The sequence below is a fragment of the Nocardia sp. NPDC052316 genome (assembly GCF_044547795.1).
Lineage (GTDB): Bacteria > Actinomycetota > Actinomycetes > Mycobacteriales > Mycobacteriaceae > Nocardia.
Genome location: NZ_JBIUBB010000006.1, coordinates 166288 through 627660 on the forward strand (window position 1 = coordinate 166288; position 461373 = coordinate 627660).

At 67.9% G+C, this 461373-nt stretch carries 366 protein-coding genes, 5 tRNA genes and 2 pseudogenes (2 of these 373 cut by a window edge); 231 read left to right on the top strand and 142 right to left on the bottom strand.

The genetic code is table 11. The features are described 5' to 3' along the window. Positions 1–97: the final stretch of an alpha/beta hydrolase gene (locus ACIHA7_RS28590; protein WP_397294027.1), read on the top strand. The gene continues 1604 nt to the left of window position 1, outside the view; only the last 97 of its 1701 coding nucleotides appear in the window; its start codon lies beyond the left edge, outside the window; its stop codon occupies positions 95–97. Between the two features lie 57 nt (positions 98–154). Here the strand turns inward: ACIHA7_RS28590 and ACIHA7_RS28595 are convergent, their stop codons facing one another. Then, complete coding sequence (locus ACIHA7_RS28595) at positions 155–445, bottom strand: YiaA/YiaB family inner membrane protein (protein ID WP_107653970.1); 291 nt, start codon at positions 443–445, stop codon at positions 155–157. A gap of 293 nt (positions 446–738) precedes the next feature. Here ACIHA7_RS28595 and ACIHA7_RS28600 point away from each other — a divergent pair, with 293 nt between their 5' ends. The 3 genes from ACIHA7_RS28600 (at position 739) to ACIHA7_RS28610 (ending at position 4767) form a co-directional block, all read left to right on the top strand. After that, a complete protein-coding gene (locus ACIHA7_RS28600) occupies positions 739–2454 on the top strand; it encodes an alpha/beta hydrolase (RefSeq protein WP_397294028.1) in 1716 nt (571 codons plus the stop codon). 26 nt (positions 2455–2480) lie between these two features. After that, on the top strand, positions 2481–3086 hold the full coding sequence (locus ACIHA7_RS28605) for a CPBP family intramembrane glutamic endopeptidase (protein WP_397294029.1): 606 nt from the start codon (positions 2481–2483) through the stop codon (positions 3084–3086). A gap of 217 nt (positions 3087–3303) precedes the next feature. Next, positions 3304–4767: a serine hydrolase domain-containing protein gene (locus tag ACIHA7_RS28610; RefSeq protein ID WP_397294031.1), complete on the top strand. Its 1464-nt coding sequence runs from the start codon at positions 3304–3306 to the stop codon at positions 4765–4767. 57 nt (positions 4768–4824) lie between these two features. Here ACIHA7_RS28610 and ACIHA7_RS28615 read toward each other — a convergent pair whose 3' ends face one another. Together ACIHA7_RS28615 and ACIHA7_RS28620 are read right to left on the bottom strand one after the other, a co-directional pair. Continuing rightward, positions 4825–5985, bottom strand: a complete 1161-nt coding sequence (locus ACIHA7_RS28615; RefSeq protein WP_397294032.1) for an FAD-dependent oxidoreductase — start codon at positions 5983–5985, stop codon at positions 4825–4827. Further along, on the bottom strand, positions 5982–6632 hold the full coding sequence (locus ACIHA7_RS28620; protein WP_397294033.1) for a TetR/AcrR family transcriptional regulator: 651 nt from the start codon (positions 6630–6632) through the stop codon (positions 5982–5984). Before ACIHA7_RS28620 ends, ACIHA7_RS28615 begins: the two co-directional genes overlap by 4 nt. A gap of 184 nt (positions 6633–6816) precedes the next feature. Here ACIHA7_RS28620 and ACIHA7_RS28625 point away from each other — a divergent pair, with 184 nt between their 5' ends. Both ACIHA7_RS28625 and ACIHA7_RS28630 read left to right on the top strand, forming a co-directional pair. After that, a complete protein-coding gene (locus ACIHA7_RS28625) occupies positions 6817–7587 on the top strand; it encodes a phytanoyl-CoA dioxygenase family protein (RefSeq protein ID WP_397294034.1) in 771 nt (256 codons plus the stop codon). Positions 7588–7597: 10 nt separating this feature from the next. Next, positions 7598–7990, top strand: coding sequence for a sterol carrier family protein (locus ACIHA7_RS28630; protein WP_397294035.1), 393 nt, complete (start codon positions 7598–7600; stop codon positions 7988–7990). A gap of 86 nt (positions 7991–8076) precedes the next feature. Here ACIHA7_RS28630 and ACIHA7_RS28635 read toward each other — a convergent pair whose 3' ends face one another. After that, complete coding sequence (locus ACIHA7_RS28635; RefSeq protein ID WP_397294544.1) at positions 8077–9345, bottom strand: YhgE/Pip domain-containing protein; 1269 nt, start codon at positions 9343–9345, stop codon at positions 8077–8079. 235 nt (positions 9346–9580) lie between these two features. Between ACIHA7_RS28635 and purF the strand changes: the two genes are divergently transcribed. The 6 genes from purF (at position 9581) to purM (ending at position 18636) form a co-directional block, all read left to right on the top strand. Beyond that, the gene (gene purF, locus ACIHA7_RS28640) at positions 9581–11161 is read left to right on the top strand and encodes an amidophosphoribosyltransferase (protein ID WP_397294036.1); all 1581 of its coding nucleotides are present in this window, start codon (positions 9581–9583) and stop codon (positions 11159–11161) included. Between the two features lie 645 nt (positions 11162–11806). Beyond that, the gene (locus tag ACIHA7_RS28645; RefSeq protein ID WP_397294037.1) at positions 11807–13423 is read left to right on the top strand and encodes an ABC transporter substrate-binding protein; all 1617 of its coding nucleotides are present in this window, start codon (positions 11807–11809) and stop codon (positions 13421–13423) included. Between the two features lie 122 nt (positions 13424–13545). After that, positions 13546–14556 carry an ABC transporter permease gene (locus ACIHA7_RS28650; protein WP_397294545.1) on the top strand — a complete coding sequence of 337 codons (1011 nt, stop codon included), beginning with the start codon at positions 13546–13548 and terminating at the stop codon, positions 14554–14556. Positions 14557–14648: 92 nt separating this feature from the next. Continuing rightward, on the top strand, positions 14649–15659 hold the full coding sequence (locus ACIHA7_RS28655) for an ABC transporter permease (protein WP_397294546.1): 1011 nt from the start codon (positions 14649–14651) through the stop codon (positions 15657–15659). An 11-nt stretch (positions 15660–15670) separates the two neighbouring features. Then, positions 15671–17347, top strand: coding sequence for an ABC transporter ATP-binding protein (locus tag ACIHA7_RS28660; protein ID WP_397294547.1), 1677 nt, complete (start codon positions 15671–15673; stop codon positions 17345–17347). Between the two features lie 212 nt (positions 17348–17559). Continuing rightward, positions 17560–18636: a phosphoribosylformylglycinamidine cyclo-ligase gene (gene purM, locus ACIHA7_RS28665; protein ID WP_040730775.1), complete on the top strand. Its 1077-nt coding sequence runs from the start codon at positions 17560–17562 to the stop codon at positions 18634–18636. 147 nt (positions 18637–18783) lie between these two features. On the opposite strand, the gene ACIHA7_RS28670 is transcribed toward purM, so the two are convergent. From ACIHA7_RS28670 to ACIHA7_RS28685, 4 genes are all read right to left on the bottom strand, one after another. After that, the gene (locus tag ACIHA7_RS28670; protein WP_107653982.1) at positions 18784–18990 is read right to left on the bottom strand and encodes a DUF3073 domain-containing protein; all 207 of its coding nucleotides are present in this window, start codon (positions 18988–18990) and stop codon (positions 18784–18786) included. A 176-nt stretch (positions 18991–19166) separates the two neighbouring features. Then, positions 19167–20120, bottom strand: coding sequence for an asparaginase (locus ACIHA7_RS28675; protein WP_397294038.1), 954 nt, complete (start codon positions 20118–20120; stop codon positions 19167–19169). Continuing rightward, positions 20117–20857: an MOSC domain-containing protein gene (locus tag ACIHA7_RS28680; RefSeq protein WP_397294039.1), complete on the bottom strand. Its 741-nt coding sequence runs from the start codon at positions 20855–20857 to the stop codon at positions 20117–20119. Before ACIHA7_RS28680 ends, ACIHA7_RS28675 begins: the two co-directional genes overlap by 4 nt. A 120-nt stretch (positions 20858–20977) precedes the next feature. Beyond that, positions 20978–22090 carry a YgfZ/GcvT domain-containing protein gene (locus tag ACIHA7_RS28685; RefSeq protein ID WP_397294040.1) on the bottom strand — a complete coding sequence of 371 codons (1113 nt, stop codon included), beginning with the start codon at positions 22088–22090 and terminating at the stop codon, positions 20978–20980. 193 nt (positions 22091–22283) lie between these two features. Here ACIHA7_RS28685 and ACIHA7_RS28690 point away from each other — a divergent pair, with 193 nt between their 5' ends. The 5 genes from ACIHA7_RS28690 to ACIHA7_RS28710 all read left to right on the top strand — a co-directional run bounded on the left by ACIHA7_RS28690 (position 22284) and on the right by ACIHA7_RS28710 (position 29582). Further along, positions 22284–23204: an aminodeoxychorismate lyase gene (locus ACIHA7_RS28690; protein WP_397294041.1), complete on the top strand. Its 921-nt coding sequence runs from the start codon at positions 22284–22286 to the stop codon at positions 23202–23204. A gap of 292 nt (positions 23205–23496) precedes the next feature. Next, entirely contained in the window at positions 23497–24993 is a 1497-nt protein-coding gene (locus ACIHA7_RS28695; RefSeq protein WP_397294042.1) for a cytochrome ubiquinol oxidase subunit I, read from the top strand. Positions 24994–25002: 9 nt separating this feature from the next. Further along, positions 25003–26025 carry a cytochrome d ubiquinol oxidase subunit II gene (gene cydB / locus ACIHA7_RS28700; RefSeq protein ID WP_397294043.1) on the top strand — a complete coding sequence of 341 codons (1023 nt, stop codon included), beginning with the start codon at positions 25003–25005 and terminating at the stop codon, positions 26023–26025. Between the two features lie 3 nt (positions 26026–26028). Further along, the gene (locus ACIHA7_RS28705; RefSeq protein WP_397294044.1) at positions 26029–27834 is read left to right on the top strand and encodes an ABC transporter ATP-binding protein/permease; all 1806 of its coding nucleotides are present in this window, start codon (positions 26029–26031) and stop codon (positions 27832–27834) included. 95 nt (positions 27835–27929) lie between these two features. After that, positions 27930–29582 carry an ATP-binding cassette domain-containing protein gene (locus ACIHA7_RS28710; protein ID WP_397294548.1) on the top strand — a complete coding sequence of 551 codons (1653 nt, stop codon included), beginning with the start codon at positions 27930–27932 and terminating at the stop codon, positions 29580–29582. Positions 29583–29835: 253 nt separating this feature from the next. Here the strand turns inward: ACIHA7_RS28710 and ACIHA7_RS28715 are convergent, their stop codons facing one another. The 6 genes from ACIHA7_RS28715 to ACIHA7_RS28740 all read right to left on the bottom strand — a co-directional run bounded on the left by ACIHA7_RS28715 (position 29836) and on the right by ACIHA7_RS28740 (position 33950). Then, entirely contained in the window at positions 29836–30543 is a 708-nt protein-coding gene (locus tag ACIHA7_RS28715) for an FABP family protein (protein ID WP_397294045.1), read from the bottom strand. Between the two features lie 191 nt (positions 30544–30734). Further along, positions 30735–31040: a DUF1416 domain-containing protein gene (locus ACIHA7_RS28720; RefSeq protein ID WP_040730884.1), complete on the bottom strand. Its 306-nt coding sequence runs from the start codon at positions 31038–31040 to the stop codon at positions 30735–30737. A gap of 5 nt (positions 31041–31045) precedes the next feature. Further along, positions 31046–31879: a sulfurtransferase gene (locus ACIHA7_RS28725; protein WP_397294046.1), complete on the bottom strand. Its 834-nt coding sequence runs from the start codon at positions 31877–31879 to the stop codon at positions 31046–31048. Between the two features lie 29 nt (positions 31880–31908). Next, positions 31909–32406 carry a DUF4395 domain-containing protein gene (locus ACIHA7_RS28730; protein WP_397294047.1) on the bottom strand — a complete coding sequence of 166 codons (498 nt, stop codon included), beginning with the start codon at positions 32404–32406 and terminating at the stop codon, positions 31909–31911. A 288-nt stretch (positions 32407–32694) separates the two neighbouring features. Next, positions 32695–33156: a thioredoxin family protein gene (locus ACIHA7_RS28735; RefSeq protein WP_397294048.1), complete on the bottom strand. Its 462-nt coding sequence runs from the start codon at positions 33154–33156 to the stop codon at positions 32695–32697. Further along, the gene (locus tag ACIHA7_RS28740; protein ID WP_397294049.1) at positions 33153–33950 is read right to left on the bottom strand and encodes a DUF2993 domain-containing protein; all 798 of its coding nucleotides are present in this window, start codon (positions 33948–33950) and stop codon (positions 33153–33155) included. Before ACIHA7_RS28740 ends, ACIHA7_RS28735 begins: the two co-directional genes overlap by 4 nt. 195 nt (positions 33951–34145) lie before the next feature. On the opposite strand from ACIHA7_RS28740, the gene ACIHA7_RS28745 reads away from it, so the two are divergent. The 6 genes from ACIHA7_RS28745 to pstB all read left to right on the top strand — a co-directional run bounded on the left by ACIHA7_RS28745 (position 34146) and on the right by pstB (position 40143). Next, positions 34146–34901, top strand: a complete 756-nt coding sequence (locus tag ACIHA7_RS28745; protein WP_397294050.1) for a winged-helix domain-containing protein — start codon at positions 34146–34148, stop codon at positions 34899–34901. Positions 34902–35122: 221 nt separating this feature from the next. Then, positions 35123–36040 (top strand): mycothiol synthase, encoded by a 918-nt coding sequence (gene mshD, locus ACIHA7_RS28750; protein WP_397294051.1) that lies wholly within the window; start codon positions 35123–35125, stop codon positions 36038–36040. 242 nt (positions 36041–36282) lie between these two features. Next, entirely contained in the window at positions 36283–37395 is a 1113-nt protein-coding gene (gene pstS, locus ACIHA7_RS28755; protein WP_397294052.1) for a phosphate ABC transporter substrate-binding protein PstS, read from the top strand. 88 nt (positions 37396–37483) lie between these two features. Further along, positions 37484–38455, top strand: coding sequence for a phosphate ABC transporter permease subunit PstC (gene pstC, locus ACIHA7_RS28760; protein ID WP_397294549.1), 972 nt, complete (start codon positions 37484–37486; stop codon positions 38453–38455). Further along, positions 38455–39357 (top strand): phosphate ABC transporter permease PstA, encoded by a 903-nt coding sequence (gene pstA, locus ACIHA7_RS28765; protein ID WP_397294053.1) that lies wholly within the window; start codon positions 38455–38457, stop codon positions 39355–39357. The genes pstC and pstA overlap by 1 nt, the downstream gene beginning before the upstream one ends. Before the next feature lie 9 nt (positions 39358–39366). Further along, the gene (pstB, locus tag ACIHA7_RS28770) at positions 39367–40143 is read left to right on the top strand and encodes a phosphate ABC transporter ATP-binding protein PstB (protein WP_218473461.1); all 777 of its coding nucleotides are present in this window, start codon (positions 39367–39369) and stop codon (positions 40141–40143) included. Between the two features lie 82 nt (positions 40144–40225). On the opposite strand, the gene ACIHA7_RS28775 is transcribed toward pstB, so the two are convergent. From ACIHA7_RS28775 to ACIHA7_RS28815, 9 genes are all read right to left on the bottom strand, one after another. Continuing rightward, positions 40226–41707 carry a hypothetical protein gene (locus ACIHA7_RS28775; protein ID WP_397294054.1) on the bottom strand — a complete coding sequence of 494 codons (1482 nt, stop codon included), beginning with the start codon at positions 41705–41707 and terminating at the stop codon, positions 40226–40228. Continuing rightward, positions 41704–41997, bottom strand: a complete 294-nt coding sequence (locus ACIHA7_RS28780) for a hypothetical protein (RefSeq protein ID WP_397294055.1) — start codon at positions 41995–41997, stop codon at positions 41704–41706. Before ACIHA7_RS28780 ends, ACIHA7_RS28775 begins: the two co-directional genes overlap by 4 nt. Before the next feature lie 160 nt (positions 41998–42157). Continuing rightward, a complete protein-coding gene (gene phoU / locus ACIHA7_RS28785) occupies positions 42158–42820 on the bottom strand; it encodes a phosphate signaling complex protein PhoU (RefSeq protein WP_107654002.1) in 663 nt (220 codons plus the stop codon). 101 nt (positions 42821–42921) lie between these two features. After that, complete coding sequence (locus ACIHA7_RS28790) at positions 42922–45252, bottom strand: LCP family protein (RefSeq protein ID WP_397294056.1); 2331 nt, start codon at positions 45250–45252, stop codon at positions 42922–42924. Positions 45253–45443: 191 nt separating this feature from the next. After that, positions 45444–46586 carry a tRNA dihydrouridine synthase DusB gene (gene dusB, locus ACIHA7_RS28795; protein ID WP_397294550.1) on the bottom strand — a complete coding sequence of 381 codons (1143 nt, stop codon included), beginning with the start codon at positions 46584–46586 and terminating at the stop codon, positions 45444–45446. Positions 46587–46686: 100 nt separating this feature from the next. Further along, on the bottom strand, positions 46687–47565 hold the full coding sequence (locus ACIHA7_RS28800; protein WP_397294057.1) for an SDR family oxidoreductase: 879 nt from the start codon (positions 47563–47565) through the stop codon (positions 46687–46689). A 28-nt stretch (positions 47566–47593) separates the two neighbouring features. Beyond that, positions 47594–48028, bottom strand: a complete 435-nt coding sequence (locus ACIHA7_RS28805; protein ID WP_397294058.1) for an SRPBCC family protein — start codon at positions 48026–48028, stop codon at positions 47594–47596. Positions 48029–48174: 146 nt separating this feature from the next. Beyond that, the gene (locus ACIHA7_RS28810; RefSeq protein WP_397294059.1) at positions 48175–49392 is read right to left on the bottom strand and encodes a lipid-transfer protein; all 1218 of its coding nucleotides are present in this window, start codon (positions 49390–49392) and stop codon (positions 48175–48177) included. Beyond that, positions 49389–50375 (bottom strand): MaoC/PaaZ C-terminal domain-containing protein, encoded by a 987-nt coding sequence (locus ACIHA7_RS28815; protein ID WP_397294060.1) that lies wholly within the window; start codon positions 50373–50375, stop codon positions 49389–49391. The genes ACIHA7_RS28810 and ACIHA7_RS28815 overlap by 4 nt, the downstream gene beginning before the upstream one ends. Before the next feature lie 122 nt (positions 50376–50497). On the opposite strand from ACIHA7_RS28815, the gene ACIHA7_RS28820 reads away from it, so the two are divergent. After that, positions 50498–51541, top strand: coding sequence for an AraC family transcriptional regulator (locus ACIHA7_RS28820; RefSeq protein ID WP_397294061.1), 1044 nt, complete (start codon positions 50498–50500; stop codon positions 51539–51541). Between the two features lie 127 nt (positions 51542–51668). On the opposite strand, the gene ACIHA7_RS28825 is transcribed toward ACIHA7_RS28820, so the two are convergent. The 5 genes from ACIHA7_RS28825 to ACIHA7_RS28845 form a co-directional block, all read right to left on the bottom strand. Beyond that, positions 51669–52535 (bottom strand): SDR family oxidoreductase, encoded by an 867-nt coding sequence (locus ACIHA7_RS28825; RefSeq protein WP_397294062.1) that lies wholly within the window; start codon positions 52533–52535, stop codon positions 51669–51671. 150 nt (positions 52536–52685) lie between these two features. Next, positions 52686–53831, bottom strand: a complete 1146-nt coding sequence (locus tag ACIHA7_RS28830) for an acyl-CoA dehydrogenase family protein (RefSeq protein ID WP_397294063.1) — start codon at positions 53829–53831, stop codon at positions 52686–52688. A 455-nt stretch (positions 53832–54286) separates the two neighbouring features. Next, positions 54287–55258 carry an acyl-ACP desaturase gene (locus ACIHA7_RS28835; RefSeq protein ID WP_397294064.1) on the bottom strand — a complete coding sequence of 324 codons (972 nt, stop codon included), beginning with the start codon at positions 55256–55258 and terminating at the stop codon, positions 54287–54289. A gap of 284 nt (positions 55259–55542) precedes the next feature. Continuing rightward, positions 55543–56136, bottom strand: a complete 594-nt coding sequence (locus tag ACIHA7_RS28840; RefSeq protein WP_397294065.1) for a DUF937 domain-containing protein — start codon at positions 56134–56136, stop codon at positions 55543–55545. Between the two features lie 161 nt (positions 56137–56297). Next, a tRNA-Lys gene (locus ACIHA7_RS28845) sits at positions 56298–56370 on the bottom strand. Positions 56371–57232: 862 nt separating this feature from the next. On the opposite strand from ACIHA7_RS28845, the gene ACIHA7_RS28850 reads away from it, so the two are divergent. The 4 genes from ACIHA7_RS28850 (at position 57233) to ACIHA7_RS28865 (ending at position 58304) form a co-directional block, all read left to right on the top strand. Continuing rightward, positions 57233–57898: a TetR family transcriptional regulator gene (locus ACIHA7_RS28850; RefSeq protein WP_397294066.1), complete on the top strand. Its 666-nt coding sequence runs from the start codon at positions 57233–57235 to the stop codon at positions 57896–57898. 95 nt (positions 57899–57993) lie between these two features. Then, positions 57994–58066, top strand: a tRNA-Glu gene (locus ACIHA7_RS28855). Between the two features lie 28 nt (positions 58067–58094). Continuing rightward, a tRNA-Asp gene (locus tag ACIHA7_RS28860) sits at positions 58095–58168 on the top strand. Between the two features lie 59 nt (positions 58169–58227). Beyond that, a tRNA-Phe gene (locus tag ACIHA7_RS28865) sits at positions 58228–58304 on the top strand. Positions 58305–59306: 1002 nt separating this feature from the next. Here ACIHA7_RS28865 and ACIHA7_RS28870 read toward each other — a convergent pair. The 3 genes from ACIHA7_RS28870 to ACIHA7_RS28880 all read right to left on the bottom strand — a co-directional run bounded on the left by ACIHA7_RS28870 (position 59307) and on the right by ACIHA7_RS28880 (position 61428). After that, positions 59307–59666, bottom strand: a complete 360-nt coding sequence (locus ACIHA7_RS28870) for a hypothetical protein (protein ID WP_397294067.1) — start codon at positions 59664–59666, stop codon at positions 59307–59309. 359 nt (positions 59667–60025) lie between these two features. Continuing rightward, positions 60026–60559, bottom strand: a complete 534-nt coding sequence (locus ACIHA7_RS28875) for a kinase (protein WP_397294068.1) — start codon at positions 60557–60559, stop codon at positions 60026–60028. Further along, positions 60556–61428, bottom strand: coding sequence for a GntR family transcriptional regulator (locus ACIHA7_RS28880; RefSeq protein WP_397294069.1), 873 nt, complete (start codon positions 61426–61428; stop codon positions 60556–60558). Before ACIHA7_RS28880 ends, ACIHA7_RS28875 begins: the two co-directional genes overlap by 4 nt. Positions 61429–61617: 189 nt before the next feature. Here ACIHA7_RS28880 and ACIHA7_RS28885 point away from each other — a divergent pair, with 189 nt between their 5' ends. The 17 genes from ACIHA7_RS28885 to ACIHA7_RS28965 all read left to right on the top strand — a co-directional run bounded on the left by ACIHA7_RS28885 (position 61618) and on the right by ACIHA7_RS28965 (position 72014). After that, positions 61618–62109, top strand: coding sequence for a hypothetical protein (locus ACIHA7_RS28885; protein ID WP_397294070.1), 492 nt, complete (start codon positions 61618–61620; stop codon positions 62107–62109). Positions 62110–62159: 50 nt separating this feature from the next. Next, positions 62160–62726, top strand: a complete 567-nt coding sequence (locus ACIHA7_RS28890; protein ID WP_397294071.1) for a DUF2637 domain-containing protein — start codon at positions 62160–62162, stop codon at positions 62724–62726. 13 nt (positions 62727–62739) lie between these two features. Continuing rightward, a complete protein-coding gene (locus ACIHA7_RS28895; RefSeq protein ID WP_397294072.1) occupies positions 62740–63000 on the top strand; it encodes a hypothetical protein in 261 nt (86 codons plus the stop codon). Next, positions 63000–63359, top strand: a complete 360-nt coding sequence (locus tag ACIHA7_RS28900; RefSeq protein ID WP_397294073.1) for a hypothetical protein — start codon at positions 63000–63002, stop codon at positions 63357–63359. The genes ACIHA7_RS28895 and ACIHA7_RS28900 overlap by 1 nt, the downstream gene beginning before the upstream one ends. Next, positions 63359–63577, top strand: a complete 219-nt coding sequence (locus ACIHA7_RS28905; protein ID WP_397294074.1) for a hypothetical protein — start codon at positions 63359–63361, stop codon at positions 63575–63577. The genes ACIHA7_RS28900 and ACIHA7_RS28905 overlap by 1 nt, the downstream gene beginning before the upstream one ends. Beyond that, positions 63577–64221, top strand: coding sequence for a hypothetical protein (locus tag ACIHA7_RS28910; protein WP_397294075.1), 645 nt, complete (start codon positions 63577–63579; stop codon positions 64219–64221). Before ACIHA7_RS28905 ends, ACIHA7_RS28910 begins: the two co-directional genes overlap by 1 nt. Next, positions 64154–64888: a hypothetical protein gene (locus tag ACIHA7_RS28915; RefSeq protein WP_397294076.1), complete on the top strand. Its 735-nt coding sequence runs from the start codon at positions 64154–64156 to the stop codon at positions 64886–64888. Before ACIHA7_RS28910 ends, ACIHA7_RS28915 begins: the two co-directional genes overlap by 68 nt. Before the next feature lie 11 nt (positions 64889–64899). Next, positions 64900–65211, top strand: coding sequence for a hypothetical protein (locus ACIHA7_RS28920; protein ID WP_397294077.1), 312 nt, complete (start codon positions 64900–64902; stop codon positions 65209–65211). Further along, positions 65208–65423: a hypothetical protein gene (locus ACIHA7_RS28925; protein ID WP_397294078.1), complete on the top strand. Its 216-nt coding sequence runs from the start codon at positions 65208–65210 to the stop codon at positions 65421–65423. The genes ACIHA7_RS28920 and ACIHA7_RS28925 overlap by 4 nt, the downstream gene beginning before the upstream one ends. Before the next feature lie 201 nt (positions 65424–65624). Next, positions 65625–65873, top strand: a complete 249-nt coding sequence (locus ACIHA7_RS28930; RefSeq protein ID WP_397294079.1) for a hypothetical protein — start codon at positions 65625–65627, stop codon at positions 65871–65873. Beyond that, a complete protein-coding gene (locus ACIHA7_RS28935) occupies positions 65873–66499 on the top strand; it encodes a hypothetical protein (protein ID WP_397294080.1) in 627 nt (208 codons plus the stop codon). The genes ACIHA7_RS28930 and ACIHA7_RS28935 overlap by 1 nt, the downstream gene beginning before the upstream one ends. Then, a complete protein-coding gene (locus ACIHA7_RS28940) occupies positions 66499–68193 on the top strand; it encodes a replication initiator (protein ID WP_397294081.1) in 1695 nt (564 codons plus the stop codon). The genes ACIHA7_RS28935 and ACIHA7_RS28940 overlap by 1 nt, the downstream gene beginning before the upstream one ends. 14 nt (positions 68194–68207) lie before the next feature. Beyond that, the gene (locus tag ACIHA7_RS28945) at positions 68208–68426 is read left to right on the top strand and encodes an excisionase family DNA-binding protein (protein ID WP_397294082.1); all 219 of its coding nucleotides are present in this window, start codon (positions 68208–68210) and stop codon (positions 68424–68426) included. 131 nt (positions 68427–68557) lie between these two features. Next, positions 68558–69547, top strand: coding sequence for a tyrosine recombinase XerC (xerC, locus tag ACIHA7_RS28950; protein WP_397294083.1), 990 nt, complete (start codon positions 68558–68560; stop codon positions 69545–69547). Between the two features lie 539 nt (positions 69548–70086). Continuing rightward, on the top strand, positions 70087–70767 hold the full coding sequence (locus ACIHA7_RS28955) for a GAP family protein (RefSeq protein WP_397294084.1): 681 nt from the start codon (positions 70087–70089) through the stop codon (positions 70765–70767). Positions 70768–70869: 102 nt separating this feature from the next. After that, on the top strand, positions 70870–71037 hold the full coding sequence (locus tag ACIHA7_RS28960; protein WP_194833929.1) for a hypothetical protein: 168 nt from the start codon (positions 70870–70872) through the stop codon (positions 71035–71037). A 275-nt stretch (positions 71038–71312) separates the two neighbouring features. Next, a complete protein-coding gene (locus tag ACIHA7_RS28965) occupies positions 71313–72014 on the top strand; it encodes a polyprenol monophosphomannose synthase (protein WP_107654018.1) in 702 nt (233 codons plus the stop codon). Positions 72015–72086: 72 nt separating this feature from the next. On the opposite strand, the gene ACIHA7_RS28970 is transcribed toward ACIHA7_RS28965, so the two are convergent. The 3 genes from ACIHA7_RS28970 to ACIHA7_RS28980 form a co-directional block, all read right to left on the bottom strand. After that, positions 72087–72521, bottom strand: a complete 435-nt coding sequence (locus ACIHA7_RS28970; RefSeq protein ID WP_397294085.1) for a DUF6069 family protein — start codon at positions 72519–72521, stop codon at positions 72087–72089. Between the two features lie 160 nt (positions 72522–72681). After that, on the bottom strand, positions 72682–74097 hold the full coding sequence (locus ACIHA7_RS28975; RefSeq protein ID WP_397294086.1) for an HAD-IB family hydrolase: 1416 nt from the start codon (positions 74095–74097) through the stop codon (positions 72682–72684). Continuing rightward, entirely contained in the window at positions 74094–76556 is a 2463-nt protein-coding gene (locus ACIHA7_RS28980; RefSeq protein ID WP_397294087.1) for a glycerol-3-phosphate 1-O-acyltransferase, read from the bottom strand. The genes ACIHA7_RS28975 and ACIHA7_RS28980 overlap by 4 nt, the downstream gene beginning before the upstream one ends. Positions 76557–76687: 131 nt before the next feature. Between ACIHA7_RS28980 and ACIHA7_RS28985 the strand changes: the two genes are divergently transcribed. Next, positions 76688–77455 (top strand): DUF2127 domain-containing protein, encoded by a 768-nt coding sequence (locus tag ACIHA7_RS28985; protein WP_397294551.1) that lies wholly within the window; start codon positions 76688–76690, stop codon positions 77453–77455. Positions 77456–77559: 104 nt separating this feature from the next. Next, positions 77560–78876, top strand: coding sequence for a salicylate synthase (locus ACIHA7_RS28990; RefSeq protein WP_397294088.1), 1317 nt, complete (start codon positions 77560–77562; stop codon positions 78874–78876). Positions 78877–78978: 102 nt separating this feature from the next. Here the strand turns inward: ACIHA7_RS28990 and ACIHA7_RS28995 are convergent, their stop codons facing one another. Beyond that, a complete protein-coding gene (locus ACIHA7_RS28995) occupies positions 78979–80592 on the bottom strand; it encodes a (2,3-dihydroxybenzoyl)adenylate synthase (RefSeq protein WP_397294089.1) in 1614 nt (537 codons plus the stop codon). Positions 80593–80723: 131 nt separating this feature from the next. Here ACIHA7_RS28995 and ACIHA7_RS29000 point away from each other — a divergent pair, with 131 nt between their 5' ends. Beyond that, positions 80724–84236, top strand: a complete 3513-nt coding sequence (locus ACIHA7_RS29000) for an amino acid adenylation domain-containing protein (protein ID WP_397294090.1) — start codon at positions 80724–80726, stop codon at positions 84234–84236. A 27-nt stretch (positions 84237–84263) separates the two neighbouring features. Next, positions 84264–85142 carry an oxidoreductase gene (locus tag ACIHA7_RS29005; RefSeq protein WP_397294091.1) on the top strand — a complete coding sequence of 293 codons (879 nt, stop codon included), beginning with the start codon at positions 84264–84266 and terminating at the stop codon, positions 85140–85142. A 12-nt stretch (positions 85143–85154) separates the two neighbouring features. On the opposite strand, the gene ACIHA7_RS29010 is transcribed toward ACIHA7_RS29005, so the two are convergent. Together ACIHA7_RS29010 and ACIHA7_RS29015 are read right to left on the bottom strand one after the other, a co-directional pair. Continuing rightward, on the bottom strand, positions 85155–85742 hold the full coding sequence (locus ACIHA7_RS29010) for a disulfide bond formation protein B (RefSeq protein WP_397294092.1): 588 nt from the start codon (positions 85740–85742) through the stop codon (positions 85155–85157). A 41-nt stretch (positions 85743–85783) separates the two neighbouring features. Next, positions 85784–85948 carry a DUF5993 family protein gene (locus ACIHA7_RS29015; protein WP_397294093.1) on the bottom strand — a complete coding sequence of 55 codons (165 nt, stop codon included), beginning with the start codon at positions 85946–85948 and terminating at the stop codon, positions 85784–85786. A gap of 176 nt (positions 85949–86124) precedes the next feature. Between ACIHA7_RS29015 and ACIHA7_RS29020 the strand changes: the two genes are divergently transcribed. The 4 genes from ACIHA7_RS29020 to ACIHA7_RS29035 all read left to right on the top strand — a co-directional run bounded on the left by ACIHA7_RS29020 (position 86125) and on the right by ACIHA7_RS29035 (position 89542). Then, positions 86125–86595, top strand: a complete 471-nt coding sequence (locus tag ACIHA7_RS29020; RefSeq protein WP_397294094.1) for a carboxymuconolactone decarboxylase family protein — start codon at positions 86125–86127, stop codon at positions 86593–86595. A gap of 300 nt (positions 86596–86895) precedes the next feature. After that, on the top strand, positions 86896–87987 hold the full coding sequence (locus tag ACIHA7_RS29025; RefSeq protein WP_397294095.1) for a 3-deoxy-7-phosphoheptulonate synthase: 1092 nt from the start codon (positions 86896–86898) through the stop codon (positions 87985–87987). A gap of 133 nt (positions 87988–88120) precedes the next feature. Next, positions 88121–88765 (top strand): LysE family translocator, encoded by a 645-nt coding sequence (locus tag ACIHA7_RS29030; RefSeq protein ID WP_397294096.1) that lies wholly within the window; start codon positions 88121–88123, stop codon positions 88763–88765. A gap of 69 nt (positions 88766–88834) precedes the next feature. Continuing rightward, positions 88835–89542, top strand: coding sequence for a trimeric intracellular cation channel family protein (locus ACIHA7_RS29035; RefSeq protein ID WP_397294097.1), 708 nt, complete (start codon positions 88835–88837; stop codon positions 89540–89542). A 30-nt stretch (positions 89543–89572) separates the two neighbouring features. Here ACIHA7_RS29035 and ACIHA7_RS29040 read toward each other — a convergent pair whose 3' ends face one another. The 3 genes from ACIHA7_RS29040 to ACIHA7_RS29050 all read right to left on the bottom strand — a co-directional run bounded on the left by ACIHA7_RS29040 (position 89573) and on the right by ACIHA7_RS29050 (position 92415). Next, entirely contained in the window at positions 89573–90121 is a 549-nt protein-coding gene (locus tag ACIHA7_RS29040; RefSeq protein ID WP_397294098.1) for a dihydrofolate reductase family protein, read from the bottom strand. A gap of 67 nt (positions 90122–90188) precedes the next feature. Continuing rightward, the gene (locus ACIHA7_RS29045) at positions 90189–91358 is read right to left on the bottom strand and encodes a pyridoxal phosphate-dependent aminotransferase (protein WP_397294099.1); all 1170 of its coding nucleotides are present in this window, start codon (positions 91356–91358) and stop codon (positions 90189–90191) included. A gap of 151 nt (positions 91359–91509) precedes the next feature. Continuing rightward, positions 91510–92415 carry a sigma-70 family RNA polymerase sigma factor gene (locus ACIHA7_RS29050; protein WP_397294100.1) on the bottom strand — a complete coding sequence of 302 codons (906 nt, stop codon included), beginning with the start codon at positions 92413–92415 and terminating at the stop codon, positions 91510–91512. A 107-nt stretch (positions 92416–92522) separates the two neighbouring features. Between ACIHA7_RS29050 and ACIHA7_RS29055 the strand changes: the two genes are divergently transcribed. From ACIHA7_RS29055 to ACIHA7_RS29075, 5 genes are all read left to right on the top strand, one after another. Continuing rightward, entirely contained in the window at positions 92523–93125 is a 603-nt protein-coding gene (locus ACIHA7_RS29055) for a GNAT family N-acetyltransferase (protein ID WP_397294101.1), read from the top strand. A 104-nt stretch (positions 93126–93229) separates the two neighbouring features. Next, a complete protein-coding gene (locus ACIHA7_RS29060) occupies positions 93230–94888 on the top strand; it encodes a DNA repair helicase XPB (protein ID WP_397294102.1) in 1659 nt (552 codons plus the stop codon). A gap of 41 nt (positions 94889–94929) precedes the next feature. After that, on the top strand, positions 94930–95598 hold the full coding sequence (locus ACIHA7_RS29065; protein ID WP_397294103.1) for a DUF3239 domain-containing protein: 669 nt from the start codon (positions 94930–94932) through the stop codon (positions 95596–95598). A gap of 53 nt (positions 95599–95651) precedes the next feature. After that, on the top strand, positions 95652–96290 hold the full coding sequence (locus tag ACIHA7_RS29070; RefSeq protein WP_397294104.1) for a LysE family translocator: 639 nt from the start codon (positions 95652–95654) through the stop codon (positions 96288–96290). Positions 96291–96360: 70 nt separating this feature from the next. Beyond that, a complete protein-coding gene (locus ACIHA7_RS29075; RefSeq protein WP_397294105.1) occupies positions 96361–97764 on the top strand; it encodes a M1 family metallopeptidase in 1404 nt (467 codons plus the stop codon). Positions 97765–97812: 48 nt separating this feature from the next. Here the strand turns inward: ACIHA7_RS29075 and ACIHA7_RS29080 are convergent, their stop codons facing one another. Next, on the bottom strand, positions 97813–98634 hold the full coding sequence (locus tag ACIHA7_RS29080) for a hypothetical protein (protein WP_397294106.1): 822 nt from the start codon (positions 98632–98634) through the stop codon (positions 97813–97815). Between the two features lie 301 nt (positions 98635–98935). On the opposite strand from ACIHA7_RS29080, the gene ACIHA7_RS29085 reads away from it, so the two are divergent. Next, positions 98936–99466 (top strand): hypothetical protein, encoded by a 531-nt coding sequence (locus ACIHA7_RS29085; RefSeq protein WP_167768924.1) that lies wholly within the window; start codon positions 98936–98938, stop codon positions 99464–99466. A gap of 501 nt (positions 99467–99967) precedes the next feature. Here the strand turns inward: ACIHA7_RS29085 and ACIHA7_RS29090 are convergent. Next, positions 99968–101761, bottom strand: a pseudogene (locus ACIHA7_RS29090) (helicase-associated domain-containing protein); the annotation flags it as partial. A gap of 138 nt (positions 101762–101899) precedes the next feature. Between ACIHA7_RS29090 and ACIHA7_RS29095 the strand changes: the two are divergent. Next, entirely contained in the window at positions 101900–102088 is a 189-nt protein-coding gene (locus ACIHA7_RS29095) for a hypothetical protein (RefSeq protein WP_397294107.1), read from the top strand. 72 nt (positions 102089–102160) lie between these two features. Here the strand turns inward: ACIHA7_RS29095 and ACIHA7_RS29100 are convergent, their stop codons facing one another. Continuing rightward, positions 102161–102799, bottom strand: a complete 639-nt coding sequence (locus ACIHA7_RS29100) for a resuscitation-promoting factor Rpf1 domain-containing protein (protein WP_397294108.1) — start codon at positions 102797–102799, stop codon at positions 102161–102163. A gap of 459 nt (positions 102800–103258) precedes the next feature. Then, positions 103259–103525, bottom strand: coding sequence for a hypothetical protein (locus ACIHA7_RS29105; protein WP_397294109.1), 267 nt, complete (start codon positions 103523–103525; stop codon positions 103259–103261). Between the two features lie 201 nt (positions 103526–103726). Between ACIHA7_RS29105 and ACIHA7_RS29110 the strand changes: the two genes are divergently transcribed. Then, on the top strand, positions 103727–104158 hold the full coding sequence (locus ACIHA7_RS29110; RefSeq protein WP_186818879.1) for a cold-shock protein: 432 nt from the start codon (positions 103727–103729) through the stop codon (positions 104156–104158). 93 nt (positions 104159–104251) lie between these two features. On the opposite strand, the gene ACIHA7_RS29115 is transcribed toward ACIHA7_RS29110, so the two are convergent. The 3 genes from ACIHA7_RS29115 to ACIHA7_RS29125 form a co-directional block, all read right to left on the bottom strand. Next, positions 104252–104758, bottom strand: coding sequence for a DUF2771 domain-containing protein (locus ACIHA7_RS29115; RefSeq protein ID WP_397294110.1), 507 nt, complete (start codon positions 104756–104758; stop codon positions 104252–104254). 64 nt (positions 104759–104822) lie between these two features. After that, on the bottom strand, positions 104823–106712 hold the full coding sequence (locus tag ACIHA7_RS29120; RefSeq protein ID WP_397294111.1) for an MFS transporter: 1890 nt from the start codon (positions 106710–106712) through the stop codon (positions 104823–104825). 149 nt (positions 106713–106861) lie between these two features. Further along, positions 106862–107635 carry a glutaminyl-peptide cyclotransferase gene (locus tag ACIHA7_RS29125; RefSeq protein WP_397294112.1) on the bottom strand — a complete coding sequence of 258 codons (774 nt, stop codon included), beginning with the start codon at positions 107633–107635 and terminating at the stop codon, positions 106862–106864. Between the two features lie 17 nt (positions 107636–107652). On the opposite strand from ACIHA7_RS29125, the gene ACIHA7_RS29130 reads away from it, so the two are divergent. Beyond that, the gene (locus ACIHA7_RS29130; RefSeq protein WP_397294113.1) at positions 107653–109293 is read left to right on the top strand and encodes a DUF3027 domain-containing protein; all 1641 of its coding nucleotides are present in this window, start codon (positions 107653–107655) and stop codon (positions 109291–109293) included. 44 nt (positions 109294–109337) lie between these two features. Next, complete coding sequence (locus tag ACIHA7_RS29135; RefSeq protein ID WP_397294114.1) at positions 109338–112325, top strand: sacsin N-terminal ATP-binding-like domain-containing protein; 2988 nt, start codon at positions 109338–109340, stop codon at positions 112323–112325. Between the two features lie 30 nt (positions 112326–112355). Here the strand turns inward: ACIHA7_RS29135 and ACIHA7_RS29140 are convergent, their stop codons facing one another. Then, positions 112356–112970, bottom strand: a complete 615-nt coding sequence (locus ACIHA7_RS29140) for a TetR/AcrR family transcriptional regulator (protein ID WP_228540917.1) — start codon at positions 112968–112970, stop codon at positions 112356–112358. A 124-nt stretch (positions 112971–113094) separates the two neighbouring features. On the opposite strand from ACIHA7_RS29140, the gene ACIHA7_RS29145 reads away from it, so the two are divergent. Further along, positions 113095–115152, top strand: a complete 2058-nt coding sequence (locus ACIHA7_RS29145; protein ID WP_397294115.1) for a neutral/alkaline ceramidase — start codon at positions 113095–113097, stop codon at positions 115150–115152. Positions 115153–115157: 5 nt separating this feature from the next. Here the strand turns inward: ACIHA7_RS29145 and ACIHA7_RS29150 are convergent, their stop codons facing one another. Continuing rightward, positions 115158–115403 carry a DUF2530 domain-containing protein gene (locus ACIHA7_RS29150; protein WP_397294116.1) on the bottom strand — a complete coding sequence of 82 codons (246 nt, stop codon included), beginning with the start codon at positions 115401–115403 and terminating at the stop codon, positions 115158–115160. Positions 115404–115459: 56 nt separating this feature from the next. Here ACIHA7_RS29150 and ACIHA7_RS29155 point away from each other — a divergent pair, with 56 nt between their 5' ends. Beyond that, positions 115460–115897: a MarR family winged helix-turn-helix transcriptional regulator gene (locus tag ACIHA7_RS29155; RefSeq protein WP_397294117.1), complete on the top strand. Its 438-nt coding sequence runs from the start codon at positions 115460–115462 to the stop codon at positions 115895–115897. 28 nt (positions 115898–115925) lie between these two features. On the opposite strand, the gene ACIHA7_RS29160 is transcribed toward ACIHA7_RS29155, so the two are convergent. Together ACIHA7_RS29160 and ACIHA7_RS29165 are read right to left on the bottom strand one after the other, a co-directional pair. Next, on the bottom strand, positions 115926–116327 hold the full coding sequence (locus ACIHA7_RS29160; protein ID WP_397294118.1) for a YccF domain-containing protein: 402 nt from the start codon (positions 116325–116327) through the stop codon (positions 115926–115928). Positions 116328–116374: 47 nt separating this feature from the next. Then, positions 116375–117580, bottom strand: a complete 1206-nt coding sequence (locus ACIHA7_RS29165) for a GNAT family N-acetyltransferase (RefSeq protein ID WP_397294119.1) — start codon at positions 117578–117580, stop codon at positions 116375–116377. Positions 117581–117730: 150 nt separating this feature from the next. Between ACIHA7_RS29165 and ACIHA7_RS29170 the strand changes: the two genes are divergently transcribed. Both ACIHA7_RS29170 and ACIHA7_RS29175 read left to right on the top strand, forming a co-directional pair. Next, positions 117731–118531: a TrmH family RNA methyltransferase gene (locus ACIHA7_RS29170; protein WP_397294120.1), complete on the top strand. Its 801-nt coding sequence runs from the start codon at positions 117731–117733 to the stop codon at positions 118529–118531. A 64-nt stretch (positions 118532–118595) separates the two neighbouring features. Continuing rightward, positions 118596–118880, top strand: coding sequence for a DUF2537 domain-containing protein (locus ACIHA7_RS29175; protein WP_397294121.1), 285 nt, complete (start codon positions 118596–118598; stop codon positions 118878–118880). A 12-nt stretch (positions 118881–118892) separates the two neighbouring features. Here ACIHA7_RS29175 and ACIHA7_RS29180 read toward each other — a convergent pair whose 3' ends face one another. The 3 genes from ACIHA7_RS29180 to serC all read right to left on the bottom strand — a co-directional run bounded on the left by ACIHA7_RS29180 (position 118893) and on the right by serC (position 122312). Continuing rightward, entirely contained in the window at positions 118893–119636 is a 744-nt protein-coding gene (locus ACIHA7_RS29180) for a DUF6928 family protein (RefSeq protein WP_397294122.1), read from the bottom strand. 279 nt (positions 119637–119915) lie between these two features. After that, positions 119916–120986 (bottom strand): septation protein SepH, encoded by a 1071-nt coding sequence (sepH, locus tag ACIHA7_RS29185; protein ID WP_397294123.1) that lies wholly within the window; start codon positions 120984–120986, stop codon positions 119916–119918. 201 nt (positions 120987–121187) lie between these two features. After that, entirely contained in the window at positions 121188–122312 is a 1125-nt protein-coding gene (gene serC / locus ACIHA7_RS29190) for a phosphoserine transaminase (RefSeq protein ID WP_397294124.1), read from the bottom strand. A 168-nt stretch (positions 122313–122480) separates the two neighbouring features. On the opposite strand from serC, the gene ACIHA7_RS29195 reads away from it, so the two are divergent. Beyond that, positions 122481–123158, top strand: coding sequence for a hypothetical protein (locus ACIHA7_RS29195; protein WP_397294125.1), 678 nt, complete (start codon positions 122481–122483; stop codon positions 123156–123158). Positions 123159–123238: 80 nt separating this feature from the next. Here the strand turns inward: ACIHA7_RS29195 and ACIHA7_RS29200 are convergent, their stop codons facing one another. Both ACIHA7_RS29200 and ACIHA7_RS29205 read right to left on the bottom strand, forming a co-directional pair. Beyond that, positions 123239–124114, bottom strand: coding sequence for a polysaccharide deacetylase family protein (locus ACIHA7_RS29200; RefSeq protein ID WP_397294126.1), 876 nt, complete (start codon positions 124112–124114; stop codon positions 123239–123241). Positions 124115–124213: 99 nt separating this feature from the next. Then, a complete protein-coding gene (locus tag ACIHA7_RS29205; RefSeq protein ID WP_397294127.1) occupies positions 124214–125362 on the bottom strand; it encodes a citrate synthase 2 in 1149 nt (382 codons plus the stop codon). A gap of 163 nt (positions 125363–125525) precedes the next feature. Here ACIHA7_RS29205 and pdxH point away from each other — a divergent pair, with 163 nt between their 5' ends. The 4 genes from pdxH (at position 125526) to ACIHA7_RS29225 (ending at position 129509) form a co-directional block, all read left to right on the top strand. Next, complete coding sequence (gene pdxH, locus ACIHA7_RS29210) at positions 125526–126254, top strand: pyridoxamine 5'-phosphate oxidase (RefSeq protein WP_397294128.1); 729 nt, start codon at positions 125526–125528, stop codon at positions 126252–126254. A 70-nt stretch (positions 126255–126324) separates the two neighbouring features. Continuing rightward, on the top strand, positions 126325–127608 hold the full coding sequence (locus tag ACIHA7_RS29215) for an MFS transporter (protein ID WP_397294129.1): 1284 nt from the start codon (positions 126325–126327) through the stop codon (positions 127606–127608). A gap of 188 nt (positions 127609–127796) precedes the next feature. Continuing rightward, positions 127797–129107: a citrate synthase gene (locus ACIHA7_RS29220; RefSeq protein ID WP_397294130.1), complete on the top strand. Its 1311-nt coding sequence runs from the start codon at positions 127797–127799 to the stop codon at positions 129105–129107. Positions 129108–129149: 42 nt separating this feature from the next. Next, entirely contained in the window at positions 129150–129509 is a 360-nt protein-coding gene (locus ACIHA7_RS29225; RefSeq protein WP_397294131.1) for an FKBP-type peptidyl-prolyl cis-trans isomerase, read from the top strand. Between the two features lie 197 nt (positions 129510–129706). On the opposite strand, the gene ACIHA7_RS29230 is transcribed toward ACIHA7_RS29225, so the two are convergent. The 5 genes from ACIHA7_RS29230 to ACIHA7_RS29250 all read right to left on the bottom strand — a co-directional run bounded on the left by ACIHA7_RS29230 (position 129707) and on the right by ACIHA7_RS29250 (position 135707). Beyond that, positions 129707–130876 carry a hypothetical protein gene (locus ACIHA7_RS29230; protein WP_397294132.1) on the bottom strand — a complete coding sequence of 390 codons (1170 nt, stop codon included), beginning with the start codon at positions 130874–130876 and terminating at the stop codon, positions 129707–129709. 73 nt (positions 130877–130949) lie between these two features. Further along, on the bottom strand, positions 130950–132320 hold the full coding sequence (locus tag ACIHA7_RS29235) for a sensor histidine kinase (protein ID WP_397294133.1): 1371 nt from the start codon (positions 132318–132320) through the stop codon (positions 130950–130952). Then, the gene (locus tag ACIHA7_RS29240) at positions 132317–133027 is read right to left on the bottom strand and encodes a response regulator transcription factor (RefSeq protein ID WP_397294134.1); all 711 of its coding nucleotides are present in this window, start codon (positions 133025–133027) and stop codon (positions 132317–132319) included. The genes ACIHA7_RS29235 and ACIHA7_RS29240 overlap by 4 nt, the downstream gene beginning before the upstream one ends. Before the next feature lie 49 nt (positions 133028–133076). After that, entirely contained in the window at positions 133077–133463 is a 387-nt protein-coding gene (locus tag ACIHA7_RS29245; protein ID WP_397294135.1) for a hemophore-related protein, read from the bottom strand. A gap of 192 nt (positions 133464–133655) precedes the next feature. Next, complete coding sequence (locus ACIHA7_RS29250; RefSeq protein WP_397294136.1) at positions 133656–135707, bottom strand: AMP-binding protein; 2052 nt, start codon at positions 135705–135707, stop codon at positions 133656–133658. 316 nt (positions 135708–136023) lie between these two features. Between ACIHA7_RS29250 and ACIHA7_RS29255 the strand changes: the two genes are divergently transcribed. The 6 genes from ACIHA7_RS29255 (at position 136024) to ACIHA7_RS29280 (ending at position 143728) form a co-directional block, all read left to right on the top strand. Beyond that, positions 136024–139740, top strand: coding sequence for an ATP-binding protein (locus ACIHA7_RS29255; RefSeq protein ID WP_397294137.1), 3717 nt, complete (start codon positions 136024–136026; stop codon positions 139738–139740). Next, positions 139737–140150 carry a roadblock/LC7 domain-containing protein gene (locus ACIHA7_RS29260; RefSeq protein ID WP_011207200.1) on the top strand — a complete coding sequence of 138 codons (414 nt, stop codon included), beginning with the start codon at positions 139737–139739 and terminating at the stop codon, positions 140148–140150. Before ACIHA7_RS29255 ends, ACIHA7_RS29260 begins: the two co-directional genes overlap by 4 nt. Before the next feature lie 7 nt (positions 140151–140157). Next, complete coding sequence (locus ACIHA7_RS29265) at positions 140158–140532, top strand: DUF742 domain-containing protein (protein WP_040731099.1); 375 nt, start codon at positions 140158–140160, stop codon at positions 140530–140532. After that, positions 140513–141115: an ATP/GTP-binding protein gene (locus ACIHA7_RS29270; RefSeq protein WP_014981574.1), complete on the top strand. Its 603-nt coding sequence runs from the start codon at positions 140513–140515 to the stop codon at positions 141113–141115. Before ACIHA7_RS29265 ends, ACIHA7_RS29270 begins: the two co-directional genes overlap by 20 nt. Positions 141116–141168: 53 nt before the next feature. Then, positions 141169–142695 (top strand): carboxyl transferase domain-containing protein, encoded by a 1527-nt coding sequence (locus tag ACIHA7_RS29275; protein ID WP_397294138.1) that lies wholly within the window; start codon positions 141169–141171, stop codon positions 142693–142695. A 175-nt stretch (positions 142696–142870) separates the two neighbouring features. Next, positions 142871–143728, top strand: a complete 858-nt coding sequence (locus tag ACIHA7_RS29280; RefSeq protein ID WP_397294139.1) for an aldo/keto reductase — start codon at positions 142871–142873, stop codon at positions 143726–143728. 3 nt (positions 143729–143731) lie between these two features. Here the strand turns inward: ACIHA7_RS29280 and ACIHA7_RS29285 are convergent, their stop codons facing one another. After that, positions 143732–144835, bottom strand: a complete 1104-nt coding sequence (locus ACIHA7_RS29285; RefSeq protein WP_397294140.1) for an NAD(P)-binding domain-containing protein — start codon at positions 144833–144835, stop codon at positions 143732–143734. A 90-nt stretch (positions 144836–144925) separates the two neighbouring features. On the opposite strand from ACIHA7_RS29285, the gene ACIHA7_RS29290 reads away from it, so the two are divergent. From ACIHA7_RS29290 to ACIHA7_RS29315, 6 genes are all read left to right on the top strand, one after another. Then, positions 144926–145654, top strand: coding sequence for an enoyl-CoA hydratase (locus ACIHA7_RS29290; protein WP_397294141.1), 729 nt, complete (start codon positions 144926–144928; stop codon positions 145652–145654). Next, positions 145654–146796, top strand: coding sequence for an MBL fold metallo-hydrolase (locus tag ACIHA7_RS29295; protein ID WP_397294142.1), 1143 nt, complete (start codon positions 145654–145656; stop codon positions 146794–146796). The genes ACIHA7_RS29290 and ACIHA7_RS29295 overlap by 1 nt, the downstream gene beginning before the upstream one ends. Before the next feature lie 37 nt (positions 146797–146833). Beyond that, positions 146834–147118: an antitoxin gene (locus ACIHA7_RS29300; protein WP_397294143.1), complete on the top strand. Its 285-nt coding sequence runs from the start codon at positions 146834–146836 to the stop codon at positions 147116–147118. Positions 147119–147168: 50 nt separating this feature from the next. Next, on the top strand, positions 147169–149502 hold the full coding sequence (locus tag ACIHA7_RS29305) for an ATP-dependent DNA ligase (RefSeq protein WP_397294144.1): 2334 nt from the start codon (positions 147169–147171) through the stop codon (positions 149500–149502). A gap of 84 nt (positions 149503–149586) precedes the next feature. Next, positions 149587–149766: an antitoxin gene (locus ACIHA7_RS29310; protein ID WP_397294145.1), complete on the top strand. Its 180-nt coding sequence runs from the start codon at positions 149587–149589 to the stop codon at positions 149764–149766. A gap of 357 nt (positions 149767–150123) precedes the next feature. Further along, positions 150124–151395, top strand: a complete 1272-nt coding sequence (locus tag ACIHA7_RS29315) for a lipase family protein (RefSeq protein ID WP_397294146.1) — start codon at positions 150124–150126, stop codon at positions 151393–151395. A 90-nt stretch (positions 151396–151485) separates the two neighbouring features. Here the strand turns inward: ACIHA7_RS29315 and ACIHA7_RS29320 are convergent, their stop codons facing one another. The 5 genes from ACIHA7_RS29320 to ACIHA7_RS29340 all read right to left on the bottom strand — a co-directional run bounded on the left by ACIHA7_RS29320 (position 151486) and on the right by ACIHA7_RS29340 (position 157060). Next, entirely contained in the window at positions 151486–152139 is a 654-nt protein-coding gene (locus ACIHA7_RS29320; RefSeq protein ID WP_397294147.1) for an ammonium transporter, read from the bottom strand. Positions 152140–152311: 172 nt separating this feature from the next. Then, the gene (locus ACIHA7_RS29325; RefSeq protein WP_397294148.1) at positions 152312–152530 is read right to left on the bottom strand and encodes a hypothetical protein; all 219 of its coding nucleotides are present in this window, start codon (positions 152528–152530) and stop codon (positions 152312–152314) included. 47 nt (positions 152531–152577) lie between these two features. After that, entirely contained in the window at positions 152578–153315 is a 738-nt protein-coding gene (locus ACIHA7_RS29330; RefSeq protein ID WP_397294149.1) for a CbiQ family ECF transporter T component, read from the bottom strand. A gap of 73 nt (positions 153316–153388) precedes the next feature. Beyond that, the gene (locus ACIHA7_RS29335) at positions 153389–155521 is read right to left on the bottom strand and encodes an ABC transporter ATP-binding protein (protein ID WP_397294150.1); all 2133 of its coding nucleotides are present in this window, start codon (positions 155519–155521) and stop codon (positions 153389–153391) included. Positions 155522–155593: 72 nt separating this feature from the next. Next, positions 155594–157060: a flavin-containing monooxygenase gene (locus tag ACIHA7_RS29340; RefSeq protein ID WP_397294151.1), complete on the bottom strand. Its 1467-nt coding sequence runs from the start codon at positions 157058–157060 to the stop codon at positions 155594–155596. Between the two features lie 118 nt (positions 157061–157178). On the opposite strand from ACIHA7_RS29340, the gene ACIHA7_RS29345 reads away from it, so the two are divergent. Next, positions 157179–158237: an AraC family transcriptional regulator gene (locus tag ACIHA7_RS29345; protein WP_397294152.1), complete on the top strand. Its 1059-nt coding sequence runs from the start codon at positions 157179–157181 to the stop codon at positions 158235–158237. 6 nt (positions 158238–158243) lie between these two features. On the opposite strand, the gene ACIHA7_RS29350 is transcribed toward ACIHA7_RS29345, so the two are convergent. The 3 genes from ACIHA7_RS29350 to ACIHA7_RS29360 form a co-directional block, all read right to left on the bottom strand. Beyond that, a complete protein-coding gene (locus tag ACIHA7_RS29350) occupies positions 158244–158921 on the bottom strand; it encodes a phosphodiesterase (RefSeq protein WP_397294153.1) in 678 nt (225 codons plus the stop codon). A gap of 77 nt (positions 158922–158998) precedes the next feature. Further along, on the bottom strand, positions 158999–159778 hold the full coding sequence (locus ACIHA7_RS29355; protein ID WP_397294154.1) for a metallophosphoesterase: 780 nt from the start codon (positions 159776–159778) through the stop codon (positions 158999–159001). Between the two features lie 152 nt (positions 159779–159930). Then, positions 159931–160368 (bottom strand): MarR family winged helix-turn-helix transcriptional regulator, encoded by a 438-nt coding sequence (locus ACIHA7_RS29360; RefSeq protein ID WP_397294155.1) that lies wholly within the window; start codon positions 160366–160368, stop codon positions 159931–159933. A gap of 88 nt (positions 160369–160456) precedes the next feature. On the opposite strand from ACIHA7_RS29360, the gene ACIHA7_RS29365 reads away from it, so the two are divergent. After that, the gene (locus ACIHA7_RS29365; RefSeq protein ID WP_397294156.1) at positions 160457–161101 is read left to right on the top strand and encodes a TIGR03086 family metal-binding protein; all 645 of its coding nucleotides are present in this window, start codon (positions 160457–160459) and stop codon (positions 161099–161101) included. A gap of 1 nt (position 161102) precedes the next feature. Here ACIHA7_RS29365 and ACIHA7_RS29370 read toward each other — a convergent pair whose 3' ends face one another. From ACIHA7_RS29370 to ACIHA7_RS29380, 3 genes are all read right to left on the bottom strand, one after another. Then, complete coding sequence (locus tag ACIHA7_RS29370) at positions 161103–161867, bottom strand: RluA family pseudouridine synthase (RefSeq protein WP_397294552.1); 765 nt, start codon at positions 161865–161867, stop codon at positions 161103–161105. A 51-nt stretch (positions 161868–161918) separates the two neighbouring features. Then, entirely contained in the window at positions 161919–162926 is a 1008-nt protein-coding gene (locus ACIHA7_RS29375; protein WP_397294157.1) for an adenylate/guanylate cyclase domain-containing protein, read from the bottom strand. A gap of 99 nt (positions 162927–163025) precedes the next feature. After that, positions 163026–165359 carry a galactose oxidase-like domain-containing protein gene (locus ACIHA7_RS29380; RefSeq protein WP_397294158.1) on the bottom strand — a complete coding sequence of 778 codons (2334 nt, stop codon included), beginning with the start codon at positions 165357–165359 and terminating at the stop codon, positions 163026–163028. Positions 165360–165472: 113 nt separating this feature from the next. Here ACIHA7_RS29380 and ACIHA7_RS29385 point away from each other — a divergent pair, with 113 nt between their 5' ends. Next, positions 165473–166933, top strand: a complete 1461-nt coding sequence (locus tag ACIHA7_RS29385) for an aminotransferase class I/II-fold pyridoxal phosphate-dependent enzyme (protein ID WP_397294159.1) — start codon at positions 165473–165475, stop codon at positions 166931–166933. A 93-nt stretch (positions 166934–167026) separates the two neighbouring features. On the opposite strand, the gene ACIHA7_RS29390 is transcribed toward ACIHA7_RS29385, so the two are convergent. The 3 genes from ACIHA7_RS29390 to ACIHA7_RS29400 all read right to left on the bottom strand — a co-directional run bounded on the left by ACIHA7_RS29390 (position 167027) and on the right by ACIHA7_RS29400 (position 172407). Then, positions 167027–167686: a DJ-1/PfpI family protein gene (locus tag ACIHA7_RS29390; RefSeq protein ID WP_397294160.1), complete on the bottom strand. Its 660-nt coding sequence runs from the start codon at positions 167684–167686 to the stop codon at positions 167027–167029. A 104-nt stretch (positions 167687–167790) separates the two neighbouring features. Then, positions 167791–168939 (bottom strand): alpha/beta fold hydrolase, encoded by a 1149-nt coding sequence (locus ACIHA7_RS29395; RefSeq protein ID WP_397294161.1) that lies wholly within the window; start codon positions 168937–168939, stop codon positions 167791–167793. A 165-nt stretch (positions 168940–169104) separates the two neighbouring features. Further along, complete coding sequence (locus tag ACIHA7_RS29400) at positions 169105–172407, bottom strand: BTAD domain-containing putative transcriptional regulator (protein ID WP_397294162.1); 3303 nt, start codon at positions 172405–172407, stop codon at positions 169105–169107. A gap of 97 nt (positions 172408–172504) precedes the next feature. Between ACIHA7_RS29400 and ACIHA7_RS29405 the strand changes: the two genes are divergently transcribed. Continuing rightward, complete coding sequence (locus tag ACIHA7_RS29405; protein ID WP_397294163.1) at positions 172505–173383, top strand: alpha/beta fold hydrolase; 879 nt, start codon at positions 172505–172507, stop codon at positions 173381–173383. 1214 nt (positions 173384–174597) lie between these two features. Here ACIHA7_RS29405 and ACIHA7_RS29410 read toward each other — a convergent pair. The 6 genes from ACIHA7_RS29410 to ACIHA7_RS29435 all read right to left on the bottom strand — a co-directional run bounded on the left by ACIHA7_RS29410 (position 174598) and on the right by ACIHA7_RS29435 (position 181237). After that, positions 174598–175407 carry a hypothetical protein gene (locus ACIHA7_RS29410; protein WP_397294164.1) on the bottom strand — a complete coding sequence of 270 codons (810 nt, stop codon included), beginning with the start codon at positions 175405–175407 and terminating at the stop codon, positions 174598–174600. Between the two features lie 349 nt (positions 175408–175756). After that, positions 175757–175829: transfer RNA gene (locus tag ACIHA7_RS29415), tRNA-Arg, on the bottom strand. Between the two features lie 199 nt (positions 175830–176028). Beyond that, positions 176029–177408, bottom strand: a complete 1380-nt coding sequence (locus ACIHA7_RS29420) for a S41 family peptidase (protein ID WP_397294165.1) — start codon at positions 177406–177408, stop codon at positions 176029–176031. Positions 177409–177537: 129 nt separating this feature from the next. Beyond that, a complete protein-coding gene (locus tag ACIHA7_RS29425; protein ID WP_397294553.1) occupies positions 177538–178371 on the bottom strand; it encodes a DUF1542 domain-containing protein in 834 nt (277 codons plus the stop codon). Between the two features lie 99 nt (positions 178372–178470). Further along, positions 178471–179937 (bottom strand): flavin-containing monooxygenase, encoded by a 1467-nt coding sequence (locus ACIHA7_RS29430; protein ID WP_397294166.1) that lies wholly within the window; start codon positions 179935–179937, stop codon positions 178471–178473. A gap of 157 nt (positions 179938–180094) precedes the next feature. Further along, positions 180095–181237, bottom strand: coding sequence for an acyl-CoA dehydrogenase family protein (locus ACIHA7_RS29435; protein ID WP_397294167.1), 1143 nt, complete (start codon positions 181235–181237; stop codon positions 180095–180097). 185 nt (positions 181238–181422) lie between these two features. On the opposite strand from ACIHA7_RS29435, the gene ACIHA7_RS29440 reads away from it, so the two are divergent. The 5 genes from ACIHA7_RS29440 (at position 181423) to ACIHA7_RS29460 (ending at position 187325) form a co-directional block, all read left to right on the top strand. Then, positions 181423–182382 carry an alpha/beta hydrolase family esterase gene (locus tag ACIHA7_RS29440; protein WP_397294168.1) on the top strand — a complete coding sequence of 320 codons (960 nt, stop codon included), beginning with the start codon at positions 181423–181425 and terminating at the stop codon, positions 182380–182382. Between the two features lie 355 nt (positions 182383–182737). Continuing rightward, positions 182738–183124: an ArsR/SmtB family transcription factor gene (locus tag ACIHA7_RS29445; RefSeq protein ID WP_397294169.1), complete on the top strand. Its 387-nt coding sequence runs from the start codon at positions 182738–182740 to the stop codon at positions 183122–183124. Further along, entirely contained in the window at positions 183121–184164 is a 1044-nt protein-coding gene (locus ACIHA7_RS29450; protein ID WP_397294170.1) for a cation diffusion facilitator family transporter, read from the top strand. Before ACIHA7_RS29445 ends, ACIHA7_RS29450 begins: the two co-directional genes overlap by 4 nt. A 197-nt stretch (positions 184165–184361) precedes the next feature. After that, complete coding sequence (locus ACIHA7_RS29455) at positions 184362–185657, top strand: serine hydrolase domain-containing protein (RefSeq protein WP_397294171.1); 1296 nt, start codon at positions 184362–184364, stop codon at positions 185655–185657. 30 nt (positions 185658–185687) lie between these two features. Beyond that, positions 185688–187325: a long-chain fatty acid--CoA ligase gene (locus ACIHA7_RS29460; RefSeq protein ID WP_397294172.1), complete on the top strand. Its 1638-nt coding sequence runs from the start codon at positions 185688–185690 to the stop codon at positions 187323–187325. A gap of 70 nt (positions 187326–187395) precedes the next feature. Here ACIHA7_RS29460 and ACIHA7_RS29465 read toward each other — a convergent pair whose 3' ends face one another. Both ACIHA7_RS29465 and ACIHA7_RS29470 read right to left on the bottom strand, forming a co-directional pair. Then, positions 187396–187788, bottom strand: coding sequence for an SCO5389 family protein (locus tag ACIHA7_RS29465; protein ID WP_397294173.1), 393 nt, complete (start codon positions 187786–187788; stop codon positions 187396–187398). Between the two features lie 58 nt (positions 187789–187846). Continuing rightward, the gene (locus ACIHA7_RS29470; protein ID WP_397294174.1) at positions 187847–188893 is read right to left on the bottom strand and encodes a nitronate monooxygenase; all 1047 of its coding nucleotides are present in this window, start codon (positions 188891–188893) and stop codon (positions 187847–187849) included. Positions 188894–189140: 247 nt separating this feature from the next. On the opposite strand from ACIHA7_RS29470, the gene ACIHA7_RS29475 reads away from it, so the two are divergent. The 7 genes and pseudogenes from ACIHA7_RS29475 to ACIHA7_RS29505 all read left to right on the top strand — a co-directional run bounded on the left by ACIHA7_RS29475 (position 189141) and on the right by ACIHA7_RS29505 (position 230868). Continuing rightward, on the top strand, positions 189141–189962 hold the full coding sequence (locus ACIHA7_RS29475) for a M23 family metallopeptidase (protein ID WP_135234747.1): 822 nt from the start codon (positions 189141–189143) through the stop codon (positions 189960–189962). Positions 189963–190053: 91 nt separating this feature from the next. Further along, positions 190054–191040: a DNA-binding response regulator gene (locus ACIHA7_RS29480; protein ID WP_397294175.1), complete on the top strand. Its 987-nt coding sequence runs from the start codon at positions 190054–190056 to the stop codon at positions 191038–191040. A 295-nt stretch (positions 191041–191335) separates the two neighbouring features. After that, positions 191336–198682: an amino acid adenylation domain-containing protein gene (locus ACIHA7_RS29485; protein WP_397294177.1), complete on the top strand. Its 7347-nt coding sequence runs from the start codon at positions 191336–191338 to the stop codon at positions 198680–198682. Between the two features lie 200 nt (positions 198683–198882). Continuing rightward, positions 198883–211092 (top strand): annotated as a pseudogene (locus tag ACIHA7_RS29490) (amino acid adenylation domain-containing protein); the annotation flags it as partial. Positions 211093–211373: 281 nt separating this feature from the next. Next, positions 211374–228233, top strand: a complete 16860-nt coding sequence (locus ACIHA7_RS29495; protein ID WP_397294179.1) for an amino acid adenylation domain-containing protein — start codon at positions 211374–211376, stop codon at positions 228231–228233. Positions 228234–228503: 270 nt separating this feature from the next. Further along, positions 228504–229496: an alpha/beta hydrolase family protein gene (locus ACIHA7_RS29500; RefSeq protein WP_107654101.1), complete on the top strand. Its 993-nt coding sequence runs from the start codon at positions 228504–228506 to the stop codon at positions 229494–229496. A 136-nt stretch (positions 229497–229632) separates the two neighbouring features. Then, the gene (locus ACIHA7_RS29505) at positions 229633–230868 is read left to right on the top strand and encodes an Nramp family divalent metal transporter (protein ID WP_397294555.1); all 1236 of its coding nucleotides are present in this window, start codon (positions 229633–229635) and stop codon (positions 230866–230868) included. Between the two features lie 35 nt (positions 230869–230903). On the opposite strand, the gene ACIHA7_RS29510 is transcribed toward ACIHA7_RS29505, so the two are convergent. Together ACIHA7_RS29510 and ACIHA7_RS29515 are read right to left on the bottom strand one after the other, a co-directional pair. Next, positions 230904–231929, bottom strand: coding sequence for an SDR family oxidoreductase (locus tag ACIHA7_RS29510; protein WP_397294180.1), 1026 nt, complete (start codon positions 231927–231929; stop codon positions 230904–230906). A gap of 175 nt (positions 231930–232104) precedes the next feature. Beyond that, positions 232105–232926, bottom strand: a complete 822-nt coding sequence (locus tag ACIHA7_RS29515) for an enoyl-CoA hydratase-related protein (protein ID WP_397294182.1) — start codon at positions 232924–232926, stop codon at positions 232105–232107. Between the two features lie 130 nt (positions 232927–233056). Here ACIHA7_RS29515 and ACIHA7_RS29520 point away from each other — a divergent pair, with 130 nt between their 5' ends. After that, on the top strand, positions 233057–234310 hold the full coding sequence (locus tag ACIHA7_RS29520) for a TetR/AcrR family transcriptional regulator (protein ID WP_397294183.1): 1254 nt from the start codon (positions 233057–233059) through the stop codon (positions 234308–234310). Between the two features lie 64 nt (positions 234311–234374). On the opposite strand, the gene ACIHA7_RS29525 is transcribed toward ACIHA7_RS29520, so the two are convergent. Then, positions 234375–235901: an aldehyde dehydrogenase family protein gene (locus tag ACIHA7_RS29525; protein WP_397294184.1), complete on the bottom strand. Its 1527-nt coding sequence runs from the start codon at positions 235899–235901 to the stop codon at positions 234375–234377. 365 nt (positions 235902–236266) lie between these two features. Here ACIHA7_RS29525 and ACIHA7_RS29530 point away from each other — a divergent pair, with 365 nt between their 5' ends. From ACIHA7_RS29530 to ACIHA7_RS29540, 3 genes are read left to right on the top strand one after another with little or no spacing between them, the layout of a single operon-like run. Then, positions 236267–237250 carry an ATP-binding cassette domain-containing protein gene (locus tag ACIHA7_RS29530; RefSeq protein WP_397294185.1) on the top strand — a complete coding sequence of 328 codons (984 nt, stop codon included), beginning with the start codon at positions 236267–236269 and terminating at the stop codon, positions 237248–237250. Next, complete coding sequence (locus ACIHA7_RS29535; protein ID WP_397294186.1) at positions 237247–238071, top strand: ABC transporter permease; 825 nt, start codon at positions 237247–237249, stop codon at positions 238069–238071. Before ACIHA7_RS29530 ends, ACIHA7_RS29535 begins: the two co-directional genes overlap by 4 nt. Next, positions 238068–238937, top strand: a complete 870-nt coding sequence (locus tag ACIHA7_RS29540) for an ABC transporter permease (RefSeq protein WP_397294187.1) — start codon at positions 238068–238070, stop codon at positions 238935–238937. The genes ACIHA7_RS29535 and ACIHA7_RS29540 overlap by 4 nt, the downstream gene beginning before the upstream one ends. Here the strand turns inward: ACIHA7_RS29540 and ACIHA7_RS29545 are convergent. Next, entirely contained in the window at positions 238907–240097 is a 1191-nt protein-coding gene (locus ACIHA7_RS29545) for a lycopene cyclase family protein (RefSeq protein ID WP_397294188.1), read from the bottom strand. The genes ACIHA7_RS29540 and ACIHA7_RS29545 overlap by 31 nt on opposite strands. Before the next feature lie 302 nt (positions 240098–240399). On the opposite strand from ACIHA7_RS29545, the gene ACIHA7_RS29550 reads away from it, so the two are divergent. Together ACIHA7_RS29550 and ACIHA7_RS29555 are read left to right on the top strand one after the other, a co-directional pair. Further along, a complete protein-coding gene (locus ACIHA7_RS29550) occupies positions 240400–241335 on the top strand; it encodes an alpha/beta hydrolase (RefSeq protein WP_397294189.1) in 936 nt (311 codons plus the stop codon). Position 241336: 1 nt separating this feature from the next. Next, positions 241337–242272, top strand: a complete 936-nt coding sequence (locus ACIHA7_RS29555) for an esterase/lipase family protein (RefSeq protein ID WP_397294191.1) — start codon at positions 241337–241339, stop codon at positions 242270–242272. Between the two features lie 12 nt (positions 242273–242284). Here ACIHA7_RS29555 and ACIHA7_RS29560 read toward each other — a convergent pair whose 3' ends face one another. Next, positions 242285–242761 carry a hotdog fold domain-containing protein gene (locus ACIHA7_RS29560; RefSeq protein WP_397294192.1) on the bottom strand — a complete coding sequence of 159 codons (477 nt, stop codon included), beginning with the start codon at positions 242759–242761 and terminating at the stop codon, positions 242285–242287. A gap of 120 nt (positions 242762–242881) precedes the next feature. Here ACIHA7_RS29560 and ACIHA7_RS29565 point away from each other — a divergent pair, with 120 nt between their 5' ends. From ACIHA7_RS29565 to ACIHA7_RS29650, 18 genes are all read left to right on the top strand, one after another. Then, positions 242882–243355: a hypothetical protein gene (locus tag ACIHA7_RS29565; RefSeq protein WP_397294193.1), complete on the top strand. Its 474-nt coding sequence runs from the start codon at positions 242882–242884 to the stop codon at positions 243353–243355. A 525-nt stretch (positions 243356–243880) separates the two neighbouring features. Then, positions 243881–244186 carry a 30S ribosomal protein S10 gene (gene rpsJ, locus ACIHA7_RS29570; RefSeq protein WP_003938093.1) on the top strand — a complete coding sequence of 102 codons (306 nt, stop codon included), beginning with the start codon at positions 243881–243883 and terminating at the stop codon, positions 244184–244186. A 14-nt stretch (positions 244187–244200) separates the two neighbouring features. Then, positions 244201–244866 (top strand): 50S ribosomal protein L3, encoded by a 666-nt coding sequence (gene rplC, locus ACIHA7_RS29575; RefSeq protein ID WP_040731331.1) that lies wholly within the window; start codon positions 244201–244203, stop codon positions 244864–244866. Continuing rightward, positions 244863–245537, top strand: a complete 675-nt coding sequence (rplD, locus tag ACIHA7_RS29580) for a 50S ribosomal protein L4 (RefSeq protein WP_397294195.1) — start codon at positions 244863–244865, stop codon at positions 245535–245537. The genes rplC and rplD overlap by 4 nt, the downstream gene beginning before the upstream one ends. Then, positions 245534–245839, top strand: a complete 306-nt coding sequence (rplW, locus tag ACIHA7_RS29585; protein WP_040731336.1) for a 50S ribosomal protein L23 — start codon at positions 245534–245536, stop codon at positions 245837–245839. The genes rplD and rplW overlap by 4 nt, the downstream gene beginning before the upstream one ends. 33 nt (positions 245840–245872) lie before the next feature. Next, positions 245873–246712 (top strand): 50S ribosomal protein L2, encoded by an 840-nt coding sequence (rplB, locus tag ACIHA7_RS29590; protein WP_107654113.1) that lies wholly within the window; start codon positions 245873–245875, stop codon positions 246710–246712. Positions 246713–246727: 15 nt separating this feature from the next. Next, positions 246728–247009 carry a 30S ribosomal protein S19 gene (gene rpsS / locus ACIHA7_RS29595; protein ID WP_019045020.1) on the top strand — a complete coding sequence of 94 codons (282 nt, stop codon included), beginning with the start codon at positions 246728–246730 and terminating at the stop codon, positions 247007–247009. Continuing rightward, complete coding sequence (gene rplV, locus ACIHA7_RS29600; protein ID WP_107654115.1) at positions 247006–247407, top strand: 50S ribosomal protein L22; 402 nt, start codon at positions 247006–247008, stop codon at positions 247405–247407. Before rpsS ends, rplV begins: the two co-directional genes overlap by 4 nt. Next, the gene (rpsC, locus tag ACIHA7_RS29605; RefSeq protein WP_107654116.1) at positions 247408–248211 is read left to right on the top strand and encodes a 30S ribosomal protein S3; all 804 of its coding nucleotides are present in this window, start codon (positions 247408–247410) and stop codon (positions 248209–248211) included. 4 nt (positions 248212–248215) lie between these two features. Then, positions 248216–248632, top strand: a complete 417-nt coding sequence (rplP, locus tag ACIHA7_RS29610) for a 50S ribosomal protein L16 (RefSeq protein ID WP_025347180.1) — start codon at positions 248216–248218, stop codon at positions 248630–248632. After that, complete coding sequence (rpmC, locus tag ACIHA7_RS29615; RefSeq protein WP_039822417.1) at positions 248632–248871, top strand: 50S ribosomal protein L29; 240 nt, start codon at positions 248632–248634, stop codon at positions 248869–248871. Before rplP ends, rpmC begins: the two co-directional genes overlap by 1 nt. After that, positions 248868–249140: a 30S ribosomal protein S17 gene (gene rpsQ / locus ACIHA7_RS29620; protein WP_357386124.1), complete on the top strand. Its 273-nt coding sequence runs from the start codon at positions 248868–248870 to the stop codon at positions 249138–249140. The genes rpmC and rpsQ overlap by 4 nt, the downstream gene beginning before the upstream one ends. 118 nt (positions 249141–249258) lie before the next feature. After that, positions 249259–249513, top strand: a complete 255-nt coding sequence (locus ACIHA7_RS29625; protein WP_397294196.1) for a DUF6364 family protein — start codon at positions 249259–249261, stop codon at positions 249511–249513. Beyond that, positions 249510–249947 carry a PIN domain-containing protein gene (locus ACIHA7_RS29630; protein WP_397294197.1) on the top strand — a complete coding sequence of 146 codons (438 nt, stop codon included), beginning with the start codon at positions 249510–249512 and terminating at the stop codon, positions 249945–249947. The genes ACIHA7_RS29625 and ACIHA7_RS29630 overlap by 4 nt, the downstream gene beginning before the upstream one ends. Before the next feature lie 168 nt (positions 249948–250115). Then, complete coding sequence (locus ACIHA7_RS29635) at positions 250116–250919, top strand: phosphatase (RefSeq protein WP_397294557.1); 804 nt, start codon at positions 250116–250118, stop codon at positions 250917–250919. A 125-nt stretch (positions 250920–251044) separates the two neighbouring features. After that, the gene (locus ACIHA7_RS29640) at positions 251045–252247 is read left to right on the top strand and encodes an MFS transporter (RefSeq protein ID WP_397294198.1); all 1203 of its coding nucleotides are present in this window, start codon (positions 251045–251047) and stop codon (positions 252245–252247) included. Positions 252248–252663: 416 nt separating this feature from the next. Then, positions 252664–253122: an EXLDI protein gene (locus ACIHA7_RS29645; protein ID WP_397294199.1), complete on the top strand. Its 459-nt coding sequence runs from the start codon at positions 252664–252666 to the stop codon at positions 253120–253122. 33 nt (positions 253123–253155) lie between these two features. Further along, positions 253156–255312, top strand: coding sequence for an MMPL family transporter (locus tag ACIHA7_RS29650; RefSeq protein ID WP_397294200.1), 2157 nt, complete (start codon positions 253156–253158; stop codon positions 255310–255312). A gap of 117 nt (positions 255313–255429) precedes the next feature. Here ACIHA7_RS29650 and ACIHA7_RS29655 read toward each other — a convergent pair whose 3' ends face one another. From ACIHA7_RS29655 to ACIHA7_RS29675, 5 genes are all read right to left on the bottom strand, one after another. Further along, the gene (locus ACIHA7_RS29655) at positions 255430–257676 is read right to left on the bottom strand and encodes a hypothetical protein (RefSeq protein WP_397294201.1); all 2247 of its coding nucleotides are present in this window, start codon (positions 257674–257676) and stop codon (positions 255430–255432) included. Positions 257677–257953: 277 nt separating this feature from the next. Further along, positions 257954–258697: a lysostaphin resistance A-like protein gene (locus tag ACIHA7_RS29660; protein WP_397294202.1), complete on the bottom strand. Its 744-nt coding sequence runs from the start codon at positions 258695–258697 to the stop codon at positions 257954–257956. A gap of 28 nt (positions 258698–258725) precedes the next feature. Continuing rightward, positions 258726–259655 (bottom strand): RluA family pseudouridine synthase, encoded by a 930-nt coding sequence (locus tag ACIHA7_RS29665; protein WP_397294204.1) that lies wholly within the window; start codon positions 259653–259655, stop codon positions 258726–258728. 45 nt (positions 259656–259700) lie between these two features. Next, positions 259701–260279, bottom strand: coding sequence for a putative glycolipid-binding domain-containing protein (locus ACIHA7_RS29670; protein ID WP_397294205.1), 579 nt, complete (start codon positions 260277–260279; stop codon positions 259701–259703). 10 nt (positions 260280–260289) lie between these two features. Beyond that, positions 260290–260745, bottom strand: a complete 456-nt coding sequence (locus tag ACIHA7_RS29675) for a TIGR03667 family PPOX class F420-dependent oxidoreductase (protein ID WP_397294206.1) — start codon at positions 260743–260745, stop codon at positions 260290–260292. Between the two features lie 501 nt (positions 260746–261246). Here ACIHA7_RS29675 and ACIHA7_RS29680 point away from each other — a divergent pair. The 3 genes from ACIHA7_RS29680 to ACIHA7_RS29690 all read left to right on the top strand — a co-directional run bounded on the left by ACIHA7_RS29680 (position 261247) and on the right by ACIHA7_RS29690 (position 265549). Continuing rightward, on the top strand, positions 261247–261858 hold the full coding sequence (locus tag ACIHA7_RS29680; RefSeq protein ID WP_397294207.1) for a maleylpyruvate isomerase N-terminal domain-containing protein: 612 nt from the start codon (positions 261247–261249) through the stop codon (positions 261856–261858). 116 nt (positions 261859–261974) lie between these two features. Beyond that, a complete protein-coding gene (locus ACIHA7_RS29685) occupies positions 261975–263822 on the top strand; it encodes an ABC transporter ATP-binding protein (RefSeq protein ID WP_397294208.1) in 1848 nt (615 codons plus the stop codon). Then, positions 263819–265549, top strand: a complete 1731-nt coding sequence (locus ACIHA7_RS29690) for an ABC transporter ATP-binding protein (protein ID WP_397294209.1) — start codon at positions 263819–263821, stop codon at positions 265547–265549. The genes ACIHA7_RS29685 and ACIHA7_RS29690 overlap by 4 nt, the downstream gene beginning before the upstream one ends. A 16-nt stretch (positions 265550–265565) precedes the next feature. Here ACIHA7_RS29690 and ACIHA7_RS29695 read toward each other — a convergent pair whose 3' ends face one another. The 3 genes from ACIHA7_RS29695 to ACIHA7_RS29705 form a co-directional block, all read right to left on the bottom strand. Next, on the bottom strand, positions 265566–266906 hold the full coding sequence (locus tag ACIHA7_RS29695) for an alpha/beta hydrolase family protein (RefSeq protein ID WP_397294210.1): 1341 nt from the start codon (positions 266904–266906) through the stop codon (positions 265566–265568). A gap of 188 nt (positions 266907–267094) precedes the next feature. Then, complete coding sequence (locus ACIHA7_RS29700) at positions 267095–267802, bottom strand: siderophore-interacting protein (RefSeq protein ID WP_397294211.1); 708 nt, start codon at positions 267800–267802, stop codon at positions 267095–267097. 108 nt (positions 267803–267910) lie between these two features. Beyond that, on the bottom strand, positions 267911–268393 hold the full coding sequence (locus tag ACIHA7_RS29705) for a hypothetical protein (RefSeq protein ID WP_397294212.1): 483 nt from the start codon (positions 268391–268393) through the stop codon (positions 267911–267913). Between the two features lie 178 nt (positions 268394–268571). Here ACIHA7_RS29705 and ACIHA7_RS29710 point away from each other — a divergent pair, with 178 nt between their 5' ends. Further along, on the top strand, positions 268572–269852 hold the full coding sequence (locus ACIHA7_RS29710) for a SidA/IucD/PvdA family monooxygenase (RefSeq protein WP_397294213.1): 1281 nt from the start codon (positions 268572–268574) through the stop codon (positions 269850–269852). Positions 269853–269878: 26 nt separating this feature from the next. On the opposite strand, the gene ACIHA7_RS29715 is transcribed toward ACIHA7_RS29710, so the two are convergent. Further along, complete coding sequence (locus ACIHA7_RS29715; RefSeq protein ID WP_397294214.1) at positions 269879–270547, bottom strand: GNAT family N-acetyltransferase; 669 nt, start codon at positions 270545–270547, stop codon at positions 269879–269881. A 131-nt stretch (positions 270548–270678) separates the two neighbouring features. Between ACIHA7_RS29715 and ACIHA7_RS29720 the strand changes: the two genes are divergently transcribed. From ACIHA7_RS29720 to ACIHA7_RS29745, 6 genes are all read left to right on the top strand, one after another. Then, positions 270679–271434, top strand: coding sequence for a thioesterase II family protein (locus ACIHA7_RS29720; protein WP_397294215.1), 756 nt, complete (start codon positions 270679–270681; stop codon positions 271432–271434). 26 nt (positions 271435–271460) lie between these two features. Beyond that, the gene (locus ACIHA7_RS29725; protein ID WP_397294216.1) at positions 271461–272786 is read left to right on the top strand and encodes a polyketide synthase; all 1326 of its coding nucleotides are present in this window, start codon (positions 271461–271463) and stop codon (positions 272784–272786) included. Next, positions 272779–275862 (top strand): nocobactin polyketide synthase NbtC, encoded by a 3084-nt coding sequence (gene nbtC / locus ACIHA7_RS29730; RefSeq protein WP_397294217.1) that lies wholly within the window; start codon positions 272779–272781, stop codon positions 275860–275862. The genes ACIHA7_RS29725 and nbtC overlap by 8 nt, the downstream gene beginning before the upstream one ends. Then, the gene (locus ACIHA7_RS29735) at positions 275859–280385 is read left to right on the top strand and encodes an amino acid adenylation domain-containing protein (protein ID WP_397294218.1); all 4527 of its coding nucleotides are present in this window, start codon (positions 275859–275861) and stop codon (positions 280383–280385) included. Before nbtC ends, ACIHA7_RS29735 begins: the two co-directional genes overlap by 4 nt. A gap of 53 nt (positions 280386–280438) precedes the next feature. Next, a complete protein-coding gene (locus ACIHA7_RS29740) occupies positions 280439–285460 on the top strand; it encodes an amino acid adenylation domain-containing protein (protein ID WP_397294219.1) in 5022 nt (1673 codons plus the stop codon). Between the two features lie 149 nt (positions 285461–285609). Next, entirely contained in the window at positions 285610–286704 is a 1095-nt protein-coding gene (locus ACIHA7_RS29745; protein ID WP_397294220.1) for an MAB_1171c family putative transporter, read from the top strand. On the opposite strand, the gene ACIHA7_RS29750 is transcribed toward ACIHA7_RS29745, so the two are convergent. Both ACIHA7_RS29750 and ACIHA7_RS29755 read right to left on the bottom strand, forming a co-directional pair. Next, a complete protein-coding gene (locus ACIHA7_RS29750) occupies positions 286673–288031 on the bottom strand; it encodes a SagB family peptide dehydrogenase (protein WP_397294221.1) in 1359 nt (452 codons plus the stop codon). The genes ACIHA7_RS29745 and ACIHA7_RS29750 overlap by 32 nt on opposite strands. A gap of 44 nt (positions 288032–288075) precedes the next feature. Beyond that, positions 288076–289056, bottom strand: coding sequence for an ABC transporter substrate-binding protein (locus tag ACIHA7_RS29755; protein WP_397294222.1), 981 nt, complete (start codon positions 289054–289056; stop codon positions 288076–288078). 166 nt (positions 289057–289222) lie between these two features. On the opposite strand from ACIHA7_RS29755, the gene ACIHA7_RS29760 reads away from it, so the two are divergent. Together ACIHA7_RS29760 and ACIHA7_RS29765 are read left to right on the top strand one after the other, a co-directional pair. Beyond that, complete coding sequence (locus ACIHA7_RS29760; protein ID WP_397294223.1) at positions 289223–291007, top strand: MFS transporter; 1785 nt, start codon at positions 289223–289225, stop codon at positions 291005–291007. 44 nt (positions 291008–291051) lie between these two features. After that, complete coding sequence (locus tag ACIHA7_RS29765) at positions 291052–292140, top strand: MAB_1171c family putative transporter (RefSeq protein ID WP_397294224.1); 1089 nt, start codon at positions 291052–291054, stop codon at positions 292138–292140. Positions 292141–292160: 20 nt separating this feature from the next. Here the strand turns inward: ACIHA7_RS29765 and ACIHA7_RS29770 are convergent, their stop codons facing one another. The 3 genes from ACIHA7_RS29770 to ACIHA7_RS29780 all read right to left on the bottom strand — a co-directional run bounded on the left by ACIHA7_RS29770 (position 292161) and on the right by ACIHA7_RS29780 (position 295159). Continuing rightward, positions 292161–292631 (bottom strand): nuclear transport factor 2 family protein, encoded by a 471-nt coding sequence (locus tag ACIHA7_RS29770; RefSeq protein WP_397294225.1) that lies wholly within the window; start codon positions 292629–292631, stop codon positions 292161–292163. A gap of 113 nt (positions 292632–292744) precedes the next feature. Further along, positions 292745–294811: a M13 family metallopeptidase gene (locus ACIHA7_RS29775; RefSeq protein ID WP_397294226.1), complete on the bottom strand. Its 2067-nt coding sequence runs from the start codon at positions 294809–294811 to the stop codon at positions 292745–292747. Between the two features lie 42 nt (positions 294812–294853). Continuing rightward, positions 294854–295159, bottom strand: coding sequence for a hypothetical protein (locus ACIHA7_RS29780; protein WP_397294227.1), 306 nt, complete (start codon positions 295157–295159; stop codon positions 294854–294856). A gap of 803 nt (positions 295160–295962) precedes the next feature. Here ACIHA7_RS29780 and ACIHA7_RS29785 point away from each other — a divergent pair. The 3 genes from ACIHA7_RS29785 to ACIHA7_RS29795 all read left to right on the top strand — a co-directional run bounded on the left by ACIHA7_RS29785 (position 295963) and on the right by ACIHA7_RS29795 (position 299227). Continuing rightward, on the top strand, positions 295963–296319 hold the full coding sequence (locus ACIHA7_RS29785; RefSeq protein WP_397294228.1) for a DUF6968 family protein: 357 nt from the start codon (positions 295963–295965) through the stop codon (positions 296317–296319). Between the two features lie 99 nt (positions 296320–296418). Next, a complete protein-coding gene (lanKC, locus tag ACIHA7_RS29790) occupies positions 296419–298968 on the top strand; it encodes a class III lanthionine synthetase LanKC (RefSeq protein ID WP_397294229.1) in 2550 nt (849 codons plus the stop codon). Positions 298969–299086: 118 nt separating this feature from the next. Next, positions 299087–299227: a hypothetical protein gene (locus ACIHA7_RS29795; RefSeq protein WP_397294230.1), complete on the top strand. Its 141-nt coding sequence runs from the start codon at positions 299087–299089 to the stop codon at positions 299225–299227. 81 nt (positions 299228–299308) lie between these two features. On the opposite strand, the gene ACIHA7_RS29800 is transcribed toward ACIHA7_RS29795, so the two are convergent. Beyond that, on the bottom strand, positions 299309–301348 hold the full coding sequence (locus tag ACIHA7_RS29800; RefSeq protein WP_397294231.1) for a M13 family metallopeptidase: 2040 nt from the start codon (positions 301346–301348) through the stop codon (positions 299309–299311). A 95-nt stretch (positions 301349–301443) separates the two neighbouring features. Further along, on the bottom strand, positions 301444–303486 hold the full coding sequence (locus ACIHA7_RS29805; RefSeq protein WP_397294232.1) for a M13 family metallopeptidase: 2043 nt from the start codon (positions 303484–303486) through the stop codon (positions 301444–301446). Positions 303487–303827: 341 nt separating this feature from the next. Here ACIHA7_RS29805 and rplN point away from each other — a divergent pair, with 341 nt between their 5' ends. From rplN to ACIHA7_RS29855, 10 genes are all read left to right on the top strand, one after another. After that, positions 303828–304196, top strand: coding sequence for a 50S ribosomal protein L14 (rplN, locus tag ACIHA7_RS29810; RefSeq protein ID WP_107654146.1), 369 nt, complete (start codon positions 303828–303830; stop codon positions 304194–304196). Position 304197: 1 nt separating this feature from the next. Further along, positions 304198–304515, top strand: a complete 318-nt coding sequence (gene rplX, locus ACIHA7_RS29815; RefSeq protein WP_397294233.1) for a 50S ribosomal protein L24 — start codon at positions 304198–304200, stop codon at positions 304513–304515. Position 304516: 1 nt separating this feature from the next. Further along, positions 304517–305080 carry a 50S ribosomal protein L5 gene (gene rplE, locus ACIHA7_RS29820; RefSeq protein ID WP_107654148.1) on the top strand — a complete coding sequence of 188 codons (564 nt, stop codon included), beginning with the start codon at positions 304517–304519 and terminating at the stop codon, positions 305078–305080. A 2-nt stretch (positions 305081–305082) separates the two neighbouring features. Beyond that, positions 305083–305268 (top strand): type Z 30S ribosomal protein S14, encoded by a 186-nt coding sequence (locus tag ACIHA7_RS29825; protein WP_040731429.1) that lies wholly within the window; start codon positions 305083–305085, stop codon positions 305266–305268. 189 nt (positions 305269–305457) lie between these two features. Next, positions 305458–305769, top strand: coding sequence for a WXG100 family type VII secretion target (locus tag ACIHA7_RS29830; RefSeq protein WP_397294234.1), 312 nt, complete (start codon positions 305458–305460; stop codon positions 305767–305769). 13 nt (positions 305770–305782) lie between these two features. Further along, complete coding sequence (locus ACIHA7_RS29835) at positions 305783–306085, top strand: WXG100 family type VII secretion target (RefSeq protein ID WP_397294235.1); 303 nt, start codon at positions 305783–305785, stop codon at positions 306083–306085. Continuing rightward, positions 306082–307449 (top strand): hypothetical protein, encoded by a 1368-nt coding sequence (locus tag ACIHA7_RS29840; RefSeq protein WP_397294236.1) that lies wholly within the window; start codon positions 306082–306084, stop codon positions 307447–307449. Before ACIHA7_RS29835 ends, ACIHA7_RS29840 begins: the two co-directional genes overlap by 4 nt. Before the next feature lie 12 nt (positions 307450–307461). Beyond that, positions 307462–307818: a hypothetical protein gene (locus tag ACIHA7_RS29845; protein ID WP_397294237.1), complete on the top strand. Its 357-nt coding sequence runs from the start codon at positions 307462–307464 to the stop codon at positions 307816–307818. A gap of 39 nt (positions 307819–307857) precedes the next feature. Beyond that, complete coding sequence (locus ACIHA7_RS29850) at positions 307858–308202, top strand: Imm8 family immunity protein (RefSeq protein ID WP_397294238.1); 345 nt, start codon at positions 307858–307860, stop codon at positions 308200–308202. Between the two features lie 279 nt (positions 308203–308481). Further along, on the top strand, positions 308482–308868 hold the full coding sequence (locus ACIHA7_RS29855) for a DUF6086 family protein (RefSeq protein WP_397294239.1): 387 nt from the start codon (positions 308482–308484) through the stop codon (positions 308866–308868). Between the two features lie 108 nt (positions 308869–308976). On the opposite strand, the gene ACIHA7_RS29860 is transcribed toward ACIHA7_RS29855, so the two are convergent. Next, positions 308977–309378 carry a nitroreductase family deazaflavin-dependent oxidoreductase gene (locus ACIHA7_RS29860; RefSeq protein WP_397294240.1) on the bottom strand — a complete coding sequence of 134 codons (402 nt, stop codon included), beginning with the start codon at positions 309376–309378 and terminating at the stop codon, positions 308977–308979. Positions 309379–309465: 87 nt separating this feature from the next. Here ACIHA7_RS29860 and ACIHA7_RS29865 point away from each other — a divergent pair, with 87 nt between their 5' ends. After that, positions 309466–310044 (top strand): TetR family transcriptional regulator, encoded by a 579-nt coding sequence (locus ACIHA7_RS29865; RefSeq protein ID WP_397294241.1) that lies wholly within the window; start codon positions 309466–309468, stop codon positions 310042–310044. A gap of 39 nt (positions 310045–310083) precedes the next feature. Here the strand turns inward: ACIHA7_RS29865 and ACIHA7_RS29870 are convergent, their stop codons facing one another. Further along, positions 310084–310272, bottom strand: a complete 189-nt coding sequence (locus ACIHA7_RS29870) for a hypothetical protein (RefSeq protein ID WP_397294242.1) — start codon at positions 310270–310272, stop codon at positions 310084–310086. 552 nt (positions 310273–310824) lie between these two features. Here ACIHA7_RS29870 and ACIHA7_RS29875 point away from each other — a divergent pair. The 11 genes from ACIHA7_RS29875 (at position 310825) to map (ending at position 317203) form a co-directional block, all read left to right on the top strand. Further along, positions 310825–311028 carry a CopG family transcriptional regulator gene (locus ACIHA7_RS29875; RefSeq protein ID WP_397294243.1) on the top strand — a complete coding sequence of 68 codons (204 nt, stop codon included), beginning with the start codon at positions 310825–310827 and terminating at the stop codon, positions 311026–311028. Continuing rightward, positions 311025–311396, top strand: a complete 372-nt coding sequence (locus tag ACIHA7_RS29880) for a type II toxin-antitoxin system death-on-curing family toxin (RefSeq protein ID WP_397294244.1) — start codon at positions 311025–311027, stop codon at positions 311394–311396. The genes ACIHA7_RS29875 and ACIHA7_RS29880 overlap by 4 nt, the downstream gene beginning before the upstream one ends. A 281-nt stretch (positions 311397–311677) precedes the next feature. Beyond that, the gene (gene rpsH / locus ACIHA7_RS29885; RefSeq protein WP_069161946.1) at positions 311678–312076 is read left to right on the top strand and encodes a 30S ribosomal protein S8; all 399 of its coding nucleotides are present in this window, start codon (positions 311678–311680) and stop codon (positions 312074–312076) included. A gap of 15 nt (positions 312077–312091) precedes the next feature. Continuing rightward, positions 312092–312631, top strand: a complete 540-nt coding sequence (rplF, locus tag ACIHA7_RS29890; protein WP_397294245.1) for a 50S ribosomal protein L6 — start codon at positions 312092–312094, stop codon at positions 312629–312631. 2 nt (positions 312632–312633) lie between these two features. Continuing rightward, on the top strand, positions 312634–313041 hold the full coding sequence (gene rplR / locus ACIHA7_RS29895) for a 50S ribosomal protein L18 (protein ID WP_135234809.1): 408 nt from the start codon (positions 312634–312636) through the stop codon (positions 313039–313041). 28 nt (positions 313042–313069) lie between these two features. Next, positions 313070–313729, top strand: coding sequence for a 30S ribosomal protein S5 (rpsE, locus tag ACIHA7_RS29900; RefSeq protein ID WP_107654159.1), 660 nt, complete (start codon positions 313070–313072; stop codon positions 313727–313729). Then, a complete protein-coding gene (rpmD, locus tag ACIHA7_RS29905; RefSeq protein WP_135234810.1) occupies positions 313729–313908 on the top strand; it encodes a 50S ribosomal protein L30 in 180 nt (59 codons plus the stop codon). The genes rpsE and rpmD overlap by 1 nt, the downstream gene beginning before the upstream one ends. Before the next feature lies 1 nt (position 313909). Then, positions 313910–314353, top strand: a complete 444-nt coding sequence (gene rplO / locus ACIHA7_RS29910) for a 50S ribosomal protein L15 (RefSeq protein WP_107654161.1) — start codon at positions 313910–313912, stop codon at positions 314351–314353. A 181-nt stretch (positions 314354–314534) separates the two neighbouring features. Continuing rightward, positions 314535–315857 carry a preprotein translocase subunit SecY gene (secY, locus tag ACIHA7_RS29915; RefSeq protein WP_107654162.1) on the top strand — a complete coding sequence of 441 codons (1323 nt, stop codon included), beginning with the start codon at positions 314535–314537 and terminating at the stop codon, positions 315855–315857. Continuing rightward, the gene (locus ACIHA7_RS29920; protein ID WP_397294246.1) at positions 315854–316399 is read left to right on the top strand and encodes an adenylate kinase; all 546 of its coding nucleotides are present in this window, start codon (positions 315854–315856) and stop codon (positions 316397–316399) included. Before secY ends, ACIHA7_RS29920 begins: the two co-directional genes overlap by 4 nt. 6 nt (positions 316400–316405) lie before the next feature. Next, entirely contained in the window at positions 316406–317203 is a 798-nt protein-coding gene (gene map, locus ACIHA7_RS29925) for a type I methionyl aminopeptidase (protein ID WP_397294247.1), read from the top strand. 583 nt (positions 317204–317786) lie between these two features. Here map and ACIHA7_RS29930 read toward each other — a convergent pair. Genes ACIHA7_RS29930 through ACIHA7_RS29940 form a run of 3 tightly spaced genes read right to left on the bottom strand, consistent with a single transcriptional unit; the run spans position 317787 to position 319503 of the window. Then, complete coding sequence (locus ACIHA7_RS29930) at positions 317787–318578, bottom strand: class I SAM-dependent methyltransferase (RefSeq protein WP_397294248.1); 792 nt, start codon at positions 318576–318578, stop codon at positions 317787–317789. A 41-nt stretch (positions 318579–318619) separates the two neighbouring features. Then, positions 318620–319048, bottom strand: a complete 429-nt coding sequence (locus ACIHA7_RS29935) for a DUF4254 domain-containing protein (protein ID WP_107654166.1) — start codon at positions 319046–319048, stop codon at positions 318620–318622. Continuing rightward, the gene (locus tag ACIHA7_RS29940; protein WP_397294249.1) at positions 319045–319503 is read right to left on the bottom strand and encodes a DNA-directed RNA polymerase subunit beta; all 459 of its coding nucleotides are present in this window, start codon (positions 319501–319503) and stop codon (positions 319045–319047) included. The genes ACIHA7_RS29935 and ACIHA7_RS29940 overlap by 4 nt, the downstream gene beginning before the upstream one ends. A 437-nt stretch (positions 319504–319940) precedes the next feature. On the opposite strand from ACIHA7_RS29940, the gene ACIHA7_RS29945 reads away from it, so the two are divergent. Further along, positions 319941–320222, top strand: coding sequence for a PLD nuclease N-terminal domain-containing protein (locus ACIHA7_RS29945; protein WP_107654168.1), 282 nt, complete (start codon positions 319941–319943; stop codon positions 320220–320222). Between the two features lie 4 nt (positions 320223–320226). Here ACIHA7_RS29945 and ACIHA7_RS29950 read toward each other — a convergent pair whose 3' ends face one another. From ACIHA7_RS29950 to ACIHA7_RS29965, 4 genes are all read right to left on the bottom strand, one after another. Beyond that, positions 320227–321750: a hypothetical protein gene (locus ACIHA7_RS29950; protein WP_397294250.1), complete on the bottom strand. Its 1524-nt coding sequence runs from the start codon at positions 321748–321750 to the stop codon at positions 320227–320229. A 132-nt stretch (positions 321751–321882) separates the two neighbouring features. Beyond that, positions 321883–322326 (bottom strand): D-aminoacyl-tRNA deacylase, encoded by a 444-nt coding sequence (gene dtd / locus ACIHA7_RS29955; RefSeq protein ID WP_397294559.1) that lies wholly within the window; start codon positions 322324–322326, stop codon positions 321883–321885. A gap of 60 nt (positions 322327–322386) precedes the next feature. Continuing rightward, positions 322387–324621: a tetratricopeptide repeat protein gene (locus tag ACIHA7_RS29960; protein WP_397294251.1), complete on the bottom strand. Its 2235-nt coding sequence runs from the start codon at positions 324619–324621 to the stop codon at positions 322387–322389. Positions 324622–324801: 180 nt separating this feature from the next. Continuing rightward, positions 324802–326367, bottom strand: coding sequence for an amino acid permease (locus ACIHA7_RS29965; RefSeq protein ID WP_397294252.1), 1566 nt, complete (start codon positions 326365–326367; stop codon positions 324802–324804). A gap of 285 nt (positions 326368–326652) precedes the next feature. On the opposite strand from ACIHA7_RS29965, the gene ACIHA7_RS29970 reads away from it, so the two are divergent. From ACIHA7_RS29970 to ACIHA7_RS30080, 23 genes are all read left to right on the top strand, one after another. Further along, positions 326653–327435 carry a MerR family transcriptional regulator gene (locus ACIHA7_RS29970; RefSeq protein ID WP_397294254.1) on the top strand — a complete coding sequence of 261 codons (783 nt, stop codon included), beginning with the start codon at positions 326653–326655 and terminating at the stop codon, positions 327433–327435. A gap of 670 nt (positions 327436–328105) precedes the next feature. Beyond that, on the top strand, positions 328106–328429 hold the full coding sequence (locus ACIHA7_RS29975; RefSeq protein WP_397294255.1) for a hypothetical protein: 324 nt from the start codon (positions 328106–328108) through the stop codon (positions 328427–328429). A 116-nt stretch (positions 328430–328545) separates the two neighbouring features. Further along, complete coding sequence (locus ACIHA7_RS29980; RefSeq protein ID WP_397294256.1) at positions 328546–338604, top strand: hypothetical protein; 10059 nt, start codon at positions 328546–328548, stop codon at positions 338602–338604. Between the two features lie 146 nt (positions 338605–338750). Continuing rightward, the gene (locus ACIHA7_RS29985; RefSeq protein WP_397294257.1) at positions 338751–339716 is read left to right on the top strand and encodes an alpha/beta hydrolase; all 966 of its coding nucleotides are present in this window, start codon (positions 338751–338753) and stop codon (positions 339714–339716) included. A 103-nt stretch (positions 339717–339819) separates the two neighbouring features. Beyond that, positions 339820–340311 carry a DUF6301 family protein gene (locus ACIHA7_RS29990; protein ID WP_397294258.1) on the top strand — a complete coding sequence of 164 codons (492 nt, stop codon included), beginning with the start codon at positions 339820–339822 and terminating at the stop codon, positions 340309–340311. Beyond that, complete coding sequence (locus ACIHA7_RS29995) at positions 340308–340757, top strand: TY-Chap domain-containing protein (protein ID WP_397294259.1); 450 nt, start codon at positions 340308–340310, stop codon at positions 340755–340757. The genes ACIHA7_RS29990 and ACIHA7_RS29995 overlap by 4 nt, the downstream gene beginning before the upstream one ends. 155 nt (positions 340758–340912) lie before the next feature. Then, positions 340913–342562: a hypothetical protein gene (locus tag ACIHA7_RS30000; RefSeq protein ID WP_397294260.1), complete on the top strand. Its 1650-nt coding sequence runs from the start codon at positions 340913–340915 to the stop codon at positions 342560–342562. Beyond that, positions 342559–342969: a toxin-antitoxin system YwqK family antitoxin gene (locus ACIHA7_RS30005; RefSeq protein WP_397294261.1), complete on the top strand. Its 411-nt coding sequence runs from the start codon at positions 342559–342561 to the stop codon at positions 342967–342969. Before ACIHA7_RS30000 ends, ACIHA7_RS30005 begins: the two co-directional genes overlap by 4 nt. Positions 342970–343150: 181 nt before the next feature. Then, the gene (locus ACIHA7_RS30010) at positions 343151–343501 is read left to right on the top strand and encodes a hypothetical protein (RefSeq protein WP_397294262.1); all 351 of its coding nucleotides are present in this window, start codon (positions 343151–343153) and stop codon (positions 343499–343501) included. Positions 343502–343517: 16 nt separating this feature from the next. Beyond that, on the top strand, positions 343518–344027 hold the full coding sequence (locus tag ACIHA7_RS30015) for a YbaB/EbfC family nucleoid-associated protein (protein WP_397294263.1): 510 nt from the start codon (positions 343518–343520) through the stop codon (positions 344025–344027). Between the two features lie 17 nt (positions 344028–344044). Then, entirely contained in the window at positions 344045–363067 is a 19023-nt protein-coding gene (locus ACIHA7_RS30020; protein WP_397294264.1) for a hypothetical protein, read from the top strand. Between the two features lie 15 nt (positions 363068–363082). After that, on the top strand, positions 363083–363349 hold the full coding sequence (locus ACIHA7_RS30025) for a hypothetical protein (protein ID WP_397294265.1): 267 nt from the start codon (positions 363083–363085) through the stop codon (positions 363347–363349). 386 nt (positions 363350–363735) lie between these two features. Further along, positions 363736–365421: a hypothetical protein gene (locus ACIHA7_RS30030; RefSeq protein ID WP_397294266.1), complete on the top strand. Its 1686-nt coding sequence runs from the start codon at positions 363736–363738 to the stop codon at positions 365419–365421. Then, positions 365418–366200 carry an ESX secretion-associated protein EspG gene (locus ACIHA7_RS30035; RefSeq protein ID WP_397294267.1) on the top strand — a complete coding sequence of 261 codons (783 nt, stop codon included), beginning with the start codon at positions 365418–365420 and terminating at the stop codon, positions 366198–366200. The genes ACIHA7_RS30030 and ACIHA7_RS30035 overlap by 4 nt, the downstream gene beginning before the upstream one ends. 56 nt (positions 366201–366256) lie before the next feature. Continuing rightward, positions 366257–366613 (top strand): hypothetical protein, encoded by a 357-nt coding sequence (locus ACIHA7_RS30040; RefSeq protein ID WP_397294268.1) that lies wholly within the window; start codon positions 366257–366259, stop codon positions 366611–366613. A gap of 26 nt (positions 366614–366639) precedes the next feature. Beyond that, positions 366640–366942, top strand: a complete 303-nt coding sequence (locus ACIHA7_RS30045) for a YbaB/EbfC family nucleoid-associated protein (RefSeq protein ID WP_397294269.1) — start codon at positions 366640–366642, stop codon at positions 366940–366942. Positions 366943–367035: 93 nt separating this feature from the next. Next, on the top strand, positions 367036–367353 hold the full coding sequence (locus ACIHA7_RS30050) for a type VII secretion target (protein WP_107654187.1): 318 nt from the start codon (positions 367036–367038) through the stop codon (positions 367351–367353). Further along, positions 367350–368750 carry a hypothetical protein gene (locus tag ACIHA7_RS30055; RefSeq protein ID WP_397294270.1) on the top strand — a complete coding sequence of 467 codons (1401 nt, stop codon included), beginning with the start codon at positions 367350–367352 and terminating at the stop codon, positions 368748–368750. Before ACIHA7_RS30050 ends, ACIHA7_RS30055 begins: the two co-directional genes overlap by 4 nt. Positions 368751–368768: 18 nt before the next feature. Continuing rightward, entirely contained in the window at positions 368769–369113 is a 345-nt protein-coding gene (locus ACIHA7_RS30060; protein WP_397294271.1) for a PE domain-containing protein, read from the top strand. Between the two features lie 47 nt (positions 369114–369160). Next, on the top strand, positions 369161–370147 hold the full coding sequence (locus ACIHA7_RS30065) for a PPE domain-containing protein (RefSeq protein WP_397294273.1): 987 nt from the start codon (positions 369161–369163) through the stop codon (positions 370145–370147). After that, complete coding sequence (locus tag ACIHA7_RS30070) at positions 370144–370935, top strand: ESX secretion-associated protein EspG (RefSeq protein WP_397294275.1); 792 nt, start codon at positions 370144–370146, stop codon at positions 370933–370935. The genes ACIHA7_RS30065 and ACIHA7_RS30070 overlap by 4 nt, the downstream gene beginning before the upstream one ends. A gap of 87 nt (positions 370936–371022) precedes the next feature. After that, entirely contained in the window at positions 371023–371319 is a 297-nt protein-coding gene (locus ACIHA7_RS30075) for a WXG100 family type VII secretion target (protein ID WP_397294276.1), read from the top strand. Positions 371320–371369: 50 nt separating this feature from the next. Then, entirely contained in the window at positions 371370–371663 is a 294-nt protein-coding gene (locus ACIHA7_RS30080) for a type VII secretion protein EsxR (RefSeq protein ID WP_397294278.1), read from the top strand. A 119-nt stretch (positions 371664–371782) separates the two neighbouring features. Here the strand turns inward: ACIHA7_RS30080 and eccE (ACIHA7_RS30085) are convergent, their stop codons facing one another. Continuing rightward, positions 371783–373582, bottom strand: coding sequence for a type VII secretion protein EccE (eccE, locus tag ACIHA7_RS30085; RefSeq protein WP_397294279.1), 1800 nt, complete (start codon positions 373580–373582; stop codon positions 371783–371785). Positions 373583–373710: 128 nt separating this feature from the next. Here eccE (ACIHA7_RS30085) and eccB (ACIHA7_RS30090) point away from each other — a divergent pair, with 128 nt between their 5' ends. Further along, entirely contained in the window at positions 373711–375225 is a 1515-nt protein-coding gene (gene eccB / locus ACIHA7_RS30090) for a type VII secretion protein EccB (protein WP_397294280.1), read from the top strand. A 115-nt stretch (positions 375226–375340) separates the two neighbouring features. Here eccB (ACIHA7_RS30090) and eccA read toward each other — a convergent pair whose 3' ends face one another. Then, on the bottom strand, positions 375341–377173 hold the full coding sequence (gene eccA, locus ACIHA7_RS30095) for a type VII secretion AAA-ATPase EccA (protein ID WP_397294281.1): 1833 nt from the start codon (positions 377171–377173) through the stop codon (positions 375341–375343). Positions 377174–377413: 240 nt separating this feature from the next. On the opposite strand from eccA, the gene eccD (ACIHA7_RS30100) reads away from it, so the two are divergent. Genes eccD (ACIHA7_RS30100) through eccCa (ACIHA7_RS30110) form a run of 3 tightly spaced genes read left to right on the top strand, consistent with a single transcriptional unit; the run spans position 377414 to position 384460 of the window. Then, complete coding sequence (gene eccD / locus ACIHA7_RS30100) at positions 377414–378889, top strand: type VII secretion integral membrane protein EccD (protein ID WP_397294282.1); 1476 nt, start codon at positions 377414–377416, stop codon at positions 378887–378889. A gap of 37 nt (positions 378890–378926) precedes the next feature. Continuing rightward, on the top strand, positions 378927–380336 hold the full coding sequence (gene mycP / locus ACIHA7_RS30105; protein WP_397294283.1) for a type VII secretion-associated serine protease mycosin: 1410 nt from the start codon (positions 378927–378929) through the stop codon (positions 380334–380336). A gap of 47 nt (positions 380337–380383) precedes the next feature. Further along, entirely contained in the window at positions 380384–384460 is a 4077-nt protein-coding gene (eccCa, locus tag ACIHA7_RS30110) for a type VII secretion protein EccCa (protein WP_397294284.1), read from the top strand. 61 nt (positions 384461–384521) lie between these two features. Here the strand turns inward: eccCa (ACIHA7_RS30110) and ACIHA7_RS30115 are convergent, their stop codons facing one another. Then, on the bottom strand, positions 384522–385148 hold the full coding sequence (locus ACIHA7_RS30115; protein ID WP_397294285.1) for a GNAT family N-acetyltransferase: 627 nt from the start codon (positions 385146–385148) through the stop codon (positions 384522–384524). After that, complete coding sequence (locus ACIHA7_RS30120; protein WP_107654201.1) at positions 385145–385954, bottom strand: GntR family transcriptional regulator; 810 nt, start codon at positions 385952–385954, stop codon at positions 385145–385147. The genes ACIHA7_RS30115 and ACIHA7_RS30120 overlap by 4 nt, the downstream gene beginning before the upstream one ends. A gap of 293 nt (positions 385955–386247) precedes the next feature. On the opposite strand from ACIHA7_RS30120, the gene ACIHA7_RS30125 reads away from it, so the two are divergent. After that, positions 386248–386625: a DUF4254 domain-containing protein gene (locus tag ACIHA7_RS30125; RefSeq protein WP_397294286.1), complete on the top strand. Its 378-nt coding sequence runs from the start codon at positions 386248–386250 to the stop codon at positions 386623–386625. 169 nt (positions 386626–386794) lie between these two features. Here ACIHA7_RS30125 and ACIHA7_RS30130 read toward each other — a convergent pair whose 3' ends face one another. Next, positions 386795–390001, bottom strand: coding sequence for an AAA family ATPase (locus tag ACIHA7_RS30130; RefSeq protein WP_397294287.1), 3207 nt, complete (start codon positions 389999–390001; stop codon positions 386795–386797). 393 nt (positions 390002–390394) lie between these two features. Between ACIHA7_RS30130 and infA the strand changes: the two genes are divergently transcribed. The 8 genes from infA (at position 390395) to truA (ending at position 395418) form a co-directional block, all read left to right on the top strand. Next, positions 390395–390616 (top strand): translation initiation factor IF-1, encoded by a 222-nt coding sequence (gene infA, locus ACIHA7_RS30135; RefSeq protein WP_003418601.1) that lies wholly within the window; start codon positions 390395–390397, stop codon positions 390614–390616. Positions 390617–390974: 358 nt separating this feature from the next. Next, positions 390975–391088 (top strand): 50S ribosomal protein L36, encoded by a 114-nt coding sequence (rpmJ, locus tag ACIHA7_RS30140; RefSeq protein ID WP_011207363.1) that lies wholly within the window; start codon positions 390975–390977, stop codon positions 391086–391088. 190 nt (positions 391089–391278) lie between these two features. Further along, a complete protein-coding gene (gene rpsM, locus ACIHA7_RS30145) occupies positions 391279–391653 on the top strand; it encodes a 30S ribosomal protein S13 (protein WP_014981767.1) in 375 nt (124 codons plus the stop codon). Between the two features lie 10 nt (positions 391654–391663). Further along, positions 391664–392077 carry a 30S ribosomal protein S11 gene (gene rpsK / locus ACIHA7_RS30150; RefSeq protein WP_040731638.1) on the top strand — a complete coding sequence of 138 codons (414 nt, stop codon included), beginning with the start codon at positions 391664–391666 and terminating at the stop codon, positions 392075–392077. Positions 392078–392099: 22 nt separating this feature from the next. Then, a complete protein-coding gene (gene rpsD, locus ACIHA7_RS30155) occupies positions 392100–392705 on the top strand; it encodes a 30S ribosomal protein S4 (protein ID WP_397294288.1) in 606 nt (201 codons plus the stop codon). 101 nt (positions 392706–392806) lie between these two features. Continuing rightward, on the top strand, positions 392807–393865 hold the full coding sequence (locus tag ACIHA7_RS30160) for a DNA-directed RNA polymerase subunit alpha (RefSeq protein ID WP_014981770.1): 1059 nt from the start codon (positions 392807–392809) through the stop codon (positions 393863–393865). Positions 393866–393917: 52 nt separating this feature from the next. Next, a complete protein-coding gene (gene rplQ, locus ACIHA7_RS30165; protein WP_107654204.1) occupies positions 393918–394442 on the top strand; it encodes a 50S ribosomal protein L17 in 525 nt (174 codons plus the stop codon). Between the two features lie 109 nt (positions 394443–394551). Beyond that, positions 394552–395418, top strand: a complete 867-nt coding sequence (truA, locus tag ACIHA7_RS30170; RefSeq protein WP_397294561.1) for a tRNA pseudouridine(38-40) synthase TruA — start codon at positions 394552–394554, stop codon at positions 395416–395418. Between the two features lie 67 nt (positions 395419–395485). On the opposite strand, the gene ACIHA7_RS30175 is transcribed toward truA, so the two are convergent. Next, positions 395486–395932, bottom strand: coding sequence for an Hsp20/alpha crystallin family protein (locus ACIHA7_RS30175; RefSeq protein WP_397294289.1), 447 nt, complete (start codon positions 395930–395932; stop codon positions 395486–395488). A 170-nt stretch (positions 395933–396102) separates the two neighbouring features. On the opposite strand from ACIHA7_RS30175, the gene ACIHA7_RS30180 reads away from it, so the two are divergent. The 5 genes from ACIHA7_RS30180 to ACIHA7_RS30200 all read left to right on the top strand — a co-directional run bounded on the left by ACIHA7_RS30180 (position 396103) and on the right by ACIHA7_RS30200 (position 401870). Beyond that, entirely contained in the window at positions 396103–396933 is an 831-nt protein-coding gene (locus ACIHA7_RS30180; protein ID WP_397294290.1) for an LLM class F420-dependent oxidoreductase, read from the top strand. Positions 396934–397138: 205 nt separating this feature from the next. Then, positions 397139–398536: an MFS transporter gene (locus tag ACIHA7_RS30185; protein WP_397294291.1), complete on the top strand. Its 1398-nt coding sequence runs from the start codon at positions 397139–397141 to the stop codon at positions 398534–398536. Between the two features lie 50 nt (positions 398537–398586). Beyond that, complete coding sequence (locus tag ACIHA7_RS30190; RefSeq protein ID WP_397294292.1) at positions 398587–399246, top strand: response regulator transcription factor; 660 nt, start codon at positions 398587–398589, stop codon at positions 399244–399246. A 13-nt stretch (positions 399247–399259) separates the two neighbouring features. Then, positions 399260–400690: a sensor histidine kinase gene (locus tag ACIHA7_RS30195; protein WP_397294293.1), complete on the top strand. Its 1431-nt coding sequence runs from the start codon at positions 399260–399262 to the stop codon at positions 400688–400690. A gap of 271 nt (positions 400691–400961) precedes the next feature. Next, positions 400962–401870 (top strand): TAXI family TRAP transporter solute-binding subunit, encoded by a 909-nt coding sequence (locus ACIHA7_RS30200; RefSeq protein WP_397294563.1) that lies wholly within the window; start codon positions 400962–400964, stop codon positions 401868–401870. Between the two features lie 164 nt (positions 401871–402034). Here ACIHA7_RS30200 and ACIHA7_RS30205 read toward each other — a convergent pair whose 3' ends face one another. Continuing rightward, positions 402035–402358: a metal-sensitive transcriptional regulator gene (locus ACIHA7_RS30205; RefSeq protein WP_397294294.1), complete on the bottom strand. Its 324-nt coding sequence runs from the start codon at positions 402356–402358 to the stop codon at positions 402035–402037. 271 nt (positions 402359–402629) lie between these two features. Here ACIHA7_RS30205 and ACIHA7_RS30210 point away from each other — a divergent pair, with 271 nt between their 5' ends. After that, entirely contained in the window at positions 402630–403439 is an 810-nt protein-coding gene (locus ACIHA7_RS30210; RefSeq protein ID WP_397294295.1) for an S-methyl-5'-thioadenosine phosphorylase, read from the top strand. Positions 403440–403472: 33 nt separating this feature from the next. Further along, a complete protein-coding gene (locus ACIHA7_RS30215; RefSeq protein ID WP_397294296.1) occupies positions 403473–404486 on the top strand; it encodes an NAD-dependent epimerase/dehydratase family protein in 1014 nt (337 codons plus the stop codon). A 26-nt stretch (positions 404487–404512) separates the two neighbouring features. Here ACIHA7_RS30215 and ACIHA7_RS30220 read toward each other — a convergent pair whose 3' ends face one another. Together ACIHA7_RS30220 and ACIHA7_RS30225 are read right to left on the bottom strand one after the other, a co-directional pair. Next, entirely contained in the window at positions 404513–405502 is a 990-nt protein-coding gene (locus tag ACIHA7_RS30220; protein WP_397294297.1) for a GAF domain-containing protein, read from the bottom strand. A gap of 125 nt (positions 405503–405627) precedes the next feature. Further along, on the bottom strand, positions 405628–406461 hold the full coding sequence (locus tag ACIHA7_RS30225; protein ID WP_397294298.1) for an NAD(P)H-binding protein: 834 nt from the start codon (positions 406459–406461) through the stop codon (positions 405628–405630). Positions 406462–406506: 45 nt separating this feature from the next. Between ACIHA7_RS30225 and ACIHA7_RS30230 the strand changes: the two genes are divergently transcribed. Beyond that, positions 406507–407067 (top strand): NADPH-dependent FMN reductase, encoded by a 561-nt coding sequence (locus ACIHA7_RS30230; RefSeq protein ID WP_397294299.1) that lies wholly within the window; start codon positions 406507–406509, stop codon positions 407065–407067. A gap of 13 nt (positions 407068–407080) precedes the next feature. Here ACIHA7_RS30230 and eccE (ACIHA7_RS30235) read toward each other — a convergent pair whose 3' ends face one another. Continuing rightward, entirely contained in the window at positions 407081–408733 is a 1653-nt protein-coding gene (gene eccE, locus ACIHA7_RS30235) for a type VII secretion protein EccE (protein WP_397294300.1), read from the bottom strand. Between the two features lie 111 nt (positions 408734–408844). On the opposite strand from eccE (ACIHA7_RS30235), the gene eccB (ACIHA7_RS30240) reads away from it, so the two are divergent. After that, the gene (gene eccB, locus ACIHA7_RS30240; protein WP_397294301.1) at positions 408845–410332 is read left to right on the top strand and encodes a type VII secretion protein EccB; all 1488 of its coding nucleotides are present in this window, start codon (positions 408845–408847) and stop codon (positions 410330–410332) included. A 4-nt stretch (positions 410333–410336) separates the two neighbouring features. Here the strand turns inward: eccB (ACIHA7_RS30240) and ACIHA7_RS30245 are convergent, their stop codons facing one another. The 3 genes from ACIHA7_RS30245 to eccD (ACIHA7_RS30255) all read right to left on the bottom strand — a co-directional run bounded on the left by ACIHA7_RS30245 (position 410337) and on the right by eccD (ACIHA7_RS30255) (position 414205). Next, positions 410337–411137, bottom strand: a complete 801-nt coding sequence (locus ACIHA7_RS30245) for a potassium channel family protein (protein WP_397294302.1) — start codon at positions 411135–411137, stop codon at positions 410337–410339. 189 nt (positions 411138–411326) lie between these two features. After that, positions 411327–412742 carry a type VII secretion-associated serine protease mycosin gene (mycP, locus tag ACIHA7_RS30250; protein WP_397294303.1) on the bottom strand — a complete coding sequence of 472 codons (1416 nt, stop codon included), beginning with the start codon at positions 412740–412742 and terminating at the stop codon, positions 411327–411329. Further along, positions 412739–414205, bottom strand: a complete 1467-nt coding sequence (eccD, locus tag ACIHA7_RS30255; RefSeq protein ID WP_397294304.1) for a type VII secretion integral membrane protein EccD — start codon at positions 414203–414205, stop codon at positions 412739–412741. Before eccD (ACIHA7_RS30255) ends, mycP (ACIHA7_RS30250) begins: the two co-directional genes overlap by 4 nt. Before the next feature lie 248 nt (positions 414206–414453). On the opposite strand from eccD (ACIHA7_RS30255), the gene eccCa (ACIHA7_RS30260) reads away from it, so the two are divergent. Both eccCa (ACIHA7_RS30260) and ACIHA7_RS30265 read left to right on the top strand, forming a co-directional pair. Beyond that, positions 414454–418488 (top strand): type VII secretion protein EccCa, encoded by a 4035-nt coding sequence (eccCa, locus tag ACIHA7_RS30260; RefSeq protein WP_397294305.1) that lies wholly within the window; start codon positions 414454–414456, stop codon positions 418486–418488. Between the two features lie 17 nt (positions 418489–418505). Continuing rightward, positions 418506–419945 (top strand): type VII secretion-associated protein, encoded by a 1440-nt coding sequence (locus ACIHA7_RS30265; RefSeq protein WP_397294306.1) that lies wholly within the window; start codon positions 418506–418508, stop codon positions 419943–419945. A 206-nt stretch (positions 419946–420151) separates the two neighbouring features. Here ACIHA7_RS30265 and ACIHA7_RS30270 read toward each other — a convergent pair whose 3' ends face one another. From ACIHA7_RS30270 to ACIHA7_RS30305, 8 genes are all read right to left on the bottom strand, one after another. Further along, the gene (locus tag ACIHA7_RS30270) at positions 420152–420454 is read right to left on the bottom strand and encodes a WXG100 family type VII secretion target (RefSeq protein WP_397294307.1); all 303 of its coding nucleotides are present in this window, start codon (positions 420452–420454) and stop codon (positions 420152–420154) included. Between the two features lie 40 nt (positions 420455–420494). Then, a complete protein-coding gene (locus ACIHA7_RS30275) occupies positions 420495–420812 on the bottom strand; it encodes a WXG100 family type VII secretion target (protein ID WP_397294308.1) in 318 nt (105 codons plus the stop codon). Positions 420813–421202: 390 nt separating this feature from the next. After that, a complete protein-coding gene (locus ACIHA7_RS30280; RefSeq protein WP_397294309.1) occupies positions 421203–422468 on the bottom strand; it encodes a hypothetical protein in 1266 nt (421 codons plus the stop codon). After that, the gene (locus ACIHA7_RS30285) at positions 422465–423652 is read right to left on the bottom strand and encodes a hypothetical protein (RefSeq protein WP_397294310.1); all 1188 of its coding nucleotides are present in this window, start codon (positions 423650–423652) and stop codon (positions 422465–422467) included. The genes ACIHA7_RS30280 and ACIHA7_RS30285 overlap by 4 nt, the downstream gene beginning before the upstream one ends. A gap of 150 nt (positions 423653–423802) precedes the next feature. After that, the gene (locus ACIHA7_RS30290) at positions 423803–425356 is read right to left on the bottom strand and encodes a serine/threonine-protein kinase (RefSeq protein ID WP_397294311.1); all 1554 of its coding nucleotides are present in this window, start codon (positions 425354–425356) and stop codon (positions 423803–423805) included. Positions 425357–425432: 76 nt separating this feature from the next. Beyond that, on the bottom strand, positions 425433–426584 hold the full coding sequence (locus ACIHA7_RS30295) for a hypothetical protein (protein ID WP_397294312.1): 1152 nt from the start codon (positions 426582–426584) through the stop codon (positions 425433–425435). A 65-nt stretch (positions 426585–426649) separates the two neighbouring features. Further along, complete coding sequence (locus ACIHA7_RS30300; protein WP_397294313.1) at positions 426650–427678, bottom strand: hypothetical protein; 1029 nt, start codon at positions 427676–427678, stop codon at positions 426650–426652. Positions 427679–427951: 273 nt separating this feature from the next. Next, positions 427952–429112, bottom strand: coding sequence for a hypothetical protein (locus ACIHA7_RS30305; RefSeq protein ID WP_397294314.1), 1161 nt, complete (start codon positions 429110–429112; stop codon positions 427952–427954). A 191-nt stretch (positions 429113–429303) separates the two neighbouring features. Here ACIHA7_RS30305 and ACIHA7_RS30310 point away from each other — a divergent pair, with 191 nt between their 5' ends. Next, entirely contained in the window at positions 429304–430593 is a 1290-nt protein-coding gene (locus ACIHA7_RS30310; protein ID WP_397294315.1) for an FHA domain-containing protein, read from the top strand. A 12-nt stretch (positions 430594–430605) separates the two neighbouring features. Here ACIHA7_RS30310 and ACIHA7_RS30315 read toward each other — a convergent pair whose 3' ends face one another. Next, positions 430606–432054, bottom strand: a complete 1449-nt coding sequence (locus tag ACIHA7_RS30315; RefSeq protein WP_397294316.1) for a metallopeptidase — start codon at positions 432052–432054, stop codon at positions 430606–430608. A 107-nt stretch (positions 432055–432161) separates the two neighbouring features. Between ACIHA7_RS30315 and ACIHA7_RS30320 the strand changes: the two genes are divergently transcribed. The 5 genes from ACIHA7_RS30320 (at position 432162) to glmM (ending at position 439286) form a co-directional block, all read left to right on the top strand. Further along, the gene (locus ACIHA7_RS30320; RefSeq protein ID WP_397294317.1) at positions 432162–434663 is read left to right on the top strand and encodes an FHA domain-containing protein; all 2502 of its coding nucleotides are present in this window, start codon (positions 432162–432164) and stop codon (positions 434661–434663) included. Between the two features lie 76 nt (positions 434664–434739). Beyond that, positions 434740–436521 carry a hypothetical protein gene (locus ACIHA7_RS30325; RefSeq protein ID WP_397294318.1) on the top strand — a complete coding sequence of 594 codons (1782 nt, stop codon included), beginning with the start codon at positions 434740–434742 and terminating at the stop codon, positions 436519–436521. A 158-nt stretch (positions 436522–436679) separates the two neighbouring features. After that, positions 436680–437123 (top strand): 50S ribosomal protein L13, encoded by a 444-nt coding sequence (gene rplM, locus ACIHA7_RS30330; protein ID WP_107654232.1) that lies wholly within the window; start codon positions 436680–436682, stop codon positions 437121–437123. Then, positions 437120–437632: a 30S ribosomal protein S9 gene (rpsI, locus tag ACIHA7_RS30335; RefSeq protein WP_397294319.1), complete on the top strand. Its 513-nt coding sequence runs from the start codon at positions 437120–437122 to the stop codon at positions 437630–437632. Before rplM ends, rpsI begins: the two co-directional genes overlap by 4 nt. A 277-nt stretch (positions 437633–437909) precedes the next feature. Beyond that, a complete protein-coding gene (glmM, locus tag ACIHA7_RS30340) occupies positions 437910–439286 on the top strand; it encodes a phosphoglucosamine mutase (protein WP_397294320.1) in 1377 nt (458 codons plus the stop codon). Positions 439287–439322: 36 nt separating this feature from the next. On the opposite strand, the gene ACIHA7_RS30345 is transcribed toward glmM, so the two are convergent. Further along, positions 439323–440978 (bottom strand): ABC-F family ATP-binding cassette domain-containing protein, encoded by a 1656-nt coding sequence (locus tag ACIHA7_RS30345; RefSeq protein WP_397294321.1) that lies wholly within the window; start codon positions 440976–440978, stop codon positions 439323–439325. A 179-nt stretch (positions 440979–441157) separates the two neighbouring features. On the opposite strand from ACIHA7_RS30345, the gene ACIHA7_RS30350 reads away from it, so the two are divergent. The 5 genes from ACIHA7_RS30350 to ACIHA7_RS30370 all read left to right on the top strand — a co-directional run bounded on the left by ACIHA7_RS30350 (position 441158) and on the right by ACIHA7_RS30370 (position 444638). Continuing rightward, positions 441158–441349, top strand: a complete 192-nt coding sequence (locus ACIHA7_RS30350; protein ID WP_107654236.1) for a PspC domain-containing protein — start codon at positions 441158–441160, stop codon at positions 441347–441349. 105 nt (positions 441350–441454) lie between these two features. Then, positions 441455–441763, top strand: a complete 309-nt coding sequence (locus tag ACIHA7_RS30355) for a DUF6802 family protein (RefSeq protein ID WP_135234874.1) — start codon at positions 441455–441457, stop codon at positions 441761–441763. A gap of 106 nt (positions 441764–441869) precedes the next feature. Beyond that, complete coding sequence (locus ACIHA7_RS30360) at positions 441870–442202, top strand: hypothetical protein (RefSeq protein WP_397294322.1); 333 nt, start codon at positions 441870–441872, stop codon at positions 442200–442202. Positions 442203–442241: 39 nt separating this feature from the next. After that, the gene (locus tag ACIHA7_RS30365; protein WP_397294323.1) at positions 442242–444149 is read left to right on the top strand and encodes a hypothetical protein; all 1908 of its coding nucleotides are present in this window, start codon (positions 442242–442244) and stop codon (positions 444147–444149) included. Between the two features lie 141 nt (positions 444150–444290). Beyond that, entirely contained in the window at positions 444291–444638 is a 348-nt protein-coding gene (locus ACIHA7_RS30370; RefSeq protein ID WP_397294324.1) for a hypothetical protein, read from the top strand. A 14-nt stretch (positions 444639–444652) separates the two neighbouring features. Here ACIHA7_RS30370 and ACIHA7_RS30375 read toward each other — a convergent pair whose 3' ends face one another. Beyond that, positions 444653–445510 (bottom strand): dienelactone hydrolase family protein, encoded by an 858-nt coding sequence (locus tag ACIHA7_RS30375; RefSeq protein ID WP_397294325.1) that lies wholly within the window; start codon positions 445508–445510, stop codon positions 444653–444655. Between the two features lie 36 nt (positions 445511–445546). On the opposite strand from ACIHA7_RS30375, the gene glmS reads away from it, so the two are divergent. Next, entirely contained in the window at positions 445547–447430 is a 1884-nt protein-coding gene (gene glmS / locus ACIHA7_RS30380) for a glutamine--fructose-6-phosphate transaminase (isomerizing) (RefSeq protein WP_397294326.1), read from the top strand. Between the two features lie 124 nt (positions 447431–447554). On the opposite strand, the gene ACIHA7_RS30385 is transcribed toward glmS, so the two are convergent. Further along, positions 447555–448751: an MFS transporter gene (locus ACIHA7_RS30385; RefSeq protein WP_397294327.1), complete on the bottom strand. Its 1197-nt coding sequence runs from the start codon at positions 448749–448751 to the stop codon at positions 447555–447557. A gap of 138 nt (positions 448752–448889) precedes the next feature. Here ACIHA7_RS30385 and ACIHA7_RS30390 point away from each other — a divergent pair, with 138 nt between their 5' ends. Next, positions 448890–449381 (top strand): MarR family winged helix-turn-helix transcriptional regulator, encoded by a 492-nt coding sequence (locus ACIHA7_RS30390; protein ID WP_397294329.1) that lies wholly within the window; start codon positions 448890–448892, stop codon positions 449379–449381. Here ACIHA7_RS30390 and ACIHA7_RS30395 read toward each other — a convergent pair whose 3' ends face one another. Beyond that, entirely contained in the window at positions 449382–449813 is a 432-nt protein-coding gene (locus tag ACIHA7_RS30395) for a cupredoxin family copper-binding protein (RefSeq protein ID WP_397294330.1), read from the bottom strand. A 113-nt stretch (positions 449814–449926) separates the two neighbouring features. On the opposite strand from ACIHA7_RS30395, the gene ACIHA7_RS30400 reads away from it, so the two are divergent. The 7 genes from ACIHA7_RS30400 (at position 449927) to tsaD (ending at position 456722) form a co-directional block, all read left to right on the top strand. Beyond that, positions 449927–451375: an NAD(P)H-hydrate dehydratase gene (locus ACIHA7_RS30400; RefSeq protein ID WP_397294331.1), complete on the top strand. Its 1449-nt coding sequence runs from the start codon at positions 449927–449929 to the stop codon at positions 451373–451375. 402 nt (positions 451376–451777) lie between these two features. Then, a complete protein-coding gene (gene alr / locus ACIHA7_RS30405; RefSeq protein WP_397294332.1) occupies positions 451778–452905 on the top strand; it encodes an alanine racemase in 1128 nt (375 codons plus the stop codon). After that, complete coding sequence (locus ACIHA7_RS30410) at positions 452902–453993, top strand: alpha/beta fold hydrolase (protein WP_397294333.1); 1092 nt, start codon at positions 452902–452904, stop codon at positions 453991–453993. The genes alr and ACIHA7_RS30410 overlap by 4 nt, the downstream gene beginning before the upstream one ends. Further along, positions 453986–454432, top strand: a complete 447-nt coding sequence (gene tsaE, locus ACIHA7_RS30415) for a tRNA (adenosine(37)-N6)-threonylcarbamoyltransferase complex ATPase subunit type 1 TsaE (RefSeq protein WP_397294334.1) — start codon at positions 453986–453988, stop codon at positions 454430–454432. Before ACIHA7_RS30410 ends, tsaE begins: the two co-directional genes overlap by 8 nt. 55 nt (positions 454433–454487) lie before the next feature. Beyond that, positions 454488–455183: a tRNA (adenosine(37)-N6)-threonylcarbamoyltransferase complex dimerization subunit type 1 TsaB gene (tsaB, locus tag ACIHA7_RS30420; RefSeq protein WP_397294335.1), complete on the top strand. Its 696-nt coding sequence runs from the start codon at positions 454488–454490 to the stop codon at positions 455181–455183. 4 nt (positions 455184–455187) lie between these two features. Next, the gene (gene rimI / locus ACIHA7_RS30425) at positions 455188–455682 is read left to right on the top strand and encodes a ribosomal protein S18-alanine N-acetyltransferase (protein ID WP_107654252.1); all 495 of its coding nucleotides are present in this window, start codon (positions 455188–455190) and stop codon (positions 455680–455682) included. After that, positions 455679–456722 (top strand): tRNA (adenosine(37)-N6)-threonylcarbamoyltransferase complex transferase subunit TsaD, encoded by a 1044-nt coding sequence (gene tsaD, locus ACIHA7_RS30430; protein WP_397294336.1) that lies wholly within the window; start codon positions 455679–455681, stop codon positions 456720–456722. Before rimI ends, tsaD begins: the two co-directional genes overlap by 4 nt. 33 nt (positions 456723–456755) lie before the next feature. Here the strand turns inward: tsaD and ACIHA7_RS30435 are convergent, their stop codons facing one another. Next, positions 456756–458306 (bottom strand): Hsp70 family protein, encoded by a 1551-nt coding sequence (locus ACIHA7_RS30435; protein WP_397294337.1) that lies wholly within the window; start codon positions 458304–458306, stop codon positions 456756–456758. A 789-nt stretch (positions 458307–459095) separates the two neighbouring features. On the opposite strand from ACIHA7_RS30435, the gene groES reads away from it, so the two are divergent. Together groES and groL are read left to right on the top strand one after the other, a co-directional pair. Continuing rightward, entirely contained in the window at positions 459096–459395 is a 300-nt protein-coding gene (gene groES / locus ACIHA7_RS30440) for a co-chaperone GroES (protein WP_014981824.1), read from the top strand. Positions 459396–459556: 161 nt separating this feature from the next. Continuing rightward, a complete protein-coding gene (gene groL, locus ACIHA7_RS30445; protein WP_397294338.1) occupies positions 459557–461167 on the top strand; it encodes a chaperonin GroEL in 1611 nt (536 codons plus the stop codon). 156 nt (positions 461168–461323) lie between these two features. Here groL and ACIHA7_RS30450 read toward each other — a convergent pair whose 3' ends face one another. Beyond that, positions 461324–461373 carry the final stretch of a hypothetical protein gene (locus ACIHA7_RS30450; protein ID WP_397294339.1) on the bottom strand. 226 nt of this gene lie beyond the right edge of the window, so 50 of the gene's 276 nt are visible here — the last part of the coding sequence; its start codon lies off the right edge, out of view; its stop codon occupies positions 461324–461326.

A 461373-nucleotide genomic window follows, 5' to 3' on the forward strand; every position in this document is an offset into this window, starting at 1 on the left:
CGCGCTCGCCGAGCCGCCGGACTGGTCGGCGGAGCTCTCGGATCGGATCCGAAACTACTTGGAAGCGTCGGCGGTTCGCGAACGCTCGCTGAAGTAAAACGCGGACCTGGGCGGGCCGGGACCCCTCGTGCACAAGGCCCGCCCAGGCGCGTCGTCAGGTCACGGTGTTGAACGGATCGTGCTCTGCGAGCAGCTTTTCCAACCGTGCCTGATCGATGCGACCGTGTACGGTCGCGGCCTCGTGCTGGTCACGCACCACCTTCGCCAAGGTGAAGGTGCTGGTCACCAGGAACAGCAGCGACATCGCGAGGAAGCCGCGCTGCCACATGTCCAGTGGGAGATAACAGATTCCGATGCCCGCCCCGAGAAAGCTGACACCGAACGCGATCGCGGCCTGCGCGATGAAGGCCGAGGTGGTCTTCGACTGTGCGTTGGGAGTGCTCATAGCCGAGAAGTCTGCCGACACGCGCACGCGCGCAACCGTGTACAACTACTCGAGCGGTCTGGGTAGTTGCCGATCGTCGGCGTGACACTCGAACCCGGCGCACGGCGTCGCGTCGCGCACCCCACCTTCGTAGCCGGGGTGGGCCAGGCCGCCGGGCTGCAACACCGCGTCGGCCTACCGTGTCAGAAATATTTGTGCGTCGCCCGCCATACTGTTGCGGTGATGATCGCAACGGACCCGCCCGCGGCCGAACTCCGCGCGCGCTGAGTCCCGTGCTCGTGCCCGCCTCCACCATGACGAAGCTGCGTGCGCGCAGCGTCGTCATCGTGCGGCGTGCGGAAGACATCATCGATCTGAACTATGCCGGGCTCGTCGTTGCCACGGTGTTCTTCGCCCTGTCGGTGACGCCGTCGCTGCTACCGCGCGACTGGCTGTTCCAGGGTCTGATCAGCGGAATCAACGCCGCGCTCGGGTACGGCGTCGGCTGTGTGCTGGAGTGGCTGTTCCGGCTGTGGGTGCGGCCGCGGCTGACCAGGATCCCGCCACCACCGACGTGGGTGCGCTACGCGGTGAAGTCCGCGATCTTGTTCACCGCCGCGCTGAGCGCGGCACTCATGCTGGTCCAATCGGCGCGCTGGCAGCGCGAGATCACCGCGTTGATGGGCATGGAAGGCACCACGACGCCCGCTTATCTGCGCACCGGTCTGCTGAGTCTGGCGGTCGGCGTCGCGGTGGTCTCGGTGTATCGGACGGTGCGCGAGATCATCCGATTCTTCGCCCGCCTGCTCAACCAGTGGGTGCGGGTGCCGCGCGAGCTCGCGCCCGCCGCCGGGTTCCTCGTGCTCGTCCTGCTGGCCGTCACCATCTTCAACGGTGTGGCCTCGCGCGCGTTCTTCGCCGTGGCGAACTCCGCGTTCAGCGTGCGCAACGATCACACCTCCGCGAACGCGATCCAGCCGGTGCAGCCCGAGCGCTCGGGCAGCCCGGCCTCGCTGGCGAAATGGGAGACCCTCGGATACGAGGGGCGATGGTTCGTATCGCACGGGCCGACCGCGAGCAAGATCGGCGAGGTGACCGGCAAGCCGGCCCGCGAGCCGATCCGGGCCTACGTGGGGCTGGAATCGGCCAAGGCGAACGAGGATCCGGCGGAGCTGGCCGCCGCGGAGCTCGAGCGCACCGGCGCGTTCGATCGGAAGGTGCTCGTGGTGATGACGACCACCGGCACCGGCTGGGTGAACGCCATGGCGGCGGGCGCGATCGAGTACATGTACGGCGGGGACAGCGCCATCGTCGCCTCGCAGTATTCGTATCTGCCCAGCGTGCTGTCGTTCCTCGCGGACCGGGGCAAGGCGATGACCGCGGGCCGGGCCATGTTCGACGCGATCTACCGGCACTGGAGTGCGCGGCCGCGGGAGCAGCGCCCCAAGCTGCTGGTGTACGGGGAGAGCCTGGGCTCGCAGGGCTCCGAAGCGGCCTTCGACGGGCTGGCCGATCTGCGGACGAAGGTGGACGGCGCGCTGTGGGTGGGCCCGCCGAACTCGAATCGGCTATGGCGGCAGTTCGTTTCGCGGCGCGATCCCGGCTCGCGGGAGGTCCAGCCGGTGTACGCCGACGGGCTGGTGGTGCGATTCGCCTCCGACAGCGCCGATCTCGCCCGACCGTCCACCGAGTGGCGGCCACCCCGGATCGCCTACCTACAGCACGCTTCGGACCCGATCGTCTGGTGGTCCACGGATCTGATCTTCTCCCAACCGGATTGGCTGTCCGAGCCGCGCGGCGCGGACGTCTCCTCGCAGATGCGCTGGTGGCCGTTCGTCACCTTCTGGCAGGTCGCCGCCGACCTCACCAATGCGCAGGCCGTCACCGACGGTCACGGGCATCGCTACGGCAGCCTGGTGCTCGACGGGTGGGCGGCCGTCGCCGCACCGCCGGACTGGAACGCGGGCATGTCCGACCGGATCAGGGCCGAGATCGAGGCCACCGAGGACTTCGAGCGGAAGATCAAGTGAGTAGAGTTACGGAAACTATTGTCGCTATGGGCATTCCGCTGGCGTGGAGCAACTGGGTGCTGCCCGGACTCGAGCTCGGCGTGCGCGGCCGGACCGTGGCCAATGCCGGATTCGCCACCGCCTACGCCGTCGCGTTCCGTGGCGAGCCGAAGTGGTGCTCGGCGAGAGGCTTTCGATACGGAGCCGTGTCCGCCGCGCTGGTCGCCGCCGGTTACGGGGTAGCCCTGGCGATTCCATCGGTGCGGAAAGGGCTGCGCGAGTTCATTGATCGCGGGCCGGAGGTAGGCACCGCCGAATGGATCATGGTGCATATCCCGATCGGCACCGTCTACGGCGAAGAGATGATCTTCAGGGCCACCCTGGAACCGTTGCTGGACAACGTCTTCGGTGTCCGCGCCGGATCGGTGCTCGGTGCGTCGACCTTCGGACTCTGGCACGTGCACCCGGCCCGTGCCGCAGGCGACAGTGTCCCGGTTGCCGTGGCCGCCACGGCTGCGGGTGGTTTCGCGCTCGGCTGGCTGCGCCGCCGCACCGGAAGCGTCACGGCTCCGGCCATGCTGCACCTGGCCACCAATGCGGGTGGCGCTGTCGCGCCGCGCCTGGCACGGCTGCTCGGCACAGCCGAAAAGTAAACCGGCTCAACATGTCCTGGGGGCAGTGGCAAGCCGCTCTTCGGGCCGCTGCCGACGTTCGTTAGCTCGTTTCGCACCGCCACCCGACATCGCTGCGTCTGGTTGCGTACAAGGTAGGAACGTCATGCGCACTTGCGAACAATGTTCCGCTATGCGTACAGTGTTCGCAACAGGAGAGCGGCGTACATGCCGACTGGATGCAGAGCAGGAGAACACAATGTCGAACACCGTGAGCTGGGGCGCCGAGGGTGACTGGAAGACGCAGGGGGACTGGGGCAGCACCGACTCGACCGGGCGGGACTTCTCCGTTGCGCGCTGGCAGCGGCGGCTCGACGAACTCCGGGCCACCCACCACGTGCCGGGTGCCGCGCTGGCGATCCTGGTCGACGGCGAAATCTACGAACTCGCCAGTGGCGTCCTGCATCGCGGTACGGGTGTGCAGGTCACGCCCGACTCGGTGTTCCTGTGCGGCTCGATCGCCAAGGTCTACACCGCCACGATGATCATGCGCCTGGTCGACCAGGGCAGGCTCGACCTCGACGCGCCCGTCGTCGACGTGCTGCCGGAGTTCGCCACTCCCGACGCGGAAGCCACCGAGGTCATCACGGTGCGGCAGTTGCTCAGCCACACCGGCGGCGTGACCAACGACTTCAACTACGACGGCGGCCGCGGCGACAACTGCCTGGCCGAATATGTCAGGGCCGCAAGGGAAGTGGCACTCGACTGCAAGCCGGGGGCGGGGACGTCCTACGGTGGACTCGGTTTCGTGGTGCTCGGCCGGGTGATCGAGGTGCTGACCGGCAAGACCTTCGACGAGGCCGTGCAGGAGCTGCTCGCCGCCCCGCTCGGCCTGGACCAGCTGATGACCTTGCCGGAGCAGGCGCTGCGGTTCCGCGTCGCGATGAGCCACCTCGGCGAGCCGGGGCGGTACCCGGATCCGGCGCCGCAGTGGGACATCATGCCGCGCTCGGTCGCGCCAGCGGCACGGGTCATCAGCTCCGCGGGTGACATGGTGCGGTTCGCCAGGATGCACCTAGAGGGTGGGCGCGCCGCCGACGGCACCGTGGTGCTGTCGCCGGAGATCGTTGCGGCGATGCGGCAGCGGGAGGTCGACGTGCCGGACAAGTGGACCGTCAGCGCGGACGGCTGGGGCCTGGGCTGGACCCTGTACGACTGGGACGGCATCAAGGGCTTCGGTCACGACGGCGCCGCGATCGGCCAGTACGCGTACCTGCGAGCCATCCCCGCGGCGGGTGTCGCCGTGGCCCTGCTCACCAATGGTGGTGGCGCACGCCAGCTTTACGCCGCGCTGTTCCGGGAACTGCTCGCCGAGCTGGCCGGCGTGCGGATGCCGGAGCCCTTCGCACCCGCGGACCCGCCGGTGCAGGTGGACATCGCACCGTTCGTCGGCACCTACCGCCGCGCAGGCGTTGTCGTCACCGTCAGCAAGCGCGACGACGGCTCCGCACACATGCGCTACGAATTCGTGGACGAGATGAAGGACATGTCCCCGCCGCTGAGCATGGAGCTCACCCCGGTCGCCGACGCGGTGTTCGCCGCCTCCGGTGCGGGCCCGTCGTTCAGCGAGGACTACATGCCCGTCGTCTTCGCCACCCTCGCCGACGGCACCGAGGTCTGCTATGTCGGTATGCGCGCCACCCCGAAGCAGTCCGTCGGCTGATCGATCCGAAACCGAAGGGCCGGGCCATAACCCGGCCCTTTCGTCATGAACCGGGGGTCAAGCTCCGGTCTTCGTGACCGATATCGCTGCTCGGCGGGCCGCTTGCAGCGCGCTGTTGATCGCGATCTCGCCACGCATCCCAGGGGCGGCGACTTGGTCACCGATCAGGTAGACGTCGTTGCCTCGGTCGATGGCGGGCCGGTCGCGCCAGGTCTGACCGGGCAGGTCGAGTGCGCCGGTGCGGCCCTTCGCGGCGCCGGTGCGGTGGAATGTGCTGCGGTCACGCCAACCGGGCAGCACGGTGTCGGCGAACCGGCCGAGCCGAAGTTGCGTGTCGCCGGGGGATTCGCCGGTGCGGGTGGGCATTTGGAGTTGGAACAGCGATTCACCCGGCGGCGCGATGGTGTCGTCCTGCATGGTGTAGCTCTCGTGGAACCCGCCCTCGTCCAGATCGAACACCAGGGTCCGGTCGCCGCGCGACGCGGTGACGGCGATGTCGAGCAGGGCGCACTGGCCGCTGGTCCACTGGAGGCTGTCGTCGCCGAGCAGCATTCTGGCGGAGCTCAACTCGGTGGCCACCAGCACCGGCCCGTCGGTCGGCAGCTGGTCGACCCGCGTGTCGGTCTCGATGACGACACCGAGTTCGGTTGCGCGCTCGGCCATTCGGCCGATGACGCGTTGCCAGCCGCCGCGTACCCAGCGCACCGCGGGAATGTTCGGCCCGAAGACGCGCTGGAACAGCTCCCACACGAAGGCCGCGGACAGTCGGCCGGTGTCGGCGTCGTAGGTCACCACGCTGATCGCGTTGGCCAGTTGCTCGGCGGTGACCTCGCCCCAGCGGGCCGCGGCCCAGGACCGGAAGTCCTGATCGACCGGCGCCCGCAGCCTGCCGCGGGCCTGGGCGCGCAGCATCCCGATCGGCGGCACCGCGCGCACCCGGCCGTCGACCCGGAAACCCGCCCGCGCCAGGTCACCGGGGCCGGGCCACCCGAGATCGCTGACGAAGCCGTGTTCCTTCAGCCAGGTGTAGTGCGGGCCGTCGGCGTAGAAGACATGCGCGCCGTCGTGGGCGACATACGGCGGCGCGGTGGCCCGGCCGCGGCCGCCGAGGGTGTGGTGTGCCTCGTACAGGCGCACGGCCGCGCCTGCCTCGGCCAGTGTGATGGCCGCGGTCAGGCCGGCCAGGCCGCCGCCGATCACCGTGACGGGTGTTTTCATGCTGTTCCCTCTCCCTGTGTGCCGGTCCACCCCAGTCGGGCGACGACCATCTCGGCGATGGAGCGTAGATAGCGGTCCGGGTCGACCGCGGTGGGGTGGTCGCCGCCGAAGGTGTCACTGATCAGCCAGTAGTGCGCGACCGCGCCGACGAGTACCGCGGCGGCGGCCTCCCAATCCTGGTTCTGCCGTTGCGGATCGGTGAGCTCGCGCAGTCCGCGCAGCACCGCCGAGACGAAGACCAGGTACTCCTCGCGGCGGAATACCTCGAGTACGTCGGTCCCGATCGAGTTGTCGCGCATCAGGATTCGGTTCACATCGCGGTCGTGTTCGAGCCTGGCCAGGCCGATCCGGAACAGCAGGGTCAGCTTGTCGACCGTCGAGCCCTGCGGCTCCAGCGAATCGAGCCAGGCCAGCACGGAGAAATCCGGGTCCAGGAAGGACGCCCATTCGCCCCGCTCGGTCAGCCGCGACCGCACCGCTTCGACCAGCAACTCGTCCTTGGACCGGAAATGCCGGTACATCGCCCCGGACCCACCCGAGAGTCCCGCCGCCCGCTCGATCTGCGTCACGGTGGTCCGGGCGAAACCCTGCTCCCCGAACAGCCGCAGCGCCGCCGCCATGACCCGTTCCCGCGTCGAGTCAGCCATTCGCACTCCTGTAAGTAACTACTTACTTACTGTAGAAGCGAGTGGCTCAGCCGCGCAAGCGTTTCCACGTTTTGCCTGGTCTGCGCGGTCGACGGTGACCGGGTCCGATGCTGCGGCACCAGGACAAAATTCGGTGGCGATACCGGCCCGCTCTCGGTCATCGTTGGGGCGACGAAAGGACCTCATGCTCGACGACACGCAGATCGAATCCTTTATCGCCGATGGCTTCGTCAAACTGGAGCAGGCGTTTCCGAGCGAGGTCGCGGCGGCGGGCCGGGCGATTCTGTGGCGCGCGACCGGCTGCGACCCCGAGGACCGCTCGACCTGGACGCAGCCGGTGATTCGACTCGGCGACTTCGCCGACGAACCTTTCGCGCGCGCCGCCACGGCACCCGCCTTGACCGAAGCGTTCGATCAGCTCGTCGGCCAAGGCCGCTGGTTGCCGCGAAACAGCCTCGGCACCTTCCCGGTTCGCTTTCCGGTCGGCGGGCCGCCCGGTGACGACGGCTGGCATATCGACGTCAGCTTCCCCGGTGACGATCCGGCCGACTACTTCACCTGGCGGGTGAATCTGTGGTCGCAAGGCCGCGCCCTGCTGATGCTGTTCCTGTTCTCCGACATCGGCGTCGCCGACGCGCCGACCCGCATCCGGGTCGGGTCGCATCTGCGGGTGCCCGCGCTGCTGGCACCGTTTGGGGAGGTGGGTGCGGACCTGGCTCAGTTCCCGTATGCGCAGGCGACCGCCGACCTACCCGAGGCGGTGGCCACCGGCCGGGCCGGCGACGTCTACCTCTGCCACCCGTTCCTGGTGCATGCCGCGCAACGACATCGGGGTACGTCGGCGCGTTTCCTGGCCCAGCCGCCGTTGCTGTCGCGCGGCCCCTGCGTACTCGAGCGGCCGGACGGCGCGTACTCGCCGGTGGAGCGCGCCATCCGCCGCGGACTCGACCGGTAATCTCGGGTACGTGGCTCGACAATCGGTGAGTCCGGCCGAGCTGCGGTCGGCGGTGGATGCGGTGCGTGCGTGGCTGCGGGACGACTCGCTGGACGCGCCCGCGCGCACCGAACTCGCGGCGGCGGTCCGCACGACCGCGCGCACCCTGGCGGCCGCGGCCCCCGGGCACTCGGTGGAGGTGCGGGTCCCGCCGTTCGTCGCGGTGCAGTGCATCGAGGGCCCGCGGCACACCAGAGGCACCCCGCCGAACGTGGTCGAAACCGACCCGCGCACCTGGCTCCTGCTGGCCACCGGCCTGCTGGACTTCGCAACCGCCCTCGACTCCGGCGCCCTCACCGCCTCGGGCAGTCGCGCGACCGAAGTCGCCCGCTGGCTTCCGATCGCCCGCCTGGCCGACGACTGATCGCCGCACTTTTTCGGCGGGATCGCACCCGCTCCAGGGGTCCGCAGCGAGTGCGGATCCCGCGAGCGAGTGCGGATCCGACCTGATCAGGCGGCGACGCGGTTGCTGCGGTGCAGGCCTTTGCGGTCGTAGAAGCGGGTGATGACGGCGCCGAAGGCCAAGCCGATCGCGAGGCCGGCCACGGCCATCCAGACGCCGCGGGCCAGGCCCGACTCGAAGTTGGCGTCGAAGTAGAGGATGGCGCGGATGCCGAGGAACACCTGGTGCATCGGTTCGAAGGAGGCCAGCCAGCCGAAGTACTGCGGCGTCGCCTCGATCGGGACGGTGCCGCCGGAGGAGGGCAGGCCGAGGATGATGAACAGGATCAGGTTCACCAGCAGGCCCGCCGAGCCGATCGCGGCCAGCGTGGACAGGCCGGTGACGCCGACGGCGATCATGGCGAGCGCGCTGTAGAGGAACAGCGCGAGCGGATGATCGATCGGCATGTCCAGGATCTTGCCGACGATCAGGAAGACCGCCGAGACGATGTTCGCGGTCACCACCATCACGCCCCACTTGATCAGCAGGGTGCGGAAGCGGGAGATGGGCGTCGGCGGATAGTGCACGTACCACGGCCCGTACTCGGTGGGGATGAAGCCGAGCTGGGCGTCGATCATGGTGTGGATGACCATCGCGCCGACCACCCCGGCGAGCAGCAACAGCAGTGCGTAGAAGAACGCGCTCAACCCTTGGCCGGTGCCGTCGGGCAGCGGATGGTACTGCTGGACAACCACTTTCACCGGATCGGCGAGCGCGACCCTGGCCGCGCCGGACAGCTCGGGCGCGGGCGGCGCGCCGGCCTGCGGCTTCAGCTGCTCGGTCACCTGATCGGTGAGCTGCTTGCCGACCTGCTTGTTCACCTCGGTCAGCGCTTGATTGCCCACCCGCAGCACGATCTGGGTGCCGAACGCACCCGTGCGCGGGTTGGTCTGCAGGGTGATGATCGGGCGTTCCATGTCACCGGGGATCACGCTGCCGACACCGAGGATGCCGAGGCGCTTGCTGAAATCGCTCGGGATGACCAGCGCGCCGTAGACCTCGCCGGACTGCATCTGCCGCTCGGCCTCGCTGATGCTGATCACCCGCAGGTCGACCTTGTCGGCGGGCACGCCTTTCTCCAGCGCCTCGGTGATCTGGTTGCCGAAATTCACCTGCTGCTGACTGTCGGCTTTTTTGATGACATCGCCCACATCCTGGTTCACCAGGGCGATGGGGAAATCGTGCAGATTCTTCTCCGGATCGACGACGTAATCCAGATACATGATGCCGAGCAACGCCGTCAGCAGCGTCAGCACGCCGATGGGGAACAGCACCAGCCGCGCCCATGGCCTGCGCTGCGGCGTGGTGCCCCCGGTGTTCGATCCCGCCCCGCTGCCTGAATCCGCGCTGTCGGTAGTCGTCACGGATCGCACCGTAACAGCTACCGTCGCCGGATTCCCCGGCCGCAGCGCCACGCCGGATTGCTACTGGTATGCGGTGGCGGTGATCGCGATCGGAGTTTCACCCGTAGAATGAAACGTGCCCCCAGCCCGCCCGAACAGGGAGCAAACGGTGACCAACGCCGAACTGCCGGTTGACGCTACTTCCGCCACCCCCGATCAGGACGAGAACGAGCCACGCGAAGAGTGTGGTGTGTTCGGAGTCTGGGCGCCGAGCGAGGACGTGGCGAAGCTCACGTACTACGGCTTGTACGCGCTGCAACACCGCGGGCAGGAGGCGGCGGGCATCGCGGTATCCGACGGTTCGCAGATCTTGGTCTTCAAGGATCTCGGCTTGGTCAGCCAGGTGTTCGACGAGCAGACGCTGGCCGCCATGCCTGGCCACATCGCCGTCGGGCACTGCCGCTACTCCACCACCGGCGGCGTGACCTGGGAAAATGCCCAGCCGATCTTCCGGACCACCTCGGTGGGTTCCGGACTTGCCTTGGGCCACAACGGCAATCTCGTCAACACCGCCGAATTGGCAGGCCGGGCAAGGGAACTCGGGCTCATCGGTGCGACGGTGGCCAACGGCCGCCCGCAGCCGATCGCCGCGACGTCGGACTCCGATGTGATCACCGCGCTGCTGGCGCACGCCTCCGCCGACTCCAGCATCGAGCAGGCGGCGATGGAGCTGCTTCCGACACTGAAGGGCGCGTTCTGCCTGACCTTCATGGACGAGCACACCCTCTACGCCGCGCGTGACCCGCACGGCGTCCGGCCGCTGTGCCTCGGCAGGCTGGACCGTGGCTGGGTCGTTGCCAGCGAAACCGCAGCACTCGACATCGTCGGCGCGGCGTTCGTCCGGGAGATCGAGCCCGGCGAACTGCTGGCGATCGACGCCGACGGCGTGCGCTCGATGCGCTTCGCCAATCCCGAACCCAAGGGCTGCGTCTTCGAGTTCGTCTACCTGGCCAGGCCGGACAGCACCATCTCGGGCCGCTCGGTGCACGCCACCCGCGTCGAGATCGGGCGCCTGCTCGCCAAGGAGCATCCGGTCGAGGCGGATCTGGTGATCCCCGTGCCCGAATCCGGCACCCCGGCCGCGGTCGGTTACGCCCAGGGTTCGGGCGTGCCCTACGGCCAAGGCCTGATGAAGAACGCCTACGTCGGGCGCACCTTCATCCAGCCGAGCCAGACCATCCGTCAGCTCGGCATCCGGCTCAAGCTCAACCCGCTGCGCGAGGTCATCCGCGGCAAGCGACTAATCGTGGTGGACGACTCGATCGTCCGCGGCAACACCCAGCGCGCACTCATCCGCATGCTGCGCGAAGCGGGCGCACTGGAGATCCACGTCCGGATCGCCTCGCCGCCGGTCAAGTGGCCGTGCTTCTACGGCATCGACTTCGCCTCGCCCGCCGAACTGATCGCCAACGGGTCCGGCGCCGAAGGCAGCTTCGACGAGATGGTGGAGGGCGTGCGCCGCTCCATCGGCGCGGACACCCTCGGCTACATCTCCACCGAGGGCATGATCGCCGCCACCGAGCAGCCCCGCTCGCGACTGTGCTGTGCCTGCTTCGACGGCAACTACCCGATCGCACTGCCCACCGAGGCGGCCATCGGCAAGAACGTGCTCGAAGGCATGCTCACCGGGCAGCCGGAGGCGCTGCTGCTCGGCGAGAACGCGAATGCGAGCGCGCTGAGTCGTCCGTAGCGCTCGGGCGACCCGGTTTTCGGGCTGTGCCATCGTGGTCCCTGTCTGTCCTCGGCGCCCTTAGCCGTGTCCATCGCTCGGCGGGGACGGCCGTCATCCCTTCTCGAGCCGCCATTGCCGGCGGACACCGAAGCGTGAGCGCCCCGGGTACCCGTGCGTCCATCCGTCATCAATCAGTCCGTCCGTTGCCGGTCTGTCCGCGCCGGATGACTCCTTCCTGCACCCCTCGCGCTGCCGCGTTGTCGGTATCTGCGACACCCGGCCGCCTATCTCGGGCAGGTCTCTTCCGCCTTGGTACGAGCCGCCATCCGCTGCGCCGAAACGCGCCCATTTCGTAGCGCGCACACGGCGCGTCGATTTCGCGCGTCGCGGTAAACGGCCTGTTTTGTCCGACTGCGTGCCATGGCGTCTTCGAGACGCCCACACCGGCGATCCAGTGCGTTCCTGGACATTCGTCCGGTGATCTGGCCCCCTCGGTGCACTATTTGCAACGCCTGCTATCGACCCGGTGATTTTTTCTGTGAAAACGCAACGTGCCGGAAATGGTTCGTGGGTACGGTGCCCGTCAGATCGGAAGTTCATTGCGTCCGCACCTGTCCTGCGATCCAGGACAGCGCGGTGCGGCGCTCGAGAAGTGGGGCCCTGATGTTGGTTTCTAGAACACCTGGGGGCCGGACCCGGACGCGAACTATCGCGGCCGTCGGCCTGGCGACGCTGGTTGCGTCGTCATTGGCAGGCTGCGGTTCCGGCCGGACCGGTGATGGTGGTGACGGTGGCGGCCTGCTGGCCGGCACCACGGACAAAATCTTCTCGCTCGACCCGGTAGCCGCCTACGACAACGGCTCGCTGGTCGCGGAGACGCAGTTCTACCAGTACGTACTGAACTTCGCCCCCGGCGACGCGACGCCGAAGCCGGACGCCGCGGAGAAGTGCGAGTTCACCACCCCGACGGTGTACAGCTGCACCATGAAGCCGGGCCTGAAGTTCGCCAACGGAAACCCGTTGACCGCCAAGAGCGTCAAGTTCTCCTTCGACCGCATGGTCAAGATCAATGACCCGAACGGGCCCGCCTCGCTGCTCGGCAACCTCGAGAAGACCGAGGCCCCCGACGACCGCACCGTGAACTTCACGCTGAAGGTCGCCAACGACCAGACCTTCCCGGCGATCCTGCCGACCCAGGCCGGGCCGATCGTCGACGAGAAGGTGTACTCGCCGGACAAGGTGATGGCCGACGAGGACGTGGTGAAGAACAAGGGCTACTCCGGCCCGTACACCATCACGAGCTACGACAAGAACAAGCTGGTCGAGTACACGGCGAACCCGGATTACAACGGGATCCTCGGCACCCCGAAGACCAAGACCGTCTCGACGAAGTACTACGCGACCACCGACAACATGAAGCTCGACCTGCAGAACGGGTCGCTCGACGTTGCCTACCGGTCGCTCACGCCGACCGACATCGAGTCGCTGCGCGGCGACAGCAAGGTCACCGTGCACGAGGGCCCCGGTGGCGAGCTGCGCTACATCGTGTTCAACATGAACACCATGCCCGGAGGCACCCCGGAGCAGAAGCTGGCGGTGCGCAAGGCGCTCGCCTCGACGGTCGACCGGGCCGCGCTGGCCAAGAACATCTACAAGAACACCTACACGCCGGCGTATTCGTCGGTGCCGCAGGGCGTTCCCGGCGCGACAGAGCCGTTCAAGGAGATCTACGGCGCCGATCCGAGCAAGGAGAAGGCCGCCAAGTTCCTCGCCGACGCGGGCGTCGCGACGCCGGTCGAACTGAACCTGCAGTACAACCCGGATCACTATGGTTCGAGCAGCTCCGAGGAGTACGCCTCGATCAAGTCGCAGCTGGAAGCCAGCGGGCTGTTCCGGGTGAACCTGCAGTCCACCGAATGGGTGAGCTACCAGCGGGAACGGGCGCGCGATTCCTACCCGCTCTACCACTTCGGCTGGTTCCCGGACTTTCCGGACCCGGACAACTACCTGACCCCGTTCTTCGGTCCGAACAACTTCCTGCAGTCGCACTTCGAGGATCCCGCCATCACCGCGCAGCTGATCGCCCAGATCACCGAGCGCGACAAGACCAAGCGGATGGAGATCCTCAAGAACGTGCAGTTCGATCTGGCGCAGAAGCACCTGCCGATCGTTCCGCTGTTGTCCGGCAAGCAGATCGCCGTCTCGGGTAAGAACGTGCAGGGAGTGGAGCAGACTCTCGACGCGTCGTTCAAGTTCCGTTACACGGTGCTGAGCAAGTGACATCCGGCGAAGCCGGGCCCGGGACGATAGCTGCTCCAGAAACGAAGCCAGCGCCGGCCCGGGCCCGGCGCTTCGGCGTGCCACGAGTACGGAAGGGCGGCGGCGATTCTCGCCAGCTCGCCCTGCTGCGCTACCTCGGCGTGCGACTGATGCTGATCCCGGTGACCGCGTGGATCCTGGTCACCGTCGTGTTCTTCCTGATGCGCGTGGCCGGTGATCCGATCAGTGCGGCCATGGGTGGGCGGATGACCCAGGAGCAGATCGAGGTCCGCAAGGAGGCGGCCGGGTTGAACCGGCCCATTCTGTCGCAGTACTGGGAGTACATCACCGGTCTGCTGAGCGGGGATTTCGGTAAGTCGCAGGACAATCGGCAGATCAGCGAAGTGGTGATGACCTATGGCGCCGCGTCGCTCGAGCTGATGTTCTGGGCGCTGATCGTGGCCTTCGCGGTCGGCATTCCGCTCGGTAGATACGCGGCGACCCGGCGTGATTCGCCGACCGACACCGGCCTGCGACTGTTCGCAATCCTGGCCTATGCGGCGCCGGTGTTCTTCGTCGGCTTGCTGCTCAAGCTGATCTTCGCGGTGAATCTGGGCTGGCTGCCGGTGGCAGGGCGGGCCAGCACCAACGTCGAGTTGCAGCTGCAGCACGTCTCGCCGAAGACCAACATCATGCTGATCGACGGAATCCTCTACGGCGACATGGGTTACCTGCTCGATGTGCTGAAACACGCTGTGCTGCCTGCGATCGCACTGGGGCTGCTCACCGCGGGCATCTTCCTGCGGCTGGTGCGGATCAACCTGATCCAGACCCTGCGGGCCGACTACGTGGACGCCGCGCGGGCGCGTGGTCTGTCGCAGCGGGTGGTCACCGGCCGACATGCCTTCCGCAACGCGATGATTCCGATCGTCACGGTGATGGGCATGCAGATCGCCATGATGCTCGGCGGTGCCGTGCTGACCGAGACCACCTTCGAGTGGAAGGGCCTCGGCTATCAGCTCGCGACGTATCTATCGGCGCGTGACTTCATCGCCGTGCAGGGCATCGTCGCGTTCATCGCGCTGGTCGTCGCGGTGATGAGCTTCCTGGTGGATGCCCTTGTGGCACTGATTGATCCGAGGGTGAGGTTCTGATGACCGCACCGGAACTGCTGAACGAACCGGTGATCGCGCCGCCGGTACCCGTCAAGGCGCGCCGGGGCATCCCCGGTCTGCGCTTGTTCTCGATGACCGCGGGCCTGCAGCGGGTGACGCTGATCTTCGGGCTATGTCTGGTCGGGTTCTTCGTGCTCGCGGCCGTCTTCGCACCGCTCATCGCGCCCTACGACTTCGCCCAGAGCGCCGCCGACGGTGTCGATTTCGCGCGTCAGCAAGCACCGTCGGCCGAGCACTGGTTCGGTACCTCGGTCCGCGGCGAGGACGTGTTCTCCCGGGTGATCTTCGGGGCAAGGACCGCGCTGTTCGTCATCGCGATCTCGCTGGTGCTCTCGCTGTTCGTCGGAGTGCCGCTCGGCTTGCTCTCCGGCTATGTCGGGCGCTGGCTGGACCGCGTGCTCGTGCTGTTCATGGACGCGATGTACGCGTTCCCGACGCTGCTGCTGGCGATCGTGGTGTCCATCGTGGTCTCGGGCGGCCGGTCCACCAGTTTCGGTGGCGTGCTGTCGGCCGCGGTGGCCATCACGGCCGTCTTTGTGCCGCAATACTTTCGGGTGGTGCGCAACGCGACCATCGCGGTGAAGAACGAACCGTACGTGGATGCCGCCCGGGTGACCGGCGCGTCCACCACGCGAATCCTGTTCCGGCACATCTTCGCCAACGTCACGCAGTCGCTGCCGGTGATCGTCACCCTCAACGGGTCCGAGGCCATCCTCACGCTGGCCGGGCTCGGCTTCCTCGGGTTCGGCATCGAGCCGACCCAGGCCGCCGAGTGGGGCTACGACCTGAACAAGGCGCTGTCCGACGTGTCGAACGGCATCTGGTGGACCGGTATCTTCCCCGGTTTCGCCATCGTGCTCGTGGTACTCGGAATGACCCTGGTCGGCGAGAGCCTCAACGAGGTGCTCAACCCGATCCTGCGTACCCGGCGCTCGGTCGCCTCGGCGCCGGGCGACGCCATCACGGTCGCGGGCATCGAAGTCGCCGACCCGGCCGAACTCGACCGTGCCGCCGACACCGAAACCGACGGCGAGAACGTCGATTTGGTCAAGGACGGCACTGCCGGGAAGGAGACACCATGACCACCCCAGCGGTGACGGCCGATCGCGGGCAGCCCGCGCTGTCCATCGAGTCGCTCTCGGTCACCTTCGCCACCGACGCCGGACCCGTCTACGCGGTCTCCGACGTCTCCTACGAGGTGTTCCCCGGCGAGGTGCTCGCCATCGTCGGGGAGTCCGGTTCGGGTAAGTCGGTCAGTTCGCGCACCGCGATGGGTCTGCTACCGCAGACCGCGCGGGTGCGCGGCCTGGTCACCCTCGGCACCGAGACCATCACCTCGATGAACGAGCGCCAGCTCACCGCGCTGCGCGGCGGCGCCATCTCGATGGTGTTCCAGGAGCCGGGCCTCGCGCTCGACCCGCTGTTCACCGTCGGCTTCCAGATCGGCGAGGCGCTGCGCGCGCACTCGCAGATGAGCAAGAAGGACGCGAAAGCCCGCGCCGTCGAGCTGCTCCGGATGGTCGGGCTACCCGACCCGGAGCATCGGGTGAACTTCTACCCGCACCAGCTCTCCGGCGGACAGAAACAGCGCGTGGTGATCGCCATCGCCATCGCCTGCGAGCCGAAGGTGATCATCGCCGACGAGCCGACCACGGCCCTCGACGTGACGGTGCAGGCGGAGATCCTCGAGCTGCTGCGCGACCTGCGCGACCGGATCGGCAGCGCCATCGTGCTGATCACCCACAACATGGGCGTGGTGGCCGACCTGGCCGACCGCGTCGTGGTGATGCGCAACGGCAGGGTGGTCGAGCAGGCTCCGGTGGACGAGCTGTTCGCGAGCCCGAAAAAGGACTACACCAGGGCGCTGCTCGCGGCCGTCCCGCACCTGGGCACCGAGCAGCTGGCGCACGGTCCGGCCGAAGAGGTGGCCGCGACCGCCGAGCCGGTGCTCGAGGTGTGCGATCTGGTGGTCGAGTTCCCCGGTTCGTTCGGGCGGCCGCCGTTCCGCGCGGTCGACGAGGTGAACCTGTGCATCGGGCCCGGCGAAACCCTCGGCCTGGTCGGCGAATCCGGCTCGGGCAAGTCGACCATCGGCCGCTGTGTCGCCGCGTTGCAGCGGCCGACCTCGGGCGTGGTGAAGGTGCGCGGGCAGGACATCGCGGGCCTGTCCGGGCGGAAGCTGCGGCCGATCCGACGGCGCTTCGGCTTCGTGTTCCAGGACCCGGCCAGCTCGCTGAATCCGCGGCTCACCGTCGGCGAGTGCGTCGCCGAGCCACTGCTCGTGCACAAGATGGGCAGCGCCGCGGAGATCAAGGCCCGGGTGCGCAAACTGCTCGACGACGTGCAACTGCCCGCGGGCACCGAGCGCCGGTACCCGCACGAGCTGTCCGGCGGTCAGCGCCAGCGCGCCAGCCTGGCCAGGGCACTGGTCCTGGATCCGGATCTGCTGGTCGCCGACGAGCCGACCAGCGCGCTCGACGTCTCCGTGCAGGCCGCGGTGCTGGAGCTGTTCGGCCAGCTGCAGCGCGAATGCGGGTGGGCCTGCCTGTTCATCAGCCACGATCTCGCGGTGGTCGATCAGCTGGCCGACCGGATCGTGGTGCTGCGCAACGGCGCGGTGGTGGAGCAGGGCGATCGCGATCGCATCCTGCGCGCTCCGACCGAGGAGTACACCCAGCGGCTGGTCGCCGCCGTGCCGGTGCCGGACCCGGTGGAGCAGCGCAGACGCCGAGCGGAGAGCGCGGCCTTGTTCGCGACAGAGATCGAATGATGCGACAAGTGATCTCGTAGGCGCAGGGGGAGCTCGTCGGGTACGCCCGGGACCCGACGAGCAACTCCCGCTGTCAAGTCCCGCGACGCTTTCCACCGGCAAAATACGCGTCAGAGGCGGATCAGCGGCGGGACAGCTGCGAGGTCGTTATCCGGTTCCGGTAGCGTGAGCAGGCATCTATCCGCCGATTCGGTTTGGAGCTTTCCCCGAAAATGACTGAACAGACCCCCAGTGGTGGTGCCTCTTACGCCGCGGCAGGCGTGGATATCGAGGCAGGTGACCGCGCAGTCGAGTTGTTCGGGCCATTGGCGAAGAAGGCGAGCCGACCCGAGGTGCAGGGTGGTCTAGGCGGGTTCGCCGGGCTGTTCGCACTCAAGGGCGGCTACCGTGAACCGCTGCTCGCCGCGTCCACCGACGGGGTCGGCACCAAGATCGCGGTAGCGCAGGCGATGGACAAGCACGACACCGTCGGCCTCGACCTGGTCGCGATGGTCGTCGACGATCTCGTCGTGTGCGGTGCCGAGCCGCTGTTCCTGCAGGACTACATCGCCATCGGCAAGGTCGTGCCGGAGAAGGTCGCCGAACTGGTCTCCGGCATCGCCGAGGGCTGTGTACGGGCCGGCTGCGCGCTGCTCGGCGGCGAGACCGCCGAGCATCCCGGCCTGATGGACCCGGACGACTACGACCTGTCCGCGACCGGCGTCGGCGTGGTCGAGGCCGATGCGGTGCTCGGCCCGGACCGGGTGCGCCCCGGTGACGTGGTGATCGCGATGGGCTCCTCCGGTCTGCACTCCAACGGCTACAGCCTGGCCCGCAAGGTACTGCTCGACATCGACCGGATGTCGCTCACCGGGCACGTCGAGGAGTTCGGCCGCACGCTCGGCGAGGAACTGCTCGAGCCGACCCGGATCTACGCCAAGGACTGCCTCGCGCTGATCGCCGAGACCGACGTGCGCACCTTCGCCCACGTGACCGGCGGTGGCCTGGCCGCCAACCTGGGCCGGGTGCTGCCCGCGGGCATGGTCGCCGAGCTGGACCGCGGCACCTGGAACCCCGCACCCGTGTTCAAGATGATCGCCCAGCGCGGACGAGTCGAGCGGGTCGAGATGGAGAAGACCTTCAACATGGGTGTCGGCATGGTCGCCGTCGTCGCCCCGGAGGACGTCGACCGCGCCCTGGCCGTGCTCACCGCCCGGCACATCGAGTGCTGGACCCTGGGTACCGTCAAGAAGGCCAAGGATTCCGACGCCCTGCGCGCCGTCCTGGTCGGCGAACACCCGCGCTTCTGAACCCTCACGCAAACACAAACCAGCGTCCCGCATCGCTCAGATGCGGGACGCTGGTGTGTTGTAAGCCTTTTCGGCGGTATCCGTCAACGCGCGGCAACGCCTGAAGGGGGAGGAACGCTGTCCTCCCCCTTCAGACGTTGCTCCGAGTCAGCGGCGCCAGTCGTCGTAGTCGTCCTCTTCCCACTTGGATGAGGACTTGTCCGCGTCGTGCTCATCGGACAGCACACCACTCCGTTGGGAGTTGGGGCTTCCCGAAAGCTCGCGCTGAAGGCTCGCGAAGTCGCTCGGCGGGCTGCTGTACTTCAGCTCGCGTGCGACCTTGGTCTGCTTTGCCTTAGCCCGGCCACGGCCCATGGCTGACCCCCTCGCGTCACTGCGGGGCGGCCTGGGGTTTGGTTGGCGGCCCCGTTCGAATTAATACTCTTCCTGACAGACACTTTAGCGTGTGTCCGGCCGTCCCGCTTCCAGGAGTGGGTGAAGAACCTCCGAAGTGGTTCCGTTTGCCCGGTTGTCGCCCTCGGTCCGCCCGGCTAGAGCACCCCGGGGATCGCCCGGATCACGCCGACCCTGGCCCCGCCGCCGAGCACCGGAGGCGCCGCGAGCTCGGCGTGCGCGTCGGTCCAGTCGATCCCGATCCGGTGCAAAATGGCCAGCGTCAGGGGCATTCGAGCCCGGTCGCTACCGTCGTCGATCTTGTATGCGAACGCGGTGCCGTCGGGGAGCGCGCCCGCGTGCACACCGTCCGCGCCGATCTTGCAGACCAGTCCAGGGGTGGCCTGCATGGTCAATAAATCGGGGGCGTTGGTGCCGGAAATCACTCGCGGATGGGCGCGGATGGCGTCGGCGACGCGCCGCTCCGGCGCGTCGGGCGCGGCGGTCGCCATGGTCGCGAACACCCGGGCGAGGTTCACCAGCGACACCGGAATGATCGGCAGGCCACAGCCATCGATGCCGAGATCGGTCTCGGGTTCGCCGGTGAGATCGGCGACGGTGGCGAGCACCGCCTGCTGCAGCGGATGACCCTCGTCGAGGTAGCCCTCGGTCGGCCAGCCGTTGATCGCACAGGTCGCCAGCATCGCGGCGTGCTTGCCCGAACAGTTCATGTAGATGCGCCGAGATCCCTGCGAACCCGAAAGCACGGCCGCGCGCGCCTTGTCGTCGACCGGCAGATCCGGCGGGCACTCCAGCGACTTCTCGTCGAAGCCGAAGCGGTCGAGCAGCCTGCGCACCAGCGCGACATGATCGGGTTCGCCGTAGTGCGACGCGGTCGCGATGGCGAGCTCGGCGTCGTCGACCGGCTCGAACCCGTGGCGCAGCAGGGTGATCGCCTGCATGGGCTTGTTGGTGGAGCGCGGGAAGATCGGCAGGTGTACCTCGCCGAGGGTGAGCGTCGGCTCGCCGTCGGGATCGAGGATGACCGCCGAGCCGCGGTGTACGCACTCGCGGAATCCGGAGCGGACTACTTCGACCAGTTCCACACTCACAGTTGTGCTCCCGTGTCGAGTTCGGCGCCACGTCGGGTGGCCGGATCAGCTGGTTCGCCCGCACGCTGCCGGGCCGCGCGGTCGGCGTTGGCCTGCCTGCGGGCGTGGCGCTCGATCTGCATGCGGATGTCGTCCGACAGGGTGGGCTCCGCGGCCGCCAGGAACGCGAGCCGGTCCGGGTCGGCGCCGGTGAAGACGTCGCGGACGGTGATGCCGTGGTCGGGTACGTGCACCACCGCCACCTGGTCGCCCGCGCCGATCGTGCCCTCGGTCAGCACCCGCAGGTACGCGCCGGTGTCGCTTTGCAGCGCGAATCGCTTGACCCACTTGGCTTCACCGGCCCAGTGCTGGAAGGTGGCGCACGGCACCCGCGGCGCGCTCACCTCGAGCAGCGTGTCGCCGATGGTCCACCGGGCGCCGACCACCGCGTCGCTGACCGGGAGTCCCTCGATGCGCAGGTTCTCGCCGAACCACCCTGCGGGCAAGTCCCGGTCCAGCTCCCCGGCCCAGCGCCGGGCGTCTTCGTCGGCGTAGGCGTAGACGGCCTGGTGCACACCGCCGTGATGCTCGACGTCGCAGACGTGATCGCCGTCGAGCCCGAGCGTGTGCACCGGCACCCGGCCCGGCCTCGGTCGTTTGTCGATGGCGGACTTGCCGACGCGGCCTGGCACGTCGAGGTCGGCGTGTACCACGCAGACGGCCAGCACCTGGCCGGTATCACCTGGTCGCACAGTCACTTCCTCTCGGCACCTGATCGGGGGTCGGCGATGCGCCGCAATGGCGGGATGTGGTCGCTGCGCTTGTGCTCAGCGGGCGACGGGGGCTTGTGCCCCTGCGGTATTCGATGGCCATGGCGCTCAGCGGCCGCGGAGCCGATCGACGGCGAGCCTGCCCGCCTGTGGTTCGTCGTCCCTCGGGACGGAGTCGGGATCGATGGCCGCGGCGGTCGTTCCGGTCGTCAGCGCGGTGTCCGCCGGGACGGTGCGTTTGATCAAGGCGAGCGCGATGGGGCCGAGCTCGTAGTGGTCGATGACGGTGCCGAGGCGACCGACGGTGCGGCCGCCCGCGGTGATGTCGTCGCCGATCGCGGGGCGCTCGTCGGCCGACCCGTCCAGGTGCAGCAGCACCAGGTGCCGGGGCGGCTTGCCGAGGTTGTGCACCCGCGCCACCGTCTCCTGGCCGCGGTAGCAGCCCTTGTCCAGGTGCACGGCGCCGTATTCGGCGACCCCACCGATCCAGCGGGCCTCGTGCGGGATGGTGCGCTCGTCGGTGTCCAGGCCGATTCGCGGTCGCACGGCGGCGACCCGGAGCGCCTCGAACGCCCACATGCCCGCCGGTTCGGCGCCGGCCTCGGTCAGCCGGGTCCACCACTCGGCGAGCCGGTCGCGGGGGATCAGCAGATCGTAGGAGTCGGCGGTCGGCCACGGCATGCGCCGCAGGAAACCGCCGCCGGGCAGCGGCACGGCCCCGTAGGCGCCGGGCAGGGTCGCGACGCCGACGGCCGCGATCACCTCGGCGGTCTTCGGCCCGAGCAGGCTCAGCACGGTGTACTCGGACTCCGCGGGCTTGGCGTCGGCCCAGAAGACCATCTTCCGCAGGAACTCCAGCAGTGCGGGGCCGCGGTCGCCCTCGGTGTCGATCCAGACCGTGTCGGCCAGCTCGGTGAGCACGAAATGGTTCAGCACCCGGCCGTTGAGATCGAGGTCGAGGTTCTCCGCCGACTGTCCGTCGCTCATCGCGGCGATGTGCTGGCTGCTGATGGTGTGCAGCCAGGTCAGCCGCTCGGCGCCGGTGATGGTCAGGACGAAACGGTGCGAGCGATCGACGATCGCCGCGCGCTGGACGGCGGCGCGTTGTTCACCGAGCGGATCACCGTAGTGCCACGCGACGGCGGCATCCGGCGAACCCGGCGCTCCCGCGACGGCTCCCGAAACAGCGAGGATGGGGCTGGGCGCAACGACCACGGACACGTTTCCACTGTAGGCGGGGCCGGAGTCGGGTGCCGGAACCGGGGCTGCGGGGAGGGCGTGCGAGGCCGCGCGGAGACGCTCGTGACGGCGAGCGCGCGGCGTCCGGGTGAACCTCGGGCGGCAGCTTGTAAAAGATGTCGCGAAGTCTGCCGTGACATAGGCGAGACATAGCAACACCGCCTACTCTCGACGCATGGTAGATCGGGTTCTTGTCTCACTCGACGGCGCTGTCCGGGATCCGGACGCGCCGTTGTTGTATGCGGACGATATCGGCGTATTGCGGGGCGACGGTATTTTCGAAACAGTTCTGGTGCGCGCGGGCAACGCGTGTGCGATCGAGTTTCATCTAGGCAGGCTGCGCCGGTCGGCGCAGGCGCTGGATCTACCCGAGCCCGAACTGGGTCGGTGGCGGGAGGCGGTCGAGCGGGCCGCGAAGGAGTGGGGTGCGGACCGCGAAGGGGTGATGCGGCTGGTCCTCACGCGCGGGCGCGACTCCGAGCTATCGGGCGTGACCGAGAAGGTGACGACCGGCGATCTAGCGGCCGCCGTTCCGGTGCCCACCGCCTACGTGCTCGTGCTACCCGTGCCGGATCGCGTGCAGAAGGCGCGGACCGACGGTGTCGCGGTGGTGACGCTGTCCCGCGGCATCTCGATCGACCTGGCGCAGGCCGCGCCGTGGCAGCTGCTCGGCGCCAAGACGCTGTCCTACGCGTCCAATATGGCGGCGCTGCGGTTCGCGGCCAGGATGGGTGCCGACGACGTGATCTTCACCAGTACCGAGAACCGGGTGCTGGAGGGGCCACGCTCGTCCGTCGTGATCGCGCGGGACAAGCAGCTGATCACCCCGCCCGCGAAGAACGGTGTGCTGCCGGGCGTCACCCAGCGCGCGCTGTTCGCCGAGGCGGAGAAGGCGGGGTGGGAATGTATCTACAAGTCGCTGTTCACCGCCGATCTGCTCACCTGCGACAGCGTGTGGATGCTGTCGAGCATCTCGCTGGCCGCGCGGGTGAACTCGCTGGACGGCTTGCGGATGTCGGCGCCGGACAACGCGCAGGAGATCATCGACCTGGTCGACCGTGGCATCGAACGGGCCGGGGCCATCGGCGACTGGTGAAGCGGCGCGGCGACCGGTGACTGCCCGCACCGGCCGCCGACGGGCGACAGTCGACGTGATGTGCGTCCTACTCGCACGGCCGCAGGGCGGTACGAGCCTGTAGAAGCGCTGTTGAAGGCCGAAAGTCCCCGTGTGTCGTGTCCTACGACTCACTTCTTCCGACCCTCCTCCGACGTAGTATTACTACGTCATGTCGTAGACGACGAGGAGGTCGTGGCACCGTGAGCGAGCGAACCGATGACGGAGCCGCCCCGGCGGTCATGACGCAGCCGAGCGCAGGCGAGGCGCGGTGATGAACGCGCTGGACATCTCGCGGTGGCAGTTCGGGATCACCACGGTCTACCACTTTCTGTTGGTGCCGCTGACCATTGGACTCGCACCCCTGGTCGCCGCCATGCAGACCGCCTGGGTGATCACCGGTAAGGAGCACTGGCTTCGGCTGACCAAGTTCTTCGGCAAACTGTTCCTGATCAACTTCGCCCTCGGTGTCGCCACCGGCATCGTGCAGGAGTTCCAGTTCGGGATGAACTGGAGCGAGTACTCCCGCTTCGTCGGTGACGTGTTCGGCGCGCCGCTCGCGCTGGAGGGCCTGGTCGCCTTCTTCATGGAGTCGACCTTCCTCGGGCTGTGGATCTTCGGCTGGTCCCGATTGCCGAAACTCGCACACCTGGCGGCGATTTGGATGGTCGCCATCGGGGTGAACGCGTCGGCGTACTTCATCGTCGCCGCGAACTCGTTCATGCAGCATCCGGTCGGCGCGCGGTTCAATCCGGAGACGGGCCGGGCCGAGCTGGAGAGCATCGTCGCGGTGCTCACGAACAACACACTGCTGGCCGCCTTTCCGCACGTCGTCGCCGGATCTTTCGTCACGGCAGGCACTTTCGTGGCGGGCATCGCGGGCTGGTGGATGGTGCGCAAGGCGCGCAGCGGGGACGCCGCCCAGTTGGCGGAGGCGCGCACCATGTGGCGGCCCGCAGCGCTGGTGGGCACCTGGGTGATGCTGGTGTCGCTGGTGGCGTTGTTCTTCACCGGGGACACCCAGGGCAAGCTGATGTTCGAGCAGCAGCCGATGAAGATGGCCTCGGCGGAGTCGTTGTGCCACACCGAGACCGATCCCGACTTCTCCATCCTCACCGTCGGCACGCACAACAACTGCGACAGCGTCATCCACGTGCTCGAGGTGCCGGTCGTGCTGCCGTTCCTGGCCAAGGGCGAGTTCAGCGGCGTCACGCTGCCCGGCGTGGTCGACCTGCAGAAGGAATACAACGAGAAGTACGGCGTCGGCGACTACCGGCCGAACCTGTTCGTCACCTACTGGTCGTTCCGCGCGATGATCGGCCTGGCGGCGGGCTCGGCGTTGCTGGCACTGGCCGGGCTGTGGCTCACCCGCCGCGGCCGGGTGCCGAACCAGCGCTGGTTCTCCTGGCTCAGCCTGCTGATGATTCCGACACCGTTCCTCGCCAACAGTGCGGGCTGGGTGTTCACCGAAATGGGCCGCCAGCCTTGGGTTGTCGTGCCGAATCCGACGGGCGACCCGAACCTGCGGCTGATGGTGCAGCAGGGCGTGTCGAACCACTCGGCCGGGGTGGTGCTGTTCTCGCTGATCGTCTTCACGCTGCTGTACGGCGCGCTGGCGGCGGTCTGGTTCTACCTGATGCGGCGCTACGTGGTGCACGGGCCCGATCCGGCCCCGGTGGTCACCGGCGACGACAAGCCCGACGATACCGGCGGACCGGGTAGGCCCGGGACCGAAGAGCCTGCCGTCGAACAACTTTCGTTCGCCTACTAGGAGCCGACGATGAGTCTGCAAGAGTTCTGGTTCGTGCTGATCGGAGTGCTGTTCACCGGGTACTTCGTGCTGGAGGGCTTCGACTTCGGGGTCGGCATGCTGATGCCGATCCTCGGCCGCGGCTCCGACACGCGAAGGCGGGTGGTGCTCAACACGATCGGGCCGGTGTGGGACGGCAACGAGGTCTGGGTGATCACCGCGGGCGGCGCCATGTTCGCGGCCTTCCCGGAGTGGTACGCCAGCATGTTCTCCGGCTTCTACCTGGCGCTGTTGTTGCTGCTGGTCGCGCTGATCCTGCGCATCTGCGCCATCGAATACCGCGGCAAGATCAACGATCCGCGCTGGCGGGCGCGCTGCGATCTCGGGATCGGCATCGGTTCCTGGATTCCGGCGCTCGCGTGGGGCTGGGTGTTCGCCAATATCGTGCGCGGGGTACCGCTGAACGAGAAGAAGCAGTTCGCCGGCTCGGTGTGGGATCTGCTCGGCCCCTACGCTTTACTGGGCGGGCTGACCACCGGACTGCTGTTCGCACTGCACGGCGCGGTGTTCCTCGGGCTGAAGACCGGCGGCGAGGTGCGCGACGACGCGCAGCGCACCACGCGGCTGCTGCTGGCGCCGACCGCCGTGATCGTCGGCGCGTTCGGGCTCTGGACTCAGCTGGCCTACGGCACCGGATGGACCTGGATCCCATTGGGGCTCGCGGTACTCGGGCTGGTCGCCGCCTGCGCCGCGGTGCTCGCCGATCGCGACGGGTGGGCCTTCACCGGCACCACCGTCACGGTGGCGGCGGCGACCACGCTGCTGTTCGGGTCGTTGTTCCCGAATGTGTTGCCCTCCACCATCGATGCGGCGTTCGACCTGACCATCCACAACGCGTCGTCCACCCCGTACACGCTGAAGGTGATGAGCTGGGCTGCGGTGATCGTCACTCCGGTCGTGCTGCTCTACCAAGGCTGGACCTACTGGGTGTTCCGTAAGCGGATCACGGTCGACCAGATCCCGGCCCCGGTCGGGCTCCCGCTGAAGGACTGAGCCATGGCGCGCCCGCCCGTCGACCCGCGCCTGTGGCGGTATGCCCGCTCGGCTCGCCGCTACCTGGTGCTGAGTGTCGCACTGTCCGTGGTGATCACCGGATCGATCGTGGTCGCGGCGGTCATGCTGGGCCGGGTGCTGTCCGGGGTCGTCACCGATCCCCGGCAGCGCACACTCGGCGCGTGGACGACCGAGCTGCTGGTACTCACCCTCGCCATCGCCTGCCGGGTGCTGGCCACCTGGCTGCAATCGCGGCTGGCGCACCGGGCGGGCGCGGGCGTGGTGGCCGAGCTGGAAGCCGCGGTGCTCACCGCCGGAGCCCGGTTGCCACCGCGGGAACTGGAGACCCGCAGAACCGAACTCGCGGTGGTGGTGGGCACCGGACTGTCCGGGTTGCGCGGCTATCTCATCGGTTACGTTCCCGCCCTGCTGCTCGCGGTGCTGGTGCCGCCGATCGTGTTGGCCGTCATCGCGATCCACGATCCGCTCTCCGGCCTCATCGTGGTGATCACGCTGCCACTGATTCCGGTCTTCATGATCCTGATCGGGCTGCTGACACAGGGGCGCGCGGAGGCGACCCTCGCCGCGACCACCCGGCTGTCGGATCAACTGCTCGACCTGTTCGCGGGGATGCCGACGCTGCGGGCGCTCGGTCGGGAGCGGGGCACAATGGTTGCCGCGGAACGGGACCCGGAGCACGCCGCGGTCGATGCGCCGGCGGTCCGCGCGGGCACGATGGCCGATCGGGTGCGCGCGCTCGGCGACGCCTTGCGGCAGCGGACGATGCGCGCGCTGCGGATCGCGTTCCTGTCCTCGATGGTGCTCGAGCTGCTCGCGACGTTGAGCGTCGCGCTGATCGCGGTGTCCATCGGACTGCGGCTGGTGTTCGGTGAGATGAGCCTGTACGCGGGCCTGGTAGCCCTGGTGCTGGCCCCGGAGGTGTATCTGCCACTCCGGATGGTCGGCGAGCGGTTTCATGCCGCACAAGACGGAATGGCGGCCGCGGACAAGGCCTTCGCGGTGCTCGAGTCGGTGCCTGGGGCAGCGGAATCCGGTGGACCGGACAGTGGCAGCGTGGCGGGCGGCGTAGCGCCGTCGCGGGTTGCCGGAGTTGTCGAACTGCGCGAGCTGTCCGTCCGGGCGCGCGGCGGTTTCGCACCCGACGGGCTGTCCGCGCTGGCGCGGCCCGGTGCTGTCACGGTCCTGGCTGGGCCCAACGGCAGCGGGAAATCGACAGCGGTGCAGGCGATCCTGGGCTTGATCGAGCCGGACCATGGCGCGGTGACCGTCGACGGCATCGATGTGCGTGAGCTGGATCAGGACGCATGGTGGGCCCGCGTCGCGTGGCTGCCGCAGCGCCCCGTCCTGGTGCCGGGCACGCTGCGCGAAAATCTCGAACTGTTCGGCGCGCGGGCCGAGCCGTCGAGCGCGCACGGACCGGCCCGCGTCGTCGACGACCTCGAAGCCGCTTGTGTGGCTACCGGATTCGACACGGTGCTGAATGAACTGCCCGCTCGGTGGGGCACCGTGGTCGGTCCGGGCGGCGTCGGGCTGTCCCTCGGCCAGCGCCAGCGACTGGCGTTGACCAGGGTGCTCGCCGCGGACCGGCCGATCCTGTTGCTGGACGAGCCGACGGCCCACCTCGACGCCGACAGCGAGACCGCCGTCCTCGCGGCGTTGAAGCAGCGCGCTCGCGACGGCGCGACGGTCATCGTGATCGGCCATCGCCCAACGGTTCTCGCAGCGGCCGACCAGGTGATTCGAGTACGCGCATCGATCGATGAGCGGGCAGAGGTGGGGGTCCGATGACTGCGGTAACCGACGGCGCCGCCGTGAAAGCGCCAACCGAGCCGCCGGTGGGCGCGGCGACGGGAAGCGTGACGCTGCTCGGCGATCTGCGCCGCATGTGGGCACTGCTCGAACTGTCCCGCTGGCGGGTCGTGGTGGCCGTCGCCTGGGGCGTGCTCGCGCTCGGCAGCGGGCTCGGACTGGCGGCACTGGCCGCGTGGCTGATCGCCCGCGCGTGGCAGATGCCGCCGGTGCTGGATCTGAGCATCGCCGTGGTGACCGTGCGGGCGCTCGGCATCTCGCGCGGACTGTGCCGGTACCTGGAAAGGCTCGCCACCCACGACGTGGCGCTGCGCGCGATGGCGACGGCACGGACCTCGGTCTATCGAACGCTGGCCGGATCGGATTTCTGGCTGCGCAGGCCGTCGAGCGGTCGACGATCCGCTGTCGCGGGCGCGGACAGGTCGGGTGGGCAGCTGCGCCGGGGCGACCTGCTTGTCCGAATCGGTAGCGACATAGACGATCTCGGCGCTGTCGTGGTGCGGGTATTCGTCCCCGTCGCGGTCGCGATCGTGCTTTCGGCGGTCGCGATCGGCCTGCTCGCCACGATTTCGGTGGCCGCGGCGGCGATTCTGGCTGGGGCACTGGCCCTTTCGGGGGTCCTCGCCCCGTGGCTGTCGGCAAAGGCCGCGCGGGACGCCGAACGGGCTGTGCGCGCGGACCGTGCCGAGTTCACCGCGCAGGCACTGACGGTGCTGGACCACGCGGCCGAACTGCGCGTCGCGGGTCGGCTGGACGCGGCACTCGGTGCCGCCACCAAGGCCTCGCGCCGGGCGGTGGCGGCGGAGGACGCGGCGGCCGCACGCAGCGCGTGGTCGGCGGCGGCCACCCCGCTCTCGATCGGCGTGAGCGTGCTCGGGGCCTTGCTGATCGGCATCGCCCTGTACGGTCCGTCGGGCGGCGCACCGGGTGCGATGACACCGATGGCGCTCACCGTGCTCGTCCTGCTCCCGCTGTCGGCCTTCGAGGCGGTCGGCCCGCTGCCCGCCGCCGCGCAGGCGTTGACGACCGCCCGCGCGGCGCTGCGCCGGCTGACCGAGCTCGATGGCGACGACCCCGGGCCTGCCGACCGCGCACTGGAAGGCATTTTGTCGCAGCAACTTTCGGAGCTGCCCGAGGGCCGCCGCATCGCGGTGGTCGGGCCGAGTGGTGCCGGAAAGACCACGCTGTTGATGGCCTGGGCCGGACTCTTCGACACGCCACGGCCCGGCGTGACCTTCTTCGCCGAAGACGCGCATCTGTTCGGCACGTCGGTCCTGGAGAACCTGCGCGTCGCTCGCGGCGACCTCACCGCGCGCGAAGCCGAGAAAGCCTTGGCCAGAGTGGGGCTCGGCGATTGGCTCGACTCGCTGCCCAAGGGTGTGCACACCGATCTGATCGGTGGCGCGGCCGCGGTCTCGGGCGGCCAGCGCCGCCGCATCCTGCTCGCCCGCGCACTCGTCTCGCCTGCCCGGGTCTTGCTGCTCGACGAACCGACCGAACACCTCGAGGCCGAGGCGGGTGCCGAGTTGCTGCGCGAATTGTTGGATGCCGACAGCGGTTTGGTGGAACCCCACCGAATTGTGGTGGTCGTCACACACCAGCTGCCGCCGCGGCACCGCGCCGACGTTGTTGTCCGAGTAGCGGCATCAGCGCAGGTGACGGCCGATTTCGTGGACCGTGTGCTGCCCACTTCCGCCCTCGGAGAAATTCCGTTGCCGACCCGCTGATCCGTGGCTAAATTCGTCAGTACACAGGAAGGAGGTGGTTCGAAGAATGGTTATTCAAAGGACGCGTGAGGTGGCTGCGCGCTAGCGCCACCGCTGCAGTGTTTTCGCCGCGCGAGCGCTAGCGAATTCCACGCAGTCACCCGGCCCCCGAGCCCCTGGTTGAGTCCGACCAGGACCCGAGCGACTAACCCCGCTCAGGTATGGCTCGGGGGTCGTTCCTTTTACCCGCGAAAATCAGCAGCCGCGTTCCGATTCAGCCGATGTAGCGCTGGAGGCGGGCCGAGAGGCGAGGCTCGAGCGGGCCGTCGGCTACCACGCGTTCCTCGACGTAGGCGAGATCGCCGCCTTCGACGATGCCGTAGAGCCGCTTCGCGCCGCCGACCACGATGCCGGACTGGCTGCGGATGACCACGTCGGTGGCGAGCTCCCAGGAGGACTGGGTGAGCGCCTGACCGTAGAAAAGCTCGACGATGCCGGTGCTGTGCGTGAGCAGCAGCTCGATGACCTCGTCGTTGCCGTCGATGCCGACCCGCCAGAAACCGCTCTCGCGCAGATCGGGCCCCGCGTAGTTACCGTCGGCGTCCAGTGCCCAGGACCGCGATTCCCAGGACAGGTAGTCGCCGCCGTCGTGCGCGACAACGATCTGCTGACCGAAGCGGTAATCACCACGCTCCGGGTTGTTGCCCTCACCCTCGCCACGCCACACGCCGACCATCGGCAGCAGCGCCAGCATGGAGGAGCTCAGATCGGGCCCGAGCCGCAGGTTCGCGGTGTCCTCGGGCAGCGGCAGATCCGGCAGCACCGGAATGTTGCGGGCGCCGGTCGTCTTGGCCCGCTCGACGGCCTCGGACACGGCTTGATCGCCGCTGCGGCGACCAGCCGATTCGGGGGAGCCGTTGCCGTTCAGTTGTTCACTCGCTTGCTCGGCCGGATTGGAACCTTCGCTCGCGAGATCACTCATGACTCGGTGAACAGCCGGTAGAAGACGTACAGGCCGAACCAGCCGATGAGGATGGCGACGGCCACCAGCAGAATCTCGAAGAAGAGGACCACGTCTGGAGTCTATCGACAACCACCGCCGCATATGCAGACGACCCCGGTGCTTCCCGTCACGGTGCGGGAAGTCCGGGGTCGTTAGCTGCGTACGGTCTCTTACTTGGCGACCGCGACGTCCACGGGGTGGATTCCCGCGCCTTCCGGACGAACCTCGGCCGAACCGTTACCGGCCGAGGAGAGCGCGCGCAAGGTCCATGCGCCCGGCGCCGCGAAGAAGCGGAAGTCGCCGGTGCCGGAGGCGACGACCTCGGCCGTGAAATCACCGTTGCCGTCGAGCAGGCGCACGAACGCGCCGCCGACCGGCTGGCCGTCGGTGCTCAGGACGCGGCCGGTGATGACCGTTTCCTTCTCCACGTCGACGCCTGCCGGGATGGCCTGACCCTGGGTAGGTGCTGCACACATGTTGATTACGCTCCCAACTCGATCGGTGCACCGACGAGGGAGCCGTACTCGGTCCAGCTCCCGTCGTAGTTCTTGACATTGCTGTGGCCGAGCAGTTCCTGCAGCACGAACCAGGTGTGCGAGGAACGCTCGCCGATCCGGCAGTAGGCGATGGTCTCCTTCTCGCCGTCCAGGCCCGCTTCCTTGTAGATCTCGGCGAGCTCGGCGTCGGACTTGAAGGTGCCGTCCTCGTTCGCGGCCTTGCTCCACGGCACGTTGATGGCGCCGGGGATGTGGCCGGGACGCTGGCTCTGTTCCTGCGGCAGGTGCGCCGGGGCCAGGATCTTGCCGGAGAACTCGTCGGGCGAGCGGACATCGACCAGGTTCTTGGTGCCGATGGCGGCGATGACCTCGTCGCGGAACGCGCGGATGGTCACGTCGGGGGCGGCGGCCTTGTACTGGGTGGCCGGGCGGTTGACGCCGTCGGTGGACAGCGGGCGGCCGTCGAGCTCCCACTTCTTACGGCCACCGTCGAGCAGCTTGACGTTGGTGTGGCCGTACAGCTTGAAGTACCAGTACGCGTACGCCGCGAACCAGTTGTTGTTGCCGCCGTACAGGATTACCTCGTCGTCGTTGGCGATGCCGCGCGCCGAGAGCAGGTCGGAGAACTGCTCCTGGTTCACGAAGTCACGACGAACCTGATCCTGCAGGTCCTTCTTCCAGTCGAGCCGGACGGCGCCCTCGATGTGGCCGTTGTCGTAGGCGGAGGTGTCCTCGTCGACCTCGACGAAGACCACGCCGGGGGCGTTGAGGTTCTCTTCGGCCCAGTCCACGGAGACCAGGACATCGGAGCGAGCCATGTTGTTCCTTTCAGAGATGAAACAGCGGATCAGTTCGGTGCCGGGGACGGGGTAATCCGGCGGAAGCGGGCGACCAGGGGATAGATCTGGCAACCCAGGCAGATCCCGAACGCCGCGTTCAGGAACGCGGCGAACAGGGCAAGGCCGGCGAAGACCGCGCCGACAACTGTGGAGCCGAGCGCGAAGCCCAGCAGGCTGACCACCGCGAAGACGAAGCCGAGCAGCTGCGCGAACTTCAGCGGCGGCACGGGTTCGGTCTCGGTGGTCGGGGCCACCCGCGGCGCGACGAACTTCGCGTAGAGGCGGCCGTACGGATGCTTGCGCGGACCGTAGGCGGCGCCGATCGCGAAGACGACGGCTTGCGCGGCGATGAGCACCGCGGCGGCGACGGGGGAGAAGATGGCGGCGATCAGCACCAGGACCAGGACGGCGGTGGTGACCCACGCGGCGAACCGAGGTCCGCGAACGTCTACCTGTCCCTGGGGAATTGGCTGATTCTGCGAAGTGTTACCGATTTCGGTGGACATTGTGCGTACTCCTGCGCTGGATGCGACTGATGGCTGGAAAATTGCCAGTTCGCCGGGGGATCAACGAGATCACTCGCACGGCGGACAAAGGTCGGCGTCAGGAAATCTGAGGAGAGCCGACCGCTCAGCGGCACAGGCAGCAACAACCACCGAGGCGGCACAGGTCAACTGTGCGGCGTCGGGTGAGCATCAGCTCGTGGTCGTAAAGCACGAATGCAGTTTACCCAATCAGGCGGGGGAATTGGACCCCGGGTTGATCACAGCCGTCCGGGGACCTTGTCAAGGCCGCTAGGCGGCTATGGTCAGCGGCTCGAGCGCGGAGCGCAGATCGGTCACCTTCGGCACGCCGGAGATCCGAAAGCGTTCGCGGCCTTCACTATCGAAGACGAACGTGGTCGGCAACGAGAGCACGTTCAGTTCCTTGGCGAGCACGGGGTCGGCGTCGATATCGATCTCGATGTCCAGCGGCGGCTGCGCCGACTCGGCGAGCTGGCCGGTGACATCGGCGACGACCCGGCGCACCGCCACACAGGGCCCGCACCAGTCGGCGGAGAAGTGCAGTACGGCGGGGCCGGTACCGGTCACTCCGACGGCGGCGAGCAGATCGGCACGTACGGACCGGTTTTCGGCATCGCGCCGGCTGGTCGCGAACGCATCGGCGGCGCGGACCTTGCCGTCGCGGCGCCGCAGGAAAATGCCCACCGCCAACGCGGCGAGCAACACCACTGCCAGAATTGTGATTTCAATCATGATTGCTGCAATCGGTCGAGGTCGATCGTCACATTCACACCCTTGCCCTCCGCCACGATCCACCCACCGTCTGCACGCACCTTGGCGGGTTGGACACCGAACGGCAATTCTTTGATGTCGATAGTACGGGTGAATCGCGCGAGCACCGCGGGCTGATCGGGCTGCGGAAGCAGCGCAAGCGGGATGGTGTCGGTCTCGGCCGGGCAGGAGCCGGTCGCGGTGATCTTCACCTCGCCGCCGTCGACCACGAGCTCGGCCCGCACGGCGACCTTCTTGCCTGCGAACTGCTTGTCCGTCCCGTCCGGCAAACTGCCGGTGAGGCACAGCACGCCATCGGTCGCGGTCATCCCGGATCCGCCCGACCCGCCGGTGCCGTCGGATTTATCCGCGGGCGGGCCCTTCACCTGCAGGTCAGGGATGTTGAACAGCCTGCCGAGCTCGGTCGGCCCGATGCGCAGCGAACTCTCCACCCGCTCCACCGGCACGTTGCGCAGGCTGCCGTCGACCAGCTCGCCCAGCGGCAGCCGCACGCCGGTCAGCGTCGCTTCGAACTCGTACTCGCCCGGTGTGTGCGGCTGGTTTCCACCGGCCCTGATCCAGACATTGTCGTAGCGGCCGTCGAGCGCCTGCGCGAGGAAGGAGACGCCGCGGATGGCCACCGCCGGATCGGCGGGCAGATCGGCGCCCTTGCGGAGCGCGCGCGAGACGCGGTATTCCGAATAGGCCGCGACGCTGAAATCAGTGACTACTGCGAGTCCCGCGAGAATCAGCAGCCCGATGATGAGCTTGCGCATTGGTGCACCTTAGCCATCCCCGGCACGACGGTGCATTTCTGGTATCAGACATATCACTCGCGATGACTCGGCTACCCGGATGACGAGGTCATCGGGGTCGACACGCTAATCTTGCATCGAATTACCTGTGATCAGCGACGTGGCCCCCGGCAGTGCGGCTGTTGTCCTCGGAGCTACGAGATGGGAGGAGAGCTTGTGGAGCTACTCCTGCTGACCTCCGACCCCAACCCCGAAGCGGTGCTGCCTTCACTGGCGTTGCTGGCGCATCACGTGCGCCCGGCACCCACCGAGGTCTCGTCGCTGCTGGAGGCGGGTAGTGCGGATGTCGCGCTGGTCGACGCACGGACCGACCTGGCCGCCGCGCGCGGTCTGTGCCGCCTGCTCGGCAGCACCGGGTCGTCGGTGCCGGTGGTCGCCGTGCTCACCGAGGGTGGCCTGGTCGCGGTCAACGCCGACTGGGGCCTCGACGACATCCTGCTGCCCGGCACCGGCCCGGCCGAGCTGGATGCCAGGCTGCGGCTGCTGGTCGGCCGCAACGGCGGCGTGGCGAGCCCGGAGAACTCCGGCAAGATCACCCTCGGCGAGCTGGTGATCGATGAGGGCACCTATACGGCCCGCCTGCGCGGGCGCCCGCTCGATCTCACCTACAAGGAATTCGAGCTGCTCAAGTACCTCGCGCAGCACGCCGGCCGGGTGTTCACCAGGGCCCAGCTGCTGCAAGAGGTGTGGGGTTACGACTTCTTCGGCGGTACCCGCACGGTCGACGTGCACGTCCGGCGGCTGCGCGCGAAGCTCGGCAGCGAGTACGAATCGCTCATCGGCACCGTGCGCAATGTCGGCTACAAGGCGGTGCGGCCGTCCAGGACGGCGAGCAAGGGTGAGCAGGCCCCCGTTGCGGAGGACGAGACGGACGACGCGCCGCTCGCTCCGGTCAACGGCTCTGTGCAGTGAAGTCGATGGGCGCGGCGCAGTGAAGTCGACGGGCGCGGCCGCCCAATCCGAAACACCGTTGCGTCATTATGTGTTCGCGCTGCGTTCAGCCCGGTATTCGAGGCGGCGCGCGCAGGCCGTGCACCGGCCTACACCGGACGCGAAATGCCGAGCCGCGCAATGACGTTGTCCGAGTGGGCAGCCCGGTCGGGATGCCGCGGCAGGCGAGGAATGGGAGTCCGATGAACGGCGTGGCACAGTGGACCGAGCGGCTGGATTCGGCCGAAGCAGCCGCCGTCCGGCAACTACTCGAACGCGCGACCGCCACCGACGGTGTTGCCCCCGTTTCCGAGCAGGCGGTGCTGTCGCTGAGCGCGGGCGATGATCCTTCGGTGCGGCACCTGCTCGCGGTGCGCGACGACGTCGTGGTCGGCTACGCGAATCTGGTACCGGCACATGGCGAACATCCGGCGATGGCCGAGGTCGCGGTCGATCCGCCGGCGCGTAACCACCGCGTCGGCACCGAACTGGTGGCGGCCGCGCTGACCGAGGGCGGTCCGGGCACCCGGGTCTGGGCGCACGGAAACCTGCCCGCCGCGAAGGCTGTTTCGGCCCGGCTCGGCCTGGCCACCGCACGCGAGCTCTGGCAGATGCGCCGACCGCTGGCAACTCCAGAGCTACCGCAGGTTGCCGCGCGCGGGGGAGTGACGATCCGGACCTATGCGGGCGCCGACGACGATGCCGAATTGTTGCGGGTGAACAACGCCGCCTTCGCCTGGCATCCGGAGCAGGGTGGCTGGACCGAACGCGACATCGCGGCACGCCGGGCCGAGCCGTGGTTCGACCCGAAGGGCCTGTTCCTCGCGACCGACGCCGCCCACCCCGACCGGGTCCTCGGATTCCATTGGACCAAGGTGCATTACGACGAGTCGCCTGCGGTCGGTGAGGTCTACGTCGTAGGCATCGATCCGGCCGCGCAGGGGCGCGGACTCGGCCGACTGCTCACGGTGGTCGGCCTGCACTATCTGCGTGATCGCGGCCTCGCCGAGGTGTTGCTTTACACCGAGGCCGACAACACTTCAGCGGTGCATACCTACACCCGGCTCGGGTTCACTCCGGCACACATCGATGTCGCCTATGCGGCGGGCTCGACTGAATAGCAGGGGCCACGCCGGGGGCCGCCGAGTAAAACTGCGGCTAATGTCACACATAACGCCCTAATCGCGCTTGCCTGTTCACTCGCCGTTCACTCAGTTCGGTCCAACTGTAAACCACGTGACTTTACGTTGAGTGGTGGGCAGCCCACGGCTGCCTGGTGCGCAAGTTCCCCGCGAACAGCACCACATCACCCGTCCGGGCCGGTGAGGGACCGGACGAGTAGGACGCCTTTCCGGAGGAATCAGTGAATTTCAAGCGCAGCAGCGCCCTCGTTGGTGTGCTGGCCGTTGGTGCCATGACCCTCGTCGGGTGTGGCAGTGACGACAACACGGCCGGCACCGAAGGCAACAACGTTAATTCGGAGATTGCCTGTGGTGGCAAGAAGGCGCTGAAGTCGAGCGGTTCGTCGGCGCAGAAGAACGCGATGGACCGTTTCGTCGCCGCCTACGAGACCAACTGCGACGGCAGCACGCTGAACTACACCTCCAGCGGCTCCGGTGCGGGCGTGAACGAGTTCCTCGGCGGCCAGACCGATTTCGCCGGTTCCGACTCGCCGCTCAGCGCCAAGAAGGACGAGCCCGCCAAGGCGCAAGAGCGTTGTGGTTCCCCCGCCTGGAACCTGCCGACCGTGTTCGGCCCGATCGCCATCACCTACAACATCGACGGCGTCACCGACCTGGTGCTCGACGGCCCGACCGCCGCCAAGGTGTTCAACGGCACCGTCACCACCTGGGATGCCCCGGAGATCAAGGCGCTCAACCCGAACGCCAAGCTCCCCTCCGACAAGATCGCGGTGATCTTCCGCAGCGACGAGTCGGGCACCACCGACAACTTCCAGCTCTACCTCGACGCCGCCTCCGAGGGCGCCTGGGGCAAGGGCGCGGGTAAGGCGTTCACCGGCGGTGTCGGTGAGGGCGCGAAGGGCAACGAGGGCTCCTCGGCCGCGGTCAAGAGCACCAAGAACGCGATCACCTACAACGAGTGGTCCTTCGCCAAGGCGCAGAACCTGTCCATCGCGCAGATCATCACCTCGGCCTCCAAGACCCCGGTGAAGCTGGACACCGCGTCCGCGGGCAAGGCCATCGACAGCGCGAAGATCAAGGGCGAGGGCAACGACCTGGTGCTCGACACCAGCTCTTTCTACAAGCCGACCGAAGCGGGTGCCTACCCGATCATCCTGCCCACCTACGAGATCGTCTGCTCGAAGTACAAGGACGCCGACACGGCCAAGGCGGTCAAGGCGTTCCTGACCACGGCGATCAGCAACGGCCAGAAGGGTCTCGACGAGGCCGGGTACGTCCCGATCCCGGAGAAGTTCAAGACCCGCCTGACCACCGCGATCAACGCCATCTCCTGATCGCACAGCCATGACCGTGCACCCTGAGGTGACCGCCGCCGGCTCGTCGGATTCGACGGGCCGGCGGGCGGCCGGAGACATCGACCCCATGTCCAGTGAACCGAGCACCGAGCCGGCCAAAAAGGCTCGCCCCGCCCACAACCACCGGGCCGAGATCATTTTCCGGTCTCTGGCCACGGCATCGGGCGCGATCATCGTCGCCGTTATCGCGCTGATCGCGCTGTTCTTGCTGATCCGCGCGGTGCCCTCGGTCATGGCGAACGACGCGAACTTCTTCACAAGCAGCGAGTTCAACACCTCGAACGCGGACAATCTCCGGTTCGGTATCCGTGATCTGTTCATGGTGACGGTGCTGAGCTCGATCTTCGCGCTGGTGATCGCGGTGCCGATCGGGGTTGGCATTGCCCTGTTCTTGACGCACTACTCGCCGAAGCCATTGGCGCGGCCCTTCGCGATGCTCGTCGATCTGCTCGCCGCGGTGCCGTCGATCGTGTTCGGCCTGTGGGGCTTTCTGGTCCTCGCGCCGCACCTGAAGCCGGTGCAGGAGTTCCTGAACGACAATCTCGGCTGGTTCTTCCTCTTCTCCGACGGCAATGTGACGATCTCCGGTGGTGGCACGATCTTCACCGCGGGTGTGGTGCTCGCGGTCATGATTCTGCCGATCATCACCTCGGTGTCGCGTGAGGTCTTCGCGCTGACGCCGCCCGCGCACGTCGAGGCGGCACACGCCCTCGGCGCGACGAAGTGGGAGATGGTGCGGATGACCGTGCTGCCCTACGGCCGCAGCGGTGTGATCGCGGGCTCCATGCTCGGGCTCGGGCGCGCGCTCGGGGAAACCATCGCGGTACTGGTCGTGTTGAAGACCTCCGCGCAGGTCGGCGGCTGGTCGCTGTTCGACGGTGGATACACCTTCGCTTCCAGGATCGCGGCCTCGGCCTCGGAATTCAGTTCGCCGCTGCCGACCGGCGCCTACATCGCGGCCGGCTTCGTGTTGTTCGCGCTGACCTTCGTCGTCAACGCGCTGGCCCGGCTCGCCGCGGGCGGAAGGGTGAACGGGTAATGACCACGACAACGCTCGACAAGCCGATCAAGGCGCCGACCTTCCGTGACGTCAGCACGAGTCGCCGGCTCCGCAATCACCTTGCGACCGGCCTGGTCTGGCTGTGCTTCGCCATCGCGCTGATCCCGCTGGCCTGGGTGCTCATCATGGTGGTGAGCAAGGGCTTCGAATCGGTCATCTCCATCGACTGGTGGCAGAAATCGCAGAAGGGCATCCTGCCCGACCAGTCCGGTGGCGGTGTGTACCACGCCATCTACGGCACCATCGTGCAGTCCGCGATCGCCGCGGTGATCGCGGTGCCGATCGGCATCATGGCCGCCGTCTACCTGGTCGAATACGGTCGCGGCTGGCTGGCCAAGACCACCACGTTCATGGTGGACATCCTCGCGGGCGTGCCGTCCATCGTCGCGGCGCTGTTCATCTTCGCGCTGTGGATCGCCACCCTCGGCGCACCGCAGAGCGCGTTCGCGGTCGCGCTGGCCATGGTGCTGCTGATGCTGCCGGTGGTGGTGCGCAGCACCGAGGAGATGCTGAAGCTGGTCCCGGACGAACTGCGCGAGGCCGCGTACGCGCTCGGCGTGCCGAAATGGAAGACCATCGCGCGGATCGTGATCCCGACCGCGCTGCCCGGCATGATCAGCGGCATCCTGCTCGCGCTCGCCCGCGTCATGGGCGAGACCGCGCCGGTGCTGGTGCTCGTCGGCTACAGCAAGTCGATCAACAGCAATGTCTTCGACGGCAACATGGCCTCGCTGCCGCTGATGATCTACCAGGAGCTGGCGAACCCGGAGCCCGAGGGGCGGGCCAGGGTGTGGGGCGCGGCGCTGACGCTGATCCTGCTCATCGCGCTGCTGTACGCGGCGGCCGCGGTCGTCAACAAGCTGCTCACGCGGAATCGATAGGAAACTCAGATGGCCAAGCGGATCGACGTCAAAGACCTGAACATCTTCTACGGGAAGTTCCACGCGGTCGCCGACGTGGACCTGACCGTGCTGCCCCGCAGTGTCACCGCCTTCATCGGCCCGTCCGGTTGCGGCAAGTCCACCGTGCTTCGCTCGCTCAACCGCATGCACGAGGTGACGCCGAACGCCCGCGTCGAGGGCGCGGTGCTGCTGGACGGCGAGGACATCTACGGCTCGCAGATCGACCCGGTGGGCGTGCGCCGCACCATCGGCATGGTGTTCCAGCGCCCGAACCCGTTCCCCACCATGTCGATTCGCGACAACGTGGTGGCCGGGCTGAAGCTGCAGGGCGTGCGGAACAAGAAGGAGCTCGACGAGGTCGCCGAGCGCTCGCTGCGCGGTGCCAACCTCTGGAACGAGGTCAAGGACCGCCTCGACAAGCCCGGCGGCGGCCTGTCCGGCGGTCAGCAGCAGCGCCTGTGCATCGCCCGTGCGATCGCGGTCTCCCCGGACGTGCTGCTGATGGACGAACCCTGTTCGGCGCTCGACCCGATCTCCACGCTCGCGATCGAGGACCTGATCACCGAGCTGAAGAAGGAATTCACCATCGTCATCGTCACCCACAACATGCAGCAGGCCGCCCGCGTGAGTGACCAGACCGGCTTCTTCAACCTGGAAGCCCAGGGCAAACCGGGTCGGCTGGTCGAGATCGACGACACCGAGAAGATCTTCTCCAACCCGGGCAAGAAGGCGACGGAAGACTACATCTCCGGTCGGTTCGGATAGTCCCGAATCGGTTGGTACGAACCACGAATGGCCCGCGCGGTGCGCGGGCCATTGTCGTGTGTGCGCGCTGTTCCGCGGTTGCTCAGCCTTCCTGCTCTGCGGGTTCAGGTGGTTGGATCACGTAATTGTTCGGGCGGTGCTCACCGTTGGATTCGGCGCCGCGGGTCGGGGAAGGCAGGCCGAAAAGGCTGCTACTTGCGGGGGAGGCAGCGGGACTCGCGGTGGACGCGGGAACGCTGGTGGCGGCAGGGGTCTGCTCTGCGACTGAGCTCTGCGGTTGGGTATAGGTTGCCGCGGGGGGTGTTGCCGGTGTGCCGGATTGCGGTGTTGCGGGTGTGCCGGATTGCGGTGTAGCCGGTGTACCGGGCTGTGGTGTTGCGGGAGTGCCGGATTGCGGTGTAGCCGGTGTGCCGGATTGCGGTGTTGCCGGTGTGCCTGACTCTGGTGTTGCGGGTGTTCCTGACTGCGGTGTCGCGGGTGTGCCGGACTGCGGTGCGGCAGCCGGCTCGTCCTTCTTCGGTGCCTCGGCAGGCGCGTTGTCAACCGCCTTGTCGACGCTGTTGATCACCTTCTCGGCCGCTGTGCCTGCGGAGTCGAGCAGCCCCTTGCCTGCCTCGCCGCCCGCCTTGATGATGTCGTCCCAATCGTCGTCGAATTTGGCGACCGACTCGATCAAAGTGGGCACGTTGCCGGTGATGGTGCCGATCGTGCTGATCAGGTTGATGACGTTCTCCGGCTTCCAGGAGTCCGGATTACTGGCAGGGCCGGACGTCGCAGGGGCTGCGGTGGCCGGTTCGCTGACGGGCTTGGCCGCCGGGTTGTTGTCTTTGGATTTCTCGGTGACCGCGGGCTGTTCCGTGTTGGGCTTGGCCTGTTCCGCAATGTTTTTCGGAGTCCCCGCCGCTGGCGTCTGCGAGTTCTCTTTCGACTTCTCCTCGGTCGAGGCGGGAACCGTGGCCGGCTGTTCGGCGCTGATCTGCTGTGCGGTGAGCGTCGATTTCGGCTGTCCGGTCAGAGTAGTGAGCGGATCGCCGGTCCCCAGCGCCGCGCTCTGCGTCTGCACCGCGGTGTTCGCCTGCTCGATGGCGGTGGTGATGCCGGATTGCGTGCCGACCATCTCGTTGAGCGCGGTGGTGATCGCCGTCTGATAGGTGTGCAGATCGTCGCCGGAGCTCTCGCCCGACGCGGTGACCTGCCAATCCTCGGAGACCTGGTATCCGGCGGTGGTGGCTTCGGTGACCTTGTCCAGCAACGCTTGTCGGTAACCGGTGAGCGTGTTGCCGCCGTTGATCAGCGCGTTGGCGAGTTCGGTCGTCTCCTGTGCCATCTTGTTCGCGGTGTCCCGGTCGCCGGCGATGCGGTCGTAGGCGGCGTAGTAGGCGTCGCCGCTCCAGTGCGAGCCGGCCTCCCGGATCTGGGTGACGGTCTTGTCGATCATCGTGACGAAGTCGGTGTTGCGTGCCTTGATTTCCTCGCCGGCCTCGTTGAGTTTCCAGGGCTGCCACTGTGTTTGCACCTGGCTGAGCGTCGGAATCGCGGCGGCGGTCTGGTCGCCGCTCCTCATTGTCCGCCGCCGAGCGCTTTGATGCTGTCGCGGAAATCCTGATCCGTCACTTCATAATTGGCGGCACCACCTTTGGCGATATTGGCTATCGCCTTGCAGCGCTCCGCCATTCGCAGCCAGCCTGCTTCGATCTGGTCACCGGCGGTTGTGCACGCCGCGGTGATCGTGGAACCGGGCAGCGCCGCACTCAGCGCATCGGTCTTGGTACGCGCTTTCAGCGCGGCGATCTCGCCACTGATGGTGTCCATCGATGTGGCCAGCGCGCGCAGCTCTGTTGGATCGACCTTCATTTCCGCCCCTTCGTGCCGTAACTCCCATAACGGCATCCGCGCAGCGAGTCCTGCATCGCTCTACTGCGCGGTCAATCTTTCATCTCTCGACTGTGCGACGTCAAGCCTCACAGCGGAAGACTGCCTGCCATCCTGCGACAGGTCGGCAGGCAGTCGCGGCTCACGACTCGACGTCGGAGTCCGGCGGCAACACACCGGTGACGAGGAAGATGACGCGGCGGCCGATCTCGACCGCGTGGTCGGCGAAGCGCTCGTAGTAGCGACCGAGCAGGGTGACGTCGACGGCGGCGGCGACGCCGTACTTCCAGTCGCGATCCATCAGCAGCGTGAAGAGGTGACGATGCAGGTCGTCCATCGCCTCGTCGTCCTCGTTGAGCTGCGCGGCGCGCTCCGGGTCGCGGGTCTCCAGCACCTCTTTGGCGCCCGCGCCCATGTTGACCGCGATGCGGCCCATCTCGGCGAAGTAGCCGTTGACCGCCTCGGGCAGCGCGTGGTTGGGGTGGCGACGCCGGGCCACCTTGGCCACGTGCAGCGCGAGCGCGCCCATCCGGTTCACGTCGGCGACGATCTGGATCGCGCTCACCACCTGCCGCAGATCGCCCGCGACCGGTGCCTGCAGCGCGAGCAACGCGAACGCACGCTCCTCGGCGTCCTGGATCAGCTCGGCGATCCGGTCCGACTCGGTGATCACCTGCTCTGCCAGAGCGAGGTCGGCCTGGAGCAAGGACTGGGTCGCCCGGTCCATGGCCGATCCGGCCAGCCCGGCCATCTCACCCAGCAGGTGGGCGAGATCGGCCATTTGCTCGTTGTAGATGACACGCATGAAACCAGACATTAGTTGGCGGCGCTGACCAAGTCACGAACGGAGGGTGAATGGCCGGTGCCGAACGTTAGCGCTGGAGTTGCCGCAGGTCGCGGCTCCGCTCACTTACAGGTCTCGTCCGCGGCGTTGACGTGCTCCAGATCCGACGGCAAGGTGACCGGCGTCGCAGGCGCGGTCATCGCGGGCACGTTCGAGATGACATCGCCGACCGGGGTGGGCGCGCGCACCGTGCCGGTGAAATCGCCACCGATGACGACCTCGACGATGCCGCCGAGATCACTCGCCGACTCCATCAGCGCACCGGGTATCGAGCTGGCCACCGTCGCCGCGGCGGCCTCCTGCCCAGGGCCGTAGCGCACCTTGGAGGTGACCTCGCTACCGCCCGAATAGTTGCCGATGTTGAAGATCTGGAAACCCTGGTTGCCGAGCTTGGTCGCCGCCCGCTGCGCCAGACCCGAGGTGCCCGAGGCGTTGGAAACCAGCAGCGACACCGTGCTCGGATCGACCGCATTCAACTTGGGCGGGGCAGGCGGTGCCGACGGGATGGAGCCGGGGGCGGGGGTCACCTTCTTCTCACCGGGCAGCGGCTGATCGTCGCGGATCGCCTTGAAGATCGCCTTGATGTCCTGCTCGCGCGGGATCTCGTTGCCGTAGGAGGTGGTGCCCGCGGTCGGGATGGTCAGGAAGGTGACGGTGCCCGCGTCCAGCTTCTGCAGCGAGCGCCCGAGTGTCAGCAGGTCCGACGGCTGCACCTTGTCGACCCAGGTGTGCTTGGTGAACTCGCCGATGAAGCCGTTCAGCTTGCCGGGATCGAAGAGCACCTTGCTGGACAGCGCGCCGCGCAGCAGCGAGGCCATGAAGCGTTGCTGCCGGTTGATCCGGTCGTAGTCGCTGCGCTCCTCGCCGTAGACATGCCGGGCCCGCACGTAGTTCAGCGCGGTCGAGCCGTCCACCTTCTGCTTGCCGGGGTGCTCGAGCACGGTGCCGAGCACCTCGTCGGTGATCGGCTTCGGCGCGCACACCTCGACGCCGCCGATCTGATCGACCATGGCCTCGAAACCGGCGAAGTCGACCGCGATGAAGTGGTTGATCGCGCTACCGGTCATGCGCTGGATGGTGGTGAACAGGCACTTGGGCCCGCCGAGCGCGTAGACGGCGTTGAGCTTGTCGCCGATGGCCGAGGGGAAGGTCTCGTTGGTGTACTGGACCTTCTCGTTGTCCCAGCCGTTGCACTGCGGCCTGGTGACGTCGAGGTCGCGGGGGAACGAGACGACCACCACCCGCGAACGGTTCTTCGGGATGTTCACCAGCATCACGGTGTCCGCGCGGGAACCCTCGGCATCGTCGAGCGTGCCCGCGCCGACCTGGCTGTTCACCCCGGCGCGGGTGTCGGTGCCGACGAGTAGATAGTTCTCGTCGCCGAGCTGGGCATTGGAGTCGACGACGTCGTCGGTGTTGTTGTCGATCGCCGAGATCTGGGTGAAGTTGTTGCCGGTGGACCGTAGATAGCTCCAGCCGCCACCGGTGGTGAGCAGGCACAGCACCGCGAACATGGCGAGGGCGCTGCGGCCGGCGAGGCGTAGCCGCTTGTTGCGGCGCTGCTTGCTGGCGGCCAGGCGCGACAGTGGCGCCGCGCCGACGGACTTGGGTTGTGCGGCACCGGCGTCGTCGTCGGTCTTCTTGCGCTTGGCACGGGTGGTCTCGGCCAGCGGCGGCAGGATGTCGGTGACCTCTTCGGCCGTCTCCGCTTTCCCCCGGGTCGGTGCGGAGGCGTTCCTGCCGTCATCGGAACTCGGGCCGCGACGATTCGGGGTGCGTGCAGCGGGGGTGCCGGTGATGTCCTGCACGACCGGTGAACCGGCGGTGCGTGGTGGTGGGCCCTCGGCGGAGCGACGCGGGGCCTGCTCGGCCGGGCGTCCCGGTGCTGCTGGGCGTCGAGTGGTCGGCTCACCTTGGCGGCGGGCCGCCTGGTCCGGCTGCCGGGGCGGCTCGCCCTGGCGGCGCGTCGGATCCGCAGGGCGGCGCTGGGTGGGTTCGGCGGGTCGTTGATAAGCCGGGTCGGATCCGGCTGGCGGTTCACCGCGTCGGCCGCTTCGGCTCGGTGCGGGGGGCTCCGGCTCGCCGCGGCGGGCACCTCGGTTCGGTGCGACCTCGGGTTCACCGCGTCGCGGACCGCGGTTAGGCGCGGGTGCGGCGGCCTCGGGTGTGGCCGCGGCGCGCCGGCCACGGCGGCCGGACCGCTCGTTGTCCACCTTTTGCACCAGGTCCTGCACGGTCAGCGGGGCGGCGCCCTGGTCTGCCGTGGCATCGGTATGACGGGATCGCCGAGACGACCGACCACCGTCTCGCTCGGTGTTGTCCTCCGTGGGATAGCGCTCCCACGGGGCGCGATCTCCGGGCCGTGGCGAACGCCCGTGCCGATCGTCACCCACCAACGAACCTCGCTTTTCGTCTACGTCGCCGCCTCGGGCCGTACTCGACCGGCATGACCGATTCCGCAATGATAACGATTCCGCCACGGCGGGCCACCTGAGTACGAAATCGAATTGGCCACAGTGTCGTTTGGATACCCGATTCGCCGTCGCCTCGACCGGGTATCAGCCCGGTCGATGTCGCTCGGTTCTCAGCCGCCGCTGTGCATTACGTCGGCGCCGTGCGGGACCGCCGGGTCCTGCGGGTCGTCGAGCCAACCGTGCGGCAGCGCGACTTTGCCTGGGGAGCCTTGTCTTCCGCGCGGACCCTCTGCGTCCCTGGGGAACGGGGCCGTCGGATCGAGCTGTCCGACAAGGTCTTCCAGCTCGACGAGGCTGGACACCGTCGCGAAGGCGCGGCGCAGCTCGGCCCCGACCGGGAAGCCCATCAGATACCAGGCCATGTGCTTGCGCAGGTCGCGCATGGCCTTGTCCTCGCCGACATGCTCGGACAGCAGGGCGCCGTGCCGGTACAGCACCTCGCCGACCCGGCCGAGGTTCGGCGGTTCGGGCAGCTCCTCCCCGCGCAACGCCGCCTGGAGCTCGGCGAACAGCCATGGGCGGCCGAGGCAGCCACGACCGACCACGACGCCATCGCAGCCGGTTTCATCCATCATCCGGACCGCGTCGGCGGCCGAGAAGATGTCGCCGTTGCCGAGCACCGGAATGGTGCTGACGGCCTCCTTCAGCCGGGCGATGGCGGTCCAGTCGGCCTGCCCGGAGTAACGCTGGGCGGCGGTCCTGGCGTGCAGCGCAACCGCTTGCGCGCCTTCGGCTTCCGCGATGCGGCCTGCGTCGAGGTAGGTCAGGTGCTCGTCGTCGATGCCGATCCGGAACTTCACCGTCACCGGGACGCCCGCCGGTTCGGCGGCCTCCACCATGGCGCGCACGATCCGGCTGAACAGTGCCCGCTTGTACGGCAGCGCGGCGCCGCCGCCGAGCCGGGTGACCTTGGGCACCGGGCAGCCGAAGTTCATATCGATGTGATCGGCCCAACCCTCACCGACGATGATCCGCACCGCCTCGGCGAGCGTGGCCGGGTCGACGCCGTAGAGCTGCATCGACCGCGGCGACTCGTCGGCGTCGAACGACATCATCTCCAGCGTCTTCTCATTGCGCTCGACCACCGCCCGCGCCGTGATCATCTCGCAGACATAGATCGAGGTCGGGCTGCCGAATTCGCGGCACAGCTTGCGAAACGCCAGATTCGTGATGCCCGCCATCGGCGCGAGCACCACCGCCGGATCGACCGGATACGGCCCGATCCGCAGCCCACTCGCCACCCCGGTAGTCATCGTCACGCCGTCCAGTCTCTCATTTCCGCACGTAAGGAGGCTGTGGGGGTGTCGGGCCTGAGTGGCGTACTTCACGACGGAGCGACCGCGCTGAACCGGATCAGACGATGGTGGGGAGTCGGGCGGCCAGGTCGGTGAGTTGCCAAGGGCCGTCGGTTTCGATGGTTCCGGTGGGGGTCCAGCCGGTGAGGGTGGAGATTGCGCCGCCCTGGACGGCGAAGACCTGGCCGGTGATGGGGCATTTCTCTTGGGCGAGGTAGGCGACGATGGGGGCGATGTTCTCCGGGGCGAAGGCATCGAATTCGCCGGCGGGGACCTCGGCGGCGAACATGGCGCCCATGCCGGGGGTGGCGAGGGTCAGGCGGGTGCGGGCGACGGGGGCGATGGCGTTGGCGCGGACGCCGTAGCGCTCCAGTTCCAGCGCGGCGACCTCAGTGAGTGCGGCGATGCCCGCTTTGGCGGCGCCGTAGTTGGCTTGACCGGGGTTGGGTAGGAAGGTGCCTGATGCGGAGGCGGTGTTGATCACCGATGCGGCGACCGGCTGCCCGGCCTTCGACTGCGCTTTCCAGTACGCGGCGGCGTGGTGCAGTACCGCGAAGTGGCCCTTGAGGTGCACCGCGATCACCGCGTCCCACTGTGCCTCGTCCATCGCGGCAATGAACGCGTCGCGCAGGATGCCCGCATTGTTCACCAGGATGTCGAGTCCGCCGAAGGCGGTGATCGCCTGCTCGACAAGGGCTTTCGCGCCCGCCCAGTCGGCGATGTTCGCGGTGTCGGCGATCGCGCGCCCGCCCGCCGCGGTGATCTCGTCGACCACCTGCTGCGCCGGTCCGGCGTCGGCGCCGACGCCTTCGTTGTTCCCGCCGAGGTCGTTGACCACGACGGCGGCTCCTTCGGCGGCGAGCAGCAGCGCGTGTGCACGGCCGATGCCGCGTCCCGCGCCGGTGACGATGGCGACACGTCCGTCCAGCGAACCCATGTCGTTCCTTTCGAGTAGGTGCGTACGGTCAGGCCAGCAGGCCGGCGAGGTTGGTGAGGGAGGCGTCGAGTTCTTTGGTGCTGGCGCGTTCGATCGCGCCGCCGATGGCGCCGACCATCATCTGGCTGACGAACTCCGCGTCGATACTGACCTCGGAAACGTTGTCGCCCTTGGCCGCAACGGTGAGGGTGAAGGTGATCCGCGCGCCCGCCAGGCCCGTGCCGGAGAATTTCGTCGAGTTCGGCGCGTCGTACTCGTCCACCGTGAAGGTGATGGTGTTGGCCATCCCCATGATGGTGAGCACCTCGGTCATGGTGGCCCCGGTGGACAGCTGAGCGGGCGGCGGCTCCTTCCACTTGGTGTGCACCGTCAGCCATTCCGCGAAGCGGTTCGGGTCGGACAGCACCGCCCACACCTTCTCCTGCGCGGCCGGAAACTCTCTGGAACCGTTGGCTTGTGCCATGGAATTGATCCTTACTCGGGTGGATGGACGCTGACCGGTGTTGCCCAGCGCGGGCGGTGATTTCGTGGGTACATGGGTAACTCGCCGGGTACGGGCTGGCTCGGGTACGACGCCGCCGCCTGTCGCCGACGCGGCTGCCGCGGCACTCAGGTCTGGCTTGAATCCGCGGGGCGGGCGAGCCGGTACGCGGTGACGATCGCCGCGCCGCCCAGCCCGATGTTGTGCGCGAGCGCAACTTTCGCGCCGTGGACCTGGCGCGCATCGGCCTCGCCACGTAACTGCCAGGTCAGTTCGGCGCACTGCGCCAGGCCGGTGGCACCGAGCGGATGTCCCTTGGAGATCAGGCCGCCGGACGGGTTGACCACCCACCGCCCGCCGTAGGTGGTGTCCCCGGCGTCGATCAGCTCGTGTCCCTCGCCGGTACCGCAGAGGCCGAGCGCCTCGTAGGTGAGCAGTTCGTTGGGGGAGAAGCAGTCGTGTAGCTCGATCACATCGAGGTCGTCGGGGCCGATGTCAGCCTGCTCGTACACCTTTCGCGCGGCCGCGGCGCTCATGTCGACACCGACCAGCGAGCGCGCCGTGTTGGTAGCGAAGGTGGATTCGAGGTCGGTCACCATGGCTTGGCCGACGATCTCCACGGCTCGGTCACCGAGGTCGTGCTCGTCCACGAAGCGTTCGCCGGCGAGCACCGCCGCGCCGGAACCGTCGGAGGTGGGCGAGCACTGCAATCGGGTCAGGCCGAGCGGCTCGTAAACCATTTTCGCGCTGGCGATCTCGTCGAACGAGTACACGTCCTGGAACTGCGCGTACGGGTTGTCGGCCGAATGTCGGTGGTTCTTCTCCGCGATCTTGGCGAAATGTGCTGGGGTGGAGCCGTATTGCTCCATGTGCTCGACGCCCGCGGCCCCGAACATCCAGGGCGCCACCGGCATCGCGAAGTCCCGCAGTCGGGCCAGCGCCTCGATGTGGCGCAGCAAGGGCTGCTCGCGATCGGTGTATCCGGCCTCCAGCGAACCCGACTGCATCTTCTCGAAGCCGAGCGCAAGGGTGCAGTCGGCGAGCCCGCCGCGAATCGCCCTGGCGGCCAGGTACAGCGCCGACGATCCGGTGGAGCAGTTGTTGTTCACGTTGACCACCGGCAGTCCGGTCAAGCCGAGCTCGTAGACGGCGCGCTGGCCGCTGGTCGAATCGCCGTAGACGTAGCCGACGTACGCCTCCCGCACCTGGTCGTAGCGGATGCCCGCGTCCGCGAGTGCCTTGCCGCCGGCTTCCTTCGCCATGGCCGGGTAGTCCCAGCCTGCGCGGCGGCCCGGCTTCTCGAATTTCGTCATGCCGACACCGATCACAAAAACTCTGTTGGTCATGGTGCTTCCTTCTCGATTGCGGGCTCGAACTCCGCGAGCCCGTCCTGGATGACGAATCGGTCGCTGTCCGAGCAGGTTTCGAAGGCGTAGCGGTCACGCCCGCCGTGCCTGCCGGTGGCCCACGCCGCGGTGGTGATGGTCTGACCGGGGAACGCTGGCGAACTCAGCCGCACGGCCAGCCTTTTCAGCCGGGTCGGGTCGTCCGGGCTGATCCGGGTGATCAGCGCGTGTGAGATGAACGCGATCGTGCACAGGCCGTGCACGATGATCCCGGGCAGCCCCATCGCCTTGGCGAACTCGTCGACGAGGTGGATCGGCATCGGATCGCCTGCGGCGCGGGCATAGCGGAAGGTCTGGTCGGCGTCGAAGGTCTGGGCCGTGGTGAAGTCCGGCTCACGGGCCCGCAGGTTCTCATCGAAGGAGTGCGCCGGGCTCGGCTCGCCGCAAGCGCCGTCGAATCGGCCACCGCGGAAGAAGCCGACGAAGTACTGCTCGTTGACGAGGTCGCCGCGGCTCACGCTGTAGGTCTCGATGTGCGAGGTGACCACCACGCCCGAGGATTTGCCCTCGATCCCGACCGGCCGCGCGCGCACCTCGAGCAGCTCACCGGGCTCGATCGGCCGGTGGAACCGGAAGTCGTGCTCGCCGTGCAGGATCCGCAGCATCAGATCGTCGGGCACCACCGACATCGCGGCGTCGGCCATCATCACCGTGACCGGCACCACGGCGAAAACCGGTGGCGCGTATACCCCGTCGCGATGGTGCCGGATCGGATCGTTGGTCGCCGCGGCGTAGGCGATCGTGCGCGCCCGATCCACCTCGAACCGGTCCCATGCACCCCAGCCGCCCAGCCGGTCCAGGTTGAAGGTCGTCCCGTCCGGCACCGCCGCCGGTGTGCCGCGGGAGTTCCCGCGCTCCGGCTTGCAGACGAGCGCGGCGCCCTGTGTCTCGTCCGGCCGCTCGGCCGTCGCGTCGTTGCCCATAACCCAACGCTAGGAATCGGCACCCCCGCTCGGGATGACCGCGCGGCGCACGTTCGGTGACCGCCGCGCTCACCGCATCCGGCCTGGTAGGTTCGCCTCGACCAGGGACGCAGGAGGTATTGGTGACGGCGAGGACGGTGCCGATCGACTTCGTGCGCTCCGCCGTCGCCACCGCGGAGCGACAAGGCGTCGACATCGGCCAGCTGCTCAGCAGCGTGGGGGTGGCACCGGAGTTGCTCGCCCAGGATCGTGCGCGCGTGACGGTCGAGCAGATGGCCGCGACGATGCGGCAGCTGTGGCGGATCACCGACGACGAACTGTTCGGCCTCGGCCCGGCGCCGGTGCCACGCGGGTCGACCAGGCTGGTCGGCTTCGGCTTGGTCGGCTGCCCCGATCTCGGTTCGGCGATCGCACGGTTCGGCGAATACCAGCGACTGCTGCCCGGATTGCCGCCGATGGCGGTGGTCACGACCGGCGGGCGCACTCGGTGCACGCTCGATACCAGCGTGCTCGCCGCGGCCGAAGAGCTGCTCACCGTGTTCCTGCTCGCGGCGATCCACCGAATGATCTCCTGGGGCATCGGCCGCCGAGTTCCCTTGCGCCAGGTCGAGTTTCCGTATCCGCGTCCGCGCAATGTCGCCGACTACGACCTCGTCTTCGGTGCTCCGCTCGTCTTCGAGGCCACCACCGCGGCGATCACCTTCGACAGCGAACTACTCGCCGCCCCGCTCACCAAGACCGAGGAAGACCTCATCGACTGGGCGCGCAACGCCCCGATAGATGTGCTGTCCCGGCGCGACTACGGGACCTCGCTCGCCGAGCAGGTCCGCAAGATCCTCGCGCGCGGACTGCACGGTGGGCGCGAGCGGTCGGCCGGCCGGGCGGGTGAGCACTGGCCGACCGCGGACGAGGTGGCCAAGCGGCTGGCCATGAGCCCGCAGACGGTGCGGCGCAAGCTCGGCGAGGAGAGCACCTCGATCACCCAGATCCGCGAGGACATCCTGCGCGACGCCGCGGTGGCCAGCCTGGTGCGCGGCGACGAGACGGTGGAGGCGCTATCGGCTCGGCTCGGCTTCTCCGAACCAAGCGCGTTCCGGCGTGCGTTCCGCCGCTGGACCGGCAGTCCGCCCGGCTCCTACCGAAATGCGCCGCCGGCGGAAAGCTGAATCCAGCCGCGGGTGGCAGTGCCGTGGGATCGATCGGGATGCCGCGTGAGCGAAGTGGAGATAGGCGGGTCGCGGTGAGCGAACTCCGGCTGCCCGGACGCCGAAGTCGGCTCGGGGGCGGCGCTGCTCACTCTCCGCGCAAACGACGGTGGTACCTCTCCCGAATCTCCGGATCGGGCTGGGCGTAAGCCGTTGTCGCCCCGGTGATTCGCGCGACCACGAGCTGCGCCCGGTACGGCAGCAACTGCGCGGACTTGATGATCGCGGCCAGCCTGCGCGGCACGGTGACCAACGGCTTGCCCTTGACCACCGTGCGCACGATCGCCTGCGCGACATCCTCGGGGTCTACCGTCGTCATCGGCTCGATCCACCCCGGCATGTTGGCACCGGCCGACAGCTCGGTGCGCACGATGCCGGGCAGCACCGCCGAGACCTGCACGCCGTGCTCTTTCAGTTCCAGATGCAGCGCGGAGGTGAAGCCGACCACCGCGTGCTTGGTCGCACAGTAGGTGGCCAGCCCCGGAAAGCCTTGCGTCCCAGCCAGGGACGCGATGTTGATGAGGTGCCCGCTGCCGCGCGCCAGGAAGCGCTGGGTGGCCAGCCGCGACCCGTGGATCACCGCGCGCAGGTTGATGTCGACGATCCGGTCGGTCATCGCCTCGTCCTCGTCCGCGAACAACCCGGTCGGCATGATGCCCGCGTTGTTGACCAGCACGTCCAGCGGCCCGAGCTCCTTTTCGAGGGTGTCGAGGAACGCGGCGAACGATGCGCGGTCGGTCACGTTCAGCGGCAGGCCGATGATCCTGGCCGCCGGGTCGGCGCCGAGTTCCACCGCGGTTTTGTCGACCAGCTCCACATCGATGTCGCCGATCGCCACCGCCGCGCCCGCCCCGAGGAACGCCTCGGCGGTGGCTCGGCCGATCCCGCGCGCTCCGCCGGTGATCGCGACGACCTTGCCGCTGAGCGACGCTTCGCCATTCGGTGCACTGGTCATTTTCTCGGCCTCCCTGTGGCCCGCGGGGTTCGGCAGGGGTGGCCCGGCCCGTCGGTCACAGCCACCTCGGCGCTGTATCCAGTGTCGACGCTCGGCGAAGGATTGATTGCGGATTCGGCAATCACGGTGCGGCGGAGCAGAATCGGGCGCTCAGAGGCCGCGCGCGATGATCTCCTTCATGATCTCGTTGGTGCCGCCGTAGATCTTCTGGATCCGCGAATCGGTGAAGATCCGCGCGATCGGATACTCGGCCATGTAGCCGTAGCCGCCGAACAGCTGCAGACAGCGGTCGGCCAGAATGTTCTGCTGCTCGGACAGCCACAGCTTGGCCTTGGCCGCAGTCGGAATGTCCAACTCGCCTGCGATGTGCTTCTCGATGCACTCGTCCAGGAAGCTCCAGCCGACCGTGACGGCCGTATCGCACTCGGCCAGCGTGAATTTGGTGTTCTGGAACGCGAAGATCGGCTTGCCGAAGGCGCTGCGTTCCTTGGTGTACTCCAGGGTCAGCTCGACCGTCTTCTCCATCGTCGCCATCGCGGTGACGGCGATGATCAGCCGCTCCTGCGCCAGCTGCTGCATCAGCTGGATGAAGCCCATGTTCTCGGCCGCGCCGATGAGGTTCGCGCGCGGCACCCGCACGTCGTCGAAGAACAGTTCGCAGGTGTCCTGCCCGTGCTGGCCGATCTTGTGCAGATTGCGCCCTCGCCGGAAACCCGCCCGGCTCGTCTCGACCGCGATCAGCGACAGCCCGCCCGCGCCGCCCTGCTCGTTGGTCTTGGCGACCACCAGCACCAGGTCGGCCAGGAAACCGTTGGAGATGAACGTCTTCGCGCCGTTGACGACGTACTCCTCGCCCTGCACGGTCGCGGTGGTGCGGATCGCCTGCAAATCCGATCCGGTGCCGGGTTCGGTCATCGCGATCGCCGCGACCATCTCGCCGGAGGCCAGCTTCGGCAGCCAGGTCTTCTTCTGCTCGTCGGTGCCGTAGCCGGCGAGGTAGTGCGCGATGATCGTGCTGTGCACCGGCCCGCCGAAGCTGGGTGCCAGCGCGCGCACCTGCTCGATGGCGATCACCGCGTCATGCCGGAAGTCGCCGCCCCCGCCGCCGTACTCTTCCGGGATGCTCGGGCACAGCAGGCCGAGCTCGCCCGCGCGCAGCCAGACCTCGCGGTCGATGTGCTGCTGCTGGGCCCAACGCTCCTCGTGCGGTGCGCACTCCTTGCCGAAGAAGTCACGCGACAGTTCGGCCAGCGCGTCCATCTCCGCATCCATCCACCGTGAGCGGTGCCTTGCCATGTTCGCCCGTCCCTTCGCGCATCCGACGCCGTCGTCGTGACCTCACGGTAGAAACCGCCGGAGCGGACGGGGAGGACCGAGCCGCCCGAATCCGATGACCGCAGCGCTCTCGTACCGGCGCAGGGATAATCACTGATTCGGCACTCCGACAAGCGGCACATCAATGGTGTGACGAATGGGTTCGAGCCGAATACAACGTGCGGTCGGCGAACGATGCGAACGAGCTCGAATTTCCTGGTTCCAACTGGAAGATCGCCGAGACGGGCGGAATCGACGTCGCGCCATGATGTCGGTGAAAGGCGACCGTCACGATGTTTGAAGGTTTATTGCGTCGAAGCGATCTTCGACGCAATAAACCTCAAAACTCGGTAATTGCTGAGGCAGCGTTAGCCGAACATACGCGAGCCGCCGCCCGGAAAGTCCGGGCGACGGCTCGAGGTCTATCGGAAGCGAGCTCAGCTCGCGGTGCTGCTCGCCATCTGGCGTTCGGCCTTGGCGGCCTCGCGGGCGAGCATGCGGTCGCGCTGCTCCTCGAACTTCACCACGTCCTTGCCGAGCTTGTCGAGGTACGCGGCGAGCCGCTCGCGGCAGGCCTCGCCGCGACCGGTGAAGTCGGTGCGGTCGAAGATGTTCCACTTCTTGAGCACCGGCTGCACCACCTCTTCCATGTGCTGGCGCAGGTCGTAGATGCCGTGCTTGGCCATCAGCACGCCGTTGCGGCGGAAGTTGGGCATACCCGCGCCGGGCATCTGGAAGTTCTCCAGGATCAGCGTGATGGCCTCGATCGTCTGGTCCGGGGCCAGGTCGAGCGCGGCGCCGCACATGTTGCGGTAGAAGATCATGTGCAGGTTCTCGTCCGCGGCGACGCGCTGGAGCATGCGGTCGGCGATCGGGTCGTCGCAGACCTTGCCGGTGTTGCGGTGGCTCACCCGGGTGGCCAGCTCCTGGAACGTCACGTACGCGACGGAGTGCAGGAAGCCCGCGTCGGCCTCGGTCGGCGACGCGAAACCGTTGGTCATGTGGATCATTCGCGCCTCTTCGAGGGCGACCGGATCGACGCCGCGGGTGACTACCAGGTAGTCGCGCATCACGATGCCGTGCCGGTTTTCCTCGGCGGTCCAGCGGCCGACCCAGGTGCCCCACGCGCCGTCCTGGGAGAAGTTCTCGGCGATCTCGCGGTGGTAGGAGGGGAGGTTGTCCTCGGTGAGCAGGTTGGTGATCATGGCGGCTTTCGCGACCTCGTTCAGCCGGGACTGCTCAGGATCCCAGTCGATGCCCCCGAGTGCGGCGAAATTGCGGCCTTCATCCCACGGGACGTAGTCGTGCGGATGCCATTCCTTTGCCAAGGAGAAGTGCCGGTTGACGTTTTCTGCGGCAACCGGCTCCAACTCCGTAAGAAGCTCGAGTTGAGTCAGATCCCTTGCCATGTATGAACCCTTCAGTCTGTGCGTCCGGTCGTGCAGGTCATCCCCCCAAGGTAGACCGATGCCGTGCGGCCATACCTTACGGCACCGTAGGTGTGATGCGAAACGCATCCGAATGCCTGTTGATGCCCCGTGATACACGTCATACGCCCTCGTTGGCGCTCGGCGACCACTGTCGAGTGTATGGCTTCGGCCCGCAGCGAGGGGATTATCGCTACGGGCCGAGCAGTGTTAGCGCGGCGTGCCGCACTGCACACGCGAGGGTCGGATCGTATAGTCCGCCCCGGTCAGCGTTTCCCGCCGAACAGACCGCCGAGTACGTTTCCCAGCGCGCCGCCGGCGTTCTTGGCCAGTGCCTCGCCGATCGCGCCGCCGATGCCGCCGCTCTTGCTGCTGCCGCCGAGCAGCCCGCCGAGCAGGTCGCCGATCCCGCCGTTACCGGCTTGCGACTGGGTCTGCGGCGCGGCGTCCGCGCCGCCGCCGGTGAGCTGCTTGGCCAGGTAGGCGAGCACGATCGGGGCGAGGATGGGCATCAGCTTGGCGATCAGGTCGTTGCCGCCGGTGCCCTCCGTCGAGCCGAGCGCGCTGATCACCGTGTTCTTCTCGTCGCCGAAAACGTTCTCGACGATCTTCGAGCCGTCGGCGACGTCGACCTGGTCGATGTCCACCTGACCCGCGCCCTCGACCAGGCCACCGTGGTTGTCCAGTGCGCCGACCAACGAGGCCGCGCCCTCGGGTCGGGTCGCGTTCGCCTGCAGACCGCCGAGCAGGGTCGGCAGCGCCGCTTGGACCGCGGTGGTCGCGGTGTTCTCGTCTACGCCGAGCTTCGCGGCGATCTGGGCGATGGGTACCTGAGCGAGCAAATCATCGAAGGAAGTCATCAGCTCCGCCTTGTCGAGGGAAGACCAGGATTGCCCCTGTCGCGCTCACAGTAGGGGAATGCTCGGAGGGAGCGCGGTCTTTCGAGCCCGCGCGCCGGGGGTGCGATGACGGCCGCTGCGAAACGAGATCGGGCGCCCGGTAGAACCGGGCGCCCGACAAGTGCCCCCAGTAGGGCTCGAACCTACGACCTGCGGATTAAAAGTCCGTAGCTCTACCAACTGAGCTATAGGGGCGCGGTGGGCCAGTGTAGTAGGCGCTGCCGCGATGGCCCAAATGGGGGAGCGGGCGCGTCGCGCGTCCGCCGCTGCCGCTGTGCGCGGTTGTCGGGGTGGGCCGGCAATCCGGCGCCGAGACTTGTTGTGGCGCCTGGTAACGCGGGGCGTGTGGCGCGCGATCCTGTCGGTAAACATTTGGTACCCAACTTTGTTCATCGCGCCGATAATTGGCTACCATCCAATCATGTTGGCTAGCAATGTCTTTGGATTTGCGGGGGGTGAGGGGTCTGAGCTCGGGTGCGTGCGCCGGTGGGGTGAGCGGGCAGGCTCGCGGCCGAGGGCCGGTGCGCCGGTCGGCCGGTCTCCTCGGGTGAACGTTGCTGCGACGCTGACGAATTGGGGGACCGGGTATGCGCGAAAGTTTGGTTGCGAGATGTTTGCTGTAACAGTAAACCGACCCGATCAGTTACCTGACTCGTCGGTTTGCCGCGTGTCGGATGTGGTTTCCGGGTACGGTGACGACTTGATGAATTCCGGAAGAATCGCCGACTGGTCCGGTGATTCGGAATTCGGCTTATCGTTGATGTGCCCGAACTCGTCGCGACCGGTCCGGCCGATCGCGGCTTCCCTGAAGACAACGCCGCGGGAGGCAGATCCGAGACAAAGGAATACCCGGGTGCGCACCCCCTGCGGTGCACCCGGGCAGGAAAACTATACCAGCTGGTGTGTTTCAGGTTTTTCGCAAGTTTTCGTACCGAAAGTTTGAAACTGGGCGAAAACCCGGTTTGAAGTATTGATAAAACTCATAACTTCGCGCCAAGGGCCCGTTCCTTTGGGGGTGGCTGTTTGGCGGCGAGTAGGCTTCGGAGGCGTTTCGAGCATGGCACGGCAGCAAGAGCGGGCCCGCCGGACACGTGCGGCGATTATCAGGTCCGCCGCCGTTGAGTTCGGGAAGAGCGGCTACGCCGCTGCATCGCTCAACCGCATATTGGAAGGGTCGCGCGCCACCAAGGGCGCCATGTACTTCCATTTCGATTCCAAGGAAGATCTCGCGCGCGCCGTACTGGAGACGGCGGTCGAACGCTATCGCGCCTCGGCCGAGCGTTGGCTCGGCCGAACGGATCTCGGACCACTGGACGTCATGCACGGCATGATCGACGAGATGGCACTACGGCTCGAACACGACATCATCGTGCAAGCCGAATACCGGCTGATCATCGAACCGGACTTCTACCGAGACGTGCAAAGCGGTGGCGGACGGATCCTCGGGCGCGCCACCCGCGCGCTCACCGTCCGCGCCATCGATCAGGGACAGCTGCGCGCCGACGCGGACGCGGACCGGTTCACCCGCACCCTCACCGCCGCACTGGCCGGCCAGCGCTACCTGGTCGACGCCCACGGCACCGGCATCGATCTGCGCGCCCGCTTCGAGGAAGCACTCGAAGTCGTCGTCGAGTCCATGGCCACCCCGGAATGGACCGAGAAGTTCCGCAACGACGGCTGGCGCACGCGCGCCCGGCTCGAAGAGCTCAGTTTGGGCCTTTGACCAGCCGGTTTGGGAAACGAGTCCGGTCTGTCATAAGCTAACCGGGCTCCCAACGGATAGCCGTTGAAGCCGGTTCCGGAGAAATCCGGAGGCGAGCCCCCTTCGTCTAGCGGCCTAGGACGCCGCCCTTTCAAGGCGGTAGCGCGGGTTCGAATCCCGTAGGGGGTACGGTCTTCGGACCGTTGGTAGTACGCAAGGCCCTGTGGCGCAGTTGGTTAGCGCGCCGCCCTGTCACGGCGGAGGTCGCGGGTTCGAGTCCCGTCAGGGTCGCAGAAGAGGCGCCGGAGCAATCCGGCGTTTCGCGTATGGCATTCAACTCGGGTGCCTGCGGCCAGGTAGCTCAGTTGGTACGAGCGTCCGCCTGAAAAGCGGAAGGTCGCCGGTTCGATCCCGGCCCTGGCCACCAAATCCCCTCGACATATCACCAGGTCGGGGGGATTTTCGCGTTCGTACCCCCTGGGGGCACCTGGTGATTGTTGACCTTGGTTGACCGGCGAATACCGGGGCTTGAGGCACGCGGGGTGCACGAGCGCTCCGGCGACTTCACTCCCCCCACCTTCCTCATACTGGCCATCCCTGAGCCGAGGGAGGGCGTGTCAAGGGCGTCCTTTCCCTTGACTCGTCCGAGTGAGGTCAGACAATTGGGCCATGAGGAGGCGGGGAGCCACGTGACCCATAGCCCCATCCCTCACCGCGGCTTCCGTTCCCTACTCGGCTCCACCGACCGGGACCACAGCCAGTCACCCCGTCCGGCGCCGGCCGATTCGTGCTCGGGCTGCGGAAGAGCAAGCCGGGTACGGCTCACGTCGTGCCCACACCTATTCGGATATGCCAAAAGCGACCCTGAGTGTCCTGGAGTGACATTGGAGGCGCATGCCGTGCCGCCGACGCGCTCGACGCGCCGGGGCGACGTTCCATCAGACCCGCTGCGCGTCGTAGCGCGGCGGCGGCGCGGTAGCGCCGCCGCAGGCGCTCTTGATCCTCAATGGCGGAATTCGGCAACAACCGTCGTTGGTGAGGCGCGTACGGGAACCCCGGGACTGTGAAGCTCGCGCAGCCTGATCAGACATCGACACGGGCTCCTGGTCGTGGAATGGGCTGCGTTCCAACGGTTCCGGTCGGAGGGCTGGCGTAGGGTGGTGCCACCTCTTTCCGAGGGGCGGTGGACATGGTCCAGACATCGCGCCCAGGAAGGAGGTGGTGGGTTTGGCGAAACATCGCCGGAAAAAGCAAGAGGCTCCGGTCGACTACGGCATCATCTTGGTAGTTGCCGCCGTGGTCGCCGGAGCGCTCGTGCTGGTCCGCTGGAAGCGGGCTAAGTAACCCATCGGATGGGGCGTCGTAGAGGCGGCGTCCCATCCTCCAGCATCACTTGCGTGACATGTACAACTGTACACACTGTACGCACCTACGCAGCGCTGATCGCGGCGTGCATCAAGGCGTCGGTTCGCTCGGCTCTCGTAGCTAAAGCGTCAAGAGCACGCTGGACCGGGTCGACTGCGAGTTGGATCGCCGAGATGGTCTTGATGGGGAAGTTGTCGACAAATGGACTGAGGGGCGTAGCAACGATGCCCGCTGCACCTGCGCTGAGTGAAGCGGTGATTCGGCGAGATGATCCGTCCCACAGTCGGAAGGCGTCCCCCGCGGCTTCGTGGATGGCATTCACTTCGTCCACGCTGACCTTGGCGATCTTTCCCCCTACCGGCAAGACACCCGCATGGCGAGCCGCTCGCGCGAACGTGGTGTCGAACACAGTGCCTCCGAACATCGGATGACTGTAAATGGTGGCGGGACTGGGCAGTTGACGAAGAAGGTCTAGCGCTTCAAGCCGGGTGAAGTCTCGTAGAACTGCCATTGGAGTTACCCCCCGGCTTGCTGCGTGGCGAAAGTCGGCGGGCTGCCAGCAACACGGAAGGAGCCTGGATGGCTCGGCGACCTCAAGCCACAGGTCGAGGATTGCGGCGCGCTGGTTGGCGTCGAGAAGGTCACCTCGTGTAGTCGATCCGGACAAGATGAAGTAGTCCACCCATGTTCGTGCAGCTCGTTGTGCATAGCGTCGGGTGGCCGAAACGTCGACAGTGCCTTGGTCTGTCCGAATGGTGAGTGCGGGAACGACTACGTCGAACGTCATGACGGTCGCACGACGCGATGGATTGCGTCCGCTGACGCAATGGGATCGAGGAGGGACGTGTCGACGCTAATATCGGCGTCGGTAAGCTGCGGTGTCGCATCCCACGCCCTAAGTCGAGCCTCAACATCGCCGGTGCTCCGGCCGATGATTCGTGACTCTGCTACATCTCGCGGGCACCACAGTTGCCCGATGGTCCACGTTGCCGTTGGGGTGGCGCGGCGTACGGCGGTGATGACTTCGGGTTGCCCGGCATGGACGACGGGAATCAGGTCGCCGTCGAGCATTTCGACCAACCTCGGACGATCGATGACGTAGCGCGCGTCGTAACGCGTGTTCTCCCATACGATCTCGCCGGATCGCTCGAGTTCGGCAAGCACATTAGCTGTAACCATCCGGTAGCCGATCGTCCGGCCCGGACCGAGCTTCATTCGGTGGAACAAGCGGTACCGCGGATCGAACGCTGTCAGAGCGAAGGTGACTGTGTCCTTCCCCGATGCAGGAGGGCCATAAAGCACCAATCCCTGACTCACGCGGTGGTCTCGTTCTCTGCTGATCGCCGGATATCGTCGAGAAGGCGTCGAGCTTGGGCCTGAAGCGGCTCGCTGTCAGGATCGTTGTCGACTACGACGTGCGGCGCCTCGGGGCGAAACGACAGATCGACACGGCTGACGTAGTCGTCCCAGTTGGCAAGCTTCCAACTGTCACGGGCAGCCCCTCGGCGGCGAAGGTAGAGGTGCATGGTTTCGATGGTGCATCGGACCCATACGAACGTGACCTCCGCGTTGTCGGCACCCATCCGAGCAACGACGTTCTCGACCCAGGATCGGTCATTGAATTCGCGCAGGTAAGGCGCGGTGCCGATGCAAGAGTTGCCACATTCGATGTTGTCGTGGATGACCGCTTCCAGAGCTTCGTACTCGCGTGGGCGAATCCGCGTCAGATAGATGTCGGATTCCCGGTCATCGAAGGTCGAGCCAAGGTCTTCGAGAGCTGGCTCAATGATTGGTCGGGCGATCGTGTCCTTGTCCAGCAGCGCCCAGCCGGTGCAGCGCGCCAGTACACGAGCGAACTCCGACTTCCCGCTGCCGGGCCAGCCGCCGACGAGTATCACCTGGGGCCGGACGGGGCGGAGCGGCTCAGGTATCGCCAGCCGAATGCTGAGATCCGCAGGGATCGTCACGACCCGCCCGGATCTTGCCTTACTGGTGACGAATCCGTCCTTGGTCAGTAGATCCATGGCTTCGCTGATGGTGAAGACGCTGACGTCCCACTTGGCGGCCAGCTCGCGAGTGGATGGCAACCGCTCGCCGTCGCGGAGGCGTCCGGCCTCGATGTCGTTCCGTATGGCCTGAGCGACTCGCCGATGCATGGGCATCCGCGATTGCTGTGACTCGGGCATGGGTTCCTCCAATACCAGTTGACGCGCAGAGCCTAACAGTTGACCTTGGAAAGTTCCGTGTCAGTACAACTGGGGCGCACTTAGCTGCACTTTTGCTGGAAATAACAGTTGATATGCTTCATAACAACTGATAGGTTCGTGATATTCCGCACACAGGGTGCGGGGTTTACGAACCGCAGGGAGTACGCAATGGCGATCCAGAGGGGTCACAAGTTCCGTATCGAGTCCGACGAGGCGTTCCCGCAGAAGCTGATCTTGCTGGGGACCATCACGCAGAAGATGAAGTACAACCCGGACCCTCGGGCGTTGCCGGAGCCGGTGTTCGACATCGACCGGGAAGGGCAGGGGACTGGCCTTCCGGTGTGGGTGGCTTCGGTGACCGATCCGCATGAGGGTGCTGAGGGCAGGGCGGCGCGGGCGTCGTTCCAGATCGAGTTCGTTGCGTCGCATCAGCCGGTTCCGGTGACCGATGAGATCGTGCCGGGCACGGGGATGCGCATGATCGAGCTGGAGGGATTGACCGCTGAGCCGACGGTGGTGCGGCAGGGGTCGGGGGATAAGAACTTCTCCTACGTCGCTTACCGGTTCCGCGCGACCGGGATCAAGGGCGATACCTCCGGTGCCAAGCAGGCCCCGAACGATCCGGGTGCGTCCCGGCCCGCGGCTTCTAAGGCGGCGTGATGATGGCGGCGGGCCAGGTAGCGGGGAAGCGTTGGGCGCGCTGGTCCGCCGTGGTCATCACCGTGGTGATCGGGGTAGCCGCGTTCGTCGTGAGCTTCGCTGCGTTGCGTGATCTGGCGATTCTTGCCAACACTCCGAAGCGGTGGGCGTGGCTGTTCCCGGTGATCATCGACGGCACCATCATTCAGGCCACGATTTCGGCCCTGGTGCTGCCCGAACGTCGCTGGTTTTCCTGGGTACTGGGCATCGGTGCGCTGGTCTCGATCGCAGGCAACTCTCTGCACGCGGTCGCGGCCGGACAGGTGTTGCCCTGGTGGGCTTCGGCGCTCGTCGCTGCGATCGCCCCGATTTCACTGCTGGTGGATACCCATGGTCTGGCGTTGCTGTTCCGTGCGGCCCAACCCGGTTCGGCGGTCGAGGTCGATCCGGTAGGTATGCCGGCCGATCTGGTCGCGGAGGTATCCGCAGATCCGGTGCCCGAACCGGTCCAGCCTTCCCCTGTTGAACCCCTGCCTGCGCCTGCGCCGGTTGCTCGGGTTCGTCCCGCACCGACACCGGTGCGTTCTATTCGTCCCGTGCGGCCGGTGCAAGAAGCCCTGCCGATCACGGTTTCCTGATCAGGAGTTCCTGATGGCTGAAAAGTACTACCCACGACACACCACCGGTGCTGATGACGACGTGCTGGTGACGATGGCCGTGCAGCACGTGTCCTTCGATGTCCACTATTTCGACGGCAAGATCCTGGTGTACTTCGGGTCCGCCTGCGGGATGCACCTGAGCGCCGAACAGGCCCAGTCGCTGAGAGACCTGCTTGATGCGGGCATCGCTGATGCCCTGGACGCCCGCGAATCAGCTTCTGCGCGTGTCGATCTGGTGAAGGCGGCGGCGTGATGTCCACCTTCAATTCCGTTCCGAATCCGCCGTTCCTGGCCGTGGTGCTTGGGGTGCCTGCGGTCACGATCATGGCGACAGCGGTGCTGCTGACCGCCGACCGCACCCCGGCTCCGGTGTCGTATCAGAGCAGTACCCGTGCTGATGGATGCGCGATGTATTGCGACGACGCAGCGCCCACGGCGTTGTTCGTCAGTGCCGGTCCCAACGCTGGCGGCGATGGGTGCGTGATGTTCTGCGAGGACGTGCCCAAGGCGTCGTTGCGGGACGCCAACTGTGCTGATGCGCCGCCGTTGATCAATTTCCGGCCGTGGAAATGCGATCCCATCGATGCGCCTGAGCCGAAGGGTGGCCGGTGATGAGTACTCCTATCGCGGGTGAGTTGCGGAACGTGAAATACGTTGCGGCGTCACCGTTCGAGCCGGTCGAGTCGGCGGCTCGAATGTCGTTCCTCGTCGGCGGCACTGAGGTGGTGCTGAGCATCGATGATGCCCGGCTGCTGAGTCAAGTGGTGCCGAACGTGCTCGCTGAGCATTCGGTGTCGCTGTCGTTCGAGCCGCTGCGGGGGTGGGTGTGATGGCGCTGACTGATCTCGCTCTGGCCGGTGGTGCGGTCCTGGGCGCTGCTGGGCTGATGTGGATGCGTTCACTCGGTGCCGGTGTCCGCCCGGTGACGGTGGCCGATATCGCCGCGGTCGCGCCGGTCGAATTGCGTACGGCTGTGTCGATTCTGGCTGATCCGCCGCAGACGAACATGATGCTGGCCGCGCTGGATCTGGGTTCGCCCGAGTCCGGGTTCCCGTACGTCGAGTGCTGGGACTACGACGCGCACGGCCTTTACGCCGATGTGCTGATGCTGGGCGGTCAGAAGCTCAAGGACTGGAACAACGAGGACGTGTGCGCCCAGTTCGCGACCTACCTCGGGGTGGCTGAGGTGACGGTGTCGTCACCCGCGCCGAGCTGGGTTCGTCTTCAGGTGAGGGTGTACGACACTCTCGCCGCTCCGACACCGGCGTCGGTAGCGGTCCCCAACGTTGTGGACCTGGAGGCGATCCCGGTGGGGATGCTGGAATCCGGGGACGTGTGGAAGCTGGCGGTGCTGTACCGGCATCTGCTCATTGCTGGGGGCACCAACGCCGGTAAGGGGGGGGCTGGTGTGGGCGATCATCGCCGGACTGGCTCCCGCGATCAAGGCCGGACTGGTGGAGTTGTGGGTCGCTGATCCCAAGGGCGGCATGGAGTTCTGGCGGGGCCGCAAGCTGATGGTCCGCTGCGAATTCACCGACGAGGGCATCGTCACCATGATGGGCGAGGCCGAGCAGCTGATGCTCGAACGGGCGAACCGCTGCCGGGAAGCCGGTATCGAAAAGCACGTCCCGACTGTCGATGAACCGTTGATCGTGATCATTGTCGATGAGGCCGCGTCTATGACGTCCTACGCGGACAAGGCCACGATCGAGAAGTTCGAACGTCACTACGGCAAGCTGCTCACCCAGGGCCGCGCTCCGGGGTTCTGCGTGATCACCTGCGTGCAGGACCCCTCCAAGGAGACCCTGCCCATGCGTCAGCTGATCCCGGTGCGGATCGCGTTGCGCCTGGACGAGAAAACCCAGATCGGCATGGTGCACGGCGACTCCGCCCGTGACCGGGGTGCCCGCTGCGACCAAATCCCTTACAACACACCAGGTGTCGCCTACGTCCGCGACGACGGCACACCCAACATCGTGCGGGCACGCTCCTACTTCGTCTCCCGCGAGGACATCGGCTACCTGGTCGAGCACTACACCCCCGACTACAACCGCGAGCCCGAACGGCCCGCGATCGCTGAGTACGCCGATTTCGACCCTGATGACCTCGGTGACGAGAACGAAGACGGGGTGGCGGCATGAAACGAGGATTCGTGACCGAAACTCACGTCGTCATCTACTGCGACATGTGTGGCGACATCTACACCGAGAACACCGGTGAGTCGATCTGTTTCGACTCCACCCAACAGGCCGTGGACTACATCCAACTCCGCTCGGCCGGTGTCGGCTGGGTCTACGACGGTGACCGGATCTGGTGTGACGGCTGCATGGCCGCCGATCACTGCGACCGCAACGGCCACCAATTCCCCAACACGTGGCAGGCCACCCGACGCCTGCTCGGCATCTCCACCCGTTCCCGCACCTGCATCGTATGCGGCATCCCTGAAATCGAGGCCCTGCCATGACCATTCGCCACCTGAACCCCGCTGACGGGTGCGACCGTGACGACATCGACGCCGCGATCCACCTGCGTTCGGCCCGCCGCTGCCACCTGGAGCGCCGCGGCTTGGACTCGATCGCCATCGCGGTCCGCCTGCTCGCCGAGACCGGCGAAGCGCCTGGCTGGGATGACGGGCTGGACGATGTCGACGGTTCTGATTGGGACTGGGCAGCATGAGCACCGTTCGGGGGCCGATCTGCTGCGGGACATCGATGTCCATTGAGCGGGTCAGCGTGTGGCCCGACGGAGATGTCATGCACTGCTACGAGTGCGGGCACTGGGAACCCTACGAGACCAGCGACAGCGGCCATTACTGCGGCGATCCCGAATGCGAACGCTGCGGCAGCTGGCCGCGCAACGACGGCCGGGCACGTTCCGATGACCGCTGATTCCAGCCGCAGAACCGTGCAGTGGGGCGTACTGATCGGACTGGCGGTGCGCCCCCTGCCCAAAGCCCGCAACGTCACTGACGCGGTGCTCTACGCCTGCCATCTCCAGACCAGCAAACGACTGAAAGCCAGTGTGGTGTACCGGGATTCGGACACTGAGAACTGGCGCAGATGGATCGATGAAACCCCGGTGCCGACACAGCTGGCGCTGGATTTGTACGACAAGGAGGCCCAGTGATGGCCGCGAAAAGCAGTGAGACACATAAGGAACCGGCCGAGGTGGTCCTGGAGGCCCTCGCGATGCTGGTGTGGCTGATCCTCCAGGCGGCCGTGGTGACGTTGTGGTGGGCGGTGTTGTTCCCGGTGGTGTCGATTCCGGTCGCGGGAGTGGTCGCCGCCGGCCTTTTGCTCGGGTGGCCGTGGGCGGTCGTGGTGGTCGGGGTGTCCATCGCGGGGATGGTGCTCTGGCGTGCGAAGCATCCGGAGACCTTCGAGCGGTGGCTGTCCGGCCGTGCACGTGCCCGGTTCCTGCGCTGGTGGCGCTACCGGCTGCGCTGGGACAAGCGACTGCAAGCCTGCAAACTCACCGTGGACACCAGCACGGCAACCTTCGTTCCCCGGCTCCAGAACGCCCAGATCGGGAAGGTCACTGACCGGGTGCGGGTGAAGATGCTCCCCGGCCAATGCCCCGACGACTACGAAAACCGCGTCGAGCGCCTGGCCCACACCTTCGAAGCCCTCGAATGCCGCGCAACCATCGTCGGCCCCGGCGTCATGGAGCTGGTCTTCCGCTACGCCGATGCCCTCGCCGAACCCGTCGACCTGCCCCGCATCGTCCCCCGTTTCCGGAAGGGCGCCGCCTGATGAACACCACACCCGAACCAGCCCAGGCGGGAGGGACAGCGGCTCAGCGCCGCGCCCTACCCAACCTCTTCGGGATCGCCCAGGCCGCCGCCGAGCAGTACCAGGTGTGCAAACGCCCGATCGCCATGCGGATCGAGGACCCCAAGACCGGCACCATCACCTACGAGGGCTCGCCGTGTAAGTCCACGATCGAATCGGTGTGCCCGGCCTGCGCCAAAGCCAACCGGCTGCTACGGATCGCCCAATGCCGCGAAGGCTGGCACGCTGAGTCCGAACCCATCGCCCCGGCCACGGACCCGACCGACGAGCAAATCGGATTGCTCACTCAGCGTGCTGATTTCGTGGCCCAGTACCGCAAGGCTGTGCAAGACGACGACGCTGAGCTTGCCGACGAAACCCGTGCGCTCATCATCGAACTCGATCAGCAACTCCGGGACTCCGGGCTGCGTGGTCGTCTACCGGCCCTGGAGGCCACCGCCAAGGATCGGCGTCGACGCTCCACACGTCGCCGTCAGGACGTGCCGAACCTGCCCCGCCGCAAGGTCACCAAACGCACTGTCGGAGCACCGATCGGGGGACACCTGTCTTCCATGTTCGTCACCTTGACCATGGACAGCTACGGCAAGATCCACCAGGACGGCGCGGTTAACGGCAAAGGCCAACCCTGCTCGGACGGTTCACCGGTCGACCCCGATCACTACGACTACCCTCGCGCCGCACGCGACATCGTGTTCTTCTCCCGGCTGGTCGACCGGTGGATTCAGAACCTGCGTCGTGCGGTCGGTTACGACGTGCAGTACTTCGCTACGGTCGAACCACAGAAGCGCGGTGCCCCGCACCTGCACATCCTGATCCGGGGCGCGATCTCGCGCGAGATCCTCAAGCAGGTCACCGCAGCTACCTACCACCAGGTGTGGTGGCCGCGCTTCGACGCCGAGAACCAGGTCTACGGCGGCACGCACCTGCCGGTGTGGGACCACAAGAAGGCGACGTTCGTAGATCCGGATACCGGGCGGGCGCTGACCTACTGGGATGACGCGCTCGACATCCTCGACGCCGTGGATGACCTCGAGCCTGCGCATACGGTGCGGTTCGGGGCGCAGATGGACCGCAAGCAGATCACCGGCGTCGCTGCCGGGACGGAAAAGGCCGGCCGGACCATCGGCTACGTCACCAAGTACCTGGTCAAGTCCATCGCCGAAATCGTTGAGCCGCAATCCGATCGCGCCGCCGAGCATTACGACCGATTGCACGCTCAGCTGCAGCACACCCCGTGCTCGCCGCGCTGCGCGGTCTGGCTGACATACGGCATCGTGCCCCAGGGCGCCAGCGATAAGACCGTGCCCGGTCGCTGCCGAGGCAAAGCACACCGCCGAGACACCCTCGGCTTGCCTGGCCGCCGAGTCCTGGTCTCGCGCAGGTGGTCCGGCAAGACCCTGCCTGACCACAAGCAAGACCGTGTCGAGTTTGTTCGGCAATTGCTCGCCGACGCCGGAATCATCAAACCCGACACCAGTCACTTCAAAGTGACGCCGGTCGAACCTGGCGACAAGTCCCGGCCCCTGCGCGAGCACCTGATCATGGGCGCGATCGCCAAACGCACCACCTGGCGCGCCGAACTCGTCAGAGCCCAACTGGCGGCCGACCTACCAGAGCCACCAGAAACTTCGGCAATTCAGCAAGCAGCGGCATAGGGGAGGGCAGAGCAATGGATATCGCACCGAGATATGTGGACGTAGCAGGCGCAGCGGTGTATCTGGGGACGGGAGAACGCTTCATTCGTCGGCTGATCGCCGAACGGCGAGTCGCGTTCCACAAAGTCGGCACCCATGTGCGATTCAAGGTCAGTGACCTGGAGGCGTTCGCACAAGCTGGCCGGGTAGAACCGATTTCGGTTCGCTGGAGCGGCGGCAAGGCGGTGGCGTAATGGGGCGCAGGCGTTTCGGCTCCGTGCGCAAGTTGCCATCAGGACGGCACCAAGCATCATTCATCGGCCCGAATGGTCAGCGGCAGACGGCTCCCCACACGTTCCGGACCAAGACTGACGCGGACAAGTGGTTGGTCAAGGTCGAAGCGGATATCAGTCGAGGTACCTGGCTGGACGAGCAATTGGGTCTCACGCTGTTTCGTGACTACGCCAGCGACTATCTCCGGGATAACCCGGATGTCGGTGCGCGATGGGAGGAAACCTGTCGGCGGAACATGCGGTTGCACATGGCCGAGCTTCTCGACAAACCACTCATCGCGATTACCGGGCCGGTCGTGCGTAGCTGGCACGCAAAGGCATTGGCGGGAACGGGCGGTAAGACCTCGATCGCGCAGTCCTACCGGTTCTTGCGCGCGGTCCTCAATCAGGCCAAGCGCGACAATGCGATCTCGGTGAACCCGTGCACGATCAAAGGCGCGGGCTCGGACGGCTCGAAAGAACGCAATGTCGCGACCGTGACGCAGGTGGCCGAACTAGTCGAGAAGATCACCCCTCGGTACAGAGCGGCTGTACTCCTGGCGGCATGGTGTGGGCTCCGGCGCGGCGAGATCATCGGCCTGGCCGTCGCCGATCTGGACCTAGAGACCAACGAGGTTCACGTGCGCCGAAATCGGGTCGAGCTGCTGGAGTCTGACGACGCGTTCGACAAGGACCCCAAGACCGACGCAGGTAAGCGACCCGTATCGATACCACCGCACCTTCGGCCGTACCTGGTCGAGCATAAGGAGAAGTGGGCGGGCAAGACCTGGCTGTTCGTCGGCCGTGACGGTGAGCGGATGCGCGGAAACGCTGTCTATCAGGCATTCGTGCGGGCACGGGAGCGTGTCGGCGTCGAGGTGACCTTTCACGACCTGCGGCACACGGGCCAGACCCTGGCCGCAAGCACCGGCGCAACTCTCGCCGACCTGAAGAAGAGGCTGGGGCACTCTTCCAGCGCAGCCGCGATGCGATACATGCATGCCGTCGACGGGCGAGACAAAGAGGTAGCAGCCGAGCTGAGCAAGCTGGCGGCCGGGGGTGATGCGGCCGGACTGCCCCGAACAATCGTCGTGCAGCACTGACAGGAGATATCGCACATGGAACGCACAACAACGAAAAAACACCCACTGATCAGCACTTTTGTGCCTGACTGAAAAGCGGAAGGTCGCCGGTTCGATCCCGGCCCTGGCCACTCGGAAGCGAGGGAACTCTGCGCGCAAAGAACGCGCGCTGGAGCTCCCTCGTCTTTTTTGTTTTGTGGGGTGCAACCCCACACCCGCTCGGCGGGGCTTCGCCCCCCGAACCCCCCGGCCGTGGTTGCGTTGGTGTGGAAGCTGCGGATCTGACTAGAACGAGCTTGTTGGTGCTTCGTCCCGAATGCCCGCCTTGGTTGCACGGAGTGGTGGCTGCGGACTCCGGTCTGCACCCCGTCGTGGGCAGGTTTCGCCTCCCAGGCCGTGGTTGTGCGGGTGGGACGTCTATGCCGTTGTCCGCCAATCGCTTCGCTCCTCGGCATCTGGCGCCACCGGTGACCGGCTCGCGGGTCGGACATGGGCGGCGAAGTGTGAGTGGTGCCTGCGTGGTGTTTCGTTAGCGAGCTCGTCCGTAGGCTGGCCGGGTCATGGTGACTCTTTTGTTGGCGCTTGCGGGGTTCGCGGTTCTGGATTCCTTGGATGTGCTGTTGGTGGGGGTTACTACGGCGGTGGTGGCGGACAGTCGGCTCGGGCGGCGGTCGCCGGTGCCGGGTGGGGTGAGTTTTATCGCGGGGGTTTTCGCGGTTACCACGGGGTTCGGGCTCTGTACGGTGCTGGGGTTGAATTTTTTGACCGAGCTGGTGGCGTTCGAATTGACGCCTGCGATGCGGTATTGGGGGGAGGTGGTGTTGGGGGTGGTGTTGGTTGTGGTCGGTGCGGTGCCGGTGGTTCGGCAGCGGGGGGCGCCGGCTTGGGCGGGGGTGTTGCGGCGGCGGCCGTGGTTGTTCGGGTTCGTCGGGGTGGCCATCGGTCTCGTGCAGGCGCCTACGGCGGTGCCGTATCTGGCGGGGCTGGCGATGATCTCGGCGCAGGATCCGTTGCCTGCGTTCTGGCCGTTGATTGTGGTGGCCTACTGTGCGTTGGCTTTGTTGCCGCCGTTGCTGGTGTTGTTGCTTTCGCTGCGGCGGACGCGTCGAGCCAGGCGGGTCTATCGCACGATCGTGCGTGTGCTCACTCGGTACGCGCCGCCGGCATTGCGGGTCCTTTTCGTGACGTTCGGCGCAATTCTGCTCGTCGACGCGCTCGTCAACGTCCGCCACCTCGCGTGAGTGGGGCACGTCGCGGGTAGTTCACGCCGTGGTGTGCCACACACGACAATCATGATCTTGGAAAAGCCGTGTGGGGGCCGCCGACGGTGGAATGCTGGAGGCATGGCTGAGCGCTGGTATTACTGCTTGAAGCACAAGCGGGCCGAGAAAGGTCGGCAGTGCTGGTTCCAGGATCGGATGGGACCGTATCCGGACCAGGCGACCGCGGAGCGGGCACTGGAGATCGTCAAGGCGCGCAATGCGCAGGCCGATGCCGCGGACGCCGATTGACGCGACGGTGACCGGCGCTTCTCGCATGTGCTGAGTGGCAACCGATTTCGTCCGAGCAGGGGTAGCTTGGCGGGCACGGGCTGACTATCGCGGGTCGCCGATGCCGCTCCATCGCATGCTGAGCGGGGCCTGAGGCCTGGAGAGGCGAGGGAGGCCTGTTCAGGTCTATCAAGTACGGTTTCTCAGAACTCAGACGAATGCTCGGTGGTCCTGACGTGGGCTGCGGGCTGGACCAGGATCAGCAGGGAGGGCGACCCTTGAGGGTTACCGTTGTTGTGCCGACCTACAACGAGCGGGAAAATCTGCCGGTTGCGGTGGCGCGGCTCACCGCGCTGCCGGTGCCCGACCTGCACGTGCTCGTGGTCGACGACAGTTCACCGGACGGCACCGGTGAGGTCGCCGACAAGCTGGCCGCGGAGCTGCCGAACGTGGTCGGCGTGCTGCACCGCACCGAGAAGGACGGCCTGGGGCGGGCCTACATCGCCGGGATCACGCGGGCGCTGGACGAGGGCGCCGACGTGGTGATCCAGATGGACGCCGACCTGTCGCACCCGGCCGAGGTGATTCCGGCCATGCTGGAGCGGCTGACGACCACCGACGCGGGCGTGGTGCTCGGCTCGCGCTACGTGCCGGGCGGCTCCACCGCCGAAGAGTGGAAGTGGCACCGCAAGGCGCTGTCGGCGTGGGCCAACTTCTACGTGAACCTGATCCTGCGGCTGCATGTGAAGGACGCCACCGCCGGGTTCAAGGCGTGGAAGGCGGACACGTTGCGCGCCATCGACGTGGCGTCGATCCGCAGCAACGGGTATTCGTTCCAGGTCGAGATGAACTACCGGACGGTCAAGCGGGGCATCGAGATCGCCGAGGTGCCGATCCGCTTCGAGGAGCGCACCCTCGGCGCGTCCAAGATGAGCCTGAAGGTGCAGTTGGAGTCGGCGCTGATGCCGTGGAAGCTGCTTTTCGGCAAGTCGGTCTGAGCGCACCACCGAAACAACCAGCAGGGCCCCGTCTCCGCAATGGAGAGGGGGCCCTGCGTGGTTCGTGGCGGATCAAGCGGTCAGTCCGCGACGCAGCGCCTCCAGTCCGACAATGATGGCCGGGACCAGCACCAGGTGCATGACCGACAGCGCGATGGTGCTGACGGTGTCGAAGGTGGCGGCGACGGTCAGGCCGATGGTCGCCACGGCGAGCACGCTGCCGACGACCTGAGCCACCCGCAGCACGCCGACCCAGCGGTAGGAGAGCAGCGCGGCGACGGTCATGCCGATGAGCAGCGGCACCGCGGACGAAATGACAACGCCCGCGCCGCCGACGTAGGTGGTGACGCCCTTGTCGACCACCTCGAACGAGCCGCCCGCCGCCTCGCCGATCAGCCAGACGACAAGGTTGACGGCGACCGCGGCGATGACGCTGCCGAGGACGGCGACCGGACGGTTGACCGCCGGGATACGCAGGGCGGGGGCGATGGTTTGCGTGGTGGTCATGATGTTCTCCTCATCCGAAGCTGTGTGCTTGGTACTGAGAACAATGGTGAAACCTGAACAATTCTTTAGGTCAAGCCGAGCGCGAAGTGACCTGAATCACAGCAAAAACTCCGCTGCAGCGGAATGCGGGGCGGCGCAACGGGGTTCGCGCGAGCGCCGGTCAGTCTGCGTCGGGCTCCGGCCAGTTCAGCAACGTATCCAGGTACAGCTGCCGGACCCCCGCGACCTTGTCGTCCATCTCGTTCGGATCCCAGCCGCTGACGTCGATGGGGTCGAGGATCGCGACGTCCACGGTGCCGGGCCGCGCGACCATCGAGTTGCGCCAGCAGATTTCGCCCGCGTTGCGGATGACGATCGGAATGATCGGCACCCCGGCCTGGATGGCGATGTGGAACGCGCCCTTCTTGAACGGCCCGACATCCGGTGTGTAGGAACGGGTTCCCTCGGGGGCGACGGCGATCGACAGTCCACTGCGCAAGGTGTCGACGACCGGTGCGAGCGCGGCCTTGGCCTTGTCGGTGCTGGACCGATCGATGAAGGTGACGCCGACGAAACGCATCAGCGGGCCGAAGACGGGGTTACGGGTCAACTCCTTCTTGCCGATTCCGGTGACGCCGCCACCGAGCACCTCGGGGACGATGATGATGTCGAACTGGCTCTGGTGGTTGAACAGGAACACTGCGGGCCGGGGCGCGCGGGCGTTGGCGGCGCCGGTCACCCGCAGGTGCACGCCTGCGATGCTCAGCGTGTTGCCTGCCGCGTGCTCGAGTAGGGCGTCGGCCATCTGCCGACGGTCCCTGGTGGGTGACTTGGCCGCGACACCGTAGAACGCGCCGCCGAGCAGTCCGGCGAAGCCCGCCGTGGTGCGGACGTAGTCGGCCGGGCGGGGCTCTTGTCGGGGGCGGAAGTGCAGTGCCGGCCAATCATGCTCCGCGGCGATGGCGGTCAGCTGCTCGTCGGGGTTCACCGCGACCGGGCGGCCGACCAGCGACAGCAGTGGCAGATCGGCGGCGTTGTCGGTGTAGGCGTAGCTGCGCGCGAGATCGACGTTGTCGGCGGCGAATTCGCGGACGGCTTCAGCCTTGCCGTTGCGCCACAACGTCTTACCGTCGACGTAACCGGTGAGTATGCCGTCCTGGGTCGCCATCGGGGTGTACAGCACATGCTCGATGCCGAGCGCGGCCGCCACGGGGGCGACCTGGAAGCGGGTCAGCGAGCTGGCCAGCACCACGGTGTGCCCGGCCGCCTGATGCGTCCGGATCAGTTGCCATGCTTCGTGATACAGGTGGCCGTAGACGGTGCGCCGGAACAGCCGCTCGCCGAGCGCAGCCAGTTCGTCCTCCGGTTTGCCCGCAAGCACCTCGGTGAGCTGCCGCAGGTATCGCGCGTACTCACCGTCGGAGAAGCCGGGACGGATTCCACCGAGCAGGACGGCATCGGCGCCGCGCCGGCGAAACAGGCTGGGGCGGGTGAACCCGCTGACGACGGTGCCGCTGAAGTCGAAGATCGCGGCTACCTCGCGACCTTGCGGACCGGACCGAATCGCGTCGAGCGCGGCGGGCAGATCGGTACTCACCGGGTCTCCCGGTTGGACGGATCGAGCGCGGCCGCCTGCGAGATACGCGCGCCGATGGTGCGCAGTCGATCCGCGAACTCCACCCGGCGTTCGGTCAATTCCGCTCTGCGCTTGGCCGAGTCGTTCGACACCGATTCGAGCAGACCGTAGTTGTCGGCGAGTTTCAGTGCGCTGGCGAACAATTCGGTGGAGACCGACTCCGGGCTGTGCAGCCGCTGTTGCAGCATCATCTGCTTGCCGACCGCGACGCACTCGGCAATGAACTGCTTGCGATCGAACTCGATCTCCGGGTCGCGGTCGGCCAGTCGTTCGGCCACCACCAGCTGCGCGTCGAAGAACGAGCGGAGCACGCGGTGCGCCATCATGAAGCCGGAGTCGGTGAGCTTGGCCATCACCTCGGTGCCGAGGATGTTGTCGCGGGTGTGGCTGCGCCACTGCGGGTCCAGCAGCAGCATCTCCGCCGTGATCTGCTCGGCGAACTCGGCCCGCTCGGGGAAGAAGAACTCGAACTTCAACAGGTCGCGCAGCCGGAACGCCTCGTCCCAGCCGGTGCTCAGCTGGTCGGCACCGTCGCTGTCGAGCGCGGCCAGGATGGACAGTTCGAGAATGGCGCGGTGCACGAACCAGTGCACCGCGCTGTTGCGATAGAACGCGGCCTCGAGGTGGGCGCCCGCCTCGATCGAGTACACCGGTTCCAGTCCGCCGCGGTAAACCGTCACCACCTTGGCCAGCGAAAGCTGTTCCAGCACAACGGCAAGGCCCTGATCGTCCTGCAAGGTGTCCAGCTCACCTTGCGGCAGCCCGCGCTCGCGGATGTAGCCGAGCACCGGAGCCAGCACCGTGCGCACCTCACCGAGGGTGAGCGCGCGCTCGTGCACACCGAGCAGCGCCAGAGTGACCAGTGCGTTCACCGTTACCGGCGTGACCGCGTTGATCCCGACGGCGATCTCGAACGCCAGCCGCTGCACGGCCTTGCGCTCCAGCTCGGCGACCTCGGGCGCGTCCGGCTCGCCCTGGCCGGTCTCGGTGAGGCCGGCCGGTGCGGGCTCGGTGCGGTGCAGCGGGATGGTCAACGGTGGTGTGACCAGCGGATCGCCGTGTGCCGCGAGGCGGTCGCGCGCCGAGAGCGGTTCGCCGAACCGCACGTACACGTGCCCGGCCGAATGCTGTTGGCTCCGTATATAACGCGCGAGCCAGGCGAGACCCTCGGGTTTCTTCCGGCCGCCGACCTGTTCGTTGGCGATCGCCCCGAGTTCGTTCAGGCGCTCGTAGGTGATCGACACCGGGACCAGCATCACGTCCTCGACCCGGTCCGCACGCACCGCCGCCGCAAGGTAATTCAGCAGCCCGTAGCGCGGCGGGCGCAGCTTGCCGGTGCGGGTACGGCCGCCCTCGAAGTACCACTCCAGGTTGAATCGCTTGGCCAGCAGGAAGGCGAAGTACTCCTCGACGACCGCCTTGTACACCTCGTCGTCGCCGAAACTGCGCCGGATGAACACGGTTCCGGTGCGCCGGGCGATCGGCCCCATCGGCCAGAAGCTGAGGTTGGCCCCGCCGATCACATGATTGGGCGGGAAGTCGTTGCGGGCCAGCACATCACCGAGCACGAACGCGTCGACATAGGAGCGATGCGAGGGCAGGAACACCAGCGGGTAGCGGCGGTTGAGGTCGCGCAGCGCGACCAGCCCCGAATCGTCGGAGTCCACCTTCCAGGTCGAGGCGTGGATCGGCCGCATCGCCTGGGTGAACAGGTCGGAGACCAATCTGCTTTGCGCGGCGACGAGTTCGTTCAGCGCCTTCTCCGCACGGCGATAGACCTCGTGCGGTGCCGCGCCGATCTGGTCGGCGATGAGCTCGAGCCTGCGCAGGAAATCGGGGGAGTCCATGATTTCCTCGGCCACCAGCCGGGGCACCTTGTACCGGTCGCCGATGATGGTGCGTTCGGCGCGCTCGAGCGCCACCACCGCGGCGCGCACGATGGCGCGGGCGAACGGCTCGGTCGTGCCCTTGGTGACCAGCGCGGCGGCTTCCGGGTTGTTCGTGCGCAGTTCGCTGAGTAGCGCGGGCTGCCCGGTCAGCACCACATGCCGGTTCGCTTGGCCGACCAGCTTGCGCTGCGCCAACCGGTTCGGCTTGCGCGGGTTGGTCAGCAGCGCCATGTCCGCGAAGGTGATCCGGCGCACGCCGTCGCGCTCCGGCGGCAGCCAGAGCACGCGCACCGGCACCACCAGCGGATCATCGTGCCTGCCGACCAGCCGGGTCGCGATGGCGCCCGCGTCCAGATCCAACTGGGTGATCGGGGCATCGGTGCCGAATTCCTTGGCGATACCGCCCTCGGCCAACCAGTTTCCGATGAGCTCGCGCTCCACCGCGGAGGCCGCGTCCACCAGCGCCACCACCGAACCCGGTGCCGTCGTTCGCCCGATGTCCGCGGGCGCTGCGCCACGGTGCTCGATCATGCTCTGGTTCCCTCCGACTGAAGATCTCCCTATTGAATCCCCCCGGGTCTGTTTCGCGCAGGCACTCGGGCGTGCAAGTTGAACGCGCGGCCAGGATCCCGCGTTCCTTCGGCGCGGCGAACTACGCTGCGCTGATGGATTGGGCCTTACGCGCGTGCGGTTGGCACGGTCACTACACCTATGCGCCGGTGGAGGCGGAGCTGGCCGAACGGCTGCGGGTCGACACCGTGGCCGGAGTGGCGTGGCGCTGTCTGCGCTGCGGGACCTTCGTGCCGGGTGCGCCGGTGGGGTCGGGGCCCGCCGATCATGCGCCCGAGGTGCCGCGTGGGCGGCTGCTGCGAGATCGCTGGCTGATGCGGGCTTTGGCGATCGAGCGGTTGCTGCGCGGTCTGCTGCTCGTGGTCGCCGCGCTGGGGGTGTTGAAGTTCCGCTCATCGCGGGAGACCATGCGGGCCGCGTTCGACCAGGATCTGCCGCTGCTGCGGCCGTTCGCCGACCAGATCGGCTGGGATATCGACCGGTCCAAGATCGTGCATGTGATCGATGAGGCGTTCTCCCTGTCGAACACGACCTTGCTGTGGGTAGCCGTCGGCATCTTCGTCTATGCGACGTTGCAGGGCATCGAGGCTCTGGGACTGTGGCTGGTGAAACGCTGGGGCGAGTACTTCGCCGTCGTCGCGACGAGCCTGTTCCTGCCGCTGGAGATCTATGAATTGACCGAGAAGGTGACCGCCCTGCGGATCGGCGCGCTCGTGGTCAATATCGCCGCGGTGGTGTGGCTGCTGTACTCCAAGCGGCTGTTCGGGCTGCGCGGTGGCGCGGCCGCGTACCACGCGGAACACAGTGCGGAGAGTTTGCTGAGCGTCGAGCGTTCGGCGCTGGCTGTCCCGGCGAAGTGACCGCGCGGGGGCTCGGTCGCTGTGTCCGCGAGCACACTACCGGCATAGTCAGGTAATGCTAACCTTACCTCCAAAGATGGGCCAGCTAGAGCTTTGGAGGATCGTTGTCGACCACGGACGAACGCTTGCGGGTTGAGTATGTGACCGATCCGGCGGCAGCGATGTCCCGGCTGGCGGGGGCCGATCGGTTCGGTGAGTACGTGATGTACGAGCGACCGGGCGAGTGGGTGTTCGCGGCCGATCCGATCGGCGGAGTCGAACTGGATGTCGAAGAACTGCGGGTCACCTGGGAGGGGCAGACCACCGCGACGCCGTGGGAAGGCCGACCGGCCGGCGTCGTCGATCGGGCACTCGGCTCGCTACCGCTCGACGGGCGCAATGCCTACGGCTGGATCGGATTCGAGTTCTGCGCCTGGGCATTCGACGCGACCCAGCACCTCGACCCGCGGACCACGCTGGTGCAGTTGATGATTCCGCGCATCGAGGTGCGGATCGGGGAGTTCGGCGTCCGGGTGTCCGGCGCCACCCCCGCCGAGACCGGCGACATCCATGACCTGATCGCCGAATCGCAGGAATCCGAACTGCCGCAGCCGCATCCGACCGATATCCGGCTGGACCCGACTGCTTATGCCGATCGCGTTGCCAAGGCGGTCGGCGAGATCGAGGCGAACCGCTATCAGAAGGTCATCCTGTCGCGGAAGGTCGACCTGCCGTTCGTGGTGGACGTGCCCGCGACCTATCGACTCGGGCGCGCGCACAACACTCCCGCGCGTTCGTTCCTGCTGCGACTCGGTGGGCTCGAGGCGGCAGGCTTCAGCCCGGAGCTCGTCGCCTCGGTCGACGAGAACCGCCTGGTGACCACCGAACCGGTCGCGGGTACCCGAGCCTTCGGGCGTGGCACGGACATCGATATGGCGGCGCGGGCCGACCTGCTCACCGACCCCAAAGAGATCGTGGAGCACGCGATCTCGGTGCAGACCTCCTTCGCGGAGATGGCCTCGGTGTCCGATCCGGGTACCACCAACGTCTCCGACTTCATGGCGGTGCGCGAGCGCGGCAGCGTGCAGCACCTGTCCTCCACGGTGTGCGGCACGCTGGCCGCCGACCGGTCCAGTTGGGACGCGCTCGAGGTGTTGTTCCCCTCGGTGACCGCCTCCGGGATCCCCAAGCGCGCCGGTATCGATTCGGTGTTCCGGCTCGATCACGACCCGCGCGGGCTGTATTCCGGTGCGGTGGTGACGGTTTCGCCGACCGGAGCGCTGGAGGCGACCTTGGTGCTGCGCGCGATCTATCAGACCACCGAAGGCGCCTGGTTGCGTGCGGGGGCGGGCATCGTCGCCCAATCCAAGCCGGAGCGGGAATTCGAGGAGACCTGCGAGAAGCTCGGCAGCATCGCGCCATACGTGGTGCGGGCGAAGTAGCGAACGTTACCCGGCGTCCGCCGGGCAGCACGGCCGTCGGGCAGCGCATCGAAAGGTGCGCTGCCCGGCGCATTTACGGCGAGGCGCTGGTCCGACGACCCCTCAGCTCTCGGCGGCGCGCAGTGCCTTCTTGTCGATCTTGCCGACGGCCGTGATCGGCAGCTGTGCCGAGCGTCGCAACACATCGGGCAGCTTGTACGTCGCCAAGCCACGCGCTGCGAGGAAGGCCTTGATCTCGGCCAGGGCGGGCATCTCGCCGTCGACCACCAATACGGCGCAGACCTTTTCGCCGAGCGCCGGATCGGGCAGCCCGACGGCCGCGGCGTGCCGGACGGACGGGTGGGTGAGCAGATGTTCCTCGAGCTCGTCGCACGAGATGTTCTCACCGCCGCGGTTGATGACATCCTTGATTCGGCCTGCGACCACCAGGTGCCCGCTGGGCAACCGGCGCACCAGGTCGCCGCTGCGGTAATAACCGTCGGGGGTGAAAGCTCGGGCGTTGTGTTCGGGCGCGCGGTAGTAGCCGCGAATGGTGTACGGGCCCTTGGTGAGCAGCTCCCCCTCCTCGCCAGGTGCGACATCATTGCCTGCCGCGTCGACGATCCGGATCTCGTCGGCGGGCGAGAGCGGCCGCCCCTGCGTGGTGTGCGACAGCTCGTCGTCGTCGTCGAGCCTGGTGAAGTTGAGCAGTCCCTCGGCCATGCCGAACACCTGCTGCAGGGTGGCGCCGAGCGCGGGGCCGACCTCGCGGGCGTTGACCTCGGCGAGCCTGGCGCCCCCGACCTGGAGCAGGCGCAGCGAGCTCAGGTCGGCCGCCTCCCATTCGGTTGCCGCACACCACAGCTGTGCCAGCGGCGGCACCACGGCGGTCACCGTGACCCCGTGCCGTTCGATGGTGGCGAACGCGCTCTCCGGACTGGGGTCGGTGACGAAAGCGACCGCGCCGCCGACGCTCACCGTGCCGAGGATGCCAGGGCAGGCCAGCGGGAAGTTGTGCGCCGCTGGCAAAGTCGCGAGGTAGATGTCGTCCTCGGTGAGCGCACATACCTCGGCACTTGCGGTGGCGTTGTAGGCGTAGTCGTCGTGGGTGCGGGCGATCAGCTTCGGCAGACCCGTGGTGCCCCCGGAGACCAGCATCAACGCGATATCGCTCGGATCGACACAAGGCAGCGAACCGCCCTCGCGCGGTACCGAATTCAGGTCGATGCCGAACCCCGGCTCACCGAGCACCAGCACGTGCCGCAGCGAGGGCACCGACGCGCGCACGGTGGCGGCCAGTTCCCGATAGTCGAAATCGCCGAGCTGGTCGATGACGACGTAGGCGACGGCCTCGGAAAGCGCCGCCAGATGCTCGATTTCGGCCCGCCGGTGGGCAGGCAGGGTCAGTACCGGAATGATCCCGGCGCGCAGGAGGCCGAACAGCACAGTCAGGAACTCCGGCACGTTCGGCAGCTGCACCACCACCCGGTCACCGGGCGCGATGCCCAGCGCCAGCAGCCCGTGCGCCATCCGGTCGGCCTCGGTGTCCAGCCAGGCATAGCTGCGCGCGCCATCGGCATCGAGCAGCGCGGGCCGGTGCGGATGCCGCCGTGCGGTCTCGCGCAACAGCTCACCCAGCGCGCACCCGCGCCAGTACCCGGCCGCCCGATACGCCGCGCCCGCCGCGGTGGGGAAGGGCACATAGCCGTCGCGATGCGGGGTGGATGTCGAAGTCACGGTCTGCCTCACAGGTAGCTCACGCCGATCCCGGCGAAGATAGGTAAGGCAACCCTATCTCAATGCGATACGCTCGATCGAGCAGTCTCGATCCGCCGGACACGGCGGCGACCAAGGAGTGACAGCGCCAGATGGAGCCAGCACAGCGACCGGGGGACGGGGCGGAACGTAAGGAAAGCGGAGTCAGGGGACCGGTGATCGGGCGCGCCGACATCCGCGCCACGCTCGCCGAGCAGCTCGGCGTGCCCGCCGACGCGATCGACGACGACGCCGACCTCATCCAGCTCGGGCTCGACTCCATCCGCACCATGAAACTGGCCGGTGGGTGGCGCAAGCGCGGCGCCGAGATCAACTTCGCCCAGCTCGCCGCCGCGCCCACGGTCGCGCAATGGGCGCAGCTGCTCGGGGCCGACGAGGAGAGTGCCGCGCCCCCCGAGACGCCGGATCTCGTCGCGGCACCCGAGGACGAGTCCGCCCCCTTCCCCCTGGCGACGATGCAGCATGCCTACTGGATCGGCCGCTCGGACGAGCAGGATCTTGGGGGTGTCGCCGCCCACCTCTACGTCGAGTTCGACGGCACCGCAGTCGATCCCGGGCGACTCGAGCGCGCGGTCGGCGACCTGGTCGCCGCACATCCGATGCTGCGCACCAGATTTCTGCCGGACGGCACGCAACAGACCATGGCGGCGCCGGGTCGCCCGGTCTTCTCGGTGGTCGATCTGCGCGGGCTCTCCGGCGATGCGGCCGAGGCGGAACTGACTCGCCTGCGCGACACCAAAACACACCAGCGGCTGGCGATCGAGGACGGTCAGGTGCTGGATGTGACGCTGAGTCTGCTCGCCGATGACCGGACCAGGCTGCACCTCGACGTCGACATGCTGGCCGGTGACGCGATGAGCTATCGGGTGCTGATCGCCGACCTCGCCGAGCTGTACCACGGCGCGACGTTGCCGCCGCAGGGCTACAGCTATCGGCGCTACCGCACCGAGCGCACCGCCGACACTGCCGCGCGGGAGCGGGACCGGCAGTGGTGGCAGCGGCGGTTGCCCGAACTACCGGGCGCACCCGAACTGCCGACGATTCCGATCAGTGAACGCACCGACCCGCACCGCACCGTCCGCTACGACCATTGGCTCGCGCCGGCGGCGAAGCAGCGACTGCTCGCCGCCGCGCACGCCCGCGGCATCACCCCGGCGATGGCGTTGGCCGCGGTGTTCGCCGAGACCATCGGCGGCTGGTCGGCGCAGAGCCGGTTCCTGCTGAATGTGCCGCTGTTCCATCGGGAACCGGTGCATCCGGAGGTGGAGCGCGTCATCGGCGATTTCACCTCGTCGATCATGCTCGAGGTGGACGTCAGCGCGGATGTGACGGTCACCGAGCGGGCCAAGGCCTTACAGCGCGCCATGCACGAAAGTGGCGCGCACACCGCGTATTCGGGGCTCGAGGTGCTGCGGGACCTGGGGCGGCAGCGCGGCGAGCCGGTGCTCGCGCCCATCGTCTACACCAGCGCGCTCAACCTGGGCGAACTGTTCGCCGAGTCGGTGACCGACACCTTCGGCGTGCCCGTCTGGATCATCTCGCAGGGCCCACAGGTGTTGCTGGACGCGCAGGTGACCGAGGTCCGCGGCGGACTCCTGCTCAACTGGGATGTGCGGGAATCGGCCTTCCCGGCGGGGATGATCGACGCCATGTTCGCCAGCTACACCGATGCCATCGGCAGGCTCGCGAGCCCGGCCGGTTGGGACGCCGAAGCCGCTGTGCGCCTGCCGGTCTCGCAGGCCTCGGTGCGGGCCGCGGTGAACGCGACGGACGGACCGGTGAGCGGGCGCGCACTGCACGAGGGCTTCTTCCAGCACGCCACCGCCACCCCCGATTCGCCCGCGGTGCTGTGGGGCGTCGACGACGGCTGGACTTATCGCGAGCTCGCCGCCCGCGCGCTCGCCGTGGCGGGAGCGTTGCGCGACAACGGAGTTCGGCAGGGGCAGACGGTGGCGGTACAGCTCCCCAAGGGGCCCGACCAGATTCTGGCCGTGCTCGGTGTGCTGGCCGCGGGCGCCTGCTACCTCCCGATCGGATTCGACCAGCCGGTCGGGCGTCGCGCGGAGATTCTGCGCACCGGCGACGTGGTCGCGGCACTCACCGTCGACGGTGCGGATTTCGGCCGCGCCGAGATCACCTGCCTGCCGCTGCCTGCGGCGCGCGACCATCCGAACCCGCTGTCCGAACCGGTGATTCCCGAGACGGACGCGATCGCCTACGTGCTGTTCACCTCCGGCTCCACCGGCGTGCCGAAGGGCGTCGACGTGCCGCACAGCGCCGCGATGAACACCATCGACGCGGTGAACGATTGGTTCGAGGTCGGCGCGCACGACCGGGTACTCGGGCTCTCCGCATTGGAATTCGATGCCTCGGTCTACGACATGTTCGGCATGTTCTCGGTGGGCGGCGCCGTGGTCGCGCTGGACGCCGAGCAGCGCGCGGAGGCCACCACCTGGGTGGAACAGCTGCGGCGCCACCGGGTCTCGATCCTCAACTGCGTGCCGAGCATGCTGGACATGATCCTGGACATAGGCGGCGACCAGCTCGGCGATTCGCTGCGCGCGGTAACACTGGGCGGTGACTGGGTAGGCGCCGACTTGGCGCGCAGGCTCGCCCGCCAGGTCCCCGGCTGCCGCTTCGCCGGCCTCGGCGGCGCGACCGAAACCGCCATCCACAACACCATCTGCGAGGTGACCGACCCGCCCGAGCACTGGACAACGGTGCCCTTCGGGGTGCCGCTGCGCAACGTGCGCTGCCGGGTCGTCAACGCGGCGGGTCGTGACTGCCCCGACTGGGTGCCCGGCGAATTCTGGGTCGGCGGCGCGAATGTCGCGGCGGGCTACCGCAACGATCCGGAGCGGACGGCCGAACGTTTCGTCGTGCACAACGACGTCCGCTGGTACCGAACCGGCGACCTGGCGCGGTACTGGCCGGACGGCACCATCGAATTCCTCGGCCGCGCCGACCATCAGGTGCAGATCCGCGGCTACCGCGTGGAACTCGGCGAGGTGGAGAGCGGACTGCGCAGCGCACCCGGAGTGCGGCACGCGGTGGCCGCGGTGGTGGGCGGCGCGGCACCGAAACTCGTCGCCGCCGTCTCCGGCGCGACCGGCACCGTCGCGGAGATCGTCGCGGCGGTCTCGGATCTGCTGCCCGGCTACATGATTCCGTCGAGGATCGAACTCCTCGACCGAATGCCGCTGACCGACAACGGGAAACTGGACCGCCGCGCTGTGCTCGCGCTGCTCGAACCGGCAGGCGCCGAAGTGCGGGACGCGGCGCCGAGCGGTCCGCTGGAAGCGGCGCTGGCCGCGATCGTCGCGGAAGTGCTCGGCCTGGACCGGATCGGCGTGCACGACGACTTCTTCGCGGCGGGTGGCGATTCGGTGCTGGCGACCACGGCCGTCGCCCGCGTGCGCGAATGGCTCGATGTGGACCACGCATTGGTCGCCGACCTCCTCATCGGCCGCACCGTCGCCGACCTCGCCCAGCGGCTCACGGCCAGGGAGACCGGCCTCGGCACCCCCGACCGATTACACGGCGTCGCCGAGCTGTACCTGGAGGTCGCCGCGATGAGCGACGACGAGGTGCTTGCTCGGGCATGAACCGGTAGCCGGTTTAAACTCGCCGGTATGAGCAGGTGGGATACCTCGGCTATGCCCGATCAGACCGGTCGCACGTTCATCGTGACCGGCGCGAACAGCGGGCTGGGGGCGGCCACGGTGCGCGCGCTGGCCGGGGCGGGCGCGCGGGTGGTGCTCGCCTGCCGGAACGTGGCCAAGGGGGAGCGGGTGGCGGCGCCGTTCGGTGACCGCGCGGTGGTGCGCAAGCTGGATCTCGCGGATCTGGCGTCGGTGCGGGAGTTCGCCGCGGCGGCGGAGCCGGCGGATGTGCTGATCAACAACGCGGGCGTGATGGCGCTGCCGGAGCTGCGGACCGCCGACGGCTTCGAAATGCAGATCGGCACAAACCATCTCGGGCACTTCGCGTTGACCGGGTTGCTGCTGGACAAGATCTCGGAGCGGATCGTCACCGTCGCCAGCGGCGCGCACAACATCGGCAAGATCGATCTGGACGACCTCAACTGGGAGCGGCGCAAATATCAGCGCTGGGCCGCGTACGGGCAGGCGAAGCTGGCCAACCTGATGTTCGCCTATGAACTGCAGCGCAAGCTGACCGCGGCGGGTTCGTCGAAGATCTCGGTCGCCGCCCATCCCGGGTACGCCTCGACCGAGTTGCAGTCGCACACCGAGTCGATTTTGGACGCGGTGATGTGGCTCGGCAACCTGGTGCTCGCGCAGAGTGCCGAAATGGGCGCGCTGCCAACGCTGTACGCCGCCACGACGGAGGTCGAGCCGGGCGGCTACTACGGTCCGACCGGCCTGCGCGGTCTGCGTGGCTATCCGGGTGTCTCCGGCTCGTCGAAGGCCTCGCGAGACACCGACGTCGCCCGCGGACTGTGGGAATTGTCGGAGCAGCTGACCGGCGTCACCTACGAGTTCGCGAAGTGAACGCCTGCCACGTCAGCTGAGGATGTGCAGGTCGTAGAACAACTGGTAGCGGCTCGGATCGTCGGGCAGGAACCAATGGAAGCCCTCCAACGCGAAGACGGCAACCAGGTTGATCGCCAGCACGATGCCGAGGAACCACAGCGCGATCAACCCGACGAGTCGATGCGGTGTCGGCGGGATCGTCAGCGCCGCAGTGCCGTGGGAAAACGACAGCAGCGCACCGACAGTCGCGATCGCGGCGACGAAAAGAATCAGGGCCCAGACATAGAGGTGCAGACCGAGCACCGGCGCACCGTAGCCGGGGTCGCCGGGCAAGATGTGCAGCATGGTCTGCCGCCAGGACGTGAATCCGCCTGCGACACAGCCGACTATGGCCAGACCCCAGCCCATCGCATAGTCACGGGCAGCGATCGCGCCGGTCATGCCCTTGCGGACGATGACCGCGGCGCCCAGCGCGGCGAGCGCCATGAACATGCGCTGCACCATGCACAGCGGGCACGGATAGTCCCAGCTGCCGAACTGCACGCCGAGCCCGCCGCAGATCACGCCGGTCCAGCCAACCACGAAGAGCACGGCCAGCCAGTACTGGAGCTGTCCCACAACGGACTCCGTCGTCCGGACGGGCACGGTCTCGGTGGCCATCAGTAGTTCAACCCGAGGCCGAGTCCGCTGGTGATGTGATGCGCCATCAGCAGCAGCGTGGCGATCAGCAGCACCCACCAGGCGCCGAGCACCATCCGCCGGGAGCGCTGCCCGCACAGGATTGCCAGGACCGCGAGCAGGCCGCCGAAGATGAGCGTATCCATAGCTGGAGCACATTACTCCGGTCTGGGGACGTCGATCGTGGACACGCCGCGCTCTGAGCTGCGACGATCGATCGAAATCAGGAAGTGGTCCACGTCACCCGATTTGTCGAGTCACACTCTGCCGACCCGTGTCGTCCTCCCTGTGTAGACGCAGAACAACAAAGGAAGGCACTCCCATGGAACCCCGCTTCAACCTTCACGCCAACCCCATCGCCGCCAGCTTCGCCAAGCGGCTCAACATGGCGTCCAAGGTCATCAACGACGCAGGACTGCCCGCCGCCACCTACGAACTGGTGAAGATCCGCGCCAGCCAGATCAACGGCTGCGGCTACTGCACCGACATGCACACCAAGGACGCCGCGCACGCCGGGGAAACCTCCGTGCGGCTCAACCTGATCGCCGCCTGGCACGAGTCGACCGTGTTCACCGAGGCCGAGCGGGCCGCACTCGCGCTCACCGAGGAGGCGACTCGGATCGGCGACGGCCGCGACGTCGGCGACGCGGTGTGGCAGGAGGTGCGCAAGCACTACGACGACGACCAGATCGCCGCGCTGATCGCCGCCATCGCGATGATCAACGCCTGGAACCGGATGAACGTCATCGCCCGCACCCCGGCCGGCGACTATGTGCCCGGTCAGTGGGGCTGAGCTTGTCCCACGATCCGCTGCCGCCGCGCACCGGACGTCGAGCAGGCGTTCGGTGCGCGCCGCGATATGCGCGACCGGGCCGCACTGTGCGATACGGCACGGTCTCCGCTCCCCTCGATACCCGCCTGGTACAGTCCGTGACGTGCAGCGCGCGTATTTCTGGTTTAGCAAGCCGGCCCTGGGTGGGCAGGTCTGCGGCTACCAGCTGCGCTGACGACATTCCACCCCGAGCCGGATTATGGACCGGCTCGACGGGGTTTCACGTCCGTGGGGTCGGCCGAAGAAAAGGAACCCACGACCATGACTACCGCAGCCGACATCGATGCGCGGCACTCTGATCTGGACGATCAACGCACCCTCAGTGTGAGCCCACTGCGCTCGCCCGCCGAGGTACGCAGCGTGCACCCGATCACCGACGGACTCGCCAATACAGTCCGCCGCGGCCGCGCGGCCACCGTGGACGTGCTCAACGGTGTGGACGACCGCCTGATGGTGATCGTCGGACCGTGTTCGGTGCACGACCCGGCCGCCGCCCTCGACTACGCGCGCCACCTGGCCGCCAAGGCCGCCCAGCTGGACGACCGGCTGCACGTGGTGATGCGGGTGTACTTCGAGAAGCCGCGCACCACCCTCGGCTGGAAGGGGCTGATCAACGATCCGCACCTGGACGGCTCCTTCGACGTCAACACCGGCCTGGGCTTCGGCCGCAAACTGCTCGCCGACATCAGCGCGCTCGGCCTGCCGGTGGCCTGCGAGTTCCTCGACCCGATCACCCCGCAGTACATCGCGGACCTGGTCTCCTACGGCGCGATCGGCGCACGCACGGCGGCCAGTCAGGTGCACCGCCAGCTGAGCAGCGCGCTGTCCATGCCGGTCGGCATCAAGAACGGCACCGACGGCGACGTGCAGGTGGCGGTGGACGGTGTCCGTGCCGCCGCGGCCAGCCACGTGTTCCCCGGCACCGACCTGGACGGGCGCGCCTCGCTCATCCGCACCACCGGCAACCCCGACTGCCACGTCATCCTGCGCGGCGGCACCTCCGGCACGAACTACGACGCGGCGTCGGTCGCCGAGGCGTGCATGCTGCTGGAGAAGGCAGGCCTGCCGCAGCGACTGGTGGTCGACGCCAGCCACGGCAACAGCAACAAGGACCACAACAAGCAGGTCGACGTGGTCACCGATATCGCGGCCCGGCTGGCCGTCGGCGAACCCGGCGTGGTCGGCGTGATGCTGGAGAGCTTCCTCGTCGCCGGTCGGCAGGACCTGACCCTCGGCCACGCCGCCGAGCTCACCTACGGTCAGTCGATCACCGACGCCTGCCTCGACTGGGACACCACGGCCCGCCAACTCGACCGCCTCGCGGACGCGATCGAGCAGCGCCGTAACCTCTGACCGCCACGGGTGTTTCAGCTTCCCGCCCGGGTTCCAGGCGGGAAGCTGACAGTCCGACCGCACCGTCGATCACCGGGCCAGCAACCTCGAAGTGGACCGAGACGGGTCGGCGTGGGTGGGTGACGATCGACGTGTGATCGAAATGGCGGCGGTGTTCGGGGTAGCGGTTGTGGCGTTGGGGTTGGTGCTGACGCCGGGGCCGAACATGATGTATCTGGTTTCCCGGACTGTGTCGCAGGGCCGGCGCGCCGGGTTGGTGTCGCTGGGCGGTGTCGCGGCGGGCTTCGGGGTGTATTTGATAGCGGCGGCGGTGGGGATCACCGCGGTGTTCGCGGTGGTGCCCGGGTTGTATCTCGCGGTGAAGCTGGCCGGTGCGGTTTATCTGCTGTGGTTGGCCTGGCAGGCGTTGCGGCCGGGCGGGACTTCGGTTTTCGCGCCCTCGGCGTTGGCTCCGGATCCGGCGCGGCGGTTGTTCACGATGGGGTTCGTCACGAACCTGCTGAATCCGAAGATAGCGATCATGTACATGGCGCTGATCCCGCAGTTCGTGGCGCCCGACCAGGGGCAGGTCTGGTTGCAGAGCCTGTGCCTCGGGCTGGTGCAGATCGTGGTGGCGTTGACGGTGAACGGGCTGATCGTGCTCGGCGCGGGCAGTATCTCGACCTTCCTCGCAGGCCGCCCGCTCTGGCTCCGCACCCAGCGGTACCTGATGGGCACCATGCTCGGCACGATCGCGGTCCTGGTCGCCACCGATCGCGCCCGCCCCACCCCGGCCTGACGCCGCGGCGCGTCCGCATCCGCGCCTGTCGGTGTGGAGTGCGTGGCGGGGTATGACACGGTGAGCGGCATGATGGATTTGGGTGCGGACGTGTCGCTCGCGTACTTCGGGTCGGCGGCCGGCGCGGTGCAGCATGTCGGCGAGTTGTTCGGGGTGTTCGCATTCGCGAGTTCGGGTGCGCTCCTGGCCGTGCGGCGCGATTTCGACATCTTCGGCATCCTGGTGCTCGCCTGCGCCACCGCGCTCGGCGGCGGCATCATCCGGGATGTGCTGATCGGCCGCACCCCGCCCGCCGCGTTCGTCGACCTCAGCTACCTGTACACGGCGATGCTGGCCGCGGCGGTCATCTTCTTCTGGCATCCGTCGCGGCGGCTGACCCGCGGTCCGCTCGAGGTCGCCGACGCCTTCGGGCTCGGCTTGTTCTGCGTGACCGGGACGGTCATCGCCTACTCACGCGGACTCGGTGCGCCGTCGGCGGCGGCGCTCGGCCTGGTCACCGCGATCGGCGGCGGCGTGATCCGTGACCTGCTCGGCGGCCAGACGCCGAATGTGCTTCGGCCGGACCAGATCTACGCGGTGCCCGCCTTCATCGGTGCGGCCATCACCGCAACCCTGCTGCACTTCGGCGTCTATCAGGCGTGGACCGGAGCGCTGGCCGCGCTCGGCGCCATCGCCTTTCGCCTGCTCGCGCTGCGTTTCGGATGGCATGCGCCACAGGCTCGTCGGTATCCGCGCGCCCGGCCACCGGCCGATCCGACGCTGCCGCACCCGTCCTGAGCGAAATGCCGGACGGGTGCCGCACGACGGCTAGCGCGACAACCGGTAGCGCAGCTCCGCCCACTGCCCGATGTGCGTAACCTCGACGAGTTTCATTCGCGCGGAGAGGATTCGGCGCGGCAGCAATGGCGCGCCCGCGCCCAAGGTCACCGGCGCGATGCCGGCGATGATCTCGTCGAGCAGCCCGGCGTCGGCGAACTGGCCGACCAGGTCGCCGCCGCCGAGGACCCAGATGTTTCGCTCGCCTGCGGCTTCCGCCATCTCCTTGTGCACCGACTCGACCGAGCCGGACACGAAACGCAGGTTGGCGCCCGAAATGGTAGGCAGCGTGCGATGAGTGAAGACCCAACATGGGATGTCGCCGTAGGTCTTCGCCCAGTTCTCCGGCGGGTCGTTGGCCATGATCCACTCGTAGGTGGTCGCGCCCATGCACATCGCACCGACCCGCCCGAAGAATTCGGTGATGTTGTGCTCTGCGGAGCCGTCGGTGTCGTCGATCTCGAACAGCCAGTCGAGCGAGTTGTGCTCGTCGGCGATGTAGCCGTCGAGACTGGTCGCGGTGAAGTATTGGGTTGCCATGCGCCATACCCTGTCAGCGAACCTTGACAGGGTATGGCAGGTTTTCTGGGGGATCTGCGCGCGCGATTCAGCGGGCCGCGCGGAGGCGGCGCACTCCTTCGTCGAGCGTCTCGTCGCGTTTGCAGAAGGTGAAGCGCACCAGATGGCTCCAGGACGCGGCATCATCGGCGAAGACACTGACCGGGACGGCGGCCACGCCGAGCCGCTTGGGCAGCTCGCGGCAGAAGGCGAGACCGTCGGACGCGCCGAGGGCCGTGATGTCGCCGCACACGAAGTAGCCGCCCGCACTGGACTTCACCCCGAGCCCGGTGTCGGCGAGCGCCGCGGAAAGGCGAAGACGCCGGTCGGACAACGTGTCGCGCAGTCCGGCGACCCACTCGAGCTCGTTATTCAGCGCGTGCGCCACCGCGGGCTGGAACGGCCCACCCGCGACGAAGGTCATGAACTGCTTGGCGGCGAGCACGCCGTCGATCAGTCCCGCCGGGCCGCACGCCCAGCCGGTCTTCCAACCCGTGACGTTGAAAGTCTTTGCCGCACTGGACACCACGAGGGTGCGCTCGGCCATGCCTGGCAGGGTGGCCAAACTGATGTGCTCGGCGTCGTCGTACACGAGATGCTCGTATACCTCGTCGGTGAGCACCAGAATGTCGTGCTCGCAGGCGATTTCGGCGATCGCCAGCAGATCGGCGCGGCCGAGCACGGTGCCGGTCGGGTTGTGCGGGGAGTTGACGATCAGCATCCTGGTCGCCGGGGTGATCGCGGCGCGCAGGCTGTCCAGGTCGAGCACGAACCGATCGCCGTCGGCGACCAGCCGCGCGGTGCGTCGCCGGGCACCCGCCAAAGCGACTGCGGCGGCGTAGGAGTCGTAGTAGGGCTCGATCAACACGACCTCCGACCCCGGCTCGACCAGGCCGAGTACGGCGGCGCTGATCGCCTCGGTCGCGCCGACGGTCACCAGCACCTGAGTGTCGGGGTCGTAGTGGGTGCCGTAGCGGCGGGCCCGGTCGTCGGCGATCGCCCGCCGCAGCACCGGCATCCCGCGCCCCGGCGGGTACTGGTTGAGGCCGTCGGCGATGGCCTGCCTGGCGACCTCGAGCATGCCGGCGGGTCCGTCGGTGTCGGGAAAACCCTGGCCCAGATTGACCGCGTCGTACCGGACGGCGAGCTCTGTCATCTCGGCGAAGATGGTGGCGGCGAACGGGCGCAGTCGAGCAACGGTGGCGGGTTGCGGAGGCATGTTCGGAGACTAGCCCAGCATTCGTGGTGTGAATCCGGCCACATCGGGGGTCGACGGATCCGCATCCGGTCTGCTACGGCGGGGCGGGGCCGAGCTGGTCGCGAAGCCTATCCCGGCCATGGATCGAGGCCGGTTCGGTTCTGGTGCCGCGTCAACCCAATCGAATGCCGGTGAGCTTGGCCGGATTCGCGAGATCGTAAGTGCCCCAGACCAGTCCGTCGCGCACCGTGAAGCCCATGACGCGAGCGGGATGCCCGTTGCCCGCAGCGACCACCAACCCCAATTGTCCATTGACCGAGGCGAATTCGTAGTCGTAGGTCGGCTCCACGTCGGTGCCGTCCAGTCCGTATTTGCGCACCAGCCCCAGGTAGAACCGTGCGATTCGGTCCGCGCCGCGCAGGATGTTCACCGCGGTCGAGGTGGTCCCGTCGGCGTCGCCGATCACCACCGAATCCGGGTGCAGCGCAGCGGTTACCGCGCCGACATCCCCGGACCGCAGCGCCGTCAGGAAACGCTGCACCGCGACCTCGTGCTCGGCATCGGGCACCGGCGGCGGGGTCTGGGCCACGGCCTTGCGCGCCCGGACCGCGAGCTGCCTGGCCGCGTCGGGGGACACCTCCAGGATCTCGGCGATCTCGTCGAACGGCACCGAAAGCCCGTCGTGCAGCACGAAAGCCACCCGCTGCGGCGGGGTCAGACTGTCCAGCACCACCATGGCGGCGAGGCGGTACTCCTGCTTGCGCACCACCGTCTCCAACGGATCCGGCGTGCTCGACGGCGTGCGCCCGGTCACCACCGGCTCCGGCAGCCATTGCCCCACATAGCTTTCCCGGCGCACCGCGGCGCTGCGTAGCCGATCCAGGCAGATGCGGCTCACCACCGTCGTGAGCCAGGCCCGCGGGTCGTCGATCTCGGATTGCCTGGCGCCCGCCAGGCGCAGCCAGCTTTCCTGCACCGCGTCCTCGGCGTCGCCGACGCTGCCCGTCAGCCGATACGCGACCGAGAGCAGATGCGCTCGATGTGATTCGAACAATCCGGCAAGCAGAGCGGCAACCATCACCGAGATTCTACGAGCTCCCCGCTGGTCGATTCACCGCGGTGCCGCCGACCGAACACGCGGTAAACCCGATGAACTCGCCGGGCGATTCGTGACAACATGACTCGATGGACGCACAAGCGCTGTCGAACGGAACCCTCTGGCTCTCCATCCCCACCGAGGCGGACGTCGACGTCATCACCGAGTGCTGTCAGGACCCGTCCATCGGCGAGTGGGTGACCATCCCGGTGCCCTACACCCGCGACAACGCCCAGACCTTCATCGACGACATCGTCCGCCCGGGCTGGGCGGGCCACAGCCCCACCTGGGCGCTGCGCCTGCGGGAGGGCGGCCCCGTCGTCGGCATGATCGGCTTGGGCGAACGCGACGAGTCGTCCGCCGAGATCGGCTACTGGCTGGCCCCGGATGCACGGTCCCGCGGCCTGATGACTCAGGCCGTGAACCTGGTCTGCGACTACGGCTTCCGCCCCGCGGGCATGGCCTTACAACGCATCAGTTGGCGCGCCTTCGTCGGCAACTACGCCTCCGCCGCGGTCGCCAGGCGGGCCGGTTTCCACTACGAGGGCCTCGCCCGCCAGGGCAGTCTGCAACGCGGCCGCCGCCGCGATCACTGGCTGGCCGCTCGCCTGCCCGCCGACCCGCCTGGCCCCGCCCTCGACTGGCCCGCCGAGTTCCACCGCACCCTCGAACAGACCCCTCGACCGCACTGAGCCGCCCGCGCCGAGACCGCGATTGTCGTGGTCAGGGGACCGGCCGTGCCGGGCTGTCGGAGGCCTCAGGGAGAATGGTCGGCGAATCGATGCGAGGAGGGGCTGTGACGGACGGTCCGCTGATTGTGCAGAGCGACAAGACGCTGCTGTTGGAGGTCGACCACGAGTTGGCCGACGCCGCGCGGCAGGCCATCGCGCCGTTCGCCGAGTTGGAGCGGGCGCCCGAGCACGTGCACACCTACCGGGTGACCCCGCTGGCGCTGTGGAACGCGCGGGCGGCCGGGCACGACGCCGAGCAGGTGGTGGACGCGCTGGTCAGCTTCTCCCGGTACGCGGTGCCCCAGCCGTTGCTGGTGGACATCGTGGACACGATGGCGCGCTACGGGCGGTTGCAGCTGGTCAAGCACCCGGCGCACGGGCTGGTGCTGGTCAGCCTGGACCGGGCGGTGCTGGAGGAAGTGCTGCGGCACAAGAAGCTGGCGCCGATGTTCGGGGCCCGCCTCGACGACGACACGGTGATCGTGCACGGTTCCGAGCGCGGCCGGATCAAGCAGATGCTGCTGAAGATCGGCTGGCCCGCCGAGGACCTGGCCGGGTACGTCGACGGCGAGGCCCACCCGATCGAGCTGGACTACTCCGACGACAAGTGGCACCTGCGCGACTACCAGGAGATGGCCGCCGACTCGTTCTGGGCGGGCGGGTCCGGTGTGGTGGTGCTGCCGTGTGGCGCGGGCAAGACGATGGTCGGCGCGGCGGCGATGGCCAAGGCCAAGGCGACCACACTCATCCTGGTCACCAACACCGTCGCGGGCAGGCAGTGGCGCCGCGAGCTGCTCGCGCGCACCTCGCTAACCGAGGAGGAGATCGGCGAATACTCCGGCGAGCGCAAGGAGATCCGCCCGGTCACCATCGCGACCTACCAGGTGATCACCCGCCGCACCAAGGGTGAGTACAAGCACCTCGAGCTGTTCGACAGCCGCGACTGGGGCCTGGTCATCTACGACGAGGTGCATCTGCTGCCCGCGCCGGTCTTCCGGATGACCGCCGATCTGCAGTCGCGCCGCAGGCTCGGCCTCACCGCGACGCTGGTCCGTGAGGACGGCCGCGAGGGCGATGTGTTCTCGTTGATCGGCCCGAAGCGCTACGACGCGCCGTGGAAGGACATCGAGGCGCAGGGCTGGATCGCGCCGGCCGAGTGCATCGAGGTGCGGGTGACGCTCACCGACGCCGAGCGGATGGCCTACGCGACCGCCGAGCCGGAGGAGCGCTACAAGCTGTGCTCGACCGCGCGCACGAAAATCCCCGTGGTGCAGTCCATCCTGGCCAAGCACACCGACGCGCCGACCCTGGTGATCGGCGCCTACCTCGACCAGCTCGACGAGCTCGGCGCCGCGCTCAACGCGCCGGTGATCCAGGGTTCGACGAAAACCAAAGAGCGCGAAGAGCTCTTCGAGGCGTTCCGGCAGGGCGAGATTCCGGTGCTGGTGGTGAGCAAGGTGGCGAATTTCTCCATCGATCTGCCGGAAGCGTCGGTCGCGGTGCAGGTTTCGGGCACCTTCGGCTCCCGGCAGGAGGAGGCCCAACGCCTCGGCAGGCTGCTGCGGCCGAAACACGATGGCGGCCAAGCCCATTTCTACTCGGTGGTGGCCCGCGACACCCTCGATGCCGAATACGCCGCGCACCGGCAGCGTTTTCTCGCCGAACAGGGGTATGCCTACCGCATCATGGACGCCGACGACCTGCTCGGTCCGGCCATCGGATAAGCGGAGGCTTTTCCTCCGCAAACTGTGCTAGGAATAGGGACGTGCGACGCTTCGAATTTCCGGTGGACCGCAAGCATGCCCACGCGGTCAACGAAGTCTTCGCCGACCAGCGGCGACTACGCATCATGGCGCTGGCCGCGGCGGTCATCGCCGCGGCGGGCGCCGGGTATCTGATCTGGCTCGACCACCCGTGGGCCTACCTGCTGGCCGTCGTCTTCGTGCTCGGTGCGGTGGTGGCCCTGTGGGTGGCCTTCTGGACCGCGCGGCACGCCAGCATCGACAAGCTGTACACCGACGGTGAGCTCGTGCCCGCGGTGGTCTCGGAGACCTACCCGTCGAGCGTGGTGCTGCTCGCCCTGGTCGATGTGGCCAAGCCGGGCGCCGCCGCTGCCCGTTACGCGCTGGTGATCCGCCGGGTCCGCGCGCTGCCCGGCCATGCGGCGCGGGCGGGGGAGCGGGTGCCCGCGGTCGCGGTGCGCACCGATCGGGCGCCGCGGCAGGTGGGCGAGCGCTGGCAATCGGTCAGCGCCATGCCGATCGCCTGGGGCACGACCGACGAGGCGGTCATCGAACGCGCCCGCGCCGCGATCAGCGACGTCGAATGGCGTCTGCTCGCCGACAATCTCGCGCTCACCGACAAGGTGCGGCGCGCGCCCGCCAAGCGGCTGCTGCTGGATCCGCATCAGCTGCCCGACGATTTCGGCTCCTGAGTCCGCAGGCGATCTGCCCTTTTTCGGGTTGCGCGCCCGCTTAGACTCCGTAAATGGTTCCAATGTCCAACCTGCTGGCGTTCCTCGCGGCGGCGACCATCCTCATCATCGTCCCAGGACCCGGTGTGCTGTTCACCATCGGGCGAGCGCTCACGCTGGGCAGGCGCGCCGCGCTGCTCTCGGTGGCCGGGCACTGCATCGGTGTCTTCGTCGTGCTGGTGCTCGTCGCGGTGGGGCTGGGCACCTTGCTCATGGCATCGGCGCTGGCACTCACCGTGATCAAGTTCGCAGGCGCGCTGTATCTGATGTACCTGGGGGTCCAGGCGTTCCGTGAGCGTAAGTCGCTGCGCGCCGCGCTCGGCACCACGATCGAAGCCGTGCCGGACGCGAAGGTGCTGCGGCAGAGCATCATCGTCGGGCTGACCAACCCCAAGGCGATCGTCTTCTTCGCGGCGATCCTGCCGCACTTCGCCGAGCCATCCGCCGGCTCGCTGCCGCTGCAATTCCTGATCCTCGGCTCCGTGTTCCTGGCGGTGGCCGTGGTCTCCGACAGTGCGTGGGCACTGCTCGCCGCCTCGGCCAGGACCTGGTTCGCCCGCTCGCCGCGCAGGCTGGAAGCGGTCGGTGGGGCAGGCGGGATGATGATCGTCGGCCTCGGCGCGTCGGTGGCGCTCAGCGGCGGCACGGACTGAACCGGCTACCATCCATCGGGGTCGGTACGAGCGTACCGAAAGGTGGGGGGCGAAAAGGGGTGGTTGGCGAATGAGGTTGTCCGGCTGGATAAGCGCCGCGGTCGTCGGCGCACTGGTCACCGCCGCGGTCCCCGCTGCCGCCGAACCGCCGCCCGACCCGATCACCGGGTCGTCCGGGCTCGGCGACCCGTACTACCCCGAGGACGGAAACGGCGGCTACGACGTCCGGCACTACGACGTCACCATCGACTACGACCCACCGAGCCATCAGCTCACCGGGTCGACCCGCATCGACGCCGTGTCCACCCAGCCGCTGCGCGCGTTCAACCTCGACTTCGCCGGGCCGGACGTGCGGGTGGTGTCCGTGAACAACCTGCCCGCCGCGTTCCACCGCAACGGCGCACACGAACTCACCGTCACGCCCCTGCTGCCGCTGCTGCCCGGCCTGCCCTTCACGGTGACCGTGGACTACGCGGGCCCCGCCGTGGACACCGAGGGCGAGGGCTGGACGTTCGCGCCGAGCGGCGGTGCCTTCGCCGCGGGCGAGCCGCACTCGGCGACCACCTGGTACCCGCTCAACGACACCCCGCTGGACAAGGCCACTTTCGCGCTGCACGCGACCGTTCCCGCGGAGTGGGAGGTCGTCTCCAATGGCCTGCGCACCCAGGACGTGGTGCAGGGGGAGCGACGGACCGTCAGCTGGGAGGCCCGTCAGCCGGTGCTCGGCTACCTGACCACCGTGGCGATCGACAAGTTCAGCTTCCTTGACCAGCAGCGCGCCGACGGCACCCCGCTGATCAGTGCCTTCGCCCCCGGCGCGGAACGCAACCGGGAGACCGAGCAGCGCCTGCCGGAGATCCTCGACTTCATCGAAAGCCTCTACGGCCCATACCCGTTCGACTCCTCGGGCGGCATCTACGTGGACGCCGACATCATGTTCTCGCTGGAGACCCAGACCCGCCCGATCTACGCGCCGTGGACCGACCTGCCGACGGTGGTGCACGAGCTCGCCCATCAGTGGTGGGGCGACTCGGTGTCGGTGCGCCAGTGGTCCGACATCTGCTTGAACGAATGCTTCGCCAGTTATACCGCCGACTACCTGTGGCCGGAGCACAAGGAAGGTAAGGACGTCGACCAGCAGTACCGCGAGACCGTCCAGCAGTACCTGGGCAACAACGAGTTCTGGCAGATACCGCTGGGAAACCCCGGCGCCGGAACGGAATTCACCTCGGTCTACTACCGCGGTCCGCTGTTTCTGCACGCGCTGCGCAAGCAGCTCGGTGACGACGTGTTCTTCGCGGCGGTGCGGGAGTTCAACGCGCGCCACGTGTATGGGAACGCGTCCATGCCGGAGTTCCGCACGTTCGTGCAGTCGAAGTCGCCTACGGATCTGACCGGGTTCTTCGACGCCTGGCTCGACCAGACGGCGCCGCCGCCGCCGGAGTATCTCTTCCCCGGCGGCCTGCGCGGCTGAGCCGGTCGCTGCGGACTACCGAATCCTCAGTCGGCGAGGGTGTTTCGGCTACTCGCCGTCGACGCGCTCGCGCGCTCGCTCGACCCAGCGCTCCACCCGATCGAGCTGTCGTTGCGCCGAACGTAACTGGTCCTGGGCGGTGCGTTCGGTCGTGCGGCAGAACTGCCGCTCCTGCTCGGCGCGCGCGAGCTCTTCCTTCAACTCGGTGATCCGAGTGTCGATGTCACCCAGCCGGTCGGCGGCCTGCTCGACCTCCTCGTGCGCTGAATCTCTTGCCGCACGGGCGGATTCGAGTGCCTCCAGCGCTTCGTCCAATTCCTGGCGCGGATTGTCCTCGGCCTGCGCCGCGGCGGCGGGCTCGGGGGCCTCGTCGTCGACCGCGACCAGGCCGGGGCCGGCGGGGCCGAACCCCTCGTAGGTCGCCGCGGTGGCCAACGTGCCCGCGTGCACCCGCTCGGCGACGTCCGGGTCGGCCAGCGCCGCGGTCAAGGTCTGTCCGATCTCGCGCAGCACGCCCTCGTTCACCGGGTGCCCGTGTTGCTCGGCCAGCGCGCCCGCCTTCTTCGCCAGCGCGTTGACCGCCTGCTGTCGCTGCGCGGTGAGGCTGCGCAGCTCGTCGCCGGAGAGCTTCCGCTGCGCCGAACGCAGGGCAGCGCCCAGCTGCAGCAGCGCCTCGACCTCCGCGGGCGCCTCGCGGGCCAGCAGGTTCACCGTCCACGCGGTGATGGTGGGTTTACGCAGTTTGCCGACGGCGGTCGCGAGCTCCTTGTCGCCCGCCGCCTTGGCCTGTTCGACCTGGGCAGTGCGGGCAGCGACGAACTCACTCGGCGCGAGTCCGTACAAGTCGCGGGCAACGTCGTCCAGCGTCATACTGGCCAAGCGTAACGACTCGGTCTGTCGAAGCGAAAGAACCCACGTATTGGACGAACGTCCACGTTATGGGTGATACGCGAAAGGCGTTGCTAGTGAACTTCTTTGGATTGCAAGTGCTCGGCAGTCTGCTACCGAGGATCCTCGGGTACGCGTTGCTCGGCATGTCCTACATGTTTTAGGCCCGCCGCATCCCGTCCGCCGATATCACCCCAGGAGCTGATGCGGCCCTACTCGGCGTCCGGGTATCCTCACCGCGTTCGCGAGCGGCGTGAATGTGTTCGGTGAGAGAGGTTTTCAGGTGAAGTTTCCAGGAGCGAGGCTGCTGGCACGCGTGGTGCTTGCCCTCGTAGCGGTGGCGGCGGTGGTCGTCACGGTGGTCGGTTGTTCGGCGGCCAAGGACGCGAGCAAGTCCGACACGGCCAAGGCCAACGTCGGTGACTGCATCAATGTCACCAAGAGTTCGTCGACCGACGCCAAGACCGAGCCGGTCGACTGCTCGTCGGAGAAGGCGGTCTACAAAATCGCGCAGACCTTCGACAAGAAGACCGAGTGCCCGACGGACTACACCTCGTATGAGGAGACCCTCGCGGGCGGCACCACCGCGTTCCTGTGCCTGGCGCCCAACTTCAAGCAGGGCAGCTGCTACAACGAGAGCCCGGCCACCGGCTACAAGCACGTGGACTGCACCACCCCGGAGGCGAGCTTCAAGGTGGTGAAGCGGATCGACGGCGAAGCCGACGAGCTGCTGTGCGGGGCCGACGCGGACAGCTTCCGCCTGATCTCGGAGACCCCGAAGATCACCTTCTGCCTGGCCAAGCCCAAGGCTTGATCACTCGAGCAGGGCGACCGACGCGATCCGGTGCAAGGTGAAGTGCCGGACCGCGCCGGTCACCGGGTCGAGCGCGTCCAGCTGGCCGTTGCCGACCTTGAGCGGTTCCACCACGCGCTGCGTCGCCACCCCTGAGGCGTCGACGTAGCCGATGTTCACCGACCGCCGCACCCTGGCCGCCAACTGCAGCAGCGCCAGGGTCGCCGCGGTATTGGTGCGGGTGCCGTCCATCCGCACCGACTGCCCGGACCGGGCGCTGGTGGCGCGGTCGGCGGCCCGCAGCTCGGTGACGAGCAGTTCCAGCTGTTCGGTGCTCGGCGGCGTCGGCCGCCACGGCGGTCTGGCATTGGGCCGCGCCGAGATTCGGGCGCCGCGCTGACGCAGATCCACGATGATGCCCGAGGAATCCTCACCCGCGGGCGCGAAACCGGCCGCGCGCAGCTGCTCGAGCACCTCACCGAGCGGAGCCTGGGCGATCGCCACCGTCGGCGCGATGGCCCGCAGCGCCAGCCCCGCGGCCACCGGCGCGGCCAGCACCTGGGCCAGCAGCGTCGGGTCGTCGCTGCGCAGGAACGACTGGGCCATGCCCGCGCGCAACTGCCCGTGCCGCCGGGCGACATCGTCGATCAGATAGGTCAGCGCCTGCGGAATCGGCGTCCGCGAATGCTTCGTGAACAGCGCGTGCAGTTCGGCCGCGGTGAGTCCGGCGTCGAGCGCGCGCCGGACCGACGTTTCGCTGATGCGGTAAACCGTTGCCGCACCTGCGGATTCGACGTCGGCGACCAGCTCGACCCGGTGCTGTAGTTCGGCGGTGAGCGGGCCGGGCGCGATCACCGTCAGGTCCGCCTGCACCAGCACATGATCGACCGGCGCGGGCAGCGCCGCTTCCATCGCCGCCTCGGCATCGGCGGCACTGGTCGGCGCGCCGTGCAGCAGCGCGCGGGCGGGGGAGCCGAGCGCGCCGCGGCCGACGAAGCCGAGCGCGGCGGCCTCGGCCAGCGTCTGTTGCACCGCGTCCAGCCGGAAGTGCCTGCGCCAGCGTGGTTGCCGCCAGGCGAGCACGCGGCCGATATCGGCGGGGGTGAGGGCGCTGCCGGACGGATACTCGGCGAGCAGGCCGAGCATGGCGTGCCGGTCGCGCGGCGCGTGCGGGTTGCGCAGCTCCAGCGCGAGGGCCGCGAGGGGTTTGTCGTTGGCGTCGCGCATGCCGATCATCCATGGCATCCGGTCCAATTCGAGCCAGGCCATGGCCAGCGCGACCCAGCGGCGGGCAGGCGGCGCCTCCAGCCAGGCGTCGACCGCGGGGGTCGGCGCCCAGAAATCGTCGGCCGAATCGACCTCCGGCGGCGGGTCCGGCAAACCCTTCTCGATCAGTCGCGCGGCGGCCAGCAGTTCGACCAGCAAACCCGCTCGTGGCTCGTCGATGCCTGCTTGCTTGGCGATACGGCGTAGCTCCCGCACGCCGAGCCCGCCCGCGCGTAAGGCGGGTGCGGGTGCCTGGCCGAGGTTGTCCAGGACGGCGGTGCAGTGCCGCAGCAGCTCGCCGACCTCGCCCGCCGCGACCGCGTTCACGTCGGCGGCGGCCTGCTTCTTCGGTTTCGGCGCGGGCGGCGTCAACGCGTGCGGGTGCGTGACCGGCTCGTCGCGCAGCACCTGCCCGACCGTGACGGGCAACTCCACCGTCTCGTCGTCGATCCGGTTCAACAGCCTGCGGGCCAGTAGCTGCTGGACCGGGCGGTCGGCCGGGGTGCCAGGCGCGGCGTCCCTGGTACGTCCGCGCGGGCCCGTGGCGGCCAGCTTGTCCAGCAATGCCCGCGCCGCCGAAGTGAGCTCCGGCAACGCGTCGCGCACTTCGGGCTCGGTCAGCGAATCGGGAATCTCGGTGGTGCTGCCGATCGGCCATGGCAGCGCCTCGACGGCCGCGGTGATCAGATGCAGCTCGTCCGCGCTGGTCCAGACCAGCGCGCGGGCGGTCAATCGCTCGACGGCGGCGTCGATCGCGGCGGCGGACACGCGATCGCTCAGCTGCACGTGCAACTCGGCACGGGTCAGCGGGGCGCCATTGCTCTCGGTTCGCGTCACCCCGTGCACCGCAAGGGTTTCCAGGATCGCGAAATCGAGAGTGTCCAGGTCATCGGTGGCGCGCAGCACCGAGGCGCGCTGCTCGGCCCGCGCGGCCAGCACGGCCATCGACGAGGGCAGCGGCACAGCCAGATCGGGCCGGAGCTCGAGCAGCGTTACCAATTGGGCATCAGTACGCGCACCCAACCACCCGGCCAAGGAGGTCGCAATCATCCGATCCAGCCTACGGTCTCGGTGGAACGCACGCTGGTGCGGAGCCGCGAGCCCACCGAAGAGGCCATGCCGACTGACTTCGGCCGCTGACGGCGGCTGCAAAGTTGCTCTGCTCGGCTCGCATGCCAGAATGGGCTTGTGGTGAACAAATCGAAGAAACCGTATGTCGACAACGGCTGGCCTAAGGTCGCCGAAGGTGACCACGCGGTCACCGAACTCTCGTCGACCCGTTCCGGTGGGCTCTCGCCGTACGGTGAGGACACCGAGTTTCCGATTCCGGCGGATCAGCTGCCTTACATGCACCCGAACACGGTGATCAACCGCTGATTTCCGGACGGAGAGTCCGTAGATACGAATAAGGCCCCGCATCCGAGGATGCGGGGCCTTATTCGTGGTTGATCAGGAGGGCAGGAGTCCCTTGTTCGCCTCGTAGAAGTTCACGATGGCGGGATCGAGCTTGGTGTTGCTCGCCTTGGCGGCGTTGAAGAAGTCGAAGGCTTCCTTGGGCACCTGAACGCCCTGGCTCTGCACGACCTCGAGTGCGCGGTCGACGGCCGAGAAGACCTGCTGGGTGCTGTCCGGCGCGGCCTGCGGGGCTTGGGCCTGCGGCGCGGGCGCCGGGTTCCAGCGGGGGGTTTCGTTGGTGGCGGGAGCCGAACGCGGGGTGGGCGCGCTGCTCAGACCGAGGTTGGCGGAGCAGCTCGGCCAGGCGCCCCAACCCTGAGAGGCGAGCACCTTCTCGGCGACTGCGATCTGCTGTTCGCGGGTGGCCTGGTTGGCGCTGGCGGCATACTCGCCGCCGCCGTGGGCCTTCCAGGTGCTCGGCGAGAACTGCAGCCCGCCCTGGTAGCCGTTGCCGGTGTTGATGCCCCAGTTACCGCCGGCCTCACACTGTGCGAGGCGATCCCAGTCGGAGTCGGGTGCCGCGCTGGCGTTGCCTGCCAGGGCCACACCTGCGGTGCCCATGATCGCGCCGGTCACGGCAACCTTGGCAACCGTGCGCCCGGTGGAGCTTGGCTTGCGATGGCGTCCACTCATATCGGGTTCGTCTTCCTCTCGACGCACCTGCGAGGTCATCGGTCGGGCTGGACTGAGAGGTCGTCATGCCCGCCCTCGCCCCTACGTTTCCGTCGGGTTTCCGGGTCCCGCGGGGCGAGGTTCGGTGCGGCGGGCCGGTGGTTGCCGGTTGTCCCGGCTCGGTAAGAACGGTACGACGATCGCCGGGAAAAATCACCATTTGATAACCGGCGTGTACGAGCGGGTCTCGGTGCGGTCTCGGCCCCCAGGTCGACCCTTCTTTGCAGCTAGAAGCGGTGCGCTCGGACCAGTGCCGGGCCGTCACCGGTCCGTGACCTCCCCGTTATGTGACTAGGATCACAGTCGGGATTTGGTAACGACAGACTCGGGTAACCCGTCCGCAGCCCGCTGGTGGCCGTTCCGTCAGATCGGCACGACGCCCAGGTGGGAGTTGCCGCGATCAACCGACAGCCGCGCCGATCAGCGCGAGCGCCGACCCGAACGCAGGGTGAAGACGATCGCGACGAGAAACCCGAGTGGCGCGAGCATCGCAGCGAAATAGAGCCACAGTCCCGGCGTGCCATCCGACAGCACCGGGATCAAGAAGATGGCGATGATCGCCAGCAACCCCAGCGCGAACAGCCCCAGCGCGACTTGCAGCAACCAATCACCCGGCCTGCGCCCACCGCCCCCGCTCGCTGCGGGATCGGCGTCGCTGGACGGTGGCGGAGCGGGAGGGTTCGTCACCGCATGACCGTAAAACTGATGTGCTTGCGTTATGGGCACCGGGGTAGACTCTTAGACACGCGCGTCCCGCATCACTGCTGGGCGCGTTCTTTTCGCAAACAGAAAAGGACCTGCTCGTGGCGTTGTGCCACAGCGGGTTCCGTGGACAGATGTGCTCGGGCCGGTGGGGTCCGAGTTTTCGATGATGAACGGGTGAGCGCAGTGCCGACCGGCAGGGTGAAGTGGTACGACGTCGAAAAGGGCTTCGGCTTCCTTTCCCAAGACGAGGGTGAGGACGTCTACGTCCGCTCCTCCGCGCTGCCCGACGGAGTCGAAGGACTCAAGCCGGGCCAGCGCGTCGAATTCGGGATGGCCGCAGGCCGCCGCGGACCGCAGGCGCTGAGCCTCAAACTCCTCGAAGCGCCGCCATCGGTCCGCCAAGGCCAAGAACGCCAGGAACGCGAGCGCGCCCGCAAGGAGCCCGTCGCCCGCAGGCACACACCGGACGAACTGCACGGGATGGTCGAAGACATGATCACCCTGCTCGAAGCGACGGTGCAGCCCGACCTGCGCAAAGGCCGCTACCCGGATCGCAAGACCGCGCAGCGCATCTCCGAGGTCGTCCGCGCGGTAGCGCGCGAACTCGACCACTGAATTTTTGGCCGCGTGGCCACGAACGGCGCTCGTAAGACTCGCGCTGTGCGTGGCCGGGTTGCCGATGGGAAGGTGCGCGTTGGTTGTGCGCGGTTACGTTGCGGTGCTGATCGACCAGGCTGCGTGGGGCAGGTAGAACTCTTTGCCGGTGTCCTTGTCTTTGGCGAGGATCGGGAGTTGGAGTTCCAGGCCGACGAGGCGCAGGTCGGGTTCGGGGCGCGAGTCGATGGTGACGGCCATGGCGCCCTCGGGGAAGTTGGTGTGGTTGATCACCCGGTCGATGCGGTCGCCGTTGGGAAGGGCGTAGACGAGCTGCGCCAGCCAGGGTGCGTCGGCGATCTTCTTCGGGAGCGACAGCTGCAAGGGGTAGTCCGGCGGGACGTCGAGCTGGACGGTCCGGCCGTAGCGGCAGTCCTCCATCTTGACCGAGCAGTAGACGTACGGTTCGACCTGGACGGTCTTGCCGTGGGCGTAGGCGGTGATCACCGGGTCGTGCTCGTCGGCGTTGCGCACGAGGACGACCAGGATGCCGACGAAGGCGACGGTGCACACGAGTAGGGCGGCGACGACCAGCGCGAGGATGGTGCGGGGGTTCTTCACGCCGCCACCTCGGTGACCCACGGCCGCGCCGTGAGCACAGCTGCTGTGTCGAAGGTTCGCTCGCTCACTGGCTGGGGTCTCCTATTCCTGGTTGGATACGGGTCGTCTCGCCGCCGCCGGACGCCGGCTTACGGTATGCGTTCGCAGTGTGTGGCATCGGCCGGGTCGGGGGCACTTCCTGCTCCGCGTGTTGCGGACGATTTCCGCCGAGGCCGGGCAGCAGCGAGTGGCCGCGGTAGCTGACGAAGGTCTGCACCAGGCCGATCACCAGGACGGCGGTGATGACCGCGAAACCCTTCCAGTAGTCGGTCGGCAGCAGCACGCCTGCCGAGCCGCCGACCACCCAGCTCAGTTGCAGCACCGTCTCCGAACGGCCGAAACCGGAGGCGATCGACTCGGGTGGCAGATCGTCCTGGATCGCGGCGTCCAGCGACACCTTCGCCAGCGCGCTGGTGCCCGAGGCGACCACGGTGGCGATCGCCGCGCCGAGCAGATTGTTGGTGAACGTCGCGAAGAGCGCCACCAGCGCACAGGCGGCGGTGCAGGCGAGCACGATCAGCGTCGGTTTGCCGAGCTTGAGCCTGGCGCCGGTGGCATTGCCGGTGAAGTTGCCGAGCGCCGCCGCCGCGCCGACCACGCCGAGCATGGCGGCCTGCTGGGCCGGGCGATGTTCGGTGGCCTTGGCGACGAACGCGACGTAGAAGGTCAGGAATCCGGTCAGCACCCGGATGGCGCTGTTGCCCCATAGGGCGGTCACCACCGAACGACCGAGCGGCTGCCTGCGTTTGCGCGGCGGGGTGGTGGATTCCTGCTCCGGCGTGAGCACCTCGGTGGGCGCGTGATAGCTCAGCGTCGCGGGCACCTCGCCCTCGGTGACCTCGACCCAGGACGGGATCCGCAGGCTGAGATAGGTTCCGGCGCAGGCGATCAGGATGGCGAAGATGAGCGCGCCCTTGGAGTCGGCGATCGCCGCGGCGAGTGCGGCGATCGCGCCCGCGCCGATGGTGCCGCCGACCAAGCCGAACACGGTGAGCCGAGAGTTGGTGCGCACCAGGTCGATATCCGGTGGCAGCACGCGCGGCGTCACCGCGCTCTTGAGCACCGAGAACGATTTACTGCCGATCAGCATGCACAGCGCGAGCGGATACAGTGCCCAGCTGTCGAATTCGAGGATCAGCACCACCGCGACCACCGCGCGCAACGCGAACGAGGTCGCCAGCGCCACCCGGCGCCCGTGCTGCAGCCGGTCGAGCATGGGGCCGATCAGCGGGGCGATCACGGCGAAGGGGGCGATCGTGATCAGCAGGTACAGCGCGACTTTCGTCTTGCTCTCCGCGGTGGCGCTGGCGAAGAACAGCGTGTTGGCCAGCGAGACGGCGACCGCGGCGTCGAGGGCGAAGTTCGCCATCGTCGCGTAGGTGAGCGCGGTGAGGCCGGACTTGTCCGCGCCGTCGGCCTTGGCCGCGCGCTGGAAAGTGGCGATGCCCTTCTCGGTCAACTGGCGGCCGCGCATGGCGGCGACGCGGGTAACTGTGAGCTTGCGCGGCACTCGCGCGGTGCCGGGCGGTACGGGTGCTTCGGTGGCCGCGGCGGCGTCCGGTTGCTCGGGCAGCGGTGCGGTGGGTGGCGGCGCAGAGTGCTCCGGGTCCGGGCCGCGTGGGGGATCCGGCCGATGCGGGAAAACGCGCCGGGGAGTTCTGGCCGCCGACGGATCGGCGCGAGGTGATGGGTGTCTACGGGTCTCGGCATCCGGGGAGACGGGTACCTCGTTGCGCCGGGTCGGTGGCTCCGGTCGATACCCGCGGTCCGGGTCGAGCGGCGGCAGTGGCCTGCGGCCTGCGGGCGCGTTCGGCGGGGGATACCGGTCGAAACCGGGATGCCGTTCGACCGGCGGGTACTCCTCGCCGCCCCACCGATCACGGTCGGGACCGGAAGGTTCGCGGGGAGTAGTCACGTCGTCAATTCTGTCGTACTTCGGTACTGGGCGTTCACTCGCTGTCGAAGGTGTCGGCGGAAGGTGACGTTCGTCGCGTCGCGGACGGCGGGGCATGTCACTAGGACTTCCCCGCGGCCGCGACGCGCAAGCGAATCGTGGTGTGGAGCTCAGGCAGGCACGAACCGGACCTCGAAGGTGGTAGGCCAGTTCTTCCCGGCGAGGAGGAACCTGTCGGTGCCGGGGATCTGCGCGATGCCGTTGAGCGCGTCCTCGCTCGTGCGCGTCCGGTGTGGCAGCAGCGCGCCCGCGTCGATCACCGCGAGCACCTGGCCGGAGTCGGGATCGATGCGCAGGATGCGATCGCTGGGCCAGTCGTTGGCGTACACCGAACCGTCCTCCGCGCAATCGAGTTCGTTGAGGCGTGCGTTGTGGTTGCTGGTAAGACGGATCGAGCCGGTCGGCGCGAAGGTGACCGGATCGCGGAAGGTGAGCGTGTCGGTGCCGTTGCTCATCACCAGCCGCCCGGCCCTGGCGCACAGGCCCCAGCCCTCACCCTCGTAGGACGCGCGGCCGACCTCGGCCAGCGTGCGCGGGTCTCTGGCGAAGGCGATGTGGTTTTGCCAGGTCAGTTGCCACAGTGTGTCCCCGGCAACGGTGATCCCCTCACCGAAGTAGGGCACGGGCAGCTCGGCCCTGGCCAGCTCGGCACCGGTGCTGAGGTTCGTCGCCCGCACGCTCGACGCGCCCAACAGTCCGGTGCCTTCGTAGAGCACGTCGCCGTGGATCTCCAGGCCCTGAGTGAATGCCCGCGGATCGTGTGACCTGGTGGCCACGACCTCGATATTCATCGTGGGCGACGGTTCTTCGGCCGCGCCACACCCGCTCCAGATGACCAGACCGACCAGCACACCTATGGCCAACGAACGCCGATTGCGTTTCATACGGCAAAATGTAGGCCGTGAGCGCAGTTTCTGTTTCTGAGTCCGGTGTCAGGCCGATTTTGGCCGACGCCGTCGATCTGGCCCGCCGTGCGCTCCTGGAGTTGGAACCAGCCGGTGTCGGGGCGCATCTCGGCGTGGCTGCCGAGGACGACAGCGCGGCGACCCACCACTTCGAGGCCACGCTGCCCGGCTATCGCGGCTGGCAGTGGGCGGTCGTGGTGGCGGCCCCGCCGGAGGCCGACTACGCGACGGTGAGCGAATCGGCGCTGCTGCCCGGCCCGGATGCCCTGGTCGCGCCCGACTTCGTGCCGTGGGACCAGCGGATCAGGCCCGGCGATCTCGCGCCCGGCGACCTGCTCGCCCCGCCGCCGAACGACCCGCGCCTGGTGCCGGGCTACGTCGCCAACGGCGACCCGGCCGTCGACGAGGTCGCCACCGAGATCGGCCTCGGCCGCACCCAGGTGATGAGCCTCGAAGGCCGCGAAATGGCCGCCGAGCGCTGGTACGCCGAGTTCGGCCCGGACACCGAGATGGCCAAGGCGGCACCGTCCACCTGCGGCCTGTGCGGCTTCTACCTCCCGCTCGCCGGTTCCCTGCGCGCCGCCTTCGGTGTCTGCGGCAACGCCATGGGCGCCGACGGCCACGTCGTGCACGCCGCCTACGGCTGCGGCGCCCACTCCGACACCGTCGCCCCCACCGGCGGCGGTTCACCGCTCTACGAGGCATTCGACGACGCGGCCGTGGAACTGATCCCCGCCGAGGAACTTGCGCCGGTCAAGGAACCCCCTGCGGCCGAAGCCACGGCGACAGAGGCGGCCGACCCAGTCGGGGAACCCGCCGCGGGCGAAGCCACCGCGACGAAGGCGGGCGGCCCTGCGGTGGAAACCGTTGCGGGCGAGGCTGTGGCGACGGAAACGGCCGACCCCGTGGTGGAAACCGTTGCGGCCGAGGCTGTGGCGACGGAGGCGACCGGTCCCGCGATGGAAGCCGCTGCGGGCGAGGCTGTGGCGACTGAGGCGGCCGACCCAGTCGAAGAACCCGCTGCGGGCGAAGCCACCGCGGCGGAGGCGTCCGGCTCTGCGGTGGAAGCCGCTGCGGCCGAGGCTGATGCGGCAGCGACGCATGTCACCGACCCTGTAGCAACTTCTGCGGTCGACGCGGATGCCGCTGCGGCGGCGCAGGTGAACGACCCGGCGGCAACGCCTGCGGTCGACGCGGGTGCGGCTGCTGTGGCGCAGGTCGGCGACGGTGCTGCGGAAACCTCTGCGACCGAGGGCGAAGCGGCGGCTGCCCCGGATGCGGTCGCACCGGTAGTGGAAACGCCCGACGTGTCCGTTGCGTCGGCGGCGGACACCGCGTCGGAGGACGGCGCTGCTGTCGCCGAGTCGACACCGACTGGGGAAGCGCCCAGTGCCGGGGTCGAATCGGCCAGTGCCGAGATCGGATCGGCCGAGGCGCCGGTGGTCGAGTCCGCGCCGGACGCCGAGACCAGCGTCGCCACCGCGGATGCCGAGGCCGCTGTGGACAACTCTGGCGAGGCGGCCGCTCAGGCTGACGAGGCCGAAGTCGCGCAGGCGTCCTTGGGTGACGAGCAGGTCGCCGACGGTGCGGCCGAGGCGGCTGAGGGCGGGGCGGTCGAGTCATCGCCGCAGAACTGACCGAGACGGCCGATCCGTTCGGCACGTCGGCGTTGCGGGCGGGTGTGCTTGCCGCATGGCGTGATTCGCCGACCCGGTTGCGCGAGGACGCGGCGACCGAGGCGGATCTGGTGCGGGCCGGCTACCGTGACCGGCTGCTGACCGAGCTGGCGCAGAATGCCGCGGACGCGGCCGCGAAGGCGGGTGTCGCCGGGCGGCTGCTGGTTCGGCTGGCCGACGGTGCGCTGCATGTCGCCAATGCCGGTGCGCCGCTGGATGTCTCCGGTGTGCACGCGCTCACCGCGCTGCGGGCGTCCGGGAAGTCTGACGTCACCGCTGTCGGGCGGTTCGGTGTGGGTTTCACCGCGGTGCTGTCGGTCAGCGATGAGATCGAAGTGCGTTCCAGCACCGGGGCGCTGCGCTTCTCGCGCGAGCTGACCTGGGATGCCCTGCGACAGCACGGCATTGCGCTCCCGGGCGGCTCAGCGGCGGACAGCGACGCTTTCACGCCACCGGTGCTGCGGATGACCTGGCCGATCGAGGCCGCGCCGATGGCCGGTTTCGATACCGAGGTCGTACTGCGGCTGCGCCCTGATGTGGATGCCGCAGCGCTGCTCGCGGCCATGCACGCGGAAGCCATCGACCTATTGCTGGAACTGCCTGCGCTGCAGCGCATCACGATCGATACGGCGGAGTTCACCAGCACCACCATCGAGCTCGGGAACGGCGTGCAGGAGGTGCGGGTCGCCGGCCCTGCCGACGCACAGCGAGTCTGGTGGCAGTACTGCGCACCACACGCCCGCTGGCTGCTCCCGATCCGCAACGGCAGGCCGATCCCGGCCGCCCCGGATGTGCTGCGTGCCCCGACGCGCTCCGACGAGGAGCTGTCCCTCCCGGCCCTGCTGATCGCCGACATCGCCATGCAGCCGGACCGCCGCCGCCTGCTCCCCGGTGCCCGCCTCACCGAATTGGCCGCAGGCTACGCCGATTTCGCCCGCGCCCTGCCGCCCAGCGACCGCCTGGTCCTGGTCCCCACCCCAGCCTTCGCCCGTAGTGAAGCCGACGGCCTGCTCCGCGAAGCCCTCGTTCGCGAACTCCAGACTCAACCCTGGCTGCCGGTCGTCGCCACCCAGCACGCCGCTGACGCCGCAGCCACAGGCCGGTACGACCCCGTGCCGCACCACGGTTCGCCCGCCACGCCCTATTCGGCTGGCACGTCGGCATCGGGTTCGCCCGCAGGCGGGACTTCCGAGGCCGACAGTTTCGCCTTGTTCGACACACGAAGCGCCGAATCCGTCGAAGCACCGGCCGCCGACTCGCTCGACGCATCGCCTTCTGATTCGCTCGGCGGGCCGCTCGCCGACCCGCTCGGCAGACCGCGCGCCGATTCGCCCGGCGGGCTGGTCGACGTCGCCGTCCCGACCCGGGCGAGCGCGCTCACCGGCCTGACCGAGGAATTGGCGCGACTGCTCGATGACGTCGTCGGCCCCTTGGTGATCCCGGAGTTGTCCGGCCGCGGGCAAGCCGAGGCGCTCGGCGTGCTGGACGTGCACCGCCTCGGCCTGGCGCGCGTTGCGGAACTGTCGAGCGGCCTGGAGCGCCCGCCGCACTGGTGGTACGCGCTGTATGCGGCGCTGGAACCGTTCGTGGTCGATCCGCTGGCCGCCGAAGAGCTTGGCGCGCTTGCTGTTCCGCTGGCCGACGGGCGCCTGGTGACCGGTCCGCGTACGGCGGTGCTCGACGATCAGCTCGAGGTCGCGATCCCGGTGCATTGGGCCAGGCTCGTGCATCCGGAGGCGGCGCACCCGCTGCTGGCGAGGCTGGGGGCGCGTTCGGCGACCGCCGAAGATCTGCTGAGTGAGCCCGATCTCCGCGCTGAGCTGGCAGACCACCCGGACGACCCGGACATCACCGATGCCGTGCTCCGCCTAGCCGCGCACGCCGATCCGGCCGCGCTCCCGTCCTGGCTCGGGCTGCTCGAATTGCCCGATGCCGACGGCGAATCCCGGCCCGCCGACGAGCTGCTGCTGCCCGACGCACCGCTGCGTGAGCTGCTGGTCGAGGATTCACCGTTCAGCTCGATCGACCCCGCCATGGTGGAACGCTATGGCGCACAAGCGCTGCGGGCCATCGGGGTCGGCTGGGACTTCAGCGTGGTGGTCGAGGCCGATCCGACCGGCCCGGACCACGACCTGGACGACGAGGACACCTGGTGGTCGACGCTGCCGGAGGACCCGCCGGAGCTCGCGGCCGTCCGCGATCTGGACCTGGTGGACGAGGCCGCGTGGCCGGAGGCGTTGTGGCAGTTGGCTTCCGCGCCGCGCACCCGTCGTCTGCTCACCGATCGCGACGGCTACACGGCGTGGTGGTTGCGCGCCAACGCGCGCATCGACGGCACGCCACTGGGTTTGTTCCGTCACCCCACCGACACCGAGTTCGCGGGCCTGCTCCCGACATTCGCCGTGCCCGGCCTGACCGACGACGCTGCCGCGGTCCGCGCGGTACTCGCCGATCCGTCGGTGATCACTCCGGAGTTGGCCGCAGCCTTGCTCGAGGCTCTCGCGGATCCCGCGAAAACGCCTTCCCCTGAGGTCATTTCGCGAACACACGCGCGATTGGCCGCCGCTGTCGCCGCGGCACACCTCGATCTCGACGACCTCGAGCTGCCCGATCGGGTCCGGGCACTGTCCGGTGCTGTCGTCGATCCCGCGCAGGCCGTCGTTCTCGACCAGCCCTGGTTCGGTTTCGCGCTGCCCTCGAATCGCCTGGTAGTCGGCGACATCGACACCGCGCCCGCCCTGGCGACGCTGCTCGACCTGCCGCTGGTCTCGGAGTCCGTCACCGCCGAGGTGCTGAGCGCGGGCCGCCGCACCAGCTGGTCCGCCGAGCCGCTGGGTGTCGTACTGCGCCAACTCTTCTCATTGCCGCCGCAGGAAGGCGACCTGGTGCTGCACGACGACCTGACGGTCCGGCTGCACGGCGCGGTCGAGGTCACCGCCTCGGTGCCATGGTGGCGCGCGGGCGACACCGTGCACTTCCGGGTGCCGCGGTAGCGAATCCGGCTGTGCCGCAGCGGTAGCGGGCTAAGCCGCGTACTCGGAGATCATGTGGCTGAGCAGATCGAGCTGCGCGCGCACGCTCTCGCTGTCGTTGTCCACCAGCCAGCGCAGCACCACTCCGTCGATCACATTGAGGGTGAATCGGCTGAGCGAGGTGAGCGGGACCGACCACTGATTCCCGGTCGCGTCGCGCGCGTGCTCCAGGATGTCGGCGACGGTGGAGTCGTTGAAGTTGTACTGCTCCCTGGCAATCGCGAGTTTCGCCGGAGTTTGCTCACCCTCGCGCAGTGCGTAAGTAGTCGTTTCATAAGTGAGCAGTTGACGTTCCGGAGTGGCTTCTATGTTGAGCCACATGAGTTCCAGTCCCGCGCGGATCAATTTTTGAAGTGCTTCTTTTCCACTTCCGACGTCTTGCCATACCGTTTCATTGGCGTCGACAGAATCGCGTAATTCCATCGACAGCGCCTTGACCAGCTCGGTCATCAGCGCGTCCTTGTTTTCGAAACAGTAATGGACCACACCAAGCGAGACGCCCGCCGCTTGGGCGACATCGCGCGTGGTCACGCCCGCAACGCCCTTTTTTTCGGCAAGACCGATCGCGGCCTCGATAAGGTGGGCCCGTCTTTCTTCGACGCTCAATCGGGAGGACACCCAAGGGAGTTAAGCGCTCACGAAGCGTGCAGTCAATTCGTCGGTGGAAAAATCTCGACTGGACGAGTGACCAGTTGTGTGGTTCAGTGCCATCAGATCGAAGGAGGCGCGTATGTCGCTGTCGCGCAGAGCCGTTCTTGCCCGAAGCGTTGTCGGTTCGGCGACGCTGGCCGCCGCGGCGGCGGTGCCCGCCATGTCCGGCCCGCTCGGTGCCGCGGCGGCGGCCGATCCCGGTGCCGGCGGGTACGAGATCGGTGTCGGGCTTTCCGACATCACCGGCCCGGCCGCCGAATGCGGAATGATGGGCTATTCCCAGCTCGAACAGCAGACGGCGGGTATCCACCTGCGCCCGCGGGCCAGGGCGTTCATCATCGGCCACGGCGGGCAGCGCGTCGTGTTCGTCGTCGCGGACAACGGCATGATCTTCCAGTCCGTGCACCACGGCGTGCTCGCCGAGCTGGCCCGCCGCTTCGGCGATCGGTACACCGAGCAGAACGTGCTGCTCACCTCGACGCACTCGCACGCGACCTGCGGCGGCTCCAGTAACGATTACGCATACAACCTGTCCATCTTGGGCTTTCAGCAGCAGGTGTACGACGCGGAGGTCGACGGCATCGTGGCGGCCATCGTCGCCGCGGACGCCGATCTCGGCCCCGGCTCGCTGGCCCTCGGCCGCGGCGAACTGCACAACGCGAGCGTCAACCGGTCGCGGGTGGCCTGGGAGCTCAATCCGGTTGCCGACAAACAACACTTCCCGGCCGCCATCGATCCGGCGGTGACCGCCCTCTCCCTCGTCAAGGGTGGTCGGCAGGTCGGCGCCATCACCTGGTTCGCCACCCACAACACCTCGATGACCAACGAGAATCGCCTGATCAGCTCGGACAACAAGGGTTACGCGTCCTTCGCCTACGAGCACATCGAGCACGGCGTGCGCTACCTCGACGGCGCACCGGATTTCGTCGCCGCGTTCGCGCAGACCAACCCGGGCGACATGTCGCCGAATCTGAATCTGCGCCCCGGCTCCGGCCCCACCGAGGACGAGTTCGAGAACACCCGCATCATCGGCGAGCGCCAGTACGCGGCGTCGAAAGCCGCACTGGCCCAGGCGCGGTCGATGAGCGGCCCGGTCGACTCCATGCTCTGCTACATCGACCTGGCCGATATCGCCGTCGACGGCCGGTTCACCCCGGACGGGCAGCCCAAGCGCACCGCGCCCGCGGCGGCGGGCGTCTCGCTGGTCGCGGGCAGCGTAGAGGACGGCCCCGGGCTGCCCGGCGCGCCCATTCCGGAGGGGGTGCGCAATCCGTTCCTCCAGGCGCTGGGTGGCCACGATGCCCCCGTGCCCGCCTGGCTCGCGGATGCCCAAGCGCCCAAGGCCATTGCCGCGCCGCTCGGGCTGCTGCCGCCGGTGCCGTGGGTGCCGAATGTGCTGCCGATCCAGCTCGTTCGACTCGGCGAGCTCTACCTGGCCGCCGCGGGCGGCGAGTTCACCATCACCTCGGGCCTGCGCGTGCGCCGTGCCGTCGCGGCCGCGCTCGGCGTGCCGCTGCAGCAGGTGCTCCTGCAGGGCTACGCCAACGCCTACCACGAATACGTCACTACCCCTGAGGAATACGACGCACAGCAGTACGAGGGCGCCTCGACGCTGTTCGGCCGCTACACCCTCTGCGCCTATCAGCAGGAATTCGCCCGGCTCGCAACGGCATTCGCCGCCCGCCAAGCGGTGCCGCGCGGTCCGGCCCCGCGTGACGTGTCCAACCTGCAGCCGAATTTCCAGCCCGGCGCCGGGCCGGACACCCTCCCGCCCGGTCGTAGCTTCGGCGACGTGCTGACCCAGCCCGCCCCGGCGTACGCCCCGGGCGCGCAGGTCGCCGCCGAATTCGTCTCCGCCCACCCGAAACACAACATCCGCCGCAACGGCACCTTCCTGGAAGTGCAGCGCAGGCAGGCGTCGGGGGAGTGGGTGCGGGTGGCCAACGAGGGCGAATGGGCGGTGAAGTTCTTCTGGAGCAAGCGCGGCACGGCCGAGTCCGTTGCGCGGTTCACCTGGGACATTCCCGCCGACGCCACGCCGGGCCGGTATCGGTTCCAGCACTACGCCGACAGCCTGAGCCCCGACGGCGCACTGCACCCGTTCACCGGAACTACCAACGACTTCCAGGTCGGCTGAGCCGCTTACAGCCCCGTCTGCGCACCCTTGTCGCCGCGGCGCGCCCCGCGTCGCTGGATCAGGAAGATACCCAGCGCGAGCACGCCGACCACCATGCCCATCAGGCAGACCGGCAACACCGAGGCCCACCGGTCGCCGGTGGCCGACACCACCACGGTGGCGAGCAACCACAGCGCGCTGCCGACCGCGAGCACCGGCCGCGGGTCGGTGAGCCGCGCCGGGATCTGGGGCACTTTCTGCGTCACAGTCATAGCCTAGCGGCGAGAACACGCATCGGACGCGCACCCGTCCCGTATCGTTCACCTCTGTGACAACGCCATCCGATGTTCGAGCCCTCGCTGGTGAGCTCTCACTGGCGGTGGTTCGTCTGACGCGTCATCTGCGTGGCCGCCGTGCCGACTCGCAGATCTCGCTGACGCAGCTCTCCGCCCTCGCGACCCTGTCTCGCGACGGCGCGATGACCCCCGGGGCGCTTGCCGCCAAAGAGCGCGTCCAGCCGCCGTCGATGACGCGCGTCATCGCCTCGCTCACCGATCTCGGCTTGGTCGAACGCAAACCGCATCCGACCGACGGCAGGCAGATCATCGTCTCGCTGTCCGACGCGGGGTGCGCCCTCATCGCCGATGAGACCCATGCCCGCGAGGCCTGGATGACCGAGCAGCTGTCCAACCTCACCGAGGATCAGGTCGTGGTGCTCACCAAGGCGGTCGGCATCATGAAGCAGATCGTCGCCGAATCCGAGTGAGGTTGTCCGGCCGGTGCTTTCGCCGGTGCTAGCGGGCGCCGAACGGCTGGTCGCTGTCGACGATGTCGCGCCCGAGCGGGAACAGCGACAGCGGGATCAGCTTCAGATTGGCCCAGCCGAACGGGATTCCGATGATCGAGATGAACAGCGGAATGCTGGTGAGCAGGTGGCCGAGCGCGAGCCACCAGCCCGCGACGACGACCCAGATGATGTTGCCGATCAGCGACCCCGTGCCCGCTCCCGGCTTCTCCACCGTGGTCCGGCCGAACGGCCACAGCGCGTAGGCCGCGATCCGGAACGAGGCGATGCCCCACGGAATCGTGATGATCAGGATGCAGCAGATGACCCCGGCCAGGATGTAGCCGAGTGCCATCCACAACCCGACGAACACCAGCCAGAGGACGTTGAGGACGAGCTGAATCGGCTTCATGCCCACCAGCATGCCAGCAGAGCGCCGATCCGGACATTTCTCCTGGATCAGAAGAACCAGCCCAGAACGGCGTCCCGGTCGGTGCCGAAGGCTTCTTCGAACGCGCGCAGGTGGTTGGTGTCCTTGGCCTGCAGGCGGTTCGCGGCGGCGAACACCCGGGCGGGATAGGCGCCGAGGTACATGCTGCCGAGGACGTCGATGCCGAGCTCGATATCGGCGGCCGCAGTGGTCGGCGCGCACTCGGCGATGCCGTCGCGGACGGTGAGCGCGAACGCGCCACCCGCCTCGCGGAACGGGTCGGTCACCGCGAGTACCAGATCCAGATCCCGTCGATAGGTGCGCGCCGTGAGTGCCGCGGGAATGTCCATGAGCCGCAACCACAGTCCGTCGTAGCGGCCGGCGGTCCGCACCAGGCGGGTGTCGGTCAGCAGGTAGGGCAGTGGATCGTTGTCGCTGAGCACGGCCGACACCTGCTTGACCAGATCGAGCCCGAGCAGCGCCCGCCACAGCGCCGCGTGCGCCTCGGCGGTCACCGCGCGCAGCTCGACCACGTCGACGTCCATGCCGGTTTCGCGGTAGTGGTACCGGTACAGCGCATAACCATCCGGGTGGGTGAACACGAAAAGGCTGGTGCCGCCGCGCCGGGAGCGTTCCGCGTCGGCGAACAGCCCGGCCCAGGAGGCGTCCGGGCGCACCTGCGCGCCGGGCACGAGCCTGCGCCACCGGTCGTAGACGGCCGTGATGTGCTCGGCGACCTCGTCCGGCGCCGCCAGCTCGACACCGCCCGGATCCGGGGCGGACGGCCGGAATTCGGCGAAGCGGCGGTCGATGGTGACCGCGTTCTCGCGCACCGTCGGGCCGTAACCGAAGCGACCGTAGATGGTGGCTTCGCTCGCGGTGAAGATGGTCAGCGGCAGCCCGGCCGCCTCGGTGCGCCGATGCTGCTCGGTGTACATCGCGCGCAGAATCCCGCGCCGCCGATGCGTCGGCGCCACGCCGACCGCCGCGATCCCGCAGGCGTCGACCGCTCGTTCGCCCGGCACGGTCACCGTCATCGTCCTTGACTGCACGTGCCCGACGATCCGCGCGCCGTCGGCCGCCACGATCGCGTCCGCCGGTGGGAACAACTGCCGGTAGCGGTCGAGCTCCGCGTCGTCGGGTCGACCGCCGAAGGAGGTGGCCACCAGCGTCCGGATCGCGGGCGCGTCATCGGGGGTGGCCGATCGGATGGTGATGCCGTTCGTCAGCGTCATCGTTGCACCCTCCCACGCCGCGACACCGCCCCGCACTCGAATTTCGGCGGGCGCGCGGCCTACCGTCGCCCGTTGCCGCCACGCGCCTCCCCACCGGCGGAAATCGCACCTGCTCCGGTGTTTGTCCGAATTACCCGGCAGGATGTAGCCGTGGCCGAAGTGATCGATATCGACGACCCCGCCGACCCGCGGGTCGATGACTTCCGCGACCTCAAGTCCGCCGACCGCCGACCCGATCTGCCCGGCCGCAAGGGCTTGGTGATCGCGGAGGGTGTGGTGGTCGTGCAGCGGATGCTGGACTCCCGGTTCGCGCCGACCGCGTTGCTCGGGGTGGAGAAGCGCCGCGCGGAACTCGCGGACGATCTCGTCACCGTCGACGTGCCGTACTACCGCGCCTCGGCCGAGGTGATGGCCGAGGTGGTCGGGTTCCACCTGAACCGGGGCGTGCTCGCCGTCGCGCGCAGGCCCGCGGCACTGGAGTTGGACGAGGTGCTCGACAAGGCGAGCACGGTGGCCGTGCTGGAGGGCGTCAACGACCACGAGAACATCGGCTCGATGTTCCGCAACGCGGCCGGACTCGGCGCGGCGGCCATCCTGTTCGGCGACCGGTGCGCCGACCCGCTGTACCGGCGGGCGGTGCGGGTGTCCATGGGCCATGTGCTGCGCGTTCCGTTCGCTTCCGTCCCCGACTGGCCGGACGGCCTGGATATACTGCGGCGCAAGGGTTTCCAGATCATCGCGCTCACGCCGAACCCGGCGGCGGTGAACCTGGCCACGGCGATGACGGGAGAGCGGGTGGCACTGCTGCTCGGTGCCGAAGGACCGGGTTTGAGCGAGGACGCGATGCGAGCCACCGACGTACGGGCGCGCATCCCGATGTCACCCGGCACCGACTCGCTCAATGTGGCCACCGCCGCCGCAATGGCGTTCTACGAGCGGGTACGGACGTGAGGCAATGGCAGCGAGCGAACCGAGGACACGGCGTGCCGGAGCCGAGCACCGGCGGGGCGCAGTCGTGAGTTACCCGCCGTATCAAGGTCCGACCCCGTGGGGCGCAGGCGTCGGCGTCGCGATCATGGTCGCCCTGCTGGCCGCGGTCGCGGTGTTCTCCTTCGGCCGCGCGCTCGCCGAGGTGCACCCGCTGCTCGCGGTGGCGGTGAACCTGATCGCGGCGGGCGGTGCCGCGCCGACCGCCTGGCGGATGCGGTGGGAGCCGGTGACCAGGTGGGTAATCGGCGGTGGTGCGGCGGGTGTGCTGCTGGGGTGGGTGGCGTTGCTGATCAACGGACTGGCGGCCTGAGCAGGACCGCAGTCAGGACACGCGGTCGTGCCCGCGTAGCCAGCTGAACAGACCGCGCTTGGGTCGCACGTCGGCCGGCTCGTGCTGCGGCGGGGCGAGGGTGGCCGGGTCGGGCGCTTGGCCTTTCGGGTACAGCGTGAACCCGCACACCGCGACGTCGCCGGGCACCAGCGCGCCCTCGGCGGCCGGGGCGCGGTAGTGGAAGCCGAGCCACTCGTTGTTGGCGGCGTCGGCGAAGTCGGGTGGGTCGAACGGCAGCGTCTGCGGGTCGGGCAGCTCGCCCGCGTGCCAGCGCACCGGGTGTTCGCCCGCCCAGTACGGGCGCTCCCAGACCAGCGGCAGGCCCTCGTCCTCCAGGATGTTCACCCGGCTGGAGCTGAACGCCCTGCGGAATTCGCCACGCTCCCAATGCGCGAACGCACCCCAGCCATGCGCGGTGTCGAAGGACACCAGATAGGTGTGCTCGGAGGCCAGCGGGCGAACCAGCAACTCCGGAAGTTCGGTCGGGTGGATGCGGGCCGCCTGCGCCGAACACACCACCGTCACGCCCGGATAGCAACCGATGTACACCTCGTCGAGGTCCGGGCCCGCGCAGCCCGCGAGCGTGCCGACCATGATCGGCAGCACGTCCCGGTCGCTGTGCAGCTGTTTCGCAAGCGCCAGTGCGGCATCGGGATCCGGATCATGGTTGGCGCGCAGTACCGTCAACGGATCGGGTGCGTCGACGTACCAGAGGGACGAAGCTTTCGATAGCATTTCCGGCACCTCCCGATGGTTGCACGAATCAGCTCCGCGAACTTCGAGCAACGCACGGGGTTTCGAACAATTCACCGCTGCGGTGAATCACCCGACGCCGTCGCACGCCGTCGACAACACACCAAAAAATCTACTCGCCTCCAGCCCGTCCGGACGGACCTTCCGCTGCGGAACACGCTGGGAAAACCGGCTATCCGGTTGCGCGCAATGCTGCGGGGTAGCTGACGAAGGCACGCCACCGTGGTGGCGTGCCTTCTTGTCGTTCAGCTTGGGAGGCGCTCAGTGACCCGAGCTGCGGACTCCGAGCAGGACGTCCTCCCAGGAGGGCATGGGTGCCTTGCCGCGCTTGGTGCGTGCGGGCTTGGCCGTCGTCTTGCCGTTGGCCGCGGGCTTGGCCGGTTCCTCGGCGGCGGGCTTCGTCGACGCGGCGGGCGCGGGCGGGGCGGTCTCCGCAGGGGGTTCGGCCGGCGGTGTCGGCGTCGGCGTGGTGGGCGCGGGTGCCGGGTTTGCCGCGGCGGGCGTGGCCGTGGTTGCGGCGGTGGGGGTTGCGGTCGCGCCCGCGGTGATCGCGGGGGTGCTGCTGCCACCGGCCGCGACGGCACGCTGCTCGTAGTACTCGTCCAGGGTGGGCTGGCTCTGCCGGGCGGCGGGGCGCGCGGGCGGCGCCGTCGGGGTGGGGCGTGGCTCGACCACCGGCTCGGGCTGCGGCGCGGGCGCGGCCACCTCGGGCTCGGCGGGCAGGATCGTCGCGAGACCGCGTAGCGCTCGGCCGAAGTCGGGATCGATCAGGTCGGAGGCGGGGTCGTCGAGCGGGGAGACCGAGCCGCCGTGCGCGTCGGGCTGGTAGCGCCAGTGCGCGGCGATCTCGGAACGCCCGTTCTGCCACTGCAACTGCGCGACCCAGAAGCCTTTTTCGTCTTTCCAGGCGTCCCATTCGGCGCCTTCGATGTTGTGTCCGCGCTCGGTGAAGGCGGCGGTGACGACATCGATGAGGGTCTCCACGGCGGGGCCGTCGGGGCGGACGGGATGCGCCTTCTGCGCGAGTTCGGCAGCGCGGGCACGCTCCAGCAGCACCGGGTAGGCGAACCGCTCGACGCGGCTGGCCGGCATGCCGGATTCTTCGGTGACCTGGTCGACGGAGGCGCCGGCCCGGATTCGAGCCTGGATATCGCGAGGACGCATAGTTGCTTCCATTTCGATCTCTATCTGGCCGAATCGGGCAAGGTCTCCGCGTGCTGCGGCTCGTAGCTTGTCGTCGGCGGGAAGCCGGTACTTCGCTCCGGACTCGGTGTCGATACACACGATGTGCGTGGAGTCGGGCGTCACCCCGATCACTCGAAGTTCACGCACCGTTACCTCCTTACCGCGTCGACTCGCGACACCGCCCACTTTCCGAAACAGTAGTGCACTTCTGGGATCCATGGGGCGAGACACGCGGGGCGGAAATCTCTGTGCAGACTCCCGCACCCCGCTAATCTGCTCTGTTCGACTTAGCGCACCACCTGAAGCGGCGTGTCGATTGTGGCGTGTCGCGCTCGGATTCGGCTGTCGTCAGCCCAGATTCTGCACGACCCAGTCGATGCTACGGGTCAACTGGCTGATGTCTTCCGGGTCGATGGCCGGGAACATGCCGACGCGCAGCTGGTTACGGCCCAGCTTGCGGTACGGCTCGGTGTCCACGATTCCATTGGCACGCAGTACCTTCGCCACCGCGGCCGCGTCGACCGAGTCGGCGAAGTCGATGGTGCCGACCACCTGCGAGCGGTGCGCCGGATCGGTGACGTACGGCGTGGCGTACTCGCTGGACTCGGCCCAGTTGTACAGGCGCGACGACGAATCCAGCGTCCGCTTGACCGCCCAGTCCAGGCCGCCGTTGCCGTTGAGCCACTCGATCTGGTCGGCGAACAGCAGCAGGGTGGCCAGCGCCGGGGTGTTGTAGGTCTGGTCCTTGGTGCTGTTGTCGATCGCGATCGGCAGCGAGAGGAACTCCGGGGTCCACCGGCCGGTCGCCTTGATCTCCTCGACCCTGGCCAGCGCGGCCGGGCTCATCAGCGCGACCCACAGACCACCGTCGGCGGCGAAGCACTTCTGCGGCGCGAAGTAGTAGACGTCGGCGTCGGTGATGTTCACCGGCAGGCCGCCCGCGCCCGAGGTGGCGTCGATGGCGATCAGCGCGTGCTCCGAGCCCGCCGGGCGCTGCACCGGAATGGCGACACCGGTGGAGGTTTCGTTGTGTGCCCAGCCGATCAGGTCGGCCGAGGGATCCGACACCGGCTCCGGCGCGCTGCCCGGCTCGGCCGAGATGACGATCGGGTCGCCGATGAACGGGTTGCCCTTGGCTACGGTGGCGAACTTCGAGCTGAACTCACCGTTGGTCAGGTGCAGCGAACGCTCGCGGATCAGGCCGAAGGCCGCGGCATCCCAGAACGCCGTCGTGCCACCGTTACCGAGCACCACCTCGTAACCGTCAGGCAGCCCGAACAGTTCGCGTAGGCCCGAGCGCACCCGCGCGACCACATCTTTCACCGGCTTCTGCCGGTGACTTGTTCCGAACACCGAGGCGCCGACCGTCACCAGGGACTGCAACTGCTCCGGTCGCACCTTGGAGGGGCCACAGCCGAACCGTCCGTCGGCGGGCTTGAGGTCGTCGGGAATCGTCGGGAACGCAGTGGTCATGCCGAACAGGGTAAAGCGTGTCGGACCAGCTCGGTTCGTGCGGGTCGGCAGCTGTGCCCTCCGCCACCGGCGCCCGCGCGGGCGGCCGACGCCGGAATTGTCACGGTCCACTCCGGTTGCGGTGGTATTGCTGTGTCGCGCACCACACTCCAGCTAACCTTTGCGCCCATGAACATGGCGCCGGCTAACTCGGGGTGGCGATTGCTCGGTCGACGACCACTGACCTTCGGTATGCGCATCGGCGAACTGTCCGACGGGGCGCGCCGCGAGTTGCTGCTACACGGCACCCTCGGTTCGGCAACAATTCTCGGCGTGCGGCCGAGCAACAAAGCGGTCGCGGGCGCGCACGACGCGAGCGAGGCGTCGCTGTGTCAGGAGTTCTGGGTACGGGTCGAGGTCGACGGCGTGGCGCCATACGAGGCCAGGGTGCGGCAGCGGGTGTCGGCGGCGAACCTGGAGTGGATGCAGTCGGGCGATGTCGTGTGCTGCCGGGTCGACCCGGGCGACCGGGACCGGTTGGTGCTGTACGTGTCCGATTGCGCGGAGACCGGCCGGGTCAGCGTGTCGAAGATTCTCGCCGACGGCCGCCGCGCCGACGCGACGGTGCTCGCCGCGGCCCCGGTCGCGGCGGACTACGTCGGTCGCGAAGACCCGGTGCTGCGCCTCGACCTGGAGCTGCGTGCGTGGGACGAGCCGACGCCGTGGCTGGTCCGCCTCGTCCAGCCGGTTCCCTTGGCCGCGATCGGCCTGGTGGATCTCGGCCAGCACCTGGAGGTCGCCTTCTTCACCGTCGACCACGGCGAGTCCGTCGCCGTGGATTGGCCCGCCTCCCTCGGCGAGGACTGACCCGATCGCCCATAACGCGCGCCTCGACGGTTAGGTGCGCTGCGGCGAAAAGCTTGCGGCTCACAGGTGGACCTTGCGGCTCACAGGTGGACGAAGGTGAACCCCATGTCGCGCAGTGTGGGCAGGACGGCGATCATGCCCGCGCCGGTGCCGGACTGCGGGCGGTGCATGTGGGCGAGCGAGATCGCCCCCGGCGCAGCGGCGTTCATCGCGGCGCGGACCTTGGCGGCGCTCGCGGTGGCACCGTAGTCGGCGTTGATGCTGAAACCGACCGGGGTTTCGCCCAATTCGTGCACGATGGCGACCGCGACGTCGTCGTAGTGCGCGGTGCCCGCGCGAAAGAAGCGGGGCGGCTTGCCGACCAATCCGGTCAGCCGCTCGTGGTTGGCCCAGACCTCGTCGGCCGCCTCCTGCGCCGAGCCGGTGCCCGCGATGCCGTAGGCGGCGCGGCCGTTCACCGAAAGCGGCTTGTGCGCGACGCCGTGATTGGCCAGCTCGAACAGCGGGTTCACGGCCAGTTGGCCTGCCCGCACCGGGTTGGCGTCGATCCAGCGCTTGTTCAGGAACAGCGTGGCCGGAATCTGCTGGGTGACCAGGAAGTTGATGAGCGAGTCGTCGATGTCGTTGTTGCCCGGCCCGCCGCACGCGTCGAAGGTCAGGGCCAGCTGCTTGCGGGTGGCCGCGAAAGTGCTCGTGATGCCCGGCATTTGCACGCCCCACCGCTGCGGCTGGTCGGTGGCGTGCCTGGCGGCCACCGCCGCGGGCGAGTTGTCCGGCGGCGGTGCGGTCTCGGACGCCACGGCGGCGTCGCCGATCGAGGTCCGGGCGCGGGTCGAACTCGGTGCCGCGGCCGCGGTATCGCTGTGCGCGGTAGCGCATCCGGTGGCGGCGAAGCCGGCGGCCAGCGCGGCGCCGACGCCGAACATCCGCCGCCGCGACAGTCCTCGTTCCTGCACCACTGCCCTCCTCCGTCCGTCCGGACCCGGATGCTACGCGAGCCGAATGTCCTGATGGTGCAGGACATTCGGCTCGCGAATGATGCTGTTCAGCTATTGCTAGGCGTGCTGGATGCTCGCCCAGCCCGCGACGTCGGCAGGCTGCCGCGGAGCCGGTCCGGTGTAGATGGCCGCCGGGCGCACCAGCTTGCCGAGCTGCTTCTGCTCGAGGATGTGCGCGCACCAGCCCGCGGTCCGGCCACAGGTGAACATGGCGGGCATCATGTGCGCGGGCACCTCGGCGAAGTCGAGGATCACCGCGGCCCAGAACTCCACGTTGGTCTCGATCGCCCGGTCCGGCCGGCGCTCACGCAGCTCGGCCAGCGCGGCCTGCTCCAGCGCGGCGGCCACCTCGTAGCGCGGCGCGGCGAGCCGCTTCGCGGTGGCGCGCAGCACGCGGGCGCGCGGGTCTTCGGCCCGGTACACCCGGTGTCCGAAGCCCATCAGCTTCTCCTTGCGGTCCAGGATGCCCTTGACCAGCGCCCGTGCGTCACCGGTCTTCTCAACCTCTTCGATCATCGGCAGCACGCGGGCGGGCGCGCCGCCGTGCAGCGGGCCCGACATCGCACCGATCGCGCCGGACAGCGAGGCCGCGACATCGGCGCCGGTGGAGGCGATCACGCGCGCGGTGAAGGTGGAGGCGTTCATGCCGTGCTCGGCGGCCGACACCCAGTAGGCGTCGATCGCCTCGGTGTGCTTGGGGTCCGGGTCGCCCTTCCAGCGGGTCATGAACCGCTCGGTGACCGTGTTGCACTCGTCGATCTTCTTCTGCGGGACCGCGGGCTGGTAGATGCCGCGTGCGGACTGCGCGACGTAGGACAGCGCCATCACCGAGGCGCGCGCCAGGTTGTCGCGCGCGGTCTCGTCGTCGATGTCCAGCAGCGGCTGGTAGCCCCAGATCGGGGCGAGCATGGCCAGGCCGGCCTGCACGTCGACGCGCACGTCGCCGGTGTGCACCGGCAGCGGGAAGGGTTCGGCGGGCGGCAGTCCGCGACCGAACTCGCCGTCCACCAGCAAGGCCCACACGTCACCGAAGGTCACCTGGCCCTCGACCAGGTGCTCGATGTCGACGCCGCGGTAGCGCAGCGCGCCGCCGTCCTTGTCGGGCTCGGCGATGTCGGTGGTGAACGCCACCACACCCTCGAGGCCGCTGACGAAATCGCTGGGTACGGCGGTCTGCCCGGTAGGCACCGCGGGGCTGGTAGTCATGTCGGGACTTCTCCTTGCACTTCGGGACGCGCTCCGTAGCGACTGCTCGCAGCTCGCTAGAACAGGCCTGATCCTCGGCGATGAGGGATATAACGCGGCTCGCCGAGCACATGCCGATCAACAACACCTTAGATCCTTGCTACCCCGGAGTAACGTCTGGCCCATGCGTGACCTGGACAATTCACTTGGCGGCGAGGAGACGGCCGATCACCTGGCGAGCACCGATCTGGCCGGCATGCGCGCCGAGTACGGCGGCGCCCCGTTCGGCAGCGGCGAAGACGTCGATCTGGACGAAACATGGCTGGCCGGCGGCTGGGAGCCGTTGCTGCGCCACTGGATCGAGCAGGCGACCGCGGTCGGCGTCGCGGAGCCGAACGCCATGGTGCTGGCCACCGTGTCGCTGGCCGACGGCTCGCCGCGACCGGTCGCCAGAACCGTCCTGTGTAAAGGCCTCTCTCCCGAGGGTGTGACTTTTTACACGAACTACGACTCGGCCAAGGGCAGCCAGCTCGCGGCCGTCCCGTTCGCCGCCGCCACCTTCGTCTGGCCCGCGCTCGGCAGGCAGGTGCATGTGCGCGGCGCGATCGAGCGGGTGCCCGCCGAGACGACCGAGGTCTACTGGCGCTCCCGGCCGCGCGACTCGCAGCTCGGCGCGTGGGCCTCGCGGCAGTCGAAGCCGATCGGGTCGCGGGCCGAGTTGGACCGCACCATGGCCGAGACGATCGCGCGCTTCGAGAACGTCGACGAGATTCCGGTGCCGCCGCACTGGGGTGGCTTCCTGCTGCGCCCGGACGAGGTGGAGTTCTGGCAGGGTCGGCGGGGCAGGCTGCACAACCGGATTCGGGTACTCATCGATAACGGCATCATGACGGTCGAGCGACTACAACCCTGAACTATTCCCGACCGGTCGGTGAGAAATCTCGTATCGAGCCGGTCGGGTTCCAGTCGCTACGCTGCCGCCGGTGAGATTGCTGGCCGATACCGCTCCGCTGCGAAACCCCGACTTCCGCCGTCTGTGGACCTCGGGCATTGTCACCATGATCGGTGCGCAGCTGTCCATCGTCGCGGTACCGCAGCAGATCTTCCAGATCACCGGCAGCTCAGGGTATGTCGGCCTGGCCGGGCTGTTCGGCCTGGTGCCGCTGATCGTGTTCGGGCTGTGGGGCGGCGCGCTCGCGGATGTGATGGACCGGCGCAAGCTGATGCTGATCACCAACGCGGGCACCGGGCTCACCGCGGTCGCGTTCTGGGCGCAGGCCGCCTCCGGCATCGACAACGTCTGGGTCGTGCTCGGCCTGTTCGCGGTGCAGCAGGCGTTCTACGCGGTGAACCAGCCGACGCGCAGTGCGGCCATCCCGCGGCTGCTGCCCGAAGACCAACTGGCCGCGGCGAATTCGCTCAGCATGACGGTGATGCAGTTCGGCGCCATCGCCGGGCCGGTGCTGGCGGGCGCGCTGATCCCGGTGATCGGACTGTCCACCCTCTACCTGATCGACTCCGTCGCCCTGCTCGCCACACTCTGGGCGGTGTGGAAGCTGCCCGCGTTGCCGCCGACCGGCACCGCGCGCAAGGCCGGATTCCGCACGGTGCTGGACGGTTTCGGGTATCTGGCCACGCAGCGGATCCTGCTCGCCTCGTTCGCGGTGGACGTGATCGCCATGGTGTTCGGCATGCCGCGCGCGCTGTTCCCGCAGATCGCGCACGAGACCTTCGGCGATCCGACCACCGGCGGGGTCGCGCTCGGGCTGCTGTTCGCGTCCATGTCGGCGGGCGCGGTGCTCGGCGGGGTGTTCTCCGGCTGGATACCGCGCATCCAGCGCCAAGGCCTGGCCGTCCTCGTCTGCATCGTGCTGTGGGGCCTGGCCATGGTCGGCTTCGGCGCTGCCGTCGGATTCACCGGGCACGGCCTCGGCCTCGGCCTCGGGCTGACGCTCGCGCTGGTCTGCTCGGCCTTCGGCGGCGCGGTGGACATGGTCTCGGCCGCACTGCGGGTCACCATGCTGCAGCAGGTCGCGACCGACGAGATGCGCGGACGGCTGCAGGGCGTGTTCATCGTGGTTGTCGCAGGTGGGCCTCGAATCGGTGATGTTGCCCACGGTTTTGCGGCGGCGAGTCTGGGTACCGCTGTCGCGGCGGCCGGTGGTGGTGTTCTCGTGGTGATCGGCGTGGTGATCGCCGCGATCGCGTTCCCGGCATTCGTGCGATACCGGGTAGGCCGCGCACATGCGGAAACGGTGGCACCATGAGCCGTGCGAATATCTGGCAATCGCTGTTCGGCGCGTACTCCGGACCTCACACCGCCATGAGATGTTTGTGAGGTCGCACAGGACTACCCTCCTGGTTGTCCGCGTCGGTGAACGTCTAGCGTTGAGACAAGTGCATCGTGCGCCGACCGCGACGATGCCTATGGTTCTAGCCTGAGAGGGATCCTTCCGTGCCCGCTGAGAACATCATCAACGTCGACGAGGACGCCAAGCCGGTGCTTACCTACCCCGGCGGGGAGTTCCCGATGACGGTCGCCAAGGCCGCCGAAGGCAACGACGGAATCGAGCTGGGAAAGCTGCTGGCCAGCACGGGTTACGTCACCTACGACCCGGGCTTCATGAACACCGCCCCGACCAAGTCGGCGATCACCTACATCGACGGTGAGGCGGGCATCCTGCGCTACCGCGGTTACCCGATCGACCAGCTCGCGGCGTCTTCCACCTTCATCGAGGTCAGCTACCTGCTGATCTACGGCGAGCTGCCCTCGCAGACGCAGCTGGAGGACTTCACCGACCGGATCCGCAGGCACACGCTGCTGCACGAGGACCTGAAGCGCTTCTTCGACGGCTTCCCGCGCAACGCGCACCCGATGCCGGTGCTCTCCTCCGCGGTGAACGCGCTGTCGGCCTACTACCAGGACTCGCTCGACCCGCGCGACCCCGAACAGGTCGAGCTGTCCACCATCCGGTTGCTGGCCAAGCTGCCCACCATCGCGGCCTACTCGTACAAGAAGTCGGTCGGCCAGCCGTTCCTCTACCCGGACAACTCGCTGAGCCTGGTGGAGAACTTCCTGCGGATGACCTTCGGCTTCCCGGCCGAGCCGTACGAGGTCGACCCCGAGGTCGCCGCGGCGCTGGACATGCTGCTCATCCTGCACGCCGACCACGAGCAGAACTGCTCCACCTCGACGGTCCGGCTCGTCGGCTCCTCCGACGCCAACCTGTTCACCTCGGTGTCCGGCGGCATCAACGCGCTGTGGGGCCCGCTGCACGGCGGCGCCAACCAGGCGGTGCTGGAGATGCTCGACGGCATCAAGTCCGACGGCGGCGACGTCAAGGAGTTCATCCGCAAGGTCAAGAACAAGGAAGACGGCGTGAAGCTCATGGGCTTCGGGCACCGCGTCTACCGCAACTACGACCCACGCGCCGCCATCGCCAAGAAGCACGCCGACGCGATCCTCAACAAGCTCGGCAACGACGAGCTGTTCGAGATCGCCCAGGCGCTGGAAGAAGCCGCCCTCACCGACGACTACTTCGTCGAGCGTCGCCTGTACCCGAACGTCGACTTCTACACCGGCGTCATCTACAAGGCCATGGGCTTCCCCACCCGCATGTTCACCGTGCTGTTCGCGATGGGCCGACTGCCGGGCTGGATCGCGCACTGGCGCGAAATGCACAGCGAGCCACTGAAGATCGGCCGCCCGCGGCAGATCTACACCGGCTACGGCGCCCGCGACTACCGCGAGATCACCAACCGTTAGTTCCACCATCACCACCATCACCCACCGAAGGGGATATGCCGAATGACCAAGCCGGAGATCGAGTTCCAGGGTGGGCCCGCGCCCGCCGAGCTGGTGATCAAGGACATCATCGAGGGCGAAGGCAAAGAAGCCGTGCCCGGCGGCAACGTCGAGGTGCACTACGTCGGCGTTGAGTTCGACACCGGCGAAGAATTCGACTCCTCCTGGAACCGCGGCGAATCCATCAACTTCCCGCTGCGCGGCCTGATCCAGGGCTGGCAGGACGGCATCCCCGGCATGAAGGTCGGCGGCCGCCGCCAGCTCACCATCCCGCCGGAGCTGGCCTACGGCCCGACCGGCGCGGGGCACCCGCTCGCGGGCAAGACGCTGGTCTTCGTCATCGATTTGCTGGACGCTAGTTAATCTGCCGCGTGGCCGCGGCGTGTTCGCGGCCCCCGGTTGTCTCGCGTCCGAGCGGACGAGACTCGCGCCTTCGGCGCATGCGCTTCGTCCACTCGGACGCGAGACGGGCCGCGAACGGGTCGCTCGTAAGACTCGCTCCGTTGTGGCTGGGTTGGTGGTCCGTGTTCCAGGTCTCTGGGACGCGGGCCATTGCCGTTTCAGTTGCGGACGATCTCGACCGGGTCGGTGAGGGCCAGGGCGAGCGCGGATTGCTGGGCCGAGCTGCGTTGGGGGAGGGCCTCGACGGCTTTGTCGGTCTGGGTGCTCAGGTTGTTGACGATGGTCTGCAGCTGGGTGACGCCGCCGGTGAGTTGGCTGATGGCGCTGACCAATTGGGCGCCGCCCTCGTCGGCCAGCTTGGGCAGGCCCTCGGCCAACTTCGCGCCCTCGGTCAATTGCGCACTGGCACTGGTCAATCGGTCGACCACGGTGCGAAGCAGCGTGCCGAGGTCGGTGTTCGGGTCGACCGCGCCGCCGACCAGCGAGCCGAGGCCGGTGAGCTGGGCGCCTGCTTGACCCGAAATGCCTTGTAATGCCTCGAGTTTCTCGATGATGTCGGCCAGCGCCGGATCGTTGGCGAAGGGCAGGGCGCGCAGCAGCGGGAGGATCTGGTCCAGGCCGGAGTTCACCGTGTTCGCCGTCTGCTCCACCTGGGCGATCGTGAGGCCGGTCGAATCCAGCGCGGTGGCAAGCTCGTTCGCCTGCTCGGCGGCGCCGTCGACGGTCGAGTTCAGCAGTGCGATGGCCGAAGTCAGCTGCGCGGAGCCCTCTTTGGCGAAACTCAGGAAGCCGAGCAGCTGGTCGGCGCCCGCGCTGAACTGCTCGGTGCCGGAAGCGGCCGTGTTCACTCCGGCTTTGAGCAACTGTGCGGTGAACTGCACCTGCGACATCTGGCTGCGGGCCTGCCCGACCGCCGCGAGCGCGGCGTCGACGCCTGCCGCGCCGACCCGGTGCGTCACCTCCGACACCGCGCCGTTCACCAGGTCGGTGTCGGCACCCTTATGGGTGGCGACGGTGACCTTGGCCCGGCGCGGCTGGGGGCCGGCCAGGGTGCCCATGGATTCGGTGAGGTCGGCGGGCAGGGTGATCACCGCGGCGTAGTCGTCGGTGCTCGCCGCACCCGGCGGCGCGGCGGTCCATTCGTACCCACCCGCCTCCGTCAGCGCCTTGACGACCCGCGCACCCGTCGGCCCGGTATCGGCGTTCACCAGGGCGATGCCGGTGGGCCCGTCGTCGGATCGGCCGCACGCGGTGAGGCAGGCACCGAGCGCGCCGGAACTGACGAGAGCAACGGCGAGAAGAGCCCAGCGGGCGCGTTTTCCGATCACAGCCAGACGATAGAGCCGCCCTTTGACCCCACCGCTGGCGTTTCTCTGAGAGTTCGTTAAGGACCCGCGGCGCTCAGGTACTTGTCCGATCGGGCAGGTCGAGGACGAGGCGAATACCGCCAAGCGTCCCATCATCGAAATAGGCGCGTCCGCCGTGTAATTGGGCTTGCTGGGCGACCAGTGCCAGGCCGAGCCCGGAGCCGCCCTTGCTCGCCTGACTGCCGCGGAAGAACCGATCGAACACGGCCTGCCGCTCGTGCACCGGGATGCCGCGACCGTTGTCGTCGATGCTGATCACGATGTGCCCGTTCGGCGCACGGTGCGCGGACACCAGCGCCTCGGTGGCCCGCCCGTGCTTGACCGAGTTGGTCAGCGCGTTGTCCACCGCGAGCCGCAGGCCCGCGGGCAGCCCGCGGGTGACCAGCTCGGTGTCGCTGTCGATCCGGACCTTCAAGCCGGGGAAGTGCCGCATGGCGTCGTGCGCGGCCTGGTCACACAGGTCGCCGACGTCGGTGGCGACGTGGTCGCGTTCGTTGGTGAGATCGCCGGTGGCGAGGCGCTCCAGCGCGGCCAGCGTGGTCTCCACCCTGCCCTGACTGCGTTGCAGGTCGGCGAGGATCTCGGTGCGCTGCGCCTCGTCCAGATCCAGGGTGCGCAGAACCTCGAGGTCGGTGCGCATGGCGGTGAGCGGCGTGCGCAGTTCGTGCGCGGAGACGGCGGCGAAATCGCGCGCGGTCTCCAAGGCGGCCGCGGTCGCGGACTGCGCTTGGTCCACCCGTTGCAGCATCGTATTCACCGCGTCCGCCAGCTTCTCCGCCTCCCGCACGCCGGACCCGTCCACCGGGGTCGGCGGATTATGCGGATCGGGCAGTCCGCTGCGCGCGCCGACCTGGCGGGTGAGCCGCACGATCGGGCGCACCGCGCGCCCGGCCAGCAGCCAGCCGAGCGCCGCCGCGGCGGCGATGGCGAACAACGCCCCGCCGAGCACCCAGCGCTGCTGGTCGGCGGTGGCCGCGGCCGCGGAGGCCGCGGGGATGCCGATCGAAACCACCCGCCCCGCAGGCTGATTCTCGGTCGTCGACAGGATCCGATAGGGCGTGCCACCGACCGGGACGGTGCGTGAACCCGGTGCCAGATCTGGCAATTGGGTCGGCGTGCTCGCGGTGACGCTGCCGTGGTCGCGGACCGTGACGGCCATGTCGTTGTTCAGACCCGTCAGGCTGACGAACCGGACCGCGATGACCGGTTCGATCAGCACGATGCGCGCGGCGATCGCGAGCTGCTGATCGGATTGCTGCACATTGTTGCGTTCGATCGCGTGAATACTGATCACGCTGATCACCGAGACGATCACGACCGCGCCTGCCGCCGCCGCGCCCGCGACCCTGGTGCGTAGCGAAAAGGCCCGGCGCCGACGGGCTTTCGGCGCGACGACCTGCGTCATTTGGGCGCCCGCAGCACGAACCCGACCCCGCGGATCGTGTGCAGCAGCCGGGGCGCGCCGTCCACCTCCAGCTTGCGCCGCAGGTAGCCGACGAAAACGTCCACCACGTTGGTGTCGGCCGCGAAGTCGTAGCCCCACACCAGTTCCAGCAGCCGCTCGCGGCTCAGCACCACGCCCACATTGCGCGCCAGCGTGGACAGCAGCTCGAATTCCCGCTTGGTGAGCTCGATTTCATCGCCGTTCAGCAGCGCGCGATACCCGGCGACATCGACCTCGAGCGGGCCGACGGTGATCGCGCCCGGCGTCGCGGGTGCCTGGGTGTCGGTCCGCCTGCGCAGCAGTGCCCGGATCCGCGCGACCAGCTCGGCCAGCACGAACGGCTTGACCAGGTAGTCGTCGGCCCCGGACTCCAGCCCGGAGATGCGATCGTCCACCGAGGCGCGCGCACTGAGCACGCAGATCGGCACCTCGTTGCCCATCGCGCGCAACGCGGTGACCACCCCCGCGCCGTCGAGCACCGGCATGTTCATATCGAGCACGATCGCGTCCGGCGCGTGCTCGTTCACGCTGCGCAGCGCCTGCGCCCCGTCCCTGGCGACCAGCACATGGAAGCCGGACAGCCGCAGCCCCCGCTCGACCGAGGCGAGCACGTCCTCGTCGTCATCGACGACGAGGACGGTCGGAGTAGAGGGCGTCACATCAGTCATTGTGCCGTCACCGATCGGTCCAGCCGGTCAGGTGGGCGATGCGCGCCTGTCAGTAGTTGTGGCAAGAATCGGCGACCGTGCGGATGGTGTCGCGCAGCTGGGCGTACCGCGGGTCGTTCTGGGCCTCCTGGACCGCGCCCGGGTTCTCGTCGATGGCCCGCTGGAGTTCGGCGCGGCGCTGCTCGACCGGCTGATCGAACTTGCGCTGCAGCTCGGCCTTCTGCTTCGGGTTCGCGTCGAGCATGGCGGCGAGCTGCGGGGCCTTGTCGTGCAGCGCGGCGTCGACCTGGGCAAACGAACAGTCCGAGGTGAGCAGCGGGCCGGCGAGCTCCATCGGGTCGGCGGAGGCGATGGCCGGGCTGAGGAACATGGCGACAGTGGCCAGCCCGCCTGCGGCGAATGCGGCGACAGCGGGGCGGCCAACGGAACGCTTCATGTGTGACTCCAAATATCGAGGGGTATTAGCGCCCTCGACGCTATGCCGCCGCACTGGCACGCGTGTGAACGCTTCCTAAGGAATCTCTGAGCAGTCGAGACCGGCGAGCTGCGGTACCGAACGGAAAATTCAGCAGGACAACTGATCTCGTGAGCAGCTGGATAACGCGTCCAGCGCGGAACCGTCCGTCTGTCACTCGCCGCCGGGCGCCGACCTCGCAGGCGCGGCACTCGCGTCCGGCCCGAATCCGGGCAGCGGCGACAGCGGCCGAGCCGCGAGAATCTGGTCCTCCAAAGCCTGCAGCACCGCGGGGTCCTCGATGGTGGACGGCACCTCGTACGGATCACCGGAGGTGATCTGCCGGATCGTCTTGCGCAGGATCTTGCCGGACCTGGTCTTCGGCAGCGCGGTGACGATGACGGCGTCGTGCAGCGTGGCGATCGCGCCGATCTGGTTGCGCACCCGCTCGATCAGCTCGTCCCGCAACTGCGCGGGGTCCACCTCGACTCCCGACTTGAGCACCACGTACGCCAGCGGCCGGTGCCCCTTGAGCTCGTCGGGCAGCCCGATCACCGCGCACTCGGCGACCGCCTCGTGGCCGGCGATGGCCGCCTCGATGCTGCCCGCCGACAACCGGTGCCCTGCCATATTGATCACATCGTCGCTGCGGCCGAGCACGTAGAGGTAGCCGTCCTCGTCGAAGTAACCGGAGTCACCGGTGAGGTAGTGGCCGGGGTAGGCGGACAGGTACGAACGCTTGTAGCGCTCGTCGTCGTGCCACAGCCCGGTCAGGGTGCCGGGCGGCAGCGGCAGCCCGATCACGATGTTGCCCTCCGTATTCGGCGGCACCGGGTTGCCCTCGGAGTCGAGCACCCGCAGGCGATACCCGGGCACCGGCACCGACGCCGAACCCGCCTTGATCGGAAGTTGTTGCAGCCCGAGCGGGTTCGCGCAGATCGGCCAGCCGGTCTCGGTCTGCCACCAGTGGTCGACGACGGGGCAGTCCGTGCGGTCGGCGAGCAGTATCTCGTCGGCCCAGGCGTAGGTGGCCGGATCTAGTCGCTCGCCCGCGCAGAACAGCGCGCGCAGCGAGGAGAGGTCGTGGTTGTGCGCGAGCGCGGCGTCCGGGTCGGCCTTGCGGATGGCGCGCAGCGCGGTCGGCGCCGTGAACAGCACGCGAACATTGTGTTCGGCGATCACCCGCCAGTACGCGCCCGCGTCCGGGGTGCCGATCGGCTTGCCTTCGTAGAGCAGCGTGGTCGCGCCGACCAGTAGTGGCGCGTAGACGATGTAGGAGTGCCCGACGACCCAGCCGACGTCGGAGGCCGTCCACATCACCTGGCCGGGGCCTACGTCGTAGATATTGCGCATGGACCAGGCGAGGGCGACCGCGTGACCGCCGTTGTCGCGCACCACGCCTTTGGGTTTCCCGGTGGTACCCGAGGTGTAGAGGATGTAGAGCGGGTCGGTCGCGGCGACCGGAACCGGCTCGGCCAGTGGCGCACCTCGGACAGCGTCGTCCCAATCGAGCCACTGCGCCGCGATGGTCTGCGACGAGCTCGGCAGTGATTCGGTCGCGGCCTGCGGCGCGGAGAAGTGAATGGTCGGGAACTGCGGGCGCTGCTTCACAATCACGGTGCGCGGCGCGGTGGTCTCGGCTAGATCCAACGCCTGCAACACAATCGGGGGGTATTCGAGCTGTTTGCCCGGTTCCAGGCCGCCGGATGCTGTGATGATCAACACGGGCTTCGCGTCATCGATGCGCGCGGCGAGCTCCGGTGCGGCGAAGCCGCCGAACACCACCGAGTGCACCGCGCCGATCCGCGCGCAGGCCAGCATGGCGATGACGGCCTCGGGGATCATCGGCAGGTAGATGACGACGCGATCGCCCGCGACGACGCCGAGCCTGCTCATTGCGCCTGCGAATCTGGCTACCTCTTCCAGCAGCTCCGCGTAGGTGAAAACGCCTCTGGCGCCGGTCATAGCGGAGTCGTATATTAAGGCGGGCTGATCCGCTAGGCCCCCCTCCGCCGCGACGCCACCGTGCACATGCCGGTCGAGGGCGTTGAAGGAGGTGTTGAGGCGAGCGTCGGTGAACCACCTGGCCACTGGACGAGTGGCGGTGTCCACAATGTGGGTCGGCGGAACCTCCCAATCGATCGCGTCAGCCGCCCCGGCCCAGAACTCGGCGGGGTCGACCAAGCTGGTCTGATAGACCGGTCGGTACTCGTGCCGCACGTTCAAACCCGTGACTCCCTAGCCTCGCCTCGATGCCCGCCTCGATAGATCTGGTTGATTGTGGCAGACTTCACGCGACGCCCGGGTGGGTGTTGTGACCATTGGTTTTGCCTGGAACGGGCAGGTCAAGGATCGCATGCTTACTCGGAGTCACCCAAGAAGTTATTGATCCGTTAGAATCTGATGTCACTTATTTGGGCCGTCGTAGACGCAATTTCTCGGCCAGCCGCAGTTCTCGGCCAGCTCCGCCTGTCGAGCCAGTATGCGTGTGGAGGTTCGCTGATGGCGCGTGGTTGGGGCCAGTTTGGAAAGTGAGTGGGAGATGCGTGAGGCCGCTAGGTCCGGCAGAAGGCGCTGGGCGCTCGGCAACTGGGACCTGCGCTGGAAGGTGACGGCGGTGCTGGCCGTCCCGCTGGCGGTCGCGGTAGGCCTTGGCGTGTCCAGGATTTCATCGGAGTTCACCAACTCGGGTCGGCTCGCCGATGTCGCCGAGAACGTGGGGGCAATCCCCGCGGTCACGGCGCTGAGCGCGCAGACGGCAACGACCGTCGGTTCGCAGATGATCGCCGTCGCGCCGAACGTGTCCGTGGTGACGGATCAGAACCTCGCCGATCTCGACAAGGCGATCGCCAACGCGGAGAAGGCAGCCGACAGGCTCAGCGGTGTCGCCGGCGCCCGCGCGGCGCTGGACAGCATGCTCAACCAGGCAAAAGCCGTTCGCCAGCAAGGCAAAGCGGTGAACACCGGGTCGAGCGAGGACGCCATCGCGCTGATCGACCGGGTGCGCAACGACAGCGTGCGGATCGTCGAGACGACGGTCGGCCAGGTCAGCGACACCGCGGTGGATACGGCCAAGCTCCGTCTGGTCGATTCGCTCAACACCCGAGCCACGCTGGTCGGTGAGGTCGCGGCGTTCCCAGCAGTATTGAAGGACCCGAAGGCGGGCACACCTGGCTTCCTCACCGCGGCCAACACCGAGCGCTCGCTGCTCGGCGTGCTGTCGCACCGGTTCTCCGACGGTGACACCTCGATCGCCGATCTCCGCGCGGGCATCGACACTCGCGTCACGCTGCTGAACAGCCCGGAGGCCCAGGCCGGCCGGATTCCGGTCGGCGAACTGAAGAAGTCGCTGACCGACAGTCTCGCGGTCTACGAACTCGTGGTGACCAGGGCGACCAAGGACATCGACAGCGCGATGAACGCGCTGGTGTCCACCGCCCAGCGGGACGCGTGGACCTACACCGGCGTCGTCGTCGCGACCATCCTCGCCGCGCTGTTGCTCGCCGTGTTCGTCGCGCGCTCGATGATCGTTCCGCTGCACCGACTTCGCCTCGCGGCGCTGCGCGTCGCCGAGAGCGACCTGCCGCACGAGGTGGCCCAGCTCCGTAACGGCGCGTCGCCGGAGGAGGTGCCGCTGGAACCGATGCCGGTGCGCAGCACCGAGGAGATCGGCCAGCTGGCCCGTGCCGTCGACGACATCCACGGGCAGGCTCTGCGTCTCGCGAGCGACCAGGCGCAGATGCGTTCTCAGGTCAACGACATGTTCGAGACGCTGGCCCGGCGGTCCAAGTCGCTGGTCGACCATCAGCTCAGCCTGATCGAGGCGATGGAGTACGACGAGAAGGACCCGCGCCTGCTGGAAAACCTGTTCCGGCTGGACCATCTCGCCGCTCGCATGCGCCGTAACGGCGACAACCTGCTCATCCTCGCCGGCACCAGGCAGCGCCGCGCCAAGTCCGCCCCGGTCGAGATCGCCGACGTGCTGCGCGCCGCGATCTCCGAGGTCGAGGACTACGAGCGGGTGAAACTGGGTGCCACACCGCGTGGTTCGCTGGTCGAGCCCGCCGCCTCCGACATGGCGCACCTGTTCGCCGAGCTGCTCGACAACGCGCTGCGCGCCTCCCCGCCGGAGACCGACGTGAAGTTCACCTTCGCGCAGGCGCACGATCAGGGCATGCTCATCGAGGTGGCCGACCGAGGCATCGGTATGCCGCCCAGTGAGATGGCCGACATCAACCGGCGACTGGAGCAGACCGCGGAGCCCGGCCCCGACACCGCGCGGCACATGGGTCTGTTCGTGGTCGGCAGGCTGGCCGAGCGGCACGGTCTCACCGTGCGACTGCGCCCGACCTTCGACACCGCGCGCGATCCCGGCGTCACGGTGACCGTGCACGTGCCGGGCAATCTGATCGTGGCGGGCAAGCCGATCACGGCCCAGCCGGTCACCCCGTCCCCGCAGGCCCCCGAGCGGCCGCGGCCGTCCGCCCCGTCCTCGATGCAGATGCGGGCGATCACCCGGACCCCAGGCGGCAACGTCATGGTCACCGTCGATCCGGGTGTGAGCGGGCCGATTCCGATCAGCAAGCCGAATGCGAATCCGAGCGGGCCGGTTCCGGCAGGCGGCGGATTGCCACAGCGGCAGCCGGGCAACACCATGGCGTCCGGGCTGCAATCGAACGCGCAGCAGGCCAGCCCGACGCTGCGACCCGCACCGGGCCAGCAGTCGAGCGGACCGCAGCGCGGCAAGCTCGCCGCCGCGAACCTACCCAAGCGCAGCCTCGCGCCCGGCGGTCCGCCGCCACGGCAGCCGGGCGCGCCCGCCGAGCCGACCGTGACGGGTCTGCCGCCGCGGGACGCGAACTCCGGTGACCTGCCGCAGCGGCAGCCGGGCACCAACGGCGTGCCGCAGCCGAGCATCAGCGGCCTCGCCCAGCCACCCAGTGGCCTGCCGCAGCGGCAGCGTGGCGAGAACGGGATGCCACCGCGGGATCCCAATGCGGGTGGTCTGCCGCAGCGTGATCCGAGTGCCGGTGGTTTGCCGCAGCGGGACACCGCCTCCGGTGGTCTGCCGCAGCGTGAACCGGGCGCCGGTGGTCTGCCGCAGCGGCAGCGCGGCGAGAACGGTCTGCCGCAGCGGGAGCCGAACGCGAGCGGTCTGCCACAGCGTGATCCGAGTGCGGGCGGCTTGCCGCAGCGGGACCCCAATGCGGGTGGTCTGCCGCAGCGGGAGCCGAACGCGAGCGGTCTGCCGCAGCGCGACCCGAGTGCCGGTGGTCTGCCGCAGCGTGAACCGGGCGCCGGTGGTCTGCCCCAGCGCCAGCGCGGCGAGAACGGTCTACCGCAGCGGGAGTCCGCGTCCGGCGGTTTGCCGCAGCGCGACCCGACCGCTGGTGGTCTGCCGCAGCGCGACCCGAGTGCCGGTGGCTTGCCGCAGCGAGATTCGATTCTGCCGCAACGCGATCCGAACGCCGGTGGGCTCCCGCTGCGGGACACCGCCTCCGGCGGTCTGCCGCAGCGTGATCCGGGTGCCAGTGGTTTGCCACAGCGGGATTCGAGTCTGCCCCAGCGGGATCCCGGCGCCGGTGGTCTGCCCCAGCGCCACGCGGCGGCGTCGGGTCTGCCGCAGCGCGACGCGACGCCGACCGGGCTGCCGCAGCGGCAGCCGGGCAGCCAGGTGCCGCCGAATCTGCCGCAGCGGGAACCGGGCGACGGTCTGCCCCAGCGGGATTCCACGCCGGGACTTGGTCTTTCGCAGCGGGGACGCGGTACGCTGCCCGGCAGCGACGAGCAGCCGAAGGACACCGAAGCCGCCGGCGCCGACCCGGGTAGGCACAGCTACCGGGCCAACCCGTCCAGGACGGCGTCGTTCTTCCAGACCAGGCTCCAGCCCGCGGTCGAAAGCGGCGACTCCGTCATGGGCGGAACACCGATTTTCGCGGAAATGATGTCGGCGTGGCTCTCAGACCCGAATATGGACAGGTCCCAAGTGGCCGCGTCCTTCGAGTCACCGGGTGACGAAGGTTGGCAGGCGGCTCGCCGGGCCAGCGAGGCACAATCCGAGACGAGGACGGCGGCTGGGTTGCCGCAACGCAATCCGGGCGGAAGGCTGGTCCCGGGCGCCGTCAACGGTGCGGTGGAACGGGCACCGAGCCGTGATCCAGAAACGATCAGGTCCAGCTTGAGTCGTCATCAGCAGGGCGTCCGGGATGGCCGCGCAATGAGAGCAATGAACTTAACCGGAGATAAAGGAGACCGATGAACCCCGATCTAGGTGGTACGAATCGTCAGCTGGATTGGCTGGTTTCGAACTTCGCCAACGAGGTTCCTGGCGTAGCCCATGCCGTCCTGGTCTCGGCTGACGGCCTACTCATGGCCGCGAGCGCGCAGCTGCCCGTCGACCGTGCCGAGCAGCTCTCGGCCGTCACCGCCGGACTGGCCAGCCTCTCGGTCGGTGTCTCGAACCTGTTCGAGGGCGGCACCGTGCTGCAGTCCGTCGTCGAGATGGAGCACGGCTACCTGCTACTCATGGCGGTCGGCGACGGCTCGTACCTTGCCGTGCTGACCAACACGTCGTGCGACATCGGTCAGGTCGGTTACGAGATGGCGTTGTTGGTCGAGCGGGTTGGCCAGACAGTTCAGGCCACGCCACGCGTCACGATGGGTTCCTGATGGTGGGATGGACATAGAAGATCACCGCTTGGGGAGCGCCGAGCCCAGTCTCGTCCGCCCATACTCGTTGACCGCAGGCCGAACGAGGCCCGCGGTCGAGTTGGCGTTGGAGGCTCTCGTCGCATCGCATCCGGTCGCCCTGGAGCGGCAGTTCGAACTGACCAACATCGAGACGTCAATCGTGGAGTTGTGCAGAGAATCGCCGTCCGTTGCCGAGGTAGCAGCCCGACTTGGTATCCCCATCGGGGTGGCACGCGTGCTGGTCGCCGACCTGATCGAGGCCGGGCATGTACGCGTTTCGGCGACTTTGAAAGACGATTCCAGCGACGATGAACGTCGCGAGCTGATCGAAAGGGTTCTCAGTGGACTCCGGCGTATTTGATTCGACGGCGCAGGTCGACACCCGCACCAGCAAGCCGACGTCGGCGAAGATCGTCGTCGCGGGTGGCTTCGGTGTCGGAAAGACCACGATGGTCGGTGCTGTCTCGGAGATCGTTCCGCTGCGCACCGAGGCATTGGTGACCAATGCCAGTACCGGAATCGACAATTTGACCGGCATTCCGATGAAGTCGACCACCACGGTGGCGATGGACTTCGGCCGGATCAGCCTCGCCGACGATCTGGTGCTGTACCTCTTCGGTACGCCGGGCCAGTACCGATTCTGGTTCATGTGGGACGACCTCATCCGCGGCGCCATCGGCGCCGTGGTGCTCGTCGACACCCGCAGACTGGAGGACAGCTTCGCGGCTGTCGACTACTTCGAAGCGCGCGGCCTACCGTTCCTGGTGGCGCTCAACGAATTCGACGACGCGCCGCGATACCCGATCGAGGACATCCGGCAGGCGCTCGCGGTGCCTGCGGACGTGCCGATCCTGTCCATCGACGCTCGGCGTCGCGAGCCGGCCAAGCAGGCGTTGGTCGCGCTCACCGAGTACGCCCTGCGCAAGGTGATGCAGGGCTACTGACCGTTCGCGGTCAGCGTCCCGCCCGCCGGTTACCGAGTGGATAAGCTCCCTCGGTGAAGATTTCGGCGCGCGAGCTGCTCGGGCAACTGCTCGACACCGACTCGTATGTCAGCTGGGACCGGTCACCGATCACGGTGGCCGCGACCCCGCGGTACCGCGAGGCGTTACGCACGGCGGCGGTCGCGGCGGGCACCGATGAATCGGTGCTCACCGGCGAGGGGCTGTTGCGCGGCCGCAGAGTGGCCGTAATCGCCTGCGAGTTCGGCTTTTTGGCGGGCTCGATCGGCGTCGCCGCGGCGGAACGGATCGTCTCGGCGGTCGAGCGCGCCACCGATCTCGGGCTGCCCCTGGTCGCTTCGCCGACCTCCGGCGGCACCCGGATGCAGGAGGGCACCGTCGCCTTCGTGCAGATGGTGAAGATCGCCGGTGCCGTCGCCGCGCACAAGAGCGCGGGCCATCCCTACCTGGTCTATCTGCGCAACCCCACCATGGGCGGTGTGTTCGCGTCGTGGGGTTCGTTGGGGCACATGACTTTTGCCGAACCCGGAGCCTTGATCGGCTTCCTCGGCCCGCGCGTGTACCAGGCCCTGTACGGCGAGCCCTTTCCCGAGGGCGTGCAGACCGCCGAGAACCTCTACCGTCGCGGTGTCATCGACGGCGCCGTCACGGTCCGCGTTTTCCGGCGCATCGCGCATCGCGCACTCAGCGTATTCAGCGGCGTCCCGGTGCCGGATTCGACTGTGGGTGAACAAGATCCGGCCCTGGACCGAAGCGTGGCAGCCGACCCGGTTTCGGCGTGGGAATCCGTGGAGATTTCCCGACGCCCGGATCGGCCCGGCATTCGCGACTTGCTACGTCATGTGACGCAACGGGTTCCGCTCAGTGGAACCGGGCAGGGTGAGTCCGATCGAACCGTGGTGCACGCGCTGGCGCGCCTGCGCGGCCAGCCGTGTGTGGTGTTCGGCCACGACCGTTCCGGGCAGCAGGACGGGTACCCGATGGGGCCCGCCGCGCTGCGCGAGGCGCGCCGCAGCATGGCGCTTGCTGAGGAGTTGCGCCTGCCTCTGGTTCTGGTCATCGACACGGTGGGGGCCGCCTTGTCCAAGGAGGCGGAGGAGCGCGGATTGGCCCCCGAAATCGCCCGCTGCATCGCGGATTTGGTGACATTGGACACCCCGACCATCTCGGTGCTGCTCGGTCAGGGCACCGGTGGCGGCGCGCTGGCCCTGCTGCCCGCCGACCGCGTCCTGGCCGCCACCCACGCCTGGCTGGCCCCGCTGCCACCGGAGGGCGCGAGCGCCATCGTCTACCGCGACACCGAGCACGCCGCTGAACTGGCGCAGTCCCAGCGCATCCGCGCCACCGACCTGAGGGCGGATGGTGTCGTCGACCGCATCGTCCCCGAATTCCCCGACGCCGCCGACGAACCGGTCGACTTCGCCCGCCGCATGGTCGCCGCCATCGCCGACGAGCTCGCCCTGCTGCGCGACCGACCCGCCGCCGAACTCCGCGCGCTCCGCAAGCAGCGTTACCGCAGGCTCGGTCTGCCTGGCACCGTCGACCATCCGGCGGACGGCTAGATCCGCGCTGTCCGCACCCGCCGGCGCGACCGCTGCCAAAAGCTCGGCGGACCGCCGATCGAGTCATCACCATCACTGTCGGGCGGTGCGAAAGTGCAGGTCGAACGGTAAACCGGGGGCCAACACGCCACGGGGCAGCGTTGACGGCTCGCCGCCACACTTCTACCGTCGCAGGGTGACCTTCAGAAGCGAGACCTCCGCCGTCCCCTCGATCGTCCTCAACGACGGGAACGTGATCCCGCAACTCGGCTTCGGTGTGTTCCAGGTGCCCGAGGACGAGGTGACCTCGGTGGTCACCACCGCGCTGGAGGTCGGCTACCGCAGTATCGACACCGCGGCGGTCTACGGCAATGAGGAGGGGACCGGTCGCGCGATCCGCGATTTCGGGCTGCCGCGCGACGAGATCTATGTCACCACCAAGGTTTGGAACTCCGAGCAGGGCTTCGACTCCACGCTGCGCGCGTTCGACGCCAGCATGCAGCGGCTCGGCCTCGACTATCTCGACCTCTACCTGATCCACTGGCCGGTGCCCAAGGCCGACCGCTACGTGGACACCTTCCGCGCGCTGCAGGCGCTCAAGACCCAGGGCCGGGTCAAGTCGATCGGCGTCTCCAACTTCAACCCCGCGCACCTGGAACGGGTCATCGGCGAGACCGGTGAGATCCCCGCGGTGAACCAGATCGAGCTACATCCGCGGCTCGCGCAGCGCGAGCTACGCGAGTTCCACGCCGGTCACGCCATCGCCACCGAGGCGTGGAGCCCGCTCGGCCAGGGCACGCTGCTCGACGACCAGACCATCACCTCGGTCGCCGCCGCGGTCGGCCGCACGCCCGCCCAGGTGATCATCCGCTGGCACCTGCAACTCGGCAATATCGTCATCCCGAAGTCGGTCACCCCGTCGCGGATCGCGGAGAACTTCGACGTGTTCAGCTTCGAACTGTCCCGCGATCAGATGGACGCGATCAACGCGCTGGACACCGGCTCCCGCATCGGCGGCGACCCGGAGACGCTCACCATGGGCCTGGACGACTGAGGGTCACTGCGCGTTCAGATATCGGGTGAGCTCCGTGGCCGCCGCGCGCCCGGCGCGGTTCGCGCCGATCGTGCTCGCGGACGGTCCGTAACCGATCAGATGGATGCGCGGATCCGCCGCCACCTGGGTGGCGAGTCGCCCGGTCATGGTGATGCCGCCGCCGGGCCCGCGTAGTCGCAGCGGCGCCAAATGGTCCAGTGCGCTGCGGAATCCGGTGGCCCACAGGATCACCTGCGCGTGCTGGAACGAACCGTCGGCCCAGCGCACGCCGTCCGGTTCGATGTGGTCGAACATCGGCAGCCGGTGCAGCGCGCCGCGTGCCTTGGCGGCCCGCAGACGATCGTCGAGCCGCAGCCCGGTCACCGAGACCACCGACCCGGGAGGCAGGCCCCGGCGCACCCGGTCTTCCACCTTCGCCACCGCCGCGCGTCCGTCCTCGGGTCCGAAGGAGTCGTCGCGGAAGATCGGTTCGGTCCTCGTCACCCAGGTGGTCGAGGTGACCTGGGAGATCTCGTCCAGCAACTGCACCGCCGAGACGCCGCCGCCGACCACCACCACATGCTTGCCCGCGAACTCCGCCGCGGCGCGGTAGTCGTGGGTGTGCAGCTGTCGTCCGGCGAAGGTCTCCGCGCCGCGATAGCGGGGGATGAAGGGGTGTTCCCAGGTGCCGGTCCCATTGATCAGGCCGCGCACCCGGATCGTGCCCGCCGCGTCGGTCTCGGCATTGAGGATCGGCCCGTGCTCGGCCGGGCTACCGTCCTCGGTCCGGTCGCAGACCACGGTGACCGAGACCTGCCTGCGCACCCGCAGGTCGAAGCGCTTCTCGTAGAGCTCGTAGTAGTGCGGCACCGCGGTCGCGGCGGGTGCCGACTCCGAGCCCGGCGGCAATGTTTCCGCGAACGACATGCCCGGGAGGTCGTGCACCCGATTGACCGTGGTCAGGGTGAGCGAAGGCCAGCGGAACTGCCAGGCGCCGCCGGGGCCGGGTGCATGGTCCACGATGAGAAAGTCCTGTTCGGGGCGTAGCCCGAGGCGCTGGAGGTGATACCCAGCCGACAGTCCGGCCTGACCAGCGCCGATCACCAGGATTTCGAAGTCTGTCGGCACAGCCGAAGATCGTATCCGGTTGAGCGGTCTGGGCCGTCGGCTGTGGCAAAGTGAATGTAACCAGACGGATCGCTCAGTTGGGGAGGTCGCATGCTCGGAGTTAGCCGAGACGGTGACGTAGTGACCATCGAACTTCAGCGGGAGGAGCGGCGCAACGCGCTCAACCTCGAGCTCATCACGCTGCTGCGCGAAGCCGTTCTCGCCGCCGTCGCGGACGGCGCTCGGGTGATCGTGGTGACCGGCCGCGGCCCCATCTTCTGTGCGGGCGCGGATCTGTCCGGGGTCTACTCCGAGGAGTTCCTGGCCGGCCTGATGGAGATGCTGCACACCGTCGAGTCCGTGCCGGTGCCGGTGATCTCGGCGATCAACGGCGGTGCGCTCGGCGCGGGCGTGCAGCTGGCCATCGCCTCGGATCTGCGGGTGATCTCGCCGGACGCCTACATCGCGATTCCCGCGGCCAAGCTCGGCATCTCCGTCGACCGGTGGACGATGCGCAGGCTGGTCTCGCTGATCGGCGGCGGCCCGGCCAGGACCATCCTGATCGGCGCGGAGCCGGTGACGGCGGCCGACGCCTACACCTTCGGCTTCGCCAACCGGCTCGGCTCGCTGGCCGACGCGCAGGCCTGGGCCAAGCAGATCGCCGAGCTGGCCCCGCTGTCGCTGCGGCACATGAAGCTGGTGCTCAACGACGACGGCACCCGCGAGCCGGAGACCGCGCAGCAGCGCGACGCGCTCGCGGCGGCGTGGTCCAGCGCCGACGCGCAAGAGGGCAGGCTGGCCAGACAAGAGAAGCGCGCCGCGAAATTCGTGGGGCGATGATGAACATCCGAAGCATTGCCGGTGCCGCGGCGGGCGCGCTCGGCCTCACCTGGGTGGTCCGGGCGGCGTGGGGCATCCCCTCCGCGATGGGTGCCTCCATCTCCGCCATCCAGCCGTACGCGGCGGGCGCGACCACCTACCGCGACCGCCAGTTCCACAACACCGAGCCGAGCAGTCAGCTGGCCGCGGGATCAGCGCCGTCGCTGCTGGTTTCGGCGTTCACCAAGCGCAATGTGGGCCGCCCGACCGGGGTGATCCCGCTCCAGACGCCGCAGCTGCCGGAGTCGGCCGCCGACCTGGCCGTCACCTGGTACGGCCACGCCACCGCGCTCATCGAGATCGACGGCTACCGAGTGCTCACCGATCCGGTGTGGAGCGAACGGGTTTCGCCGTCCGCGCTGGTCGGGCCGACCCGGATGCATCCGGTGCCGACGCCGCTGGCCGAGCTGCCCGCGGTCGACGCGGTGCTCATCTCGCACGACCACTACGACCATCTGGACAAGGACACCGTCCGCGAGCTCGTGCTGCGCCAGACCGCGCCGTTCCTGGTGCCGATCGGCATCGGCGCCCACCTGCGGCACTGGGGGGTGCCGGAGCATCGCATCATCGAATTGGATTGGGGCGGTTCGGTTTCGCTGTCCGCGCTGGGCCGAGCCCACGAGGGCTCCGATCTGGTGCTCACCTGTACCGAGGCGCGGCACTTCTCCGGGCGCGGGCTGATCCGCAACACCACCCTGTGGGCGTCCTGGTCGATCGTCGGGCCGACCAAGCGGGCGTACTTCGGCGGCGATACCGGCTACACCAAGGCGTTCGCGGAAGCCGGTGCGGCCCTTGGCCCGTTCGATCTGACGCTGCTGCCGATCGGCGCCTACGACGAGCGGTGGCGCGACGTGCACATGAACCCGGAGGAGGCGGTGCGCGCGCACGCCGACCTGTGCGCGGGCGAGGCGGGCCACGGTCTGCTGGTGCCGATCCACTGGGCCACCTTCAATCTGGCGTTCCACGGGTGGTCCGAGCCGGTCCGGCGGATGGTGACGGCGGCCGAGGCGGCGGGCACCGCGATCGCGATTCCGATGCCGGGCCAGCGGGTCGACCCCGGTGGTGTACCACCGCGGGATTCCTGGTGGGAAGATGTGGGTTGACATCCTGCTAGTGGGCTAGAGGAAGGATCGGAAAGCTATGAGCTTCGCAGATACTTTGAAGGGCCTCGTCGGCAAGGGCAAGGACGCGGCGGCCAAGAACGCGGACAAGATCAACGACGCCATCGACAAGGGCGGCGACTTCATCGACCAGAAGACCCAGGGCAAGTACTCGGACAAGATCGCGAAGGGCAAGGAGGCCGCCAAGAAGGTGGTCCCGCCGGAGGATCAGCCGGGTGCGCCGGGTCAGCCGGGCGGTGCGGGCGCGCCGGGCACCACGCCGGATCAGCCCGGCACCACGGATCAGCCGGGCACCCAGGCCTGACGAGCGGCGGGGGCCCACTTTTGTCGGTCCCCGCCTCTAAAATCGTTGTCATGGCGTCCCGCCGGCGGTTCGGGGGTATCGAGGTTGAACTCAGCAACCTCGACAAAGTGCTGTATCCGGCCACCGGCACCACCAAAGGCGAAGTCATCGCCTACTATTCGGCGATCGCGCCGGCGATGCTTCCGCATATCGCCGGTCGCCCGGTCACCAGGAAGCGCTGGCCCAACGGGGTCGACGAGCCTTCCTTCTTCGAGAAGAATCTCCCCGCGCACGCGCCGTCGTGGATCGAGCGGCACACCATCCAGCACTCCGACCGCAAGGTCACCTATCCGGTGATCGACTCCGAGGCCGGGCTGGCCTGGCTCGGGCAGCAGGCGGCGCTGGAAGCACATGTGCAGCAATGGCGTTTCGACGGCGACTCGGTGGGGCCGGCCACCCGCATCGTCTTCGATCTCGATCCTGGTCCCGATATGAAGCTCGCCGATTGCGCGCGGGTGGCGCTCGCGGTACGCGACATGATCGAGGACATCGGGCTGCGCGCGTTCCCGGTCACCAGTGGTAGCAAGGGAATTCATATCTATGTCCCGTTGGACCGCGAGGTGAGTTCGAGCGGCGCGTCCACCGTCGCCAAACAGGTGGCCACGAATCTCGAACGGCTGCACCCGGATCTGGTCACCGCGACGATGGCGAAGGCAGCCCGCGGCGGCAAGATCTTCCTCGACTGGAGCCAGAACAACGCCGCCAAGACCACCATCGCGCCGTACTCCATGCGCGGTCGCGCGGAGCCCACCGCGGCGGCCCCGCGCACCTGGAAGGAGATCGAGAACCGGAAGAAGCTGCGGCACTTGCGGTTCGACGAGGTCCTCGCCCGCTGGCGGGCCGACGGCGATCTGCTCGCCGAGCTCGATCCGCCACTGCCGCAGGGCAATACCGGTTCGCCGGAGTCCGGTGCCGACGCGCTGGCCAAGTATCGGTCGATGCGCGACCCGGCGCGAACGCCGGAGCCGGTGCCCGCCGAGCGGCCGGAGCCGGGGGAGGGCAACCGCTACGTGGTGCAGGAACATCATGCGCGGCGGCTGCATTGGGACGTGCGGCTCGAACGCGGCGGCGTGCTGGTGTCCTGGGCGGTGCCGAAGGGCCCGCCGACCACCTCGGACCAGAACCGGCTCGCCGTGCACACCGAGGACCACCCGCTGGAGTACCTGACTTTCCACGGCGCCATCCCGAAGGGGGAGTACGGCGCCGGTGAGATGACGATCTGGGATCACGGCACCTACGACACCGAGAAGTGGCGCGACGACGAGGTGATCGTCCGATTCCACGGTGAGCGGCTCAACGGGCGCTACGCGCTGATCCAGACCAACGGCAACCAGTGGCTGATGCATCTGATGCGCGAGCAGCATCCCGACGGCGCCGACCCGAGCGACAAGGCCGCGAGCAGTCTGGGCGAAGAGCCCGCCAGGCCGACCGGCCGCATCATCCGGGTGTCGAGCGGACCGTCGCCCTTCCCGAGGGGGTTGGCGCCGATGCTCGCGACCCCAGGCGATGTCGCCGATCTCACCGCCGACGAGTGGTGCTTCGAGACGAAGTGGGACGGCTTCCGGCTGATCGCGGAAATCGAGTCCGGCACAGTCACTTTGCGCAGCCGTCACGGCATCGTGGTGAACAATCGCTACCCGGGGATGGCGGTGCTCGGCGACGAACTGGCCGGGCACAACGTGGTCCTGGACGGCGAGGCGGTGGTCTTCGACGACCACGGGGTGGCCAATCTCGGCCTGCTCCAAGCGGATGCGGCGCGGGCCGTGTTCGTCGGCTTCGACGTGCTGTATTTGGACGGTACTTCGCTTGTCCGCAAACGGTATTCGGATCGGCGCCGGGTGCTGGAGGCGCTCGCCGGTACCGCGCCCTCGCTGCTCGTGCCGCCGCGACTGGACGGCTCCGGGGCCGAGGCGGTGCGCTACAGCCAGGAGCAGGGCATGGAGGGCGTGGTCGCCAAGCGCAAGGACTCGGTGTACCTGCCAGGCAAGCGCGGCCACTCGTGGGTGAAGCAGCGCAACTGGCGCACCCAGGAGGTGGTCATCGGCGGCTGGCGGCGCAGCGACGCGCGGGAGTTCAAGTCGCTGCTGGTCGGCATCCCGTACGAGGGCAGGCTGATTTATGTCGGCCGGGTCGGCACCGGATTCAACGACACCGACATGCGGGAACTGGCCGGCCGGCTGAATCCGACCGAGCGCAAGACCAGCCCGTTCGACAACGACCTGACCGCCGAGGAGCGCAAGGGAGCGGTCTGGGTGACCCCGAAAATCCATGGCACGGTGCGCTTCATGAATTGGACCGAGACCGGCCGCCTGTGGCATCCGGCGTGGTTGGGCGCCACGGACTGAGCGCGGATCGGCGCGCATACTTCCCGTTACCCGCGCCCATTACAGTGATCCGCTGGTAGACCCATCTCGAACGAGGAGTGCGTAGTGGACTTCAAGAACCTGGCGAACAAGGCTGTCGACCTGGCCCAGCAGCACGCGGACAAGGTGGAGACCGTCATCGACAAGGCGGGCGACCTGGTCGATAAGCAGACCGGCGGCAAGTACGCAGGCCAGGTCGATTCCGCCCAGGAAGCCGCCAAGAAGGCCCTGCGCGAGCAGAAGTGACCCGGCTCGCCTGCGCCTGAGGCACTTTCGACACGCTGGCCCCGGCCGCGCCGGACATTCGCGGCGGTGGATGTGACCACGGGTTGACCGTTGCTGAGGGTCCGGAACTGTCCGTACCGTGAATGGCCTCGAGGCCCGAGTGCGTCGGCGCGGACCCGTATCCGGCGCACGGCGTCGTGGCCGCACCGGACAGGGGAGGTCCCCATGCGCAGCAGCCACGAACCGGCCGGAGCCGGTGTGCCCGCGCTATCGATACTGGTCGGCCGGGTATGTCGTTCCGGCAACAAATCCGGAGTGTCGGGGAAACGTCGCGCGAGTGCCGTCCGGTTCGGCCACGCGCAAGGTAGGTTGCCTGCCATGGCGACTCCGTACGGAATCGGTAGGGGGACTTCACTCCTCGGCAGCAGATTGGCTCGGATCGGCTCGTCGGCGGTGATCATGTCGGTGCTGGCGCTGGCCTCGACCTTGATCGTGGCGCCGGGTAGCGCGCGGGCTCAGGTGCCGCCGCCCGACGCGGACCCGTTCTACGCGGCGCCCGCCGACCTCGCCGCCTACCCCGAGGGTGCGATCGTGGCGTCGCGCCCGAGTGCGCTGTTCGGCCTGCCGTTACCGATCTCGACGTGGCAGGTGAAGTACCGGAGCTCCGACGCGGGCGGTAACCCGGTGGCCGACGTGGCCACCGTCCTGGTGCCGATGGTGCCCTGGCTCGGCCCCGGCCCCCGCCCGCTGCTGTCCTATCAGATCGCCGAGGACAGCCTCGGCACCCGATGTGCGCCGTCGTACGCGTTGCGCGGCGGTGGTGATCCCGGCGGTGCGCAGGCGTTGATCGACACCCCGTTCATGGCCGACGCGCTTCGCCGCGGCTGGGCCGTGGTGACCAGCGACTACGAGGGTCCGCAGTCCCGGTTCCTCGACGGCGTCAACTCCGGGCGCGGCGTGCTCGACGGTATCCGGGCCGCCCGCGCCCTGCCCGCCGCGGGCCTCGGACCGTCGACTCCCGTTACCGCATGGGGCTATTCGGGCGGCGCCTTCGCCACCCTGTGGGCCGCTCAGATGCAGCCGCACTACGCGCCGGACGTTCGATTCGCCGGCATCGCCGCGGGTGGCGTCCCGTCGAATTGGCCCGCCATCGCCCAGCACGTGGACGGCACCATGCAGGCGGGGCTGGCCATGCTCATCGTGATCGCGGCGGTCCGGGACAATCCGAACGCAGGCCTGATGGACCTGCTCAACGACCGTGGCCGCGCGATGATCGCCGCCGACGGTGCCGCCTGCGGCCCCGACCTGGTGGCGAAATACATGAACGCTCGCGTCGACGATTACGCCGCGGTGCCGAACCTGCTGGCGCACCCCGCCTTCCGCGCGGCGACCGACCCGCACGAACTCGGCAACCCGGCGCCCACCGTCCCGATGTACCTGTACCACAGCACCACCGACGACGTGGTGCCCGTGGCGGGCTTCACCGACATCCTCGGCCGCTACTGTGCCCAGGGCGCGACAATCACCTCCGTGCACTCCGCGTTGCCCGGCCACAACCCGGCCGCGGTCGGCGAGGCGCTCGGCGCGATGTCCTATCTCGCGGACCGGGTGGCGGGTGCGCCGGTCGCGCCCGGCTGCCACGCGAGGTAGCGCAAAGCCGGTCCCTCGCTACGCAGACAAGGCTGCGGCCCGCACCGAACCGTCGAGGATTCGGTGCGGGCCGCGTTCGGCCGATCCCGGTCAGTTCTTGCCGCGACCGGTGTCGTCCATCCACTTCGTGGTCCCCGGCGGCGCGGCGAGCGTGTTGATCAGGTCGATGCCCGCGACGATCAGCGTGGGACCGCCCGCCACGATGGTGCCGATCACCCCGCCGATGGCCGCGCCCGCCAGCACGCTGGCGATCACCGTCGGCCCGCCGAGGATGCCGGTCAGCCCGACCACGGCGCCGATCACGGTGCCGATGAAACCGCCGACCGCGGTGGCGATGCCGAACTGGGTGAGGAAGGCGTCCTGGGCGCGCTGGTTCTCGAATGGCGAGGCGATCGGGGTCGCCGCCGGGCGGGCCTGCGTGAAGTCCTTGACCACGGTCAGTTCCAGCACGCGGCCCCCGTCACGCACCGCGTGCGGGAGCGGAAATTCCAGACCGTCCTGCCGGAACGCCAGCGGCATGGTGACCACCGTGCTCCCGGCCTGGTCCTTGATGTCGACGACATTGCCCGCTAGTTCGAACGATCCGCCGGTGAGCGTGGTGATGATCTTGTCGCCCACCAGCTGTGCCGCGTAACCGATCTCGGGAGTCGGCGCGGTGGCGGGCTGCGCATGGGCGGTGCCCGCGCCGACCGCGACCGCGGCGACGAGCGGCACTGCGGCCGCAGTGATCTTGCGGAAAATCATTCGGGTGTTCCATTCTTCATCAGGTTTTTCGAGCAGCGGAGAACGGCGCGCACGTCCTATTTCCTTTCCCCCACTGCGGTGCGCGGCCACGTGATCAACGGACAGCTACTCTGCAGATAACTCTACTGCCTCGACGGTGCTCGAGCCCATGAATTAGGGGGCATCGGTCCTTTTAAATACCGCGAAACAGGTTATAGCCGTTGGCTATTCGGTACTTCGGTGCAGGACCATGATCGAAGCGCACGATGACCACTGCGCGTGACGATGGCTCGCCCCGCTCGACCCGCACCGGTTCGAGGATCGACACCGCCACCGAAAGCAGCGCCGCTGACCCGAGCAGCAACCATTCAGATTCGAGTAAGAATCCCTCCGGCAACCCGATCATCGCCACGGCGGCACCGTGACTCGCCCCGGCCCGCCGAATCGTCGGTCATGCGACTACAGGAGCGCGAAGCCGAGCGTGAAAGCACCCGCACAGACCGCGACGACGACGATCAATGCGACGGCGTCGCGCCGACCGGGCGAGCTGGGGTAGGCCGCCAGCTCGCCGGTGCCACCGCGCGCGGTGATCGCCTCACCGAGTTCGCCTGCGCGCCGGGTGGATACGGCCATGGCGGCGGTGAGGATATCGATCAGCGGGTTCTCCGTGGCGAGAGCGACCAGCGTGTTCTTGGGGCGGAGTTTGCGGGCCGCGCGCAGCACCCGGATCTCCTCCATCAGCAACGGCAGGCCCCGCAGGGTGAGGGCGACCACGACGGCCCATTCATCCACCGGCAGCCGGAGTTTGCGCAGTGGCGCACCGAGTTTGGCCAGCGCGGGGGCGATATCGCTCATCGGCGTCGTCCAGGCGACCAGGAACGACGTGGCGACCAGCAGCAGGCCGAGCACCACCGTCTGCGCGTAGCGCAGCACCGCCTGACCGTCTACCGCGGCGTTGACCAGCCCACCGATCCCGAGCAACCCCCAGAACCACCACGGCAGGCGCGGCAGGGTGCCGAGCGGGATGCGCGCCAGCACGCCGATGAACACCAGAAACACGACCATCACGCCGAGCACCGGCCAGGTCGGCAGAAACATGAGCAGACTGATCAGGAACGCGCCGATCATCTTGGTACCGGCCCACAGGTTGTGTACGGGGCTCTGCACCGGAACCCGGCGAAACAACACAACGCTCATGCCTGCACCTCGCTGGCGCTCGGTTCCGGCATGTGCGTAGCACGCTGTGACATGATTCGCTCGCTTCGCTCACTCATGATCGACCTCCGTGCTCGATCCGCCATGCGGGTTCGCCCGGCCGGGGTGGGGGTGCCGCAGGACGGGAATCACGCTCGGGCGCAGGGTGATCGGCCGCGGGCGCGGCGTCGGGCACCGCATCGTCGGCGAGTATCCGCCCGGACCGCAGGTGCACCGTCCGGTCGCACACCGTGGACATGTCCTCCACATCGTGCGAGATGACGATCAACGTCAGACCGGAATCTCGCAGCCGGGCAAGCAGTTCCACGATGTCGGCCCGGCCTTCGGGGTCGAGCCCGGCCAGCGGCTCGTCCAGCACGACCACCTGCGGGTGGCTGGCCACGATGGCGGCGAGCACCACCCGTTTCGCCTGTCCGCCACTGAGTTCCTCGATCGACCGCGCGGCCAGCGATCGATCCAGGCCCACCGCGTCCAGCGCCCGGCCGACGGCGCCGGATCCGGTGGCCCGCCCGCCCCAGTCCGCGATCTCCGTGCCGACCGTCTGCTTCTGTAGCTGCAACCGGGAATGCTGGAACGCCAGCCCGACCCGGCCGAGCTGCTGGGTGACCGCCTTGCCGTCGAGTTGGCAACGGCCGGAGGTCGGTTCGACCAATCCGGCGATGATCCAGGCCAGCGTCGACTTGCCCGAGCCGTTGCCGCCGACGATGAGCAGCGCCTCGCCGCGGCGCACCGACAGGTCGACCGAGTGCAGGGCCGCCGCTTCCCAGGGTGTGCCGCGGTTGTAGGTGTATCGGACGTCGCGCAGTTCGAGCAGCGGCTCACCCATCGGCCTGCGCCGCACGTCCCGGACCGGGCGCGGCCAGGCGGCCAACCGGTCGACCGCGCGGCCCTGCGCCAGGTGCACCACCCGGCTCGCCGCGGCCGCGTCGGCCTCGTGGTGGGTGACCAGAACCACCGCCATCCCGTGGCGTTTCGGCAGTGCCGCAAGCAGTTCGACGAGTTCGCGGCGGCCCTGCGGGTCGATCATCGAGGTGGCCTCGTCGGCGATGAGCAGCGCGGGTTTCCTGGCGAGGGCCGCGGCGACCGCGAGCCGCTGCTGCTGCCCGCCGGACAGGGTGGCGGTCTCCTTGTCGCCCATGCCGTCCAGCCCGACCTCGCGCAGCAGGCCGGCGACATCGACCGCCGCGGCGAGTTCCGCGGGCAATCCCCACACCACGTCGTCGGCGACGAGCACGCCGAGGGTCTGGCTCTCCGGCCGTTGCAACACCAGCGCGGTGCCGCCGAGGTGCCCGAGCCCCGCGGAGCCGGGTCGCTGCACCGTTCCGGTGGTGGGCGGCAGCCCGGCGAGCAGCCGGGTGAGCGTCGACTTGCCGGAGCCGTTGTGTCCGACGACCGCGACGAACTCGCCGACGTCCACGGTGAGGTCGATGTCGCGCAGCGCGTCGCGCACCGCGCCCGGGTAGCGGAACCCCGCCCCGCGCAGCGTGACCGGCAGCGGTGCGATCGCGCGATCGTCCGGCGGCGCGTCGAGCCGGTCGTGACCGGGCAGCCAGGCCAGCCGATCCAGCACCGAGCCGAGCACGAACCAGGAGAACAGCGCGGTCGTCACCATGCCCGTCACGACACCGCCGCCGACCCAGACCCACCACCAGCGCAGCACGGAGTCGGTGACGTCGACGGCCACCCGCCCGAGTGGCGCCAGCTGTTCCTGGCGGTCGGCGAGTTCCTGGATGCCGCGCGAGGTGTTGCGGACGGTGTCGAACAGCAGGTTCCGGGTGGCGGAGAGCAGTTGCAGCATGCCGACCGCGAAGCCTGCCCAGAGCAGGCCGGCCAGGGCGGAGAGCCCGAGTACCGCGCCGATGCCACCGCCACGCCGTTTCGTCGTGCCGATGATGCCCGCGATGGTGGCCGTCGCCATCAGTCCGGTGGTGGCCAGCAGGCCGGTCGCGACGAAGGCGACCACGGTCGCCGCGACGGCCGCGGTGACCAGCGCGCGCAGCCGGTAGCGCTGCGCGAGCAGCCCCATCGGCACGGCGGCGACCAGGTTCAGCGCGGCCGCCAACGGGATCACCGAGCCGACGGTGACCAATCCGACGGTGGCACCGCCCAGCACGGCGCCGAACGCCAGCTCGATCGGTCGCAGCGGCCCGTGTTCGGCCGTGCCGTCAGCTATCGGGCGTCCAGTCACGGCACAAGTCTGCCAGTGCGCGCGGGCGGTCAGTGTGTGGGCGCGTTCCGGCGGCGCCCCGCTCGGTAGCGGTCATGCGGCCGGAGTGAGGGTGTAGTCGGCGGGGTCGAGCTTGCGCAGCCTGCGGCGATAACTGGTCTGCGAGCCGGGCCAGTTGTTGGTGATGCGGCCCGCGGCGTTGCGGTACCAACTGGCGCAGAAATTCCACGGGGTGCGGGCGAGGCGTTGTTGCAGGGCCTCGTTGAACCGCGCCTCCTGATCGGCGCGCACCTCCAGCGTGTGCCCTGGATTGCGGCCGAGCAGCTCGACCGCCTGGCGAATGTAGCGGGCCTGCGATTCGATCATGTAGATGATCGAGCCGACACCGAGATTGGTGTTCGGCCCGTAGACGAGGAACAGATTCGGAAACTCCGGCACCGTGACGCCGTAGTATGCGTGCGCCCCGTCGGCCCAGACGTCGGACAGTTTGCGCCCCGCGCGGCCGTAGATGTGCATCGGCCAGAGGAACTCGGTGCCCTTGAACCCGGTGCCGTAGATGATCACGTCGACCTCGTGCACGGTGCCGTCCGCGGTGCGCACGCCCTGCGGCACCACCTCGGTGATCGCCGCGGTCTCCACTCGCACATTCGGCTGGGTCAACGCGGGGTAGTAGTCGTTGGAGAACAGGCCGCGTTTGCAGCCGATCGGATAGTCGGGGGTGAGCTTGGCCCGCAGCTCGGGGTCGGCCACCTGCTTGCGCAGATGGCGCTCGGCGAGCGTCGCCACCAGCCTGGCGATGGCCGGGAACTCGACCAGGCCGAGCGAGACGAACTCGGCGATCGACCACCAGCCGAAGCGTTCGACCAGCAGCGCGCCGGGCAGCCGGGCGAACAGCCGGTGCTGAATGGGCGAGTAGTCGGTATCGAATTTTGGGATGACCCAGGCCGGCGTGCGCTGGAAAAGCGTCAGCCGAGCCACCTTCGGCTGGATCTCCGGGATGTACTGGATGGCGCTGGCACCGGTGCCGATGCAGGCCACGCGCTTGTCGCGCAGCTCGACGCCGTGGTCCCACTCGGCGGAGTGGAACGCCGCGCCCGCGAAGGTGTCGAGCCCCGCGATATTCGGCAGCGCGGGCCGCGACAGCTGACCGACCGCCGAGATCAAGACTCCGGCCGTCCTGGCGGTGCCGTCGGCGGTGCGGACGGTCCACCGGCCGGTGGCGTCGTCGAACTCGGCGTCGGTCACCTCGGCGCCGAACCGGATCGTGTCGAACACGCCGTTGCGCTCCGCGACGCCACGTAGATAGGCGTGGATGGACTCGCGCCCGGAGTAGCGCTGCGGCCAGTCCGGTTTCGGCTCGAACGAGAAGGAGTACAGCGGGGACGGCACGTCGCAGGCGGCGCCGGGATAGGTGTTCTCCCGCCATACGCCGCCGAGGTCGGCGGCCCGCTCCAGGATGGTGATGTCGTCGAAACCGTTGCGGCGCAGTTCGATCGCCATCCCGATGCCGCCGAAGCCCGCGCCGATGATGAGGACCGATGGCCGGTTGTCCGCTGTCATGTGACACTCCTCACAACACCCGAGATGATTCCACTGTAGGGGGCGTCCGGATAACCGATCGAGAAATTCGGCCAAGCACCTGCGAGTCGCGGATACGCGAGGCCGCATACTGTCCGCTGTGGAGCGGGTGCAGGATCCGGGGATCCGTGACTGGAACTTTCCGCGCGGGGTAGCCAGCGTGGCGCTGATGGTCGGCTATGCCGCCGAGCACGGCGTGTCCGCGGAGCGCATGCTCGCCGGAACGGGGTTGTCCGAGTCATTGCTGCGTGATCCGGACGGGCAGATCGACGCGCACATCGAACTGGCGGTGGTCCGTAACCTGGTGCGCGAACTCGCCGAACGGCCCGCGCTCGGGGTGGAGGTCGGCCGCCGCTACCGGATCACCACCTTCGGCATCTTCGGCTTCGCCTGTGTCAGCAGCCCGACCCTCGGCGAGGCGATCTCGTTCGCGCTGCGCTATCTGGAGCTGAGTTTCACCTTCTGCCTACCCGTCGCGGAGTGGCGGGCAGGGGAGTTCGTGGCCTGGGTGCACGACGAGCTGATTCCGGCCGATGTGCGGCAGTTCCTGGTCGAACGCGACGTCACCGCCATGCAGCAGGTGATGAGCGACCTGCTGGGCAGGCAGCTGCCGCTCGCCAGGGCCGAGTTCCGTTTCGCGGAACCGGCGTACGCCGATCGGATCCAAGAGATCACGGGCGTGCGCCCGCGCTTCGGGCAGCCGCGCAATCTCTTCGCGATCGAGCCCGCCGTGCTGGAACAGCCGCTGCCGCAGGCGAACGAGCAGACCTGGGCCATGTGCCTGACCCAGTGCCGGGAGCTGGTGGATCGCCGCCGGGCCCGCACCGGCATCGCCGCCGAGGTGCGCGAACGCCTGGTCCCCGGCGGCGCCGACGGCTTCACCGCGCCGCCCGGGATCGACTCCGTCGCACGCGATCTCAATATGAGCACGCGCACGCTGCGCCGCCACCTCGACGCCGCGGGCACCAGCTACCGCGCGCTGCTCGACGAGGTGCGCCGCGCGCTGGCCGAGGAGATGCTCACCGCGACACCGCTTTCGGTGAGCGATGTCGCGATCAGGCTCGGCTACGCGGAATCCTCGACGTTCATCTACGCGTTCAAGCGCTGGACCGGCGCGACGCCCGCCGCCTATCGCCGCGAACGGGCGTTGCGGCGCTGACTACCCTCACGCGCCCTCGCCGCGACCGGTTCGGCTGCCCGAGTACGCGAATTCCCGCACCTTGCCGACGATCCTGGGCAGCAGTTCCACGCCGTCCGGGTGGTTGAGCATCGGGTCGAAGTAGTCCGTCCGATGGTCGGCGGACTCCGATGGGCGCAGCGTCAACTCGGCCAGGCGCATGGTCGCCCCGGTCACCCCGCTCGCCAGCAGGGTGAACGAGATCGGCTGCTCGCGCAGGTGCTCGGTCAGCTCCGCCAGCGACGCGGCGGTCGGCTGGCCGGTGTCCGGTTCGGCGAAAAACCACAGCGGCGCGGTTTTTCCGACCCGATAGGGCATCAGGCTGCCGTATCGGGCGCTGGCCCAGCCGCGAGCGGGTGTGATCAGGAATTTGCTCAGCGGTCCGCCGCCGGTGGTGGCCAGCGCGAAATCCCACGGCTCGTCCTGGCGATCCAGCACCCGGAACGCCAAGCCGAGCACGTCCGGCAGGCTGCCCGGCGTGCCCGCCCCCTTCGACAGGCGCGCGATCACGGCACGCTCACCCGTGCCGAACAGATGCTCGTACTCGCTTTCCGCGTGCAGCCGCCCGGATAGGTGCAGGCCGTCGGGGTGGAAGACCCTGGCATGGCGCAGCTTGGCCCCCACGGCGAAGGTGCTGCGCACTACAGAAGCGGCGAGATCGGTCATCGGAGTTCCTTCGAATCGAGGGGAACTGTCATCCCTCGACTGCCCGGACCCAAGGCGGCTAAACGGCCCTGCACACCTCAGTTCGGCGCGACGCCGAGCCAGCCACCCATCGGGATGGAGCGGAAATGCGTTGTCAGGCTGTGCTTTTCATCGATCATGTGCAGTGCGACGGCGGGGTCGGGTGCGTAGTCCATCACATGGTCGGGCAGGTCCAGCTCCCAGACGCCGCCGAGCACCGACGCGGTACTCGGCGCGACCAGCAGCGGACGCCCCGCGAATGTCGTTGTCGCCGCGGAGTGCGCGTGCCCGGTGAGCACCGCGACGATGCGCTTGTCACCGGCGACCAGTTCGGCGAACTTCTCCGGCTCCTGCAGCGAGATCTCGTCGACGATCGGGCTGAACAGATACGCGGGCGGGTGATGCAGGGCGAGCAACACCGGTTTGTCGGCCGGGGCTGTGGCGAGCACGTCGTGTAGCCAGGTGTAGGTCTCGTCGGCGAGCCGGCCGCTCGGTTCGCCGGGAATGCTCGAATCCAGCAGTGCGACGGTCAGATCCCCGATCCGGTGGGCGTGGTTGATCGGCGCGGTCGAGGCCGGCTCGCCGAGCAGCGTGCCGCGAAAGGCGGAGCGGTCATCGTGGTTGCCGGGGATGGCGTACACCGGAATGTCGATGTCGAACGCGAGCCTGGCCTGGGCGTACTGATCGGGCTTGCCCCCGTCGGTGACGTCGCCGGTCACCAGAATCGCGTCCGGCCTGCGGCGCAGGCCGCTCAGGAAGGTCATGACCTGCTCGACCCGCTCGGCGTTGCGGGCGCCGAGATCGAAATGTGTGTCGCTGACCTGGGCCACCAGGATCATCGGCGTTCGCTTTCTCTGGGGGATCGCTCCGTTGCGTCAGAGTGTGCCCGCCTCCCGTGCGCGGCACGTAATAAGGCTAGTTGACCTGCGTGTTACGCGTCGCCATGAGGCTCACCACCGGCGGAAACCTGCGCGGCGGTCTGTGTGCGTGCTCACGGCGACTGTTCTTCGACGTGCGCCGCCAGGGCTTGCAGCGAGCGCAGGAAGACGCGCCGATCCGCCGCGGGCAACTGCGAAAGCAGGCGATTTTCCACGTCTTGGATATCGGCCTGCACCCGGTCGCGCAGACCACGGCCGGTCGCGGTGATCGACACGAGATTGACGCGCCGATCCGCCGGATCGGGTTCGCGCCGGATCAACCCGCCCTGTTGCAGCTCGTCGAGCACCGCGATGATGCGGGTCTTGTCGGCATTGATCGACTTGGCCAGCGCGGCCTGGGTGTACACGGGCTCCTTACCGAGCCCGAGCAGCACCGCGTAGCCCCACATGGACAGTCCATGTCGTTCGAGCACAGGCAGTTCCGCCGCCATGAGCGCCCGCATGAGTGGGGCCATCATCGCGGCGAGATCGGGACGATGAGCTTGCGGCATGGGTAGAAAATACTGCTTGGCAGATGATAAGCAGACGCATACGATAGGTGCGTACTTATTATTTGGCCCTAGTAGAGAGCAGCCACAGATGGCGACCGATTCGGATACCAGCGCGGAACTGCGCACCCTCGACGCGCTGATGAGCACCGTCGACCTCATCGCGTTGCACGAGCGGGCGGTGCGGACGAGCATCGGCCTGGTCGAGCAACTGACCGGCGCGGACCTGAACAAGCCGACGCCGTGTGCCGATTGGACGCTGCACGGCCTGTTGACGCACATGATCGCCCAGCACTACGGATTCGCCGCCGCATCCCGCGGCGACGCCGACCCGGTCCAGTGGAAGGTGCGTCCGCTCGGCGCGGATCCGGTGGCGAGCTATCGAACCGCCGCTGAGCACGTGATCGCGGCGTTCGCCGAACCAGGCGTGCTCGACCGGAAGGTTCCGCTGGTGGAGTTCAGTACCGACTTCGAGTTCTCCGGCACCCAGGCCGTGAGCTTCCACTTCATCGACTACGTCGTGCATTCCTGGGATGTGGCAAAGACTTTGGGGTTGCCGGTGCGGTTCGAGGACGAACTGCTCGATGCCGCGTTCCCGGTCGCCGAGGCCGTCCCCGGCGGCGAGCTACGGTTGGCTCCCGGCGCCGCGTTCGGGCCGCAGGTGCCGTCATCGAGCGCGGATCGGCTGGACCGGATCGTCGCGATGCTCGGCCGGTCGCCGGAGTGGCCGCACTGACCTAATCGCCGCGCAGCAACTCGCTCGCGCGGCGCAGTAGGTCGGCGGGTTCGTTCGGCTCGGCGTGGATCGGACGCCAGAAGTCCGCGTCGGGTGTCGCCGCCAGCGCGAGTTCCGGCGGGGTCCGCCAGTCCGCCGTCAGGCCGAGCCGCCACGAATGCAGATAGGCGCGTTCGTGCGCGCCTGTCTTGTCGAACAGCGGGTCGCCGACGATGGGGTGGCCGATCCAGGCCAGCTGCACCCGAATCTGGTGGCGGCGCCCGGTGATCGGGCGCAGCGCGAGCACCGCGTAGTCGTCGCGGCGCAGCACCGTGGCGAACTCGGTGCGGGATGGATAGTTCTTGGTATCGAGCAGATCGGCGTCGGCGACGAACCAGCGATTCGCGTCGCGCCGAATGCTCTCGCGCGGCGCCGCGATGCGGACCCGGTTCTTGCGCCCGACGCTCAGCGGCAGGTCGATCGTCCCGGTGTCGGGCAGCTGACCCGCCGCCACGATGGCGAGGTAGGCCTTTTCGGCGGTCTGCTTGTTGAACTGCCTGGTCAACTGGCCGTGCGCGCCGAGTTCCTTGGCCAGCAACACCAGTCCGGAGGTCACCTTGTCGATGCGGTGCACCGGATAGAGCTTCTCGCCCGCCGCGGCGGCCAGCTCGACGAGGTCGGTGTCGTGCCGCTCGCCGGTGACCGAGATTCCCGCGGGCTTGTGCAAGGCCAGGATCGCCTCGTCTTCCTCGACAAGGAATCGCGCGCGCAGCTCGGACCAGTCCATTTCCACTGGGACGAGCTTAGGTCGCGGCCTGCGCCGCGCGAGCAGCGGTGCTCAGTGGTTCTTCTCGTTGCGCCGCAGTACGTGCGGGCGCAGCCGGTTGAAGCCGCGGACGCGGACACTGCGCAGGTTCTTGATCGCGAACTCCGGCTCGCCGTCGAGCGCCGCCGCGGCCTCGTCGTCGATGAGTACCGTGCCGGGCCTGGCGACGCCGGTGAGCCGGGACGCGATGTTCACGACCGAGCCGTACAGGTCGCCGAACCGTTGCAGCACCGCGCCATAGGCCACGGCGACGCGCAGTTCCGGGGTGCCGCCGACCATCATGGTGGACTCCTGGATGGCCAGCGCGATGCGGGCCGCGTTGGCGGCGCTGTTCGCGGCGAACATCACCTCGTCACCGACGTTCTTGACCACCCAGCCGCCGTTCTCGGTGATCGCGGCGGTCGTGGTGGATTCGAACGACTCCAGCAGCAGCGAGAGCTCGTCGGGGTGCAGGTGCCTGGTCAATCGCGTGTAGCCGACCATGTCCGCGAAGCCGACCGCCAGCTCGCGCACGGTCTCCCCGGCGGAGGTGCCCGGATCGAGCGACCGCGAGAGTGCGGCGGCGAGGTGGCGGCGCCAGGCGTAGGTGTTGAGCTGTTCGAGGGTCGCGATGGCGCCCTCGGTGGCGGTGCGCACGGTGTCCTCGGGGTCGGCGCCGGGGTCGGCCGCGGCGATGCGCTCGCCGATCTCGGCGAGCACCAGGTCGACCTGCCACTCCGCGAGCCGTGCCATGCCCTGGCCGAGGGTGCGCGCGGTCGCCGCCTGCTGCCGTGAGTCGGCGGAGGCCAGCACGTTCAGGTTGCGGAAGTTGCGCAGCGCGGCGATGTCGGCGTCGGTGTAGTCGACGGCGTCGTCGTCCAGCCCGGCCGGGAAGCCGAGGGCGGTCCACAGGCGCTTGGTCAGTGCCGTGGTGGTTCCCGCCTGCTCGGCGACGTCGGTGCGGCTGTACTGCCTGGTCCCGTCCAGTAGATACGGCTCGACGATCGACTGCACCAACTCGGACTTCTCGGTGGGCACCATGCCGGTACCTTACGACGACCATGGCGCTACTTGCCGCAAACACCGCCACCATTGGGCCACCTCACAGCGGGCGGCCCGGTCGGCGTGTCCCGGGAACGGTCAGCCGAGGCGCAGCCAGCGGCCGAGCGAGGGCACGCCACGGGGGTCGACGGCGAAGATCAGGTACCAGCCCGGCGGCGCGAGCGCGGGGTTGTCCGGCATCGTGATGGTCAGCGAATCCGGTGCGGCGCTGGTGAATTCGAGGTCGACCAGGCGTTGTTCGTTGTCGCAGGAGTGGGTGCACGCGCAGGGGCGGACGAGGTTGATCTCCCGCAGCGCCGCGGCGCTGGTCGCGGTGATCGTCGCACCGTAGGCCGCCGCCTCCGCGCCGAGCTGCAGACCGGGCCGATCGCCCTGGAAAAGGTAGGGCGGCCAATATATTTCGATCCGCAGCTCTTCGGTCTTACGGGCCGGATTGGAGCCCGCGGTGATCACCTTGCCGTCCGGGGTGAGCAGGGCGACGGAGTGGTAGAGCCGGGGAACGCGGCACTTCGCGGTGTGCATCCAGCGACCCGCCGCCGGGTCGAAGATCTCGGCGTGCGGCGGCGCGGCGTGCGCCATCTCCTCCATGCCCGAGCCGCCCGTGGCCAGCACGGTCCGGTCCGGCAGGATGACCGCGCTCAGATGCATGCGGGCGTGGTCCATCGGCGGGCCCGGCTGGTAGGCGGGGGTCGGCCCGGAGCAGTCGACGATCCGCGTGTCGGCCAAAGCCGGTGCGGGACTGTGCATATCGAATCCGCCGCCGCCGAGGATCATCACCCGCTGCTCTTGCGCGGGTGGCAGCAGCACGCTGGCGGATTGGTTGCGCGAGCCCGGATCGGCGAGGCCGGGCACCTCGGTGGTCGCGCCGGTCGCCGGATCCCAGATCGACGGCCGCATACCGTTGTTGCCGCCGTACTGGCCGCCGGTGTAGAACAGGCGACCGTCGGCCAGCAGGATCAGGTGGCCGTACATCGGGATGGGTCCGGGGACCGGCAGCTGCGACCAGGTCTCGGTCACGGTGTCGAAGAGTTCGGGCACCACCGAGAGGAAATTGTCGGCGCCGAGGCCGGACACCGAGACCACGTTGCCGTCCGGCAACGTGACGAGCGAGGGGTACCAGCGGCCGAAAGCCATGTCCGGCATGCGGTTCCAGGACAGCGCGGCGGGGTCGAAGATCAGCGCGTCGGGCAGGCCGTAGAACGGGTCGTAGCGTTCGGTGCCGCCCGCGGCGAGCAGCCTGCCGTCCGGCAGCATGGCCTGGCCGACGCAGAACAGGTCGATCGGGGTATCCACCGAGTCCAGTCCCGGGTTCGGGTAATGCCATACGCGCGTGCGGAAGTCGTGTGCGTGGTGCCGATCGGGGTCGTTGCCCGAGCCCGCGAAGAACAACACGTCGCCGGTGTGCAGCAGCGCTGCGTGCACCGGATTGATCTCGGTACCGAAATCCAGGATCCGCCACACGCCCATGTGCGCGGCGTGCGTCAGGTCGGTCTCCAGCTCGACCACCCGCAGGTAGCCCGCGTTCTGGCCGGGCAGCGCGTCGATCGTGCAGACGACCAGCTCCGGCGGCGCATCCGGCCGGGTGAGCAAAGTCGTTGCCGCACCTTGGTTTTCGGTGAAACCCCAGGCGGGCACCGTGGACCAGCCGCTCCACCCGTCGACCGCGTGACCGGAGCCGTCCAGCCCCCAGCCGATGGTGTACACCCCGACATTGCCCTCAACCGGATTGTCCACCGTGAACACGATCAGCTCGGGCCGACCGTCACCGTCCAGATCCGCGACCGCGAGCCCCGCGCCCTGGTTTTCCCAGCCGTACCAGTCGGGCACCGCCAGCCACGGTGTCCACTCGGCCACCGACCCGTCCGCCGCCAGGCCCTTCGCCAGCCGGAACTGACCGCTGTTCTGGCCGGGCGGGTTGTCCACGGTGAGCAGGATCAGCACCGGTTGTCCGTCGAGCACGGTGAGACAGATATCGGCGCCCTGGTTTTCCCAGCCGAACCAGTCCGGCACCGGCAACCACGGCGTCCAGCCGCCGGTCACCGTGCCGTCGGCGGCCAGGTCGCGACCGATCCGGTAGTAGCCCTGATTCTGGCCCGGCGGGTTGTCGACCAGGAAGATGACCAGGTCGAGTCTGCCGTTGCCGGAGAGATCGGCTAGGGCGATGCCCGCGCCCTGGTTCTCCCAGCCGAACCACTCCGGCACCTCCAGCCACGGCCCCCACGCGGCCACCGTGCCGTCGGCCGTGAACCGCGAGCCGACCCGGTAGAAACCCGCGTTCTGCCCCTCCGGGTTGTCCACCATGAACACCACGACATCGGTGTCTCCGTCGCCGTCGATATCCGCGACCGCGACGCCGCAATCCTGGTTTTCCCAGGCGAACCACCCCGGGACGGGAACAAAGTGTCCTGCCACACCTCCATCGTCGTCCGTCGTGGCCGATCCGGCGAGACCATCCTTTCGTGGTTACCGAAAAACGGGGACGTAGCCCGGAGTGTGCTGTCCCGGGCCGTGGGTACTCGATCAGCGTGGATCACTCGAAGGCACCGCTTGTAGACGCTCTGGCCGAGTACCACCGACTCGGCCGTTACGGCTTCACCCCGCCGGGCCACCGCCAGGGGCGAGGCACTGACCAGCGCGTTCTCGACGCGCTCGGCGCGGACGCGTTCCGCTCCGACGTGCTGGCCGGCCCCGGACTCGACGATCGGCTCTCCCGCGGTGGCTATCTGCAGGATGCTGAGGAATTGATGGCCGACGCGGTAGGCGCCGAGACGGCGTTCTTCTCCACCTGTGGCAGCTCGCTGTCGGTGAAGGCCGCGATGATGTCGGTCGCCGGTGGCAGCAAAGACGGCCTGCTCGTGGCGCGGGACAGTCACAAATCCATCATCGCGGGCCTGATCTTCTCCGGCGTCCAACCCCATTGGATAACGCCGCGATGGGACGCCGAGCGGCACTTCTCGCATCCGCCGTCGCCGGAGCAGGTGCGCAAGGCGTGGGAGGAGCATCCGGACGCGGCGGGAGCGCTGATCGTGAGCCCCAGTCCGTACGGCACCTGTGCGGATCTCGCGGGAATCGTCGAGGTGTGCCACGAGCGTGGCAAACCGCTGATCGTCGACGAGGCCTGGGGCGCGCATCTGCCGTTCCATGCCGATCTGCCGACCTGGGCGATGGATGTCGGTGCGGACGTCTGCGTGGTCAGCGTGCACAAGATGGGGGCGGGCTTCGAACAGGGCTCGGTTTTCCACCACCAGGGTGATCTGATCGACGCGAAACACCTCAGCTCGTGTGCGGATCTGCTGATGACGACCAGCCCGAATGTCCTGCTGTACTCGGCCATCGACGGATGGCGCAGGCAGATGGTCGAGCAAGGACACGAATTGCTCGGCAACGCACTGAAACTCGCCGATCGAGCCAGGGCCGAACTCGCCGCGATACCGGACATCGAGGTGATGGAGGACGCGCTGCTCGGTGTCGAGGCCTCGCACGACCTGGACCGCATGCAGGTACTGATGGACGTATCCGCCACCGGCGCAAGCGGTTACCAGGTCGCCGATTGGCTGCGGGAGAACCGGCGCATCGATATGGGGCTGTGCGACCACCGCCGCATCCAGGCGACATTGTCGTTCGCCGACGACGAGGCGACGATCGACGGCTTGGTCGACGCGCTCAGCGCATGGCGAGACCAGCACGACGGGCACACCGCCCCGGAAATCCGGCTGCCCGCACCGGACGAACTGCAGCTGGAGACCGTGATGCTGCCCAGGGACGCCTTTTTCAGCCCCGTCGACACCGTTCCGTTCGCCGAGTCGGCGGGCCGGATCGCGGCCGAGCAGGTCACCCCGTACCCGCCGGGAATACCGGTGATCCTGCCCGGTGAACAGATCGATGACGCCGTCATCGAGTACCTGCGCTCCGGCATCGATGCGGGCATGAATGTGCCCGATCCCGCGGATTCGGAGTTGAAGACCATCCGGGTTGTCGCCCGCTGAGCAACTCGCCGCGGGGCTTACGACCCGGGCTGGCTCGCCGGGCTCCGGGTGTCGGCAAAGAACAAGCAGCGGCCGGTGTCGCCTACCGGCGGATCAGGCGGCGACCGGTACGGAACCCGTTTTGCGCCAGACGGTTCCGCGACGTTCGTAGGCGATCAGCTGCTCCACGGCGTGTGCGACCTGGGGGCCGAGTTCGCGTTCCAGTAGGTACAGGCCCACGTCCAGACCCGAGGTGGCGCCGGCACCACAGATCAGGTCACCATCATCGATGACGCGGGCGTTCACCACCTGAGCGCCGGTGCGCGCGAGAGCCGCCATGCCTAAAGCGTGTGTGGTTGCCGGGCGGCCGGTCAGCAGACCGGCGAACCCGAGCAACAGTGAGCCACCACAGACGGTCGCGACGGTGAGCTCGGGCCGGGCCACTGCCGCTTTGAGCAGGTCGGACAGCTCGGTGTCGAGGGCTTGGACGAGGACGGTGAGCACGCTGTCGTCCCGATAGTCCTCCGCGTCCGTGGGCATACGACCCATCCCGCCTGGCACGATCACCAGGTCCGCGCGGTCCGGTGTGAGCGGGCCGGTGGCTCGCAGCGACACCGGGTGTACCCCGCTGGGTACCTCCCGCGCACCCTCCGCGGAGACCAGCTCGACCTGGAGTGACCCGCCGGTGATCATGCCGCCTGCACCGAGCAACTCGTAGGGCGCGAGCACGTCCAGCGGGTCGAATCCGTCGAACAGTACGAACTGTGCGAGCATCGAAAGTCTCCTTCTCGTCGGTGATTACGACGCTAAGCGCCGCTCCGGTCCGCGAGAAGTAGCTCGATCGTCAGGTTCCAACGGATTCTCGCCAGGCGGGTCTGCTACCTGACACGAGTCAGGAAAGCGTCGATGGCGGACCACATTTGGGGGTTGAGCTGCGTGTGCGTCCCGGTGCCCGTGACCGTCTGGAAGTCGACGCCGTTGGCGGCGAACTGAGCGGCAAGTGCCGCGTGCAGCGGGGACGGGACCGTCGTATCGGTGACGTTGAGCAGCAACAGGATCGGGTCGTCGTAGCCGCTGGTCGGCACCGTCAGGTAGGACTCGTAGGCGGCCCGGACACGACTGTCGGACAACGGCTTCGACAGCAGCTCACCGATGCCGACACCATCTACCCGCGCCTCGATCTCCGGCTTGCACATGGTGCCGATCTCATCGAGCAGCGTCCGCCCCGCCTGGCTCAGATACTGGTCGAAGTCGATGTCGGGGCGCGCGGCTCGGAAGCCGGCGAAAATGCTGGTCACGAAGCCGAGCGTCTCCGCAGTGCCCGGCACCGTCGGAATGGTGGGACCCGCGATGGGCAGCACCTTCTCGACATCGGACTCCGGGTCGATCGCGATGGTGCCGCGGTAGTCGAGGTCCGGGGCGTAACTCGCCTGGAGGTGTCCGGCGCCCAGCGCGGCCTGACCACCCTGCGAGAGCCCCAGCGCGGCCCAGGTGCGCGAGAGCTCGGGGTGCGCGGAGCGGGCGGCGCGCAGCAGATCGATGGTGGCGGTCGCCTCGGTCTTCAGCTCCAGATACGGGTGCGGTCCGGTGTCGAACAGGCCGAGTCCGAGATAGTCGGGCGCCACCACCGCGAACCCCTGATCGACCAGGCGCAGCATGATGTCGTCTTCCTCGGTATGCCAGTGCGAGTTCGGCGCCGTGCGCGGATCGGACTCGCCACCGCACCCGCGGCCGAGACCGGTGGTCCCGTGATCGAACGCGATCACCGGCCACCCGTCCGGCGGCGGCGTGCCCTCCGGCACGAACAACGCCCCGCTGGCCCGCTGCGGCGTGCCGTCCGACCCGGCCATCCAATAGGTGATGACCGACCCGTTCGGCATCGGCCGCCAGCCGTCGGCCTGCGGAGTCGACGAGATCAGCAGCCCCGCAGTTTCCGCGGCGGCCGGAGCGGCCTGTAGCCCGAGCAGGACGCTTGCCGAGACCAAGGCCAGGGTCACCGAACTCTTCCAACCACGATTGATGCGCATCGAAGACTTCTCCTTGGTGCTATATCGGCGACCAGTTGAGGAGCGGCTCATGACAGCTGTGTAGGTAACACATTCGAGGTATGGCGAACTATAAGCAAACTCACCGTACTCTGCGCGGGTGCCCGGTCGCTGTCGCGCATCGCGGGGCTCGGCCGTCGCAAGGGTCTACTCGGCTGAGCTCACCGCTGTGCTGGTCAGTGGTGCGGTGACGGCCGCGCTGAGATGGGGCGAGCGGACTCGATGGGTGAGGTCGAGAGCTTGCTGCCGGTGCGCGGCGGCGGCTGCTGGATCGCCCAGGGCGGCGGCCAGTTCGGCGAGGTAGTAGGCGACCGGTTCCAGGGTGATCAGGCCGCTGCCCGCGCCGGCGAGTTCGGTTGCGGCGGGCAGGAGTTGGTCGTAGCAACGCCGCATGGTCGATGTGTCGCCGAGCGGGTGGGCGGCGCGGGCGACGAGGCAGATGCGTAGTTCGAGCAGCAGGTCGCGTGGGGAGTCGGGGACTTCTCGCAGGGCGACGGCGGCTTCGTCGCGAAGGCCGTTGTCCAACAAGGCGATCGGGCGGACCCATGGTTCGTATGGGCCCAAGGTTGCCGTGTCGTCGCCGGGCGGCAGTCGGTGTTGGAGTCGCAAGCACAGCAGTGCGAGGGGGAGCAGGCCCTGTTCCACGCCGGGCATGCCGCTGCCGGTGAGCATTCTGGCTGCGGTGCGATAGGCGGTCTCGGCGGCGTGGTGGGTGCCGGTGAGTGCGGTGCGCAGTGCGGTGTACCAGTGGGTGAAGACGCCGACCACCGGTAGCTCGTATTCGGTGGCCAGCTGGTCGGCGGCCGCCGCGTGTGCGTCGGCGGAAGTGAGATCTGCTGCAGCACAGTCTGATTGGATGCCGATCAAGTTACCCAGGACTTCGAAGGTGACCAGCCGATGGCGTCGTGCGACCGCGATGAGTTCGTCGGCGATGCGAGCTCGTTCCGCGCTGAGTCCGGTGCGCTGAAAGGTATGCATGAAACGGCCGTTGAGGGCGAATGACAGCAAGGCGGGGTCGCCGAGCTCCCTGGCGATCGCCTCGGCTTCTTCGGCGGCGAGTAGCCCGCGGTCGTCGTTGGCGCCGCGCAGTTCGAGGGCGACGGTCGTGCACAGTCCGGCGCGCAGCACGCGCTGGTCGGCGGGCAGCTCGGCGAGGACGCGCTCGGCGGCCGTGACGATGTCGCGGGCGAGGTCGGGGTTGTCGTTGCTGGTCCAGATGGCGGGGACGTCGAATGCGCTGATCACGCGGGCGGCCTGCACCGGATCGGCCCACTGTCCCGCCTGTGCGATGGCCAGCCCGCGGTAGTGCCTGGCCTCGGCCAAGTTACCGGTGACCGCGAACGTGCGAGCGAGTCCGGTGATCGCGTCGAGTCGCGCGGCCGGATCGGGTCGGGACATCCGGTCGAAGGCGTCGAGGGCCGCGCGCCATTGCCGCACCGCATCGGTGAGAGCGAACCCCCGTTCCGCCGCGACCGCCGCGGCCCCGGCGTACCTGGCCGCGCTCGCGGCGGTGGTCCGGCTGTTCGCGCGGACGAAATGATGCGCGAGGACGGAAACGTCTGCGACACCTACCTTTTCGAGTAGCGCACCGGTCTCGCCGTGCCAGCGGGCCCGGCGCGGACCGCTGATGTCGCGGTATACGGTGTCGCGGACCAGCGTGTGGGTGAATCGCAGCGATCCGTCCGGCGATTCGGTGAACAGCCCTGCCGTCAGCGAGGTCTCGAGGTCGTCGAGGGCGCCCGCTGCGTCATCCGCCAGATCCATGAGGATTTCGCGGTCGACCTCCTCACCGAGTACGGCGGCCTGCTGGACCAGGGTCTGCGCGGACTGCGGCAGCGTCGCCATGCGATGCCGAATGACCTCGCGGACACCGGCCGGGACGGTGTCGAGCGCGTCGGACCCCTCGTCGCGGAGCAGCCGAGCCAGTTCGCGAACGAAGAACGGATTGCCGTTGCCGCGCCGGTGGATTCGGTGGCCATCGTGCTCGGCGATATCCGGCCCGGCGATCGCCCGAACCAGCGCGACGGTGTCGTCTTCGGGCAGGCCGCTCAGGTACACGCGAACCGGCTCGGCGGGTGCCATCTTGGCCAGCGCGGCGGTGAGTTCGGCGGTGATGTCGGTGCTGCGGTACGTCGCCAATATCAGCACCGGTGCCTCGATACCGCTGGTGACGAGCACGGAGAGCAGATCGAGGGTCTCCGAACCGGCGTTGTGTATGTCGTCGAACACCAACAGAACTGGCGCGCGTCGCGCCGCCGACGCCAGATAGTCGGCCGCGGCACGATGGAATAGGAAGCGCGCCTCCACCGGATCCGCCGGTGCGCCTTCGTTGTTCGGGACGGCCGGACGTTCGTCGCTGTTCACCGAAGGACGCTCGTCACCGTGTGCTGTGCCCGCGGAGTTAAGCGCCGTGCGGATCCTGGTCCAGGCCCAGCCCGGTGGAACGCCGAGGTCGGCCGGGCTCTCGCTACGCGCGACGATCCAGCCAGCGTCGGTCAGCGCGGACGAAACCTGTTCGGCGAGAGCGCTTTTACCGGCGCCGGCCTCGCCGGCCAGTAGCACCAGCCGGGTATGGCCGTGCCGGGCAACGTCGTTCGCGACGTGCTGTATGGCGGCGAACTCCTGTCGACGCCCGACGAAATCCTTTCCGGGCGGCGAGGTTCGGGCGGGTGGGGCCGAGGAAAGCAGCTGAGGCGCGTGCGCCAGGATGTCCGCCTCCACCCGCTGGAGTTCAGGTCCTGGGTCGGTGCCCAACTCGGTGCGCAGCAGGTGACGGATGCGGCGCAAGGCGGCGAGCGCGTCGCTCTGCCTGCCGGAGCGATAGAGCGCGACAGCGAGCAGCTGCCAGGCGTGTTCGCGCAATGGATGTTCGGTGAGCAGGGCATTGAGCGCCGATTCGGCCTCGGCGGGCCGTGCGAGCTCGATCAGCGCGGCGGCCCGCTGTTCGACGGCCAGCAGTCGCAACCCGTCGAGCCGGTCGACTTCGGCACGCGCCCAGCCCTGTTCGGCGAATTCCGCATAGGCAGGGCCGCGCCACAGTGCGGCCGCCACATCGGCCATCGTCAATGCGCGCTCGAACTGTTTCGCGGCGAGCAGCTCTGCGGTCCGCGCGACGGCGGCCTCGAATCGGTCGGCGTCTACCGCTTCCGGTTCGGTGCGCAACGCGTAGCCCGGCGCGACGGTCACCAGCACCTGCGCCGGTGTGCGTGGTGCGCGGTCAGGCTCCAGCACCCGCCGCAGCTCGGCGACGAAGGTCTGGATCGCGCCAAGCGCGCCGCGCGGCGGTCGTTCCCACAGATCGTCGATCAACTGATCCACCGTGACCATGCGCCCTCGTGCGACGAGCAACCGCGCCAGCACCGCGCGGTGCTTCGGCCCCTTCAGCGGCAGCGGCGTCCCGGCGCGCTCGGCACCGATGGGCCCGAGCACACCGAAGCTCAGCTGCGCCACGCGCCCGCCGACGCCGTACTCAGTCGCTGCTGACCAGTTGCTGAGTGCGCGAGAAAAGACTGTCCACCGTCACCAACGAACATCGGAAGGACACCTCATGGCACCGAAGATTACCGGATTCGACTACCAGCGGATCGCCGTCGCCGACCAGGTCGAACTCAATGTCGCCGTCGGCGGTTCCGGCAGCCCCGTCGTGCTGCTGCACGGCTTCCCGCAAACCCATCTGATGTGGCGCCACGTCGCCGCCGACCTCGCCGCCGACCACACCGTCATCTGCCCCGACCTGCGTGGTTACGGCGACAGCGACAAGCCCGCCGACCTCGACGGCACCACCTACGCCAAGCGCACCATGGCCGCGGACATCGTCACCCTGGCCCGCACCCTCGGCCACGATCGTTTCGCCCTCGCCGGCCACGACCGCGGCGCCCTCGTCGCCATCCGCGCCGGCCTCGACCACCCCGACACCATCACCCACCTCGCCTCACTCGACGTCCTCCCCACCCTCGACATGTGGGACGTCATGCACGGCGTCACCGCCGCCGTCGGCTTCCACCTCTACCTCATGGCCCAACCCCCCGGCCTCCCCGAAAAAATGATCGCCGCCACCCCCGACCTCTTCTTCGCTCACTTCCTCGACACCTGGACCCACGACCCCGCCGCCATCCCACCCGAATTCCGCACCGCCTACCTGCGCGCCTCCGCCGCCGCCATCCCCAGCATCGTCGCCGACTACCGAGCCTCCGCCACCATCGACCTGGACCACGACCGCACCGACCGCACCGCAGGCAACCACCTCCGCATGCCGGTCACCGTCCTCCAACAAGACTGGGGCGCCGCCCTAGGCTTCGACGCCCAATCCCTCTGGAAAGCTTGGGCCCCCAACCTCACCCACACCACCGTCACCTCCGGCCACTTCATGGCCGAAGAATCCCCCGCCACCGTCACCCAAGCCATCCGCACGCTATTGACCCGCTGACGGGTACGCACAGACCGCCGAGTTGCTCGTGGCCGATGCCGGTTCGATCACGTCATCGATGATTCATAAAACGATCTCAGGGGCATTCGATGGCAATTGATCGGTATATCGATCATCTCCGCCGCATGCGGCCAAGGCCAGCATCGATCCGAGCCGTCTTCTGGGTATCAGGCAACAAATTCCCGTGACCGTGGAACGCCGCTTGGCAGGGTCCACGGCCAGTCTTCTAGTGGTATGCATTGCGTTGGTCAAGAGCCAACGCAATGCATACTCTCCGGAGGTGGTACCGGTCGCTGGGCGTCGCAACACCCGAAGCGGCACACGTGCTATCTCAGCCACGCACAGCGCTTTTCGGCGGTGCGTCAGGATATCTAGGCTCGGTCTTCGAGCACGCCCAAGGCGGACGGATACGGGTTCGATACCGCACTGACCGATTGGCCAAATACTCACCGGAGATCACGCGCTATCTGCCTGTGCTCGCAGCGGCGATCAAACGGCACCCCCTCCGCTTCAGCCTTGAACCAGGCCAGGGATACGTGCTGCACAACCATCGTTGGCTACATGGCCAAGCGGCGTTCACGGGTGACCGAGTCAGTACAGACTGAATCTGGATCCTCACCCCGAGTTCGCGATACCGTCCGGCTTCGCGAGGCCGGACCTGCCGGTGGTGGTTACTGGATGAACGTCGATTTCGACACGGTGCGTATAGCTGTGCGCTTCGAGAACGGCTCAGACGACCCGAACTCTTATCCCTATTACGACCACTGTGGGTTCGACCCTGGCCCGCTTAATACGGTCCAGGCACAACGACTTTCGCAGATTCACTTGCATAGCGAGTCTGTTCGGTGCAGGCAGAAGGAAGCCGCACTATCGACGTTGGAAGCCGCCGGGCTGCTGAATCGCGCCTCGCGATCGGGCATTCGCTCATGAGCGGGGCGTTTGGTCGGTTTCCCACGGCCGGTCTACCTCGTCAGCAGACTGAGATAGACGCCGTGATCGGCTCGGTACCGGGCAGCGCACCCAGAGTCAATGAGAGCGAGGGAGCGCCGACCAATCGACGAACCGCAAGTGCCTGTCGCCGGTCCCGGTCACGAAAACAACGACACACTGGAGGGCGACCAACGGTAGTGAGCCCGCCGGATACACATGAAACCCTCGCGCTTGATGTTACTGACGGGATGTTCCGCTGCCGCATAGCGACGCCGTGAAAGGACTCAATTGTCGTACTGGTTGTGGTAGCTCCATCCTGTATTACTCCACAGGAGTACTCGTCGCGAGAACGACGGTGCGAGCCATAAGTGAGTGATCTCTTCCGGCAACGGCGGCGGCTCAGGAGGAATCGCCTCGCCGCGCCTCAGTCCATCAGCAACAGGAAACGGCAGTGCACTGAAATGGATTGGAATGAAAAGGTGACGTTCGTCCGCGTCGGCTCGGGAGAGCTTTTCGATGTGACGCGGCAGATGATGTTCTCCGAACGCCTGCTGTAAAGCTCCACGCAAACCTTCGAGCGAGACATCTACAGCGCCACCGCGCCCCCTGGGAACCAGCATCGCGGAACGAACTTTCTCACCGTCCACCGCTGGTACCGTGCTGTGCCCGAACATTTGTGAGGTCGATTCCTCGACGAGCCAGCGCAGGTCGGAGTCGGAGGTCCGGCGATGCCAGATCAGTTCCTGCGGTCGCTCGACGCCTGCTGCCTCACATGCCAGCGCAATATTTTGATACGAGTTCCGCAGGCGTGGGATGTCTGAGGGGTCGCCGACTCGAATCGTCCACGTCCACGCGCCGGGCAGGGGCCAACTGTTGTCGTCGGCGTAGAGCAGGGCATCGGTTTGAATTGCCCCAGCAGCTGCGAGCACTGTCACCTCGAACGCTGCTCTTCTCCCATCTGCGAGTGCGAGCATGGCATCGACGGCACCGTTCCGGCCATCGACGTCCCAGGGCTCGGCCACGGCACCCAAGACGCGTTCAGCAATCTGGCATGCAACCTGCTCCTGCTTACTCAGGCCCCTCAGTCGGCTCACGACATCTACCACATCACATTCGGATGAGGACTGTACAGCGAGTTTGCGTCTGTGCGTTCCTCGTCGGTGTGTTTTGCCGAGGTGGGAGCAGTGGTTGGATTCGTAGCGCAGTTTCCGCCGCTGTCGTTCCGGATGTATTCATGATCAAGCTGCCGAACAACGCACTGATGCGGTCGTCGGCCGATACGAGGGACATTGGACGACGAGCGAGTTGAGCTTCTGGACGTCGAGTACTGGCTCGGAGGCGGATGGGGCAGGAACAGCTCGGTGAAGCGAGCGATTCGGCACAACTGTGGCAAGTCGGCATAGAAGTACACCGCAAATCCTCACTGACCTGCGGGGGAGATTGTGCCCTCGGCAGGATTCGAACCTGCGACACCCGCTTTAGGAGAGCGGTGCTCTATCCCCTGAGCTACGAGGGCTGGCCCGGTGGTGTCGATGGTGCGCCACTGGGACGTCGGGGAGTCTACCGGGTCGAGGCCGTCGGTACCGCATCGCTTTCGATGTGCGAGCGGAATCGTCGTGGCCACGGCGAGCTGGTGGCGGTATGGCGCGAGTGATGAACGCCACCAGATCTCCGTGGTCTTGGGGTATCTGGCCTCGGACGGCCCTTGTCGGACGTCAAGAGCCGCTGGTCAGCCAGCTGAGCGCACGATCGAAGGCGGAGTCGCGGTTTTCGGCGAACTCCTCGTCGGTGAAGACCGGCTCGGTCAATTCGGGTGGGATGCCGGTGCCGTCGAAGGTGCGGTGGTCGGAGGTCAGGAATTCCTCGTTCGGCACGCCGAACCACCAGTCCTCGTGGCCGGGGCCGGGGAGTTTGCGCTGCATGACGTCGGAGAACACGCCTTGGGTTGGTTGTCCGATTCGTGTTGTGCGGGAGGGGCGTTCGAGCATGGCCTGAGTGAAGGTCTCGCCGGCGCTGACGGTGGAGCCGCCGGTCAGGATCGCGACGGGGCCTGCGTATGCGCCTTGCGCGGGTTCGACGCGTTGGGGCTGGGGGCCGAGGGTTCGGGTTTTCTTGGCGTATGCGAAATATGGGCGGTCGGTGAGGCGGGCGGCCAGTTGCAGGCCGAGACTGTCCGAGCCGCCGCCGTTGACTCGCAGGTCCAGGATCAATCCTCGCAGCCGGATGCGGCGGTCCTCGGTGAAGATCGCGTCCAGGGCGCGGTCGAGTTCGGCGCTGTCGGCGGCGAAGGTTCGTTCGGTGGTGTAGCCGCTGAACGCGGAGAGCCGCAGGTAGCCGTAGTTCTGGCCGGGCAGGTCGGCATAGCCGATGCGGCCGTTGGCGTATTCGGTCAGCGGGTGTTGCTGGAGGTCGCGATGCTGAACGTACTCCTTGACCTGGTGGTCGAGTTGCGGACTCGGGACGGTTGTCCCCGGCCGTACGGTGCCGAAGAACCTGCCGTCGCCTGCCGACACGACCACGTGTGCGTCGTGCAGTGGCGCGACCATGTCCCGCAGCACTCCGAAGAGCGCATCATCGTCGCCACGCTGCTCGGCCTGGGCGGCGCGCGGCTGAAAAGTATCCCGAACCTGCTGCCAGTCAACGCCTTTCGTCGCGAAGAAAGGGTAGTGCTCCTGGAAGGTCTGCCAGAAGACGTCGAAGGCGGCGGGCACGACGGAGCTGGTGCACGACAGCGGTAAGGCGGAAAGGCGGCGGAGCGTGCGATCGCCGGGCGACCCGTCGATGTGCAGCGTGGCCTGGTCCGGGCTGCCGCCGGGACGCAGGGTGAGCACGTCCTTGCCCTCGGTGACGAAACGGCCCTGGCTCCCGGAACGCACCGCGGTGTCGTCCTTCAGACAGCTGAGCGCGGTCAACTGGTAGGTCTCCAGCTTGTCGGCATGCACGGAAAGCACGCTGCCGTAGTCGTCCACCTGCCAGAAGCCGGACGGAAAGTCAGCGGCGGGCGGTGTGTCCGTGGCGTATCCGCAGCTCGTGATCGTGCCGACGGCCACCAGTGCCGCGGCGATGGCTGCGGTTCGCTTGCGCTGCATGGTCATTCGTCAACCGTTCACCATGGCTCGGCGCGGGGGCAAGCGGGGAAACAGGTCGAATGATGGTGGGGTTAACCGTAGTACTCGGCAAGCGCGGCAGATTTGCCGTCAGTTCGCCAACGCGTCCAACGGGTCTCAGAAGCCACCACCGTCGAACCCGCCACCACCGTCGAACCCGCCGCCGCTGTCGAACCCGCCGCTGTCCCAGCCCCCATCGAATCCGCCTGTGTCACCGCCGGACTCGTACCCACCGGAGTCGACCGCCCCGCTCTCGCCACCGTCGTACCCACCGGCACTGTCCCCGGCGGCCAGCCCATCCTGATACCCGTCGCCGTACCCGCTCTCGAACCCTTGCGCGTCATACCCGACTCCGGCCATCCCGGTGAACAGCGACGAGAACAGCAGCGCCGACCCGATACCCCAGGCCCCGCCGATCAAGGCGGGCTTCCACCAAGGCTCGGAGTACCACCCCGCGGGCACCGGCCGCCCGGCCACCCGGCCGCCCGGGTAGTAGTTGGGCGTCGCCGACGAGGGATTGGGCGAGGCCGCGATCTCCCGCCCCTCGTGCTCGACCACCCGCCGCTCAGTGACCTTGCCCGCGGCGTCCTGCCCATCGAGCGCGGGCACATCGGGCCCGGGATCCATGCCCATCGCAGTGCGCGCGGCCCGGATGTAATACAACCCTTCCACCGCGGTCTGCTTGGCCAACCGCGCCTGCATGGGCGTGCGTGCCTGATCCAGCTGCGACCCGGCGGCGAGATGCCGTTCGGACGCGTCGACCAAGGCCTGCTTGGCCGCCGCATTGCTACCGCTGAGGTTGTAGATCTGCCCGCCGAGCCGCTCGTTGACCTGGCGGGCGTCGGCCAGCGCGTCGGCGAGCGCGTCGGCCGTGCGCTGCCTGCTCTGCCGGGCCAGCACGAGGACGAAGGCGCCCACCGCCACGATCACCACGACGATCAGTAGCCACAACACCGCGCACCTCTTCCGTTGCCGGGATCCGAACCGATGTCCAGTTTACTGGGCGCTTGCTGAGACCTGGCTGAAAACGGTGGCGCGGTCGACTCGGGGTCAGCGCGCCGCGGCCTGCGCTTCGTCGAAGTCGGCGAGGTCGAAAGTCTTTGTCTTCCAACGGTAGAGCACGGTGGCCCCCGGCCAGTTGTTGGTGATCCGGCCCGCAGCGTTGCGGTACCAACTGGAGCAGAAGTTCCACGGCGTATCTTTCAGCCGCCGTTGCAGCCAGTCGTCCCACTGCTGTTCGGCGTGCGCGCGGGCGGCGAGATAACGGCCGGGCCGGTCGGTGAGGTACTGCACCACCTGACGGATGTAGCGGGCCTGCGATTCCAACATGTAGATGATCGAGCCGGAGCCCACATTGGTGTTCGGGCCGTACATCATGAACAGATTGGGGAAGTTCGGCACAGACAGCCCGAGGAAGGCCCGCGCGCCTTCCGCACCCCAGACGTCGGTCAGCTTGCGGCCGCCGATGCCGTAGATGTTCATCGGCGCGAGGAACTCGGTGCCCTTGAACCCGGTGCCGTAGACGATCACATCTACTTCGTGGTCCACGCCGTCGGCGGTCCGAATACCGGTCGGCGTGATCGCGGCGATGGCGGTGGTCTCCACGGTGACATTCGGCTGGGCCAGCGCCGGGAAGTACTCGTTGGAGAACAGGCCGCGCTTGCAGCCTGCCGCGTAATCGGGCGTCAGCTTCGCGCGCAGGGCGGCGTCGGGGACCTGCTTGGCCCGGTGCCGGTCGGCCAGCGCGATCACCGGTGTCTTCATCGCCGGAATATCGGTCAGGGCCAACGCGAGCACCTCGAACACCGACCAGATGGCGAACCGTTCGGCGAGCCGGGTCGGCGGCAGGTATTTGAACACCGCCTTGTGCGTGGAGCTGTATTCGGTGTCGAACTTGGGCAGCACCCACGCCGCCGAACGCTGGAACAGCGTGAGGTGCGCGGCGTCGGGCTGGATGCGTGGAATGTATTGGATCGCACTGGCTCCGGTGCCGATGCAGGCGATTCGCTTGCCGCTCAGTTCGACGTCGTGATCCCACTCGGCGGAGTGAAAGGCCGGGCCGGTGAAGGTGTCGATGCCGGGAATGTTCGGCATGGCAGGGCGGGACAGCTGGCCGACCGCGGGCACGAGGATGTCGGCGCTGAGCTGGGCACCGTCCGCGGTGGTGACCGTCCAGCGGCCGGTCTGTTCGTCGAACTCGGCATCGGTCACCTCGGTGCCGAACCGGATGAACCGCTCGAGCTCGTGCTTGCCCGCGACCCCGCGCATGTACTCGTGGATATCGCGCTGCTCCGAAAACCGCCGTGGCCAATCGGATTTGGGCTCGAAAGACCAGGAGTACAGCGGCGATGGCACGTCGCACGCGGCGCCGGGGTAGGTGTTCTCCCGCCATACCCCGCCCAGATCCGCGGCACGTTCCAGGATGGTGAACGTCTCCACCCCGGCCCGCCGCAGCTCGAGCGCCACTCCGAGCCCCGCGAACCCGGCTCCGATAATGATGATCGACGGCGTTGTCATGATCCGAGCCTAGGGTGCGAACCCGCAGGTCCGAAGAGATCCGCGGTCAATGAATCGACATTTTCGGCCACCTGTACCGCGGAAGTCCGCACGGTTTCGGTATCCGCGCGCACGACCCTTCGGGGGCCGCCGCGGATACCGACGACGGGTGCGGCGGTCAGTTGCCCGCGAGCTGACGGGCGATGACCAGCCGTTGGATCTGATTGGTGCCCTCGAATATCTGCATCACCTTGGCCTCGCGCATGTAGCGCTCGACCGCGAAGTCCTGGGTGTAGCCGTAACCGCCGAACACCTGGACGGCGTCGGTGGTGACCTTCATGGCGGCGTCGGTGGCGATGAGTTTCGCGACGCTGGCCTGGCGCGAGTAGGGGAGCCCGGCGTCGCGACGGCGGGCGGCGTCGAGGTAGGTGGCGCGGGCCGAGTCGACCGCGGCGGCCATGTCGGCCAGCACGAAACCGAGGCCCTGGTGGTCGATGATGTGGCGGCCGAAGGCTTCTCGCTCCTTGGCGTAGGCGACCGCGTCGTCCAGCGCGCGCTGCGCCAAACCCGTTGCCACGGCGGCGATGCCGAGCCGACCGGAGTCCAGGGCGCTGAAGGCGATCGAAAGCCCCTGCCCCTCTTCGCCGATCAGCCGCTCGACCGGCAGGAAGGCGTCGTCATAGGCGGCGGTGGTGGTCGGTACGGCGCGCAGGCCCATCTTCTCCTCGGGCTTGCCGAAGCTCAGACCCTCGGTGTCGCGCGGCACCAGGAAACACGAGATGCCGCGGGAGCCTTCGCCGGTCCGCGCGAAGAGCGTGTAGAAATCGGCGCGGCCACCGTTGGTGATCCAGGCTTTCGCGCCGTTGATCCGGTAGCCGCCGTCGACCTTCGTCGCCCGGCAACGCAGCGCGGCCGCGTCGGAACCGGCGTGCGGCTCGGAAAGGCTGTACGCGCCGATGGTTTCACCGGAGAGCATGTCCGCGAGCCAGCGCTGCCGCTGTTCCTCGGTGCCGAAGGTGAACAGCGGATGGCAGGACAGGCTGTGCACGCTGACCGCCACCGCGACCGCCGCCCAGCGCGCCGCGAGCTCCTCGAGCACCTGGAGATACACCTCGTAGGGCTGGGCGCCACCGCCGAACTCCTCGGGGTACGGCAGGCTCAGCAGGCCGGCCGCGCCGAGGGCAGGGAAGACGCCGTCGGGAAAGGTCCCGGTCTTCTCGCACTCGACCACCCGCGGCTCGAGCACCTTGTCGGCGATATCACGGGTCAGCTCGAGCAGGTCCCGAGCCTCGGACGTCGGCAGCATTCGATCCACTGGCATGCCCCTACGCTAGCGAGTCCGCCGCCCGTCGGGGCGTCAGGTCGTCCCCGGCTATCGGGTAGCCGGGGTGGCACCTCTGGTCGGGGTCGCCCGACCGCGTTGGGGAAGCGCGGAATCCGCTGTGCCCGTTTGTTATCCGGCGCACGGTACATTCGACCGTGACCCTCGTTGGAAGGAATACGGTGGTGCGCGGTACTTCTCGTCGCGGCAGGCTCATCGTCGTGCTCGCCCTTGCGGCGCTGAGCATGCAATTCCTGCTGGCCGCGCCGCCGTCGGCGCGGGCGGCGGTGGTCGAGCGCGCCTTCGCCAACGCGGCGGGCAGCCGCGACTACTACCTGCACGTCCCGCCCGGCGACCCGGCGGGCAAGCCGCTGATGATCTATCTGCACGGCTGCACCGACCCGTGGCGCCAGCTCGCCGACACCGGATTCTCGCTGACCAGGATCGCCGACGAACTCGGCTTCGTGCTCGCGTACCCGATCCAACCCGCCGCGGCCAACGACCGGTACTGCTGGAACTGGTTCGATCCGGCGAATCAAGCACGCGGGCAAGGGGAGTCGTCGATCATCGCCGACCTCACCACCGCGTTGATCGGCGAGTTCGGGCTGGACCGATCGCGGGTCTATGTGGGCGGATACTCCGCGGGCGGCGCGATGTCCACCGTGCTGGCCGCGACCTACCCGGACCTGTTCGCGGCCATCGCGCCGATGGCAGGCGGCCCGTATCAACTGGATCCGCAAACGTTCGGCGCCGATCTGAGTGGCGCGTCGATCGTGGCGGCGATGGGTAAGCGGGCCAGGCCGGTGCCCGGGTTCTTTGTGCAGGGTTTGGCCGATCAGACGAGTCTGTATCCGATCGGGCGCACGAACCTGGTGCAGTGGCTCGGCGCGTACCGTCTCGCAAGCGATCTCGCGATACCCGCCGTGCCCGGCGCGGTCACGGCGAGCCCGGATCCGGTGCCGACCACCATCGAGCGGTACGACGTGGGCGGTTGCGTTCTCGCCGAATTCCGTACGCCGCTCGGGCCCGACCACATCGGGGGCGGGTTGCTGCTGCAGTCCGAGCGTGGTCTCGGCCTGCAGCGCGAGCTGATGAATTTCCTACTGGCACACCGGCTCGGCGGTCCGCGCCAGGCTTGCGGCTGAGCGGCCGCCGCGTAGTCGGTGCGAGCCGACCGGTCGGCCCGCGATGCACGTGCAGATGTGAGTGCATCGCGATGGCTCGAACTTTGCTGGCGCGTGCCGGAATTCGCGCAGGTCACAGCGGTCGCCACGGGGTAGCCAGTACTGGCCGACCGGCTGGTTTTGTCTCATTCGGGATGATATTCGGCAGGTCTCCTGGCGCAGTAGTGCCATAGCGGCTAAGTATGTGAGTGGTTCGATCGGGACGGACCGGCATGTCGGCGGCCACGCAGGGGGTGTCGCCGCCATTCCGGTCCGAGGGGGAACGGGCGCGCGATTCGGGGTAGCCGCGCCCATCCGTCCGCTCTATTATCTGCGTATGAATGCAGATAGCCAGGAAGTCCGCCCGCTGGCGGACGACCAGGTGGGCCTGGTGGTCGAGGTCTTCCGAATGCTGGCCGACGCGACCCGGGTTCAGGTGCTGTGGGCCCTGGTCGACCGCGAACTCTCGGTGAACGACCTGGCCGGCTGGGTCGGCAAACCCGCGCCCTCGGTCTCCCAGCATCTGGCCAAGCTGCGGATGGCGCGGCTGGTCAGTACCCGCCGCTCCGGCACGACGATTTATTACAGCCTGGAGAACGAGCACGTCCGGCAACTGGTGGTGGACGCGGTATACAACGCCGAGCACGCCGGCCCCGGCGTACCACCGCATCACCGCGACGACGCTACTGTTCGCACGTTACCGGGACGGCGGGCGGCGGAATGAGCTGCACGAAACATGGCACCGGACAACACATCTCGGCGAGCGCTGGGGGCGCGCACGGTCGAAGTGACGGGGTGCGCCACCACGTGCACGAGCATCCGAAGGGCTTGCGCGGAGTCCTGCGCGAGATCTTCGTGCCGCACAGCCACGACGCGGCCGACAGCGTCGATGACGCGCTGGAGGCCAGCGCCGTCGGCATCCGGGCGGTGCAGGTCAGCCTGGCGGTGCTCGGCGTCACCGCGGTCTTGCAGGTGCTGGTGGTGCTGGCGTCCGGCTCGGTGGCCTTGGCGGCCGACACCGTGCACAACTTCTCCGACGCGCTGACCGCGGTGCCGCTGTGGATCGCGTTCGCGCTCGGGCGGCGCGCGGCGACGCGACGTTACACCTACGGATTCGGTCGCGCCGAGGATCTGGCCGGCCTGTTCGTTGTCGCGATGATCGCGCTGTCGGCCCTGATCGCCGGGTACGAGGCGGTTCGCCGGATGATCGCGCCGGTGCCGATCCAGCATCTCGGCTGGGTCGCGCTGGCCGGCGTGATCGGTTTCCTCGGCAACGAGACGGTCGCGCTGTACCGCATCCGGACCGGGCGGCGCATCGGCTCGGCGGCCCTGGTCGCCGACGGCCTGCATGCTCGGACGGACGGATTCACCTCGCTGGCGGTGCTGCTCGGCGCGGCGGGTGTCGCGCTCGGTTTCCCGCTGGCCGACCCGATCATCGGTCTGCTGATCACCGTCGCCATCCTCGCCGTGCTGCGCACCGCGGCCAGGGACGTGCTGCGCCGCCTGATGGACGCGGTCGAGCCGGGCCTGGTGACGGCCGCCGAGCGGGCTCTCGCCGCCGAGCCCGGCGTGCAAGGCGTGCGCAGCCTGCGCATGCGCTGGATCGGGCATCGGCTGCACGCCGACGTGGAATTGGACGTCGCACCGACCAGCACCCTCGCCGACGCCCACCGCGTCGCGCACGAGGCCGAGCACACCCTCACCCACGTGATCCCCAAGCTGAACACCGCCGTCGTGCATGCCTACCCGGCGCACGCGGGCTGAATTCACGTCACACCACTTGCCGACTGATTTCGTAGGCACATGGGTAACTCATCGGGTACGGGCTGATTTGCCCACTAGCGCCACCGCCGGTCGCCGACGCAACTATCGCGGTACCTGAATCTGGCCTGAATACGCGGAGAGGCGGGACAGGTAGCATTCGCGATGTGATGTGGCTCATGGTCAGTGTGGGGTGAACAATGCTGACTCGCGTCCGGAACCTCTCGAAGCTGCCTGACCTGCTCCATCGCAGCCGGATTCCGGATGACCTCGAGTCCGTCGCGAGCATCGGTGCCGAGGCGGAGCCGACCGAGCTCGGACTGCCACCCGACTACGCCGAGCGGATCTGGCGGCGGATGCAGGTGGTGTACCGCAGCGGCGTCCACCCCGCCATCCAGGTGTGTGTCCGTCGGCACGGCGTTGTCGTCTTCGATCGAGCCCTCGGCCACGCGCACGGCAACGGCCCGGATGATCTGCCGGAGACGCCGAAGGTGCTCGCCACGCCGAGCACCCCGTTCGTCACCTACTCGGCGTCGAAGGGGGTCACGGCGTTCGTCGTGCATCTACTCGTCGACCGTGGCTTGATCGAGCTGAACGCGCCGATCTGCCGGTACATCCCCGAATACGGTTGCCACGGTAAGGAATCCATCACCGTCGGGCAGGTGCTGGCGCACCGCTCCGGGGTGGCGAACCTGCCGAGAGAGGCGCTCACCGCCGAAGCCGTGGCGGATCGTGCACTGCTGGTACGGAATCTGTGCGCGGTGCGGCCGTCCGTCGCACCCGGCCGATTCCAGTCCTACCACGCGCTGTCCGGCGGATTCATTCTCGGCGAAGTGGTCCACCGGGTCACCGGCAAGGACATTCGCACCGTGCTTGCCGAGGAGATACTGAACCCACTGTCGTTCCGGTGGACCAATTACGGTGTGGTACCACGGGATTTCCCTGCCCTCGCGCGGAACTACCGGACCGGTATCGCCCCGCTGCCGCCGCTGTCGCTGGCGATGGAGCGGCTGCTCGGCGTGTCCTTCGCGGAGGCCGTCGAGACCGGCAACGACCCCGCCTATCTCAGCATTATCGCGCCTGCGGCGAATGTGGTCAGCACCGCCAATGAGCTGTCGCGCTTCTACGAGATCTTCCGGCGCGGTGGCGAACTCGACGGCGTCCGGGTGATGCGGCCGGAAACCATTGCGGCCGCGCTCGTTCCGCAGTCCAGGATCGAGCCCGACCTGTCGCTCGGCATGAACTTCGGCTTCGGCTACGGCCCGATGCTCGGCGGCCGGGTGGTGAGCCTGTTCGGCCCCGACACCCGCCGGGCCTTCGGCCATCTCGGTTTCACCAACAACGCGGCCTGGGCCGACCCCGAGCGCGCGCTCTCCTGCGCCGTGCTCACCAGCGGGAAACCGATCCTGTATCCCGAACTGGTCCGGTGGGTCGGGCTGCTCTACGGGATCACCTCGGAGACACCGAAGGTCGCCGAAACAGACTTGGCTTTCTGAGTGGAAGTCACTGAAGAAAAAGGAGTTCCGATGTTGAGCACTATGCAGGACGAGCCGTTGTCGCTGGCGACGTTGCTGCGCTACGCATCGACGTTTGTCGGCGATTCGACCGTGTCCACCTGGACCGGTACGGGCGTGCGCACCATGACCTATCGCGAGCTCGGCGCGGACGCGGCGCGACTGGCGAACGCGCTTCGCGAGCTGGGAATCGGCGTCGGCGATCGGGTCGGCACCTTCATGTGGAACAACAACGAGCACATGGTGGCCTACATCGCGGCACCCGCGATGGGTGCGGTGCTGCACGCGCTCAATATCCGGTTGTTCCCCGACCAGCTGGTCTACGTGGCCAATCACGCCGAGGACAAGGTGGTGCTGGTCGACGGCACGCTGCTGCCGATGTTCGCCCAGTACCTGCCGAACCTGAAGACGGTGCGCCACGTCATCGTGGTCAACGGCGACGCGTCGACGCTGGCCGCCCCCGAGGGTGTGCAGGTGCACTCCTACACCGAACTCCTTGCCGCACAGCCGGACACCTATGACTTCCCGGTGATCGACGAACGGTCCGCCGCGGCGATGTGTTACACCTCCGGCACCACCGGCGACCCGAAGGGCGTGGTGTATTCGCACCGCTCGAACTGGTTGCACGCCATGCAGGTGTGCTCACCGAGCGGCATGGCCTTCACCGGCCGGGACTCGATCCTCGCCATCGTCCCGCTGTTCCACGCGAACGCGTGGGGCATCCCGTACGCGGCGTTGATGTCGGGCGCGAATGTGCTGATGCCCGACCGGTTCCTGCAGCCAGGCCCGCTGCTGGAGATGATGGCCGCGCAGCGGCCGACGTTCGCCGCCGCGGTGCCGACCATCTGGGGCGGCGTGCTGGCCGGGCTGGCCGCGCACCCGCAGGACATCACCCATCTGCGTACCGCGGTGGTGGGTGGCTCGGCGGTGCCGCCGTCGATGATGCGGACCTTCCAGGAAAAGTACGGTGTGCGAATCCTGCACGCCTGGGGCATGACCGAGACTTCCCCGCTCGGCAGCGTCGCACATCCGCCGGCCGGCGTGACCGGCGAGGACGAGTGGGAGTACCGCTACACCCAGGGCCGGTTCCCGGCGAGCGTGCAGGCCAGGCTGGTCGGTGACGACGGCACCGTGCTGCCGAACGACGGAGAAGCGCTCGGCGAGTTGGAGGTTCGTGGTCCGTGGATCACCGGCTCCTATTACTCGCCGGATGGTGCCGAAATCGACCCCGACAAGTTCGACGACGGCTGGCTGCGCACCGGCGACGTCGGCAAGATCAGCAGCGACGGCTATCTGACCCTGGTGGACCGGTCCAAGGACGTGATCAAGTCCGGCGGCGAATGGATTTCGTCGGTGGACCTGGAGAACGCCGTGATGGGGCACCCCGCCGTCGCCGAGGCGGCCGTGATCGGCGTGCCGGACGAGAAGTGGGACGAGCGGCCGCTGGTGGCGATCGTGCTCGCCGAGGGGGCCGAGGCCAAGGCCGACGAGCTGCGTGAGTTCCTCGCTGACAAGTTCGCGAAATGGCAACTGCCGGAACGCTGGACGTTCATCGCCGAGGTGCCCAAGACCAGCGTGGGCAAGTTCGACAAGAAGCGCCTGCGCGCCCAGTACGCCGACGGCGACCTGACGGTCACCACGCTGTCCTGATCGGACCCGGTCGACGCATCGGCCCGGCGCGGCGGAAACCCTTGCCGCGCCGGGCCGTTGCGTTCGACGATCAGCAGTTACGCAGTTCCGGGCTCTGATTCAGCAGCTGGGCCCTGGTGCCGATGAACGTGCGGTAGGTCTCGCCGCCGACCGCGGCGAGCGGGAAGGCGGCCACCCGGTGGCAGTTCTGGAAGGCGAGTTTCACGCCGAAGTGCCGTTCCAGGCCGCCGCGGATCGCGTCGGAGGCCATGGCGCGCAGCAGCTGCCCGCGGGCCACCTCGTCCGGCGGCGGAACCACGTTGTCGGCGTATTCGGCGGTGCCCGAACGCAGGTCGCCGGCCACCCGACTCACCACTTCCCAGGCGTAGGGCAACGACGTGCGGACAACCTCGACGAAGTCGGCGTCGTCGACTTCGCCGCGTTCGGCGCGTTCGAGCAGTGCGGTGGGGACATCGAGAGACATAGCGCTCCTCCAGTGGATGGCCGATGCGATGCGTCTCGATTCTAATCGAAAGTCGTTGTCAACAAACCTGGATTCGTCGCGAAAGTGCTGCGTTCAGTGCGGATTTCGTATCGGCCGCCAGCGTGCGGACCAGTTCGCCGGCCGGTAACTCCGGTGCCAGCGAATGGGTTTGCCCCGCCCAGAGATTCACGTTGTCCGCGTTGCCTGCGGCTCGCGCTTCGGCCCGCAGAGGTGCGGTGGCGTAATGGATCTCCGGGTACGCGGCTGGTGCGCTCGCGCTGTGCTCGACCATGAACTGATTGCGCAGGCCACGGGCCCGGCGGCCGGTGAAGGCGCGGGTGAGCATGGTCGGGGTTTCGGTGGCAAGTGCGGCGCGGTGCACCGGATTGGTGCCCGCCTCCGGGCAGCGCAGGAACACCGTGCCGAGTTGCACGGCCACCGCCCCCGCGGCGAGTGCTGCCGCGATGCCCGCGCCGGTGCCGATGCCGCCGGTGGCCACCACCGGTCGATCCGTCGTCGCGGTCAGAATCTGCAACAGGGCGAGCGTGCTGAGTGGATCGGTGGCGTCGTCCTCCGGCCGGTCGACGAAGGTGGCGCGGTGCCCGCCGGCCTCCGCGCCCTGCGCGATGAGCACGTCGGCGCCCCGCTCGGCGGCGATCCTGGCCTCGGCCGCCGAGGTGACCGTCACCCAGCTCTCCGAGCCGACCGCGCGCAGCCGGGCGATCTCCTCGGCGGTCGGGCAGCCGAAGGTGAACGAGACGACCGCGACCGGATCGGCGACGAGCAGGTCCAGCTTGGCGGCCCAGTCGTCGGTGTCGTATTTCGCCGCACCGACCGGAAGGGCTTGCGCGAGTTCGGCGAGGTATCCGGCGTAGTGCTCGGCTGGGGTCGCGGGGCCGGGCACGAAGAGATTGACGCCGAACGGTGCGTCGGTCGCGGCGCGGGTCGCGGTGATCCGGGCGGCGGTGTCCTGCGCGCTGAGGTAACCGGCGGCCAGCAAACCGAAGCCACCGGCCGCGGTGACGGCGACGGTCAACTCGGGCGTGGAGGGTCCGCCTGCCATCGGCGCGAGCACGATGGGGACGGCCAAATCATCGATGATCACGGCTCCAGTGTGGCTTACTGGACGACCGACCCGGTGTTTACCTGCGTCTTTGCGCAGAAGGTTGCGGAATGGTCACGCTGGCGTAGAGTTCCCATCACAACGGATGCCAAACCGTTACATCGCAAGCTTGATCGGATCGTTACCGAACCCGCTCGTGAGAGGCCAGGCACCGCTGAACCACCTGTTCTTCGGACGCAAGGACGCAGCTTTGTCGCACCATCGGGTAGGCCCCAGTTCCATTACCGTCATGAGCCTTATCGGCGATGAGATTTCGGGTCGGCCGACGCGGCATCGCGTCGAGTCCACCGCGACCGAGCGGGTGAAGGCCGCCGCCGGTGTCGCGGTCGCGGCGGGCGCCTTGATCGGCACCGTCACCCAGATCGCCCCGGCTGTCGCCAGCCCGTTGCTGCCCGGTGCGCACGACGGCGACGAGGCCGACGCACCCATGACGTTCCGTGGCACCGGCATCATGCCGGTCGCGCAGACCAAGATCGCCCCCGCGCCGGAGGCTCCGGCCCCCGAGGCGCCGGTCGCCACCCAGGTCGCCGCGCCGGTGGCCGCCCCGTTCGGCCTGCCGAACCTGCCGCCGGAGATCGCGGGCCCGCTGGCCCAGGCCGAGCAGATCCTCAAGGGTGTGCAGCAGCAGGTCGCGCCTGCCCCCTCGGGTGCGGTGCGCCCGGTCGGTGGCGAGATCAGCTCCGGATTCGGTAGCCGCTGGGGCGAATTCCACTACGGCCTCGACTTCGCCGACCAGATCGGCGCCCCCATCCACTCGGTGAGCAGCGGCACCGTGATCGAGGCGGGCCCCGCGTCCGGCTTCGGCCTCTGGGTCCGTGTGCAGCAGGACGACGGCACCATCGCCGTCTACGGCCACGTGAACGAGATGCTCGCCAGGGCGGGCCAGCGAGTGAACGCGGGCGACGTGATCGCCACCGTCGGCAACCGGGGCAACTCCACCGGCCCGCACCTGCATCTGGAGATCTGGGACCAGGGCGGCAACAAGATCGATCCGATGCGTTACCTCGCGGCCAAGGGTGTGCCGCTGCAGTGGGGCCCCTCGGCGCACTGATCGCGCTGCCGGGCTTGATATTCCGCCGATCCCCCAGCCGCTCCGCGGGCGGGGCTCCCCACAAGGACCGGTCGGTCGATAGGCTCGGGCCGTGACCGAGCTGGGCGACATCTTCGAGCCTGGATCACCACACGGCCGGACCTATGCCGTGCTGGTGCATCATCCGCGATCGAGTCTCGCCGATATCGCGCAGTATCTGGGCGTTTCGGAGGAGACGGCCGCGGCCTCATTGGACGTGCTGTGTGACTTGCGCGCCGCCGTGCGCGTGAGCACGCCCGACGGCGCGCCCGCGGTGTGGGACGCCCACGCCCCGGAGTCGTTGTCGGAGGCCGAGGCTCGGCGAAGACAGCAGCAGATCAATCAGATGCACACGGCCGCAGCGCGGCTCAGCGAGACGTTCCGTTCGGTGCGCCGCTCGCCGCGCAGCAACGGCGCCGTGGTGCCGGTCTTCGAACGCCTGGAGATGCTCGCCGATTTCGAGGAGATGCAGACCGCGGCGCGCAGCTGCGTCAAGGTCATCGAACGCGGACCGTATCTGAGCGATGTCGAGCGCGAGCGCCAGTTGTTCCTGCTCAAGCGCGGCCGACTCGGCGAGGGCATCCGCTACCAGACGCTCTATCAGGACACCATCTACCAGGATCCGGAACGGCTGCGGCACGCGCTGGCCACCAATGCCAGTGGGGCACAGGCGCGCACGCTGCCCGAGCCGCCGTTCAAAATGATTATCAGCGACGACGAACGCGCTAGCCTGGTGCTGCACGTCGACGAACGCCGCCCGGACCCCATGGGCTTGCGGATCACCGGCTCACCCGCGCTGGATCTGCTGATCAAAACCTTCGACGTGCTGTGGTCACTGGCCGCTCCGATCTCGGTGAACCCGACGGCGGAGGCACTGGACGAACGTGACCGCGCGATCTTGACCCTGATGGGTCTCGGTGCCACCGACGACACCATCGCGCGCAGGCTCGGTATGTCGCGGCGTACTGTGGTCCGCCGGACCGCGCGACTGCTGGAGCGGCTCGGCGCGAGCACCCGATTCCAGGCCGGGGTGCAGGCAACCCGGCGTGGTTGGTTGTGAACTAGTTCACCGATCCGGGTACTCCTGCAACGCGACCGGCTCCAGACCGATATAAACCCTGGCATCTGGCAAGACACCGCTTCCATGGGGGTAGCGGCGGATGTATGACGTGAGAACAGGAGCCGAACAAGGGGGCGTCCCGCTGTCAGCGGGGCGTAGTAATCCAAGACAGCACTGCGTGGACACCGATCAGTCCCTTATATGATTGCTCGGACCGCGCTGGCCCCGGACGATACGCCCTTGATATAGGGGTAGGGCCGGGTCCTAGCTCGATGCGAGAGGTGAATGCACTCGAATGGAAACTGCCCGTCGTTCCGCTCGTGGTAGCCGTCGCCGCAGGTCGGGCAGCCCGCTGTTCGGGCAGTTGCTGACCGCCGCCGTCGAATCCGAGGCCAATGAGGTCGCCGTCCGCTTCAATCCGTCGGGCCAGCTCGACGACGAACGCCAGCTCACCTATGCCCAGCTCGATGCGGCCTCCTCACGGCTGGCCAGGGAACTGATCGAGCGCGGTGTCGGACCCGGCGACGTGGTCGCCATCGGCATCGCCCGCAGCCTCCAGTCCGTCGTCGCCGTCTGGGCCATCGCGAAGACCGGCGCGGCGTATGTGCCGGTCGATCCGGCGTACCCGGCCGATCGGATCAACCACATCCTGTCCGACTCGGGGGCCGTGGTCGGGCTGACCACCTCGGCCCACCGCCCGGTGCTCGGCACCGGCGTGTACTGGATCGAGCTCGACGACCCGGTGCAGGCCGCGCGCATCGCCGCCAGGCCCGAGCACCCGATCTCCTACACCGACCGGGTGCGTCCGCTGGACGAGCGGCACCCGGCCTATGTCATCTACACCTCCGGTTCGACCGGCCGTCCCAAGGGCGTCGTCGTCACCCACACCGGCCTGGCCGGGCTGGTGGCCGCCGAGCGTGACCACTACGGGGTGACCGCCGATTCGCGCGTGCTGCACGTGTGCTCGCCGAACTTCGATGTGTCGGTGCTGGAGTTGCTGCTCGCCTTCTCCACCGGGGCGACGCTGGTGATCGCGCCGCCGTCGGTGTTCGGCGGCTACGAACTAGCCGATCTGCTGCGCCGCGAACGGGTCACGCACATGCTGATCACGCCGGGCGCCCTGGAGTCGGTCGACCCGACCGGCTTGGACGACCTGCGCGTCGTGGTGGTGGCCGGCGACAAGTTCGGCCCGGAACTGGTGGGTCGCTGGGCCGCCGACCGTGAGTTCTACAACGGCTACGGGCCGACCGAGGCCACCATTCTCGCGACCAGCTCGGCGCGGATGCTGCCGGGCGACGTCATCACCATCGGCTCGGCGATTCCGGGAGTCGGTGCGTTCGTGCTGGATTCGCGGCTGCGGCCGGTGCCCGCCGGTGTGGTCGGCGAGCTGTATCTGTCGGGTCCGGCGCTCGCCCAGGGGTATCTGGGCAAGCCGGGTCTCACCGCGGAGCGTTTCGTGGCCAGCCCGTTCGGCGCCGACACCGACACTCCTGGCGCGCGGCTGTACCGCACCGGAGACTTGGTTCGCCGCACCGAATCCGAAGACGGCGGCGTGATCGAGTACCTCGGCCGCTCCGACTTCCAGGTCAAGATCCGTGGCTTCCGTATCGAACTCGGCGAGATCGACAACGCACTGACCGCGCATCCGGACATCGACTACGCCGCCACGCTCGGCAAGACGCTGCCGTCCGGCGCGACCGCGCTGGTGTCTTATGTGCTGCCGCGACCAGGAACGACCGTGGACACCGGCGAACTCGCCGAGTTCCTGGGGGAGTCCTTGGCCGCGTACATGATTCCCGCCGCCATCATGGTGCTCGACGAGATCCCGCTGACCCCGGTCGGCAAGTTGGATCGCGCGGCACTGCCCGCTCCGGTGTTCGCCGCCAAGGCTTTCCGTGCCCCGTCCACGCCGGTGGAGGAGATCGTCGCCGACGTGTTCGCGGCGCTGCTGATGTCCGGGGACGAGGGCCGCGTCGGTGTGGACGACGACTTCTTCGAACTCGGCGGCAACTCGCTGCTGGCCGCGCAGGCCGCCGCCCGGATCGGCTCGGCGCTGCAGGTGCGGGTGCCGGTGCAGTTGCTGTTCGAGGCGACCACCGTCGCCGCGCTCGCCGAACGGGTCGAGCAGCACGCGGGTTCGGCTGCGGGACAGGCGTTGCACGCCAGGCCGCGGCCGGCCAGGGTGCCGCTGTCCTACGCGCAGCAGCGGATGTGGTTCCTGAACCGTTTCGATCCGGCCAGTGCCGTCAACAACATTCCGGCCGCGGTGCGGTTGTCCGGACACCTCGACCTCGACGCGCTGCGGGCCGCGGTGCGCGATCTTGCGGAGCGGCACGAGGTGCTGCGCACGGTGTACCCGGAGATCGACGGCGAGGGCTACCAGCGCGTGCTGCCGACCGGCGATCCGCGCGCGGTACCGGAGTTCGTGGTCGAGCCGGTCACCGAGGCCGAGCTGCCCGGGCAGGTGGCCGCGGTGGTCACCGAGGGCTTCGATGTGACCGTCGCACCGCCCGTGCGGGTCCGGGTGCTCGAGCTGAGCGAGACCGAGCACGTGCTGGTCTGCGTGGTGCACCACATCGCGGGCGACGGCTTCTCCATGGGCCCGCTGACCCGCGACCTGATGGCCGCCTACCTGGACCGGATGCGCGGTGGCGCACCGGAGTGGCCTGCCCTCGAAGTCCAGTACGCCGACTACGCGATCTGGCAGCGCGAGATTCTCGGCGCCGAGGACGATCCGGAATCGGTGCTGGCCAAGCAGATCGAGTACTGGCGCACCCAATTGGCCGCGCTGCCCGAGCAATTGGAGCTGCCCGCGGACCGGCCGCGCCCCGCGGTGGCGTCCAACCACGGCGCCACGCTCGGCTTCGAGATCGGCCCCGACGTGCACGCCGCGCTGAGCAGGCTTGCGCACAACCACAATTCGACGCTGTTCATGGTCGTGCACGCCGCCCTCGCGGTGCTGCTGGCCCGGCTCTCCGGCACCCGCGACATCGCCGTCGGCACCCCGGTGGCCGGCCGTGGTGAGGCCGCACTGGACGACCTGATCGGCATGTTCGTCAACACCCTGGTGCTGCGCACCGATATCGACTCCGGCGCGACGTTCGACGACCTGCTGCGCGAGGTGCGCCGGATCGACGTCGACGCGTTCGGCCACGCCGATGTGCCGTTCGAGCGGCTGGTCGAGCTGCTGGATCCGGCGCGTTCCGCGGCCAGGCATCCGCTGTTCCAGGTGATGCTGACCTTCCAGAATCTGGCGCGCACCGAGCTGGAACTGCCGGGTCTTTCGGTGTCGGCGGTGGATCTGGCGATGCCGCTGGCCAAGTTCGATCTGCAACTGGCGCTGGTGGAACGGATCGACCGGCATGGTGCGGCCGAAGGCATTTCGGCGGCGTTCACCTACGCCACCGATCTCTTCGACGAGGCCACCGTGCAGGACTTCGCCGATCGCTTCGGCCGGATCCTGCACGCGGTCGCGAACGACTCCGGCGTGACCATCGGCGACATCGACGTGCTCGCCCCGGGTGAGCGCGAGCTGGTGCTGCACGAGTGGAACAGCCCGGGCGCTTCGGTGCCCGAGGTGACCCTGGTAGACCTGATCGGCGCCCAGGCCCGCAGGCGCCCGGATGCCGGTGCGATCCGTTTCGGTGACACCACACTTACCTTCGGTGAGTTGCAGCGCCGCGCGAACAAGGTGGCGCGGGCGCTGATCGCGCAGGGCGTCGGCCCGGAATCACTGGTCGCCGTGGCGGTTCCGCGTACAGAGGAGCTGCCCGTCGCGCTGCTCGCGGTGCTCACCGCCGGTGCCGGGTATCTCCCGATCGATACGACCTACCCCGCGCAGCGGCTGGAATTCATGCTCGCCGATGCGGCCCCGGCCTGCATCCTGACCACCGCCAGCGAGCTGGAATCCGTTCCCGCGGGTGACATTCCGGTGATTCTGCTGGAGGACACGGCGGACTTCGCCGATGGTCGGATCCGCTCCGCGGAACGGATCGCACCGCTGCGGCCGGACAACCTGGCCTACGTCATCTACACCTCCGGCTCCACCGGCGTGCCCAAGGGCGTCGGCGTCGCACACCGCAATGTGGTGCAGCTGTTCGCCAACACCCAGGCCATGTTCGAGTTCGACGAGACCGACGTGTGGACCCTGTTCCACTCGTTCGCCTTCGACTTCTCGGTATGGGAGCTGTGGTGCGCGCTGGCCAATGGCGGCACCGTCGTAGTGGTCGACTACCTCACCTCCCGGTCCCCGGAACTGTTCCGCGAGTTGCTGATTCGCGAGCAGGTCACCGTCCTCAACCAGACGCCGTCGGCGTTCTATCAGCTCGCCGAGGCCGACCGGGCCGCGCAGACCGCCGATCAGGCCAAGTTCGCGCTGCGCTACGTGGTGTTCGGCGGTGAGGCGCTCGATCTGCGCCAGCTGCAGCGCTGGTACGACCGGCACGCGGTGGACGCGCCCTGGCTGGTCAACATGTACGGCATCACCGAGACCACGGTGCACGTGTCGTTCCTGTCGCTGGACGAGCAGATGGTCGACAACGCGGCCAGCGTCATCGGCCGCGCGCTGCCCGGCCTGGACGCCTACGTGCTCGAGGACCGGCTGCACCCGTCGCCGGTCGGGGTGGCCGGTGAGATCTACGTCGCCGGTCAGCAGCTGTCCCGCGGCTACCTCGGCCGTCCCGGCCTCGCCGCGACCAGGTTCGTCGCGAATCCGTTCGGCGCGCCGGGATCTCGGATGTACCGCACCGGCGACATCGGCCGCTGGGTCGGCTTCGGCGGGCAGGCGACGCTCGAGTACGCCGGTCGCGGCGATCAGCAGGTGCAACTGCGCGGCTTCCGCATCGAGCTCGGCGAGATCGAGTCGGCGCTGGTGCGCTGCCCCGGCGTGAGCCAGGCGGTGGTGCTGGTGCGCACCGACGAGAACGCGGGTGACCGGCTCATCGGATACGTGGTGCCCGACACCGGTGCTCAGCTCGACCCGCTCGAATTGCGCGGTCAAGTCGGCGAATTCCTCACCGGCTACATGGTTCCGGACGCGCTGGTGGTGCTGGACGTGCTGCCGCTGACGCCGAACGGCAAGCTGGATCGAAAGGCGCTGCCCGCACCGGAGTTCCTGAGCACGGCCACCTTCCGCGCCCCCGGCTCGCCGGTCGAGCAGGCGGTCGCCGAGGTGTTCGCCGGCCTGCTCGGTACCGGCGAGGTCGGCCTGGACGACGACTTCTTCGGCCTCGGTGGCAACTCGCTGCTCGCCACCAGGGTGGTGGCCAGGATCAACGAGGCACTGGACGCGAATCTCGTGGTGCGCGAGCTGTTCGAGTCGCCCACCGTGGCGGCGCTGGCCGCCCGCGTCGTGCCAGGCGCAGGCACGGCGGCAGGCGCGCGGCCGCCGCTGGCTCGGGTGCCGCGCACGGATCGGGTGCCGCTCTCGCTTGCCCAGCAACGGATGTGGGTGCTCAACCAGTTCGATCCGGACTCGCCCGCCTACAACATCCCCCTGGCCATCCGGTTGTCCGGTGTGCTCGACGTGCCCGCGCTGCGCAATGCCGTCGCCGACGTGCTGGAACGGCACGAGACGCTGCGCACCCGCTACCCCGCTGACCCGTCCGGGGTGGCCTACCAGGAGATCCTCTCGGTCGGCGAGGCGCTGCCCGGCGGCCTGGAGACGGTCAGCACCGCGGACCCGATCGGCCGCATCACCGAGCTGATGGCCACCGGTTTCGATGTGACGCAACAGGTTCCGGTGCGCGCGCTGCTGCTCGCGGTCGGCCAGGACGAGCACCTGCTCGCCTTGGTCGTGCATCACATCAGCGCCGACGGCGCGTCCATGGCACCGCTGGCGCGCGACCTGGTGACCGCGTATCTCGCTCGTATCGGCGGTAACTCGCCGCGCTGGTCGCCGCTCGAGGTGCAGTACGCCGACTTCGCCAGCTGGCAGCGCACCGTCATCGGCACCGATGACGACGAGAACTCCATCGCGGCGCGGCAGTTGGCCTACTGGCGCAACCAGCTCGACGGACTGACCGGCGAGCTGAACCTGCCGCTGGACCGCCCGCGCCCCGCCGTCCCGTCGATGCGCGGTGCCGCCACCGGCTTCGCTGTCGCCCCCGAGGTGCACGCGGCGCTGGTTCGGCTGGCGCGCGAACACAATTCGACGCTGTTCATGGTCGTGCACGCCGCGCTGGCGGTGCTGCTGGCCCGGCAGTCGAACAGCAGCGACATCGCCATCGGCACCCCGATCGCGGGCCGCGGCGAACGCGCGCTGGACGACTTGGTCGGCATGTTCGTCAACACGCTGACGCTGCGCACCGCGGTCGAGCCCGGCGTGCGGTTCGGCGAACTGATCGACCGGGCCCGCGAGACCGACCTGGCCGCCTTCGCCAACGCCGACATCCCGTTCGAACGGGTCGCCGAGGTGGTGGCCGCCGGTCATGCCTCGGTCTACAACCCGCTGTTCGGCGTGGTGCTCTCGTTCCAGAACAACGAGCAGCCGTCGCTCGAGCTGCCCGGACTGACGGTCACCGGCCTGGACGGTGGCGAGATCGCGGCCAAGTTCGACCTGCAGGTGAACGTCGACCCGCGGCACCGTCCCGACGGCTCGCCCGACGAGCTGATCACCGCGATCACCTACGCGACAGACCTTTTCGACGAGTCCACGGTGCAGGCACTGTGCCGCAGGCTGGAGCGGGTGCTGACCGCGGTGGTGGCCGATCCGCAGGTACGCGTCGGCGATATCGATCTGCTCGACGCGCAGGAGCGCGAGCGGGTGCAGTCCGCCGCGGAGTCCGCGCAGGAGCCCACCGCCAAGGGCGGCACCGCCACCACCGGAACCGCGCTGACGCAGGCGCTCACCGCCGTGGTCGAGGACGACCCCGACGGTCCCGCGCTGGTCTTCGGTGAGGACGCGGTGAGCTACCAGGAACTCGATGCCCGCTCGTCTCGCCTGGCGCGTGTGCTCGCCGCCCGTGGCTGCGGCCCCGGCGACGGTGTCGCCGTGCGGTTCGACCGCGGCGTGGACGCGGTGGTCGCGACCTGGGCCGTGCTCAAGGCCGGTGCCGCGGTGGTACCGGTGGCCGCGCTCGACGCGCCGATTCCGGCGGGTCCGGTCGTGAAGACCGGGCTCACCAGTGCCGCGGCACCGGTGGCCGGCGAGGTCGATTGGCTCGTGCTCGACGATCCGGCGGTGGCCGCTCAGATCGCGGCCGAATCGCCGCGGCCGGTCACCTACGCGCATCGCACGCGGGTGCTGCGCGGCACCGACCCGGCTTTCGTCGGGGCGCGCACGCTCGACTACGACCAATTGGCCGGTGCGGCAGACCGGTTGCGCACGGACACCGAGCTGACCTTCGAATCGCGGACCTTCCAGTTCGGCGGTTCGGCGGAGCTGGCGTTGATCGAGGTGGTGGCCGCGGGTTCGTGCGGGACCTCCATGGTGCTCGTGCCTTCCGACGCCGACCTGACCGAGGCGCTGGCCGACGAGTGGGTCAGCCACCTGCTGACCGACCGAGCGGGACTCGGTACCCTCGATCCGACGGCGTTGGAGGATCTGCGGGCGGTGGCGCTCGCCGACGGCGCCGATGTCGACAGCGCATGGACGCAGGTGGCGACCGTGGTCGCCCTGTCCGATCTGCTGCGTGCGGGGTAAAACCCGTCAAGTACCGGGTGCAAGCCCCTAAAAACATGACTAGGGTCACTCGGGACCGGTTTGCCGAATCAGGGCAGCCGTTGCAAGTGTGGCGTAAACATGTTCGACAGGCAGGATGAGCAGAGTTTCATGGTTCGTGTAGTGGGGGACGTGCGGTCGGCTCGGCGACGGGGAAGCAAGACCCTGGCACTGGTGACCGCATGACGCGTCCCGCTCGTGTCCGTCCGGCCCGAACCCGGCGGCCCAGGGTCATCACGCTGCCGCAGTTGATGGCGACGGCGGTCGAGGCGAACCCCGACGGCATCGCGCTGCGCTACGCCGACGCCGCCGCGACACTGGCGCAGGTGAGCTACGCCGAGCTCGACGAGCGGTCGACCCGGCTGGCGCGGCTGCTCATCGACCGCGGTATCGGCCCGGAAGACCTCGTCGCGATCGGCATTCCCCGCTCGATCGAGTCCGTGCTCGCGGTCTGGGCGGTGGCCAAGTCCGGTGCCGGCTTCGTGCCGGTGGACCCGAACTACCCGGCCGACCGGGTCGAACACATGGTGAAGGACTCCGGCGCGGTCTTCGGCCTGACCACCGCGCAGGCGGCGACCCAGCTGCCCGGACAGGTCGAATGGCTTGCCATCGACGGTGATTCGACGCTGCACTCGCTCGAACAGCACTCGACCGAGCCGATCACCAACGCCGATCGGGTGCGTCAGCTGCGCGCCGAGCATCCGGCCTGGGTGATCTACACCTCGGGTTCGACGGGCGCGCCGAAGGGCGTCGTGGCCACCCAGGCCGGGATCGCCGGTTTCTGCGAGGAGCAGCGCACCCACTACGGCGTCACCAGTACCGCACGCACCCTGCACTTCTCGTCGCCGTCGTTCGACGCGTCGATGCTGGAGCTGCTGCTCGCGCTCGGCGGCGCGGCGACCATGGTCGTGGTCGCGCCGACGGTGTTCGGCGGCGACGATCTGGCCGAGCTGCTGCGCCGCGAGCGGGTCACCCACGCGTTCATCACCCCCGCCGCGCTGGCCTCCATCGACCCCGCCGGTCTGGACGACCTCGGGGTCGTCGCGGTCGGCGGCGAGGCGTGGCCGCCGGATCTGGTGCGGCGCTGGCTGCTTCCGGTGTCCGGCGGGATGCGCGCGATGTTCAACATCTACGGGCCGACCGAGACCACCATCGTGGTGAACATCGGTGCGCCGCTGGAGCTGGACGCACCGCTGACCATCGGCGGGCCGATCCGTGGCGTCACCGAATACGTGCTGGACGAGCGGCTTTCGCCGGTGCCGGACGGCGTGGTGGGCGAGCTGTACATTTCGGGCGCCCAGGTGGCGCGCGGTTACCACGAGCGGCCCGCGCTCACCGCGACGCGCTTCATCGCGAACCCCTTCGACCCCAGCGGTTCTCGGCTATATCGCTCCGGCGATCTGGTCCGCTGGACAGCGGACGGCAGGCTGGAGTACGCGGGGCGCAACGACTTCCAGGTGCAGGTGCGTGGTTTCCGCATCGAGCTCGGTGAGATCGACGCGGTGCTCGCCGGACACGACAGCGTGGACTTCGCGGTCACCATCGGCCACCAGCTCGACAGCGGCGCCACGATTCTGGCGTCCTACGTGCTCGCGGCCCCCGGTACGGCGGTGGACACCGACGAGCTGATCGCGCTCGCCGAACGCAAGCTGCCCGCGCACATGGTGCCCACCAGCATCACGGTGCTCGACGAGATCCCGCTGACCCCGGTCGGCAAGCTGGACCGGCGCGCGCTACCGGCACCGCAGTTGCAGACCAAGGAATTCCGTGCGCCGAGCGGCGAACTGGAGCTGCTGGTCGCCGACATCTTCGCGGAGCTGCTCGACGCCGACACCGCGATCGGCGCCGACGACGACTTCTTCGCACTCGGCGGCAACTCGCTGATCGCCACCAAGGTGGTGGCCAGGCTCGGCGCGCAGATCGGCGCCAGGGTGCCGGCCAGGACGGTTTTCGAGGCACCCACGGTCGCCGGCCTGGCGGCCCGGCTCGAGCCGATCGCGGGCTCGGGCGGGCGGCAGGCCTTGACGCGGATGCCGCGCCCCGAACACATTCCGTTGTCGCTGGCGCAGCAGCGGATGTGGTTCCTGAACCAGTTCGACACCGCATCGGCGGCGAACAATATCCCGTTCGCGATCCGGCTGTCCGGCGCGCTGGACGTGCCCGCACTGCGGGCGGCGGTCGCCGACCTGGTCGAGCGGCACGAGACCCTGCGCACGGTCTACCCGGCGGTGGACGGCACCGGTTACCAGGTGGTGTTGCCTGCGGCGCAGGCGATTCCGGAGCTGGCGGTGACCGAGCTCGCGGCGTCGGCGCTGCCGGACACGCTGGCCGAGTTCATGCTGGCCGGTTTCGATGTGGCGGCCGAGGTGCCGCTGCGGATGGCGCTGTTCCAGGTGGGCAGCGACGACTACGTGCTCGCGGTGGTCGTGCACCACATCGCGGCCGACGGCACCTCGATGGCGCCGATGGTGCAAGACCTGACCGTCGCCTACTTCGCGCGCGCCGCGGGCACCGCGCCCGCGTGGGCGCCGTTGCCGGTGCAGTACGCCGACTACGCGCTGTGGCAGCGCGCGATGCTCGGCGACGAGAACGATCCGCGATCGGTGGCCGCCGCCCAGATCGCTTACTGGCGAACCGCTCTGGCGGGTCTGCCCGGCCGGCTCGAGCTGCCGACGGATCGACCACGGCCCGCGCTGGCCTCCGGTCGCGGCGGGGTCTACACGTTCGAGGTGGACGCGCAGATCCGGGCGAAGCTCGAGGCGATCGCCCTCGACACGGGCGCCTCGCTGTTCATGGTGGTGCACGCGGCCTTCGCGGCGCTGCTGGCCAGGCTGTCGGGCTCCGCCGACATCGCCATCGGTACCCCGGTGGCGGGTCGCGGCGAGGCCGAGCTGGACGGGCTGATCGGCATGTTCGTCAACATGCTCGTGCTGCGCACCGACGCCGCGCCCGGCCAGTCGTTCCGTGCACTGGTCGAGTCCGCCAAAAAGGTGGATCTCGCGGCGTTCTCGCATGTCGAGCTGCCGTTCGAGCGGCTGGTCGAGGTGCTCGATCCCGCGCGTTCGCAGGCGCACCACCCCCTGTTCCAGGTGGCGCTGTTCTTCCAGAACATGGACAAGCCCGCGTTGGAACTACCGGGGCTGTCCGCGACAGCACTCGATCTCGACGGCGCGGCAGCCAAATTCGACCTGCAGCTGACCGTCACCCCGCACGAGGGCGACGACGCGGGTCTGTCCGCCATGTTCACCTACGCCACTGATCTGTTCGACGAGGCGACGATCGCGCGCTTCGCCGCCAGGCTGCGCCGACTGCTCCGTTCGGTCACCGCCGATCCCGACCGGGCGTTCGGCGACGCCGACCTGCTCTCGCTGGTCGAGCGCGATCGAATCCTGTTCGAGTGGAACGACACCCGGCAGCGGGTGGCACCGGACCTGCTGCTCGACGGCTACCGGCAGATGGTGGCCACGACCCCGGATGCTGTCGCGGTGGCCTACGAGGGCACTTCGCTTACCTATCGTGAGTTCGACCAGCGGGTCAACCAGCTTGCCCGGCTGTTGATTTCGCAGGGTGTGGGTGCGGAGTCGCTGGTAGGGCTGGCGATTCGGCGTTCGTTGGATCTGGTTGTCGGTATGTACGCGATCGTGACCGCGGGTGGTGCGTATGTGCCGTTGGATCCGGATCATCCGGCCGAGCGGATCGCGCACATCCTCGATACGGCGCAACCAGCCTGTGTCGTGACCACTTTCGCTGATGCGGCCGCTGTGCCCGCCGGCGTTGCGACCGTGACCATCGACACCGCCGACCTGGCACGGTTCGACAGTGCCCCGGTCCGCAAGGACGAGCTGCTGCGGAAGGTGCTGCCGCAGCATCCCGCGTACGTCATCTTCACCTCGGGCTCGACCGGTCGGCCCAAGGGTGTCGCGGTCTCGCATGCGGCGATCAACAACCAGATCGAATGGATGCTGGCGGAGTACCCGCTCAACCAGGACGACGTCTACCTGCAGAAGACCGCGACCACGTTCGATGTGTCGCTGTGGGGCTTCTTCATGCCGCTGCGCGTCGGCGCGAAACTGGTCGTCGCGACCCCGGACGGCCATCGTGACCCGGCCTATGTCGCGGAAACCATTGCCGCACAGTCGGTGACGGTCACCGACTTCGTGCCGTCGATGCTGACGATCTTCGCCGCGCACACCGCGAAGGGTGCCGTTCCGACGCTGGAGCAGATCTTCGTGATCGGCGAGGCGCTGCCGCCGGAGACGGTCAGCGCGGTGCACGCGGTGATCGACGCGGACGTGCACAACCTCTACGGGCCCACCGAGGCCGCGGTGTCGGTGACCTACTGGCCGGCCGACGGGTCGGATACCCGGTCGGTACCGATCGGGTTGCCGCAGTGGAACACTCAGGTCTACGTGCTGGACTCGCGGCTGCGGCCGGTTCCCGACGGCGTGGCGGGTGAGCTGTACCTGGCCGGTGACCAACTGGCTCGTGGCTACGTCCGCAGGCCGGACCTGACCGCGGATCGCTTCGTGGCGAGCCCGTTCGGTACCGGGCAGCGCATGTACCGCACCGGCGATCTCGTGGTGTGGCGCAAGGCCTCCGGTGCCGACGCCGACGACGAGATGGTGCTCGACTACCTCGGCCGCACCGACTTCCAGGTGAAGTTCCGCGGCCAGCGCATCGAGCTCGGCGAGATCGAAACCGCGTTGCTCGCCCACGATTCGGTGAGCCAAGCCGTCGCGCTGGTCAGCCAGTCATCGCTGGGTGACCAGCTGGTCGCCTACGCGGTCGCCGCGCCCGGCGCGCGGATCGACCCGCAGGAGCTGCGGGCCGCCGTCGCGCAGACACTGCCCGCCTACATGGTTCCGGCCGCCATCGTCGCGCTCGACGCGTTCCCGCTGAACCCCAGCGGCAAGCTCGATCGCAAGGCGCTGCCCGAGCCGATGTTCACCGCGCGCGAATTCCGGGCGCCCGCGACGGCGGTCGAGGAGATCGTGGCCGGCGTGTTCGGCGAGGTGCTCGGCTTGGCCAGGGTCGGCGCCGACGACGACTTCTTCGCCCTCGGCGGCAACTCGTTGATCGCCACCCAGGTGGTGGCGCGGCTCGGTGCCGCGGTCGGCGGCCGGGTGCCGGTGCGGACGCTGTTCGAGGCGCCCACCGTGGCAGGCCTCGCGTCGGTGATCGACTCGCAGGTGCACGGACGCCCCGGCGTCGAGCTCGGCAGCATCGCGCGACCGGACCAGTTGCCGCTGTCGCTGGCGCAGCGCCGGATGTGGTTCCTCAACCGCTTCGACCAGGACGACGAGACGGCGGGCTCGGCCGCCTACAACCTGCCGTTCGCGCTGCGGCTGACCGGCGCGCTGGATGTCGCCGCGCTCGGCGCGGCGCTGCACGACGTGGTGGCGCGGCACGAGGTGCTGCGCACCGTGTACCCGGAAACGGCCGACGGCCCGATCCAGGTGGTGTTGCCGCCCAACGGTGTTGCCCTCGATGTGACGCCGCGGCTGTTGAGCGAGGCCGACGTGGCGAGCGCGGTGTACGCGCTGGCGTCGAGTTCGTTCGACGTGACCGCCGAGGTCCCGGTCCGGGTGGCGCTGCTGCAGGTCGACGGCGTGCCGGACACGTATGTGCTGGCCGTCGTCGTGCATCACATCGCCGCCGACGGTTCCTCGATGGGCCCGCTGGCGCGCGACGTGATGATCGCCTACGCCGCGCGGACCGCGGGCGAGGCGCCGAGCTGGGCGCCGCTGCGGGTGCAGTACGCCGACTACGCGCTGTGGCAGCGGGCGGTGCTCGGCGACGAGTCCGACGCCGAATCGATTGCCGCGCAGCAGATCGGCTTCTGGCGTGCGCACCTGGCCGACCTGCCCGACCTGCTGGAGCTGCCGACCGATCGGCCACGCCCCGCCATCGCGTCGATGGCCGGTGCCCGGGTGGACGTGCAGATCGATGCGGCCACCCATGCCGGTCTCGTGGAACTCGCTCGCGCGCACGGCGCGACGCTGTTCATGGTCGTGCACACCGCCCTGGCCGTCCTGCTGGCCCGGCTCTCCGGTGCCACGGACGTGGCCATCGGCACGCCGCTGGCCGGTCGCGGTGAGCGCGAGCTCGACGACCTGATCGGCATGTTCGTGAACACGGTGGTGTTCCGGACCCAGTTCGAATCCGGCGAGTCGTTCGCCGAACTGCTCTCCAGGCAGCGCGAATCCGACTTGCAGGCGTTCGCGCACGCGGACATCCCGTTCGAGCGTCTGGTCGAGGTGCTCAATCCGCCGCGGTCGACCGCCCATCACCCGCTGTTCCAGGTGGGGTTGTCGTTCCAGAACATCGCCCGCACCGCGCTCGAGCTCCCCGGCCTCACGGTCGCGGGGCTGGACGCGGATCTGGCTGTGTCGCAGTTCGATCTGCATCTGATCATCGGCGACGGCTACGACGAGTCGGGTGTGCCGACGGGCATGGGTGGATTCTTCACTTATGCGACAGATCTTTTCGACGCCGCGACGGTGCGAGGTTTCGCCGAGCGGTTGACGCGGATCCTCGCCGCCGTGGTGGCGGACGCGCGGGTGCCGGTCGGCGATATCGAGATCCTCGATGCGGCCGAACGCGATGCGGTGCTGGCGCATTGGAACGTGACCGAGCAGCAGGTGGACGAGTCGGCGACGCTGGCATCGCTGTTGGATGCCGCGGTGGCGGCCGATCCGCGATCGGTGGCGCTGGTGGCGGATCTGCCCGCGGGTCGCATGAAGGTGACCTACGGCGAGCTGGACGCTCGGGTGAATCGTCTTGCGCGGCACCTGATCTCGATGGGCGTCGGTCCGGAGTCGCGGGTTGGGTTGGCGTTCCCGCGTTCGGTCGATTTGATCGTGGCGATGTATGCGGCGGCGAAGTCCGGTGGTGCGTATGTGCCGGTGGATCCCGCGCAAGCGGCCGAGCGTACGAGCTACATCCTCGAGTCCGCGGCACCGGTGTGTGTGCTGACGAACGCGGCGGCTGAGTTCGATACCCCGGTCGCGCCTTTGGTGCGGATCGACGAGCTCGACCTCGAGGAGCTGGACTCTTCCCCGATCACCGATGCCGATCGGGTTGCGCCATTGCGTGCGGCGAATACGGCGTATGTGATCTTTACGTCGGGTTCGACGGGTCGGCCCAAGGGTGTGGCGGTGTCGCATGGGGCCATTGCGAATCAGTTGCAGTGGAAGGTTACTGAGTTCGGGTTGGATGCGGCGGATGCGATTCTGCTGAAGACGGCTGCGACGTTCGATCTTTCGGTGTGGGAGTTCTGGTCGGCTGCGGTGTGTGGTGGTCGTTTAGTGATCGCCTCGCCGGATGGTCATCAGGATCCGGCGTATCTGAACGAGTTGATGGCTCGGGAGTGGGTCACCACGCTGCACGTCGTGCCCTCAATGCTCGACGCGTTGGCGACCGCTGACTTCCCGACCTCCCTGTGGCGGGTGCTGGCGATCGGCGAGGCGCTGCCCGGTGGCTTGGCGCAACGCTTCCTGCGCGACTATCCCCGCGTCGAACTGTTCAACCTCTACGGCCCGACCGAGGCCGCGGTGTCCATCACCAGTCATCGGGTCACCCGCAACGATCAGGCGTCGGTGCCGGTAGGCGCCCCCGAATGGAACAGCCAAGTCTTCGTGCTGGATTCGCGACTGCGCCCGGTCCCCGTCGGCGTCTCCGGCGAGCTCTATCTGGCCGGTGCGCAGCTTGCGCGTGGTTACTTCGGTCGGGCGGATCTGACGGCGGATCGGTTCGTGGCCAATCCGTTCCAGATCGGTGAGCGGATGTATCGGACCGGTGACCTGGTGGCGTGGAATGCCTCCGGTGAGTTGGAGTATCGGGGTCGCACCGACTTCCAGGTAAAGATCCGTGGCTTCCGCATCGAGCTCGCGGAGATCGAGGCCGCGCTGCTGGCGCTGCCGCAGGTCGCCCAGGCCGCGGTGCTCGCGAAGTCGGACCCACGCACCGGTGACCGCCTCGTCGCCTACCTCGTCCCGGCGACCACGGCTGTCGATGTCGCCGAGGTGAAGGCGGCGCTGACCGCTGGTTTGCCGTCGTACATGGTGCCGTCGGCGTTCGTGGTGCTGGATGCGTTGCCGCTCAATGTGAACGGCAAGTTGGATCGGAAGGCGTTGCCGGAGCCGGAGTTCGAGGCTCAGGTCTACCGCGCCCCATCCACCCCGACCGAGGAGATCGTGGCCTCGGTGTATGCCGAGGTGCTCGGTGTCGAGCGGGTCGGCGTCGATGACGACTTCTTCGGCCTCGGTGGTAACTCGCTGCTCGCCACCCAGGTCGCCGCTCGCATCGGTGCCGCGCTGGACTCCCGTGTCCCCGTTCGTACTCTGTTCGAAGCCTCGACCGTCGCGGGCTTGGCCGTCAAGGTCGAACAGCACGTGGGCACCGGTGGCCGTAAGGCCCTGGTCGCTGGCCAGCGTCCGGACCAGATCCCGCTGTCGCTCGCGCAGCAGCGCATGTGGTTCCTGAACCAGTTCGACACCGCCTCGGCCGTCTACAACATCCCGGCCGCCATCCGCCTGTCCGGTGAGCTCGACGTCGCCGCGCTGCAAGCCGCGGTGCGGGATCTGGTGGCCCGCCACGAGATCCTGCGCACCACCTACCCGCAGACCGAGCACGGCCCCGTGCAGTCCATCGCCGCGCAGGTACCGGTCGATCTCGCGCCCGCGCGCATCGACGCGGCCGACGTGGCGGACGCGGTGTATCGAGTCGTCGCAACGGGTTTCGATGTCACCACCGAGGTGCCGTTCCGCGCGAAGCTGTTCCACGTGGCCGAAACCAGCGACCACGTCCTGGTCTTCGTTGCCCACCACATCAGCGCCGACGGCTGGTCGATGGGCCCGCTGACCCGCGACCTGGTGCTGGCCTACGCCGCGCGCACCGGCGGCGCGGCACCGGCCTGGGCGCCGCTGCCGGTCCAGTACGCCGACTACAGCATCTGGCAGCGCGACGTGCTCGGCAATGAGGACGACCCGCAGAGCCTGATCGCGCAGCAGGCCGAATACTGGCGCACCGCGCTGGCGGCGCTGCCCGAAGAACTGGCCCTGCCCGTGGACCGCCCGCGACCGGCCACCGCCTCCTACCGGGGCGCGACGCTGGACTTCGTGATCGACGCCGACCTGCACGTCGCCCTCGATCGCGTTGCCCAGCAGCACAACTCGACCCTGTTCATGGTGGTGCACGCGGCGCTGGCCGTCCTGCTCTCGCGGTTGTCCGGCAGCACCGACATCGCCATCGGCACCCCGGTGGCCGGTCGTGGCGAGGCCGAGCTCGACGACATGATCGGCATGTTCGTCAACACCCTGGTGTTGCGCAACGAGATCGAGCCGGGCGCCACCTTCGACGTCTTGCTCGCCGACGTCCGGCAGACCGACGTGGCCGCCTTCGGCCATGCCGACCTGCCGTTCGAGCGCCTGGTGGAGCTGCTGGATCCGGTCCGCTCCGCGGCGCGGCATCCGCTGTTCCAGGTGATGCTGGTCTTCCAGAACCTGGCGCAGACCTCGCTCGAGCTGCCCGGACTCACCGTGTCCGGCATCGACCCGCAGGTCAAGCCCGCGAAGTTCGACCTGCAACTCACCGTCGCGGAACAGCCAGGCACCCAAGGCATGTCGGGGGTGCTGACCTACGCGACCGATCTGTTCGACGCCGCGACCGTGCAGAACTTCGCCGACCGTTTCCGCCGCATCCTCGCGGCGGTGGCGGCCGACGACGCGGTAGTGGTCGGCGATATCGACCTGCTCGCCGCCGGTGAACGCGAACTCGTCCTGCACGAATGGAATTCGCTCGGTGCCTGGGTGCCCGGTGCCACGCTGCCCGGCCTCATCGCCGATCAGGTATGGCGTCGCCCGGACGCGGTCGCCATCCGCTTCGGCGACCGCACCTTGTCCTTCCGCGAGCTGCAACGCCGCGCCAACCAGGTGGCCCGCGCACTGATCGCCCAGGGCGCAGGCCCGGAATCATTGGTGGCCGTTGCCGTTCCGCGCACCGAAGACCTTCCCGTCGCGCTGCTCGGTGTGCTCGCCACCGGTGCCGCCTACCTGCCGATCGACTCCACCTACCCGGCGCAGCGACTGGAATTCATGCTCGCCGACGCGGCCCCGGTCTGCGTGCTGACCACGCTGGACGAACGCGCCGCCGTACCCACCGGTGACCTGCCCGTCGTCTTGTTGGAGCAGACAGCGGCTTTTGCCGACGCGCCGATCCACGACGCCGACCGGCTCGCGCCGCTGCACCCGGACAATCTGGCCTACGTCATCTACACCTCGGGCTCGACCGGTGTGCCGAAGGGCGTCGGCGTCGCACACCGCAATGTCGTCGAGTTGTTCGCGAACACCCAGACTCTTTTCCGGTTCGACGAGAACGACGTCTGGACGCTGTTCCACTCGTTCGCCTTCGACTTCTCGGTGTGGGAGCTGTGGTGTGGCCTCGCGCACGGCGGCGCCGTCGTCGTGGTCGACTACCTGACCTCGCGGTCACCGGAGCAGTTCCGCGAGTTGCTGATTCGCGAACGCGTGACCGTGCTCAACCAAACCCCGTCCGCCTTCTACCAATTGGTGGAGGCCGACCGGGCAGCCGAGCCGGACGCGCTGGCGCTGCGCTACGTGGTGTTCGGCGGTGAAGCGCTGGACCTGCGCAAGCTGGAGCGCTGGTACGAACGCCACGGCGCGGCAACCCGTCTGGTCAACATGTACGGCATCACCGAGACCACGGTGCACGTGTCGTTCCTGCCGCTGGACGAGCGGGACCGGCACAATCCGGCCAGCGTGATCGGCCGGGCGATCCCCGGTCTGGACGCCTACGTGCTCGATCCGCGACTGCACCCGACCCCGCTGGACGTGCCCGGCGAGATCCACGTCGTCGGTGCGCAACTGTCCCGCGGCTACCTGGGCAGGCCCGGCCTCACCGCGACCCGCTTCGTGGCAAACCCGTTCGGCGCGCCCGGTTCTCGCATGTACCGCACCGGTGACGTCGGCCGCTGGCGGGACTGCGGCGACAAGGCGCAGCTCGAATACGCGGGCCGCAGCGACCAGCAGGTGCAGCTGCGCGGTTTCCGGATCGAACTCGGCGAGGTCGAGGCGGCCCTGCTGCGCTGCGACGGCGTGCGGCAGGCCGTCGCCCTGGTCCGTTCGGACGGCAACGGCGACCGGCTCATCGGCTACGTGGTCGGTGACGGCGCCATCGACCCTGGGACCGTTCGGGCCCAGGCGGCCCAGTTCCTCACCGGCTACATGGTGCCGGACGCGATCGTGCCGCTCGACGTGCTCCCGCTGACGCCGAACGGCAAGCTGGACCACAAGGCCCTGCCCGCTCCGGAGTTCATCAGCGCAACCGTCTTCCGGGCACCGAGCTCGCCGCTGGAGCAGACGGTCGCACAGGTATTCGCCGAGCTGCTCGGCGCGGAGACGGTCGGGCTCGATGACGACTTCTTCGCACTCGGCGGCAACTCGCTGCTCGCCGCGCAGGCGGTCGGCCGACTGCGCGAGGCCACCGGCGCGACCGTCAGCGTGCAGTGGTTCTTCACCGACGCCACGGTGGCCGGTCTCGTCGCGCGGATCGACACCGCGGACGAGTCCGACGCCGACGCCGCGATGCAGGTGCTGCTGCCGATCCGTACCGGCGGCACCGCGGCACCGCTGTTCTGCCTGCACCCGATGTACGGCCTGGCCTGGAGCTACGCGGGGCTCACCCAGTTCCTGCCCGCGGACCAGCCGATCTACGGCGTGCAGTCACCGGCGCTCGCCGAGGACGGCGACCTGCCCGCCTCGATCGCCGAGCTGGCGCACCGCTACGTCACCGAGATCAGGGCCGTGCAACCGCACGGGCCGTACAAGCTGCTCGGCTGGTCGCTCGGCGGCGTGCTCGCCCACGCGATCGCGACCGAACTGCAGGCCGACGGTGCGCAGGTCGCGCTGCTGGCCATGATGGACAGCCACCCGAACCCTGACGTGGCGGGCTTCCGCGCGGCGGTGCGCGGCGCGCTGGCCGAACTCGGGCTCGGCAGCGACCTGATCGCCGACGAGGACGACATCTACGACCTGAGCGACCAGGCCCTGGCCGCGCTGCACGCGATGATCCCGCCGGAACTGGTCGCACTGACCCCCGAACGGTTGCGCCGGATCTATCGCAGCGCGGTCCGCTCGGCCGAACTGATCGCCGAGCACCGTCCAGGGGTGTTCCACGGCACGCTGGAGTACTTCAGCGCCGCCGTGGCCGATCCCGCGGATGTGCTTCGCGCCACTGCGACCGACTGGGCTCCGCACGTCACGGGTGCGGTGCACGACCGGCCGATCGGGGTGACGCACGCGCAGATGACCGCACCGGAGGCGCTGGCCGACATCGGTGCTCAACTGGCCGTTCTGCTCGATACCTCGAGCTGAGCGGCCCCGGCCGAGGTGAGATCACCAATCTCGCCTCGGCAGGGAATAATCGTTCCCGGCGCTCGTTTTCGCGCGGTCGGGGAGCGGTCTGTGGCACAGATCGCGAGGGCTGTGTTCGGTGTGCGCCGGTGCGGTCGGTAACGATGGGTATGCGCGCATTCGATGTCCATGGGGGTGGGGGCCAGCGAGGCGTGTGTGCGGCGACAACAGGCAGGGTGAGGCATCTCCATGGTTCGGTCGGTCGGGCAGCGGTATGACGACGCTCGCGCAGCGGTGTGCGCATGACCCGCCCAGCCAGAGTTCGGCCTACCCGAACCAGACGAGCCAGGGTCACCACACTGCCGCAGCTGATGGCGACTGCTGTCGAGGCGAACCCGAACGGCCTCGGTGTGGTGCTCGCCGACGCCACCGGCACGCTGGCGCAGCTGAGCTACGCCGAACTGGATGAGCGCTCCACCCGGCTGGCGCGGCTGCTGATCGACCGGGGCGTCGGCCCCGAGGACCTGGTGGCAGTCGGCATCCCGCGCTCGATCGACTCCGTGGTCGCGGTCTGGGCGGTGGCCAAGGCGGGCGCCGGTTTCGTGCCGGTGGATCCGAACTACCCGGCCGACCGGGTCGAGCACATGGTCGCCGACTCCGGCGCGGTCTGCGGACTGACCGTCGCCGCGGTACGTGACGACCTGCCGGACCGGGTCGACTGGCTGTCCATCGACACCGCCGACTGCGCAAGGTGGCTCGAGGAGTTCCCGGCGGACCCGGTGACCTATGTCGACCGGGTGCGCCCGCTACGCGCCGAACACCCGGCCTACGTGATCTACACCTCGGGGTCCACCGGCACGCCCAAGGGCGTCGTGGTCACCCAGGCCGGCCTGTCCGGCTTCTGCGACGAGCAGCGCGAGCGCTACCAGGTGACGAGTGATTCGCGGACGCTGCATTTCGCGTCGCCGTCGTTCGACGCCTCGGTGCTGGAGCTGCTGCTCGCCATCGGTGGCGCGGCCACCATGGTCGTGGTGGCGCCGACCGTGTTCGGCGGCGAGGAACTCGCGGGGCTGATCCGCAGAGAGCGCGTGACGCACGCGTTCATCACGCCTGCGGCGCTCGCGTCGGTGGATCCCGCCGGACTCGACGAGCTGCGGGTGGTCGTCGCGGGTGGCGAGGCGTGCCCGCCGGAGTTGGTGCGGCGCTGGGTGGTACCGGTGTCCGGCAAGCGGGTCCGGGAGTTCTGCAACGGGTACGGGCCCACCGAGACCACGATCATGACGAACATCAGTGCGCCGCTGGCCCCGGACGCGCCGGTGACGATCGGCGCGCCGATCCGCGCGGTCACCGAGTACGTGCTCGACGAGCAGTTGGTGCCGGTGACCGGCGCGGCGGTCGGCGAGCTGTACATCACCGGCGCGCAGCTGGCCAGGGGCTACCACGACCGGGCCGGGCTGACAGCGGCCCGCTTCATCGCCAATCCCTTCGACGCCAACGGCACTCGGCTGTACCGGACCGGTGACCTGGTCCGCTGGAACGCCGATGGTGAGCTGGAGTATCTGGGCCGCAACGACTTCCAGGTGAAGATTCGTGGCTTCCGCATCGAGCTCGGCGAGATCGACGCGGTGCTCGCCGCCCACGAGACGGTGGACTTCGCGGTCACCGTCGGCCACGAACTGGACAGCGGCGCCACGATTCTCGTCTCCTACGTGCACTCCGCGCCCGGCATGGCCGCCGACGCCGCCGAGCTGGCCGCCGTCGCCGAGCAGCGCCTGCCCGCGCACATGGTGCCGACGGTGGTCATGGTGATCGCCGCGATTCCGCTGACGCCGGTCGGCAAGCTCGACCGCGCCGCGCTACCCGCACCGCGCTTGCAGACCAAGGTGTTTCGCGCTCCGGTCGGCCCGCTGGAAGAGCTGGTCGCCGACGTCTTCGCCGAGTTGCTCGGGCCCGGCGCCCCGGTGGGCGCCGACGACCACTTCTTCGAACTCGGCGGCAATTCGCTGATCGCCACCCAGGCGGCGGCTCGGCTCGGTACGGCACTGTCCGCTCGGGTGCCCGCGCGGCTCATCTTCGAGACGCCGACGGTCGCGGGCCTTGCCGAGCGGATGGAGTCGTTGAAGGGCGCCGGGGATCGGCGTGCGCTCGCGCCGATGGAACGGCCCGAACACATTCCGCTGTCACTGGCGCAGCAGCGGATGTGGTTCCTGAACCAGTTCGACACCGCGTCGGCGGCGAACAATATTCCCATCGCGGTCCGGCTGTCCGGCACGTTGGATGTGTCAGTGCTGCAAGCCGCGATCATGGATGTGATCGAACGGCACGAGACGCTGCGCACCGTGTACCCGGCCATCGACGGCACCGGCTACCAGGTGGTTCTTCCTGCAGCACAGGCTGTTCCGGATCTGGCGTCCAAGCCGCTCGCCGAGCACGAACTGGCGGACTGGTTGCGCGGGCTCGCGCTGGCCGGGTTCGACGTCGCCGCGGAGGTGCCGCTGCGTGTCGCGCTGGCCGAACTGTCGCCCACCGAACACGTGGTCGTCGTGGTCGTGCACCACATCGCCGCCGACGGCGCCTCGGTCGCCCCGTTCCTGAGGGATCTGCTCGGCGCCTTTCTGTCCCGGCGCAACGGCGCCCCGCCCGCACTGCCGCCGCTGCCGGTGCAGTACGCCGACTACACGCTGTGGCAGCGCGCGGTGCTCGGCGACGAGAACGACCCCGACTCGGTGGCCGCCGCGCAGATCGCCTACTGGCGCGCCGCGCTGGCAGGCATACCGGATCGACTGGACCTGCCCGCGGACCGGCCACGCCCGGCCATCGCCTCGAATGCCGGAGCGGAGTACACCTTCGAGGTGTCCGCCGAGGTGCATCGCGGACTCACCGAGCTGGCCCAGCGGTCGGGCGCTTCGGAGTTCATGGTGGTGCACGCCGCGTTCGCCGCGCTGCTCGCCCGGCTCACCGGCACCGACGACATCGTCATCGGCACACCGGTCGCCGGCCGTGGCGAGCGCGAGCTCGACGGGCTGATCGGCATGTTCGTGAACACCTTGGTGTTGCGCACGCCGATCGCGCCCGGTGCCTCGTTCGCCGAGCTGCTCGCCGCGACCACAGAGACCGACCTGGCCGCGTTCTCGCATGCCGAGCTACCCTTCGAGCGGCTGGTCGAGGTCCTCGATCCGGTGCGCTCGCAGGCCCACCACCCGCTGTTCCAGGTGGCGCTGTTCTTCCAGAACATGAGCAAGGCGCACGTCGAGCTGCCCGGCTTGTCCGCGCACGCGGTCGAATTCGACGGCGCGGTGGCCAAGTTCGACCTGCAGCTGACCGTGGTGCCCAAGGCCGAAGACGGGTTCTCCGCGCAGTTCACCTATGCCACGGATCTGTTCGACGAGTCGACCATCGCGGAGTTCGCGCGACGCTTCGAGCGCCTGCTCGCCGCCGTCGGCACGGACCCGGATCGCGCGGTCGGGGAGATCGATCTGCTGGCGCCGGATGAGCTGGCGCGGATTCTGGTCGGCTGGAACGAGACTCGGCACGCGGTCGCGCCAGAACTGCTGCTCGACGGATACCGGCGGACGGCGGCGGCGCATCCCGATGCCGTCGCGCTGGCTTACGAGGGCACTTCGCTTACCTATCGTGAGTTCGACCAGCGGGTCAACCAGCTTGCCCGGCTGTTGATTTCGCAGGGTGTGGGTGCGGAGTCGCTGGTAGGGCTGGCGATTCGGCGTTCGCTGGATCTGGTTGTCGGCATGTACGCGATCGTGACCGCGGGTGGCGCGTATGTGCCGTTGGATCCGGATCATCCGGCCGAGCGGATCGCGCACATCCTGGAGACGGCGCAACCAGCCTGCGTGGTAACCACGTCGAAGGATGCGGTGCAGGTGCCCGCCGGCACGACGGTGCTGACCCTGGATGCCGTCGATACCAGCGCCTTCGACGGCGCCCCGGTCCGCGAAGAGGAACTGCTGCGGAAGGTACTGCCGCAGCATCCCGCGTATGTCATCTTCACTTCGGGCTCGACGGGTCGCCCGAAGGGTGTCGCGGTCTCGCATGCGGCGATCAACAACCAGATCGAATGGATGCTGGCGGAGTACCCACTCGGTGCCGACGACGCCTATCTACAGAAGACCGCGACGACCTTCGATGTGTCGCTGTGGGGCTTCTTCATGCCGCTGCGCGTCGGCGCGAAACTGATCGTCGCCACGCACGACGGACATCGCGATCCCGTGTATGTCGCGGAAACCATTGCCGCACAGCGGGTCACCGTGACCGACTTCGTGCCGTCGATGCTGACCGTGTTCGCCGCACACACCGCGGCGGGTGCCTGCCCGACCCTGCGGGACGTCTTCGTGATCGGCGAGGCGTTGCCGCCGGAGACCGTCGCCGCGTTCGCCGCGGTGTCGGACGCGCGGGTGCACAACCTCTACGGCCCGACCGAGGCCGCGGTGTCGGTCACCTACTGGCCCGCCGACGGGTCGGATACCCGCTCGGTGCCGATCGGCCTGCCGCAGTGGAACACCCGGGTGTATGTACTCGACGGGCGACTGCGTCCGGTCCCCGCCGGGGTGCCGGGCGAGCTCTACCTGTCCGGTGATCAGCTGGCCCGCGGCTATGTCCGGCGCCCCGATCTGACCTCGGATCGGTTCGTGGCCGACCCGTTCGGCTTCGGCGAGCGCATGTACCGCACCGGCGACCTGGTGGTGTGGCGCGACCGCACCGCCGATCGGTCGCATCGGCTGGATTACCTCGGCCGCACCGACTTCCAGGTCAAGTTCCGCGGCCAGCGCATCGAGCTCGGGGAGATCGAGACCGCGCTGCTGGCCCAGCCGTCGGTCAATCAGGCGGTGGCGCTGGTCAGCCGATCCACGTTGGGCGACCAGCTGGTGGCTTACGTCGTCGCGGTGCCGGGACAGCGGGTCGAGCAGGCGGACCTGCTCGCCGCGATCGCGGAAACGTTGCCCGCCTACATGATTCCGACCGCGATCGTCGCGTTGGACGCCTTCCCGCTGAACCCGAGCGGAAAGCTCGATCGCAAGGCGCTGCCCGAGCCGACCTTCACCGCCCGCGAATTCCGCGCGCCCGCAACGCCGGTCGAAGAGATCGTCGCCGAGGTGTTCGGCGAGGTGCTCGGCCTCGACCGGGTCGGCGCCGACGACGACTTCTTCGCCCTCGGCGGCAACTCGCTGATCGCTACTCAGCTGGTGGCCCGGCTCGGCGCCGCGGTGGATGCCAGGGTCCCGGTGCGGACGCTGTTCGAGACGCCGACGGTGCAGTCGTTGGCCGCCGCGATCGACTCACAGACGCACGGCGCGCGCGGCGTGCCGCTGGGTAGCATCGCCCGCCCCGACCGGCTGCCGTTGTCGCTCGCGCAGCGACGGATGTGGTTCCTCAATCGGTTCGACCAGTCCGACGGTGACGCGGCGGTAGGTTCGGCCGCGTACAACCTGCCGTTCGCCCTGCGGCTCACCGGCGCGCTGGATGTCGCGGCGCTGGGTGCGGCCCTCGACGACGTGGTGAGCAGGCACGAAGTGCTGCGCACCGTGTACCCGGAGCACGCGGACGGCCCGATCCAGGTGGTGCTGCCCGCGAGTCGGGTGAAATTGGACGTCACCGCCCATCCCGTCGCCGCGGCCGAGGTGCCCGGCGCGGTGTACGCCCTGGCGGCGACACCGTTCGACGTGACCGACGAGGTGCCGGTGCGCGTGCGCCTGCTCCAGATCACCGACGGCACAGCGGCATCGGACCACGTCCTCGCGGTGGTGGTGCATCACATCGCGGCGGACGCCTCCTCGATGGGCCCGCTGGTGCGCGACGTGATGGTGGCCTACGCCGCCCGGACCGCGGGCGAGGCGCCCGGCTGGAATCCGTTGCCGGTGCAGTACGCCGACTACGCGCTGTGGCAGCGGGCGGTGCTCGGTGACGAGTCCGATCCGGAATCTATTGCCGCGCAGCAGATCCTGTACTGGCGCAAGCAGCTCGCGGGGTTGCCCGACCTGCTGGAGCTGCCGACGGACCGGCCGCGCCCGGCGATCGCGTCGATGGCCGGTGCCCGAGTGGACGTGCAGATCGATGCGGCCACCCATGCCGGTCTCGTGGAACTCGCTCGCGCGCACGGCGCGACGCTGTTCATGGTCGTGCACACCGCGCTGGCGGTGCTGCTCGCCCGGTTGTCCGGCTCCGGCGACATCGCCATCGGCACCCCGGTGGCCGGTCGCGGCGAGCGCGAACTCGACGACCTGATCGGCATGTTCGTCAACACGGTGATCTTCCGGGCCACGATCGACGGCGGCGCGGCGTTCACCGATGTGCTTGCCGCGCAGCGTGATACCGACCTGCAAGCCTTCGCGCACGCGGACATCCCGTTCGAGCGTCTGGTCGAGGTGCTCAACCCGCCGCGGTCGATCGCCCATCACCCGCTGTTCCAGGTGGGGTTGTCGTTCCAGAACATTGCGCGCACCGCACTCGAGCTACCCGGCCTTGCCGTGACCGGCGTCGACGCGAACCTCGATGTGTCGCAGTTCGATCTGCACCTGATCGTGGGGGACAGCTACGACGAGTCCGGCACGCCAACCGGTCTCGGCGGGTTCTTTACCTACGCCACCGATCTTTTCGACGCCGCGACGGTACAAGGCTTCGCCGAGCGGCTCGCGCGGATCCTCGCCGCCGTGGTAGCCGACGCCACGATCCCCGTCGGCGATATCGATCTGCTCGCCGCCGACGAGCGCAACTCGGTGCTGTCTCAGTGGAACGACACCGCGCACCAGGTCGACCCGGCCGTGACGCTGCCGTGGTTCCTGCAGCGCGCGGTGCTTGCGGCGGCACCCGAGGCCGTCGCGGTGGTGGCCGACCTGCCCGACGGCGCCCGGCACGAGCTGACCTACGTCGAGCTGGACACCAGGGTGAATCGCCTTGCCCGCTACCTGATCTCGATCGGGGTCGGGCCGGAGTCGCGGGTGGCGCTCGCCTTCCGCCGCTCGGTGGACCTGGTCGTCGCCATGTACGCCGTCGCCAAAGCCGGTGGCGCGTACGTGCCGGTCGACCCGGACCAGGCCGCCGAGCGCACCCGCTACATCCTGGCGACCGCGGCACCGGTGTGCGTGCTCACCAACGCGGACGCCGACTTCGACACCGAGGTCGCGCCGGTGGTGCCCGTCGACGAGCTCGTCCTGAGCGCCTTCCCCAGCGGGCCGCTCGCCGACACCGAACGTCGTGCGCCGCTGCGCCCCGCGAACACCGCGTACGTGATCTTCACGTCGGGCTCGACCGGTCGCCCGAAGGGCGTCGCCGTCTCGCACGCCGCGATCGCCAACCAGTTGCAGTGGAAGACGGCCGAATTCGGGCTGACCGAGCGCGACGCCGTGCTGCTGAAGACGGCGGCAACCTTCGACCTCTCGGTCTGGGAATTCTGGTCGGTGGTGGTGTGCGCGGGCAAGCTGGTGCTCGCCGCCCCGGACGGGCACCGCGACCCGGCCTACCTCAACGAGCTGATCACCAGGGAAGCGGTGACGACGCTGCATGTCGTCCCGTCCATGCTGGATGCGCTGCTGGTGCACACCGGCACCGAGTCCGCGCCGGAACCGTCGCCGTTGCGGCGGGTGCTCGCCATCGGTGAGGCGTTGCCCGCCGCGCTGGCGCAGCGGTTCCTGGCGACGCGGCCCGAGGCCGAACTGTTCAACCTGTACGGCCCCACCGAGGCCGCGGTGTCGATCACTCGGCACCGGGTGACCGAGGCGGATCATGGCTCCGTGCCGATCGGTGCGCCCGAGTGGAACAGCCAGGTCTACGTGCTGGATTCGCGACTTCGCCCCGTGCCCGTCGGTGTCTCCGGTGAGCTGTACTTGGCGGGGGCTCAGCTGGCCCGCGGCTATTTCGGCCGGGCCGATCTGACCGCGGATCGGTTCGTGGCCGATCCGTTCCAGCCCGGCGCGCGCATGTACCGCACCGGTGACCTGGTGGCCTGGAACCGCGACGGCGAGCTGAACTACCAGGGCCGCACCGACTTCCAGGTGAAGGTCCGTGGTTTCCGGATCGAGTTGGGCGAGATCGAGGCCGCGCTGCTGGCGTTGCCGGAGATCGCCCAGGCCGCGGTGGTCGCCAAGTCCGATCCCAAGACCGGTGATCGCCTGGTTGCCTATCTGGTCGGTCGAGCCGAAGCCGCCGCCCCCGCCGCTTCCTTCGCCGTGCAGGCCGCCGCCTCCGCCGCCGCTGGCGAGGCGTCCGAGGACGCCGGTCTCGATGTGGCGCAGGTGAAGTCGGCGCTGAGCGAGGCGTTGCCGTCGTACATGGTGCCGTCGGCCTTTGTGGTGCTGGACGCCCTGCCGCTCAATGTGAACGGCAAGCTGGATCGGAAGGCGTTGCCGGAGCCGGAGTTCGAGGCTCAGGTGTTCCGAGCGCCGTCGACGCCGATCGAGGAGATCGTGGCCGCGGTATACGCCGAGGTGCTCGGCGTCGAGCGGGTCGGCGCCGACGACGACTTCTTCGCCCTCGGTGGCAACTCGCTGCTGGCCACGCAGGTCGCGGCGCGCATCGGTGCCGCGCTGGATGCTCGCGTCCCGGTCCGCGCCTTGTTCGAGGCCGCCACGGTGGCCGGGCTCGCGATCAAGGTGGAGCACACCACCGCGGAGACCACCCGCACTCCGCTGGTCGCCCAGCCGCGCCCCGCGCACATTCCGCTGTCCTCCGCGCAGCAGCGGATGTGGTTCCTGAACCAGTTCGACACCTCGGCCGCCGTCTACAACATCCCGGCCGCCATCCGGCTGTCCGGTGACCTGAATGTCGACGCGTTGCAGCAGGCCGTCGCCGATCTCGTCGCGCGCCACGAGATCATGCGCATCGTCTACCCGGAGACGATGGACGGTCCGGAGCAGCGCGTCCTCGCGCCGCACGAGGTCTCGGTGGATCTGGCCCCCGCGCAGATCGGCGAGGAACGCGTGGCGCACGAGGTGCAGCGCATCGTTTCCGCCGGTTTCGACGTCACCATGGAGGTGCCGTTCCGCGCCAGGCTGTTCCAGCTGGCGGCCACCGAGTATGTCCTGGTGTTCGTCGCGCACCACATCAGCGCGGACGGCTGGTCGATGGGCCCGTTGACCCGAGATCTGATGCTGGCCTACGCCGCGCGCAGCGGTGGCGAAGCGCCCTCCTGGGCGCCGCTGCCGATCCAGTACGCCGACTACGCGCTCTGGCAGCGCAGCGTACTCGGCAGCGACGAGGACCCCGAGTCCCTCGCCGGCGCGCAACTCGCCTATTGGACAACCGAACTCGCCGATCTGCCGGACGAGCTGAACCTGCCTGCCGATCGGCCACGGCCCGCGGCGCAGAGCTTCGCGGGCGGCAAAACCGATTTCGTCGTCGACGCCGACGTGCACGCCGCGCTGGTCGGGTTGGCCAAGCAGCACAACGCGACCCTGTTCATGGTCGTGCACACCGCCCTGGCGGTGTTCCTGGCACGGATGTCCGGTACCGAGGACGTCGCCATCGGCACCCCGATCGCGGGCCGCGGCGAGCCCGAGCTCGACGATCTCATCGGCATGTTCGTCAACACGCTGGTCCTGCGCACCCGGGTCGCGGCCGATCTCGGCTTCACCGAACTGCTCGCGGCCAACCGGGAGACCGACCTGCGGGCCTTCGCCAACTCCGACACCCCGTTCGAGCGGCTGGTGGAGGTGCTCGATCCGGAGCGTTCCGCGGGTCGCCACCCGCTGTTCCAGGTGGCGCTGTCCTTCGAGAACCTCGCCGCCACCAGCTTCGAGCTGCCCGGTCTGAGTTTCGCCGCGCTGGACCCGGCCGCGGACACCGCCAAGTTCGATCTGCTGCTGACCGTGCGCGAGCAGCGCACCGAGGCGGGCGCCGAAGCCGGCCTCGCCGCCGAATTCACCTATGCCCGCGACCTGTTCGACGAGCACACGGTCGCCGAGTTCGGTCGCCGCTTCCGCGGCATCCTCGCCGCCGTCGCGCAGGATCCGGCCACCGCCGTCGGTGACCTGGAGATCCTGGACGAGTCGGAGCGGGCCGAGCTGGTCACCCGCTCGGGCGGCGACGCCATCGCGCCGCGCAGCCTGCCGGAACTGATGGCCTCGGCGGTCACCAGGAATCCCACCGGCGCCGCCCTCGTCGTCGGCGGCCGGTCCTTCAGCTACGTCGAACTCGACGCCGCCTCTTCGCAATTGGCGCGCACACTCATCGATCGCGGCGCGGGCCCGGATGTGCTGGTCGCGCTTGCGGTCCGGCGTTCGGTGGAATCCATGCTCGCGCTGTGGGCGATCGCCAAGACCGGGGCGGCGATCGTACCGATCGACCCGACCTACCCGCCCGAGCGCATCGCGCACATGGTGGCCGATTCCGGTGCGGCGCTTGGCGTGACGCTCACCGCCGAGCTCGGCGCGCTGCCCGCCATGGCGGGCGGACGCCCCTGGTTCGTGCTCGACGATCGCGACTTCACCTTCGACGTCGCGTCCCGCTCGGATCGCCCGATCAGTCTCACCGAACGCCACGGCCCCATCCGGAGCAGCAACGCCGCGTACGTGATCTACACCTCCGGCTCCACCGGGCTACCCAAGGGTGTGGTGGTCACACACGCGGGCCTGGCCAACTTCAGCGCCGAACAGGTGGAGCGCTACGGACTCGACCAGTCCACCCGCGCACTGGCTTTCGCCTCACCCTCGTTCGACGCCTCGATGCTCGAGCTGCTGCTCGCGCTCGGCTCGGCGGGCGCACTGGTGGTCGCGCCGCCGCTGACGTTCGGCGGTAGCGAGCTGGCCGACCTCATCCGGGCCGAGGGCGTGACGCACGCCTTCCTCACGCCCTCGGTGCTCGCCTCGCTCGACCCGGACGCGCTCTCGGGCATGCAGGCGATCGTGGCGGGCGGCGAAGCCGTGCCCGCCGACCTGGTCGCTAAGTGGGCGGGTGCGGAGAACCGGCGCTTCTACAACGGTTACGGCCCCACCGAGACCACGATCATGACCAACATCAGCGACCCGCTGCGGCCGGGGGAGCCGGTCACCATCGGCGGTCCCATCCGCGGCATGCGGTCGCTGGTCCTGGACCGCAGGCTGCGTCCGGTGCCCGAAGGTGTTGCGGGCGAGCTGTATCTGGGCGGCATCCAGCTGGCGCGTGGGTACCACGCCAAGCCGGGACTTACCGCGAGCCGGTTCGTCGCGGACCCCTACGGCGTGCCCGGTGAGCGGCTCTATCGCACCGGCGATGTCGTGAGGTGGCTGCCTGCATCGCGAAGCGATTCGATGGGGGGCGGCGGCCGGGTGGCGGGCGGGCCGCGCTCCGGCGGCGAGCCGGTCGTGGAGTATGTGGGGCGCAACGACTTCCAGGTGAAGGTGCGTGGCTTCCGGATCGAGCTCGGCGAGATCGATGCCGCGCTCACCGCGCAGCCCGGCGTCGAGTTCGCCGTCACTCTCGGCCGTGAATCCGGCTCGGGCGCGACGATGCTGGTGTCCTATGTGTTGCCCGCCAAGGGCGTAACGCTCGACGTCGCTGACCTGACCGACGAGCTCGGCACCGTACTGCCGGAGTACATGGTGCCCACCGCCATCGTCGTGCTGGACGAGATTCCGCTGACACCGGTCGGCAAGCTGGATCGGCGCGCACTGCCCGAACCCGCCATCGAGACCACCGCGTACCGCGCGCCGCAGACCCGGGCGGAGCTGACCATCGCCGAGGTGATCGGCGAGGTCCTCGGCATCGACCGGGTCGGCCTCGATGACGATTTCTTCGCCCTCGGCGGCGACAGCATCGTCTCCATCCAGGTGGTGTCGCGCTCGCGCGGGCGTGGCGTGAGCTTCGCTCCGCGTGACGTTTTCGAGCTGCGCACCGTCGCCGCGCTGGCCAAGGCCGCCACGGTCGAGGACGGCCCCGGCGACGAATCCGGCGATCTGCCGTTGACCCCGCACGCGGCGCGGCTGCTCGACACCGGCGTCGAGGTGCGCGCCATCGCGCTCGACGTGCCGGAGAGCTGCGCCGTCGAAGCCGTGCACACCGCGGTCGGCAAGGTGCTCGAGCAGCATCCGATGCTGTGGGTCCGGCTGGATCGTTCGGGGGACACCCCGGTGCTGCGCATCCCGCCCGCCGACGAACGCACCGGCGAGGCGTTCCGCAGGCTCGACGCGCAGCACGGCGAAACCACGCTGCCCATCGACGATGTGGTGCAGGCCGCCGCGGCGGCGCTCGATCCCGAGCAGGGCCGCAATATCCACTTCGTGCTGACCGGCGGCCCCGAGGGCCGGTCGACGCTGATCGTCGTCGCCAACGGCCTTGTCGTGGACGACATCTCGTGGCGGACCATGGTCGACCAGCTGACCGCGGCCTGGAGCCGCGGCAGGCACGCCGCGCCCGCGGCGCCGGAGTCCGGTCTCGGCGTGCTCATTCGCGCGCTCTCGACCAAGGCGCACGATCTGCGCACCGTCGGCGAGCTCGGCTGGTGGGAGCGCATGCTGGCGACCGTCCCCGAGGGGAACGTCGCCGACGGGCACGATCTGCGGGTGCGCAGCCGCGTCTCGCTGGCCATCACCGCGGAGGGCGCCGCCGCCGTGGTCGCCGCGGCAACCGCCTACCACGCCACCGTGGACGACGTTCTGCTGACCGCGGTCGCGCTGGCCCTGCAGACCTCGGCGGGCGAGTCGGTCACCCGCGCGCTGGGCTCGGTGATCCGGCTCTCCGCCGACGAGCGGTCCGCGACCGGTGCCGACGAGAGCATGGTCGGCGGCTTCACCACCGAGTATCCGCTTCCGTTGCGGCTCACCAGAATCGACGCCGACGACGCACTCGTCGGTGGTCCGGCGGCCGGGGCCGCGCTGGCGCAGATCAAGGAGCTGCGCCGCGCGGTGCCCTCGCACGGTGTCGGTTACGGCCTGCTGCGCTACCTCAACGCGGACACCGCCGCCGAACTGAGCGAGCTCGGCCGCGGTCGATTCGCCTTGCGTTACCGGGATCTGCGCCCGGCCCGGGTGCACACCGACACCCCGGCCGACGATCTGCTGCTCGACCTGACCGTCGACGCCGCCGACGACGGCCTGGTGGCCCGGTTCGACTACGCCGCCGCGGTATTCGCCGCCGACGAGGTGAAAACCTTTGCCGAGCACTGGATCTACGCGCTGGGCGGTTTGGCCGAGCACGGGCTGCGGGCGGACGGGGTCACCTACACGCCCTCGGACTTCACGCTGGTCCGGCTGAAGCAGCCAACCATCGACCGGCTCGCCGCCGCCTATCCGAACCTCACCGATGTCTGGCCGGTGACGCCGCTGCAGTCGGGGATGCTGTTCCACGCCTTGCTCGCCGAGTCGTCGGTCGACGTCTACACCACCCAGTTCGTCCTCGACCTCGGCGGCACGGTGAACGTCGGACGGATGCACGCCGCGGCGCAGGCCGTACTGGACCGGCACGACAACCTGCGCGTCGCCTTCGCCGAGGACGACGCGGGCAATCCGCTGCAGGTCGTGCAGGACTCGCTCGAAGTGCCATGGCGCTACATCGATCTCGGCCAGCTCGCGCCCGAGGCCGCTGCGGCGGAACTGGCCGGTATCAAGGCCGCCGACCTGGCCGATCACTTCGATATGCGCACCGCGCCGCTGCTGCGGTTCGCGCTGATCCGGTCCGCCGCGGCCGATCCCGCGACCGCGGACGGCCCCGCCACCGGCACGTACCACCTGCTGGTCACCAGCCATCACATCCTGATCGACGGCTGGTCGATGCCGCTGCTGATGAAGGACCTGCTGACGCTGTACGCGCTCGGCGGCAATTCGCGGCATCTGCCCAAGGTTCCGTCCTACCGGGGCTACCTGGCCTGGCTGGTCGCGCAGAAGGCCGACGCCGCCCGCGAAGCCTGGCGGGCCGCGCTGAACGGGATCACCGAGCCGACGCCACTGGCGCCGGTCGATCCGGGCCGCGAAATCTCGGCCGGGGTCGGCGAAGTCGGCTTCGAGCTGGCGCAGTCCGACACCACCGCGCTCACCCGGCTCGCCTCTGGCCTCGGCGTCACCGTGAACACGGTCGTGCAGGCCGCGTGGGGTCTGCTGATCGGGCGCAGCGTCGACCGAGACGACGTGGTCTTCGGCGCCACCGTCTCCGGCAGGCCGCCGCAACTGGACGGCGTCGAGAGCATGGTCGGCCTGTTCCTCAACGCGATCCCGGTGCGGGTGCGCCTCGGCGCCACCGACACCCTGGGCGGGCTGCTGCGCCAGCTGCAAGCCGAACAGGCCGGGCTGCTGGACCACCACTACCTCGGGCTGAGCGATATTCAGGAAACCGTCGGCGTGGAAGGGCTTTTCGACTCCCTGGTGGTGTTCGAATCGTTCCCCGTCGACCGCGACGGCCTGGACAAGGCCAGCGCCATCGACGGCATGAGCGTCACCGGCGTCGGCGCGGTCAACGGCACGCACTACCCACTCACCGTGATGGTGGTGCTGGACAGTCAGCTGCGGGTCTCGGTGAAGTACCTGCGTGACCTGTTCGACGAGGCGGCGGCACAGGCGCTCGCGCAACGGCTTTCGGCCCTGATCCGCCGCTTCGTGACCAACCCGCAGGCGCGCGTGGCCGACATCGACGTGCTGCTGGACAGCGAGCGGGCCGAGCTGGCCGCGCGCAACGCCACCGAGGTGCCGCAGCTGCTCGACGACGCGACGCTGCTGTCGCTGTTCGACGCTCAGGTGGCCCGCACGCCGGAGGCGGTCGCGGTGCGCTTCGGCGAGGTCACGCTCAGCTACGCCGAGCTCGACCTGCGCTCCCGCGCGCTGGCCGTGGAGATCGCCCGGTGGGGTGTCGGGCCGGAATCGCTGGTCGGCGTGGCGATGCGGCGCGGTATCGACCTGGTCGTCGCCGTGTACGCGGTGCTGCGGGCGGGCGCGGGCTATCTGCCGATCGACCCGGACCACCCGGCCGAGCGCAACGAGTACGTGCTGGCCAGCGCCGCCCCGGCCTGCGTGCTGACCACCGGCGACGCCTTCGTGAGCGACACCGATATCCCGGTCGTCGCGGTGGACACCCTCTACCTGCCGCTGGACTCGGTCCCGCGCACGGACACCGGGGTGCGTCCGGACAACGTCGCCTACGTCATCTACACCTCCGGCTCCACCGGCCGGCCGAAGGGTGTGGTGATCACGCACCGGCAGATGGTCAACCAGTTCCGCTGGGCGCAGCGGGCTTACCCGCACGACACCGGCGACGTGGTGCTGCACAAGACGCCGATCACCTTCGACATCTCCACCTGGGAGCTGTTCTGGCCCTTGCAGACCGGCGCCTCGATCGTCGTGGCCGAGCCCGACGGCCACCGTGACCCGGTGTATCTGGCGAAGGTCATCGCCGAGAACGCGGTCAGCACGGTGCATTTCGTGCCGTCGATGCTGGACGCCTTCCTCGTTCCGGATTCGGCGGCGGACTACCCGAGCCTGCGCCGGGTGTTCGCCGCGGGTGAGGCGCTGTCCACGGAGACCGCGACGACCTTCGCGCACACCATTCCGGATACCCGACTGGTGAACTGGTACGGGCCCGCCGAGGCGACCGTGGTGACCGACTACCGGGTGGAAGAGACTGCCGGACTGTCGGTTCCGATCGGTACGCCGGTGGCCAACACCCAGGTGCACGTGCTGGACCGGCAGCTGCGCGCGGTGCCGCCCGGCGCCGCGGGCGAGCTGTATATCGCGGGCGTACAGCTGGCCCGCGGCTACCTCGGTGCCCCGGCCCTCACCGCGGAGCGTTTCGTCGCGCACGAGGGCGGTATGCGCCTGTATCGCACCGGTGACATCGTCCGCTGGCGCGGTGGCGCGCTGGAGTACCTGGGCCGCAGCGACTTCCAGGTCAAGCTGCGCGGTCAGCGCGTCGAACTCGGCGAGATCGAGACCGTGCTGCTCGGCCACGAATCGGTGCGCCACGCCGCCGTTTCCCTCGTCGGCGGCCCGTCGGGTGACCGGCTGGTCGCCTACCTGGTCGCCATGCCGGGGGAGACCGTCGACCAGACCGCGGTGCTGTTGCACGCGCGCGGCGCGCTGCCGTCGTACATGGTGCCGTCGGCGTTCGTCGTGCTAGAGGCGTTGCCGCTCAACGCGAGTGGCAAGCTCGACCGCAAGGCGCTGCCGGTGCCCGAGCTCGCCGCCCGCCCGTACCGGCCGCCGACCACCCCGCTGGAGCGGACCATCGTCGAGGTGTTCGCCGAGATCCTCGGCGTCGAACGGGTCGGCCTGGACGACGACTTCTTCGATCTCGGCGGCAATTCACTGGTCGCCACCCGCGCGGTCAGCCGGTTGCGCACGCTCACCGGCGCCGAGGTCAGGGTGCAGTGGTTCTTCACCGACTCCACCCCCGGCGCATTGGCCACCCGCATCCTCGCGGCGCTGGCCGGCGACCACGACTACGACCTGGACTCGAACGCGGCGCTCGGTGTGCTGCTGCCGATCCGCACCAGGGTGCCGCACGACACGGCCGCCGCCGAGCCGCTGTTCTGCCTGCATCCGATGTACGGATTGTCCTGGTGCTACGCGGGTCTGGCCCGCTATGTGCCCGCCAGCAGGCCGATCTTCGGTCTGCAGTCGCCCGCGCTGACCGAAGACGGCTATCTGCCCACCTCGCTGGCGGAGATGGCGAGCCGGTACGTCGCGGAGATCCGCGCCGTGCAGCCTGCCGGGCCGTACCGGCTGCTCGGCTGGTCGCTCGGCGGTGTGCTCGCGCACGCCGTCGCGACCGAACTGCAGGCCGCGGGCGAGGAGGTCGCGCTGCTGGTCATGCTGGACAGCCACCCCGACATCGATGTCACCGACTTCCGGGCCGCGATCCGGGAGGCGTTGAGCGAGCTCGGCATCGGTGCCGACGCGCTGCTGCCCACCGAGGGCGATATCCACGACCTCAGCGACGAGGCGCTCGCCGCGCTGCACGCCACCATCCCGCCGGACATGGCCGTGCTCACCCCGGAGCGGGTGCGCCGGATCTACCGCAGCGCGGTGCGGTCGGCCGAGCTCATCGCCGAGCATCGCCCCGAGGTGTTCCGCGGCAGGCTCGACTACTACAGCGCGGCCGGGCACGAGACGGCGGCAGCCAACTGGCAACCGTTCGTCGACGGCCGTGTCGAAGATCACCCGGTCGGCGTCGCGCACGATCAGATGACCACGCCGGAGGCGTTGGCCGAGATCGGCCCCGGCCTTTCCGACCTGCTCGACCCGCGGGCGCACTAGGAACGTGCGAAGGTGGGTCGAGCGCGCCGGAACGGGGGTAGTTCAGGCATGATGGGGCAACCCGGCGGTAACGATCACCCCTTTTGCCGCGACTACATAACCCGTATGGTCTGCCGTGGTGTGTCCAGGGCATCCACCGCAGGCGCGCGGGGAAATGCAGATGGAATCTCGAGACGAAGCGAAGGTGCGAAATTGATACGTCGACAGACCCGGCGCAGCGGCCTACGTGCCGCCGCGGCGATCGCGGCCACGGCGGTCCTTGCGGGAGTGATGACCGGTCTCGGCGTGACCACCGCGTCGGCAGCCGACCCGATCATCGAGGGCAAGAGTCTGCTCGCCAACCCGACCGCCCCGGACGGATCACGTATCACCAAGGCTGAGTACAAGGATGCGCGCAACATCCGGCTGTACGTGTACTCGGCGGCGATGGACCAGAAGGTCATCATCGATGTCCAGCGCCCGGCCGACGCGTCGGTGCCGCGCCCGACCCTCTACCTGCTCAACGGCGCGGGTGGCGGCCAGGACGACGCCTCCTGGCAGGCGAAGACCGATGCGCTGCAGTTCCTTTCGGACAAGAACGTCAATGTGGTGCAGCCGATCGGTGGCAAGTGGAGCTACTACACCGACTGGATCAAGGACGACCCGGCGCTCGGGCGCAACAAGTGGAAGACCTTCTTCACCGAGGAGTTGCCGCCGCTGATCGACGGCGCGCTGGGCACCAACGGCGTGAACGCGATCTCGGGCCTGTCCACCTCGGGCACCACCGTGCTCGCGCTGCCGATCGCCAAGCCGGGCCTGTACAAGGCGGCCGCGGCCTACAGCGGTTGCGCGCAGACCAGTGACCCGGTCGGCTCGGAGTTCGTCAAGCTGACCGTCGAGACCTGGGGTGGCGGCAACACCGACAACATGTGGGGCCCGCAGGGTTCGGCGGAGTGGGTGGCCAACGATCCGTACGTGCACGCCGAGGGGCTGCGCGGACTGGACCTCTACATCTCCACCGGCAACGGCCTGCCCGGCCAGTACGACACCCTCGACGGCAAGTACGCGCTGCCCGGCGCCTACGGTCTGGCGAACCAGATCATCATCGGCGGTGTGATCGAGGCAGGCACCAACTACTGCACGAACAACCTCAAGGGGAAGCTGGACTCGCTGGGCATCCCGGCGACCTACAACTTCCGCAACAGCGGCACCCACTCGTGGGGCTACTGGCGTGACGAGTTCCAGCTGTCGTGGCCGGTGCTGGCCCGCGGCCTTGGCATCTGAGGCTCGCAGCTTCAGCCACTGAATACGGACTGACCGCCTGGTTATACCTTCGGGTATGACCAGGCGGTCGGCTTTTCGGGGTAGGGCTAACCAAAAAGTTTGGGAACCCGTAAAATTCTGTTCCGTGAGTGCAACGATGGTCGAGTCCGCTAAATCTGTGTCCCAGCGGGCCCGTGCGGCCAGCCTCTTGCTCGGGCCGGCCTTCGTGGCGGCGATCGCCTATGTGGACCCCGGCAATGTGGCGTCGAACATCAGCGCGGGCGCGCAGTTCGGGTATCTGCTCGTGTGGGTCATCGTGATGGCCAATGTGATGGCCGGACTCGTCCAATTCCTCTCCGCCAAGCTCGGATTGGTGACCGGCATGTCGCTGCCGGAGGCGGTGCGGGAACGGGCGGGCAAGTGGACCAGGCTCGGCTACTGGGGGCAGGCCGAGACCGTCGCGATGGCCACCGACCTCGCCGAGGTGGTCGGCGGCGCGATCGCACTCAACCTGCTGTTCCAGTTGCCGCTGCTGGTCGGCGGCGTGATCACCGGTGTGGTGTCGATGGGACTGCTGCTTGTGCAGGACCGCCGCGGCCAGCGGCCGTTCGAGCGGGTGATCACCGGGCTGCTCGCCGTCATCGCCATCGGCTTTCTGGCCAGCGTGTTCATCTCACCGCCCTCGGTCGGCGGCACCATCGGCGGACTGGTGCCGAGGTTCCAGGGCGCCGAGAGCGTGCTGCTCGCCGCCGCCATGATCGGCGCGACGGTGATGCCGCACGCGGTGTACCTGCACTCCGGCCTGGCCAGGGACCGGCACGGTCACCCGGCGCCCGGCGCGTTGCGGGTGCGGCTGCTCAAGATCACCAAAGTGGATGTCGCGCTGGCCATGGTGCTGGCGGGCACGGTGAACCTGGCCATGCTGCTGATGGCGGCGAATACGCTGCGCGACCGGGAAATCGAGACGCTGCAGGACGCGCACACCGCCGTCGGCGACGCGCTCGGACCGGTCGCGGCGCTGCTGCTCGCCATCGGCCTGCTCGCCTCCGGCCTGGCCTCGACCTCGGTCGGCGCCTATGCGGGCGCGATGATCATGCAGGGCCTGCTACGCAAGCAGATTCCGCTCATGGTGCGCCGCCTGGTCACCCTGATCCCGGCCCTGGTGATCCTGGCCGTCGGCATCGATCCCACTCGGGCACTGATCATCTCCCAGGTGGTGTTGTCCTTCGGTATCCCGTTCGCGCTGATTCCACTGGTGCGATTCACCAGCGATCGAGTACTGATGGGCAACGACGTCAACCATCGGGTCACCACCGCACTGGCCTGGCTGATCGCCGCCATCATCTCGGCACTCAACGTCGCGTTGATCTATCTGACGCTCACCGGCGCCTGAAAGCCGCACGGCCGCCGGGCATTCGGGGTGGATCGTCAGACCCAGTTCTCGATCCAGTATTTCCAGATGAGCGGTGCGTAACCGGCCAGCGGCGGCACCTTGATGTCGGTGCCGGCGAGGGCGGCGGTGGTGTTGCGGCAGTCGAACCAGCAGCTGAACTCGCTGTGCTCCAACACATCCTGGGGCACGCCGACGCGGGGGAGCACCCAGCTGGCGCCCGGTACCTGCAACACCATGTCGAGCGCGCGCTTGGGCATCACCTCGACCAGGTGCGGCGCTCCTGCCTCGTCGGCGAACAGGTTCAACGCCTCGGCCACGCTCTGTCTGCGCGGATCGACCAGATGGTAGGTCGTCGCGTCCGAGCCTGGTTGGTGCGCAATGTGATCCAGCGACCGTGCCACGAAATCGACCGGGACCATGTTGGTTTCGCCGAGTTTCGGCACCAGCACCGGCAGGATGCGAGGCAACTGCGCACCCATGCGCAGCAGCCGGAAAAAGTAGTAGGGGCCGTCGATCCGGTCGATCTCACCGGTCCGGGAATGGCCGATCACGATCGAGGGCCGGTAGATCCGCCACGGCAGTACGGCCGCGCGCACGATCCGCTCGGCCTCGAACTTGGCCCGCTGCGTCGGCGTGGTCAACACCTGACCCACATCGAACATGTCCTCGGTGAACAGGCCCTCGGCCGAGCCGGCCACCTCCACCGTCGAGACATGATGAAGCAGACCGGCTTTCAAGCTTTCGGCGACATCGACCACATGCCGGGTGCCGTCGGCCCGCTCCGCCAGGTCGTAGCTGGACGCCAGATGGAAGACATGGTCGATCGAGCCGCGATGCGCGGCCAGCCACGCCGGGTCGATCCCCAGCCCCGGCGCACCGAGGTCGCCGGGCACCGGTAGGACTCGATCCGCCGCATCCCACTCGCGGGCACAGCAGGCGAACCGGTCGGCGGACTCGGCGCCCGGCCGTACCAGCACATGGATGTCGCCCTCGCGTTTCAGCAGCTCGGGGATGAGGAACCGACCGATGAACCCAGTTGCCCCGGTAACCAGGTAGCCCATAGCCGATGAGCCTAGCTGTTCCGCCTCTCCGGGACTTCAGGCCGGACACATGCGCGTTTGGTGTCGCGTTGGCGGCCGGCGGTCGGGTTGGGAGTTGGGTTAGCCGGTGCCCGGGGAGTTACCCATGTACTCGCGAAATCAGTTGTCGTGCCGACATGGTTCGGGTTTGGGGTAGTCAGTCTCCGAAGACCGGCTTGCGCTTGGTGAGCATGGCGGTGGCGCCCTCGATGAAGTCGGGGGAGGTCAATAGTTCGGTCTGGCCGGACTTTTCGGCCGCCAGCGCGGTGTCGAGCGAGGTCAACGTCGCTTGGTTGAGGGCCTTCTTGGTGAGTTCGAGGGCGCGACGGGGGCCTGCGGCCAGCTTGGCGGCGGCGGCTTCGACCTTCGCGTCGAGATCCGCCTCGGAGACCACCGCGGTGAACAGGCCGGCCTGCTTCGCGGCGGTGGCGGGCAGGCGTTCACCGAGCAGTGCCATCTCCGCGGCGAGGGGGCGGCCCGCGGCGGCGGCGATCATGGCGGCCGCGCCGCCGTCGGGCATCAGGCCGATATTGATGAAGGCCAGCAGAAGGTAGGCGTCCTCGCTGGCGTAGACCAGATCGGCGGCCAACGCGATGGCCACGCCGACGCCGGCCGCCGAGCCCTTGACGCGGGCGATCACCGGGATCGGGGCGTCGACGATGGCCTTCACCAAACGGTTCGCGGCGTCCATGGTCATGTCGGGGGTGATGCCGCGCTGAGCCTCGCGCGCGGTGGCCGAGAGGTCGGCGCCGGTGCAGAAATCGCCGCCCTCGCCGGTCAGCACGATCACCCGCACCGAGCGGTCTTCGGCGGCCGCGACGAAGGTGTCCCCGAGGGCGACCATGGTGTCGTAGTCGACGGCGTTCTTGCGCTTGGGGTTGGTGATCGTCACCCGGAGCACCTTGCCGTCGTGCACCGCCGAAAAGCCCGTCACCGGCGTGGCGGACGCGGCAACTGCCGCAGAATCGGTGTTCGTCATGTCTGCTCCTACGCTGGAACTCAGCGGCTACCCTGCCATGAATACTGGTTAACTTTGCGAATTGTGGTTAACTTAGGTTCCATTGTCGGGCGCTGTCAACCAGCGGCGCCGCCGGAGAACGGAGAGGTGCATGGTCGCGGATCGCAGCGAGGCCGGCCTCGCTTCCGCGCGGCCGGATGCCGATAAAGCGGGCAGCGGTGGCCGGGCCACGGCGAGTCCGGTGCGCCGCAGGCCCAAGGATCGCAAGGTGCAGATCATCCGGGCGGCCGCGCGCGCGTTCAGCGATCGCGGGTACTACCCGGTCGGCGTGGACGAGATCGCCGCCGAGGTGGGGATCTCCGGGCCCGCGCTGTATCGGCATTTCACGAACAAGTACGCGTTGCTCGTCGCGGCCGCCGAAGAGGGGGCCCGGCACCTGCTGAACGTGGCCCGCGCCGCGGATGACGCGGAACTGGCACCCGAACAACGGCTGGACGCACTGATCCGGGCGATCAGCGAACACACCATCGAGATCCGCCGCGAGGCCGGGCTGTACCGCTGGGAGCGGCGCTACCTGGAACGCGAAGATCGAGTCCGGATCCGGCAGATCTACGACGACCTGAACGGCACGCTCGCCGAGCCCATCGCGCTGCTGCGGCCGCAGGCGCCGCCTGCGGATATCGCGATGTCGGCGGCCGCCGTGCTCAGCGCGATCGCCAGCATCTCCGCGCACCGCAGCGCGCTGTCCGGCGCGCGGCTGCTGCCGCTGCTGCACGACATGTCGTGGGCGATCCTGCGCGCCGAGTTGCCGCCCGCCCCACCGGAACCGGACCCCGGACCCGTCACGCGCGGCCTGCCGGTGTCCTCCAAGCGCGAACAACTGCTCACCGAGGCGATCCGGATCTTCGGCAGGCAGGGCTATCACGAGGCGAGCATCGAGGAGATCGGCGCGGCCGTCGGCATCAACGCCTCCAGTGTGTACCGCTACTTCGCCAGCAAGTCCGACCTGCTTGCCGCCGCGTTCTATCGGACCGGCGATCGGGTCGCCCTCGCGATCACCGAGGCGCTGGCCGAGGCGACCAGCCGCGAGGACGCGGTGCGCCGGATCGCCGAGCGGCAGGCCCGCCTGACCTTCGCGATGCCGGAGATCATGCCGGTCTACTACGCCGAATTCAGCAATCTGCCGCAGGCCGAGCAGCACAAACTGCGCGCCATTCAACGCCAGAACGTGCTGGAATGGGCCAACCTGCTCGACGGTGATCCCGTCGAGGCCCGATTCCGGGTGCACGCCGCCATCGGCCAGGTGATCGACGTCGGCCGTCTGCTCCGATTCGACTCCCGCCCCGCGCAATTGGCTCGGGTCACCGCCTTGATGCAAGCGGTCCTGCTCGGTTCCAAGGCGTAAACGCACACCTGCCGGCTTTCGCACGCCGAGTCGCTGTGCGGAAAGCCGAGGGGTATGCGGCAATTCAGGCGCGGCGACCGTGCCTGATACGGAAGATGGTCCTGGCCAGACGGAGATGACGTGGGTGGCGGTCGAACGTCGACAGGTTGACCGGTGCCTGGTAGCGCTTGCGGGCGATCGACAGCGTGCGGCTGAACTCCCGCAGCCCCTGATCGCCGTGACTGTGCCCCTGGCCGTATTCGCCGACGCCGCCGAAGGGTAGCGCGGGGATGCCCGCGTAGGCGGTCGAGGAGTTGATGGTGACCACGCCGACGCGTAGGTGCTCGGCGAAGGTCTCGATCTCGTGCACGTCCCTGGTGAACACCGAGACCGCGACATCGTTGCCCACGGCATTGATGCGCTGGGCGGCCTCGGCCATGCTGGTCACCTTGTTCACCACCAGCACCGGCCCGATGCCCTCGCCGGTGATCGCCAGGCTCTCCTCGGGCACCTCGGCGAGCACGACGGGTTCGATATACGGCTCGCGGATCGAGTCCAGTCCGCCGACCACCGCGCGGCCGCCGCGGGCCAGCGCGTCGCGAATCTGCTTGCGCACCACCTCGACCTGCGATTCCAGGATCATCGGACCGTACGACGCACGCTTGTCCGCGCCTGGCCGCAGCTTGACCGCCTGCGCGACGACCAGCTCCAGGAATCGGTCGTACACCGACTCGGCGACGTAGGCCCGCTGGATACCGGTGGCGTTCTGTCCCGCATTGGCCATCGCGCCGAACACCGCGGCCTCGGCGGCGTCGTCGAGCTTGGCGTCGACGTGCACGATCATGCTGCCCTTGCCGCCGCGCTCCACCACCACCGGCGTCATCGTCTGGGTACACAGCGCGATCACCTCCCGCGCGCCGGACTCCGAACCGGCGTAGGCGATCTTGTCCACCTTGGCCCGGCACAGCCCGGCCCCGGTCGCCTGGTCGCCGGTAACCACTTGCAGCACCGGCTGATTCGGCGCCAGCCTGGTCCAGCTGTCGGCCAGCCAGACCCCGACGCCGGTGGTCAGCTCGTGCGGCTTGAACACCACGGTGTTGCCCGCGGCCATCGCGTAGGCGATCGAGCCCATCGGCGTGAACACCGGGTTGTTCCAGGGGCCGAGCACGCCGATCACGCCGAGCGGCAGGTAACCCACCGAGGCGCGCTGATTACGGGTCAGCCAGGTGGAGCCGAGTTTCTGCCTGCCGAGCGCGCGCGCCGCGTTCCGGGCCGCCCAGTCCAGGTTCTCCACCGCGAGCATCACCTCGATCGCCGCGTCCGCCTCCGGTTTTCCGGTCTCCTCGGACAGGATCTCGACCAATTCGCCTGCGCGGCGGGTGATGTCGCGCTTCCAGTCGAGCAGCCAGCGCTTGCGTCCGCTGAATCCCAGTTCGGCCCACCATTTTTCGGCCGAACGCGCAGCGCGCACAGTGCGATTGATTTCACCGGCGCCCATGACGGCGTAGTTGCCGACGGTCTCGCCGGTGCGCGGGTCGTAGGACGTCAGCACGTTCGATCGGCCAGATCCTCCCGGCTGCGCCGCCACTCGGGGCTGCGCGGACTCGGCCATGATCACCTCTCGCAGTGTCGAAATCGGCGTGCGGGCCACCGGTGGGGCGGCCGCCGCGGACGAGTGAGTGTTCCCCCGATTAGCAGACTATGGTCGCCGCGCCGGGCCGACAAGGCTCGTCCGCTGCCGCCGCGCTGCCCTTGACACGGTCGACCAGCGCCGATCTGCGCCGCGCCGGACGGATATCAGCGAGTGTGAGTAAGGACACAATTAGTCTGCGGTCCAGTTGGGTACCGCGCGGGCGACCCGGTGTGAATGCTGCATGCCGGTAACATCACGCCAAGCGCTACGGATCATTCATGGGGACGTATACGCGCGCGCTCCGGCGGCCCCGAGTCGTCGCAATTGCCGATAGTGGAGAGTTGATGCCGAGCTTGAACCAAGCAGATCTGCATGCCAGTGAGCCAGCGGTCCGGGTGACGGACGTTCGGAAGTCGTTCGGCGATGTGCATGCACTGCAGGGGGTCAGCTTCGTTGCCGACCGCGCCTCCGTCCTCGGCATCCTCGGCCCGAACGGTGCGGGCAAGACGACGATGGTGAAGATCCTGTCCACGCTGCTGCGCCCGGACTCCGGCACCGCCGTGGTCGCCGGGCACGACGTGCTGAAGGACGCGGCCGGAGTGCGCCGGTCGATCATGATGACCGGGCAGTACGCCGCCCTCGACGAGAACCTCTCCGGCCGGGAGAACCTGGAACTGTTCGGTCGCCTGATGGGCCTGACCAAGAGTGCCGCGCGTAAGCGCGCCGACACCTTGCTCGAGGAGTTCGACCTGGTGAGCGCGGGCCGCCGGGCGGTGCGCCACTACTCGGGCGGCATGCGCCGCCGGGTCGACATCGCGTGCGGCCTGGTGGTGCGACCGGAAGTGGTGTTCCTCGACGAGCCGACCACCGGCCTCGACCCGCGCAGCCGCCAGGGCGTGTGGGATCTGGTGAACGCGCTGAAGGCCCAAGGCATCACGGTCCTGCTCACCACGCAGTACCTCGAGGAAGCCGACGTGCTCAGCGACAACATCATCGTCATCGACAAGGGCACGGTGATCGCCGAAGGCACCGCCGACGAGCTCAAGGAGAAGACCGGCGGCAGCTACTGCGAGGTGGTCCCGCTGGACCCGACGCAGCTGCGCCCGACCGCCGCCGCCCTCGGCGACCTGGTGCCCGCCGCGGTACTCGCCGACATCAACGGCGGCGACCGACTCTCCATCCCGGCGCCCGAGGGCGCGGCAACGCTGACCGAGGCGCTGCGCCGCCTCGACAGCGCGGGCATCGACCTGGCCGACATCGCGCTGCGCAGGCCCTCGCTCGACGACGTCTTCCTGTCCATCACGGGGCGCTCGGGTGGCACCGCGTGACCACCGCTACTGCTCCTGATCGGGCCGCGGACGCGGCCGCACTGTTCGCGGACCTACCCGAGGCTCGACTGTCCTCGTTCGCGCAGTGGCGCGCGCTCTCCGGGCGCATCGTCTGGACCATGGCCACCAAGGGCGAACTGATCGTCGCGGTGGTGACGCCGCTGGTGTTCACGCTCGGCTTCTACCTGCCGCTGCGCTTCGTGATGAAGTTCCAGGGCATCGACTACGCCCAGTACGTCATGCCGATCATCGTGCTGCAGACGATGGCCTTCACGATGATGTCGAATGCGCAGCTGGCTGCGTTCGAGGCGTTGACCGGGCTGAGCACTCGAATGCAGACGATGCCGATCGGCACGCTGGTTCCGCTGTCCGCGCGGATCGCCGCTGGGCTGGTTCGCTCGGTCACCTCGCTGACCGCGGCGCTGATCTTCGGCTACCTGATCGGTTTCCGCTTCGTCGCGGGCTTCGGGCAGGCCGTGTTGTTCTGTGTGTTCTCGTTGGCGGTCGGCACCACGCTCGCGCTCGGCGCCGACGCGCTCGGCAGTCTGACCAAGAGCCCGGAGTCGCTGAGCCAGGCGCTGACCCTGCCCACGCTGATCTTCGGCATGCTCTCGTGCGGGTTCGTCCCGGAACGCAGCTTCCCGGAGTGGATTCAGGGCTTCGTGCGCAATCAGCCGATCTCCCAGTTCTCCTTCGCGCTGCGTGACATGGCCGCGGGCGGCGTCAGCTGGCAGGTGTTGTGGGTACCGCTGACCTGGGTGATCGGGCTCGCGCTCGTGTTCATCCCCCTGTCGATCTGGGCGAGCGTGAGGCGATCATGAGTTCCGTAGAGGCCACCATGGCGCCCATCGACGAGACCGACAAGATCTCTTGGAAGACACCGCTTCCCGAGGTCGCGGCGACACCGGAGAACTCGCTGCGCAACTGGTTCACGCACAGCCTGATCCAGTGCAAGCGGCTGCTGCTGGTCTGGGCGCGTGATCCCGCGACCACGATCCAGACGCTGGTGTACCCGGCGCTGACGCTGCTGATGTTCAAGATCGTGCTCGGCAGGTCGATCACCAACTACACCGGCCAGCCGAGCATCTACGCCCAGATGGCGTTGCTCACGCTGGTCGCGGCGATGTCCGGCGCGGTGGTGAGCGCTCTCGGTTTCAAGGGCGAGAAGATGTCCGGCCTGCTCGGCCGATTCTGGACCATGCCGATCCACCGGGCGGCGGGGCTGACCGGACGCCTGCTGGCCGAGGCGGTGCGGGTGCTGGTCACCACGCTGTTCGTCGTCGGTGTCGGGCTGCTGCTCGGCTTCCGGTTCAATCAGGGCCCGCTCGCCGGCCTCGCGCTGATCGGCATCCCGGTGCTGTTCGGTATCGCCTTCGCCGTGCTCGTCACCGCGCTGGCCACCGTCACCGAGGGTGTGATGCTGGTGAATATCATCGGCATCATCAACACGCTGCTGATGTTCTTCAACACCGGCTTCGCACCGGCCTTCGCCTATCCGGTCTGGTTGCAGTCGACCATCCAGAACCAGCCGATGAGTTGTGCGATCGACGCGATGCGCGGCCTGTCCTACGGCGGGCCGGTGGCCGAGCCGCTGATGAAGACCGTGCTGTGGACGCTCGGCCTGATCGTGGTGTTCGCCTACCCCGCGGTGCGCGGCTATCGGCGGGCGGCCGAGACCGGCGCCTGATCGAAGTCGTAGTCGAGCCAGCGATTGCGGTGGGTCCAGCCGACCAGGTCGTAGCGCCAGTGGAACGGCCAGGTGTGCGCGACGGTGTTGAACAGGACCGCGCCGAGGGCGGTGTAGTCGTCGTGCGCGGACAGCAGGGCGCGCTGTCCGCGCGGCGAGGCGTTGAAGAACGCGTCGAACATGGCGATGGACTGCTCGGTGGTCAGTCGGCCGAGTCCCCACAGCCCGCGCATCCGCATCCAGTACACCAATCGGGCGCGGCGCGGCCACAGCTCGGCGATCGGGTCGCGGCCCTGCTGTAGCGCGGTGACCGCGGTATCCACCAGTGCGAGTGAGTCGGCGACGCTGTAGCCGGTGCAGGGGTGCATCATGCCGCCGCGGGATCCGAACGGAACAGCCTGGGCGACGCCCTTTTTCGGCGGTCGCTGATCGAGCGGATAGTGCGCGGCCTCGGTCGGTTCGGTGCCGGTGAGTCGAATGCCGTGCGAGGCAAGCCGGTTCAGGGTCCGTTTGCGCAGCTCGTGCTGCGGCATGCCACCGCGCAGGCCGAGGCTGGTCTCCTCGAAGATCACCGTGCCGTCGCCGAGCGGCACGGAGTAGAGGAACGACGGCGGCTCGTCGGGGCCTGCGCCGTTCTCCGGCCGCCAGTCCAGCAGCAGCCCCTCGCCCTCCTCGACCATCGGCGCGGCCGTCTCGGCGGCGACGAAGATGCCGTGCGCGCTGGCGGCCCGGCGCCGGCCGAGCGTGGGCAGGCCGCGGGTGTCGAAAACCGTCGCCGCGGTCACCGCCGTGCCGTCGGCGAGGGTCACCGCGTGCGCGTCGACCTGGGTGGCGCGCCCCGCAAGCACGGTGGCTCCGTCGAGCGGGAGCGCCTCGCGCAGGCCCGTTTTCGACAGCACGCAGTAGGGGCGATCGATGCGCAGCGCCGTTTTCGTCCAGACGGTGGGCTGCGGAATCGTGCTGGCGATCGCGCTCGCGGGCAGCCAGTCCGGCAGTTCATCGACCCAGCAGGAGTAGGTGGGCGGCCACAGCCGATCCGGCCGCGGATCGACCGCGGTCACGCTGAGTCCGGCGCGCAGCGCACGATGCGCCAGTGCCCGGCCGGTCGGACCGAGCCCGACCACACACACGTCGACTTCTCGGACCGCGCTGACACCCATGAGGGCATTCAATCCGCTGCGGCCGGGCCGACGCAACTATCCGCGCACATCGAGCCCCCGGAAATCGGGTCTCGCATTCAACCGAACACGGTGAAAGCAACGGTTCGAGAATTGCGTTTGACCGTGCCCCCAGAATTGGTGGCCCAGCAACTTCAGTGATGAAAAAGTGCTGTGTCAGACCGTAGTCTCGGTGCCGGACGCGGGTGGTTTCCGCGTTCAGGAGAAGGGGAATCATGAGTGGCAATACCCTCCGTTGGCTCGGTGTGCTCGCAGTCACAGTCGGCGCGACTGTATTCGCGGTTATGCCGGCATCGGCGCACGGTGCGCCCGCGGAGTCCGCGATTGTCGCGGTGCAAGAGCACGATGCGCGAAAGCTCACCTTGACAATTCACTCCGCGGCCATGGATCGCGATATTCAGGTGGAGACCCAGCGGGCCGCCGACACCAGCGTGCCCCGGCCGGTGCTCTACCTGCTGCAGGGCGCGGGTGGCGGCGAGGACGGCGTCACCTGGGAGACGGAAACCGATGCGCTGCAGTTCCTTTCGACCAAGAATGTGCACGTGGTCTCGCCGATCGGCGGCATGTTCAGCTACTACGCGGATTGGATCAACGACGATCCGCGCCTCGGCAAGCAGAAGTGGAAGACCTTTCTGACGCGCGAATTGCCGCCGCTCATCGACGAATACCTCGCCACCAGTGGCCGCAATGCCATCGCAGGCCTCTCGATGGCGGGCACCACCACGCTCGCGCTCGCCGCGACCAGCGGCGACCTCTACTCCAGCGTCGCCGCCTACAGCGGCTGCGCGCAGATCAGCGACCCGGTCGGCCAGGAGTTCATGAAACTCACCGTGGAGACCTGGGGCTGGGCGAAGCTGTCCAACATGTACGGCGCGGCCAACGACCCGCGCTGGGCGGCCAACGACCCGTATGTGCAGGCCGAGGGGCTGCGCGGCAAGTCCATCTACATTTCCAGCGGTGGCGGTATCCCCGGGAAATACGATGAATTGAACGGCAAATACTCGCTGCCCGGTGTCGACGGTATCGCGGCCCAGCTCATCAAAGGCGGCGCCATCGAGGCGGCGACCAATTACTGCTCGCGAAATATGCAGACCCGCCTGAATACTCTCGGTATTCCGGCAACGTATGACATTCACCCGGACGGCACCCATTCCTGGGGATATTGGGAAGACGCGTTGAAGAACTCGTGGCCCGCGCTGTCTGCTCCGTTGGGAATTTGAGATGTGGATTCGCAAACAGGCCGCGCGGATCGCCGGCCTGATGTTCGCTGCCGCCTGCGCGGCGGTACTGCACGCCCCCGCCGCGGCGGCCGCCCCGCCGATCCCCGCCTTCGCAGGCGCCAACGATTGGGCCTGCCGCCCGTCGGCGGTGCACCCGCAGCCGGTCGTGCTCGTCCACGGTTCGGGCACCGACGCGGCCAACAGTTTCGCGCTGCTCGCACCACTGCTGCGGGCCGAGGGCCACTGCGTCTTCGCCGCGAATCTCGGCCCAACCCCCGGGTTGCGTGATGTGGTGAGCGGCCAAGCCGGTTCCAGCGCAGTGGGTATCGGCCCGGTCGGCGCCGCCGTGCTCGGTCGCACCATCTACGGCGTCGCCGACATCGATCGGATGGCGACCGAGTTGAGCGACGTCGTGCAGGCCGTGCAGAAATCGACCGGCGCGCAGCAGGTGGCGCTGGTCGGTCACTCCACCGGCGGCAACGTGATCCGGCAGTACCTGCGTTCGCACGGCCCGACCGCGGTGACCCAGGTGATCACGCTCGGTACTCCGTACCGGGGCTCGACCTGGGCTGGACTCCGCGACAGCTACCCCGACCTGGCCTCGCTCGGTCTGGAAAACGCGCAGATCGCCGCCCAGGTCTTCGGAACTCCGGGTCAGCAGCAGGTGGTTGGGTCACCGCTGCTGAACCGGCTGAACGCGGGAGGCGAGACCGTGCCCGGGGTCCGGTACACGGCCCTCGCCTCCCGCGCCGACGAGATCATCACCCCGCAGGAGACCGCGCTGCTCACCGCGCCCACCGGTGACAACCGCAATATCTGGCTGCAAGACGGCTGCCCGACCGACATCGCCAATCACAGTGGGCTGCTGGGAGATACGCGGGCGGCCGCGGCGGTGCTCAGCGCGCTGGCGAACGACAACCGCCCGCTGCCCTGCTGAGGACGGGTGCGACTACTTCGGCGTGACCCAGGTGGTGATGTCGGCGTGCACGACCTCGAGGCCGTGCTTGTCGTAGACCGACACTGGGACGATCAGGTCCCGGCCCTCGGTGATCGTCGCGAAGTCGGGGACCTCCGGCAGCTTCGCGACGGCCCGCAGGCCGGTCTCGGCCTTGGCCAGGTACTGCACGTTCATCGCCTTCGGAATCCAGCGGTGCGTCTCCGGAACGGTCGCCTCGCTCAGCATGCCCATGGCCACCTCGGCCAGGTTGCAGGCGGCGATGGCGTGATAGGTGCCGAGGTGGTTGTGGATGCCGAACCACTTCGGCGAGGTCACCTCGCACAGGCCCGGCTCGAGTCGCACCACGCTCGGCAGCACCGTGCCGAAATACGGCACCCGCGCCACCATGCCGAGCGAGAACAGCGTGTGGCCGAGCCGATTGTCCGGCAGCTTCTGCCAGCTGCGGTAGGTCGCGGTCGCTTTCGTCATGGAGTCATCTTACTGCGGAGTAAGTTCGGTCGGTCGAGTGTGCCCCAAATCACCGCGAGAGCGGTCCGGGGCTTTCTGGACGCCTGCCCGAGTTGTTAAGCTGATCCGTTGCGTCGATCGATGACGGGACTGGGGGCCGACGCCATTTCTGTTGGCGTAGAGGGGAACTGGGAGTTCTCGAGCATGGGTATTCGCACAATCGTCGCCGCCGTCGGTATCGCGCTCGGCGGCGCTGTCCTCGCGACATCCGCAGGGGCGGGCCAGGCTGCCGCCGTTACTCCGGTCATCGCGCCGGAAGACGGCATCTATCTCGGCCTCGAACTCGATCACAATGAGACGGTCGCGCTGCAGCGCAGCCCGCTCATGGGCGTGCTGAACGGTCCGCTGACCACCGACGGGCTGTTCTATCTCGATGAGGATTCCATCTATCAGGGCGGCGAGCTGATCGATGGCATCCAGTACAACGATGACCTCGAGTTCTCGGGCGTCACCGCCGAGGCCGCCGCCACGCGCAGTGGTTCGATCGCCATCGCCGTGGTCGATCCGGCGCTCTACGATGGCTCGAAGTATGTGATCGTGCAGGTGCTGCGCTGACCTGATCCGCCTCCGGCGGGTGGGGTCGAATAGGCGAACGACGGCGGTCGTGCCGGTTCCTCGGAATCGGCACGACCGCCGCTGTTGTTGCCGTGCCGGCACGCCGATGACCTGGGCGGAGCCGTTCCTCGGGGCCGGATTTGAAGTAGCCGAGCGCGTCGGGCATACTGTTCGGGTTGCCTTGCACCGGGCCGTGCCTGTTTCCGAGTTGAGACGGGATGGCTAGGGAAGGCGAGCAGTACCAATCGTGTACCTCACTGGTTCATCCGGTGTGGGTACGTCCGGGAACACGATTCCAGGCCTGAGATGAGTTCATCCAGTGCCGAAGAATGAGCGGATGGGCGACACGCCCGACCGCGTGGACCGGAGAACCATGACAGATGAACAGCGGCGAGGATCGAGCATGCGTGCTTGATCGCGGTCTCACGTGAGACGTCTTCGTGTGTTCGGGCTGTGCAAATTGAGGGTGGTACGGAAGCCAGCTTCCGGATCACGAAGGTATAAGCGGAGAAAAGGACACTTAGCGTGGCGGGACAGAAGATCCGCATCAGGCTCAAGGCCTACGACCACGAGGCGATCGACGCGTCAGCGCGCAAGATCGTCGAGACGGTGACCCGCACTGGGGCCCGTGTCGTCGGGCCGGTGCCGTTGCCGACCGAGAAGAACGTGTACTGCGTCATCCGTTCGCCGCACAAGTACAAGGACTCGCGCGAGCACTTCGAGATGCGTACGCACAAGCGGCTTATCGACATCCTCGACCCGACGCCGAAGACGGTCGACGCGCTCATGCGCATCGACCTCCCGGCCAGCGTCGACGTCAACATTCAGTGACGGGGACTGGAGATATGACTGACAACAAGAACAGGCCCGCGGCGGGCATCCTCGGCACCAAGCTCGGGATGACCCAGGTGTTCGACGAGAAGAATCGCGTCGTTCCCGTGACCGTCATCAAGGCCGGACCGAACGTGATCACCCAGATCCGCACCGTGGAACGCGACGGCTACAGCGCCGTTCAGGTTGCCTTCGGCGCCATCGACCCGCGCAAGGTGAACAAGCCGGTCTCCGGCCAGTTCGCCAAGGCCGGTGTCACCCCGCGTCGCCACGTTGCCGAGATCCGCGTCGCCGACGCGTCCACCTTCGAGGTCGGCCAGGAGATCAACGCCGACGTCTTCGAAGAGGGCACCTACGTCGACGTGACGGGTACCAGCAAGGGCAAGGGCTTCGCCGGCACCATGAAGCGGCACGGCTTCGCCGGTCAGGGTGCCTCGCACGGTGCGCAGGCTGTGCACCGTCGCCCCGGCTCCATCGGTGGCTGCGCCACCCCCGGCCGCGTGTTCAAGGGCATGCGCATGTCGGGTCGCATGGGTAATGACCGCGTCACCACGCAGAACCTCTCGGTGCACAAGGTCGACGCCGAAAACGGCCTGCTGCTGATCAAGGGAGCGATCCCGGGTCGTCGCGGCAATGTCGTGATCGTCAAGAGCGCAGTGAAGGGTGGTGCGCACGCATGACCAGCCTCGAAAAGAAGGCCAACCTGACCCTGCCGGTCAAGGAACTGGGCGGCAAGACCAATGGCACCGTCGATCTCCCCGCGGAGATCTTCGACGTGACCGCGAACATCTCGCTGATGCACCAGGTGGTCATCGCGCAGCTGGCCGCGGCCCGTCAGGGCACGCACTCCACCAAGACCCGCGGTGAAGTCCGCGGTGGTGGCAAGAAGCCGTACCGGCAGAAGGGCACCGGCCGCGCCCGTCAGGGCTCGACCCGCGCGCCGCAGTTCACCGGCGGTGGCGTCGTGCACGGCCCGCAGCCGCGCGACTACAGCCAGCGCACCCCCAAGAAGATGATCCGCGCCGCGCTGCGTGGAGCACTTTCGGACCGGGCGCGTAACGAGCGCATCCACGTGATCACCGAACTGGTTGCCGGGCAGGACCCGTCGACCAAGACGGCCAAGAGCTTCCTCGCGGAGCTGTCGGACCGCAAGAAGTTCCTGCTCGTCCTCGGACGTGAGGACATCGCGGCCTGGAAGAGCGTGCAGAACCTCGAGTTCGTGCACCCGATCGCGCCGGACCAGCTCAACACCTATGACGTGCTGGAAAGCGACGAGGTCGTGTTCAGCGTGGAGGCCCTCAACGCCTTCGTGCACGGCCCCGCCGAGGCGGCACAGGAGGAGAGCAAGTGACCACCATCGCCGACCCCCGCGACATCCTGCTGGCGCCGGTCATCTCGGAGAAGTCCTACGGACTCATCGAGGAAGGCACCTACACCTTCATCGTGCACCCGGATTCCAACAAGACGCAGATCAAGATCGCCGTCGAGAAGGTCTTCGGTGTCACGGTTACCAGCGTCAACACCGCCAACCGTCAGGGCAAGCGCAAGCGGACCCGCTTCGGTTACGGCAAGCGCAAGAACACCAAGCGCGCGCTCGTGACCATCTCGGCCGACAGCAAGCCCATCGAGATCTTCGGAGGCCCGGTCGCGTAAGCGCCTGGGACTCCAGAAAGAAGAGAAGAACTCATGGCAATTCGTAAGTACAAGCCGACAACCCCGGGTCGCCGCGGGTCGTCCGTTTCGGACTTCGCTGAGATCACTCGGTCGACCCCCGAGAAGTCGCTGATCCGTCCGCTGCACAGCAAGGGTGGTCGTAATGCGCACGGTCGCATCACCACTCGGCACCGCGGTGGCGGCCACAAGCGGGCCTACCGTCTGATCGACTTCCGTCGACTGGACAAGGACGGCATCCCGGCCAAGGTCGCGCACATCGAGTACGACCCGAACCGCACCGCGAACATCGCGCTGCTGCACTTCGTGGACGGCGAGAAGCGCTACATCATCGCGCCCAAGGGCATCGCGCAGGGCACCCCGATCGAGTCCGGCCCCACGGCCGACATCAAGCCGGGTAACAACCTGCCGCTGCGCAACATCCCGACCGGTACCACCATCCACGCGGTGGAGCTGCGCCCGGGCGGCGGCGCGAAGATGGCTCGTTCGGCCGGATCCAGCATCCAGCTGCTCGGTAAGGAAGGCTCCTACGCCACGCTGCGTATGCCCTCCGGCGAAATCCGCCGCGTCGACGTGCGCTGCCGCGCCACCGTCGGCGAGGTCGGCAACGCCGAGCAGTCGAACATCAACTGGGGCAAGGCCGGCCGTATGCGCTGGAAGGGCCGTCGCCCCACCGTCCGTGGTGTCGTGATGAACCCGGTCGACCACCCGCACGGTGGTGGTGAAGGTAAGACCTCCGGTGGTCGCCACCCGGTCTCGCCGTGGGGACAGCCGGAAGGCCGTACCCGCAAGCCCAACCGCCCGAGCGACAAGCTCATCGTCCGCCGCCGCAAGTCCGGCAAGAACAAGCGCTGAAGGAGGAGGTAAGAAATGCCACGCAGCCTCAAGAAAGGCCCGTTCGTCGACGACCACCTCCTCGCGAAGGTGGACGTGCAGAACGAAAAGGGCACGAAGCAGGTCATCAAGACCTGGTCGCGTCGTTCGACCATCATCCCCGATTTCATCGGCCACACCTTCGCCGTCCATGACGGTCGCAAGCACGTGCCGGTGTTCGTCTCGGACAACATGGTCGGGCACAAGCTCGGTGAGTTCGCGCCGACCAGGACGTTCAAGAGCCACGTCAAGGACGACCGGAAGAGCAAGCGGCGATGACGACTGACACTCAGAATCCGACTGCACGCGCGACGGCGAAGCACGTGCGCGTGACCCCGATGAAGGCTCGTCGCGTCGTGGACCTCGTCCGCGGCAAGCGAGTCGAGGATGCCCTGGCGATCCTGAAGTTCGCGCCCCAGGCCGCGAGCGAGCCAGTTGCCAAGGTCGTGGCCAGTGCCGCGGCGAACGCCGAGAACAACCTCGGCCTGAACCCGGCCACCCTGGTCATCTCGACGGCCTACGTCGACGAGGGTGCGACCATGAAGCGGTTCCAGCCGCGCGCCCAGGGTCGTGCGTTCCGCATCCGCAAACGCACCAGCCACATCACCATCGAGGTCGAGAGCATCCCCACCGCCGGTGGAGCAACTCGCAACCGCCGGAAGGGAGGGGCAAAGTAAATGGGACAGAAAATCAATCCCCATGGCTTCCGCCTCGGTATCACCACCGACTGGAAGTCGCGTTGGTACGCGGACAAGCAGTACGCGGACTACGTCAAGGAAGATGTCGCCATCCGCAAGCTCCTCGCCACCGGCATGGAGCGGGCGGGCATCTCCAAGGTGGAGATCGAGCGCACCCGTGATCGGGTTCGGGTCGACATCCACACCGCTCGTCCTGGCATCGTCATCGGCCGCCGTGGCGCCGAGGCCGATCGCATCCGGGCCGAGCTGGAGAAGCTCACCAAGAAGCAGGTGCAGCTGAACATCCTCGAGGTCAAGAACCCCGAATCGGATGCGCAGCTCGTTGCTCAGGCCGTGGCCGAGCAGCTGTCCAACCGCGTGGCGTTCCGTCGTGCGATGCGTAAGGCCATCCAGTCGGCCATGCGCTCGCCGAACGTCAAGGGCATCCGCGTGCAGTGCTCGGGCCGCCTCGGTGGCGCCGAAATGTCGCGCTCGGAGTTCTACCGCGAGGGTCGGGTGCCGCTGCACACGCTGCGCGCCGACATCGACTACGGCCTCTACGAGGCCAAGACCACCTTCGGTCGCATCGGCGTGAAGGTCTGGATCTACAAGGGCGACATCGTCGGTGGCAAGCGTGAGCTCGCCGCCGCGGCCGCTCCGGCAGGCGATCGCGATCGCCCGCGCCGCGAGCGTCCGTCTCGCCCGCGTCGCTCCGGATCCGCCGGTACCACGGCGACCAGCACCGAGGCCGGGCGCGCCGCCACCGCGGTGGTGGACGCTCCGGCAGAGACACAGGAGGGCTGACGCAATGCTGATGCCTCGTAAGGTCAAGCACCGCAAGCAGCACCACCCCGGTCGTTCCGGCATGGCCAAGGGCGGCACCTCGGTGGCGTTCGGCGAGTTCGGGATCCAGGCGCTGGAGCCTGCTTACGTGACCAACCGGCAGATCGAGTCGGCACGTATCGCGATGACCCGCCACATCAAGCGTGGCGGCAAGATCTGGATCAACATCTACCCGGATCGCCCGCTCACCAAGAAGCCCGCCGAGACCCGCATGGGTTCCGGTAAGGGTTCGCCGGAGTGGTGGATCGCGAACGTCAAGCCCGGCCGCGTGATGTTCGAGATGAGTTACCCCAATGAGGAGATCGCTCGTGAGGCCCTGCGCCGCGCGATGCACAAACTCCCGATGAAGTGCCGGATCGTGACCAGGGAGGAGCAGTTCTGATGGCTACTGAAACACCGGCCGCAGAGCTCCGCGAGCTCACCGAAGAAGAGTTGGTGCAGAAGCTGCGCGACTCCAAGGAAGAGCTGTTCAACCTGCGCTTCCAGATGGCGACGGGTCAGCTGGACAACAACCGTCGGCTGCGCGTGGTTCGTCACGAGATCGCGCGCATCTACACGGTCATGCGCGAGCGCGAGCTCGGTCTGGCCTCCGGACCCGCTGACAAGGGAGATGCGGCATGAGCGAACAGAAAGCAGAGCAGCGCGCCAGCCGCAAGGTTCGAGTTGGCTACGTTGTCTCGGACAAGATGACCAAGACGATCGTCGTCGAGCTGGAAGACCGTAACCGGCACAAGCTCTACGGCAAGATCATTCGCACCACCTCCAAGGTGAAGGCGCATGACGAGAACGAGATCGCCGGCATCGGCGACCGCGTCCAGCTGATGGAGACCCGACCGCTGTCGGCGACCAAGCGCTGGCGTCTGGTCGAGGTGCTGGAGAAGGCCAAGTAGGTCTTTTCGGTCTGTAGGCGAAGGCCCGCTTCCCAGTTGGGAGGCGGGCCTTCGTCGTTTCGCGCGGCAGTTCGATCTCCACGTTACTTTCACGTGGTCCACGTGGTATACATGTGGCATGTCCAAACGTAATCTGACGATCCAGCTCGATGAAGAGGTGATCACCTCCGCGAAGGTGATTGCGGTACAACGAGGCACGTCGGTCAGCGCGCTGGTAACGCAGTACCTGCGCGAGATAGTTCAGGACGCCGAGCGCTACGAGTACGCCAAACAGCAGGCGCTCCAGCTGATGGCCGAGGCCGAAGGGCACGGAGGGCGCATCACCTGGAGTCGAGAGGAGCTGTACGACCGAGGGGAGCGGAGGTACGCGTGATCGCGGTCGAGCGCACCTTCATCGACACCAACATCCTCATTTATGCTCACGATATCGAGGCCGGGGAACGGCACCGGATCGCTCGAGATGTTCTCGCGGACTTGTGGCGTCGCGGCGTCGGTTTGCTCAGCACCCAGGTGCTGCAGGAGTTCTACAACGTCGCGACGCGCAAGTTGACGCCACGGATGAGTCCAGCGAAGGCCCGCCGGGTCATTGCGACCTACAGCGAATGGTGCGCGCGCGACACCGACCCGCTGGTGATTATGAACGCCTCATTTCTTGCCGAAACACACACGGTGTCGTGGTGGGACGCATTGATCATCGAGGCCGCGTCCCAGTCCGGCGCCAAATACATACTCTCGGAAGACCTTCAACACGGCCGCAGCTTCCTCGGGCTAGAGGTGCGCAACCCCTTCCTCGAACGAGCGGGTTAGCCAAGACCCGGCCCCGCAGGAGATCGCGGCGAGGGCTGAACAGTCCGGCGGGCGCGTACTGCGGTTGCCGGTCGCGCCCGTCCTTGTAGTGTCGTGTTGACGGCGAACACTGCGTCGAAGCACCTGGTTTCGGTAGCAGTGCCGGCCGATGCGGAGGTGGGACAGTTGGTGCAGCCATACGACCGGGCGCTGCTACGTAAGCACTTGCTACAGACTCGGATAGCGGGCGATGTCGCGACGCCACGCGAGGGAAACCTGGCGCATTACCGCAGAATGGTTGCCAAGGATCCGGGGTACCAATTCGGGTTGGCGTTGAAGGACTGGACGTTCGACGAAACCTTGGACATGATGGCGCGGCTGTGCGGCGTCAACCCCGACCCGCGGCACCGGCAAGGCGCCGACACCATCGGCGTCGACCTGACCATCGATGCGCTCGACGAGATGGGCGCCCGCATCGGGCAGGCCGCGCGCGATCGAGAGACAGTGCTGCTGGCGACCGGGCATCCGGGGCCGCTCATGGGCGTCTACCGGGCCGTCGAAGACGCGTTGCGCGCCGCCGGGTGCGAGGTGCTCACCCCCGCCGCGGGCTGGTCGTACCCCGTGATCACCGCGAACGGCTCGCGGATTCGCGAAATCGTCTACAGCTCAGGCGTTGCCGCGCTCAGCACCGGCGGCCGACTGCAGCACACCCACGACCCGAACCCCATGCAGGCGATGCTGCAAGAACTGCGCGACCGCCCCGAACCGCACCCCTGGCCCGACCTCGTCATCGCCGACCACGGCTGGGCAGGCGCCGCGGGCGAGGCGGGCATCGACACCGTCGGTTTCGCCGACTCCAACGACCCAGCCCTGTTCGCGGGCCGCGCCGAAGGCAAGATCGCCGTCACCGTCCCGCTCGACGACGGCGTCTTCCCCGAATACTACGAACCCATGACCGACTACCTGCTCGACCGCGCGGGCCTCACCGGCTGAACCGGTTGAGCGCAAAGGTGAACTACCACTTGGCCATCGGGTAGCGAAGCCCCTTCGGCGGCAGCGGCAAAATTCATGGGATAAATCGGTGGCGGCGTGTCGGTGCGGCGTGACAAGCTCCGTTGGTGCGGTCCTATCGGGTGGTTTTGGCGAGTGCGGATGTGCGCAATGTACTGCTGCTCGGGGCGCTGGTTCGCATCCCGTTCTTCGCCGGGGCCGTGCTGCTCGCCCTCCACGTCGTGCAGACGTTGCACGGTTCCTACGTGCAGGCAGGTGTGCTGAGCACCGTCGCCACCGTGTGCATCGCGTTGAGCGGGCCATGGCGCGGGCGGCTGCTCGATCGATTCGGACTACGCCGCACGGTCGCGCCGTCCATTCTGGTCGGCGCGGTGTGCTGGTCGATCGCGCCGTTCGTCGACTACGTTCCGCTGCTCATCTTGGCCGCGATCGCCGGGCTCTTCGACGTCCCCATCTTCACCGTGGTCCGGCAGGCGGTCATCGCCGCGACCACAGAGCAGAACCGGCAGCCCGCGCTCGCGTTGGAATCGGTGTCGGTCGAGTGCGCCTTCATGGTCGGGCCGATCGTCGGTGTCGCCGCCGCCAGCGTCTGGTCGACGACGATGGTGTTGTTCTTCGTACAAATGACTTTGGTGCTCGCCGGCATCCTGCTCTGGGTGCGTAATCCACCACTGCGCTCCGCCCAGGACGCCGATCGCGCGAACGCCGTCGCCGTCCCGCGCCGCAGCTGGTTCCGCCTCGAGTTCGTCGCCCTGTGTGTCGGCGCGAGCGCCGCCATCGCCGTGCTGGCCGGCTCCGAACTGACCTTCGTGTCCGCCATCCGCGAATTCGACGCGCAGAAATGGCTCGGCGTCGTCCTCGCCGTCTGGGGCTTCGGCTCGGTGGTCGGCGGCCTCACCTACGGCGCGCTGCACCGCAAGATCTCCACCTACCTGCTGCTCGCCGCCCTCGGCGCCGTCACTTTGCCGATGGCCTTCGCCGTCGGCCCCATCTCCCTCGCCATCACCGGCCTGGTCGCCGGATTATTCTGTGCCCCAACGATTACCGCCTCCATCGACCAGATGAGCCGAATAGTCCCCGAAGGCGGTCGCGGCGAAGCCATCGGCTGGCATAGCGCCGCCCTCACCCTCGGTAACGGCATCGGCAGCTCCATGGCGGGCATCGCCATCGACGCGGGCGGATTCCCCGCAGGCTTCGGCGCCGCAGCCGCCCTCGGTCTGGGTATAGGCCTCGGCATTCCTCTCCTCCTCACCCTGCGCAACCGCCGCCACCCAGCCGTCGACAAGCAGCCGAGCCAAGTCGGCGCCTGAACCTCGACCGGTATTCGAGACATGGCGGCCGGCCGCGACTGTAGCGGTGTGCCTCTGGTCGGAGCCGTTCGGTCGAACTGTTGTGGCCGTGGGTAGTTCGGCCATGAGCGGCTGGATGTCGCCTCGGCATGAGGTGATTCGTTCTCTGAAACCCTGAGTTCTGCAACATGATTCGTGAATCCGACGGGTCCGCTGCGGTAGCCCCTGTGTCGTGGGCGAACGAGATCTGCTGACCGGGCAGGTCCTCGGCTTTCCGCTAGGTCTTGCGTTATACGTATACATCTACATATAGTAGTCGCGACGGGCGCTGGTAGGCAGTGGCTCGGGATCGGCACGGGAGATCTGGGTCGGCGGGGTGGGGTCCGTCGGTTCTGGATCGATGCGCGCATGCGCATTCACGTATGGATGGAGTCGTCATGAGCAGTGAAACGGTGCAGGCAGCGGTGGTTGAGGGAGGTGTCGACTTCGAGAAGGCGGACCCGGAAGGGTTTCGAGAAGTCGTGGTGAAGGTGGGCCCGGGGAGCGGGCGGGTGCAGCGGTTCGTCGGTCGACGGATCGGGGAGTCGACACAGTTCACCAGGGCGGGGGTCGAACTGGTTCGGGCTTATTCGAGCCGCAAGGGGAAGTACGTGGTGCACAAACAAAGTGCGGAATGGACCGATTTTTCGGTGGTGGCCGACTGGGCCAAGGAATTGAAGAAGATGCAGAAGAAGAACTGGCGTGGCGGGGTGGACCTGGACAATCAGAGTTGGGGCGACCGCACGCTGGAGGTGGTGGATTCGTTCGAGGAACTGCGGGAGCGGGTGCCCGCCAAGATATTCCGCACACTCGCCGACACTTCCGCGCACCCTCCTATCGAGGATCTCGACATCTGAGCGGCAGCTCGGATACCGAAAGGACTCAGTCCCATGTTTGCTCGACTCGGGCAGTTGGTCGTGCACCATCCGTGGAAGGTGATCGGCCTGTGGCTGCTCATCATCGTCGGCGTGGTGGCGACGGCGCCGCAACTCAAATCGACCACCGACCAATCCGACTTCCTGCCTTCACATTACGAGTCGATTCAGGCACTCGACATGCAACAGAAGGCCTTTCCGCAGAGCGCGGCGCCTGCGGCGCTGATCGTCTTCGCCCGCTCCGACGGGGCGCAGCTGAGCGCGAGTGATTCGGCCGCGGTGGCGTCCATCGGCACGAAACTCACCGCGGCCAATATCAAGGATGTCACCGGGCTGCAGCCGATTCCGCCGTCGGAGAACCGGCTGATCCAGGTGATCGCGGTGCAGCTGACGAAGGTGACCAGTGCGGGCGACACGACGCAGAGCGACGCGGTCGAGGCGCTGCGCGCGGCGCTGAAGGCGGAAGTGCAAGGCGGTGAACTGAAGGCGGGCATCACCGGCCAGGCGGCGCAGATGCTTGACCAGATGGAGTCGAGTGAGAAGGGCATGGCGATCATCGGCGTCGCGACGATCGTGCTGATCCTCGTGCTGCTGCTGATCATCTTCCGCAGCCCGGTGATCGCGCTGCTGCCGATCGTCACCATCGGCGCCATCTCGAGTCTGGTCGGCGGGCTGATCGCGATGACGGCCGAGGCCTTCGACCTCAAAGTGGACAGCTCGGTGAACGCCATCCTGCTGGTCGTGCTGTTCGGCGTCGGCACCGACTACATCCTGTTCCTGATGTTCCGCTACCGGGAACGGCTGCGGGCCGGGGAGGATCCGAAGACCGCGATGGTCAGCGCCGTCGCCAGGGTCGGCGAGGCGATCACCTCCGCGGCGGCCGCCGTGATCATCGCGTTCATGGCGCTGACCCTGTCCACCCTCGGCATGTTCCGGGCGCTCGGTCCCGCGCTGGCGATCGCGGTCGCGGTCGCGCTGCTGGCCGGTCTCACCCTGGTGCCCGCCGTGGTTTCGTTGTTGGGCACCAAGGTGTTCTGGCCGTCCAAGGCGTGGCAGGCGGAGCCGAAGGGCGCGCGGTTCACCGCACTCGGGGCGGCGCTCGGCCGTCGCCCCGCCGCCTTCGCGGTGGTCTCCGGCGGCGTACTCGTCGCGCTGGGCATCCTGGCCGTCGGCTTCAATCCGACCTTCGATCTGAGTTCGGGCTCGACCTCGGACGCGTCCGAATCGGTGGTCTACAACAAGGAATTGCTCAAGGGCATGCCCGCAGGCGCCACCCAGCCGTCGGACGTGCTGCTGCGGGCCGACAACGGCGCGCTGACCAGCGACCAGCTCGCGACCTACCGTTCGGCGTTGGTCGCGGTGCCCGGCGTTGGCCAGGTGGCGGAGCCGCAGTTGTCCGCGGACAAGGCGACCGCCAACTTCCAGGTGACGCTCACCTCCGCACCGGAATCGGATGCCGCGATCGAGACGGTCCGTAATCCGTTGCGCGACGCCGCACATGCGGCCGCGCCTGCGGGCACGACCGCCGCCGTCGGCGGGATGACGGCCATCTTCGTCGACTTCCAGGACGCGATGAACCACGACTACGCGATCGTGTTCCCGGTGGCGGCGATCCTGATCATGATCGTGCTGGCCTTGCTGCTGCGCAGCCTGGTCGCGCCGTGGTACCTGATGGCGTCGGTGTTCCTCGGTTTCGCCGCCACGCTCGGCGCGGCGGTGCTGGTGTTCCAGCACATCCAGGGGGAGACCGGGCTGATCTTCACGCTGCCGGTGATCATGTACCTGTTCGTGGTCGCGCTCGGTACGGACTACAACATTCTGATGGTGGCCCGGCTGCGTGAAGAGGCCAGGGAGGGGCGCGATCCGCGGCAGGCGGCGGCGCTCGGTCTGCAGCACACCGGCCCGACGATCGCGGCCGCAGGGCTGATCCTCGCGGGCACCTTCGCCTCGATGATGTTGGCGGGCAACAATGTTCTCTCGCAGATGGGGTTCGCCATCTCGGTCGGCATCGGGATCGCGGCCTTCGTGATGGCGATGTTCTTCACCCCGGCGCTGACGGCGTTGCTCGGCCACCGTGCGTGGTGGCCGGGGCACGGTGACGAGAAGCCTGGCGCGCACGCAGAGCGCGGAGCGTACGATACCGACCAGGTGACGGCGCCGACCGCACGCTGATTGTGTCGAGCGGTGCCCGAGTTGGTCGAACACCGGTAACCGTAACGAAAAGGGCTGCCCTCCGGTCACTCCGGAGGGCAGCCCTTTTGCTGACCAGCGGGAATGACCCGCGTGCGATCAGCCGCTGATGGCGAAGGGGCGGCGGACCTTGATCCCCGCCTCCACCGCGCGGGCTACGGCCGCACGGGAGACACCGACCTCATTGGCGATGCCCGGGGTCAGCCAGGATTCGTCGGCGAGGCGCAGGATCTCGGCGAGCTGCTCGACGGACAGATTCGACAACCCGCGACGTGAGATCTCGTGTGCGAGAGCGGTGATTTCGTCGTCCTCATCGATCTCGTCCTCGGGAAGCTCCGGCTCGCTGTCCGCGAGGGGAGTGCGCCCGACAACGAAGGCAGCCTCGGTGCGCTGGCCGGGGCGCGGCGGTTCCGGGTTCTCCTCGAAGACGAGTTGTTCGATCTCGGCATCGGAGATGCTGGGAGCGGCCGACTTTCGGCGGCTGGTGGTGGGGCGGGACACCGTTTCCCCGGAGATCGCCTGGGCGACGGTGTCGGCGATCGTTGCTGCGGCCTTCCGAATGGGGTCACCAGGGTGAGGCTCTTCTGGCTCGTCGCCGAGCGACGCGTCTGCGATGGGTCCGGGGGCCTGCGTGGTGGGTCCGGCATCGGCGGGTCCGCGCGGCATGTCGTCGATCGGAAACAGTGGCATCGCGTGCCCGTTGTGCGTGGCCTGGCCGTTCGTCGGCGTCCGGCCGCCGTCGACAGCGCGTCCGTTGGGATGCGCGGTGTCGCTGTTGCTGGGTGCGGTGCGGGCGGCTCCATTGACCGGCTGGCCATTCGTCGGCGTTGGCCTGCCGGCGTCGGCAATGGCTTGACCGTTGGTGGTGGCTTGACCGTTCGTTACGGGGTGACCGTTCGTCACCGCATGGCCGTTGGTCTGTGGGGCGTAACCGTTCGTCACGGCGTGGCCGTTGGTCGTGAACGTATGGGCGTCGCCGGACGCGATCGCGTCGGAAGGCGGCTGTGCGGCCGTTCCGGTGGGACTCGAGGTGGCAGCCGCGTCTCGGGGCGCGCCGTTGGCCGAATCAGCGTGCAGCACAGATCCGTTGGGGGCAGGCGCGCGGTCAATGGGCAGCGCGGTACGCGGATCGCGCAACTCGACGGGCAGCGGATGGCCGTTGATCGCCGAGAACGGCGCTGCATGGCCGTTGGTGGGGGCACGGCCGGCTATCGGCGTCGAATTCGTTTCGCGCTGATCGTCAGCTGGGACAGATTGCACGGCATGGCCATTGGTCGTGAGCCCGGAATCGTCGGCGCGGGTCCGAGTCGGCCGGTGTGCGGTCTCGGCTGAGAACGTCGGTGCCGCATGACCGTTGACCGACGGCGCGGTCACCGGCGCCACCTGGCCGATCCTCGGCTCATCCGAATACCTATCGGCACCCATCGACCCCGCGTCCACCCGTTCGGCACCAGGCATCCGAGCAGCGACAGCCGCCTCGGCGGAGTCGGCTCCACCGAGCAACCACCGCCGATCATCCGGCGCGTCGACGGTGAGCCCGACGCGCGAATCCCGTTCGCTGACCCGGTGCCGAACCGTCGTGTCCCGGTCCAGCACCGGCGCACCATCGATGAGCAGCGCATAGCGCGCGGAAACCCACGCATGCAACCAGATCACGACGCCGACCATGATGGGCGCGATCGAGTACTCCGCGGCGCGCCCGAACGAACCCGTGGCCAGATGCGGCCCGGCGTTCAACGCGATGGTGGTGCCGAGCAGCGCGGTCTCGAAGAAGATCACCTTGCCGCGGGCGAGCTCGCGTCCCCAGCGGGCGGCGGTGGTCGCGGCGACCATGATGGTGATGATCGGAATCGAGATCATCGCCTCGATGCCGTAACTCAACCAGTACAGCGGATCGGACATGTCGCCGCTGGGTACCAGGTTGTGCTGCACGTTCACGCCCGCCCACACCATGCCGAGCACGACGACGGCGATCAGCGCCCGCGACGACCACTCGGCGCGCCGGTACAGCTGGGCCAGCCGCGCGTCCTCGCTGGAGACCCGCCGCCGCGCGGCCAGGGCCCGCCGATGCCACCGCTCATCCGCCTCGTCGGCCCGCCGAATCTTGGCCGCGGTCCGGCGATCTCGCTGCTCCGCGGCCAGCTCTTCCTCGACCGCCCGCCGCCGCTGCTTACGCCGCTGCGCCCGAACCCACTCCGCGAGCTCGCGTTCCGCCCCGATCTCCCGCTCGGACAACACCTCGAACAGCGCCGTGTCGTGCTGCAGCGGCAATTTGCCGCGAGCCGTCTCGACCCGCTGCGCCAATGCGGCGATCTCGGAACTACCGGTGGATTGTTCGTCGCGCATCGCGAGCCTTCCCGGAGCAGATCGTCAGCAGACCTACTTGCTCGAACGTATGTGTGATCGCAATGAGGCTAAACCGGCCGCCGGGCGAGGTCAATGCCGACGCTCGAAAACCAGTGCGAATATCTCAGAGGTTCGCTTGACACGCCGATTTAAGCAACACGCCGTCGGGCCCGGTCGGAAATATGGCCGGAACGGCGGCCGAGAAGGCGGGAATTCCCCTGCGACGTGCACGAATTCGGTGCCGAAAAGTGCGCGTACCCGATCGACCGCCGGGTGCTCAATTCAGCGTTGTGTGCCAAACAATGGCGGCGGCCAGCGCTCCCGCGCCATTGACCGACCAGTGCAGCGCGATCGGCGCCAACAGGCTGCCGCTGCGGCGGCGCAGCCAGGTGAAAACGACGCCGGCGGCCGCGGTAGCGACGACGGCGAGCAGAATGCCGATGATCTGCCCCATGACGCCACCGCCGACGAATCCGGCGAGCCCGCGATTGCTGCTGGTCAAACCCAGCGATGAGGCGATGTGCCAGAGCCCGAAAAGCAGTGAGCCCGCGGCGAAGACGCCACGCGCGCCGTAGACCCGGTCGAGCGTGCCGTGCAGCACGCCACGGAACGCCAACTCCTCGGGAATCACCGTCTGCAACGGGATCACGATCATCGAGGCGATCAGCGCGCCGGAGATGGTGGCGTAGCGATCCGCCAGGAAGAACGGCCGGGTGACCGGCAGCGCCGCCCCGATGGCCACCGCCGCCAGCACCACGCCGACCGCGCCGAGTGCGTAGAGCGTGCCCCGCCGCCAGTGCCGCGGCGAGAGACCGAATTCATGCCAGTTCATGCCGCGGCGGCGCATCAACGCCAGCAGCACGAGGGCGGCCACGGGCACGGTCACAATGCTGGCCCAGGCGGTGGTGAAGTGCGCGATCAGATTGGTCCCCGCCAACACCACGACAACCACGGCCACGTCGGCATACGCATGCAATTTGTGGCGGGGTGGAGTCGCTTCCCCGAGGTCCTGTGCGAGCATCCCGCCCAGTGTACGGATGGGCGCCGGGTCAGCCGGCCCATCCCACCGGGTCGGTCCAGGCTTGCAGTGCGCGGGTGGTCGCGAAGCGGCGCGGCAGGTTGCTGATCGGATCGGTGAACTCGAGCGACGCGGCGAGCAACTGCAGCGGCCGGGTGAAATCATCGACGGGCTTGTCGGTCAGCACGGGGTAGAAGTCGTCGCCGAGGATCGGGACGCCCAGACCGTTCATGTGCAGCCGCAGTTGATGGGTCCGGCCGGTCAACGGGCGCAACCGGTATCGGCCGAGCCCGTCGCGATGCTCGATCAACTCGATCGAGGTCTCGGCGTTGGGCTCGCCGTCGACCTCCTGCGCCGCGAGCACATGCTTCTCTTTCACGATCCGGCTGCGCACGACCCGGGGCAGGCTCAGCGCCGGATCGTACGGCGCGATCGCCTCGTACTCCTTGCGGACGGTCCGCTTGTGGAACATCGTCTGATACGCCCCGCGCCGCGCCGGGTTGATGATGAACAGCACCAAACCGGCCGTCGCCCGATCCAGCCGATGCGCGGGTATCAGGTCCGGCAGGTCGAGGTCGCGGCGCAGGCGCACCAGCGCGGTCTGCAAGATGTGCTGGCCACGCGGAATGGTCGCAAGGAAGTGTGGTTTGTCCACGACGAGCAGGTCGTCGTCGCGGTGCACGACGGTCAGGTCGAACGGCACCGGCGTCTCGACCGGCAGGTCCCGGTGGAACCACACCGCGCCGCCGGGGACGTAGGGCGCGTCGGGAGCGATCGGGCCGTCGAGGTCGACGATCCCGCCATCGCGCAGCAACTCATCGATCCGCGCCGGAGCCACCCTGGGCAGCCGCTCGACCAAGTGGTCGCGAATCGTCGCCCAGTCGCCGTCCTCCGGCAGCCGGAGCCGGGCCGGGTCCAGGCCGTGCCGCTTCGGCAACGGCGGAAGCTGCCGCCTTCTCATCGGCATCGACCCTAGTCGCCGGGTGTTTTGCCGGGTGCTGCCGGGTCAGTGCGCGCGCACCGCGATGCCCGGGTAGTCGAGCACGAAACCGGACTCGTCATAGGTGAGCGTGCAACGGAAATCGAACTGCGGTGCCTGGTAGGCGAACCGCTGGTGCGGACCGTCATCGGCGATCCGGCCGTAGACCTGCTCCAGCCGGGTAACCTCCAGCCCGACGGCGCGCACATAGGCCGCGGGCGCATCGATCGTCGCGTCGACGTCGAGGCCGAGCCGGTGTACCGGGAACGCGTTGGTCAGTGCCGAAGCCTCCAGATCGACATCGAGGCAACCGCTCAGTCCGGCGTGCGGCACACCGTCGACCGTCCAGTTGCCCGCGCCATCGGTGTCCAGCGCGACCGTGTGCCAGCCGCCGGGGCGCCGGGTCGCGACCCTAGCCCGCCGGGTGCGCCACGACGGGTCCAGGGTGAGCTGATAGTCGACCGCCCATGCGCGGCCGTCCTCGACCGCCGTGGCGCATCCGTCGATCTGTACGCCGCTCTCGGTCGCCTTGAAATAGGCGATCTCGAAACCGGTGCGTGCGCCGCGATGCCGCCAGGCGGCCGACGGCGGTGCGGGCTCGAACATCGGCGCGAATTCAGAAGCCGCGCAGGCGATCCGGGCGGATCCGGACGACAGCGGAGTATTCGGTGAAGAACTGCTCGGCGGTCATCGAGATGTCCTTCAGGCCGTCGGTGTATTTCACTGTGTACGTGGCGATTTCGTCGGGCGTCGCGGCCACCTCATCGATGCGCGCGGTGCCGGTGAACACGACGACATCGCCGCCCCACTCGGTGGCGTTGAAATTCAGCGAAACGCGCGGATTACGGGCGAGGTTGCGCAGCTTGGCCTGATCGGGCTTGCTGAACAGCAGGAACTCGTCGTCGCGCCACTGGAACCAGACCGGGTTGGGTTGCGGGGTGCCCGAGGCCCCGACGGTGGTCAGCCAGATGACGGGTTCTTTCTCGAGGCGCTCGGCGACCTTGGCACCGAACGGGGTGCTCGGGTCGACGACGGGGGCGGCGGCGGATCGTTCGGAGGCCGTTGTGGTCATGCTCGGGACAACACCGCGACAGCCGCGACGATTCCTGATCGGCGCAGTTCGGCTGTCGCGGTCCCGGCCGTCCCGGGTGGGTGCGCGATCGGGCTACGGCGTCGCTCGCTCGTCGAGGACCATCCGCCGGGCTTCCACCAAAGTCCGGCGGGCTCGGCGGCGCATCCGGCACATATCCACGCTGCAGTTCAAATGCACCTGCATGGCGCGGTGTGCCTGATCCGGCGTCAGTGCACCCGGGTCGACAGAACACGGCGAAATTGTGGAAATGATTCGTGTAACAAACATATTCACGACTCCAATGTGGTGTTTCCGTATGGTGAAGCTAGCCATGTAGCGGCGCTATCGGGCCTGGTAGGACCGCTGTTCATGGAGCGTTCGCCGATGCGACGTGCATCGGAAAGTCTCGTGTACGAAACCGTTTTCGCAGGTAGCCGGAGCAAGTCCGCAGCGCGACAGACTATTCGGCGATAAAACGCGCGCATTTCTGAAAGGGGTCGAATGAACACCGAGATGCTGGAGCGACTTTGGCGATCGTGGGCCGAACGTGGGGCGGTACTGACGGAGGAGCAATGGGCGACGCCGACGCGGCTGCCCGGCTGGTCGGTGCGTGCGCTCTTCGCGCATGTAGCGCCCGATCCCGCGATCATGGCCGCGATGCGTGACGCCCGGGTGGCCGGCCCGGCCGCGGCCACCGACGGAGCCGAGGTTCTGCGAATCTTCAACGCCCCCGGCGGTTTAGCGCACGCGGCGGCCGACGACGTCGCCGTGCAGGCCAGCGAAGCGGCAGCGCGACTCGACACCGACGAACTGTTGCGCCGCTTCGCCGAGGACGGCCCGCGAGCTCTGGCCGAACTCGGCGATATCGATCCGGCGACCGTGCTGCCGCATCCGCACCTCGGTGCCGTGACCTATCAGGCACTGCTGGAGGTGGCGATCGTCGACGTCACCGTGCACCTGCTCGATCTGATCGCGGCGGTCGGCGGGCCGCCGGTGCCGCGGGCCGCGCTGCTGGGCACCGTGCAGGTGCTGGCGGCCGTGCCCGACCCGGTCGAGTTCATCGAGGCCGCGACCGGCCGGGGTGCGATCGCGGTGTTGCCGGTGATGCGATAGCTGGCCGCTCCGCCACCCTGTCAAAGGAAAGTTAGGCTAACCTACCTTTCGGGCGCATTGTGTGTGACGATGGGTCCGGTTCGGGGGATGGCGATGACGGCGAGAGGCAACAACCTATGACGGTGCAGGTCGCGCCGCTGCCCGCGGCGGAGACGGGGAACCGGCCGCCGCGCGCGGTACAGCAAGCGCGCAAGAAGGCGGAGGCGGCGGCGCGCAAGGAGATCCTGGCGCCCGTGCGCGCGGCACTGACGCTCGCGAGCCTGATCATGGCCGTCGCCTCGATCTGCGCCGTGGTGCCGTTCGTGCTGATTGTCGAGGCGTGCCGGGAGCTGCTCGCCGATCAGGTCGACACCGACCGGGTGTGGCGACTGGTGGTAGCGGCGATGATCGTGCTGGTGGCGCGTGGCCTACTGCAGGCGCTGGCGTTGACCTGGTCGCACCTGGTGGATGCCGGCTACCAGCTCACCGTCCGTCGGGCGCTCGCCGCCAAGTTGAGCAGAGTGCCGCTCGGCTGGTTCGGCGAACGCACCTCCACCGAGGTGAAGAAGTACCTCCAAGACGATGTCGAGGCGCTGCACTATCTGGTCGCGCACGCGCGACTGGAGTTCGTCGGTGCGCTGATCGTGCCGGTGGTCACCCTCGGCTATCTGGTGACGGTCGACTGGCGGCTCACGCTGATCCTGCTGGCTCCCTTGGCGGTCTACGGGATCGTGCTGAGCAAGATGATGGGGCAGGACAGCAGGGATCGGCTGGCCATCTATCACCGCTGGGAACGCCGGGTGCAGGAGTCGACCATCGAGTTCGTCGACGGCATCCAGGTGGTGCGGGCGTTCGGTCAGGCAGGCAAGGCGCACAACGAGTTTCAAACGGCGGTGGACGGTCAGGCACATAGTCTGGACCGCTGGAAGTCGCCGATGATCCGATCGCAGGCGGCCGCCGACGTCGTGATCGCGCCGGTGTTCGTGATGCTGGTGATCGTGGTCGCCGGATTGATCGGCGTCGGATCACAGTGGCTGACACCGCTGGACGTGCTGCCATTCCTGTTGGTCGGCCTCGGCCTCGGCAGTGCGCTGCTCGGCCTCGGCTACGGCGGTCAGGCGCTGCGTACGGCCGGTGCCGCCGCGTTGCGGTTGCACGAATTGCAGCAGACACCCGAATTGGTTGCTGCGACGAGCGATTCGTCCCTCGAGCCGGCAGCGGCGGGAGTGGTCCGTTTCGAGTCGGTCTGCTTCGGCTACCGCGCGGATCATCAGGTGCTGCGCGACATCGACATCGAGTTGACGCCGGGCACCATCACCGCCCTGGTCGGTCCCAGCGGTTCGGGCAAGTCGACGCTGGCCAAATTGGTGCCCCGCTTCTACGACGTGGACTCCGGCCGAATCACCATCGGGGGACGCGATATTCGCGAGTACTCGACCGAGGACCTCTACCGCACCGTCGGTTTCGTGTTCCAAGATGTGCGCTTGATCCGCGGCACGATCCGGGAAAACCTGCGGTTGGCCGATCGCGATGCAGATGAGGAGGCAGTCGAGCGGGCGGCGCGGGCGGCGCAGATCCACGACCGCATCGTCGCGTTGCCGCGCGGCTACGACTCCGAGATCGGCGTCGATGCCAGTTTGTCCGGCGGTGAGGCGCAACGGCTTTCGATTGCGCGAGCGCTACTCGCCGACCGCCCGGTACTGGTGCTCGACGAGGCGACCGCCTTCGCGGACCCGGAATCCGAGGCCGCGGTGCAGGACGCACTGGCCGTGCTGGTGGCGGGTCGCACTGTGCTGGTCATCGCGCACCGTCTGCACACCATCACCGGCGTGGACCGGATCTTGGTGTTGGACAACGGCACCGTGGTGGAACAGGGTGACCACCGCAGTCTGCGCGAGGCGGGCGGCACCTATCAGCGGCTCTGGGAAATCAATGAGGAAGCGCTCGGTGCGGTTGCGCTGATCGAGCAGGAGGCGACGCGATGATTCGCAAGGTGCTCGGGCTCGTCCCGGCCGAATTCGCCCCGCTGACCCCGAAACTGTTCGCCGCGATCGCCGCCCAGGCACTGAGCCAGGCGGCCGCCTATCTGCTGCTCGTTCCGGTGCTCGCGGCACTGCTCGATCGTGACCTCGGCCGGGCCTGGTTCTGGACGTTGCTGATGACCGCCGCCGTCGCGGGCGTGGCGATCTTCGGCTATCTGCAGACGGTCCTCGGGCTGCGCATCGCGGTCGGCATGCAGCTGCGGCTGCAGACCAGGATCGGTGATCACCTCAACGCCCTTCCGCTCGGCTGGTTCGAAACGCGCAGTGCCGGAAAGCTTTCCAGGATCGCCGTGGAGAACGTACGGGAGATCCAGGGCACCGTCGCCTATCTTCTCGCCAAGGTGCTCAACAGCATCCTGGTGCCGCTCGGTGTCGCGGTCGGCATGCTGTTCATCGATTGGCGCATCTGCGTTGCCATGTTGCTCGCCGCCCCCGTGCTCTTTCTGGTGAACACACTGGCCAACCGGGCTTACACCGGATCCGATCAGCGCATGCACGCCGCCGCGTCCGAGGCCGATGCGCGGGTGGTCGAGTTCGCGCAGGCACAGCCGGTGCTGCGGGCCTTCGGCGCACCCGGCGCGGGCGCGCTCGACACGGCGCTGCACCGCCAGCGTTCCGCGATGACCAGGATGGTGTTCACTGCGGTGCCGGGTCTGATCGTGTTCTCCCTGTTCGTTCAGGCGGTCTTCCTGGTGCTGACCTATGTGGTGGTCGGCCTGGTCACCGATGGCGCCGTCTCGGCCGCCGCCGCGATCGCGCTCATCGCCGTCAGCTCCCGGTTCATCGAGCCGTTGAATCAGGCCGCTCAGCTCGGCAATGGCCTGCGTGCCGCCGCTGCCGCGGTCGACCGGGTCACCGAATTGCTGGCCGAGCCGGTGCTGCCGGAGGCGACGGCGCCCGTCGCACCCGGTGTCGCGTCCGTGGTCTTCGACAATGTGAGCTTCGGTTACCAACCGGGTGAGCCGGTGGTCTCCGATCTGAGTTTCAGTGTGCCCGCGGGCACCACCACCGCGATAGTCGGCCCGAGCGGCGCGGGCAAGACGACGCTGCTGCGCCTGGCCGCGCGCTTCTACGACGCCGATTCCGGCCGGGTGGTCATCGGCGAACACGACGTACGCGACCAACCGTCGGAGACGCTGCTGAACCAGCTGTCGCTGGTCTTCCAGAACGTCTATCTGTTCAATCGTTCGGTGGCGGACAACATTCGGATCGGCAAACCCGACGCCACCGATGCCGAGGTGTGGCGCGTGGCCGAAGCGGCCAGGGTGGACGAGATCGTCGAGCGACTGCCGGACGGTCTGGACACCGTGGTCGGTGAGGGCGGCGTCGCGCTGTCCGGCGGTGAGCGGCAGCGGGTTTCGATCGCTCGTGCCCTGCTCAAGGACGCGCCGATCGTGCTGCTCGACGAGGCGACCAGCGCGTTGGATCCGCACAGCGAGGCGGTTGTCGTCCGTGGTGTGCACCAACTCGCCAAGGGCAAGACGGTCGTCGTCGTCGCGCACCGACTCGCCACCATCGCGCACGCCGACCAGATCCTGTTCCTCGACGGCGGCCGCATCGTCGAACGCGGCACGCACACCGAGCTTTTGGCTGCCTGCGGACGCTACGCCGACTTCTGGAACGAACGCTCGCGGGCCGTCGGCTGGCGGCTGGAGCCTGCCGCGGTCTGATCGAAAGATTTTGTGGCTAGGGCACACCGAGCGGTTCCCGCAGGAACGCGGTCAGCAGGTCGTTGGTCACTCGCTGCGTTTCTTGCGGGCCGCGGGAACCGCCGATGAGTTGGGCCACCAGGAATCTGGCCGGCCCGGCGAGGAAACGGGGTGCATCGGTGAAGCTGTAGTGGTTGGCCGCGCTGATCTCGTGGCGGAAGGTCGGCGCGGTCGAGCGGGCGATCAGCGAGCCGTTGCCTTCCACGAATTGTGCGGAGTGCTCGGTCTCCGCATAATCACTCTGCACCAACAGAAACGGCCTGCGCAGCGTCTGCCTGGGCAGCGTGCCGTACAAGGTGCCGTCGATATTCGCGGCGGCCAGCAGCCGGGAATCGCCCGCCAGCGCCGCCGCTGCGGCCGCGCCGCCGAATGAATGCCCCACTGCGGCAATGTGTCCGGTGTCGAGTCGGTCGGAAAGGCGCGGTCCCAGCGTATCCGGGCGCGACAGCTGATCGACCACGAAGCGCAGATCGGCCGCGCGTACGTCGAGTTGCCCGCTCATATAGCGCGATTGGTCCGGGTCGTTGTCCAGAAAGTGCGGGCGGGGTGTCGCGAGGGTGCCGTCGGCGAGTTCGGTGACCGCGACCTCGTAGGGGTGATCGACGGCGAGCACCACGAAACCACGGCTCGCGAGGTCGGTGATCAACCCGGTGTAGAACGCCCGCGGCGCACCGTATCCGGGTGAGAACAACACGACCGGCCAGCGCGGGCGGTCCGTGCTGACAGGGGCGTCCAACTGCGCGTGGGTCGCTATGCGGTGGTAGCCGCGCATGAGGAATCCGGGCAACAGTGCGACCTGCTCCGGCAGTCGGTCCAGCCCGTCGAGATACGCCGAGGATGATCCTTTCGCCGCCGCGTCGGCCGGATACCAGGCCTGGACAACGACATTGCGCCGATCCTCGACTGAATCCGTCGCGGACTCGGGCCTATCCCGATCGACCCAGCGAAAGATCTCGGTACCCACCGCATACGGTCCGCTCGGCCGCGGCAGCTCCGGCACGGGAGCCAGCGACCAAGCCAGCACGGCGGGCAGCAGCAGAAACCCCACGCCGCATCGGGCCACGGTCAGCCACCGGCCGCGCGGGCCGTCGGCGCGCCGTTTCGACTGCCGGACAACGAGTCCGACCGCCGCGCCGAACAGCAGGTAGGTGGGCGCGAACTGCCAGTAGAACCCTTCGACCAGATACTGCGCCACGCCCGCGGCTACCAGCACCGGCACCGCCACGGGGGCGATCCGGCGCGCGCGGTGCGGGACGGCGATCGCGGTCACCGCGAAGGCCAGGGTGGCGAGTGCGAGCACCATGTCCAGGATCGACATCCAGCTGACCTCCGCTCCGGGACACCGGACTACGCAGCTGCTGTGCGGCCGGTCTCGAATCCGACTCTCAGCCTGGCGGATCGGCGGGTCACCGCGCGTCGGGCGCAGGTCGCGATCCGATTCATCCTGGGGGATGACCCTTCAGGTGCGCGCGGGTATACCGCGCGAGCGCACCTACGCCGCGCGGACTACTTCCAGTACGCCTGGTACTTCATCGCGGTTTTGGGCACGCCGTGGACCTGCTTGAGCGACTTCACGATCGAACGGGTGGTGTGACCGTCGCAGGCCACCCAGGCGAACACGTTGTCCGGGCAGTCGAGCTCGTGTGCGGCTTCGCGGAGCAACCGGCCGTCGTCGACGCGTTGCACCCAGGTCACCTGGTGATGGGGCTTGGCGCGCAACGGAATCTGCCGGTCGGACTCGTACTGCCATTCCAGCCATACCCTGGCGGGCACGTCACCGATCGCGTCGAGCAGCGAGTTGATCGCGGGGATCGATGCGGTGTCGCCGAAAACGAGGTACTCGCTCGGCGTCGATTCGGGCAGCTGGAAATCCGAACCGAGCACGGTCACGTCGAGCTTGTCGCCCGCGGACGCGTGCTGGGCCCACCGTGCCGCGTGTCCGTTGTGCAGGGCGAATTCGATCGCGAAGCGGTCGCCTGCGGGGTCGGGGTCGACCAGGGTGTAGCCACGCTGGTGCAGCTTCTCGCCGGTGCTGTCGGGAAACCAGCAGCGCACCCATTGCGTCGGATGCACGGGGTGGTCGGCGAGCAGGCCACCTGCGGTGAAACCGAGTCGCAGGTACTTGTCGGTGACGATCTCGGTCGAGGTCACCGTGAGCTGGTAGTCGGTGCCGCCCCACGCTTTGACGATCAGACCGTTGATTCCCTTACCCATGTCGTTAGGTTAGCCTAACGAAACTGGAATGTCGCGCCGGTGGCTGTCGGCGCGGTCCGTCGTCACCCACCGGGCGACGACGGACCTTGTGCGACAAGGTGGTCGGACTCAGCAGGAGAGCCCGAGCGCCGCGGCGATGCTGCACTCGGACGCCTGGCTCAACTTCCAGGTGCCGTCGAGCTGCTTCCAGGACGCGTCGTAGGTGAAATCGGGGTAGCCCTCGGTAGTGACCCGCAACTGCGCGTCGATCCGGTCGCCGGAGGCGGACGGGTTGACCACGTTGTACCGCAGGCTCGGCGGTGCGGCGAGCAGGATCGCGCCGATCTTGTCCATGGTCGCCACGCCCGCTTCGCCCGATTCGAGCTCCGCGGCCCTGGCGGACCGTGGCGCGCCGGTGTTCACCGCGAGGCGCAGCTTGGCGGTCAACTCGGCGGCGGTCGGGGCCGCGGCGTGCATCGGCGTGGACAGCGGCGCCGCGAGCGCGGGGGATGCGGTGATCGCGGCGGCCGTCGCCCCGCCGAGCACGGCGGCGGTCAGCGCGAATGTCGTTGCCGCACGGCGTAACAGCGATTTCTTCGAGTTGCTTGGCATGAATTCATCCCATCGGTTACGGGTGTGAGTGCCGCCGCTATTTGCGGGACAAGTGTTCAATATAAGGTAAGGCTATGCAAACATAGCGGCGAAGAGTTTCGGATTGTGGGCACCGACACGTACCCGGCGGAAAGCGCGCAATTACGGCCTCTCGGGTATCGGAGAGAGCGGAGAACCGATGGAAACGCTGCTGATAGTCGGCGCGGGGCCGAAAGCCGTTGCGGTGGCGACGAAGGCGAAGGTGCTGCGCGAACTCGGCCTGCCCGCCCCGCGCGTCGTCGTCGTGGAAGCGCATGTGGTCGGCGGTAATTGGCTGCCGAGCGGCGGCTGGACCGACGGCAGGCATCGCCTCGGCACCAGTCCGGAAAAGGACATCGGCTTCCCGTATCACTCGACCTGGGCACGCGGTCGCAACGCGGAGATCAACGCGGCGATGACGGCTTACAGCTGGACTTCTTTCCTCGTGGAGCACGGCACCTACGCCGAATGGGTCGACCGGGGGCGCCCGAACCCGCCCCATCACGTCTGGGCCAAATATCTGCAGTGGGTGGCGCGCCGGATCGACCTCGAAATCGTCGCGGGCACCGTGCGATCCGTCGCGGCGGCGGCCGACGGCTGGCGGCTCACCGCGACCGGCCCCGGCGGTGAGCCGGTCCAACTGACCGGGGACAAGTTGATGATCACCGGTCCCGGCGCGAGTTCGCGCGCCATCGCCGACCACCCTCGGGTGCTGACCATCGCGCAATTCTGGGACCTGGCCGGTCGCCGTGCGCTGCCCGTCTCTTCGCGGGTCGCGGTGATCGGTGGCGGTGAGACCGCGGGCTCGGCACTGGATGAGCTGGTCCGCCACGGCATGCTGTCCATCTCGGTGATCTCACCGATGGCCACGATCTACACCCGCGGCGAAAGCTATTTCGAGAACTCGCTGTTCAGCGACCCCGTCAAGTGGGCGGCACTGAGCATTCAGGAACGCCGCGATGTGATCCGCAGAACCGATCGCGGCGTCTTCTCGGTGCGCGTCCAGGAAAGTCTGCTCGGTGACAGCCGGGTGCATCATCTGCAGGGCAGGGCCGTCCGGGTGACCGAACAGGGCGACGGGATCGCGCTGACGCTGCGCAACGAGATGCGCCCCGATCAATCGCACACCTTCGATCTGGTGATCGATGCGACGGGCGGGCAGCCGCTGTGGTTTCTCGACCTGTTCGATCAGGACGCGACCGATTTGCTGGAGTTGGCCATCGGCGGTCGGCCGACCGCCCAGCGGATCGAGGCGTCGATCGGCTACGACCTGTCGGTCGCGAACCTGGACGCGAAGCTCTATCTACCCAATCTGGCCGCGGTCGCGCAGGGGCCGGGATTTCCGAATCTCAGCTGCCTCGGCGAACTCTCGGACCGGGTGCTGTGTTCGCAGGCCGCGGCCAGGGGCGCGCGGCCGCACTTCGCGCGGGCTGCCACCTAGGGATGCGTGTGCAGCGCCCGCCGCGGTCAGTGGCGCAGGGTCGGCATGTCCGCGGGCGTGCGCGGCTTGGTGTAGAGCGTGATCCGGCGATCGGGCCGGATATCGAACTCGCCGAGACTCGGGGCGCCGAAGCGCTCCGCGACGCGCCGGACCGCGACGTTGCGATGGTCGGGGTCGATCATGATGCGGCGGCACTTCGGCTCGGCCGCGAAAATCGCGGGCAGCAGCTGAGCGGCGAACGCCGCCATCATGCGACGCCCGGTCAAATCCTGCTCCGCGGTGGCGAGATGCATCGCCACGTCGTAAGGATCGGCGTGGTAGAGGCGGGCGATCTCGTCCTTGGCCGGGCGGTACAGCTCCAGGTACGCCACGTCGCGCCGACCCAGCTCCGGCCGGCCATCGGCGGCGAAGTCGAAGCTGACAATGCATGGCAGGGAATAGGTTCCGGCCAGCTGCGCGCGCAGGTCTTGTTCGCGGCGCTCGGCCGACCACGGTTGTTCCCAGGCTGCCAGCAGGTGCGGCCGGTGCATCCACTCGCTCAGCAGCGCCGGGTCGGCTCCGTTCGGGTCGGCGACGCGCAGGCCGAACGGTTCGGGCACCGTCGGCAGCGCAGGAGCGGGCGCGGCGCGTACCTCGTCGGAGAGATCGGTCTGCTCGCGGGCCAGGACGTAGCGCGTTCCGGTGGTGTTCATCATGTCGAGCTCCGTGGGTAGTGACTCAGCGATCAAGTGAGGTTAGCCTATGCTAACGTTCGCTGCGGCTGGTTGCCGCTTGAGTGCTGGCAATGCCGTCGAGGTGCTGGTGGCCGGTTAGCTGGAGGAGTCGTATGACCAACAATCTCGGGTGGATTCGCAAATTCCATAAGCCCGCCGCAGCAGATTCGGCACCGCTGGTCGTCTTCCCGCACGCGGGTGCGGGAGCCTCGACCTACCGCGCCTTTTCCAAGCGACTCAGCGACGATTTCGACGTGGTCATCGTGCAGTACCCCGGACGCCAGGACCGGGCTGCCGAACCATTGGCGGCCAGTTGTGCCGAGCTCGCGGCCGGCGCACTCGCGGAATTCCTCGAATCTCCTTGCCACCGCGGTGTTCCGATCACCGTCTTCGGGCACAGCGTCGGCGCGATGGTGGCCTTCGAGTTCGTCCGGCAGGCCGAGGCGGCCGGTGTGTCGGTGGCGCTGCTCGGCGCCTCCAGCGCGGTCGCACCCGCTCTGGTCGCGCAGACCCCACCGTTGCCGACCGAGGACGACGCCCTGCTCGAGCGGCTGGTCGCGCTCAACGGCACCGGTGCCGAGGTGCTGGCCAACCGCGAGATCATCCGGCTGACCCTGCCGGTGCTGAAGGCCGACTATCGCGCGTTCGACAACTATGTCTGCGGTCCGGAAGTGCGGGTGGCGGCCAGGATCGAGGCGATCGGGGGTGCCGACGACGAGTTCGTGACCGCCGCCGAACTGCGGCCATGGGTGCGGCACAGCAGCCGAGGCGGCGCGGTGACTCTTTTCGATGGCGGGCACTTCTATCTGCACGACCATATCGACGGCATCGCCGAATTGCTCTCCTCCGCAGCGGTTTACGTCAGATAAATCCGCTCGTTCACGTTAGGTACACCATGGCAGTATCGGTTTCGGGGGACGAAAACGGCGTCGTCATCGTAGGGATAGGCGTCGAGGCGCCCGGCGGTATCGATAGTCCACGGGAATTCTGGTCGGCGCTGGCCGATTCGCGGGAACTCATCGGACCTTTTCCGCGGGATCGGGATTGGCCGCTCGAACAGCTGTTCACGCTCGGCAGTAGCCAGGGCTGGGCGCAGGTGCGCGACGCGGGTGGATTCCTGCGGGGCGCTGCGGAATTCGATCCCGGATTCTTCGGGATCACACCGCGTGAAGCGGTCGCCATGGATCCGCAACAGCGCGTCGGACTGCGCGTCGCCTGGCGGGCGGTCGAAGACGCGGGCTTGAACCCCGGTGCGCTGGACGGCAGTGCCGCGGGCTGTTGGATGGGCGCGACGCCGCTGGAGTACGGCCCGCGGATGGCCGAGATCACCGAACACAGTGGTTATCGGATGACCGGCACCACACTGGGCGCGGTAGCCGGACGAATCTCGCACAGCCTCGGGCTGACCGGTCCGTCGATCAGTGTCGACACTTCGTGCGCCTCGGGTTTGACCGCCGTGCACCAGGCGGCGGCGGCGATCCGGGCAGGCGAATGCGAATGGGCCCTGGCCGGCGGTGTCTGCGTGATGGGCTCGCCGGGCATGTTCGTCGAGTTCGCCAAGAACAACGCGTTGTCCGCGGACGGTCACTGCAGGCCCTACACCGCGGGCAGTACCGGAACACTATGGGCCGAAGGCGCGGGAGTCGTTGTCCTGGAACGCGAGTCGCGCGCCAGGGAACTCGGCCATCGCATCTACGGCAGGCTGCTCGGCTCGCGGGTGAACCACAACGGCAAGGGTGCGCCGCTGGCAGTGCCGAACGCACAGGCACAGGAACGGTTGATCCGCGACACGCTCGCGGCCGCCGATCTCGCGGCCGAGCACATCGGGGTGATCGAGGGTCACGGCACCGGAACGCCGGTCGGCGATCCGCTCGAACTGTCGGCGCTGATCCGAACCTACGGCGCGCCGGAGCGCGAGCGCGGGCCGCTGCTCGGGTCGGCCAAGTCGAATATCGGTCATACGCAAGCGGCCGCGGGCATCCTCGGCTTGATCAAGCTGCTGCTGTGCGGCGCGAACGGTCAGGTCGCGCCGAGTCTTTGGGCACAGGATCCGACCGAGGCGGTCGACTGGAGCACCACCAGCCTGCGCCTGGCCACGAAATATCAGCCGTGGGATCCGGTGGACGGGGTCCGCTACGGGGCGGTGTCGGCCTTCGGTGTCGCCGGGACCAACGCCCACGCGATCGTCGGTATGCCCGTTGAGGAGGACAACCATGGGTGACTACCGGCTGCCGGACCACACCGTCCCGGTCCTGCTCTCCGCCGACAGTGCCGACGGCGTGCGCGCCGAGGCGGCCGCGATCCTGGCGTACCTGCACGACCACCCGCGCACCACGCCGGAGCGCCTGGCCGACCAGTTGTTTCGCACCCGGATCGCGCGCCGCTACCGGGCACTGATCATGGCGACCGAGCGCGCGGATCTGCTCGACGCGCTGCAGGCCGTGCGCACGGACAACGCGCACCCCGCCCTGGTGACCTCCGACGGTCCGGCCGCGCCGCGCCGGATCGGCTTCGTATTCCCCGGGCAGGGGAGCCAGCAGGCCGGCATGGGCAAGCTCTATTACGAGCTCTCGCCAGCCTATCGCGCGGCGGTGGACGATTGCGCGGCCATGCACCGCGACCGGTTCGGCGACGAGCACGCGCTGCGCTATCTGCTCGGCACCGCGGAATCGCCCACCGGTTCGCTGCCGGAAGTCCAGCCCGCCAGGATGTTTCACCTGATCGGCTTGGCCGCGATGTGGCGGGCCGTCGGCGTGGGGCCCGCGGCGACCATCGGGCACAGTCAGGGCGAGCTCGCTGCCTGTGCGGTCGCGGGCGTACTCGACACGCGCGACGCCGTGCTGATCGTCGCGCATCGATCCGGGTTGCTCGAGCGACGGCTACCGCAGGAGCACGCGGTCGCCGTATTCGGCACCGGCCGTGCGGACTGCGAGGAACTGCTCGCCAGGCACTCCGGCTGGGCGGAGGTCTCCGTGGTCAACGCGCCACAGCTGGTCGGTGTCTCCGGGGAGCGGGAAACCATCGCCGATCTTGTCCGATTCGCCACCGCGAAGGGCATTTTCGCCAGGCAACTCCAGCTGTCCTTCCCGGCGCACACCTCGATGATCACGGGGTTGCGGACCGAATTCCAGCAGCTGCTCGAGGACGAGCTCGCAGGCACAACCTTCGCGCCGAGCGAGATCGCTTGCTACGGAGCCACTCTCGGGGCGGCGATCACGCCGGACCTGACCCAGCGCGAGTACTGGTATTGGAACATGCGCAACCGCGTCCGCTTCGATCGAGCGATCACGGCGGCCGCCGAGACGGTCGACACGTTCGTCGAGATCGCCGAGCATCCGACGCTACTGCCCGCGGTACGGGAGAACTTGTCGCCACTGTCGCCCGGCCCGCGATCGAACGCGCGAGATTTCCTGGTCGTGGGCACCTCGCAACGCACCGCGGCGGGGCTGGCCGAGTTCACCAGGAATGTGGCGGAGATCGCGGTGAACGACGCGCATTACCCCTGGCAGAGCTTGCGCACCGACGCCGAAGGGCGGGCACCCACGCTGCCGCTGCGCGACTTCCCGGCGGCGGTGATGAGCGCGAGAAGGCTATGGGCGTCATACAACTCAGGCGAGCAGGCGACCGGCGCGACTGCCGCCGCCGCACCGGTCCGGCTGCGCGAGCAGTGGACCGTCCTGACCCAGCGATCGCTGGCTGCGCCGCGAACGGTGCTGCTCATCGACCACGACGAGCGCGACCGCGAACTGGCGGCGCTGTTGCACGCGCGTGCTCCGCGCTTCGGTGCCGAAATATTCAGCAGCGCTGAAATATCCGGCAGTGCAGAGCAATTCGATACCGTCATGATGTTGCTGCCGACCGTCGACGCCACCGACGAGGCCGGCGCGGTAGCCGAACTCGCCGCCTTCGCCTCGGCCGCAGCCCGTTTGACCACGCTCGCGCCAGGGGTCACCGAATGTTGGCTGGTGACAACCGGAGCTGAGGCCGTCACGCCGGACGATCTGCCCACACTCGGCCACGCGGCGAGCAGCGCGGCGTTTCGTTGTCTCGGGCTCGATCACCTCGGCGTCACCTTCCGGCATCTCGATCTGCCCGGCGATGTCGGTGGCCAGGACCCGCAAGCGGTCGCCGACAAGATCATTCAGGCGATCCACGTCGGCGACGAACCGGAACTCGCGATGCGACACGGCAAGCTGCACGCGAAACGACTCGTCGTGGCCGAGCCACCCACCGCGCCCGCGCCGTCACCACGCGATGTCCTGATCCTCGGCGGGACCGGACATGTCGGGCTCGAGTTCTGCGCACGGTTCGTTCGCGACGGCGCACACCGGATCACCCTGGTGAGCCGGACCGGTGAAACCGCCGCGCTCACCGAACGATTGCGGCAGATCCGCACCCTCGGCCCGGCCGAGATCGAGGTGGTCGCGTGCGACATCACCGACTCCGCCGTGGTCACCGGCTTGGCGCGCCGTTTCACCGAGCGGCCCGCGAGCGTCGTCGTGCATGCGGCGGTCGACTACGTGTGGTCCCAGCTGGATCCCGAGGCGGTGGGCAGGGCGACCGCCGCCAAGGTGCTCGGCGTCGGCGCGGTATTGCGCGCCGTTCCCTTGGCCGAGGACTGCACGGTGCTGCTGTGTTCCTCGTTCGCGGCCAGTCTCGGAGGTCGCGGGCAGGCCCTGTACGCGGGCACGAACCGCATGCTCGACGGTCTCGCCGTGCGGCTGCGTGCCCAGGGCCTGGATTGCGTTGCGGTGCAGTGGGGTTTGTGGGGACTGTCCGCCGCGGAGCACGGCGAGGCCGAAACCCGGGTCCTCGGCGCCGGGCTGCGCACGATGGACGCGGCGGCGGCGATAACCGCAGGTCTCACCGCGCGCGAGGCGAACAGCGTTGTGCTGTCGGCCGAGTGGGAGCGGCTGCGCGAGACGGTCGAGATCGCCGGTCTCGCATCGGTTTTCGCGCCCGCGCTGACGGAACTGGCACCGACGGTCCCGCAACCGGTACCCGAGGAGCCCGTGCGGGCCACCGTGCAGCCTGCCCGAGCAGTCGACGTGGCGGTCGACTACGCGCAGATCATCCGGCGCGAAGTCGCTCGGGTGATGTCCACCGACGGCCGCGACGAGATCGACGGTTCGGTTCCGCTGGTCGCACTCGGCTTCGACTCGTTGCAGGCGCTCGACCTGCACGCCCGGGTCGCGTCCACGCTGAACCGCGACGTGCCGGTGACGCGGATTCTGGCGGGCGCCTCCCTGGACGACGTCGTGCAGCTCGTATCCGAGAACCGAGGAGTCGCCGGATGACGGAGAACACCAAGGCGCCCGTGCCCGAGATCGAGGACGTGCTCGCGCTGAGCCCCCTGCAGGAGGGCCTGTTCACGCTGGCCAGGCTGGCCGGCGAGGGCGACCTGTATGCCTTCCAGTTCGTCTTCGAGGTGGCGGGCCCGGTCGATGTCGCACTGCTGCGCCGCAGCGTCGAGATGATCCTGCGCAGGCACGCCAATCTGCGCGCGTCCTTCTGGGACCGTGACCTGCCGAAACCGGTGCAGATCGTGCCCACCGAAGCCGAACTGCCGTGGGCCGAACGAAGCGTCGGCGCAGCTGAACTCGACGACATCATCGCCGCCGAAGCGCGCGGCCCGTTCGAGCTGGCGCGTGGCCCGCTGCTGCGCGTGCTGCTGCTCACGCTGCCGGATCAGTCGCGACGAATGGTGCTGACCGCGCATCACATCGTGTTGGACGGCTGGTCTCTCGGTGTGTTCTTCCGCGAGCTCTACGCACTGTACGAAGCGGGCGCGGTGGCGGACGCGCTGCCCGCCCCGCGCCCGTACCGGGACTACATCGGCTGGCTCGCCGCGCGCGACACTGATGCCGCGCTGCGCCGATGGCGCGCCTACCTCGCCGAGGTCGACCCGCTGCACCTGGCCGATCGAGCGGACACGACGGTGAACACCATCGTCCCCACCATCGACACCTCGACCCTCGACCCGGCCGACACCGCGCTGTTGACGGCGTGGGCGCGATCCAACGGGCTCACCATGAACACGGTGGTGCAGTACGCCTGGGCCGTCGTCCTCGGCAGGTTGTGCGACCGGCGCGATGTCGTGTTCGGTACCACCGTTTCCGGCCGACCGGACGAGCTGTCCGGCGTCGAGACCATGATCGGGCTGTTCATCAACACCATCCCGGTCCGGGTGGACGTCGGCGCCGACCCGGTGGTGGCGGGTTGCCTGCGGCTGCAGCGCGAGTCGGCGCCGATGCGGGAGCTCGCCTATGTGAGTCTGTCCTCCATCCAGCGTGCCGTCGGTTCGGGGGCACTGTTCGACACCCTGTTCGTGTTCGAGAACGCGCCCATGGCCGATGTCCTTCGCCCCACCGTGACGGCGGACGGCACTCGGTTCCGGCCGATCACCTCGGAGAGCCTGACGCACTACCCCTTGGCGGTTACCTCGTTCCTGTACGAGGGACATCTGGTCGTGACGATCGAGGCCGTGCAGGCGGTGCTCGGCGCGTTGTCCGGACGCGATATCGGCGCCCGATTGCTCGCGGTGTTGCGGCAGCTGCCCGGGATCGGCGAGCGCGGGCCCGACGCCCTCGATATCTTGCTGCCCGCCGAACGTCCGCAAGCCCCAGCGGCACTCGCGCCGGACGTGTGTGAGGTGAGCGTGCCGGAGCTGTTCGCCCGCCAGGTCGCGGCGACACCGGACGCGCTCGCGCTGAGCACCGAGCATGCGCGGTATACCTACCGCGAGTTGTCCGACGCAGTCGAGCGGGTGGCGGGTGCGTTCACCGCTCATGGCGTAGGGCCGGAAGATGTTGTTGCACTGGCGCTCCCGCGATCAGCGGAGTCGATCGTCGCGATTCTCGCTGTGCTCGCGAGCGGCGCGGCCTACGTCCCGGTCGATCGCGAGCTGCCCGCCGCCCGCGTCGAATCCATTCTGCGCCAGTCCCGTTCGCGGATGGTCGTGGTGGATGATGCCGGCCTGCCCGCGCTCGACGCACTTGCGGAACGCCCGCGGGTACTGGCGTACCCAGAGCTCCTCGACAGTGCGCCCGGTCTTTCGCCGAACCCACCGCGGCCACAGCACGGCGCCTATCTGATCTTCACCTCGGGATCCACCGGCGAACCCAAGGGTGTCCTCGGCACCCACGCCGCATTGACTGCGTACTTCGCCGACCACCGCGACCGGGTCTACCGCCCCGCGGTGGCCCGGCTCGGCCGACCGTTGCGCATCGCGCACGCCTGGTCGCTCAGCTTCGACGCGTCCTGGCAGCCGCTCATCGGACTGCTCGACGGACACGCCGTCCACCTGTTCGACACCGAGGACATGCGCGACGCGCAGCGGTTGGTCGCCGGCGTCCGGCGGCACCGGCTGGACATGATCGACACGACGCCGTCGATGTTCGCGCAGCTCGCCGCGGCCGGGCTGGTCGACGCGGGCACGCCGCTGTCGGTCCTCGCGCTCGGCGGCGAAGCGATCGGTGTGCCGCTGTGGCAGCGGCTGTGCGCCCTGGCCGATATCGCCGTGCACAACTGCTACGGCCCGACCGAGACGACGGTGGAGGCGGTGGTCGCCGCGGTGGCCCGGCCGGATGCGGAACCGACCATCGGCACGCCGGTGACCGGGATGACCGGCTACGTCCTCGATTCGCGGCTACGCCACGTTCCGATCGGCGTATCCGGCGAACTGTATCTGTCCGGTGCCCAGGTGACCCGTGGGTACGTAGGGAAGCCGGGAATCACCGCCGAGCGATTCGTCGCCGACCCGGTCCGCGCGGGTGCGCGGATGTATCGCACCGGAGATCTGGTGCGCCGCATGCCGAATGGTGACTTGACCTACCTGGGGCGCGCGGACGATCAAGTCAAGATTCGCGGCTATCGGATCGAGATCGGCGATATCGAAAGCGCGTTGCTCGCGCTGCCCGGCGTGCGCAGTGCCGCGGTGATCGTGGTGCGTAAGGCGAGCGGACCCGCATTGCTCGCCTGTGTGGTCGGTGCCGGGTTGAGCCCCGCGGAACTTCGGATCGCGCTGGGGGAGCGGTTACCCGCCTACATGGTTCCGCATCGAATCCTGGTCGTCGCGCAGCTGCCGGTGACCGGCAACGGCAAGCTGGATGCCAAGCGGCTCGAGCAGCTCGCCGCGGAGTCGGCCGCCGAGCTGGTGCAGGCGACACCGCGCAGCGCGACCGAACAGCGCCTGTGTGCCGCCGTAGCCGAGCTGTGCGGCGGTGCGATGCCCGGCATCGACGACGACCTGGTCGGTCTCGGTCTCGACAGCATCGTCGCGATAACCCTGGTGAACGCGCTACGCCGGGAAGGCCTTTCGATCAGTCCGAAGCTGGTGCTCGGCGCGTCGACGATTCGTGAGCTCGGCGCGCGCGTCGACGCGACCGTGCGCGCCGAACAAGCGCCGAGGGCAAGGGACTACGGCGACGTCGATCCGGTGCCGATCGTGTCGTGGATGCACGAGTACGGCGGCTATCGCAGGCTGGGTCTGAGCAATCTACTCGAACTGCCCGAGAACATCGACCGAGCCGGGCTGACCTCGGTGTTGCAGGCCGTGCTCGACGGACACGACCTCCTGCGGGCCGTATTCACCAGCACCTCAACGGGTTACGAGCTCCTGACGCGCGCGCCGGGCAGTGTGCGGGCAGCGGATATTCTGTCCGTGGTCGAGGTCGGGACGGACTTGCCTGCGACGCTGGCCGCGCGCAGCCGTGAGGTCCTCGACGAAATCGATCCGCACACCGGTGACCTACTGCGTGCCGTGTGGTTCGTCCGGCGCGACGCCCCGGACGTCCTGCTACTGACCGTCCATCACCTGGCCATCGACCCGGTGTCATGGCACGTCCTCAGCGCCGATCTCGCCGCGAGCTGGGCGTGCGTCGTCGCCGGGCAGGCACCGACTCCGCCGGTCGAACACGTCGACTACCGGCAATGGGCACGTCGGCTGCGCGAACGCGCAGGCACCGCAGCGGTTTCGGCGCAACGGGAGTACTGGATCGGCCAGGTTGCCGCGCCCGATCCGGTGCTGGGAACTCGGCTACCCGATCCTGCCTCCGATACCTGGGCCTCTTATCAGGTGCACCCGGTGTCCGCCTCAGCCGAGACGACCGCGTCGATCCTGGAAGGGCTGCGGCACGGCAACGCGGGCGTGCGGGAATTCCTGCTCGCCGTGCTCACCATGACGCTGGCGAGTTGGCGGACCGAGCGCGGTCAGAACCCGAGGGCCGGAACCTATCTCGCGCTCGAAGGGCATGGCAGAGAGGACGCGGTGCTCGGCGAGGACATCGACACCGCGCACACGCTCGGGTGGTTCACCAGTATCGTGCCGGCCCGCCTCGGTGTCGGTCGCGATTGCGTGGATGTGGTTACCGCGCAGCAGGATCCGGGTAGCGCCATGGCCCTGCTCGACGCCGTTGTCACCCACCTGACCGACCTGCCGAACAACGGCATGGACTACGGCGTGCTGCGCTATCTGGACCACACACCCGAACTGGTCGACGCGCCGCAGCCGCAGGTGCTGTTCGACTACCTCGGTCGCTTCGACCTGACCGGGGCGGGCAGGCCGTGGGCGCCGATCCCCGACCCGGCGCTGCACGGCTGCCTGCCGCCCGTCGCCGAACCGGACTTCCCGCTGCGCTACGCCCTCGACGTCATCGCGGCGGTGCGAACCACGGCGGACGGTCCGGAGTTGGTCACGTACTTGCGCTGGAGCGACGCGATATTCACCGCCGAGGCGGCGCAACGGCTCGGCGAGCTCTGGCACGACGCCGTCGAGGCCATGGACCGCGCGCTGGCCACGGTCGCCGTCGGCGCCGATTGAGCGGCGACCGCGCGCCGTGCCGCCTTGTCGAATCCACACCCGAAGGACCCGCTATGTCAGACGAAATCCTCGCTCGCCGCAAGCAGTTGCTCCAGCAACGATTGCGGGAACGCGCGTTGGCGACGACCCCGGCCGCCGAACCGGCCAGGCGCGCGGGCGAGCCGGGCCCGCTCTCGTCCGCACAGCAGCGCATGTGGTTCCTGCAGACGGTCGAACCGGAGGACACCACGCTCAACGTGTGTGTCGGGTATCGCCTGACCGGCCCGCTCGACGTGCCGCGTTTGCGCGCGGCCTTCGACACCGTCGTCGCACGGCACGAGATTCTGCGCACCACCTACCAGGTCGGCGCCGACGGTGACCCGTACCAAATTTCGCACGCCGCCGAGACGACCTGGCAGCAGCACGATCTCACCGACCTCCCCGAGGAGGGCAGGCGCAGGCGGCTCGAGGTGCTGGCAAAGCGGGAGTTCGCACGCCCGTTCGACCTGACCGCCGACCACCCGTTGCGCGTGACGCTGGCGCGCACCGGCCCGACCGAGCACGTGCTGGTGCTGGTCATCCACCACATCGGCTGGGACGACGATTCCTGGCCCGTCTTCTTCGCCGAGCTGAACGCCGCCTATCGCGGCGGCGTCCTGCCCGACCTCGACTCCCAGTACGCCGACGTGGCACTGATCGAGCGGCCCGACGACGCGGCGGATCTGGCGTACTGGCGCGCCACGCTGACCCCCGCGCCGGAGCGCCTCGAGCTGCCCGGCGCACGGCCCGCCGCCGGCGCGACACGCGAGGCAGGCAAGTGTGTGCTTCCACTGTCCGCGGACCTGCTCGAGCTGGTCGCGCGGCTCGGCCGGGACCACTCGGCGACCTCGTTCACGGTGCTGCTCGCCGCGTTCGAGGCGCTGGTCCAGCGATACACCGCCGCAACCGATTTCCTGGTCGCGGTGCCGGTGACCGATCGCCGCGGTCGCGGCGCCGAGGCGCTCATCGGGTACTTCGGCAACACCCTGCTGCTGCGCGCGGCGCCTTCGCCTGCGCAATCCTTTGCCGACCTGCTGGATTCGACCAGAGACGCCAGCTTCGCGGCGTTCGCCCACCAGGGCGTCGGCGTCGAGCGGGTGGTCCGCGAAGTGAGTCCCGACCGGGTCGCCGGGCGCGATGGTCTCGCCCAACTGGTGCAGTTGAGTTTCAGCGTGCGCGGCGGTGCGAACGGCTTCGACCTGCCCGGCATCGACGCCACCGAACTGCCCTGGGGCAGCTCGGTCGCGCAGGAAACCCTCGGCCTGATGGTCGTCCTCGACGACGCGGGCGCACATGTGGCGGCCACCTATCTGGTCGATGAGCTGGACCAGCAGCTGGTGGCCCAGCTGTTGCGGCACTATCTGCGGCTGCTCGAACGTGTTGTCCGCGATCCGCAGCGCCCACTACGCGATATCGACATGCTCGGCTCCGATGATCGGGCCGCCATTCTCGCCGCGTCGCACGGACCGTTCCTCGACACACCCGAGACCACGCTGGTCGAGCTGGTGCGGCGGCAGGCAGCGGCCACGCCGGACCGGGTCGCGGTGCTGTCGGACACCGAGCAGCTCACCTACCGTGCGCTGCGCAGGCGCACCAATCGTCTGGCGCACTGGCTCATTCGGCGCGGTATCGGGGCCGAACAGCTGGTTGCGCTGCGGATGGCGAGCTCCGTCGAGTTCATCGTCGCCAGTCTCGCGGTGCTCGAGGCCGGTGCCGCGTACGTTCCGATCGATCCGGCCTACCCCGAGGACCGGATCGATTATCTGCTCTCGGACGCGCGGCCGACGCTGTCGCTGACCGCGGTCGACGTCGCGGCGGCCGAAGCCGAAGCGGGCGAGTTGCCGGATACCGATCCGACGGACGCCGATCGGGTGCTGCCGCTGCGCCCGTCGAATCTCGCCTACGTCATCTACACCTCGGGCTCCACCGGCAAGCCGAAGGGCGTGCCCGTCTCGCACGCGGCGATCGCCGACCATCTCGTGTGCTTCGCCGCCGACTGGGACGCGAGCGTTCCGGAGCGGGCGCTGCAGGCGACCTCCGTGAGTTTCGACGCGTCGCTGCCCGAGCTCTTCCTGCCGTTGATCGCGGGCGCGAGCATCGTCGTGCCGAAAGCCAATCCCTACCGCGACATTCCGTATGTCACCGACTTGATCGCGCGGCACGGCATCACCGTGCTGCAGATGGTGCCCTCGCTGCTGTCGGCGTTGCTGCTGCTGCCCGAATCGGACGACTGGCGCGCGCTGCGACACGTACCGATCGGCGGCGAGGCGCTGCCCGGCGAGCTCGCCGACCGGTTCTCCGCGCAATTCGATGCCGAAATGCGCAACCACTACGGGCCGACCGAGGCGGTCGTCTGCTCGACCTCGATGCCCGTCGACGGTCCGCAGGGCGCCGGGATCGTGCCGATCGGATATCCGAACCGCAACGTCTCCGTCTATCTGCTCGACGAGTCGATGCAGTTGGTGCCGCCGGGGGTGGTCGGCGAAATCTATTTGGGCGGTCGGCAACTCGCGCGGGGCTACCTGGACCGGCCCGCGCTGACCGCGGAGCGGTTCGTCGCCGATCCCTTCCTGGCCGGGGAAAGGTTGTACCGCACCGGCGACCTCGCCCGGCGCACGGTCGACGGCGAGATCGAATTCATCGGGCGCGCCGACGAACAGGTGAAGGTGCGCGGATTCCGGATCGAACTCGGTGAGGTGGAGGCGGCGATCACCGATCACCCCGGCGTCGCGCAGTGCGTCGCGATCGTCACCGAGCACGAGACGCTCGGGCCGATCCTCACGGCCTATCTCGTACCGGAATCCGGTACCGACATCGATCCGCGACAGGTGCGTGCCTCGGTCGCGGCCGCGCTGCCCGAGCACATGGTGCCCGCCGCGTTCGCCGTGCTCGACGAGGTGCCGTTGAGCGCGCACGGCAAACTCGATCGCCGGGCGCTGCCCGAGCCTGAGCTGGTGTCGACCCGCAGCTATCGAGCGCCCGAATCGCCCGTCGAGGTTCGAGTGGCCGCGCTCTACGGCGAGATGTTCGACGTCGACCGCGTCGGCGCCGACGACTCCTTCTTCGAGCTCGGTGGCCACTCGCTGTTGGCGGTCCGGCTGGTCACGGTGGTGCGCGCCGCCTTCGGCGTCGAGATCGACGTGCGGGCGCCATTCGACGCGCCGACGGTGGCGGAGCTGGCCGCACACCTGGTCGAGCGTTACCGCGACCAGCACGGCGAAGATCTCGACGACGCGGTGATACTGCGTCGCGGTGTGGTCCAGCCTGCTTCGACGCTCAGTGCACAGCAACGGCCCGAACGCATTCCGCTGTCGTACTCGCAGCGGGCGCTGTGGCTGCGGCGGCAACTCCAAGGCGCGTTCGAGTGGGAGAACTTCCGGTTCGCCATTCGAATCGACGGGCCGATCGATACCGCCATGCTCAGCGCGGCGGTCGGTGACGTCATCGCCAGGCACGACGCGCTGCGCACCGTTTTTCCGGAACACGAAGGGACGCCCTACCAGTGGGTGCGGGAAACGGTCGCGGTGCCGGTGCCGACCGTCGTGCTCGACGGCGCGCCGGACCAGACCGCGGCTCGACTGGCGGAGGCGCTGGCCGCCGACGCCGCGCATGTCTTCGACCTCGCCGGCGATCCGTTGATCCGGCCTCGGTTGTTCGAACTGGGACCCGAGACACACGTGCTGTCGGTGCTGATGCATCACCTGATCACCGACCGCGAATCCTGCCGGATCTTCGTCGAAGATCTCATCGCGGCCTACTGTGCCCGGTGCGGCGGCGCCGCTCCCGACTGGCCGGCGCTGAGCCTGCAGTTTCCGGAATTCGCGAGCTGGCAGCGGCAGACCTTCGACCGCACCGCCGAACTCGGCGATTACGGTCGCGCCCAGCTCGACTATTGGCGCGACGCACTCGCCGGGTTGCCCGTCGAGATCGCGGTGGCGCACGATCGTCCGCGGCCCGCTGTCCTCGGCAATACCGGGATCACCACGACCAGGATGGTCCCGGCGGCGGCGTGGCACGCCGCGCGCACCCTCGCCGAGTCGTGTGGCGCGACCGAGTTCATGCTGTGCCAGGCGGCGAGTGCGGTGCTGCTGCACACCCTCGGTGGCGGTGACGATGTGCCGATCGGCGCGACCGTCGCGAACCGGGTCGACGCGCAGGTCGGGCGGCTCGTCGGGTTGTTCGCCGACATGGTGGTGCTGCGCAACGACCTTTCGGGCGCGCCGACGCTGCGTACCGTGCTCGAGCGCGCTCGCGAAACGGCGCTCGGCGCCCTCGCACACCAGGACGTGCCGTTCGAGCGGATCGTCGAAACACTCGATCCGCCACGGGCATTGGCGCGCAATCCGCTGTTCCAGGTGATGATGCAATTCGGGCACCGCCCGCGCCCGGTCGACTTCGGCCCCGGCGGAGCGACGGTAACCGCGCTCACGCCACAGTACGACGCGGCCTTCGTCGATGTGCACCTGGATTTTCTGGTGGAACCCACCGGCGCGGTCGCGGTGAGCGTCGTACTCAACGCCGACCTCTACCACGAGGCGACCGGGGCACTGTTCGCCGACGCGTTGGCGGCGATCATGACCGCGTTCGCGACGGCAGCCGACGTGCCCCTCAGCGAGCTGAACATCGTGCCGGACGGTTGGGACAGCGCGCGCACCGTAGTGCGGCACGCCGCGGTTGATCTCGGCGATGCCACAGCGGCCGGACCGCCGCGCACCGACACCGAGCGGGCCCTGGTCGCACTGCTGGAGGAATTGCTGGAGATCACCGAAATCGACCGCACGGACAGTTATTTTGCGCTCGGCGGCGACAGCGTCATCGCGATTCGATTGGCCGCACGGGCGGCCGACGCGGGCTTGGCATTGACCCCGCAGCTGGTGTTCGAGCACCCCACCATCGCGGCGCTGTCGGCGGCGGTGGACTCGGCGGGCACGGACCGTGCGGCGCTGGAGTCGGCCCAGCCACGCGTCGAGGAGCATCGGCACGAGCCGATGTCGGCGTCGGGTCTGTCCGATGCGGCACTGGCCGCGCTGCGGAACTCCTGGGCCGCGCAGGGCTGAACGGCGCCATCCGGCTACGCCACCGTCTCGGTGCGGGGACCCCGTAAGATCGGCTCCCGGCTGATCAGTCGAACGCGTAGGGAAGGGCCGATGTCGTCTGCGGTGCCGATCGAGGCCCCCGCCTCGATACGCCGAGCTCGGCCGCGCCGATGACAGCGCCCGCACCGATGCCGGTCGTCATCGCGGCGATCGCGGTGCTGTGCGCGGTCACGCTGGCGCGATGGTTGCTGGTCGATGCCACGCCCGCCTCCCGGCTCGTCACTCGCGCGGCCGCGTGGGTGTCGGTCGGGGCGGTGGTGCAGCACTGCGTGCTCGCCGCGGGCCACGAGGCCGCAGCGGGTCAGCTCTTCCTGTTCTGCTCGGTGCTGTCGGTGGCCGATATATATGGGGTGGCAAAGCTTTTCGCAGGCGCCGACCCGGCGGGTGCCCGCGATCGTCAGCGCGTCTACGACATCATGGCGGTCCTCGGCGGGCTGACGGCGGTGCTGGTCGGACCGGCCGAAGGCGTTGGCGGAGTGGACTTCTGGGTGCGCTCGGTGATTAGTTGGACGGTGTTCAATATTCCGTTGCTGGTGGCCGGTGTGCACATCGCACGGGCCTGTGTGCGCGATATCAGGGCCGAAGCCGCGTTGCTGAAACGGGTTCCGTACCTCGGTCTGCTGATACTGACGACGGGCTGGTTCATCGGAGCGGCGCTCACCGTGGTGCAGGCCTTCGACGGCAAACCACCCGGCACCCTCTCGGTCCGGTGGAGCGGGTTGTCGAGCCTGTTCTGTGTGCTGGTCGCGCTCGTCATCGCGGTGCCGTTGGTCCATGTGCTCGCCGCGCGCACCGGATGGGATCGGACCGGGCGGCAGCTACGCAGGCTCGCGCCGCTGTGGCGGGATCTGACCACGGCGGTCCCCGAGGTCGTGCTGCCCGCTGGTGTCGGTCGCGGCCGTGATCCGGAGTCACGGTTGTATCGGATGCGGGTGGAGATCACCGACGCGTTGCTGCAACTCCGGCCGCATCTGTCCGTCGACGCCGTGCCCGAGTCGTCCGTCGAGACCTATGCCGCCCAGCTCGCCCTAGCGGCGCGAGCCCGCGCCGAGGGGCACGCACCCGTCGGCGCGCCGCCGTCGCACCCGCGTCAGATGCCGGCGCGGGACATGACATCCGAGCTCGGCCACCTGCTCGATCTGGCGCGCCACTGGCCGAAAGCGCGCGCCTCGCTCAGTAATTGCGCGCCGGGGAGCCGACAATGATGCTGCCCACCGCGCACTCCAGCAGCTCGTCCACGCCCGCCGCGGTGGCGAAGGCGACGGTGTCGCAGCGGCCCTCGGCGCAGGCGCCGAGCCCCATCGCGGCCGCGGCGCCGTAGACGGTCTGCGTGACCGCGCCGACGTGCTGCACGATGTCGGCATAGGGCACCTGCTCGGTGATCCCCGTTCGTGCGGTGAGCAGCAACGCCAGCTGCGGCGCGCCGTCTTCCGTGCGGGTAGCCGGGGTCGGGCGCAGGAGCCGCTGCACCGCAGGCGAATCCAGGTCGGCCACCGGCCGCAGCGCGTGGTCGAGGGGGTCGTAGTGGTACATGCCCGGCGCCAGCCCGTCGACGTGCCGCACGATCGGATAGCACTCGAGTTCGTAGCCGTTGCCGTCGGACGGGCCGGGGCGCGCGGCCGAATCCGCACCGGGACCGGCACTTCGGACATGAGCGATCCGAAACAGCAGCTCGCCCAGCGCGTTCCGGGTGATCGGGGTGGCGTCATCGAACGCGCGGACGGCGTGCCGTTGTTCCGGTACCGCGGTCAGCGCCGGATCGGTGGCGCGCAGCGCGGCGAGGTCGGGCATTGTGAGCCTTACCGGTTCGCCGGGATAGTTCGGCTGCTGTGGCGGCTGCGGGAAACTCTGCTCGGCCCACGTCGTGGTGCCGAAATGGTCTCGGGGAGTGGCGTGCTCGCCGGACGTCCGGCGACGGTGGAACCACAGATCGGCGGCGTGCCAGCCGCGGGCGGCGAGGTCTCGCTCCTCGTCGTCCGGATCCGCGACGAGAAACCCGCACCAGTGCAGGTCCGCAGCGAGCTGCGACTTGATCGAGACCGGTAGCGGCGACTCGGCCGCGCCGAAACCGTCGAGCAAGGAGAGCAGTCTCGGATCGTGGATTCGAACATCACACCAGGACCGCGGGTGTTCGAGCACGAAACCGTCCGAGTCTCGGTGCAGCACGGCGAATTTCGACAGCGTCGCGCGCCACGGCAGCCGGGTCGCGGGGCGCGCGGGCGGCTGCCCGAACGGCCGGATGCTGTACAGGTTGCGACCGCCGTCGCGCACGGTGATCGACAGCCAGCCGCCGTCGGTCAGCCGGTTCATCAGCCCGGTGACATCATCGGTACCCGAGCCGGCGGCGAGTTGCGACACCGTGGCCGGACCCTGATTCAGCGTTCGCAATGCCTGCAACTGCCCGCTGTCGAGGTCGGAGAGACGCTCGTTGCGCGGCGGAGCGAGCAGCACCGCGTCCGCGGCGCTCGTCAGGCAGGTGGCACCCGCACGCAGCGCGTACCTGGTCTGGTCGGGATAGATGACGGCGGACAAACCCGCTGACCTCCGCTGATCGATCGATGGTGAAGAAGCGGCGGCTATTTCGCCGTGGCGGCGAAGGCCGGCTCCAGTTTGTTCAGGATGTAGGGCACCGACAGCGCGGTCGGCTGGTTGATCGCGCTTATCTCCTGGGTGGTGAGGAACACCACCGAGCCCTTGCGCACCGCGGGGAGGTCGGCGTAGCCGGGCAGCTGGCGGTACTTCTCGTCCAGGCCGGGGGAGTAGCCGGCGAGCAGCAGGTCGGCGGTGAGCTTGTCGACGCGCTCCGGCGACAGCGCCACCCGTCCGCCCTGGTTTCCGGGGAGCTCGGTCAAATCCTTCGGAATGCCCATGCCCAACTTCGCGAACAGCCTGCTCGATCCGTCGTTGGGGTCGGTGAGCACCATGAGCTGCGCGGCGCTCGCCAACCAGGTGCTGGCGAAGGTTTTGCCCTTCAGCCCGGGATTGGCCTGCGCGATCGCCTCGATCTTCTGGTCGACCTCGGCGATGACCTTCGCGGCGGCGTCCGGTTTGTGCAGCACCTTGCCGAGTGCGCTCACCAGGTCCTGCCACGGCGTCACCGTGTTCTTGTCGAGCGCGGGTAGCGTCGGGGCCACCTTGGAGAGCTCGTCGTAGGTCTTCTGATCGGCGACGAACGGATCGGCGAGGATCAGATCCGGCTCCAGCGCCGCCACCTGTTCGGCGACATTGCCGATCGTGTTCAGCGCCTTCGCGGCTTCCAGCGATTTCGGCGCCCACGGCGGTGCGCTCTTGGTCGTCGTCGCGATGGCGTCCACGTACCCGACCGGCGTCACACCGAGCGCGAGGGTGGTGTCGAGCCATTGGTTGCCGAGGGCGACGATCCGTTTGGGCGTGCCGGGCACCGTGGTCGAGCCGCGCGCGTGCGTGATGGTCACCGGCTCGCCCCCGGCGGCGGCGTCGTCGCTCGACGAGCCACATGCGGTGAGGCCCAGTGTCAGCGTGGCCGCGACGAGGGCAACCGTCGCCTTCGCCCAGCGCGACATCCGAACAGACTCCATCGGTTGGCCCCCTTCGAGGACGTGCTCGCCGCGTGCGGTCGAGAGACCGCCCGGTGTAATTCAGCTAAGGCTAACCTATCTAACTTCGATGGCGGCACGCTACCTCTTGATGGTTAGATCGGCTAACTATATAGTTTGCCGAGGTAATCATCTGTGAGGGGCTGCCGTGACGACTCCATCCACCGATCTCGACTTCGGCGAGGTCAGCACCGTTCGCCGCAGGACGCGGTACGACCGGGACCACCCGCACTACAAGTGGATTGTGCTGACCAACACCACGCTCGGGGTGCTGCTCACCGCGATCAACTCGTCCATCGTGCTGATCTCGCTGCCCGCGATCTTCCGGGGCATCGGCCTGAACCCGCTCGACGCGGGCAACGTCGGATACCTGTTGTGGATGTTGATGGGTTACCTGCTCGCCACGGCGGTGCTGGTCGTCATGTTCGGCAGGCTCGGCGACCTCTTCGGCCGAGTTCGCGTGTACAACATGGGTTTCGCCGTCTTCGCCTTGTGCGCGCTCGCGCTCTCGTTCGATCCATTCCACGGGGGCACCGGCGCCATGTGGATCATCGTCTGGCGGGTGGTCCAAGGCGTCGGCGGCGCCATGCTGACGGCCAACTCCACCGCCATCCTCACCGATGCCTTCCCGTCGCGGCAGCGCGGTACCGCGCTCGGCATCAACATGGTCGCCGCGGTCGCCGGCTCCTTCCTCGGGCTGCTCATCGGTGGCGTGCTGTCGGAATGGGATTGGCGCGCGGTGTTCTGGGTGAGCGTCCCGATCGGTGTGCTCGGCGCGTTCTGGTCGTATCGCTCGCTGCACGAGGTCGGCGTTCGCTCGGCGGGCAAGGTCGACTGGGCGGGCACCGTCACCTTCGGGCTCGGGCTCACCGCGCTGCTCACCGGGATCACCTACGGCATTCAGCCCTACGGCGGCCACGCCACCGGCTGGTCGAGTCCCTGGGTGCTCGGGTCGGTGCTCGGCGGGATCGTCTTGCTCGCGGTGTTCTGCGTGGTGGAGAGCAAAGTCGCCGACCCGATGTTTCACCTCGGCCTGTTCCGCAATCGCGCCTTCGGCCTCGGCAACTTCAGCAACCTGATGGTCTCCATCGGGCGCGGCGGCATGCAATTCATGTTGATCATCTGGCTGCAGGGCATCTGGCTGCCGCTGCACGGCTACGACTTCGAGTCGACCCCGCTCTGGGCCGGTATCTACCTGCTGCCGTTGACCGTGGGATTCCTTGCGGCGGGGCCCGTTTCGGGCTGGCTGTCGGACCGCTACGGCTCGCGCCCGTTCACCACCGGCGGCGCGTTCATCGCGGGACTGACCTTCCTGCTGCTGCTGATCGTCCCCGTCGACTTCAACTACTGGGTGTTCGCCGCGATCATCCTGGTCAACGGCGTCGGCAGCGGACTGTTCTTCTCGCCCAACACCGCGGCCATCATGTCCAGCGTGCCCGCCGCACGGCGCGGTGCGGCCTCGGGCATGCGCGGCACCCTGTTCAACGGTGGCAACGCGCTGTCCATGGGAATCTTCTTCTCGCTCATGGTCGTCGGCCTCGCCGCCAGCCTGCCTTCGGCACTGGACGCGGGGCTGCGCGCCCAGGGCGTCTCCGCGGGCGCCGCCGCCGAGATCGCCGCGATGCCACCGGTGGCGAGCATGTTCGCCGCCTTCCTCGGCTTCAATCCCATCCAGGAATTGCTCGGCCCCACCGGCGAATTGGCCAGGCCCGGGGTGCACGCAGACACCCTCACCGGACAGGAGTTCTTCCCCCACCTGCTCACCGGCCCCTTCCACACCGGGTTGGTCGTCGTGTTCGTCGCCGCCGCGATCATGATGTTCCTGGCCGCCGCCGCCTCGTTCTTCGCAGGCGACAAGTACGTGCACGACGAACAGGCCGAGCTCGCCGCGGCCGATGAGCTCGCGAAAGCCGTCCCCGCACCCGCGCGCTGATCGGCGGTCTCGCTGTCCAGCGGCTCGCTCTAAGCTCGACAGCGATGAGTGACATCCCGTTATGGATCGTGGTGCCGACAGCGGTAATCGGGATCGCCGTGGTCGTCGGCAGGTGGCTCCTGGTCAATGAGACGACACTGGACCGCCGGATCAATTCCGCGCTGAGCTGGTATGCCGGCGCGCTGGCGCTGTACGGCTCGGCGACCACCCAGCATTTGGACGGCCTCGCGCCTCAACTGTTCCTGGTCGGTGGCGTAATGGCGGGCGCCCATGTCTACGGTTTCGCGCGGACGCTCGCAAACGGCGACACCGTCGCGGCGCCGCTACGGCAGCGGCGCTACAACGCCCTCGCCATGATGGTCGCGATCGCAGTGCTGGTCGGACCGCCGACCTTGTTCACGGCGGTGTGGTTCGGCTGCACTCTGCTCAGCATGGTCTCCGGTCTGTTGGTCGCGCTGGCCTGTGTCCGGGAGTTGCGCACCGCGGAGTCCTCGACCACAGAGAATCTGGCCTATTGGGGTTTGCTCGTCGTCGTTCTCTACTGGGAACTGACCGGGATCATCACCATCTGGCGGGTGATGCACGGGAGTGCGCCGCAGAACGCGGGAATCGCCTGGATCGCGGCGGCCGGCATTGCCTTCGCGGTCCTTGCCGCGCTGATCTCGGTCCCGCTGGTCCTCGCGATAATGGCGCTGATCGGCTGGGACAGCAGCGGGCGAGCCTGCCGCCGATTGCGACCGCTGTGGCGCGATCTCACCGACGCGATGCCGGAGGTGGTCCTATGGCAGGCGCCCGAACCGGAATCCGCGTCGCGCCTCTATCGCATGACAGTCGAGATCCAAGACGCCGCGCTACATCTACGGCCCTATCTCCCCGATCTCAGTGCCGGCCAGGCACTTCGAACCCAGACCAGCGTCGCCGATCACGCACTGCGACTCGCCTTCGCGGTCCAGATCAAAGCCCACGGCAACACATTCGGCTACGTCACCGACTCCGAGCGATACGCCACACCCGCGAGCGGCGACCGCACCTCCGAGCTGCGAAACCTGCTCGATCTCGCCCGCGAGTGGCCGAAAGCCCGCGCCCGCGCCGCCACCTTCGGGGCTGCCGATCGGACGCCCCTTCGTCCATGAACCAGCCGATACGGAAGCGGTTACGACACAACGACTTCCTTCGCGGCTGGGCCCTCAGGTAGGGGTGCGCAGGCCGCAGCGATAGCCGCCGTGTCCCAGCAGAACGGGTGGACCTCAGAAACCCGGCCGTCGGTAACCGTAATCGTCTGCAGGATAGGGAAAGTCAGCTCGCGCCCGCTGGCGTGAGCGCGTACCCGAACCAGCGTGTGCACCACCGATGTTTCGCCGGTTGCCAAGAACCGCTGTTCCAGGAGTTCGAAACTCTCCCACGTACGCGCCATGGCGAGGAAGAACTGCTCCATGCCCGCATGCCCACGCCATGTCCCGCCGTAAGGCAATCCGCCAGCTTGATGCAGTACCACATCGGTCGCGAAGTACGGGGCGAGCAACTCGAACGAGGCCCGCCCAGGCCCGCCCGCCGCCATATACGCCGCCTCAGCGGCATACATGCTGGTCAGCACGGTCGTCGAATCAGTGGTGGATCGCGTCATGCGCCCAGTGTGCCCAGGACGGGCGGCCGGGACCGGCGTTAATCGGACGTGGCTTTCGTGGCGCTGCAGTGCACCTGGTCGCCACGCTGCGGTACTCCCCGGCAGCCGAGGCATCAGAGAATAACGCGCCGGTCAGGTGGGAGGAATAACCCGTCGCCTTCTTTGACGTCGAAGGTCGTGTAGAACTCGTCGATGTTACGGACCACTTGGTTGCAGCGGAATTCGTTGGGCGCGTGTGGATCCGCCGCCAATTGACGGATCTGCTGTTCCGGCCGAAGTTTGACGCGCCGAGCTCGGGCTAAAGCGAGGAAGACATTCGTACAGTCCGGAGTCTCGTTGCCGCGTGAACGTTCGGCACTGCGAAATGCCCTCAGCGCCATCATGAGTCCACGTAGGTCGGCGAGGTTCTCGCCCACGGTGAGCGCGCCATTGACGTGATGCTCGGGTCCGAGTCCGCTTGGCACCAGTGAGTCATACTGTGCGACAAGAGCTTTAGCGCGCTCGTCGAACGCGGCGCGGTCGGCAGGCGTCCACCAATCCCGCAGGTTGCCGTCGCCGTCGAACCTGGAGCCCTGATCATCGAAACCGTGTCCGATTTCATGACCGATTATCGCGCCGATGCCACCGTAGTTCACTGCAAGCTCTGCATCAGGGTCGAAGAAGGGCGGTTGGAGCATGCCGGCGGGGATCAGGATCGCGTTGTTGTTCCAGTCGTAGGAGGCATTGACCTCCTGCGGCGCCATCTTCCACTCGAACTTGTCGACCGGGGTGCCGAGTTTGGCGAACATCAGCTTCCACTCGTGCCGCATCGTCGCTCGAATGTTGGCGACTCGATGTCCTCTGGTGATGGTCAACTCGGCGTAGTCGCGCCAGGTATCGGGATGCCCGGTCTTGATGGTGAGCTTGTCCAGCTTGACGATGGCGGCATCGCGGGTGGCTTGGGACATCCAGTCGGTGTGCGCGAAGCTCTCCCGGTAGGCCGACACGATATTCGCGATAAGCTCATCTGCTTGCGCCTTGGATGTTGGTGGGAAGTGTTGTCCTGCGTACTCTTTGCCGAGCAGCTGGTCGAGGTATTTGGAGACCGTCGCCAGCGCCTGCTGTTCGTTCCCTAGTCGCTGAGTCTGACCGCTGCGGCTCCGCTCGAAAAAGTCGAAGCTCGCATTCGAGAATTCCTCGCTCAGCAGTGCGGCGAACTCTCGGACCACCCCCAGGCGTAGGTAGTCACGCCACTCGGAGATGTCGACCTCTGACCAGAGACGTGCAGCGTCCGCAATGTAGGAAGGTTGAGCGATCACGATCTTGCTGAAGAGATTGGGCTTGTCCGAGTAAGCAGCTAGCCAAGCGTCCCACTCGAAACCGGGGGCCATCTCGATGAGTTCTCGCCAGCTGCGAGGGTTATAGGTGGCGGACGCGTCGCGGTTGCGCACTTCGTCCCAGTGCACTGCGGCAATTCGATCCTCCAGGTCGAACATCCGCCTTGCCATGCCCGGTGGATCGGCGAAGCCGGCTGATCGAGCGATTCGCTCGAGAAATATGCGGTAGGCGGCGCGCTGGTCCGCCATGGCGGGCGATTGGAAGAACGAGGCTTTGAATCGCAAGCCGGCCTGGCCCAGCTGTGGACGATAGGTGGCCGAGTCCTTACCGTCAGGAAACACCACCATGGCGAAGAGGCTGCACGCGGCGAGTGCGTTGTCGTATGGAAGCTCTAAAGCAATCGATGCCATGACCCGCGCCAGGTCGCCCTTGGTCGCTGCAGCATTGATGCTGTCGAGTAGGTCTCCGATGGGTGTGAGGCCGAGGCGTTCAGCGGCATCGGTGTCCATACAGGCGTCATAGAAGTCGCGAATCTTCTGCTGATCAGACCGGGGGGCCGGATCTCGGATCGCGTCGATGATTGCCGCGAGTTGTTGCTGGACGCGGTCGGCGACTTCCAACCCGGCGCCGTAGGCGCTCTTGTCGGGTGGCAATTGATATTCCCGCAACCACCTGCCGTTGATATGCCGATAGAGGTCGTCTTGGGGCCGGACCATGGGGTCAACTTCTTTCCGATCTGATCCGGAGCCGCGCTGCGGACTTCCGAAGCATCCTGTCATCAGCGTGCTCGACACGGGGATCGCCGCCAAAGCAGTCAGCAGTGTGCGTCTGTTGATTCGTGCTGGCGTGGCATGCCTGGTCATGGGTACCTCCACCCGCGCCGGAGTCGGTGCATGGACGTGTTGTCAGAACGAGTGATCAGATGGAGCTATCGGCCGCATGTCGTAGGCACCTCCGAAGCAGAAACCGGGCGTCATTGCGCCGGGAACCACTGCACCGCCGTTGATTTCGCACTCGTAGCGGCTGACCTCATACGCAGCTGACGCCGTGCCGGCCACGGCAGTACTAAAAGCGCCGCTCATAACCAAGAGGCACAACAAATTTCGCATGATATTCCCCCGACCTGTTTTGGTTTGTGGCGCAGGGTCGATCGGGGCGATGGTGGACGCAACACACAATTCCAGACATCGCAGCATCGACTCATAGCTCATGTCCAGCCCCCCTCGCGCGTCATCCCGCCGATGGGCGGTATGTGCGCTTGGTACTGGCTGCAGCGTACGTCATCTTCACGAGAATGCAAGGTGTGCGCGATAACTGGCAGCAAGGCGGCAGGCTAGTTGATCTTGAATAGTGTCCTGGTTCGTGGTAGCTCGGAAGCTATTGTCCTGGTTGAAGTTTGGCGGATATCTGATAGAGTGCGATGTTAAGACGGGGGTCCAAGAAACATCTCGGATGCGGGGCGTTTCGTCGGTATCGGCCATCGGTCGTGTTCGCCGGAGGGGGGTAACTTGGATTCAACGATTGGCGGCTTGGGCAGCTAGCGCGCGCTGTTTGGAACCGCCTGTTTCGGAGTCGTCTCGCGGCAAACGTCCGTCACGCCTGATGTAGTTGTCTGTCGACGACTCCCGTGTAGTGCCGAGAAGCTGGTCCGGCAATATTTCCAGGGGGTGGAATTGCTGCATTCTGATGCCTGAATGGGGAGTTCGGCTATGAAAGATGGCCGCATCTATGCTTGACGATGAGATAGGAATATCTGGATCATGAGATCGAATAATCGAATCAAGATGCTTTTGGCCGCCGTGCTGGGAGCGGCTTCACTGGCGTTATCGGTACCTACCACACTGGTATTGGCGGCGCCCACCGCAGCGGCTGCCTCGCGAGACGACGACTGCTACGCTCTTTACGAAAGTACTCTGGCAACCTGTGACTCGATCGCGGCCAATGGCGGCGATCCCGCGCCTTGTTATCACGCTGCCCTTGGGAATTTGCGGGAGTGTCTGAAAGGATAGAAATGATGGATGAGAATCCGGACCGGCTCGCCGATATTATCGCCGAGCGGGTCGTCGACACGAGCTCCGGCCCGGTCAAACTGGTCTTTTTCCGGCCGACTTGCTCGGGGGCAACGTGGAATTGCCGGTTTTCGATCAGTGGCATGGCTGGAGCACGTGATATCGAGTCCGCATCGTCGGGCCGGGATTCTCTCGAAGCGCTGATGCTAGCAATAGTGGCCGCTTCGATGTTCTTCTACGATTCATCGACATTATCCGAAATGAGTGTCTTCGGTAACCCTGAGATCGGGCTGCTGAAGACCACCGAGGCGACGAACGGGGATCTCGAGTCGACTTTTACGCTGTCGGCGCCGAAAAAGTGACCAAAGGCCGTCGGGCGAGGCCTGACGCGAGAATGGCCTCGCCGACGGTAGAAATTTGACGATAGATTCGGTGACGGATCTAGGGGGAGGGGGCTCGCGGTGCCGTACGGCAACTATCTGCGAAACATCGAAGCCTTCTGCGGCGACGCAGATGGGCTGTACTACTCGGATCCGCACGAACTCCATGGTGAGATCGCTTTCGTCGCCAATGTCGAGGCGGGTTGGCGGACGAACTACAGCAACGGATGGACTCACTGCAGTCCGCCTGCGGATGCCGCCTCCCGGCCACCGGACCAGGGTTGGAAGATCCATATCAGCTCCGTTCCGGAGCAGTGTGAAGATGTGCTTAGAATTGTCTCGGATTACTGTATAAAGACGCATATTAATTTCAAGTACTTGCCCGATCGGGGCGCGTTCTCGCGTGCTAATGCGAAATATGCACCACGTAATTCTTCGGGCAAGTTTATCACGATCTATCCGCGTCCGTCGCAATTGCATGAAACTCTGCGCGCTCTCGAGTCCATGCTGACCTCGTTCGACGGCCCGTACATACTGTCCGATGTCAGGTGGGGCTCGGGGCCGGTGTTTCTGAGATATGGCGGATTTGTGAGCCGAATGGCGATGCTCGATGGTGTTGTAACGCATGCGATAACCGATGCTGACGGCAGGTTGGCAGAGGACCAGCGACTACCGTACTTCGTGCCACCCGCAGCTGATCGCGTACCAGACTTCCTGAAGGCCTCGATTTCGAAGCGCGTCGACGCCGGCGATGAATCTTTTCCGTTCATCGTCGACACGGCGTTGCATTTCTCGAACTGCGGTGGAGTCTATCTGGCACGTCGGTCGGCTGACCTCACCGAGGTGGTGTTGAAAGAGGCTCGTGCACACGTCGCAGTAGACCGCAATGGAGACGATGCGGTCGCCAGGCTCGGGAACGAATACCGAGCGCTAGCGGCACTCGCGTCAGTCGACGGAGTTGCCGACGCGTACCGACTGCTGACAGTCGGCGACCACACCTTCATGGAAATGGAATACATACACGGAGTCTCGTTGTATGAGTGGGTTGCGGCCAACTATCCGTACTCGGAGCGTTTCGACGTCGCCGACTATGCGGCTCAGGCGGTGCGAATCGGTCAGTCACTGGTCGCGATTGTGGAGCGCGTACACGGCATCGGAATCGCGATAACGGACCTACAGCCGCGAAACATCATGATCGGTGACGATCTCGCTGTTTCGCTCATCGACTTCGAACTTGCCATGCCGCTGCTGAGTGACAATGTCCGGACGATGGCAACCCCAGGATTCATCCCGAGACTGCGCTGCTCCAGGCAACAGCAGGATAGGTACGCTCTGATGCGGACGATAGTGCACATGTTCAGCCCGCTGACGCCGTTGCCCGCGATCACCGATGAGATATGGATCCGGCAGCGCGCATTTATTCTGCAGGTGTTCGGGCGGGAGGTCGCGGAGTGGGTGGAACTGCTCGATGGGAAACTTGGTGGGCTGCTGAGTGCGTCAGTGGTCCACGATAGGGAATCACTGCGTGTCTCGATTCCTAGCGCCGGTGTCGATTCGGCACAGAATCTGACGAGTGAACTCATCGGCGGGATCGTTCGATCTCACCGTTCCGGGAGCGGCCATCCGTACCCGGGTAGTCCGCACCAATTCGATGAGAACGGTGGTGTAAACATCGCCAGCGGCTCGCTCGGTGTCGAACTGATGCTGAGTCGGCACACGGCACTGCCCGGCAGACAAGCGCATACCCCAGCGGTGAATGTTGCTGCGGCGCGGGAGACTTCGGACTACAGCCTGTTGTTCGGTCGTCTTGGAATGTCATGTGCGCTGCACGAGATGGGGCATCATCGGGAACTGATCGGCGATTTGATTGCTGATGTGGCCCTGGACTCCCCGGACGTGGGCCTCGGTGACGGATTAGCGGGAATTGCGCTAGGGCTTCATTCCCTGCGCTGCACCGGCTACACCGCTGCAGACGCTACCGCGGCACGTGCGATGAAGCAGCTGGAGGCTGCGAGCTATAGCCAACTCGACAGTGAGTCGCCCAAACCGGGCCTGTTCGATGGACTTTCCGGCGCTGCGGTGGCACTTGCGCTCGTCCTGAAACATTCAGGGCGAGAAGGGGAGAAGCATCGCAAGCTCGTTATACAGCTGCTCGACAGAGCAGTAGCGCAACTGGTCGAAGCGCCGGATGGATCACTACAGGTGCGTGAGAACGGCAACTTCTACCCGTATCTCGGCTCCGGTTCGGCAGGCGTCGGACTTGCGGTGGCCATGTGTGCGAAAGCAGGCGTCGAACTGGATGATTCGTTGAACTCGGTGCTCGCGAGAATCCGGCTGGCGTGTGCCGTGCGCACCTGCCTGTGCCCTGGCTTGATGGATGGTATGGCAGGCCTGGTGCTTGCGGATCGACAGATGGCTGCTGCGCTAGGGGTCCCCACCGGCATCGCCCCAGCGGCGAAGTTCGACATGTTCACCTTCATCGATTCAGGGGGCGGAATGATGACATCGGGGTATGGATCTCGGCGGCTGGTCGCCGACTACTCGACTGGTTCCGCAGGTGTATTGGCAGCACTGGCGCCCGACCTGACGAGGCACAGCTGGTTGCCGATCGCGCATCCAGACGAAGTCTGAACAAACGTGTTGGCCTGGACCGATGAGGTGGCCATCGGTCGGCCCGGATACCGCAGACGACAACAGAAGTCCGTTGTCGGTGTGGAGGAGGAAATTATGACACCTGGGAGGAGGTGTGATGAAAAACATTCTTGATCTTCAGAAACTGGAAACCCTTGGTAAGGCCGACAGGACCGATCCAACTATTCAAGAAGCCTGGTCGACGTGGAGCTCCGGCTGCCACGAAAGCTGGAGCACAGCCAGTACCGGCTGCTTCTGACGTTGCCTGAACCGGGGGTGGCAAACAAGCCGAATTGCCGCCCCCGGCCGCGTGTCGAACAATGCTTGCGCCGACCGTCGTTCAGAAGGTGACGCGCTGATCCGGCGGCATGAAGAGTTTGTCGCCTTCCTTGACCCCGAAGGTGCGGTAGAACTCCTCCAGGTTGCGCACAACTTGGTTGCAGCGGAATTCGTTGGGGGAGTGGGTGTCTATTGAGAGGTAGCGGACGGTGAGTTCTTCAGTTTGCTTCTCGCGCCAGCTGCGGGCCCAGGACAGCAGCATGGTGCGGTAGTCGGGATCATCGATGCCGCGCCGCTTCTCGGCGATCCGGAAGGCGGCCAAGGTGATCTGCAAACCGCGCAGGTCGGCGAGGTTTTCGCCGACGGTCAGCTCACCATTCACGTGCTGGCTCGGCTCGAGACCCTCCGGCACCAGTGCGTTGTACTGATCGATGAGTTGCTTGGCCTTGGCGTCGAAGGCGGCCCGGTCCTCAGGGGTCCACCAGTCGCGCCGGTTGCCGTCGCCGTCGTATTTCGAACCCTGGTCATCGAAGCCGTGGCCGATCTCGTGGCCGATGGTCGCCCCGACGGCACCGAAGTTGACGGCGGGCTGCGCGTCCTTGTCGAAGAACGGTGGCTGCAGGTAGGCGGCGGGGAAGACGATCTGGTTGGAGCTGGCCGAGTAGTAGGCGTTCACCGTCTGCGGCGACATCCCCCATTCGGTCTTGTCGACCGGACCGCCGAGCCGGGCGAACGCACGCTTGACCTCGAATTCATTGATGGCGAGCAATGATTCGATGAGCTTGCCCTTGGTGATCTTCAGCTTCGAGTAGTCGACCCACTTGTCCGGGTACCCGATCTTGGGGTCGATCTTGTCGAGCTTCGCCAGGGACGCCTCCCTGGTCGCAGGCGACATCCAGGACGAATTGGTGAAGTTCTCCCGGTACGCGGCGATCACATCGTCGAGCATTTCTTTCGCGCGCTGCTTGGCTTCGGGCGGAAAGTACTTCTCCACGTAGACTTTTCCGAGCTGCTCGCCCAGCTTCTCGTCGACGATGCCGACGCCGTACTTCCAGCGCTCCGGCCGCTCTTCCTGACCATTGAGCACGCGACCCTTGAACTCGAAGTTCGCGTCGTTGATCGCCTTGGGCAGGAACGGCGCGAACTCGCGCAGCACGCTCAGCTTCAAATAGTCACGCCACGTGGGGATGTCGACCTCGGTCCACAGCTGACCCGCCGCGGTGATGAAGGACGGCTGGCCGACCACCATCTTGTCGAACAGCTGCTTCGGCCGGTCGGTATTCCCGGCCAGCCACGGGTCCCAGTCGAATCCCGGTGCGAGAGCGACCATGTCGTTCCAGCTGTACAGGTTGTACGTCGCGTCGGCGTCGCGGTTGCGCACATTGTCCCAGTGCGCGGGTGCGATGCGCTTCTCCAGATCGAACACGCGCTGCGCCATCGCGGCGGGATCGGCGAAACCCGCGCCCGCGGCGATGCGTTCGAGAAAGACCCGGTATTGCGCGAGCACCTCGGCGTTTTCGGGTTTGCGGTAGTACTGCTCGCCGAGCCCGAGCCCGGACTGGCCGACCGAGGGAATGTAGGCGTTGGAGTTCTTCCGGTCCGTGCCGATGCCGAGTCCGATCAGACCGCTGATGGGCAATTCGGCCATCACCTTGGCCAGGTCGGCCTTGGTCGCCGCGCCGTCCACCTTGGCGAACAGTCCGGCCAGCGGGGTCATGCCGAGCCGCTCGATCGTGTCCCAGTCCACCCTGGCGTCGTACAGGTCGCGGATCTGCTGCTCCTCGGACCCGTCCTTGGGATCCTTGATCCCCTCGACGATCTCGCGCAGTTGCTGCTGCGTGCGTTCGAAGGCCTCGCTCGTGGAACCGAAGGACGTCTTGTCCGGCGGCAACTGGTACTCGCGCAACCACTTCCCGTTGACATGCCGGTACAGATCGTCCTGCGGCCGGATCGCCTCATCCGCGCCACCCAGGTCGACGCTGGTGAGCGGCTTGCTCGTCTCCTTGGTGTCGCTCGCGCAAGACGCGAGCGCGGCAGCGGCCGGCACCGCCCCGAGCGCGATCAGGAAGGCACGACGGTCCAGCTGTCCGAGACGTGTCACGCGGATTCCTCTCCCGATGCGGTCCGCCGCATCCTCGTCAGGCGCAATTTGTTCGCCCGAGGCTACCTGCCCGCGGTGCTACCGGCTGCCCCATCTCACAGGGTGACCCGCTGATCCGGTGTGAGGAAAAGTTTGTCGCCCGCCACGACGCCGAAGGTGGTGTAGAAGTCGGCGATATTGCGGACCACCTGGTTGGCGCGGAACTCGTTGGGCGAGTGCACGTCCATGGTGAGCAGTCGCTCCTTGGTCTGCTTGGTCGCCTGCTGCCGCCAGATCCTGGCCCAGGACAGGAACACGGTCTTCAGGTCCGGTTCCGCACCGTCGCGCTGCGCCGCATCGCGGTATGCGGCGAGTGCGATCTGCAAACCGCGCAGGTCGGCGAGGTTCTCTCCGACGGTGAGCGCGCCGTTGACGTGCTTGCTCGGGTCCAAGCCGTCGGGCACGAGCGCGTTGTACTGCTCGATCAGCTGTTTGGTCTTGGCCTCGAAGGCGGCGATGTCCTCGGGGGTCCACCAGTCGCGTCGATTGCCGTCGCCGTCGTACTTGGCGCCCTGGTCGTCGAAGCCGTGCCCGATCTCGTGGCCGATCACCGCGCCGATACCGCCGAAGTTGACCGCGGGTGCGGCATCGGCGTCGAAGAACGGTGACTGCAGGATGGCCGCGGGGAAGGTGATCTCGTTGGCGGTTGGGTCGTACATCGCGTTGACCGTCTGCGGCGGGAAACCCCATTCAGCCCGGTCGACTGGCGTGCCGAGTTTGGCGAAGGCGCGGTTGACCTCGAAAGCCCTTGCGGCACGCAAGGATTCGACCAGCCTTCCCCTGGTGATCTTTACCCCGGAGTAATCGATCCACTTGTCCGGATAGCCGATCTTGGCGACGATCTTGTCCAGCTTCGCCAGCGCCGCCTGCTTGGTCGGCGGCGACATCCACGACGAGTTGGTGAAGTCTTGCCGGTAGGCTTCCATCAGATCGGCTACCAGCGCCTTGGCCCGCTCCTTGGCCTTCGCTGGAAAGTGTTGCGCCACATACAGTTTGCCGAACGGCTCGCCCAGATACAGGCTGACCGTCGCGAGGCCGTCCTTCCATGGCTCCTGGCGTTGGTCGCGGCCTTGCAGCGCCTTGTCGACGAAGTCGAAGGCGGCGTCGGCGACCGGCTTGGGCAGGTAGGGCGCGAATTCCTTGACGACACTGATGCGCAGATACTCGCGCCACCGATCGATGTCGACCTCGGCCCACAGTTGCCCTGCGGCCGTGACGAACGATGGCTGCCGGACCACGATGCTGTCGAAGAGCTGCTTCGGCCGGTCGGTGCTGCCCGCCAGCCACTGATCCCAGTCGAATTGTGGTGCGAGCCCGACCAATTCGGCCCAGCTCAGCAGGTTGTAGGTAGTGTCGGGGTTCCGGTCGCGGACGCTGTCCCAGTAGCCCGCGGCGATCCGGGTCTCCAGGTCGAGCACTCGTTGCGCGGTGCCGGGTGGATCGCTGAGCTTCGCGGCCGCGGCCACGCGCTCCAGATAGGTGCGGTAGGCCGCGAGCTGCTCGGCGTACTCGGGCTCGCGGTAGTACTGCTCGTCCAGATTGATGTCGATGCCGGACTGGCTGATCATGGCGATGTAGTTGGCGGAGTTCTTCTGGTCGACCACGACCTGCAAACCGATCAGGCCCGCGATCGGCAACGAGCCCATCACCTTCGCCAGATCCGGCTTCGTTGCCGCGCCGTCGATCGCCGCGAGCAGGTCGGCGACCGGCGTCATGCCGAGTCGCTCGATCTCGTCGCGATCGAGCCTGGCGTCGTACAGATCGCGGATCTGCTGCTCCGGCGAGCCCGGCCGCGGATCGCGGATGCCCTCGACGATGCCGCGCAACTGCTGCTCGGTGCGGTCGTTGGCCTCGTCGAACGACCCGAACGACGACTTGTCCGGCGGCAGCCGATAGTCGCGCAACCAAGCTCCGTTGACGTGGCGGTAGAGGTCGTCCTGCGGTCGGACCGCCGGATTCGCCCCCGCCAGGTCGACGCCGGTGAGCCGAACATCCGAGACCTGTGATTGCTGCGAGCAGGAGGCCAACGCGGCCGCGGCGGGCGCGGCCGCCAGGGCGAGCAGGAAGGCGCGGCGATCGAGACGAGCGGACGAGCTCAAGAGCATCCCCTTTTCGGTACGGTCGAGCCGAACGGTGCTTCGTTGATCTTGCTCGATCCGAGGGTAGTGCCGCGGACAGCCCGGTGGTCAGCGACAACCCGGCGGTGGTCGGCGTGGACGGACCCCGATTTGGGAACGACCTGGGGATTCACCTACACTAGACCGGTTGCCTGCGGGAGCTATGCCCGCAATCCGGCAGTGAACCCCCAGTGGTTGGTTCTCGAGTTGCACATTCGAAGGCCACAAAACCGCTGGCAGGCGCGCGTCCGGAGGGCAACTGACCATGCCCGTCGGGTCGGCAATCCGGCGTGCGTATACATCCAGGTCCAGGAGGAGCTGAAGTGATTCAGCAGGAGTCGCGACTGCGCGTCGCCGACAACACGGGCGCGAAGGAAATCCTTTGCATCCGCGTTCTCGGTGGTTCGTCGCGTCGCTATGCCGGTATCGGCGACATCATCGTCGCTACCGTGAAGGACGCTGTCCCCGGCGGCAACGTCAAGAAGGGTGAGGTCGTCAAGGCCGTCATCGTGCGCACCACCAAGGAGCGCCGTCGCCCGGACGGTTCGTACATCAAGTTCGACGAGAACGCGGCCGTGCTGATCAAGGCGGACAACGACCCGCGTGGCACCCGCATCTTCGGCCCGGTCGGCCGCGAGCTGCGCGAGAAGAAGTTCATGAAGATCGTTTCGTTGGCCCCGGAGGTGCTCTGACATGAAGGTGCACAAGGGCGACACCGTGCTCGTCATCTCGGGTAAGGACAAGGGCGCCAAGGGCAAGGTCATCCAGGCCTACCCCGAGCGCAACCGCATCCTGGTCGAGGGCGTGAACCGAATCAAGAAGCACGTCGCGAACTCCGCCAACCAGCGCGGCGCCTCTTCGGGCGGCATCGTGACCCAGGAAGCTCCGATCCACGTGTCCAACGTGATGGTCGTCGACTCCGATGGCAAGCCGACCCGCGTCGGTTACCGGACCGACGAGGAGAGCGGCAAGCGGGTCCGGATCTCCCGTAACAACGGGAAGGACATCTGACATGACCACCTCTGAGCAGACCCAGCCGCGTCTGAAGGCGCGCTACCGTGCCGAGATCAAGGACGCGCTGAACAGCGAGTTCAACTACGCCAACGTCATGCAGATCCCCGGCGTGGTCAAGGTTGTCGTGAACATGGGTGTCGGCGACGCCGCCCGTGACGCGAAGCTGATCAACGGCGCCGTCAAGGACCTGGAGCTGATCACCGGTCAGAAGCCGGAGATCCGCAAGGCGACCAAGTCGATCGCGCAGTTCAAGCTGCGTGAAGGCATGCCCATCGGTGCGAAGGTCACCCTGCGTGGCGACCGCATGTGGGAGTTCCTGGATCGCCTGGTCTCCATCGCGCTGCCCCGTATCCGCGACTTCCGCGGCCTGTCGCCGAAGCAGTTCGACGGCAACGGCAACTACACGTTCGGCCTCAGCGAGCAGTCGATGTTCCACGAGATCGACGTGGACTCCATCGACCGTCCGCGCGGTATGGACATCACCGTCGTGACCACCGCGACGAACAACGAAGAGGGCCGCGCCCTGCTCAAGCACCTCGGCTTCCCGTTCAAGGAGAACTGACGATGGCCAAGAAAGCACTGCGGATCAAGGCTGAGGCCAAGCCGAAGTTCGCCGTTCGCGCCTACACCCGCTGCCAGCGTTGCGGTCGCCCGCACGCGGTCTACCGCAAGTTCGGCCTCTGCCGCGTCTGCCTTCGTGAGATGGCGCACCGCGGTGAGCTCCCGGGCGTGCACAAGAGCTCCTGGTGAGCTTGCGCTCTTCGTGAGTGCGCCCGCGTAAGCGGGACCCCGTACAAAGGCACGGCCTCCACTGGAGGCCGTGCCTTTGCGCGTTTTCGCACCCACCGTGGTGTGAGTCCAATCCAACGGAACCGCCGCAGCGCCTGGTGCGTCATACAAGAAACGGGGACAGACCACCGCCATCGAGAGGAGTGGGCCATGGCAGATCCGTCATCGCTGTCGGTCGAGCCCGAAGAGGTGAAAGCGTTGGGGCGGATGGCCTACCAGATCGCGGACGAGTTGAAGTCCGGGTATGCCTCGCTGGTCACCGACACGAAGGTCACGATCGATGGCTGGGCAGGGAACAACGCCGGTGCTTTCACGGCCGCCTGGGACGAGTTCCATGAGGGGGCAGACCAGGTGTGGGACGCACTGTTCGAGCTGGCCGAGAAGCTCGGGGTCACCGCCGAAACCCTCCGCGCGACCGACCAGTCCTATGCCGCCGGCCTCAGCTCCCTGGACCTCCCTTGATCGGGTGCCCCGCATGACCGGTGAGACACCAGCATTCTCGGTCGACCTCGCCAAACTCGAGGAGCTGGCCGCTCGCATGCGCGCATACAAGGCGGCCGTCGCCGATCGGCTGGCCGAGCTCGAGGCGAAAGCCAAGGAAGTCGAGGGCGTGTGGGTCGGCGCCGCGGCGGTGGCCTATAGCGAGGCACATACCGAGTGGGCCGCAGGCGTCACCGACATGCAAGACGGGCTCGCGACCCTGGAAGAGGCCCTGAAGAAAGCGCACGAAAGCTACACCAACGCCGCCTCCCAAACCCTTCGGATTCTCGGCATATGAGCGAGAAACTAGAAGTAGATCCCAAGGTCTACTATCAGGCCGCCACCAACTGCTTCGACGCCGCAGCCGCCCTCAACGACAGCTTCAAATACGTTTTCGCCGAACTGAACAGCTGCGGGCACATGGCGGGCCGAGACGAAGACGGCCGCGCCTGGGCCACCTCCTACGACGAGTCCGCCCGCGAAACCGTATCGTTCTTCGACCAAACCTTCTCGACCCTGCGCGCCTACGGCACCGCCCTCAACGACCTCGGTTTCGAACACGCCAAATCCGATGCGGCGCTGAAAGGTACGGCACAGCCCGACCGCCCCGCCGACGCAGCATCGACAGTGACCTTCGGCCCCTACGCCCTCCCCGCATCAGCCGCCGGCGGCACCCCCCAGGGCCTGGCGAAAACCTCCATCGAAGTACTCGACGCCATCAACTGCCCCCTCCCGGACGGCAACACCGACACCCTCGCCAAAGCAGCCGACGCCTGGGACCGGCTCGGCACGATCTACCAAAACACCAACGCCAAAGACAAAATAACCATCTCTGCCAGCCTCTTCGACGGAGTGACCTCCAAGGATGCGGTGCAGGTCCGGGAAGACCTGAAAACCCTGGAAACCTCCATCGGCGCCCTACTCGACACCTGCAAGCAGATCAGCAAGACCTGCCTCGACTACAAGCAATCGATCGAAGAGCTACGCAACGAAGTCAAAGGCTTCATCGAAGCCATCATCGCCGAGGCCGCGATCAACGTGGCGGTCACCGTCATCGCCACCTGCCTGACCGGTGTCGGCGGTGTGATTGCCGGCGCCAAGGCGGTGGAGTCGGCACGTCGCTGGGCCGCGAAGATCAAAGCAACCGTCACCGCTTGGCGGGCGCGGAAGGCCCTGCAGCTCAAGGGACTTGCCGACGATGCGAAGGCCGCTCTCGCAAAGGGCAAGCAGGCCGTCAAGGATTTACGCGACCGGTTGAGACAGAAGGCTGATGACTCCGGAAAGCTTCCGAAAACCCGCGGCAAGATCGATGAAACGGAGAAGGCATTCTCTCCGGGCGAACGAAAAATTGCTGATCTGTTGGCAGATGAAGGAAAGGATGTAAAGTCCGTCAAGGAGGGTGTCGACCGCACTCCTGATTCTACTGTCGACGGGGTGCCCACAGAATTCAAGTCGCTGGACGAGGGTGCGTCGAATGCAACCGTCAAAAATGCCCTGAACAGTGCAAGCGGACAAGCTGAGCACGCTATCATTGACGCGCGAGCAAGTGGGATTTCACAGGAAGAAGCTCAGCGTGGGTTGAACAGATTCTTGGGTGCCAGCCCTGACAAGATGAAAGGTATTCGAATTGTTGGAGACGGCTGGCAGATCAATTGGCCGTAGGAAGGAATTCCCTTGAGTGCCTACCATGAAATATTTCTGAGGACCGCGAAACCGTTCGATGAGGTGGTCGAAGACGTCGGCGAGGCCTTCGGGGTAAAACTTGCCTCCGAGCAGCTACCGAATACCGCGCAACTATATCGCGCCGCGACCGACTCGACGGTTATCGAAGTTGAGCCTTCGCATGCTTACGAGGATGATTATGGTATAGAGTTTTCGAGATTCCCCATCCTGGTCACAGTCCGTGATCTGGACTCTGACAAGAGTCGAGAAGAAGCCGCAGCGCGCTCCCTCTTTCAGGCATTGGCAAATTTAGGCGGCTATTCAGGTCTGCTGGTTTTCGATTTGAAGCGAAAGCTTGGCGAGATTTGAGCGGCTGCGAGAAACCTCAGAGCGATCAACGGATACGCCATGAAGGCTGAACTGAAACGCATCCATAGTCCGGATGTGGATCTGGACAAGGGGCCGGTGCCAACCGACTCGCTGTTCGTGCAGCTGATGATCGGGCCAGTGGACGGTCCCGGTGAAGAATCTTTCGATCTCATGATGTGCACACCAGGGGCGCAGGATATGGTCGTAGATCCGAGCGATCCGGATTCAAGCCGCTACCTGTTGGTGCTCGAGCGAATTGATCCAGCACTACTCGAGCGCTATGTAGAAGACTTTCTGAGGAACATTGAACAGCCAACGTGGCGGGAGTTGGCGTTGCAGATCGGTCAATTCGCCAAGTGGGAGTTCCACGATTATTGTCCGTAACTACTCGGCCAACAGGGGTGTGAGTTTCGGAAGCTGGTCAGCCATTACTGATCGGGATTGCAGTGACTCGAAATTATGCAGACTGGGTCGATCGCTCGCTCCAGAAATACAACGATGCAACCGGGACCGAGGATCTCGGAAATATGGATTCATTGACCAGTTCTGACGGGGTATATACGGTGGTGGGTGACTGGGGGAGAGTGCGGATTCGCAGTAGTGCAGATCCGGAGTTCAGAATTCCTGAGAACGACTGAATTCACGCCCTGTCGGCTACGGTATATGGTTGAAGTCCTGGAGAGGTCGAGAAGTGCATTGAGCTACGTTTTTAGTATAGATGATGAGACAATTCGGAGTCCGTCCCTACGAGTGGGCAACCTGTATGTCCGAATGCTGCATGATGTCGGATCGGTTCTGGGCGCGCCCACTGGGTTGAGGGCGTCATCTTCTGACATGTGGGACATTGAGATCGATGCCTTCGAACGGCTCGTGAAGCTGATGTATGAAACGTATTTCAGCACTGGGCATTCGGTACTGAAAATGCTGATCGAAGGTGTCCTGGCACCATCGATCGTGCTCGCGGAACGTGGTGGCCGAGAGATTCACCCGCGCAGTGGGCAAGAGCGTGAGTTTCGCGATAGAGCACTGAAACTATCTATGGCTCGATGAGAATCGGGCAGTTCTTCGATGCGCTGCGCAACCTTGCCGAGGTGGCCCGCTAGTACGGCGTACCGCACCGGTTGATGACCGAGGTGCGGGCCGGTCGCCTCTGGGAGTTCAGCGCACCGTTTCCACTTCGCGACGAACATCGACGCTGAGAAAGTGGGGCGCCTTGATCACTCGGCGGAGCATGAAGCGGATGAACGGCGGCATGTCGGTGGCGGTTTCGTCGCGGTACACGCGGGGGTTGGCTACCTCGTAGCAGTGCCGTCTGGATTCGAGTCGGCATTCTCCGGCGGCGAGAACGTTTCGCACCCAATCGGATTCGGGGCCGTAGGTCAGCGCGATCACGTATCGGTTGTCGCGCCGGAAGGCCCACAGCGGTGTGCGGAAGGTCTGGCCGGATTTGCGGCCACGATGTATCACCACGGCCCAGCCGGGCGCCCAGGGGGCGATGAACCTGGTGATCCGGTTGAGGCCGACCCGGTTTGCGCGGGCGATCCAGCGTGGAGCAGGCATTCCAGGAACTCCTCAGTTGTGGAATTACTGCTCTGAGGGTATCGCTGCGCGCAGTAGGAAATCAACGCTTGTAGAGTTTCTGGCACCATGCCTCCGATTGGACGACGGCCCGGGAAAGCCGACACCAGGGAAGTCCTGTTGGCGACGGCGCGGCGCCGATTCGCCGAGGCCGGCTACGACAAGACGACGGTGCGCGAGATCGCTGCGCAAGCCGGCGTTGATCCGGCGCTGATCAGGCACTATTTCGGCAGTAAAGCGGACCTGTTCCGCGCGACCATGGGATGGCCGTTCGAGCCTGCGGACCTCGCGGCACGGATCACCGGCGGCGACCGGCGCGGGATGGGGGAGCGGCTGACGCGGGTGTTCTTCGAAGCCTGGGACCGTCCGGAAACCCGCGCCCCGCTGTCGGCGATCCTGCGCGGCGCCGCCACGCACGAAGAGTCCGCCGATCTGGTCCGGCAATTCATTCAGGGACAGGTGTACGCGCAGATGGCAGCGGCACTATCCGGTCCGGATGCGGAGTTGCGGATCGACCTCGCGATGGCGCAACTCCTCGGCATCGCCTATCTCCGGTACATCCTGCGGGTAGAGCCCATCGCCTCGGAAAGCCTGGATGCGTTGATCGCGCGAGTCGCCCCGGGCATCAAGACGCATCTGGACGTCTGACTCCGCATGGGCGACTTGCGCCTACAGGGTGTCGATAACTCAGTTCTGCTGGCCGAGCAGTTCCAGCGAGCGCTGGTGCGCGCTGACCGCCAGGGCGGTTTCCCGCGCAGCGTCGGAGCCACCTTGCCCGGCGAGGTAGGTGTGCAGATTGGCTTTCGCCTCGTACCAGGCGGCGCGTTCGATGTGGCCGGCCTCGGCGGTGGGGCGGTTCAGAGTCAGGGCAGTCATTTCGACCATGACGTTCACCCGCGGTTCCTCCTCAACGATGTTTCAGATCTTCCGGTCGGTACACCGTGACCTGCGTTCGAAGTGTTACGCCAGTCGGGAGTACCCACTTAGTGTGCGCAGCTCTAGTCCTGCGCAATAGAGGTCACGTGACGTTCGCTGAGATGTCCTGTGGAGGTTGCTGGATCGCATGCCTATAGTTCTGGACTCCAGCAGGATCCCCGCTTATAGGTGCGTAGCGATCTTGTTGCGTTCAATGAGCTGCATAGTTGCCAGCGGGTCGGTGCGCGCCTGGCGCAAGGTGCCCGCCGTCGACTAATCGCCGAGGCTGGGGAGAAGGGCCATGCGGTCACCTCGGTCCGTTTCCTCGCGGCTGTGGCCGACGTGCTGTGCAACGAACCCATGCGACCGATGCATCCGAGACGCAGTGGGACAGTTGAGCACTCGGGCCCGAGCCGGAATATCGGCAGTACTTGAAATGGCGCCTCGGCTCGACCATGGGCCGGACCGTATCCATGGGGCCAAAATGGGGCCATTTCAGGGTAGGGTGGTGATATGACGACGATCAACTATCGCACCGACGACGAGACGAACAACTCGCTCCGTGACCAGGCTGCTGCCGAGGGAGTGAGTATGAACGCGCTGATCAACAAGGCGGTGCAGGAGTATCTGGCCCGGCACGCACACCGGGATCGAGTCCGGACGCTAGCCGCGAGCGAGGTGACCCGGTGGGCTGAACTCATGGAGCGGCTCAAGTGACCGAGTACCTCGATCTGGAGGATGTACTGCACATCGCGGAGGTCGCGTTCGGCGGACCGGTTCGGGTGCGGGATATCGGCCTGCTCGATTCTGCCGTTCATCGGCCGTCTTCGGGAATGTTCGGACAAGAGGCGTACATCGATTTGTTCGACAAGGCTTCCGCGTTGCTGCAGTCGCTGACGATCAATCACCCGTTGGTCGATGGCAACAAGCGGACGGCATGGATCGCGGCAGTCGTGTTCCTGGGCTTGAACGGGGTGACGTTGCCCCTGGATGTCGACGGTGCGGAAGCGTTGGTCGTGGAAGTCGCAAAAGGCTCGATCGAGGATGTCGAAGACATCAGCGCGCGACTGCGCGCTTTGAAGTAGGGGTGGTGGCACCTGTCGGGCCGTGCAGATCCACCCGGATTTGGGTCTCAGCTGGGCGTTGTCTACACTAGACCGGTTGCCTGGGCACAACTGTGCCTGCATGTCTTGGTGCACTGCACCGACCTGCGGCCCGCCCTGGCACCGAGAACTCGTTCAGAGAACTCATCCGGTCGGCAAGCGTCGGCCGGACCAGCCCAATTGCTGTAGGCCCACGATCGGCATGTCTTGTACGCGCCGGTGTTGCATGGGAACCGTAGCGAGAAAGGTGTCGAGGTCTAACCATGACCATGACTGATCCGATCGCGGACTTCTTGACTCGTCTGCGCAACGCCAACTCGGCGTACCACGATCAGGTGAAGGCTCCGCACTCGAAGCTCAAGGCGAACATCGCCGAGATCCTCAAGCGCGAGGGCTACATCGCCGATTACCGGACCGAGGACGCGACCGTGGGCAAGGCCCTCGTTGTCGACCTCAAGTACGGCCCGAGCCGTGAGCGCAGCCTGCAGGGCCTGCGTCGCGTCTCGAAGCCGGGTCTGCGTGTGTACGCGAAGTCCACCAACCTGCCCAAGGTCCTGGGCGGCCTCGGCGTGGCGATCATCTCCACGTCGACCGGTCTGCTCACCGATCGCCAGGCGGCCAAGCAAGGTGTAGGCGGGGAAGTCCTCGCCTACGTCTGGTAAGGGGAGGTAGGACAAATGTCGCGTATTGGCAAGAAGCCCATCGCAATTCCGGCCGGTGTCGAGATCACCATCGACGGCCAGCACGTGTCGGTGAAGGGTCCCAAGGGCACCCTGTCGCACACCGTTGCCGAGCCGATCACCATCTCCAAGGGTGAGGACGGCCAGCTCGAGGTCCTCCGCCCGAACGACGAGCGCCAGAACCGCTCGCTGCACGGCCTGACCCGCACACTCATCGCCAACATGGTCGAAGGCGTGACCAAGGGCTACGAGAAGAAGATGGAAATCTTCGGCGTCGGTTACCGCGTGCAGGCCAAGGGCTCGAACCTGGAGTTCGCTCTGGGCTACAGCCACCCGGTGCCGATCGAGGCGCCCGCGGGCATCACCTTCGCGGTGGAGTCGCCCACCAAGTTCTCCGTGTCCGGTATCGACAAGCAGGCGGTCGGTCAGATCTCCGCTGTGATCCACGGACTGCGCAAGCCCGACCCGTACAAGGGCAAGGGCATCCGCTACGCCGGCGAGGTCGTTCGCCGCAAGGTCGGAAAGACGGGTAAGTGATCATGGCGCAAACCGAAAACCAGATCGCCAAGCGCAAGCCGCGCGGCAAGGACGTGTCCACGACGCGTCGTCTGTCGAAGACCCGCCGTCACTTCCGTCTGCGCAAGAAGGTCGAAGGCACCACCGAGCGTCCGCGCCTGGTGGTCAACCGCTCCTCGCGGCACCTGCACGCGCAGCTGGTCGACGATTCGATCGGCAAGACCATCGCCGCCGCGTCCTCGATCGAGGCCGACGTGCGTGCGCTGGACGGCGACAAGTCGGCCAAGAGCAAGAAGGTCGGCGAACTGCTGGCCGCGCGTGCCAAGGCCGCCGGTGTCGAGGCCGTCGTGTTCGACCGTGGTGGTCACGACTACCACGGCCGCATCGCGGCGCTCGCCGACGCTGCTCGCGAAGGTGGGTTGAAGTTCTGATGATCAAGACCAACGGAAGGAACGTCTGATGCCGGGACGTCAACGGCGTGACGGCGGCAACGGACCCGCCGGACAGCAGAATGGTGCCGCAGGTGGCGGCGACAACCAGCGTGGTGGCGGCCGCGACCGCCGCGGTGGCAACGACCGCCGCGACCAGCAGGCCGAGAAGAACCAGCTCGAGCGCGTAGTCGCGATCAACCGCGTCTCCAAGGTCGTGAAGGGTGGTCGTCGCTTCAGCTTCACCGCCCTCGTGATCGTCGGTGACGGCAACGGTCTGGTCGGCGTCGGCTACGGCAAGGCCAAGGAAGTTCCGGCGGCCATCCAGAAGGGTGTCGAGGAGGCTCGCAAGAGCTTCTTCCGCGTCCCGATGATCGGCAGCACCATCGTCCACCCGGTGCAGGGTGAGGCGGCGGCCGGTGTCGTCATGCTGCGTCCGGCCTCGCCCGGTACCGGTGTGATCGCCGGTGGCGCGGCGCGTGCCGTGCTGGAATGCGCTGGTATCCATGACATTCTGGCGAAGTCGCTCGGTAGCGACAACGCCATCAACGTCGTGCACGCGACCGTTGCGGCGCTCAAGATGCTGCAGCGTCCGGAAGAGGTCGCGGCGCGCCGTGGCCTGCCGCTCGAGGACGTTGCCCCTGCGGGCATGCTGCGTGCGCGCGCCCAGGCTGCGGGAGGTGCCAGGTAATGGCGGATCTCAAGGTAACCCAGATCAAGAGCACGATCGGCGCCAAGCAGAACCAGCGTGAGAGCTTGCGCACGCTCGGCCTGCGCAAGATCCGGCAGACCGTGGTTCGCGAGGACAACCCGCAGAACCGTGGCCTGATCAACGTCGTGCGCCACCTCGTGACAGTTGAGGAGGTCTGACATGACCATCAAGTTGCATCACCTGCGCCCCGCGCCCGGTGCCAAGACCGAGAAGACTCGGGTCGGCCGTGGTGAGGGTTCCAAGGGTAAGACCGCGGGCCGTGGTACCAAGGGCACCAAGGCACGCAAGAATGTCCCGGCCGCCTTCGAGGGTGGGCAGATGCCGCTGCACATGCGGCTGCCCAAGCTCAAGGGCTTCACGAACCGGTTCCGCACGGAATACCAGGTCGTGAACGTCGGCGCCATCGCCAAGCTGTTCCCCGAGGGCGGCGAGGTCGGCAAGGCCGAGCTCGTGGCCGCCGGCGCGGTTCGCAAGAACCAGCTGGTGAAGGTCCTCGGCGACGGCGAGATCGGCGTCGCGGTCCAGGTGACCGTCGACAAGGTCACCGGCGCTGCCAAGGAAAAGATCACCGCGGCCGGTGGCTCCGTCACCGAGCTGGGCTGACGGTACTCTGACAATCAATGGCACCGGACGAGTGAAAGCTCGTCCGGTGCCACTGTTAGAGTTCAAGTTGTTGTCTGCCAAGCCTCGTCATGGTTTTCAGCGTCCCCAGATGCCGAATCGTCGGATCTGCGGTTTGCTTGAAATTTCCATGTCCTGACCATGTCGTTCGCCAGGAGGATCTGTGCTTTCCGCCTTCGTATCGGCCTTCCGGACTCCGGACTTACGGCGGAAGATTCTCTTCACGCTGGGGTTGATCGCGCTGTACCGTCTGGGTGCCGCGCTGCCGTCCCCCGGCGTCGACTACAAGAACGTGCAGGCTTGCGTCAAGCAGGTGTCCGGCGGTGAAGACGCCGGTATCTACCAGCTGATCAACCTGTTCTCCGGTGGCGCGCTGCTGCAGCTGTCGGTGTTCGCGATCGGCATCATGCCGTACATCACCGCGAGCATCATCATCCAGCTGCTGACCGTCGTCATCCCGCGGTTCGAGGAACTGCGCAAGGAAGGCCAGTCCGGCCAGACCAAGATGACGCAGTACACCCGGTACCTGTCGATCGCGCTCGCGGTCCTGCAGGCCACCGGCCTCGTCGCGCTCGCCTCCCGTGGTCAGCTGCTGCAGGGCTGCGACAAGGAGATCATCTCCAACAACGGCATCTTCGCCATGATCATCATCGTGCTGGTGATGACCGCGGGTGCCGCGCTGGTCATGTGGTTCGGCGAGCAGATCACCGAGCGCGGTGTCGGTAACGGCATGTCGCTGCTGATCTTCGCCGGTATCGCCGCCCGCATCCCGACCGAGGGCAAGTCCATCCTGGACAGCCGCGGCGGGCTGGTCTTCGGGCTGGTGTGTGTCGCCGCGCTGGCGATCGTCACCGCGGTCATCTTCGTCGAGCAGGGCCAGCGGCGCATTCCGGTGCAGTACGCCAAGCGCGTGGTCGGCCGGAAGATGTACGGCGGCTCCTCGACCTACCTGCCGCTGAAGGTCAACCAGGCCGGTGTCATCCCGGTGATCTTCGCGTCCTCCCTGCTGTACCTGCCCAACCTGGTCTCCCAGCTCACGTCCTCGCAGAACAACCCGGACCCGAGCTGGTGGCAGGAGATCATCGCCAAATACCTGGTGAACCCGGGCAACCCGGTCTACATCGCGATCTACTTCGGTCTGATCGTGTTCTTCACCTACTTCTACGTCGCGATCACCTTCAACCCGGAGGAACGCGCGGACGAGATGAAGAAGTTCGGTGGCTTCATCCCGGGGTACCGCCCCGGCAAGCCCACCGCGGATTACCTCAATCATGTGCTGAGTCGCATCACCCTCCCCGGCTCGATCTACCTCGGTCTCGTTGCTGTCCTGCCGAATCTGTTCCTCGACATCGGTGCCTCCGGTAATACCCAGAACCTCCCCTTCGGCGGCACCGCGGTGCTGATCATGGTGAGCGTCGGCCTGGACACGGTGAAGCAGATCGAGAGTCAGCTGATGAATCGAAATTACGAAGGGTTCCTCAAGTGAGAGTTGTACTGCTCGGTCCGCCGGGTGCCGGCAAGGGCACCCAGGCCGTCCTCCTGTCGGAAAAACTGGGCGTCCCGCACATCTCCACCGGGGATCTGTTCCGCGCGAACATCAGCCAGCAGACGCTGCTCGGCCGTGAAGCACAGAAGTACATGGACGCAGGCGATCTGGTGCCGAGCGACATCACCAACCGCATGGTCGAGGCCAGGGTCAACGAGCCCGACGCCGCGAACGGCTTTGTCCTGGACGGCTACCCGCGCACGGTCGACCAGGCCGACGCGCTGGAGAAGATCCTCAAGGACATCGACACCAAGCTCGACGCGGTGCTCTGCTTCGTCGTGGCCGAGGACACCGTCGTCGAGCGGATGCTCGCCCGTGGCCGCGCCGACGACAACGAAGACGTGATCCGCAACCGGCTCCGGGTGTACCGCGAGGAGACCGAGCCGTTGCTGCAGCACTACGACGGGCTGGTCGTCTCGGTGGACGGCGTCGGCGAGGTCGACGAGGTCAACGCGCGCGCACTGCGGGCGCTGGGACACTGAGGCCGAATGGTCTTCAACCGTAAGAAGAAGGTCGTGCCGTTCCGCACCGCGGGCGAGCTCGACGCCATGGCCGCGGCGGGCGCGATCGTCGGCCGCGCCTTGGTCGCCGTGCGCGCGGCCGCCAAGCCGGGGGTGTCCACCCTCGAACTCGACGAGGTCGCCGAGCAGCTCATCCGCGACGCGGGTGCGGTGCCGTCGTTCAAGGGCTACCACGGCTTCCCCGGTTCGATCTGCGCGTCGGTGAACGACCGTGTGGTGCACGGGATTCCGACCGCGGAAGAAATCCTGACCGAGGGCGACCTGGTCTCCATCGACTGCGGCGCCATTCTCGACGGTTGGCACGGTGATTCGGCGTGGACGTTCGGCGTCGGCAACATCATCGAAGCCGACCGGCTGCTGAGCGAAGCGACCAAGCTGTCCATGGAGGCCGGCATCGAGGCGATGCTGCCCGGCAACCGGCTCTCCGACGTGTCCCATGCCATCGAACTCGGCACCCGCGCCGCCGAGCAGCAGCACGGCCGCGCCTACGGCATCGTCGACGGGTACGGCGGGCACGCCATCGGCCGCGAAATGCACCTCGACCCGTTCCTGGCCAACGAGGGCGACCCGGGCAAGGGACCGAAACTCGTGGTCGGCTCGGTTCTCGCGATCGAGCCGATGCTCACCCTGGGCACCACACAGACCCAGGTGCTCGACGACGACTGGACCGTGGTCACCGTCGACGGCACCCGCGCCGCCCACTGGGAACACACCGTCGCCGTCACCGAGAACGGCCCGCGCATCCTCACCCTCCGCCCGGAGTAGGCAGACGGCGGACGCGCCGACTATAGGCGCCGCTCGACTCCTGCCCCTCCACGCGGAAGGTCGGGCGGCGCAACGGTTACGCCAGACACTGGCGGTCGGTGATACGCGCGGCGAGGAGTCGATGCGCACCGACGCCGACCGGGGTGGCGGCCCCCGCCGGACGATCTCGCCTCGTGATTCGCCTGCGGCACATTGCTGCCGCTACCGAATCGTGGACGATACCCAGCTGCGTCGCTGGATCGGTGTCGTCGTTCCTTGCGCCTGCTGCGCTCGACCGTGACGTTGTGCCGAGCGGCGTTGCTCGGTGGTCGGATCAGGTCGACATTGGTGCCTGATCTCCCGGTACCTGAACTCTGACTTTCTCCGGTACCTGAACTCTGCTGAAAGCGTATGTCGGGGTGGGGTGCGGACGCGTGAGTAGACAACTACTCGAATGTGGTTGGCGCACCACGCGGTTCGAGCCATGATCACCCGCAGCACGACGGGCGGGCGCATCGGAAAAGTGTGCGTGGTGTGCGAATTCCCTTGCGGCAGGTAGTTGACGGGCGGCAACACCGGCAGCCGAAAGATCAGTCGAAGTCGCTCAGTGGTCTCGAAGATTCGAGCGCAGTACCAAAGTGACTAGGGGAAGGTCGAATTCGCCCTCCGCCGTCTCCGGCCTGCTGTGCAGGTATTCGGTGACACGGCGCAACACTTCGGCGCGTTGCTGCGGTGACACCACCAGGGTGTGCGAGTGCGTGCCGATGGTCGCGGCCAGCGACTCCGCGGTCCGTCGCTGCGTGTGCGGAAATTCGGCGCGTTCGAAGATCTCGAACAGCGAGTGCTGGGGCAGCTGTGCGTCACCGAGTTCCGGCGGCGGCGCGGAGGCATCCGAGCGAGCGACCCGCCCCAGTTCGGCGACCCAATCCACGCGCAGGTCGTCGGTGTTCCACAGCGCCGCGAAGGTGCCGCCCTTGCGCAGCACCCTGGCGAACTCCGGAAACGCACGCTTCTGATCGAACCAGTGAAAGGCCTGCCCCGCGACGATCGCGTCCACCGAGCCGTCCGCGAGCGGAATCTCCTCCGCCGACCCCTCCAGCGCACGCACCCCTGGCATCCGCCGCATCAGCTCGACGCGCATGCCGTCGTCGGGTTCGACCGCGATCACCGAGGCGCCGATGGCGCGCAGCCCCTCGGTGAGCTTGCCGGTGCCTGCCCCGAGGTCGAGCACCAGGGGCGCGGGCACGGTCGGCACCGGCTCCAAGGCCCACCGGATGGCCGCAAGGGGGTAGTCCGGCCGGTGTTCGGCGTAGTCCATGGCGTGGGCGCCGAAGGAGGCGGCCCGCCGGGCATGCAGGGCACGCTTGCTCGCATCTCGATCAGTCGTATTCCCCATGCGCCCACCCTAAGTCCGGGCCGCCGCGGCGCGTGCGAGATTTACGACGCGCCTGGTAACCGGCGCACGCCCGCGGATACTTCGGCGGCGAGGTCGTCGTAGCCGACGGCCAGTTCCGCGAGCCGCTGCCAGGCGTCCCACAGGTCCCACTCGGAGGCACTCGCCAGCGCGGCGTAGGCGTTGGCGGTGAACTGGGCGAGCCGGTCGATCACGGCACCGACCGTCTCGGTGTGCACATGCGCGGCACCGTGCGCGGGTGGCAGCTGGACGGTGATCCAGCGGTCGATGTCGCGCACCAAACTCGCTCGCAGCGCGTCGATTTCGTCGGTGACCTCACGGCCCGCGCCCAGCCTGCGCTCGTGCAGCGTGGTTAGTTCGTGCGCACACCGCAGCAGTGGGTTGTTCTCCGGGTGCTCACCCCGGCACGCCTGCAGCACTTGATGTTTGGCGGGGAGTTGGCCCGTCGTCATCGCAGACCTGTGTTCCGGCACGAGCGTACGGTGTCCACGATCGAGGTACCGGAGGGGCGAAAGCCGTTCTCCGGCGCCACAATCCATTCCCGATACCCGGCGTGCACATCGGCGGGCGAGGGCAGCGCGATCTCGCCGCCGATCGGCACGATCGAGACGTTGAGCCGGAACAGTTCCGCGAACAGCCGGACGTCGTCGGGCAGATCGGGCCGGACCAGGAATGTCCAGCGCTTGGAGCGCACATGAGAGATGACGGGGCCCAATGGATTTCGATGATGTATCAAATCGTCGTGGACCTGCTGACCGAGCGCGGCGGGCATGGTTATCGCGCCGACGAATCCGGCGCGGACGATGATCCGGCCGATCTCCGGAAGGAATCCGGCGGGAAGGTCGCAGGTGTGTCGGTAATAGGCGCATCGGGCGGCTGGGGTTTCCGCCAACGCCAGTTGGTCCATGAGAAGAGCCTCGACTAGCATCGTGTGTCTGGTGAAGCCGCCCGAGCTGGTGCGTTATGGACACTGAGGGTGACCTACAACACCGTTCGGGCGTGATCTCAGTAGAGCACTCCATGTCGGCGCATGAACGTTCCGTTCAATTAGTTCTCGAGAAGTTTGCCTGGGAGTTTCGCGCCGTCCGCCCAGCTGACGTGCAGATCCGCACCGCTGCACGTCGCCACGCGATTCCCGGCGTCAGTCGCGCGGCGCAATATTGCGAACCCGGGGTACTTTAATACTTGATTTTCAGGCGACCGGAGGCCGACAACGCGCGCACACCACTCCGACGTCGTACTCCGAATCATCCTCGAGGAGTACGCCGCCGACCGTGCCGGCGGCAGCAAACTCAGGGTTTCTCACCGATGTGCTGCGACGGGCCCGTCCCTACGCTGATCGGTATGACAACGATTGCTCTCGCTTCCGCCCCGGCCCTGGCCAGTACCGCCGAAACGGCAGGCTCGATCGCCCTCGGCGTTTTCGCCGTCGCCGTCGCGCTCGGCGCCCTCGTCTTGTTCATCGCAGGCGTGGTGAGCGCGCTACGGTCCAGCAACTACGAAGCGGCCGGCAAGGCGATCTGGGTGCTGCTCATGCTCGCCTTCCCGTTCCTCGGCCCGGTGGTGTGGTTCATCTGGGGCCGTAACTCGACCATTCAGCCGATGCGGCCGAACACCGCCCTCTGACACCTCACGGCGTCGTACGGAAGAACAACACGCGATCACCGTGCTCGGCGAGCGGGGTGGTCGCGCTGATCTGCCGAAGGCCGCTCGACGGAAGATAGGTCAGGTTGGCGAACATCTGGGTATTGCCGAACGCCGCACGCAGTTTCGTCTCGTTGGCGCGGTCGGCGTTCAGATCGGCCAGCATCTTGAAGTCCAACGGCGCCAACGGTTTATCCAGCGGCGCCTGCCCGGCCGGACGACCGAGCGCGGCGTACTGGGTGGCCGCGCCGTGTTCGTACCAGCACAGCTCGTAGGCGATATGCTCGGTCACCGTGATCGCGGCCACCGGCCAGTCCTGGGACAGTCGCATCGCGAGCGGATGCTTTCCGACCGGCGTGAGCTCCCAATTCAGACTCATCACCGTTACCCAGCCGCCGTAGGGCTGATCGATCAGCACCACATCGTCGCCGAGCTGCTCCGCGGTGTTGACCTCCGCGTCGCCGATCTTCCAATGTTGTTCCTGCTCACCGAGGTAACTGGCTCGATCGAGCGGATAGGCGTCGTCGGTCGCGTACGCGCCGATGATCGCCGCGCGGATCTGCGCGATCGCGTCCGGCACCGGGCAGTACACGCTCAGCGCGCCGAAACTGGTGCCGATCTGGACCGGCATCGACGGCGGATCGGGCTCCGCACCGGGCAGCAACGGGCGCAGACCGACGAGCGCCAGCTTCCAGTTGAGCTCCTCGACGGTCGACAGATCGCCTGAGGATTTGAACAGGATCTGCTGCTGGGTCAGCCGTCCGGCCTGCTCCAGCGTGCGGCAGCCGAGCTCCGCGAGCGCCTTGTACGACTTCGGGGTGAGGTCGAGATCTTGAATCCCGCACGCGCGCAGCCGGATCGACATGCTCGTCGAGGTGAACGCGGAATACCGTTCGCGATACATCGAGAGGGCCTGTTTGCGGGAACGGCCCACCATAAGGGTGCGCAGCAGCGTGCTCAGGCTGGCCAGGTACTTACCCGAGAGCTCCGGATTCGCCGCGGCCAGCGCGGCGCGAATCCGGGCCGCCTCCTCGGTGGCCGCGACGGCGGCGTCCTGATCGAGGCGCCCGAGCCACACACCACACTTCGACAGCCCGTCGGCGCACAGCCCCGCCACCTCCGGGTGGATGCGTGCCACTTGCCGGTAGGCGTCGCACGCGCGCCGGATGGTGGTGGTCGCAAGCTCCCGGCGACCGCTGTGCCGAGCCGCGAGCTCGACCGACCGCAAGGCCTCGTTCAGCTCGCCCGCCAGGCGCGCGTTCAGCACCTGGCCGGTGGACAGCAAACGCAGCCGGATACCGACCGCCTCTTCGGCGGGCGCCAGCGCGTCCCTGGTCCGATCCCGTGCCGACCCATCGGTCTTGGTGGCGATGAAGCCCTTCGCCAGATCGGCGAGCGAGGTGGCAAGTCGCAGATCCGCCTCGACCGAACGATCAAGCGCCGCATACCGATCCGCGGCGACCCGACGCTCCAGCGCGTCCAGATCCATCGCGTCCCTCGTTTCCAGCATGATCCTCCGCTAACCGGCGGCGTCGAGCCACCCGCACCTTCTGCGCACGAGTCTGTCACGGTTACCGGCTCGGCGCACGAGGATCTTCCTCGGGTGATGTGGGCGGGGTGTGCTTCGGACCGGTGGTGTCGATCAACCTTCCAGCAGCAGGGTGACCGGACCGTCGTTGACCAGCTCGACATGCATGTGCGCGCCGAATCGACCGGTGGCGACCGTCGCGCCGAGTTCGCGCAGTGCGCGCGCGAATGCCTCGACGAGGGGTTCGGCGACGGAACCCGGCGCGGCCGCGTTCCAGGACGGCCTGCGGCCCTTCGCGGTATCGGCGTAGAGCGTGAACTGGCTCACCACCAGAATCGGTGCGGCCAGATCGGCGGCGGAGCGTTCCCCGTCGAGAATCCGCAGCCGCCATACCTTGTCGGCGAGTGTCTTCGCGGTCGCCTCGGTGTCGCCGTGCGTGGCGCCGACCAAGGCGACGAGCCCGTGCGGAATGCCCGAGGCCGCCGGATCGATGCGGCCGACGATGTCGTTGTCGACGCTCACCTGGGCTGAGCTCACTCGTTGCAGTAGGACTCGCACAGCCATTGATCATGCCGTGCGGCAGGGCGGTGGACACACCGGGTCGGGAGTGCGCCTCGGCTACCAGAGGGAACGAGGCCGAACCTCGTTGGCCAAGTCGATCAGCGCGTAGCGATGCAGCCGATTCGGCGTCGTGCGCGCGACCGCGCGCAACACCGACTCCAGCCCGCCGCGCAGACCCGCCTCGGTGTAGCGGAAGCCGAGGATCGTGGTGGGCGGCGCTTCCGGTCGCCCGCCCCGGTTCAGCCAGGCCAGCGCGGCACCGAGGACTATCGCCCGCAACTGCATCAGTCGCGGCTCGTCCGGTAGCGCGTGCAGGTGCGCCGCCGCCGCATCGAGGTCCGCCTGGGTCAACTCGTCCACCGGCCTGGTGACCAGCAGCAGGCACGCGGTCATCCGTGCGGCATTGTGGTGCCGCGAAGAATCCGGCACCTGCTGCATCGTCGCGACGGCGGTGGCGATATCCCCGTCGACGGCCAACCGTCGCACCAGACCGAACGCCGCGCTCGCCACCCCACGGGTATTCCGCCAGACGGAGCGGTAATGCTCCGTCGCCGCCCGGTGCCACCGCTGCGGTTCTTCGGAGTTGTCCTCCGTCTGCAGGAGCAGCTCGGCGGTCGCGGCGAGTGCCAGCAGCGGCGCGATCTCACCGGGGACCATGGAGTGCACGCGATCGAACTGCTCGTACGCCGATTCGTACGCGGCGCACGATAGTTCAGCGATGCCGGTGTACCAGTCGATCCGCCAGTCCGTGCGATAGTCGGCCCGCAAGCGCGCCAGGCTTTCCCGCGCCTGCTCGACCTCCCCGAGATCGAGGTGCGCGCGCACCTCGGTCAATGTGCCTTCCAGGTCGAAACTTTCGGGTGTGCCGACAACTCCCGCGCTCATGTCGGCGGTGCTCTGGCGCAGCGTGTCGAGCGCTTGCCGCGGATCGCCGTGCAGCAGCGGCGACAGCAGCTCCGAACTCGGATCCTCGCTGTCGATCAACGGCACCGGCAGCGCGGCGACGACGCTCTGGGTATCGAGTACGGGCAGGCGATGGGCCTCATCGACGAAGCCGACGTTCTGCCGGATCAGCGTGTCGATGCCGAAATCGCCACGTGGCGAACCGAATACGGCGGAGGTCTGCGGATACTCGCGGTTGGTGTCCTCGGCGAGGACCGCGCGGAGTACGCCGGCGAGCTGGCGGTACATCGCATACGCCGAGGGAAAACGTTGTGCGGGATCGGGATCGGTGGCCCGCCGCAGCAGCCGCTCGAAGGACGGATAGCGACGCAGCACCGGTTCTTCGTCGGCCGACGGGAGGCCGGGGAGTTTCGGGCCGCGCGGCTCGGTGGGCATATCCAGCGTCAACGCGGCCAGTGTTCGTCCGACCGTGTGGATGTCGGAGGCCACGGTCGGGCCGGTCTGGGTGAACTCCGGGGCCTGGTACCCGTGCGTGCCGTAGAGACTGCCGCCGGATTCCCTGGCCGCCACCGCGCCGAGGTCGATGAGTTTCACCTCGTCCTCGGTGACCATGATGTTGTCGGGTTTGAGGTCGTTGTAGGCCAGGCCGAACGAGTGCAGGTAATCGAGGGCGGGCAGCACCTCCATCACATAGGCGATGGCCTCGGCGACGGGAATGCGTTCCGGCGCACGCAGATCGAGCATCGTCTTCAGCGATTGCCCGCCCACGTACTCCATCACGATGTACCCGCACGGAATACCCTCCGCGGACCGGTGTTTGACGAAGTTGAAGATCTTCACGATCCCCGGGTGTGCCATCTCCGCGAGGAATTGACGTTCGGCGAGCGCCACCACATGGGCTTCGAAGTCGAGCGGGTTCTGCAACCCCTTCAAGACCACCCAGCGGTCGCTGACATTGCGATCGAGCGCCAGGAAAATCCAGCCCATCCCGCCGTAGGCGAGGCAGCCCTGCACCTCGTACTGGCCGGCGATCAGATCACCGCGGGCCAGCAGCGGTCGGAAGTTGAACGGGGAGCCGCAGCGGGGACATTTGCCCGCCGACGCGCCGGCACCGCCGGCGGCCGAGCGGCCGACAGGCTTCTGGCACTTCCAGCAGAACCGCTTGTCCTCGGGAACTTCGGGATTGCGCAGCATCGCGGTGGCCGGGTCGACCTGCGACACCCGAGGTAGTTCGACCAAGCCCGCGCTGAGGCGGCGCACACTGCGCGACCGGACGCTACGGCTGGACCGGGCTTCGGCCTCCGACGCGATCGAATCGTCGTCGGCCTGCCACGCCTCGGTCGCCGATACCCGTCGGGTCGCCCAGGGAAAGGTGGCTCGGTACGCCATTTCGGTGGGGTCGCGAATCAGTGTGCTCGAGCGGGGGACCGGGGGAGGATCGTCGGAGCCACTGAAGTGTTCCGGCATTCGACCCTCTCAACACCCACGAAGACAACATCGGGCCGACACCGCCACGCCCCGCAGCTCCGGTGGGTCGCCGTGCTGCGGAGCGGGCGGGTCAGGTCGGCCTTAGCGCGATTCTGCCTCATCGTGCCGTGTCGTGCCGTTGCTTGTGCCGGATATATCGGCGATGCGGTGGTCGCGGTGCGCCGGCGGGCGCTCGGCCAGCACCGGGAACGCGCCGGTGAAGCCTGCGCGGATCGCCGCGACATGCAAGACCCGGCGTCGCGCGAGGAACCAGCCGCCGACCAGGGCCGGAACCATGATCACGCCCATCGCGATGACGGCACCGCGCTGCACGTCGCTGTTGCTGAACAGCATGAGCGCGACCACCGCGGCGAGGAACACCAGCGTCGCGATGCTGGTGTACGGCGCGCCGACCAGGCGGAAGGCGGGGCGCACGAGCCGCCCCTCGCGGGACCACTGCCACAACTTGAGCTGGCAGAGCACGATCGCCGCCCACGCCGTGATGGTGCCGAGGGCCGACATGTTCAGGACGATCTCGAAGGCTTTCTCCGGGACCAGGGCATTGAGGCCGACACCGACGAGCGCGACGGCGCCGGTCGCGAGGATGCCTACGTAGGGCACGCCGCGCCGGGACATCAGCGCCGCGACATTGGGCGCACTGCCGTTCATCGCCATCGAACGCAGGATCCGGCCGGTCGAGTACAGCCCGGCGTTGAGGCTGGAGAAGGCCGCGGTGAGGACCACCAGGTTCATCAGCGTGCCCGCGCCGTCGATGCCGATCTTGGAAAAGAACGTGACGAACGGGCTCTCGCCGGCCTTGAAAGCGGTGTAGGGCAACAGCAACGAGAGCAACACCAGCGAGCCGACGTAGAACACCGCGATACGGGCGATGACCGAGTTGATCGCGCGCGGCATGATCTTTTCCGGGTTCTCCGCCTCACCGGCCGCGGTGCCGATCAATTCCACTGCGGCATAGGCGAAGATGACGCCGGTGGTGCACAGCACGACCGGGATCAGGCCGTTCGGAAGCAGGCCGCCGTTGTCGCTGATCACGCTGATGCCGGTGCTGTTGCCTTCGATCGGGAACCGGCCCGCGAGGAAGAAGGTGCCGACGATGAGGAAGCCCATGAGCGCGATCACTTTGATCAGCGCCGCCCAGAACTCCATCTCACCGAACCACCGCACCGACACCATGTTGATGCTCACCACCAGTGCCAGCGCGATGAGCGCGATGGTCCACTGCGGGATGACCTGCAGGCTGCCCCAGTAGTGCACGTAGGTGGCGATCGCGGTGATGTCGACGATGCCGGTCATGCACCAGTGGAAGAAGTACATCCAGCCGACCCCGAACGCCAGCTTCTCGCCGTAGAACTCGCGGGCGTAGGAGACGAACGAGCCGGAGGACGGTCGATGCAGGATCAGCTCACCGAGTGCGCGCAGGATGAAGAACACGAACACGCCGCATACGGCATACGCCAGGAAAAGCCCCGGCCCGGCTTCCTTCAGTCGGCCGCCCGCGCCGAGGAACAGCCCGGTGCCGATCGCGCCGCCGATGGCGATCATCTGTAGCTGCCGTGGGCGCAGTGCCTTGTGATATCCCACATCCTCGGCGTGTAGCGCCCGCGCGGCCGACTCCTGCGTCGCTGAGGGAGGTCGAACGATGGTCATGCATGGCCTTTCCTGTGGCGGCAGTCATAACGCTCAGTAACGTACCGTTATTTAACGGCACGTTCAATGGGCACATATGATTGTCATCTGAGGTCACGCGATCGTCATCTGGCGAGAGCCAACGGCTATCGGAGGGCAAACCGTTCCGGACGGCTTCGGTCGGCACATCGGCTCGGGAAAGCGGGCTCAGCGAACGGCCTGCGGTCCGCGATTGCGGCGCAATGGTGAAGTACCGCACCCTCGGACCAGCGATCAACCCATGTTTCGGTGTGGTTTCCTTGAGATATGGCAGCGGGTACGGAGTTTACGATCGACGAGTTGGCGCGTGAGGCGGGTACGACCGTGCGGAGCCTTCGTGTCTATCACGAGCGTGGGGTGCTGCCGCCCCCGCAGGTGAAGGGGCGAACCGGCTTCTATGGATCCGACCATCTCAACCGGGTGCGCACCATCGGCCGGTTGCTGGATCGGGGCATCAAGCTGAACGGCATCCGGGAACTGCTCGAGGCGTGGGATCGCGGCGACGACCTGGGCGACATCCTCGGCGTTCCGGAGCCCGAGGCGCTCGCGCACGTCGCGATGCCGACCGAGACCGCAGTGCCGATCCATCCCGACGCGCCACCCGCGGTCAATGAAATGGTCATTGCCGCAACGGAACTCGCGGATCTCTACCGCGACGTTCCGCAGGGGCTGGCGCGGGTCGTCGCGTCCGGTATGTACGAACCGCTCGACGCGGCCACCTATCGCGTGGCGGACCATCAGCTCGTTCGAATCGCTCAGCAGTTGGCGGCGTCGGGCGCGCCGCCCGCGCAGGTGCTCGATGAAGTGGAACGGTTGCGCGGCGATTGCGACCGCATCGCACGTCGCTTCGTAGACGGGTTCGAGCGCACGGCTTGGCGGGCGTTCCGGCAATCGGAGCGGACGTCGGCGGATCGGGCCGAGCTTGCCGAGCGCGTCGCCGCTGTTCGGGTTGTGCCTGGTCAGGTGGCGGCCGAACTGGTCGATCGCTTCGTCGCCAAATATCTCGAACGCGATATCCCCGAGTTGGCGGACGAGTTCCCAGGTCAGTAAGCCGGATCGGTCTCATTCGGGGGCTCGTGCGCGCCTATAACTTGCCGCTGGACAGCGGTACGTTGTTCAATGTAGCGTCGGGGTTGGGATCTGGGGGCATGCGCAAAGCGACGCCAAGCTGAGCATGCCCCCGGAACCTTATGGTCTGGCCGCTCGCTCGGGCGTCCGCCTGTTACCCGGCTGCGGCGTGCCGAGATGCCGCGCAATCCAGCGCTCCTTTGGCGACGTGACCGTGCCGTCGTCGGTTGGTTCAAGTAGGCGAATGTGGTGCCGGCTGATAACTGCTCCGGTGACGGAGTGTTTGCTTTCCAGGTCTGCAGTCGGCAGTGCCCTGTCTGTCATTGCTCCAGAGGGTTGCAACACCTTGTGCGCCAACGCTTCGGCGGAGGCCGCCGACCGGGTCGGCGACGTCTATGGCAATCCATGGCCGTGGGCTCGATTCGTTCGATGACCTCGGTGTCGACCACAACTGTCCGGCCGCCCGTCGAACATCAACGCATATAGCACATTTCGCTGGATCAACGGCTAGATGTACCCACCTGTTGCATGTAACTGTCGCGGCACTCTCCGTTCATGTGCGGGCAACAGGGGAGTTGCTATCGACTGTCATCGTCGGATGCGTACGAGCTGAGGTGGGTGCGGGTGACCGCACGTACGCGGAGGGAACGCGGTGGCGGACAAAGTCCAGTACGAGTCGGAGCTGTTCTTCAAGGCGGCCAGGAAGACCGGAGACGCACGCGACCGGATCAACGGGGTACTGAACACCTTGCAGGCCTCGATCAACTCGCGTGGCAACCCTTGGGGTAACGACACACTCGGGCGGAGCTTCGCGAACGGGGCGGATGGCTCGGGCGGCTACACCTCCTCGCGCGACAACATCATCAAGGGCGCGCAGAACATCGCTGGCTCGCTCGGCAACTTCTCCACCGGCCAGACCAAGAGCGCCAAGCTGCTCGAAAAGATGGAGAACGGCAACCGCGATGGCTTCGACTGAGCCACGGTCCGTGCGCAGCTGAGGACCGGGCAAGCCGAAGCGCGTCCGGTCACCGAGCTCGTCGCGTGCGGCGGCCCGGGCACCGTGTCGCGCTGCTGACAGCGGGATAACCGAACATGATCGAACTACCTGGCGCGCTGCAATGGCTCGAGCCGATCGTCGGCATGGAGTGGCCGGAGGGCAACGAGGACCAGATGTGGGCGCTGGCCCAGGACTGGCACACCGCCGCCGACGAGCTGCGCGCCGTGCTCCTCGATATCGACGCGGCGAAGAGCGCGTCACTGACCGCCTATCCGGTCGGCGAGGGCGTCGAAGAGATGATCAAGGGCTTCGACAGCATGCGGTCCGGCGACGGATCGGACCAGGATCAGTCGGTACAGAAGCTGGCCGAACTCTTCGACCAGATCGGTGAATCCGCGCACAGCGTCGGCACCGAGATCGAGTACGCGAAACTGATGTACTGGAGCTCGCTCGGCCTGCTGGCCGCCGAACTCGCTGCCGCGTGGCTGTTTCCGCCGACCGCGCCTGCGGTCCAGGCGGCCGCGATCGGTATCACCCGGGTGGCGGTGCGCATCATCGGCCAACGGGTGGTCGCCGCGATCGCCAGGCACGTCGGCAAGCTCGTCGCATCGAAGTTCGCGCAATTCATGCTGCGGCACGTGGCGATCGATACGGTGCTCGGCACGCTGCAGGAGCTCGGCGTCCAGCAGTGGCAGGTATCGCAGGGGAATCGCAAGGAGATCAACTGGGAGCAGGTCGCGGTCACCGCCGTCAGCTCGGCCGCCGGTGGGGCGGCGGCAGGCCCGTTCGGCGACTGGCTCGGCAACAAGCTGAGCGCGGAGATGAAGCCGTGGATGCGTGCCGCGATCACCGGCCCCGCCGCCGGGTTGGTCGGTGCCGGAGCGGGTTTCGTCGCCGCGACCGCCACGCAGTTCGGGATCGACGCCGCCCAGAACGGGTGGGGCGATGCGTGGGACAACCTGAAGAACACCCAGGTCGATTGGCGAATGTTCACCGCAGGCGCCTCGAACGGCGCGATGTCGGCGTTGAACAAGGTTGGGGCACAGCACGCTTGGGGAAGCATGCGGCCGGAGATGTTCGGCGGACCCAGTTTCGGATCCCGATTCGAGGATGTTTTCAACACGGCGGGCAGTGACGGGTCGAGTGCGAATGATGGTGCGCGTGCTGGGCTTCGGCCGGATGGTGCCGGGTTGCCCGCAGGCGCCGGGGACGGCAGCGGGCGGGGTACGTCAGGTGGCGACGGCCGAACTGGGGCGGGTGGTGACGGCCGAACTGGGACGGGTGGTGACGGCCGAGCTGGGACGGGTGGTGATGGCAGGGGAGCAGCGGGTGACGACGGCCGGAGTGCGGCGGGCGACGAAACGACCCGGCCTGCCGGAACTTCGGCGGCCGACGGCAGGGGTGCCGGGGGAGATGCCGATGCACGGCAGGCCGGAGCGGACGCGGCCACCGGCCGGGACTCCGGCGAGACCGCGGGAACAACCGACCGATCAGGTGACGGAAGCGGATCGACTGACAGTGCCGCAGATCGGTCGAGCGACAACATATCCAGAGATCGCGCCGCCGGTGATGCGACGTCGGACACCCGTTCCGCCGGTGAAAACCAAACCCGGGCAGGCGATAGCAGTACACGATCGCTCGATGGTGCGCCTGCAAGCGCGGACCGCATTGCCGCACAGTCTGATTCGGGCGATGCTGGAACCCAGCGGGCGGGAACCGCGCCAGCGGATGCCGTGCGCGGGGTCGGCTCCGACGGCCTGATCGGCGCGTCAGCTACCGGCGATGCCCCGGTTTCGGTGCACAACAACGCCGGTGACGGGGTGGCCACCACCGCACCGGCCCATGCCGCACCCACCGCAAACCCAGCCTCCACTCCCGCGCAGCCGACCACGGCAAACCCCACCGGTGGCGGCGAAAGCCGAAGCACCCCGGCATCGTCCACTGCTCCTCGCACGGCATCGCCGGACCTACGCGCGCAGACCGGCTCCGACACGCCGCGGGTCGAGCAACCACGCCCGCAAACGGGCACGGAACCGAGGGCCGGCGCCCCGGACAGCCGCCCAGCCGGCAAGCCCCGCCCGGTGGGCGATCGACCGCGGGCCGGCGACCTCCGTGCGGACAACGCCGCCCCCGGCACAGCGTCGACCCGCACGGGCCTCGCAGACACGGGAGCGCACGGCGCGGACCACCAGTCGGCGGTGCAGTCCGAATCCACCGGTGAGCAGGCTCCGCGTCTACGGGCGGGGGTGGACGGTTCCGCGCCGGTACGGCAGACGGTCGACCCTGAGTCCGTGGTGCCCGCCGATGGTCCGCAATCCCGAGGTGCGGGCGATCCGTCGTCTCTCGACGCGATAGGCCTGCTGCCGCTGGCGGCAGTGGCGGGCGCGGAGTCCTCGCCACGGTCGGATCGGACCGCGCAACCGGAGGCCGTCGCCCGCACCGACGACGGTGCCGCTGCGCCCCCTGATCCGTCGAACGCCGACCATCCGCGCGACTGCGCGGTACGCAGTCTCGAATTGATCCGCCAGATCACCGGTAGCCCGGTGATCGAAGTGCCGACCGGGGAGGTCGGGCCCGATGGTGTGTCTCAGGACAAAATCGAGCAGGCGGCCCAGGCACCGCTCCGAGATGTCGCGGATCACAACGAGATTCGTGACGCGCTGATGTACGAGACGAGGCCGGACGGAAGTTTTGTTCTGGACTCCGACGGCAACCCGATCGAGCGGCCCGACGGGGTGGCCGCGCTGGTCGTAGACGTGTACGGCAAGGCCGATGACGACAACGTCGGCGCGCACGCCTACGTATTGGTCAAGGAGAACGGCGAGATCGTGGTGCACGATCCGACGGTCGGACCCGCGCACCCCTTCCCGCCGATCCTGCCTGGTTCGGACTATCCGGTGCAGCTCACGCGCACGATCCTGTTCGACGAGGACGGAATTCCGCAACAGCGCGACGATGCCGGGGTACCGCCACGGCAACCGGCCCTGCACAAGGTCGACGTCGGTCAACGGCCGCCCGACCCGGACGGCGAACCCGCCGAACCGGCCTCGGGCTCGAACGGCGGGGCACGGAAACCGCCCATCGAACCGCCCGCTTCGCCCGGTGACCCCGGTGACGAGTCGACATCGAAACCGGAGCAAGACAACGACACCGGTGCACCCCCTGTGCTGGAGCCGGACTCGGTGGTGCTCGCCGACGACGCCCATCCGCTCACCCTCGACGTCAACGGTGAACCGGTGCCGCTGGCTCTTCAACCGGACGGTGAAAACCGTTGGCGCGCGGTACCCGCCGACGAAGGCGGCTCGCCGGCCCGGCCGGAGGGCTCCGGCGAAGTGGAGAAGAAGTCGCGAGTTCGCAACGCGTGGGAACGGTTTCGGGACCGGACCTACGTGCGGGGCTATCAGGGCGACAACCCCAAATATCCGTCGGGATCGGGCGAGGACGGCCGCGGGCAGACCGCTCTGCGTGACGGCGCCGTCGCCGCACCGGACCTGTTCGATCCACCGCCCCCGGCTCCCGCGCCGACTCCGCCGCCCAACCCGGATGTCCCGACCATGGGACCCGCCCCCGCTCCGGAAGGCTCTGGTGGCGCGCCCAACGTCGCTCGTATCCTCAAAGAGGGCGCGACGATGTGGCTGAACCGCGAACACGTCCCGATTCTGGGTCAGCTGTCGGGACGCGTTCCCGACGCGGCGGGTGACTACGTAGCGCCGCGCACCGCCGACGGTGCGGAGTATCGATTCTGGGTCAGCGATGCCGACCCCGAGCTGGTTCGGCAGACCATTACCGATCTGTATGAAGTGCAACGGATTTCGGCGGAGAAAGCCAGAGCCGTTCTCGAAGACGCGCTCACCGTCGCCGATCCGGAGCAACGTCAGCGGATCGTCGACGATATGGAGCGGTTGGGGTTGGTCTCCGAGGAGGAGGCCAGGGCGCTCGAGCAAGAACCGCCCCCGCCGCCGGAGCCGGTGGCCGAGCCGGATGGGCCACCACCGGAGAACGAGTCGCTGTCCGAGCTGGCCGATCGGCTCGGCTTCGATCTGCCCGACGAGGATCCGGCGACGGTCCGCAGGCTGATCGACGAGCAGGAGTACCGCACGCTGCGCGAAGCCGCGGCGATCGAAGGACTCGCAGACGCGTTCCGGCGCTACAACGAGGAACAGACTCGTCCTTACACCACAGAGGATGTGGCGGGACGAGACTCGCGACCAGCCCTCGGCGAAAGCGAGCAGCGGAATCGACCGCCCGGCGAACTCGAGGGGCCCGACGCACGCAGGCGCGACGAGGACGACGACGAGGACTACTTTCTCGACGACGACGACGATCTCGACGAGTCGGACCAGCGTCCCGTCCGGCGCGGCGCTCCGGACCCGGCCGGTCAGCCCGTCCCGTACGCCGACGAAGTCAGTTTCTTCGACGACAACCCGATGGGCCGGTTCCTCAAAGAGATCAACGCGGCCTTCAACGGTTCGCCCGGCGTGCAGAACTACACGCCGGTCGGCAACGGCGCGGACCCGCTGAAGGAATGGGGTGATATCGGGCCGGAGGACGACGAACTCGGTCGTGACCAGGGACCGCGCGCGTTCTTCGAGCACGCACTGCGCCGCGACCAGCTCCGCGACGAATTGTCCACCTGGGCACAGATGTTCGGGCTCGACCTGGACACGTTGAGCACCCAACGGCTCGCGGAACTACGGGCCGAGAACCAGGCCCGCGCCGAGCGGGTCGCCGAGTTCGCCGAGGCCGCCGAGTTCCGCCTGTATCCCCAATCCGACGATCAGCCACCCATCGGGCAGCCGTACGGCGACCAGGTCGTCCGCATCCCGGTTGGCGAGGGGGTGCCGGATCGGCTCGTGGTCATCGATGGGCCGCAGGATCGCTCCGCCGCGCTGGCCAGGGCGCTCGCCGAGAACCCGGACCTCGCGCAGGCGCTCGATCGCGGTGAAGTCCAAGTGGATTACCACTCCGCGCGTACGGACCGGGCCGGCCGGATCTACCTCGACCCGGTCGAGACTCCCGACATCTACCACCATCGGGAAACCATCGACGGTCGCGAGCTCGCGGTAACCCTGGTGCGCGACAGCGATGGTCAGTGGCGGCTCGTCGTGCTGGACCCGGCCGACATACCGCACAGCGAACCAGCCGCCGGGGACCCTCCGGAAGCGCCGTCGCGGCCACGCGCCGAAATCCTCGCGGAACTGGTGGATCTGGCGCAGACCCTCGGGCTCGGCCCGGAGTCGTTGCACCCCGATCGGCTCGCGCAGACGATCGCGGATCTGAAGCTGGACAACGCCGTTCGGGCCGGGCAGATCGAGGCACTCGCCGACTTCGCGCGCTCGATGAACGACATCGCGTCCTTCAACGACATCAGTGATGCGCGTAGCCAATTGGCCACCCGCCTCGGCATTCCCGAGGCGGAGCTGACCCCGCAGCGCCTCGCGGAAGGGCTGACCGACAGCGACTTCCGCAATGCGTTGCGCGCACAGCAGGTAGCCGACCTCGTCGCCTACGCCAAGCAACTCCGCGATCTCGACCCAGCCGCCTTCGTCGCCGCGCGCGACCAGCTGGCGCAGCGGCTCGGCGTGCCGCCGTCGGAGCTGTTCCCGCCGAAGTACACCAAGAACGCGGCAGGCCGCCTCGTGCACGGGCTGGACTCGAACAGCCTGGATCCGAAGAAACTACGCAAGCTGCTCGCCCGGATGGAACGCGACGGCAAAGAAGACCTGCTGACCGACGCGCTCAGGGAGTACGCGGACGCCCTGATCAGGAGCGACCCATACTCCGACGTGCCGCGCGGTGACCTATCCGCCGATCCACGCGTCACCGGCGAGCCGCCGGTGCACGACCCCGACGCGATCCACGCACTGCGCGACATCATCCGCGACGCACTGAGTTCCGGGGATCCGCTCGACTTCGGCCAGACGCTCGCCGACCATCCGAGGCGACCGGACGGCGACGGTGCGTGGGATCGCGACAGCGACGCCGCGAGCAACCGACCCGACCCCAACCGGGACTGGGCCCGGCTGGTCGGCGTCGATCTCGCCGGTGCCGACGACGCCACCTTCCGCAAGGTGTACGAGGCGTATCGCGATGGAAAGATCGAAAAACACGAAGGGCTCAGCCCCAGCGAGCTGGCCGCGGAAATCACGAAGATGCGCAACGAGGTCCTGCAGCGCGCGGCGCAAATCCGGGACCTCGCCGACCTGACGGCGGAGTTCTACCGAGCACCGGAGTCCCTCGGTTCGAGCGACCAGTCCGGGCGTCCCGGTGAAGGTCCTCCCACGCCGCCTCCGTCAGACGGACCCGACGAGAACGGACCCGCCCCGACCTCGACCCCCAGCGACCCACCGCCCCGACGGCCCAGTTCAGGCGGTGCCGCCGAACGATCGGGTAGCAACGGTCAGCCACGCGTAGAAGCACCCGGGACAAAGGCGGATGACACCCCGGGTAGAGCTGAGCAACAGCCGAATTCGGAGAACAAGCCTGACGATCCCACTCGTCCGGCGGAGACACCGCCACCCGCACCCGAGGATCCGTCGACCGGCAAACCGGAAGTGCGCGAAGACCGATCCGGTTCGGACACGGAACCGGACGGACGCTCGCGGATCGACGAAGCGTTGTCGCGCGAGGTGGCCGCCCTCGATGAGGCTTATCGGCGTCACTCGGAGCAGGCTGACGCCGAGCTGCAGCGGGTGCTGGATCATCTCGAGCAGGTCGGTCGTGATTTGTCGGGTCGACTTGATCCGGGTGATGTTGTGCCGGAGTCGGGTTCGGCTGATTCGGTGTCGCGGATCGATGAGGCGCTGGCGCGTGAGTTGGCGAAGGTGGACGAGGCCTACCGGCGTCATGCGGATGAAGCCGACGCTGAGTTGCGGCGGGTACTCGATCATCTCGAGCAGGTCGGTCGTGATTTGTCGGGTCGGCTCGATTCGGGTGATGTTGTGCCGGAGTCGGGTTCGGCTGATTCGGTGTCGCGGATCGATGAGGCACTGGCGCGTGAGCTGGCGAAGGTGGACGAGGCCTACCGGCGTCACTCGGAGCAGGCCGACGCCGAGCTGCAACGAATACTCGATCACCTCGAACAGGTCGGTCGCGATCTGGCAACGCAGGTCGATCCGCATGACGTTGGGCGCGAGCCTGATTCGGCAGACCCGCAGTCCAGGATCGATGAGGCGCTGGCGCGTGAGCTGGCGAAGGTCGATGAGGCCTACCGGCGTCACGCCGACGCAGCCGACGCTGAACTGCGGCGAGTCCTGGACCACCTGGAACAGATCCGCAACGATCTCACCGCCCAGCGCGAACACCAGCACTTGATGGCGGATCTCGAAAACGCACACCGCGAGATGTCCGCCAAATTCGATGAACTCGCGCGGCGCGCCGCCAACGGCCCCGAGGAGCAGCCACCCACCACCGCCGCCCCACCACAGGACCCGCCGGCGGACCCGGCAGGATCGGCAGGCCGCACCCCGCCGCAGCATCCAGATCCCGGCGCAGGCAATGCCCCTCTGGCCAACAACTCCGAGCCGACCGTTTCCCGCGAACCCGAGATCGACCCGGACGGAGTATCGACCCACCTTCCGTCGCAGCATCCGGATCCGGCTGCGGGCGGCGATGAGTCGGGCAACAACACCGAACCGACAGCCAACCGTGCTTTGTCGACAGAGCCGGACCCCACTCAACGCACGCCGGGATCGGCAGACGAATCCGCTCCGAGACCCGAACCCGACGACGGCGGTACACGGGCGAATCGCGGAAACGCCGGTGAGCCCCCGGAATCCGATACCAGCGAAGGAGATTCGCGCCGCATCCCACAGTTGCCCGGCCGGGCACTCCGGTCACACATCCCACATCCGCCCAAAGACTACGAGTTCGAATTCCCTGACCCGGTGAATTGGGCACCCAAACCATGGCCCGTACCCGACCCCCAACCACCCACTCCCCCCGAGCCCCCACGACCCCCTGAACCGCCGCGTCCACCGGTGCCGCCCGAGCCGCCGCACCCACCGGCGCCACCTGAACCGCCACGCCCACCGGTACCGCCCGAGCCGCCGCACCCGCCGGTGCCACCTGAACAGCCGCAACCGCCGGTGCCACCTGAACCGCCACGTCCACCGGTACCCCCCGAACCTCCGCGCCCGCCGCTGCCTCCTTGGCCGCCGGTCCCGCCGGTGCCGCCGAATTTGCCTGACCCGCCGGACTTGCCTGACCCGCCGGATCTGCCTGTGCCGCCGGATCTGCCTATCCCACCGCAGTTGCCAGAGCTGCCGGATCTGCCGTCACCTCCCGAGATACCCGCGCCGCCGAATTCGCCGCTGCCGCCCGGGGAGCCGCGCCCGCCGCTGCCGCCGTGGCCGCCCTTGCCTCCCGAGCTGCCGGATTTGCCCGCGCCGCCGAATTTGCCCGACCCGCCGGGCCTGCCGCTGCCGCCGCCGGTGCCGCCGGGCTTGCCGTCACCTCCCGAGGTGCCTGCTCCACCGAATTCGCCGGTGCCACCCGAGGTGCCGCGCCCGCCCTTGCCACCTGAGTTGCCGGATGCGCCTGCGCCGCCGGTTCCGGTACCGCCGGGTCTTCCTGTCTCGCCGGAGGTGCCGGAGCTACCAGGTTTGCCGTCACCTCCCGAGGTACCTGCTCCGCCGAATTCGCCGACGCCGCCTGAACCGCCGCGCCCGCCGGTGCCGCCTACGCCTCCTGAGCTGCCGAATTTGCCTGCGCCGCCGGATTTGCCGGCGCCGCCGCCGGTTCCGGTACCACCGGGTCTCCCTGTGCCGCCGCAGGTGCCGGTGCCACCGAATTTGCCTGACCAGCTGGATCTGCCGTTGCCGCCGGGCTTGCCGTTGCCTCCTGAGGTGCCTGTGCCGCCGAATTCGCCGGTGCCACCCGAAGTGCCGTGGCCGCCCTTGCCTCCTGAGTTGCCGGATTTGCGTGCGCCGCAGCCGGTTTCGGTACCACCAGGTCTGCCGGTGCCGCCGGATCTGCCTGACCCGCTGGACCTGCCGTTGCCGCCGTCGGTGCCGCCGGGGTTGCCGTTGCTTCCCGAGCTGCCTCTTCCACCGGATTTACCGGTGCCGCCCGAGGTTCCGCGCCCGCCGCTGCCGCCAGGTTTGCCCATGCCGCCTGAGCTGCCGGATGTTGCGTTTGTGCCGGGTTCGCCTGTGCCGCCACAGGTAACGGGCTTGCCGGGTTTGCCGGTACCGCCTCAGATGCCGGTGTCGCCGGATCCGCACGCGTTGCCTGAGCTGCCGGATGTTCCGTTTGTGCCGGGTTCGCCTGTGCCGCCACAGGTAACGGGCCTGCCGGGTTTGCCGGTACCGCCTCAGACGCCGGTATTGCCGGATCCGCAGGCATCGCCTGAGCTGCCCCGCACGTTGCTGCCACCCGGTTCGCCGATCTCGCCCGAGGTGCCGTCGCCACCGGCACCTTCTGCCGCGTCGCAGGTGCCGACGCGACCGAACCTGCCTGTGCCTGCTGAGCTGCCGAACCTGCCGCAGTCACCTCAGGCACCGGAGCAACAGAAGCTGCCTCAGCCGTGGGCACCACCATCGGTGACATCGCCGCACTCGTCGACTCCGGCTCCGGATCTGTCGGCTCCTCCTGGTTCCGTGCCACCGTGGTCGCCGGTTCCATCGAATCCGTCAGCGGGCGAGCCGATTTCACCGGGTTCGGCGCTGCCGCCCTTCGCTCCGGTGCCACCCATGAACGGTGCACCGCAGGGTGGCGACGGCGGCCGCAACGCCAATGCCCGCCGGTCGTACACCAGTGACAATCTCAGCGGCACAACGATTGTCGTGCGGCCCTACGTCGGCTACGGCGTGTTCGCCGAGTTCGACCCGCAGTCCGGTGCGCTGCGCGCGACCCCCGCCGATATGAGTCGCCTCGGCGGCGTCTACGGCGATCTGGGCGAAGCCCTGGTAGTGCTGTACCGCCACCACGGCAGGCTGGCACTGCGTATCGGTGAGCGCGACATTGATCTCGACGACCCGGTCACCGTCGACTGGTACCCCGCCGATCAGCGCAACACCAGATTCGTCGTCAGCGTCGCGGGCATCGTGGCCGCCACATTGGCCTACCGGTCCCTGCCCGCCGACATGGATCTCGGCTTGCTGGTCCGTGACGTCGTCGCCGATCCCACCCGCCGCGCCACCATCTTCGCCTGACCGCACGGGGCCAGTGGTACATGACGGCCGGGAAAGAAAGGCCCGTCATGTGCCACTACACAGCAGGTAGTGCCCTGTTCTGTGCACTCTGCCGAGTTGCTGTAACCGTTATTGCCAGCAACCGCCGGGATTGCTTCAATCTATAGATGATCAAAGGTGATCCGGTATCCATGGCCAGTCGTGGCGTGATCTTCGCGATGCAGTCCACGCTCCGCCCACTGGGCGCCCGACTGCCCGCCAACCGGTACGGAGTTGCCGGCGCGCGGCTCGGTTTGGCCGTCGCCTGCCGGATCTGGTTCGACCGAACGCTGCCGACCACACCGGTCGATGTGCCCGGCCCGCGTGGCCGGGCCATGGGGGAGTGGCTCGGCCCGGTGCCGCGGCCGGGTCAATCGCTGATCTATTACCTGCACGGCAGCGGCTACGTCGGTTGCAGCCCGGCCACCCATCGCGGCTTGGTCTCCGAGCTGTCCCGACGACTGGACCGGTCCGCATTCACACTGCGCTATCGCCGCGCTCCGGAGTACCGATTCCCCGCCGCCCACGACGACGTGCTCAACGGCTACCTCTGGCTGCTCGAACAGGGCCACGCCGCGCAAGACATCGTGCTCATGGGCGACTCGGCGGGCGGGCACATGGCCCTCGGGCTTTGCGTTCAACTACGCCAACTCGGTCTACCGCAACCGAAGGCAGTCGTCGGCTTCTCGGCGCTGGTCGATTCGACCTGGGCACTGGCCGACGCCCGCCGCGCCGAGGTGAACGACGTCTTCATGTCCTTGGGCCTCGCTACCAGAATGACCGGGCTCTACACCGGCACAACCCATTTCGATGATCCGCGACTGAACGTGGCCGCCCACGTCGGCCCCGACTTGCCGCCGATACTGCTCCAGGCGGGCGCCAGCGAAATGCTCAGCGCCGACGCCGAGCACTTCGGCACCGCGCAACGCGCCGCGGGCGGCCGCTGCGAGGTGCAGCTGTGGCCGGGCATGTTCCACGTGTTCCAGGTAGGCCATCGGTTCATGCCGGAAGCCCGCGCTGCCCTGAAAGCGGTCGAGCAGTTCGTCGCCGAGATCGAGAAGACGCAGCTCATTCGCGGTCCGCGCTCGGCGTAGCGGTCCGCCGACGCTCGACCGTCACTGTTGAATCTGCCTACCCGTTGTGGCACAGTCGGTCGCGCGGAAAGACGAGGTCCGACGGTACAACTAGGGTGATCGCATGACGGAATGGCGCGCACTGACCGACGAGGAGATCGTCGACCTGGCTACCAAGCTGCGTTCCCTGGAGTGGTCGTGGCGAATGGACGACGCTGCTCAGGTAGCGGATACCTTCGGCTGGGAAATAGCGGTGGCCGAACCGAAGTTCGTCATGTTCGATGCCATTTTCGGGTTCGACAGCGCGGGAATCATCGGCTGGGACGGCCGGGCGGACTACATCACCGTGGAGGTAACCGGTGATGGACGCGACACATCGCCGGGGCAGGCGCAGACCCGCGACGCCTTCGTCAGGATGAGTGCCGCGTTGACCGGTGCGCTCGGTGAGCCGACCACGCGGAAGCCGGGTACGTCCCCTGAGATCCGTTGGGCGGGAACAGAAACGACCTTGGTGCTGCAGAAGGTCAAGTCGGCGGTCGAGTTGACGCTGCTGACCAACGCCAAGCTCGCGCTGCGTGACCAGGCCGTCGAGCTCGAAGGTCAGGACGCGGAGTGAACGGGTGGGAAGAATTCGCAGACGGGCTGGCCGAGGAGCTGGCCGGCCTGCCCGCGGGCGCGGTGGTGATCATCGCCGAGTCCGCCCCGACCTCGGAGGTCGCGCGCTACGCGCAGTTCCGCCAGTTCGACGACGTACTCGCCGCAGAGCTCGGCGGCGACCGATGGCTGGAGCCGTCCGTGCAGGCGGGCGAGAAGGGTAATGAGCTGATCGCCGGCGCGGGCTGGCAGCCGCCGGACTTCGACCACCTCGGAAACTGGTGGATCGAGTCGCCGTGGCCGATGGCGTCGGCCGATTATCGGCGGCTGGTGGCGATGGTGGTCACCGGATTGCGGGACGCGTACCGCATTTCGGAACCCTCGGCGTTGGCTTATCGCGCGTGGAACGAAAACGCAGGCAATAGCCCCATGGAACTGCCGTCGCTCGGGTTGTCCCGAACAAGCTGACGCCGGTCCGCGCTGGTTGAGCGCACCGAGGCCGCACCGCCCGCGCGATGTTCGGCGCTCGCGGCGCCGCTCGCTGTGCCAGGATGATTCCGAGCGGCTTGCCCGGCGGGGTCGGCTGGTGTTCGGTGTGCCAGATTTGAGGAGAGATCCGCGACGTGACCAGATCAGACGACGAGGCTTCGCAGGACCAGCCCCGCGCCGAACCGGCTACGAAGCAGGAGGATCCCGGCTCGTTGTCGCCCGACGAAGCGACCCCCGAACAGTTGGCGTTCATGCGCCGATTCCTGGTGTCCGAGGACGCGGACTCGCCCTCGGACGCCGAGGGCGAGGGCGAGGGCGAGGGCGAGGGCGAGCTTCCCGATGTAGGTTTCACCCTCGCCGGGGCCGCGGCGCCGACCGAGGATGTCGCGGAGCGAGCCGCCGCGATCAGCCATCAGGTGGCTCGTGAACTCGGCGCGGCAGGCCCGGAGGGCTGGGTTCGGTTGGAGGCGGTCTTCGCGATGGCGGTGGGCGCCGAGGTGGCGCTGGTCGTGTTCACCGATGAGCAGGACCGCGTCGCGCGCGCCTTTCCGCCGGAGGAGGTGCTCGCGCTGATCAGGGAGCACCGGCACCTCTCGGCCCAGTTGAGCGATGGACCGTGGTGGCGTTACCTGCTCACCCTGACCAACACCGGACAGGTCGAGGTCGACTACGACTACGGTGACCAGCCCTTCCCGGACGAGCAGTTGTTCCCGCCGGAGATCTACCGTGCGGACCTCGAGGTGTATCCCCGTGCGACCCTGCCGATTTGGCTCGGTGCCTACCTCAACCACGGCGACCGCCAGTCCCGCACGCCGCAGCAGGCCGCGGTGCAGGCCAGGGCGGATCGGGACGTCGGCAGGCGCGGGGTGCAGTCGGTGGATGACTTCCCGGCTTTCCCGTTGATGGCCGCCCGGTGGGCGGTCATCGCCGCCGCGTTCGTCGCCGCCGGATCGGAACTCGGACCGCGGGTGCTGCCGTCGATGAGTTGGTTCGAGGGTCTCAAGCGCAGCGGTTCCACCCTGTACTCGCTGCCCGGCGGACGAGCTGTGCTCTCGGGCGGGGTGTGGAACGCCCCCGCGCTGGACCGCGTCTACAACCACGGCGAGCCGATGCCGCAGCTGTACGCCGGTGCGCCGGAGTGGGTCGCCAACGCGGTCCTCAACGCGCGCGTGGCGGGCGGGCTGCTGTCGTTCTGCTACTGGTGGGAGGGTGGCAGCTGGTATCGCGGTGAGTCACCGATCGCGGACGAGTTGAGCGATGCGGTACCGGGCATGTGGAGCTCGGAGACGGTGGTCGACATCGTCTGCGGCGTGCTCGGCGAGCAGGTGACGCAGCGGCAGCGTGCGGCTGCCGCGACGTTGGTGTCGGCCGCGGAGGTCGGGGTCGCCACCCGCGCCACGCTGGTCGATGTTTTCGGCGCCGACGGCGCTTTCGACGTCGACGGCGCCTTCTTCCAGCTCACCATGGCCGGCGTGACGTTGACGCTGCCGGAGCCGATGCCACAGGAGGACGCGCTGGCCCGAGTCCGTCAATTCCTTGTCGACAGCGGCACGGACACCTCGCGCTACCCACTGGAGGACCTGCGCGCGGATCGGATCAGCGTGGGCTGGATGGTGTATGTGCCGACCCGGCCCGGCGAGATCGCGATCGGCCGGGCGATCTTCTACATCGCCGACGACGGTGTGCTCGAGCAGTCTTCGTCATCGGTGGCGCCGTCCATTTATATCGCGGAGTTCGAGCAACGATTCCAACAGCGGCACAGCGCGGTGGAGGCAACGCGATGACCGACAGCGAACCGATCGACGTCGACGATCCGGACGCGGATATGTCCAACGAATACAGCCAGATGTTCTATCGGGGCGAACGGTATACCGGTGAGGCGGTAGAACGGGGCGTCGACGGGACGATCATCGGCTTGTGGACATTTGTCGACGGCTTCGAAGAGGGACCCAGTAAGAGCTGGTATCCGGATGGCGCTCCGAAACACACGGGAATGGTCGCCAGAAATAGACCCGTCGGCGAGTGGCGTGAATGGTACCCCGATGGACGTTTGCAAGAGGTCAGCGTGTTCGACGGGCCCGGCAAGCTGGTCTCCAGGAAGAAGTGGGATGAAAACGGGGTGCTGATCGATGAGATCCCGCGGGCCGGCCAACCGGACGCCGCGGGTGGCGCCGGTGCGGACGGTGTCTGACCAGGTATGCCCCTAGTTTCTGGGGCGCGGTAGTTCACCTGTTCGGAGTGGTCGGCGAGTGTTGTTGGTGTTACGGTTGTTTGACCGATCGCCGGTTCACGCATGAACAACGCATGAATTGGCGACCGGGTCGTGAACGAGGGCTTCGTGGCCCCGGTCGGTAGTGAGGAAGGGGTTCGCGATGACGGAGAAGTTCGAGGTCGATCCCGCCGCATTCCGTAAAGCCGCAGGTAAGACCCGGCATGTCGGCGACCGCGTCGCCGGAGTATGGTCGAATCTGGAGACTGCGGTCGCCGGTCGTGGGCAACCCTGGGGCAACGACAAGCTTGGCAAGCAGTTCGCCGACGGCGCCGACGGGCAGCCCGGCTACATCGCCTCGAAGAAGAACATGCACGACTTCGCCGTCGGCGAGAACGGCAAAGAGGGGATGTCCGGTGTCTTCAGCGGCTTGGCCGACTCCCAGGCGAAGGTAGCCGACGACATCCAGAACATCTTGGAAGAACGCAACCGCCAGGGCTTCGAATACCGATGAGTGAAGGTCGATCGCTGTGACGCATGATTTTTCGCGGGGCGACGTCGCGGGGCTCATGGACGAGGTGCAGTCGCAGCTTCGGACGATCGCGCAAGTGCAGCGCCAGCGCATGGCCCTGGTCGGCAAAGCCTCGGAGCGAGGTGGCCGGGTCACGGTGTCGGTGAACGCCGACGGTGTCCTCATCGACCTCAAATTCGGTCGCGGCGTAGAAGATCTCGAGTACCCGGATCTGGCCCGCGCGATCCTCAAAGCCACCCAGGACGCCACCGCCGATGTGATGCGTCGGACCGAGGAGCTGATGGCGCCGATCCAGCAGGACCGCGCGCGGCTGCCGAAGCTGTCCGACCTCGTCGAAGGCATGCCGGATGTCAGCTCGCTGATGCCGACGGCAGAGCGAGCGCCGCAGTCCAAACCCGATGCGCCGGATCGCGTCGCGGCCGAAGACGCGGGGATGTCTTTCGAGAATGTGGAACCCATCGAGCGGGCCAAGCCGACGAAGCCGGGGGTCACCGATTCCGGTTGGTGATCGGTTGGTGACCAGATATGGCGGATTTTTGGGACGGCGTCGTCGATGTACTCGGCTGGGTCGCCGGTAGCGACTGGCCGGAGGGCTCCGAGAGCGGTATGCGGGCCCTGGCTGGGGACTGGCGTGCGGCCGCCGACGCGATTCGCGGCATCGAAGCCGACATCATGGCCGCTAAAAGCGCGGCCCTCGCGGCGTATCCAGAAGGCGTGGCGCGCATCGAGATCGGTGGCGTCTTCGACAAGATGTGGAATGGTACCGGCGCCACCAAGGAGCAGGAAAACCAAAATCTCAAAAAGATGGCGGAGTTTTTCGACGGCATCGGTGAATCCGCCGACCAGGTGGGCGATGAGATCGAATACGCCAAATGGATGATGGCCAGCTCGCTCGGTCTGCTCGCTATCGAGCTCGCGGCGGCGTGGCTTTTTCCGCCGACCGCGCCCGCCGTGCAAGTCGGACTTATCGCGGCGACGCGATTCGGAATTCGTTTGATCGCGCAGCGGGTAATGGCCGCGATCAGCAGAGCGCTCGCCAAGATGCTCTCGGCGGGTTTCGCCAAATTCATCATGAAGCATGTGGCCATCGACTTGGCGCTCGGCACCATGCAGGACCTCGGCATTCAGCAGATACAGGTGTGGCAGGGACACCGCAAGAAGGGCGTCGACTGGGGTCAGGTCGGGATGACGGCCCTGTCCTCCGGTCTCGGCGGCGCCGCGGCGGGCCCGGTCGGTGACCGGCTCGGGAACGCGCTGCAGGGAAAGATGCGTCCCTTCTTCGCCGGCGCGGTCACCGGAATGGCCGCTGGCACCGTGGGTGCCGTCGCCGGAGCACTCCCGCAGTTCGCTCTGGATGTCTACAAAAACGGGTGGGACAGCGCGTTCAGCAATCTCGATCCGCGCATGTTCACCGCGGGCATCTCCAACGGCGCGATGTCGGGCGGCAATAAAGCTCTGTCGGGCGGCTACTTCAGTTCGTCACCGAACTGGGGCGGTGGGGTACGGGTCGACCCGATCGGCGTGCCCCGAGTCGGCTCGCTCGGCACCCTGACACCACCCGGTGTCGGTGCAGGAACCAACGCGCCCGGCGTTCAGCCGGCCGGGGCAAATGGCTTGGGCACCAATGGTTCTGGTGGATCGCAGGTCGGTGGTGCGCAAAGCGGTGGATCGAGTTCGGCCAGTGGCGCCGGCGCGGGCACCGGCGGGACCAATGGTCGCTCGAGTAGCGCGGGCGACAACTCGACCCAGAACTCGGCCGGTACCGATAACGGCTCGTCGTCGCGAACGTCGAACGGTGATGGTTCCGCGCCCCGGAGTTCGGCCGCCGACGCGCCCGCGTCGCAGAGCTCGAACGATGGATCGGCGAGCCGGTCCGACGGCGCACAGAGTCGCGGCGACGGCGGCGCTCAGCAGCAGGACGGTGGCGCTCAGCAGCGCGACGGCGGAGCTCAGCAGCGTGATAGTGGGGGTGGTTCGGAGAGTCGCGGTGCGGACGGCGGCCGCCAGGACGGCGGATCCGAGAGTCGCGCGGGCGTCGCACCGGAACACTCCGCGGGTGCGGACCAGAGTTCCACCGCCGCAGGCGACCGCGGTGGTAGCGCGCACGACCGTGGCGAGTCCGGCATCAATGCGGGCGAGTCCGGCACCACCGGCACGGATCGGGGCGTGTCGCCACAGCAGCACGCGGGCGGTGACGTCGGTGCGCCGCCGCCGGCGGAGTCGAGACAGGCTGGCCCGCAACAGAATTCACTCACCTCGGACCCGGCCCGAACCGGCGGCGACGGGTCGCAGCCTCGGTCGGGTGTGCCGGGCGAGGCGCGTCCGCATAGCGGCGCCGAGCCGGCCCGTAGCACTGATCCTGGCCGCAGCGCCGATCCCGCTCGCGCGCAGTCGGGTTCCGAACCGCGCACCGGTGATTCGCGGGCGGGCTCACCCGAAACTCGACAGGGTGGCGATCGGCCGCGTGTCGATTCGCGTGCGGGCGTATCGGACACGAATCCCCGTGCGGGAGAGCGCGGTTCGACCCCTGGCATTCGGGCGGAATCGAGCGGAGCCGAGGCTCCTCGGACAGCCGAGCGGTCCGCGGACGCTGCGGGAGAGCACGCCAAGATCCGTGCCGAGTCGCCGGACGGACCCGCCGCCGTGCGGCCGGACGCGGGCGCGCCCCGGCAGGAGTCGGGTGCCCCGCGTCCCGACGATGCTGTCTCACGCCCTGACGATGCCGCGTCGCGCCCTGACGATGCCGCGTCGCGCCCTGATGACGCTGCGTCGCGTCCTGACGATGCTGCGTCGCGTCCCGACGATGCCGCGTCGCGCCCGGATGACAGTGCCCCGCGCTCGGAAGACGGCGTGCAACGTCCGGAAGACGCTGCACCACAACCGGATCGGTCGAGAAGCGGCGAAGGGCCGCGAGCCGGTCGCGAACCCGGCCTGATTGCCGAGGGCGATGCCCGCCCCCGTGACGAGAGTTCGGCGCCGCGCAGCGATGACGATCCGGCCGTCCGCCCAGACGATGCCGATAGCGACCGCAGTCGCGGCTCCGACGACCCCGCATTGGTCCCGCTGGTGGTCACCCCCGACGGGAGTGCCCCGCCCGCAAGGAATCCGGGTGGCGACGCACCTCGTGCGGACGGATCGCCGCGACCCGAGGGCGACACCGATTCCGGCGAAACTCCGCGCCCGCGCGGCGACGACGACCTGCGCGGCAAGTGCGGCCTGCTGTCGGTGGTCGATCTGATCCGACGCTTCGGCGCCGAGAACTTCCGCCTGCCCACCCGCACGATCGGTGCCGACGGTATGACGGCAGGCGAATTGGTCGCGGCGGCAGGTGGTGCGCTGCGCGAATTCCGCGGCGCCGACGCCATCGCGAATCGTCTGATGAGTTTGGGCGAAGGCGCGACAGCGCTCGTAGTCGATGTCTACAGCGGCCCCGCGGACCGGCACGGCGTCGGCGCGCACGCGTATCTGATGGTGTACGAGAACGGCCACATCGTGATCCGCGACGCCACGCTGACCGGGGATGAGGGCGGGGCACCGACCAGGGACGTCAGTCGCTCACTTGCCATCCTTTTCAATGGCGACGGCACTCCGATCGATCCGGTCCCGAGCCATGTCCGCGACGAACTGATGGCGGGCGGGGAGCACCCCGTCGATCCGGTTCGTATCGGTCAGCAGCCCGCGGGTCAGCAGTTCTACCGCGGCTCGGACGCCCAATGGCACCATCCGGCGGACCCGGACAACACGTGGCGGGACGGGCGTTTCCGCCTGCACGACTACCGCACCGGTCAGTTCATCGAGGATCACCTCAGCACCAACAAGTACACCTTCCTGGCAGAACAGGGTCCGGCGAGCCCGTACCACCCGACGCAGCCGATGACCCTGGCCGACTCGTTGCTGCAGGATCAGCTGCAAGACCTGTCCCGGGAACGACTGAAATTGCAGGCCGAGCGCGACGCGGATGCCAAGGATCTGGTCGATCGGCTCATACCCGAGTTCGCGAAGTACGGGATCTCCGAGATCCCGGATCTGAAGGCCAGCAAGCTCGGTGACGTGATCAATGATCTGAAGGATCAGATCCGGCACGACACCGACCTGAGCTCCGCGGATAAGGTCGCCAAGCTCACCCTGCTGCGTGAGCTGCAGGCCACCGCCGAGAACTACAACGATCTCGGCCCGCGGATGGTGCAGCTCTCCAAGGACCTCGGCGAACTCGGTGCGCGGGCGTGGGGCTTGGATCGAGCTCTGCATCCCGGCGCGGTGAACCTCACCGATTTTCCCGGCGCCAAGGACGGCCCCGATCTGGTCGATCTCGCCGTGCTGGTACCGGATCCGGAGGGTGGCCCGCCGAAACTGGTGATCATCGAGGCCAAGGGTGTCGGCTCCGGACTCGGCGGAGCCAACACCGTGGACGGGCGGGCGCAGCAGGGTTCGCCGGAATACCTGCGGCGGACGTTGGCGATGGATGCCAATCTGCAGACGATCCTGACCGAGACCCCGGAAGCGTTGCGCGCCCGCGGTATCGACCCCGACTCGCCTGCGGGCCGCGATCTGCTGAAGGCGCGCGAGGAGCTGCTGAAGGCGCATCACGATGGAACGCTGAAGATCGAGTACCACAAGGTTCATGTCGATATCCACGGCAAAATCAAGGTCAGCGAATTCGACCTGAACCCGAGCGATCGCCCTGCGGTCCGGATGGACACCATCGGCGAGATCAAATCCGATCACACTCCGGCGCAGCCTGATTCGCCCGACACCGGAGCAGGCCCGCACCCGCGTTCGCCCGACGACCAGACCGGCCAGCCGGACGATCGTCGCGGCCGGTGCGGCGAGGACTCCCTGATCGACCTCCGCGACCGGCACGGCGACCAGATCTGGTTGCCGGAGCGCACGATCGGCGCGGACGGCATGACGTCCAGGGAGCTGGAGGCCTTGGCCGGCGGCGAGTTGCGGCCTACCGATTATGAGACGGTCCGCCAGCGATTGATCGACCTGGGAGACGGGTCGTCGGCGCTGCTCGTCGATACGTACTCGAGTCGCGACGAATACGGCGTCGGCGCGCACGCCTACGAAATGCTCAACGTCGGCGGTGAGATCATCATCCGAGATGTCGGCGCCGGTGTGGACGACCACAGCTATCCGCCCCGGGCGCCGCAGGAAGTCCGCGGCACCCGCGCCATCATTCTCGGCGGACCCGAGGGTCGCCCGGATCACCCGATCAGCCGCGAGGATCGGCTCCGAATCCTCGAGGCGGAGGCGAACGCGGCGGCCAGTGGCGACAGGGTCGGCCGTCCGGTCGACGGCAGACAGCACGGCGGTACCGGAAGTCCGCGCCACGAACTCACCGACACCTCACCGCCCGCCGATGCCGACGAGCCCGACCGGGTCGAGAGCGGACGGCGGGATACAGACCTTCCCGACGTCGAAGTGATCGGTGAACCGGGTCCCGGCGTGACGCCGGAAATGCTGGACGCCGCACGCCGATCGGTGGCCGAAACCGGTGAGCCACTGGTGATTTTCGGCAGTCGGCAAACGGGCATCTCGGAGAAGTCGGGTGCGCCGTTCCGCGCCGACAGCGATCTCGACGTCGCGGCGACTACGCCCGAGGGCCTGATGAAGCTCGTCGACGTGCACGAGGGGCAGAGCCCGATCCCGAACGTCAAGGACGTCGCCGGGATATTCAGCGAGCAGCAGGCGCGCGACAACGGCTATCTGGTGATCAAACCGGTGGCGGCCGCTCCGGTCGACGCCGGATCGACGACTGATCGTGGTCCCGAAGATGCTGGTACCGATACCGCCCAACAGGAATCCGGGACGCGGCCCCGGCCACCGGATCAGCGGGCGGTCAATGAAGATGGGCCGCAACGCGAACCGGATCCGAACAACGACGACGCACTGATCGACGATGACAGTCCCGCCGACGGCGACGAGCCGCCCCGGACTCGTCCGTCGTCGTTCATCATCCCGGACCACGGCGGCCCGCTGCCGGAGCCGTCGGTCCAGAGTCATCCGCTGGGCACCCTCGATGAGGCACAGGTAACGCGCGACCCGGACACCGACCTCATCACCCATGTCGGCGCCGAGCCGGTCGACGACTTCGTTCGCAGGCTCGGCGCTGAGCGAGCGGATGCGTACCGTCAGGCAGCGACCGACAAGGTGTTGTCACGAAACGCGCAGGGCGCGTGCATGTCGGTCGGCATCGACCGCGAGACCGGGCGCGTCTACGAAGCGGCCAACGGTAAGCGCTCCGATGTCATCGCCGAGGCCGACCTGCACCCGACTCTCGTAGACAATCTGCGGCGCATGGAGTCTCAGCTCTACAGCCACGACGCCGACCCGAACGCGCCCGCGACCGAGAAGTACCCGCATCCGGACGAGCCGCTCGGCCACGCCGAGGTCAAGGCCACCAATCAGATGCTGTGGGATCGGCGGGCCGCCGGACTGTCCGACGACCACAGTGCGATGGCGGCCCTGCTGCACGCCCCGCAGTTTCCGTTCGGCGGCCGCGCCGGGGACGCGCCGTTCTGCGCCAACTGCCATCACATGCTCGCCGGTGCGGAAAGCGCCACCGATCGGCACACGAAATATCCGCCGGCCGATGCCACCCTGCAGAGCAGCCTCGATCGTGCAGCGCGTGAGGGCGCAGGGCCGAGTAAGCCTGCGGAGACCCCGCCGGTCGGGGATGCCGTCGGCGGTCGCGAACGGGATACAGACCCGAACGCCTCTCGTCCGCAAAAGGATTCGACGGCTGAGCCGAGGCCGCGTCCCGCTGTCGAGGAACCGGGGCAACGTCCTGCGGATGCGACTCGTCCGCAAGCCGACACGGCAGCCGAGCCGAGGCCGCGACCGGCGGCGGACGATCCGGCGCGGATGTCGGCCGACCATTTGTCGCGCGAGCGGGAATCCGCTTCGCGGCTGACGCCGCGCGATCCGGCAGCCCCGCTCGACGTGACCGATGGCGCGGACCGCCCAGACGGTGGTCAGCCGGAGTCCGCCATCGTCGACAAGTGGTCGTCGATGGACGCGACGCAGGTCGGCGAGGAGCTGGCCAGGGACACCGGCCTGCTGGTGTACGGGTTCGATCAACCCGGTGTCGATGCCGCGGTGGTGCGCGAAATCGCCAGGGGCGTCGTCGAAATGCGGACCAAGTACCCGCACGTGGCGCTGGACAGTGTCGGCATCGGACCGTTCCGGCACCGGACCTTGGCTCAGGTAATGCCTGCCATCAACCCCGAGACCGGGGCGCGGTATGCCCAAACCATAAAGATCAGCAGGGATTTCGTCGGAAGCCTGGACACCTTCCGGCAGGAAGTCCAGCTTGGCGTGAACAAGGGACGCTTCGACCAGTCCCTCACCGATCGTCCGGTCTTCCAGATGATCCTGCACGAATACGGCCACGCGGTGGACTTCCACGGCCAGCGGGCCAGCCTGCGACCGATCGATCCGAGTGACCCGCACTCGCTGACCTATGTCGACAAAGTTCTGCAGGACCACTACAAACAGCTGGCCGCGCAGGACCCGACCCTCCCCAATACCAAAGCGGGCTACGACAATTGGCTGCGTCAGCTCAGCCGCTACAGCTTCGACGCGAACGGTGTCTTCTACCCGGGAGAAGCCGTCGCCGACGCCTTCCGCGACGTCGAACTGAACGGTGATCGCGCCAGCGAGCCCGCGCGGGTCATGCACAAGCTGCTGATCGACTTGGCGGAGCTGGGGCCCGACCAACTGGCCCCACGGCTGCCGGACGCCGACGCCGGCCGACCGGCGGATGGCGCTCAACCACAACGGATTCCGGTGCCGGAGGGCGCGCCGCACCCGGCCACCGACGCGCCGGCCAGGATGGCGGCCGATCCGCCACGCGACCCGGACGCGGCGGGCGACGACGGCGGTCGCCGCGAGACGACCGACGAGTGGTCCGCACGCATGCGGGCCGAGACCGCCGAATGGCGCGCGCGGATGGCCGCCGAGCACGCGGTCGAGATGCGGCGAATCGCGGATATCGAGCCCGTCGATTGGGCCTCGCAGATGCGCGCCGACCACGCCGAATGGACGGCGCGGATGCTGGCGATGCGCGCGGAGTTCTCCCGTGAGATCGCCGACGGCGTGCTGCCCCGGCCCTCGGCGGAGGCGCTGCCGGAAGAAGCGGGCGCGCATCGGACTCCCGAGCCCGAAGGTGCGGTCCCGCATCCCGGCGATGTAAAGGTCTGGCCGCGCGAGGATCCCACCGCGCAGCCGGTGGCCGAGGGTGCCGGTGGCGGGAAGAAGCCGCCGGAATCACCGCCGCGCGCAGCGGATCCGGGTGATCCAGGTGACGACGGCACGAACCCCGGCGACCGGCGGCCCGGCGGCGAGTCGCCGGCGCAGCGCGAAGGCGGCCAGCAGCGTCCGGAGCCGGAGACCGCTGGTACGCCGCGTCCGGAGCCGGAGACTGCTGGTACGCCGCGTCCGGAGCCGGAGACTGCTGGTACGCCGCGACCGGAGCCGGAGACTGCTGGTAACCCGCGTCCCGAGCCGGAGACCGCAGGCGCTCCCCGCCCGGAGGACACGCTCGACGCCCGTCAGGCCGCGCTGAACGCTGAGCGTGATCGTGCTGTCGCGGAACGCGATGCGCTGCGGCAACAGCGCGACGAGCTGGCGGAGCGGCTCCAAGTCTCCTCGGCGGCTGACTGGGTCGCGTTGCATCCGGACCTCGTGCAGCGCACCCTGGAGGAGCTGCGGGGTCGCACCATGGAGGTACGCGAGGAGATGCCGCGCGAGCTCGCGCGCATCAACGAGCTGGAGCAGCTGGTCAACCGGGTCGCCGACAAGAATTCCGAGATCGCCGGGATCGAGAGCGAGTTGGCGCGGTTGGCCGCCGAACGCGAAGCGGCCATTCGACGCGAGACCCCGACGGCGGAGTACGACCGCCTGCTCGATGAGCGGCGGGCGCTGGCTCGGGAGCGCGAATCCGTCAGGGTGAAACGGGACGAACTGGCCGACCGCCTCGGCGTCCGGGAGCTGTCCGGCGATGCGTTCGAGCGCAGGATGCTCGAACTCTACGACGAGGCGCGCACGCGCCGGACGCGGATCCCCGGCACGCTGGACTCTCCGGAACAATTTGTGCGAGAACGTGTTTCGCAAGCCGACGTGGAACAGCACAACCGGGCGGTCCGGAAGCTGGTCGATTCGGTCACGGAGTTCAACCGCCTCGACGCGGCCGTCGCCGACACGGACGCGCGCCTGGCGCAACTGCACGACGCGGGCATCGGCCGCGATCGACCGTCCGCCGACGACCTCACCGGCAACCTCGATCGGATGGCCCGCGAGCACGCCGAGATCCTCCGCGATATCGAGGCACGGCGCTCAGTGATGGCGGATCTGGCGCGGTCGCTCGGCATTCCGGAGTCGGATCTCGGTCCGCATCGTGATCAGCTGGAAGAAACGCTGCGGGATCACCGGAACCGGATCACGGACAACACCGACGCGTCCGTCGAGCGGCACCGCCTGCTCGACGCGCTGCAGGACGCCGCGGACGACGTGCTCGCGGCCGACAACGCCGCGGGCAGGCTGCAGGACGAGATGGCCAGGGTTACCGGCCTGTGGCGCGACCTCATCGCGGCCGAGGGCGGCCGGATGGTGAACGACCGGGTCGGCATCGTCTTCGGCGAGCGGCCGCGGATCATCGTGTTCGGTCCGCGTGCGGAATTCGACAACCCGCGGGCCGGATATGACCGTGACCTCGCCGATGCCATCCGCACCGAACCGCTGGTGGCCCACGCGATGATGCGTCAGCCGCGCATCGAGTACCGGCAAGTCGTCACCGAGCCGGACGGTTCGTGGCAGCAGGTGCCGATGCGCGGACCGGCCATCGAGCGTGTCGTCACCGGTTGGATCAACGGTGACCCCGGTCTGCAGCTCGTTCGCTGGCAAGACGCCAACGGTCAATGGCATGCGGTGGATCCCACCAAGGCCGAGTGGCGCGGCGAACGCGGCCTCGACCCGAAGGAGGAAAAGGACCCGGGTGATCCGGACTGGTGGGGCGGGCTCGGCGACTTCGGCAACGACTTGGCGACACCTTTCGCGGACATCCCACCGGGACAGATAGCGCGAAACATGCTGCCGATGAACCCGATCGGCGCGACGATCACGTACTTCGAGGGTGGTATCCCCCCTGAAGACATCGCCACCGTGCACGCCGGTAGCGATTTCTACGCCATTCAACGGAATCTGCGCACGTTGCTCGACGTGATAAAGGTTCCCATGGTGCGGGATTGGATCCAGCGGCATCCGGCGATCGGCGACTGGGTCCAGGCCCGACCGTGGCTGCAACGTATTCCACCGTTCGGTACCGTCTGGCGGACATTCGAGTGGCATCGCCCGCCGGAGACCAATATTCAGCCGATGGTCCGCCGATGGGACGCCGACGAGCACTCGAACAACCCGCAGCGGGCCGAGATCGCGGAGTGGCTGCAGCGCTTGATCGACCGCGATATCGCGAACTGGCGGTTGGTCCAGGAATGGGCCGACGGCGAATACGAACGGCTCCGCGCCGACGATCAGCTCGCAGACCGCATGGTCGAACCACTGGCCGATTACCGGGAAGAGCAGCGGCGAGTCGGTGCGCGGGATTTGGTCAATCGCATCAGGAAGGAACTGGTCGACTCGCACCGACGCGTCGACCTGGGGCGTCCCGACGTCGACCGGCAGTTGGCGAAGGCCATCGACCTGATCGCCAGGGATGCCTTCGACCGCTTCCCGACCGATGACCCGGCCCAAGTCAGGGACACCGTCGTCGACATCCGGCAGCGACTGCTGGAGATCAAGAACGACCGCCCCATCACCGATGCGGACATCGCCCGGATCGTCGACGAACTGACCCCCGGCATGCGCCCGCTGCTGCCGAAGATCGAAGACCACGCGAAGCCGGATCCCTTCCCCCGCGGCTCGACCGTCGACAGCGAGCAGGCACCGCCCCGGCAGGAATACCCGGAGTTCACCAGGGATCAGCTGCAGCAGATCATCAATCACCTGCTGCACGACAAGCACCTGGCCCACGATTATGCCGATCCGGACGCCCGACTGGTGTGGGTGCGGATGGATCAGCTCGCCGATGTGGCGGAGGCGATCGACCGGATCGTCAAGGGCAAGCCGCGACCGGAGGACGTCGTCCTCATGCTCGATGCGCTCGCCGAGTCGAACTTTCTGCGCGATCCCGCGAACAGGGACGCGACCTGGCACGAGGCGAACGCGCACGCGATAGCCCAGGGCTTCCACTGGGATGCGAACCGGCCGCCGCTGACCGGTGAACGCGCGGGTATCCCGTACGCGCCGGAACCGCTCAGGACGCCGGAGTCGCTGACGAGGCCGGAACCGTTCTTGCCACGGGACCGCTACGAACTGGAGTTGTTCGAGGCACGGGCGACCACCACGGCGCTGCTCGATGCCGCACAGGCCGCCAGGGCCGATATGGGGGCACTGCTCGGCGACGATCCCGCCGCTTACCTGGCCGACCTGCGGGCACAGCAGCCCGACGCCGAGGGGCGGCAGCGCATCGATGAACTGGCCCGCGCGCTCGAAGCATTCGATGCTGCCACCCCCAAAATAGCGGCCCTCGAGCAGCGCCTCGAACAGCACGATGCCGAGCGGGCCCGTGCGCGCGCGGCGGTTCGCGGCGAAGCTCCGGAACTGCCTGCCGTGCAAGCGGAACCGAACGCGCTGCCGGAATCGAACGCGCTGCCGGAGGCGTCGGTGCCGCCGGAGGCGTCCGCGCAGCAGCAGCGCGCCGCCGAGGCCGACGCCCAGCAACGGCGCGACGATATCGACCGCTTGGAGCGCGAAAAGGCCGAGGCGCTGCGCGTCCGGGACGAGGCCGAGGAACAGCTGCGGCAGGCGCGAGACCAGGCCGAGGCCGAGGACGCGTTCGATCGGCAGCGCCAGGCCGTGCGCGACGCGGCCGAGCTGGACCGGTTGCTCACCGAGCAACTCAGGGACGGCGTCTTGCGCGAAGCAGGCGCCCAGCCGCTCCCCGAGGTGCCGCAGGTCGGCGTCGTTCCCGGCGACCCGCGACAGGTCGCCGTGGTGCTGCGCGGTGAAACCGCCGACCCGACAACGTTTATCGATCGCGCCGTCGCGCTACGCCCGGACCTCGCCGACCTCGTCGGACCGAACCGCGACAACGTCGTCGTCTTCCGCCTCGTCCCCGGCGAAGACGGCCGCACCCAGGTGCACCGGATCGATCCACCGGACGCGCCCCCGCTACCCGCATCCCGCCCAGAACCCGACGCGCCGAGCGACGGTGGTGCCGCGAAGCAGCCGCCGACCGGCGAGGCATCGCAGCCCGGCGAAGCGCCGAAGGCCGAGACAACAAGGCCTGCTGCCGAGGCGCCCGAGCCGAGCACGGACAGCGCAGCGAAGAGGCCGGCGCAGCCACCCGCGTCCGGCGACGAAGGCAACATCAGCCATAGCCGTCCATCCGAAACAGTTGTGCAGCCGGGCGATCCGGATGGCAACCGTCCGCCCACGAGTGCGCAGCCCGACCAGTGGTCGACGGTCGGCGATCCGCGCGCCTATGAACCGACGACCCGGACACCGAAGTTCGAGGGCTTGGTCGACCGGATCATTGCGTCTGCCGACAGAGGCAGGCAGCTGCTCGACCAGGCGCGTACGACGCTGCACACGATCGGCATCGATCCGGCTGGGCTGAGCCCACACGAGCTGGAGCAACAAGCCCGAGACATTCTGGCCGACGCCGACTCTCGGGTCACGGCACTTCGCAATCGCGTTCACATACCGCGTGAAGAGATGGTGCAGTACTTCGACGATCTGCACGCGGCACAGCGGCACTACGCCGACATCGCGCGGACCACCAAGGAGGCGTTGAGGGCGCTCCAGCAGTACCACGAATCGGTGCGAGCCCTGAACGGCTTTCGGGTCGAGGCGGCGGCGGTCGCGGCACGGGACTTGCTTGCCACAGAGGGACAGCCGGTTCGTGATTCGGACGGCGTCGCCATTCTGCCGGGCGAACCGCGGCGGGTGCTCGTGGCTTCGCCGTTCCGGGCGGCGGGGCACATCATCGGCAACGACCTGCGCGAGTCGCTGGCCCAACAGGGTGTCGAGGTCATCTACCGGCAAGTGCTGGTCGACGACCAGGGTCAAGTGTCCATCGTCGACCTGGCTCCGCCGAGCGGCCCGGACCCGCAGGGCGGAACGCCGCCGCAGGCACCGCCACCTGCTCCCGGCAGCGGCACACCGGGCCAGCCCGGTGGCGCACCGGCACGCCCTGGCGGCGGTACACCGGGACAGGCAGGCAGCACACCGACACCGCACGGCAGTGGCACACCCGAACAGCCCGGTGGCGCACCGGCGCGGCCTGGTAGCGAAGCACCACCACGCGCGGGCGAGCCGGACGACGTTGCGGGAGCACATAAGCCGGGCGAGGTATCGCCGCCGGCCATGACCCCCGGCGAGGTCAAAGCAGCTACACCGGAAGAGCCTGCCCAGCCTGTGGCAGACGGCGCGGGTGGCGGCAAGAAGCCGCCGCAACCGCCGATGCCGCCGACGGCGGGCGACCCGGGCGACGACGGTGGTCACCGTCCGCCGGAGCGCCGACCCGCCGAGGAACCGCAGGGCTCCGATCCGGGTGCGGCGGCGATGGCACGCGCGGTGGCTCGGTTCGAGGCAGCGCTGACTTCGGGCGAACCAGTGCAGATTCGGGTGCTCAGTGAAGGCGCGCTCGACATGGCCGAGCGGGTCGAGCTGATCACCTTCGAGGACGGCACCCAGCTGATTCGCAAGACGCTCAACAATGTGCTGCACGCCGACGCGGAAGTGCTTGCGGCGCTGGTCGGTCGCGCGGTCGGCGCGAATGTGCCGCACATCGTGCGCGTCAGCGACAACGTGATCTACATGCAGGTGATGCCCGGTGACTGGGCGAGCGCACTGCATCCGGGAGCGTGGAGCCCACAGCAGACCGGGTTGACCGACACCCCTGCCGGTGTTCGTCTCGGCCTGCTCGACGTGTTGATCCGCATGCCGGACCGTGGCATGACGAACTGGTTGGTCACCGCGGACGGACTCATCAGCGCCATCGACCACAGCCTGGCCTTCGGCAATGGACGCCGCTCGGTCGGCGAGACCTCCAGCGGGTTCGCCTACCACTTCCTCGAGCGTGGCGCCGATGGCGAGTGGCGTTGGCACCAGCACCCACTGAGCGCGGCCGATGTCGCCGAGATGCGACGCCGGATCGAGGCGCTGGCACCGGAGTTCGCCGGTCATCCCGACTGGCATCAGTCGGTCCTCGACCGGTTGGCGAAGATCGAGCAGAACGTACGGCCGGACAACGATCCGCCCCCTGCCGAAGGTCCCGACCAGCCGGGTGCCGGCCCGCAACGCCCTGGTGGTCCCGAACGTCCCGGCGCTCCCGAAAATCGAAGCAGCGCACCACCGCCCGAGGGCCCACCGCAGTCCAACGGTGCTTCGCGACAGGAAGGCGCACCGGAGTCCAACGGTGCTGCGCGACCCGAGGGCACCCCGCCACCCGACGCGGCGGCGCGCGAGGCCGACCTCGCCCAGCGCCGCACCGAACTGACCGAGGCGCGCGATCTCGCCATCGAGGAACGCGACGCCGCGATCCGCAGGCGTGACGAGCTGGCCGCACTCCTCGGCGTCGACCCGGCCGATGACTGGGCGGCACTGCGCCCCGGCGACAATCTCGACGAGACGCTGCGCGAGTTGCGTGCCCAGCGCGTCGGCGGCCCGGAACAGTTGCCCTACGACGTGATTCGGGCAGGTGAACTGGAGCGATTGGCCAACCGGGTGCCCGAAATCGAGGAGAAGCTCGTACGGTTGGTGGCCGAGCTGACCCGGCTGGATACCGAGCGCGCTTCGGTCCGCCTGGAAACCGCGGAGGCCGAATACGACCGCCTGCTCGATGAGCGTGGCGAGCGTGCGCGGGCACGCGAATCTGCCCGCGCGACGCGGGACGAACTCGCCAGGCAGCTCGGCACCACCGGCCTGACCGGTGATGCGTTCGCCCGGAAGGTGCTAGAGCTGCACCAGGAGTCGCGCACCAGGACGGTGCAGGTGCCCGCCAGCCTGGACAGCCCCGCCCGAGTTGTGCACGAGCCGGTGGCCGGGCCGGAGCGCGAGCTGCGTGACCGCGCCATCCGCAAACTGGTCCAGGCCGTCGAGGAGTTCAACCGCCTCGACCAGGTGGTCGAGCGGATCGACAGCAGGCTCGCCGAGCTACAGCGCGAGGGCGTGAACCGGGACCGCCCGCTCGCCGATAACGTTGTCGCAGCACTGGATCGGCTTGCGGCCCGGCGGGCCGCCATCTTCCAGGAGAGCAGGCCGCGCCGCGCGGTCATGGAAGATCTCGCGGAGCGCCTGGATATTCCGCTGTCCGACCTCGGCCCGGACCCGGGCAGGTTGGCCGAGACGATCCAGCACCAGTTGCGCACCGACGACGGAACCGATCCCGACCGGCCCGCGATGGTGCGCGTGCTCGCCGACGCCGCGGCCGACGTGATCCGCGCCGACAACTCGATGCGCCGGGTGCAGGATCAGATGACACAGGTCACCGATCGCTGGCACGAGATCACCGAGTGGCGCGACACCCTCAAGGAGGAGGGCGGCTGGATGGCGACCGACCGGGTCGGCATCATCGACGGCGATCGGCCGCGCATCGTGGTCTTCGGCAGGCAGCCGGAGTCCGGGCAGCCGCGGGCCGTGCACGATGCCGCGCTCGAGCACGCGATTCGTACGAATGCCGCAGTCGCGCAGGCGATGCTGCGTCGTCCGGAGATCGAATACCGGCAGACCGAGCCGGGTCGGGACGCGGTCGTGCACCCCGGCCCGTCGCTGGAGCGGACGGAGACGCCTTGGCTCCGTGGCGAGCCCGGCATGCTGCTGGTCCGCTGGCGCGACAGTGCAGGCGACTGGCATACGGTCAACCCGAGCAGGCCCGACTGGTCGGTCAATGTCGGCGAAGACGGCAAGCTGCGCCGGGGCGACAACCTGGCGGGCTACGACCCGGGCGACCCGGACTGGTGGGCCGGTCTCGCCGACTACATCAATGACCTGGCAACGCCGTTCAGCGATATCCCGCCGGGGCATATGGCGAAGAACATGCTGCCGATGAATCCGATGAACATTCCGGCGAAGTACTTCCAGACCGGTGTCCCGGAGGACTCGCTGGTCGAAGTGCACATCGGCTCGGATTTTTATGCCATCCAACGGGATATCCGTACCCTGCTGGCGGCGATCGATGTCCCGATGGTGAAGCGGTGGATCCAGCGGCACCCGGCGATCGGGGATTGGATCAAGGCGCGGCCGTGGCTGCAGAAGCTGCCACCGTTCGCGACGGTGTGGTCCGGATTCGATTGGCACAAGCCACCGGAGACCAATATTCAGCCGATGTTCCGCAGTTGGGACGCGGACGAACACACGCACTTGTACAACCACGTCGAAATCCCCGCCTGGTTGCAGCGGACCTTCGATCGGGAGATTGCCGATTGGCAGCGGGTCCAGGATTGGGCCGACGGTGAATACGACCGGTTCCGCGCCGACGACCAGCTCGCCGACAAGATCCACGAGCAACTGGCGCATTACGGCCGAGACCAGCAGACGGCCGCCGCGCGCAAGCTGATCGACCTGGTCCGCAAGGAGTTGGTGGACACCCACCGCGGCATCGACCCGACCCGGGCCGACGTCGCCGAGCAGTTGCGAAGGGTCGACCAGCAGATCGATGAGCTGGCCGGTCGCACGCTCGCCATGTTCGACAGCAACGATCGAGTCGCGGTGCGCGACACCATCGCCGACCTGCGTAATCTGCTGATCGACGCGCAGCAGACCGGCCGCGTCAGCGATGCGCAGATCACGCGGATCGCCGAGGAGCTGGCGCCGCGCATGTGGCACGACACCACCGCCGAAGGTGCCTTGCCCCCACCGCAGTTCACCATCGAACAGATCCAGCAGATCCTCGATCATCTGATGAACGACGAGCATCTGGTCACCGACTACACCGACCCCAACGGTCGACTGGTGTTGAAGCGGATGGATCAGCTGGCCGACGTCGCCGAGGCGATCATCCGACTGGAGGCGGGTAAGCCGGACAAGCGTGACATCGTGCTGTTGTACGACGCGCTGGCCGAGTCGGAGTTCCTGCGCGATCCGGAGAACGTGAAGAAGCGGACCTGGCACGACGCGAACACCCACGCGGTCGGTCTCGGCTTCCACTGGGACGCGGACCGGCCGCCGTTGACCGGCTGGCGCAAGGACATTCCGTATGCGGTCGCACCGTTGCGCGAGCCGGAGCCCTTCCTGCCGCGCGACCGTTACGAGCTCGAATTGTCCAAGGCGCGAGCTACTTTGGACGCGCGCACCGACGCCCTGCTCGCGCTGGAACAGAGCCTGGGGCTCGACCCGGCCTGGTTGTTCGGCCCCGCCGAGCCCATCGACGCACGATTGGCGCAGCTGCGGGCGGAGCAACCGGATGCGGCCGGTCAGCAGCGGGTGAACGACCTCGGGCAGGCCTTCCGCGATTTCGAGGACGCCGCCGAGGTGGTGCGCGTGCTCGAGCAGCACGTCGCACGCCACGACACCGAGCTCGCGCAAGCACGTGCGCAGGCGCGCAGTGAGCGGCCCGAGTTGCTCGGCACCGAGGGGGAGACGCCGCAGGCAGGACTGCCGGAGGCCGACACGCAGCGGGACGCCGAGGCGCAACGCGAAGCGGAGGCCCGGCGCAACGCCGACGAACTGCGCGTTGTCCAGGAACAGCGCGAGCACCTCGAACTGGCGTTGACGCAGGCGCAGCGTGCGCTCGACAACGCCGAAACCGCGCGGGCCGACGCCGCCGAGGGCCTGCGCTTGTCGATCGAACCGAACGAGCTGAACTCCGAGAGCGAAATCGCTTCGCGCGCCGAGGAACTGCGGGCCCGCACCCTGGACGTGTCCCAACAGCAAGCACGCCTGGCCAAGGTCGCCGAACTGGAACAGGCGGCACGCGATTACCTGGCCGCAGAGGCGGAAGTCGCGCGCATCGAGGAGGAGCTGGCGCGTGCCGAGTCCCGAGTCGAGGCCTTGTCGTCTCCCGATCGCAAGGCCACCGATCCGGAGCAGACCGTCGAGACCGGCTCGCCGGTGCGCCGGGAACCCGTCGGCGACGGAGTCGATCCTGCTGAGCAGCAGGGTGATCCGGCCTCGGTAGATCGCGAACGGGGGCTCGTCGAGCCGACGCCGGATGAGGACGGCGATCGGGTACAGACCGAATCCGACGGTGGCAAGGACCGCGGGAACGCGGATCGCGATCGCGCTGAGGAAGATCCCGATGAGGCCGCGCCGGCGGGCGGTTCCGGGTCGGGCCGAGATCGCGGGTCTGACGACGGAAACAATGGCGACGGGGACGCCGACCGCTCCCGCGGTGATCTGCCGGAACCGCCGATCTTCCGTTCCCACATCCCGCATCCCCCACACGAATACGAGTTCGAGTTCCCGCCGGAGGTGGGACCCACCGCCGCCGTTTCGGCGCCGATGCCGGAGCTGTCTGAGCCAGGGGAGCCGTCGCAGCCCCCCGCGCCGCCGCAACCGCCGGTTCCGCCGACCCCGCCACGGAATCCGGTACCTCCCACGCCGCCGACGACACCCCCCACGACGCCGCCGACGACGCCGCCGACGACACCCCCCACGACGCCGCCGACGACACCTCCGACAACGCCGCCGACGACGCCTCCCACGACGCCGCCGACGACACCTCCCACGACGCCGCCGACGACGCCGCCGACGACGCCGCCGACGACGCCTCCCACGACGCCGCCGACAACACCCCCGACGTCTCCGGACCCGTCGCAGTCACCGATGCCGACACAGCCTCCGGCGCAACCGGGTCCAACGACGTCCCCCTCTCCATTGCAGGCGAACCTTCGCCCGTACCCGGGAGAGCCCGGGAGCTCGGCAGCCGCCGGCCAGCCATCGCATTCGGGCCAACCCGGTCAACCCGCCTACCCAGGGCAGAACGGCCGACCGCTGCATCCGGCGCAGGCCAACGGTTCGCCCGTCGGCGACCCGGAGCAGCAGCCGATGCTGCCCCCGATGGCCCCACCGATGATGCCGCCGATGGCGGGCCCGTCCGCGGGCGGCGCGGGTTCGCGCGAGGGCGAGCGTCGCCGTTGGGACGACGAGAACCCGGTGCGCAGTACGCAAATCGTCATCCAGCCAATCGACGGCGGTCGCCTGGCGACGTTCGATCCGGAGACGGGATCCTTGCGCGCCGCGGCCGGAGCCAACGGTCCGGTCGGCGGCGTCCTCGGCTACTTCGGCGAGGTCTTGGCCGTGTTCTACCGCAAGGATGGCCGTCTGACGCTGCGCCTCGGCCCCAACGAGTTCGACCTCGATGCCCCCGCCGTCGACGTCGGCTGGGCGCAGCTCGGTCCGCAGCAGGCGAGGCTCCTGGTGCGGGTCGAGGGCGAGCTCATCGTCGATTTCCCCTATCCCATCACTGGCGGCGGCACCGACTTCGGCCTGCTGATCCGTGACATATTGGCCGACCCGCGACAATGTGCCGGTGTCTTCACCTGACCGCGAGGAGGAACCATGCTCTTGGACCACCCGACCGAGGACGAACTGCGGCAGAGCTTCGACGCGGCGCTCGACGCGGTCCGCGCCGGGGCGGGCATCTCCTCGGACACCGGCCTCGATCTCCGCACCGTCAACGCGCTGTGGGAGATCGCCGACGCCTACCCCGACATTCCCGAACAGCTGATCGCCGCCGCCCGCGCTGCGTTCGCCGGTCAGCTGGACGGCTCCAACGCGGCGGCACGGCAGGCCGCGATCGAGCGTGCGTTCGAGCGCGATGGGTGATCAAGATCGAGCGCCGTCGCTCGCCCGAGACATTTCCGCTGGTCATGGTGCGTTCAACGCAAGCGTGCCACCAGGATTCGGGTCTGTACATGCAGCGGCGACGCTAGTACCCATAGAATTGGCACGCTAGAGGAACTGGCTGCGATGCCGACGTGTGCTCGAAACGTCGGCCGTCGCCGCTACGAGGAGGGCCGGTAAGCGGATGAGTGGTCAGGCGTTAGTCAGGAGCGTGACCTGTGGCTGAGGAAAAACCCCCACCGTCCCCTTGGGCCGGCTTCGTGCGCGAGGCGCGCAACGGCGTGCTGGAGCTGCAGCCGGGTGCCCTCGAAGATCTGGTGAACGCGGCGAACGGCGCTCGGGTACGCGTGGCTACGGTGCGCGCTCAGGTGTCGCGGGTCGACAGCATCAAACCGTTCGCCGATCTGCTGACCTCGGCCGAGGCGTTGGCCAAACGGTTTTCCCAGAAGGGTGTCGAGCTCGGACAGATCCTGGATGACCACATCAGGATTCTCGACGATCTCAACGACACCTTTGTCGCGGCGGCCAAGTCTTACAGCGGCGCGGACGAGGGCGGCAAAGCCGATTTCGACAAGCTGCAGAAGTGGATCAAAGACCACAAGAATCCCAAGCTGCACGACACTCTTTCGCCACGGCCCGGTCCCGCGGGTTTGAGCGAAAACAACGACCGCCTGACGGTGAGCGGAAAACCGAAGACGGCGCAACCCGACTGGAATGAAGCCGGAAATCGGAAGCCCGAGGAAAAATGGGGTCTGCCGGATAGTTTGGCGAACCCGAAAGATGTGACTTTCGAGCCCAAGGGCGTGCGCGCCGACGATCCCAACAGCTTCACCTACGACGACTATCAAAAAATCATTACCTCCATGGCCAACCACCCCATCGTCTTGGCGCAGGCCGCGGCCGATTGGCGTTGGCTGGCGGGGGAATTGAAGTCGACGTTCACCACGCTGTCGAACAAGATGACGGCCTCGTCGCAGTCGTGGAGCAGCCCGGGCAGTTCCGGTGACGATGGTGCCGCGAACCGTGCGCGTAAAGCGATGACCGCCTATGGCAACGGTGCAGATTCGCTGATGACGAATATGCGCCTGGTCGGTGACAATCTGGAATACGTTTCGGAGTGGTTGTACACCACCTATGTCGGTCTGTCGCAGGCCAGCGCGACCGAGGTCCCGCTGAAACCGCCGGAGTCGGTGGCAGCGCACAAAACTCGCGCAGAAGAGGTGCGCCGCCAGGGCTACATTCGGGCGATGAACGGCGCGTATGTGCCGGGCGTCGAGCACGCCGACCAGGTGATCGCGACGCTGCCCGATCCCATTCCGCCGGTGAAAGCCCAGGTACCGGGCGGACCTCCCGGCCCGCCCGGACCCCCCGGACCTCCCGGGCCGCCCGGGCTTCAGTCGCAGCAGCAGACCCAGCAGCAGCAGCGTCAACTGGAGCAGCAGCGCCAGCAGCTCGAAGCGCAGCGCAAAGCCATGGAAGCGCAGATGCAGCAGCAGCGCGAGGAGATGCAGCGCCGTGCGCAAGAGCAGCAACGCCAGGAGCAGCAGCGCGCTGCGCAGCAGGCCGCCCAGCAAGCGGCGCAGCAGGCGCAGCAGATCGGCCAGCAGCTCGCGCAAGCGGCCCAGCAAATGGGTCAGCAACTGGCCGGTGCGGTACAGCAGGCGGCGCAGCAGGCCGCCCAGGCCGGCTTGCCGGGCATTCCGAGCCTGAAAGACCTGGAGGAGCAGGCCAAGAAGGCGATGGGTGCGGCCGGGGCGAAGGGCGCCGGTGGCGGACCCGGCCCCGGCATCCCGAAGGGTGCCGGTGTCGGCGAGAACCTGGACAAGGCCTCCAAGCTGTTCCCGCGGGCCGAGGCGACCACCACCGGTACCGCGACCGGCGCACGCGCGGGTCTGGCGTCCAACGCCGGCATGGGCATGGGCCCCGGACCCGGCCCCGGTGCCGCGGGAAATACGAAGGAGCACAAGCGCGCCGACTACCTCGACTCCACCGAGCATCTGGAAGATGCGATCGGTGAGGCTCCCGTCGTGGTCAAACCTGTTGTGGAGCAATGAACCGTACCTGGGATTTCACCGACCTCGAGTTCGCCGCGGCGTGGGACGCGACGCAGGCGGACCTTGTGCCGGAACCGCTCGTGTACACCAGTTCGACCGAGTTCTACGACGACGCCCGCGCCGCGATGCGCGAGGCGTGGTCGCGCGTGCGGTCGCGCTGGGGGTACGAGTTGGAAGAGATCCTGGCCGCGATCGCGCTTCCGGACATTCGGTTGATCGTGCGCGGTCTCGACGGCCAGGATCCACGGAACCCGAAGGGGGTGGTCAGAATGCTCGCCGCCCGCAAAGGTGATTTCGCGTATGTGATCACCCAGAAGCCGGGCCGGACATTCTGGCACGCCGAGGGTTTCACGCTGACCGAACACGAGGTGCTTTCGCTCGGCGATACCGTCGCCGCCGCGCTTCCGAAAGTGCCGGCGGGAAAGCAGTCCGATTTCGTGCTGGTCGAGCCGCGCGCCGAGGATGAGTTCGACTATTCCTACGGGCGCTCCAAGATCCAGGATTTCGACGACGCGGTGGACAGCCGCAGCGAGGCCTTCAACAAGGCGGCCGCGACGTTGGACGGCACCATTGTGGTGCAGCAGGGCCATTCCCGATTCGGCCCTCGCGGTATCACCAACATGTATATGCGGTGGCGGGATCTGGTCGACGACGGAAGATACGTCATCATGCCGGGCAATCCGACCACGGTGGTTGCCGCGGACACCAAACGGTTGGGCGCGTTGATCAACTCCCACATCGCCGAGGTGGTCAAGGCCATCAAAGACGATCGCGCATAAGGAGTTGACATGCGTGAGAAGCTGTTGTTGATCCCATCTGAGGGGAGGGGACGGGTATGACCACACCTGAAGGCGATACGCCTCAAGAATTTCCGAGGGAATTCACGGTGACCTCGCTCACCGGTTCTATCGCGGTGCGCACCACCGAGCAGGGTCTGCCGTTGGGCATCAAGCTCGACCAGGACCAATTGCGGCGCGCTCCGGAAGCCCTGGCGGCCGAGATCCTGCGGCTGTGCAAGCAGTCGGCGAACCGGGCCGGGCTGGCGCGCCGCGCGCAGCTCAAGGACGCGGGCTTCACTCCCGAGATGTTGTCGATGACCGGTCTGCCCACCGAGCAGGAAGTCGCCAGGCAAGAGATCATCGAAGAGCAGGAGTACGAGACCGAGCCGCAGAGCTGGCTTCGATCTGTCTGACTGGGACGGGGATTCGGGAGGTAGTCATGGTCGAGACGATGGACGAGTTGATCGCGCGGGTGCAGAAGCAGATGTACCGGCTGCGCGACCTCAACGACGCGACCGCCGGAATCCTGGCGACCGAGACGTCACCGGACGGTGCGGTCACCGCCTCGGTCGACGGCAACGGCGCACTGGTCGGGCTGAGCCTCGGCGGTGCGATAGCCAAACTGTCACCGGCCGACTTCGAGAAGACACTGGTCGACACCGCACAGGCGGCGGCGTATCGCGCCTTCGCCGAGCGCGCCGAGCTGGTCACGGCGTACAACGAGGAAAGCGCGGTGACGTGACCCGATGATGCGCCCGCTGTGCCAAGCAAGTGTTGCTCCGATAGGTAAGGTTTGACGAAACCCCAAGTTGGGTTACGGGATTGGACGTCAGTCATGAATCACATTGAAGTTGTTCCGGATGCGGTTCGGGCCTACGGCTCCGCCTCGGCCGCGATGGCCGCAGGGGTCGCCTCGGCGGGCGCGGTGGACCAGGCGGCGACGATCGCCACGGTCGTGCCGGTGTTCGGCCTGATCGGCCAGGAGTTCCTCGCCTCGTTCGCTTTCGCGCAGGCGAACCACCTGAGCTCGGTGGCTGAACTGGCCGCGGTGCACGCGGGCACCGCGCTGACCGCGCATCAGGCCGCGAGCACCTACGAGGTCACCGATAGCGCGTCGGGTGCGGCCATCGGATCGGTCAGCTCGCAGTCATGACGACGCCCGGGGCCATCCCACCGCCGGGGGCGGAGCCACTGGATCCGACCGTGCTGGATCTGTTGCGCGGCAGTGCCCTTGCCCCGATGCTCGATCAGCCGGTGAACGACATCCTGCACAACATGGGGCTGCCGAACCTGCCGGAGATGCCGTCGTTCATCCAGATGCCGGAGATGCCGCCGCTGCCGCCGCTGGATCTCACCGCGCTGATGCGGCCGTTGACCGACCTGGCCGCGGCCTTCGGCACCGGCCAGCTCGGTGCGCCCGCGCCTGCGCCCGCTCCCGCGAACGCAGGCTCGCAGAACGCGGCGGCACCCGCGCCCGCACCTGCGCCCGATCCGACCCAGCTGTTGTCCGGCATCTCGACCGTCATGCAAACCGTCATGCAGGTCGGCACGTCCGCGATCCAGACCGCGATGTCGGTCTGGCAGGGCATGGCCGCGATGGAGGCGGCGAAGAAGGCGGGCGAGGCCCAGGCGGACGCCGGCAAGCTGGAGGCGCAGAGCACGGAAGAGAAGGTCGTGCTCACCGAGGCGGCGAGCAGCGTCTTCACCGGCGCCGGGCTGATGTCCGCGGTGGTGGCGAAGTTCTCCGCCATCCTGGCCGCGTCGCCGCTGTACGCCGCAACCCCTGCGGGACAGGTGTTCCTGGCCGCGTCCGCGGTCGAGGCGATGGCCGAGGCGATCGGCATCACCGTCAAGACCAAGGGCGAACTGCTCGGCCACAGCGGCACCATGACCAAGGCCGGGACCAAGGTCCCGATCACCAACGCACCCAAGGGCGTCGCGGGTGCGGGCGGTGCCGACCAGCTCAGTCAGCTGATGAGCATGGTCACACCGCTGATCGGCACCGCGACCACCGCCGCGCAGTCGCTCGGTCAGCTCGCCCAGGCGAGCTCGGCGCTCAGCGCGCCGAAGACGGTCGACTCGAAAGTGCATGAGGGCGCCGGACTTTCCGACGAGGAGAAGGCCAAGGCGGCCGCCGCGAGCGCGGCGGGCGTCGGCGGCCCCGGCGCCTTCGCAGGCCCGGGTCCCGGCGTGGCGGGCGCACCTGCGGCTCCGTTGAACCCATGGCAGGGCACCCGGGTCGCCAGCGGCTCGGTCGGCTCGCTGAGCGGGCTCAGCGGCCTCGGGTCGAGTTCCGTTGCGCCCGCGTCGATGTCGACCGGCGGTACCACCGGCGGCAGCGGCGGCATGATGCCGATGGCCGGTGCCGCGGGTGCGGGAGCGGGCATGGCCAGGGACGGCGAGTCGACCAGCGATTCGCTGCGCGGCCAGATGGTCACCAGCCAGCACGGCGACGAAGTGGTCGGCCGCATCGAAGGGGTCTCGTTGCCGGTGGTCGGCGCGACCGACAGCACCTCGGAACCGCCGCCGGACAAAGAACTCACGCTCTGACCGATTAGGAGAAATCTCATGGGTGCTGACGGGATAGGGGACGCATTCGCGAGCGTCCAGTTCGACCCTGCCGCGGCGGGGAAGGCCTCGAACGGCCTGGACGTCCTCGCCGATCGACTGGCCGCGGATCTGCAGGCCGCCGAGCAGGCGTTGACGATCCAGCCTGCTGGGGCCGATGAAGTCTCCGGCCGGGCCGCGCAGACCGGGAACGAGGTCGCCACCTCGTACCTGGCGAGCGCGCAGGCCAGCGTGCAGGAGATGCGGAAGCTGGCGGCCACGTTGCGGATGCACACCAAGGAGTTCAGCCAGATCGAGAGTGACAGCGTCGCGGACTTCGACGCAGCGGGCGGCAGGTCCGCCTGAGGCGAAGTCCACTGGAAAGGCCTGTCTTGGAAAGGCACAGCGCAGCAATGATCGAACCACCGAAGCCTGGGTTCACCGGCGTGGTGTGGGAGGCTCGGCCGCCGGAGCGGCTCGCGCAGGATCTCACCACGGGACCGGGCTCCTTGCCGATGGCTGAGGCAGCCGCCGAATGGGCGCGGCTCGCCACGGTTTTCGGTGCGGCGGTGCTCGAATACGAGCAGGTCCTTGCTGCGCTGCGCGGCGCATGGCAGTCCGGGCGCAGCGGCGAGGTCATGGAGAAGGTGTCCACCCTGCGCCAATGGCTGGTGGACGCGGCCGCGACCGCCAGCTCGAACGCCGCGCGCCTGCAGGCGCAGGTCACCGCGTACGAGGTGGCCAGGCTGGCCATGCCGAACACCGCCGAGATCGAGAAGATCAAGCAGGTGCAGCAGGCGGTGGAGAGCGTGGGCGCGATGCTCGGCGCACCGATCCGCGCGATCGCCGCGGACAACGACGCGGAAGCGGACGTGGCGAAAGCCGTTGCGTCACGGGTGATGCGCAGCTACGAGACGGCCGCCGAGCCGTTGGCGACGCCGTGGCAGCATCAGGAACCGCCGAAGATCGCACCGGAGCAGGCGCTGGCCGCCGAGCAGTCCGCCGCGGCCGCGGCGGCCGCAGCCCCGAAAACGATGCCGGGATTCGCGGGCGTGCCGATCGGCTCGTTCACGATGCCCGCCTTGCCGCCGCGGGAGCTGTCCGCCTACCGCGCGCCGGTGTACTCGCAAGCCACCACGACCGCCGAGCCGGTGGCCCGCAGCAGCCAGGTCGGCACGACGAGCGCGACCGGCCAGTCCGCGCCGGTCGCCCCCGGCGCGATGGGTGCGGCAGGCGCGTCCCAGGATTCGACCAGGTTCCCGCGCGCCAGCCTCGCCGGTGAGGCCGACCAGATCGGGCTGGAAGGCGAAATCCAAGCCGCCCCGGCGGTGCTCGGCGGTACCGAACCGGTGGTCAAGGCGCCCACCGAGACACGGACCGAGTCCGGCGGTGCGCCGTGACCACGCTGACCAACGACGCGCTACTCGCCGTCGCCGACCGGATCGGGGTGCAGACCCTGCCGTTGGCGCTATCGGTAGGGCCGCAGCAGGATTCGTACGAGGAGTGGCAGCGGGCGCAGGAGCACGCGGTGGCCACGCTGACCGACGACGGCCTGATCGACGCCCACGGTGAAGTAGACGCGGAGCTGGCGGTCACCTTGTTCACGCTGGCGCTGCCGGAGCAGGAACTGGTAGCGCGCATCTACACCGAGCACGGTTCGCGCCGAGTCTGTGTGGTGCGCCGCGGGCACACGCACGCGGTCGCCGTCCGCTCCGGCGACAGCTTCGACGTACGACAGGTGTGGACCGACGGTTCGGCGACCGATCTGGTGCGGCCGCTGCTCGCCGCCATGGATCCGTGCCCGCCCGCCGAAATCCCGAATTTCAGCGTCCCCGCCGCGGAACTCGCCGAGCGGCTCAACGCCGCCGCGACCTCCAGCGAGCTCACCGACGCTCTCTATGCCCTGGGTGCCCCCGATCGCGACGCCACCAAGTTGGGGCTCGCCTTCGGCGCAACGCACGCTTACGCCGAAATCGTGGCGTGCACCCATGAGGACGGCGTGACCAGAAGGGCACCCGGCGCGGTCGCGGTGTACGACACCGCCCGCGGGCGGATCGTCGCCGCGCCCACGGTGTCCCCGGATCAACAGGTCTGGTCCACGGTCACGCCAGGTACCGATCACCGGGTTGCGCAAGCAGTCGCCACGTTGATCGAGGGGCTGCCCGGGGGGAGGTGGCTGCCTCAGTAGTACTCGGGTGGCAACTTCGGTTGTCTCGGATATCAACGAGATCGTTTGTCTAGGAACGGTCATCACATATGACGAAAGGTCAAAGAAATGTCACTCACCTCACTCGGTGGCTCGGATAAGGCTGTTGGTGTCGAGGCCGGCGGTATCGATCGGGTCGTCGGCGATCTGGAGACCGCCATCAACAACCTCCGCACCTCGGTCAAGGAGATCGACCAGGCCGCGCAGGATGTGCTGAAGGGCTGGAAGGGCGACGCGTCCTCCAAGTTCGTTCAGGTAGCGCAGGACTGGCACGACGAGGCCGAGGATCTGAACAAGCGCTTCGACCTGTTCAGCCAGGCCGTCAACGAGGGCAAGCAGAAGCTGCAGGCCATGGACCAGGCCTGATCGGTCTGCTCCGCTTCATTTCCCAATCCATCGCTCGAAGGAATTAACAGATGACCATTCTTTACGACCCCGTAGCCATGAACGCGCTGTACGACGACCTGCAGAACTACGGCGGCAAGATGAAGGGCGAGATCGACTCCTTCACCTCGGCTGCCAACGCGTTCCACGACAACCTGGCCGGTGCGGAGGCCAAGGCGGGTTTCGACGCGAAGAACAAGATGCTCCTCGAGGGGCTCGAGGACACGCTGCAGAAGCTGGACGCCCTCGGCGCCCAGGTGGAGAACGCGCTGCAGCGTGCGCTCGAGGCCGACGGCAAGGTCGGCGACGGTTTCGCCGCATTCTGACATGTCCGTCACCTGACGGCCGACCGGAGCATCCAGTTCCGGTCGGCCGTTTCGGTTTTCGGGGCCAGCGCTACGGGCTCCCGCTCGGCGCAGCGCTTTTCGGCGCGGCGCCGCCCGGTTCAGCGCGCGGCGAGTGATTCGCCGATGTAGTGCATCTCGTCCGGCGTGGTCACCATGAACACGGTCGCGCTGGCCGTGGCGGTGCGCACGGTGATCCGGTTCGGCGCGTTCGGATCCTGGATCAGCGTGACGTCCGCATCGATCGGCGCCGGGGGCTGGTCCGGGGTGCGCACGTGCACGATGGTGGCACCACCGGCGTGCGCGGTCGGCGCGATGCCGTCGAAGACGACGACCGTGGTGCTCGGGTAGGGCGCGGCGGGCAGGGGCGGCGCCGCCGGCGCGTGATAGCTGGCGCCCGCCGACCGCGGCGCGATCGAGATCACTTGCGGCGCATCGAGATTGGTTACCATGGTGTGCCAAGCGTCGGGCCGGGCGGTGTGCACGATCGCGTGCGCGCCGAGCGCGGTGGCCCGCAGGATCACCTGCTGGGCCAGATCCAGGTTGCCGATCACCTCCAGGTGCCGGGTGCCCTCGCCGACCAGCGGCACCGCGATGCCCTGACCGAGCTCGTCGGCGCCGATCAGCTGTCCGCAGCCCGCCGTCGGCACCGCGATGTCGGTGAGCGCGGCGATGGTGCCGCGGTACCCGGTGTCCGAGCCCCAGCGGCCTGCCGCCCCGATCGGCAAGGTGTCCAACAGGATGCGCAGCTGGTTGCCTGGCAGCTCGCGCAGACCGGGCAGCGGCGGCTCCTCCGGTTCGAAGGTGGTGTCGAACCGGACCACGGCGTTGAGCACCACCGTGCCCGCATGGTCGGCACGGGTGTCGTGCCGGTCCGCGCCGGGCCGCAGCCGCAGCGTCACCGTGGTGGACAGGCTCTGCACCGTCCAGATATCGGCAAGGCCGCGCGGGCCGACCATGTCCGCGTTGATTTGATAGTGGGTGAGGTAGCGGCCCTGATACTCCAGTGAGCCCGGCGATTCGGTGAGCTGATCGAGCTCGAAGCCGTGCGTGAGTTCGCGGACCGCGCTGTTCATCTCGGCGGCGGTGAGCACCGACGTGGCGATGTCGTGGGCGGCCAGCCGATTCGCCACCCGGCGGGTCGCGATCATCGCGGTGCGCAGGGCCCCGGTGCCGCCGCCGCCACGCTTGTCCACCGCCTCGGCATTGGCCAGCGGATCCAGCCGCAGCACCAACCAGAGGGTGCGGTGCGCGATAGCGGGCAGCGGGCCGAGAATGCGGTCGTACAGGTGCGAGATGATGCCGGTGCCCGCCGTACGCGCGCCCGTGCTCACGATGTCGACCCCGGCCAGCGTCAGGTCGAATTGGTCGAGGCAGCGGGCGATCTCGGTGAGCGGCAGCAGTTGGTCGGTGCTGAGCGAGCCGCGGCGCAGCAGCGTCAACGCGTCCGGCGGCGGGTCGATCCGCAGCATGGTGAGCAGCAGCTCGCCGTCCCAGCGCACCCCGTAACCGCCGCCCTCGCTGAACGGCACGTCGAAGGCGGGTGCCTGGGCCAGCTGGTCGGCGGGGCGCAGTCCGCTGCGCCGCCTGGCCAGCGCGCCGCCGATCCGCGCCGCGGGGGTGCGGCCCCGCATCGGGATCAGCAGCAGCACCGCGAACGCGACGCCGGCACCGAGCGCGCCCCACAGCGAATCCGTGGTGGCGAGGATGATCCAGGCCAGCGTCGCGGCCAGCACCACGACCGGAACGAGCACCCGCAGCGGATAGATACGGAAGAGCCAGAACTCGGGGTCACGCAGGGTGTCATAGGCCGAGGGCCGGTCGGCATGCCGCGTCGGGGTGCCGGTGCCTTCCGCTTCGGTCGCCCCGGCGGGCCTGGTCTCGTTCACACTTGTCGTCACCGCGTAAGTCCCTGTCTGCCACCTGTTCGGCCACCGCCGATGGGCCATGAATTCATCGGTTCAGGGCCGTCCTGGAATTACGGTACCGTGTCGATGAAGATGGTTCTCGACAGTTCGATGGAGACCTTGTGCCGGCACAGCTGACTACCCGAGCCCAGGTCAACGGGTACCGATTCCTGTTGCGCCGACTGGATCACGCGCTGGTGCGGCGCGATGTGCGGATGCTGCACGACCCGATGCGGTCCCAGGTGCGCTCGCTGTGGGTCGGCGCGGTGCTCGGGATACTCATCATCGCCGGTGCGGCCATTCTCAGCTTCCTGCGGCCACAGGGCGCCATTGGTGACGCGCTGATCGTGTCGGGTAAGCAGAGCGGCGCGCTGTATGTGGTCGTGGAGTCCGACAACGGCAACAAGACGCTGCACCCCGTCCTGAACCTCGCCTCCGCCCGGCTGATCACCGGCAGCAATGCCGAGCCGCACGGCGTGAAGGACAGCAAGCTCAACAGCATGCCGCGCGGACCGATGGTCGGCATCCCCGGTGCGCCGAGTGCCCTGCCCGGGTCCTCGCAAGGCTCCCGCTCGGAATGGTCGCTGTGCGAGACGATCCCGCTGTCGCAGGGCGGCAGCGCGGCCTCGGCCACCGGCGGCACCACCACCATCATCGCGGGCCGCCCCGCCCTCGGCGATCGGATCCGCACGGTCACCAAGGACGAGGCGCTGCTGGTGAAGCGCAGCGACAAGACCTACCTGGTCTACGACGGCAAGCGGGCCGAGGTCGACCCCACCAACTCGGTGCTGATCCGCGCGCTGAACCTGACTATGCACCGCCCGCGCCCGATCGGCACCGGAATGCTCGGCGCCACAACGGAAGTCCCCGCGCTCGCGGCGCCGCAGATCCCGCAGGCGGGCCAGCCGGGGCCGGGTCCGCTGTCGAAAATCCCGGTGGGCGGCGTCATTTCGGTGCGCGACGTCGGCGACGGCAAGCCGCAGCTGTACGCCGTGCTCGCCGACGGGCTGCAGCCGGTGAGCCCGTTCACCGCGCAGGTGATCCGGTTCGCCGACTCGCACGGGATGAGCGAGATCCCGACCATGCCGCCGGACGTGCTCGATCGGGTGCCGGTGGTACATGTGTTGCCGGTCAACGACTTTCCGGTCGAGACCCCGAAGATCTTGAACGCCGAAGACGCCCCGGTCGCGTGTGTGGCGTGGTCCAAGACGCCGGGCACCGCTCCGGCCAACCGCAAGGCCGACGCGGGCGACGGCCCGGCCGAACGCGCCTCGATCACCCTGCTGGCCGGCGTGCGCGTGCCGATCGCGGAGAAGGCGAAGACCGTCGCGCTGGCCACCTCCGACGGCACCGGCGACCGGGTGGACGCGGTGTACGTGCCACCGGGCAGCGGCGAGTTCGTTCAGGTGACCGGCATGGGCCCCGGCAGCCCACGCCGCGGCAGCCTGTTCTACGTCGCCGACAACGGTGTCCGCTACGGCGTTCCGGATATGGAGACCGCCGGCGTACTCGGGCTGGGGGATACCCCGCGGCTCGCGCCGTGGGCGATCATCGGTCAGATGGTACCCGGCGCGACCTTGTCCGCGAAGGAAGCGCTCACGGCGCGCGATCAGCTGCCGTTGGAGCCGCCGCAGTAGTCAGCGGGGCCGGCGCTCACGCAACGCCGGACCCGTGGTGCGCCTTGTGCGTAACGCGCTGAGCGGCCGGGTCCGTGCGGCTGCCCGGTGGAACACTCAGCCCGTGGCGGCGGTCTCAGCCGGTGAAGCCGACGTTCAGCGAGGCGAGGATGCCGGTGAGCGCGGTGTGCATATCGGGGGCCTCGATGCGCATCAGCATCGACTCGTCGATATTGGCCAGGTCCAGCGTTTCATCGTTGGCCAGGCGGAACTCGCGCTCTTCCTCGGCGGCCTCGATGACGTTGCGGATGAACCGGCCGTTACCCGCCAGGTCGACGCCGCGGCGCGGCTGACCGCTCTGGTCGGTGCTCTGCATCGAGTAGAGCTGGGTACAGGCCTTGACGAGCAGCTGGTGCGCCTCCTCGGACAGCTCCGAGTCCCGCTTGTGTGCGATGACCTTGCCGATCTCGCCGAGCTCGTCGGGTGTGTAGGACGGGAACTGCACCCGCTTGGAGAATCGGGAGGCCAGACCGTCGTTGGCGGCGAGCAGGCGATCGATCTCGCCGTCGTATCCGGCGATGATCACCACCAGCCGGTCGCGGTCGTTCTCCATGCGGGCCAGCAGGGTGTCGACGGCCTCCCGGCCGAACGAGTCGCCGCCTTGCAGACCGGTTTGGATCAGCGTGTAGGCCTCGTCGATGAACAGCACGCCGTCCATCGCGCTGTCGATCAGCGCCTCCGACTTCACCGCGGTGCCGCCGAGGTGCTGGGCGACGAAGTCGACGCGCTTGGCCTCGACCACCTTGTCGGTCTTCAAGATGCCGACGCCGCAATAGATCTTGGCGACCACGCGGGCAATCGTGGTCTTACCGGTGCCGGGCGGACCGGTGAAGGCCAGGTGCTGACCGCGCGCTCCCGCGGCCAGGCCCTTCTCCGCCCGGATCTTCGCCATCTGCGCGCTCGACTGCAGCTTGGCCACCTGGGTCTTCACCGAGGTCAAACCGATCTGCGAGTCCAGTTCGGCGCGGGCCTCGGCCAGGATCTTCTTGGCCCTGTCCTCGGTCTCGGCCTGCTCGAGCTGCTTCATCGACGGCGCGGAGGCCGGGTCCCACTTGTCGGTGCGTGCGTCGATCGTTTCCCGGGAGGTGACGCTGATCCGGTAGGTGCGGTCGCGCATCGCGGCGGTGTTCGCCTCGAAATCCGGGGCCTGCGAGTACACCTTCTCGAACAGACCCTGCGCCACTTCTTCGTTGCCGGATTCGCGCAGGCACAGGCCGCGGCAGAACATGGCGGTTGACCTGGCCGCCGGGATCGGGCCCGCCTCGGCCTGTTCCATCCGGCGGATCGCCTCACCGAACAGGCCGAGCTGGGCGCACGCGGTGCCGACCATGACGTTCGCGCCCGCCGCGAGATAGGGGTCGTCCCAGTCGGCCGACCCGGCCAGCACGGTCATCACATCCGGCCAGCGCTGGGTGTTGTAGTGCAGCACGCCGCGCACGTAGGCGCAGATGCGGTTGTCGATCTCGCGATCGGGGTCGCTGAGCTGGGACCTGCGGTGCGTGTCGAGTTCGTTGAGCACCCGCTCGGCCTCGTCGTACTCCTTGTCCGCGATGAGTTGCGCGGCCCAGGCGAGCCAGATCTCGGTGTAGCTGGCCAGCGGGTAGTCGATGTAGAGGCCGGGCAGGAACCGGCCCGCGAGCTCACGCGGCCGCAGTCCGAGCCTGCGCTGCTCGCGGTACAGCGTGCTGGTGCTGGTCTTGTGCATGTTGAACAAGACGTCCTTGGTGAGCTCACCGGCGGCCGCGCGGCCGAGCCACGCGTCGCACATGGTGGGGTCCCACTCGGTGGCGCGCTGGAAAGCCAGCTTCGCGTACTCGAGGTCGCGCGCGGATTCCTGCCCTTCGATGGACAGTCCGAGCGACAGGATTCCGGCGTCGAAGGCGCGTTGTGCTTGGCGATTGCCGGTCATGGCTGTCGGACCCCGAAGTCTTCGTTCGTAGTAGCGGATGAGTTCTTGTGCCCCCCAGACTACCGATCGCGCAGTGCCTGGTCTGTCCGTTACATTAGGTTCAGCTGCCGGGAGGTTGCAACGCAAGTGTTGTCTACATGAGAGTCTGACTGTGTTTGAGTCGTTCGCTCAGAAGACGTTCCATGCAGTGCAATTGGGGCGTGAACAATCGCCAGTGGAGAGGCCGGGGGTCCGGGGTCGTTGATCGAGTCACCAACCAGTGGCACACGTGCCGCTGAACCGGAGCTGAGTCGAGTATCCGTCATCGGCGGCAACACTCAGCTCGATGTCGGGCTGCCCGCAACCGTGCCGATCGCCAGCTTCATCGGCGACCTGGTGGCGTTGATCGAATCGCGCAATCCCGAACAGGTCGACGCCGAAGACGACTCGGTGCCGCTGCAGGCCCAGCACTGGACCCTGGCGCGCGTCGGTCAAGAGGCCTTCGCACCGAGCCGCACGCTCAACGACGCGGACGTGCACGACGGCGAACTGCTCGTACTCCGCTCGGTCACCGCGAAGGAAGCGCCCGCGCTCTTCGATGACGTGATCGACGCGGTATCCCGGCTCACCACCGAGGAATTCCGCAGCTGGACCGGTAACTCCGCGCGCTGGATGGGCCTGGTCACCTCGGTGCTGACGGTGCTCACCGCGCTCACCCTGCTGGTGATCTCGCGCGGGCACGGCGATCCGCTCGCCCCCGCGTTCGTGCTGTCGGCCGCCGGTCTCGGCGCCTTCGTCGCCGCGGGCTTCGCCGCTCGCAAATACCTGGATCCGACGACCGCCACCTGGCTGTCGCTGGACGGTCTGCTGCTCCTGTTCGGCGGTGCCGCGCTTTTCGTGCCGGGCGCGCTCGGCAGCGCGCATCTGCTGCTCGCCTGTTCGGTGACCCTCGTGGCCGCCGTGCTCGGTTATCGGCTCATCGGTAGCGGCGCCACCCTGTTCTCGGCGGCAGCCGCGGCCAGCGTGATCGGCGGTATCTCCGCCGCGGTGTATCTCATCTGGCATCCCGGCCTGCCGAAGCTGTCCGCCGCGCTGGTGGTCGTCGGCGTCGCGATGCTGTCCATGGTGCCGCGCATCGCCGCGGGCCTGGCCCGGCTGCCCATTCCGCCGGTGCCGACCGCGGGCGCGGCCATCGACCCGGCCGATCACGAACAGCGCCCCACCATCGAGGGCATCGGCGCGATCGGTGCCACCGCGCTGCCGTCGGCGGCCGGCCTCGGCGAGCGGGCCCGCGCGGCCAACCAGTACCAATCCGGCTTGATCATCGCGTGCACGTTGAGCGCGGTGATCGGCGCGTTCGGCGCGGCCGACCCGCTGGGCTCCGCCCGCTGGCAGGGCCTCACGCTGGCCGTCGTCACCGGCATCATCCTGTGCCTGCGCGGCCGATCCTTCGCCGATCTCACCCAGGCCGCGACGCTGATCGCAGGCGGCATCGTCATCTTCGTGGCGCTGATCCTCGGTACGGCCATGGGCGACACGGAGTTCGAGATGTTCGGCGTCGGCCTGCTGGTCGCCTTCGCGGCGGGCACGGTCGGCTTCGGCGTGATCGGACCGCACATCGAGGTCACCCCGGTGACGCGGCGGATGATCGAGATCTTCGAGTATCTGCTGATCATCGCGCTGATCCCGCTGGTGCTCTGGATCATGAACGTCTACTCGATGGCCAGGAACATATGAGCGCAGGAGCCATGAAACCTCGTGAGCGAAGCGAGCCATGAGACCTAGCGCCTTCCGTCGCAGCCTGCTGCGGATGGCCTGCGTCGCGGCGGTGATCGGCCTGGTGGGTGCCCCAGCGCCGCCCGCCTCCGCGATCTCCCGGCCCGTCATCGATCCGGGTGCGCTCGGCATCGCACAGGCGCTGAGCGGCCGCCCCGCGCCGTTGGAGCCCACCGAGCAGCGCGACCTGTGCGCCGAGCCCGCGCTCACCGGCCCCCCGCCCAACGAGCCGCCGATCGCGCAGCGGGTCCTCGAGCTGCCCTCGGCCTGGCAGTTCAGCAGAGGCGCCGGGCAGAAGGTCGCAGTGATCGATACCGGAGTGAACCGGCATCCGCGGCTGCCTTTCCTGCAGACCGGCGGCGACTACGTCTCCGATACCGACGGCAGCGTCGACTGCGACGGGCACGGCACGCTGGTGGCTGGCATCATCGCAGCCCAGCCGAGTCCGGGCGACGCGTTCGCCGGTGTGGCGCCCGAGGCCGAGATCCTGACCATCCGGCAGTTGAGCCTCGCCTACGAGAAGAAGGATCGCGGCGGCGACCGGGCGCCCGGCGCCATCCGCGCCGACGGCTACGGCAGCGTGCTCACCCTGGCGGCGGCGGTGGTGCGCGCGGTCGACCTCGGCGCCACCGTCATCAACATCTCCGAGGTGGCCTGCAGCCCAGCGGGTTCCGATACCGCCGACTCCTCGCTCGGCGCGGCGGTGAAGTACGCCTACGACCGCAACGTCGTCGTGGTGGCCGCCGCGGGCAACGTCGAGACCGACGGGCCGTGCAAGAACCAGAACGAGGGCACGGGATGGGGCGCGGTCACCACCGTCGCCAGCCCGGCCTGGTTCTCGCCGTATGTGCTCGCGGTGGGGTCGGTGGACGCCGACGGTAAGCCGTCGGATCTGTCGCTGCACGGACCGTGGATCGGGGTCAGCGCGATCGGTCGCAACATTGTGTCGCTGGACAGCAAGCCGGGCGGCGTCGGTCTGGTCAACGGTGTGCAGACCACCGAGGGCATCCGCCCGGTGGACGGCACCAGTTTCGCGGCACCGTATGTAGCCGGGCTGGCGGCCCTGGTGCGCTCCCGATTCCCGCATCTCGACGCCCAGCAGGTGATCGACCGCATCGTCCGCACCGCGCAGGCGCCGGGCACCGGCCACGACGACGCGATCGGTGCAGGACTGATCGACCCGCTCGCCGCGCTGACCGCGCAACTGCCCGATCGACCGGTGAGCGCCGGAGCCGATGTGGGGCGGGTGATCGCCGCGCCCGTTGTCCCGCCCGGCCCCGATCCCCGGCCGCGACGGATCGCGGTGATCGGCTCACTGACCTGCTTGACCGCCCTGGCCATCGGTATCGCGGTGGCGATTCCGTTCCGCCGCAGACGCAGGGAGATCGACGCCGAATACGACCCCTAGCGGCGGACCCGCGCCGACCGCAGACAGCTCGACCGATCGAGGAACTCATGGCTATCGAAGGTTTCGTACGGCGCCCGCGGATAGCGCCGCCCCGGGCACCAGGTGGTGAGGTGGCGTTGACCGCGCCGCCGGAGATTCCGCGCGCGCTGCCTGCCCCGCTGATGATGAAGCTGATGCCGGTCGTCATGGTGGTCGCGGTGATCGGCATGATCGCGATGATGGCGATGATGGGCCGCAACCTGCTGGCCAATCCGCTGTCGATGATGTTCCCGATGATGATGCTGATGTCGATGGTCGGCATGATGGCCGGCTTCCGCGGCGGCACCGGCAAGCGCGCCGTGGAGCTCAACGAGGAGCGCAAGGACTACTTCCGCTACCTCGATCAGATCCGTAAAGACGTGCGGCGCACCGGCAGCAAGCAGCTGGAGACGCTGGCCTGGAGCCACCCGGACCCGGCCGACCTGACCTCGCTGATCGGCACCCGGCGGATGTGGGAGCGCAGGCCGAACGATCCGGACTTCGGCCACGTCCGCGTCGGCATCGGCAGCCATCGGCTGGCCACGAAGCTGGCCAGGCCGGAGACCGGTCCGCTTGAGGACCTGGAGCCCGTCTCCACCGTCGCGCTGCGCCGGTTCGTGCGTACCCATTCGGTGGTGCACAGCTTGCCCACCGCGGTGTCGCTGCGCGCCTTCCCCGCGATCAACATCGGCGGCCCGACCGAGGACGCGCGCACGCTGACGCGTTCGATGCTGATGGAGCTGGTCACCTTCCACGGGCCCGACCATCTCGCGGTCGCCATCGTCTGCGCGGACCCGGACGGCGCCTGGGGCTGGGCGAAATGGCTTCCGCACCTGCAACACCCGACCCTGCGCGACGGCATGGGCTCGGCCAGGATGATGTACACCTCGCTGGGTGAGCTGGAGACCGCGCTGTCGGCCGAGCTGATGGAGCGCGGCCGGTTCATGCGCAATCCGCAACCCACTCAGGGACGGCTGCACCTGGTGGTGATCATCGATGACGGGTACGTCAACGGCAACGAACGACTGATCAGCGAGTCCGGACTGGATTCGGTGACCGTGCTCGACCTCACCGCGCCGGAGGGTGGGCTCGCGGCCCGCCGCGGGCTCCAGCTGGTCGCCGCGGACGGTGACGTGTCCGCCCGCAGTGCGGCGGGGGTGGAGAAGTTCGCCACCGCCGACGTGGTGAGTTCGGCGGAGGCCGAGGCGTTCTCGCGGGCGCTGTCGCGCTACCGGCTGGCCACGGCGGCCCAGATCGTCAGCCTCGGTGAGGGTTCGACCGCCGACCCGGGTCTGATGGCGTTGCTGAAGATCCAGGACGCGGCGCAGATCGATCCGGCCAGGGTATGGCGGCCGCGCACGGCGCGGGAACGGCTGCGCGTGCCGATCGGCATCACCCCCGACGGGACACCGGTCGAGATCGATATCAAGGAGTCGGCCGAGAACGGCATGGGCCCGCACGGTCTGTGCATCGGCGCGACCGGCTCCGGTAAATCGGAATTCCTGCGCACGCTTGTGCTTTCGCTGGTCACCACGCACTCGCCGGACGCGCTGAACCTGGTGCTCGTCGACTTCAAGGGTGGCGCCACGTTCCTCGGGCTGGATTCACTGCCGCACGTCGCTGCGGTGATCACCAACCTGGAAGAGGAACTGTCCCTGGTAGACCGCATGAAAGACGCGCTCGCCGGTGAGATGAACCGGCGCCAGGAACTGCTGCGGTCGGCGGGCAACTACGCCAACGTCACCGACTACGAGAAGGCCAGGGCCGCCGGCGTGCCGCTCGATCCGCTACCGGCGCTGTTCGTCGTGGTCGACGAGTTCTCCGAACTGCTCTCGCAGAAGCCGGATTTCGCCGAGTTGTTCGTGATGATCGGCCGGCTCGGCCGCTCGCTGCACGTGCACCTGCTGCTCGCCTCGCAGCGGCTGGAAGAGAACAAGCTGCGCGGCCTCGAGTCGCACCTGTCCTACCGAATCGGTCTGCGCACCTTCTCCGCCAACGAATCCCGCGCGGTCCTCGGCATCACCGACGCCTACCACCTGCCGAGCGTGCCGGGCGCCGGATATCTGAAGAGCGACGCCTCGGATCCGTTGCGGTTCAACGCGAGTTACGTGTCCGGTCCCTACGTGGCGCCGGTGGGCACGGTGACCGGTGAGGACGGCAGTCCGGTCGGCGGCCAGCGGCCGGCGATCTTCACCGCCGCGCCGGTGGAGACGCCGGAACCGGTGGAAGACGACTCCGCGCTGGGTCTGCCGCCGTCGCCGTCGAACCCGCTGCTCGAACTCCCGCCGCCGCCGTCGGCGCTCAACGCCCCCGGCTCGGACGAGGGGATCCCGGACTCGCTGCTCGACGTGGTCGTCAAACGCCTGACCGGGCACGGCCGCCCGGCGCACGAGGTGTGGCTGCCGCCGCTCGACGAGTCCCCGACGGTCGACATGCTGCTGCCCGACCCGGACTGGCGCTCGCCGGTCAACCGGCACGGTCAGCTGTGGATGCCGATCGGCGTGATCGACAAGCCGTACGAGCAGCGCCGTGACGTGCTGACCATCAGTCTGGCCGGCGCCCAGGGCAATGTGGCGGTCGTCGGTGGTCCGCAGTCGGGTAAGTCGACCACCTTGCGCACCATCATCATGGCCGCCGCGGCTACCCACACCCCGCAGCACGTGCAGTTCTACTGCCTGGACTTCGGTGGCGGCAGCATGGCGGGCCTGGTCGGCCTGCCGCACGTCGGCTCGGTGGCGGGCCGGCTCGACAGCGACCGGGTCCGGCGCACCATCGCCGAGCTCACCTCGCTGATGCGTCAGCGCGAGGAACGGTTCGCCGAGCTCGGCATCGAGTCGATGGCCGAGTTCCGGCGGCGCAAGTTCGCCGCGGCGGCGCACGTGCCCGACGGCGCGGCCTCGGCGGGTAATCCGTTGGCCGACGACCGATTCGGCGACGTATTCCTGGTGATCGACGGCTGGGCGGTGATCCGCGAAGAGTTCGACGTGCTGGAGCCACAGATCACCGCCATCGCGGCACAGGGCTTGTCCTACGGCATCCACCTCATCATCGGCGCGTCCCGATGGGCCGAGATCCGGCCGGTGGTGAAGGACCAGATCGGCACCAGGCTCGAGCTGCGCCTCGGTGATCCGACCGACTCGGAGATGGGGCGGCGCACCGCCTTCCAGGTTCCGGTGGGTCGTCCCGGCCGCGGTCTCACCCCGGAACAGCTGCACATGCTGATCGCCTTGCCGCGGTTGGACTCCAACTCCGATCCGGAGTCGCTGGCCGACGGCGTCACCCTGGCGCGTCAGGAACTCGCGGAGTTGCACGCGGGCAGGCGGGCGCCGGAGGTGCGCATGCTGCCGCTGCAGTTCAGCCGCGACGACCTGCTGGCCATCACCAGGGAACAGGGCATCGAGCTCAGCCCGACCCGGGTGGTCGTCGGTCTCGGCGAATCCGAATTGCAGCCGCTCGTGCTGGATTTCGGCACGGAGCCGCACTTCATGGCCTTCGCCGACGTCGAATCCGGCAAGACCACGCTGCTGCGCAACATCGTGACGGGCGTGGTGGAGAATTCGACCCCGGACCAGGCGAAGATCATCATGATCGACTACCGCCGCACCATGCTCGGCGTGGTCGAGGGCGAACATCTCGCCGGATACTCCACCTCGTCGCAGACCTGTGGGCCGATGATCACCGAGGTCGCGGAGTTCCTGTCCAAGCGGATCCCCGGTTCCGACATCACCCCCCAGCAGCTGCGCGAGCGCAGTTGGTGGGAGGGGCCGGAGATCTACATCGTGGTCGACGACTACGACATGGTGGCGACCGGCGGCATCAACCCGTTCGCCGCGTTGATCGAGTACCTGCCGCAGGCCCGCGATATCGGCATGCACTTCGTCGTCACCCGCCGAATGGGTGGCGTGTCGCGCGCCCTCTACGACCCGATCATCGGCGGCCTGAAGAACCTGTCGGTGGACACGCTGGTCATGAGCGGCTCGCGGGACGAGGGCAAGATCATCGGTGAGATCCGGCCGAGCAAGCTCCCGCCGGGCCGTGGCACGCTGGCCTCGCGCAGCAAGGGGCAAGAGATGGTGCAGATCGCGTATATGCCACCCACCCAGTAAGAGTGGGACGCTGCCGGGCCGACGGCCGTAGGCTGCCGGCCCGGCGATCAAGCGGTAGAGGTCAGTTGTTGGGTTGGCCCGCAGCGAAATTTGCGGTCGGGTTGGCTGGGACCGTGCCGAGATGTGTGGTGCGGGCCGCGGAGACGGCACCCACCGCGTCGAAATCCCAGCTGTCGGTGCGACGTTCGAACAGCGCGCGGGACGGGCCGGTCGCGATCGGGCCTGCGATGCGCGCGAAGTGGAAGCCCGCCCTACGGTAGTAGTCGTGCAGTTCGGTGTTGGTGGTCCAGGCGTCCAGGCGGACCCAGTCGCGTTCCTGTTGGCGCGCAAGCCATCCCGCATGGGCGAGCAGTCGTTGGCCGATGCGTTGTCCGGCGAAGCGGAGGTCGACGATCATGTAGTGGACGACGACCGCGTCGGATAGTTCCCACGGCGACCACAGCCCCGGGTCGGCATGGCGATTGACGGTGATCGTGCCCGCGGGTTCGCCCGCGACCTCCGCGATCCAGGTCTCCCCGGCGTCCATCGACCGGCCGACGGAGCGCGCGAAGATCTCGATGGGCAGTCCGCGACCCGCGACCGTCCACTGATCGGAGCCGCGCGTGGTGAGCCACGCGGTGCGTTGCAGGCGCAGCCGGCAGATGGTGCCCAGATCACCAATTGTCGCTTGGCGGAGCATGATACTCATGCCGTCGCGATGCCAGGCCCGTACGGCACGCCGAGGGTGCGCCCGATGACGGCCAGGCCTTCGGCATCGCCGAGCTGGTAGGCCAGCCGGTTGCTCGCGGCGATGGAACGGTGCCGGGTGGCCCTGGTGACCCGCTCGTGGTTGGCGCCGATCCGCAGGTGGTCCAGCAGGATCGTGCCCGCCGCCACGCCGAGCACGGTGGCCTCCTCCGCGGTGGCGGGCCGCGCCGTCAGCGTGTCGCGATGGGCGGTTTCGGCGTGCCCGCTGACGGCAAGCCGACGGGTGGTGCCCTCCGGAATGTCGTGCGGTGAGTCGATTCCGGTGGCCTCGGCCAGGTCTCGTGGATAGAAGCTGACCTCCCAGGACCACGGCTCGTTGTCCAGATACTGGACGACCGTCCTGGCCAGCACCCAGGAGTCTTCGGGCACGCCGAGCCACAGCGCCACCGAAGGGCCCGCGGGCTCCATCTTCGCGCTGAACTCCTTGGACGGCGTCCGGTGCGCGGCGCGCGCGATCTCCTCGAAGATGTCGTGCGGCGACTTCGGCCGGTCGTGTCGGATATGGTCGGTGACAACTGATTCCAGGACTTCCTGGTTTCGCACGATGGTGCCGCGGGAAGTCGCTGTATAGACCAGATTTTCGGTGACAAGCACCTGAATCGCATTGCGAGCGGTGGTAAGCGAGACCTGCATGTGCTCGGCCAGCTCCGTGTGGCTGGGCAACCGATCACCCGGTTTCCACTTGCCTGCGCGGATCTCCTCGCGGAGGAGGTCTGCGATCCGGTGATACGTCGGACCGTCCGCCATCTTGCTCCTCGGTTGGTCGTGCAGGTAACGAAGTGTACTCTTCGTGACTTCCTACGGCCCGGTAACGCTTGACAGGTGCCTTCAGAGGTTTATTGTAATGAACGTCCTGATCCGGTGTTGTGCGGCGATGACGGCGAGGCAACGTGGCAGGTTCGGATACAACAGTCGTAATGGCTCTTCCCGGCACCCTGCGGTGTGCCGATTCGGTGGTGCAGTCACACGCTCCTGGACTGCTTCCCACCTCGGATCTACTTGTTCGGGCGTGTCGTGGACACCGTGTAGTCGGCGGTCCGTTGCTCTGGTTCGCCCGCGATCTCGCGGTGCTGCACGAGCGGCGACTGGTCGGCCGGGGTGGCTCGGTGGACACCGACCCGATGGTGGTCCTCGAAATCGAGCGCCGCAGAGTCGAATTGGTCATGGCGATCGATGACTGGGTCGCACGCAGTGTGCCCCAGCACCGGCTCGGTGCGACCCTGCACACCGAAACCGTCGGCGCGGTCATCGACCGCCTCGCCGAGTCCTCGGTACGGGCGCACCACGCGCTGATGACCCTCGACGCGCACGACGAAAGATTGCACGGCGCTTGGCATCACCTCGCCGAGCTCGCCGATGCCTACGACGATCTCGTCCGCGACATCCTCGCGGGCAGGCGTCGTCTTCCGGAGTGGTAACTCCGCCCGCGTCTCCAGACCGCCAGCCCGCGAACGGTTTTCGCGCGCGATCGCTTCGTCGGGTCTCGTAGACCGTCCGTACCTGTCACAAGGACTGCAAGCCCTGTGAGAGGTATGGACGGTCTGTGAGTCACCGACTTGTCACGTGACGGTGTGACACGAGGGTGTTTCAGGGTTGGTAGCGGCGGTGATCGGTGGCGAAATCATCGGCGATGGTGGCCGCGAGCTCGACGTAGGCGCGCTTGGTGTGTTTGTGCAGGCGATGGAGATCGATCTCGGCGCCCTCGGACATGTGCGCATCGAACGGGATGATGTGCACGGCGCGGCAACGGGACAGGAAGTACTCCCGCAGCTGTTGGATGCCGACATTCGGGGATCCGGCGCGCGGTGAGTTGATCACCACCACCGCGTTGCGGACCAGATGATCATGTCCGTGCAGCGACAGCCAGTCCAAAGTCGCTGCGGCACTGCGGGCACCGTCGATCGCGGGGGAGGAGATGAGCACCAGTGAGTGGGCCAGATCGAGCACGCCCGACATCGCCGAGTGCATCAGCCCGGTACCGCAGTCGGTCAGGATGATGTTGTAGAACCGCTGCAGGATCCGCGCGACCGCACGGTACTCCTCCTCGCTGAACGCCTCCGACGCCGCCGGATCGCGTTCACTGGCAAGTACTTCCAGGCGACTGGTGGCCTGCGAGGTGTGCCTGCGGACATCCGAGTAGCGCTGGATAGAAGGGTCGAGCAGCAGGTCGCGCACGGTGGACCTGGTCTGCAGCGGCACCCGCTGCGACAACGTGCCGAAGTCGGGGTTGGCGTCCACCGCGATCACCCGGTCGCCGCGGATCGAGGCGAAGATCGAGCCGATACCCATTGTGGTGGTGGTCTTTCCGACGCCACCCTTCAGCGACAGTGTCGCGATCCGGTAGTCGCCGCGCACCGGTTGCCGGATCCGGGCGACCAGCTCCTGCAACCGCAGCTCCTCCGCGGACAGCCCAGGATTGATCGCGCCGCCGGACACATGGTGCACGGCCTTACGCCAGCCGCTGCCCGGCGACTTCTTGGCCCGCCGCATCGGCACATCGTCCAGTGACGGCGGCGGCCCCGACTGGTACTGCACGCCGGGCTGGTACTGACCGCCGATCGGCCCCGGCGGGCGACCCCACTGGCCAGGCGGTTGCGGCGGTGCGGGCGGTGTCCCGCCCGGAGCCTGCCCACCGACCTGCGGTCCGGCGAATCCGCCTGGCGCACGCGAAGCAACCTCGGGCGCTTGTGGTCCCGGCTGCTCGCTGCCTGGCGCTTGCCCGGCGGTGGACGGCGCTGTCTGGCCTGGGCTTTGGGCTGCCGGTGCCGCTTGGTTGTGCCACGGGATGCCGGGGGCGGGCGGGCCCGGCTGTTCGCTGACCGGTGCTTGTCCGCCGGTGGATGGTGTTGTCCGGCCGGGTGTTTGGGCTGCCGGTGCCGCTTGGTTGTGCCATGGCACGCCGGGGGCGGGCGGGCCCGGCTGTTCGCTGACCGGTGCTTGTCCGCCGGTGGACGGCGCTGTCTGGCCTGGGCTTTGGGGTGCCGGTGCTGCTTGGTTGAGCCACGGGACGCCAGGTGCGGGCGGTCCTGGCTGCTCGCTGCCGGGAGCCTGCCCGCCGACCGACGGTGGCCGGCTTACGGATTCGTCCGCCCACACCGGTGCCGCGGCGTTGCGCCACGGCTCGCTCGGTGCCGGTGGTCCTGGCTGCTCGCTGCTCGGGGCCTGACCGCCGGTCGCCTGTGGCGGGTATCCGATCGGGCCGCTCTGATTCGCCGGTGCGTGCGGACCGACTGGCTGCTGCGCGACGTTATTCGGGGGCTGCGGCGGTCCGCCTGGCCGCTGCGCCGACTCCTCGGGCGCACCAGGGAGCCCGTCGATCTCGGCGGGCAGGCGATGCCGTCCGCTGGCGGACGGTCGTGCCGCTCCGGCGTTGGACGAGGGCACCCAACCGGGTGCCTGCAGCGGGTTGTCGCGTTGTGACTGACCGGATTCCGGGCGTTCGTTGCTGGGGGTGGCAGGTTCGGCCGGTCGGGCGGGCAGCGGCGGTACCGCGGTGCCGTTCGCACCGGGCTGAACGGCAGACGGGGGACGCTCAGCCCCGCCGACCGTATCGCCGGGTGACGACTGTCCCGCTGCCGGGCTGAGCGGGCTCGACGGTGCCGAACCCACGGCGGGTCCACGGCCGGGAAGGTCCTGACCCGGTTGGGTGCCCGCAGGCGTCGTCGCACCGGCAACGTTCTCCGCGCCCGGCCGCTGATGCGGTGCCTGCGGTGCGCGGCTCTGCGGACCGGTGACGGGTGTCGGCGCGGGGGGCACGGCGCTGTCGCCGGGCGCGCGGCCTTGATCCTGCGGCCCGGGCCGGGTGGGTGGCGCCGAAGCGTCCGGTCGTTCGGTAACCGCGGCGTTGTCGCCCGGTGCCTGCGGAATCCGGCCCGCGGCAGGCGGCTCTTGTCCGCGTACCGGTGCGTCTGGGCCCGTCTGCTCGGTGGGCGGAGCCGTCGACGAGCCCCGTTGCGCCGGTGGCGGATCGGGCAACGGCGGGGGGTCCGGTAGCGGGGGCCGACGTGGCGGTGCGGCCGATGCGGTCGTTGCCTGCTCGGGCCGCGGTCCGGCCAGCCATGGCGGCGGTCCATCGGGCTCGGGCGGTGCGTAACGCTCCGCGGGAGCCTGCGGCGCAGGGGTCGGCGCCTGCGGTGGTGCGTCCGGAGTGGCCGTCGACGCCTGCGGCGGCGGGTCCGGCAGCGGCGGTGGCGGCGGCAGATCCGGCCGGGCGGGCTGGTGCCGGGTGGTCGGGTCGTTCGAGACCGGCGGCTCGGTTACGGCGCGACTGCCCAGCGGTTGGAAGGCAGGGGGCGGCGGGCCAGGGTTCCGGGTGGGCAGTCCCTGTGCCGGTCCGCTGGTGCGCTGCGGCGGAGCCTCGGTACGTGCGGCCGGTGCCTCGGTGCGCTGTGCAGGTGCTTCGGCGCGCTGTGCCGGGGCTTCGGTACGTTGCGGCGGGCCGGCCTGCCACACGTCGTCCGTGCGCGGCTGGACGTAGGGATCCAGTCCGGGCTGACGCCACGGGTCCGCCCGCGGGGTATCGGGCTGCGGCGGTCCCGGCGTGCGGGAACCCGCATCGGGAGTGCGACCGTGCGGACCGGCCTCGTTCGGCTGCTGCTCTTCGGCGGCCGGGCTGTCGTTCTTGTCCCGGCGCCAACCCTTGCGGCGCTTCTCTTGACGTCGGCGGCTGGGTCTCTCGTCGATCACATCGTCGGAGGGAAGATTCTGCACCGGCGCTTCGTAGCCGACCTGTGTGACATCACTCTCGGACAGCCACGGCGGCAGCATGGGGAGGCCGTCATTATTGCGACTCACGACTCCACCTCGCTAGCGCTAGGTTCCGTCGTGCCCGGAGGCGCTGCATAGGAGGTTCGCTCGCTGCGCTCGCTCACGGATCCCCCTCGATCTGCTCGACCCTATATACCTGGACAGCGGTCAGTTTACGCGACGTCCGGACACCGCAGAGGGGCAGGAGGCCAGGGCGCTGCGGCCCTCGAATTCACGCTCTGATCGGGGCGGAAAGAGTACCGGCGAGAGCGACCACCGACACCCATTTTTGCCGGAACCAACCGGTACCGGTAAGCTGGAGCGGCGGTGCACCTATGCGCCGACTGTTTGCATGTCGTCGGTCAGTTTCGGCCGATTGATCCATGTAAGCAGAAACCAGCCAAACAAACCAGGTTGAGCGTAACCGGGATCGCGGAGGACATGGCGAAGAAAGACGGGGCCATCGAGGTCGAGGGTCGAGTTGTCGAGCCGCTGCCCAATGCGATGTTCCGGATCGAGCTCGAGAACGGTCACAAGGTTCTCGCGCACATCAGCGGGAAGATGCGGCAGCACTACATTCGTATCCTCCCCGAGGACCGCGTGGTCGTCGAGCTGTCACCCTACGACCTGTCGCGCGGCCGGATCGTCTACCGGTACAAGTAAATCGAATCGGGCGAGCTCTGCTCGCGGAGAGCGCTCGCCGGTGGTCGATTGACTTGGTGTTTTGTGGGGGTGCAACCCCCACGCCCCGCCCGGCGGGCTTCGCCCCCGGACCCCCGCACGGGGTTCGGTGAGGCGGGATCTCGCCGTTGAGGCGGGAGCGAAGAGCCGTCGCTCGTGAGAGCGGCACTCGCCCGAGAGGGCGGGAGCGAGGAACTGTCGCTCGTGAGAGCGGCACTCGCCCGTAAGGGCGGGACTGAGAACAGCTGCTCGGCAGAGTGGCACAACAGACTTCCCCAGCGAAAAGGCTGGGGAAAAACTGTGTTCACACCCGTGTGAACCACAACAAGATTGGACGGACGTGAAGGTTCAGCCCAGCGTCAAGAAGATCTGCGAGAAGTGCAAGGTGATCCGCCGTCACGGTCGGGTCATGGTGATCTGCGACAACCTGCGCCACAAGCAGCGCCAGGGCTGATCCCGCCGGGCACCGATCACTGATCGGCTTGGCCAACTAAAGAAGAACTCCCAGCTCCAGCCGCACGCTGCGGTATTCCGGGTTCGCCTGGAAGGCGTGTGCGCCAACCACCGGTACGGAGGCCGGTGCCCCACCAAGACGAGGGGACGGACAGGGAGCAGACCTCCGCAACAGCTAAGGAACCTGCCACATGGCACGTCTCATGGGCGTTGATCTCCCGCGTGAAAAGCGCATGGAGATCGCGCTGACTTACATCTACGGCATCGGCCGTACCCGCTCCAAGGAGATCCTCGCGGCGACGGGCGTCAGCCCGGACCTGCGCAGCAAGGACCTCAGCGACGATCAGGTGACGCAGCTGCGTGACTACATCGAGAGCTCGCCCGAGCTCAAGGTCGAAGGTGACCTGCGCCGTGAGGTGCAGGCCGACATCCGTCGCAAGATCGAGATCGGCTGCTACCAGGGTCTGCGCCACCGTCGTGGGCTGCCCGTGCGTGGTCAGCGCACCAAGACCAACGCGCGCACCCGCAAGGGCCCGAAGCGCACCGTCGCCGGCAAGAAGAAGTAGGGGATAACCGATGCCTCCGAAGTCCAGGGCCTCCGGCCCCAAGAAGACCCAGAAGTCGCGTCGCCGGGAAAAGAAGAACGTCCCGCACGGCCACGCACACATCAAGAGCACGTTCAACAACACCATCGTGTCGATCACCGACCCGGCCGGAAACGTCATCTCGTGGGCGTCCTCGGGCCACGTCGGCTTCAAGGGTTCGCGCAAGTCGACCCCGTTCGCCGCGCAGCTTGCCGCCGAGAACGCTGCCCGCAAGGCGCAGGAGAACGGTGTCAAGAAGGTCGACGTCTTCGTGAAGGGCCCGGGTTCGGGCCGCGAGACCGCGATCCGTTCGCTGCAGGCCGCGGGTCTGGAAGTCGGCACGATCTCCGATGTCACGCCCCAGCCGCACAACGGCTGCCGTCCGCCCAAGCGTCGTCGCGTCTAGCGGGAAAGGAAAGAGATAAAAAATGGCTCGTTATACAGGCCCCATCACCCGCAAGTCGCGTCGTCTGCGCGTCGACCTCGTCGGCGGCGACCAGGCGTTCGAGCGTCGCCCGTACCCGCCCGGCCAGCACGGCCGCGCGCGGATCAAGGAGAGCGAGTACCTGCTCCAGCTGCAGGAGAAGCAGAAGGCTCGCTTCTCCTACGGCGTCATGGAGAAGCAGTTCCGCCGGTACTACGAAGAGGCCAACCGCCTCAAGGGCAAGACCGGTGACAACCTGCTGCGTCTGCTCGAGTGCCGGCTGGACAACGTCGTGTACCGCGCCGGTCTGGCCCGTACCCGTCGTCAGGCTCGCCAGCTCGTCAGCCACGGCCACTTCCTGGTGAACAACCGGAGCGTCAACGTCCCGAGCTTCCAGGTGACCCAGTACGACATCATCGATGTCAAGGAGAAGTCGCTGGGCACGCTGCCGTTCCAGGTCGCGCGCGAGACCGTCGGCGACCGGCCGGTTCCCGGCTGGCTGCAGGTGATCCCGGGCCGTCTGCGGATCCTGGTGCACCAGCAGCCCGAGCGCGCCCAGATCGATGTGCCGCTCACCGAACAGCTCATCGTCGAGTACTACTCGAAGTAAACGCTGCTACACGGTGCATGATCTGCTGATACCGGCAGATCATGCACAACCCCTTAAACGAGGCGTCAAATAGCGGGCGCCCAAACAGGAGGATGATCCTAATGCTGATTTCACAGCGTCCGACACTGACCGAAGAGGTCGTTGCCGAGAACCGCTCGAAGTTCACCATCGAACCGCTCGAGCCGGGTTTCGGTTACACCCTGGGCAATTCGCTGCGGCGTACCCTGCTGTCCTCGATTCCGGGGGCCGCGGTCACGAGCATTCGTATCGACGGCGTGCTGCACGAGTTCACCACCGTCCCCGGCGTGAAGGAAGATGTCACCGACATCATCCTGAACCTGAAGGGTCTGGTCGTGTCCTCGGAGGAGGACGAGCCGGTCACGATGTACGTGCGCAAGCAGGGCCCCGGCACCGTCACCGCCGGTGACATCGTGCCGCCGACCGGTGTCGTCGTCCACAACCCGGACATGCACATCGCCACCCTGAACGACAAGGGCAAGCTGGAGATCGAGCTCGTGGTCGAGCGCGGTCGCGGCTACGTCCCCGCCGTGCAGAACAAGGCGTCCGGTGCGGAAATCGGCCGGATCCCGGTGGATTCGATCTACTCGCCGGTGCTCAAGGTGACCTACAAGGTCGAGGCCACCCGTGTCGAACAGCGCACCGACTTCGACCGTCTGATCCTGGACGTGGAGACCAAGAACTCCATCAGCGCACGGGACGCGCTCGCCTCGGCGGGTAAGACCCTGGTCGAGCTCTTCGGCCTGGCCCGTGAGCTCAACGTCGAAGCCGAAGGCATCGAGATCGGCCCTTCGCCGGCCGAGGCGGACCACATCGCCTCGTTCGGTCTGCCGATCGAGGACCTGGACCTCACCGTCCGGTCCTACAACTGCCTCAAGCGCGAGGGTGTGCACACCGTGGGCGAGCTCGTCGCCCGCACCGAGTCGGACCTGCTGGACATCCGCAACTTCGGCCAGAAGTCCATCGACGAGGTCAAGGTCAAGCTGCACGCGCTCGGCCTCTCGCTCAAGGACAGCCCGGCGTCGTTCGATCCTTCGTCTGTGGTGGGTTACGACGCGAGCACCGGAACGTGGAGCGACAGCGGCACGTTCAGTGACACCGACGGTGGCGAGCAGGACTACGCCGAGACCGAACAGCTCTAGGCCAGACGCGGGGTAGGCACCCCGGCCCGGCCTCACACAAGGAGAACCAACAATGCCCAAGCCCAAGAAGGGTGCTCGCTTCGGCGGGTCGGCGTCGCACCAGAAGGCGATCTTCGCCAATCTGGCGACGGCGCTCTTCGAGCACGGTCGAATCTCGACCACCGAGTCCAAGGCCAAGGCACTGCGTCCCTACGCCGAGAAGCTTGTCACCAAGGCGAAGGCAGGCACCCTTGCCGACCGTCGCGAGGTGCTCAAGGTGATCCGCAACAAGGACGTCGTGCACGAGCTCTTCGCTACGATCGGCCCCTCGTTCGAGGGTCGCGAGGGCGGCTACACGCGCATCACCAAGACGCTGCCGCGTAAGGGTGACAATGCGCCGATGGCCATCATCGAGCTGGTCCGGGAGAAGACCGTGACCAACGAGGCCGACCGCGCTCGCCGTGTCGCCTCGTCCAAGAAGACCGAAGAGGCCCCGGCCGCTGAGGTTGTCGAGGACAAGGCCGACGACGCTGTCGCCGAGACCGCTGAGGTCGAGGCCCCGGCCGCCGACGAGAAGGCCACCGAAGACAAGGCCTGAGGATGCCCGACGTTCGCGTCGGAGTTCTGATCGAGCCCGCCGCCCCGCTTTCCGCGGGTCGGCGGGTTCGTTCGTTGACCAGGAGATCGAAGTGAGCGCGGAGGACTCGATGCTGTCGGCTAGCTCGTCGTCGAACTCGGCTGAGCCGGCGCGGAATGCAGCCCGGTTCCGCCTCGACATCGGTTACGACGGAACCGATTTCACGGGCTGGGCGCGTCAGCCCGGCCTGCGCACGGTGCAGGGTGTGCTGGAGGAGTCGCTGAGCAAGGTGTTCCGCGAACCGGTGCAGCTGACCGTCGCGGGTCGTACCGACGCCGGCGTGCACGCCGAAGGGCAAGTCGCACACTTCGATACGACCGCCGAGCTCGACCCGGCCAAGCTGGTGCACCGGATGGCGCGCTTCCTGCCGCAGGATGTGCGGATCAAGGATGTTCGCCCCGTCCCGCCCGAATTCGACGCGCGCTTCTCGGCGATCCGCAGGCATTACGCGTACCGGCTGACCACCGCCCCCTACGGCGCCGAACCGCTGCAGGCGCGCAGCATCGTTGGCTGCCGCCACGACGTCGATATCGACGCCATGCGCGCGGCGTCTCGAAAGCTGTTGGGCCTGCACAACTTCGCGGCCTTCTGCCGCCGCCGCGAGGGTGCGACCACGGTGCGGGAACTCCAGCGCTTCGACTGGGCGCGCGAGGGTGACCTGCTCACCGCGTATGTCAGCGCGGATGCCTTCTGCTGGTCCATGGTCCGCAGCCTGGTCGGTGCCGTGCTGGCGGTGGGCGAGGGGCGCCGTACGCCGGATTGGGTAGGCGGACTGCTCAACGAAACCGAGCGCTCCAGCTCGGTGACCGTGGCCCCCGCGCACGGTTTGAGTCTGATCGCCGTCGACTATCCCGCCGACGCGGATCTCGCGGAACGCAACGCGCAGACCAGGGAAGTGCGCACCGTGCCGTCGGGCGAAAGTTGTTGCGGGGGCTGAATTCCTAGCCGACATCGCGCCCGCGCCGCATGACCGGCAGGCGGCTGCGGCGCGGGCGCCGAGTCGCTCAGTTGGCCGATCCGGCTTCGATCGTCTTCTGCTGCGACGATCCGCTGGCGACCTCGATGCGGCGCGGCTTGGCCCGTTCGGCGATCGGAATCGTCACCGACAGCACGCCGTTGTTGTATGTGGCGCTGATCTTTTCGGCGTCGACGTTGTCTCCGAGGCTGATCTGGCGCATGAAATTGCCCGCGAAGCGCTCGGAGGCGATCCACTGGACGCCTTCCTCGCTGGGTGCGCTGCGCTGCGCACGCAGGGTCAGGGTGCCGTTGTCCACGCTCACGTCCACCGAGCCGGGGTCGACGCCGGGCAGGTCGGCGTGCAGGACGTAATGGTCACCCGCCTTGAACAGATCCATCGGCATGAATCGCGGTGCGCGCGATGATCCCGCGGCCTCACCGAGCAGCTGGCGCGCAACGGTGTCCATGTCATGGAATGGATCGAACCTCAGCACAGCAATCACCTCCATTTCACCTGTGGCGACGCCTGCCACCGCGGTAGGCGCCGGTAGCTGTGCACCAACAAAGTTAGCACTCTCGGCCTGAGAGTGCTAACGATTCGGCGGGAATTTTTAGACGAATTCGCCACCGGAATAGGAAGGGCCACACGGTGGTTCCGCAATGCATGACAATCGAGGGCCTCGGACGATTCGGTGTGTGGCGGGCATATAACCTCTTCAGCCCGGAAGACGCGCAGGAGCTGGAGAAATCCGGCTATGGGACGCTCTGGCTGGGTGCGTCGCCGCCCGGCGACCTGTCGACCGTCGAGCCGTTGCTCGAGGCGACGGAGACGATCAAGGTGGCCACCAGCATCGTGAACATCTGGGCCGTGCCCGCGAAGGAGGTCGCGGAGTCGTTCCACCGGATCGACGCGCGCTTCCCCGGACGCTTCCTGCTCGGTATCGGCGCGGGGCACCCGGAGCACACCGGCGAGTACCGCAAGCCCTACGACGCCCTCGTCGAATACCTCGACGTGCTGGACGCTTTGGACGTGCCCGCCGAGCGCCGCGCCGTGGCCGCCCTCGGCCCTCGGGTGCTGAAGCTGGCCGCGCAGCGGTCCTTGGGCGCGCTGCCCTACTTCGTGCCGTCCACGCATACCGCGCAGGCCAGGGCGGAGATCGGCCCGGACGCGTTGATCGCGACGGAGCACAAGGTGGTCCTGACCGACGATCCGCAGCAGGCGCATGCCGTCGCGGAGGGGACCGTCGGGTTCTACCTCGGCCTGACGAACTACGCGTCGAACCTGCGCAGGCTCGGCTTCACCGACGAAGAACTGGCCGACCCAGGCAGCCGCGTCTTCGACGCCGTCATCGCGCACGGCAGCCCGGAGCACGTCGCCGCCGAACTCACCGCGCACCTGGACGCCGGTGGCAACCATGTCGCGGTGCAGGTCTTGAACGAGGACTACCTCGCCGGGCTGCGCACGCTGGCCCCGCTGCTGACCGGTCGCGGCTGAGCGATACCCCCGCAAACTGCTGAATCGCACCTCGCACAAGGCGGCAACCTTGTGCGAGGTGCTTTGTGTAGAGGTCTCCACCGAGGAAGAGTCCTGACACTCCTAAGGGACTGTTAGGAAGGGGCTCAGGGCATTCCCTTGCCGCTGTGACAGCAGACACACTCGGTCTCGGCTGACGCGCTGACGCGTCGAAGAAGGAGATCTTGTGACTACGACAAAGCCCGTGCGCGAGCGGCGGGTCGTCGCGAACGTGCTGCGCGGATCCATCGGCAACCTCGTCGAGTGGTACGACTGGTACGTCTACGCCGCGTTCAGCATCTATTTCGCGAAAACGTTCTTCCCGTCCGGTGATCCGACCGCGCAGCTGCTGTCCACCGCCGCGGTGTTCGCGGTCGGCTTCCTGATGCGCCCGCTCGGTGGTTGGCTGCTCGGCCGCTACGCCGACAAGTACGGGCGGCGTTCCGCATTGACCCTGTCGGTGACGGTGATGGCGAGTGGCTCGCTGCTGATCGCGGTGACCCCCGGCTACCAGACGATCGGCATCGCGGCGCCGGTCCTGTTGCTGCTGGCCCGGCTGCTGCAAGGCCTCTCGGTCGGCGGCGAATATGCCACCAGCGCAACGTATCTGTCCGAGGTGGCCTCGGCCGGCAAGCGCGGGTTCTACTCGAGCTTCCAGTACGTGACGCTGGTCGCCGGCCAGCTCGTCGCCCTGGGTGTGCAGATCATCCTGCAGCAGTTCCTCGACAAGGCCCAGATGTACGACTGGGGCTGGCGCATCCCGTTCGTCATCGGCGCGGCCGCCGCGCTCATCGTGATGTGGCTGCGGCGCAGCATGGACGAGTCCGCGCAGTTCGAGGCAGCGGCGGCCGAGTCCGGTCCGCAGGGCACCGGAAAGGCCGAGGCGAGCAGTGCGCCGCGCGGCTCGCTGCGGATGCTGATGCAGTACCCCCGCGAATGTCTGCTGGTGGTCGGCCTGACGCTCGGCGGCACCGTGGCCTTCTACACGTACACGACGTACATGCAGAAGTACATGAAGCTGACCGTCGGCATCCCCGAGGAGACCGTCTCCTGGATCAACTTCTTCGCCCTGCTGGCGTTCGTGGTGTTGCAGCCCTTGGCCGGTGCGTTGTCCGACCGGATCGGGCGGCGCAAGCTGCTCATCTTCTTCGGCGTCGCGGGCACGCTGCTCACCGTGCCGATCATGACGATCCTCGGGCAGACCAAGAACCCGATCGGCGCGTGGGCGCTGATGATGGGCGCGCTGGTCATCGTCACCGGCTACACCTCGATCAACGCCATCGTGAAGGCGGAGCTGTTCCCGACCAAGATCCGCGCACTCGGCGTCGGCCTGCCGTACGCGCTGACCGTAGCGATCTTCGGCGGCACCGCCGAGACGATCGCCCTGACGCTGAAGAAGGCGGGCCACGAGTCGGTCTACTTCTGGTACGTCGCGGGATGTATCGCGATCTCGCTGCTCACCTACCTGTTCATGCGGGAGACCTCGGCCTCCTCGACCATCGAAGCCGAACAGGCCGCCGCCGACGCCGGAACTGGGACCGGCGCCGGGACGGTCGAGCCGGAACGTCGGCTCACCACTGCGTGACCGTCGGCCCGGCACACGCGCCGATTCTTCCGTCGTGGGAGGATCGGCGCGTGCGGCTTGCGGTGGTCGAAGATGACGACGGCGTTGGTGACGCGCTGGTCGAGGCGCTGAACGCCCGTGGATACCGGGCCGAGCGCAAACGGCGCGGCGCGGACATTCTGATGTCGCACCGCGGCTACGACGCGATCATTCTCGACCTCGGGCTGCCCGATGGAGACGGGCTGCAGGTGCTGCGGCAATTGCGCGAGGTGAGTCAGGTGCCGGTGCTGATTCTGACCGCGCGCAGCGACGAACGTTCGATCGTGCGCGGCTTGCGCGGCGGTGCCGACGACTATCTGGTGAAGCCGCCGCGTATCGCGGAGTTGATGGCTCGGCTGGAAACGGTCACCCGGCGCGCGGCCGCGGCGGCGCAACCGGCGCAGGCGGTGGTGCTCACCGGTGACGTGCGGGTGGATCTGCAGGCGCGCCTGGTCGAGGTGGCCGGCGAGCCGATCACGTTGACGCAGAAGGAATTCGAGCTGGTGCAGGCGCTGGTGGAGCGGCCGGGCGCCGCGGTGAGCCGCCAGCAGCTGATGGACCGGATCTGGGGCGACGCCTTCGTCGCGGTGTCCCGGTCGCTGGACGTGCACATGACCGGGTTGCGCGCCAAGCTGAACCGGCCGGGCCTGATCACCACCATTCGCGGCTACGGGTATCGGTGGGGGCAATGACCGGGGGCAGGCCATGCGGCGCCGCCTACTCATCGCGCTGACCGTGTTCGCCGCGATCGCGGTGCTGGCGTTCGCCGTGCCGCTGTCGTTGACGGTGGCCACCAGCCGGACCCAGCAGCTGGTGCTCGCCCGCTCCGGCGACGCCGATCGGTTCGCGAATCTCGCCGCAGCCGCCTCGGCGACCGGGGACAGTCGGGCACTGTCCGACGAGGTCGGTCGCTATCACGAGCTGTACGGCGAAAACGTGCTGGTGGTCGACGCGAAAGGGGCGACGACCGCCAACGGCGGCGCGGACATCGACGACCCGGAGATCGGTGCCGCCGTGGCGGCGGCGCGGCGCAATCAACGTCCGCACGCGGTGGCTCAGCTGACCCCGTGGGGTGCGCCGACCATGCTGATCGCGCGCCCGGTCGGCACCGGGGTGCAGGTGAGCGGGGCCGTGGTGATCCAGGCGTCCACCGCGCGGGCCCGCGCCGACATCGCGCGCACCTGGGCGTTGATCGTGCTCGGTGGTGTGATCGCGATGGCGCTGTTCACCTTGCTCGCACTGACTTTGAGCCGCTGGGTGCTGCGACCGCTCGGCGCGCTCTCGCACGCCGTCGCCGATCTCACCGCGACGCTGCCCAAGCCGCGCACCGAGCCGGTTGCCGCCGAGCGTCCGGCATCGATCGCTACGCACCACGGCGGCCCACCCGAGATGCGTGCTGTCGCGGAATCTTTCGACGCCATGGCGTTGGCCGTCGCCGATTCGGTGGACGCGCAGCGCCAGCTGGTGGCCGACACCGCGCACGCCATGCGGAACCCGCTGGCCGCGTTGACGATTCGACTCGACTCGCTGGAGCCCGCGATACCGGACAACGCGGCGAACACCTTTCGCAGCGCCGCGGCCGAGGTCGAGCGGCTGACCGCACTGCTCGACGGTCTGCTCACCCTCGCGGTCGCCGAAACACCCGCCGCCTTCGACGCGGCTCGGCTCGGGGCGGAGGACAACCATTGCGACGCGGTCCAGGTGGTCGCCGATCGCTTCGACGCGTGGTGTTCGGCCTACGACGCGGCGGGGCGGGAACTGCGAATCGGACCGTCGAGCGAGCACGCCGACGTCGCGGTCTCCGCCGACACGCTCGCCCAGATTCTCGATGTGCCACTGAGCAATTCGTGCCGCTACGCGGGATCCGGCGCACGGACCACGGTGACCGTGGCGGGCGAACCCGGCTGGGTCACCCTCACCGTCCATGACGACGGTGCAGGTGTGCCCGCCGACGAGATCGACCGGCTCACCACCCGCTTCTTCCGCGGCTCGACGGCCGTCAGCGGCGGCTCCGGCCTCGGCCTGCCCATCGCCGCCGCCCTCGCGCAAGCCCGCGGTGGGACGCTCACCGTCGAGACGGCCCACCCGCACGGCCTTGCCGTCCACCTCCGGCTGCCGGCTGCGGAGCGGCCATGAGAGTGCAATGGAACTGGTTGCTGGAGAACACGTTCGGTGTGGAATTCGAACGGCCTCGTCGCCCGCCTTCGGCTGATAGTCATCGAGCGCACATGGCCGAGCGCTGGAAGAGGTGGACGCGGGTGATGTTCGATGCGCTGTCTGGCAGGCGTCGCAGTCTGTATTCCAATGCTTTCGGCGGACCGCGCTCAACTGAACGCTGGAACTGGCGGCCGGTGCTCGGCCCGGCGGGCGAGTACCGAACTCGGCCGGCGGTGGCGCCGTGGTGACGATGGGGCGGCGGGGATTTCTCGCGCTGACCGGCGTGGCCGTGGCGAGCATCGCGGGGTGCGGGCCGAGCGGGGGCGGGCCGGTCGTGCGGTTGGCCTCCGGTGAGGTCGGCGGGTTCTATTACGCGTTCACGGGACTGCTCGCCGCCGCCGCGGCTCAGCAAGGTGACGTGCGGATCGAGCGGGTGACCACCTCGGGGTCGCAGGAGAACTTGGCGATGCTGGCGCGCGGGCAGGTGGATGTGGCGCTGGCACTGTCGGATTCGGTGGGGGATACAACGGATCGGGTGTTGGCGCTCGGCCGGGTGTACGAGAACTATCTGCAGCTAGTGGTGCGGTCGGACAGTGCGATCGGCAGCGTCGCGCAGTTGCGTGGCACCCGGGTGAATCTAGGCGCCGACGGGTCAGGGGCGGCATTGACCGGAGACCGGATCCTGCGGGTAGCGGGGCTGAATCCCGAAGTGGACGTGCAGGTTTCGCATCGCCCGCTGCGGGCGGCGATGGCGGAGCTGGCAGCGGGGGAGCTGGACGCGTTGCTGTGGGCGGGTGGCGTGCCGACGAGCGTGCTCGAAATCCCCGCGCGGATGCGGCTTGTCGACATGGGGGACCTCGCTGTGCCGATGCGGGAGCGATTCGGCCCGGTGTACGACCGGGTGGAGATCCCCGCCGACGCCTACCCCGGGGGTGTCGCCGTGCACACCATCGGAGTGGCGAACCTACTGCTCGCCGCCGCGTCCATGCCCGAGGAGGTCGCCGCGTCGATCGTCGAACTCCTGGTGTACCAGGCCGATTCGCTGGTGCCCACCGAAGCGGCGGGCACTCAGTTCCTGGATGGTCGTTCCCTCATCGGCACCGCGCCGGTCCCACTGCACCCCGGCGCCGCCGACGTGTACCGCCGCTGGCACGGCTAGCCTCCGGCGGCTTGACACCGCACTCAGCCGCACGCCTTCTGCTTTCCCGCGCAACGACTTGCGGCACCAACACGCGTGCGTCTGTCACAGCGTGTGCGGCTGTTCGAGGTGATGGCACGGTGGCAGCCGTCGGCCGGGCCGGCCTGCGGTTCAGCGAGCGGCGCTCAGGACCGGACCAGCCGAGCGATGGCGTCGGTGGCCTCTTTGATCTTGGCCTCCGCCTCCGGACCGCCCGCCACCGCGGCATCGACCACGCAGTGGCTGATGTGATCCTCGAGCAGCCCCATCGCCACCGCCTGCAGTGCCTTGGTCATCGCCGACACCTGGGTGAGGATGTCGATGCAGTACTTCTCCTCCTCCACCATCCGTTGCAGTCCGCGCGACTGGCCTTCGATCCGGCGCAATCGCTTGAGGTAGTCGTCTTTCGCGGTGATGTACCCGTGCGCGGCATGATCGTGCGCGGCGTGGTCCTGGGGGCTGGATGTCACCATGTCTCCTCGCTGGCTGCCGGTCTACGGTCGAACCGGGATTAATACCCCCCTAGGGTACATTTCTACGCCCGACTTGTCAGGTCAGCGCCTGTTCCGCGGCGTCACGCGGCCGAGCTGGCGCTCCGGCCCGAGTCGGCGCGGTGCCACCGGCTACGAGCACCCCGCCCGCCATCATTGTCGAGTACACCGACAAGGCTCTACCTGGCGTGCGCTCAGCGTTGCGGTACCCGTTGATCGGCGGACGCCCCGGGGACGGGAGAATCGGGGCATGAGTTCGCATGCCAGGCCCGCGCTCGCCGTCATCGGCGGCAGCGGCTTCTACGATTTCTTCGACAACGAGGCAACGCGCGTCGAGGTAGAAACTCCGTACGGGGCGCCGAGCGCGCCGATCGCGGTCGGTGAGGTGCAGGGTCGGCCGGTCGCATTCCTGCCGCGGCACGGCAAGAGTCACGAGTTCGCGCCGCACACCCTGCCCTACCAGGCGAACATGTGGGCGTTGCGTTCGCTCGGGGTGCGGAGGGTGTTCGCGCCGTGCGCCGTGGGCAGCCTGCGCGGGGACTGGGGTCCGGGCACGGTCGCGGTGCCGGACCAACTGGTGGACCGGACCTCCGGTCGTCCGCAGACCTATTTCGACGGTGGTGGTGTGCACGTCTCGTTCGCCGACCCGTACTGCGACGAACTCCGTACCGCGACGATCAAGTCCGCCGACGATGTGCTGCCGATGAAGGGCGCGGGCACGATGGTCGTCGTGCAGGGCCCCCGGTTCTCCACCAGGGCGGAGAGCCGCTGGTTCGCCGGGCAGGGCTGGGACCTGGTGAACATGACCGGGCACCCCGAGGCGGTGCTCGCCCGCGAACTCGAGATGTGCTACGCCGCAGTCGCTTTGGTGACCGACCTGGATGCGGGCCTGGAGGAGGGCGCCGGCGTGCACGCGGTCGATGTCTTCGCCGAGTTCAAGCGCAATCTGGTGCCGTTCAAAGACTTGATCCGCCGCTCGGTGGCCGCGGTCACCGAGACCGACACCTGCGATCGGTGCCGCGTTCATACCGGAGTGTCGCTCCCGTTCGAGTTACCCTGACCCATGCGGGGGTGCCGAACAAGGGTGCGGTGAATGAGAGTGCTGGTCACCGGCGCGGCCGGTTTCCTCGGAACACACGTGTGCAAGGCCGTGTCTTCCGCGGGTCATGAAGTAGTCGGCGTCGATCTGATGCTCGACACCGTGCACGGCTCGGACGCGGAGCCGCCCGACGGAGTATCGCGAGTCGATGTGCGCGACGCCGACGCGCTCGCGCCGCTGCTCGCGGGCATCGACGTCGTCTGCCATCTCGCCGCGGTCACCGCGGGCGCCGGTCCGGCCGACTTCGCGACACACAACGATCTGGGCACCGCCGCGCTACTCGGCGCCATGGAGCGGGCGAAGGTGCGGCGCCTGGTGCTCGCGTCCTCGATCTCCGTGTACGGCGAGGGGCGCTACCGCAGTGTGCGCGGCGGGCCGTTCTTCCCAGGGCTGCGCAGGCGGGCGGATCTGGATCGGGGCATGTTCGACCATCGCGCTCCGCGCACCGGCGACGTGCTGACCTGGGAGCCGGTGGCTGAGGACGCACCGCTGCGCCCGCGGGGGAGTTACGGCGCGAGCAAAGTGGCGCAGGAAAACTACGCCTTCGCTTGGGGCTTGCAGGTCGGCGGCGCGGTGACCGCGCTGCGGATGCATCAGGTCTACGGTGTAGGCGCGCGGGCCGGGATGGTCGGGCAGGTGCGGGCCGCGCTCGATGCGGGACGGGCGCCGCATGTGTTCGAAGACGGCGGGCAGGTCCGGGATTTCGTGCATGTGCGCGACGCCGCGGTGGCCGTGCTCGCGGCGGTCGAGCGGGCGTTGCCCGGTTTCGTGCCGCTGAATATCGCGTCCGGGCGGCCGATCACGCTGTGGGAGGTCGCCTCGATCATGGCCAAGGCGTGTGGTGGTCCTGCGCCGGTGGTGACCGGTCAATACCGGATCGGCGACGTCCGTCATTTCGTCGCCGATCCCGAACGGGCCAGGCGGACATTGGGTTTCAGTGCGGTAGTAGCACCGCAGCAAGGGTTGGCCGAGTTCGTGGCCGCGCCGGCGAAGGCCGTGGCAGGCTGACGGTTCACCGGGTTGTCGGCGGTGGATCAGTGGCTGACCGGTTCCTCCGTTGCGGGTTCGATGATCTCCAGCTGGACCAGGGCGAACTCGGGGGCCGGCGCGCCCGTCGTTCCGCCGGGCAGCGGCGAGGCCTCCAGGTCGGCGACGAGCCAGTCGCCGGTATCGGTGGCCATCCGCACCGCCGCCAGCGTCACCCGCTCGGCGCCGGAGCGGATGTCGTTGCGGGCGCGGACTATTCGGTCCCGGTCGGCGGGGTGTGGCACGGTGCGCTCGTCGGTGCCGCGACCCCAGCGCAACCCGGGCACCGGCTCGGTGACCCAGCGGATCAGCCGCACCTGGGCCAGGTCGACGATGGCGAGGTACAGGTTCGGCTGTGCGCCGCGCAGCAGATCCAGGGTCGCGGCCTCGAACGATTTGCGCTGGGGCGCAACACTATCGGTGACATCGACGGCGAGACCCAGCCAGCGGTACCGGTTCTCGTCAGGGTTGCGAGCGGCGAGCAGCAGTGTGCGTGGGCCGGTCCGCGCGCGCACGGTCGCCGTGTCGAGCCACCGGTCGCCGGGCGTGGATCTGGCCAGCGTGGCCACGAGATCGAGTGCGCCGTCGAAACGTTCGATCAGCTCGAAGGATTCGGCCCCGATCCACACGATGCGGCCGTCTTCGAAATGCGGTCCGAGGTCGTAGGGGAGGGCCTCGATCCGCCGGGCTCGCGCGTCGACCCCGAACGCGGCGACGCCGACCGGCGGTGGCGGATCGCCCGTGCCCACCCACAGTCGGACGGCGTGTACCCGCTCGTCGGGCCCGTGCAGCGGCAGCACCACGATGCGCTGGCCCGACCAGTCGTGCCGGGACTGCGGCAGTTGCTGATCGATGACCGTGCCGGTGGTGTAGGCGGTGGCGATGAGGGGCTGTAGTCGGGTGGAAACGGCGCGCTGGAACGACTTCCATTCCCGGGGCGCCGTGCCGACCGCGAGCAGCGACCAGGTATCGACGTGTCCGAGCGTTTCGATGAGCAACCAGCGCCCGAGTATCACAAATCCCCCCTCCCGAGTCGAACCCTATGCCACGGTCAGGCTGATAGCCAGTGCATATCGTGCCTGACTCGTCGAGGCCGACCGTGGACAGGGTCCGCTTACCCGCCTCAGCCCGCGAAGGCGGCGGCGTGCGCCCGCGCCCACTGTTCGAAGGTGCGTGGCGCGCGTCCGGTGACCTCCTGCACTGTGGGGTGCAGCGTCGCCTCGTCCAGGGTGCCGTCGGCGAAGAAGCTCAGGAAGGCCTCGACATAGTGCTGCGGCATGGTCACGGTGAGTTCCGCCCTGGTCTCCTCGGTGCTCAGCCCCTGGGCGACCAGCGGCCGGTCCAAAGTCGCGGCGAGGATGGCGATTTGGTCGGCGGGCAGCAATGCCTGCGGGCCCGTCAGTTCGAGAGTCCGGCCGTCGAGGTCGTCGCCGGTGAGCGCCAGCGCGGCGACGGCGGCGATGTCGGCAGGGTCGATCGCCCCGAACCGGACCTCGGGGAACTGCACCCGCACCACGTCACCGGCCGCGAGCTGTGGCAGCCAGCGCAGCGCGTTCGACATGAACGAGCGCGGCCGCAGGAAGGTCCACGCCAGTTCGGATTCGCGCACCGCCCGCTCGGACAGCGTCATATAGCGGGAGACGGCGTTGTCCATATCCTGCAGCGCCGCCGACGCACTCGACAGCAGCACGATCCGTTGCACCCCGGCCTTTTTCGCGCGGTCGAGCAGGTCGTTCTGGTTGTCGTAACCGGGCAGCAGGAACAGCGCACGCACCTCGTCGAGGGCGTCGACCATGGTCTCCGGCCGGTTCAGATCGCCGGTGACTGCCTCGACACCGGCGGGCAGCGTGGCCGTCGCCGGATCGCGCACCAGCGCGCGCACCGGCGTGCCGGACTCGCTCAGCGCCCGCACGACCTCGCCACCGATGTTTCCGGTTGCGCCGGTTACCAAGATCATTTTCTTCTTCCTTTCGGCCCGCCCCGCGCGCGTTAAGCTCACGCGATGGACACTCCGTTGCGGCTAGAGGTCATCGTGGCCAGCGTGCGTCCGGAGCGGTTCGCTCCGGTGGTCGCCGACTGGTTCCTGCGCACATTACGCGCGCATGAAGAGTTCGACACGGGCGTCATAGATCTCGCGGACACCCCGCTGCCGACCGAACTCACCGAGACCCCCGAGGTCGCGGACTTCCGGGCCAGGCTGGCCGCCGCAGACGCCTTCGTCGCGATCACCTCCGAGTACAACCACGGGTACCCGGCCGCCCTGAAGACCGCTTTCGACAGTGCGAAACACGAATGGCGCGCCAAGCCGATCGGGTTCGTCTCCTACGGCGGACTCTCCGGCGGCCTGCGCGCGGTGGAGCAGTTGCGTCAGGTGGTGGCCGAGATCCACATGGTCTCGATCCGCGAAACCGTCAGCTTCCACCAGGCGAAGAAGCAATTCGACGCTGCGGGCGAAACCGAGGACGGTGCCGCCATCGACGCCGCCGCCCGTATGCTGCGCCAGTTGTCCTGGTGGGCAAGGACTTTGCGGGTGGCGCGGAACGTCGACCCCTACCCGGGCTGATCGTTGTGCGGCGTCAGCCGGTGGCACCGACCGGTGCGCCGCGCCGCCCGCGCGGGTGGCCGATGTAGGTGGCTTCGCGAGGGATGGAGACCAAGGTGAGGTCGACCTGTGCGGTGCCGGTGCGCAGGATGACGTGGTTGCCGATCGCCGCGGGCTGGTGGATGGACAGGTCGGGGCGGGTGGCAGGCCAGCCCATCGGGTCGCCGGTGACGTAGATCGTGGTGACACCCGCGTGCGGGGCGGGCGCGAGGACACCGTCCACCACGGTCGCGGTGAAACCCGCGTCGGACTGGTGGGTTTCGACCGCGAGGGTCAGTCGCTCGGGGTTGCCGATGGTGGTGACCAGGTTCTCCCAGGCGTGTGCCCGGTCGGTGCGGATCAGGATGCGTTCGCCGACCGCGAGCGCGCGGAACACCAATTGCTGTGCGAGATAGAGCTCCCCGGCCACGTAGACAGTCGAGATGCCCGCGCCGACGATGCGGACCGCGACGCCGTTGCCTTCGTCGTCGGAACCGATCAGCTGACCGCAGCCCGAGGACGGCAGGTGCAGCGCGTCGATCACGTCGATCGGGTATTCGCTCATCGGAACGGTGGCGTCCACGCCGGGCACGGCGAGCGGCAGGTGTGCGAGCAGACCGTCGCGATGCCTGCCGTTCATCGACACCATGCCCGCGAGTTTGTGGCGCTCCGGCAGCTCCCGTGCGGTGAGCCGCCACGCGGCGCCGATGCTCACCGACTCCGCCGAGCTACCCGGCCGCAGCCGCACCGCCACCGTGGTGCCGCGCGAGGGCGCCACCCAGAGCTGGGCGAGCAGGTCCGAGCCGAGCCGCTTCGGGTCGACGGCCATGCCGATGTTCACGCTGTTGCCGATTTCGGCGTAGCGCCAACGATGTTCGAGGGTGCGCGGGTCGAAACCGCCGGTGATCTGCAGGACCGCCTTGCGGATTTCCGGTGCGGTCAGGATGCGGGCGTTGCAGTCGGCGTCTTCGAGCGTGCGCATGATGCGCTGGGTCGCGATGGTGACCGCGCGCGACGCGCCCTCCGCGCCGCCACCACGGCGGGCCGCCGCCTCCGGGCAGGCGACCGCGTCGAAGCTGATCGCCAACCAGACGGTGCGATGCGCGGTCGCGGGCAGTGGCCCGAGCAGCGATTCGTAGATCTTGCCTGCCGGGGTGCCGGACCGGCTGCGGTGTCCGTGGCTGACGATGTCGATGCCACTGAGCAGGATGTCGTGCTGATTCAGGCATTTCGCCAGTTCCGGCAGCGGTAGGAGGTGCGAGGCGTGCACGGTGTTGCGGGCGATCCTGGTCAGGCCGCCGGGAGGGGCGAGCACCTCCACGACCGTCACGACCCGGCTGCCGTCCCAGTACAGCCCGAGCGAGCGGCCGTCGGCGCCGCGGAAGTCGACGGTCTGGCCGATCGTGTAGTCCCGCTTGGTGAGGTAACGCCACCAGGTCGCGATCCAGTCGAGCACGGTGCGCTTGGCGATCGGGATCAGCGGAATCAGCGCGACGACGATGCCCACCCCCAGGGCAATCAACGGTTGCAGGCCGGCAATCAACGCAACCGCCCCCGCGATGAAGCCGATCACCTGCGCAACCAACAGATTCTGCAGCGAGATTCGGCCAAGGAGCGGCCGTGGTCCCGCCCCGGCAGGTTCCGCCATCGTCGTCCCCCAAGTACCCGGTGTCGGCCCATAATAGTGGGCGAGCTGAACAAGAGTCCTCGGGAACTGTACTGTGTTGCGCGAATGTGAGCACTGTTCGGGGGAGGAATAATGCCTTCAAAACCCACCACTCGGTGGCAGGTGAGCGGCTACCGCTTTCTGGTTCGCCGGATGGAGCATGCGCTGGTCCGCCGGGACGTGCGGATGCTGCACGACCCGATGCGCTCGCAGTCGCGGGCTTACGCGGCGGGGCTCGTTTTGGCGATCGTCGTACTGGCCGGTTGCGGTGTCCTCGCACTGCTGCGACCGCAAGCCAAGATCGACAACAGCAAGATCCTGATCGCCAAGGAGTCCGGCGGCGTCTACGTGCAGCTGGACGGAGTCGTGTACCCCACCCTCAATCTGGCCTCGGCCCGGCTGGCCGCCGGTGACGCGTCGAAGCCCGCGATCGTCAAGGATTCCGAACTCGGTAAGAAGCCGCGCGGGCAGCTGATCGGTATACCAGGTGCGCCCGGTGCCTTGAATTTCGACAAGGCGGGCAAAGGGCGGACGTGGACGGTGTGTGATTCGTTGAAAGCGGACGGCAGTGACGACCGCAGCACTTCGGTGTTGATCGGTGATCTCGAGCTCGGCGATAAAGCAGCGGAAATGGGCAACGACAAAGCCCTGCTGGTCAAGGGGAAGAACGCCACCTACCTCGTGTGGAACAAGACGCGCGCCAGGGTCGACATGAACGACCCGTCCGTCACCGGTCCGCTGAAGATCCGCGGCGCGACGCCGCGACCCATCAGCGAAGGGCTGCTGAACTCCATTCCCGAAGTGAATCCGATCGTGCCGCCGAAGATCGATGATCCGGGTGGGCAGCCCGACGGATACTCGATCAACAATCTGAAGATCGGCACCGTAGTTCAACTCGCAGGGAAAGCTGAGCAGAATTACGTGATCCTGCGCGACGGACTGCAGCAGATCAATCCGCTGACCGCCGAAATTGTCCGCAGCTCACAGCCGAACCCGGACCACAACACGACAATCGGCGACTTCGAGGCGAACCACGCACGCACGTCGAAGGCGCTGAAGGTGGACTCCTATCCCGCTGCCGCGCCGACGATCGTCCAGGCCAACTCTCGCCCGGTCAGTTGCCTGTCGTGGAAGCCGATCCCCGGCGCGGCGGGCAACGCCGACGTCGCCGTACGCGCCACGCTGTCGGTGATCGACGCCAGCGACCTGCCGATGTCGAGCAGCGCCAAGCTGGTGCCGCTCGCCCAGGCCGACGGCAAGGGGGACAACGTCGACTCGGTGTACTTCAAGCCAGGCTCGGGTGCCTTCGTCCAAACCACCGGCATCGAACCGGACAGCCGCCGCAAGGACAGCATGTTCTATGTGTCCGACACCGGTGTCCGCTACGGCATCAAGAACAACGATGCGGTGAAAGCGCTTGGTATGGACCCGGAATCGGGCGTGACGCCGGAACCCGCGCCATGGCCGATCGTGGGTCTGCTCGCCGGCGGACCGACCATGGGCCGCGAAGAAGCCATGGTCGCCCATGACGGTATCGCCCCGGATCCGAGCCCGGCCAAGCAACCCGTCGCCGCCAAGTAATCGGCTAACGGCCGTCCGCGACAACGGTCTTCGAGTTCCCGGAGTTGTCCTGCAATGCGGCGACCTCGGCGCGCAACGAACGGATCTCCTCGACCAGCGCGCCGATCTCCCGATCGGTGCGGTCGGCGGTCTCCTCGACCGTCTTGAGCTGATCGACAACCCAGCTGGTCGTGGTGCCGATGGCGAACGAGATCAGGCCGATGCCGAAGGTCATCAGCACCAGGGAGATCAGTCTGCCTTCCACGGTGACCGGGTAGACGTCGCCGTAGCCGACCGTGGTGACCGAGACCGCCGACCACCACAGCGCGTCACCGAAACTCAGCACCTTGCTGCCCTCCGCGCCGTATTCGGCGTCGAAGAAGGCCAGGCTGCACAGGAAGAGCACCAGTATCGAACTGGTTCCGACGAACACCGACAGGCGAGCCCGATGGCTCAGTGATTGCCGGTTCAGCGTCCCCAGCACCAGCACCGCGGCGCGGACCAACCGGAGTGGGCGAAACGGCGGGATCAGCACGATCAGTAACTCCACGGGATGGGAGCGCAGGAACTCCCAACGTCGCGTGGACAAGGCGAACCGAGTCACGAAGTCGATCGCGAACAGTGCCCAGATGGCTATGTCGATGCGGCTGAGCCAAGCATCCAGCTCTGGTGAGGCGCCGGTATCGAGCACGTACCAGGCGTAAATCGCGAGAAAGAGCACGGCGAGCATCATCATCGGCACGCCGGTGGCCTGCTCCCACGCCTCTCGGCGGCTCAACTCCCGGGTATCGGGCGTGCCGTCGGCTGCTTGTTTTTGCTGCTGCATGGGAACTACCTGCGTTGATTCGTATCCGGCACCTTATGTACCGCGATTCGCTGTGCAGACGCTACATGCCCCGCAGCCGATGTTCGGTCGAACCCGCGAGTCGCGCTTCGGCGGCGATCGCATCGGCCGCCGTGTTCGCGGCCGCTGTCGGCGGCTTCGCTGTGCTCGGTCCCGGGCAAGCCCCTTCTGTTACATATCGTCGCCGGTGACGCCGAAACGCCGCCGGATCGGGAAGGACGCGAGCATGCCGAGCGTGAGCAGGATCGCGACGGTTGCGCTGCCGATCAGGGCGATATTGCGGGCTCGGTGGTCCGGCGGTGGTGCGGGGGCGGGAACCGCGAGTTGGATACTGCGGGGGCTGGTCGGCTGCTTCGGCGGCAGGGTAGCCGGGACCTCGTTGGTCAGCGCGGCTACCGGGTCGACGGCGCCGTAACCGACGTACGGGTTCCATCCCTCCGCGGGGGCGTGCGCGGTGGCTTGGATGCGTTTGATTACTTCCAACGCGGTCAGCTCGGGAAAGCGGGCGCGCACGAGCGCGACGACGCCGGCGACGTACGGCGCAGCAAAACTGGTGCCTTTGAGCGGTGTGACACCGCCTTGTGGATTGACGAAACCGTTGATGGTGCCGGTGCCGCGGGCATCGAGGGACACGATGTCCTCACCGGGCGCCGCCACACCTACCCACGGTCCGGGCACACTGAAAGTCGATGGTTGCCCATTACGGTCGATGGAGCCGACGGTGAGGACATAGTCGTCGTAGCGAGCGGGGGTGACGTTGGTGCTCAGGTTCTTCCACAGGTCACCGCTCGGGTTGAGCGGATCGATCCCGGGATTGCTTGCATTGCATCGTTGTTCCTTGTTACCGGCCGCGACCACGATGACGGAGTTGCGCTCGAGCGTGGCGTACCGCAGTGCGGCGCCCAGCGGTCCATCGGCGGGATTGTAGGAACCCTCGGTGCACAGGACCAGCGAGATGTTGATTACCGTCGCGCCCCAGTCCGCTGCTCGGCGGACCGCGGAGGCCAGCGCGTTGATATCGCCGTAGCCGTCAGGTTGATCCTCGGGTCGCTGTTCGCCGGACCGGCCCTCGCGCTGGAACACTTTGCTGGTCTGCCGGATCGTCAGAATCTTGGCCTCGGGTGCTACGCCGGAAAACCCTTGGCCTTCAACCTGTTTCGCGCCGATTATGCCGGCGACAACGGTGCCGTGCCCATCGCAATCGCTGGTTCCGTCACCACCTTCGGCTACGTAGTCGCCACCGGCATCCAGGTCGGGTAGGCGTGGATGACGCGAAACGCCGGTGTCGATAACCGCAACCAGTTGCCCCGCGCCCCGGGAGAATTCCCAGGCGCGTGGAAGATCGAGCGCCAGCTGAGGTGCGGGAGTGGCGAGGCCTTCTCCGCCTTGCTGGGTGCTCACGCACGGGGTGTTGGACTTTTGCTCGGTCTTTTCCGGCGGCCGTGCCGGGTCACCCGGCGGCAGCAATGCCGGATTGACCGGCGGCGGCCGATCAGCAAGTGCCACACCCTGACTCGCTCCCACCCCGAACGAGACACTCAGTGAAAGCACCGCCGCTGCCGCGCCGGCGCGCAGGATCCGGTTCACAGCCCGCGGACGAGGGAGTAGAGGCTGGCCACCCAGAAGACCAGGGGGAGGACGGCGGCTACGAAGGCGTATTCGAGGAGTTCGACGCCGCGGCGCATGGGCGGGGTGGCCGACTGGTTCGGGATGATGATGCCGAGGATCAGGGCTGCGATGAGGATGACCATGGCGGCGCCGAAGACCGCGAGGGGCTGGTCCATCGCGAAACCGGCGCCTACCAACATGATCAGCACGATGCCCGCGCCGCCCGCGATGAGCACGACGGCCTGTTCGGCACCCGCGTAGGTGCGGCTGCGGAACATCAGAACCACCGCGCAGACCAGGGCGAGCGCGATGCCTTGCCAGTACGGGCTCTCCGACTCATGGTCGGTGCTGGCGAGCGCGCCGACGACGGTGACCAGGGTGGTGGCGGCGACCAGGCCGGCCAGGTACATGCGGGCGCGCTCGGACTTCGCCCGCAGTGCTTCCATGGTGGGCAGGGCGCGGTGATCGTCGGGGTCGTCTTCGGTCGGGTCGATCGGGGTGCCGGGCGAAGGGACCGGTGGCAGTGGCAGTTTGGCCAGCAGCATGGAGATCCGCGGTGCGAGGGCGAGACCGGCGAGTCCGAGGGCGGCGGCACCCGCGCCGATCGCGCGTTCCGGCTGCGCGGTGAGCATCCCGACCAGGGCGGCGGGTACCGCGTAGATCGCGAGGGTGGCCGCGCCGATGAACAGTGCGAGTCCCACGCCGCTGACCCGCCAGGCCAAAACCGCGGTGGCGCCGAACAATACGGCTCCGAGCAGGATGTGCGGCCAGCCGTAGTGGTCGGGTACGTAGAGCAGGCCCGCGGCCAACGCGGGCGGCAGCGCGCAGCCGCCGAGCACCAGTGCGGTCGAGGTGTCGCCGTACATGCGGCTGAGCACCATGGATGCGATGACGAGCAGGATCGCGACGGCGAGCGCGACCGAACCGCTGACCCAGGAGGGCAGGGCATCGGGGGAGAGCAGCAGGCCGAGACAGCCGACGAGCATGGTGAGCGCGGCGAGTACCGAACCGGTGATCCGCGCGACCTTCGGGGTCCAGCTGCGGTAATGGTCGGTGTCGGCGATCGCGACGTTGTACATGATGTCGTCGAACAGCGGCGTCGGCGCGGTGTGCGAAGCGCTCTCCAGCATGAGCAACTCGCCGTCGCGGACACCGTGCTCGCCGAGGCTCAGCGAATTGGAGAAGGGAGGATGACCGATTCGGGCGAGCACCCACTCGGCAGGCTCGAAGCGCTCGCCCTCGTTGTCGAAGTCGTTGCTGCGGCTGTGTTGTGCGACCATGTCGACGACGCTCGGGATCACCAGGGCAACGGGCACGTCGACCGGGATCGCCATATCTACCTGGGTGTGTTTGGCGAGAATGGTCACCCGGGCGAGATCTGGTGCGCGCACGATGCCGTGCGCGGAGTTTTCATCGATGTGGTCAAGTCGCGCGTGCGTCAAGCTTCCCCCAACTCGTCTTCTACCTCGTATTTTCGCAAACTCGAGAGCCGACGTCGAGTTTGCGAACCCACGTTTCGGGCAGCAGAATGCTGGTCGAACTGTACGACATGTCCGCTGGTGCCTCTACACTGAGCCGGAATCACAGCAGTCGAGGAGGGGGATTCTCGCACCATGAGGGAGCGTCGCGTCCGAATCATGTGCCAGCGCGCGGTGCGCACTCCGGTGCCGAGCGGTAGCGAGGTGCGGGAATGAGTACCGTCCGGTTCCAGCGCCGCGCGCGCCGGGAGATGCCGCGCTCGCCCGGCGGCGAGGTGACGCTGCAGCCGCCCCCCGAGATTCCCCGGGTTACCCCCGGCAATCTGCTGATGAAGCTGATGCCGGTCGTGATGATCATCGGCATGGTCGGCATGATGGCGCTGCTGTTCACCCAGGGCGGCGGCATCGGATCGAACCCGATGAGCATGATGTTCCCGCTCATGATGATGTTCTCGATGGTCGGCATGTTCGCAGGCCAGGGCGGCGGCAAGGGGGCCAAGGCCGCCGAGGCGAACGAGGACCGCAAGGACTATCTGCGCTACCTCGACCAGGTGCGCCGGGACGTGGACAACACGGCCACCCAGCAGCGCGCCTCGGTCGAGTGGAGCCACCCCGAGCCCGGCCTGATCTGGATGCTCGCGGGCACCAGCCGGATGTGGGAGCGCCGGGCAGGCGACAAAGACTTCTGCCACGCCCGCATCGGCGTCGGCGGTCAGCGGCTGGCGACCCGACTGGTCGCGCCGGAGACCGGACCGGTCGAAGAGCTGGAGCCGATCGCCGCCGTCTCGCTGCGCCGCTTCGTGCGCGCGCACTCGACCGTGCCCGATCTGCCCACCGCGATCGCCGTCAAGGGTTTCGCGACCATCGCGCTGGACGGCGACCGGGTCGAGGCCAGGGACATGACCCGGGCGATGTTGTTGCAGCTGTGCATGTTCCAGGCCCCGGACCAGGTGCTCGTCGCGGTGGTCTGCGGTCCGGACACCGCGCGGGAATGGGAGTGGACCAAGTGGCTCCCGCACACCCAGCACCCCGACGCGCAGGACGGCATCGGCACCCAGCGCATGTTCTACGGCTCGATCCGGGAGGCGATGGCCGGGCTGCAGCCGCTGCTCGGCAACCGGGTCCGCTACTCGCGTAATCAGCCTGCCAACGCGAACATGGTGCACATCGTCATCATCGTGGATGGTGGCCTGCTGGAGGCCGAGGAAGATCAGCTGCGCGAATCCGGCTACGAGGGCGTCACCATCATCGATCTGTGCGGGTACGCACCGCGGTTGGCGGTCTCGCGCGGCATCAAGATGATCGTGGAGAACGGCGAGTGCGTCGGCCGCGGCGCGACCGGTAACCAGGAGCGCTTCGCGCTGATCGACCGGATCAGCCCACAGCAGGCCCAGCAGGTGGCCCGCAGGCTCGCCCCGTACCGGGCGGCGACCCAGCGCAGCAGTGACGTGGAAACCGATGACTCCGAGGTCATTTCGACCTGGAGTCAGCTGATGGGCCTCGGCGACATCGGCTCGTTCAACCCCGAACATGCCTGGCGGCCGCGCTACGGCAGGGAGCGGCTGCGGGTGCCGTTCGGCGTCGGCGCCGACGGCCTGCCGGTCGAACTCGATATCAAGGAAGCCGCCGAGAACGGTATGGGCCCGCACGGCTTGTGCATCGGCGCCACCGGTTCCGGTAAGTCGGAGTTCCTGCGCACGCTGGTGCTCAGCCTGCTCGCCACCCACTCGCCGGACCAGCTCAACCTGGTGCTCGTCGACTTCAAGGGTGGCGCGACCTTCCTCGGACTCGACAGCGTGCCGCACGTCGCGGCCGTCATCACCAACCTGGAAGAAGAAGCCGACCTCGTCGACCGCATGAAGGACGCGCTGGCCGGTGAGATGAACCGCCGCCAGGAGGTGCTGCGCGCCGCGGGCAACTTCGCCAACGTCTCCGAGTACGAGAAGGCCCGCGCGGCGGGCGCCGACCTGGATCCGCTGCCCGCGCTGTTCGTGGTGCTCGACGAGTTCTCCGAACTGCTCACCCAGCACCCGGATTTCGCGGAGCTGTTCGTGATGATCGGCCGGCTCGGCCGCTCGCTGCACGTACACCTGCTGCTCGCCTCGCAGCGCCTCGAAGAGGGCAAGCTGAAGGGCCTGGAAAGTCACCTGTCCTACCGGATCGGCTTGAAGACCTTCTCCGCCAACGAATCCCGTCAGGTGCTCGGCGTCCCCGACGCCTACAACCTGCCGAACAATCCCGGTGGCGGCTACCTGAAGTCGGACTCCGGTGAGATCGTGCGCTTCCAGGCGTCCTACGTCTCCGGCCCCTACGTCGGCGGCGGTTCGCAGCGCGACATCACCGTCGCCACCCAGTCCGGCGAAATCGACATCAAGGCACGGCCATTCACCGCCACCCACGTGGATTTCCGTGCGGTGGACCGGGTTCCGCTGCCTGCCGAGCCCAGCGCCGCCGACCAGCAGACCGAGGACGGCGAGCAGGTCTCCAACGTGCACATGCTGGTCTCGCGGATCAACGGCCACGGCCGCCCCGCGCACGAGATCTGGCTGCCGCCGCTGGACGAGGCACCCACGTTGGACCAGCTGATCCCGCGCTCCATCTTGACCGGCGAATACTCCGCGGTGGCCACCCTGCGCGCGCCGATCGGCATCGTCGACCGGCCGTACGACCAGCGGCGCGATCCGCTGGTGGTCGACCTGTCCGGTGCGCGCGGCAACGTCGCCGTCGTCGGTGGCCCGCAGTCCGGTAAGTCGACCGCGCTGCGCACGCTGATCATGGCCATGTCGTTGACGCACACCGCCGAGCAGGTGCAGTTCTACTGCCTCGACTTCGGCGGCGGCACGCTGATGAGTCTGCAGGGCCTGCCCCATGTCGGTTCTGTGGCAAGCCGATTGGACGCGGACCAGGTCCGGCGCACCGTCGCCGAGATGACCACCATCGTGCGCCAGCGCGAGGCCCGGTTCCGGCAGCTCGGCATCGAGTCGATGACCGAGTTCCGCAGGCTGCGCGCGATGGATCCGTCCAGCAGCCCGGCCGCGACCGGCGCGCACGAGGATCCGTTCGGCGATGTGTTCCTGGTGATCGACGGCTTCGGCTCGATCCGCCAGGACTTCGAGATGCTCGAACAGGTGATCATGAATCTGGCGGTGCAGGGCCTGTCGTATGGCGTGCACATCGTCATCGCGCTGGCCGGTTGGCGAGAGGCGCGGCCGGCGCTGAAGGACCAGATCGCCACCAGAATCGAACTGCGCCTCGGCGATCCGATGGATTCCGACCTCGGCCGCAAATTCGCCTCGATGGTTCCGCAGGCCCGTCCCGGCCGCGGCATGACGCCGGACTGCTTGCACATGCTGACTGCGCTGCCGCGCGTTGATGGCAGCTCGGACCCGGCCGATATCGGCCAGGCCGTCGGCGAGGCGGTCTCGACCATCGCCCGCCTGACCCCGGGCCGCCCGGCCCCGCCGGTGCGCATGCTGCCCGAGGAGCTGCCGCGCGAGCAACTGCTCTACCTCGCGGGCGACTGGCCGTCACAGGTCGACCGGTCGGTCAAGTGCATGCGAATCCCGATCGGTATCAACGAAGCCGAGCTGGCCCCGGTCTACCTCGACTTCACGGTGAGCCCGCACTTCATCATCATCGGCGATACCGAGTCGGGAAAGACAACGCTGCTGCGCTCGATCATCGAGGGCATCGCCGCATCGAATACCCCGGATCAGGCGCGGATCATCATGGGCGACTACCGGCGCTCGATGCTCGGCACGGTGCCGGAGGGTTACCTCGCCGGCTACGGCTCGACCGCACCTCAATTCACCCAGAACATGGCGGATCTCGCCGCCTACGTCAGCAACCGGACGCCGGGTCCCGATGTGACGCCGCAGCAGCTGAAGGACCGCTCATGGTGGAGCGGGCCCGAACTGTACGTCATCGTCGACGACTACGACCTGGTGGCCACGTCCAGCGGTAACCCGGTCCAGGCGTTGGTGGAACACCTTCCGCACGCCCGTGACCTCGGCTTCCACCTGATCATCGCGCGGCGCTCCGGCGGCGCGGGCCGGGCCATGTTCGAGGCCACGCTGGCCAGGATGAAGGACCTCGGGTCGGCCGGCCTGATCATGAGCTGCAGCCGGGACGAGGGTGTGCTGATGGGAACGACGCGGCCGAGCCCGATGCCGCCGGGCCGTGGCACATACGTCACTCGGAACACCGAGGGCCTGATCCAAACGGCCTGGATGCCGCCGCAAACCTGATGGCTACCGTCGAGCTGGTGGTCACCGACACGCGCGTCTGGGCGCGTGGCGCGACGACGCACTGGGACCTCGCGCCGTCGATCGTGTTGGGCAGCAACGGTTTCGACCTGGTGGTCGGTGAGTCGCTGACCCCGCCGACCCAGGTGAGCTCCGTGGTGCAGTACGTGCCCGCCGAGGCCGTCGCGTTGCTGCCGCGCGTCCCGTCCGTGGTCGACGGGCTGGTCGCGGTGTTCGGCGCCGTGCTGGAGAACCTGCGCGTCAGCGCGCCGTGCGAGCGGATCATGGTGATCTGCCCGACGGAATGGGGTGCGTCGCGTCGTTCCGTGCTCGACCAGGCGGCTCGGCGGTTCACCACGGACGTGGTGTTCGAGGAGATGGCGGCGCGGGCCGTCGCGGCGGACGAGGGCACCAGCCACAGCCGTCGCACGCTGGTGCTGGAATTCGGTGCGCTCACCACCACGGCCAGCACGGTGATCCGCAGCCATCAGGGAGTGCACGTCGAATCGTGTGAGCACGCGCCAACTCTCGCGCTCGCCGAGATACTCCCGGAATCGAGCGGTTTCACCACCCTGTGCGCGCTGCTCGACCGGTTGCTCGATGGTCAGCCCGCCGATCTGGCGCAGTCGGTCGGTGTCACCGATGCGGCGAAACTCGACGTGCTTCGCGCGGCCGTGCAGCAGCGCTGCGGAACGGGTGTCGCGCTGCGAGCGCTGGCCGGGCCGGATCTGGTCCGCGGTCAGCAGACCGAGCCGATCCAGCAACCGGAGTTGCCGACCGCGCTGCCGCAGTCCGAATGGATGCAGCCGCTGCGTGAACGTGCTGCGGCGCAACAGCCGCGGCGTAACGGGCTCGGTTATGTGGGCGCGGCGGTCGCTGCGATCGTCGTTGTCGGTGCCGCTATTGTCGGCGGGGTTGTCCTGCTGAATGGACCCGACGACGGTCCGACTGCCGCTCCGGGCACTTCAGCGCCCAGCAGCGAATCGGTGCCCAGCAGCACCGTCGACCCGCCCAGCAGCACTGCTGCCGTCGGGCCGGAAACGTATGGGCGCATCCGTTTTCAGGTTCCGGATGGTTGGCACATGGCCTCGGCGCCCGATGCCAGCGGCAGGTCCCGGGTCGAATTATCCCCAGACGATGGTGCCCGGCTACGTGTCACAGTGACGCAAACGCCGGTTGCTCCGGGGTCGAGCTATGAGCAGGTTGCGGCGCGACTCGAGATGCAGATGAAGCAACGGCCCGCCGGGGTCATGTCCGAGCTGAAACGCGATGTCGTTTACGGAGGACGCTCCACGCTTGCCTATACCGAACGGCCCGGTGACGGTTCTACTGTCCGCTGGCATGTGCTGGTGGAGTACGGAATCCAGGTCAGTATCGGCTGCCAATATGCGGACAACAATTGGCAGGCGTTGTCGACTACTTGTGAGAACTTCGGTAGTTCGGTCCGTGTAATTCCGTGAATTCTGGTGCGTAGCACACTTAGCAGGGGACACTCGGCTAGTAGAGGGTCTGCGTAATCATCGGCTACTGGCCGCCGCGCAACACCTGCCGGTGGCGTATGGAAGCCGAGTGAATTGTGCGCGGCAGACAAACGAACGCGGGGTTCACATAATTCGGGCCCCCGGCAAAAAGCTTGCCGGGGGCCCGAATTGGCCGAGACAGGATCTCAGAAAAGGCCTGCGAGGCTGGTGTCGGTGGCCTGCAGATCGGTGTTACCGGTGCTGACAGCCCGACCGGCGGTCTCCAGCGTGGCGTTCAGCTGGGTGACGTTCTGGTTCCACTGCGTCTGGAGCTGGGCGAACGCGTCGTTGGCGTCACCCTTCCAGTGGTTGGTCACGAAGTCGGTGACCTGCTTGTGGAAGTCCTCGAGCATGGCCGTGATGTTCCGAGCTTCGGCCACGATGGACTGAGCGCCAGCCTCGACCGCGCCGAAGTTCGAGGAAATTGTGCTTGGGTCGTTTGCTACCATCTGGAGCTTCTCCTTGGTATCTGGTGGTTCGGCTGAGCGATCAGGGGAGGTTCAGGCTGGAGGCCTGCTGTGCCACCTGCTGGGCAAACTGCTCGTCCTGGGCCGCGAAGGAATGACCGGCCTTGGACAGACTGTCCGCAGTCTGGTCCAGCGTGTCGTTCAGCTTGCGCGCCTGGGCGAAGTAGTTGTCCATCAGCGCATCGAACGCCGCACGGGCCTGGCCTTGCCAGGTCCGGGTGGTTTCATCCGACTTCGTGTCCAGCATCTGAATCGCCTTCACCAGCTCAGCGTGGCGATCCCTGGCGTTTTGTGCGAACTTATCGATGAGGATTTTGTCCGCTGAGAGCTGTCCTGCCATTTCGGCTCCTTCTCGGTTTCCCGTCTCGGCCAACGGCATGAGCCCCCAGTTGGCCTGTACATCTGATTGGACGCTCCGCAGGTCTGATCGGTTCCATCCGACTCGAGAAAGTTTGGATCTCCCCCAACGGAGACCAGACCCCAGCGTCCTTCGACCTGCTCACCCGTGCTGGCGGGGCCGCGTATGGGCCGCTCGTCAGGCTACGGACGTTGTCGACTTGGCATGCTTGCAGCGCCAGCGCTCGGCTCCCCTCCTTCCCCCTGCTCGCTGATGTCTTGATTGGCGAGTGGGCTGGCTGGTTGTACCTTACCCAACCACTATGGCTCCCGCTACAGCAGATCGTGGGTGTATCGGTAAGGAAAGTGCGGCGGTGTGGCGCGCGGCCAGGTGCTACTGGCTGTTGGCGAGCAGAGCGTACTGAGCCGCTGCCCGCTGCTGGCTGTCTTGCAGTTGAGTGCTCCAGACATAGCCGACGTAGTTGCGGTACCGAACGGCACAAACCCAGTCTTTTACGTATCTGTCGGTCGGCAGCTCGGCGCATTTGCTGTCCGGCACCATGGGCGGCGCCTGGCGGGTATCCGGTGCGTCGAGGATCGTCGACCAAAGCGCCTGGGCTGCGTCGATATCCCGCGTTCGGATCAGGATCGCTCCGTCCAAAAACCGGTCGATACCCTTGCCGAAGCTTTGGGCGATTCCTCTGGTGTAACTGTTCGTTGACGGCGAGTAGGCGCCCGAGAAGGCGAAACGTTCGCCGGGGGCGTAGAGATTCTTCGCCGCTGCGCGGTCTGTCTGCCAGTGTAGAAATCCTTGCAGTTCATAGGTTGCGAGGCTGCCGACACTGGGAACCGCGAGCTTGCCCGGGTTCAGGACTCGGCGGATTACGCCGTCGGGGTCGAGGTCCAATCGCAGGGTCTGTTCGGCTGACAGTGGCGCGAGAGTGTCGAGCATCGGCAGTTGTGCTGTATAAACCTTCTCGACAAGCGAGGTCAGGTCGGCCAGGTCCGGCTTTGATGTGGAGATGAATGTACTGACCACATAGTTTCCGTGGCTGATGACCGAACCGATCGTCGGAGTTCCGGGACGCCAATGAGAACGGGCCACCGGGTACTTCGCGAGCTGTACACGCTCGTTCTGGTCCGAAGCCACAGAGAAATCAACCTCTTCGAATTCGGCTGCGGCCCGTTCTGCGGATTCGGAGTCTGGAAACTGCATGACCGTCACGGTGGTGAGCGTAGATTCCGGCGGCACGGCGACGTGGGGCTCCGGCCGGAAATCGCTACTACCGGAAGCGAATCCGAACAACATCTTGTTCCGAGCCGCGACCGGTACATTCTGTTCCGCCAGGACATTCTTGACATCGTCGGGCTTGGTGATTTCCTGCACACCGGTGCCGTAGCGCAGCTTGCTATCGATATCAATTCCGGTCGCCACATGGTTGGCCAGGCGCGAGATGGCCAGCGAGGTTCCGTGGCGTAACGAGTGCAGGTATTCGTCGTAGGAGTCCAGCGGTTCCGCGGAATAGGGACCGATGTCGAGGGTTCGGACGTCAATCTCTCCCGGCTGTGGTGCCCCGGTCGTCGGGGCGGCACACCCTGCGACGACGACCAGCGCGGCGGCGGCGATGTGCCACATGTGTCTTTTGGCCATGCTGCTCACTTCGCCTTCGTGAGAATCGCGTATTGCGCCGAGATCCTCTGGTGCACATCAATCAGCTGGTCCGACCACACCTCTGCGGTGTACCGGTCATAAGAAGCTACGCAATGAAACCTGGCGACGAGCGAATCTTTCCCGCGGAACTCGTCACAGCGCGCATCGGGAAGATTCTTCGGCGAATCGATTCGGCGTCTGATCTTGTTCAGTGCGCTGTGGCTGTCTCGGATAAGCTGCGCACCTTTGGAATCCTCTGCGCGATACAGGCGTCCGGCGTTGTTCGCCATCCAATCGACCCCGGCTTCCTCGAAGAGCTTCTTGTCCCGCACGGGGTCATTGCTCATATGGAGCGCGCCGGCGCGGTCGTAGAGACCAGGAGGATTGCGCCAACCGTCTTCATTCGGCCGGGGAAGTGAACGGCCGAGCATGCCGTCTTGATCCAACGGGGTGTCCGTCAGCCTCTCCGACGGCGTCGGGCGGAACTCGCGCAGCTTGGCAGCCACCGTGTCGAGGCTGTGCTCCGCGAGCGCGACCATGGCGGGTAGGTCGGTGATGTCGAGCGTGATCTTGGCGTGGTCCGTGATTTTTGTGTAGATGACGTACTGTCCGCTTGCCTGGAGTGCCTGAAGCTTCTGCGTTCCCGGTTTCCAGAACGCGAGAGCGTCTTGATGCCTGCCGAGGCTCACCGCATCACTCAAGCCGTTTCTCGCAGCGACGGCGGGTGCGAGAGCTGCAGCTGCTCGAATCGCGGATTGCGTGTCGGAGAACAACATTACGGTGTTCTCGAGAGCTGTCGCGATCAATACATCGCTGTCGGAGTACCCGAGACTATAGAAGCCTGCCGTGAAGCCGGGTGTAGCAGCTCGGAAGTTCTCGTCGGAAAGTTCTAGCTTATAGACGGCTTCGATGAATCCCCGTGTCGTGCTGACGTCGGAAATGAGCTGGTGACTGAACCGAGGGTCGATGTCCATCGGCAACGGAACAAAACTGCCTAGGCGCTGACCTTCGCTCAGTCGGGCACGGTCTAGCCCGGGTTTACCGATCTCGCGCGCTGCGGTCGCATAGCTACCGACGTCGAGCTGGCTGACATCAACGACAGGTGTCGGCGGCGGTGAATCCGACCCGCATCCGGCTGCGCCCACGGACATGGCGACGATTCCGGCTGCCAGCGTTCTGAGTGATCTCCGCATCGTTCCCTCCATCGACCGGCAAGAGGAGAACGAGTCGACGAACAGCGATTCCCCCCGGGTATACGTTCGTGCGCTGGTCACCCCTGCGCGGCGACGTATCGCAGTCGGCAACATAGCACCCGGGACGGTGAGTCCGCGACATTGCGGGAGCTACCGCACCCGCTTCTGCAACAGCGGCACCAGCTTGTCGAGCAGCACCTGCTCCGAGCCTGCACTCCAATTGCGGAAGGCGGCTACAGCTTCGGCATCGTCGAGCGGAATGACGGTGGCCCGAGTGCCCGCGACTTGATAGGGCAGCCCGCGCAGCCCGCCGCTGCCTGCGTCTTCATCGGTCCGTACCGCGAGCACGAAGCTGTCCGCGTTGACCTCGAGCGACTGCGCGTTGGGCAGCGCGCGCAACGTTTCATCACCCTGTTTGGGATAGTTCGGGTTGTAGACGAAACCCAAGTCTTCGAGGAACTTGGTCTGCGCCGAACCGCCCAGGAAAATCGAGACCTGTTTGCTCCGTGGCACATCCACCACCGTGATGGTCTTGCCGCGGAATGCCGGATTGGTGGCTCGGGCCTGCTCGATCGACGGCAACGAACTCACCGCGACGGTGGAGGCGGCCGAGACCGTGCCGGTGGCGACGCTGGTATTGGCGGAGTCGTTCCCGCCCAACGTCCAGATCCCGATGCCTACGGCCAGTGCGACGACGACGGCACCGGCACCTGTTCCGACCAACCATCGTTTGCGGGAACCGGGCGGCGCGGACACCAGTGCGTGCGGAGCCGAAACCGCAACGCGTGGATCGGTATTCGGCCGCGGATCGAAGACCTGGATGGGATAGGTCGGCGAGGTGTTCGTGGGGGCGGGGTTGTGCCCGGGGATGAGGGCGCTTGCGGCCGCGTCGGTGAACTCGCGGCAGGTGTTGTATCGGTCGGTGGGGTCTTTGGCCAGCGCCTTGGCGAAGACGTGATCGATGGCGGGCGGTAGGCCGGGGTCGACGGCGGTGGCCAGCGGTGGCGGCTCGTGCAGGTGGCCCATCATGACCAGCGCGGGTTGCGTTGCCGGGTACGGGTTTCGGCCGGTGAGTAGCTTGAAGAAGGCGCAGGCGAGGCTGTAGATGTCGGCGCGGTGGTCCAGGTGGCCGCCGACCAGTTGTTCGGGCGGGGCGTAGGCGATGGTGGCGACGAAGCTGCCGGTCTGGGTGAGTTCGGTGGTGTCGTCGTTGGACTTGGCGACGCCGAAATCGGTGAGCAGGACGCGTTCTTCGTCACCCTCGGTGGAGGAGAGCAGGAAGTTGGCGGGCTTGACGTCGCGGTGCAGCAAGCCTTTTCGGTGCGCGTAATCGAGGCCTTTGCCCACCTCGGTGGTAATGCGTAGTGCGCGTAGCGGATTCATCGAATGCCGGTCGCGGGTCAGTTCCGCGGAGGCGTCGGTGCCGTCGACGTACTGCATGGCGATCCACAGTCGGCCGTCTTCTTCGCCACGGTTGTAGACCGACACGATGTTCGGATGGTCGAGTCCGGCGGCGAGATTGGCTTCGCGCTCGAAGCGGGTGCGGAACTCGTGGTCGTTGCTGAGTTCGCCGCTGAGCACCTTCAGCGCGTCCATCCGCGGCAGGCTGGGATGTTTGGCCAGGTAAACGGTGCCCATGCCGCCCGCACCGAGCACGCCCTGGACGCGGTACCCGCCCACGATGGTGCCGGGGCTTATCGCCATGATCCACAATCTCCTGATTCGGTGCTCCCCACGCGGCAGCATACTGGACCGCTCGGGATGGGATGGCCGCGTCGCATTACCGGCTGTTGGCGAAGATTGCGTACTGCGCGGCGGCGCGTTGGTGGACGTCGAGCAACTGGTTACCGGTCACGAATCCCGCGTATTGGCGGTAAGCGACGACACAGGTGAATCGCTTCATCTCGAAGTCGAAGGCCTCCTGTCTGTGCTCGACGCAGGCCGAATCGGGCACATTCGGTGGTGCGGCGGCGTCGTTCGCGACCGGAGCGGGGGTGAGTCTTTCGGCGACAATCTTCTTCGCCGCCGCCGCGTCGGGCGTGCGAGCGACAATTGTTCCGTCGGAAACGGCGAAGCGGTCCGCGTTCATCGCGCTGAAGCGCTGTTTCGCGACACTCAAATCATCGGCGTACTGGATGATTCCGCGCAAATTGTAGAGCGCCTGCGTGCCTATTGCCGGTCGTTCGATTTTGTTCGGATTCAGTGCGCGGCTCAGCAGCTGATCCGGGTCCCATGGCAGCTGATACGTCTCTTCTTCGGTGAGCGGCTTCAGCTGGTCGAGCACGGGAAGCTGGGCGTCGTAGGACTTTTCGGCGAGCGCCGTCAGTGCGGGCAGGTCCGGACCGTTGGAGGAGACGAGCAGGGCGACGACGTAGGGACCGTGGGCCAGGGTGGCGCGCAGGAACGGCGCGTCCGGCCGCCACTGGGCCCGGGCGGCCGGATACTTCGGCAGTGGCACCCGCTGGTTGTCGCGGTTGGCGGCCAGGTCGGCGTCGTGGAATTCGGCCGCTGCCGCCGTTGCCCGCTCGACGTCGGGAAACTGCATGACCATCGTCGAGATCGTCGTCGTGTTCTGCCGGGTCTTGACCGGCCAGCCGGACGGAATGATCGACGTCTTCTGATCGAAACCGGTGGTCCGGAAGCCGAAGAGCAGTTTGTGCCGCGCGGCGATCGGCTTCAGATCGGGCTCGATGCCGAGTTCGGAGGGCAGCGAGCCACGGGTTATCTCGAACGGCAGCTGGCTGTATTTCAGTTTCGGGTCTATTTCGTAGGCGGGGACCACGTAGTCCGACAACCGCATCGCGGCGACGTGCGGCATGGCGACGAAATCAGGTTTGTAGTCGTCGTCATGCGCATTGAGCGGCTCGGTCGGGTAGGACCCGGTGTCGAGCGTGCGAATGTCGATCTCGGCGGGCGCCACGGTCCCGGGCATGGTGGATCCGCAGGCTGTGAGGCCCGCCGTGAGCACAGCGGCGAGGGGAATCAGGAACGCGCGCCTCATCGGGCATTCACCAGCACTGTGTATTCGGCCGCGATCCGCTGTTGGGCGTCCAATAGCTGGTGCGACGCGGAGAACGCGGCGTAGCGGTCATAAGACACCGAGCAGTAGAAGCGGATCGCCAGGTTGCCGCGCCCGATGTATTCCTTGCACTCGGCGATCGGCAGGTTGGCGGGGGAGTCGGCCTTCTTGAATCGCTTCGTGAGTCCGCCGAGGTCCTGCTGCAACGTCGTGGCCGCGGCGGCATCACGGGCTCGATAGAGGTCGATCCCGTTCGCCGCGAAGCGGTCGACGCCGGCTTTCTCGATGTCGCGCAGCACATCGGCCGCGTTGTTGGCGAAGTGGATAGCGGTGCGGCCGTGGTACGCGCCGGGCGGATTGAGCCACGAGTCTTCGCGGGGGCGGGCGATGGTGCGGTTCAGCATGCCGTCCAGATCGATCTGCAGGTTCATGAGCTGGTCGGGCGGGGTGGGGGTGAACTTGGTGATGGACGGAACCACCGTGTCCAGGCTCTTCTCCACCAGCGCGATCAGGGCGGGTAGGTCGACCTTCTCGATATAGATCTTCAGGTAGTCGTAGACCCAGGTGTAGACGACGAATTTGCCGGTGGCATACCAGGATCCGATCGACTGCTGGTTCGGCTGCCAATGGGCGTGGGCCGCCGGGTATTTCGGTATCGGCACCGCGGTGTTGCGATTGCTTGCCTCGTAGTCGACCCGTTCCAGTGCCGCCGCCGCGTCTTTGGCCTTCTGTTCGTCCGGAAAGATCATGACCGCGTTCATCAGATCGATGCCTCGGTTCTCGGCCTCGGTGCGGCCGAAGCTCTGGAAGCCAGCGACGAAGTCCGCGGCGGCCTCGGCGAACCGGTCCACCGCCATCACCTTGCCGAGTGCGGCCTCCGGATCGACGAACACCGTCGCCATGAACGGATTGCCGTGCATGAAGCGCGGATCGATGTCCAGTGCCGCTGGCACGAAATTGCCGAGCCGCTCCGCTTCGATAATTCGAGCCTGGTCGAGACTTTTCACGGTGGCTAATTGGCGCGGCTTCGTATCGTAATTTCCCACGTCGAGCGCGCTGAGTTCGATGGACGGAGGCCGGCTGTTCGTCGGCTGCTCGTCCGATCCGCAGCCGCCGCTGGCGACGACCAGTGCTGCCGTCGCGACCAGGGCATACGTCGTTCGGCGTGGCATCGTCTTCGCGTGCGGCGGCAAGGTCCCTCCCCGGACGGACTGTGGTTCCCGCGGAATCCTACGTCACCGCGTGCGGCGGTACCTGACCATAAAGTTTGCGGGACCGCCTCACAGACTGTTCGCCAGCAGCGCGTATTCGGCGGCCACCTTCTGCCGGACATCCGGTTCTTTGTCGCTGGTGACGACACCCACATAACGTTTGTAGGCGACGTAGCACCGGAACTTGTATTCGCGCTCCGGATTGCCCTTGCTGTTGAGCTGCAGGCATTTCGCGCCGGGCACGTCTTTCGGTGCGCCCAGCGTGTCGTAGTGCGCGCCTTCACTTTCCATCAAGCCTGCGGCCAGTTCCTGGGCGGCGGCGCTGTCCCTGGTGCGCGCGACGTAGCTGTCGTCGGCGATGGCTTGACGGTCCACACCCGCCTCTTGGATCAGGCGCAGGTGTGCCGCTTCGTCGTCGGCGCGGTGCACCATGTGGTGCGGGCCGAAAATGGCGAAGGTGGCGGTGTCGGGGGTGCGGTTCTTGCGGTCGCTGACGGCGACCCGGGCGAGCAACCCTTCGGGGTCGACCGGCAAGTCCGCGATCTTCTCCTGCGGGGTGGCCTGGAACTTGTCCAGCTGGGCCACCTCGGCGGCGAGGGATTTGTCGACCCACTCCACCAGGTCGGTGCTGTCGGCGCGCGGGCGCTGGATGAACAAGGAGATGACGAATTCCTTGTGGGCCATGAAGGTGCCGACGGTGGGAACGCCGGGGCGCCAATGGATGTAGGCGTCCGGGTAAGCGGTGGAGGGCAGTTTGCGGTTCTCCGGTGAGATCGCGATGTCGACGTCCTCGAGCTCGCGCGCGGCGAGTTTCGCGATCGCCTGGTCCGGGAAGCGGAACAGCGCGATGGTGACCGCGGTGGCCTCGGGCGCCGGGTTGGTCTGTCCCTCGGGGTCCGGTCGATCGGCGCCGCTGGCGGCGTAGCCGGTGATCAGCTTGCGGTCCTCGAAGACCGGCTTGGAGGACTTGGCGACGAAATCGAGCGCCCGATCGGCGTCGGCGACCACGGCGCTGCCCCGGCCGACCTTCAGCGAGGGGTCGATCCGCACGGTCGGGGCCACCGCGTCGGACATGCGCATGCCCTCGACCAGCGCGGCTTTGTCGCCCGCGTCCTGGTCGTACCGGTGTCGGTCGACCGCGTAGGTGCCGACCTCCAGCTGGCGTACGTCGATCTCACCTGCGGTGGCGGTGCCCGGCACACCGCCGCAGCCGGTCAGCAGACCAGCCACTGTGATACACGATGCGACCAGCGCGATACGTGATGTCCGAACCATGACCGGCCCCTCGTTTCCTCCACGTGCTGCCACTGAAGTTACCGGACGGACGCCGGGCAGGGGGCCCGATAGTTGTGGGATTGCAATACCCTGGGTCCTGTGCAAACGACCCCGCAACGCCCCCTTCGCCGAGGCCGATTCCGTTGATGGAGCGGCAGGTCGAGGTCGTTGTCGGTAGTCATGCGGTGGCTCGCGTCGCGGGATCGGTGGTGGTCGTCGCGCATCGCGGACCGGGCAGGCCGACCCAGGATTCGCCGGCTGCGCTGGCGCTGGAATCGCTGGCCGAATTGGTTCGTACCGCCACCGAGCACGAGCCGAACGGGCCGGGGGCCGTGGTGGCGCGCGAGGCCACGCGCTGGTTGATGAAGCACGCCGAGCAGATCAGCCCGGGGGAGCCGATCGATTTCGGGATTCTGTCCACCGCGGAGAACGGCGGGGTGGCGATCTTTCTGCACGGTGCGGTGACGGCGGTGCTGGCCGGGGACGGCGCGGTCGAGCGCTATCGCGGCAGCGACGCGGCGTTCACCGTCGACCGGGTGGCCGGCGTGCCCGCCCGAGCCGTCGCGTTGTTCGTCGACGACGCGAAGGGGCGCATCCCCGAACTGCCCGCGGAGCGCGGCATCGGCTGGCTCGTCGAGGGCATCGCGCAGGCGGGTGGCGTGATCATCTGGTCCGACGGGGCGCGGGCACGCTCCGGTGCGGTACGCGAAGCGGCGCACCGGCGCCACGAGGAGGCGCCGCTGCCGACCGCGCGCATCGACCACGACCCGCCACCGGAGCAGCGGCGAGAAGCGGAGCAGCCCACCGGAAGTCAGGCGGCGACCGCCGCGCACCGGACCGGCGGCGCCGCGGACCCGCAGCACGCGCCGACCCAGTTGCGCGGCACCACACCGGCCCCACCGCCGGATCCGGACCTGCAGCGCCGATTGGAAGCGACCGCGAAGTCCACCGCGCTCACCGTCAAGGTGATGGGCTTCAAGTGCGCCAGAGCGCATCCCAGCGATCCACGCGCGGCCTTCTGCACGGTGTGCGGCATGCCGGTGGACCAGACGCAGCCGCTGATCGAGGTGGTCCGGCCGCCGCTCGGCATGTTGATCCTCGACGACGGCGTCACCTTCGTGCTCGCCGCGGACGCGGTGATCGGCCGCGACCCGGAGCATTCCGACGCCGCCCACCGTGGGCTGGTCCCGTGGCGGGTGGAGGACTCCTCGGGCGGCATGTCCCGCGCGCACGCCGAGATCCACCTCATGAATTGGGATGTGACCGTGGTGGATCGCGGCTCGACCAACGGGACCCGCACCCGCCTACCCGGCTACCGCGACTGGATTCGCCTGGCTCCCAACCAATCCATGGTGCTGGTCCCGGGCGCGGAGGTCATGCTCGGCAATCGCGTGCTGCGCTTCGAGCCGATGGCGCCACCACCTTTCGGCGGATGAGCACGGACTCGGTCAGGAATACCGTGACATGCAGGTCTTTTCGCCGTTGATCACCCCGGCGCGGAAGGCATCGACCCGGGCGAAGCCGCTGCGCACCGTATTGCCCTCGGTGTCACTGGCCGCCAGTCCGTCGGTGAGCAGGCCGGAGACGGCCTCGTCGAGATCGCCTGCGGCCAGACCGATGTCGCCTTGGCCGGAGGTGCGGCCCGGCTGGGCGAGCTTGCCGGTGATCACACCGGACAGGCAGGCCGCGCGCAGGCCGGTCTTGGCGCCGACGAGCTGCTGGCCCTGGTTCTGCTGCACCGCGAGGGTGTAGCGGGAGATGAAGACGATGTAGCCGTTGTAGTCACCGGTCACTTTGTGCGGCAGCGGGTCGTCCACATCCCAGTTGGAGGCGCCGCGCTGCGCGAGGGCGGGGATGTCGGTGCCGATGGTGTTCTTCTCGGGGCAGTAGCTGACCGGCTCGGTGGGCACTCCGTTGCGGCAGGTGAGCTTGGCGCCGGAGTAGTCGTAGGTCGGTGACGGCTTGGTCGGCAGCAGCGCGGCGAGGGCCTTGCTGAGCTCGATCAGGGTCTCCTTGTTGATCTCGTATTCACCGCGACCCGTGTCGTTCTTGAAGTCCTTCGGCAGATTGCCGCGCCGCTGGGTGATCTCGTCCATGTCGATGCGCTTGCAGCCCTTCGGGCCGTCGGTGAAACCGACCTGCACGGCCGTGACGCGCTCGAAGGCCGAGCCGTGCACGCTCTCCGGATCGTCGGGGTCGGAGTCGCGGATGGCCACGGTAGCGGCGAGCACCGAGTTGAGACCATCGGAGGTATCGATGGTGAAGTGCTTGGACTTGCCCTCCGCGACCGAGCGCATGAACGCGCCTGCGAAGCAGTCGGCCTGCTGCTCCTTGACGATCACCGGATCCTTGGCGCCGACCAGCTTGGCCATGGTCTGCACCGCGTGCCCGTACTCGTGCGCGAGCACCATGACCACGGCCATCTTGCCGAACGTCTCCGTCATGGCGGGCAGCAGCACCGAGCGGTCCCAGCCGATGGAGTTGTCCAAGCGGCAGTACGCGGCGTTCACCAGATGAAAGGTGGTCTCCTTGCAGAATTCGACGGAGTCGCTACGCGGCGCCTTCGCGCTCCAGGAGATGAGCTTGTCGACCGGCTGGAAATCGGCGTTCCGGAACTCTTTGCCGAACTCGGTGCGCCAGTAGGTCTGGATGTCCTCGACGGCGTTGAGGGCCAGGGTGTCCTCGGCGCTACCGTCCCCATTGGCCGCCTTCAGCGTGCTGTCCGCGACGCCGGGCCGTGGGCCGTTGGGGCCACTGGTGGTTGGCAGTCCTGCCACCTTGAACGGGTCGTCGTAGATCGAGACGGCGCGGCCTTCCACGAGTCGGGTGCAGCCCGCGACCAGCAGCACGACGATCAGCGCGGCGGTAATGATCGCCGTCGCACGGACTTTCGGCAAGGCTCCCCCTCATCGGCCGGTATCGCGTTCACATCGGTCGCCGGATCGGGGTATCAGGCGCGTCGGGGGCACCGCCGATGTCCGGGTGATGGAATAGTATCCGCTGCATGTCTTCACCGGGGGCGCAGACCATCACCGTGCGCCATGATGGAAACGAACGAGTCTTCGATTCGAGCCAGCAGGTCACCATGGGTCGTGCGCCGGAGGTGACGCTGTTCGTCGACAGCCCGCTCGTTTCGCGGGTCCATGCGACGCTCGCATGGCAGGGTAGCGCCTGGGTGTTGTCGGACAATGGAAGCACTAATGGCGTGTTCGTGGACGCGCGCCGGTTGACCCAGGCGGTCTCGATCGATCGGCCCACCCAGGTGCGGCTCGGCGATGCGATCAGCGGTCCGCTGCTGCATCTGCTGCCCGCTAATCCGCAACCCCCGCAGCGGCCTTCGGTGCGGCCACCGCAGTCGGGTCAACAGCCGATGCCCGGTCAGCCGATTCCCGGCCCGTCGATGTCGGCGCAGCGGCCCGCCCAGCAATTCCAGCGTCCGGCATATCAACCGCCGCAGGATGCGCCGCCGCCGGTCAATATCAATATGACCACCCGGGCCGACACCTCGAACATGCCGCCGGTGCGCGCGCGAGCGTCGACCGCGGCCATCGCCAGGGCCGACCGGTTGCCCGCCGGGGGCCTGTCGATCGGTCGTACCACCGACAACCAGATCGTCGTCAACGATCCGCTGGCCTCGCGCAAGCACGCGCGCCTCGTCGCGGCCGCCGACGGGCTGACCATCGAGGACCTCGGTTCGGCCAACGGCACCTTCGTCAACGGCCACCGTCAGCAGCGGGCGGTGCTGCGCGAGCGCGACATCATCACCATCGGCAATATCGACTTCGTCGTCCAGCAGGGCACGCTGGTGCTCCGGCAGAAGCCGGTGGCCGAGCAGGGGCTCGCGGTCCACGGGGTCGGCTTCACCGTCGAGGGCAACAAGCAGCTGCTGGTCGATGTGAATATGCAGGCCAGCCGGGGCACGCTGACCGCGCTGATCGGTCCGTCCGGCGCGGGCAAGTCGACGCTGTCCAGATTGATCGCGGGGACCACGCAGCCCTCCGGCGGCGTGGTCACCTTCGAGGGTCGCAACCTACACGCCGAGTACGAGGCTTTGCGCTCCCGGATCGGCATGGTGCCGCAGGACGATGTGCTGCACCGTCAGCTCACCGTGCGCCAGGCACTCGGCTACGCGGCCGAGCTGCGGCTGCCGCCGGACAACAGCAGGGCCGACCGCCAGCAGGTGATCGACGGTGTGCTGAAAGAGCTTTCGCTGACCGAGCACGCCGACACCAGGGTGGACCGGCTCTCCGGCGGCCAGCGCAAGCGCGCGTCGGTCGCGCTGGAACTGCTCACCGGACCGTCCTTGCTGATCCTGGACGAGCCGACCTCGGGTCTGGACCCGGCGCTGGACCGGCAGGTGATGGTGATGCTGCGTGAGCTCGCCGACGCGGGCCGCGTGGTGATCGTGGTGACGCACTCCATCGCGCACCTGGACATGTGCGATCAGGTGCTGCTGCTCGCGCCCGGCGGCAAGACCGCCTACTGCGGCAACCCGGCCGGCGTCGGCGCCGCGCTCGGCACGACCGACTGGGCGGAGATCTTCGCCAATGTGGCGGCCAATCCGGATCAGGCGTTCGCCGCGTATCGATCCAGGCAGGCGTTCGCGCCACCGCCACCCCCGCCTCCGCAGCAATACGGGCCCGCGGGCTCGCCGCCGCAATCCAGTGGCGGGAAACAGTTCTCGACACTGTGCCGCAGACAGATCCGGCTGATCCTGGCCGACCGCGGTTATCTGTCGTTCCTGGTGATCCTGCCGTTCATCCTCGGCGCGCTCTCGCTGGTGGTGCCGGGCAAGGACGGTTTCCAGCGCGGGGCGTTGAAGGCGTTGCCGGACGGCACCTTCGTGCCGACCGGTGGCGGCGAGACCCAGCAGTTGCTGGTGGTGCTCATCCTCGGCGCCTGCTTCATGGGGTCCACGCTCACCGTGCGCGATCTGGTCGGCGAGCGCACCATCTTCCAGCGGGAACGGGCGGTCGGGTTGCTGCCGTCGGCGTACCTGTCGGCGAAGATCGCGGTGTTCAGTATCACCGCGCTACTGCAGTCGGCGGTGCTGGTCGGCATCGTGCTCGCGGGCAAGAAGCGGCCGGGTGAGGGTGCGGTGCTGGCCTCCGGCAGCGCCGAGCTGTATATCGACATCGCGCTGACCGCGGTGTGCTGTGTCGTTGTCGGCCTGCTGCTTTCGTCGCTGGCGAAGTCGAACGAGCAGGTGATGCCGCTGCTGGTGGTCGCCATCATGGTGCAGCTGGTGATGGCGGGCGGGTTGATCCCGGTCACCGGTCGCGTCGTGCTCGAGCAGGTGTCCTGGCTGTTCCCGGCGCGCTGGGGGTATGCGGCGGGGGCGTCGACGGTGAACATTCGCGAGGTGTTCCTCAACGCACAGCCCGACACCCTGTGGCAGCACACGGCGAGCATCTGGGCGTTGGACGTCGGGGTGCTGTTGCTGATCACCCTGGTGCTCGCCGTCATCACCTGGCGACGGCTGCGACTCAAGTCCTCGGCCGCGTGATGGGCGAGCGATTTTGCGGCCCCGACCGGGGGCTCCGGACAACAGCAAGCATCTCGGCCGCACACCAGGCACACTTATGCCTGTGACGGTGCGAGTAGGGGCGGTACATCTCGGCTGGGATGTGGTGTCCGTGGCCGCGGGTGGTGGAGGCACACCGATCCGCCCGGTTCAGGTGGAGGGCATGTGGACACCGCCGGCATATCTGCTGGCGGATTCGTCGGGACGGCTGCACACCGCAGGCGTGGACCGGCAGCGCCCGGACCTCGGCATGGCCATCGCCGACGTGCGCGACATTCTCGGCCACCCGCAGATCGTGGTGGCCGGCGCGACCTGGCCCGCGGAGCTGGTATTCCGGGCCAGGATGTACAACCCGCTCGCCGCCATCGGCAAGCACCTGCGCGGCAAGCCGGACCTGGTGGCGCTGCCGTATCCGGACGGCTGGCCGGACGAGAAGGTCGAGGTGTACGCCGCGCTCGTGGAGCAGCTCGATGTGACCGTCGAGCCGCTGCCGGAGAGCATCGCGCTTTCGGGGTATGTGCGCGCGCTCGGGCTGGTGCACCCGCCGGATCAGGCCAGGCCGCACGGCATCGGCGCGACCGGCGTGTACTCCGACGGCCGGACCATGCTGGTGGTCGCGGTGCACGGCGACGACGAACAGCCGACCGAGTCGGTCGACGTGCCGGTGACCGTGGAGTCCATGCGCGACGCCAGGTCCGCGGACAACGTGGTGATCGAGGTGATGGCCGCGGCGCGCTCGATCGGCGCGGACACCTCGACGGTGCTGCTGTCGGGCAACGTGTGTTTCAACGACGCGCTGCGGCTGGCCTTCCAGAATCATCTCGGGCATCGGCTGCAGGTGGCCGACCATCCGATGCACGCCCTGGTGCTCGGTGCGGCGCACCTGTTGGTGACCGACACCGAAGCGGCGGAGCCGGAGCCGGTGGGCAGGCATGCCGAGCCCGCCCCACCGCGGGTGGACCCCACGCAATTCCAGGACCCTGGCCCGCAATTTCGCGATCCGGCCGGGCACTATCGCGCCGAATCCGCGCCACAGCAGGCGGCCCCCGGGCAGCGCCAGGCCGGTGCCGCGCATCGGCAGGCCGAGTCGGCACAGCGCCAAGCGGAGTCGTCGCAGCGCCGAACGGAGCTGCCGCAACCCCACATGGATCCGTCTCCGCCACGATCGGTGCCGCCGGTGCAGTACGGGCCCGGTTATCCGACGACCGGCGAGGACCCCACTACGCGGATCAGCCGTGACGAGGTGCCGCGCGGGCTTCCGCCGAACCTCGCCGAGCTGGGTGGCCGCTTCACCCGGCCGCCGGGGCAGTACCCCGAGAATCAGCCGGCTCGGCCGCCCGCCGATCCGGGTGGCCAGGGCGGGCCGCCGCCCGGTCAGCGCTCGTATCAGGCGCCGCAGTCCGATGCCGCGCCGGAGCGGCCAGGGCCGTGGCAGGAGCCCGAGCCCGACGACGAGGACCGGCCCCGTAAGGGCAAGCTCTGGAACAAGATGAAGGACAACCTGTTCGGCGCGCACACGGTGGTCGGTGCGGTGGCGCTGGCCGTGGTCGCGCTGCCGGGCGGCGGTGATCGCGTCGAGCTGACCGCGGCCGAGGTGACTCTGGCGGCGGCGCCGGGACCGCTGGCAACAGCTGACCCGATCGCCTGTCCGCTGACGCCGTACGTGACCAACGAGGTCCGGCCGGGCATCTCGTCCGCTCGCGGGCATGCGGCGGGTGGCAGGCGCAACGATCGGGGCGTCGTGGATCAGGACTGTGAGCAGCCGGGCATCGACACCTTGCGCTACCTGCTGCCCGGGCCGCGGCGGGCCATCGATCCCGGTCCGCCGATCCAGATCTGACGCGATTTAGACCGGCCGATCCGGGCTGGTATTGTGGCTCGTTGGCGTATGGATGGCCGGGCAACCGGCTGTGCAATCGAAACCCGGGTCTCCACCGGCCGCCGGGAGCTTCGACCACATGCCTGGCCGGCAACACCGACTACAGACAGGGAAGCACTGTGCCTACGTACAGCCCCAAGGCGGGTGACGTGACCCGTCAGTGGTACGTCATCGACGCCACTGACGTAGTGCTCGGCCGTCTCGCCGTGCAGGCAGCGAATCTGCTGCGTGGCAAGACGAAGCCGACCTACGCACCGAACTTCGACGGTGGCGATTTCGTCATCATCATCAACGCCGACAAGGTTGCCATCAGCGGCAACAAGAAGGCGGACAAGCTGATCCACCACCACAGCGGGCATCCGGGCGGCCTCAAGTCGCGCACTGTCGGTCAGGTGTTGGAGAGCCGTCCGGACCGGCTCGTGGAGAAGGCCGTCAAGGGCATGATCCCGAAGAACAAGCTCGGCAACGCGATCGCGGGCAAGCTGAAGGTCTACGCAGGCCCGAACCACCCGCACGCCGCTCAGCAGCCCATTCCGTTCGAGATCAAGCAGGTGGCCCAGTGACCGCTCCCGAGGAGTTCAACGAGGAAGCCGTTGTCGAGGACTTCGACGCCGTTGAGGTTGTCGAGGACGGCGAAGGCTACGAAGAGGCCGAGGTCGCCGAGACCTTCGCCCCGGTCGTGATCGACCGCCCGGTGCAGACCGTCGGCCGCCGTAAGGAAGCCGTCGTCCGCGTGCGCATGGTGCCGGGCTCCGGCAACTTCGTGCTCAACGGCCGCACCATCGAGGATTACTTCCCGAACAAGGTGCACCAGCAGCTGGTCAAGTCGCCGCTGGTGACCGTGGAGCGCACCGAGAACTTCGACATCGTCGCCCTGCTGCACGGCGGCGGCCCGTCGGGACAGGCAGGCGCCCTGCGTCTGGCCATCGCCCGCGCGCTGATCGAGGTCACCCCGGACGACCGCCCCGCCCTGAAGCGGGCCGGCTTCCTGACTCGTGACCCCCGTGCCACCGAGCGTAAGAAGTACGGTCTGAAGAAGGCGCGTAAGGCGCCGCAGTACTCGAAGCGCTGATTTCGGCCTCGTCGACCACTGTCATCCGGCACCCTGGAGGTGCCGGGCGGTGTGGTCGGCGGGCAAGCTGTACGAGAGCAGGCGCCCAGCACGGCTGGTCGCCTGCTCTCGTGCTGTATAGAATTTGCGGCGCCCACGGGCCCTACGTGGTTACCCAGGCTGCCTTTTCCGGGCCTGACGCGGACGCCGCAGATCAACCCGCGGCGTCTCGGGCCCCTTGTGGCAACAGGCTGTCGCCTTCGGGCGCGCCGCGGATCCACCGATGAGGGGCTGAGGTATGGGACGTTTGTTCGGCACCGACGGAATCCGTGGGTTGGCCAACGAGTCGTTGAGTCCGGAACTGGCGCTGCGCGTTTCGGGTGCGGCCGCCCAGATTTTGAGCAGTGGCAAGAAGCGTCCCCTCGCGGTGGTCGGGCGCGACCCACGAGCCAGCGGTGAGATGCTCGAGGCCGCGGTGACCGCGGGGCTGACCGCCGCCGGGGTGAACGTGCTGCAGGTCGGCGTGCTGCCGACACCCGCCGTCGCCTACCTCACCGGGCTCTACGACGCGTGCTTCGGCGTGATGATCTCCGCCTCGCACAATCCCATGCCGGACAACGGCATCAAGATCTTCGCCGCGGGCGGGCACAAGCTCGACGACGCCATCGAGGACCGCATCGAGGCGCTGCTCGCCGAGGACGCCCCGCTGCGACCGACCGGGCGCGGCATCGGGCGCGTGGTCAACGCGTCCGGCGCGCGCGACCACGGACTGGCCATTCCGGAGCAGTACAGCGTCGCGAGCACCCACGAGCGGTACGTCGAGCATCTGGTCGAGGCGACCGCGCAGGATCTGTCCGGGCTGACCGTGGTGGTCGACTGTGCGCACGGCGCGGCCGCCGAGGTCGGGCCCGCCGCCTTCCGTGAGGCGGGTGCGACGGTGATCGCGATCAACGCCGAGCCGGACGGCCTCAACATCAACGATGGTTGCGGCTCAACGCATCTGGACACGGTGCGGCAGGCGGTGCGCGAGCACGGCGCCGACCTCGGCTTGGCCCTCGACGGCGACGCCGACCGGTGCCTCGCGGCCGATGCCGACGGCAATGTGGTCGACGGTGACGTCATCCTGGCGATCCTCGCCCTCGATATGCACGAGGCAGGCGAGCTGGCGAAGAACACCCTGGTCGGCACCGTGATGAGCAACCTCGGCCTGCACATCGCGATGCGCGAGGCCGGAATCACCTTGCTCACCACCGCCGTCGGCGACCGCTACGTGCTGGAGGAACTGCGCCGCGGCGGCTTCACGCTGGGCGGGGAGCAGTCCGGGCACGTGATCTTCCCGAAGTTCGGCACCACCGGCGACGGCGTGCTCACCGGCCTCAAACTGATGGCCAGGATGGCGCGCACCCGGCGCAGCCTCGCCGACCTGGCCACCGTATTGCAGACGGTGCCACAGGTATTGGTGAACGTGCCGGTCAGCGACAAAGCCGTGGTCGCGGCGGCGCCCGAAATCCGGGACGCGGTACAGGAAGCCGAGCGCATCCTCGGTGACTCCGGCCGAGTTCTGCTGCGCCCCAGCGGAACCGAGCAGCTGGTCCGGGTGATGGTCGAGGCCACCGATCCCGCGCAGGCCAGGCAGCTCGCCGACGATCTCGCCAAGCGCGTCGCCTCGGTGTGAGGCACGCCGGTCGGCGGTGCGGCGCGGTGCCGCCGGTCAGGTGGTTTCGGTGAGCTTGCCGAAGTCCATGTGCCAGCGACGGGTGGACTGGACGGTGTCCAGCATGCGCCGGTCGTGGGTCACCAGCAGCAGTGTGCCGGTGAAGGATTCGACCGCCTGCTCGAGTTGTTCGATCGCCGGCAGGTCCAGATGGTTGGTCGGCTCGTCCAGCACGAGCAAGTTCACGCCTCGGGCCTGCAGCAGCGCGAGGGCGGCGCGGGTGCGCTCGCCGGGGGACAGGGTTTCGCAGGCGCGCAACGCATGTGAGCCGCGCAGCCCGAACTTGGCGAGCAAGGTGCGGACCTCCGCGTCCGGCCAGTCCGGCATCTGCGCGCCGAAAGTGTCGGCCAGCGAGGTGGTTCCGCGGAACAAGCCGCGGGCCTGATCGACCTCGCCGATCTGCACGCCGGAACCGAGCGAGGCAGTGCCGGTGTCCGGCTGGATCTTGCCGAGCAGCAGCGCGAGCATGGTGGATTTGCCCGAGCCGTTCGCGCCGGTCACCACGATCCGGTCGGCCCAGTCGACCTGGATGCTGATCGGGCCGAGGGTGAAATCGCCCAGGGTGACCGTCGCGTCGGACAGCGTGGCCACCACGGAGCCGCTGCGGGGCGCGGCGCCGATGGTCATCCGCAGCTCCCACTCCTTGCGCGGTTCCTCGACCACGTCCAGGCGTTCGATGCGCCGCTGCGTCTGCCTGGCCTTGGCGGCCTGCTTCTCGGTGGACTCGGCGCGCATCTTGCGACCCGCCTTGTCCGAGTCGACCTTCTTCGGGTCGCGCGCCTTGCGACGGGCGTTGCGCACACCGTGCTCGAGCCAGTTGCGCTGCATCTGGGCCCGCGCCTCCAAACCCGCCTTGGTGTCGGCGAACTCCTCGTAGGCCTCGCGCGCGTGCTGGCGGGCGATCTCGCGTTCCATCAGATACGCCTCGTAGCCGCCGTCGTAGAGACCGACCTGCTGCTGTGCCAGATCCAGCTCGACGACGCGATTCACGGTCCGCGCCAAGAACTCTCGATCGTGGCTGATCACCACCAGCGGCACCCGGACGCCGGTGACGAACTGCTCGAGCCGGGCCAGGCCGTCCAGATCCAGATCGTTCGTCGGCTCGTCCAACAGCAGAATGTCGAAGCGGGACAACAGTACCGAGGCCAGACCCGCCCGCGCGGCCTGGCCGCCGGACAAACCTGTCATCGGGGTGTCGAGTCCGCTGGGCAGGCTGGCGATCAGGCCGAGATCGGCGGCAACCTCCTCGGCGCGCTGTTCCAGGTCCGCGCCGCCGAGAGCGAGCCAGCGTTCCAGGGCGGGCGAATACTCGTCTTCGCCGCCGTCGGCAATGCGCTCGGCAGCCGTGTCCATGGTGCGCTGGGCTGCGGCGACACCGGTTCGGCGACCGAGGAATTCGAGGACCGTCTCGCCGGGCACCCGTTCGGGTTCCTGCGCCAGATAGCCGACGGTGGCGTCGGGTGGGCTCAGCGTGATGCTGCCGGTCGGCGTGTGCCGGTCCGCGAGCATGCGCAGCAGCGTGGACTTGCCCGCGCCGTTCGCGCCGACCAGGCCGATCACGTCACCCGGTGCCAGGGTGAGATCGAGGTCGTCGAACAGGGTGCGTTCGCCGTGTCCCGCGGACAGACCACGCGCATGCAGAGTGGTACTCACTTACTGAAGTCTGCCGTGTCAAGGCTGCCTGCCATGCACCCGGTCGGACTTACTCGGGGTCACACCCTGAACTGGGGTACTGGGAAATCAGGGTAGGTATCGGTCCACGGAGCGATGCGCGACGACAGGCGGCTGGGCAGAGTGGAGTTCGAAGAGATCACCACCAGAGAGGGAAGATCATGACCGCACCTGCCCGCCGTTTCGCCCGCTCCAGCCATGACAAGTGGATCGCCGGAGTCTGTGGCGGCATCGCCGAGTACCTCGGCTGGAATGCCAATGTCGTGCGCCTGCTTTTCGTGGTTTCGTGCCTGCTGCCCGGCCCGCAGTTCATCCTGTACCTGGTGCTGTGGCTGCTGATGCCGAAGAAGTGAGGCACAGGGGGCTGCGTCGAGCTCCTGTGGATGTCAGGATGGAGCGATAGCGCTGTTGTCGGGTGACCGGATGAACAGCATCACGAGTCCTGCTGAGGAGGAGTAATGATCACCTCGGGTGAATTGCCGGGTCTGGAACTGCCCGGCATCGACGCGTCCTCGTCGCTGGATGGTCTCGGCGCGATCGAACTGCACCACCCCACCCAGGACATCGACGGTGACGGCACCCTCGACACCATCACCACCAACGGTGCCGACGCGATGCAGGTATGGACCGACTACGACCACGACGGTCTCGCAGACCACGTCACGGTCGTCGAAAAGGACGGCGACTACGCCGCCTGGGAGTTCCATCGGCATCCGGACGGGTCGTCGGAGTGGGTGCGAACCGACCACGGGAAGATCGGCAGGTAGTTCCGTCGGCGGGGCCGTCGCGACCCCGGGTATTCGATGGAACCGAACGCCGGGTGCGCGCGTCGAAGGAAGTATGGCGGCACTCGGCGAACACGGAGGGGCGTAGATGACCGGCGATCCGAGCGGCATGGTCGGGGTCCAGACGGGGGAGTTGGGACGGCTCGCCGCCGATCTGCGGATATCCGGTCAGGTCGTGGCGCAGCGCTCGAAAGACGTGACCGACAACGCGTTCGGGCCCGGCGACGCGGGCGCGCACTACGCCGAGCACGGCAAGCAGATCGAGCAGGGCTTCGAGCGAATCGCCCACTGGATGCGGAGCTGGGCCGAGGCGACGATCAGCACGGCGGACGCACTCGGCGCCTCGGTCGTGCGGTACTCCGACACCGTACGGGAGACCGCAGGCGACATCGCGAAGGCCGGCCGTGACATCCAGCCCTGAGCTCCAGGACGCCGACACCGCGACGGCAGGGGAGTAGCCGTGGTTTTCACCGTGCCCGCACACGCGCCGATCCGGGAGTACCTCGACATCGGCTCCCGAAGCCTCGGGTATTTCGAGCATTTCGAGCCGCGCTACCGTCGCGCCTTCGGTGACCCGCCCGCCGACCTCGCCGGTTACGCACAGCTGCACCAGCGCTTCTACGAGCAGAACGGGTTGGACGAGGACAAGCTGTACAACGCCTCGGCCAGACTGCAGGAGGTGCTGCAGGACGCCGGGGCGCAGGTGGACAGCCAGCGCGTTTCCGCGCAGGCGCTGCCGTCGCTGTGGCAGGGGCAGGCCGCCGATGCGGCGATCGACATGCTGAATCAGCAGGTCGGGCGGGCCGACGCCGACTGGAAGACGGCCGGGACGGCATGGCGGGCCTTGGCCGGTTCGATCGCCGCGCTACGGACCGCGGTGAAGATCAAAGCCGATGCCGTTGCGCACATTCTGGAGAATGGCGAGGCGGTGCAGATCGACGGGAAGACCCCGGAAGACGTCGACGACATCATCTCGGGCACGTCGATCACCTTCAGCAACATCACCCAGAACAGTCTGCTCAGCAAGCTGTGGCGGATCTTCCCGGAACTCGCCGAGGGCAACGTCGCGCAAGACATCGTGCTGTTGGTTCCTGGCACCGACTATCGGGACCGGATCCAGCAGCGGTGTCGCGACTGGCTCGACAAGGTGTTCCAGCCCGACTACGTGGCCAAGGTGCGGAAATTCACCGAGGTGTGCGACCTGACCGATCAGGGGGTCGCGAACGTCTATGAACCGCTCATCGGTGCGCTGAATCAGGTTCCCGATACCGCTTATCCGCGCCCGGCCGGGGTGACGGTGCCGGAGCAGCCGAAGAACGAGGGCATGCCGAAGGACACCGCGGTGCCCACGCAGCCCGGAAATCCCACGGCGCCAACCGTTCCGGCAGGCACACCCGCGACACCCGCCGCGCCGTCGCCGAGCGCACCTGCCGCGCCGTCGCCGAGCACGCCTTCGTCTCCCGCTTCGGCACCGAGCACGCCTGCTTCGCCATCGACACCCGAATCACCGTCGACGCCTGCTTCGCCGTCGAACCCGGTCACTCCGGCTACGCCCAACGTGCCGTCGACACCGGCCGCGCCGGCCGCGCAGGTGCCGAACACCTCGTCGCTGGAGGGCCTACCGGCGCTCAGCCAGGCGGCGAATCAGTTCTCGCCGTTGGCATCCGGAATCAGTCACCTGGTCGATGCGGGGCTCAGCTCACTGACCGGGATCATCAAAGACGGCGTCGACGGCGCGGTGGAGCTGGTCGAGGACGTCATCGATCCGAGCCGGTCAGACCGCGACCACGACGGGCAGCCGGACGGTAAGCCCGCCGCCGAGTTCGATGTCGCCGGTAAGCATCTGAAGTTCGAGATGGGGCCGGACGGCCAGTTGACGTTGCTGATGTCCGAAGCCGACGGGAAGACGCAGGAGTTCAGTCTGCGGCTCGACGAACACGGTATGCCGGTCCTCGAGATGAGCGAGCCGAAAGATGGCTTGCCTGCGGACAAGCTGTCGTCCACCGATCCGAGTCCGTCCGCGCCATCGGCGGACAAACCGTCGCCCACCGACTCGCCGCCGCCTGCGGGTAAGTCGCCCGCCGACGCCGGCCCCGCCGCGCCACCCGCGGACAAGCCCTCGCCCACCGAACCAGCTCCGGTCGCGCCGGAACAGAAGAAATCGGTCGAGCCGCCCAACGCTGCCGAGGAGAACACCGGCCAGCCGGGCGGCCGCCCTAGCGCCCCGCCCATGCGGCGCGAGGAAGACGGCGAGCACACGCCCAAACGCATGCCGGGCGAACAGAATGCGGAGGCACCCTTCGACAGCGGCGCGGAATTGGCCGAGGCAGGTCCGATGGGCGACCTGGCCGAAGCGGGTCCGCTGTGAGCCCGCCACCGCGCGGTAGGGCCGGAGGTCTGGGGTGCGGCCGGGTCAGGGAGTAAGCGAGCGCTCGAAGAGTGGTCGGGTCGAGCGGTGGTGCGCGGCCGCGAGCAGCTGTTCACCTGCGGATCGGGGAGAATCGACATCGTGAGTTATGCCGAGGAGATCGAGCGCGTCGCCGAGGAGTGCCGCTGCCGCTCGGCACAGCTGCTGGACGAACTCGACGAGGTCAACCGCCGGACCGCGGACACCAGCCGTGAACTCGCCGCTAAGGCCGCCGCCGACCTGCGCGAATTCTGGACAGCGCACGCCGACGAGCTGGAAAAGGCGCGAGCCGAGGTCGAAGAGCGAGAACGCCTGGAAACCGAGGCCCGTGAGCAACGCGAAGCCGTCGCCCGCTCCATCGCCGCCCGCAAAGCCAACCGTGACGTGCTGCCGGTCGACCAGGAAGACGAAGAGGCCGCGTTCTACCAGCGGGAAACCTGGTTGATCTGACCGCGGCGGGTGCGCTACCTGCGCAGCAGGCTTGCGAGCTGGCCGACCTTCAACTTCGGCGGCTTGGTCTCGTCCTCGGCTTCCGGGTCGACGACCACCGTGTGCGGGATCTCCGCCGCCGGGTCGGCGAACGGGCGGTAGGTCTTGTCGCCGGCGACGGTGGCGAGCAGGTAGCCCGCGAGCAGGGCCCGGGTGGTGCGGGCGGTCTTGGATTCGTGTTTGCCCGCGCCGACGGCGGCCAGCACGCGGCGACCCTCGATGATGCCGTTGTGCGAGGCGCCGTCGATTGCCCGGAACACCGACGGGCCGCCCCACGCGGTGGCGAGCGGGATGGCGTTGGAGCTGACCGAGGCGAGATCGGTGGCACCGGCGAGGATCAGCGCGGGCGTGTCGAGGTCGGGCGCGAGGTTCTCCGCGGACGGCGCGGTCGGCGCGGGGAACAGGGCTGCGACGGCGGCGACCTCCCGTTGGGTCGCGGCGATGACGGCGGCACCGGCGCCCATGCCGTGGCCGACCAGCGCGAGCCGGTCGGGGTGCACGCTGATCGAGCCGTCCCCGAGGCGCACGCCGGTGCAGATGTCCAGGGTGGTGAGCAGGTCGGTGGCCAGGCCGAGGTGTGACGGGATCGGACCGCGCTCGGTATCCGGCGCGGCGGCGACGAAACCCCAGGACGCGAGATGCTCGAGTAGCGCACGATAGTTGGCGACGCCGGTCAGCCAGCCGTGCCCGAACGCGACGGCGGGCAGGTTGAGCCCCGATTCGGGCGTGAACACCACCCCCGGCTGCCCGGCGATCGCCAGATTGCCGCGCAGCACCCGGTGGGGGCCGCGGCTGGTCAGGGTGCTCAGGAGCGATTTCACAGACGCCGACACGACGAGAACGTTATCCGATAAGTACTCTGGTGAGCCATGTGCGGAATCGTGGGGTACGTCGGATACCGGGACGCGCTCGGCGTTGTCGTTGACGCGTTGCGCCGCATGGAATATCGCGGCTACGACTCCGCGGGTGTGGCGATCGTCGACGGCGCGGGCGCGTTGGCAGTGGAACGCAAGGCGGGCAAGCTGGCCAATCTGGAGGCCGAACTCGCCGAAATCGGGGTGGCGCGCTTCGCGGGCACCACCGGAATGGGGCATACGCGCTGGGCAACGCACGGCGCGCCAACCGACCGCAACGCGCACCCGCACCGCGATGACAGCGGCAAGGTCGCCGTGGTGCACAACGGGATCATCGAGAACTTCGCCCCGCTGCGCCGCGAGCTGGAGGAGGCGGGCGTCGAGCTGCGCAGCGACACCGACACCGAGGTCGCCGTGCATCTGGTGGCCAGGGCCTACGACGAGGGACCGACGGCAGGCGACTTCGCGGCAAGCGCGCTCGCGGTGGTGCGCCGGTTGGAAGGCGCGTTCACACTCGTCTTCACACATGCCGATCACCCCGATCTGATCTTCGCGGCGCGCCGGTCAACGCCGCTCGTGGTCGGCGTCGGCAGGGGCGAGATGTTCATCGCCTCCGATGTCACGGCGTTCATCGAGCACACCCGCGAGGCGGTCGAGCTCGGTCAGGACCAAGCCGTGGTGATCACCTCGGACAGCTACACGGTCACCGACTTCGCGGGCGACGACGCGACAGCGCGCACCCGCCCGTTCACCATCGACTGGGATCTGGCCGCCGCCGAGAAGGGTGGCCACGATTACTTCATGCTCAAGGAGATCGAGGAGCAGCCCGCCGCGGTGGCGGACACCCTGATCGGGCACTTCAGCCACGATCAGGACGGCGCGGGCCGGATCGTGCTGGACGAGCAGCGCCTCGCCGACCAGGAGCTGCGCGACTTCGACAAGGTCTTCGTGGTCGCCTGCGGCAGCGCGTATCACTCCGGGCTACTGGCCAAGTACGCGATCGAGCACTGGACCAGGCTGCCCGTCGAGGTGGAGCTGGCCAGCGAATTCCGCTACCGCGATCCGGTTTTGGATCGTTCGACGCTGGTGGTGGCGGTTTCGCAGTCGGGCGAGACGGCCGACACGCTCGAGGCGGTGCGGCACGCCAAGGAGCAGAAGGCGCGCGTGCTGGCGATCTGCAATACCAATGGCGCGCAGATTCCGCGCGAGTCCGACGCGGTGCTCTACACCAGGGCTGGGCCGGAGATCGGTGTCGCCTCCACCAAGGCGTTCCTGGCTCAGGTGACCGCGAATTACCTGGTCGGGCTGGCCTTGGCGCAGGCGCGCGGCACCAAGTACCCGGACGAGGTGGCCCGCGAGTTCGCCGAACTCGAGGCGATGCCGAAGCTGGTGGCCCGCGTGCTGGAGACCGCGCCCCAGGTGCGGGCGATCGCGCGCGAGCTGGCGCACGTGTCGACGGTGCTGTTCCTCGGCCGCCACGTCGGGTACCCGGTGGCGTTGGAGGGTGCGCTCAAGCTCAAGGAGCTGGCGTACATGCATGCCGAGGGTTTCGCGGCGGGCGAGCTCAAGCACGGCCCGATCGCGCTGATCGAGGAGGGGCTGCCGGTGATCGTGGTGATGCCCTCGCCGAAGGGCCGCGCGGTGCTGCATTCCAAGCTGCTCAGCAATATTCGGGAGATCCAGGCGCGCGGTGCGCGCACCATCGTGATCGCCGAGGAGGGCGACGACACGGTCCGCCCGTTCGCCGACGATCTCATCGAGATCCCCTCGGCGCCAACGTTGTTCCAGCCGCTGCTGTCGACGGTGCCGTTGCAGATCTTCGCCGCCGAGGTAGCCCAGGCTCGCGGCTACGACGTGGACAAGCCCCGCAACCTGGCCAAGTCCGTCACCGTCGAGTAACCCGTTCACGGAAACACCCCGAACCATCCAGTGGTTCGGGGTGTTCCGCGTTCGGGGGTGGCACAGTGCGAGATGTTTCTGTGTGCCGCTCACGGCACCGAACCAGCGGCACCGGGTATGCGGATCAGGAACGGGCGACGACCAGAGATTCGACTGGAGCCGAGGCGGTTTCGGCGATGGAACGGCGCTCCAGGGCACCGGACCAGACGGCCAGGGCCAGCGCGGTGACCACCAGGGCTACGCCGACCCAGTTGGGCGCGGTGTAGCCGAAACCCGCCGCGATGACGAGGCCGCCGAGCCAGGCGGCGATGGCGTTGCCGAGGTTGAAGGCGCCGATATTGACCGCCGAGGCCAAAGTCGGTGCGCCGGAGGCCTGATCGAGCACGCGCTTCTGGAGCGGCGGGACGGTGGCGAAGCCGAGCGTGCCGATCAGCACGACGGTGATCGCGGCGGTGACCTTGTTGTGCGCGGTGAGGGTGAACAGGGCGAGCACCACGGCCAGGCCGCCGAGCGACAGGTAGAGCATCGGCATCAGGTGCCGGTCGGCGAACTTGCCGCCGATCAGGTTGCCCGCGGAGAAGCCGAGTCCGAACAGCACAAGCAGCCAGGTGACCGAGCTGTCCGCGAAACCGGTGACCTCGGTCATCATCGGCGCGAGATAGGTGATCGCGGCGAAGACACCGCCGAAGCCGAGCACGGTCATCGCCATCGCGAGCAGCACCTGCGGGTTGCGGAGGACGGCGAGCTCGGTGCGCAGCCTGGCATCCTGCGGCGCGGGCTGTTCGGGCACCAGCAGCGCGACGCCGACCAGTCCGATCAGGCCGACCAGCGCGACGATCAGGAACGTGAGCCGCCAGCCGAACTGCTGGCCGAGCATGGTGCCGAACGGCACGCCGACCATGGTCGCGACGGTGAGTCCGGTGAACATGATTGCGATCGCACCGGCGCGCCGATCCGGGCTGACCACGGTGCCCGCGACGACCGCGCCGATGCCGAAGAACGCACCGTGCGCCAGCGAGGCCACGATCCGGCCGGTCAGCATCAGTCCGAAAGTCGGTGCCACGGCGGACAATACGTTGCCGGCCACCAGGAGCAGCAGCATGCCGAGCAGCATGCGCTTGCGCGAGACCCGGGTGCCGAGCCCGGTCATCAGCGGCGCGCCGACCACGACGCCGAGTGCATACCCGGTGACCAGCATCCCGGCGGTGGGGATGGACACCGCATAGGTGGCGGCGATGTCGGGGAGCAGTCCCACGACGACGAATTCGGTGGTGCCGATTCCGAATGCCCCGAGTGTCAGGGCGAGGAGTGCGAGCGGCATGAGCGGGAGCCTCCACGTTAAGTTGCGCCTGAGCCTTACAGGCGTCAACAATAATTGCATACGCGTGCTAATTGCAAGCGCGGGCTATTGCGTTACTCATCTACCCTGGAGGGACAACCCCTACGCGGAAGGAACGCAATGACCGCGGATGCCGCCCTGACCGGCCTGGCCGATGGCTGGTACGCACTCTCGCTGCTGCACGATCGGATCGAGGCGCACATCGAACGGGCGCTACAGGCGGGCCACGATCTGAGCGTGCGCGAGTACTCGCTGCTGGTCGTGCTGAGCCGCCAGCACGACGGGCCAGGCGGTCACCTACGGATGAACCAGGTCGCCGAGGCGGTCGTGCTGAGCCAGAGCGCGACGACCCGCCTGGTCACTCGGCTGGAGGACCGCGGACTGCTCCAGCGCTACCTGTGCCCCGACGATCGCCGCGGCATCTACACCGATGTCACCCCGCCGGGACTGACTCTGTTGGCACAGGCCAGGCCGACCCACGATGCCGCGCTCGCGAGTGCCCTTCGCCAAGCCGCCGCCGACCCCGAGCTGGCACCGCTCGTAGCCGCCGTCGAAGCCCTCAACACCAGCTCGGCGCGCAGTCCACGCACTCGCCAGTACCGCCCCGTCTGACTACTGAACGGTGATGGTGCCGCGCATTTCGGGGTGCAGCGAGCAGAGGTAGCGGTAAGTCCCCGGGACGGTGAAGGTGTAGCTCCAGTCGCCCTTGTCGATGATGGGGCTGTTGAGGCCCATGGCCTTGTCGCCGATGCCTTGCACGGTGTGCGGGGCCTTGTCGGCGAAATGCCAGGTGACGGTGTCGCCGGTCTTGACGGTGAGCTCGGCGGGGGCGAACTTCATGTCGTCCACCTCGACGGTGACGGCGGCGGGTCGCGTATCGCCCTGCGGCGTCGTGGCCGAGGTCGTCGACTGCGGTGACCGCTTGGTGGTGGTCGCGGCGGAGTCCGTGTCGCCGCCACCGCACCCGGCTACCAGCAGGGCCGTTACCAGCGTGCATCCGGTGACTACCTGCATTGACCTGGAACGGCGCTTGACCATAGACATGATGATCAAGCGTAGTCTGCTGGAGTTGCGGGCCTTGCGCGGCGCTCTCGGCGCTTCGGCACGCCCGCGGTGATCGACGAGCAGTGCCGAGCAAACCCAGTGGAGGATCGACCATGTCCACGCAGCGGGGCTATTTCACCGCCGACGAAGTGCGCGCCGCCGAGGCCGAGCTGTTCACCCGGGTGCCGGACGGTGTCCCCATGCGGCGCGCGGCCCACGGCCTGGCCACCGTCGTCGCGGGCGAACTGCGGGCGCGCACCGGCGGGGTCGCCGGGCGCTCGGTGACCCTGCTCGTCGGCTCCGGTGACAACGGCGGCGACGCGCTGTGGGCCGGGTCGCTGCTGCGCCGCCGCGGGGTCGCGGTGACCGCGGTGCTGCTGAACCCGGCCCGCGCCCATGCGAAAGGTCTTGTGGCGCTGCGCAAGGCGGGGGGCCGGGTGCGCGAGGGAGTCGGCGCGCCCGACCTGGTGGTAGACGGCATCGTCGGTATCTCCGGCCGTGGTGGGTTGCGGCCGGACGCGGCGGAACTCGTTGCCGCGCTGGAGGTCCCGATCGTTGCGGCGGATTTGCCGAGTGGGGTGGACCCGGACACCGGCGCGGTCACCGGCCCGGCCGTGCGCGCCGCGGTCACCGTCGCGTTCGGCGCGTACAAGCCGGTGCACGTGCTCGCCGCGCCGCACTGTGGACGAATCGAACTGGTGCCCATCGGTTTACAGCTGCCGGAGCCGAAGCTGGCCGCGCTGGAGCCCGCGTCGATCGGCGCGAGCTGGCCGGTGCCGGACGAGCACGACGACAAGTACACCCAGGGCGTCACCGGTGTCTGCGCGGGCAGCGCCGACTACCCCGGTGCCGCGGTGTTGTGCACGGGGGCCGCGGTGCTGGCGACCTCGGGCATGGTCCGCTACGCCGGAACCGGCAGCGCCGACGTGCTCGCCGAGTTCCCGGAAGTCATTGCCACCCAGCGTGTCTCGGAGGTCGGCCGGGTACAGGCCTGGGTGTTCGGACCGGGCGCGGGCACCGATGCCGACGCCCGCAAACGGCTCACCGAGATCCTCGCCACCGACCTGCCCGTCGTGGTGGACGCCGACGGGCTCACCATGCTCGCGGCCGAACCCGAGCTGGTCCGCGGCCGCCCGGCGCCGACCGTATTGACCCCGCACGCAGGCGAATTCGCCCGACTGACCGGCGCGGAGATCGGCACCGACCGAGTGGCCGCAGTGCGCTCACTCGCCGAGGACTGGCAGGTCACCGTCCTGTTGAAGGGCCGCGCCACCCTCGTCGCCACCCCCGGTGCCCCCGTGTTCGTCAACGAGGCAGGCGCGTCCTGGGCCGCCACCGCGGGCGCGGGTGACGTCCTCTCCGGCGTCATCGGCGCTTTACTCGCCGCGGGCCACACCCCAGCCTGGGCCGCCGCGGCCGCCGCCCGTGCCCACTCCCTCGCCGCCAACCTCGCCGCGCACGAAGGTCACCCCGAAGCCGCCCCGATCTCGGCGACCCCCCTGCTCCACCACCTTCGCCCCGCCATCCGCACCCTGCGCGCCCTCGCCCGGCCCGAGCTCTGACGCGCTGGATCAGCACGTTCGGCGGGTACCTACGCCAGGCCCGCATACTCGGCTCGGCCGAGCTGTGCGGCAGCGGAGCAGCACCTCCGGCAAGAATTCAGGCCGGTCAGCACGGCGAATTCGACACTATCTCCGCAGCTGGAGGTCGCGTATCACCATGCAATAGTCCAGCGGGTCCGCCTGTGCCACAGGACACGACCGCCGCCACTCGCCGCAATCAGGCCTTGCCCCGCGAATAGACTCCACAGAACACAACGGGACAACTGATATCGGAAGCACATGGGTAACTCGTCGGGGACGGGCTGACCTCACCCACCATCTCACCGCCGGTCGCCGGCGCCACGATCGTGGCGCCTGAGTCCGGCCTGGATATCCGGGGAGGCGGAACTGGAGGCGGAACAGATGCACGCGCAAGTGGAGACGGTCGTCGATCTGGATGCCATTGCCCATAACGTGCGCATCCTCCGTGACCACGCGGGCGACGCCGCCGTAATGGCGGTGGTGAAGGCGGACGGCTACAACCACGGCGCCGTCGAGGTCGGTAAGGCCGCGCTCGCCGCGGGCGCCGCCCAGCTCGGGGTGACGACGATCGATGAGGCGTTGCTGCTGCGCAAGGGCGGGATCACCGCGCCGATCTTGAGCTGGCTCAACGATTCCCGCGCCGACTTCGCCGCCGCGATCACCGCCGACATCGAGATCGGCGTCTCCTCGCTCGCCCAGTTGCGCGCGGTGGAGTCGGCGGTCCGGCACACGGGCCGCACCGCGACGGTCACCCTGAAGGTGGACACCGGCCTCAACCGCAACGGCCTGTCGGCGCAGGAGTACCCGAAGGCGCTGGCGGAGCTGCGGGCGCTGGTCGACGAGCAGGCGGTGCGTTTCCGGGCGATCTTCTCCCACCTCGCCCGCGGCGACGAACCCGAGCACCCGACGAACAACCTGCAGCGCGACCGCTTCCTGGAGGCCATCGCCGCCGCGAAGGAACACGGCCTGGAACCGGAACTGGTGCACCTGGCCAACTCGCCTGCGACGCTGACCCGCCCGGATCTCGCTTTCGACATGGTCCGCCCTGGCATCGCGGTCTACGGACTGTCCCCGGTGCCCGAGCTCGGTGACTTCGGGCTACGCCCGGCGATGACCTTCCAAGCGCACGTCGTCCAGGTCAAGCGGGTCGCGGCGGGCGCGGGTGTCTCCTACGGTCACACCTGGACCGCCCCGCGCGACACCACGGTCGCACTGATCCCCGCGGGCTACGCCGACGGCGTATTCCGGCCGCTGAGTGGCCGTTTCGAGGTGTGGCTCGGCGGTGCGCGGCACCCGAACGTCGGCCGGGTCTGTATGGACCAGTTCCTCGTCGACCTCGGCGACAATGCCGCGAACGTCCGCGAGGGTGACGTGGCTGTCCTGTTCGGCGGCGGCCGGGGTGAACCACGCGCCGAGGACTGGGCGACCCGACTCGACACCATCAACTACGAGGTGGTCTGCGCGCCGCGCGGCAGAGCCGTCCGCCGCTATGTAGGCGGTGACCGATGAAACGCCGCCGCCGGATCACCGCGTTCCGTGGCGGCCTCGCCACCGCGGGCGTGGTCGGCGCGCTGGCCGGTGCGCACGCGTTGCGCCGGATGGGCTCGCGGGTGCTCTGGCCCGCGCGCCGCGACGAATACCGCGACGAGAACTTCGATCTCATCGACGAGGATCGTTCCGGCGCGGTGCTCACCGAGGACGGTGTCCGCCTGGCCACCCGCGAATGCGGGCCCACCGACGCGCCGGTCACCGTGATCTTCGTGCACGGTTTCTGCAACACCATGGAGTCCTTCCACTTTCAGCGGCGCGATCTCGAAAAACGCTGGGGCGCAAGCGCGCGGATCGTGCTGTTCGATCTGCGCGGGCACGGCCGCTCGGGCACGCCGAAGACCGACAGCTGCACCGTCGACCAGCTCGGCCGTGACCTGGCCGCGGTGATCAGGGCGAGTGCGCCGACCGGTCGGGTGGTGCTGGTCGGCCATTCGCTGGGTGGCATGGCGTTGCTCGCCGCCGCCGCACAGTTCCCGGAGTTGTTCGCGGAGCGGGTGATCGGTGTCGCGCTGTTCTGCACGGCCGCCGCCGAGGTCACCGAGACGGGCATCACGCAGTTGCTGAGCAATCCCGTGATCGACCGGGTGCGGATGGCCGTGCTCGCCGCACCGGCGCTGGCCCAGGCGGGGCGCACCACGGCGCGCCACGTGATCTCGCCGATCTTGCACGTCAGCTCGTTTCACGGCCCGGTGAGCCCCACGCTGTCCCGGTTCACCACCATGATGATCGACCGGACGCCGGTCGAGACCGTCGTGAAATTTCTGAAAGCCATCGAGCTGCACGACGAAGCGGCCGCGCTGCCCACCATCGCGCCGCTGCCGGTGCTGGTGCTCGGCGGCGTGCACGACCTGGTGATCCCGTTCCGCAACTCGCTGGCCCTGGCCCGCCAGCTGCCGAACCGCGAGTTGATCCGCTTCGACGGCGCCGCGCACATGCCGCACCTGCAGTTCCCGGATATCGTCAACGACGCGCTCGACCGATTGCTCGTGCGCGCGGGTGCGATCGAGTCGACGCAGGACAGCGTCTCGGAGGTGACAAGTGGCTGACCGGCAGCAGCGAATCCTGCCCACCGTCGCCGACACCGAGGCGCTCGGCCGCGAGCTCGCCGCAGGCCTGGGCGCGGGGGACCTGGTGGTGCTGGACGGCCCGCTCGGCGCGGGCAAGACCGCGCTCACCCGGGGCATCGCCGCGGGCCTCGGCGTGCAGGGCCGGGTCAGCTCGCCGACCTTCATCATCGCTCGCCAGCACCGTGCGGGCGAGCGCGACGGCGCGGTGCCGCTGGTGCACGTGGACGCCTATCGGCTCGGCGGCGACCTGGACGAGCTGGACGCCCTCGACCTCGACACCGATCTGCATCAAGCGGTGGTCGTGGTGGAGTGGGGGCGCGGGGTCGTGGAACACCTGACCGACCGGCACCTGCGGGTGCTGCTCTCGCGCGAACCGGATTCGGACGTGCGCACCGCCGTATGGGAATGGGTCGATTAACTACCAGGTAGCTCCGCACCGGCGGCAGCTACCAACCGGTATCGTTGGGTCAATCATGCTGGTATTAAGTGTCGACACCGCGACACCCGCCGTGACAGCGGGATTGGTGGAACTGGAGCAGGCCGCACCGGGCGCCGCCGTCCCGGCGAAGGCGCGCACGCTCGCCTCCCGCGTCCGCGTCGACCCCCGCGCGCATGCCGAGGTGCTGACCCCGCAGATCCTCGAATGTCTCACCGAGGCAGACCGTTCCAGGGCCGACATCGACGCGATCGTGGTCGGCATCGGTCCGGGTCCGTTCACCGGTTTGCGCGTCGGCATGGCGACGGCCGCGGCCTTCGGTGACGCGCTGGGTATTCCGGTGTACGGCGTGTGCAGTCTCGACGCGATCGCCGCCGACGCGGTGTCCGACCTCACGCCGGGCAGTGAACTGCTGGTGGTCACCGACGCGCGCCGCCGTGAGGTGTACTGGGCGCGCTACCGCGACGGTGTGCGCGTCGCCGGGCCGGATGTGGCCAAGCCGAGCGACGTGGATATGGCGCAGGCCACGGTGGTCGCCGGATCCGCCTCGCACGTCGACTTCTTCGACCTACCCGTGCTCCCGGTGGAGACGCCCTCGCCCGCCGGGCTGGCGCAGGCGGCGGCGGCCGACGTGCTCACCCGCGCGGTGCCCGCCGCGCTGGTTCCGCTGTATCTGCGCAGGCCCGATGCCGTCGAGAAGAGCTACCGCGCGCTCGACCGGACGGGAGCGTAACCCGGTGAGCATCCGAATCGAGCCGATGGTCGCCGCGGACATCGAGCGCTGCGTCGAACTCGAGCAGCTGCTGTTTCCCGAGGACGACCCCTGGCACGCGGTGGCGTTCCAGTCGGAACTGGCCGCACCGCACAATCGCTACATCACCGCCCGCGACGGGGACGGGCGAATGGTCGGCTACGCCGGTGTCGCGCTGCTCGGTGATGACGAACACCCCGAGGCCGAGGTGCACACCATCGGTGTCGACCCGACCTGTCTGCGCGCGGGCATCGGAACGTTGCTGCTCGAGGCGTTGCTCGCCGAGGCGGGCAAGCGCGGCGGGCCGGTGTTCCTCGAGGTACGCACCGACAACACGCCTGCGATCGCGCTGTACGCCAAGCACGGCTTCCACATCATCGGTTTGCGCAAGAACTACTACCATCCCAGCGGCGCCGACGCCTACACCATGCGCAGGCCCGCGCTCAGCGCGCTACCTCTCCCGGACGAGGTCCTCTCGTGATCATCATGGGCATCGAAAGTTCCTGCGACGAAACCGGAGTCGGCATCGTGCGCAGGCACGCCGACGGCTCCTGTGAGCTGCTCGCCGACGAGGTCGCCTCCAGCGTGGACCAGCACGCGCGCTTCGGCGGCGTGGTGCCCGAGATCGCGTCGCGCGCGCATCTGGAGGCGATCGTGCCCGCCATGCGCCGGGCGCTCGCCGCGGCCGGGATCGCCAAGCCCGACGCGCTGTGCGTGACCATCGGCCCCGGCCTGGCCGGCGCGCTGCTGGTCGGTGTCGCGGCCGCGAAAGCCTATGCGGCGGCGTGGGATGTGCCGTTCTACGCGCTGAACCACCTCGGCGGGCATGTCGCGGTGGACACGCTGGAGCACGGCCCGATGCCGCCGTGCGTCGCGCTGCTCGTCTCCGGCGGACACACCCATCTGCTGCACGTCACCGATCTGGCCCAGCCGATCGTCGAGCTCGGCAGCACCGTCGACGACGCGGCGGGCGAGGCGTTCGACAAGGTCGCGCGGCTGCTCGGACTCGGTTTCCCCGGCGGCCCCGCCCTGGATGCCGCTGCGGCCACGGGGAATTCGCGGGCGATCGCGTTCCCGCGCGGGATGACCGGTCCGCGCGACGCGCGCTACGACTTCTCGTTCTCTGGGTTGAAGACCGCTGTCGCCCGGTATGTCGAGTCCGCGCAGCGCAGCGGGCTGACCGCGGAGGATCTGCCGATCCCGGATATCGCGGCGTCCTTCCAGGAGGCCGTCGCCGACGTGCTCACCATGAAGGCGGTCCGCGCGGCCCAGGACGTCGGGGTGAACACGCTGGTGCTCGGCGGCGGCGCCACCGCCAACTCGCGCATCCGGTCGATGGCCGAGGAGCGGTGCGCGGCGGCCGGTTTGACGCTGCGCGTACCGAAGCCTCGCCTGTGCACGGACAACGGTGTGATGATTGCCGCGCTGGGTGCCCACGTCATCGCTGGCGGCGCGAAACCGTCCGCGCTGACAGTGGCCACCGACCCGGGTCTGCCCGTCTCCATCAGCCGCGTCAGCTGAAACGGCGGTGCCTCGGCCGTTTCCGGGAGTGGATCAGTCGGTCTCGCCGGACGGTCCCGGACTCGCCCCACCGGGACGCACCGAACCCGAGTTCTGTCGCGGCAGCACCGGCAGGTGGGACTGCGCCGGGGCTTGGGTCGGCGCGGACTTCGGTGCGGTGGGTGTCTGGGTGCCGGGCTTGTTCTTGTCATCGGACGAACCCGCCTGGGGTCCCATGGAATTGCCGAACAGCGGGCCGAGCAACTCGGGGAACGGGATGACCGGCAGGTTGGGGTCCGGGCGCAGCGTGGGCTGGGTCGGTGGCGGGACGGGGACCGGTGTCGGGGTGCTCGACGGCTGACCGCGATCCTGGGTGATCGGCGGAAGGTTGCCGCCGGGCGGGCGATTGGTGCTCTCCTGATTGCGCCCGCTGGTCGAGGTACCAGCCCCGGTGGGCGGTACGCCGTTGCCGGGTGCCGGCGGTAGCTGCGACACGCTGCTCGTGGTGCCCGCGGGGGAGACCTCGTCATCCGAAGTGGGTGCGAAGGTTTTCACGCCGTAGCCGATGATCAGGCCGACCACCACGATCGCGCCCGCCAGAGTGCCGACCACCTTGGTGAACGTGCCGACCGGCGCGTCGGCGGCGAGCGCGGCCACCGGGAACACCGAGGGCTGCACCGAATCGGCAACCAGCGCGGCGCCTTTCGCGATCACGGCGTCCGGGTCCTCGACGGTGAACACCGGCACGTCGAGTTGGTCGTCGAGCGTGTCGACGACAGCGGGAATGTTGGCCCCGCCGCCGATCACCGTGACCGCCTGCGGGAACTTGGGTGCGCGCGCGAACACCGCCGCGGCGAACACGGCGGTCTCGCGCAGCAGGTCGGAGATCAGCTCCTCGAAGTCGGCCCTGGTCAGCTTGAGCGGTCGGCCCGCCACGTGGTCGATGGTGACGGCGGGCGCGATGGACAGGTGTTCCTTGGCCGCGCGGCCGCGGTTGGTGAGCATGCCGCGGTTGGGGCGGGTGCCGCGCCGGGCGTAGTGCAGGTCGACCAGGTGGTGGTAGATGAGGTCGTCGATGGCGTTGCCGCTGATCGCGATGGTGCGCTCGGACCGGAGCACGGTGCCGTCGGCCTGATCGGCGACGGTCACGGTGAGGCCGGTCGCGCCGAGATCGACGATGGCGACGGTGTCGTAGCGGTCGAGCAGGCCGGTGTGCCGCAGGTAGGTCAGCGCCGCGGTGCCCTCCGGGACCAGGCGCAGTTCCCGCTGCTTGCCGGTGGCCGAGCGGATCGCCTGCGCCTGTTCCTTGCTGCGGTACGCGACGGCGACGCTGGTGGGCGGGCGACTGGTCGGCGGCTCCGGGGTACGCGGGTGCGCGCCCGCGAAGCGCGCGCCGACGGGGTAGCCGACGTCGTGCAGCTGCGTGGTCGGCAGCTGGGTGGTCATCAGCTCGATCGAGGACGCGACGAGATCGCCGAGGTCGGAGTGGGCCGCGTCGGCCGAGACGACGCGGTAGTCGAAGCTCTGCGCGCCGTTCGACGCGGTGGCGACCAGCGCCGAGCACACGACCTCGGACCCGGCCGAGATGCCGAGAGATGTTCGCATGTTCATTCACCTCCCTTCGAGCGGATGGTCCAGTGCGGCGCGAGCATTCGCCCTTGCGAGCGCTCCGTGTCACTGACCATCTCGAATGGACCGCCCGGTCGCCGTGTGCTCGACGAACGATTCGGATTGCGGAACCGGTGCGGTCCCGTAGTCCGGATAGGTCGCGGGGACCGGCGATGGATCACGTGTGGCTAGCTCTCTGATGCAGCTCTGGTGGCGCGGGTACTTCGGTAACGCTGGTTCTGCTGTGACGCAGGGTGTTCGGTGACGCCGGAACTTCGGATCACGCTGAGGTATTCGGTGACGCCGAGCGCTGTAGCGACGTACGTTCTGTGACAACCCCTGGTCTCCGACGGCACTGGTTCGTGACGAACACAGCGGTCGGACAGCGACCGTCGTCAATACTGTCACAATCCGTTATCCGAACGTTACAGTTTTCCGGATCTATTGAAAACCCCTCCGGGCGTGCGTTGGGCGTGTCGGCGGCCACGCGTGTTCCTCGGCAGCGCTCGCACGAGCGGATGCGCGAGCCGCGCGATCTGAAATTGGCACCTCCCGGCCTTGAGCGCTGGCACTCTCATGTATAGAGTGCTAGTCGGCACTGCTGAACGCGTACGGCTGGTTCTTCCGTCCGGCGCACTGTGCTTGTGCCAAGCAGTTTTGACTTCTGAGCAGGGGTCCCGGCACCCGCGACGACGGGGCTATGCGACAGGGTCAGCACCAAAACCTGATACCGATGGTCCGGAACAACAGTTGCGGACGACATCCCCTGAAAGTGGAGGGCTCAACGTGGCGAGCGTGAACATCAAGCCGCTCGAGGACAAGATCCTCGTCCAGGCCAACGAGGCCGAGACGACGACGGCCTCCGGCCTGGTCATCCCCGACACGGCGAAGGAAAAGCCGCAGGAGGGCACCGTCATCGCCGTCGGCGAAGGACGCGTCACCGACAAGGGTGACCGCATCCCGGTCGACGTCAAGGAGGGTGACACCGTCATCTACAGCAAGTACGGCGGCACCGAGATCAAGTACCAGGGCGAGGAATACCTCATCCTGTCGGCGCGCGACGTGCTGGCCGTCGTCACCAAGTGACCCGCGCTCCGCGCGGTCGTTCCGGCGTGAGCCGGGATCGAGTGGTGGCGTTTCATGCTCACCCGACCGCCGGGATCGAGTCGTCATGACACTGCCCCGGTTCCCCTGAGCGGGGACCGGGGCAGAGTCGTCTCAGCCCTTAAATCCAAGGAATAGGACTTATGGCAAAGCAGATCGAGTTCGACGAGAAGGCTCGCCGGGCTCTGGAACGCGGTGTCGACAAGCTCGCCGACGCCGTCAAGGTCACCCTCGGCCCGCGCGGCCGCCACGTGGTGCTCGCGAAGGCCTTCGGCGGCCCGACCGTGACCAACGACGGCGTCACCATCGCGCGCGAGATCGACCTGGAAGATCCGTTCGAGAACCTCGGCGCGCAACTGGTGAAGAGCGTCGCCACCAAGACCAACGACGTCGCGGGCGACGGCACCACCACCGCGACCGTGCTGGCCCAGGCGATGGTCCGGGCCGGCCTGAAGAACGTTGCCGCGGGCGCGAATCCGATTTCGCTCGGCTCCGGCATCGCCAAGGCCGCCGACGCGGTCTCCGAGGCGCTGCTCGCCGCGGCGACCCCGGTGTCCGGCGAGACGGCGATCGCCCAGGTTGCCACCGTGTCCTCGCGGGACGAGGAGATCGGCGAGATGGTCGGCAAGGCGCTGACGGTCGTCGGCAAGGACGGCGTCGTCACCGTCGAGGAGTCCTCGACCACGCAGACCGAGCTCGTGGTCACCGAGGGCGTGCAGTTCGACAAGGGCTACCTCTCGCCCTACTTCGTCACCGACACCGACAGCCAGCAGGCCGTGCTGGAGGATGCGCTCATCCTGCTGCACCGCGAGAAGATCAGCTCGCTGCCGGACTTCCTGCCGCTGCTGGAGAAGATCGCCGAATCCGGCAAGCCGGTGCTGATCATCGCCGAGGACGTCGAGGGCGAGGCCCTGTCCACGCTGGTGGTCAACTCCATCCGCAAGACGATCAAGGCCGTCGCCGTGAAGGCGCCGTTCTTCGGTGACCGCCGCAAGGCGTTCCTCGACGACCTGGCCGTGGTCACCGCGGGCACCGTGATCAACCCGGACCTCGGCATCACGCTGCGCGAGGCCGGCCTGGACGTGCTCGGCCAGGCGCGGCGCATCGTCGTCACCAAGGACGACACCACCATCGTCGACGGCGTCGGCACCAAAGAGGACATTGCGGCCCGCAGCGCGCAGCTGCGCCGCGAGATCGAGGCCACCGACTCCGACTGGGATCGCGAGAAGCTCGAGGAGCGCCTGGCGAAGCTGTCCGGTGGCGTCGCGGTGATCAAGGTCGGCGCGGCCACCGAGACCGCGCTCAAGGAGCGCAAGTACCGGGTCGAGGACGCGGTGAGCGCGGCCAAGGCCGCCGTCGAGGAGGGCATCGTGCCCGGTGGCGGCTCCGCGCTGGTGCAGGCGGCCGCCAAGCTGGTCGAGCTGCGCGACTCGCTCTCCGGCGACGAGGCCGTCGGCGTCGAGGTGGTGCGGACCGCACTGTCGGCGCCGCTGTTCTGGATCGCCACCAACGCGGGCGTGGACGGCTCCGTGGTGGTCAGCAAGGTCGGCGAGGGCAAGGAAGGCTTCAACGCCGCCACCCTCAGCTACGGCGACCTGCTGACCGACGGTGTCGTGGACCCGGTGAAGGTGACCCGCTCGGCCGTCGTGAACGCGGCGTCGGTGGCGCGGATGATCCTCACCACCGAGAGTGCGATTGTGGACAAGCCCGCCGAAGAGGCGCCCGACCACAGCCACCACGGCCACAGCCACTGAGCGGGCCAAAAACCGAGAAGGCCCTCGGACTTCGGTCCGGGGGCCTTCGTTTTGCGATCGTGACTGCTGATTTCGTCAGTACATGGGTAACTCGTCGGGGACGTCCAAAACCTGTGCGGTACTCGACCGCCGGCCCTGATGTGAGTTCCGGGGCACTTACTCGTATGGCCTGAATACGCGGAGAGGCGGGGGAGCCGGCTGTTCGG

Excerpts from the sequence above, each read along its gene's own strand:
- ACIHA7_RS29005 (WP_397294091.1), top strand. The coding sequence starts at position 84,264 with ATGAGCAGGTGGGATACCTCGGCTATGCCCGATCAGACCGGTCGCACG.
- ACIHA7_RS29990 (WP_397294258.1), top strand. The coding sequence starts at position 339,820 with ATGACGGAATGGCGCGCACTGACCGACGAGGAGATCGTCGACCTGGCT.
- ACIHA7_RS30055 (WP_397294270.1), top strand. The coding sequence starts at position 367,350 with ATGACGACGCCCGGGGCCATCCCACCGCCGGGGGCGGAGCCACTGGAT.
- ACIHA7_RS29855 (WP_397294239.1), top strand. The coding sequence starts at position 308,482 with ATGGTTGAAGTCCTGGAGAGGTCGAGAAGTGCATTGAGCTACGTTTTT.
- ACIHA7_RS29265 (WP_040731099.1), top strand. The coding sequence starts at position 140,158 with ATGGACATAGAAGATCACCGCTTGGGGAGCGCCGAGCCCAGTCTCGTC.
- serC (WP_397294124.1), bottom strand. The coding sequence starts at position 122,312 with ATGACCACTGCGTTCCCGACGATTCCCGACGACCTCAAGCCCGCCGAC.
- ACIHA7_RS28810 (WP_397294059.1), bottom strand. The coding sequence starts at position 49,392 with ATGACCAACAGAGTTTTTGTGATCGGTGTCGGCATGACGAAATTCGAG.
- eccA (WP_397294281.1), bottom strand. The coding sequence starts at position 377,173 with ATGACCGGCAATCGCCAAGCACAACGCGCCTTCGACGCCGGAATCCTG.
- ACIHA7_RS28960 (WP_194833929.1), top strand. The coding sequence starts at position 70,870 with ATGGCTGAGCGCTGGTATTACTGCTTGAAGCACAAGCGGGCCGAGAAA.
- ACIHA7_RS29240 (WP_397294134.1), bottom strand. The coding sequence starts at position 133,027 with ATGACTGATGTGACGCCCTCTACTCCGACCGTCCTCGTCGTCGATGAC.
- ACIHA7_RS28730 (WP_397294047.1), bottom strand. The coding sequence starts at position 32,406 with ATGTCCACCGAAATCGGTAACACTTCGCAGAATCAGCCAATTCCCCAG.
- ACIHA7_RS29225 (WP_397294131.1), top strand. The coding sequence starts at position 129,150 with ATGACCAAGCCGGAGATCGAGTTCCAGGGTGGGCCCGCGCCCGCCGAG.
- ACIHA7_RS28940 (WP_397294081.1), top strand. The coding sequence starts at position 66,499 with ATGAACACCACACCCGAACCAGCCCAGGCGGGAGGGACAGCGGCTCAG.
- ACIHA7_RS28835 (WP_397294064.1), bottom strand. The coding sequence starts at position 55,258 with ATGGCAAGGGATCTGACTCAACTCGAGCTTCTTACGGAGTTGGAGCCG.
- ACIHA7_RS29390 (WP_397294160.1), bottom strand. The coding sequence starts at position 167,686 with ATGCTCGCACAGTTCGTACTGTTCGACGGATTCGACCCGCTGGACGTG.
- ACIHA7_RS29525 (WP_397294184.1), bottom strand. The coding sequence starts at position 235,901 with ATGGCCGAGTCCGCGCAGCCCCGAGTGGCGGCGCAGCCGGGAGGATCT.
- ACIHA7_RS29195 (WP_397294125.1), top strand. The coding sequence starts at position 122,481 with ATGAACATGGCGCCGGCTAACTCGGGGTGGCGATTGCTCGGTCGACGA.
- mshD (WP_397294051.1), top strand. The coding sequence starts at position 35,123 with ATGAACGGCGTGGCACAGTGGACCGAGCGGCTGGATTCGGCCGAAGCA.
- ACIHA7_RS30065 (WP_397294273.1), top strand. The coding sequence starts at position 369,161 with ATGATCGAACCACCGAAGCCTGGGTTCACCGGCGTGGTGTGGGAGGCT.
- ACIHA7_RS28600 (WP_397294028.1), top strand. The coding sequence starts at position 739 with ATGACGAAGCTGCGTGCGCGCAGCGTCGTCATCGTGCGGCGTGCGGAA.
- ACIHA7_RS30230 (WP_397294299.1), top strand. The coding sequence starts at position 406,507 with ATGGACACTCCGTTGCGGCTAGAGGTCATCGTGGCCAGCGTGCGTCCG.
- ACIHA7_RS30245 (WP_397294302.1), bottom strand. The coding sequence starts at position 411,137 with ATGCAGCAGCAAAAACAAGCAGCCGACGGCACGCCCGATACCCGGGAG.
- ACIHA7_RS29395 (WP_397294161.1), bottom strand. The coding sequence starts at position 168,939 with ATGCGCATCAATCGTGGTTGGAAGAGTTCGGTGACCCTGGCCTTGGTC.
- ACIHA7_RS29330 (WP_397294149.1), bottom strand. The coding sequence starts at position 153,315 with ATGAGCGTTGTGTTGTTTCGCCGGGTTCCGGTGCAGAGCCCCGTACAC.
- ACIHA7_RS29965 (WP_397294252.1), bottom strand. The coding sequence starts at position 326,367 with ATGACCATCGTTCGACCTCCCTCAGCGACGCAGGAGTCGGCCGCGCGG.
- rplC (WP_040731331.1), top strand. The coding sequence starts at position 244,201 with ATGACTGACAACAAGAACAGGCCCGCGGCGGGCATCCTCGGCACCAAG.
- ACIHA7_RS28620 (WP_397294033.1), bottom strand. The coding sequence starts at position 6,632 with ATGGCTGACTCGACGCGGGAACGGGTCATGGCGGCGGCGCTGCGGCTG.
- rplO (WP_107654161.1), top strand. The coding sequence starts at position 313,910 with ATGACCATCAAGTTGCATCACCTGCGCCCCGCGCCCGGTGCCAAGACC.
- dusB (WP_397294550.1), bottom strand. The coding sequence starts at position 46,586 with ATGACTACCGGGGTGGCGAGTGGGCTGCGGATCGGGCCGTATCCGGTC.
- ACIHA7_RS30285 (WP_397294310.1), bottom strand. The coding sequence starts at position 423,652 with ATGCGGAGATCACTCAGAACGCTGGCAGCCGGAATCGTCGCCATGTCC.
- ACIHA7_RS30270 (WP_397294307.1), bottom strand. The coding sequence starts at position 420,454 with ATGGTAGCAAACGACCCAAGCACAATTTCCTCGAACTTCGGCGCGGTC.
- rpsH (WP_069161946.1), top strand. The coding sequence starts at position 311,678 with ATGACCATGACTGATCCGATCGCGGACTTCTTGACTCGTCTGCGCAAC.
- ACIHA7_RS30385 (WP_397294327.1), bottom strand. The coding sequence starts at position 448,751 with ATGCCGCTCGCACTCCTCGCCCTGACACTCGGGGCATTCGGAATCGGC.
- ACIHA7_RS29860 (WP_397294240.1), bottom strand. The coding sequence starts at position 309,378 with ATGCCTGCTCCACGCTGGATCGCCCGCGCAAACCGGGTCGGCCTCAAC.
- ACIHA7_RS30225 (WP_397294298.1), bottom strand. The coding sequence starts at position 406,461 with ATGATCTTGGTAACCGGCGCAACCGGAAACATCGGTGGCGAGGTCGTG.
- ACIHA7_RS28725 (WP_397294046.1), bottom strand. The coding sequence starts at position 31,879 with ATGGCTCGCTCCGATGTCCTGGTCTCCGTGGACTGGGCCGAAGAGAAC.
- ACIHA7_RS29565 (WP_397294193.1), top strand. The coding sequence starts at position 242,882 with ATGACGGGACTGGGGGCCGACGCCATTTCTGTTGGCGTAGAGGGGAAC.
- ACIHA7_RS30075 (WP_397294276.1), top strand. The coding sequence starts at position 371,023 with ATGTCACTCACCTCACTCGGTGGCTCGGATAAGGCTGTTGGTGTCGAG.
- ACIHA7_RS30350 (WP_107654236.1), top strand. The coding sequence starts at position 441,158 with ATGACCGCACCTGCCCGCCGTTTCGCCCGCTCCAGCCATGACAAGTGG.
- ACIHA7_RS29150 (WP_397294116.1), bottom strand. The coding sequence starts at position 115,403 with ATGACTGTGACGCAGAAAGTGCCCCAGATCCCGGCGCGGCTCACCGAC.
- ACIHA7_RS29405 (WP_397294163.1), top strand. The coding sequence starts at position 172,505 with ATGGCACCGAAGATTACCGGATTCGACTACCAGCGGATCGCCGTCGCC.
- ACIHA7_RS29080 (WP_397294106.1), bottom strand. The coding sequence starts at position 98,634 with ATGACGCTGGACGACGTTGCCCGCGACTTGTACGGACTCGCGCCGAGT.
- ACIHA7_RS29655 (WP_397294201.1), bottom strand. The coding sequence starts at position 257,676 with ATGCGCGACGAACAATCCACCGGTAGTTCCGAGATCGCCGCATTGGCG.
- cydB (WP_397294043.1), top strand. The coding sequence starts at position 25,003 with ATGAGTCTGCAAGAGTTCTGGTTCGTGCTGATCGGAGTGCTGTTCACC.
- ACIHA7_RS29485 (WP_397294177.1), top strand. The coding sequence starts at position 191,336 with ATGGAAACTGCCCGTCGTTCCGCTCGTGGTAGCCGTCGCCGCAGGTCG.
- ACIHA7_RS30050 (WP_107654187.1), top strand. The coding sequence starts at position 367,036 with ATGAATCACATTGAAGTTGTTCCGGATGCGGTTCGGGCCTACGGCTCC.
- ACIHA7_RS29940 (WP_397294249.1), bottom strand. The coding sequence starts at position 319,503 with ATGGACCAACTGGCGTTGGCGGAAACCCCAGCCGCCCGATGCGCCTAT.
- ACIHA7_RS28850 (WP_397294066.1), top strand. The coding sequence starts at position 57,233 with ATGGCACGGCAGCAAGAGCGGGCCCGCCGGACACGTGCGGCGATTATC.
- ACIHA7_RS29320 (WP_397294147.1), bottom strand. The coding sequence starts at position 152,139 with ATGATTTTCCGCAAGATCACTGCGGCCGCAGTGCCGCTCGTCGCCGCG.
- ACIHA7_RS30290 (WP_397294311.1), bottom strand. The coding sequence starts at position 425,356 with ATGGCGATAAGCCCCGGCACCATCGTGGGCGGGTACCGCGTCCAGGGC.
- ACIHA7_RS29700 (WP_397294211.1), bottom strand. The coding sequence starts at position 267,802 with ATGGGTAAGGGAATCAACGGTCTGATCGTCAAAGCGTGGGGCGGCACC.
- ACIHA7_RS30160 (WP_014981770.1), top strand. The coding sequence starts at position 392,807 with ATGCTGATTTCACAGCGTCCGACACTGACCGAAGAGGTCGTTGCCGAG.
- ACIHA7_RS28645 (WP_397294037.1), top strand. The coding sequence starts at position 11,807 with ATGTTGGTTTCTAGAACACCTGGGGGCCGGACCCGGACGCGAACTATC.
- ACIHA7_RS29675 (WP_397294206.1), bottom strand. The coding sequence starts at position 260,745 with ATGACCACAACGGCCTCCGAACGATCCGCCGCCGCCCCCGTCGTCGAC.
- ACIHA7_RS29145 (WP_397294115.1), top strand. The coding sequence starts at position 113,095 with ATGTCGCTGTCGCGCAGAGCCGTTCTTGCCCGAAGCGTTGTCGGTTCG.
- ACIHA7_RS29025 (WP_397294095.1), top strand. The coding sequence starts at position 86,896 with ATGACTACCGCAGCCGACATCGATGCGCGGCACTCTGATCTGGACGAT.
- pstB (WP_218473461.1), top strand. The coding sequence starts at position 39,367 with ATGGCCAAGCGGATCGACGTCAAAGACCTGAACATCTTCTACGGGAAG.
- ACIHA7_RS29100 (WP_397294108.1), bottom strand. The coding sequence starts at position 102,799 with ATGAGTGGACGCCATCGCAAGCCAAGCTCCACCGGGCGCACGGTTGCC.
- tsaB (WP_397294335.1), top strand. The coding sequence starts at position 454,488 with ATGCTGGTATTAAGTGTCGACACCGCGACACCCGCCGTGACAGCGGGA.
- ACIHA7_RS30180 (WP_397294290.1), top strand. The coding sequence starts at position 396,103 with ATGACAATCGAGGGCCTCGGACGATTCGGTGTGTGGCGGGCATATAAC.
- ACIHA7_RS28625 (WP_397294034.1), top strand. The coding sequence starts at position 6,817 with ATGCTCGACGACACGCAGATCGAATCCTTTATCGCCGATGGCTTCGTC.
- groL (WP_397294338.1), top strand. The coding sequence starts at position 459,557 with ATGGCAAAGCAGATCGAGTTCGACGAGAAGGCTCGCCGGGCTCTGGAA.
- ACIHA7_RS29850 (WP_397294238.1), top strand. The coding sequence starts at position 307,858 with ATGAAGGCTGAACTGAAACGCATCCATAGTCCGGATGTGGATCTGGAC.
- ACIHA7_RS30395 (WP_397294330.1), bottom strand. The coding sequence starts at position 449,813 with ATGTCTATGGTCAAGCGCCGTTCCAGGTCAATGCAGGTAGTCACCGGA.
- rpsK (WP_040731638.1), top strand. The coding sequence starts at position 391,664 with ATGCCTCCGAAGTCCAGGGCCTCCGGCCCCAAGAAGACCCAGAAGTCG.
- rplE (WP_107654148.1), top strand. The coding sequence starts at position 304,517 with ATGACCACCTCTGAGCAGACCCAGCCGCGTCTGAAGGCGCGCTACCGT.
- truA (WP_397294561.1), top strand. The coding sequence starts at position 394,552 with ATGCTGTCGGCTAGCTCGTCGTCGAACTCGGCTGAGCCGGCGCGGAAT.
- ACIHA7_RS29690 (WP_397294209.1), top strand. The coding sequence starts at position 263,819 with ATGATTCGCAAGGTGCTCGGGCTCGTCCCGGCCGAATTCGCCCCGCTG.
- ACIHA7_RS30400 (WP_397294331.1), top strand. The coding sequence starts at position 449,927 with ATGTCCACGCAGCGGGGCTATTTCACCGCCGACGAAGTGCGCGCCGCC.
- ACIHA7_RS30010 (WP_397294262.1), top strand. The coding sequence starts at position 343,151 with ATGACGGAGAAGTTCGAGGTCGATCCCGCCGCATTCCGTAAAGCCGCA.
- ACIHA7_RS29705 (WP_397294212.1), bottom strand. The coding sequence starts at position 268,393 with ATGCCAAGCAACTCGAAGAAATCGCTGTTACGCCGTGCGGCAACGACA.
- ACIHA7_RS29670 (WP_397294205.1), bottom strand. The coding sequence starts at position 260,279 with ATGTTCGAGCCCGCACCGCCGTCGGCCGCCTGGCGGCATCGCGGCGCA.
- map (WP_397294247.1), top strand. The coding sequence starts at position 316,406 with ATGGTCTTCAACCGTAAGAAGAAGGTCGTGCCGTTCCGCACCGCGGGC.
- ACIHA7_RS30355 (WP_135234874.1), top strand. The coding sequence starts at position 441,455 with ATGATCACCTCGGGTGAATTGCCGGGTCTGGAACTGCCCGGCATCGAC.
- ACIHA7_RS29255 (WP_397294137.1), top strand. The coding sequence starts at position 136,024 with ATGCGTGAGGCCGCTAGGTCCGGCAGAAGGCGCTGGGCGCTCGGCAAC.
- ACIHA7_RS29710 (WP_397294213.1), top strand. The coding sequence starts at position 268,572 with ATGGAAACGCTGCTGATAGTCGGCGCGGGGCCGAAAGCCGTTGCGGTG.
- glmM (WP_397294320.1), top strand. The coding sequence starts at position 437,910 with ATGGGACGTTTGTTCGGCACCGACGGAATCCGTGGGTTGGCCAACGAG.
- purM (WP_040730775.1), top strand. The coding sequence starts at position 17,560 with ATGACTGAACAGACCCCCAGTGGTGGTGCCTCTTACGCCGCGGCAGGC.
- rplV (WP_107654115.1), top strand. The coding sequence starts at position 247,006 with ATGACGACTGACACTCAGAATCCGACTGCACGCGCGACGGCGAAGCAC.
- ACIHA7_RS29350 (WP_397294153.1), bottom strand. The coding sequence starts at position 158,921 with ATGACCGATCTCGCCGCTTCTGTAGTGCGCAGCACCTTCGCCGTGGGG.
- ACIHA7_RS29985 (WP_397294257.1), top strand. The coding sequence starts at position 338,751 with ATGATCAAAGGTGATCCGGTATCCATGGCCAGTCGTGGCGTGATCTTC.
- ACIHA7_RS29625 (WP_397294196.1), top strand. The coding sequence starts at position 249,259 with ATGTCCAAACGTAATCTGACGATCCAGCTCGATGAAGAGGTGATCACC.
- ACIHA7_RS29680 (WP_397294207.1), top strand. The coding sequence starts at position 261,247 with ATGAACACCGAGATGCTGGAGCGACTTTGGCGATCGTGGGCCGAACGT.
- infA (WP_003418601.1), top strand. The coding sequence starts at position 390,395 with ATGGCGAAGAAAGACGGGGCCATCGAGGTCGAGGGTCGAGTTGTCGAG.
- ACIHA7_RS28710 (WP_397294548.1), top strand. The coding sequence starts at position 27,930 with ATGTGGGCACTGCTCGAACTGTCCCGCTGGCGGGTCGTGGTGGCCGTC.
- ACIHA7_RS29040 (WP_397294098.1), bottom strand. The coding sequence starts at position 90,121 with ATGGCAACCCAATACTTCACCGCGACCAGTCTCGACGGCTACATCGCC.
- ACIHA7_RS30045 (WP_397294269.1), top strand. The coding sequence starts at position 366,640 with ATGGTCGAGACGATGGACGAGTTGATCGCGCGGGTGCAGAAGCAGATG.
- rplD (WP_397294195.1), top strand. The coding sequence starts at position 244,863 with ATGACCAGCCTCGAAAAGAAGGCCAACCTGACCCTGCCGGTCAAGGAA.
- ACIHA7_RS30320 (WP_397294317.1), top strand. The coding sequence starts at position 432,162 with ATGTCTTCACCGGGGGCGCAGACCATCACCGTGCGCCATGATGGAAAC.
- pdxH (WP_397294128.1), top strand. The coding sequence starts at position 125,526 with ATGCGTGACCTGGACAATTCACTTGGCGGCGAGGAGACGGCCGATCAC.
- rpsD (WP_397294288.1), top strand. The coding sequence starts at position 392,100 with ATGGCTCGTTATACAGGCCCCATCACCCGCAAGTCGCGTCGTCTGCGC.
- ACIHA7_RS30035 (WP_397294267.1), top strand. The coding sequence starts at position 365,418 with ATGAACCGTACCTGGGATTTCACCGACCTCGAGTTCGCCGCGGCGTGG.
- ACIHA7_RS29360 (WP_397294155.1), bottom strand. The coding sequence starts at position 160,368 with ATGCCGCAAGCTCATCGTCCCGATCTCGCCGCGATGATGGCCCCACTC.
- ACIHA7_RS29445 (WP_397294169.1), top strand. The coding sequence starts at position 182,738 with ATGAATGCAGATAGCCAGGAAGTCCGCCCGCTGGCGGACGACCAGGTG.
- ACIHA7_RS29340 (WP_397294151.1), bottom strand. The coding sequence starts at position 157,060 with ATGACAGCGGACAACCGGCCATCGGTCCTCATCATCGGCGCGGGCTTC.
- ACIHA7_RS30025 (WP_397294265.1), top strand. The coding sequence starts at position 363,083 with ATGCTCTTGGACCACCCGACCGAGGACGAACTGCGGCAGAGCTTCGAC.
- eccCa (WP_397294305.1), top strand. The coding sequence starts at position 414,454 with ATGAGTACCGTCCGGTTCCAGCGCCGCGCGCGCCGGGAGATGCCGCGC.
- ACIHA7_RS30195 (WP_397294293.1), top strand. The coding sequence starts at position 399,260 with ATGCGGCGCCGCCTACTCATCGCGCTGACCGTGTTCGCCGCGATCGCG.
- ACIHA7_RS29050 (WP_397294100.1), bottom strand. The coding sequence starts at position 92,415 with ATGGTTGCCGCTCTGCTTGCCGGATTGTTCGAATCACATCGAGCGCAT.
- ACIHA7_RS30360 (WP_397294322.1), top strand. The coding sequence starts at position 441,870 with ATGACCGGCGATCCGAGCGGCATGGTCGGGGTCCAGACGGGGGAGTTG.
- ACIHA7_RS29500 (WP_107654101.1), top strand. The coding sequence starts at position 228,504 with ATGACCGGTCTCGGCGTGACCACCGCGTCGGCAGCCGACCCGATCATC.
- ACIHA7_RS29715 (WP_397294214.1), bottom strand. The coding sequence starts at position 270,547 with ATGATGAACACCACCGGAACGCGCTACGTCCTGGCCCGCGAGCAGACC.
- ACIHA7_RS28840 (WP_397294065.1), bottom strand. The coding sequence starts at position 56,136 with ATGACTTCCTTCGATGATTTGCTCGCTCAGGTACCCATCGCCCAGATC.
- ACIHA7_RS28695 (WP_397294042.1), top strand. The coding sequence starts at position 23,497 with ATGAACGCGCTGGACATCTCGCGGTGGCAGTTCGGGATCACCACGGTC.
- ACIHA7_RS30005 (WP_397294261.1), top strand. The coding sequence starts at position 342,559 with ATGACCGACAGCGAACCGATCGACGTCGACGATCCGGACGCGGATATG.
- rplQ (WP_107654204.1), top strand. The coding sequence starts at position 393,918 with ATGCCCAAGCCCAAGAAGGGTGCTCGCTTCGGCGGGTCGGCGTCGCAC.
- ACIHA7_RS28800 (WP_397294057.1), bottom strand. The coding sequence starts at position 47,565 with ATGGGTTCGCTGGACGGACGTGTCGCCATCGTCACCGGCGCGGGACGC.
- ACIHA7_RS29930 (WP_397294248.1), bottom strand. The coding sequence starts at position 318,578 with ATGGGGAATACGACTGATCGAGATGCGAGCAAGCGTGCCCTGCATGCC.
- ACIHA7_RS28970 (WP_397294085.1), bottom strand. The coding sequence starts at position 72,521 with ATGACCACCACGCAAACCATCGCCCCCGCCCTGCGTATCCCGGCGGTC.
- ACIHA7_RS29160 (WP_397294118.1), bottom strand. The coding sequence starts at position 116,327 with ATGAAGCCGATTCAGCTCGTCCTCAACGTCCTCTGGCTGGTGTTCGTC.
- ACIHA7_RS29375 (WP_397294157.1), bottom strand. The coding sequence starts at position 162,926 with ATGGTGCCCACCGAGAAGTCCGAGTTGGTGCAGTCGATCGTCGAGCCG.
- ACIHA7_RS30040 (WP_397294268.1), top strand. The coding sequence starts at position 366,257 with ATGACCACACCTGAAGGCGATACGCCTCAAGAATTTCCGAGGGAATTC.
- ACIHA7_RS28780 (WP_397294055.1), bottom strand. The coding sequence starts at position 41,997 with ATGAAGGTCGATCCAACAGAGCTGCGCGCGCTGGCCACATCGATGGAC.
- ACIHA7_RS28815 (WP_397294060.1), bottom strand. The coding sequence starts at position 50,375 with ATGGGCAACGACGCGACGGCCGAGCGGCCGGACGAGACACAGGGCGCC.
- ACIHA7_RS29840 (WP_397294236.1), top strand. The coding sequence starts at position 306,082 with ATGAGCGAGAAACTAGAAGTAGATCCCAAGGTCTACTATCAGGCCGCC.
- ACIHA7_RS30060 (WP_397294271.1), top strand. The coding sequence starts at position 368,769 with ATGGGTGCTGACGGGATAGGGGACGCATTCGCGAGCGTCCAGTTCGAC.
- ACIHA7_RS29795 (WP_397294230.1), top strand. The coding sequence starts at position 299,087 with ATGAAAAACATTCTTGATCTTCAGAAACTGGAAACCCTTGGTAAGGCC.
- ACIHA7_RS30215 (WP_397294296.1), top strand. The coding sequence starts at position 403,473 with ATGAGAGTGCTGGTCACCGGCGCGGCCGGTTTCCTCGGAACACACGTG.
- ACIHA7_RS29235 (WP_397294133.1), bottom strand. The coding sequence starts at position 132,320 with ATGACGCAGGTCGTCGCGCCGAAAGCCCGTCGGCGCCGGGCCTTTTCG.
- ACIHA7_RS29520 (WP_397294183.1), top strand. The coding sequence starts at position 233,057 with ATGGTCGCGGATCGCAGCGAGGCCGGCCTCGCTTCCGCGCGGCCGGAT.
- ACIHA7_RS29450 (WP_397294170.1), top strand. The coding sequence starts at position 183,121 with ATGAGCTGCACGAAACATGGCACCGGACAACACATCTCGGCGAGCGCT.
- ACIHA7_RS29740 (WP_397294219.1), top strand. The coding sequence starts at position 280,439 with ATGTCAGACGAAATCCTCGCTCGCCGCAAGCAGTTGCTCCAGCAACGA.
- ACIHA7_RS28945 (WP_397294082.1), top strand. The coding sequence starts at position 68,208 with ATGGATATCGCACCGAGATATGTGGACGTAGCAGGCGCAGCGGTGTAT.
- ACIHA7_RS29515 (WP_397294182.1), bottom strand. The coding sequence starts at position 232,926 with ATGACGAACACCGATTCTGCGGCAGTTGCCGCGTCCGCCACGCCGGTG.
- ACIHA7_RS28900 (WP_397294073.1), top strand. The coding sequence starts at position 63,000 with ATGTCCACCTTCAATTCCGTTCCGAATCCGCCGTTCCTGGCCGTGGTG.
- ACIHA7_RS30435 (WP_397294337.1), bottom strand. The coding sequence starts at position 458,306 with ATGCGAACATCTCTCGGCATCTCGGCCGGGTCCGAGGTCGTGTGCTCG.
- ACIHA7_RS29290 (WP_397294141.1), top strand. The coding sequence starts at position 144,926 with ATGCTCGGAGTTAGCCGAGACGGTGACGTAGTGACCATCGAACTTCAG.
- ACIHA7_RS28885 (WP_397294070.1), top strand. The coding sequence starts at position 61,618 with ATGGCGATCCAGAGGGGTCACAAGTTCCGTATCGAGTCCGACGAGGCG.
- rplF (WP_397294245.1), top strand. The coding sequence starts at position 312,092 with ATGTCGCGTATTGGCAAGAAGCCCATCGCAATTCCGGCCGGTGTCGAG.
- ACIHA7_RS29780 (WP_397294227.1), bottom strand. The coding sequence starts at position 295,159 with ATGAGCTATGAGTCGATGCTGCGATGTCTGGAATTGTGTGTTGCGTCC.
- ACIHA7_RS29015 (WP_397294093.1), bottom strand. The coding sequence starts at position 85,948 with ATGGATACGCTCATCTTCGGCGGCCTGCTCGCGGTCCTGGCAATCCTG.
- ACIHA7_RS29745 (WP_397294220.1), top strand. The coding sequence starts at position 285,610 with ATGACAGCGCCCGCACCGATGCCGGTCGTCATCGCGGCGATCGCGGTG.
- ACIHA7_RS29865 (WP_397294241.1), top strand. The coding sequence starts at position 309,466 with ATGCCTCCGATTGGACGACGGCCCGGGAAAGCCGACACCAGGGAAGTC.
- ACIHA7_RS28775 (WP_397294054.1), bottom strand. The coding sequence starts at position 41,707 with ATGAGGAGCGGCGACCAGACCGCCGCCGCGATTCCGACGCTCAGCCAG.
- ACIHA7_RS29165 (WP_397294119.1), bottom strand. The coding sequence starts at position 117,580 with ATGACGCTGACGAACGGCATCACCATCCGATCGGCCACCCCCGATGAC.
- ACIHA7_RS29980 (WP_397294256.1), top strand. The coding sequence starts at position 328,546 with ATGATCGAACTACCTGGCGCGCTGCAATGGCTCGAGCCGATCGTCGGC.
- ACIHA7_RS28935 (WP_397294080.1), top strand. The coding sequence starts at position 65,873 with ATGGCCGCGAAAAGCAGTGAGACACATAAGGAACCGGCCGAGGTGGTC.
- ACIHA7_RS28615 (WP_397294032.1), bottom strand. The coding sequence starts at position 5,985 with ATGAAAACACCCGTCACGGTGATCGGCGGCGGCCTGGCCGGCCTGACC.
- ACIHA7_RS29945 (WP_107654168.1), top strand. The coding sequence starts at position 319,941 with ATGACAACGATTGCTCTCGCTTCCGCCCCGGCCCTGGCCAGTACCGCC.
- ACIHA7_RS29830 (WP_397294234.1), top strand. The coding sequence starts at position 305,458 with ATGGCAGATCCGTCATCGCTGTCGGTCGAGCCCGAAGAGGTGAAAGCG.
- ACIHA7_RS29755 (WP_397294222.1), bottom strand. The coding sequence starts at position 289,056 with ATGGAGTCTGTTCGGATGTCGCGCTGGGCGAAGGCGACGGTTGCCCTC.
- ACIHA7_RS29370 (WP_397294552.1), bottom strand. The coding sequence starts at position 161,867 with ATGGACTGGTCCGAGCTGCGCGCGCGATTCCTTGTCGAGGAAGACGAG.
- ACIHA7_RS28930 (WP_397294079.1), top strand. The coding sequence starts at position 65,625 with ATGACCGCTGATTCCAGCCGCAGAACCGTGCAGTGGGGCGTACTGATC.
- ACIHA7_RS29435 (WP_397294167.1), bottom strand. The coding sequence starts at position 181,237 with ATGCCAGTGGATCGAATGCTGCCGACGTCCGAGGCTCGGGACCTGCTC.
- ACIHA7_RS30020 (WP_397294264.1), top strand. The coding sequence starts at position 344,045 with ATGGCGGATTTTTGGGACGGCGTCGTCGATGTACTCGGCTGGGTCGCC.
- ACIHA7_RS29665 (WP_397294204.1), bottom strand. The coding sequence starts at position 259,655 with ATGAGAAGGCGGCAGCTTCCGCCGTTGCCGAAGCGGCACGGCCTGGAC.
- ACIHA7_RS30120 (WP_107654201.1), bottom strand. The coding sequence starts at position 385,954 with ATGGCGGACGGTCCGACGTATCACCGGATCGCAGACCTCCTCCGCGAG.
- ACIHA7_RS30200 (WP_397294563.1), top strand. The coding sequence starts at position 400,962 with ATGGGGCGGCGGGGATTTCTCGCGCTGACCGGCGTGGCCGTGGCGAGC.
- ACIHA7_RS29070 (WP_397294104.1), top strand. The coding sequence starts at position 95,652 with ATGGTTCCAATGTCCAACCTGCTGGCGTTCCTCGCGGCGGCGACCATC.
- nbtC (WP_397294217.1), top strand. The coding sequence starts at position 272,779 with ATGGGTGACTACCGGCTGCCGGACCACACCGTCCCGGTCCTGCTCTCC.
- ACIHA7_RS28705 (WP_397294044.1), top strand. The coding sequence starts at position 26,029 with ATGGCGCGCCCGCCCGTCGACCCGCGCCTGTGGCGGTATGCCCGCTCG.
- ACIHA7_RS29000 (WP_397294090.1), top strand. The coding sequence starts at position 80,724 with ATGGAGCCAGCACAGCGACCGGGGGACGGGGCGGAACGTAAGGAAAGC.
- ACIHA7_RS29055 (WP_397294101.1), top strand. The coding sequence starts at position 92,523 with ATGGACGCACAAGCGCTGTCGAACGGAACCCTCTGGCTCTCCATCCCC.
- rplB (WP_107654113.1), top strand. The coding sequence starts at position 245,873 with ATGGCAATTCGTAAGTACAAGCCGACAACCCCGGGTCGCCGCGGGTCG.
- ACIHA7_RS29300 (WP_397294143.1), top strand. The coding sequence starts at position 146,834 with ATGAGCTTCGCAGATACTTTGAAGGGCCTCGTCGGCAAGGGCAAGGAC.
- ACIHA7_RS29875 (WP_397294243.1), top strand. The coding sequence starts at position 310,825 with ATGACGACGATCAACTATCGCACCGACGACGAGACGAACAACTCGCTC.
- rpmC (WP_039822417.1), top strand. The coding sequence starts at position 248,632 with ATGGCTACTGAAACACCGGCCGCAGAGCTCCGCGAGCTCACCGAAGAA.
- ACIHA7_RS29550 (WP_397294189.1), top strand. The coding sequence starts at position 240,400 with ATGCCGGCATCGGCGCACGGTGCGCCCGCGGAGTCCGCGATTGTCGCG.
- ACIHA7_RS29725 (WP_397294216.1), top strand. The coding sequence starts at position 271,461 with ATGGCAGTATCGGTTTCGGGGGACGAAAACGGCGTCGTCATCGTAGGG.
- ACIHA7_RS28655 (WP_397294546.1), top strand. The coding sequence starts at position 14,649 with ATGACCGCGGGCCTGCAGCGGGTGACGCTGATCTTCGGGCTATGTCTG.
- eccCa (WP_397294284.1), top strand. The coding sequence starts at position 380,384 with ATGGCTATCGAAGGTTTCGTACGGCGCCCGCGGATAGCGCCGCCCCGG.
- ACIHA7_RS29870 (WP_397294242.1), bottom strand. The coding sequence starts at position 310,272 with ATGACTGCCCTGACTCTGAACCGCCCCACCGCCGAGGCCGGCCACATC.
- ACIHA7_RS28910 (WP_397294075.1), top strand. The coding sequence starts at position 63,577 with ATGGCGCTGACTGATCTCGCTCTGGCCGGTGGTGCGGTCCTGGGCGCT.
- ACIHA7_RS29505 (WP_397294555.1), top strand. The coding sequence starts at position 229,633 with ATGGTCGAGTCCGCTAAATCTGTGTCCCAGCGGGCCCGTGCGGCCAGC.
- ACIHA7_RS29935 (WP_107654166.1), bottom strand. The coding sequence starts at position 319,048 with ATGACGACGGGCCAACTCCCCGCCAAACATCAAGTGCTGCAGGCGTGC.
- ACIHA7_RS28870 (WP_397294067.1), bottom strand. The coding sequence starts at position 59,666 with ATGTTCGGAGGCACTGTGTTCGACACCACGTTCGCGCGAGCGGCTCGC.
- ACIHA7_RS29555 (WP_397294191.1), top strand. The coding sequence starts at position 241,337 with ATGTGGATTCGCAAACAGGCCGCGCGGATCGCCGGCCTGATGTTCGCT.
- ACIHA7_RS30325 (WP_397294318.1), top strand. The coding sequence starts at position 434,740 with ATGCCTGTGACGGTGCGAGTAGGGGCGGTACATCTCGGCTGGGATGTG.
- ACIHA7_RS29660 (WP_397294202.1), bottom strand. The coding sequence starts at position 258,697 with ATGCTCGCACAGGACCTCGGGGAAGCGACTCCACCCCGCCACAAATTG.
- ACIHA7_RS28690 (WP_397294041.1), top strand. The coding sequence starts at position 22,284 with ATGGTAGATCGGGTTCTTGTCTCACTCGACGGCGCTGTCCGGGATCCG.
- rpsM (WP_014981767.1), top strand. The coding sequence starts at position 391,279 with ATGGCACGTCTCATGGGCGTTGATCTCCCGCGTGAAAAGCGCATGGAG.
- ACIHA7_RS28720 (WP_040730884.1), bottom strand. The coding sequence starts at position 31,040 with ATGTGTGCAGCACCTACCCAGGGTCAGGCCATCCCGGCAGGCGTCGAC.
- ACIHA7_RS29785 (WP_397294228.1), top strand. The coding sequence starts at position 295,963 with ATGGATGAGAATCCGGACCGGCTCGCCGATATTATCGCCGAGCGGGTC.
- ACIHA7_RS30410 (WP_397294333.1), top strand. The coding sequence starts at position 452,902 with ATGAAACGCCGCCGCCGGATCACCGCGTTCCGTGGCGGCCTCGCCACC.
- ACIHA7_RS29510 (WP_397294180.1), bottom strand. The coding sequence starts at position 231,929 with ATGGGCTACCTGGTTACCGGGGCAACTGGGTTCATCGGTCGGTTCCTC.
- ACIHA7_RS29775 (WP_397294226.1), bottom strand. The coding sequence starts at position 294,811 with ATGACCAGGCATGCCACGCCAGCACGAATCAACAGACGCACACTGCTG.
- ACIHA7_RS29355 (WP_397294154.1), bottom strand. The coding sequence starts at position 159,778 with ATGATCCTGGTGGCCCAGGTCAGCGACACACATTTCGATCTCGGCGCC.
- ACIHA7_RS28605 (WP_397294029.1), top strand. The coding sequence starts at position 2,481 with ATGGGCATTCCGCTGGCGTGGAGCAACTGGGTGCTGCCCGGACTCGAG.
- rpsC (WP_107654116.1), top strand. The coding sequence starts at position 247,408 with ATGGGACAGAAAATCAATCCCCATGGCTTCCGCCTCGGTATCACCACC.
- ACIHA7_RS29530 (WP_397294185.1), top strand. The coding sequence starts at position 236,267 with ATGCCGAGCTTGAACCAAGCAGATCTGCATGCCAGTGAGCCAGCGGTC.
- pstA (WP_397294053.1), top strand. The coding sequence starts at position 38,455 with ATGACCACGACAACGCTCGACAAGCCGATCAAGGCGCCGACCTTCCGT.
- ACIHA7_RS29960 (WP_397294251.1), bottom strand. The coding sequence starts at position 324,621 with ATGGCGTACCGAGCCACCTTTCCCTGGGCGACCCGACGGGTATCGGCG.
- ACIHA7_RS29475 (WP_135234747.1), top strand. The coding sequence starts at position 189,141 with ATGAGCCTTATCGGCGATGAGATTTCGGGTCGGCCGACGCGGCATCGC.
- ACIHA7_RS29560 (WP_397294192.1), bottom strand. The coding sequence starts at position 242,761 with ATGACGAAAGCGACCGCGACCTACCGCAGCTGGCAGAAGCTGCCGGAC.
- ACIHA7_RS28735 (WP_397294048.1), bottom strand. The coding sequence starts at position 33,156 with ATGATTGAAATCACAATTCTGGCAGTGGTGTTGCTCGCCGCGTTGGCG.
- ACIHA7_RS29315 (WP_397294146.1), top strand. The coding sequence starts at position 150,124 with ATGGCGACTCCGTACGGAATCGGTAGGGGGACTTCACTCCTCGGCAGC.
- glmS (WP_397294326.1), top strand. The coding sequence starts at position 445,547 with ATGTGCGGAATCGTGGGGTACGTCGGATACCGGGACGCGCTCGGCGTT.
- ACIHA7_RS29455 (WP_397294171.1), top strand. The coding sequence starts at position 184,362 with ATGCTGACTCGCGTCCGGAACCTCTCGAAGCTGCCTGACCTGCTCCAT.
- ACIHA7_RS29695 (WP_397294210.1), bottom strand. The coding sequence starts at position 266,906 with ATGTCGATCCTGGACATGGTGCTCGCACTCGCCACCCTGGCCTTCGCG.
- ACIHA7_RS29020 (WP_397294094.1), top strand. The coding sequence starts at position 86,125 with ATGGAACCCCGCTTCAACCTTCACGCCAACCCCATCGCCGCCAGCTTC.
- ACIHA7_RS29420 (WP_397294165.1), bottom strand. The coding sequence starts at position 177,408 with ATGACCATGCAGCGCAAGCGAACCGCAGCCATCGCCGCGGCACTGGTG.
- ACIHA7_RS29545 (WP_397294188.1), bottom strand. The coding sequence starts at position 240,097 with ATGGGTGTCAGCGCGGTCCGAGAAGTCGACGTGTGTGTGGTCGGGCTC.
- rplP (WP_025347180.1), top strand. The coding sequence starts at position 248,216 with ATGCTGATGCCTCGTAAGGTCAAGCACCGCAAGCAGCACCACCCCGGT.
- ACIHA7_RS29685 (WP_397294208.1), top strand. The coding sequence starts at position 261,975 with ATGACGGTGCAGGTCGCGCCGCTGCCCGCGGCGGAGACGGGGAACCGG.
- ACIHA7_RS29950 (WP_397294250.1), bottom strand. The coding sequence starts at position 321,750 with ATGCTGGAAACGAGGGACGCGATGGATCTGGACGCGCTGGAGCGTCGG.
- pstC (WP_397294549.1), top strand. The coding sequence starts at position 37,484 with ATGTCCAGTGAACCGAGCACCGAGCCGGCCAAAAAGGCTCGCCCCGCC.
- mycP (WP_397294283.1), top strand. The coding sequence starts at position 378,927 with ATGAGACCTAGCGCCTTCCGTCGCAGCCTGCTGCGGATGGCCTGCGTC.
- ACIHA7_RS30080 (WP_397294278.1), top strand. The coding sequence starts at position 371,370 with ATGACCATTCTTTACGACCCCGTAGCCATGAACGCGCTGTACGACGAC.
- ACIHA7_RS29720 (WP_397294215.1), top strand. The coding sequence starts at position 270,679 with ATGACCAACAATCTCGGGTGGATTCGCAAATTCCATAAGCCCGCCGCA.
- ACIHA7_RS28595 (WP_107653970.1), bottom strand. The coding sequence starts at position 445 with ATGAGCACTCCCAACGCACAGTCGAAGACCACCTCGGCCTTCATCGCG.
- ACIHA7_RS29970 (WP_397294254.1), top strand. The coding sequence starts at position 326,653 with ATGGCAGCGGGTACGGAGTTTACGATCGACGAGTTGGCGCGTGAGGCG.
- ACIHA7_RS29835 (WP_397294235.1), top strand. The coding sequence starts at position 305,783 with ATGACCGGTGAGACACCAGCATTCTCGGTCGACCTCGCCAAACTCGAG.
- ACIHA7_RS28740 (WP_397294049.1), bottom strand. The coding sequence starts at position 33,950 with ATGCGCAAGCTCATCATCGGGCTGCTGATTCTCGCGGGACTCGCAGTA.
- rplX (WP_397294233.1), top strand. The coding sequence starts at position 304,198 with ATGAAGGTGCACAAGGGCGACACCGTGCTCGTCATCTCGGGTAAGGAC.
- ACIHA7_RS30295 (WP_397294312.1), bottom strand. The coding sequence starts at position 426,584 with ATGCCCGGGACCGTGGCGCCCGCCGAGATCGACATTCGCACGCTCGAC.
- ACIHA7_RS28830 (WP_397294063.1), bottom strand. The coding sequence starts at position 53,831 with ATGGCAAGGCACCGCTCACGGTGGATGGATGCGGAGATGGACGCGCTG.
- ACIHA7_RS30210 (WP_397294295.1), top strand. The coding sequence starts at position 402,630 with ATGAGTTCGCATGCCAGGCCCGCGCTCGCCGTCATCGGCGGCAGCGGC.
- ACIHA7_RS29075 (WP_397294105.1), top strand. The coding sequence starts at position 96,361 with ATGAGGTTGTCCGGCTGGATAAGCGCCGCGGTCGTCGGCGCACTGGTC.
- ACIHA7_RS28805 (WP_397294058.1), bottom strand. The coding sequence starts at position 48,028 with ATGGCACAAGCCAACGGTTCCAGAGAGTTTCCGGCCGCGCAGGAGAAG.
- ACIHA7_RS29540 (WP_397294187.1), top strand. The coding sequence starts at position 238,068 with ATGAGTTCCGTAGAGGCCACCATGGCGCCCATCGACGAGACCGACAAG.
- ACIHA7_RS28610 (WP_397294031.1), top strand. The coding sequence starts at position 3,304 with ATGTCGAACACCGTGAGCTGGGGCGCCGAGGGTGACTGGAAGACGCAG.
- ACIHA7_RS30115 (WP_397294285.1), bottom strand. The coding sequence starts at position 385,148 with ATGAGTATCATGCTCCGCCAAGCGACAATTGGTGATCTGGGCACCATC.
- ACIHA7_RS29650 (WP_397294200.1), top strand. The coding sequence starts at position 253,156 with ATGTTTGCTCGACTCGGGCAGTTGGTCGTGCACCATCCGTGGAAGGTG.
- ACIHA7_RS28905 (WP_397294074.1), top strand. The coding sequence starts at position 63,359 with ATGAGTACTCCTATCGCGGGTGAGTTGCGGAACGTGAAATACGTTGCG.
- ACIHA7_RS28955 (WP_397294084.1), top strand. The coding sequence starts at position 70,087 with ATGGTGACTCTTTTGTTGGCGCTTGCGGGGTTCGCGGTTCTGGATTCC.
- ACIHA7_RS29645 (WP_397294199.1), top strand. The coding sequence starts at position 252,664 with ATGAGCAGTGAAACGGTGCAGGCAGCGGTGGTTGAGGGAGGTGTCGAC.
- rpmD (WP_135234810.1), top strand. The coding sequence starts at position 313,729 with ATGGCGGATCTCAAGGTAACCCAGATCAAGAGCACGATCGGCGCCAAG.
- ACIHA7_RS28895 (WP_397294072.1), top strand. The coding sequence starts at position 62,740 with ATGGCTGAAAAGTACTACCCACGACACACCACCGGTGCTGATGACGAC.
- ACIHA7_RS29245 (WP_397294135.1), bottom strand. The coding sequence starts at position 133,463 with ATGAAGCGTTCCGTTGGCCGCCCCGCTGTCGCCGCATTCGCCGCAGGC.
- ACIHA7_RS29045 (WP_397294099.1), bottom strand. The coding sequence starts at position 91,358 with ATGCCTCCGCAACCCGCCACCGTTGCTCGACTGCGCCCGTTCGCCGCC.
- ACIHA7_RS28925 (WP_397294078.1), top strand. The coding sequence starts at position 65,208 with ATGACCATTCGCCACCTGAACCCCGCTGACGGGTGCGACCGTGACGAC.
- ACIHA7_RS29495 (WP_397294179.1), top strand. The coding sequence starts at position 211,374 with ATGACCCGCCCAGCCAGAGTTCGGCCTACCCGAACCAGACGAGCCAGG.
- ACIHA7_RS28825 (WP_397294062.1), bottom strand. The coding sequence starts at position 52,535 with ATGACCAGTGCACCGAATGGCGAAGCGTCGCTCAGCGGCAAGGTCGTC.
- ACIHA7_RS30310 (WP_397294315.1), top strand. The coding sequence starts at position 429,304 with ATGGAGCGGCAGGTCGAGGTCGTTGTCGGTAGTCATGCGGTGGCTCGC.
- ACIHA7_RS29430 (WP_397294166.1), bottom strand. The coding sequence starts at position 179,937 with ATGACAACGCCGTCGATCATCATTATCGGAGCCGGGTTCGCGGGGCTC.
- ACIHA7_RS29295 (WP_397294142.1), top strand. The coding sequence starts at position 145,654 with ATGAACATCCGAAGCATTGCCGGTGCCGCGGCGGGCGCGCTCGGCCTC.
- ACIHA7_RS29460 (WP_397294172.1), top strand. The coding sequence starts at position 185,688 with ATGTTGAGCACTATGCAGGACGAGCCGTTGTCGCTGGCGACGTTGCTG.
- alr (WP_397294332.1), top strand. The coding sequence starts at position 451,778 with ATGCACGCGCAAGTGGAGACGGTCGTCGATCTGGATGCCATTGCCCAT.
- ACIHA7_RS30390 (WP_397294329.1), top strand. The coding sequence starts at position 448,890 with ATGACCGCGGATGCCGCCCTGACCGGCCTGGCCGATGGCTGGTACGCA.
- ACIHA7_RS29770 (WP_397294225.1), bottom strand. The coding sequence starts at position 292,631 with ATGACGCGATCCACCACTGATTCGACGACCGTGCTGACCAGCATGTAT.
- rpsS (WP_019045020.1), top strand. The coding sequence starts at position 246,728 with ATGCCACGCAGCCTCAAGAAAGGCCCGTTCGTCGACGACCACCTCCTC.
- ACIHA7_RS28880 (WP_397294069.1), bottom strand. The coding sequence starts at position 61,428 with ATGCCCGAGTCACAGCAATCGCGGATGCCCATGCATCGGCGAGTCGCT.
- eccB (WP_397294301.1), top strand. The coding sequence starts at position 408,845 with ATGCCTTCAAAACCCACCACTCGGTGGCAGGTGAGCGGCTACCGCTTT.
- ACIHA7_RS29260 (WP_011207200.1), top strand. The coding sequence starts at position 139,737 with ATGAACCCCGATCTAGGTGGTACGAATCGTCAGCTGGATTGGCTGGTT.
- ACIHA7_RS29765 (WP_397294224.1), top strand. The coding sequence starts at position 291,052 with ATGAGTGACATCCCGTTATGGATCGTGGTGCCGACAGCGGTAATCGGG.
- rplR (WP_135234809.1), top strand. The coding sequence starts at position 312,634 with ATGGCGCAAACCGAAAACCAGATCGCCAAGCGCAAGCCGCGCGGCAAG.
- ACIHA7_RS29825 (WP_040731429.1), top strand. The coding sequence starts at position 305,083 with ATGGCCAAGAAAGCACTGCGGATCAAGGCTGAGGCCAAGCCGAAGTTC.
- ACIHA7_RS30275 (WP_397294308.1), bottom strand. The coding sequence starts at position 420,812 with ATGGCAGGACAGCTCTCAGCGGACAAAATCCTCATCGATAAGTTCGCA.
- ACIHA7_RS29180 (WP_397294122.1), bottom strand. The coding sequence starts at position 119,636 with ATGCTATCGAAAGCTTCGTCCCTCTGGTACGTCGACGCACCCGATCCG.
- ACIHA7_RS29365 (WP_397294156.1), top strand. The coding sequence starts at position 160,457 with ATGGCGACCGATTCGGATACCAGCGCGGAACTGCGCACCCTCGACGCG.
- eccE (WP_397294300.1), bottom strand. The coding sequence starts at position 408,733 with ATGGCGGAACCTGCCGGGGCGGGACCACGGCCGCTCCTTGGCCGAATC.
- ACIHA7_RS28670 (WP_107653982.1), bottom strand. The coding sequence starts at position 18,990 with ATGGGCCGTGGCCGGGCTAAGGCAAAGCAGACCAAGGTCGCACGCGAG.
- ACIHA7_RS28980 (WP_397294087.1), bottom strand. The coding sequence starts at position 76,556 with ATGATCGAGCACCGTGGCGCAGCGCCCGCGGACATCGGGCGAACGACG.
- ACIHA7_RS29205 (WP_397294127.1), bottom strand. The coding sequence starts at position 125,362 with ATGACTACCAGCCCCGCGGTGCCTACCGGGCAGACCGCCGTACCCAGC.
- ACIHA7_RS29735 (WP_397294218.1), top strand. The coding sequence starts at position 275,859 with ATGACGGAGAACACCAAGGCGCCCGTGCCCGAGATCGAGGACGTGCTC.
- ACIHA7_RS29125 (WP_397294112.1), bottom strand. The coding sequence starts at position 107,635 with ATGAAACGCAATCGGCGTTCGTTGGCCATAGGTGTGCTGGTCGGTCTG.
- rpsQ (WP_357386124.1), top strand. The coding sequence starts at position 248,868 with ATGAGCGAACAGAAAGCAGAGCAGCGCGCCAGCCGCAAGGTTCGAGTT.
- ACIHA7_RS28715 (WP_397294045.1), bottom strand. The coding sequence starts at position 30,543 with ATGAGTGATCTCGCGAGCGAAGGTTCCAATCCGGCCGAGCAAGCGAGT.
- ACIHA7_RS29465 (WP_397294173.1), bottom strand. The coding sequence starts at position 187,788 with ATGTCTCTCGATGTCCCCACCGCACTGCTCGAACGCGCCGAACGCGGC.
- ACIHA7_RS29035 (WP_397294097.1), top strand. The coding sequence starts at position 88,835 with ATGATGGATTTGGGTGCGGACGTGTCGCTCGCGTACTTCGGGTCGGCG.
- phoU (WP_107654002.1), bottom strand. The coding sequence starts at position 42,820 with ATGCGTGTCATCTACAACGAGCAAATGGCCGATCTCGCCCACCTGCTG.
- rpsE (WP_107654159.1), top strand. The coding sequence starts at position 313,070 with ATGCCGGGACGTCAACGGCGTGACGGCGGCAACGGACCCGCCGGACAG.
- ACIHA7_RS29305 (WP_397294144.1), top strand. The coding sequence starts at position 147,169 with ATGGCGTCCCGCCGGCGGTTCGGGGGTATCGAGGTTGAACTCAGCAAC.